Below are 384,908 nucleotides of genomic sequence, written 5' to 3' on the forward strand. Positions count from 1 at the left end.
GGTTTGCAAAAAGAAACGGATAGAACGAGAGTTATCCAGAGGATAATCGGATGAAAAAGAATTTTAATGTGCAGTTTTGAAGGAACAGGAATATAAATATTTAAAATATACAGGCTGTTGTGTTTCGGTACATAACAGCTTTTTTGTTGTATAAGTTTGTTGTAAAACTTTATCTTATATAGTTAAAATTTATATAAAAATGTCATCATAAATAATTTGTGTAAAAATGTATAGTAAATTTAGGCATTTTGTTGACAAATGTCAGAAAGTGTGGTAATTGTTATTATAACAACACAAATAATATATAAATAATAACACATGGTGTTTGCAAAAAGAAAGGCGAGTATATGAATCAGTTAAAAGTATATGAAATGCGGCTCAAGATTTATCTTTTGCAGGACATTTCACAGGAGCAGACGTATGCGGTTTTTGCCAATTATATTGACAGCTGTCTGGCAAAAAATGAATCACTGTTGGAATTGCATGAAACAAACTGTTATAAGCAGTATTGCTTCGACCAGCCGTATCCGCTGGAAAAAGACGGTATTTATAAAGAGGGGAAGGTATATACCGTAAGAGTCAGAACTGTCAGTGATAAACTGGCACAGTATTTTGCAGATTATCTGGCAAATCATTACAATCATCAGATAAAAGGTCTTACAGTAAAAATCACGATTATCCCTCAAAAATTTATTTCACAGATATTTTCAATTACACCGGTTGTTATAAAGTGTGACGGTACCGGATCGGACAGACAGGCAAAAGGTTACTGGAAGAAGTGTATTTCATTTGAGCAGTATGAGGAACGGCTGAAAAGTAATCTGATAAAGAAGTATAACCGGCTGACCGGTGAAAAAATGAACGAAGATTTTGATTTATACCGGCAGATTGAGTTGAAAAACCATAAACCGATAGCCGTTCCGTATAAAGGCAGAAAACTGCTGGGGGATAAAATTTGTTTGCAGGCGGCGGAAAATGAACAGGCGCAGGCATTGCTTTATATGGCACTGGGAACTGGTCTGGGAGAAATGAATGCGCGTGGCTGCGGTTTTGCAAATTACAGATATTTGTAAAGGGGGGGATTTGATGTTACAGGAATGTATGGAAGTGTTCCGGGAGAATTTTAAGCAATACTCGGAACAGTGGGTTCTGGATAATTATGTTCCAAAAGACGGTACCTATCTTTTTATTAATATTGATGACAATTTTTCTGTGGGAAACCCTATTGAAATTAAAACCGATAGAAAAACAGGGAAAGTACAGGGACAGGAAACCTCGGAATATCAGTTGATTTCATTTTTAGATTATTACAGTAAATTGATAGAGATGAATAAACCGGTTGATTCTACAAAGCAGATTCATTCCAATAATTTCTATGCGTTTTTTGTCAAAAAAGAAAGTCTGGAAAAGAAACTGACAGCAGAAAGCATTAGCGGTTATTATGAGGTTTTGAAAAATCCGGAAAAGAAATACAGTAAACCAAAAGACAGTTCATTGTATGAACTGGTGGAGGAGAAACTCGGTAAAGTTGATGTAAAACAGGCAGAAAGAATCGAAAACTGGGTAAAGGCAGAACTGAAAAATTGTATTGAGACCTTGCATATTGATACGTCAAAGAAGGATTACTTTAAAATATTTTTTATTGGAAATGATGTAGAACAGTCCAAAGAGAATATAAAAAGAGAAGGATTGCGGTATATCGAGCCGAATATTTTCAATAAAAATGATTATAATCAGCAGGCGGAAAATAGTATCAAGGGACTACCAAGTAATAATATGAGTTTGAATGCCAAGAAGCCGTTTCTTGAAAATAAGACCAGAAAAACAACTGTACCATATCTGCTTGAATTAGATGATGCAATGATGCAGATGTATTTTTTTGATTATTTGTCAGGGCAGGCGGCAAAGGGCAAAACCAACATTTATATTGATTTAGATGAAAATAAGATAACTGCCTGCGGTGACAGTGAACAGGCACCAATGATTGAAACCGGTATTTATCTAAGGATACAGACAGGCAAGGAACTTGAAATTCACTATATGGGCAGGATAACTGGTTACAAGCCGGATTTGGACAGACCGTTTACGATGAAAGAAGTCCTGAAAATACAGGATAAAGCCATGGAGAACTTTGAACAGGGTTATGGACGGAAAAATAAGCTGTGGCAGGTAGAAGTACTTGTTGATGATGTTCTTTTTTCAAAGCGGTTAAAGTACAATTACTTTACTAATCCAGAAGATTTATCGTTTCATGATAATGTTTTAAAACAGGAATTGGTGAAGTACAGGGAACAGTTTTTTAGCTGGTTCGGACAGGGCAAGGCATGGGGAATAGCGCAGACAATTGATAATATGTCATGGCGGTTAATTGTTCATTCAATAATACAGGGAAACAGAACAAAAGCGACACATCAGTTGAATTTGTGGATATCTATGATGGATTATTTTAATAATGACGGGAGGTATGAAGAAAACATGTCAAAGGTAAGAGATTTGTTAAAGGCACATATTGATGAAAAAGAAGAATGGGATTTTGAAAGCGCAGACGAATACTGCTATGCAGTGGGACAGTTAATGAATACTTATTTAAGTTTAAGTAAATCAGCGAATAAAAACCTATCTTTTATTAATCCGCTGTTGCAGACAACAAGCAATGAAATGATTAAAAGAACTGTATTGCAGATGTTTAAAAAATACAGTTATGCAATTACAGATACCGATTATAGAATAAAAAATCTGTATGGTCATGTTATACAGTATGATATGACAGGAAAAGAAGTAAATCATTATTTTTTGTCAGCGGGATTTGTAGACGGTAATTTAGTGTATACCAAAAGAGAAAAAGAAGAACAGTAAGCAGGAAAAGGGGTATGGATAATGAGTAAAATGAATAAAAGAGTTTATGGGGTATTAGGAATTTCATCAGTAATGGCAAACTGGAATGCAGATTTTTCAGGTTTTCCAAAGACAACAACTAAGGGACAGTTTTTCGGCAGTGATAAGGCATTAAAATTTCCGATGAAAAAGATGTGGGAAGAAGCGGGAGAAAAGGTTTTAAATATAAAGTCATTTACAGTTTCAAAACCAGATAAAAACGGAGCGGTTTTTCTTGTGCCGCGTACATTGAAAGAACGTTATGAGTATATTTTTGGTGTAGAAGATATGAAAAAAGACAAGGATATTAAAGTAATATTAAAAAATTTATTTTCGGCGATTGATGTGAAAAATTTTGGTTCAACCTTTGCAGAAGCAGATGCTAATATTTCTATTACAGGTGCTGTTCAGATTGGTCAGGGATTTAATCTGTATAACGGCTCTGAAACACAGGAACAGAATATTTTATCGCCGTTTAAAGACCCAAAAGCGGCAGAAAAGAATAAAGAGGGAAAAGATGCCAAAAATTCCACATTGGGAACAAAGATTGTCAGTGATGAAGCACACTATTTCTATCCGTTTGTGATTAATCCGAAAGTATATGACAATTTTGAGCAGCTTGGAGTAACCGAAGGTTACACAGAGGAAGATTATCAGAAGTTTAAAGAAGCGGCATTAAAGGGAACAACCAGCTTTGCAACAAATTCCAAAGTCGGCTGTGAAAATGAATTTGGACTGTTTATCGAAACAGAACCGACATTATACCTGCCGAATATGGATAAGTATGTGGCATTCACAAAAGGTGTGGAAAAGAATACTATTCAGGTAAAGGCAAAAGAACTGCTTCATGATGTAAAAGACAGAGTATTATCTGTCGAGATTTATTATAATTCACATACAACGGAAATTGTCAGTGATATTGAGGGCGTGAAGTATTTTGATATTTTCACCGGAAAAGAGATTGCAAAGCAGTAGGCTGAAAGGTGTGGGGCAGATGAAGGTTTTAAGATTTACGCTCAGCGGAAAGCAGGCTTTTTTTAAAAAGCCGGAAGTGAATAAGTATTACTATTTCACGTATGGACATATCCACCGTGTTGCATTACTGGGACTTTTGGGAGCGGTTATGGGATATTCGGGATATGCTCAGATTGGACAGAAGAAGCAGACAGACGTACCGGAGTATCCTGAATTTTATCAGCAGTTAAAGGATTTAAAAACAGCGGTCATTCCTTGCTGTGAAAAGGGAAGTTTTCCGCAAAAGATGATAGCGTTTAATAATTCGGTGGGATATGCGTCTATGGAAAAAGGCGGAAATCTGATAGTCCGACAGCAGTGGCTTGAAAATCCCAAATGGTATGTATATATTATGCTGGACAGTGAAGTCGCAGAGGTTGTTGCGGATAGTATTATTGGCAGAAAGTGTGTCTATATGCCGTATCTTGGAAGCAATGACCACCCGGCAGACATTACCGAAGCAAGTATGATTGATGCAACAGAGGTGGAAACGCCGAAAAAAATCGACAGCTTTTTTGTACGGGGAGATGCCGTGGTTGATTTAGACGATTTTGAACAGGACAATCCATATAAGTATGAGGAAGCACTGCCGGTACGACTGGATTTAGCATTTAATATGTATGAATACGAACGGTTTGTACTCACAAATCTTGCCGTTTCAGAAATACAGAAAAAAATTTATGCGGTTGATGATATTGACGGCAGGACATATCATATAGCATTTTATTAAAGTGAAACCATAGCTGGAAAGACATTAGATATTGGACTCCGGCTATGGTTTTATGCATTTTTATGAAATGTTTTATGGAATTGAGGAGAAAAAGATGAAGGAATATATTATACCTATTGAGGATATCATTGTAAAACCGGAGTTATTTTATGCACATTGTGACCGGGGCAATGGGAAAAATCCGGAGATTTTAAAAGAACATGTGGGCAGATGTTATCATTATTTTGAAGAGCTGTGGGAACATAAAAATTTTAAGGCAGTATTTGAAAATTTTCAAAAAGAACTGGCACCGGAGCTTTCCGATGAGGGGATAAAATTGTTTTACAGCCTGATAGTAAACGTCATTATTTTTCATGATTGCGGGAAAATTAACCCACGATTTCAAAGTATAAAAATGAAAAATACATTAAAAAAATGGACAGCAATAGATTGTCTGGACGGAACAAAACATTCTATACTGTCTGCGGCAATTTATTTTGACTATTTTTATGAGAAGATACAGGAAAGTCTGTTATCAAAAGATGAAAAGAATATGATTCATGTATTCATGCTGGTAAATGCTTATGTAATATCAAGACACCATGGAAATCTGTCGAGGTTTGAAGAGTTTCTGGAAGAATTTCAGCCAAACCGGCAATTAGCAGATATTTTTTCGTGTATGAATCAAGGTAATTTTACGGAAGTATATCATGGACCGTTTTGTAAACGAGACTGGCATATGATGAATATGCCGAGGCAGAACACAAGGATATATCACAGCTTTTTAGAGAAGCAGTCTTCGCACGCAGGATTGTATACGTATATAAGATTTTTATTTTCAGTGTTGGTATCCTGTGATTATTATGCGACATCGGAATATGACAACGGGATAGAAATGAGTGCGTTCGGAACGATTGAAAATACGGAGTTTGCCACACAGTATGAACAGTCGGAGCGGGTAAAACAGATTCGCAGATTTAATCCGGAGAGCTGTGTTGATGATAAAAAGGATATTAATATTTTGCGGAATCGCATGTTTTATGAGGCAGAGCAGACATTGCTTGAAAATAAAGATGCAAATGTCGCTTTCGCCGAAGCGCCGACCGGGGCAGGGAAGTCGAATCTGGCAATGAATTGCAGTCTGAAATTATTGGACAAAAATATCAATAAGATTTTTTATGTGTATCCGTTTAATACGCTGGTCGAGCAGAATTACGATACGCTTGAAAAAATATACGGGCAGACAGACATTTTTAAAAGTATTGCGGTCATTAATTCCATTACGCCGATTCCGCTAAACGGAACAAGAAAATTCTGGGAAAATCTTGATAAAGAAGAAAATGAGAAATTTTATCAAAAAGCGCTGCTGGACAGGCAGTTTTTGAATTATCCGTTTATTTTAACAACGCACGTCAATTTGTTTCAAATTATGTTTGGGTGTGAAAGAGAAGCGGCAATCAGTTTTTATCAACTGGCGGGCAGTGTTGTGGTACTGGATGAGATTCAGAGTTATAAAAATGTGCTTTGGACAGAGATTATGATGTTTTTGCAGTGTTATAGCAGACTGTTGAATATGAAAATCATTATTATGTCGGCGACACTGCCAAAGCTGGATATGCTTACCGGAAATCATGAAAAGGTTGTAAATTTGATTGAAAATCCTGAAAAATATTTTCAGGACGCACGTTTTAAGAAAAGAGTGGCATTGTCGTATGAATTGCTTTATCCGGATAAAAAGACTGAAATAGAAGAACTATATGCGCATGTTCTGGGACAGGCGCAAAAAGGGAAAAAGATTCTTATGGAATTTATCACGAAAACAAGTGCGGAGAAGTTTTACCATATGCTGACGGAGTCTGGACGGGAGGATTTACAGATATTCTGCATGACGGGGGACGACAATCAGATTGACAGAAAACGCATTTTAAGGGAAATGGATACGGTAGATGAAGATAAGGCGGTAATACTGGTGGCAACGCAGGTTGTTGAAGCCGGCATAGATATTGATATGGACATTGGCTATAAGGATATCAGCAAATTGGACAGCGAGGAGCAGTTCATCGGGCGAATTAACCGGAATTTTAAAAGAAAAGGTGTTGTCTATTTTTTCGATATGGATAATGAAAGTGGTATTTATAAGGAGGATTATCGTGTTGATACAGTGTATACATTAAGAAAAGATGAGATGAAACAACTGCTCGCAGATAAGAATTTTGGCAAATATTATGATTATATTTTAAAAGGAATAAGAAAATACCGCAATGACAGAAAGAATGAAAATGGAATAGAAGCTTTTGTGGATAATGTCAAAAAGCTGGATTTTGTATGGATTTCTCAAAAGATGAAATTAATTGATAAGAATGATGACTGGAAGATGTCAGTCTATTTTGCACGGGAAATTACGACAGATACCGGAGAAATCATTGACGGAAAGCAGGTGTGGGAGCGGTACAGGGAAATGTTAAGCGATATGACAATGAATTATGCGAAAAAACAGATATTGTTATCAGAGGTGAAAAGTAAGATGAGTTATTTTATTTATCAGATAAAAATTGACAATAGCCTGGATTATAATGACAGAATCGGTGAGTTGTATCTGATTGAAGATGCAGAGCAGTATTTTGAAAATGGCAGATTAAATACCGATAAATTTTATTCGCAGGGAAATTTATTTGTGTAGTCCGTATCATTTTACAGATAAAGTTTTGTAAGAATGGGGGTTCATATGAAGGTAAATGGAACGCTGATGAATTACTATTTTCACTGTAAGCGGCAGTGTTATCTGCATGGAAACCGGATGCAGACGAAGAAGCCGCCAAGTGGCAGCTTTACTATTATTTGTACGTTTTAAAGACAAAAGGAATAGTACGGAAAGCGGGTGGATTATGGGAAGTACAAGATATATTATGTCCATGGGAGAACTGACGAGGAAAGACAATTCATTGTGTTTCCGGAAAGACGGAAAAAATGTTTACATTCCAATCGAGAATACGAAAGAAATTTACTGTATGAACGAAGTCACGGTAAATACAAAGCTGTTGGATTTTTTGTCACAGAATCACGTTATCGTACATTTTTTCAATTATTATGAAGGGTACAGTGGTACATTTTATCCGAAAAATCAGTATAACAGCGGAAGACTGATAGTGAAACAGGTACAGGCATATGACAATTCCAGAGAAGTAATTGCCAAAGCGATTGTATGCGGAATTGGCAGGAACATTTACGAGGTGCTGTATCATTATTATAAGCATGATAAAAAGGAAGTCAAGGAAGTTTTAGACTGGATTCGTAGGGAATTTTATGTGAAAGTTGAAAATGCACAGAATGTGAAAGAAATTATGGCGGCAGAGGGCGAAGTGTGGATGCGTTTTTATGGGACATTCCAGTATTTTCTGCCGGAGGATTTTGTGATGAATAAACGGGTGAAAAGACCGCCGGATAATCCAATCAACGCATTGGTTTCTTATGGAAATACGCTGTTGTATACAAAGACGATTTCTGCAATTTACCAGACACATTTAGACCAGCGCATCAGTTTTTTGCACGAGCCGTCAGAGGGGCGTTTTTCATTGAGCCTTGATATGAGTGAGGTTTTTAAGCCGGTCATTGTGTACCGGACGATATTTGATTTAGTAAATAACCGGAAATTGCAGGTTGAAAAGCATTTTGACAAAAAAGTCAATTATTGCTTGTTGAATGAAGAAGGACGAAAAATATTTATTGAAGCATTTCAAGCGCGCATGGAATCGGTATTTGTGCATGACCGGCTGAAACGAAAGGTAACTTACCGGACGGCATTAAAGCTGGACTGCTACAAATTGATTAAGTATATATTAGAAGGGCAGGAATTTATTCCGTTTTCGCTGAAGGATAATCGGTAGGAAGTGAGGGTATATGGCAAAGAAATTGAACTATAATTATGCATTTGTATTTTACGATGTCAATGAAAAGCGGGTGCAGAAGGTCTTTAAAATTTGCAAAAAATATTTATCGCATTATCAAAATTCTGTTTTCCGTGGAGAGATTACACCTTCAAAGCTTATCGGGTTGAAGACGGATTTAAAGAAGGTGATACAGGAAGACGAGGATTTTATCTGTATTATTAAGCTGTTTAATGAAAATGTGTTTGGCGAGGAGGTGCTTGGAAAGAAGGATAGGGAAAATGGTGAGCAGTTGATTTTGTAATACAATGAAAATTTACCAGCCGCCTATCAGTGCAAAATTGCGTGAATCCGCAAAAACAGTGGCATTGCGGTGATTTTGTAAATTTTTTTGGCAAATGGCGCGGTGGCTGGTAAAAATTTTAAAAACGTTGATAAATACTGGGGAATCTGGTATAGTGTATTGTATGGAATGCAGGAAATACGTTGGATTAACTTTAACATGGGATGTATTGAAACCACTTGAACTTTTGCTCTCTGCAAACTCAAATCGGATTAACTTTAACATGGGATGTATTGAAACTCTGATACAGCACTTGCCTCAACAATAGCATTAAAGATTAACTTTAACATGGGATGTATTGAAACTTTCTAATACTGAAAATTCCCCCGGATGCTTTAAAGATTAACTTTAACATGGGATGTATTGAAACTACGCATTAATCTGCGCTTTTATGCTTTCCGTCTGATTAACTTTAACATGGTATGTATTGAAACTTACGGGGTTATGTTGTTTTATGATGTTGTTAGTTAGATTAACTTTAACATGAGATGTATTAAAAGCCACGAACGTCCAAAACATAAGGAATAAAACACTATTTGATGAAATGTAACAATAAAAAACAACATACCCTCTATTTTTACAAAAACCATTCGACATCACCGGCTATTTATGTTATTGTAATAAAAACATTAAGAGGCAGGTAAAGATGGGCTGTATAAATGTAAAAATACATCAATAGCCTGACAGCCGCCGGAATTGGAGGAAAAGATAATGTACGAGATGAAACCGGAATATTATACAGGAATTGCCCAGATTGACGAGGAGCATAAGAAGCTTTTTGAAATCGCAGATGAAGCGTATGAGTTATATAAAAATGAATTTATACCGGACAAATATGACCATATCGCTAAGATTTTAAATGAACTGAGAGATTATACCAAGATACATTTCCAGCATGAAGAAGAATATATGAAAAGCATTAATTACAAGGGAATGTTCATGCAGAAGGTACAGCACGACCAGTTCTGCCAGAAGTTAGATGAACTGGATTTAGAGCATTTAGATGAAAATTCTGAAGAAGTCATTCAGGAAGTGCTTACATTCTTAACAGACTGGCTGGTACATCACATTCTGGAAACAGATAAGAAAATTGCAGAGTAAAAACAATCAGAGATAAAAACAAACTGCCGTATAAAGCGTTGTAAATGTCATCAAGGACAAAAACAAGCGTTTATGCGGCAGTTTTTGTTATGTAGAATAGAAAATGAGAAAAGTTCTCAAAAGCCGCATTGACAGTTGAAATTCAGACATTTATACTATAGAAGTTAGCTAAAACTAACATTTATTTTAAAGACAGAAATTCCCAAATCGGGAATTTTATTTTTTGTTCATAGATTAGCGGTAGCTAACATAGAGTAGCAGTGACAAACAAAATATACACAAGCAGAAAGTAGAAAACAACAACAAACACTAAACAGCAAGTAAGTGAATCAACCAATGAACAAATGAATGAATCAACAAATCAGCAAATTAACAAATTAGCCAATAAGTAAATTCGCAAATAATCAATCAGAGGGGAAGTGGGAAAGCTGGATTCGATAGAATTTTTAAAAATACGAATCTTAGTCAGTTTATTAAAAATGTCACCGGAAAACTGCAATGTAACCAATCTGTCTAAGACACTCGGTGTAGAAAAATATACGGTGAGCCGGGTATTTACGGCGCTGGAGAAGGACGGTTATTTGAATCGCACGGATTCAAGACATCCGCGGCTTGAAAAGCTGGGTGAACAGACGGCGCGTAAATACGCGGAGCGGATGGACATTGCAACAAATCATCTGATTTACGAAGGCGTGACAGAGGCGCAGGCATGTAATGACGCACTGTATTTATCTATGTACTGTTCGGATGAAACTTTTGAAGTGATTCGCAGTATGGAAGAACAGTACCGCATGAAGCATCTGCTTCGTACATATGAACGGTTTGACGGCACGATTTTGTGCAACGGACTGCGGGACGGTCAATATCTGCTTCCGTTTATTATATACAGGGAAACCGTGAAAAACGGCAGCAACATTTCCATGTCCAACGAAGGCTTTATACATCCCTGTACGCTGTCGGTCACGGACGGCAGGGGCATGATTTTGTTAAAGGCACAGCGGGTCGAGAAATATTCCGCGATGACGGGAAGAAAAATGAGCGGAAAGATTAAATGTCTGAAATATTTTGACGGGTCAAAATTTTGTGAAGCACAGCGAAACGGCGATTTGATTTCATTTCCGGCAAGCGTGCTTGAATTTGTCAATATCGGAAGCGATTCCGGCAGGATTTTTCACGGAAGTGTGTGTCTGAAAATGACCTGCTCCGTGGGGATTATGCACATGCCGGAGAGTACAGCAATATTTACACTGTTATTTTAAAATGCTGGAAATACAGCGGAAAGTAGAGAAAAAAATGGAAAAGAAAAAAATAGTGTTGTCTTATATTTTGACGGCAGGAGCACTCTTGCTTTTGTTTTTGTGGGCGGCAAATACGGGAAGTCTGAAGGTGTCGGCAAAACAGTTATTTAGCGGGCTGTTTGTCGCGTATGATGAAAATGTCGCAACGATTTATGATTTGCGTTTTCCGAGAATCTTTATTGCAATGGCGGGCGGCGCGGCAACAGCAGTATCCGGTGTGCTTTTGCAGGCAGTCATGAAAAATCCGCTGGCAGACCCCGGCATTATCGGTGTCAGTTCGGGTGCGAGCCTTACGGCAGTACTGCTTACGGCATTTTGTCCGTCATTGTACTTTTTCACACCGGCGGCGGCATTTTTAGGCGGTCTTGCCGCATTTTTTCTGGTATATGTCCTGTCGTGGAAGGACGGATTATCGCCGCTTCGCATTATCTTAGTCGGTGTGGCGGTCAATGCAATGTTTACGGGACTGATGAGTGCATTTAATTCAGGCACGGGCAGCAGTTATTCCGGAGCGGCAAGCATTGTCAATGCCAATATCACGATGAAAACGTGGACAGATTTTAAAACGTTAATCGGCTATGTGGTGGTTGGACTGATTGCCGCAGTGGTTGTTTCGGGACAGTGCGATTTGCTGGCATTAGAGGATAAGACGGCGCGTTCTATCGGCGTATCCGTGGCAAAAAGCCGTATGGTGATTTCCGTGATTGCGGTACTGCTTGCCGCGATTTCAACAGCCTTTATCGGGGCAATCAGCTTTTTGGGGTTAATTGTTCCGCATATTGCAAGACTGCTGGTGGGCAGCAGCCACAAAACGCTCGTGCCGTATTCAGCCCTGCTTGGTGCGGTCGTACTGCTTCTTGCGGATACAGTCGGAAGAACGATTACCGCACCGTATGAAATCAGTGCTTCCGTGATTATGTCTGTTGTGGGCGGACCGTTTTTTATCTTGTTGCTTAGGAGGTCAAAGCAGGGATATGCAAAATAATAAAGAGAAAAAGAACGTATTTGAAATAGAAAATCTGTCATTTGCCTATGATAAGCATGAGGTGCTTAACAACCTGAATCTGTCATTTCATGAAGGCATTGTCACAACGATGATTGGACCAAACGGCTGTGGAAAATCTACGCTGCTCCAGTTGATGACGAAAAATTTAAAGCCGGCAGGTGGAAAGATTTTATTACAGGGTGAGGATATTGCACAAATCCGGCAGAAGCAGTTTGCACAGTCGGTTGCCGTGGTACATCAGTATAATACGGCGCCGCCGGATTTAACTGTGGAAAAGCTGGTATCTTACGGACGGATTCCGTATCACAAAATGGGCGTTCCGTTTGACAAAGCAAAGGATATGGAGCGGATTGAATGGGCGCTTGAAATTACCAATACCACAAAGCACAAGGATAAGACGGTCAGTCAGCTTTCCGGCGGACAGAAACAGCGTGTGTGGATTGCAATGGCACTGGCGCAGGATGCAAAGGTTCTGCTGTTGGACGAGCCGACAACGTATCTGGATATCCGCTATCAGCTTCAGATTCTGCGGCTGATTCGCAGGTTAAATGAAGAATATGGGTTTACGATTATTATGGTACTCCATGATGTCAATCAGTCGTTGTATTACAGCGATGAAATTGTTGCGTTAAAAGCCGGAAAATGTATTGCGCAGGGAAGTCCCCAGCAGATACTTACGGGCGAACTCATACAAAAAGTGTATGACGTCACGTTAAAAGTATCGGATATAGACGGAAAAAGGTTTATTCTTCCTGTGTAAATTTTATATTTTAAATCTTTTATCTACGATGACAGTCTGTCATCGTGAATAATATTATAAATGATATGATAAATAATAAGATAAAGACTGTTACCGCAAAGACATTTTGTAATGGCTTTTGCGATAACAGTGTTTTATTATCATGTAGAAAGTCCCAAAACATATCAAAAAGTAAATTATAATTATTACAATTCCTTATAAAATGCTTTCATAAAAGCTTCTAAGTCATACTGGTCTTTCATTCCCGCAGTTTCCATGGCAGAGTGCATTGCATAAATTGGAATACCGATATCGGCACTGCACATCGGAAGATTTGCGGCGACCATTGGGCCGACGGTACTGCCGCCCGGATAGTCATTGCGCATATGATTTTGCTGGCAGGCAATATGATGACGGGCGGCAAGCTGTAAAATCACGCCGGTCATATCGTCATCACTGCAATATGCGTGTTTTGCGGAAGCCTTAATGGCAAAGCCGCGGTTTAACGGCATGGCAGATGTAATATCCGATTTTTCAGGGTGCGCCGGGTGTATTGCGTGCGCAACGTCCAAAGAAAGATAATAACTGTGTACAAGGCTTTGCAAAAAGTTTTCTCTTGAAATATTAATGGCATTGCAGATACGCTCCAAAGTATAGGAAAGGAGATTGCCGTTGGCACCGTTTTTACTGCGGCTTCCGATTTCTTCATGGTCAAACAGAACCGCCACGGAAATGCCGTCTGACGGATTAGCTTCAATCAGTCCGGTCAGGCATGCCTGCACCGAAGAAATGTTGTCAATGCGCGGTGCCATAAACATATCGCCGGAAAATCCGGTACGCACCGGTTCCGCATAGTGGTACACAGACAAATCAAAGCATAAAATATCTTCCGGTTTTTCGCCGGTTTCATTGGCAAGAATCTGAAGAAATGTATCGGTGTCCATGTGTTCGTCCATGCCGCATATTGGAAGCAAATCGGTCTGTGCATTGAGGGCGACACCGTCATTCATGGCACGGTTTAAATGAATGGCAAGATTTGGCAAAACTGCCACAGGACGTTTAAAATCCACTAGTTTCAGACGCGGGTGTGCAGATTGTGGATTTTTTAACGCAATCCGTCCGGCAATTGAGAGTGGACGGTCAAGCCATGTACTGTAAATTGCACCGCCGTAAACTTCTGTATTTAAGCGGCAGCCGTTTTTAGAGGAAACGACCGGATTGTATTTGATACGAAATCCCGGATTGTCAATATGTGAAGAGGAAAGCTTCCATACCGGGGTATCGGAAAGGTCTGTGCCGATTTGAAAGCCGAAAACCGTTGTGCCAAACGGGCAGACGGCATATTTTCCACCCGGAACCAGTTCCCATGTGCTGTCCCAGTCCAGTGTTACAAAGCCAGCTTCATTAAGCCTGCGCATGGCTTCTTTTGCGGTATGGAACGGGGAAGTGGAAAAGGAAATGGTCTGTTTTAACTGTTCAAAGGTTTGTTGAATCTGAGTATCCATAAAAAACTCCATTCTGCTGTGTAAGCTGTTTTTTCAAAGTATAAGGCTTTTGCCGTAAAAACTCAAGAAAATCGTCATTTCCGCCGATACTTTTTATATAAAAGTGAGAATCAGAAACAGCAGTTTACAAAAAAGAGGAGAAAGCCATGCAGACAGTACAGTTTAAAGTTTTAAACACCGATACACAGGAAACCAACGTGCAGATGCAGACAGAAAATAAGGCACAAAATACACAGAATACAGAGGTGTCAGGTGTAGAAAGTACCGGAGAAAGCGCAGGAACAAAGAAAAAGACGACCGTTTCCACAGGACAGACCGGAGTTACGGATGCGGAAAGTGCCAAGTGGGTTGCCGGTTTGCAGTTAAAAAAATGTGCTTATGAACAGGTCAGTGCGATAACAGAAAAAATTAAGGATATGCTAGATCCGACTTCGGGCATGACAGATGCACAAAAAAGCTCTTATGACAGAAAAGTAATGAATAAAGTGTATTCCGGCAAGAAGCTGTCGGCTGAGGAAATGCGTTATATCAAAATTCATTATCCGGCATTGTATCCGTATGTGGAGCGGGTGCAGATTCAGCGGCAGGCACTGGAGGAGCGAATCAAGCACTGTCATTCAAAAGAGGAAGTGCAGGACGTTTACAGTGAAGCGATGTTTCATATCAGTGATGATGACCCGGCAAAGCAGATGCTGTATGCCGCATATGATGATGTTTTAAAGGAGTTTAAGAAAACATCGGATTATCAGGAACTTCCCGAAACAAAGGAAGATGCCGAAAAGAAAAAACAGACTAAAAAAGTTTCGTCTGCCGAACCGGCAGACGAAACAGATGATATACAGGAAGATTGGAAAAATGCTTTCCTGTCGGAAAGTACCGGTGTATCCGTAGGTACTACACATACAGATAATCATTTAAGACCGGCCACAAACCCTGCTGTTTAATATCGTCATACATTTGTTTTAAGCTGCGGGTGTCGGCAATTTCAAATTGCTCGTCACCGCAGTCTTTTTCTTCACTGCCTTCATATTTGGCTTCATGGTCGCCGATACCGGTGCTGACACCGGCAGATACCTTGGTGCAGGCAATCTTAATAATACCGTTTCTGAAAGAAGCTGATTCCCTTGATGATACGGTAATTCCGGCATATGGCAGAAAAATGCGGTATGCACATAAAACCTGACAGAGCTGTTTTTCATGTACATCCAGCGGATTAATTTTTTCATTATTAATAATCGGTCGTAACCGCGGACACGACAAAGACATTTCCGCATGCGGATATTTGCGCTGGAGATAATATACGTGCAGTGCCGTGGCAAGCGCATCCTTACGGAAGTCAGACAGACCTAACAGAGCGGAAAATCCGACACCGCGCATACCGCCCATTAAAGCGCGCTCCTGTGCTTCAAAGCGGTATGGGAAGACACGTTTGTGTCCCATGAGATGAAGCGTTTCATATTTGTCGGCATTATAAGTTTCCTGAAAAACAGTCACATAGTCTGCGCCACATTCATGCAGATAAGCGTAATCCTTTGTATTGCACGGATAAATTTCAAGTCCCACATTTCTGAAATATTTTTTGGCAAGACGGCAGGCATCGCCGATATAGGTAATGCTGCTCTTTGATTTGCTCTCGCCCGTCAGCATCAGAATTTCTTCAATGCCGGAATCGGCAATAACCTTCATTTCATGCTCAATTTCTTCCATGGAAAGCTGTTTTCTGTGAATATCGTTATAGCAGTTAAAACCGCAGTAAACACAGTAATTTTCACAGTAATTTGCAATATACAGCGGTGTGAAAATGTAGGTAGAATTACCGAAGTGGTTACGCGTTTCACGCTCGGCGCGCTGTGCCATTTTTTCCAGAAACGGTTCTGCGGCAGGGGAGAGCAGTGCCTTAAAGTCCTCAATGCTGCAGCGGTCGTGGGAAAGTGCAGCTAAGACATCGCGCGCCGTGTATTTGTCCGGCTCATAAGCGTTCATGGCAGCAAGCACCTTATCACGGATATCGGAGGAAATCTGCTCCATGTCCGGCAGATATGCCATGTGGTCTGTACGGGAAGCCGGATTATTTTCCAGTTCTGTTTTTCGTTTTAAAGCGGCAGGACTTAATTTGCCGTTCTGAATAATAAAATCATTTTCCTTTTGATTGGTGTCCATAAAATAAGACCTCTTTTCTAAAAATTAGTTATGTAAAAATCCGGTCAGCGGGTCGGAAGCTTCGCCGCCTTTATTTAATACACGTCCAAGACCGGAAAGGTAGGCACGCCGTCCGGCTTCAATTGCAAGACCGAAAGCTTTTGCCATTTCAGGAATATTTCCGGCAGTTGCAATCGCGGTATTTGCCATGATAGCGGCGGCACCCATTTCCATAGCTTCACATGCCTGTGAAGGCTTTCCGATACCGGCATCCACGATAACCGGGAGGTCAATTTCATCAATTAAAATCTGAATAAATTCTTTGGTTGCAAGTCCCTTATTAGAGCCAATCGGAGAGGCAAGCGGCATGATGGAAGCGGCGCCTGCATTGACTAAATCTCTGGCGGCATTTAAGTCAGGGTACATATACGGCATAACGATAAAGCCTTCCTTTGCAAGAATTTCAGTTGCCTTAATCGTTTCGTAGTTGTCAGGAAGCAGGTATTTAGAGTCGTGCATAATTTCGATTTTGACAAAATCACCGCAGCCCATTTCCCGTGCAAGGCGCGCAATGCGGACAGCCTCGTCGGCATTTCTGGCACCGGACGTATTCGGAAGCAGTGTGACACCCTCCGGGATATAGTCCAGAATATTTTCGCTGTCTTTGGTATTGGCACGTCTGACAGCCAGCGTGATAATCTGCGCACCGGCATCGGATACGGCTGCGCGGATTAAATCCAGATTGTATTTACCGGAACCTAAGATAAAGCGGGAAGAAAAGGTATGTCCTCCCAATGTAAATGTATCATTTTCAATCATAATTTTTCTCCGTTTCCGAGCAGTCTGACTGCTCTGTTTTAATTTAGAATTTAGCCGTGTTGTGAAAATGTTTATCAGCCGCCGCCCATAAACTGCACGATTTCGATAACATCGCCGTCCTGAATCCGTGTATCGGCATAATCTTTTTTGCTGACAATCACTTCATTGCGTTCAACGGCAATGTGGGACAGCACATATCCTTCGGACAGCAGATAATCTGCAATGCTCATGCCGTCCGCCTGCATGGCTTCGTTTCCGTTAATCTGAATCATGGAAAACCCTCCTGTCTGTAGATTTGATAACCCGCTGATGTGTCCGGCATATCCGGGTAAAAGTCTTGTTATAAAATAAAAAAAGACCGCACGAAAGGAAAGCTACACCCGCGGTGGTGTACCCCTTCGTGCGGTCTTACTGACGAACACTCTGTCTGTTATCATAGCATAAAAAATGAATTTGTCAATTTTTTTTGGGAAATTTTTAATAGGTTTCGGGAATGTTCATAGACCTGCAAATGAAAATATGTTAAAATATTAATTAACAAATAGAAAAACGGTAATAAAGTAAAATATAATGGAAAGGGGTGACATTGTAAATGGGCGTATATTTTAATCCGGGGAATGAAAGTTTTGCGAAAGATAAAAATTATAAAATATACGTGGATAAAACCGGGCTGTTAAATGATCTGAATGAGCTGATTGGAACGCCAAGGAACTGTCTTGCCGTCAGCCATGCCAGACGGTTCGGCAAATCCCACGCGGCGGGTATGATCGATGCGTATTACAGCCTTGGAAGCGATTCGGAAAAGCTTTTTGAAGATACCAAGATCGCTCAGAATCCGGATTATAAGAAATATATGAACCGGTACAATGTGATACATCTGGATATTTCAACTTTTTGGGATTCTTACAAGGGAAATATTACTGAAAAAATCGTGGAATACATTTATAAGGATTTTAAGCAAGTCTTTGGAGATGAGTTAAATTACGAAGACAGTTTAAGCTACAACTTAATGATGATATATCAAAAGACCAAGACCCCGTTTGTCATTATCATTGACGAGTGGGACTGCGTTATCCGTAACAGCGAGAATAAAGAACTGGTTCACCAATATTTACAGTTTCTTCATTCCTTGTTTAAGTCGGAAGAATCCAAAGCATTTTTAGCACTAGCATACATTACGGGAATCCTTCCGATTAAGAAAATTAAAGACGAATCGGCGCTGAATAATTTCAGCGAATATACGATGTTAAAATCAAAGCCGATTACGCAGTATTACGGATTTACAGAAGATGAAGTGAAAGTGCTTTGTGAAAGGTTTGACATGGATTTTGAAAGCATGAAGGCATGGTATAACGGCTATCTGATTGACGGAATGCATATGTACAATCCGAATTCGGTGTCCATGGCACTGGCACAGCAGGACTTTGATTCATACTGGAAAAACACGTCTTCATTTGCCTCTATTAATACATTTATTACAATGAATTACGCAGGCTTAAAAGACGATGTGATGACGATGCTTTCCGGGGGAAAGGTTTATGTCAATACCGAAACCTTCCAAAATGACCTTTTTACGGTTTCATCAAAGGACGAAGCACTGACGGCATTGATTCATTTAGGATATCTGGGCTATGACGGGGAAGAAGAAAGTGCTTATATACCGAATTATGAAGTAAAGAAAGCTTATCAGGCGGCATTGAGTACCGGAAGCTGGAAAGAGGTGGCAGAATCCATTGCAAAGTGTGACCGGTTACTGCTGGCAACGATAAAAGGGGACAGTGAGAAGGTGGCAGAACTCGTAGAACTTGCCCACGACACTTACACGTCAGTCCTTAAATATAACGATGAAAATTCATTAAGCTGTGTGCTTACCATGGCATATTTTACGGCACCGGCGTATTACAACATTGTGCGGGAAATGCCGGCAGGGAAAGGCTTTGCGGATTTTGTGTTTATTCCGAGAGCCAATGCCGGACACAGACTGGCAATGGTCGTGGAGTTAAAGCACAACAAATCTGCCGATTCTGCAATTGCGCAGATTAAAGAAAACAGATATCACGGGGCATTGACAGGGTATAGTGATAAAATTTTACTGGTCGGTATTAATTACGATGCTGAAAGAAAGGAAAAGAAGCATTACACCTGCGTGATTGAAGAATGGAACACCAACTAAATAAAAAGTTTGTAAAAATAAAAAACATAGAAGCCGCAGAAGTGATAGTACGCAAGAAAACTGTCACTTCTGCGTTTTTTTAAAATGAACTTGACATATACCCTACAGGGGTATAATATGTGATTAAAAATAAAGTTCAAATATATTGTAGTAGAAATGGAGAAAATATGCAGGAAGAAGAAATGTGCTGTTGTCATAAGCATAAGGAACGCTCTGAAAAAGAGTACCGGGATTTAATTAATCGTTTAAACAGAATAGAGGGTCAGATTCGTGGAATTAAAGGCATGGTTGAAAAGGATGCGTATTGTCCGGATATTCTGATTCAGGTGGCGGCGGTCAATGCGGCGCTGAACAGCTTTAATAAAGTGCTGCTTGCCAATCACATCAAGACTTGTGTCACAGATGATATCCGTGCAGGAAAAGAAGAAACGGTAGACGAGCTTGTAAAAGTTTTGCAGAAATTAATGAAGTAACAAAAGATATAAATAACATGAATAAAGCGAATAAAATGGTGCCGGGGCGCAAGGTTTTTACTTCTACCCACCGGATATCATAAAGACTGGAGGGAATCATAAAATGGAACAGTATACAGTAACAGGCATGAGTTGTGCGGCATGCAGTATGCGTGTGGAAAAAGCCGTATCCAAAGTGCCGGGCGTGACATCGTGTTCCGTAAGCCTTCTGACCAATTCAATGGGTGTAGAAGGCACGGCATCGGAACAGGATATTGTAAAAGCCGTCACAGATGCCGGATACGGCGCTTCCAAAAAGGGAAGCAAAGCGGCAGGAAACACACGGAATGGCAGTACGGCAGCAGGCGGCGGTCCGATTGGTGATGAGGAGCTGTTAAAAGACAGGGAAACACCCGTTTTAAAGAAAAGATTGCTGTCATCGCTGATATTTTTAATCGTTCTGATGTACTTTTCCATGGGGCATATGATGTGGGGCTGGCCGCTTCCGGCGGTGCTTGTTGATAACCATATCGCCATGGGACTGATTCAGATGCTTTTAACGATTGCGGTGATGGTGATTAACCAGAAGTTTTTCATCAGCGGCTTCAAGAGTCTGTTTCACAAAGCACCGAATATGGATACGCTTGTGGCATTAGGCTCGGCTGCGGCATTTGTATACAGCACATATGCGCTGTTTGCCATGACCGATGCACAGGTGCATGGCAATATGGACGGTGTTATGCACTACATGCACGAATTTTATTTTGAATCGGCGGCAATGATTCTGACACTGATTACGGTCGGTAAAATGCTTGAAGCCCATTCTAAAGGGAAAACAACCGATGCTTTAAAGGGTTTGATGAAGTTAGCGCCGAAAACGGCAGTGCTGTTAAAAGACGGTGTGGAAACGGAAGTTTCCATTGAGCAGGTACAGAAAGGCGATATCTTTATTGTACGTCCGGGAGAAAATATTCCGGTAGACGGAAAAGTATTGGAAGGCAGCAGTGCAGTCAATGAATCGGCACTGACAGGAGAGAGTATTCCTGTGGATAAAGCGGCAGGCAATCTGGTATCCGCGGCAACAATCAACCAGTCCGGTTATTTAAAATGTGAAGCGACAAGAGTCGGGGAAGATACGGCACTGTCACAGATTATCCAGATGGTCAGCGATGCGGCGGCAACAAAAGCCCCGATTGCAAAGGTCGCCGATAAAGTATCCGGTATCTTTGTACCGGCAGTTATTACGATTGCGGCAGTAACCATCATTGTGTGGCTGCTTGCGGGACAGAGTGTCGGATTTGCATTGGCAAGAGGAATTTCCGTGCTGGTTATCAGTTGTCCGTGTGCATTAGGACTGGCAACGCCGGTTGCGATTATGGTAGGCAACGGCATGGGCGCAAAAAACGGTATCTTATTTAAGACGGCGGTATCCTTGGAAGAAGCGGGAAAGATTGAGATTGTGGCACTGGATAAGACCGGAACCATTACAACCGGTGAACCAAAGGTCACAGACGTTATCTGCAATAAAGGTGTCACGGAAAAAGAACTGATTTCATTTGCGTATGCACTGGAAAAAAAGAGCGAACATCCGCTGGCAAAGGCAGTACTGGCATATGCCGAAGCAGCGCAGACAGATATTTTTGAAGTGAATAACTTTACGGCACTTCCGGGAAACGGACTGACGGCAGAATATGAAAATGCGGTATTGTCAGGCGGAAATTACAAATTTATCAGTACCCGCACCGCGGTTTCACAGGAAATGCAGGAGCAGTCACAAAAGCTTGCAAATGCGGGAAAGACACCACTGTTTTTTACAAAGGACGACAAACTGCTTGGAATCATTGCGGTTGCGGACGTTATCAAGGAAGACAGCCCGGAAGCCGTCAGACAGTTACAGAACATGGGAATCCGTGTTGTCATGCTGACAGGCGACAATGAACGGACGGCGAAGGCAATCGGCGCACAGGCAGGCGTAGATGAGGTTATCGCAGATGTCCTGCCGGACGGAAAAGACAGCGTTATCAGCCGCTTAAAGCGTGACGGCAGGGTTGCAATGGTCGGTGACGGCATTAACGATGCACCGGCGCTTACGAGAGCCGATATCGGTATTGCAATCGGTGCGGGAACGGATATTGCAATTGATGCGGCAGATGTTGTACTGATGAAAAGCCGTTTAAGCGATGTTCCGGCGGCAATCCGTTTAAGCCGTGCAACGCTTAGAAACATTCATGAAAACCTGTTTTGGGCATTCTTTTATAATATCATCGGAATTCCGCTGGCGGCGGGCGTATGGATTCCGTTCTTTGGCTGGAAGTTAAATCCGATGTTTGGTGCTGCGGCAATGAGCTTATCAAGCTTCTGCGTAGTAACCAATGCGTTACGCTTAAATCTTTTCTCTGTACACAATGCAGAAAAAGATAAAAAAATAAAATCAAAAAAGAAAGTAGAGGACAAGAAAATGGAAAAAACATTAACAATCGAAGGAATGATGTGCGGACACTGTGAGGCAAGAGTAAAGAAGGCACTCGAAGCCCTTCCGGAAGTCAAAGAAGCAGTTGTCAGCCATGAAGCGGGAACAGCTGTTGTTACCTTAGAAAGTGCCGTTTCGGATGAAGCATTAAAAGAAGCTGTGGAAGCACAGGATTACAAGGTGATTTCCGTACAGTAATATTGAATTATTTCCGGCACAGTGGTATGATAAGTGGATAATTGCAAATGTAAGGAGTAAGTATGTTTCGGAAAACAATGGAAGAATACGAAGCGGATACCAGAAAAAAACTGGTAATAGATATCCGGGAAAAAGAAGCGTTTGACAAGGAAACGATGCCCGGAGCCCTTCATATGGACAGTGAAACGCTCAAACAGCAGATAAAAGAACTCACAAAGGATCAGACACCTGTTTACCTGCTGTGCCATACAGGACAGCAAAGTGATGCACTGGCAGAGGATTTTGAAAAAGAAGGCTATGAAGTATACAGTATACAGGACGGATTCCGTGCATATCTGCGGTTAAAGCTTCGCACAGTTATGCGTCAGGAGGATTTAAAGGAACAGTGCTGTGCCGATGTGGAACGCAGTATTGTAAAGAAGTTCCGAAAGGAAATCTGGCGGCCGTTTACAAAGGCGATTAATGAGTATGAACTGATTAAAGACGGCGACAAGATTGCAGTCTGCATTTCCGGCGGAAAAGATTCTATGCTGATGGCAAAGCTTTTTCAGGAATTAAAGCGCCACGGACAGCAGAATTTTGAAGTTGTATATCTGGTAATGAATCCGGGCTACAATCCGTTTAATTATCAGGTTATTTTAGACAATGCACAGTTTTTAAATGTGCCGATTACGGTATTTGAATCGGAAATCTTTGATATTGTTGCATCAGAGGAACAATCACCGTGCTATCTGTGTGCGCGTATGCGCCGCGGCTACCTGTACAGCAAGGCAAAAGAGCTTGGCTGTAACAAGATTGCGCTGGGACACCACTTTGATGATGTTATCGAAACCATTTTAATGGGTATGCTCTACGGGGCACAGATTCAGACCATGATGCCAAAGCTGCACAGTACGAATTTTGAAGGCATGGAGTTAATCCGTCCGTTATATCTGGTGCGCGAAGAAGATATTATCCGCTGGAGAGATTACAATCATTTACAGTTTATCCAGTGTGCGTGCCGTTTTACGGAAAGCTGTGCTTCCTGCGGCGGAACGGAGAAAGGTTCAAAGCGTGCGGAAATTAAGGCACTGATTAAAGAATTAAGTGCGAAAAGCCCGTACATTGAAAAGAACATTTTCCGGAGCGTGGAAAATGTCAATCTGAACACAATTGTTGCCTATAAACAAAACGGTCAGAAACATTCATTTTTGGAGGATTATGATTCTAAATATTAAGCAGACACAGTTTGGTGCCGAGCCGGAATTTGAAATCGAAGATACTGCCACAGGGGAAACGCTGGCAAAATGCACATCGCTGAATCACATTTCCACGGAAATCGTATTTGCGGGACAAAATGCGTATACGCTGTCCTTTGAGCCGGTCTTACAGGAAAAGGAAGGCGAAAAGAATGAACTGATGTACGGTATTTCAGAGCATAACCGGCCGGTGGGAGGTCTTTATACGGCAGAGGTCTGTCAGAAAAAGATATTATTTGTATCCGTGGGATATGACTATTATAAAATACAGTTTTACGATAGAGAGTATCAGCTGTATGAAATCGGACTGGGAACGGACCGGCATTATCTTTGTTTATATCAGGACGGACAGACGGCGGCGATTGTGCATAAACCGACAGAAGTAAAAAGCCACTTGGATACCTATACGGTGTATCTGGAGAATGCGCAGTACCGGGATATCGCCTGTATTGCAGCACTGTTTATAGATGGTCTGGAATACAGCAGCAATGATGAAATAGCGGACAGCGCCATTAAGGAAGAATATCTTTCCTTTAATAAAGAGCTGAATTCAAAATTTGATGCCGCATTTTTAGAACGCGTCAGAACAAACAATATGTAAAAAATGCCTTGCCACAATGCTGAGGTTTTATAAGGCAGTATGATAAAGCTTAATAAAACTAAGGCGTTGCAATGGCAGAATGAGGCTTTGACTGTAAAAGGTCAGAGCCTTTTTCTATATTTGAAATCTGCACATTCGTCTTTTCTTTTTGTATTCGGTATAATTAAATTACCAAATACAAGGAGGTTTCAATATGAAAACAATTTTTGAAAATATTAGCGGTAGTTATATACAATAAGGTGATTACCTTTTGCCAAATCTTACACTACCTGATGAAAACGAAAGGCAAAGCGGTGTTTGGGGAATGAGACACAAACGATACTTGAAATCAAATCATCGAGTGCTTTATTACAATCTTCTTACGTCGGGTAAGCTTTACAATTATCTTGCCGATGTTGAGCGTCAGGCAGAGAATTTATTTGAACAGACAGTAAAATCATTTGCCGAGCAGGAGCAAGTTACAGAAAAACTTAAAGCAACTGATATGATGTTGTGGGTGCGAAAGATGAATAATATTCGCAACCGGGCAACAGAAATTGTTAATGAACAAGTGATTTATAGATGAGAAAAAGGCACAACTTACGGAGAATGAATAATTCCGTAGGCTGTGCCTTCGTTTTATTTGTGAGATTCGAATGCATAATCTTAGCGAGCAGACCGGTTGGTTATCCAAACGGTAATTTTCTCGTTAGGGACACCCTAAGACCCGCTTTTTGTATTCGACTTTATTATTGAAAAAACAAAGTGGCTCAATGTTGCAAAGGAAAACATTATTGACATATAATCAAATAGATAAAGCGGTAGGTGTTCGTTATCGCCAAGGAGAAAAAACTGATTTTTCAGAAACAGGTAAGATGCTATATCCCGTTTGAAAAATGCGTAAATTCCGTATGCAAAAATGAGTGTTAATATTATTTTGAAAGCAATTTTCACTTTTGGTGAGAGTTGCTTTTTCTTTTTTATCATTAGGTAAATCATATTGAAATGAAGTCCGAGGTGGAGTGACATAAACACAAATCCCCAATATGCAGAAAGCATATGAATTCTGTTAGCCATATAAGTTGATTTTATATTCAAAAAAGTGAATAAATGCCTTGAAACGACTACACCGCTGACGATTGAGCCGACAAATGATATAAGCACAAGCAGGACAAGAATGTTTTGAAAAATTCTTATAGGTGTTTGCCTGCCTTTTGCTAGATGCATTGCCCAATTTATATTGAGTACGTGATGAACGACAAAAAGTACAAACATAACAACGCCTACAACTTCGTGTGCAGTTGAGCCTAAAAGCTCGTAGGACATCAAAAGGAGCAGAGCAAATGTCATCAAAATATCAACCATCGGCTTTAGCTTTAATTTTGTTTTTGAGTTCATACGGTTTTGTTTAAATCTTCAGCCTCTTTGCTATTCGTTGCCATTCCCATATATTCCATACCGTAAAGTCCGGCAAAGCGTTTCATTGTGTATTCGCCTGCATCAAGCATCCACTTTTCAGGTGCTGCACCTTGAAATACAAAATATAACTTTCTGCCTGAGAGTTCGCTTTCGTCAAGCTTGCCGTAAAATCGGTCTAAAACATTGCGAACAGAACCGCAAATATTGTGCCAATAAAGAGGAGAGCCGATAACGATTGTGTCAGCCTCTTTCATTTCTTCAATCACTCTGTCAAGTCCGTCATAAGGTAAAGTTTGACCGTATGAGCCGATTGTGAAGTTGGTTAAATTAAGTGTTTCGTATTCCTTGCCGTTCAAAAGAATTGAAGCAAGACGAGCAGTATTTCCGTTTTCGTTCGGACTGCCGTTAATAAAAAGAATTTTCATAATGTTACCTCTCTTAATAATTTAATGTTCGCCGAAAAGCCAAGACATAATGGCGTCATCTTCTGCAAAAAGTCCGCCTCCGCCGTGTTCATTTGGAGCGTTTCGGCTTGTAAAATAATCTCTTTCTTTAATATCAAGTACAAGAATTTTGTCGATTTCGTCATCGGTCAAGCCTTGCTTTTTGTAGAGATTATAAAGTGTATCGTAGGCATTTTGAGATTTTTTCGAGCCGTAGTATTCGTCATCTCTTCCGATTGCAATGTAAACGGGTAGTTTTGCTTTTGCAACGCTTTCGTATTCTCCGTCCCATTGAGAGCTGACCTGCAAATATGCCGTAAATAAATCGGATCTCTTGCCGACTGCTTGCGATGCAGTTTCGCCGCCACCCGAGTAGCCCTCTATATAAACCTTTGATTTATCTATATTGTAGGCAGACAAAAGATATTCAACAAGGACGATAGTTTCATCTGCCGAGTCTTCGTCCCAACCGTTTAGCTGAGGTGCGGCGATAATCATATTAGCATTATATTTTTGAGCCTCAAAGCCAAAATTTTCCTGACGGATATTTACGCCGACGCCTTGAAAATACAAACCCTCATAACCCGGCAAGGTAATGAAAAGAGCATAAGCCTTACTGCCGTTATAGCTTTTGGGGATATAAAGATTAAAATGAATATCGCCGTTATTTTCGCTGTGCAAAACATTATCAACACTAAAGCCAAGGTAAGTGTCAGTACCGTTTGTGACGGAATAATTTTGTTTGGCAGGCTGAGTAGTTTGTGCTTTTGATGAACTTTCGGCTGTTGTATTTGTTGTATAACTGCTTGGAGAATTGCCATTTATTGAACAAGCCGAAAGCGTAATCACCATAGCAGCAACCGTCAAAAGCACAGCTATAGATTTGATAAACTTATTTAAGGTCAAGACCGTTTACCCAAGATTCAACCTTGCTTGATGAGGCACCTGAAGAAAATCTTTCGCCGTCCTGCCAATTGCCTGTGCCTGCCATATCGGCTAAAAGGTCACCGCTTTGACCTAAACCCGAAGAAGATGAGGTGCAAAACGGAATAACGGTTTTGCCGGTGAAGTCATTGCCCTCAACAAAATTGTTTACAGGCCATGCAGCAATGCCCCACCAAATCGGATAGCCGATAAATACGGTATCATAATCTGCCCAATTATCGGGTGTAGTCTTTGTAAGCGGTACATCACGCTTGCTTTCGTCGTTGTGCTCAACGCTTACACGGCTGTTGTCATTAGTCCAATTAAGGTCATCACTTGTGTAAGGGACGACGGGAGTAATCTCAAACAAATCTGCTCTGGTAGTGTCGGCGATAGTGTCGGCAACGGCTTTTGTGCTACCTGTTGCGGAATAGTAAACAACAAGTATTTTACTGTTTGAAGAACTGTCTGTATTATTATCGGAGGACTCATCGGTAGATTGTTTGCCCGCCGGAGTAGAAGTAGTAGAATTTGCAGTGCTTGCACTGTTATCGGAATTATTAGAGCAAGCTGCAAAAGAAAATACAAGCACGAGTGCTAAAAGAATTGAGGTTATTTTTTTCATGATTTTATCTCCTTTAATTAAATTATTTTTGTTCGTCAACCGGCGGTATCATCTCGGCATACTTTTTAAGCATTTCGGGTGTTGATGTGTAATATCTGACACCCTTATCAAGTGATGATATTTCTGCCATTTCTTCATCTGTAAGCGAAAAATCAAAAATATCAAAATTAGCCTTGATATGGTCGCTGTTCTTTGAACCCGGAATAACAATATTTCCGTCTTGAATATGCCAACGAAGAATGATTTGAGCTGTTGACTTGCCGTATTTTTCAGCAAGGCTCTTAAAGAGCGGTTCATTCAAGAGTGCATTATCACCGTGACCCAGCGGATACCAAGCCTGAATTTTAATATCCTCGTGAAAAAGGAATTTTTTAAGTTCCTTTTCCTGATAATACGGGTGCACCTCGGTTTGAAGAACGGATGGTTTAACTTCGCAGATATTCAAAATTTCGCAAATCTGCTCTTCTTTAAAATTTGATAGACCGATTGCACGAACCTTTCCGTCTTTATATGCTTTTTCCATTTGCTTATATCCTGCAATGTAGTTACCTGCAGGCTGATGAATTAAAAGCAAATCAATATAATCTGTTTGAAGTCTATCAAGAGTTTTATCTACTGCGTCGTCCTGCTCATAAAATGACGGCCAAAGCTTTGTTTCAAGAAAAATATTTTTACGGTCAATGCCTGCGTTTTTCATTGCTCTGCCTACTGCTTTTTCGTTGCAATAAGCGTTTGCCGTATCTATAAGCTGACAACCGTTTTTGAGTGCATAGGTTGCAGATGCCTCTGCCTCGTCGGGTGAAAGTAAAAATGTTCCGATACCATGCATAGGCATTTGAACACCGTTATTTAATTTTGTAAATTCCATAATAGTTGCTCCTTTTCTGCTTGATAATTAAATTTTAATATCTAAAGTTTACTTTAGGCCAAGGATTTACTTACATTCTTCAAAAATTTTTAATATTTCCTCGTGAGTCATCTTTTTGTAAGCACCGGGTACAATACCGCAGGAGTCTGCAATTTCTTTAAGGTTGATATTTTCATCAATACCAAGCTCCTTAAAGGTTGTCGGCATACCGATTTCCTTAATGAAATCAGCAAGAGCCTCAACGCCTGCCTTTGCAAGCTCTTTATCTGTTTTACCGTCTTTTGAGATACCCCAAACATTAACTGCAAACTGAACAAATTTCTTTTCGCCTGCTTTGCAAATATGCCTGTAATAAACAGGGTGAAGAACGGCAAGACCTGCACCGTGGTTACAGTTAGTGTATGCACCGAGCTGGTGCTCCATTTGGTGACACTCAAAATCTGTCTTTTTGCCCAACTTAATGATACGGTTTTCTGCCATTGTAGCGTCCCACATCAAGTTACTTCTTGCTGTGTAGTCCTCGGGATTTTTGATAGCGGCACGCAAATTTGTAATAACATTTTTCATAAGAGCCTCGGATATATCATCCGACACATTGCTTTCATTCGGCTCGCTGAAATAAATTTCCATAATGTGTGAAATGGTATCAAAAGCACCTGATACTATTTGGAATTTAGGAACGCTGTAAGTATATGTCGGGTCAAGCATAACAAATTTTGCGTTAAGCTGAGGATAATCTCTGCCCGTTTTGATTTTAAGTTCTTCGTTTGTGATTACTGCACCGCCGTTACATTCACTGCCTGTGCCTGAAACGGTGACGATAATGCCGAGCGGCAACGGCTCAAAGTCAATTACACCCGGTCTTGCCCAAAAGTCTGCCCAAATGTCGCCGTCATATTTTGCACCGAGTGAAATTGCCTTACAGCAATCCATAACGCTTCCGCCGCCTACTGCAAGAATCAAATCGGCGTTGCTTTCTTTAGCAAGCTTAACCCCCTCAAGGACCTTGTTGCAGGTCGGGTTCGACGGAATACCACTAAACTCAACAACTGCCTTGTTTTCTTTTTTGAGTATGGTTATAATCTCGTCATAAATGCCGTTTTTCTTAATCGAGCCACCACCGTAGCAGAGCATAACCGTGTCGCCGTAAGCTGAAAGAATATTTGAAAGATATTCCTTTACACAGCCTTCGCCAAAATATACCTTTGACGAATTTTCAAAAACAAAATTGTTCATAGCTTTTTCTCCTATCCTGAAAATTTGATTTTATTATTTCATCGAGTGATACATTTTCATTTCTGTATCGCTTGTTTTTGTTTTTCTCGTGCTTAATGATGGTGCTAGAATATAAATAGTACAGCCCTTTGCTCTCGGACTGCCGTTTACAATTAGTGCTTTTAACTTTTTCATATCTGCCACTCCTTAGTTATTTTTCTTTTCAACTATATTATAAGAAAAACGAGACCTCATATGAAGTCTCGTTTTGTTATTCAGTATATACCTTTAGGTTATAACCGCTTATTAGATTTTAACTATATTCTTAGCTGCATCTAAAACTCGTCTGACATTTTCGCTCGGAGTCGGTGAATGCAAAAGACCGTACGGAATACTGTATTCCCACTCAACGGGAATAACTTTCATCAGTGGATGAACATTTGCCCACCCTGGTATTGCAAGCAAAACATCGTTTGTATTTTCACATCTGTTGAATATGCTCATACTGTAAAAATCAAAGTCAACAATATGTATCTGCGTATGATTTTGCCAAATATCGTTACGCAAACGGTCAACATAATTGCTCCAGCCACGGCGCATAAGCAGTAAGTTTTCGCCGTATAAATCGCTGATTTGAAGCTTATCCTTTTGTGCAAGCCTGTGGTGAATGGACATGGCACAGCAAAACGGCTCACGGGATAATTGCAAGCCCTCGCATTTTCTGAGTTTAAGCATTGTATCGTCAAATATTCCGCCGATAATATCAATGTTCTTTCCCAAATTCGCAAGTATCTCCTTTGCGTTTTCGGGTGTATTCTCAAAAGGAACAATCTCAAATTTTATATCCGGGCACTGTTCTTGAATTTTCGGCCACATTTGCATAAGTAATTGGGCAGGAGTTGTAGGTGACGAGCCGATACGAATAATATTTTCGCCTTCGCTCATTGCGTTTTTCGCCCTGACAACGCTGTCCTTGCAATAGCTGATAACGTACTTTGCATCCTGATAAAGTGACTTGCCTGCGTTAGTCAGTATCAACCCACGGTGTGTACGCTCAAACAAAACCAAGTTAAGAGAACTTTCAAGCAAATTGATTTGTTTAATAACGGCAGTCGGCGTGATATACAATTCCTCCGCCGCTTTGTTAAAACTGCCTGCGTCCGCAACCTTTATAAATGTTTCTATCTGTGGATTATACACCATCCCACCACCTACATAACAAAATTAAATCACAATCCGTTGTATATCAAAATGATAAATCTTTTTCTTAATTATACTTTAAAACTCACAAAAAATCAAATTGTCTAATGAACAGCCGTTTGAACACACAGGCGGTTATTTTGTTTTTATAACTTTTTCTCTCCGGAGGGGGTACAAAACGCCTTTCTCAGTTCAAACAAGTGAGGGGGTTAAATAAAAAATGTTTTGCAAATCGAGAAAAACGGGTGTGCATTTTGATACCGCTTGTCCAAATGAGTGAAGGGATAAATTTCAATCGGGGTTTCAGGGTGTCCCTGACGAGATGTTTTACCGTTTTACGACTTTGGGAGTATAAACGGTCTGCTCGCTAAGGTTTGTCATCACGACTTAATAAACAAGTTTTAATGAAAAACCTTGTTGCCGGATTTAATAAAAAATTGCAAAAATTATAAATTTTTCAAAAACACCCCCCAAAAAAGCGTTTCCGTTTCAAACAAGTGAAGGGAGTTTTTACAATGCCGAAATTATCAAAGAAAGCAAAACAAGAATGGGATTTTTTCATAAATACCGAAACAGGCAGAAGAACATCCAACAGCCTTTGCCTTAAATGCAAAAACAAATGCAAACAGAGCTACAAGGCAATCGTTGTTTTCTGCCCGAAGTACAAATCCAAAAGAGGTGCAAAAAGCGTTAAAAATCGACGTAAATATGACGACAGCGGTTAATTTAATATAGCGATACTTGCTTTCAATAAAAAGCCGATACAAAAGAAAAAATTACCGATTTCGACACCAAATCAATACAGAAACAGAGGTGATACAGTGAACAAATATTTCAAAATATCGGATGCTAAAAACTTTGCTTTCTACAAAGTACCGAAAGCGTTATTTGAAGGAAAGTACAAATCTGTTTTAACCGATGCGAAAATGCTGTACGGACTTTTGCTTGACCGAATGTATTTGTCCGTCAAAAACGGTTGGATAGATAATCAAGGCAGAGTATATCAGTATTTTACGATTAAATCAGCCCAAGAAAAATTGCATTTCGGTCACGAAAAAATATGTAAGTTGTTCTTGGAACTTGAAACTTCGGACTTAATACTTCGCAAAAAGCAAGGTCAAGGAAAACCGAGCATTATCTATCTGAAACAATTCTGATTTTCGGTTTTCTTGATTTCCGAATAACGGAAGGTAATAAGACTTAGAAGATTAAGACTGTTACCAGCCGAGAAAAGAATATATATGGAGGTTAAAATGATAAAAAACATAAGTATAGATTTGCTTGTTCCTTTCGAAAATCATCCGTTTAAGAAAAGGAGCGGAATCGAACAGCAAGAATTAACAGAAAGCATAAAAGAAAACGGATTGCTTGAACCGATAATCGTTCGTTCTTTTCAGGCGGGTAAATATGAAATTATCAGCGGACACAGACGAGTTGAAGCGTGCAAGGAATTGGGGATAACAAGCATACCCGTGCTCTATCAGGGACTTATGGAATTTACAGAGATGAAACATCTTACTCCAACTGTTGTAAACAAACTTATTGAGCGTATAGAAATTCACAACAATGAGAAAAAGCGTTCTCACAACAATGTTAAAGTGGATATTTACTTTACGGCAGTCGGATTATTTGACATTCCGACAGAGCAACAGCTTATTGATACAATGGCAAGAGTAAAACAGAAAAATGCGAAAAAATTCGCTTAAATAATAAAGAAAAAGGTGTAACCCCCTTTATCGGAATTACACCATAATTCCTTAAAGACTGCCTTATTAGCCCGTGGCTAAGCCGCAAGGCATTTTTTGTTATCCGTGTACGGTTGGAAGGTGGCTTAAATTGTTGTCTTGTGTGCCGTCAGGGATAGATTTTAAATATTCCGTATCTTTGTTGTGGGCAACGCCGACACCCTGAATTTGGTTTTCTTTTGCAAGTTCAACGCCGGATTCCCTGGACACAATCCGTCCGTCAGAGAGCTGGTATCCGGTTACAGAACCGCCCGATTTGACAAGACCGGTAATTCTTAAAGCATCACTTCCGGCATCGGAAACAGAATCCATCGCCATCATTGGCAGAACATGAGCAATATCTTCTTTATTTACATTCATTTCAATCACCATTCCTTCTATAATAATGTTACAAGGATAGTGTGTGAAAAATGAGTTTTTTTATAAGTAGAAAAAAATGTATCGGAAAATCAAGGAAAGTGGTATAATCATTGCATGAGCAGGACAAAGCTGCGTATACTATTTTTAGAATTTGAATATGAAGTTTTATGCAGATTGCAGGCAGAAAGTGAGGCAGTTATGGGACTGATTAATAAAGAAAAAGTACTGCGCGGTGTGGGAAAAGCCGTAGATGCAGCCAATAATGCAGCAGATAAAGTGCATGATTATGCAAAGGAAAAAGAACTGGATAAAAAAGCGGAAGAAGCGGTTCACAAAACAGGGAATTTTATCAGGGAAAATGAAATTGATAAAAAGGTTATCAATGCCGGAAAAACGCTGGAAAACGGTGTAATCAGCGTAGGAGAAAAACTGGAAGAAACATTTAATAAACTGTTTTAAAAATAAAAATCAGGGGAACTTTAAGAGATTCCCCTGAAATTTTTACAGACGTATATTTATGCGCAAAATGGTCTCAGTAATGTTTCAAGCTCATCGGTGCTGTGGTCATTTCTTACGACGCGAAGTGTCATGACACGACGCGGATCCATACTTAAAATGCCAAGCATTGATTTTGCATCGAAAAAATAACTTCCCATACAAATGTCAAAATAACCGTCAAGCGTGTTAATTGTGTTTACGAATTTTACCGCATTGTCTGTTGTTTTTAAAAGAATATGGTACGTTAAAGTGTTCTTGTCTGAGTTCATTTCCTTACCTCCTTCAATGTTGAGAAGCGAACTGATTTCGTAAAGTTCTAAGTAACAGAACTTTTTATTTATATACTTATCATGCCCAAATGTCAAATAAAATCTACAAAGTATTAAAAAAAGTACATTGCAGATTTTTAAAAATCAGGCTAGTGTGAAAAATAACGCTGATGCGCTTATTTTTCACACAGCACTTTGTGCCGCAAGCATCACAAAGTTGCTTTTTATCGCAGAGCCAAATAAGATTTGGCTCGCGATTCCGCAGGCATTAAAATGCCTGTGGAATGGAGATTATTAAAAAAAATGTAAAAAAGAATACATCGGAATGGAGTACAAAATGATTAAAAAAGAGATTAATGAAATTAAATCACAATATACATTGGAAGAGTGTGGTATTTTAAGACTGTGTGGCTGTTATGTCAACGGTGACAAGGAAAAAGTGGCACGGTTTAACCAGACGTTTTTAAATCTGCCGGAGGAAGAAAAACATAAATACTTCGATATTTTTAGAAAGACATTGTCGGGAACACCGGGCAAGAATCTTTTGGATATGCGTTTTACCATGGATTCCTATGCAGACGGCGGCGCGAGAACCTTTTTATATCAGCTGCGCGACAGCGAATTAAAAGATGATGCCCTGCTTGAAAAATTTTATGATAAAGTCATTGAATCATACAGTCATCCGGGAAATTATCTGATTCTGCTGATTAATCAGGTGTATGACGTGCCGGGACGGACCAGTGACGGCATTGACATGGAAGATGCATCAGATGAGGTGTACAGTTATCTGCTGTGCAGTATCTGTCATGTATCGCTTTCAAAACCGGGACTGGGATATTTTGAAGAAGACCATGCCTTTCATGACCAGCAGCAAAATCACATGGTGGATTTGCCGGATATCGGATTTTTATTTCCGGCATTTAATAACAGGAGTGAAGACGGGGAAGGCGTGTTATATTATTCAAAGGATGCCAATGCGTTTGAACAGCTGTTTCTGGCACAGGTTTTAAACTGTGAAGTGCCGCTTTCTGCAGGCAGCCAGAAGGAGAATTTTCAGGTGCTGGTAGAAGAAACACTGGGCGAAGAATGTAATTATGAAACAATTAAAAATATTCATGAGAATCTTAATGAGATGATTCAGGAACAGAAAGGAAATCCTGAACCGGTGACAATTGATAAGACCGAGATGCGGGATTTGCTGGAAAAAAGCGGTGTAAAAGAAGAACGTTTACAGGATTTTGAGGAACATTTTGAGCAGGCGATAGGAGAAAATACACGGCTGATGGCAGCAAACATTGCGGAAACACGCAAGTTTGAGGTAAAGACACCCGATGTTGTGGTAAAGGTCAATCCTGAAAGAACCGACCTGGTTGAAACCATGGAAATCGAAGGAAAGCAGTACCTGGTCATTCAGATTGACGAGCATCTGGAAGTCAATGGGATTTCAGTCAATCCCGAAACAGGAGAGGTGCAGTATAACGAATAATATAAAAGACAGAAAGGGGCAGATACAGCAATGAAAGAGCGGGTTACGCAGCGTTTTTTAAAATATGTGGCAGTAGATACGCAGTCCGATGAGGCTTCAGACACGTTTCCGAGTACAGAAAAGCAGAAGGTACTTGCAAAAATGCTAGTGGAGGAATTACGCCGGATGGGCGTGCCGCAGGTAGAAATTGACGAACAGTACGGTTATGTCTATGCAAAGATTTTATCCAACAGGCCAGATGGAGAAAAAGTGCCGGTGCTTGGATTTATTGCACATATGGATACTTCTCCCGAAGTATCGGGAGCGGATGTAAAACCGCAGATTATCCGTCAGTATGACGGCAAAGACATCGTGTTAAATAAAGACAAAAATATTGTCTTATCGGTGGAAGAATTTCCGGAGCTTGTGCAGTATACCGGACAAACGCTGATTACGACAGACGGTACAACACTGCTTGGCGCAGACGATAAAGCCGGTGTGGCAGAGATTATGACGATGGCAGAACAGCTGTGCAGCCATCCGGAGATCGTACACGGGGATATTGCCATTGCATTTACCCCCGATGAAGAAGTGGGCGGCGGCATGGACCATTTTGATGTGGGGCGGTTCGGTGCAGACTATGCCTATACTGTTGACGGCGGGGCACTCGGCGAGCTGGAATATGAGAACTTCAATGCGGCGAAGGCAGTGATTCATGTAACCGGAAGAAGCGTTCATCCGGGAGATGCCAAGGATAAGATGAAAAATGCCGCAGTTATGGCAATGGAATTTCACAGTGAACTGCCAAAGCAGGCATGTCCTGAACGTACAAGCGGCTATGAGGGCTTTTTCCATCTGACCGACATGCACGGCAGTGTGGAAGCGGCACAGTTATCGTATATTATCCGTGACCATGACCGTGAAAAGTTTGAAAAGAAAAAGCAGCTGGTGGAAAGCATTTGCAGTAAACTGAATGAAAGACATGGTGGAGCGTTTTTTGCGGCAGAAATCACGGACCAGTATTACAATATGAAAGAAAAAATTGAACCGTATCTGTTTTTAATAGAAAATGTAAAGACATGTATGAAAAAGCTGGACATTGAACCGCATATCCAGCCGATACGGGGCGGAACAGACGGCGCAAGACTTTCCTTTATGGGCATTCCGTGTCCGAATCTGTGCGCAGGCGGTCACAATTTTCACGGACGGTATGAATACTGTTGTGTAGAATCTATGGAAAAAATCACGCAGCTTCTTATATTGCTGGCACAAAAATAGGAATTTAGAACCAAAAGCCCGCAGGCAGATTTGAAAAGAATCTGTCTGCCTTTTTTTGTTTGTCCGTTTTTGGCATACGAAATGCACAAAAAAATGTCAAAAAATTGACAAAATAAACATAAACATATTGAAAATACACAAAAATGAAAGACAACACCAAAGTATCATTGACTAAATGCCAATAAAGTGTTACTTTAATAAAGAACTTAGATAAAATGTTTATGCAAAAGTATTTCAAAAAACTCCTGAAAATATTGTAATGTAGATTTTGCATAAGCATTTTTTTAAGTGGAATATAGAATGTATTGGGATTATCTGTGGCTGGGCGCAGATAAGAAAGGAGTGCTATGAGAAGAAGCTTGAAGAAAATGATGGCTGTCGGACTTACGGCTGCGATGACAGTCGGTTCTATCAGTTTTCAGGGGCTGTCAGTAAATGCAGCGGGACTGCCGACAACCGACGGACATAACAAATATGTCAACAGTGAAGTCTTTAATGTGATTTCTGATGATAGTTTTGGTACAAAGGAATTGGAGAACCCTTTATTTGACAAGACAACGGGAAGCAGTGACATCAGTAATTTACAGGTTCCAACACTGGCATATGACGATACAAGCATCGCACTTGTATGGGATAAGCCGGAAAAATATGATAATGTAGCAGATTATAACGTTTACGTCAACGGCACACTTGATGGAACAGCAAGAAAGAATTATGAAGAAAATGCCAAATGGGCAGATACATATATGAAATCCTTCTATGAATACTATGAAACCAATAGTGACGTAGATATGGTAAATGTGGATATTCATTCTTATCGTGCAACAGGTCTTACACCTGACACAGAGTATACCTTTAAGGTTGTTGCAGTTGATAAGGACGGAAAAGAACTCGGAACGGCAAAGGAAATCAGTCAGAAAACGACAGTTAAGCCGGAGGAGTTTAACATTTTAGATTATGGTGCAGTGGCAACAGAAGGTTACACTTCTTATAATGATGAAGTCAATGCACTCGTAGAAAAGAATACAAAAGCAATCCAGGCAGCAATTGATGCCTGTACACCGGGCGGAAAGGTTGTGATTCCGCAGGCTGAGGACGGAAAGGTCTTCGTATCCGGTGCACTTTGGTTAAAGAGTGACATTACAGTAGAATTAGACGGTACACTCTGGGCATCACCAAACAGTGACCATTTTGAAATCGGTTTCTTAATGTATCCGTTCTACACCGATACAAGAGGCTGGGGCTTACTGAATGCCACAAGTGCCGATGAAAATGCTCCGCTTGAGAATATCCGTATTACCGGTAACGGTACACTTTACGGCAACGGCTGGAAGTATGGTGCAGGCGATAAAATGTATGAAGACGGTTACACCTCCAATACCGGTGTAAATACGCAGGCAGGTGATCCGTCAGATACAGAAAACTATGGTCTGCCAAGATACATGGGCGGCAGTAATACAAAGGTTTATTACTATGGTATCCAGGCTGCCGATTCTGCAAAGAAATATCTTGCCAACCTCACAAACGAAGACGGTTCAAGAAAGTATTCCGATGAACTGATTAATTCGCTGTCAGGCTATATTGAAAAAGATCTGGCAGATAACGGTAAGGTTGATAAAAACGGAAAGGATAAATTTATCGACGTAGAAACGGGAAATAATGCAGGTATTGAAAAGGCAGATATTACCAATGCTTATGCGACACGTTCCAGCCTGTTAATTATGAGAAATGTCAGCAACGTTTATGTAGGTGACATTACCGTTGAAAATCCGGCAAACCACTCTGTTAATATTCTGGATTCCAGAAATATTTCAACAGAAAATGTCAAGGTATTCTCTTATGACGGCAACAACGGTGACGGACTTGGATTTGGCTGTTCACAGAATGTAATCTGCTGGAACAACTTCACAGATACAGGTGATGATAACTTAGGTTTCGGTGCATCTGTTGGTGAAGGCGCAAGAGACAGCGATATTCAGACCAATTCAGAAATCTGGATGTTTAATAACTTCCTTCGTGAAGGTCACGGCGGTCTGGCAGCAGGTTCACACACAGGAAACGGTATTCAGGACGTATTATTTGAAGATACCGTCATGAACCACATTGATATGGCATTCCGTTTCAAATCTGCACCGACGAACGGTGGTTTTATTGCCAACATTACAATGCGTGACTGCGCAGTTGCAGATACACAGCAGGCATGGGTACTCACAACAAGCTACAGTGACCCAAACAGTGCATCTACAACAGAATTTGCAGAAATCGGAAAATTCTACAACTTTGCATCGTACAATGTGTCCGTATACGGCGTACAGTATAATACCGTACAGGTACTTGCAGATGTTGATCCGGTCAGCAATCCACAGAAACCATGGCATACACACAGCCACTTATACTTCCAGGATATTACCTTTGGTAATGTCGGAACAAACGGCGGCTTTAAGAATAAGAACGGCTGGGAATCATTAATCGGCTGTGAAAATTCAGTATTCTATAACTTTAAGACCGTATCTTATGCAAAGAAGGCAGTAGATAAAAAGACGGATAAGACATGGAATAATATGCAGTACTGCAAAGACATTGTATTCCAGGGTACAACATGGGATTCAGTCAACAACTGCACCGATAAGATGCAGAACATGATGTCAGGTATTACTGTAAAGGATTCAACCGTAAAGGCAGAAGTTGTTCCGGCTGTTACAGAACCGGATTCAGGTTCTACAGGTGAAGAAACAACGGTAAAGGCAGCATGGGATGCAGCGGCAATTGCAGCAGCTACAACAACTGCCAACGGACTGACAGCACATGCAGATGCCAATGATGCAAACGGCGGCTGGAAGACTGCAACAGTAGCAGAAGCCGATACAACAGGTGAAGGTGCTGTATGGCCGGTCGGAACAGAATATGTTGCAGCCGGTAAGACGAAGGCAATGGATTCAGACGGTAAAACACAGTCTAAGGGAACAATTCCTGTATCAGGATGCTTCCTTACATATGAAGCTGCAGAAGACGGCGTATTAAGCATTGACCAGAAGACGCTTGCAACCAAGAGATTTTATGTAGTGGATTCAGATGGTAAAGTTGTTGTAGACTATCAGAATACCAATGCAAAGGATACAGCAGCAAAATATGAAACATTAACTGCACAGGTACAGGCTGGAAAGACCTATTACATTTATGCAAACGGCGCAACAGCAAATATTTTAAAGATTACATTTGCTACAAAGACAGCCGGTACAGCAGCGCAGACAGCAGTACAGGCACAGACCGCCAAGGCTTCTGACGGACGTCAGGTAAAGCTTTCATGGAATGCGGTTGAGAATGGAGCAGAAGAAGTATTCTACGGTGTAGATACTTATGTAAATGGTGAAAAGGTTGATATTACAGATGGTATTACAGGAACAGAAACCATTATGGACAGATTATCATCCGGTGTAACTTATACATTTAAAGTATATGTAAGTGAAAAAGGTGACAATGCAAACAGCATGAGTGTTACAGGACAGAATAAAACATTACTCGGCGAAGTAACTGTTACTGTAGACGGTGAAAAAGATACAGCAGATATTGAAGCACCGGAAAATGTGACATCAGAACTTGCAAGTGCAGTTTATACACATGCACAGGGAACATGGACAGCAATCAGTTCAAGTGATGCAAGAATCAGAGGTTATAAGATTTACGCAAACGGAAAGCTTGTCAATACAGTTTATAACTATCAGATTCCGAAATTTGCAACGGCAGAAACCGTATCAAAGCAGATTGGCAGACTGACACCGGGTACAGAAAATACAGTTGAAATCGTTGCATTTACAGATGCAGGGGTTGAATACAAGTACCCACAGGCACAGATTACAACACTTGGCAGCTATGATTACAAAGCACCGGTATTTGCAGAAAATGCAAAAGTAACGGCAGAAGTAAAGGATAACGATGTTGTTCTTACATGGACAGCAGCAACAGATGACACCGCAGTCGGCGGATACCGTGTATATGTTGACGGAACACCGGTTGTACCGGAAGGTAAGGACTTCAATCCGGTAAACGGCGATTATACAACGGCTGAAACAACTTATACAGTAACAGGCCTTGATTTAACAAAAGACCATACATTTACAATTCAGGCAGGCGATACATGGTGGAAAGCCGCACAGACTATGGGGACATATGATAAGATGGCAGGCTTTAACTGGACCGTAGAGGGCATCAGCACAACACTGAGTGCCAGATATGAGTCGGATTCTGCTGTAACAGATGCTTCCGGTGCAAATATAGCGGTTGCAGTAAAGGCAGATGCAGGTGTAATTCCATCAGGAAGCCAGCTGAAAGTAACAGCATTGGGAGAAGGAAATGCATATGATGCAGTAAAGAAATCTTTTGACAATAAGAAGTTCTCACTGCTGGATATCAGACTGCTGGATACAGAAGGAAATGTCATTCAGCCGGATGGAACAGTTACAGTTACGATTTCAGTTCCAAATGGTTATGACTCTGCAAAAACAAAAGTATTCTATGTTGCAGAGGATGGAAGCATGGAAGATGTAAATGCAGTTTATGCAGATGGTAAAATGACATTTACAGTGGCTCATTTTAGCAATTATGTAATTGTGGATGAAACAGTAGTCAAGGATAATGACAATTCAAACACTGGTGATGACAACCAGAATAATGGTGGACAGAATAACGGAAACCAGAACGGTGGCAATCAGAACAACGGTGGACAGAATAACGGAAACCAGAATGGTGGCAATCAGAACAACGGTGGACAGAATAACGGAAACCAGAGCGGTGATAACCAGAATAATGGTGGACAGAATAACGCAGACCAGAACAGCAATAATCAGAATAACAGTCAGAATGGCGGAGCAGTATCAGATAATACAGATACAGGCGTAAAGACAGGAGATTCTTTTGCAATGTGGTTCTATGTAATTCTGATGGCAGCTGCAGCAGGTTTTGCAGGATGCCTTGTTATGAAGAAAAAGAAACTTGAAAAATAAAGAGCAGAAAATTGTATAATTAAAAGGCAGGGACACCGCATAGCTTGTGTTCCTGCCTTTTGCTGTATGATGTTAAAACTTATAGCTGTGGGCTTTGCCCCGACAGCATTATAAAGCGGTTGTATAAATAGCAACCATGTCTTCAACAGACAGGTGTTTTACTTTTCCGGCATTGTGGTGGGTGGAAATGTCACATTTTTCAGCCATAGTGCGAATCTGCTCCGGTGTCGGGGTAACGCCGAGTTCGGATAAAGAAACCGGCATATTGATGGAGTGATAAAAGTCTTCCATGGCTTCTATGCCCTTCAAAGCGGTTTCTGTATCATCTGCACCGGCGGTTACGCCTAAGACATGTGTGGCAAACTGCGCAAAGCGGGCAGGACGGGCATCCAGTACAAATCTTGCCCAGCTGCCCCACAAAGCGGCGAGTCCGGCACCGTGTGCCACGTCAAACAGACCGCCGATTTCATGCTCCATTTTATGGGTTGCCCAGTCACCGCCGTCCGTGCCGCAGCCGGTCAGTCCGTTGTGGGAAAGACTGCCGGCCCACATGACTTCTGCACGCGCATGATAATTAGCAGGTTCGTCTTTTAAAATCTTTGCATTTTTCATAACGGTGCGCATTAAAGATTCACTGATACCGTCTGTCAGTTCCATATTGTCACACTGGTTAAAATAGCGTTCCATGGTGTGCATTAAAATGTCAACACAGCCACTTGCCGTCTGATATGGCGGGAGTGTCATGGTCAGCTCCGGATTCATAACGGCAAAGCGGGCACGGCTGAAATTACTGCTGTAGCCGCGTTTAATCTGACCGTCTTCTTTGGTGATAACAGAAGAACCGCTCATTTCACTTCCGGCAGCAGCAATGGTAAGCACTGCGCCGATTGGAAGACAGCCTTCTGCCTGACGTTTAAAATCATAAAAATCCCAGACATCGCCGCCGTTGTAGACACCGTAACCGATGGCTTTCGCAGAGTCAATGACACTGCCGCCGCCGACAGCAAGAATAAAATCTACATTTTCTTTTTTACAGAGTTCAATACCTTCATAAACAAGGGAAAGGCGCGGATTTGGAACAACGCCGCCCAGTTCTACGTAAGAAACCGCTGCTTCGTCAAGGGATGTCTTAATGCGGTCGAGCAGACCGGAGCGGACAACACTGCCGCTTCCGTAGTGAATTAAAACCTTTTTGCAGTGCTGTTCTTTAACCAGCGCACCGGTCTGATTTTCAGTGCCTTTGCCGAAAACAACCTTTGTCGGTGTATAATAAGTAAAATTTTCCATAGATAACTGCCTCCAAATATTTTAAAATAAGTATGTATTTATAAAAAATACATGACAGATGAGAATGATTTCAGTATTATTATAGAGAAAGATTTTTTAAATTTCAAGAATGGAGCAATGTGAAGCACCCTTAAATTTAAGGCGCTTCACATGGCATTTTGTGCTGCGGGCATCACAAAATGCTTTTATCGCAGAACTGAATGAATTCAGATGAGAAATCGCCCGTGCGAATTGCTCATCGCTGGATTGCGATAAAAGGGCGCAAGAAAAGGAGAAAAATATGACAACAATTCAGACGATTGCTGCAACGACGGAATGTAATGATGTAATTCCTGAGCAGATGAATACAGAACTGACAATTTTAAGCGGCAAGTTTGCCGGTACGTGCTATGCAAAGGAAGGGTACCAGACGATTCGTACCCAGCCGGTGGAACGTGCGGTAAAGAGAGCAGAAGGCACGGCGGAACGCGGACATCATTCGGTATTCCAGCACTGCATGGTGACAATGGAAATCCAATGTCCGAAAATCATTGCCATGTTGTTAAATTCTATCGGTGTATCCAATACATCAGAAAAAAGTGCAAGATACACCAAAATGCAGCCGCAGACCGAAAAAGAACGGGAGTTCTATGAAAAGTGGCATACACTGGTATTAGAACGGATTTGTGAGGTGTATCCGGGAAAATTTGATGAAAAGGAAGTGGACAAGCTTGCCTATGAAAATGCAAGATATATGATTTCTGTTTTTTGTCCGACTGCAATGGTCTATTCCCTGCCGTTCCGTAACATTTTCTATGTGCTGGACTGGACAGAGCAGATGAAGAAAAATCTGGAGAAATTATCCGGCGGCTTTAATAAAAGACTGCATGACGAACTGGAATCCTTAGAGGAGCAGTTACTTTTAGTTGTCGGCGGAAAACAGAATTTCCATGACAATAAAAATGAAGCCTTCCGCTTTATGCCGGTACAGGCTTACGGGGAGGACGATAACGACAACCGTGAATATTTTGGTGATGTCTATACGGCAAAATTCCTTGCTTCCTTTGCACAGGTAGCACAGGAACAGCGCCACAGAACTCTGCGCGTAAAAATTCATTTCAGCGGGGACGATGCAGAAGAATATGGTTTTTACGTACCGGAAATTCTTCGGGGAACACCGTTAGAGGAACAGTGGCTTTCGGATATGCGAAGCATTAAGGAAATATATCCGCAGGGAACACTTGTATCCGTTACGGAACAGGGCTTGTTTGAAGATTTTGTATTAAAAAGCAAAGAGAGAATGTGCGGCAGGGCGCAGCTTGAAATTATGCGCATTACAGAACAGCTCACACAGAAATTTGTTGAGAATGCAGATAATCTGTCCACTGCCAATAAGAAACGTTTAAAAGACATCACAGAAAGCGGGAAACCATGCGCCCGCTGTGGATTTGCGGACTTTACCTGTACGGAAGGCTGCAAATGGGGCAAAAACGGCGCTTTAACACGCACAATTTAGGAATACAAAAATATAGAATAGAAAGCTGTCAGATACAGAAATGTAAAACATTTTCTCTGACAGCTTTTTTGTATATTTTTTTAAGAATCCGCCATACTGAAATTGTGATGTTAAAATGGAGGAGCTTTATGAAAAGAAAATTTGGTATAGCGGATAAGCTTGGGTATATGTTTGGCGATTTTGGCAATGACTTTGCATTTATATTATCGTCTATGTTTTTGTTAAAATTTTATACGGATGTGATGGGCGTATCGGCGGCAGTCGTTGGTACGATGATGATGGCAGCGCGGCTGCTTGATGCGTTCACGGATGTGACGATGGGGCAGATTGCGGATAGAAGCCGCGGAAATAAAAAAGGCAAATTTGCACCGTGGCTATTAAGAATGTGCGGACCGGTGGCAGTATCTTCATTTTTAATGTATGCTTCGTGGTTTGCAGAAATGCCGATGACATTTAAGATTATCTGGATGTTTTTTACGTATCTGCTCTGGGGCAGTGTGTTTTATACGGCAATTAATATTCCATATGGTTCGATGGCATCGGCGATTTCGGCAGAGCCAAAAGACAGAACGGCGCTATCGAACTGGAGGACAATCGGCGCTACGCTTGCGGCAACGGTTATTGGTGTTGTACTGCCGTTAGTGGTTTATTACACCGATGAAAACGGGAATGCCGTGCTTTCCGGTACGCGTATGAGCATTGCAGCATTCTGGTGTTCTGTAGGTTCAGTTATCTGTTATCTGTTGTGTTATTTTATGGTAACGGAGCGCGTAAAAGCAGAAACAACAAAGCAGAAATTCTCATTTATGGGACTGATTGGCAGTCTGATTCAGAATCGTGCGCTCATCGGAATTGTGGTAAGTGCATTGCTGTTACTGCTTTCCCAGTTGTCGTTATCCAATATGGGTGCATACATTTATCCGAATTATTTCGGTGATGTCAAAGGACTTTCGCTGGCTTCACTGATTGGAACAGCGGTCACGCTGGTGCTGTCTGCCTTTACGGTGCGGCTGGCAGAGCGGGTCGGGAAAAGGGAAATGTCGGCGGCCGGATCGCTTATCGGTGCGGCGGCATTGATAGCGGTATATTTTGTGCATACAAAAAATGTGTATGTGTGGCTTATTTTTTACGGCATTTCCTATATCGGACTGGCAATGTTTAATCTGGTGTGCTGGGCGATGATTACAGATGTCATTGACGATACACAGGTGCGTACCGGACAGCGCCCGGACGGAACAATTTATGCGGTGTACTCCTTTGCAAGAAAGTTGGGACAGGCGGCATCATCAGGGCTTGTCGGTGTTTTGCTGTCAGTGATTGGCTATAATACGGCAACGGCATATGACGAAAAGGTTGTAAACGGCATTTATACGATTACGTGTATTGTACCGGCAGCAGGATTTGTTTTACTTGCACTGTCCTTATGGTTTTTATATCCGCTTGGAAAGACTAAGGTGGAAGAGAATGCACGAATTTTAAAAGAACGAAGAGACAGAAGCGGAATGTAAGGGACTGGCAGTCCGTTGTTTTGGTATAAAAACAGGAACAATTGCTGATATTATTTACTTTTACACGGTAATGTGGTACAATCAGAATTACTTAAATAGTGTGACCGGATTAAAATTGAAAATTAAAATACGAAAGGTAGGAGAAGGTTATGGAAAGAGTACACAAGGCAAATCTGCTGGTGATTCTGGCATGTGTTTTAGCATTGTCAGTAACAACGATTATGTCTTATGGAATGTCGGCAAAGTCTATTAAGGGCTGTGGTGTGTTGGTAGCAACGCTGGTCATTGTAGCTGTTGCGAATTTTTTGAAAATCAGCGATTTTGCCAAAGCATTGGTCATTGTTTTATGCCCGTCTTATGCAGTATTAATTTATTCAGGCTTGGTGAATGGTAATAGAATTGCATTTCTGGCAAATTTTATCACATTAAGTATGGCAGCGCGGTATTTTGATAAGAAAATTATCAAGTATTATGCGATTTCGTTTACGGCGACAAGTGTTGCCTGTCTGTTTATTAATGTTAAGATTATTGATGAGGCATTTGTTGGTGCAATTTCAAAAATTTGTTTATTTGCAGCAAGTGCAGTGCTTTTATATCTTGGGACAAAATTTGGGGAGAAAAAGACAAGGCAGGCAGAAGCGGCACTCTGCCAGGTGCAGGAAAATACAGCAGTTGCCAACCGGATTGCTTTTAATCTGAACAGGGAAATTGTTGAATGTGGCACACAGGTAGAAGAAGTGACTTCCCATGCACAGTCTGTTAAGACATCCGCAGAACAGATGGAGCAGGTTGTGGATGAATCCAGCCGTGCGATTCAGACAGTTAGTGAGAAACTCAATACAGCCAAAGAACAGATTGATAAAAATTATGACTATGCACAGCAGCTGGAGCAGAGCTTTGCAGAAGTGACACAGGCAGTCAATGACGGTAATAAAGAAGCAAAGACAGTTCAGAAATCGATGCTTGAAATGTCTGAAACGGTCGGTCAGGCAAGTGATGCCACGGCAGGGTTGTTAGAACAGATGAATACGATTACAGGCATTTTAAATGATATTAATGCAATTGCCGGACAGACAAATCTCCTGTCCTTAAATGCTTCAATCGAAGCCGCCAGAGCCGGTGAACATGGAAAAGGATTTGCGGTGGTTGCAGACCAGATCCGTGTTCTTTCAGAAGACAGTAGAAAATCGGCAGACAGTATCAAAGAAATTATTCTGACACTGACAGAAACCGTCAATGGTGTGGTAGACAAGATTTCAGCAGGTGCTGATGCGGCAAAGAACAGTTCCGTACAGATTGAAGATTTAATCGGTAAGCTCGATACGGTTAACAACTCCGCAGAATCCGCAACAGTAGTTGTCAAAGAAGAATACGATGTTATCGGTGAGGTCAAAAGACAGTTTGACGATATTCAGGAAGAACTGGATACCGTAGCTGCAACTTCAGAAGAAAATGCCTCAATGGTTGCGGAAATCGGCAATAATATTGTCAATCAGACGGATTATGTCATGAAGCTTTCCGGTTCAATTGACAGTTTAAAGGAGTCTTCTAAGAAGCTGGAAGAACATTTTAATGAATAAAAATACAGATTTAGTAAATTATCTGGCGCAAAAGTATAGACAGAATAAACAGTTCTGTATAGATGAAAGCCGCAGGGGCATATGCTTCTGCGGCTTTTGGTATTTCAGCTATCTTCATGCGGTCTTTAATCGCCATGTTGACAGAACCGCCGGTTGCGTGGAAGAATGAGCCGTGCGGCAGGGAGTCGATGACGGTTGCACCGCTGTGAATCATCGCACCGGCAAGAATACCCGATGTCAGAATCCGTAAAACGGAAGACATCATACCCTGTGCGTCGCTAATCATCGTATTAACAGTGCCGGTCAGTCCGCCACCGCCGATGAATCCGCCGATTAACGCACCGAGAATAAGACTATATGCAGGGTGGACTTTCTTAATAATTAAAATAATTGCAATCACGAGCCCAATCAAAGCTCCAATTTTTCTCTATAATGATGAAAATGTCCGTATTGTGCGGAATACCTGCTCTGCGGTGTCCGCCATATTCTGACGGGCGTTGGCAGGATTCATGGCATCTTCTAAAGAAACAACATTTCTTAAAACCGGGAAAAAGGCATCAATGCCCTCGCGGTTGCAGGCAGTGGCATCTTTTGTGACACAGCCTGAGAACGCAAGTACCGGTTTGTCAAACTGCTTGGCAATCTTTGCGACACCAATCGGGGCTTTTCCCATAACCGTCTGACCGTCTAACCGGCCTTCTCCGGTTACGACAATATCTGCATCTTTGATATAATCACTTAACCGGGTTTCTTCAAGAACAATCTTAATCCCGGATTCAAGCGTGCCGTTTAAAAAGGTCATAAACGCAAAACCGAGACCGCCTGCGGCACCGCTTCCTGCCGCTTTCGGATTGGCGTGCGGGAAAATTTCCCGTGCCAGTGTGGCATAGTAAGCCAGCCATTTATCCATTTGCAGAATCATGGCCGGCGTAGCGCCTTTCTGCGGACCGAAAATAGCACTGCATCCCTGCTCACCGCACAGAGTATTGGTTACATCACAGGCAATACGGAACGTACAGTCTTTTAATTCCGGCAGGACATTGTCGGTGGTAATTTTATCAAGGACTTCAAGACCCATAGCGCCGAAAGGAACCGGATTGCCGTTTTTGTCAAGCAGTCCGAAACCGAGGGCCTGTAACATACCGGCACCGCCGTCATTGGTGGCACTGCCGCCGATACCCACAATAAAGTGGCGGCAGCCTTTTGTAATCGCATCGCGGATGACTTCGCCGACACCGTAGGTCGTTGTATAGAGCGGGTTGCGCTCCGTGTCGGGAACAAGTGTAATACCGGCAGCACCGGACATTTCAATAATGGCAGTCCTAGTGCTGTCAACAATGCCGTACTGGCAGGATACCGGCTTGCCGAGCGGTCCGGTGACGGTAACGGTTGTAAGCTGTCCGGCACAGCCGAGTGTCAGTGCTTCAACCGTTCCCTCGCCGCCGTCTGCGAGCGGACGGACTTCAATCTGCGCATCGGGATAGACGCGCCGGATACCTTCTGCAGCGCTGTTTCCCGCTTCAAAGGAAGATAAGCTTCCTTTAAAAGAATCAATTGCAATTACTGCTTTCATAAAATCAACCTCACAATCTTTCAACTTATTTATCATTAGGTTTGGAATCATCTGTTCATAGTGTTTTGTATCATGCGTGTTTTTGATGATGTTATTATAACAGGGCATTTTTTAAAATGATATGTTATACAGAACAAAAAGAAGTATAAAATAATATAAATTTATGTTATGTTAAACAATATTAAAGAGAATATAAAAAAATTCTGCATTTAAAATGTGACTAGGAATCACTGCATTTGTAAAAAATTAGAAAAATCACACGGACCAATACCGGTTATATAAAAGCCGGAGAAACCATCGAAGTAACAGATGATGACAGCTTTTTCGGCACAAAAAGGGACATCAATATCCCGATTACATATAACGGGAAAATATGAATACAGCCTATTTGTCGGATACGCTTAAAGAAAACGGCTTATCAGAGGATACGCTGTGCCGGGTGGTAATTGTACGCCTGAATGTGCGCTATAATCCGAATAATCTGTTTATGATACAGTCGGCGATTACACAGGCATTTGCACAGATGAACTGCAGCTTTTACAGATACAATTATCCCAATGAGTATATTTTAATTATTGAAAAGGAACGGCTGGAGAAAAACAGGCATATTTTAAAAAGACTGGCAGATACATATGAAAAGGTATTGTGTATCGGTGTCGGCAGTGTCAGCACGGTCATGGCAGGAGCGGCATCGTATGACTGACCGGCTACAATCCGCGTAAATTTACCGATGCCGTCGTCTTATACAGTGCTGTGCGGCTGGAAGATATCCCGGAATCATAAAAACGATGGACAAGTAATTAAGAAAATTTCTCAAAAAGTTCTTGACTTCTAATGAACGTTAGCATATACTAACGAAAGTAGGAAAGAACTATCAAAAGTTATTTATGATACACAAGAAAGGAGCTGTAATGATGCCGTTATCAATGGTTAAAGCGGGGGAAACAAATATTATCAGAAAGATTGGCGGAAAGGAAGAAGTCCGCAAGTTTTTGGAAAATCTTGGATTTGTGACCGGTGGGGAAGTTACTGTAGTATCTGAGATAAATGGCAATATGATAGTCAATGTAAAAGATTCCAGAGTTGCAATCGGTAAGGACATGGCGAACAAAATTATGGTTTAGTCATGCTTATATAGAAAACATTTCATGAGGAAAGAAGGAACAGAGTTATGAAAACGCTGAAGGAAACAGCTTGCGGTCAGACGGTGAAGGTAAAAAGACTTCACGGTGAAGGCCCTGTAAAAAGACGGATTATGGATATGGGCATTACAAAAGGTGTCGATGTGTATGTACGCAAGGTTGCACCTTTAGGAGATCCTGTAGAAGTAACAGTAAGAGGATATGAGCTATCGTTAAGAAAAGCCGATGCGGAAATGATTGAAGTGGAAGCATAATTTTCTTGCGGGGTGATAGACAGAAATTTTTTTTACATAGGGGTTAGAAAACGCTAACAAAAATAAGTTATATGAAAGGAAGCATTGAAATGTCGATTAAAATTGCACTTGCAGGTAACCCAAACTGCGGTAAGACGACACTGTTTAATGCACTGACCGGTTCGAATCAGTTTGTAGGTAACTGGCCTGGTGTTACAGTAGAGAAAAAAGAAGGAAAACTAAAGGGACACAGCGATGTAACCATCATGGATTTACCGGGTATTTACTCATTATCTCCATACACACTGGAAGAAGTTGTGGCAAGAAATTATCTGGTTGGGGAAAGACCGGATGCCATCTTAAATATCGTAGATGGTACGAATATTGAAAGAAACCTGTATCTTTCCACACAGTTAATGGAACTGGGAATCCCGGTCATCATGGCTGTCAACATGATGGATATTCTTGAAAAGAACGGGGATAAGATTCATTTAGATAAGCTTTCAGAAAAGCTTGGCTGTCCGGTTGTAGCAATTTCAGCGTTAAAGGGAACAGGCATTAAGGAAGCAGCAGACAAAGCTGTTGATTTAGCAAAGAAAGCAGCAACTGTAACAATTGCACATTCATTTGCAGACAGCGTAGAAGCAGTGATTTCAGCAGTGGAAGCAAAAATCGGAAGCGATGTGGCAGACGAACAGAAGCGTTTCTTTGCCATTAAGTTAATCGAAAAAGATGATAAGATTAAAGATATGATGAAGTCCGTACCGGATGTATCCGCAGAGGTACAGAAGTTAGAGGATGAATTTGATGATGATACGGAAAGTATCATTACCAATGAAAGATACCAGTACATTTCATCCATCATTCATGACTGCTGTACAAAGAGCAAGAAATCAGAAGGCGGCTCTGTATCCGATAAGATTGATAAGGTTGTAACAAACAGATGGGCAGCCCTTCCAATCTTTGCAGCGGTAATGTTCCTTGTTTACTATATTTCTGTAACAACAGTCGGTTCATGGGCTACAGACTGGGCAAATGACGGTGTGTTCGGCGATGGCTGGCATTTATTCGGAATCGGTACATCTGCTTACAACGATGCAGCTGATGAATATGCTCCATACGATGCTGAAATCAAGGGCTTCTTAGAAGCAGCAGAAGAAAAAGCACCGGATGTCACAAAAGAATTTACAGAAGTTTATGATGACGAAGATGCGCAGGAAGCAGATGTCGATGCAGCAATCAAGGCATTTACATCAAACAGTGCAATCAAATCTCTTACAACAGAGGTTAACATTGCAGGAGAAGACGAGGACGAAGAACTCGTAAATGTGAATGTAGCAACATTTGAAACAGCTTTGGAGCAGGAAGAACCGGACCCGGCTGACTATGGTGTATGGGTACCTGGTATTCCGGTATTAATCGGTAACGGACTGGATGCAATCGGCTGTGCTGACTGGCTTTCAGGATTAATCCTTGACGGTATTGTAGCCGGTGTCGGTGCGGTATTAGGTTTCGTACCACAGATGCTTGTATTATTTATTTTCCTTGCATTTCTGGAATCATGCGGCTATATGGCACGTGTTGCCTTTATCATGGATAGAATTTTCCGTAAGTTTGGTCTTTCAGGAAAGTCCTTCATTCCAATGTTAATCGGCAGCGGCTGCGGTGTTCCGGGTGTCATGGCTTCAAGAACTATTGAAAACGACAGAGACCGTAAGATGACCATTATGACAACAACATTTATTCCTTGCGGTGCAAAGCTTCCAATCATTGCTTTAATTGCAGGTGCGTTCTTTGACAATGCAGGCTGGGTAGCATGGAGCGCATACTTTGTAGGTATTGCCGCAATCATCTGCTCAGGTATCATCTTAAAGAAGACAAAGATGTTTGCAGGAGAACCGGCACCATTCGTTATGGAATTACCGGCATATCATATGCCGACTGTTGAAAATGTACTGCGCAGCATGTGGGAAAGAGGATGGTCATTCATCAAGAAGGCAGGTACAATTATTCTTCTTTCAACAATCGTGTTATGGTTCTTAATGAACTTTGGATGGGCAGACGGCTCATTCGGTATGCTTGAAGCTGAACAGCTTGACAGCAGTATCCTTGCAGCAATCGGTAGTGTTATTGCACCAATCTTTGCACCACTTGGATGGGGCAACTGGAAGATGGCAGTAGCAGCCATTACAGGTCTGATTGCAAAGGAAAATGTAGTAGCAACATTTGGTATCCTCTTTGGTTTTGCAGAAGTTGCAGAAGACGGTGCAGAAATCTGGGGACAGCTCGGTGCAAGTATCGTACCGATTGCCGCTTACGGTTTCTTAGTATTCAATCTTCTTTGTGCTCCTTGCTTCGCAGCGATGGGTGCGATTAAGAGAGAAATGAACAACACAAAGTGGTTCTGGTTTGCAATCGGATATCAGACAGTTCTTGCATATATTGTAGCATTCTGTATCTATCAGATTGGTTCTGTATTTACGGGAAATATCCACGTAGTTGGATTGATTATCGCACTTCTTTTTGTAGCCGGTTTTATTTATCTGTTAGTAAGACCTTACAAGGAAAGCGATACATTAAAAGTCGATATGAAAAAGAAAGCATTTGCAAAATAATGTATGAATAGGGAAAAGGGTCTGTATCAACAATTTGCTGATGCAGACCCTTTTTGTCAAATGGAAAAATTTATATTTGTATTAGAAAGGATTGGTGTATTATGGGAACAGTTATTGTTGGAATCATTGTACTTGCAATCGCAGGCGGTGCAGCATACAGCCTGCACCGTGACAAGAAAAACGGAAAATCGCAGTGCGGTGGGGATTGCAGCCGTTGTGGCGGACACTGTCATTAAACGAAAACTAAAAAGAAAAGAGGCTTAGATGAAAAAAATAGTAAATGGAATCTGTATTTGTCTGGGATTTTTATCCCTTGCACTCGGCATTGTTGGTGCAGTCCTTCCGGTACTGCCCACAACGCCGTTTTTAATTCTTTCGGCAGCGCTGTTTGCAAAAAGCTCGGAACGCTTTCACACATGGCTGCTGTCCACAAAGCTGTATCAGCGGTATATCGGGGATGCGGTACATAAAAAGCAGATGACAAAAAAAGCAAAGCGGAATCTGCTGGTAACACTGGGGATTATTTTTGCCATTGGTTTATACTTTTCGCCGCTGTTTGCAAAAATAATTATTTTGATTGTAGCGGCGGGACACTTTTACTACTTCCTGTTCCGGATTAAAACAGTAGACGAACAGGATAGCATGGAGCTTGAAAATGAGTGCGAATAAAATAGATGTGGAAAAGAAACGGGCAGAAGAAAAAAAGCTTTTGTCCGTTATGATAGGAATATACTGCCGTGGTAATCACGGCGGCAATGATGGGAATAAAAAAGAATTGTGCGATTCCTGCAAAAAACTGGAGGAATATGCGCTTTTCAGGACAGAAAAATGCCCATTTATGGAAACAAAGACTTTTTGCAGTGCCTGTAAGGTTCACTGTTATGCAAAAGAACAGCGGGAACAGATTCGTGCAGTCATGCGTTATGCAGGACCGCGGATGATATTTTCTCACCCGGTACTTGCATTAAAGCACATACGGACGACCATAAAAGAAAAGAGGAAAAAGAAAAATGTTTCATAAACGGCTCATGCAGGAATTTCGTGATAACATGAAATACGTTGCGGGCATGGTTGCAACACAGTGGCTCATGCTGATTGCAAATGTATTTTTTATGTATACGCTTGCCGGATTCATCAGCAGTGCGGCAGACGGCACGGCAAAGACAGCTGATTTGCAGAAGATTTTTATTGTGCTGGCATGTGTTATCGCAGTGCGTGCGGTAAGCACCTATGTCAATAGCAGACTTTCATTTGCGGCTTCCTGCAATGTAAAATCCAGAATCCGTAAAATGGTCTATGAAAAACTCATGCGTTTTTCGGGTTCATACAGAGAACATCTCTCCAGTGCGGAAGCGGTACAGATTAGTACGGAGGGCGTAGAACAGTTAGAGATTTATTTCGGGAAATATGTGCCGCAGTTTTTCTACAGTATGTTAGCGCCGCTGACACTTTTTGTCATTGTTGGCATGATGAACTGGACGGTTGCGGTGGTTTTATTAATCTGTGTACCGCTGATACCGGTATCCATTATTGCCGTGCAGAAATTTGCAAAGAAAATGCTGGCAAAATACTGGGGAACATACACAGAGCTTGGTGACTCCTTTTTGGAAAGCCTTCAGGGACTGACAACCTTAAAAATATACAGTGCCGATGAACGCTATGCGAAAAAAATGGATGAGGAAGCCGAAAAGTTCAGAAAAGTGACAATGCGTGTGCTGATTATGCAGTTGAATTCCATCAGTATCATGGATTTGGTGGCATACGGCGGTGCGGCACTCGGTATTGCACTCAGCCTTTTGAAATTAAAAAACGGTGCAGTTACACTGACGGAGTGTTTCTTTATCATTATGATTTCGGCAGAATTTTTCCTGCCGCTTCGTATGCTCGGTTCATTTTTCCATATTGCGATGAATGGCAATGCGGCGGCGGACAAGATTTTTAAACTACTCGATACCAAAGAACCGGAAGAAGGCAGTATTAAAGAAACAGAAGGACAGACCATTTGTTTTGAAAATATCAGTTTTTCGTATACACCGGAGAAACAGGTATTAAAAGAAGTCAGCTTTTCAACCAAAGAACGGGGGATAACGGCATTGGTCGGTACTTCCGGCTGTGGAAAAAGTACAATTACATCCCTGTTAATGAAGGAAAACAAGCCGCAGTCCGGCATGATTACCTTAGGCGGCGAAGTGCTGTCTGATTTTACGACAGAAGGGCTGATGAAAAAGATTACAAGAATCACGCATGACAGCTATATTTTTAAAGGCACGGTGCGCGAAAATCTGGCAATGGGCTGTGAAACTGCTTCCGAACCGGAAATGCGGGAAGCGCTCGGACAGGTCGACCTGCTTGGCTTTGTTGAAGAAAACGGCGGACTGGATATGGAAATTCTGGAAAAGGGTGCGAATCTTTCCGGCGGACAGAAACAGCGTCTGGCACTGGCCCGCGCCTTACTGCATGACAGTCCGGTTTACATTTTTGATGAAGCCACTTCCAACGTCGATGTGGAAAGCGAAAATAAAATCATGGAAATTGTACAGGATCTGGCACGTGAAAAGTCTGTTATTCTGATTTCACACAGACTGGCAAATGTGACTGCAGCAGATAAAATTTTATATATGGAACAGGGAAAAATCGCAGAAAGCGGAACCCACGAACAGCTTATGGAACAGAATAAAGCCTATGCGGCGCTGTTTAACAAACAGCAGGAATTAGAGCATTTCAGAGAGGAGGCGGTATAAATGAAATCAAGAAGCGGTATACAGGTAATGGCAGGACTGATTGGCATGATCCGTCCCCTGCTTTCTAAAATGTGCCTCGCAGTATTAATGGGCTGTGTGGGTAATCTGATGGCAACATTTATTACCGTCTTGGGTGCATACGGACTGACAACACTGCTTGGACTAACCGGCGGATTAAAGCTTTCGGTGATATTTACACTCCTTGCGGTATTTTCGGTACTGCGCGGTATCCTGCGGTATGCGGAGCAGGCAAGCAACCACTACATTGCATTTAAACTGCTTGCAGAAATCCGTCATCAGGTATTTGCGGCACTGCGAAAGCTCGCACCGGCAAAGTTAGACGGCAGTGACAAGGGAAATCTGATTTCCATTATCACAACTGATATCGAGTTACTTGAAGTATTTTATGCGCATACAGTTTCTCCTATTGCGATAGCAATTATTACATCGCTGTTTATGAGCATTTTTATCGGACGGTTTGATGTGCGGCTCGGACTTCTTGCTTTTGTATTTTATGTTATCGTGGGTGCGGGTATCCCACTGGTAAACGGAAAACTCGGCAGTGCGCTGGGCGGACAGTACCGGAAGCAGTATGGCGGATTAAATACGGCGGTGCTTGACAATCTCTACGGCATGGAAGAAATTATCCAGTATCAGGCAAAGGAAAAACGTCTGAAAAATATTGAGGGCTATACCGATTCTCTTGAAAAGGTCAACAGTCGTTTAAAGAGCAACGAAGCGGTACAGCGGATTGTAACCGATGCCGTGATTTTACTTGCGGGAGCGTCTATGCTTGCAGTCAGTATGAACCTTTACTGGGACGGAACAGTGTCCTTTAACGCGGTACTGATTTGTACGGTTGCAATGCTTGGTTCATTCGGACCGGTATCGGCATTATCCGCACTTTCAAACAATCTGACACAGACACTTGCAAGCGGAAACCGTGTATTAAATCTTTTAGAGGAAGAACCGGTCGTGGAAGATGTGACCGACGGTGCGGCTGCGGCAGACGGTGTGATTGCGGCAGAGCATCTCGACTTTACTTACAGCGAAACGGACGGCAGTACACGCCATGTCTTTTCGGATTTTTCAGCGGAATTTAAGCCGGACCGCATTTACGGAATTTTAGGAAAGAGCGGTTGCGGAAAGTCCACCCTGTTAAAGCTGATGATGCGTTTTTACGAAACGGACGGCGGTGCAATTACGTACGGCGGTAAAAATGTCAATGAAATCAATACGGAAGCACTGCGCAGACACATTTCCTATGTCACACAGGAAACGTTTTTATTTCAGGATACGATTGAAAATAATATCAAAGTGGCAAAGGCAGATGCGACAAGAGAGGAAGTGTGTGCGGCGGCGAAAAAGGCGGCAATTCACGAATTTATCGAATCCCTGCCAAACGGATATGATACAAAGCTTTCAGAACTTGGCGATTCACTATCCGGTGGGGAACGCCAGCGAATCGGCATTGCGCGTGCGTTTTTACATGACTGTCCGGTCATCTTCTTAGACGAGCCAACCAGCAATATTGACAGTCTGAACGAAAGCATTATTTTAAAGAGTCTGCACACGGAAAAGCAGGGAAAGCAGATTCTTTTGGTGTCCCACAGAAAGTCAACCATGGCGATTGCCGATACGGTTATCGAAATGAATTGACAAAAGCGGAAAACTGTTATAGAATTTATCCTATCGGATTACTAGGATAAAGGAGAATGAACAGATGCTCACGCAATTTTCAAGAACAGAGCTTTTGCTTGGAAAAGAAGCAATGGAGCGGCTGGCACAGTCACGGGTTGCTGTGTTTGGTGTCGGAGGCGTAGGCGGTTATGTGGTCGAAGCACTTGTACGAAGTGGTGTCGGTGCATTTGATCTGATTGATGATGATAAAGTATGCCTGACGAATTTAAACAGACAGATTATAGCAACCAGAAAAACAGTCGGAAAATATAAGGCAGAAGTGATGACAGAAAGAATCGCAGAGATTAATCCGCAGGCGGACGTAAGAATTCACAAGTGTTTTTTCCTGCCTGAAAATGCAGAGGAATTTCCGTTTGATGAATATGATTACATTGTCGATGCCGTGGATACGGTGACGGCAAAAATCGCGCTTGTAATGAAGGCACAGGAAATGCAAATTCCGATTATCAGCAGCATGGGTGCGGGCAACAAGTTAGACGGCAGCCAGTTTAAAGTGGCAGATATTTATAAGACAAAGGTCTGTCCGCTGGCAAAAGTCATGCGCCGCGAGTTAAAAAAGCGTGGTGTAAAAAAGCTTAAAGTTGTCTATTCAGAAGAAAAACCGACAAGGCCGATTGAAGATATGTCCATTAGCTGCCGTACAAACTGTATCTGCCCGCCGGGGGCAAAACATAAATGTACAGAGCGCAGGGACATTCCGGGAAGTGTAGCATTTGTTCCGTCCGTTGCGGGACTGATTATTGCAGGCGAAGTTGTCAAAGACCTGTGTGCAGGCAGTGACAGGACAACATTTTCCGGAAAATGGGAACGAACCGGTTTTACATAAGACATGCGGCAAAAAAAGTGCAGGAGAAATGCAGGAAAGAGAGGTGGCACGATGAAGCAGATTTTATGTTTTGGAGATTCAAATACGTATGGACTGGTTCCGGCGACAACAGACCGCTACGGCTGGGGTGTGCGCTGGACAAGCATTATAAATGAAAAACTGGGATTGCAGGAATACCGTGTGATAGAGGAAGGACTTTGCGGCAGGACAACGGTATTTGACGACCCGTTCCGCGAAGGCAGACGGGGAACACAGTTGTTTCCAACACTGCTTGAAACCCATCGTCTGCTGGACTGCATTGTGATTATGCTCGGCACAAATGACTGCAAGACAGTTTACGGCGCATCTGCCGGTGTGATAGCAAAAGGTGTTGAAAAACTGATAGAGCAGGCACAGCGGTTTGCAAAAGATACGCCCATTTTACTGATTTCACCGATTCATCTGGGAGAGGGTGTCTGGGAAAAAGGCTTTGATACGGAGTTTAATGAAAATTCTGTTGCCGTCTCAAAGGGACTGGCAGAGGAGTATCGTAAAGTCAGTGAAAAATACGGGCTGGCATTTTTAAATGCCGCGGATTACGCACAGCCGGGAGCTGCCGACAGAGAGCATCTGGACGAGGAAGGACATCAGCGGCTTGCAGAGGCGGTACTGCACGAAATAAAGAACATTATTGATAAAAAAAATCAATAAAAGTTATTAACAACTAACGCAAATAAGAGTATACTAACCCATAGAGGATTGAAAAAAATTATCAATAAGAGGGCTGGTATTTATGGAGAGTAATCAGAACAGTCTGGAACGCTATCAGCGGACACAGATGAGGAAAGAAAATATTATTGAAAAGCTGCGGGAGCGCGGCTGCCGGATTACAAAGCAGCGGCAGATTCTGCTGGATGTTATTTTAAAAGAGGAATGTTCCTGTTGTAAGGAGATTTATTACAAAGCAGCCCGGCGCGACAGTAAAATCGGAATGGCAACCGTTTACCGTATGATGAATATGCTTGAGGAAATCGGTGCTGTCAGTCGGCGCGGAACGTACAAGGTGTCGGGACTTCCGGCGCAGGACGGGGTATGTCTGGTGGAATTAGAAGATAACAGCACTATTACCGTGTCGATGGCAACGTGGAATCAGATTGTCCAGTGCGGGCTGGAAGCATGCGGCTATACACAGGGGCAGAAGGTAAAATGTGTAGTAGCGGGTCAGCCGGATGACAGAGAGGAAGAAAAAAGATGGGAACAATTATAATTATTGCAGTACTGGTGGTACTTGTTTTATTTGCATTTCGCGGAAGCTTTGCACACTTTAAGGGCGAAGGCGGCTGCTGTGGCGGTGGCGACAATGAGCCAAAGCAAAAAAAGAAAAAGCTGGCTGGTGAAGTCATTGCTACCAAGATTATCAGTATTGAAGGCATGCACTGTGAAAACTGTAAAAATACCGTAGAAAAGTATATCAATCAGATTGATGGTGCATCGGCACAGGTGAATTTGAAAAAGAATATTGCGGTTGTGCAGTTGGACAGACCGGTTGAGGATACAGATTTAAGAACTGCCGTAGCAAGAGCCGGATTTACAGTTGCCGGCATTGAGCAGATGGAGGCTTGATGAATGAGATAATGATAAGATTTCTCAATAAGGCAAAAAGTAGTGGAAATTTTATCTTAACGGCATTAAAATAGCTGATAAACAAAAAACGGCAAAAACAGGAGGATTTTATTATGTTAAAGAACTTCAAGAAAATTGACACAAAGCACACAGGATTATTTGCAGCAGGCGTATTATTCGGTACTGCGGGAATTAAGATTTTAGCAAGTGAAGATGCAAGAAAACTGTATGCAAACTGCACAGCAGCCGTACTTCGTGCCAAGGAATGTGTCATGAAGACTGCTACAAACATTCAGGAACACGCAGAGGACATCTATGCAGAAGCACAGCAGATTAACGAAGACAGAGCCGCAAAGGAAGCTGTTATTGATGACGAATCAGATTTCGTAGAGGACACAGAAGAAGCAGCAGAAGCCGAGGATGCAGAATAATTTTTAGAAGGCAATAAAAATGCCTGCGGAATGGAGAAAAGTATGAAGTTTGTCATCAAACATGAAATCCGCGGCAGACTGCATGTTCATCTGATACAAAAACGCATGACGTTTGAGGAAGCAGATACGCTGCAATACTATCTGAGTACGAACAAGTATATTACATCTGTAAAAGTATATCAGCGGACGTGTGATGTTGCGGTAACATATGTAGGCGACCGCGCGGAAATTATTAAGGCATTCCAGCGGTTTGCGTACAGTAAAGTCGATGTGCCGGACGTTTTTATACAGAATTCCGGCAGGGAACTCAATCAGGAATACTGGGACAAGCTTGTCAACAAAGTGGTACTCCGCTGCGGAAGCAAGCTGTTTTTACCGTATCCGGTGCGTGCAGTGGCTGCCACGATAAAGTCTGTCCGTTATATATGGGAAGGCATCAAGTGTCTGGCACACGGTAAAATCGAAGTGCCGGTACTGGACGGAACGGCAATCGGCGTGTCTATATTCCGCGGCGATTTCGACACAGCGGGTTCTGTGATGTTCCTGCTTGGAATCGGTGAGATTCTGGAAGAATGGACACATAAAAAGTCAGTGGGCGACCTTGCAAGAAGTATGTCTTTAAATATCGGCAAAGTATGGCTTGTCAGTGACGGACAGGAAGTTTTAGTACCGGCTGAAAATATTCAGGCGGGAGATCAAGTCGTTGTCCATATGGGCAATGTCATTCCGTTTGACGGTGTTGTAAGCAGTGGTGAAGCTATGGTCAATCAGGCATCTCTTACAGGGGAATCCCTGCCGGTACGCAAGGCAGAACAGGCATCTGTTTATGCGGGAACGGTTGTTGAGGAAGGCGGGCTGACGATTCAGGTAAAACAGGTCAACGGTTCAAGCAAGTTTGAAAAGATTGTAACGATGATTGAAGAATCCGAGAAGTTAAAATCTTCACTCGAAAGCAAGGCAGAACACCTTGCCGACAGGCTTGTGCCATATACACTCGGCGGAACAGTACTCACTTATCTGTTTACAAGAAATGTGACAAAGGCGTTGTCTGTCTTAATGGTAGACTTTTCATGTGCGTTAAAGCTTGCTATGCCGATATCCGTATTGTCTGCAATCCGTGAGGCAAGTGTCCACGATATTACTGTTAAAGGCGGAAAATATCTGGAAGCAATGGCAGAAGCGGATACGATTGTCTTTGATAAGACCGGTACGCTCACAAAAGCACAGCCGACCGTTGTGGATGTAGTTTCTTTTAATGGAAAAACACCGGACGAGCTGCTTAGGATTGCGGCATGCCTTGAGGAACATTTTCCGCATTCTATGGCAAAAGCAGTGGTTGATGCGGCACGTAAAAAGAATCTGGTACATGAAGAAATGCACTCTAAGGTGCAGTATATTGTCGCACACGGCATTTCTACAACCATTAATGATAAAAAGGTCATTATCGGCAGTTATCACTTTGTCTTTGAAGATGAAAAGTGCATTGTTCCGGCAGGAATGGAACAGCGCTTTGAAGAACTGCCGTCAGAATATTCACACCTCTATCTGGCGATTGAAGGTGTCTTAGAGGCTGTAATCTGCATTGAAGATCCGCTGCGCGAAGAAGCTGCAGCCGTTGTTAATTCTTTGAAATGTGCAGGCATTTCAAAGGTTGTTATGATGACCGGTGACAGCGAGCGTACCGCAAGTGCGATTGCAAAGCGTGTCGGTGTGGATGAATATTATTCAGAAGTTCTGCCGGAGGATAAGGCTTCCTTTATTGAAAAGGAAAAGAAGGCAGGACGGAAGGTTGTCATGATTGGTGACGGTATCAACGATTCACCGGCATTGTCAGCAGCAGATGTAGGGATTGCAATCAGCGACGGTGCAGAGCTTGCAAGGGAGATTGCCGATGTAACGGTAGGTGCGGATAATCTGTATGAAATCGTGACATTAAAGGCAATCAGTAACGGACTGATGAAACGGATTCATAAGAACTACAGAACGATAGTAGGCTTTAATTCGGGTCTGATAGTGCTGGGTGTTGCAGGTGTGCTTGCGCCGACAACATCAGCAATGTTACATAATACATCAACGCTTTTAATCAGCTTAAAGAGCATGGAAAATGTGCTTTCATAAGAAAAAAGCGGTATTCCACCAGCATTTGGAATACCGCTTTTTTTGCGGTGCGCCTGTCTGGCGCACCATTTATGGTAGCTGCACGTTATTATTGATAATCACACACATCAATCATCGATTCTAACAGTTCTTTTTCTTCAGGAATATGTTTTGTCATACGGGCGGCAGCTACGATTGGAAGCCATGAATGGACGTAGCGGCGGTCGGTATGGGTCTTTTTGCAGAAATCAACAAGATATTTTTCCGCAAAGCTTTCATCTACCAGCTTTAACATTAAATATGTGTTGGCAACATCGGCACTGGCATTGCCCTGTGTGGCATGAACCCAGTCAACGGCAGTGATAGCGGTAATCTTTCCGGTATCGTCCGTTTCAACAAGGATATTGTCCGGGCAGTAGTCGCCGTGGCAGAGCTTATTGTGCTTTGGCAGCGATTCCAGCCGGGTAGACAGCTCATATTTAATGTTGGAATCCAGTTCCAGTTCATTAATCTGGCGCACCAGCTTATCCTTTAACTTTAACAGCAGTGGGTTGGAGCGCTTATTAAAAGCAATCTGATAATCTACCATGGCATGCACGTAGCTGTCAATATTTTCAGGGTGTTCCTTGATTAATTGTGTCAGCGTTACCCCTTTTGCATATTCACTGGTGATAACCCACTGACCGTCTTCTACGGAAACGCTTAAAATCTTTGGAATATCCAGCCCAGTGTCTTCAACACGGGCTGTATTTAACGCTTCATACAAAACATCGGTTTTGCTGTAGTCCGGGGCAAAAACCTTGCGGACTGTATTGCCGTCTTTGTAAACGGCTTTGGTATCTTTTTTAGAAATGCAGTTGTTCATATTCATATCCTTTCTGCCATACCGGCAAATATCATAATGTCACAAATCACAAATCAGCAGCAGATTTATTTACCGTAGTAAGCTTTTAAATACATTTCCTTGATTTCACGCATGAGCGGATAACGAGGATTTGCACCGGTGCACTGGTCATCAAAGGCCTGTTCTACCATGTCATCTAATGTATCTAAGAAATATTTTTCATCTACGCCGTAATCTTTAATTGTCTTTTTAATACCGACCTTTGCTTTTAATTCTTCGATAGCGGTAAGGAAGTTTTCAAATTTTTCATCGTCATTCTTGCCCTGAATACCAAGGAAGTTTGCACATTCTAAGTAACGCTCCTTGCAGTGCGGATATGCATACTGTGAAAATGTACCCATTTTTGCCGGTACTTCTGCGGCATTAAAACGCATGATATCGGTAATTAAAATGGCATTGGCAATACCGTGCGGCAGGTGGTGGAAAGCACCCAGTTTATGTGCCATAGAGTGGCATACCCCTAAAAATGCATTGGCAAATGCCATACCAGCCATCGTAGATGCGGTTGCCATCTGTTCACGGGCTTTGGCATCATGTGGACCGTTTTCATAAGCCGCAGGCAGATAAGTGAAAATATTTTTCATTGCCTTTAAAGCAAGACCGTCTGTGTAGTCGGTTGCCATAATAGAAGCGTAAGCCTCCAGCGCATGTGTTAAGGCATCAATACCGGAAGCGGCAGTTAAGCCCTTCGGCTGATTCATCATCATGTCGGCATCAATAATTGCCATTTTAGGAAGCAGCTCGTAGTCTGCAAGCGGATATTTGATACCGGAATCCTGGTCTGTAATAACGGCAAACGGTGTTACCTCGGAACCTGTACCGGAAGAAGTCGGAACAGCGATAAAATAAGCTTTTTCGCCCATTTTCGGGAAGGTGTAAATACGTTTGCGGATATCCATAAAGCGCATTGCCATATCCATGAAATCAGCTTCCGGATGTTCATACATTACCCACATAATCTTACCGGCATCCATAGCGGAACCGCCGCCGATAGCGATAATGCAGTCCGGCTCAAACAGACGCATGGCTTTTGCACCCTCTTGTGCGCAGGCAAGTGTCGGATCCGGGGCTACATCGTAAAATGTGGTATGCACAATACCCATTTCATCGAGTTTATCTGTGACACATTTTGTATAGCCGTTTTTATATAAGAACTGGTCGGTTACGATAAAGACGCGTTTCTTTCCCATAACCGTTTTTAATTCATTTAAAGCAACAGGCAGACAGCCCTTCTTAAAATACACCTTTTCAGGGGCACGGAACCAAAGCATATTTTCTCTCCTTTCAGCAACGGTTTTTACGTTAATCAGATGCTTTACACCGACATTTTCAGAAACAGAGTTGCCGCCCCATGATCCGCAGCCCAGTGTGAGGGAAGGTGTCATTTTAAAGTTGTAAAGATCACCGATTCCGCCGTGGGAAGAAGGGGTGTTGATTAATACACGGCAGGTCTTCATCGCTTCTGAGAATACAGCAACCTTTTCGCTTTCCGTTGCGGTATTAATATAAAGAGAAGAAGTATGACCATAGCCGCCGTCTGCGATTAAGTGGCTTGCCTTATCAATTGCATCGTTAAAATCCTTTGCCTTGTACATAGCCAGTACAGGAGAGAGCTTTTCATGGGCAAATTCTTCTGAAATATCCACAGAAGTGACTTCGCCGATTAAAATCTTTGTGTCTTCAGGAACGGTGACACCGGCGAGTTTGGCAATCGTATAAGCACTCTGACCGACAATCTTGGCATTCAATGAGCCGTTGATGATAATGGTCTTACGGACTTTGTCGATTTCATCTTTTGCAAGGAAATGACAGCCACGCTTTGTAAATTCCTCTTTGACCGGTTTGTAAACGGCGGTATCGACAATGACAGACTGCTCGGAAGCACAAATCATGCCGTTATCAAAAGTTTTTGAATGAATAATGGAGTTGACCGCAAGAATAATATCAGCCGAAGCATCAATGATTGCCGGGGTATTGCCTGCGCCAACACCGAGAGCCGGTTTGCCGGAAGAATAAGCGGCTTTTACCATGCCCGGACCGCCGGTTGCAAGGATAATGTCGGCTTCCTTCATCAGGGTATTGGTAAGCTCCAGAGAAGGAACATCCACCCAGCTGATAATGCCCTTTGGTGCGCCTGCGGCAACAGCAGCTTCCAGTACAACCTTAGCGGCAGCAATGGTGCTTTCCTTTGCACGAGGGTGTGGGCTGATAATAATTCCGTTACGTGTTTTTAAACAAATCAAAGTCTTAAAGATCGCTGTTGAGGTAGGATTTGTTGTTGGAATAACAGCGGCAACGACACCGATCGGTTCAGCAATGCGCTTGATTCCGTAAGCACTGTCCTCCTCAATAACGCCGCAGGTCTTTGTATCTTTGTATGCATTGTAAATGTATTCGGAAGCATAGTGGTTCTTGATGACTTTATCTTCCACAATGCCCATGCCGGTTTCGGCAACTGCCTGTTTTGCAAGAGGGATTCTTGCTTTGTTGGCAGCGAGTGCCGCAGCTGCAAAGATTTTATCGACCTGCTCCTGTGAATAGGTTGAAAAAATCCGCTGTGCTTCACGGACTTCTTCAATGCGCTTTTCCAGTGCTTCAACAGTATCAACAATCATAATATTCTTTTCTGACATTTGATGACCTCCAATTTTGTGTAGATTAAGATTGATAATTTATTAACAATGATAGTATACCGTACTTTATGAACTTTGTCAACAATTTAACAATATTGAAAGAAAAAAATTGCTGTGATAATATTTATATATAAGACAATAAGGGGGTTTTTATGATGGATAATTATGGTTTTTACACAGGAAAAAGCTTTGATGTATATGAGTTTTTCGGGTGTCATACAGATGAAAATGGTGCGGTGTTCAGGGTGTTTGCACCGGCGGCAGTCCGGATTAGTGTTATCGGGGAGTTTAACGGCTGGCAGGATACACCGATGAATAAAATCGGTGACGGCAATTTCTGGGCGGTCTATATTGAAGGGGTCAAGCCGGGGCAGATGTACAAATATAAAATTTATAAGCCGGACGGCAGCTGTATGGACCACTGTGACCCATACGGATATGGTATGGAGCTGCGCCCTGCTTCGGCTTCGATTGTAAGAAATCTGTACGGCTATGAATTTCAGGACGATGCATGGATGAAAAAGCGCAGTAACGGGGTGGCTTCGGCATTAAATATTTATGAAATCCATGCGGGTTCGTGGAAAAAACCGCAGAATGGGTGGTACCGGTATGATGAGCTTGCCACGCAGTTAGTTCCTTATTTAAAGGAGTACGGATACAATTATATCGAGCTGCTTCCGATTGGAGAGCATCCGTGTGACGAGTCGTGGGGATACCAGTGCAGTGGCTTTTACAGTCCGACTTCACGGTATGGCACGCTGGACGATTATAAAAAAATGATTGATATCCTGCACCACAATGACATCGGTGTGATCATGGATTTTGTGCCGGTACATTTTGCGCTGGATGCGTATGCACTGGCAAAGTTTGACGGAACGGCGCTGTATGAGTATCCGCATAAGGACGTTGGAAACAGTGAGTGGGGAAGCTGTAATTTTATGCACTCCCGCGGCGAGGTGCGCTCCTTTTTACAGTCCTGTGCGAATTACTGGCTGAAGGAATACCATGTAGATGGTCTGCGCATGGATGCCATCAGCAATATGATTTACTGGCAGGGCAATCCGGCGCGCGGTGTGAATAAGGATGCCGTTGCATTTTTACAGAACATGAATGAAGGACTGGTAAACAGACACAGTGGCATTTTGCTGGCGGCGGAGGATTCCACGGTGTATCCGGGTGTGACAAAGCGCGTGGCGGAAGGCGGGCTTGGATTTACTTACAAGTGGGATATGGGTTTTATGCACGATACGCTTGAATATTTCCAGAAAAATACGGGAGAACGTTTAAACAACCGTAATAAGCTGACATTTTCCATGCATTATTTTAAAGATGAGCGGTATCTGCTGGCATTTTCGCATGATGAGGTCGTGCATGGCAAGGCGACAATTATTCAGAAAATGAACGGCGATTATGACAGAAAGTTTCCGCAGGCGCGTGCGCTGTATGCGTATATGGCGGCTCATCCGGGCAAGAAACTCAATTTTATGGGCAATGAGATTGCACATTTCAGGGAATGGGACGAAAAACGGGAGCAGGACTGGAATCTTTTGGATTTTCCGAAGCACCGCGAATTTGCAGCGTATATGCAGGCATTGAATCACCTGTACCTTTCAGAGGAAGCGCTGTGGAACGATTACGGCGGTGACGGCTTTGAATGGGTCCATGCGGTATCCCAAAACTACCCGGATACGGAACATTCCTGTGTGTTTGCATGGAAGCGCAAGGCAGAAAACGGCAGACAGCTGTTGTGTGTATTCCAGTTTGCAGACCGCGCAGACAGCGTGACACTGCCGTTGGCAGAAGATGAAAAACCGGAACTGGTATTCGATACGGACTGGATGGAATTTGGTGGGGCAACACCAAAGCAGGATGAGGTTCTGACGGCTCAAAACGGCAGAGCGGTAACGAAAATGGCGGCATTTTCGGCAAAGTTTTTTGTGGTTGGGAAGCGTGACGAGGAAGAAACAGATAACATGGGAGCAGACACTACAGAAGCCGGTGAGCCGATAACCGCAGAACCAATAGAAAAATTGTCGGAAAATTCATCCGTAAAACTTGTAGACGGTGCATGGTTTGACCGTGCGGTGGTGTATCACATTTATCCGCTGGGATATTGCGGTGCACCGCAGTATAACGAGGGTGAAAAGACACAGGGAAGCCGCATTTTAAAGGTTCTGGATAGAATTGGGCATTTAAAGGCACTGGGGGTCAATACGATTTATTTCGGACCGGTATTTGAATCACTGTGGCACGGGTATGATACCTCGGATTATTACAGAACCGATTCGCGGCTAGGCGGTATGAAAGATTTTCAAAAAGTTTTCAGGGCATTAAAGGAAAATGGCTTTAAAATCGTGCTGGACGGTGTGTTTAACCATGTCGGCAGAGGTTTTGAACCGTTTCGGGACTTGCAGGAAAAAGGAGAAGCTTCCATATATAAAGACTGGTTCTGCAATGTGCATTTTGGCAGCAGTACACCGCTGGGTGATGCATTTTCCTATGATACATGGCAGGGCAACTGGGAGTTAGTCAAGCTGAACCTGAAAAATAAGGCAGTAGTAGACCACCTGCTCGGTGCAGTAAAAATGTGGGTGGAAACCTTTGATATCGACGGACTGCGTCTTGATGCGGCAGACTGCATTGATAAAGAATTTTTCAAGCAGTTAAAGGTGTATACACAGGGATTAAAGAAAGATTTCTGGCTGATGGGCGAGATTATCCATGGTGATTATAAGATGTGGGCGAATCCCGATATGATGCATTCCGTGACGAATTATGAGTGCTGGAAGGGCATTTATTCAAGTCACAATGATAAAAATTATTTTGAAATCGCCCATTCCTTAAGACGGCAGTTTGCAAAGGGCGGTATTTACGAAAATCTGCGCCTGTACAATTTTTTAGATAACCACGATGTCAACCGCATTGCAAGTCTGCTTAAAAATCCGGCGGATTTGGAAAATGCGTATACCATGCTGTTTTGTATGCCGGGCATCCCATCCGTATATTACGGCAGTGAATGGGGCATTGCCGGAGTGAAAACAAGCGGAAAAGAAGCAGACCTGCCGGTTCGTCCGCCGGTTGAAGAAGCGGAAGCGGCCAAGCGGTATACGAAGCTGGAAAAGCATATTGCGGCACTTGCCAGACTCAGACAGACGACCAATGCACTGGTTTACGGTGAATATGCCGATATTCTGGTTCGCAATGAACAGCTTGTGTTTGTCAGACAGTATAATAAGGAAGCGGTAATTGCGGCATTTAATATTGCGGATACAGCGGTGTCACTGGATTTTGAATGGCAGGGTGAAAAATATGCGGTTGAACTTGCACCGCATGACAGTCGTGTGATTGTAAAAGAATAAGAGGGGGGAATTATGGGGACAGAAAAATGTCAGAAACGCGTCCTGGTTGTAGAGGATAATGAACTGAACCGGAAAATTGCCGCACAGGTGATTGAAGATGAGGGCATTTTAACGGAATGTGCCATCGACGGTCTGGAAGCGGTAAAAAAGGTCAGGGAAGCACCGGAGCATTATTTTGATTTGATTTTAATGGATGTCCAGATGCCGGGGTTAAACGGCTATCAGGCAGCAGAGCAGATAAGAGGTCTTGGAAGGTGCGATACCAGTGCTGTACCGATTCTTGCCATGACGGCATACACATTTCCGGAAGACTTGAAGCGGGCAGAACAGTCGGGAATGAGCGGATATATTGCGAAGCCGCTGGATATGGACGTTTTATATGAAAAGCTGGAGCAGTGGCTTGTGAAAATGTAGTGATATTTAATTAAACGTATTGTCATCATGGTGAATGTGTGATATAGTATTTAAAACTAGATGAGTTGGTTCACACATGCAGGAGGACAGTAATGGGTTATAAGATTTTAATTGACAGCTGTGGAGAGATTCCGCAGTCACTGATGAGCACAGGAGTTGTTGAAAATATTCCGCTGAGTATTATGGTGGAAGATGAAACAATTATAGATGATGAAACATTTGATCAGAAAAGTTTTCTGGAAAAGGTAGCAAAGAGCAAAAACTGCCCGAAGTCGGCATGTCCGTCACCGGAAGGCTATATGAAGGCATTTGAGTGTGAAGCGGACAGAATCTATGTTGTTACGCTTTCATCAAAATTAAGTGGTTCTTACAACAGCGCAGTGCTTGGCAAAAATCTCTATGAAGAAGAATACAGCGACAAACAGATTGTTGTACTTGATTCTAAATCGGCATCAGTCGGTCAGACCCTGATTGCCATGAAGATTGTGGAAGCAGAGGAGGCCGGACTGTCCTTTGAAGAAGTTATTGCAAAGGCAGAGCAGTTCCGTGAAGAAGAACACACCTATTTTGTACTGGAATCACTTGAAACACTGCGTAAGAACGGCAGATTAAGCAATTTAAAGGCACTGGCGGCAGATGTACTTAATATTAAGCCGGTCATGGGGTCTGACCCGGACGGCAATATTGTCCAGCTGGATAAGGCAAGAGGCATGAAAAAGGCACTCGATAAAATGGTAACACAGATGTTTAAGAATGCCGGCAATACGGAAGAAAAGGTACTTGCAATTTCACACTGCAACTGTCCGGAGCGGGCAGAATGGGTGAAAGAACTGGCACTTTCCAAAGGCACATTTAAGGATTGTTTTATTGTGGATACCCGTGGTATCAGCAGTCTGTATGCCAATGACGGCGGCATTATTATGGTTGTATAATGAAAGTAAAACGAAAAAAGATATGGGCAGTTTTTCTGCTTGTAATTTTATGCGGCTTCTTTGTATCCGTGGCGGCAGAACCGTTTTGGTACGGGGAGAGCGTACAGGCGGACACAATGACCGCCGCACCACAACTGGCAGTGCAGACCGTGAGTTTAGAGCAGACGGCATTACAGATAAGGATAAATGTTGCACTGCGGATATTTTTAGCGGCCGTGGCAGTGATTTTGGCGGCAGGCCGGCAGTCAGCCCGGTATTTTCCGGAACTGCGGCAGATACATACCGGGGACAGCCGGGAGATTATCTGCTATATTCATAAGACGGATGGGAAAAAGAAAAACGCTTCTATGTAAGAATTACAAAATCGTATTATAAAATACAGACATAGGAGTGTATATAATGAAATTTCATTTATCAAACCTGTTTAACGGACGAAAGGCATTGGCAGAGCAGGATACTGACACCGGGGAAATGAACATTTTAAAGGCAAGTCTGCTGGAAAAACCGGAAAGTGCCATTGCACAGGCAAGACTGGCGGCAAAGCTGATGTTTGACGAAACGAAAGATGCTTCGATACTGGCGGCAGGGCTGCTAAAGGACTATGAAGAAAATGCCTATATGCAGATTAAAAAAAGTGAAGAAAAAGTAGATTTGTATGAAGACCAGATTTGTAATTATCTGCTTGAGATTTCAAAAAGGAAACTGACGACCGCTGAGAGCCAGCGTGTATCGGTTCTGTTACATACGGTAAATGACCTTGAAACAATCAGTGACTGTACCTGCAGTATCGGTCTGGCGTACCGGAATATGTATGAGAAAAATGCGGGATTTTCGCAGGAAGCCGCGCAGCAGCTTGAACTGGCACAGCAGGCAGTACGGGAAATGCTTGAAAAGACCCGTGCGATGTTTGACGATACCGGGCAGATGCAGGAAGTCTATGCGTATCATCAGGTCGTCAGTGAGCTGTTAGACCGGCTTCGTGAAAAACACATTGAACGGCTGAAAAGCAGCCGGTGTATGGTGGAGAGCGGGCTGGTACTGACAGACCTTATCAACTATTACGAAAGAATTGCCGTGCGCTGTCAGCGGATTGCAGGGTATCTGATGCAGGAGGGCAATGAGGCACTGAAAATCCACGGACATGAATACTGGTTTCCTGCAAAGGATTACCGGGAGTTATATGAAGGCTGCAGAGAACGGTATCTGGCAGAGGATTAGATTATTTGATTATTTGCGCAGGAGTTTTAACTCCTGCGCAGTTTTTATTGCCTGTTGCCGGTTCGTTGTATCTAATTTCTGAAAAATATTTTTGCAGTGAAACTTTACGGTATTGACAGAGATGTCCAGATAGTCAGCAATCTGGACATTACTTCGCCCGTCTGCAATCAGTGTCAGAACATGAAGTTCTGTCTGAGTAAGCGGCGTGAATTTTTCACAGCGTCTGCGCAGATAATCCGGATAAAGAAGCCCCATTTCCTTCGATAACGTAATAATCCGATCAAGATAGGCATCCTCAAGTCCGTGTGTTTTCCGGTAACTGCGAAGAAGCAGATACATTTGTTCACCTTCATCTGCAGCCAGTCTGTCAAAGCGGCGGCGTTTTATGATTGGAAGTGTCACATCCAGAAGCTGATAAGCACGGGTGTTTTGCTCAACTTGCATGGAAGATGGATACATATTATAATCAGTGGCATGAATATAGCGTCGGTCAGTCACATATTCTTGGAGATCAGTACTGGAGGGAGTCGAATCAGTATCCGACGGTTTATGTCGGCGGTCATGATGTGTGTTCTCTGTCACGGACGCACAGAAGATATTGTGTGGCAAGAACGTGTACATCGGCATGGTACCGCTATGAATTAAGTGTGTATAATATTTATCATCGTGACTGGTGTCACAGCATTGATTATGTGCAGACTGCTTATAATACATATGAGCTTCAGCCTTTGAACGCACTTGCACAGTATGCAAAGCAGGAAACACCGGTTTTTAATGCCGGTGATGCGGCAGGACAGAACTGTCAGGACCTTAAATGGTTAAAAGCAATCAATGAAAAGATAGATGCAAACCAATACTATGTATACGAAAGACATGATAATGGAGTAGTATATAATTATAAGACAGATAAAGTCTGGAAGCAGGTAGATAATCCGCTGAAAAATGGTTATCCGAGAGGTGTTACTACAATGGCATTTTTTCGGATTGCGAAGTAACACAATTATTTTACAAAAAAATCAGTGGACAAATAGAAAAAGTTTGGAATAATTCAGGATGAATCAGTGAAAAAATATTATAAATGGTAATTTTAATGTTGAAATTAAGTTCAAAAACAGATAAAATTGAACTTAAATAGTAAAGGCTGAACTTGATGGGTGGTAAAATGAGAAATTTTGATTATAAAAAACTGGCTGAAAAAAACTGGGATAATGAAATATTGCTTCTTTGTTCTAAAATTCATGAATATAAAGGCAGACAGGAGCTTTTTATAAGACAAAAACCTGCCCAGTTAGGCAGACTGATTGAGATTGCCAGAATTCAGAGTACAGAGGCATCAAACAGAATTGAGGGCATTGTAACGACAAGCACGCGCATAAAACAGCTTGTGGCAGAAAAGACTGCCCCCAAAAACAGAGATGAGAAAGAAATTCTTGGATACAGAGATGTTTTAAATACCATTCATGAAAGTCATGAGTATATTGATATTACACCGAATAACATATTACAGCTCCATAGGGATTTGCTTAAACATGCAGGCTTTTCATACGGAGGTTCTTTTAAAAATGTACAGAATTACATTAAGGAAACAAGACCGGACGGAACGGAGATTGTAAGATTTATGCCGCTTGCACCCTATGAAACACCGGGTGCGGTTGAGGCAATTTGCAGGAGTTTTGTAGAAACAGCGGCACTTGAAATTGTCGACCCGCTTATCTTAATTCCGGCGTTTATTTGTGATTTTTTGTGCATTCATCCATTTAATGACGGAAACGGCAGAATGAGCCGTCTGTTGACACTCCTTCTTTTATACAAATGCGGGTATGAAGTGGGAAAGTATATTAGTATTGAAAAGCAGATTGAGAAGACAAAAGATGTGTATTATGATGTGCTTCAGAAAATAGATTACGGTTGGCATGAAGAAGAAAATGATGTAACACCGTTTATCAAGTATAATCTGAAAATGATTCTTGCTTCGTATATTGAATTTGAAGAAAGAGTCGGTGTAATGGATAATTCGGGATTAAAGAGTTCTGCATATGATATTGTAAAGGCATATGCAGACAATAAACTGGGAAAATTCACGTCAGCCGATGTGCTTGCAAACTGTCCGACAGTAGGAAGAACTTCTGTATTTAATGCGCTAAAGAAATTAACAGAAGAAGGATATATACAAAAACACGGAGAAAGAAGGCATACATTTTATGTAAAGACATCAAAATCCCCGTGGTAAGTCCAAACAGATAAAATTAAGTTCAAAAGTTTATAGAATATATTCAGTCCTCATTGTGAAGTCGTCTGCGAGTTTTGCGGTATTTGGCAGGAATCTTTTTAAGCGGTATGGTTTCGGGTGCATGGGTTGAACCTGCTTCTTTGGCGGTTTCATAATACCAGCACTTGTAATCAAGTGTATCAAGAGTTTCCTGAAGCTCTGCCATCTGCGCACGCAGGATTTCACGCTGCTTATAAAATAATTCAAGGCGCTGTTCAATCGTTTCATCGCCCTGTAGGGCAAGATTGATGTACTCGCGGATATCTTTTAAAGGCATACCGGCTTTTTTTAAACAGCTGATGATTTTTAACCAGCCGTAGTCGGATTCCTGAAACATACGGATTCCGCCCGGAGAGCGCTCGACAAAGGGAAGCAGCCCCTCTTTATCGTAGTAGCGCAGTGTTGAAGCCGGAACATCAAGCATTTTTGCCATTTCACCAACAGTATAAATCATAATAATCCTCATTTCTGAGCGACTTTGTCGTGAAGTTGCGATGAGAAATTCGCGCAGGCGATTTCTCATCTGCAATCAGGGAGATTTGTTTTCGCTCAGAAACAAATCACCGTGTGAAAAATATGCTATCAAGCACATTTTTCACACTAACCTCCATTCCGCAGGCATTTTAATGTTGTCTAAATAACTTAAAGATTACTTTAACTTTAAAGACAGTATATCGTGCAGAAAAGATAACGTCAAGAAGGAACATAAAAAATTTTATGTTGATTTTACATACTTTTCATACAAAAAGGATAGCGGGTCAGACCGTTTCCCATTTACAATGAATGTAAAGGGAGGCGGTTTTTTGACATTTGAAGAAATAAAAAATAATGAAGAAATCAATGAATTTATAAATAAGGGAAATTATAATCTGGGACTTTTGGGATATACTGACCATTCACAGATTCACTGTTCCATTGTAGCTGATACAGCGGCGATGATTCTAAAAAAATTTGGATATTCTGAGCATGACATAGAACTGGCAAAGATTGCAGGGTATATGCATGATATCGGAAATGCAATTAACAGGACACATCATGCAGAATATGGAGGGTTACTTGCTGATGGAATATTGAAAAAAACGGACATGAACATTAAGGACAGAATAACGATTGTTTCAGCAATTTCTAATCATGATGAATCGACAGGAGGTGCGGTTGATTTAGTTTCAGCGGCACTTATTATTGCTGATAAGACAGATGTTAGGCGTGACAGGGTAAGGAGCGAAAAGGGAAAGGCTGCATTTGATATACATGACAGGGTTAATTATGCGGTCACTCAGCATAAATTGAAAGTTAATGTAGATAAGAAAACAATTTCACTTAATCTGCAGATTGATACAAAGATATGTTCAATGTATGAGTATTTTGAAATATTTCTTGGAAGAATGATGATGTGCAGAGGTGCAGCGGATATGCTTGGGGCAACGTTTAAGCTTATGGCAAATGGTTCAAAGGTGTTGTAATAATTATTTGGTAGTACATCATATGACAAAATATATATAGGACGTGCAAATGTATCAAGTGATGAAGCATTTGGCTTTCTTCCTGGAGAACTTGAAGATAAGACAAGACCATTGCTGGGCTGTTTTTATTCAAATCTTGAGGATTTACTTAGGAAGGGAAATCATGAAGAGGATGCACAGATACAGATGCAGATAGATGATATGATGGAAACGGGATTATTGAGGGGATTCCCATTAGCTTATATAAGTGGAATGAGCATAAAAAACAGTTTTATAATATGTGATGAAGCACAGAATATAGGCAGGTCCCTTATAAGGGATATTGTTACACGGTGTGGTCAAGGTTCAAAATTAGTAGTTCTTGGTGATACGAATCAGATTGATGTTCCGTTTCTGGATAAAACAAATTCAGGACTTACATATCTTGCGCATAATATGAAGGGAAGTACTAAATGTGCACAGATAACATTTACAGAGAAAGAATATGTTCGTAGTGCACTTGCAACAGAGGCACTCAGCAGATTGGATTAGAAGTCTGCTGAGGGCAGTATTCTGTATTAAAGAAAAACAGTTGGAAATAAAAAAATATAGGAATATTGGCATAAAAATATAAGCGGTCGTAATCGAAAATATTTGTGTTATAATTTGTTTTATGATAAAATATTATTAGAAATAAATTTGTAAAAATATAAGGATACAAGATTTGAAGTCTAATATGAATACTGTTGCAGTTTGGTTGTATTTAAGGAAATAAGCTATAAATACAACTTTTTTAATTGTAATTTTAACCAGATTGTTGAATGCTGTGTTTTTGTTGAATCCGGCAGGACGGTGAAAAAATATGATAGTATTTAAACACATTACGAAAAGGGAAAAAAGCTAATTAACATTTGGAATTGGATTTTGGGATAATAAGTCATGTATAGTGAGGGAAAATGATAAGTATTAATAGGGTGACATTTAATTATAGAAAGAATAGTAAAAGTATTCTTAATAATATTAATCTGGAAATTAAAGACAAAGAAATATTTGGCATATTAGGACCGTCTGGGGCAGGAAAGACAACATTAATAAAGCTGATAACGGGACAACTGGATTCTCAAAATGGAGAAATATTAGTTGATGGGTGTAAGCCGGATGTTCATAACAGGGAATTTAACCGGAAGTTTGGAATTATGATGGATGGTCTGGGATTATATGAACGGTTGACGTGTTATGAAAATGTTTTGCTTTTTGCCAGAATATATAATGTTATCGATTCATATGTTGTTGATGTGTTGAAACAGGTTGGACTTGGGGAACATCTTAACAAGACGGTTAATAAGCTTTCTACAGGTATGAAGCAGAGAGTTTTGCTTGCCAGGGCAATTATACATTCGCCAGCTATTTTAGTATTAGATGAACCTACAAGTGGACTTGATCCGGTAACTGCTGATGAGATTCACAAGATAATAAAAGAAATAAGACACATGGGAACAACGGTATTGCTCACAACACATAATATGAATGAGGCGGATAAGCTGTGTAATAGAATTGCGTTGTTAAATAAAGGCGGGATTATAGAGTGCAATGAACCTGAAGCAATAAAAAGAAAGTACTTTAAAAGTGGAAGCGTGTGTATTCATACAAAAAATGAAAAAGATATTTATCTGGATTTAGAAAAACAAAAATCAGAGTTAATAAATCTTATTCATAGCGGAGATATCGAAACGATTCATTCGCAGGAACCGTGTTTAGAGGATATATTTATTAATTTGACGGGGGAAAAGATAAATGATAAATAGTTTAAGAGTCATAAGAGCAATGATTAATAAGGAAAAGACGGATATTTTAAGAAATAAAAAAATGCTTATTATTATGTTTATTTTTCCTGTAATTTATTTATTCATTACTTTTGCAGGCATACAAGAATTTAAGGGAGACGGTTCGGCTTTTGTATTAATGCATTCTATCATGGTTCCAATACAGATAATAGCATCAATCGTGGCAGAGGAAAAGGAAAAAGGAACTTTTAAGATGTTGATGATGTCAGGCGTCAGAGCATTTGAATATATTATAGGCATAATGGTTATTGTAATGATGTTTCTGGTATTTGGAATGGTTATATTTGATCAGACCGGAGCAACAAAAAACAGTGATACTTTTGAAGCTGTTATAGTCAATATGATTGCTTTTATATTGTCTATGATGATTGGTTTTATTATTGGAGTTATATCAGACAATCAGGTAAGTGTAGGAGCGGTGAGTTTACCGGTAACTTTAATTATATTTTTTATGCCTATTGTGGGAATGTTTAATGAGAAATATGAATTCCTCGGAAAATATTTGTATAGTGGTGTACTTTTTAAAATTTTAAATGGTACACATTGTAATTTGGAGAATATTATAATTTTGTCAATAAATACAATTGTGTTAATTGTGATAGGATTTGCAATTGCGAATCCAGTAAAGATAATAAAGGAATAGATGAATTAAAACCGATAACAATAATCTTTAAATTTATTGTTTATATAAGATACATCTTAAATTATAAAAATTCATACTAGAAATATTATATATATGTATTGACTTTTGTATATACTATGTATATCATTTTTAGGAGAATACTATGCAAACTATATAACAAGAAACTAAAATAAACACATTCATCATAAAAACTGCCGTAAGACAGTAGAAAAATGATTATTGAAAATCAGTAAATCGAAATACCTGAATTTAAAGAATATTAACTTTATGGAGTCATAATGAGAAAAAAGGTAATTACATCGGCTGTAATAATTTTAATCTTATCAATTATATTATTACTAATAAATCATTATAAAGGACACAATTCGATCGCAGCACCTGAGATTACGCTTGTTTATGCGGAAAATCAGGTTGAGGATTATCCGACGACAAAGGGTGCTTACGAATTTGCACGCCTTGTTAATGAAAGAACGAACGGAAGAATTAAGATTGTTGTAAAATGCAATGGAGAACTGGGGGACGAAAAGTCAGTTATTGAACAGCTAAAGTTTGGAGGAATTGATTTTTCGAGAGTATCCATATCATCTATATCCGATGATATTCCGGCATTAAAAGTAATCCAGATGCCGTTTTTATATTCAGATGCACAGGAAATGCTGGATGTATTGAATGGAAAAGAGGGAATGCAGTTCGTAGATGCAGTCCGGGAAAGTAATCTTGGTGTAAGAGCATTATCATGGTATGATGCAGGCGCACGAAGTTTTTATTCTGTAAAGCCGGTTACGGCAATACAGGATTTGCAGGGTTTAAATATAAGAGTACAGGAATCAGAGCTTATGTCAGAAACGATAGAAATGCTTGGCGCGAATCCGGTAAAAATGACCTATTCAGAAGTTTATAAGGGGCTTCAGACCGGAAAAATAGATGGGGCAGAAAACAGTCTTGTGACATATACCTATTCTAAACATTATGAACAGGCTAAGTACTGTCTGATTGATGAGCATACAAGAATTCCGGAAGTGCAGCTAATATCTCGGTATACATGGGATAAATTATCAGATGAAGACAAGGCAATTATATCAGAATGTGCAAAAGAATCGGCTGTTTATGAAAGAGATATCTGGAAGAATACAGAGGAAGCTGCGGTAAAGATGATTGAAGATAAAGATATAACGGTAACGAAAGTGAGTGATGAAGAAAAGCAGAATCTAAGAGAAAAGCTGCAGCCTATATATGATAAATATTGTTCAAACTATATTGATATAATTAAAGAAATTGAAAAAAATCAGGAGTGACTATGTCTTTAAAAAGAAAATTCCAATATGTATATACAATAAGCAGTGCGGTGATTGCAGCAGCACTTGTACTGGGAATATTGCTTTCTGTAAAAGGAATGGACATGCTGACCAATACCCTGGATAATAATGAAAAAGCAATAGAACTGTATAGAGCTGTAACGAAGGAACATAATACATTAAAATTATATTTCGAGGATGCACAGACAATATTGCCTGAACAGATTGATGAAGTCAGGAATGATACAAAAAGGATTCTGAAAAAAATCCCGGCAGATTATAATGGTATGAATGAGGAGCAGTATATTGTTATCCAGTCTATACATAATACATATGACAGCTATGATACGATATACCGCAGTATTACAGAGTCGAATCTTAGTGAAAAAGAGTATAGAAATGCGATAGATAACTGTTATAAAGCACAGAATTACTTGGAAGATTATGTGAAAAAATATGAAAGCATAACCGTATCGTTAGGAAATGAGCAGTATAACGGACAGAAAAAGCTATTCTATATAATACCGGTGATCTGTATTATTATTGCATTTGTAGTAATTGTATTGTTTATATGGATAAGGCTTTTTATGAGCCGGAGCATCGTAAAACCAATTTTAATGCTGTCGGATGAAGCAAGAAGAATAAGCATGAATGATTATTCCGGTGATGATATCATAATAAAAGGTGATGATGAAATATCACTTCTGATTAAGGAATTCACAGAGATGAAACATTCAACAAAGAATTATATCGTTACGCTTAAAGAAAAACATAAAGTTGAACAGCAGCTTGAGCATATGCGTTTTGAAATGCTCAAAAACCAGATTAATCCACATTTTCTTTTTAATACATTAAATCTGATTGCAGGAACGGCAGAAATTGAAGATGCCGTAACAACGGAAAAGATGATAAATACGTTGAGCCGTCTTTTCAGATATAATCTTAAAACGCAGACTTCCATTATGCCGTTGGAGCAGGAAGTAAAAATAATGGATGATTATATGTATTTACAGCAGATGAGATTCGGGCAAAGAATAAAATATATGTGTGATGTTGATAAAGAATGTATGGATGAGCTTGTACCGGCATTTGTCTTACAGCCGCTTATTGAAAATGCAATCATACACGGCTTGTCCTCCTCATCTAAAGGTGGTCTTATCTATGTAAGATGTTTTAAGAAAGAGGATAAAATGTGGCTGTCCGTTGCAGATACGGGGATTGGAATTGAAAGAGATAAATTGAAAAATATCAGAAGATATATTGATAATATATTTTTATCACCGGATACCAAACCGGCTGCAACTGCTGAAAATGACAATAAAAGTGATGCGGATAACGGAATAAAGAGAAAAACCGTAGGAGTCGGCATAGGAAATATTGCGTACAGAATAAAAGGCATGTACAATAACAGCGGTATCAAAATTTATAGTGTAAAAGACCGCGGAACAGTGATACAGATATTTTTTGATAACTATAGTAAATGATATTCGGTGGGGGAAGACGGATGTATAGGGTATTATTAGTTGATGATGAACAGATTGAACGTATGGCGCTGGCTAAAAAAATAGACAGATATTATGGAGATAAAGTGGAGATATACCACGCTGTAAATGGAAGAGAAGCGGTTGCCATGTGCGGCGAACAAAAAAATGATATTGTTATTATGGATATATCCATGCCTGAAATGAATGGTGTAATGGCGGCGAAATATATAAGAAAAATGGATGATGAGTGTTCAATCATATTCCTGAGTGCGTATGATGACTTTGAATATGCAAGAAATGCAATTAAAGTCAGGGCTTTGGATTATCTGTTAAAACCCTGCGATATGAATGATTTGCTGGCAGTGATGGATACGGCATTACAAAAGCTTGATAAAGAAAATGTTTTTAATGGAAATAGTATCTCTGGGAAAGAACAGAATAAAGAAACAGAAATATGCGGAAGCAACGCTAATAATGTCAGAGAAAACAGACCCAAAAGAACAGATAATGTAAGGAATTCTGATGAGCAGACAACAATAAAATACTTAAAAGAGTATGTGGAAAATAATTATATATATGATATATCCATGCAGGAAGCCGCAGAAGAAATGGGATATTCAGATGCATATTTCAGCAAATTGTTTAAACAATATTTTAATCAGAATTTTACGGCATATCTTACAGAGTATAGAATAAAAAAAGCAAAGGAACTGCTTAGCAATACCAATCATAGCATTAAAGACATAAGCAGAATGGTAGGATACACGGATTCCAATTATTTTGCCAAAATATTTAAACGGTTAGTCGGCGAAATTCCTTCAAAGTATCGTGAAAATTTAACAGAAAATGAATGAAAAGCACAGCTCTTTCCGGATGTCATTAGATAAATAGGACTTCCGGTGGGGGCTGTTTTTATTTTGTATATAGTAAAACTGCACAATATAATTGCGTATAAACTGTGAAATATATCATGTTATGACAAAAAAATCTCCTCCAATGACAAACATTTACGGTATTAAAACCAAAACGATGCTTTTATTATATAAATATAGAATAAAACCGGTTATAAAGCAGAGGTTATTCAGTAATTTGGCTTTAATAGGTGTCAAAAACAAAAGGAGGAAACAGATGATTAAAACAATAATGAAACGATGTGCTGTACTGATGTTATGTATGGTTATGACCGTTGGATTATTTGGCTGTAATCTGTCAGTAAATAATGGAAAACGTATCGTAAGAATAGCGATAGCACAGTCGGAAACACATCCGGAATACCTGGGACTTGTTGCATTTAAAGAATACGTTGAGGAAAGACTGGGGGACAAATATGAAGTCCAGATTTTTCCAAACGAATTATTGGGTTCGATACAGAAAACAATAGAGCTTACACAGACAGGAGCGATTGATTTCGCAGTTGCGGGTACAGCGAATCTTGAAACATTTGCAGATGTATATGAAGTGTTTAGTATGCCATATCTTTTCGATTCAGTTGAAAGCTATAAGGCAGTAATGCAGGATACGGATTATATGGAAAATGTATATGAATCAACAGATTCTTCCGGTTTCAGAGTCCTTACATGGTACAATGCCGGAACAAGAAATTTTTATGGTAAAAAAGCGATAAATACACCGGCAGACCTTTCGGGAATGAAGATCAGAGTACAGCAAAGTCCCGCTAGTGTAGCCATGATGCAGGCATTTGGAGCGGCGGCTTCTCCGATGAGTTTCGGTGAAGTATATACAGCAATCCAGCAGGGCGTAATAGATGGGGCTGAAAATAATGAGCTTGCATTAACGAATAATAAACACGGTGAGGTTGCCAAGTATTACACGTATAATATGCACCAGATTATACCGGATATGCTTGTTGGAAATCTGAAATTTATTCAGGGACTTGATGAGGATGAATTAAAGGTGTTTAAGGAAGCAGCCTTAAAGTCTACAGAGGTTGAACTTACAGAGTGGGACAAGTGCGTTGAGGAAGCTAAAAATACAGCCCATAACGAGATGGGTGTGGAATTTATATATCCGGACATTACACTTTTTAAAGATAAAGTTAAAAATATGCAGCAGGATATGATTCAGAAAAATCCTTCGATTGTTGATATATACAATCATATTCAGGAAGTAAATAAACGCATAGGGGAGGAAAAGTAATGGCTATATTAGATAATATAAGAAATGTCATGAATAAAGTAATCAGAATTATATGTATAGTACTTTTTGCATTTATGGTTATTATTGGAACGTACCAGATACTTGTAAGATACATTTTCAATAGTCCAAGTACTGTATCGGAAGAACTTCTGACGTATTCATTTACGTGGATGTCTTTATTTGCAGCCGCCTATGTGTCTGGAAAAAGAGAACATATGAGAATGGGGTTTCTTGCAGATAAGTTAAGTGAAAAGAATTTAACAATACTTAATGTTGTAATTGAAATTATAACAATTGCATTTGCATTGATAGTAATGGTCTATGGAGGTATATCCATTACAAGTCTGTCGATGACTCAGAAGACAGCATCTCTTGGTATTCCAATGGGATATATATATATTGTTATTCCCATAACAGGAATTGTTATTGCAGTGTATGGCATATTAAATGTGACAGATCTTATCAGGAAAGGAGAAAATGTATGAATATAGCATGGTTATCAGGTCTTATTATATTAGTGATTCTTGTTATAATGCTTATAGCAGGAGCGCCGATTGCAATATCACTTGCAGTTTCATCAATATGTGCAATCCTTCCGGTATTGTCAACCGAACCGGCACTTGTAACCGGTGCGCAGAGAATATTTTCGGGAATATCAGTATTTAATCTGATAGCGATTCCATTTTTTATTCTTGCCGGTAACATCATGAATAAAGGTGGAATTGCCATAAAACTTATTAACTTTGCAAAGATATTTACAGGAAGAATACCGGGTTCGCTTGCACATACAAATGTTGTGGCAAATATGCTTTTTGGTGCGATATCAGGTTCGGGTACGGCAGCAGCTTCGGCAATGGGTGCTATTATAGGACCGGTTGAAGAAGAAGAAGGGTATGATAAGAATTTTTCAGCAGCCGTAAATATCGCCACAGCACCGACAGGCTTGCTGATACCACCTAGCAATGTAATGATTACATTTGCGATGGTCAGCGGTGGAACTTCAATAGCCGCACTTTTTATGGCAGGTTATATTCCGGGGATTCTCTGGGGACTTGCATGTATGGTAGTAATCTATATATATGCAAAGAAAAGAGGATATACAAGCAGTAAACGATATGCACTCAAGGAAAAAACTAAAATAATACTTGAAGCATTGCCGTGTCTTCTTATGATTATTATCGTTATCGGCGGTATTATTGGTGGTATTTTCACGGCAACCGAGGGTGCAGTCGTTGCAGTTGTATATAGTCTTATACTTTCACTTGTATTTTATAAGTCTATTAAAGTAAGTGAACTTCCTAAGCTTCTTATGGACAGCGCAGAAATGACAGGAATCATCATATTCCTTATCGGTGTATCAAGCATAATGTCATGGGTTATGGCATTTACAGGCATACCGGCAGCGATATCGGGAGTAATGCTTGGTATCAGCAGTAACAAGTATGTTATTCTGCTCATAATAAATGTTATTCTTCTTATTGTCGGAACATTTATGGATATGACACCTGCCTGCCTTATATTCACCCCGATCTTCCTTCCGATATGTCAGGCAGTCGGTATGAATACCATTCATTTCGGTATTATGATGATATTCAACTTATGTATCGGAACAATCACACCTCCGGTTGGAACAACGCTTTTCGTAGGTGTTAAGGTCGGAAAGACAAAGATAGAAGATGTTATAAAGCCTTTGCTTTATTATTTCGCGGCAATATTTATTGTCCTTTTACTTGTAACTTATATACCGGCTATTTCATTATGGCTTCCGGGATTATTGGGTTATGTAAAGTAGTGCTTATGTAAAATATCCCCATTCACAGAGTTTATATAATCTGTGAATGGGGATGTTTTTGTACATATATTATGATTAAGAGTAAAGCGAAGAATATTATGAAATATAGAAATATAAAAATCTTTATTGAAAGAAAAGTTGTTGTATGATACTATAACCGTATAAACGGATAAGGTATTTATAAATACGGATGCATGAGAAATATTGATGGAGGAAAAATTGTGATTATCAGTGAAAGAATTTTTTATGTAATGGAGCAGAAGAACATAACACAGTTGGAACTCTCGAGAAGAACTGGAATTGCAACGAGCAACATTAGTGATTGGAAAAAGAAAAAAACAAATCCTAAGGCGGATTGTTTGATTTCAATATGTGATGCATTAGAAATCACCGCTGATCAACTTTTAACGGGAAAAGGAATTGATCCGGAATGTAAAGATGCAGATATGGATTATCAAGTTACCAGGTCGGATATTAAGATTTTAAAACAGATACACAGTCTGGATGATACGCAGTATAAAAGACTGATGGCATATATGAAGGCTTTGAAGAAGTTAGAACAAATGGAGAGTATAGTGGAAAAATAGTCAATCATAATTTGTAACCGATTTATTGGGAGGAAGGATGGAAAAAACAAAAGAGTTGATTACAACAGATTATATTCGTAATAAGGTGTATATAATTCGTGGGCAACAAGTGAGGCTTGATCAGGATTTGGCAGAAATTTAAGGTTATCAAGTTAAGAATTTAAATCAGCAAGTAAAACACATTCAGAATAGGGAGTTCAGAGTAATTATGATGACAAAGATACAGGCGATAGAGTTATCGGCAGAAAAAATTTTACAGGGGAATATTACCGAAGCCCAAACAGTTATGGATACAGAATATCCATTTCAAAAAAAAACGGCACAGGGCAGAAAATACACAGACAAAGAAAAAATGGAGCAGTTTGTACGTGATGGTTTTATTGACAGGTATAGTGGGCAGAAGTTAGTGAATCCAGGATTATTAAAGGTTTTATCACATTATATGCCGGAAACTGTTCCATATCATGCACATTGGAAAATGGAATCTTGTCACAACGCATACTGGGAATTTGTGCCGACAGTTGACCATATTTATCCAGTGGCACTAGGCGGAACTGATTCGTCAGAAAACTGGGCAACGACTTCAATGCTTCATAATTCAATTAAAAGTAACTGGACATTAGCACAATTAAATTGGAAATTGCATGATGCTGGAAATTATAATGAATATGACGGATTGACAGAAATTTTTATAAAGCTGGTGCGGTCTGATGAAGCATTATTAAAGGATGCATATATTAAAAAATGGTATAGATTATCGGTGGCAAACAAGTGAATTTGTAAAAACAGAAAATATTGTAATTTGGCAATAAGACGGCTTAGAATTGGGGGTTCATATGATAAACAGACAAAAGCTGTCCGCGGCGCTTGAGGAATATAAAAAAGATTTTGATAGTGAGTGGGAGGACGAAAAATATAAGTGGCAGGCAGTAAAATGCTTTCAGGATAACTGGGATATTCATGTAGTGGATTTTGCGGCAATGCTTGCAAAATCACTGAAAAAAACGGCAAATTTATTGACCTCGAATATCGGGGAATCGGTACGTAATGGGCGGTAATATTATCTGGGTGCGGACACTGGATTTGAATCAGCCGTTTACACAGATTGCGGGACAGCTTGAAAAAATCGCAGAGGATTATTTTGGGGAAAATGTAATGGAACAGAATGCAGATTCCATAATAAGGAGGTAGAACAGATGCAGTATTTTAAGTTACAAATCGGATGTATGCTGATCGTGCTTTACGTGGCATTTATTTATATCCGTGAGAAGTATGAATATAAAGTAAAGCAGAAAGAGCCGGTATTTGAACTGCTTTTGATTACGGGAATCCTAAGCATTGTATTTGACGGGGCAACGGCATATACCGTAAATTATCTTGATAAAGTGCCTGGGCTTGTCAATGCTGTGCTTCATGCCTGCTTTTTGTGCGGACTGGATACACTGTCATTTGTAATATTTTTATATATGTACGATATAACAAGAGGAGTGCCAAAAAGCAGAAAAATAAAGACATTAATCATACTGCCGCTGGCAATATGCATTGCAGTAGTGATTCTGTTTATGCCACAGCTGGAGTACCGTTCCGGCAGAATTACCAATTATTCCATGGGAATTTCTGCGTATACCTGTTTTATTATGGTCGCTGTTTATATGCTGGGAACGGTCATTCTTCTGGTAAAAGGCTGGAGAAATATGGGACATCATAAGCTGATTACGCTGACGACCTGTATTGCGGCGGCAAATGTGGTGACGATTTATCAGATGATTTATCCTGAATCGCTCATATCCTGTCTGGTGCCGACATTTGTCATTATCGGTTCTTATCTGAATGTTGAAAATCCGCTGTTTACAAAGCTGCAGGCGCACAACCGTGAAATGGTCATGGGCTTTGCAACATTGGTGGAAAACAGGGATGGCAGTACAGGAGGGCATATCCGCAGAACAACGACATATGTAAAGCTTCTGGCAGAAGAACTGCAGAAAAGGGGAATGTATAAAGGACAGCTGACACAGGATTACATAGAAAATCTTACCATAGCCGCGCCAATGCACGATGTTGGAAAGATTGCCATACCGGATGCTATTTTACAAAAACCGGGCAGGCTCACAGATGAAGAATTTGCCATTATGAGAACGCATGCGGAAAAAGGCGGAGAAATCATAAAAGAAACGTTTGGACATATCGGTGACGGTGAATATGAAAAAATGGCATATGAGGTTGCAAGGTATCATCATGAAAAATGGAATGGAAAAGGGTATCCGCAGGGGCTGGCCGGAGAGGATATTCCATTATGTGCAAGGATTATGTCGGTAGCAGATGTATTTGATGCGGTTTCCGCCAAAAGATGTTACAGGGATGCGATGCCGTTAGAACAGTGCTTTGAGATTATTGAAAAGGGCAGCGGACAGGATTTTGACCCTGACATTGCGGAAGTATTTCTGGATATGAGAGAACGGATTGGGCAGGTAGTGGGGGCAATCTGATGGATTCACCCACGGATAATAACTGTACTGCTTTTTTGGAGTTCTAATATTGACATGGATTGGCAGCCGGTTGTATGCTTATAAATATCAGAAAACAGACATAGATATTTGCAAACAGAAATAAAAGGACAGGTTATACGATGAACGGATTTGATAAAATGAATAAAAAACTGCTGGCTTCACAGGTAGAAGATGCATTAATGGACGATATTTTAAATAAGCCGGTTCCGATTGGGGAAAAAATCCCGAATGAATATGAACTGGCAGAAATGTACGGTGTAGGGAGAAGCACAATCCGTGAAACAGTAAAAAGTCTGGTATCCAAGGGCATTTTAGAGGTGCGGCAGGGTTCGGGAACGTATGTTATCGGAACAGATACATTGGAAAATGATCCACTGGGTTTTTCTAAATATGAAGATAAGTATAAGCTGGCACTGGAGCTGTTTGAAGTCCGCTTAATGCTGGAACCGGAGATTGCTGCGCTCGCCGCCCAGAAAGCGACAGAGCAGGATAAAGAAGAAATTGTGCGGCTGTGTGATGAGGTGGAGAATTTCTATCGTGCCGGAAAAAATCATACAAAAAAAGATCAGGCATTTCATGCGGCGATTGCAAAAGCAAGTGGTAACAGTGTGGTAGAGTCACTGATGCCGACAATTCACACGGCGATTATTACATTCGTCAATCTGACCTATCACAAGCTGATGGAAGAGACAATCCAGACACACAGGGCGGTTACGGAAGCAATTGTGCAGGGCGATTCAGTCGGCGCAAAATGTGCCATGATTATGCACCTGACCTATAACCGGCAGATGTTGGTGAAAATGATGCAGGAGCGCAAAGCAGGCAATAAAACAGACGATAATAAAGAATAATAAAAACAATAAATCGGTTGGTAAACAGCAGGGAAAACGAGAGGAAAAATTTGTAAAAAACATCAGACAATTTATGCAGGCAATGTTAAAATATGGAATTATAAAATGAATAGTTGTGCAAAAATCACAAAAAAAAGACGGATTACAACGGTTAATCCGTCTTTTTTTAGTACAAAAAACGAAAATAAAATAAATACATCGGATGTATTGACATTTGTACAAACAAAATATAGAATAAAATCAACAAATACATCAGACGTCTTATGAATGTTATTCGTTGTTTTACACAACGCAATGCATTACTAATTAAAATGAAAGTTTCAAACAGGCGGAAAAGGTATGATGTTTTACGGAATACGGCTTCCGCGGAAATGGAGGGTATTATGGACCAAACAACAAGATTGATTCTCGCGGCGGTAGTGGGAATGATTTTATTGCTCGTTCTCATTATCAAATTTAAGATTCATGCAATGCTGTCAATTCTGATTGGCGCAATTACAATCGGCCTGATTGCAGGAATGCCGTTTTCACAGATTGTTACGGCAGTCAATGACGGTATCGGTAACACGTTAAAGGGGATAGCCCTGTTAGTAGGTTTAGGAAGCATGTTCGGTGCAATTCTTGAAACATCGGGCGGCGCACAGACACTTGCCGTTACAATGGTCAACAGGTTTGGCGATAAAAAAGCGGCATGGGCGCTGGGTATTACAGGACTGGTTATTGCAATGCCGGTATTCTTTGATGCAGGACTGATTATTCTGATTCCACTGGCATTTTCGCTGGCAAAAAGAACAAAACGTTCCACACTTTATTATGTTATTCCGTTATTGGCAGGACTTGCCGTAGGACATGCATTTATTCCACCGACACCGGGACCTGTACTGGTTGCAACGATGTTGGGCGTTGACCTTGGCTGGGTTATCCTTATCGGTATTGCCTGTGGTACGGTAGCAATGATTGTAGCCGGACCGGTATGGGGGTCTATCTGTGGAAAGAAATACATGGTTGAAGTACCGGAGCACATTCAGCAGCAGGAAGATATTGATGAATCAAAGCTTCCGAGCTTTGGACTGGTTGTAACCATTATTCTGATTCCGCTGGTACTGATTATTTTAGATTCTCTTGCAGGTGTAGTGGGATTTTTGACACCCGTGGCAGGCATTCTGGGATTTTTAGGCGAGCCGTTTGTGGCACTGCTGATTGCAACACTGGTTGCGATGTATTTCCTTGGAACAAGACACGGTTACACACTGGCAGAACTTGAAAAGATACTCACAAAATCTTTAGAGCCGACAGGTCTGATTCTTTTAGTAACAGCCTGCGGCGGTGTATTAAGATATATGCTTCAGTATTCAGGACTGGGCGATGTTATCGGAAATGCCGTTTCATCAGCCGCACTTCCGTTAGTTGTGGTAGCATTTATTGTTGCCGCACTCGTAAGAATCTGCGTAGGTTCTTCTACCGTAGCTATGACTATGGCAGCAGGCATTATTGCTGCAATGCCGGAAATTGCGACACTTTCACCGCTTTATCTTGCCTGCATTACCGCAGCAGTAGCCGGTGGCGCAACGGTCTGCTCCCACTTTAACGATTCCGGTTTCTGGCTGGTACGTTCATTAGTCGGACTTGATGAAAAAACGACATTAAAGACATGGACCATTATGGAAACACTCGTTGGCGGAACAGGATTTTTAGTAGCACTGTTGATTTCATTCTTTGTATAATGTGTAAAAACTAGCGATGGCGGTTTGGCTTTAAGCGGAAAAACGCCATGCACGACAGATTTGTGCCGCAGGCATTACAAATCTGTTTGTATCGCAGAATTGAATAAATTCAGTTTGCGATTACTTTGACATTAAAATGCCTGCAGAAAAGAGGATTAGTGTGAAAAATCACACTGAGGTGCTGATTTTTCACAGGGATATTTGTTTCTGAGCAAAAACAAATATCCCTGATTGCAGATGAGAAATCGCCTGCGCGAATTTCTCATCGCATCTTTACAACAAGTTGCTCAGAAAAGAGGATTATTATGGAATTAAAAAGTCAGGAAATGAGAAAACTTGCACCGGAGCTGGATCCGTTAAGAATCGGAACGGGCTGGAAGCGTGAAGATTTATCAAAACCACAGATATTTATAGAAAGTACATACGGTGATAGTCATCCGGGAAGCGGTCATTTAAACATTTTAGTAGAAGAAGTACGAAAAGGTGTTGCACAAGCCGGCGGATTCGGTGCAAGATATTATGTAACAGATATCTGTGACGGCGAAAGCCAGGGTACGGACGGCATTAATTTCAGTCTTGCAAGCCGTGAAATGATTGCCAATATGATTGAAATTCAGGGCAACGCAACCGTATCCGATGCCGGTGTTTATCTGGCAAGCTGTGACAAGGGTATGCCGGGCAACCTTATGGGACTTGCGCGTGTCAACATTCCATCCGTAGTTGTTCCGGGCGGTACGATGAATGCAGGACCGGAAATGCTGACTTTAGAGCAGCTCGGTATGTACAGCGCAAAATATCAGCGCGGTGAGATTGACGAAGAAAAATTAGACTGGGCAAAATGCAATGCTTGTCCAAGCTGCGGTGCATGTTCCTTTATCGGAACGGCTTCTACAATGCAGATTATGGCAGAAGCACTTGGGCTTGCCCTTCCGGGAAGCGCACTCATGCCTGCTACAAGTCCGGATTTACTGGCATATGCAAGAGAAGCCGGAAAACAGGCAGTCAAACTCGCTTACATGGAAAATATGAAACCGTCCGATATTGTAACGATGGAAAGCTTTGAAAATGCAATCCTTGTGCATGCTGCAATTTCAGGCAGTACAAACTGTCTGCTTCATATTCCGGCACTGGCACATGAATTTGGAATAGAAATTACAGGCGATACATTTGACAGACTGCACCGCGGCGCGCATTACCTGCTTGATGTCCGTCCGGCAGGAAGATGGCCTGCTGAAACATTTTACTATGCAGGCGGCGTTCCGGCGATTATGGAAGAAATCAAGGAACATCTGCATTTGGATGTTATGACAGTAACAGGAAAGACACTTGGCGACAATCTGGAAGATTTAAAGAAAAATGGATTTTATGAGCGTTGTGAAAAGTGGCTTGCACAGTTTAACGAACGGTACAACACCAACATCACCCGCAAAGATATCATACGTCCGTACGATGAAGCAATCGGCACGGAGGGCAGTATTGCAGTCTTAAAAGGAAATCTTGCACCAGAGGGCGCAGTCATTAAGCATACAGCGTGTCCGAAGGAAATGTTTAAGGCAGTTTTAAGAGCCAGACCATTTGACAGCGAAGAAGAATGTCTGGACGCAGTGCTTCATCATAAGGTACAGAAAGGTGATGCAGTCTTTATCCGTTACGAAGGCCCGAAGGGAAGCGGTATGCCGGAAATGTTTTATACCTCCGAGGCAATCAGCAGTGATAAAGAACTTGGAAAGAGTATTGCGCTGATTACAGACGGACGTTTCTCAGGCGCCTCAACCGGTCCTGTTATCGGACACTGCAGTCCGGAAGCCGTAGACGGTGGTCCGATTGCCCTCGTTGAAGAAGGCGATTTGATTGAAATTGACGTAGAAGCAAGAAAGTTAAATATTATCGGTATCCACGGCGTGAAAATGACCGAAGAAGAAGTGCAGGAAGTATTAAAACAGCGCCGCCTTGCATGGAAACCGAAAGAACGCAAGTACAAGAAAGGTGTACTGAGGCTGTTTAGTGAACTGGCAGCCAGTCCGATGAAAGGGGCTTATCTGGAATACGATAAGTAAAATCCTATCTTTTCCTAATATAAATGATGCAATCCGCAAGGCTGGGTATCCGGTCTTGCGGATTTGCCGTTGTATTGCATGATATAGCGAATAGGTATTTGATATTTACGGCGGACATTGGTATCATAGAAATATTACAGGATAAAATGCAATAAAAGGATAGGTGATAAACGTATGAAACCGCAAAGACAGATAAATCAGGAATATTTAACAGGGGAACGCCCTTTATTTGGGGAATCGGGGCTTCAAATTAACCATACTCTATTTGGGGAAGGCGAATCTCCGTTAAAGGAATGTCATCAGATTGAAATGGAAAACAGTATGTTTCAGTGGAAATATCCTTTATGGTACAGCAGTGATATTGAAGTCAAAGACAGTACATGGGCGGAAATGGCGCGCGCGGGCGTGTGGTATACCAACAACATTCATATCGAAAATGCGCTGATTGAAGCACCGAAGAATTTCCGCAGGTGTAGCCAACTGAAGTTAGACAACGTATTTTTACCGAATGCCGCGGAAACGCTTTGGAATTGTAGTAACGTGACATTAAATCAGGTGTGCGCAAAGGGCGATTATTTTGCAATGAACTGCACCGATATGCAGATTGACAATTTTGAACTGGCGGGAAATTACTGCTTTGACGGTGCAAAAAATGTGGAAATCCACCATGCCAAAATGCTGTCTAAGGACGCTTTCTGGAACAGTGAAAATGTGACGGTGTACGACTCTTACATTTCCGGGGAATATCTGGGCTGGAATTCAAAGAATCTGACACTTGTCAACTGTACGATTGAGAGCCTTCAGGGAATGTGCTACGTTGAAAATCTGGTGCTGAAAAATTGCAGACTGTTACACACAACGCTTGCATTTGAATATTCCACGGTAAACGCAGAGATTACGGGAAAAGCGGACAGCATTTTAAATCCGAAGGGCGGTACAATCCGCGCAGATGCAATCGGAACACTGATTTTAGAGCCGGATAAGATAAAGCCGGATGATACGCAGATTATTTGTGAAAATGTAATGGAAAGGCGGGAAAAATTTTAAATGGAAAATTTATTTGATAAACCGGTAAAACGCAGAGGAACGGGCAGTTTAAAGTGGGACGTTGCCGAAAATGAACTGCCGATGTGGGTTGCCGACATGGATTTTGAAACAGCACCGCCGGTAAAAGAAGCTATTTTAAAGCGGGCGGAGCACGGCGTGTTTGGCTACACGGACATTACACCGGAGTGGTATAGTGCCTATCAGAGCTGGTGGAAAGACCGTCACGGATTTGAAATGGAAAAGGAGTGGCTCATTTTTACAACGGGTGTCGTTCCGGCAATTTCAAGTATTGTAAGAAAAATGACAACGGTTGCGGAAAATGTGGTGGTTATGACACCGGTTTACAACATTTTCTTTAATTCCATATTAAATAACGGCAGAAATGTGCTGGAAAGCCGTTTAAAATATGAAAACGGCGCATATCAGATTGACTTTGATGATTTAGAGGAAAAACTTGCAAATCCGCAGACGTCCCTGTTGCTGCTGTGTAATCCGCATAATCCTGTCGGAAAAATCTGGGACAGGGAGGAACTTAAAAGAATCGGGGAATTATGCTGGAAACATCATGTACAGGTGCTTTCTGACGAAATCCACTGCGATATTACAGAGCCGGGCAAGGACTATAGTCCGTTTGCTTCGGTATCTGAAACGTGTAAAAATAACAGTATTACATGTGTTGCGGCGACAAAAGCATTTAATATTGCGGGAATCCAGACGGCGGCAGTGATTGTGCCGGATAAAACGATTCGTCACCGTGTCAGCCGCGGATTAAATACCGATGAAGTGGCAGAGCCCAATGTATTTGCATTGACCGCACCGATAGCGGCATTTACAAAGGGCGGGGCATGGCTGGACGAACTGCGTGCATATTTATGGGAAAACAGAAAGACAGCGGAAGCATTTATAAAGGAAGAAATTCCGCAGATTTCAGTTGTAGCGGCGGAAGCAACGTATCTGTTATGGATAGACTGCACACGTATTGCACAGGAACAGGAGAATTTGTGCGCATTTATCCGCAGCCACAGCGGTTTGTATCTGTGTGACGGCAGTGAATACCGCAACGGTGACGGCTTTTTAAGAATGAATCTTGCCTGCCCGAAAACGCAGGTGGAAGACGGACTGCGCCGGTTGAAGGAGAGCGTGGAGGCGTATCAGAAGCGGTATGCAGGGTAAAAGGCCTGATTTGAAATAACGTGTTCATTCAATGCTTTACGGGCATGAATTGATATAAGGCAGAACTATTGGATATGAAAAGCGGTTCTTTATATAATAAAGGAAGATTGATGATTTTCTTATACAGTGGAAGAATAATAAAGATCGCCTGCCGCTGATTATAAAAGAGGAATGCGTTAATATAGGATTAAATCAAGAGAAGCCTTATAAATAAAGGGTTTTGAATGATTTAAGTCCTATTTTTTTATGAAGTTATGAATTTTGGATTGACATATTTTCATATGACAGTTAATATAATATTAAAGACAGGCAACTTGAGTGTCTGCCAAGCGGCAAAGTAAGGTGTTGTGCCAGAGAGCAGTGCCTTATGAGCTTTATAAGGGTTTGACATTTACCACAATCTGGCTAGAGGTTAATCCTCGAAAGAAAATGTTAGAAAGGCTCTGCTTATGCAGAGCCTTTCTTAATCTAAGCAAGTAGTGGAGAATTGTAGTGAGGAATGTTTTAGATTGCATAAATGCATTTATTCCGCTATTATCAACCGAATATGAGCTTGTGCTAGGGAGGAAAGGTGTTTCAGTTACATTAAGAATCTCATTTGATAAAAAAGATTGTTTTCATCTTATGGGGCTACAATATCTCGTAGACAGACCTGAATTGAGCCGAGACAGAGGCAGAGTATTTGATGAGATAGCAGATGGAACAATTACAATTGAAAAAATAGAGTCATCAGATTTTTATAATAAGATAGAGCAAAGAGTTCATTTTCTGCCATTGCTTGAACAAATGATTGACAGTAATGATACTGTGTTTAAGTATAATAAGAAAGCAAATATGTATTCAATGATTGAGGCAGATTATCTTATGGAAAACAATATGGAGAGCAGAAATCTATTTCTGTTTTTATCTAATGATGAAGGAGATAATTATTTCTGTCGTTCATTTTTCCCAGAAGAAAAGATTGATTTATCAACGGGGATAGAGAAAGTTCTTTACAATAGAATAAAATAATTTTTTACATAAGCCATTTGAACTAACAATTGTTAGATGCTTTTTTTATAAAATGTGAAAGCTGTAAACAGCAGGAGGAAAAATGCAAAACAGTTACCGTTATTTTAAAAATGAAAAATGTAAATACTTTCCGTGTCATAAAGTGGAAAAAGAGACAGATTTTAACTGCCTCTTTTGTTACTGCCCGTTAAATCAGTACGAAGACTGTCCGGGCAATCCGCACTTTATCGTACGTGAAAGCGGAAAGAAAATTAAAGACTGCACGTATTGTACCTTCCCGCACCAGCCGGAAAACTATGAAAAGGTTGTGCGGTTTTTGTCGGAGAAGATGAAGTAAAATCAGGAGTAGGTGCTTACCGCATCTTTGAAATTTTGAAGCATTTGTTCATGCAGTTCCTGTGGCTGTAGAACAAGTGCTTCTTTTCCAAATTTGAAAAAGTAATTAGCTGCCTGCCGCCGGGTGCAGTTAAATGTATATAAATTTCCGTCTTTATGAATGTAAGAAGGACGCTGGTGCAGAATGGTCTGATACATGGAAAGTCCTTTATTTGTAAATAAAACCTGAATATTTTCACTGGGGCTGTCAAAATAAGCGGCACCCGTAGCCTGAATCTTTTTGCGAAAAGATTTCTTTTCGTTTTCTGTTATTTCAAATTTTTCACCGGTATCCATAACAGATAAAATATTTGAAAGCCGTGGACTCATATCAACATATGTTCCGTTAAAACCAGCTTCATGAGGACAGCTTTTACAGATAACATAGGTGTATCCGATGAAAGTGTCAATAGCAAGGGGCATTATATAATAAGAATGATTTGTATGCATTTTAATACAGGCAATTGTATTATTTTTAATGCAGTCGTTCAATATATTGAACAAATCTTTTTTAATAATGCAGTCACGCTCGGTATCTTTTAAATCCGCATATGATTCAAAAAGTGCGGAAACAAATTTACCGGGACGTTTATAAATTTTTATAATCATATCATTACAATGCTGTAATAATTGTATGGATTGTTTACTGTAGTGAATGTTTTTCTGAATACCTTTTGGAAGTTTACAATATTTATTTTGAAAACTGGAAATGGTATGCTGCTGAATATCGTGAAGAATATTCTGCTGCATTTTTTGGGATTCTGTCAAAGTAAGGTGCTTATTAAGAATTTTGTTATAAATGTCCGTCTGCTGATTTATATAGCTCATGGGATTGGCTGACAGCGTTGACCAGCCGTTTTCGATAATCAGGTTTGTAAGTGCCGAAAAAGAATTTAAGTGATATTTTTCAATATCATATAAAAGAATTTCGTGCGTTTTTTCGGAAATATTGATATGTTGTCGTTCTTCTATTGAAATCCAGTTATTCATTTGTACCCCTCCAAGATTTATTTTACTAAATTATACCATATACCTGTACAAAATAATAGAGATAAATTGATAAAAATGCAGTAAAACAGGCATTTTTCTTATGATAACCTGTATAAAAAATAATTTCAGATATACATTGTAAAGTGCATTGTAAAATTGTATGATTAATTCATAACTTAGAGAAATGATTTCAGACAGATTCGATATGGGGATTGGAGTGGTGAATATTATGAAAAAGAGTATAAGAGTGACATTTATATTGGCAGCAGTAACAGTTGTATCAGTGTATTTGGCAGCATGTGGCGCGACAACTGGTGGCAATACATATGAACAGCAGACAAGGTCAACACAGAGCTATGCAACAACGACACAATCTGCGGCAAAGACATCAACTAAAGCGACGACAAAGGCAGCAACCCAATCGGCAGCAAAGGCAACAACAAAAGCGGCTGCAAAATCCGCAACAAAGTCGAGTGTAAAGGCAACCACTAAATCATCAAGTTCAAAGAAAAGTAAATATAATTCATATGATGATGGATATAATGCGATTTACGATGATGATGATTATGACTGGGAGCGGTATAAGAAAGATAAAGATTATGCAGACGGTGTAGATGATGCAATGGATGAACTGGATTGGTAAAGGAGGGGACAAATGCTTGCAAAATTAGAAATGATATTAGAGGGTGAGGAGATTGATTATCGGAATTCTTCTAATTTACAAGGCGTTTTAATGGAACGGATAGATACGGAATATGCTGAAATACTGCATGAACAGCGGCTGAATCCGTATAGCCAGTATCTGATAAAAAATGAAAATCAGTATATATGGTGTATTCAGACATTGAATGAAGAAGCCTATGAACAGATGATTCAAAAAATGATAAGTCAGGATTTTTCGGAATTTCAGATAAAGAATAAAAAAAGTGCTATCCGAATCACCGAAAAAAAGCTGAATATACAAAAGAAAGCCAATTTAATGGAACAGTTTTATGAAGAACCGGGAAAAAAATATTACAATATTGAGTTTATGACACCGACATCGTTTAAAAGAAACGGTCAGTATCAGATATTTCCCGATTTAAGTCTGATATACAGAAGTCTGATGAAAAAATACAGTGCATCGACAGAAGAGCTGGATATGTATGATGAGGATACGCTGGAACAGCTTGTGGAAAACAGTGAAATTACACGGTACAAATTGCAGAGTATCGGATTCCCAATGGAAGGAATTACAATACCTGCCTATAAAGGGAATATTACTGTGAAAATGAAGGGAAACGATACCATTTCAAGATATGCAAGACTGCTATTTTCTTTCGGGGAATATTCAGGCGTAGGAATTAAGTCGGCGATTGGCATGGGGGCAATGAAGTGTTTTGACCGGAAAAAATAAATGCTGTACAGGAATAGCGGAATGGAGGAACAATGAACGAAAAAGAAGTAAAAATCGTAATTGCGGGACTTTTACATGATATTGGAAAAGTCATTTACAGAGAAGGCGGGGACAGCAGAAAGCACAGTCTTAGCGGTTATGATTATTTAAAAACAGAAACGAAAATGACGGACAGTGAAATTTTAGACGGCGTAAGATATCATCATGCACAGCAGTTGAAAGGTGCGGGTATCGGGAAAAATTCGATTGCATATCTGACCTACATGGCGGATAATATCGCATCAGCAACGGACAGGCGTGAAAAAGACGAGCAGGAGAGCGGATTTGAAATTGCAACGCCGTTGGAAAGCATTTTCAATATATTAAACGGTAATCATCAGAAAATGTATTATAAGCCGGATTTTTTAAATCCCGATACAGAAATTAATTTCCCAAGACAGGAAAAACAGATGTTTGACAGACATATGTATCATCTGATAAAAACGCATATGACTGAAAATCTGAATGGCGTTGAGTATAATAATGCTTACATTAATTCACTGCTTGAAGTGCTGGAAGCCAATTTATCTTATGTTCCGTCTTCAACCTCAAAAAATGAAATTGCGGACATATCGCTGTTTGACCATGTAAAGCTGACGGCGGCAATGGCTTCCTGTATTTATCAGTATTTAGAGGAACAGAAAATTACGGATTATAAAAATGCATTGTTTACCAATGGAAAAGCATTTTATCAAAAAGACGCATTTATATTGTATTCAATGGATATATCGGGAATACAGGACTTTATTTATACAATCCATTCGGAAAATGCGATGAAAATGCTGCGTTCAAAGTCCTTTTATCTTGAAATCATGATGGAGCATATTATTGACAGCCTGTTAGAGCGGTTAAATTTATCGAGAGCCAATTTGATTTATTCGGGAGGCGGTCACTGTTATCTGTTACTGCCGAATACACAAAATGTTAAAGATAAAATACAGCAGTATCATACGGAAATCAATACATGGTTTTTAGAGCATTTTCAGGTGTCACTTTATATTGCGGGCGGATACAGTGTATGCAGCAGTGATTCATTGAAAAATGTACCGGAGGGCAGTTATGCACAGATATTTAAAAATATCAGCCGGATGATTTCAACACAGAAGGCTTCAAGGTATACGGCAGGACAGCTTATAGCATTAAACCGGAAAAAGGAAAGCGATTACAGCAGGGAATGCCGGGTGTGCAGACGGATTGAAAGCGTTGACGAAAATGGTCTGTGTCCACATTGCTCAGCGTTAAAAGAACTCTCCGGCAAAATTTTAAATGAAAAATACGCATTTTTTACAATCCTTTCGGAAAAAGAAGATAATGCGCTTGAGTTACCGCTGGGGTATTATTTAGTTGCGGAAGACGAAAAAGAATTGCAGAAACGCATGCTTATAGGGGACAGCAAATATGTACGTACATATGGCAAGAATAAGATGTATACGGGCAAAAATGTTGCAACAAAGCTGTGGGTTGGAAATTATCATTCCGATTGTAATACGTTTGAAGAAATGGCAAAGAAGTCAGAAGGAATCGAAAGAATCGGTGTATTAAGAGCTGATGTTGATAACCTTGGAACAACTTTTGTGTCGGGATTTAAAAATGCACAGAATCACGACCTGTATGTAACGTTATCCAGAACAGCGGCATTATCCAGACAGCTTTCACTTTTCTTTAAATTATATATAAATACAATCCTAAGAAATGGTGCATATGTTATCCGCAAATCCGATAAAGATAAAACATTGCGGAATGCGGTCATCTGTTATTCCGGCGGAGATGATTTATTTATTGTAGGAGCGTGGAACGAGGTGATAGAACTGGCACTTGATATCCGGGAAAAATTTGCAGCTTATACAGAGAACACACTGACAATTTCTGCGGGAATCGGCGTATATAAGCACGATTATCCAATCAGTGTTATTGCAAATGAAGTGGCAGATATGGAAAGCATGTCAAAATCAAGAGCAGACAAGAATTCTATTACGATTTTTGATGACGGGGCAGTTCATACGGAACTGGATAGGGAAGGATTTCAGATTGAAATCGGTGACGGAACATATAGCTGGCAGGAATTTCAGGAGAAGGTATTGGAGGAAAAGTACCGGTGCATTGAGAATTTCTTTGATATGTCAGATGAAAGAGGTCTGGGATTTTTGTATAATCTGCTGGAGCTGATACGCAGACCAGAAGAAAAGATTAATTTTGCAAGAATTGTTTATGTTTTAGCAAGGCTGGAACCGACAGCAGATGCAGACGAACAGCAAAAAAAACAGTATGAGGTATTTTCAAAGAATTTGTACCAGTGGGTAAATACGGACGGAAAAGAAAGTCCGGATATCCGTCATTTAAAAACAGCAATGCAGTTGTATTCATATATTAGAAGACAGCGCGAAAGCGAAAAGGAAACGGAGGGAACACAAAATGAGGATTAATGAGGAAAATTATGTTGCAAAAGCGGAAAGTGTTATTTTGAAACTGAGTAAACAGGTCAATAAGCAGGGGAAAGTAGTTGCAATGGTAACAAATTCTAAAATAAGAAATCTTTTATCCATGTCAGCGGATATTTACAATCAGGTGTTAGACTGTAAAGACGATAAACTGCCACAGGAGCTGAATGGAAGAATTGAGTATCTCAGGGTGCGTTACATATATGAGGCAGGACGTGAACCGAGGGTGAAAGACCTTGTAATACAGGGAGAGCTTCTTGAAATTATGAAAGAAATACAGGGCAGTAAGAAAAATTACATTTTATATTATCACTATATGGAAGCTTTAGTGGCATTTAAAAGATTTTGGAACAAAAATGATGATTAATGGCGTGGGTGCAGAAAAGGAGGAATTATATGTATTCAAAAATTCGGATAACAGGGGTATTAGAAACTAAAACAGGTATGCACATCGGGGGTTCGTCAGCTTTTTCCGCAATCGGGGCAGTTGATTCACCGGTAATTAAAGATGTAAGGAACGGAAAACCAATGGTACCGGGAAGTTCTTTAAAAGGTAAGATAAGAACGCTGTTAGCAAAAAAATATAATGAAGCGGTTGTAAATCCCGATAATGATGCGGAATGTATCAGGAGAGTATTCGGTTCGGCAAAAAAGGATAAGGACAATAAAGTTCATGCGAGTAAGATTATTGTTTCAGATATGTTTCTAATGAATGAAGATGAAATCAGAAACAGAGGGATAGAGAGTTTTACAGAGGTAAAATTTGAAAACAGCATTAACAGGGCAACGGCAGTTGCCAATCCAAGGCAGATTGAAAGAGCAATTAAGGGCTTGCAGTTTGGCATTGATATGATATATGAAGTTGACAACGGAAAAGAAGATGAAGTCATTGATGATATAAAGCTTTTGGCGGAAGGCATGAAAATGCTGGAGTATGACTACCTCGGCGGAAGCGGTTCCAGAGGATACGGCAAAGTGCAGTTTTTTGATATGACGGCAAAAGTTGTAATCGGTGCGCTGGACGATTCAGTAGTAGCAGAAGTAAATGAGGTGCTGGCACAGATTTAATTTTTGCGGAATGGAGAGTAAGATGAAGTATAGGGCATATAAATTAAAATTTTCAACAGGTGTTCATTTTGGCAAAGGAACATTAGAAGATACGGCATATGCTTTTTGTGCGGATACATTATTTTCGGCATTGTGTATTGAAGCGGTTAAAGACAGCACAGAAAGATTAGAAAGGCTGGTACAGACAGCCAAAGCCGGGAAAATGCTTCTGTCAGATGCGCTTCCTTATATAGAAGATACGTACTATGTACCAAAGCCGATGTGTGAAATTGCACATTCACAGGAAGATACAGGGGATTCTTCAAAAAAGAAATTGTATAAAAAAATAGAGTATATACCGTATGACTGTGTTGAAGACTACGTGGAGGGTGAATTCGCAGAAGATATAGCGGCAGAATTTCATGCATTGGGTAAAAAATATGTCAAAGTATCGGCGGCTGTAAACGGCAATGATGAAACCGTACCATACCGTGTAGGACAGTTTTATTTTAACGAAAGAAACGGGTTATACATTATATTAGGATATGATGAAGACGCGGTATGCCATGAATTTGAAAACCTGCTGACATCGGCAGGATACAGCGGTATCGGCGGTGAACGAAGCAGTGGTCTTGGAAGATTTACGGTTAAAGAGGCAGAAGATACAGAAGATTTACTCGGACTTCTGGGAAAACCGGCAGACCGGTATATGACACTGTCGTCCAGTCTGCCAAGAGATGAAGAACTGGAAAATGTTTTAAAAGATGCCAGATACAGAGTGATTAAAAAGAGTGGTTTTGCCGCATCGACACAGTATGCAAAAGACCAAAGAAAAAGGGATTTGTATGTATTGGCAGCAGGCGCTTGTGTTACACAGATGTACGAGGGCGATGTATATGATGTGGGAACAGGAGAGGCACATCCGGTATACCGATATGCAAAGCCGATATTTATGGAGGTATAGGTATGAAAAATCCATGTAAAGAATACCATGTGGTACTTGAGGTACTTGGACCGGTTCATGTGGGAAACGGCAGGGAGCTGGATAAAAAAAGCTATATTTTTACAGATAAAAAACATATTGCTGTCATTGATTTGGAAAAGCTGTATGCGTATCTGAGTGGAAAAAAGCTGGCACAGGAATATGAAAAATTCCTTCTTCGGGGACAAATGAAATTAAAAGAATGGCTTGAAAAACAGAATATTTCATATGAAGAAATCAGCCCGTGTGTAAAGTACCGCATGAATTGTGGAGATGCCATACAGATGAACAGTCCCGATATTCACATTAGTGAACAGATAAAAGACCCGTATTGTAAGCCGTATATTCCGGGCAGTTCTATTAAAGGAATGCTTCGGACGATTTTACTGGCAGATGACATTCTTGTAAACAGTGAAAAGTATGCACGTTTAAAAAATACAATGGGATACAACATTTCATCACGGGATAAAGTGTCAAGAAAAGAGTATCTTCTAAGAGATATGGCAGCTATTGAATGTGAAAAATTTCACACATTAAAACGGGATGAAAAGAACAAACAAAATGCAGTCAATGATATGATGTCGGGAATCATTGTCAGTGACAGTGAGGCACTGGAAATGGACAGTCTGGTGCTTTGTAAAAAGGTAGAGGGACATGTAGATGGAAAAGACCATGTGATTAATACATTAAGAGAATGTATACGTCCCGGAACAAAAATCCGATTTACAATTACGGTAGATGAAACCGTTACGGATTTGACAGTTTCTGATATTTGTCAGGCAGTTGAAAGATTCGCACAGAATTACAATCAATGTTTTGTAGAAAAATTTCAGGGAACAGACCCGTTACCTTTGGATTGTGTTGTATTGGGAGGCGGAAGCGGATTTGTTTCAAAAACAATTATCTATCTGATGTTCGGTGAAAAGGAAGGAGTGAGAAAAGCACGGGATATATTCTTTAAAACAGTTGCAGGCAGGAATTCAAAACATGCTTCGGATTTAGAAGCAGGGGTATCACCGCATATTATAAAGTATACACAGTGCAACGGAAAACGACTGCAAATGGGTGTGTGCAGATTTGTGGTGGAATCATAACAGAATGGAGGATTTTTTATGGACGTTTTTGATTTTGACGGAAGCGGAGAACTTGAGGCTGATGAAAGAATGGCAGCGGCTGAAATATTGTGTACGAGTGCAGAGGAGCATGAAGCATTTTTTGGTGATGCAGGTGATTTTGCAACAAGTGACAGTGATGATGAGTTAGAAGATGATTTAACAATAGCAGGATTAGACATTCATGAGCTTGAATTTATGGACGAAGATGAACGGAGAGAGGCGATTGAAGATGCGGGATTAGACCCGGATGATTATGATATGTTTTAATTAGTAAAAACAAATTGCGGTCAGGGGAAGGTCTGTGGTATAATAAAGGAAATCTTGATTGTTTTATCGGAGATTTTCCCCCGCACCTTGAAAATAGGGCGTTTGCACTGGATATTAGAATGTATGTTCTTGTATAACGTGCCATTTTTATTTTTCCCCCGCAAAACGCTGCGGGAGGGCGCATGGTTACTGATGCGGCAGGGACGGGATTTGAAATTAAGAAACCCCATAAGGGGACGGAAACCTATTGAAAAGAATTGTATAATAATCTTGCTAGGGAATTTGAAATTAAGAAACCCCATAAGGGGACGGAAACTTGTAGCAATCCATTGCCACATCATACTCATAAGTAAATTTGAAATTAAGAAACCCCATAAGGGGACGGAAACACAAATTTTAATTGTTTCCTGGTTATTCATTTCTTATTTGAAATTAAGAAACCCCATAAGGGGACGGAAACTAAGTCGGTTAAAATGTAACCTTCAAACTTGTTTTATTTGAAATTAAGAAACCCCATAAGGGGACGGAAACTTGTATAAGGTCAAACTCATTGAGATACAACCTTAGAAGATTTGAAATTAAGAAACCCCATAAGGGGACGGAAACCTTGATTTCTGTTCCTGATTCATGCCAGCAGTTGCTTATTTGAAATTAAGAAACCCCATAAGGGGACGGAAACTTGTAGCTGTGTCGGTTTATTGCTGCCCACTTTAAGATTTGAAATTAAGAAACCCCATAAGGGGACGGAAACGTTCTTCGTATGTGATATACATCATATCTCACCTCATTTGAAATTAAGAAACCCCATAAGGGGACGGAAACCATCGTTGACTTGTTACTATCCATTACAAGCCCGAATTTGAAATTAAGAAACCCCATAAGGGGACGGAAACAACATATATTCTTGTCAATACAAAATCGAATAAATGATTTGAAATTAAGAAACCCCATAAGGGGACGGAAACACAGTTTACTACTACATTAATAATGCTGTTGTTTATTTGAAATTAGGAAACCTCATAAAGGGACGGAAACTCTCTTAAATAAGTGTAAACATACACCGAATCTGTATTTGGAGTTAGGAAACCCCATGAGGGGACAAAACCCGCTGTTCACCTATGAATAGTGGCTACGGCTCATTATTAAGATTTAAGCTCCATAGGGGACAAAAAACAATAATAAGAAACAGGAGGTTTTGATATGCTATACAGATACATTGCAGTCATTTCAGAAGCAGAGGGCGTTTTTTATGCAAAAGTTCCTGATATTGTAGGCTGTATTACAACTGCCAATAATTTGCAGGAGGCTATTATGCTGATTACAGATGCGTTAAATCTTGCATTGACAGTTTTAGAAGATGAAAATATTACACCAAATCAACCGACATTACAATCAGAGATTCAACATAATCCGTGTGATATTTTGACGGTCATACAGGCAGATACTATGAAATATCGTAAATTGCTGTCATTACCCCTCTAGGGGACGAAACATTGTTTAAGGCTTTTTATCCGCAGACGGAAGGAGAGTGCCTATGAGTTATTTATATGTAAATGACAATGGAGTAACAGTTGGTGTTGAGGCAAACAGATGTGTGGCAAAATACCCGGACGGTATGGTGAAATACGTTCCGATAGAATCACTTGAAGGAATTGTGATTATGGGACAGTCACAGCTAACAACACGCTGTACGGAAGAATGCCTGAAAAGAGGAATCAACATTTCTTATTTTTCTAAAGGTGGAAGATATTTTGGACGGTTACAGTCAACAGGACATGTCAAGGCAGAACGACAGCGCCAGCAGTGTGCATTGTATGACACAGAATTTTCAGTTGAACTGGCAAAAAGAATGATTTCGGCAAAATTAAAAAATCAAAGTGTAGTGTTAAAAAGATATGAAAGAAGTAAAAATATTGCATTACCCGAAATTGATAATATGTTGGATATTTGCAGAAAGAAAGTGGCAGAGTGCAAAGACGTCTATGAAATTATGGGGTATGAAGGACAGGGCGCAAAATATTATTTTGATGGATTATCAAAATGCATTAATGAGGAGTTTGTATTTCATGGCAGGAGCAGAAGACCACCGTTAGACGAATTTAATTCAATGATAGGATTGGGATATTCGGTGCTGATGAATGAAATTTACGGAAAGATAGAGGAAAAAGGATTAAATCCGTATTTTGGATTTATACACAGAGATGCAGAAAAACACCCGACGCTTGCAAGTGATTTAATGGAAGAATGGCGGGCTGTATTAGTCGATGCTACGGTAATGGGGATTATTAACGGAAACGAAATTTCAAAAGATGATTTTGTAAAAAATTTAGACGAGCCGGGGTGTTATCTGAATAAAAACGGTGTTGGCATTTTGATTAAAAAGCTGGAAAAGAAGTTTCAAACAGACGTAAAATATCTGGATTATGTGGATTATCCGGTCAGTTTCAGACATGCAATGATGTTACAGATGAATCAGTTGGTAAAAGCGATAGAGTCTGAAGATGCAACACAGTATTTGCCAATACAAATCAGATGATTGTAATGAAAATAGGATATCGATAGAAATGAGGGATATTTATGGATGAAGACTATTTCTTTCAAATCGAAGACGAAATAACAGATGACAGGTTGTTTATTTTAATTATTTACGACATTACTAATAACTCCAAACGTGTCAAATTTGCAAAATTGCTGCTGGGCTATGGGTTTAGAATTCAAAAATCAGCATTTGAAGCGGTGCTTACAAAGACAAAGTATGAGAAGTTAAAACAGGAAATTCCGGAGTTTGTGGATAAAGAGGAGGATAGCATACGCATTTACCAGATAAAAGGGAAAACACAGGTTGTTGCGTGGGGAAAAGAACAACAGTATAATATAGAGGATATTATTATAATATAGGAAGGAAATATATTATGGGGAAAAGAATATTATTTTCACCGGTAGGCGGTACAGATCCGATAAAATATTGCAGTGATGGTTCTATGTTGCATATTTGCAGACATTATCAGCCGGACGAGGTGGTTTTATATTTGTCAAAAGAAATGACGGAAAAACATCGTGAAGATAACAGATATGTTAAATGTATTGAATTGTTAGGGGAATTACTGCATCATAATTTTTTAGTGCGGGTAATAGAAAATCCGGAGTTTGTTGATGTACAGAAATATGATGTCTACTATGAAATATTTCACGATGAAATAAAAAAAATCAGTGAACAGATGACGGCAGAAGATGAACTGCTGGTAAATATGGCATCGGGAACACCGGCAATGAAAAGTGCCCTGCTTATTATGGCAACACTGGCAGAGTACCGGTTTAAGGCAATTCAGGTAAGTACGCCATTGAAAAGAATGAACTCGGATTATGAGAACAGAGATGCTTATGATGTGGAAGAAAGCTGGCAGTTGGACGAGGATAATGAAGAAGGCAGTAAGAACCGGTGTGAAGAAGTGCGGTGCATGAATTTGGTCAAGCTGCTGAAAATAGACATGATAAAGAAACATTTGTCAGCATATGATTATCATGCGGCATTGGAATTAGGCACGGAAATTAAAGAAGAAATCAGTGACAAAGCTTATATGCTGTTACAGATAGCGGATTTGCGTATGAAGCTTAATTTTAAGGAAATCAGCCGTTTGATGAATTGTGAAAAATTTGATATTTATCCGGTTAAAGATGCAGGAAAAATGAGGCTGTTTGAATATGCGTGCGTATTGCGTATAAAAGTTTTAAAGGAAGAATATGCGGATTTTATCAGAGGAATTACACCGATAGTTGTTGATTTACTGGAAATGATTTTAAAGTTGAAAATGGGCATAGACATAGAGCAGTGCTGTAATATCAGTAAAGGGGTCAAGAAATGGGATAGAGATAAACTTGCCGCCAACGAACTGCTGGAGTTATTGGATAAAGCATACGAAACGGGCGGTGGTATTAAAAGTGGACCGGTTTATTCACATGCGCTAAAGTACATTATTGATGAAAAAAGCGATGATGCGGTTTTGAAAGAAAAAGTTGCTGAAATGATTGAAGTGGAACAAAAAGTCAGAAATATGGCTGCACATCAGATTGTTTCGGTTACAGAGCAGTGGTTTAAAGAAAATACAGGAAAAACACCGAAAGATATTATGCAGAATATCCAGTATTTAATTGTGCAGGCGGGCATTGGTGTCAAAAAAGAGGACTGGAATACATATGACGATATGAATAGCTTGATTGCAAAATATTTAGGGTAATGAAAACGAATAATTGCAAATGAAATTACAAATGAAATTTCTTGCAATTCTATCAATTCTATGGAATAATAAGCGTTGGATAAAATCCAGATGATAACGAAATAATCACTGTAAACGAAATGAAACTGTGCAGAAAACAGATTTGTGAAAACGCGCAGGCTTACATTTCAGGGAATCAAGTGAAATTCTTGAACAGTTCCGCTGCTGTGTACAGGGAGGCGGTATCCATAATGCCACTGGAGGAGGCTACTTTTAGCTGACCAAATCCGGGAAGGCGGGTATTGCTGTTAATCTGTGAGTCAGAAGACCGGTTTACAGGCAGAGTTTAAATAGTCGTTGCGAGAACAACAGACTATTGATTTTTATGCAGACAGACAGGTCTGCTCCTTTTCTGCGATCATATCGGAATCATCAAAACACTTCATGAAAAAGAAAAGGAGAAAACAAAATGAAGAAAAAAAGATTTCTTGCACTCATGCTTGTGTTTACGCTGCTTGCGGCAACGTTTACAATGGGCGGCTGCGGAACCGGTAACACGACAAGCCAGACGAATAGCGAAAGCAGCTATGACGGACAGCTTGTATTTGACCATGCAATGGAATTACAGTATGCAAAGCTGTTTTCTGTAGAGTATTACAAGGGCGGTTATAAGCTGCTGACTATTACCAACAGAGATGAAGATACTGCGATTGTGGCAAAGCAGTCTAAGATTTTGCTCGTTCCGGAAGGAATGTCCACACCGTCAGGATTAGATGCGGATACACTGGTATTAAAGACACCGGTTACAAATCTGCTCGTATCTTCAACACCGGTAACATCCCTGATGAATGCAAGCAACTGTCTTTCTAATATCAGCCAGGTAACTTATGATAAGGATTCATGGTACATTGACGGCGTAAAGAAAGCATTTGATGACGGAAAGCTTACTTACGTAGGCGACTACAAAGCACCGGATTATGAAACAATTATTGCAGGCGCACCTACACTTGCTATATATTCAACCATGCTAACCGGCAAACCGGATGTAGCAGAAAAATTAAAGGAACTGGGGATTAATTACATTTTAGACCAGTCTACCTATGAAGAAAATCCGCTCGGACGTGTAGAATGGGCAAAATTCTATGCGGCACTCTGCAATGAAGAAGATGCTGCCACAACCATGTATAATACACAGGCGGCTTATGTAGATACACTTTCAAAGGCTGAAAAGACCGGAAAATCCGTTGCGGTATTCTATATTACTTCAAAGGGCAAGCTCTATGTCAGAAATGCAGGAGATTACCTTACACAGATGGTCAATATGGCAGGTGGAGAGTACATTTTCTCTGACTTAAATACAGATAAGACCGGTACACAGGAAATGAATATCGAAAGCTTTTATGAAAAAGCGAAAGATGCAGACTATGTGATTTATATCTGGAGTTTAGGCGGAAAGCCGTCTACACTCAGTGATTTTACAGGTTATAACAGTGTGCTTTCAGATATGAAGGCTGTTAAGGACGGAAATGTATGGTGTACAACACCGGATTTCTTCCAGATTGCAGATACAATCGGAAGCATGATTAACGACATCAACTTAATGCTGAATGCTGATGCGAATACAACAGAACTTACATATTTAAAGAAGTTACAGTAAAACAGAAAATCTGTCTGTAAAAAAGTGCCACATCATTTTAATTTGGTGTGGCACTTTTGCGGATAGAGCAACTGGAATGGAGAAAAAATGCAGATAAAAAAAATAATCCGCTGTCAGGTTGTATACATTTTACTTGTGGTTTTATTTGTACTGGCAGTGATTTTTAATATCAATACAGGAAATGTTCATATATCTCCGGCACGAATTTTTTGCATTATTTTTCTGCATGGTGATATGGGAACACCGGAATACAATATTATCTGGAAAATCCGTCTGCCGCGTCTGTGTATGGCGGCAATTTTAGGCGGGGCATTGTCGTTGTCCGGATTTTTATTGCAGACATTTTTCAGAAATCCGATTGCAGGACCGTTTGTGCTTGGTATTTCGTCCGGTGCAAAGATGTTTGTTGCAATCACGATGATTTTTCTGCTGAAATATATGTCCGGTATGCCGTTGTGGGCGCAGGTTGCGGCCGCATTTGTCGGTTCGCTTCTTGCCATGCTTTATGTCCTGCTTTTTGCAAACCGCGTGAAAAGTATGTCTATGCTTTTAGTCGTGGGAATTATGATTAGCTATATTTGTTCGGCAATTACGGATTTGTGTATTACATTTGCAAATGATTCGGATATCGCCAATCTGACACATTGGGCAATGGGCAGTTTTTCGGGCAGTTCATGGAGCACCGTAAAGCTTGCGGCGGCAGTGGTATTTCCGACGGCAGTTGTCACCTTTTTATTTTCAAAGCCGATTAGCGCGTATCTGCTGGGAGAGGGCTATGCACAGAGCATGGGGATTCGTATCCGTTTTTTCAGGGTCTGTATCATTTTGCTGTCCAGTCTTTTGTCAGCCTGCGTAACGGCACTTGCGGGACCGATTTCCTTTGTCGGCATTGCCGTTCCGCATATTACAAGACTGTCTTTAAAAACGACAAAGCCGGTGGTTACGATTCCTGCAATCTTTTTGTGCGGCGCCGTATTCTGTATGTTCTGTGATTTGATTGCAAGAACAATCTTTTCGCCGTCAGAACTGGCAATCGGAACGGTTACGGCAGTGTTTGGCGCACCGGTCGTTATCTGGCTGATGGTGAAGCGGCAGAAGTAAAAGGAGAAAAGCATGGAACAGGTATATATAGAAACACAGGATTTAAGTGTGGGCTATCATGGGAAGGCACTGTTAAAAGACATTGCACTCAAGGTCAAAAAAGGAGAAATTCTTGTACTGATTGGACCAAACGGTGCGGGAAAGTCCACGATTTTAAAAAATATTATCCGGGAAATGCAGCCGATATCCGGCGGTATTTATATTAAAGGAAAGAATGTGAAGGATTTCACAAGCAAACAATACGCAAAAACGATGTCTGTTGTACTGACGGAGAAAATCAAGACGGAAATGATGACATGCCGTGATGTCGTTGCAATGGGACGGTATCCGTATACGAATTATTTCGGAAAGCTGACCAAAGAAGACGAACAAATCGTGACAGAATCGCTGGAAAAGGTGTCCGCCATGGACATTGCGGAAAAAGATTTTTCACAGATTAGTGATGGACAGCGCCAGCGGATTATGCTTGCGAGGGCGGTCTGTCAGAAGCCGGAAATTATTGTACTGGACGAGCCGACATCATTTCTGGATATCCGTCACAAAATAGAATTGCTCGACATTTTGCTGGAAATGGCAGTCAAGGATAAGGTGACGGTAATTGTGTCACTGCATGAAATTGAACTGGCGGCAAAAATCGCAGATTATGTGATGTGTGTTGGCGGAAACGGAACGATTGAATTCGGAAGACCGGAGCAGATTTTTACGGACAGCCGTATCAGCACTCTTTACGGATTACAGCAGGGGACGTATAATTGTTTGTATGGCAGTACGGAATTAAAAAAGCCCGAAGGCACACCGCGTATTTTTGTTGCGGGCGGCGCGGGAACAGGCATTTTTACATACCGCGAATTACAGCGTATGGGATTGGCGTTTACTGCCGGCATTTTATATGAAAATGACTGCGACTACCCGGTCGCACAGGCACTGGCGGCACAGGTGATTACGGAAAAAATGTTTGAGCCGGTCGGGGAAGAAGCATTTACGGCGGCGTGCCGTGCGATTGATGAAGCAGATATTGTGATTGATACAGGGTGTCCGACAGGACAGATGAATGAAAGAGTAAAAGAACTGCCGGAGTATGCAAAGGCACACAAAAAACAGGTGCTTTTCCGCCCTGACAGTGAAACGTTAAGAAATTGTCTTTTGCAGTAAAATCAATGCTGGATAAGGAGAGGTGCAGGCATGAAACCAATGGAAATTGAGAAACAATCCTTTGCAATCATCGAAAAGGAACTGACGACACAGATACCGCCGCAGTATAAGCCGATTGTCAAAAGAGTGATTCATACAACTGCGGATTTTTCGTATGAAACGAATATGGTATTTTCCGAGGGCGTTGTAGACAAGGCGCTGGAAGCCATTCAAAAAGGAACGGACATTGTGACGGATACCAATATGGCAGGCGCGGGTATCAGCCATAAAATGGCGGAGCGGTTTGGCATTTCACTGCACTGCTATATGGCAGATGAAGCGGTGGCAAAGGAAGCGGCGGCGCGTGAAATTACCCGCGCGGCAGTCAGCGTGGAAAAAGCAGCAAAGCAGAATCCGGGCTGTATTATGGTAGTCGGCAATGCGCCGACGGCACTGATGAAAATACGGGAACTTTCAGATAAGGGCATATTTACACCGTCACTGGTTATCGGTGTACCGGTGGGTTTTGTAAATGTCGTTGAAGCAAAGGAAGAAATCATAGACAGCACGTTGCCCTATATTGTGGCAAAAGGAAGAAAAGGCGGCAGTAATGTAGCGGCGGCGATTGTAAATGCCCTGTTTTACATGGCGGCAGAGGACGATAAAGAATGGCGCAGATGTTAGAACGGTACGTGTATAAAAATCAGAAAAAAATGCGGTGCGGTTATACAACAGGCACATGTGCGGCTGCCGCGGCAAAAGCGGCGGCACAGATGCTTTTATCCGGCAGGAAAGTGACGGAAGTTTCTGTAAGAACGCCGTCAGACATTACGCTGACACTGCCGGTCTGTGAGATTCAGATGAAGGCACATGCCGTATCCTGTGCCGTGCAGAAAGACAGCGGCGATGACCCGGATATTACCAACAAAATCCTGATATTTGCCGAGGTTTCCTATATTCATAATAATAGTAATATGAATAAAAGCACGGACATGACTGTAAAAAAATGCGATACAGAATCAGAGCGGTCCGATACAGCCGCAGTAAAACCGCAGATGATCGTTGACGGCGGTGTGGGTATCGGGCGGATTACAAAAAAGGGACTGGCGCGCCCGGTCGGTGCGGCGGCGATTAATCCGGTGCCGCTAAAGATGATTGAGGCGGCATTAAAGGAAACGGCAGAAGCATTTGGCTATGAGGGCGGATTGCAGACGGTGATTTCTGCGCCGCAGGGGGTGGAAATCGCAAAAAAAACATTTAACCCGCAGCTTGGTATTACAGGCGGCATATCTATTCTTGGAACAAGCGGCATTGTAGAGCCGATGAGTGAGCAGGCGCTGATTGACACAATCCGTACAGAGATGAAAATGCACCTGGCAGACGGGGAACAGACTCTTTTGATAACACCGGGTAATTATGGACAGGATTTTTTGCATGAAACATTAAAAATTGAATTAAAAAGAAGTATTAAATGCAGTAATTTTATCGGGGATACGATTGATATGGGCTGTGAACTTGGGGCAAAAGGAATGCTTTTTGTCGGTCATATCGGAAAACTGGTCAAGCTGGGCGCGGGCATTATGAATACCCATTCCAAAATGGCGGACGGTCGCATGGAAATACTGGCAGCGTGTGCCGTGCGGGCAGGCGCGGGTATTGAAGCGGTGCGCAATATTTTAGACTGTGTGACGACCGATGCTGCACTGGAGCTTTTAAAAAATGAAAAGATACTCGGAAAGACAATGGAACAGCTTATGTTACGGATTGATGCCTGCCTGCAAAAAAGAGGCGGTGACAATATGCAGATAGGTGCAGTTGTTTTTTCTAATGAATACGGACTGCTTGGAAAAACAGAACAGGCAGACGAACTGCTTTTAAAAATCACGGCAGATGTAAGCAGTGAAAAATAAGATTCTGCATGGCAGATAGGAAACGAGGAATAAATATATGGTTAAAATTATCGGAGCGGGGCCAGGAGCAAAAGACCTGATTACGGTGCGCGGCATGCGTGCATTACAGGAAGCCGATGTCATTATCTATGCAGGCTCACTGGTCAATGAAGAATTATTGGAATATGCAAAAAAAGAATGTGAAATTTATAACAGTGCTTATATGAATCTGGACGAAGTCATTGATGTGATTGTAAAGGCAGAGCAGGCAGGGAAAAAGGTTGTCCGTCTGCACACGGGCGATCCGTCAATTTACGGTGCAATCCGCGAACAGATTGAAGTGCTTGCCACACACGGAATCCAGTGTGAAATCTGTCCGGGCGTCAGCAGCTTTTTAGCGGCGGCGGCGGCGCTAAATTGTGAATATACCGTACCGGAAGTATCCCAGACGGTCATTCTTACGAGAATGGAAGGAAGAACACCGGTGCCGGAAAAAGAAAAGCTTTCGCTTTTGGCACAGCACGGCGCTTCCATGGCTGTTTTTTTAAGTGCGGGACATTTAAAAGAATTGCAGGAACAGTTGTGTGAGGGAGCGTATACACCGGATACGCCGTGTGCGATTGTATACAAGGCAAGCTGGGCAGAACAGCAATGTATAAAAACAACGATAAAGGAACTTGAACAAAAAGCACGGGAAGCGGGGATTACAAAGACTGCACTGGTGCTGGTCGGTGACTTTTTAGGGGAACAATATGCTTTTTCCAAGCTGTATGACCCGGAATTCCAGACGGAGTACCGCAAATGAGAACAATCATCATTGCATTTACACAGCCGGGCTTACAGCTTGCAAAAAAAGCAGCACAAAATACAGAAGGAACGGTAGAAATCTACGGACATGAGCGATGTACTGACGGCACAATTCATTCCTTTTATTCGGTCGGCGAAGTGATAAAGGAGCAGTTTTATCAGTGTGACAGGATTTTATTTATCGGGGCGGCGGCGATTGCTGTGCGTGTGATAGCACCCTATTTGAAAAGCAAGACGACAGACCCGGCGGTGCTGGTGGCAGATGAGGACGGAAAATTCCTGATTTCACTGCTTTCAGGGCATATCGGCGGGGCAAATGAGTGGTGCAGTACATTGGCAGAACGGCTTGGCGCGGCACCGGTCATTACGACGGCAACCGATATACGCGGTATGTTTGCGGTGGATCTATTTGCAGGAAAACACAGGCTGCGCATTGTAAATCCTGTAATGATTCAGGACATTTCGGGGCGCATTTTAAATCATGAACCGGTTGGAATGACAGGAAATGATGAATATATAGACCTGTTAGAACAGGCGGAAAAGCAGTATCCGGGGCAGATACAGGTTACTAAAAATGAAAACGGAGAATTTGAAAGCGGAATCCAGATTATAACAGAGGTGCATGAAAAAGAAGTATTTTTACGGACTATAAAACTGGTGCCGATGAATCTGGCAGTCGGAATCGGCTGTAAAAAAGGAAAAAGTTTAAAAGAGATTGCGCAGGCGGTTTATACGACATTTGCGCAGAATCACCTGCTGATAGAGCGAATCGGCGTGATTGCATCTATCGACAGAAAGGCGCAGGAACAAGGAATTATCGATTTTGCAAAACAGATGAAAGTGCCGTACCGGACGTATGTGGCACAGGAATTAGAACAGCAGGCGGGTACATTTACGGCATCGTCCTTTGTAAAGGGGCAGATGGGTGTGGATAATGTCTGCGAGCGGAGCGCCTGTGCGGCCTCCGGCGGCGGAGAAAAAATAGTGGCAAAAACCGCCTGTGACGGCATCACGGTCGCGGTTTATAAAATAAAAAGAAATGAGGAGTAAAATGCTTAAAATAGTAGGATTTGGAAGCGGTTCAAAGGAAAATATGACACTGGAAGCAGTCAGGGCAATACAGGATTCGGAACTGGTGGTGGGATTTCGGACTTATGTGGAATTATTAAAACAGTATTTTCCGGATAAACAGTATTATTCAACCAATATGATGCAGGAGCGGGAACGCTGTCAGTATGCCATCGACAGGGCAAAAGAGGGAAAAGAAACGGTGCTGGTGTGCAGTGGAGACAGCGGTGTATACGGCATGGCGAGTCTGGTTTATGAACTGGCAGAAGAATCCGTGCAGATTCAGGTAATATCCGGTGTGACGGCGGCAAACAGCGGTGCGGCATGTCTTGGCGCGCCGTTATCCCACGACTTTGCGGTGATTAGTTTAAGTGACTGCATGACACCGTGGGAACTCATTGAAAAGCGCCTTCTGGCGGCGGCAGAAGCAGACTTGGTTATCTGCCTGTACAATCCGTCAAGCCGCCGAAGGGCAGGCTATTTAAAGAAAGCCTGTGAAATTGTAGAAAAAGCACAGTCACCGGATACGGTCTGCGGTTATGTAAAAAATATCGGACGGGACGGACAGGAAACAGGCGTTCTTTCTTTGAAAGAATTGGCAGAATTTGAAGCAGATATGTTTACGACTGTCTATATCGGAAACAGCCGGACAAAGGTGATTGGCGGGAAAATGGTAACACCGAGAGGGTATCAGGTACGATGAGCATGAAAAAAATTGTCCTGTTTGCCGGAACGACCGAGGGACACCGGCTCTGTGAATGTTTTGTGCAGAATAAATGGCAGGCAGAGGTTTTTGTGGCAACAGAATACGGCAGGGAAATTCTTCCGCAGGCACCGAATCTTCATATTCATGCCGGACGGCTGGACGTGAAGCAGATTTACAGTCAGCTTACGCAGATTCGCCCGGTGTGTGTGCTTGATGCAACACATCCATATGCAGATGAGGTGACAAAAAATATCAAAGAAGCCTGTCAGACAGCAGGAGTTCCCTATATGCGGATACTGCGGGAAAATACGGATATGACGGAAAATGTAACCGCCAGTGCAAAGGCGCATATCCGCGTGGCAGACAGTATGCGGGAAGCGGTGGATTTGTTAAATGACAAGCCGTATCTTGAAAAGAATATTCTGCTGACAACAGGAAGCAAGCATTTACCGGATTACACAAAGATACAGGATTATCAGAACCGTGCCTATTTAAGACTGCTTCCCAGTCCTGAAATGCTTCAGAAGGCGGTTGATACGGGATTTCTGCCGGCACATTTAATTGCAATGCAGGGACCGTTTTCACAGGAATTAAATGTTGCATTGATAAAACAGTCAGGTATCGGCGTACTTGTCACAAAGCAATCCGGCAAAAGCGGCGGGTTTGAAGAAAAAATATCTGCCGCAGAACAGACAGGAACGGATGTTATCGTGATTAAAAGACCAAAGCAGGAAGACGGAAAAAATCTGTCCGAGGCAGAAGCGGAACTAAAAAAATTAATGACATAAGTGTGTAAATGAATTTTGCCGCTTATAGATGTGATAATGGAGAAGAACATGAAACAGGTAACAATAGCCGGAATGGGGCCGGGCAGTGCAGGCTGCATGACACAGGAGGTCTGCCGGGCAGTAAAACAGGCAGACGTTTTAATCGGTTCAGAACGCCTGATTGCGCCGTATACAGATCAAAGAACGGTTAAAGCGGTGACGGCGGCAGAGATTCTGCGGGTAGTTGAAAATGAAGACGGGGAGCATTTTACGGTGCTGATGTCGGGAGATACCGGATTTTACAGTGGAACGAAAAAACTGGTTGAGCAGTTAAACGGAAAATATGCGTACCGGATTCTGCCGGGCATTTCCTCTGTAATATATTTTGCGGCAAAAATCGGTGTGGCATGGGAGCAGGCGCAGTTTGTCAGCCTGCATGGAAAGAAACAGCCGTATCTTCCGGTGATTATGCAAAATGAGTACACTTTTTTTCTGACACAGGGAAATACCGCGGAAATCTGCACCCGCATTGCAGAGGCAGGCTTGGGAAATGTCCATGTCTGGATTGGTGAAAATCTTTCTTATCAGAATGAAAAAATTATGCACGGAAGTGCAAAAGAATTAACGGCATATCAGGCGGCAGGGCTGTCGGTTATGGCAGTACATAACCCGGAGCCGGGAGCATTTACAGGAACCGGACTGCCGGACGACTGCTTTATCCGCGGCGGTGTGCCGATGACAAAGCGGGAAATCCGCGCAAGCGTGGTGAGCCGCATAGCACCTGCAAAGAATGCCTGTATTTACGATATCGGTGCAGGAACCGGCTCTGTCACCGTGGAACTTGCAATGCAGGCTTTACACGGATGTGTTTATGCAGTTGAAAGGACAGAAGAAGGGTGCAGTCTGATTGCGCAGAATGCGCATAAATTCGGACTGGATAACATACAGGTGGTGCATGGCAGTGCCGCCGGTGTACTGGAAGAACTGCCTGCGCCGGACGCGGTATTTGTCGGCGGAAGCGGCGGAGAACTGGAAGACATTTTTAAAATCATTTTAAAGAAGAATCCGCATGTACGCATTGTAATAACGGCAGTTACATTAGAAACGGTACAGGAAGCGGTACGGCTGTTGGAGCAGAACGGATTTGATACGCCACAGATTGTACAGATTGCCGTGACGGAAGTTAAAAAAAGGGGACAGTATCATATGCTGTCTGCCAATAATCCTGTATTTATAATAGAAGGGAGCAGTGTCAGATGAGCCGGATAATGATTGCGGGAACCGGAAGCGGGAGCGGAAAGACAACGATTGTCTGCGGATTATGCCAGTGCATAAAAGATATAGGACGGACACCGTCTGCCTTAAAATGCGGTCCGGATTATATAGATGCGATGTTTCATTCGCGTGTGTTAAAAATGCGTACCGGCAATTTAGACAGCTGGTTTTGTGATAAAACAACGATTCGCACACTGCTTGCAAAGAAAGAAAAAAGCAGTGACATCACAGTGATTGAAGGTGTTATGGGCTATTATGACGGCGCGGGTTTCAGTACAAAGGGGAGTTCCTTTGAAATTGCGCAGATAACGGATACACCGGTGATTTTAATTGTAAACTGCCGTGGTATCAGCAATTCTGTCGGGGCAGTGTTAAAGGGATTTACGACATTTCAGGAAAATTCGCAGATACGCGGAGTTATCTTTAATCAGATGTCGGAAAAACTCTATCCGCAGGCAAAAAAAGCGGCACAGGAACTGGGACTGATTCCGCTGGGCTTTCTGCCGTATAAAAAGGGTGGAGCATTGGAAAGCCGTCATCTGGGGCTGGTTACAGCAGATGAAGTCGTGCATTTTAAAGAAAAAATCGACACGATAGCCGCGCAGATGAAAAAAAGCCTTGATTTAGAGGGAATCCTTGCGCTGGCAGAAACCGCAGTGCCGCTGAAAGAAAACGAAGATATCAGAGAAGCAGAGGAAAAGGAAAAAGAGCCGGTAACGGCATTGGACAAGCCGGAAAGCACGGGTTTACAGGATACGGCAGGAAATAAACTCCGCATAGCTGTGGCAAAAGACGCTGCTTTCTGCTTTTTATATGAAGATAATTTAGAGTATCTGCGGGCAAACGGGTGTGAATTGGTGTTTTTTAGTCCGCTGTCCGATAAAAAACTACCGGAGAAAATAGACGGATTACTGCTTTACGGCGGATATCCTGAATTACATACAAAAGCTTTGTCCGAAAATGAAACACTGAAAAGTGAAATTAAAGAGCAGATACTGGGTGGACTGCCGTGTATTGCGGAATGTGGCGGATTTTTATATCTGCATGAAACACTGGAAACACCGGAAAAAGAACGTTTTCCGATGTGCGGCGTGATTGCGGGAAACGGATTTGGGACAGGAAAGCTCTGCCGCTTTGGCTATATGACACTCACGGCGCAAAAGGACACAATGCTTGCGGCAAAGGGCGAAACGATTCGCGCGCATGAATTTCACTACTGGAACAGTGATAATATCGGTGCGGATTATGAGATTACAAAGGCTTCGGATAACACTGCGGCATCCGGCGGTTATGGAACGGATACGCTTTATGCGGGATTCCCGCACATTTATTTTTACGGAAATGAAGCGGCGGCAAAGCGTTTTTTAAAAGCCTGCGAGATGTATCATGAAAATAACATAAAAGATGTTCATGCCATATCTTATGGCATGGAAGAAAAAAACGATATTTATAGAATTTTCCCGGAACTGGCAGAGGCAGGCGGACTGGATAAAAATGCCGTCAAACAGGCGCAGAAGCATTGGAACAGCATTGCCAAGCCGCTGTACGGACTTGGAAAAATGGAGCAGCTCATTACACAGATTGCAGGGATACAAAACACACCCAATGTAGCGATTGACAAGCGTGCGGTGATTGTCATGTGCGCGGATAACGGCATTGTGGAAGAAGGGGTCACACAGACCGGGCAGGAAGTGACGGCAGTGGTAAGCTGTAACATGGCAGACGGCATTTCAAGCGTCTGTAAAATGGCGGATTATGCCTATGCAGAAGTGATTCCGGTAAATATCGGCATTGCCGCAGACTGCCTGCCGGACGGAACAGATGTCAATTCCTATCCGGGACTTTTAAACCGCCGGATTATGGCGGGAACAAAAAATTTCTTAAAAGAGCCTGCGATGTCAGAGGAGCAGCTCACACAGGCAGTTTACACAGGAATGAACGTGGTAAAATCGTGCAAAGAGCAGGGATACCAATTACTTGCAACCGGCGAAATGGGTATCGGAAATACGACCACAAGCACAGCACTTGCCTGTATTCTGCTGGATTTAAACCCGCAGGAAGTCACGGGACGCGGTGCGGGGCTGGACAATGCGGGATTGAAAAGAAAGACAGAAGTCATTGCAGAGGCACAACACTTGTATACAAAATACAAAAAAAATCCACTCTGTCTGTTACAGCAAATCGGTGGGCTGGACATTGCAGGTCTTGTCGGTGTCTTTCTGGGCGGTGCGGTTTACCGGATACCTGTGATTGTTGACGGTGTTATATCAGCGGTTGCCGCGCTGATTGCCGTGTCTGTTTTTCCGGCGGCACGGGATTTTATCATTGCATCTCATCAGGGAAAAGAACCGGCGATGAAAGCATTGTTAAAAGCCCTTGAAAAAGAAGCCGTTCTCTTTGCGGAGCTTGCACTGGGTGAAGGAACGGGTGCGGTCATGCTGTTTCCGCTGTTAGATATGGCAATGCGCGTATACCGGGAAAACACGACATTTGAAGATATACAGATTGAAGCTTATGAGGATTATAAAAAATGTTAATTTTAATTACAGGTACCAGTGGGAGCGGCAAATCCGAATATGCGGAAAAAATCTGCTGTGAACTTGCGGGCAGTGCAAAAAAATATTATATTGCAACCATGCAGCCCTACGGTGCAGAGGGCGCACAAAGAATCCGCCGTCATCATGCACTGCGGCAGGGAAAAGGCTTTGAAACGATAGAGCAGTACCAAAATGTCAGCAAGGCATTTGATAAAGTGCAGACAGAAGCTGTGTCACACGCAGCGCAAAATGAGAAGCCGGTGGTACTGTTAGAATGTCTTTCAAATCTTATGGCAAATGAATGTTTTGAAGAGGGTGGAACACCCGATGCTGTATTTTCAGACTGTATACAGCTTTACAGACAGTGCCGTCATCTTGTGATTGTAACGAATGAAATTTTTTCAGACGGCTGTCTGTACGACAATACGACAACGGATTATATCACACGGCTGGGACGGTTAAATACACAGCTTGCGCAGGAAGCCGACTGTGTGGCAGAGGTGGTCTATTCGATTCCTGTATATTGGAAAGGGGCGTATGAGCTGATTCAGGAGAATTTGCCGCTGTAAAAATAGCACTGCTGTCAGGCAAAATATTTAAAGGGGCAGAAAAAGCGTAAACAGTATAAAAGAAGGAGGAACGGGCAGAAAAAATGAATTGGGTAAAATCACTTATCATCGCATTTTCGATGTATTCTAAAATTCCAATGCCGCATCTGAATCTGGAAGAAAAAGATATGCGGTATGTTATGGGATTTTTTCCGCTGGTCGGATTGGTGCTTGGTGCGTGTCAGTTTATATGGTATAAGCTGTCAACATTTTTAGGCATGCCAAACGTCAGCCGGGCATTGATTTTTCTGGTACTGCCGGTGATTGTTACAGGCGGGATTCATGTGGACGGTTATATGGATACCAGTGATGCGATTCATTCATACGGTGACAGGGAGAAAAAACTTTCTATATTAAAGGATTCCCATATCGGGGCATTTGCGGTTATCCGCCTGCTGGTATACAGTGCGGTTTATTTTGCGGCACTTTTCTGGATGGCAGAGCAGGGAAAAGAACAGGCATTTCTGCTTTTTGCGGGCATATTTTATTTGTCACGGATACTCAGCGGATTTGCGGCGGTCAATTTCCGTGGTGCAAGAAAAAACGGGATGCTGTATACATTTACCAGTGTGACGGACCGTTACCGTGTCAATGCGCTGTTAGGCATACAGTTTGTCATCTGCCTGGTTGGAATGGGGCTGGTTGATATTTACAAGACCGGTGCGGTATTCCTTGCCGCAGGGCTTGTGCTGTGTTATTACAGACATATGGCATATAAAGAATTTGGCGGTGTAACGGGCGACTTAGCGGGCTATTTTTTGTGCGTGAGTGAATTGTGCATGACGGTGGTACTGGCGTGTGTGAATATTTTGTAATTGCGGGCGTAACAGTTTTGTATCGCATGCGGCACAAAACCGCATTTATGTAGAATTGCATTTATGTAAAAATGCAATAGAGTTATATCGGCAGATGAGAAATCGACTGCGCGGAATTTTAAGTGCTGTTTTGCAACAGGGCTGATGAGATTAACCGTAAATGGATTGTAGTAGGAACGGAGAAATATGGAAGTATATTTTGGCGGGGCTTTTCAGGGAAAGCTTGATTATGTATTAAAGAAAAAAGGAAATTTAAGGGTGGCGGACGGAAAGGACTGTGACGAAAAGCAGTTACAGTCGGCAGATATTGTCAATCACCTGCATTTATTGATTCAAAGGCGGATAGCGGTGGGAGAATCTACGGATACGCTTATTGAAGAGCTATATGCCGTCAATCCGCAGATGATTCTGATTTGTGATGAGGTCGGAAGCGGAATTGTGCCGTTGGAACGAAAAGACAGGATTTACAGGGAATCTGTCGGACGTGTGCTGTGTGCGGCAGTGGCAAAATCCGACAGGGTGGAGCGGATTTTATGCGGAATCGGACAGTGCCTGAAGCAGGAATCAGTAGGAATTACAAAATAGCGCGGGGAAAGCCTGCGGGAGGTGAGGTCGTATATGAAGATTGTGCTGATTCGGCACGGAGCAACAAAGGGAAATCTTGAAAAACGATATATCGGAAGAACAGACGAGGATTTGTGCGGTGAGGGCATAAAGAAACTGAAAGAAGATACGTGCGCAGGCATTTATCCGCCGGCGCAGGCGGTCTTTTCCAGTCCGATGAAGCGGTGTCTGTCTACGGCAGAATGTATTTATCCGGTACAGACACCGCAGATTGTATGGGATTTCAGAGAGTGTGATTTCGGGCTTTTTGAAGGAAAGAATTATAAAGAACTGACAGGAAATCCGCAGTATCAGCAGTGGATTGACAGCAACGGCACACTGCCGTTTCCGGGTGGGGAAACTTTGACGGATTTTAAGAAAAGAAGTGTCCGTGCATTTTTGGAAACGGTTTCAAAATCAGAAAGCATTTTAAAAGGACAGGTAACATCGGGAAAACAGGACGACACTACAGTGGCATATGTCGTTCACGGCGGTACAATCATGGCGGTATTGTCGGAATTGTACGGCGGGGACTATTATGATTATCACTGCGGCAACGGGGAAGGATATTTGTGCAGTCTGACAAAAGATAAAAGGCTGTCGGTGATAGGAAAAATAAGCGCCCGAAATGGTTGTGAAATCCACGGTACAGTGCTAGAATAAAAATGTTAATAAATCAATGGAATACAGCCGCCCACAGGAGTGGCTTCGTATTTTCAGACGGTAATAAGTTGAAATAACAAATCAGGAGGACAAAATGGTTAAGCATGTTATTTTGTGGAAATTAAAAGAAGAATTTTCGGCAGAGGAAAAACAGCAGATTAAAGCCGGAATCAAAGAAGGACTGGAAGGCTTAGCCGGACAGATTCCGGGCATGACAGAAATCAAAGTCAATATTGACGGTCTGCCAAGTTCTACAGTCGATGTAATGTTGGATTCGACATTTGAAACAGCGGAAGCATTGAAAAATTACAGCACCCATCCAAAGCATGTAGCAGTGGCTGATAACAAAGTAAGACCGTATACAGCAGTCCGCTCCTGCATGGATTATGAAATCTAAGGCAGGATAAGATGCAGTATTTTTGGTGTCAGACCGGTGCGGTTGCACTGGGATTTTTACTGGATTTAATTTTTGGGGACCCGCATTGGCTGTACCACCCGGTACAGCTAATCGGCAGTCTTATTTCAAAACTTGAAAAAGTTTTATTAAAGGATACAGATTCCGATAAAAAGAAGTTTAGAAACGGTGCGTTGCTTGCGGTGCTTGTAACCGTATTGACAGGCGCTATGACAATATTGATTTTATTTATCTGTTACCGCATTTCCATGACGGCGGGTTTTATCGTGGAATCCGTCATGTGTTATCAGATTCTTGCAGTCAAATCATTAAGGGTAGAAAGCATGAAAGTCTATACGGCATTGAAGCAGGACGGTCTGCCTGCGGCAAGAACGGCAGTTTCCATGATTGTCGGACGGGATACCGCACAGCTTGACGAACACGGCATTGTGCGTGCGGCAGTGGAAACGGTTGCGGAAAATACGTCAGACGGTGTGATTGCACCGCTGTTTTATATGTTTTTTTTCGGTGCGGCAGGCGGTTTTATCTATAAAGCAGTCAACACCATGGATTCCATGATTGGTTATAAAAATGATAAATATCTGTACTTCGGGCGGTTTGCGGCAAAGCTTGATGATGTCTTAAATTTTATTCCGTCAAGAATCGGCGGTGTATTAATGGTTTTATCGGCGGGAATTGCCTCACTGGCAGAAAAAAACGGCGAAAAGCACTACAGCATGAAAAATGCGTGGAAAATTTTTCTGCGCGACAGAAAAAAGCACAGCAGTCCGAATTCCGCTCAGACGGAAGCCGCGTGCGCCGGTGCATTAATGGTCGCTTTATCAGGCGATAATTATTATTTCGGAAAGCTTGTAAAAAAGCCGCAGATAGGCGATGCCGTCCGTCCGCTGGAAGCAGAAGATATTAAAAGAAGCCACGTACTGCTGTATATTTCTGCGTTTTTAATGGTGGCTGCGGTACTGGGGCTTAGGGTGGTGTTCTTTCTGATGATATGACACTGGAAGAAGCGCGGGAAGAAAGGCTGAATACAATAAAGCTGAATAAACCAACAGCCTTATCCGCACAATTCGGATAAGGCTGTTTTTTATGGGTGATTATCAGGTTACTGAATTTTTAATGAAACGCACTTCCGTAAAACAGCCGTTTCATAAAATTATACATGCCCTTCTGCCATACATCACCGTCATGACCGCCCTCTGTTTCATAGAAAATGTGGTCGATAGACTTTTCGGTTAAAATGCGGTCATATTCAGCCCCGAAACGGCAGAAGTAACCGTGTTAGTCTTTGCCGTGCCTGTACCTGCGGACTGTCCGCACCCGGCAAGCAGGACAGAAACAGCTGTAGAAAGCGCGGCGGTGGTAAGAGCAGTTTTATAAAAATATTTTTTCAACATTGTAAATCCCTTCCTAAACAATATTTATACTATTAAAATTTACATCGTATAAGAATTTCTATGATAAAAATAGTGTAATACTTAAAGTTAAGTTTAAGTCAAGCCCTTACAGGAGATTTATTGTGAAATCACCTTTCGCATGGTATAATATGCGTAAGCAATGAGCCGTGCCGGACGAAAGTCTAAGGAAAAACTGTGCTTGCACAAAGCACTTTTAGACGATTTTATCTGATAGGACGAACACTCGACAGAGCAGGAAAGTTAGGCAATCCTGTTCCTGCACGGCGGGGTAAGAGAGAAAGCAAAGCATACAGACAGGAGGCAGGCATGCAGAGAGAAATACACGGCGGAAATGTATATGGCAGAGAGGTACGGCTGGATTTTTCCGTCAATATCAATCCACTGGGCATGCCACAGGGAGTAAGGCAGGCAATTACGGAATACACGGCATGGGACGAAACGTATCCGGATATTGAATGTACGGATTTGCGCAGGGCGATAGCACAAAAAGAAGGGATTGCGCCGGAGCAGATTCTTTGTGGAAACGGAGCATCGGAACTGCTGATGGCAGTTGTGCGTGCCGCCGCACCGGAAAAATGTGCCATAGCGGCACCGTCATTTTCAGGATATGAGCGTGCGGTGCGTGCCGCAGGGGCAGAGCCGGTATTTTATGAGCTTTTACATGACACGGGTTTTGGTTATGAAACAGTCTGTGACCGCTTGTCAAAAATGACGGTTCAGATGCTTTTTTTGTGCAATCCGAATAATCCCACGGGAAATACAATCCCGGAGCAGATTTTGACGGAAATTTTACAGTTTTGTGCATCAAAAAAAATCCGTGTTGTCGCAGATGAATGTTTTCTGCGGTTTCACCCGCATTATGAAAAAATGAGCTGTAAGCGCTTTTTAAAACAGTACCCGAATCTGCTCATCGTCAACGCATTTACAAAGTTTTATGCAATGGCGGGACTGCGGCTGGGGTATCTGATGACCGGGGATTTGTCATTGCTTCATGCGGTGGCACAGCAGCTTCCTGAGTGGAATGTGTCGTCAATCGCACAGCGTGCAGGAATTTCGGCATTACAGGATACAGAATATGAAAAGCGGACAAGGCAGTTGATTGAAAAGGAACGCCGATATCTGATACAGGAATTTTTAAAAATGGGTTGTACCGTATTTCCGTCCGAAGCGGATTATATTACATTCCGACTGCCGCAGGAAAAGACAGGATTTTTATTAAAGGAGCGGCTGTTAGAGGGGAAAATACTGATTCGCTCTTGTGCAAATTACAGGAATATGCCGCCGGACTGTTACCGCATTGCGGTAAAACAGCATGCAGATAATGAGGAGCTGGTCAGACAGGTTTGGCGGATTCTGATACAATGAATATCTGACAGCGCAGGGAAAGGATTTTAAAGAACAATGGCAAAAAATCTTATGGTGCAGGGGACGATGTCCAATGCGGGGAAAAGTATTGTCACCGCGGGAATTTTAAGAGTGTTAAAGCAGGACGGATACCGTGTAGCACCGTTTAAATCGCAGAATATGGCATTAAATTCTTATATCACAAAGGACGGACTGGAAATGGGCAGGGCACAGGTTATGCAGGCAGAGGCGGCAGGAATAGAGCCGTGTGTGCAGATGAATCCCATTTTATTAAAACCCACCAGTGATGTAGGCTCGCAGGTTATTGTAAACGGTGTTCCACTGAAAAACATGCCTGCAAAGGAATATTTTAAATATAAAAAAAAGCTGATACCCGATATTTTAAGTGCCTATGAAACATTAGACAGGCAGTATGATGTGATTGTACTGGAAGGTGCGGGAAGTCCGGCGGAAATTAATTTAAAACAGGACGATATCGTCAATATGGGCATGGCGGCACTGGTAGATGCACCAGTGCTTTTAGTGGGGGATATTGACAGGGGCGGCGTGTTTGCACAGCTGGCAGGAACACTGATGCTGTTAGAGGAAGAAGAACGCAGGCACGTAAAGGGACTGGTGATGAATAAGTTTCGCGGCGATAAAAAAATACTGGAACCGGGATTAGACCAGCTTTATGATATCTGCCATGTGCCGACAATCGGCGTGATTCCGTATACCAGACTGGATATTGAGGAAGAAGACAGTCTGGCAGAAAGCCTTTTACAGACGGCACTGCCGGACGAAACGGATATGCGGCTTGATATTGCGGTGATTCGTCTGCCGCACATTTCTAATTTTACGGACTTGGACGCGCTGGCACGGCTTGACGGTGTGCGCGTACGGTATGCAGACCGTGCGGAACAGATTCAGACACCGGATTTACTGATTCTTCCGGGCACAAAAAATACGATTGACGATTTGAAATGGCTTCGCCGCACCGGACTGGAAAGCCCGATTTTAAACTGTGCCAGAAAAGGAATTCCGGTATTGGGAATTTGTGGCGGCTATCAGATGTTAGGCAATGAAATTGACGACAGCTGTGGGGCAGAAACGGGAGAGGTAGTTCCGGGGCTTGGATTGCTTCCGGTAAAAACCGTTTTTTCATTAGAAAAGCACAGAAGCCGCGTAAAAGGTCGGATTTGTGCGCAATCCGGCATCTGGGGCAGCGTTTCGGGCTGTGAATGTACCGGTTATGAAATCCATATGGGCGAGAGCCGTATTTGCGAAGAAAATGCGCAGGGATTTATACAGCTTACCAATCAATCGGATTTATCAACACGCGCAGACGGCTGTGTCCGTGAAAATGTAGCAGGGACATATCTGCATGGGATTTTTGACGAGGTGGGATTTTGCGGGCGGCTCATAGAAACACTGTGCCGGCAGAAAGGCAGGAATTCGGCTGTGTCTGGGCAGATGAGTTTTTGGGAATACAAACAAAGAGAATATGATAAGTTAGCCGATGTGATTCGTGAAAATATGGATATGGAATATCTGTACCGTGTAATGGGGCTGGCGTAAAATAAAATCCGGAAACTGCTTTTCATCACGCAGTTTCCGGATTTTTTATCCAACAAATCTTTAACGGATTATTCCAACACAAGCAGAAGTGCCATTTTAAATCTGCCGTTTGCGGTTACGCTGTGAAGACCGTTCTTTTCAAAACGGAAACATTCACCGGCGCTGATTTCATAGTCTATTCCTTCATAGCCGATTGTCGCTTTGCCTTCCAGTGCGAAAACAATCGCATTGCCCGGTGCGCGGTGCGGTGTAAGACCTGTGCCTTCATCAAATGCCATTAACACATATTTCATTGATGGGTTGCTGGCTACGTCCATGTTGGCGATACTGCCTTCTTCATAAGAAATTAAATCTTTCAGTGCGAATACTTCATTTGTTTTTACATTTGCGTTCATAATGTTCTCCTTTTCAAAAATAATTTCAGTGTATACCAGTCCGTTTTCTGTTTGCATACCGCACAAAGTCTTTTCAGGGACAATGAGTGCCGTGCCGGGGGTGGCAAAAACATTTTTCGGTTCTTCACCCAGAAGAAATGTTCCGCTTCCGGCGTTTGTGATATACATGGTCATTCTGTCATAGCTTTCCTGACTGATAGAGGTTCCTGCACCCATTGAAAAATAGGTGATTTTATTGACCGTGCCAAGTCTGGAATCTCTTGAAACGGTCATGCCGCCCCGTATGGGACGCATATTTTCAATCGTAAATACCGGATTCAATAGGCTGTCCTCCTTTATTTTATTGTGCAAATCTATTATTGCCGTTTTTTTAAATATACACTACAATGGAGCAAAAAGGAAGTATGCACATTTAAGTTATATACTTACCTAAAGGTAAGTATAGCCGCAGATTCCACCGAAAGTAGAGTACAGCCTGTCAGAACGCGGCAAATCCCTGATACCGATACTTGTTTCCATGTGTGAGTGGGGCGGAAAACATAAAAATGATTTGATAGATTAAATTGACAGTGCATATAGAGAATAAAAATGAGCAAAAGGAGTGCGGAAAAAATGAGTAAACAAACGTTTACACCCAACAAAATTATTTCTTATTTTAAGACAGAGTGGGTTGTTTTACTGATTGTAACAGTGTCCGGGCTGATTTATAACTTAGGTCTGCTTGCGGGACCGTGGTTTGAAGGACGTATGACCGGTTGTCTGATTGACATTTTAAATGGAAGAAAGACATTTTATAATATGCTCATTCTGGTGGGATGTTACGTGCTTTCCATTGCGGTTGTGCAGGTGTCCCGCTATATCAAGCGTTTTTATGTCAGACGTTTTGCTAACAACGTCAACCGCCGCATGAAAGGTATTCTTTACGCCAGTCTGGTCGAAAAAAGCAGACCGGAGTTAAAGGAGCAGGGAATGGGCGATATTATGACAAAGGCGATATTGGACGTTGATGACTGTGTAGAGGGTATGCGGAAATTTACGACAGAAATATTTGATACCGGCATTGCACTTGCCGCGTATGCGGGCATGTTGTTGTATTACGACTGGCGTCTTGCCCTGCTTTCCATGCTTTTTCCGCCGGTATCTTATCTGCTTGCCGAAAAAATGAAGACCATTGTACAGCGGACCGGTGTGGTATACAAGGAACAGTCCGGTGCGTTAAGTTCGGCAACCTTAGACAGGGCAGAAAATGCCATTACTTACAGGGTGTTTGGCTGTGAACAGCAGCGTAAACAGGCTTATGAGGAAAATTTAACGGCATACGAAAAAGCCGCAGTCAGCGCAAATATCTGGAATACGATGATGCCGCCGCTTTATAAGGTCATTTCAATGACAGGTGTGCTGTTTATTTTATATTTCGGTGCGGCAAATGTGCTTGGAACAGGCTGGAAAGTCTGGACGGCTGCAATTTTTACAACATTTTTATCCTGCTTTACAAAGCTGTCCGTCAAATCCTCCAATGCGGCAAAATTATTCAATGCCGTGCATAAGGCACAGGTTTCATGGAAGCGTATTAAGCCGCTGATGAATCCGGTGATAGAAAATGAAAAGCCTGAAATCCGGACGGTTTCACAGTTATCGGTACAGGAGCTTACATTTGCGTATCCTGACGGTGAAAATATATTTGAAAACATTTCCCTTGCGGCAAAGCCTGGAGATATTATCGGTGTGACCGGAGCGGTTGCGTGCGGAAAATCTACTTTCGGCAAGGCATTTCTCGGAGAATATCCGTATCAGGGCAGCATCACGGTTGACGGTAAAGAGCTGGGCAGTCTGGACAGAAGACAGCACGCGGGCATTATCGGTTATCTGGGACATGCCCCGGAGTTATTTAATGATACTATTGAAAACAATATTTTAATGGGAGAAAATAAAAATGTATCCGATTACCTGAAACTGGTCTGTTTTAATGAAGAAGTACAGGCAATGCCGGACAAAGAAAATACAATGGTCGGAAACGGCGGCGTGCGGCTCTCCGGCGGTCAGGCACAGCGCCTTGCGCTGGCAAGAACGCTCTGTCATAAACGTCCGGTACTCATTTTAGACGACCCGTTTTCGGCACTCGATAAAGACACCGAAAAACAGATTTTTGCAAATCTGAAAAAATATATGGCAGACGGCATTGTGATAATAATATCACACAGACTGTATCTGTTCCCGCAGATGAATCAGGTAATCTGGCTGGAAAATGGACAGGCAGTAACCGGTACGCATGAAAAACTGATGCAGGAGATACCGGAATACGCACAGCTTTACCATGCGCAGGAAGGAGGAAGTATTTATGAACAGTGATTGTGGAAACATTATCAGACAGACTGTAAAGAAAAATGTTCTTCTGGCAGTGGGAATTGTTATCGCAGTGTGCGGAGCCGTTGTCATATCCCTGCTTCCGCCGCTTGTACTGGCAAAAATGATTGATGCTATGACACAAAAACAGAATGTCGGCTTTACCTTTGTGGCGCTTTATTTCGGGCTGACGGCGCTGACAGGTGTTATGGAAGCGTCAAGAGAAGGATTTCTGACGGTATTTGGACAGAAAATCACACATGCATTAAGAAGCAGTCTTATGGAAAAGTTTACAAGACTGACGGCAGACAGTTTAAACAAACAGGAACCGGGCGCACTGGTATCACGGTTTGTCGGTGATGTGGATACGGTAGAAAATCTGTTTACATCGGGCATTATCAGTATGTTTGCGGATGCCTGCCGCGTCATCAGTATTCTGGCAGTCATATGGTTTCAGAATAAGGGACTTGCGCTTGTACTGTTTATTTTACTGCCGTTTCTGTTCTGGTTTACACGATATGTCCAGAAAAATATGTTAGCTGCGCAGGTTGAAAACCGCCGTGCGGTCAGCCGTGCTTCCGGTCATGTGCCGGAAACCCTGCATAATATCCGTACGATTCACAACCTTTCCAAAGAAAATTATATGGAAAAACGATATGACGAATATATCCAGCAAAGCTATCATGCCATGGAAAAGACCAACTTTTACGATGCGGTCTATTCACCGGTCATTTTAATTTTAAATGCGGTTGTTGTTGCGGTAGTCATGCTTTTGTCTGCTTCCGGCAGTCCTAAGGTTCTGACACTGTTTGGTATGTCAGCCGGTACGGCGGTTGCAGTTATGAATTACATTTCGCAGATATTTACACCGCTTGAAAGTCTTGGCATGGAGATTCAGACCATTCAGTCTGCCATTGCGGGTGTGCAGAGAATCAATGAATTTTTTGCACTGCCGGAGCCTGCACCAAAACAGCATGAAAATACAGCAGATTCAAAACCGGTACAAAATAACGGTAAATCCTTTGTGGAATTTCGGGACGTCACCTTTGGTTATGACGAACATACGGTGTTAAAGCATTTAAGCTTTCAGGTAGAGGAAGGCGAGCAGATTACACTTTCAGGCAGAACCGGTGCCGGAAAAAGTACGGTATTTAAGCTGCTTCTGGGACTTTACGAACCGAGTGAGGGCAGTGTGTGGATTGACGGCAGAGAGGCAGCAGCGATTGACCGGAAGGACAGACGTTTTTTGTTTGGCTATGTAGAGCAGTCATTTCACAGAGTAGCGGGAACGGTCAAAGACCAGATTACGCTGTATGATGAAAAGATTTCCATGGAAAATGTAAAAGAAGCGGCAGAACTGACGGGACTGCATGATACAATTATGCACCTCCCGGACGGATATGACACCATCTGTACACCGGAACTGTTTTCACAGGGACAGTGGCAGCTTTTATCCATAGCGCGTGCGGCGGCGGCAAGACCGAAGCTTTTGTTATTGGATGAAATCACGGCAAATCTCGATGCCGAAACGGAAAAAGAAGTGCTTGAAGCGCTAAAGAGAGTATCCGAAAACAGAACGGTTATCTCCATTTCACACAGAGTATCCGCAAAAATGGGAAGAATCATTCCGATTGAGCAGAAACTATAGGAATAAAAGCGGATTTTATAACCGGCGGAAGTATGTTATACTAAAATACAACATACGCAAGGCGCATGTTACAGGCAGGAGAGAAGAAGCCTGTACATGTGCGGCAAAACAGTGCGGGAAAAAGAGAGGGAAATCAGATGATACGGTGTAATAACTGCGGAGCGGATATTGAGGAAACACAGACACAATGCCCATACTGCCATGCCATGCAGTATGAAGCATCGGAAAAAGAGTACATGAATCACCTGTACAAAATGAATGATACCATGGACGGACTTGATGAAAATGCAAACCGTTATATCCGGAACAGAATCATTTGTCATGCTGTCATTACGCTGGCGGCGGTTGCAGCAGCACTGCTTGTCGGGACTGCGTGGGGATATACAAAATATCGTTCTTATTATAATTCGGCTTCGGAACGCAGAGAGATTGCAGAGGGCATGGCATGGTATGATGAAAATGTGCCGCAGATAAATGAAGCCTACGAGCAGGGAAACTTTGCAGACATCAGTGAAGTGACGGCGGATTCTTATAAAAATAAAATATTACAGCAGTGGAAACATTATAATATTTTATATATTTATAAATATGCGTATTCAGATACACTGCGCTATGATGATAAAATCGCACAGGGAACGCCGCTTGAAAGCTATGAATTTGAAAATCTGTACCGCAGCTGCATGGAATATATGAATATGCTGGAAGATACGGACGGATATATGTACCGGTATTATAAAAGCTGTGATACACAGGAAAAAGAAATTATCAGTACGTGGACACAGCATGTAAAGGCAGTTCTTACAGATACCATCGGACAGTCGGAAGCCGACTATGCCGCAGACTATCAGGCTTTGTACGGGAACGGTGATGTCAGTAATTACAACATGTTCCGTGAAAAAGCACAAAAATATGAAAAATGACAGTGGGGAATATTTATGAAATGTAAAAATTGCGGTGCAGAACTGACAATGCTTGAAAAATTCTGTCCAAACTGCGGGACACCTAATGAACAGAGTCAGCAGCACATCAAAGATATGGAGCATTATGAACATGAATTTTCGGATACACAAAAAGAAGTTGTCCGTAACAGTAAATGGTTCATAAAATACATTGCACCGGTTACATCGCTGGTGATTGCGGGAATTGCAGCAGTCATAGTAACCATTCAGGCAAATCACCTCTGGGGATATAACCTGGCAGAACAAAAGCAGAAAAAATATAATCAGACACATGAGCAGGAAATCAAAGAACATTTACAGACACTGCTGGATAACGGGCAGTATGAAGAAGTGTATCAGCTCTACACCCGTCTGAACCAGCGGATGAGCGGAATGGGAAACAGCGGCTGGTATGATTTTTACAACATGACAGAAGGGTATCTGCGTCTGCGCAATGCCATTATGTTTTACTATAATCCGGAACTGTCAGAGCATTATTCCAAAGAAACGGCATTAAACAATGCGGCAGAAGCAATCTGTATGATAACCGGAAGCGCGCAGGGGAAAAGTTACAGGGAACGGGCGGCAGAGAGTATTCCTTATATGGAAGATATAAAAGAAAAAGCAGGGCTGTTTTTAAAGGATTACTGTAATTTTACACAGGCTGATATAGATTCGCTCGAAAACCGTGACAGAACATCGGTAATTGCATTACTGACGAGGAGAATGTTTGATGAAGAATAAAAAAAATCGTGTTAATATAACAGGAAAGCTGTTGTATCTGGTTGTTGCCATACTGGTTTTGATGATTATTCCGTCAGCGGCGGAAAATGCGTATGATTATTTCCGGGAAAAGCAGTCCAGAAAAGGATATACGTCAGAGAAGCTGTATGAGGATTTCTGCGATGGTGATTATGGCAGATTATCAGAAAAGGTGGCATATAACCGCGCTGTTGGAAGAACAGTCACAGAAGATGACAGGGACTACTATGCTTTCAGTGCCTGCTACAACAGCGCAGTTGATTATCATATGTACCGGACAGCCGGAAAAACAGACAAAGCTTCCGATACACTTGAGATATTTTATCAGAATGAATCAGAACTGAATCATTTGATTTTTAAGGACGCATTAACCGCGGTAAAAGAGGTATATGAAATTCCGTAAATCTGCGGCTTATTCTGCAGAGTCTGCAATCAGATTCTGGTACCAGTAATAGGAATCTTTCGGAATCCGTTTTTGTGTCGGATAATCAATATATACCAGTCCGAAACGTTCATCGTAACCGCTGTGCCATTCAAAATTGTCCGTAAAAGACCAGTGAAAATACCCCATGACGGGTGTACCCTCTTTTATGGATTCACTCAGCTGTAACAGATAGCGCGTCAGAAAATCAATGCGTTCAGCATCATGGACTTTTCCGTCAAGGAAAATGTGGTCATTGCAGGAAAGCCCGTTTTCAGTAATAAAAATCGGCAGATGATAGCGTTCATACAGAAAGCGTGTACCCCAGTTCATAACTTCGGGAGTGACAGGCCATTTCAGTGCTGTCTTTGGAAAACCTGCATATCGTTTCGTAAAACCGTCTGCACCGGCTTTGTGTCCGTTATAAATGTTCAGCCCCAGAAAATCCAAAGGCGGATTTAATTCGCTGCAGTCGTTCCACACATTTTTAAGGTGCTGTGTTACAAAATTCAGCGTATCATCTGATTTTAAATCAGCAGTAATCTCTGGCGCAAGTGCTTCAAAATCCGGTGCAAGTCCGTTGATAACCGCATCGCAGAAAATGTGATGACAGAATAAAATATTTTCTTTGGTATTGGCAAATGTCATAGTTCTTGCGGCACAGATATCCGCTTCATTTTCACTGCATGGATAGCACAGATTTCCGGTACTTGAAAAACCGATTTTGACCGGTTTCTTTGCAGCCCTGCGCATTGCGGGAACGGCAAGTGCATGAGCTTTGGCAAGTGCGTGGAGAATATCCAGTGTTTCCAGCATGGAAAGCCGGTATCCGGGCGCGTGAAGACCGTCATAATACCCCATTTTTGAAATAATCTGCGGTTCATTGATTGTGGAAAAATAAGTTACACGGTCCGAAAAATGTTCACAGATAACAGCAGCATAACGCACAAATGCTTCAATCGTATGCGCAGACAGCCAGCCGTCGCGGTCCGAAAGGGACTGTGGAAGGTCCCAGTGAAAAAGTGTAATGTGCGGCTGGATGCCATACCGGATACAGCAGTCTACAACACGGTCATAAAAGGCAAGCCCCAAAGGATTGACAGCAGGATCATCGCCGTTTGGAAAAATCCGCGGCCATGAAACAGAAAAACGGTACGCGCGGATACCGGCATTTGCCATGAACCGGATATCTTCTTCATAGTTATCATAATAACAGCAGGCAAGCGTTCCGTCAGAGCTGTCAGCAATGACACCGCTTTTCTGACAGAACGTATCCCAGATAGAAGCGCCTTTGCCGTCCCGGTTATAAGCCCCTTCGGTCTGATAGGAGCTGGAAGCTGTTCCCCATATAAAATCTTTTGGAAAATGAATATGTTTCATACAAAGTTCCTCCATTACATAATTGCAGTGACATGATATTCCGTCACATCTTTCTGATAAGGAATCATATTTCCTTCAACCGGAGTGCCGTTTACAAGAAGGGTTTTGATGCCTTTCTGCGATTTGGCAGAATTATCAACGTGAATATGATAAACGGCACCGCGGAAATGCCGTGTTACGGTAAATCCGGACAGGGTTTCCGGAATACACGGATCAATGCAGAGTCCGTCAAATTCAGGGCGGATACCGAGAATATACTGTGAAACATTTGTAAATGTCCATGCGGCAGTTCCCGTAAGCCAGCTGTTTTTTGCTTCACCGAAACGGCATGCATCTTTTCCGGCAATCATCTGCGAATAAACGTAAGCTTCCGTCCGGTGCAGGTCGCTGATATCCTGAAGATATGCCGGACAGATTTTTTTATAAATTTCAAAGGCGCGGCTGCCGTGTCCCAAAACAGTTTCAGCAATGGAAACCCAAGGATTGTTGTGGCAGAAGATACCGGCATTTTCTTTGTAGCCTTCCGGGTAAGATGAAATTTCACCCAGTTCAAGGTGATAGTATGTGTAAGCCGGCTGTAAAAGAACAATGCCATATTTTGTATCCAACCTGTTTTTTACGGACTCCAGTGCTTTTTCGGCAAGACCTTCCTTTACCCCGATTCCAGCCATGACACAGAAGCCCTGCGGCTCAATAAAAATCTGACCTTCTTCACATTCATGCGAACCGACCTTTTTTCCGGCGGCATCGTAGGCACGTAAGAACCATTCGCCGTCCCAGCCGGATTTTAAAACCGCCTGTATCATTTGCTCAACCTGCGCATCAGCATCATCAGCTTCTTTGGTAAGACCGGCATGGCGGCAGATTTGTGCATAGTCCCTGCCGTACTTTACATACATTCCGGCAATAAAAACAGATTCGGCAACAGGACCTTCGGAAGCGCCGGCAGTCTGGAAGGATTCATCGGGAACGGTTGAAAAACAGTTCAGATTCAGGCAGTCGTTCCAGTCGGCACGGCCAATCAGCGGCAGGTTGTGTGGTCCGAGATGTGTGGACGTAAAATGAAAAGAGCGGCGCAGATGTTCCATCAGCGGAGCCTGATTGTCCGGATTGCTGTCAAACGGTGTCATTTCATCCAGAATCGAATAGTCGCCGGTTTCTTTTAAATAAGCGGCAGTTCCGGCAATCAGCCATAACGGGTCGTCATTAAAGCCGCTTCCGATGTCTGCATTTCCCTTTTTGGTCAGCGGCTGGTACTGGTGGTAGGCACTTCCGTTTTCAAACTGGGTAGAAGCAATATCTAAAATACGCTGGCGCGCTTTATCCGGGATTAAGTGGACAAAGCCAAGCAGATCCTGGCAGGAATCCCTAAATCCCATGCCTCTGCCGATACCCGATTCAAAATAAGATGCGGAGCGGGACATATTAAAAGTAACCATGCACTGATACTGGTTCCAGATATTGACCATGCGGCAGAGTTTCTTATCGTCGGCTTCGAGCGTATAGCCGGAGAGCAGATGACTCCAGTAGTCTTTTAAACGTAACAGCGCATTGTCAAAATCTTTGATAGAAAGAAAATGTTCCATCAATTCATTTGCTTTTTTCTTGTTGATAATCTGTGGCGCTTCCCATTTATCATCTGCCGGATTTTCAATGTAGCCGAGCATAAAGATGAAATCACGGCTTTCGTGCGGTTCAAGCGTAATATCCAGCCGGAAAGAACCGCATGGCTGCCAGCCGTCGGCAACAGAATTGCAGGAAGTGCCGTTTCCAACGGACTGTGGTGCGGCAGGGGAGCCGTATGTACCAAGAAAGCTCTCGCGTGCGGTATCAAATCCGTCACACGCAGCATTTACAGCATAGACGGCATAGTGATTGCGGCGTTCACGGTATTCGGTTTTGTGATAAATGCAGGAGCGGCTGTCGCCCTTTACGACTTCGACTTCACCGGTGCTGTAGTTTTTCTGAAAATTATTCATATCTTCAACGGCATTCCACAGACAGAATTCAACATAAGAATAAAGACTGATGTTTTTTTTGCTGTCGGAAAGATTTTTCAGGCTGATTTTGTTTAATTCACAGTCGGCACCGATTGGAACGAGTGCGGTTACACAGGCTTCCAGTTCATTTTTAATACCTTTGTAAATCGTATATCCAAGACCGTGGCGGCATTCATAAGCATCCAGTGCGGTCTGTGACGGCTGCCAGCCAGGATTCCATACGGTGCTGCCGTCTTTGATATAGTAGTAGTGGCCGTTGCTGTCTAACGGTGCATTGTTATAGCGGTATCGGGTAAGACGCATCAGTTTGGCATCTTTATAAAAAGCATAGCCGCCGCCGGTGTTGCTGATCAGGCGGAAGAAGCTTTCGCAGCCCAGATAATTAATCCATGGCAGCGGCGTCTGTGGTGTAGTAATCACATATTCTTTATTTGTATCATCAAAATATCCAAAATTCATAGAAAACCTCCTTTTGTTAAGTTTACAGGTACTTTATGGCGGAAAAAATACGTGCCATTTAACGAAAACGATTAAGAAATGCCGGGAAATAAAAAGCCTGCCGGGCTTATACACTAGTATATGCAGAAAAACAGATAGAAAGTAATCATATTTATCTCTAAGCTGAGTATATTTTAATAAAAAGAAAAATGCAATGTTGAAATGAGAAAAACAGAAAAATAGTCAAAATGCACAAAAGTGTATATACAAAATGCACTAATTTTATAAAATGTCAAAAAAGAGTTGCATTTAAAATAATAACATGCTATATTGAATTTACGAAAACGATTAAGTAACTATTAACGGCTCAGACAAACGAGGTAAGTGACTATGGTATCTATGAGAGATATTGCAGACAGATGTAAAGTATCTGTTGCAACGGTCAGTAAAGCGCTGAACCATCATAGTGACATCAGCGAGGAAACCAGAAAGCGGATTCAGAAAGCGGCAGATGAGATGGGATATTATCCGAACTCGGCGGCGAGGGCATTAAAGACACACCGTTCCTATAATATTGGTGTTCTTTTAAATGACAAAGCAAACAGCGGTCTGACGCATGAATATTTTTCAGCGGTGCTTCAAGGTGTCAAAGTCGAGGCAGAAAGCTGCGGATACGATATTACATTTATTAATACGCACAGCAAGACAATGACTTATTATGAACATTGTAAATATCGTAATCTCGATGGAGTTGTTATTGCATGTACGGATTTTGAGTGTGAGGAAGTGAAGGAAGTTGTCAACGGAACGATTCCCACGGTAACGATTGACTACGTATTTAACAGCTGCACTTCGGTAAGCTCGGATAATGTAAAGGGGATGAGAGATTTAGTCCGGTATGTATATGAGATGGGACATCGCAGGATTGCTTATATACATGGAGAGGATGATTCGGAGGTAACAAAGCAGAGATTAACATCATTTTACAGGACACTTGAGGAATTGGGGATTGAGGTACCGGATGAATACGTGAAATCATCAGAGTATCTGAATTCAGTCAAAGCAGAACAGTTCACAGATGAACTGCTGGATATGAAAGATGCACCGACCTGCATATTTTATCCGGATGACCTGTCGAATACCGGCGGACTCAATGCAGTCCGCAAAAGGGGTTTAAAAGTGCCGCGGGATATTTCGACGGTAGGATATGACGGTATTAAATTATCGCAGATGTTAAGTCCGAAACTTACCACGCTGCGGCAGGATACGATGGAGATTGGAAAGAAGGCAGCCAAAGAACTGATAGCGGCGATTGAACGTCCGAAGACGACACTGGTAAAAAGAGTTATAGTTGAAGGAACTCTGATAGAGGGTGAAACTGTCAGAGATATCAGCTAAAGGGGTTTTTGAGGAGGTATTATTATGAAGAAGGGTAAATTTACAAGTTTAATGCTTGCGGGAATGATGGCAGTGACAACACTTGCAGGATGCGGTTCGGGAGGAAAACAGGCCGCTTCAAAGGTTGATACAAGTGAGGCAGCACAGGGAAAAGTATTGAATATCTACTGCTGGAATACAGAATTTCAGGACAGATTTGAATATTTTAAAAAGTCCGGAAAGCTTCCGTCAGATGTAAAAGTAAATTTCGTGGTTACACCGAATGAAAACAACGCATACCAGAATGCACTGGATGCAGCACTTTTAAAACAGAATGACGTACCGGCAGATGAAAAGATTGATATTTTCCTGATTGAAGCCGATTATGCGTTGAAATATGTTGACAGTGATTACACACTGGACGTTGTCAATGACATCGGACTTTCAAAGGATGCACTGGCTGACCAGTATCAGTACACCAAAGATATCGTAACAGATTCAAAGGGCGTACAGAAAGGTACAACATGGCAGGCAACACCGGGATTGTTCGCATACAGACGTTCCATTGCAAAAGATGTTCTCGGCACGGATGATCCGGATGCAGTACAGGCACAGCTTTCTTCATGGGATAAGTTTAATGCCGTAGCTGAAAAGGCATCTGAAAAAGGTTATAAGATGCTTTCCGGATATGACGATGCCTACAGAGTATTCTCAAACAACGTATCTGCACCGTGGGTTGATTCCAATAATAAGATTGTCATTGATGACAACATTATGAAATGGGTTGACCAGACAAAGACCTTTACAGAAAAAGGCTACAACAACAAGTCTTCACTTTGGGACAATGTATGGCAGGCTGACCAGGGTCCGAAAGGAAATGTATTTGGATTCTTTTATTCAACATGGGGTATTAACTTTACACTTCTTGGCAATGCATTGGAAACACCTGTAAAAGAAGGCGGTAAGGAAGAAGTCGGCAATGGTATTTACGGGGATTATGCCGTATGCCAGGGACCACAGAGTTACTACTGGGGCGGTACATGGATTTGTGCAGCAGCCGGAACCGATAATCCGAACCTGATTAAAGAAATTATGCAGACAATGACCTGCGATAAGGATACAGAAGTCCAGATTACAAAAGATACACAGGATTACACCAATACCATTTCCGGCATGAATGAACTTGCAAACAGCAATTTCAAGTCAGACTTCCTTGGCGGACAGAACCATATTAAACTCTTTGCAGAAGCTGCACCGAAGATTAATATGAAGAATATTTCAGCATATGACCAGGGATTAAATGAAGAATTCCAGAAGGCAATGAAGGATTACTTCGACGGAAATGTTACAAAAGACAAGGCACTTGATAATTTCTACAAGGCCGCAACAGAGAAATACCCGAATCTGACACATTAATAACATGACAGTATAAGGTGACAGGCACGCCTTGAAATCATTGAATTGTTATCAGAATAAAGCTGGTTTCAAGAAACGGGTTTCAGGGCGTGCATTTGTTTACCGGAAATGGAGGGCGGCATGAAAAGAAAAAGAAGATCAAAATGTGTAAGTTATGCAAAGTGGGGATATATATTTTTGATACCGTTCTTTCTGGTATATTTTATTTTTCAGCTGCTTCCGCTGATTTCCACTTTCTATAACAGCTTTTTTGAAAATTACAGAGTGGGTCTTATGCAGATAGGACCAAAGTTTGTAGGATTACAGAATTATAAAGAAATACTATTTAACAGCGAATTGCCGATTTATTTGAAAAATACGTTTATTATCTGGATGATGGGCTTTATTCCGCAGATGTTTTTCTCACTGCTGCTTGCATCCTGGTTTACGGATTTGCGATTGAGATTGAAATGTACGGGATTCTTTAAGACCGTTATTTATATGCCGAACCTGATTATGGCATCTGCATTTTCAATGCTGTTTTACACCATATTTTCAGATGTAGGCCCGATTAATAACCTGCTGAATTCCATGGGACTTCCTACATACCGGTTTCTTTCGGAAGTTGCAGGCGCAAGAGGTCTGATTGCACTGATGAATTTCCTCATGTGGTTTGGTAATACGACCATTGTTTTAATGGCAGGTATTATGGGAATTGATACCAGTATTCTTGAAGCTGCAAGAATTGACGGGGCGAATTCTATTCAGATATTCAGACGCATTACACTTCCGATTATCCGTCCGATTATGGCATACACCCTTGTAACGTCGCTGATTGGTGGTATTCAGATGTTTGATGTTCCGCAGATTTTAACAAACGGTAACGGTAATCCGGACAGAACGAGCATGACGGTTATTATGTATCTGAATAAGCATTTATATAGTAAGAACTATGGCATGGCAGGTGCGTTATCCGTGATTTTGTTTATCATTACGGCGATACTGAGTGTTGCGGTATTTAAGTATGTTACCAAAGATATGGTAAACGTAGGGGAAAAGAAAGTTAAAAAGGCAAAGGGGGTATAGATTATGAGCGCTGTCAGCAAAAAGAAATCCGATAAAAAGGATAAAATCATCTTGAATATACAGAGAACTTTGTGCTATATCGTATTAATTATCATTTCTATACTGTGCCTGTTTTCTTTTTACGTACTGCTGATTAATACGACAAGGTCCCACCCGGATATACAAAAAGGATTCTCTTTAATTCCGGGAAAGTCATTTTTTGTCAATCTGACGAATCTGTTGAAGGATAAACAGCTTCCGGTCTTAAAGGGAATGTGCAACAGCCTTCTGGTAGCTTCCGGTTCGGCAGTGCTTTCCGTATATTTTTCGGCACTGACGGCATATGCAATCCACGCATATGATTTCAGGTTTAAGAAAGCAGCATTTACCTTTATTATGGTCATCATGATGGTGCCGACACAGGTATCTGCACTTGGTTTTATTAACCAGATGAGCAACATGCGGTTGATGAATTCATTTATTCCGCTGATTATACCGTCCATTGCATCACCGGTTGTATTCTTCTTTATTAAGCAGTATATGGACAGCGTGCTTCCGATGGAGCTGGTTGAAGCAGCCCGGATTGACGGAGCGCATGAATTCAGAATCTTTAACCAGATTGTACTGCCGCTGATGAAACCGGCAATTGCCGTGCAGGCGATATTTACATTCGTGTCATCATGGAATAATTACTTTATTCCATCCCTGCTGTTAAACAAAGACAGTAAAAAGACACTTCCGATTTTGATTGCGCAGTTAAGAAGTGCCGACTTCTTAAAGTTTGATATGGGCAAGGTCTATATGATGCTTGGCTGTGCCATCTTACCGGTTATCATCGTTTATCTGTGCCTGTCAAAATTTATTGTACGGGGCGTTACACTTGGCGGTGTGAAAGGTTAAGAGTAAAAATACAATTTAAAATCCGGGATTTACAAAAAATGACGAGGAAAGCGTCCGTGTTTTTGTAAATCCCGGATATTTTATTGCCGGAAAATGAATTTGCAAATGTTTTGCAAATCTGTTGACAGTACGAAATGAATGTGCTACAATTCCAAAATGCAAATGATTTGCAAATTGGTAACAGCAAGCTTCACTTGTTGTTGGCAGTATTGTGCCGCAGGCATTAAAATGCCTGTGGAATGGAGGATAGCACAAAAAAGAATCGAGGAAAAATCATGCAGAACGGTTATAAAACCAAAAGCAGAAGCTATATTATGGAGTTTTTTACGGCACACAAAGAGCAGATTGTCAGTGCGGCGGATATTCACCATTATTTAGAGGAGAACGGCAAGCAGGTCAATCTGGCAACGATTTACCGGAATCTCGACAAGATGACGGACGAAGGCATTTTGTTAAAATATAAGACCGCAAAAGATGAACATGCGGTTTACCAGTATACGGACGGACACCCGGAATGTCACGAACATCTGCATTTACAGTGCGTGCGCTGTGGACGGGTGATTCATCTGGAATGTGGATTTATGAAAGATATCCGGGCACATCTTGAGGAACATCACGGATTTGCCCTGGAGTGCAGCAGTTCTGTGCTGTACGGAATGTGCAGGGAATGTAAGGAAATGGAGAGCGGCAGTCATGAAAAGAATCATGAATAAAATAAAAGAAAAAAGCGCTGTTATATGTGCGTTTCTGCTGTGCATAACGTCTATCGCGGCAATGGCGGGCTGTGGGAAACTGCCTTCGTCTTTTGTGACTTCGGATAAAATCAAAGTGGTATGCACGACATTTCCGCAGTACGACTGGGTGCGGCAGATTTTAGGAGAGAACGGTGACGAATTCGAGATTAAACTGCTGACGGACAACGGTGTGGATATGCACAGCTACCAGCCGTCCACGGCGGATATTGCGGCAGTGGCTTCCTGTGACGTGCTGGTGTACACTGGAGGAACATCTGAAAACTGGGTGACATCGGCATTAAAAGAAGCGGTAAATCCCGATATGACCGTTGTAAATCTCATGGACTATTTAGGCGATTCCGTAAAAGAGGAAGAACTGGCAGAGGGTATGCAGGGGGACAGCCACGGACACACCCACAGCCATGCACAGGAAGACGATGACCATGACGAGGCACATGACGGCAGTCATGACCACGGTGAAGAACATCATCACGAAGATGAAATCGAATATGATGAACACATCTGGCTTTCCGTAAAAAATGCAGAAAAGATTGTGGAAGAATTAACAAATGTTCTTGCCGGGAAAGATACCAAACACGCACAGGCAATCCGGGAAAACGCAAGCGCTTATCAGAGCCGGTTAAATGAACTGGATACACAGTATGCGCAGGCTGTACAGAGCGCAAAGCATGACACCGTGCTGTTTGGTGACCGCTTCCCGTTCCGCTATCTGGTTGACGATTACGGAATCAATTACTATGCGGCATTTGCGGGGTGCAGTTCGGAAACTTCCGCAAGCTTTAAAACGGTCGTTTTTTTATCGGGAAAAATCGACGAACTGGGATTGTCCAAAGTGCTGGTAATTGAAAATTCGGGAGAACAGGTGGCAAAGACTGTTATTGAAAATACAAAAAATAAAAATGCCGAAATCCTGACACTGGATTCCATGCAGTCTGTCACGAAAAAGCAGATAGCGGACGGGTACACGTATCTTTCAGTGATGGAGAAAAATCTTGAGGTCTTAAAGGCGGCATTAAATTGATGATAAAAAATCTGTGTATTGAGAATTTATAACGGCAGATACACACTGGAAAGGAGCAGTTATGGCTTATATAACATGTGAAGATCTGGCACTGGGCTATGAAGGAAAAGCAGTGACGGAGCATATACATTTTACGGTAAACAAAGGGGACTACCTTTGCATTATCGGTGAAAACGGTGCAGGAAAAAGTACGCTGATGAAGACCCTGTTACGTCTGATACAGCCCATTTCGGGAACAATCGAAACGGGGGACGGACTGTCAGCCTATGAAGTCGGCTATCTGCCACAGCAGACGGCAGTGCAGAAGGACTTCCCGGCATCGGTTATGGAGATTGTGCTGACGGGAACGTTAAATAAAAGCGGCTGGAAGCCGTTTTACAGCAGACAGCAGAAAAATGAAGCGCAGCAGAATATGGAAAAAATGGGTATCTGGAATTTAAGAAACCGCTGTTACCGGGAGCTTTCCGGCGGGCAGCAGCAGAGAGTCCTGCTAGCAAGGGCGCTGTGTGCCACAACCAAGCTGCTTCTTTTAGACGAACCGGTGGCAGGGCTGGACCCGAAAGTAACGGCTGAAATGTATCAGTTGATTGAACAGCTTAACAAGAGCGGTGTCACGATTATTATGGTATCGCATGATATTCAGGCGGCGTTAAAATATGCGAGCCATATTTTACAGATAGGAAAAAAACAGCTCTATTTCGGCTCAAGCAAAGACTATCTGGAAAGTGACGCATGGAAATTACTGGAAGGAACGGAGGAGAAAGACAATGAGTGATATGATAACAACACTGGCATTTTATATGCGTTTTCCGTTTGTGCGTTATGCGCTGATTGTAGGTGTGCTGATTGCGCTGTGTTCCTCACTGCTCGGCGTGACGCTGGTTTTAAAAAGATTTTCGTATATCGGTGACGGACTTTCGCATGTCGCATTCGGCGCAATGGCGGTGGCGGCGGTTTTGAACCTGACCAATGACACCCTGCTTGTCATGCCGGTGACGGTTGTGGCGGCAATTCTGTTACTGCGCACCGGACAGAATACCAAAATCCACGGAGATGCGGCAATCGCCATGCTTTCCGTCGGTGCACTGGCTGTCGGCTACCTTTTGCTGAATCTGTTTTCGACATCGACGAATATTAACGGGGATGTGTGCGGAACGCTGTTTGGTTCAACGTCCATTCTGACACTGACGACAGCCGAGGTATGGCTGTGTGTAGCGGCTTCGGTCGTGGTGATTTTTATATACGTTTTCTTCTATAATAAGATATTTGCCGTTACATTTGATGAAAATTTTGCAACGGCAACCGGCATGAAGGCAGACCGCTATAACCTGCTGATTGCCGTGGTAACGGCAGTCATTATCGTGCTTGCAATGAACCTTGTCGGTTCCCTGCTGATTTCGGCACTGGTGATATTCCCGGCGCTGTCTGCCATGCAGGTGATTAAAAATTTCAAAGGTGTAGTCATCTGTTCTGCCGTGATTTCGGTGCTGTGTGCGTTATTCGGTATTCTGGCATCCGTACTGTTTTCAACGCCGGTCGGCTCAACGATTGTGGCGGCGGATATTGTTGTGTTTGTTGTAATGGCAGTTATCGGAAAATGCGTTGCCGGAAGGTGATTTTAAAAAGTGATTTACGATGATATATTTTATGAAAGAACCGGTATGGGAGTGAAATCCTGTACCGGTTCTTTTTTGCTGTTTTGACAGCAGAGAATGATATTGTTTTTTTCATATATAATGGGCAAAAAGGTAAAAATTGGAATGCATACTGATACTGTGTATACATTCAAAATACGATTAAACAAGAGGAAAGAACAATGGGTTACACAACATTAAATAAAGATGAAAAAGAAGAAGAAAAAAAGGTTCTAATTCTTTTCACGCCCACCTTCTTACCCTTCGGACAAGAAGTATCCCTCGCTCAAAGAACTCGGTCAATTCCGATTTTCTTAATTCAACAAATTTAAATTTTCACGATAAATAAGAGTATATAAATAAGATGAAAAAGAATATGAGTCAGGTGATTCATATTCTTTTTCAAATCACATTGACAATCATCTATGTATTGTATATAATGACATATAGATAAATATCTATGCGAGGTGACTGAAATGAATACTATGGATGTTGCACTTATTTGTAAAGCTCTTGGAGATAGCAATAGACTTCAAATTGTACAAATGTTATCGGAGGGCGAAAAATGCGGCTGTAAACTTTTAGAAGCTTTTAAAATTACCCAGCCAACTCTTTCTCATCATATGAGAATATTAACAGAGTGTGGTTTGGTAAATGCACGTAAGGAAGGAAAATGGAGTCATTATTCTTTAAACTGTGAAACATTGAAGGAATATAAACAGTTTATTGAAGGGTTATCCTGCACTGATGGTAAAGGGGGCTGTTGTAATTCATGATTTGGGAGTTTATTCAGAATCAGATATTGGGAATGAAGTGGCTTAATGAACTGATAGGAAATGCACTTACCATGATGGGATTAGATATAAATACCAGAGTGGGTGGCAGCATTCAATTTTTTATTTATGATGTTCTGAAAATTACAGTGCTGCTCTGCTTCTTAATCTACATGATTTCCTATATCCAAAGCTACTTTCCTCCGGAAAGAAGTAAGAAGATCATGGGAAGATTTAAAGGTATCTCTGCACACTGCATAGCAGCTTTGCTTGGAACGGTCACACCGTTTTGTTCCTGCTCATCTATTCCTTTGTTTATAGGATTTACAAGTGCAGGACTTCCGTTAGGAGTAACCTTTTCCTTTTTGATTTCATCTCCTATGGTTGATCTTGGCAGTTTGATTCTTTTGATGAGTATTTTTGGAACAAAGGTTGCAGTGGTATATGTTATATTCGGACTTGTGATTGCAGTAGCTGGTGGTACCCTTATTGAAAAAATGCACTTAGAAAATTATGTGGAGGCATTTGTAAGAAATGCAAGTGCAGTGGATATTGATTCTCCAACATTAACACAAAAGGAAAGATTGGAATATGCGAAAGACCAGGTAGTATCTACATTCAGAAAAGTATTTCCTTATATTGTGGTAGGTGTAGGTATTGGTGCATTGATTCATAACTGGATTCCGGAAGTTTGGGTAGAAAGTATTCTTGGAAGTAATAATCCTTTTGGCGTAATATTAGCAACCTTAATCGGAATTCCCATGTATGCTGACATTTTTGGGACAATACCGATTGCAGAGGCTTTGCTTGCAAAAGGTGCCCAGCTTGGAACTATTTTATCTTTTATGATGGCGGTAACCACATTGAGCCTTCCATCTCTGATTATGCTAAGAAAAGCAGTTAAACCAAAACTTCTTGGAATTTTTATTGCTATCTGTGCAATCGGAATTATAGTTGTTGGTTATGTATTTAACACATTACAATATTTTATGATATAAAAGGAGAATGATTATGGCATTATTTGGATTAGGTAAGAAGAAAGACGAAACAAAATCATCATGCTGCTGTGGTGGAACCTGCACGCCTGAGACAATGGAAAAGGCAGAAGAAAAGAAAAACAGTATGGGGGTAAAGATTCTTGGTGGTGGTTGTGCAAAATGTAATCAGCTTGAAGCTGCAACGGTAGAAGCGCTAACTGAATTAGGTATGGATACAACCATTGAACATATTAAAGAATGGGGAGAAATTGCCTCTTATGGAGTAATGACAACACCAGCTTTGGTTATTGACGGAAAGATTGTTTCCTTTGGCAAAGTATTAAAGAAAGAAGAGGTTATTAAGATTCTCAAAGAGGTCAGAGGATAATGGAAAAGAAGAAAATTGCTTTTGTTTGTGTTCATAATTCATGTAGAAGCCAGATAGCTGAGGCATTAGGCAATCATTTGAGAGGCAATGATTTTGAATGCTATTCCTGTGGAACAGAGACTAAACCACAGATAAACCAGGATGCGGTCAGACTGATGAAAAAGTTATACGGGATTGATATGGAAGAAAAACAGTTTAGTAAAACTTATGATAAAATTCCGACACCTGATATTGCTATTTCAATGGGATGTGATGTGGGATGTCCGTATATTGGCAGATATTTTGATGATAACTGGGGATTACCAGATCCAACAGGACAGAGTGATGAAGTCTTTAAAGAAGTAATTAAGCAAATTGAAGAAAAAATCATGTTATTATAAAAAGAGAAAACTTCCAGTTGAACAAAATCGCTGCGCGATGGCCTGCCAAGGCTGTGGCGCAGTTTTTCTACTTTTTCTAAAAAAGGCAGTTGCTTCTTTTCTTAAAAATAGTTATTGTTAAGTTACCACACAAAACATAACACAAAAGAAAGAATCACTGCCTATGAAAATAATACCATTACTAGGCTGCTTTCACAAGCAGTTTTATTTTGCAAATGCACCTCCATGATAGGTAGTTTCTATTATTTGTCATTCAATATGGTGGGTTTCTCTTAATAATAGGATTAGGAGCGTATTTGTTCATAAAGCACCTCGCTAACCCGTTGTTGTTATGGAACATTTCAAACGGGGTTCAAAGTTATTATATGATTTTATGCCCTACTCTTTTGCTGATTTTGTTTTTGGGCTTCATTACAGTTACAAGAACCCTCAAAATTTTAATGTATTGGAGCAATTATTTTTTGATAGATGTGTAAGTGATTAAAAGAATATCTATATTGAGCTAGATTTATTAGAAGATTAATAGCATCTTGACAGGATAAAAAAAGCGGTGTATATTATTAAAGTTCAAAAACGAACAGTTCAAAATGAAAGAAGGTGCATTTGTGAAAAATTATTTTGCACATTGTGTTGATGTAGAAGAATTGTATGAAAATATGGTATCTCCTGTTTGTGAAAAATACGAATTGACTTATATGGAGTTTACAGTTCTTATGTTTTTAGCAAATAATCCCCAGTATGATACAGCTACTCAAATTGTTAGATATCGTCATCTTGCTAAATCCCATGTATCTGTTTCAATTCGCTCTTTACAGGAAAGAGGATTGATTTTAGGGGAACATAAGGGAGGGAATCACAGAACCATTCACTTAAGTGTTGCTGGCAAAGCAACAGATATTATTGCAGCCGGGCGTGCGGCACAGAACAAATTTTGTGAAATAGTATTTGCAGGATTTTCAAAGAAAGAAATGGAAAAGCTGCAACAGTTTACAGAGCAGGTAAACAGAAATATCAAGGAATATACGAACAGTTAGGAGAGGTTTATCGTGGAAAATAACAAGGATTTTTTAGGTACGCAGCCCGTTGGAAAACTGCTTTTTAAGTTGGCAATTCCTACGGTGATAGCACAGTTGATCAATATGTTGTATAACATTGTTGATAGGATCTTTATCGGGCATATATCGGATGCAGGCAGTCTTGCTCTGACGGGTGTCGGTGTGACCATGCCTATTATTATGATTGTGTCGGCATTTGCAGGACTTGTAAGTTCAGGAGGTGCGCCACGTGCTTCTATTTCGATGGGAAAAGGAGATATGGACAGTGCAGAGCAAACGCTTGGTGGATGTTTTCTTTTACAGGTAATTGTTTCAATCGTTCTGACAGTGGTACTTTTACTGTTTGGAGAAAATTTGCTGTTAGCTTTTGGAGCCAGTGAGAACACCATTTCGTATGCTGCTTCATATTTGAATATTTATGCTTTTGGAACGTTATTTGTGCAGTTGACCTTGGGCATGAATGCATTTGTAACTGCTGAAGGGTTTACAAAGATATCCATGGTATCCGTTGCTATCGGAGCAATTCTAAACATTGTGCTTGATCCGATTATGATTTTTGGATTAAATATGGGTGTTCGTGGTGCTGCTTTGGCAACTGTTATTTCGCAGGCAGTTTCATGTATCGTCGTTGTGGCATTTTTGTGCAGTAAGAAATCAATACTTAGACTGAAACGTAAGAATTTGAATATAAAGCCCAAAGTTGTGTTCCCGTGCATTGCGCTTGGAACTGCAGCATTTATTATGCAGGCGAGTGAAAGCGTTATATCCGTATGCTTTAATTCTTCCCTGCTGAAATATGGCGGAGATATTGCGGTAGGTGCAATGACGATTCTTACCAGTGTCATGCAGTTTGCAATGCTTCCTTTACAGGGAATTGCACAGGGAGCGCAGCCAATTACAAGTTATAATTATGGAGCAAACAATACGGAACGTGTAAAAAAGACTTTTCGTGTTTTATTAACAGTAAGCCTGATTTATTCTGTCACACTTTGGCTGGCTGTAATGCTTATGCCACAATTCTTTGTGAGCATTTTTACTCCGGAGACAGCGATGATCGAGTTCGCATCAAAAGCTCTGCGTATCTATATGGCAGTCATGTTTTTATTTGGTATTCAGATTGCATGCCAGATGACCTTTACAGCTCTTGGCAATGCGACAAGTTCTATCATTGTGGCAGTTACAAGAAAATTTATTCTGCTGTTACCATTGATTTATATTATGCCACATATGGTTTCAGACAAAACCATGGGTGTTTACCTTGCAGAGCCGGTAGCAGATTTCATAGCAGTAACCTTTACTGCAATTTTGTTTTATTTCCAGTTTAGGAAAGCGATGAACAAGATTGAATCGTAGTTTATATAGTCGTTAAGGGGAAATTTTCTTCTTGGCGGCTATTTTTTATAAAAACGTAATAAATATTGATAAGCTGACACAGGGGGTTACCTTGATTTGTCTTTTGATAGATTTTCCAAGACTTGCAATTTTGCTGTTTGGTCTTCTTATTAAGGAATTTTTACTTGGAATTATGGAATTGTATTCTATTAAGAAGACGGGTGTGGTACATGGTGCGAATTGGCATGGAAAACTTACAACCTGTATGATATATGTAACTTTATTTGTACATATCTGGTGGCATTGATGAATCTGGGAACGGTGCTGTCCTACATGGGTAAAGTGGTCAGTATTGTAATGCCTGTGATTGTAGGCGGGATTTTGGCGCTATTTATTCATGTACCTATGAAAGGAATTGAAAACAGACTGCTTAAATTAAGAGCTTGTATGATCAGATAGAAGCAAGTATTCCGCAGTGGATTACATATATGAATAGTCATAATATCAATGCGGCATGGCTGGAGGAATTAACAGCAGATATCAATATGGAACAGACATTACAAAACTTTTCAACACAGATTGATTCCATGTTAACGAATGTTGCGAGTGTTTTATCCTCTACTGTGAAAGGACTTATAACTGCCAGTTTTGCATTTATTATAGCTGTCTATATTTCACTGGATGGCAAAAGAGTGGGACGGCATGCAACGAAGTTAATTACAGCATATTTGAAACCGTCATGGGCTGAATGGATATTACATGTTTGCAGGACATTTCGCAGAATCTTTGGCAATTTTCTGACTGGACAGTGCACAGAGACAGTCATACTAGGTTTCCTTATGTGTATAACATTTTCAATTTTTAAATTGCCGTATGGAAGTTTAGTTGGATTGCTGACAGCAGTATGTGCCATTATTCCTTATGTTGGTGCATTTATTTCCAGTGCGGTAAGTATTTTCCTTACGTTGCTGGTGACCCCATCGTTAGTAATAAGGTGCCTTATTGTTTATAGTATGACGCAATTTGTGGAGAACCAGTTTATTTATCCGAGAGTGGTAGGAAGTTCTGTAGGTTTACCACCATTGTATACGTTAATCGCTGCTATGATTGGTGGCAAATTATTTGGAATTATTGGTATTATTTTCTTCATTCCGTTGGCTGCTGTTGCCGTCGAACTTGTAAAAGAGGATGCAGCAAAGCGTCTACATTATAATAAAAAACATATTGCATAATAGAAGGTACTTATGAGGAATGAAAAATTAGATTTGCTCGTAACTTTTGATAAAAACTATATAGAGCCTTTTAAGGTAATGCTGGGTTATGCAAAATACTGTATTTCTCCATTTTTGTGGAAAGCAAAAACCGTGAAAGTCAAAAAGCCAATCGTTTTTCGGTACTATACAAACATTATATGAAACTTGCGGAAGGATAATCGAAATGTAAGGACATATATTATGAACAAAATTACATATCAGGACATATTTTGGCTGTTTATGAATGGGGACCATTCAATATCGTTTATGGAATTGGCATTCCGGTGTTTTATGTAAGCAGCATGAGATAAACATTAATGCTCTGTGGAAAGAGAGGTTTTTTGATTGAATGAGAAGAATATAGAGTATCGTTCTGAAAATTTCTATATAAGGAAAACCGACGATAGAGATTATGATAATTTTAGGAAAGTGTGCGAAGCTGAATATCTTATTGGTCGAATATATAAACATCAGCCAAAGATTGCGATGAAATGCTTCTGGGAGACTTTATTCGAGGGCGAGGATATTCATTATTCGATTTTCCTTCAAGATGGGGAGTTTTTAGGAAGAGTCAGTTTGCAATATGGAAGATGCAAATATCCGGAGATTGCCATTGTAGTAGTAAAGAAGTATCAGAATCAGGGGTATGGTTTTAAACTACTGAAAGAATGGTGTAGTTGGGTGCATGAAGTGTATGGATATAGCAGACTTGATATTTTAATAGATGCAGAAAATGAGCCAAGTATAAGGCTGTTTAGAAAACTAGATGTTAAATGGGATTCAAAAGATAGCGATGTTCTTGAATGCCATATAGAATTACCTTTGTAAATCGGAAAAATTGCAAAGGAATATTATGTTACAATTTATGGTAAAAGGTGATTTTAATGAACATACAGATATTTGGAACCAAGAAATGTAATGATACAAAAAAGCGGAACGATTTTTCAAAGAACGAGGTATTAAGTATCAGTTCATTGACATGAAGGAAAAAGGAATGTCTAAAGGTGAATTCAATTCGGTGGCTCAGGTTAATGGTGGCATTGAAAATATGATTAACTGGGATGGCAAGGATAAAGATACACTTGCACTGATAAAGTATATTCCTTTTCGGTATACATTCCGTTCTGCTTCCTCCAACGCATCATAATCCTGATAATACAGAAAGCTGGTCAAAGGCGAAAAGAAAAAAGCCTTCAGTTACAAGAATATAAAATCCGTCTATACGATAGTATTTTTTGAAACAAGTATCAAAGAATTTCATGAATATCCACAAAACTACATTCACAAATTTAAACAGCAGTCAGACACAGGATTAGAACTGGAATTATTGCAAAAATATGTGTTCATACCGCTTGACATTTTCCATGGAATCTACCACAATGATGGTAAGAGTAACGGGAAGAGCGGTGTGATTGCAAAAAGCAAAAAATAATATTTTACACAGATTTCACACTAATAAGATAGTGGATTTTACATACATTTTATATCATAGAACAGAATCAGAAAAAGAGGAGGTTTCAATATGCTTAGAGTAGGAATGTTAACCAGTGGCGGAGATTGTCAGGCGTTAAATGCAGCAATGCGGGGTGTGGCAAAAAGTCTTTACGAACAGTGCAGCGAGGTCGAAATTTATGGCTTTGAAGACGGATACCGAGGACTGGTACGCGAACAGTATCATGTAATGAAGCCGGGAGAGTTTTCCGGAATATTAAATAAAGGCGGTACGATTCTTGGAACGTCCCGTATGCCGTTTAAGCGGATTCATGAGCCGGATGAAGACGGAAGGGATAAAGTAGCATGTATGATTGAAACCTACAAAAAGCTTTCACTGGACTGCCTTGTAGTGCTGGGTGGAAACGGTTCTCATAAGACAGCAGATTTATTGTCAAAAAAGGGATTAAATATACTGACAATGCCTAAAACTATTGATAATGATTTGTATGGGACAGACGTCAGCTTCGGATTTCAGTCTGCGGTAGATATTGCGGCAAATACAATCGACTGCATACATTCTACTGCGGCATCCCACAGCAGAGTATTTATTGTAGAACTGATGGGACATAAAACAGGCTGGCTGACCCTTTATGCAGGTATGGCAGGAGGAGCCGATATTTTACTGATTCCGGAAATACCATATGATTTAGAGGTTGTTGCAGAGGCTATTCGTAAAAGAACAAAGGCAGGAAAACATTTTACGATTATTGCAGCAGCGGAAGGTGCGATTTCCAAAGAGGAAGCAGCACTTTCAAAATCTGAATTAAAAGCAAAAAGAAAGAAGGAGAATTATCCTTCGGCTGCATATCGAATCGGAGCAGAGATTCTTCAAAAGACAGGTTTGGAAGTTCGTGTGACCGTTCCGGGTCATGTGCAGCGGGGTGGACAGCCGTGTGCCTATGACAGGGTTCTTGCGACAAGGCTGGGAGCGAAGACCGCAGAACTTATTTTGCAGAAAAAATATGGTTATATGACGTGTGTAAAAGAGAATAAGATAGATATTATCCCGATCAGCGAAGTGGCAGGAAAGACAAAGCTGGTTGACACGGATTCAGATATTATCAGACAGGCAAAGTTTGCAGGACTCAGCTTCGGAGATGAACCGTGTGGTATATAAGGGGTTAAAAGTGTAAATATGATTACGGATGGGAGAAGAAGATGATGGATAAAGCAAAAGGGTTGCATACCCATAAACCATATTATTATAACAGGGAGCTTTCGTGGCTGAAATTTAATGAACGGGTGTTAGATGAGGCGATTGATAAAGAAGTGCCGCTTTGTGAGCGGTTATCATTTGTATCGATTTTTCAGAGTAATCTGGACGAATTCTTCATGGTGCGAGTGGGAACACTGACTGACCAGATGATTTTTTCGGCAGATGCAAGAGATAATAAGACACAGATGACAGCAAAGGAACAGCTGTCGGAGATTTTCACATCGGTAGGCGAACTGCTTCGTAAAAAAGACCGGGCGTATCTGAATCTGATGTCAGAAATCGGTGAATACGGTATAGAGTTAATCAGTTTTAATGACATTGAATTTGCAGATGCTGTTTATCTTGAAAATTATTTTAAACATTCGATTATGCCGTTACTTTCTCCGCAGATTGTCGGAAAAAAGCAGCCGTTTCCATTCCTGCGGAATAAGGAAATCTACGCGGTTGCATTGTTAAAGTCTAAAAATAATGAAAAACTCGGAATTGTACCATGCAGCAGCGAGGTTTTTAAGCGCTTGATACCGATACCTTCAGATAAAAATAAATATATGCTCGTAGAAGAATTAATTCTGCATTTTATGCCACAGATTTTTTCAAAATATACGATAAAAAGTAAATCTTTAATCCGTATTATCCGGAATGCAGATATTGATGTTGATGATGCGTTTTATGATGAAGATTTGGATTACCGCAACACCATGGAAAAAATGATCAGGGAAAGACGAAAGCTGTGTCCGGTTAAAATGGAGTATTCACGCCTGTTGGATGAAAAGGTCATCGTGACACTCTGCAAGGAGTTAAAGCTGAATAAAGACCAGATTTATTATTCGGAAGCACCGCTTTCCATGTCCTTTATTTCACAGATACGCGATAAGCTGCATGGCAAAAAGGATTTGTTTTACGTGCGCAGAGTGCCGCAGAATTCCCGCTATGTACGCAGTTCACTTTCGATGATGGAGCAGATTGAAGCGGGGGATATTCTGCTTAGTTATCCGTTTGAGAGTATGCAGCCGTTTATCCGCCTGTTAAATGAAGCAGGGGAAAATGAAAAGGTCGTGTCTATTAAGATGACGCTCTACCGTGTTGCGAAAAACTCACAGATTGTAGAAGCACTGATTAATGCTGCGGAAAACGGAAAAGAAGTTGTTGTACTGGTGGAATTAAGAGCGCGGTTTGATGAGGAGAATAACATTGAGTGGTCGCGTCGGTTAGAGGACGCAGGCTGTCGGATTATTTACGGTATTGACCACATTAAGGTTCATTCCAAGCTGTGCCTGATTACGTATTGTGACGGAACAGAAGTCAAGCACATTACACAGATTGGAACGGGCAATTATAATGAACAGACTGCCAAGCTGTATACGGATTTATCCCTGATGACAGCCAATCAGGATATTGCAGAGGAAGCAGCACAGGTATTTAACAGACTGTGTATGGCACAGGTTATGGAAGAAACCCATCATCTTTTAGTTGCGCCGAAGTGTCTTCAGAATAAGGTACTTGATTTTATCGAGGAAGAAATATGCCACGCAGATAATAATGAACCGGCATATATTGGTGTGAAAATGAATTCGCTTACGGATAAGACGATTATTGATAAGATGGTTGAAGCCTCTCAGCATGGAGTAAAAATTGATCTGGTTGTAAGAGGTATCTGCTGTCTGATTCCGGGTATTGAAGGATACACAGAAAATATCAGGGTTATCAGTATTGTGGGACGGTATCTGGAACATTCCAGAATCTATATTTTCGGTACGCCGGAGCGGGATAAGATGTTTATTTCTTCCGCTGATTTTATGACGAGAAATATGGTAAAGCGTGTTGAAGTTGCCACACCAATTTATGATACGGCAATTAAAGACCGTGTACGTACGATGTTCGGCATTATGCTGCACGATACGGTAAAGGGCAGGGAACTCTGCCGTGACGGCAATTATTACCGCAGGGAAAAACCGCAGGAGGAAAGTGAAGTGATTTCATCACAGGCATATTTTTCCAATGAGGCGTACTTAGCAGCATCAAAAAATGTTTAAGAACTGTTTAGAAATGGTTTTAATTTAAACAGATGCGGACAAATTTTGCTGTATTTTTGCCGTAAAGTATTATATAATATGTTTGTTTGTGCTACAGGTGCGTAAGCGGGCATAAAATAAAGAAGAAAGGTAAAGATACGGAGAATTTTATGGAAATATTAGAGTTATTAAAGGCAGTACTTTTTGGTATTGTCGAAGGTATTACAGAGTGGCTTCCAATCAGCAGTACCGGGCATATGATTTTGTTCAATCAGTTTGTCAAGCTGAATGTATCAGAGGATTTTTGGAAACTGTTTGAGGTTGTAATCCAATTTGGTGCGATTCTGGCAGTTGTGCTGCTGTTCTGGAATAAGCTTTGGCCGTTTACTACAAAAACGGTGAAGGTACACCGCAGTAAGAATGAAACGGGTTCCCGTTTCCAGACAAAGAAAAAAGTGTGCTGGAAACGTGGCGCACTGGATATGTGGCTTAAAATTATCGTAGCCTGTATTCCGGCAGCGATTGTCGGCATCTTATTTGATGATTTGATTGATGAACTGTTTTATCATCCGATTCCGGTTGCAGTTGCACTGATTGTAGTAGGTGTTATTTTTATCATTGTAGAAACGGTCAGGGGAAAGAAAAGACCGACAACGACAAGTATTGATGCCATTACATATAAAGAAGCTGTTATTATCGGATTATTCCAGCTGGCAGCGGCTGTTTTTCCAGGTACATCCCGTTCCGGTGCAACGATTGTCGGTGCGTTAATGATTGGCGTATCCAGAGCGACAGCGGCAGAATTTACATTTTTCCTTGCTGTGCCGGTTATGTTTGGTGCGAGTCTTTTAAAGGCTGCCAAGTATATACTTGCAGGTATTGCAATGACTGGCGGTGAAGCACTGATTCTTCTTGTGGGAACAGTAGTAGCGTTTATTGTATCAGTATTTGTCATCAAATTCCTGATGGGCTATATTAAAAAGCATGACTTTAAGATCTTTGGCTGGTACCGCATTATACTGGGTATTCTTGTCATTCTGATTTTAAGATAACATCAGAAAATGAAATGTTTGATGTTGTAAAACAATTATATTAAAAATATTTTAAAAGACATAATCTTTGTGAGAAATGAAAATGTATCTGAAAGTATAGATACATCGTTGTATTTCATAGAGATTATGTCTTTTTATTTTTCCAACATTTCAGAAAGATTTACAAGGCATTTACAGGACAATTATTTGTTTTTTACTTTCCAATAGTAAAGTAAAGAATGTAATTAATTATTACAGCAACGCATAATTGGAGGAAAAGAAAAGATGAGAAAAACAAGAAAACTGGTATCAGCAGTACTTGCAGCATCAATGGTTGCAGGAATTGGAATGGGTTCTGTAGAAACCTATGCGAGAAGTTCAATGAGAGCCGCATGGAACGATGCTTCAAGCAGTAAGACGACAGGTACAGCAGTAAAAGATGCCTGTTATGTAGAAGATGGAAGTGAAACAGCAGAAAAGACGGCTTATTCTAATGTTTATGCAGATAGCGCCGAATGGGCTGCATGGCAGGAAAAGTGGAAAACAATCCGCAATAACTATGAGCAGATTGCATTGACACCGGGTGAAAATGCTACAAAGATGAATTTTGCATGGTATTGTGTGACAGAAGAAATACCAAAGATTAAATTGATGGATTCACAGGGCAGGGTGATTCAGGAAGTACAGGGACAGCAGAATTTGGCCAATAAGGAAACCATAACGGAAAATGATAATGTTATTACATTGATTCCGAATAAAGTTACAGTATCCGGACTTGCAGAAAACACATCATATCAGTATCAGTATTATCTTGACGGAGCATGGTCAGATACTTATACATTTGAAACAAAATCTACAGAAAATTTCTCAGTCATGTATGTCGGAGATCCGCAGATTGGAGCTTCTGTAGGACAAGATGATAATTCTAAGGAATATCATGCAATGAATGATGCATATAACTGGAATCATACATTAAGTAGTGCATTATCTGCACACAGTAATGTCAGCTTCATTCTTTCAGCCGGTGACCAGATTAACCAGACGTCGGTATCAAAAGATGCAGATAAGTTAGAACAGCAGATTGAATACGCAGGATTTTTATCAAGTCCGCTGCTTCGTAGTATGCCGGTTGCAACAACAATCGGAAACCACGACTCAAAATCAGTCAATTACAGTAATCATTTTAATAATCCGAATACGGCAACATCGGTAGCAACAACAGAAGGAAAGACAGATGCCGGTACAGATTATTATTTTACTTATGGTAATACATTATTTGTTTCCATTGATACAAACAACTATAACTGCGCAACCCATGAAAATGTAATTAAAGAGGCGGTAGAAGCCAATCCGGATGCAACATGGAGAGTATTAATGTTCCACCAGGATATTTATGGTTCCGGATATGACCATTCAGATTCTGACGGCATTGTACTTCGTACACAGCTGACACCGATTATTGACAAATACGATTTCGATGCAGTTTTACAGGGTCATGACCATACTTATTCAAGAACGTATCAGTTGTCATCAGACGGACAGACACATTCTTCTTATCAGTCTGCTCCTAAGACGAATACAGATGATTTCAGTGCATATTTAGGTGATAATGCCTGCTACAACATTTTAACAAATATTGAAAATAAAAATAATGTCGTTAATCCGGAAGGAACGGTATATTTTGAAGCTAATTCAGCAACAGGCAGTAAGTATTATCAGTTAATCGGCACACAGCAAAATTACATTGCTGCAAGAAGCCAGAGCTGGCGCCCAACCTATTCAGTGATTGATTTTACAGAAACAACACTGACCGTTAAGACCTATGATGCAGCAACCAATACAGAATTAGTGGCGGACGGAAATATAAAGACATCATATACAATTGTAAAATCAGTTGAAAAAGAAGATTTGAAGAAAGAAATTGAATCAGCAGAGGTAAAGCTGGGAGAAGTAAAGGCAGCAGGCACTTATACAGAAGAATCTGTACAGAAGCTTTCTGATACAATTGATGCAGCAAAGGCAATTTATGAGAATGCAGAAAGTACAACAACAGACGTGGCAAGTGCGGTGACATCCCTTCAGGAAGCTGTAAGTGCATTAAAAGCCGTGGATAACGGTGAAAACGGAAACGATACTGATAACAATATATCTTCCGGTGACAGTACATCTGATGGTAATAATGCCGGAAATGCCGGTACAGCAGACGATAATGCCGGAACTTCCGGTAACGGACAAACTTCAGGAAACAGCACAACTCAGACCGGCACTGCAACAACAGCAAAGTCCAATGTACAGACCGGAGATAACGCTTTTCCAACAGTGCTGTGGTTCTCACTGGGTGCGGCTTCACTGGCAGGTCTTGGCTATATTGCCGTAACTGAGAAAAAAAGAAAGAATGAGAATTAGTGCGAAAAACTGACGTTATAAAGGAACAGGATGGAAAATAAGATGAATCAAAGTAAACAGAAACGCATTCTCTTGCGTGCGGTAATCATAGTAGTGTGTCTGGCAGGGTATATTATGCTGGTAAGGGTTTTAAACAGCGTGGAAAAGACAGAAATGGTTTCCATGAAAGGGTATTCCTATCAGAAAGCAGTGGTGACGGAGGTTGTCAGGGATAACTTGACAGAGGACGGACAGCGTGCAGGGTATCAGTATTTAAAAGTAAAACTTCTGACCGGACAGCAAAAAGGAAACATCTATGATGCAACCAGTTCTGAGGGCAATCTTTTCGGTGCAGTCTGTGCAGCGGGGGATCAGGTGATTGTCAATATCAGTGTGTCCGGTGATACAACAAGCGTATCCGTTTATTCTAAAGACAGAATCCTGCAGACGGCGGTTTTTATCGGAATATTTTTACTTGCCATCTGTGTGATTGGTGGAAAAAACGGTGTGAAATCAGTTATCGGGCTGGTGTTTACTTTTTTATCCATTGTCTATCTGTTCATGCCGATGATTTACCGTGGCTGTTCTCCGTTCTGGTCAGCGGTGTTTGTGTGTGTGATTACAACGATTGTAACAATGTATCTGATAGGAGGTGTATCGGTAAAAAGTGCAGCTTCGGTTATTGGTACAACGGCAGGCGTAGTAACGGCAGGCATTGCAGCAAGCCTTTTTGGATTATCAGCAGATATTGACGGCTATAATGTGAGCAATATTGAAACGCTTGTTTATGTCGGTCAGAATACAAAAATCCAGATTGGCGGTCTGTTATTTGCAGGTATTTTAATCGCTTCACTTGGTGCAGTTATGGACGTGGCAATGTCGGTTTCATCGGCAATCTGTGAAATTGATGCCAAAACAGGAAACCTGACATGGACAGAGTTGTTTAAAAGCGGACTACACGTGGGGCGTGATATGATGGGAACAATGTCCAATACGTTGATACTGGCATTTGTCGGCGGTTCGTTAAGCACACTGGTTATAGATTATGCCTACAACCTGCCGCTGATCCAGCTGATAAATTCTTATAATATCGGCATCGAAATTATGCAGGGAATTGCAGGAAGCTTAGGTGTTATCCTTACAGTTCCGTTTGTGGCACTGGTGACAGCCGTGCTTTTAGCAGAGCGTCGGAAAGTAAAAATTACACAGTAAAACAGGAATTTAACAAAGCACTTTACGTAGATTTTACATAGTTTACGCAAAGTGCTTTTCCTTTACATATACGCTTAAAATTTACGAAGACTTTACATAGATTTAAGGAAAACGTGATAGTGAATTTTACATCGGTTAAGGTATGATAACAATGTCGAAAGGAAAGAGAAATCCTTCCAAAACATTATTTTTTTAATAAAGAAAGAGGAAAAAAACATGAGAATGAAAAATTGGAAAAGATTTGCGGCAGTAGCAATGAGCGTAATGTGCATGGGTACAATGGTTGCATGCGGAAGTTCAGGCTCAGCATCAAATGATTCGAAAACAGGCAGTGCCGGTTCTTCATCAAAGAGCCAGACAATCACAGTTGTATCAAGAGAAGACGGTTCCGGTACAAGAGGTGCATTTATCGAACTGTTTGGTATCGAAGAAAAAGATGCAAGCGGTAAGAAAGTAGATAACACAACAGATGATGCAACAATCACAAACAGTACAGAAGTCATGATGACAACTGTTGCAGGTGATGAAGCAGCAATCGGTTATACATCACTTGGTGCATTAAATTCAAGCATTAAGGCATTAAAGGTTGACGGTGCAGAAGCAACAGCAGCCAATGTAAAGAGCGGTACATACAAGATTTCAAGACCGTTTAACATCGCAACAAAGGGAACAGTATCAGAAGTAACACAGGATTTCATCAACTACATTTTAAGTGAAGACGGACAGAAGATTGTAGAATCAAACGGTTACATTTCACAGGGTAACAGCGGTGCATTTACAAGCAACGGCGCATCAGGAAAGATTGTTGTTGCAGGTTCTTCTTCTGTAACACCAGTTATGGAAAAACTGTTAGAAGCATATCAGAAGGTTAACACAGGTGCTAAGATTGAACTTCAGGAAAGCGATTCAACAACCGGTATGACAGCAGCAATTGACGGTACATGCGACATTGGTATGGCTTCAAGAGAATTAAAGGACAGCGAAAAGAGTGCCGGTCTTACCAATCAGGTAATCGCACTGGATGGTATTGCAGTTATCGTAAACAACAAAAACAGCGCTTCAAACATCACATCTGAACAGGTAAAGGCAATCTTTACAGGTGAAACAACAGACTGGAGCAATGTAAAGTAATTCTATAACCCATCCTTTTTAAAAGCTGCCGCACTAAGATAGAAAATGAGAAAGACAAAAAATCTTAGTGTGGCGGCGTGTTTGTGCGTAAGAAGGGAGCATTTGTAAAATGAAAGTAAAAGAAAAAGTAATGGAATATGTATTTTTACTATGTGCATGCGTGTCGATTCTGGCAGTTGCATTGATCTGCATATTCCTGTTTGCAAACGGACTGCCGGCAATGAAAGAAATCGGTGTGTTTGATTTCCTGCTTGGAAAACGATGGAAACCGGGAAATGATATTTACGGAATCTTTCCGATGATTCTCGGCAGTATTTATGTAACAGCCGGAGCGATTATTGTCGGTGTTCCGATTGGACTTTTAACAGCAGTTTATCTTGCAAAATTCTGTCCGGCAGGACTTTATAAAATTATCAAACCGGGAATTGACCTGCTGGCAGGAATCCCTTCGGTCGTATATGGATTTTTTGGTTTATGTGTGATTGTACCGGCGGTCAGAACGCTGTTTAAAGACACGTTTGGCGGGAACGGTCAGAGCATTTTTACGGCATCCGTCTTACTTGGCATCATGATTTTACCGACGATTATCGGCATTGCAGAATCCGCAATCCGCGCCGTGCCAGAACGGTATTACCAGGGGGCGCTGGCACTTGGGGCAACGCATGAAAGAGCCGTATTTTTAACCGTTGTACCGGCTGCAAAATCCGGTATCATGGCAGGAATTGTCTTAGGAATTGGCCGTGCAATCGGTGAAACAATGGCGGTTATCATGGTTGCCGGTAATCAGGCAAGAATGCCAAAGGGCATTTTTCAGGGTATCCGTACATTAACGGCCAATATTGTTATTGAAATGGGTTATGCAACAGATTTACACAGAGAAGCGTTAATTGCAACGGGCGTTGTATTATTCGTCTTTATTTTAATTATTAACACGCTCTTTTCTATCCTGAAACGGAAGGAGGTACACTAATCATGGAAAATGTAAAAGCAGCTATGGAAAATGCCGGCAGCGCCGGTAAGGCAGAGGCAATTAATTATCAGAGTGTGAAGCAGAAATTTCAAAGCTATTTAAAACATCCGGGTTCCTTTGCGGTGTATATTCTGACTTCGCTGGCAGCACTGATTACGGTACTGGTTTTAGGATTTATTATTGTATACATTCTTGTAAAAGGTGTTCCGCATCTGACACCGGACCTGTTTGCATGGGAGTATAATTCGGAAAATGTATCCATGCTTCCGTCCATTATTAACACGCTGTTATTGACGGCACTGGCACTTGTGATAGTTGTACCGATTGGTATATTTTCAGCTATTTATATGGTGGAATACGCAAAAAAAGGGAATAAAATTGTCAGTATTGTCCGCGTGACAGCAGAAACCTTATCCGGTATTCCCTCAATTGTATACGGGTTATTTGGCATGATTTTCTTTGTAGGTGTCTGCAACTTCGGAAATTCCCTGCTTGCCGGTGCATTGACGGTTGCGATTATGGTGTTGCCGACGGTTATGAGAACGACAGAAGAAGCCCTGCTTTCCGTACCGAACAGTTATCGTGAGGGCAGCTTCGGACTGGGCGCCGGAAAACTGCGGACTGTATTTAAAGTTGTGCTTCCGTCTGCCGTGCCGGGCATTTTATCCGGTATTATTCTGGCAACGGGACGAATTGTCGGTGAAACGGCGGCGCTGATTTATACGGCAGGAACGGTTGCCAAAGTGCCGGAAAGCGTTTTTGATTCCACAAGAACACTTGCTGTCCATATGTATAACCTGTCTAAAGAAGGTTTAAACACCAATCAGGCATATGCCACGGCAGTTGTACTGTTAATTGTAGTAATTCTTATCAATATGCTGTCTAATTTTGCGGCACGAAAACTGTCTGCAAAGCAGAAATAAACTTGATTCTTTGGCAGTGCTGTTGTATGCTTATAAAAGATGATTCATGGGAGGATTTTCAGAATGACAATTGGTGAACGCATTAAAGCCAAAAGAAAAGAAAAAAATATTTCTGTAGAGTATGTAGCAAAAGCACTTGGTGTTTCGGTTTCTACGGTATACAGATATGAAGATTCTACGATTGAGAAAATACCCATCAAAGTTTTTGATAAGCTGTGTCAGATTTTTGAAACATCCGCTTCGGAGCTGATGGGCAATGACAGTACGGTACAAAAAACAGCAGACAGTGAACTGCCAAGAGAATTTGAAAATGCGCAGGATGCAATGGAATTTATGCTCAAGATGCCGACACTGGCGGCATTTGGAGGTTATAATCCCGATGAGATGAGCGAAGAAACAATTGTAGAATTTGCCAATGAAATTTTGCAGCAGCTCAAGCTGGTAAGCTATAAATATAAGAGATGATGACGGGGGAGAGAAGAATGAGAGCACAGCAGATTATCAGGCTTGCCTGTGATATCAAATCCGTCTGGAAGACAAACAATCCATTTGAAATTGCGGAAAAGTACGGCATTAAGGTTTTAATCCGGAATGTGAATATTGGGGACTTTAAGGCGCAGACATTGAAAATGGAAGGGTATCCGACGATTATATCTATTAATGGCTTATACAGCACGCTGTCACAAAAAGTTCTGTGTGCACACGAACTGGGACACGCCCTGTTGCATACAGAACCGATTAACCATTTTGATGTTACGACAAAAAATGTCCATACGAATGTGGAATATGAAGCCAATCTGTTTGCCGTGGCACTGCTTTGTAATGAAGATGAATTTAATATGCCGCTTGCCAAGATGAGCAATGCGGTATTAAAAAGCATTTTAGACTGCAACGTCAGCTACGGACAGGGAGAAAAGTAGGCACATGGAAAAAATTTTATTATTCGGGACGAAACCGGCAGATACCCTGCTTGTAAAAAAGCTGGCAGACAATATGCGCATTGCGGTACAGGAAGTGCCGGTATCGCTCTATGACTGTACGATAGAGCAGCTTTTAGCCGTAAAAGGTGCGGGCATTATAGGCGGTACACAGAGTAAAGCACAGGATTTTACAGGCGGAACGCAGAATGAAGTGCAAAATTTCGCAGTCGGCGCAGTACAGGCAGAATTAAAGTCAGAGCCGGGTATGCTGTTGTTTTGTGATGTGACGGAAAAGCATCTGGATAAATTTTTGTTTGAATTAAGAAATAAGCAGTCGTCGATTGACTATAAGGCGGTGCTTACACCGACCAACAGAACGTGGAATGTGCGGCGGCTGTCTGCGCATATGGCAATGGAACGCATGAGCCATGAGCGCGGGAAGTAGGGATTTATACAGATTGTTTTATGGAAGCTGTAAACTGAAAAACTCATGTTTTGGATTTAAAATATAAAAATAATTGTAAAAATATTCTTGCATGTGCAGGTAACACTGTATATAATAATACACAACAGCAAAATACTTTTCAGGGTCAGGTGAAATTCCTAACCGGTGGTATAGCCCACGAGCCGCAAGGCATGATTCGGTGTAACTCCGAAGCCGACAGTACAGTCTGGATGAAAGAAAAGGTCATTGAGCAGTTATGTATACACTGATTGAAGACTCTGGAATGTGAAAGCATTTCAGAGTTTCATTTTTTGTATTACACAATATGCGGGGTGCCGCAAGGCATCTTATGTTTTCAATAAAAAGAACCCCTGAAAAGGAACCGTGTTATACGGACTTTTCAGGGGTTTTGTGCATTTTATGGAAGAACAGTTGTAAACAAAAAAATGATAATAAAAAGAAGGTGCGTAAAATTGAACAGCAGTCAGACAAAACAATATATGTACCGGGCGCTGGAGCTGGCAAAAAAGGGAACAGGCGCGGTTAATCCAAATCCGCTGGTTGGTGCGGTGCTGGTAAAGGACAACCGGATTATCGGAGAAGGGTATCATGAAAAATACGGACAGCTGCACGCAGAACGCAATGCGATAGCGGACTGTTACAGACGCGGTGAAAATCCGGCGGGAGCAGAACTTTACGTGACGTTAGAGCCATGCTGTCACTACGGAAAAACACCGCCCTGTACGGAGGCAATTATTGAAAATAAGATTGTAAAGGTATATGTCGGTTCAAATGACCCGAATCCGCTTGTAGACGGCGGCGGGATTGCGGTATTGCGGGCGCATGGAATTGAAGTGGAAACCGGTATTTTAAAACAGGAGTGCGATGCACTCAATGAAATCTTTTTCCATTATATCCGCACGAAACGCCCATTTGTACTGATGAAATACGCAATGACAATGGACGGCAAAATTGCAACGGTGACAGGCGATTCCAAGTGGATTACGGGAGAGGCGGCACGCAGGCAGGTGCATGAAGACAGGAACCGCTGTGCGGCGATTATGGCAGGTGTCGGAACGGTGATTGCCGATAATCCGATGTTAAACTGCCGTCTGCCGGAGGGACATTCGCCGGTAAGAATTATCTGTGACACGTCACTGCGTACCCCGGCTGATTCGCTTGTTGTAACAACGGCAAAGGAAATACCGACAATACTTGCAACGTGCTGTACGGATAAAGAAAAACAAAAAGTATTTACCGATAAAGGCTGTAAAATTCTTGAAGTATCGGAAACGTATGACAAAAACGGCAAAAAGCAGCTGGATTTACAGGATTTATGCAAACAGTTCGGTGAACAAAAAATCGACAGCGTGCTTTTAGAGGGCGGTGCAGCATTAAACGGGTCTGCCTTACAGGCGGGAATTGTAAGCTGCGTGCAGACTTATATTGCATCAAAGATTTTTGGCGGGCAGGAAGCAAAATCACCGGTCGGCGGAAGCGGTGTCAAGCTGGCATGTGAGGCATATGAATTTGAAATCAAAGAAATCCGCCGGATTGGTGAAGACATTTTAATCAGGAGTGTGCCAAAGAAAATACAGGAAGGAGTGTAGAGCAGATGTTTACAGGAATTATCGAAGAAGTCGGAACGATAAAGCAGATTCAGAAAAATCCAGCATCGGCGGTTCTTACGATTGCGGCAGACACGGTGCTTGAGCAGACTAAAATCGGTGACAGCATTGCGGTCAACGGTGTGTGCCTCACAGTAACGGATTTAAAAGCCGGCAGTTTTACGGCAGACGTCATGCATGAAACCCTGCGGCGGTCTTCGCTTGGCAGTGTCCGCCCAGGCAGTCCGGTGAATCTGGAACGTGCAATGCAGTTAGGCGGAAGATTTGGCGGACATATTGTGTCGGGGCATATTGATGCAACCGGGAAAATTCTTGGTATCCGTGAAGATGACAATGCAGTGTGGTACAGGATTGGTGCAGATTATAAAATACTAAAATATATTGTGGAAAAGGGTTCGGTGGCGTTAGACGGTATCAGCCTGACCGTGGCAGAGGTGCGAAGTGACAGCTTCAGCGTATCGGTGATTCCACACACAAGGGCGAACACAACACTTACACATAAAAAAATTGGTGATATTATTAATATTGAAACGGACTGTATCGGTAAATATATTGAAAAACTGATACCGGAACACGGCGGCGGTGTGAGCCGCGAAGTGCTGTTAAGGAACGGATTTATTTAGGAAAGGTGAACAAAAATGAGTGAATTTCAGTTTAGTACGGTGGATGAAGCACTGGAAGATTTAAAAAACGGAAAAATTATTCTCGTAGCGGATGATGAAGACCGCGAAAATGAAGGCGATATGATTTGTGCGGCAGAATTTGCGACGACAGAAAATGTTAATTTTATGGCGACACACGCTAAGGGCTTAATCTGTATGCCGATGAGTGAAGAAATCTGCCGCCGCTTACAGTTTCCGCAGATGGTGACAGACAATACGGACAATCATGAAACAGCATTTACCGTATCTGTCGATTATGTGGAAACAACGACAGGCATTTCCGCAAAGGAACGCGGACTGACGGCACGAAAATGTGTGGAAGACGGTGTAAAACCGCAGGATTTCAGAAGACCGGGACATATGTTTCCGCTGATGGCAAAGAAAAACGGCGTGTTAGAGCGCAATGGACACACCGAAGCGACAGTGGATTTGATGAAGCTGGCGGGATTAAAGCAGTGCGGTCTGTGCTGTGAAATCATGAAGGATGACGGTACCATGATGCGCATGGATGAATTAAAGGAACTGGCACAAAAATACCAGTTAAAATTTATCACGATTGCCGCGCTGCAGGATTACAGAAAAAAGCATGATAAGCTCATAGAGCGTGTAGCAGTGACAAAAATGCCGACAAAGTACGGTGAATTCAAGGCATACGGTTATATCAATCTTTTAAACGGAGAACATCATGTTGCACTGGTAAAAGGTGAAATCGGTGACGGAAAAGACCTTTTATGCCGTGTCCATTCGGAGTGCCTGACAGGCGATGCGTTCGGTTCCCTGCGTTGTGACTGCGGACAGCAATTTGCTGCTGCAATGACACAGATTGAAAAAGAAGGCAGGGGAATTCTGCTATATATGCGGCAGGAAGGAAGAGGTATCGGATTGATTAATAAGCTGCGTGCCTATGAATTGCAGGATAACGGAATGGATACACTGGAAGCCAATCTGGCGCTGGGATTTGCCGGGGATTTGCGTGAATATTATATCGGTGCGCAGATTTTAAAGGATTTAGGCGCAAAGACGCTGCGGCTTTTAACCAATAATCCGGATAAGGTTTATCAGCTTTCGGATTACGGCATGGAAATTACGGAGCGTGTGCCGATTCAGATGGAAGCAACAAAGTATGACAGTTTTTATTTAAAGACAAAGAAAATGAGAATGGGACATCTGCTGTAATGATGTAATGTAATGTATCCAATGTACCGCACACGGAATAAGAAGGCTGATACCGGAGATTTTTCAGAGTATGAACTTCTATGACAAAAGATATTTAAAACAACATTTTATTAAAATTAATATATAAGAAAGGGAGAAAAAAATGAAGATTTATGAAGGAAAGTTAGTTTCAGAAGGTGTAAAGGTAGGAATTGTTGTAGCACGTTTTAACGAATTTATTACGTCAAAGCTGTTAGCAGGTGCCATAGATGGTCTGAAGCGCCACGAGGTAGCGGAGGAAGACATCGAAGTGGCCTGGGTGCCTGGCGCATTTGAAATTCCACTGATTGCTTCTAAAATGGCAAAGAGCGGAAAATATGATGCCGTCATCTGTCTGGGGGCAGTGATCCGCGGGGCAACAAGCCATTATGACTATGTATGCAGTGAGGTGTCCAAAGGAGTTGCAAATGTATCCTTAAACAGTGATATACCGGTAATGTTCGGCGTGCTGACAACGGATACGATTGAACAGGCAATTGAACGTGCCGGTACAAAGGCAGGCAATAAAGGCTTTGAATGTGCAGAAGGTGCAATTGAAATGGTCAATTTAATACGTTCTATTGAAAGGTAAAACAGAATAAAATAAAGTTTAAAATGGGTAAGGATAAAGCTGTACTTTAATGATTTAAAATCGTTAAAGTACAGCTTTATTTTTTTCGATTCCTTAATGTCCACATTCTGAATAGGGTTATTTTACAGCAGTTCCATTTATTAATATTCCATAATAGGTATAAATTAGGGAAATATAAATACACTAAAATAAGAATCAGTATGAATGAAGTTCGGAGATTAGTACTTATGAGTGTAGTGTATAGGGATGTGCTTGAGCGTTTTGTAAAATACAGAGAGCAGCGTAATATATCACAGAATGAACTTGCACAGATGCTTTGCATTTCACAAAGTTATGTCAGTAAAATGGAAGTGGGAAAGGCAAGAATCTCATTTGATATTTTAACGGCATTGTATCAACAGGGCTGGGATATTGACTATATCATTACGGGACAGGAGAACCACCGCACCGTATTAAATGATTTGTACGAGAGTTGTAAGGAAGATTGCAGGGCAGACTTTTTGCAGTATATGATATGGACCGTGATGCAGGGAATAAAAAGCTACGAAAAACAGGTAAAACAGGTGATGCGGTATATTGAAAAATTTGAATATCTGAAAATGTATACATCGGGAATCGCAGCCGAAGATAATGCATTTTACGGCATCAGAACGGTCAATAAATTATCGCAGGTGCAGATGGCAAAAATGCTGCACGTAGATATCAAGAAATACAGGGCAATGGAGAAAAATGAAAAGAAGCCGGATGCGGAGCTGTTGATGCTGCTATACAACAATTTTGAGTGCATGCCGTTTGAAACGGTTTATGGGGAGAATGATTTGGGAGAAATCAATGCTGTCTGGAGAAAGATGCAGCCGCAATTGCAGAAGGAACTATATGAATTTATGAAACATGGTCTGCAATTTATGAACAGTCAGACCGGAGATACGGAAGTATGAGTGTATTAATATTGGAAGACAACAGGCAGATATTAAAGGTTTTAGAGAAACTGGTGTTGTCTGTAGCAGAAGATGAAAAAGTTTATGTTACGGATAATGTCGGGGAAGCCTATAAAATAGCGATGGAAATTTCTATTGATGTATTTATGCTGGATATTATTCTATATGGTGATAAAAAAGGCGATACATCAGGTATGCAGTATGCACAATCTATGCGGAAGCTGGAGCGTTACCGTTTTACACCTATTATTTTTATTACTTCATTAGAAGACCCGGAAATGTATGCTTTGCGGGATTTGCACGCTTTTGGATATATTGAAAAGCCGTTTGCACCTTCACAGGTTGAAAATCTTCTGCGCGATGCACTGCATTTTAAGACACAAAAGGAAAAAGATGCAATGATGTTTTTCAGAAAGGACGGCATTTTGTATCCTGTCAAATGTAACCGTGTGATTTATATGGAACTAATCAAAAGAAAAATCTGTATTCATATGAAAAACGGTGATGTGCTGAGTATTCCGTATAAATCTTTCAGGGAAATCATGGAGGAAGCGAATTACGAGAAGTTTGTACAGTGCAGCAGAAATTGTGTGATTAATATAGATTATATCAAAAATATTGACAAAACCAATCGATTTATAACGCTGGAGGGGACCAAAACAGCAGTGGAAATGGGCGGAACATTTATTAAGAAGGTTGTTGGGGTGCTGGGATTATGATGTTAATAATATTTGTCTTTTTAGAGGCAGTGACTGTTTTAATTTTACTAAATGCATTATATGGACAGAAAATGCATTTGGATTGGATTTCAGTTCTTTTTATTATATGTGACTGTGTATTGATGTCTTTGATTCGTTTTTGTGGACTAAATCAAAATAGCTCTTTTATTATTTATTTTGCATTGCTAGTATATTGCATTATGGAGTTTAAAACCAAAATTAGTGAAATGATTGTAAATATGGTGTTGCTTGCTATTATAATGATGGGAATACAGTTGCCTGCATTATTAATACTAGACGTTTTGGGAGATACTATAAAAGGTTATGAAGATTTATCTGTTGCTATAATTAATGCTGTAATATTAGCGATAGTAATAATCATAATTAAGAAAATAGATTTACATACAATATCCACGTCTTTTCTAAGAAAAGGGAAAATAATAGGAATAATACTAATTTTTGAGAGTACATTATTAGCATTTTTGCTTTATCAATATAAGAGCGCACAAGGGGAAGTTCCAGTACAATATATTGTAATTACTGGAGTACTTGTTTTGATATTGATGTTATGTGTTCATACTTTGTTATATAAAATTAGATTTCGTGAAAAACAAGCAGAATTAGAAGCATATAAGACGTACAGTGCTGCATTTTCAGATTTAATTACGCAGATTCGTGCCAGACAGCATGAGTTTGACAATCATATCAGTGCGTTATGCAACCTGCATTACATTTGTAAAGATTATGATGAACTGGTTCAAGAACAATCAAAGTATGCGAAAGATGTTATCAGCAATAATCGTTTTCACAAACTGCTTGTTTCGGGTAATCCTGTGATTGCTGGATTTTTATATGGAAAATTAAGTTCTATTCAGGAACAGGGAATAGAGGTGACTTATACTTTCCATATATCAGAATTTACCAGTAAAATTCCTGTATATCTGGTGGTAGAACTGGTTGGAAATTTATTAAAAAATGCAGTGGAAGCAGTAAAGACACAGCAGGTTGAAAAACAGATACATCTTTCCTGCACAGAAAATGAGAATGAATTCTGTCTAGGAGTGCGAAACAGAAGTGAAAAGATTCCATTAGACGAAATAGGCAGATTTTTTGAGAAGGGATATAGCAGTAAAGGCAGTGGACGAGGACTGGGGCTATATAATGTAAAAGAAATTTGTGAGAAATATGGTGTTGATATTGTATGTGATAATACTGAAATTGATGATAAAAACTGGTTTTTAATTGAATTACATATAAAAAAACAAACCTTTTCTTATTGATATAATACTTTTTATGTAGTATAATCTAAAACATATCTTGACAGTAAAGTTGATAATTTAATGAAAAGGGGTGGGGTCTAATGGCTATTAAATCAATGAAAGTACTAAATATAATGGCATTTCATCAAAAAGAATTGGATTTGCAATTTGGTGATGGTATTAATATTTTAATTGGCGAGAACGGTATGGGAAAAACAACCCTGCTTAAAATGATATATGCAGCGTTACAGTATTCAATTGAAAATCAGACATCAGGTAAAGAATTGATACATTTTTTTTCAAATAATTTAAGAGATTTCAGTCAGATGAAATATCCGGGGAAGGAAAAAGATACCTGTTATTATGAGATATCAGATGGTCAACATTTCTTTAAAGACTATTTGACAAAGGAAAATGGTATTGTTTCTGAAGGCTGGAAAGGCTTAAATATACAGTCCGTATTTATTCCAACCACAGAAATGCTTTCTCATTCAAAGGGATTTTTAGCAATGAATCAGAAGTATAATATGCCGTTTGATGAAACACAAATAGATATTATTGTAAATGCTTCGCTTCCTGAAACCAGAAAAGTGTCGCAATCCTGTGAAATTATTTTAAAAGAAATTAGTGAAGTTATTAATGGAAAGGTAGTACAGGAAGATGATACGTTTTATATAGTGAAAAATGATGGCAGGAAAATTGATTTTTCTTTGGAAGCAGAGGGCATGAGAAAATTGGGATTGTTGTGGAAGCTGATTCGGAATGGGCTGTTAGAAAAGGATTCTGTATTACTGTGGGATGAACCGGAAGCCAATCTAAATCCTGAATTATACCCGCTGGTGGCGAATATACTGCTTGCATTACAAAAGAATGGCGTGCAGATTTTTCTTGCAACACATAGTTATAATTTTGCTAAATATCTGGAAATCAGAAGAACGGAGAGGGAACAGGTATTTATTCACAATCTGTATAGAAATGATTCGGGAAAAGAAATAATGAGTGTATCAGCATATAAGATGGAAGATTTGGAACCGAATCATATTATGATGGCGGATAACCAGTTATTGGACGAAGTGTATAATATGTGAGGTTAGTCTATGGAAACACTTTTAATAGATGAAAATGGAGAATATGGTCTGGATTGCACACAGGCGGTTTGGGCATCTGACAAGATGCATGAGGATTATCATCGTGCAAAAGTACAATTATCTGATGCGGATTTTTTACTTGAAGAAGCGAACAATATTCTGATAGTGGAATATAAAAATGCAGATACAAAAAAGGCAAGAGAAGCCAGATACAAAACGCCGGCGTTCAATCCAATGGACGATAAAAAATTTACTTCAACAGTACGAAAGTTTTATGATTCGCTTCATTATATACATTTATTGGGGAAAAATAAACCTGTAAAATATGTATATGTAGTAGAAGCGCCGAATAGCGATGCAATTATGCGAAAGAGATTGCGGGCGAGAATGAAGACACTATTGCCTTTTGCATTGCAGGAAAATATAAATACGGGGATTTCATTGATAGATAAGGTTGATGTACTTTCTATTAATGAATGGAATATGCATGATGAGTATGGAAAGTATCCATTTGTAAAACTATAGAAAAATAGAATGATAAAACAGGAGTAGTATAATCCATAAAATAGCGTGTAAAGGAGTATACTACTTCTGTTTATTTTAATTAATTGTGATAATCATCTTCTTTTGGGAATTCACATTCACCAAAGAAAAAGATACTAGGTCCAGAATTTCCACCCCATTTACTTACCCTTGCCAGCTGTTCCAACAGCACCTTTATAGGGGAAATTGTTTCTGTCTGTGTATTCATTAGATACTCCTTTCCTGCACGGTATGATGAAATACAGTGCATATTTTTTTCTGTGCAGCTGCACAGGATAGCTGTACAGCGTGCAGTATAATTACCCAGAATCCGGATACCATGTATTCATTTTCCGGGGTAATCAGCAATATAAAAAAGAACACGGTTAAAATGCCGGTGGAAATCCACTTAAATCGTTTCTTTTTCGCAGCAGAAAGCGCTGGTCTTTTTGATGAAGAAACAGGTGCAAGCGCATAATTTATTAAAATGCAGACCATGCACAATAAAATCCGTGCTGTTTTCGTTAAAGAAATCAGCGGCAGAAGCGTCAGACACAAAAAAGCATAACCGGTGCTTACAAACAGACAGCCTGCATATGTATTGCAGTGAAATCCGCCAGCTGTGCGCCGGATACAGCAAAGAAATAAAAGTGTTGCAATGCACAGTGCCAGATGTCTGCGGTATAAGAATAAAATGAAAAATAATTTGCTGCTTTCTGAAAGAAATGTAAAAAGCAGATAACGCAGCAGCGCAATCTGATAATCTGTTAAATTATAACGTCCTTTTAATTTTTCCCACATACAATCCCCGTTTCTGAGCAATTTTATCGCTGTTTCTGTCCTCATTCTATATCCACAAAATCATAAAAAGAAAAATGTGTCGTTAATTGTAGAAATTTGTAATGTAATGTATAAAATTTTAAAAAATGAAAATAACAGGCGGAAACACTTTAAAATTTGCATAAGTAAAAGCAAAAACAGATGAAATGGATTTTGATTCGATATAATAAAAAGTTATGCTCACATCGCATTTAAGAAAAACAGATGTAAAAATGTTCCATACATCTTACATAGAATTTACCTATTTTACATAAGTGCAGTTCAGTTTACATTGAATAAAAAAATTAACAATATCTTTACATGAAATTTACAGGAATGTGATAGTGCATTTTACATCGGCTTTGATAAGATGTCATTGTGAAAAAAATTATGAAATTGCCGCATCAGATTAAATTATGCGCGATAAAAAGGAGCTGGAAAAATGGAAACAACAAAAATTCATGTAACAAATATGAATTTGCATTATGGTGATTTTCACGCGTTAAAAAATATTAATATTGATATTCCTGAAAATCAGATTTGTGCAATGATTGGACCTTCAGGCTGCGGAAAAAGTACATTTTTAAAGTCAATCAACCGCATGAATGATTTAGTTGAAGGCTGTAAAATTGATGGACAAATGCAGCTTCGAGGAGAAAACGGATTTGAAGATATTTACGGAGATATGGATGTAAATCATTTAAGAAAACGCGTTGGTATGGTATTCCAGCAGCCCAATCCGTTTCCGATGAGTATTTATGACAACATTGCTTATGGTCCGAGAACACATGGCATTAAGAACCGGCATAAGCTGGATGCAATCGTTGAAAAAGCATTAAAGCAGGCGGCAATCTGGGAAGAGGTAAAAGACCGTTTAAATAAGTCAGCATTGGGACTTTCAGGCGGACAGCAGCAGCGACTTTGTATTGCGCGTGCGCTGGCTGTTGAACCGGAAGTGATTTTAATGGATGAGCCGACATCGGCACTTGACCCGATATCAACATCAAGAATTGAGGACCTGGCAATTGAGTTAAAGAAAGAGTATACGATTGTTATGGTAACGCACAATATGCAGCAGGCAACCCGTATTTCGGATAAAACCGCATTCTTCCTGCTGGGAGAACTCATTGAATACGGAGATACCGAGCAGCTGTTTTCTATGCCAAAGCAGAAAAAGACGGAAGACTATATCACCGGACGTTTCGGCTGATAATCCCGATACGCCGGATAAAAAACAGCAAAGAAAATGAGAAGAAAATAAGAAGGCAGAAATGGAGGAAAACATGAGAAATCGATTTGACAGACAGCTTAGTACTTTAAATGATGAGCTGATTGAAATGGGCAGTATGATTGAAAAATCCATTGAAACGGCAATCAAGGCACTGGTCAATCAGGATGTGGATTTAGCAAGACATGCAATTGAGGCAGATGAGGAGATTGACCGTCAGGAACGTATTATTGAAGACCTATGTCTGAAACTGCTGTTACAGCAGCAGCCGGTTGCAAAAGATTTAAGACTGATTTCATCCGCATTAAAAATGATTACGGATATGGAGCGAATCGGCGACCACGCTTCGGATATTTCAGAAATCACAATTGCACTGGCAGACCAGCCGTATATTAAGAAACTGGAGCATATCCAGCAGATGGCAAAAGAAACAATGATTATGCTGGTGGGAAGCATTGAGGCCTTTGTAGATAAGGATTTGGAAAAGGCGAATGAAGTCATTAAGCGGGATGACGTAGTCGATGATTTATTTGATAAAGTTAAAAAAGAATTAATTCAGATGATTCATGAAAATGCAGATAAGGGTGAGCAGGCAGCTGATCTTTTGATGGTTGCTAAATATATGGAGCGGATTGGCGACCACGCAACCAATATTTCGGAGTGGGTTATTTTTTCCATTACAGGAGAACACAAATCCATGAATTAATCCACATAATCAGAGAATAGTTTTTGCAAAATCTCCGGAAATGTAAAATTTACATGGATTTTACATAGGTTTGACAGAGATTTCATAAATGTATTTTATACTTCATTTTGCAAACGATAAATATTACAAAGTTGAATGGAGTGCAAAATGAGTATTTTTAATGTATTATCAATGATTGGCGGACTGGCGCTTTTTCTTTATGGTATGCACCTGATGGGAGAAGGTCTTTCCAAAGCATCCGGTGGTAAACTGGAAAGTATTCTTGAAAAATTAACATCAAATCCGGTGAAGGCAGTGCTGCTTGGTGCAGGTGTTACGGCGGTCATCCAGTCGTCTTCGGCAACGACGGTTATGGTTGTCGGCTTTGTCAATTCCGGCATTATGCGGCTGTCACAGGCGGTCGGCATTATTATGGGTGCGAATATCGGTACCACGGCAACCTCGTGGATTTTAAGTCTTACAGGAATTGAGGGCGACAATTTATTTGTCAACTTATTAAAACCGTCATCCTTTTCACCGGTCTTAGCGATTATCGGCGTTGTCTGTATTATGTTTGTCAAAAAGCAGAAGGTACAGGACATTGGTAAAATTTTAGTCGGCTTTGCCATTTTAATGACAGGTATGGATGCCATGAGCAGTGCAGTAGAGCCGTTGGCAGATGTACCGCAGTTTACACAGATTCTGACAATGTTTTCCAATCCGGTACTCGGTATGCTTGCCGGTCTTGTATTGACAGCGATTATTCAGAGTTCTTCGGCTTCGGTAGGTATTTTACAGGCGCTGTGTTCAACCGGTTCACTTGGATTTGCAACGGTTATTCCGATTATTATGGGACAGAATATCGGTACCTGTGTAACAGCACTGATTTCAGCAGTCGGTGCGAATAAAAATGCGAAGCGTGCGGCACTGGTACATCTGTATTTTAATATCATTGGAACAATTGTATTTATGATACTGTTTTATTCAATCAATGCATTGTTTCCGTTCTCATTTATGGAAGAGTCTGCAACGCAGGTCGGTATTGCGGTTGTACATAGTACATTTAATATTTTTGCAACGCTGTTATTACTGCCGTTTGGTAATGGCCTTGTGAAACTTGCATGTCTGACAATCCGTGATAATCCAAATGATGCACTGGATAATCCGGCAGATGAATTTTCACTGCTTGATGAGCGCTTCTTGGATAAACCGAGTCTTGCCATGGAACACTGTATGCAGGTGACTAATAATATGGCAGAACTGTCTAAAAGATGTCTGTTTACGGCAATAGGACTTTTCAGGGATTATAGTGATACCCAGTCAGAGGCCGTCAGCACAATGGAAGAACGCGTAGACCGGTATGAGGATATGCTGGGGACATATTTAATGAAATTAAGTGGAAAAGATTTATCGGCAAAGGATTCGGAAAATTTATCACTGATGTTACATACAATTGGTAATTTTGAAAGAATTTCAGACCATGCATGCAACCTGTGTGATGCAGCAAAGGAAATGGCAGAAAAAAATATGGCATTTTCAGAAAAAGCCACACAGGAGCTGCACATTTTCACAGAAGCCGTAAAAGAGATTGTAAATACTTCATTTTCGGCATTTAAGAAAGAAGATGTAGAACTTGCGGGAACGGTTGAACCGCTGGAGGAGGTTATTGATGATCTGAATATGGAGTTAAAGACACGCCATATCCGCAGATTAAGAGAAGGAAAATGTACGATTGACCTGGGATTTGTCCATTCTGATATTACAACAAATTACGAGCGTATTGCAGACCACTGTTCCAACATTGCGGTGTGTCTGATACAGGTAAAGCAGGAAGGATTTGACACCCATGAATATCTTGGTACAATAAAAAGAGAAGATAACGAACAATTTAAAAAGCAGTATGCAGTATTTGAAGAAAAATACCGTCTGCCGTAAAAAATATACTCCGTGCCGGTTTAAAGCAACAATGCAGTTAAAAGCCGTTTAAGCCGGACACGAGGCAGGGAATGGAGGAAATGATGGCACTTATATATGTTGTGGAAGATGATAAAAATATCAGTGAAATCGAAAGCTTTGCATTAAAAAATGCAGGACATCAGATTGTAGAATGTGCGTGTGCAAAGGAGTTTCACAAGCAGGTACAGGAGCGGATACCGGATATGGTGCTGCTTGATATTATGCTGCCGGATGAAGATGGGCTTTCTATTTTGAAAAAACTGCGTGCAACACCGGAAACAAGGAGAATTCCTGTAATTCTGGTAACGGCAAAGACCACAGAAATTGATAAGGTCAAGGGACTGGATTCGGGTGCCGATGATTATCTGACTAAGCCGTTTGGCGTCATGGAACTCATTTCCCGCGTAAAGGCGCTGCTGCGCAGGGTTGGCGGCATGGAAGATGAAAAATTCTTACGGGTTGGCATTTTGTTTATTGATGATGAAAAGCACGTTGCTTATGTAGATGATAAACATATTGAACTGACCTATAAGGAATATGAACTGCTCAAGTATCTGACGATTAATCAGGGAATTGTACTGTCCCGCGACAATCTTATGGAGAAAATCTGGAGTTCGGATTACGAAGGCGAATCAAGAACGCTGGATGTCCATATCAAAACACTGCGGCAGAAGCTTGGGAAAGCCGGGTCTTATATTAAGACTGTGAGAAATGTCGGCTATTTCCTTGATTTGGATACAGATGTGTAATAATCCTTATATGTGGAATTATTACGGGCAGGAGTGCATATGAAAAAGAAAATCAACATTCAATTTTTAATTATTACATTACTGGCGATACTGACAACGGTATCGCTTTCTATCTTTGTATTTTACGAATTATTCAAGCAGGAAGTGATGGCAGACTTAAAAACGAACACACAGCTTCTGGTTGAAACGGATGCGTGGGAGCAGATTGTGGAAAAGAAGGATGCCGGGGCTTTAGACGATGGTGTGAAGCAGCTCCGTCTGACACTGGTAGACGGTACCGGAGAAGTTATTTTGGATACCAATGCAGAAGTCGGCAGTATGGACAATCACAGTGCAAGACCGGAGATTTCACAGGCACTGCAGACCGGAGAAGGGCAGGCAATCCGCCAGTCCAGCACAATCGGTAAAAATGCGTTTTATTATGCCATACGGCTGGAGAACGGAAGTGTCCTGCGCACGGCAAAGGAAGCAGGCAGTATCACAAGTGTTTTCGAGAGCATTCTGCCGGTAATCGTAATTTTATGCGTACTGTTGTTTGCATTGTGTATGATCCTTTCACATTTCCTGACGGAGAGCATTATTGAGCCGATTGAAAATCTGGCAGATAATCTTGATGCTTCGGATTCCGTAAAGGTGTATAAAGAACTGGTACCGTTTGTACAGACAATCAAAAAACAGCATGAGGATATTATGCGCAATGCCACCATGCGGCAGGAATTTACGGCAAATGTGTCCCATGAATTAAAGACACCGTTGACGTCTATTTCCGGATATTCCGAACTGATTGAGAGCGGAATGGCAGCAGATGAAGACATTGTGCGTTTTGCGGCGGAAATTCATAAAAATTCCAATCGTCTGCTGACTTTGATTAACGATATTATCCGTCTGTCGGAATTAGATCAGGTAGAGGAACAGAACTGCTTTGAAGAACTGGATATTTATGATATTGCACAAAATTGTGTGGAGATGCTTCGCCTGAGTGCCAAGAAGCACGATGTTACCATGGAATTACACGGTGTACACCGCATTATCTGTGCCAACCGCCAGATGATGGATGAACTGGTCTATAACCTGTGTGACAATGCCATCCGATACAACAATCCGGGCGGCAGGGTTGATATTACGGTTGATGCAGCCGTTGCATTTGATAAAACGGCAGAAACCGGAGCAACGATTATTGAGGTCAAGGATACCGGTATCGGCATTTCAAAAGAACATCAGGAGCGTATATTTGAGCGCTTTTACCGTGTGGATAAAAGCCGTTCTAAATCAACGGGAGGAACAGGACTGGGGCTTGCTATTGTAAAGCATATTGTGGCTGCCCACAAGAACGCATCCCTGTCGCTTACAAGCGAACCGGGAAAAGGAACCTGTATCCGTGTGGCTTTTAAAATGAAGACAAATTTGGAGTAAAAAAATGTATTTTTGGCGCAAAGCCCGCAAACAAGCGGGATTGAGCGCATAAGGGATGAAAAAAAAGTCCAATATGTAGACAATGTCCGGAAAATACAGCGTTTATATAAAACAAAAAACTGTTCATAAATAGTTTATAGAGTTTTTATTTACAAAATAGTTAACATGTGTTATTATTTCACAACGATAATATATAACACTGTTAACTATTTATTTTTTTGCAGTAAAAAATCACCGCGAAACAGCATAGGACGGTGAAGATCACAGCCGAAAAGGAGGAATTTTTGTGCAAAAAGAGTATGCGGAGCTGTTTTCCGCATTTACACAGTTTAGAAAGCTGCATATGTCGGATTTATTTCCGAATATGAACCATTCGGAATTTGCCACCCTGATGCATATTGGCGGGGCAAATAAGTGTCTAAACGAAGAAAAAGTCAAGGTTTCTACACTGTCAGAGAGGATGCGTATTAATATTACTGCCGTGTCCCGGACATTAAAAGTACTGGAAAAGAAGAATTACATCCAGCGGACAGTCAGCGCGCAGGACCGCAGAATTACATATGTGGAACTGACCCCGGAGGGGGCAGAGGTACTGGCGGAAGCGGAGGAAACAATGAATACATTTACGGCAAAGGTGCTAAGCAGCCTGAAAAAAGAAGACGTAATCCGTCTGACTGCGCTGATGAACCAGCTTTATGAGGCATCAGAAGCAGAAATAGAGAAAAGAAAAAAGAAAGGTGATGTGACAGAATGAGTAGATTTTTTAAGACGTTAAAGCCTTATTGGAAATCTGTACTGCTGATTATCGCACTGCTTGTATTACAGGCATATGCAGATTTATCGCTGCCGCAGTATACATCGGATATTATTGATACAGGTATCCAGAATGGTGGTGTTTCACACTGTATGCCGCAGGCAGTCACAAAGGAAGAATTTGAACTGGCAAAGGTTTTTATGACAGAAGATGAGGTCGCAATATGGGAAGACAGTTACCGGGAAGACGGTGATGTGTACCGCTTGGATGTGACCGATGAAAAGAAGCTGGATGAATATGATGATGAATTTGTGACAGCATTTATTTTAAACAATCAGACATCGGCAGTAGAGGAATCTGCTTTTAAACAGCAGATTGCCGCACAGTCCGGTCAGGACCCTTCACAGCTTGAAAATGTTCCGGTGGAAATGCTCGGACAGCAGATGGGCATTGAACTTTCAACCTTTAAAAAAGAGATTGAAGATGTTGACGGCAATGTAGTACTTGCAGACTGTTTGGATATGCGTCCGGTCTTTCAGATGATGCTTGCACAGGGCAGAATGACAACGGATGATATTGTTTCCATGCGTGACACGTTGCAGGAAAAAATGGAGAGCATGGGCAGTTCCCTGATTCTTTCCATGGGTATCTCTTATGCAAAGAACATGGACAGTGCCGCCGGTGTAGATATGGATAAGTTACAGACTGATTATCTGTGGGCATCAGGCATTAAAATGGTGCTGATGGCACTGTTAGTTGCAGTGATTACCGTATGTGTCGGTATGCTTGCGTCGCGTGTGGCAGCCGGTGCAGGACGTGATCTGCGTGGCAGTGTATACAAAAAAGTCATGGGCTTTTCCAGTGCGGAAATGGATCGTTTCTCAACGGCATCCCTGATTACACGGACCACCAATGATGTACAGCAGATTCAGATGGTGATTGTATTATTACTGCGTATGGTATTATATGCGCCGGTGCTTGGTATCGGCGGTGTTATCAAGGTATGGCAGACAGGTGCCGGAATGGGCTGGGTAATCGGTCTTGCTGTTGCGGCTATTATGGCACTCGTGCTGTTTTTAATGGTTGTTGCCATGCCGAAGTTTAAATTAATGCAGAAGCTGGTTGACGGTGTCAACTTAGTTTCAAGGGAAATTCTTACCGGACTTTCTGTTATCCGTGCATTCGGAAGGGAAAAGAAGGAAGAAGAACGTTTTGATAAAGCCAATAAAAAGCTGACAAAGACGATGTTATTTACCAACCGTGTCATGACATTTATGATGCCTTGCATGACCTTTATCATGTACGGACTGACGGTTCTGATTGTATGGGTTGCGGCACATAAGATTGATAACGGCAGTATGCAGGTGGGTGCAATGACAGCATTTATTACGTATGCAATGCAGATTGTTATGTCCTTCTTAATGCTGACGATGATGTCTGTTATGCTTCCGAGAGCGGCAGTTGCGGCAGACAGAATTGATGAAGTATTAACTGTAAAATCTGAAATTGTAGACCCTGAAAAGCCGGAAACACTTGAAAAGAAGGAAGGTGTTGTACGCTTTAACCATGTAAGCTTTAAATACCCGGGTGCAGAACACAATGCCCTTGAAGATATTGATTTTGTGGCTGAACCGGGTAAGACAACGGCGATTATCGGCAGTACGGGCTGTGGTAAATCAACGCTTGTAAACTTAATACCAAGACTTTACGATGTTACGGAAGGTTCGGTGACAATCGACGGACACGATATCCGTAACATTACCATGAATGAACTGCGTGATGAACTCGGCTTTGTGCCGCAGAAAGGTGTGCTGTTTTCCGGTACGATTGCAAGCAATCTCCGTTATGGCAGAGAAGATGCAACCGATGAAGAAATCCGTGAAGCGGCTGAAATTGCACAGGCATCGGATTTTATTGAAGAAAAAAGTGCAAAATATGACAGTCCGATTGCACAGGGCGGTTCTAACGTATCCGGTGGACAGAAACAGCGTCTGTCGATTGCAAGAGCCATTGCAAAGAATCCGAAGGTCTTCATTTTTGATGACAGTTTTTCCGCACTCGATTTAAAGACCGATGCGGCACTCCGTAAGGCACTGGCAGAAAAGGTATCCGACAGCACGGTTATTATCGTTGCACAGCGAATCAGTACGGTGCTTCATGCAGAGCAGATTCTTGTCATGGATGAAGGCAGAATCGTCGGCAGGGGAACACATGAAGAACTGCTTGCAAACTGCGAAGTATACCGTCAGATTGCAAAATCGCAGATGTCAGAAAAGGAACTCGGACTTGCGGGTGATACAGAAAGGGAGGAACAGTAATTTATGGAAAATAAAGATGTAAAAATGCCTCCGAAGACAAGAGGACCGATGAGAGGACCAGGCAGAGGTATGATGCCAGGAGAAAAAGCCAAAGACTTTAAATGGTCTATCGGCAAATTACTTGCGTATCTTGGAAATTACAAAATCGGCATTATCGTAGTGATGATTTTTGCGGCGTGTGCGACCGTGTTTAACGTTGTCGGTCCAAAGGTTTTAGGTAAAGCCACGACAGCACTTTCCGAAGGGCTGATGAATAAAATCAACGGCACCGGCGGCATGGATTTTAACTATATCGGAAAAGTCCTTTTATTTGTGCTGGGATTATACAGCATCAGCGCCGTTTTCAGCTTTATACAGGGCTGGATTATGACGGGGATCACACAGAAGCTGTGTTACCGGTTAAGGAAAGAAATTTCCGAAAAAATTAACCGTATGCCGATGAAATATTTTGAAAGCAGAACTTACGGTGAAGTATTATCGCGTATTACCAATGATGTAGATACCCTCGGCATGGGTTTAAACCAGAGCATTACTACGATTATTACCGCTGTTGCAACCATGCTTGGTGTATTGGTGATGATGTTAAGCATTTCACCGCTGATGACACTGATTGCAGTCATTATTCTGCCGGTGTCAGCCGGACTGATTTCATTTGTTGTAAAGAAATCACAGAAATATTTTAAGACACAACAGGAATATTTAGGCCATATCAACGGACAGATTGAAGAAACCTACGGCGGACATACCGTTGTAAAGTCTTTTAACAAAGAGGCTTCTATGGTTAAGCAGTTTGACGAAACCAATACGGTATTGTATAAATCCGCATGGAAATCGCAGTTCCTATCCGGAATGATGCAGCCGATTATGAATTTTGTCGGAAACTTAGGCTATGCCTGTGTGGCATTAAGCGGAGGTCTTCTTGCAATTCAGGGCGCGATTACAATTGGTGATATTCAGGCATTTATCCAGTATGTTAAGAATTTCACACAGCCGATTACACAGATTGCACAGGTTATCAATCAGGTACAGTCTATGGCAGCAGCCTCCGAGAGAGTATTCGAGTTCTTAGAGGAGGAAGAAGAAGATCAGTTTGTGCAAAATCCGGTACGCTTAGATAAAATCGAAGGCTGTGTGGATTTTGAAAATGTACACTTTGGTTATAAAGAAGATCAGACAATTATCAATGATTTTACTGTACATGTAAAACCGGGTCAGAAGGTTGCCATTGTCGGTCCTACAGGTGCCGGTAAGACAACGATTGTGAAGCTGCTCATGCGTTTTTACGATGTCGGCAGCGGTGCTATTTTAGTAGACGGACACAATATCAAGGACTTTAACAGACGGGAATTAAGAGATGCGTTTGGCATGGTGCTTCAGGATACATGGCTGTATAAGGATACCATTATGGAAAATATCCGTTACGGAAGACTGGATGCAACCGATGAAGAAGTTATTGCGGCGGCAAAAGCAGCGCATGCACACCACTTTATTGAAACCCTGCCGGGTGGCTATCAGATGGAATTAAATGAAGATGCAAGCAACGTTTCACAGGGACAGAAGCAACTGCTTACAATTGCGAGAGCAATTCTTGCAGACAATCCGATTCTGATTCTGGATGAAGCGACCTCTTCTGTGGATACCCGTACAGAGATTCAGATTCAGAATGCAATGGATAACCTGATGAAGGGCAGAACGAGCTTTGTCATTGCCCACCGTCTGTCTACGATTAAAGATGCAGACGTGATTCTTGTCATGAAGGACGGCGATATTGTAGAACAGGGAAATCATGAAGAACTTCTTGCAAAGGGCGGCTTCTATGCAGACCTTTACAATTCACAGTTTGATGAGGCAGAAAGCGCGTAAGATACGGGAATTTTGATAAAAATGGAAGTTATTAAAGATGAATATTTAAAATATTAATTCAAAACAAAGAGTAAAAAGGAGAAACAGCCTGGCAGAGGTTTTTTCTCCTTTTTTCACGGATAGTCCTTGCAAAACTTTAGAATTTCTGTATACTTGAAATGTTAGGTGTTTTCATGGCAGAGCCGGAGGAATTTGATGAAACAGATTGCGTGGGTAAAAGTTATCCAAAACAAATATATAAAAAGATGTATGAGTATTGTGGGAATTGTAATCGTTTTACTGGGTGCCATGCTGTTATATCATATTACAGGTTTAAGAAAAAATGAATATACAAAAAAGGAGCCATTGCTTTTAAACTGGACTGTTGTCAGTGAAAATCAGACGGATACGGATGTGGATTTGAATACATTCCGCTTTGATAATATTTTAACAGACAAAAAGACAATATATTTATCCCGTACTTTTGTGGATAAAGGGCAGTTTCAATCACCGGTACTTGTGGTTCAGACGCATAATGCAACGTTACGTGTCTTTGTGGACGGAGAATGTATTTACAGTTCCGGGCTGGAGCGGTATGACTGCGGGAAAATGGTTGGAAGCGGCATGCACAGCATTGCTATGCCTAAAGATGGAGAACAGCATGAACTGATGCTGGAATTTAAGGCAAACGGTGATTCTTATGTTACCCGGATGAACGATATTTATATTACTGATTATGCAACAATTTACACTGATTTTTTAGTGACCAACAGAGTTACTTATGCACTTAGTGTCTGCCTTTTGTTTATCGGATTTGTCCTGCTTTTGCTTGGGATGGTTATGATGCTGACGCGGACCTGGTTTACACATTTGATATCACTGGGAATTTTCTCGCTGATGGTAGGTTTATGGACGATGGGAAAATATAATATCCTACAGATTTACCGGGTACCGATATGGCTGTGTACCTTTATTGAGTATGCCAGCATGTATATCGGTCCGCCGTCTCTGCTGCTTTTTTTCAGGGATTATCCGAAAAAAGCAGACAGCAGATGGATAACGTGGATGTATTACATAATTTTCTGGGTAGATAGCGGTGTGACGGCACTTTTATTTGTGCTTCATTTTTCAGGTGTCTGGCATCTTCCGCATATGCTTCGGCTGGAACAGGCATTTGTAGCAATTGTCTGTGTTTATCTGATTATATTAATGATTGCCTGTGTCAGAAAGGGAAACCGGCAGAGCAGACTGGTTATCTGCGGTGTGATTTTGTTTTTGCTGTGTATCGGAGCGGAATGGTCAGGTTATATGGCAGGAAAATACTGGGGTCATGAAATGTCATGGACAACAGGATTTTCATCTTTGGGAACTGTGATTCTGATTAGTATTTTACTGCTCTCATTAAGCTGGGATATTGCGGGAAAAATGGTCGACGAAAAAGAACAGGCAGTTCTTTATAAAATGGCATATACGGACAATCTGACGGGACTTTATAACCGCCGCTTTTGTGAAGAACGGTTAAAATCATATTGTTATAATAACATTCCATTTACAATTTTTAATTTTGATATGAATGGGCTGAAAGCCACGAATGATACCCATGGGCATAGCAGTGGGGATAAGCTGATTAAGGGGTTTGCTGATATTTTAACGAAGTCGTTTGGGGACAAAGGTATCGTTGGCAGAATGGGCGGCGATGAATTTATTGTAATTGTAGAAAACATCGAAGAACTTAATTGTCAGGAAGAAATCCGACATTTTCAAAAAATTATGAGTGAGGCAAATAAAGCACAAAGTGGGTATGTTTACAGTACGGCATACGGCTATGCAGACAGTTCTGAAATTGTGTCAGACGGTGAAATACGCGATGTCAACATGGTTTACAGACTGGCGGATAACCGCATGTATGAGAATAAAAAGACATGCCATGATGCAAGAAAATAGTTAGAAAGTGGAAGGAACAAAGGAATTTATGAACAGGACTTACGACAAATTTCAGGTAGTATTACTAAGCGAAGTAAAAGGGAAAGACAGCAATGCGTTTATTTTTGAATTACGTCTTACTTCGGAGGACAATTGTCGTATCAGAATTATAGATTTTGACGCATTTGATATTGACGGAAACAAGTACAGCGCGGGAGCGGATAAAATCAGTACAACAGATGTGATTTTAGGACACAGCAAATTTTTTGCCGAAACCAAAAAGATTAATGTAAAAATCAGTTCGCAGTTTAAAGCAAGAATCGGCTGTATGGCAGTCTTAACGGTTGCCTGCATTGAAGATAAACAGCAGATGAAATTCTGTTTCCAGAGAAAAGGAACAAACCGCTGGGATTGTGTCGGTGTGGAATTTATGGAGTATGAAGGTCTTCCGGCAGCAGAAGAAGAACCGGTGGAAACAGAAGGAACTTTAGAATCGGTTGAAGAACTGACTGACAAAGCAGAAAAACAGGTACAGGCGCAGACGGAAGCACAGACACAGACTGGAGCTTCGGCAGTGAAAGAAGACGGTGAAGAACAGGCAGCAGTGGTAGTACAGGATTCTCCGGCAGAAGACATCCCGGCAGCACAGGATGAAAAAGCTGCAGCAGAATCACTTGAAGAATATCTGGAAAGAGAAGGCGCAGAGTCTGTCTTAGGGCTGTCCATGAAGGAATTTGTCAATCGTTTTGCATTAGGTACACAGACAGTAGAAGATGTTTTAAAGCAGTTAAATGTCAATGTGGCGCAGGAAGAAGAACCGGCAGAAACAATCAGTCAGCCGGCGCCGGTATCCCAGCCGGAGGAAGAAGAGCAGGAGCAGTCCATAGAAGACTATTTAAACAGTCTGATTGAATTTGATGAAAAATCATCGGAAACCATCGGCCTTGCCGTTTCTAATATGAGAATCCGTGCAGAAGAACAGGGTGACACCGTCTGTCCGGTTCTTTACTGTGAGGTCAGCTATTCCAAAGAAACCTATGTATTGGTGCGCTGTCCGATGATTAAGGTGATTTTTTACGATGCAAAGGGATGTATCGACAATGTTGCCATGCATCCGGTATCCCGTATCCATACAGGTCAGGATATTGTTGAAATGGCATTTAAGAAGTCCACAGTGAAAAATTGGAAAAACAAGAGCAAAATCAAAGTACTCGTAACGCTGTAAAATAGATAAAACATTTTTTTTGGTTAAAACATAAAACATAAAAAATAAAAGAATTAAAAGAAGAAAGCTGCGCAGCCGGAACAAAAAACGGCTGTGCAGCTTATTTTATAAAGTTCTGAAAGCTTAAAGGATGTTGGCTGATATGCAGCTGGTATATCGATATAAAGGATTCTGATAATTACGGTTTTTAAAACTACATCATATTGAAATAAATGTAATATCATCTTGACAAAAAAACAAAGAAGCGGTATAACATAAATAGTTTGAGAATCAAAATATTGTATTTCTGAACGAAAACAAAATACTGTTATGGCAGATGAGAAATTACCTGCGGAATGGAGAAGAATATGAATAATCAGTTACCACAACTTATATTAGGAGATGTTATTGTGCCGGTGCCGGTGATTCAGGGCGGCATGGGTGTTGGAGTGAGTCGAAGCCGTCTTGCGGGAGCAGTTGCAAAAGAAGGCGGTATCGGTGTGATATCAACAGCACAGATCGGTTATGACGAGGAAAATTTTGAAAAAAATCCGGCGGAGTGTAACTGCAGGGCAATAATAAAACACATTGCGCAGGCAAAAGAGATTGCAGGCGGAAACGGACTGGTCGGTGTGAATATCATGGTGGCATTAAAGCATTACAGACAGCACATTGAAACGGCGGTAGAAGCGGGTGCAGATGTCATTATCTGTGGTGCGGGACTGCCGGCAGATTTACCGGGAATTGCCCAAAACTATGCACGTGAGCATGGGAAAAAGATACCAAAGCTGATGCCGATTGTGTCTTCCGCGAGAGCAGCGGGAATTATTTTAAAAATGTGGGACCATCATTACCATACGGTGCCGGATTGTATTATTGTGGAAGGACCGATGGCAGGCGGACATCTTGGATTTCAGGAAAGTGTATTGGAAAATATTGAAAATATTGATTTTGACGCGATTCTTTGCGGGGTCATTGACAGCAAAAAGCCATATGAGGAGAAATACACAAAAAAGATTCCGGTTGCGGCGGCAGGCGGTATTTTTGACAGACAGGATATTGACCATGTGCTTTCATTAGGTGCAGATGCCGTACAGATTGCAAGCCGTTTTGTTGTCACTAAAGAATGTGATGCATCTGATGCATACAAACATGCATATATTGAGGCGGGAAAGGGTAATATACAGATTGTAAAAAGTCCTGTCGGCATGCCGGGACGCGCCGTGCGCAATGCTTTTATCAGACAGGTTGAGCAGCACAAACAAGAAATTACCGGCTGTTATCAGTGCCTTGAAAAATGTAACCCGAAGGAAGTGCCGTACTGCATTACACAAGCGCTGATTCACGCCGTGAAAGGCGAATTAGAGCAGGGGTTAATTTTCTGCGGTGAAAATGTTTCCAGAATCCATGAAATGACAACCGTACCGGAACTGATGCGGGAATTGACACAAGGTTGACATAACACCCCGGTATTTAGTACTATAGTAAGTGAAAAAGAACGAATGGAGAAACCAATGAAAGAATTTTTGCGTGCTAAGATTTTTGCACTTTCACAGTATCTGGAAATGCTGCTTTCGCTGATTTTAGGACTGGTTATTGTAATTCTTGCAGGGAAACTGCTGATGGACGTATTTAATCCGCAATATATTTTTGCAGGAGAAGACGTCTTTGCATATTATCTGGAAACTGCAATGAATCTTGCGATTGGTGTGGAGCTTATTAAAATGCTTTGCATGCACTCACCGGGGACTGTCATTGAAGTCCTTTTATTTGCAATTGCAAGACAGGTTGTTGTATCCCATTCTTCCGTGACACAGACACTGACCGGGGTATTTGCAATTGTTGTGCTGTTTGCTACAAGAAAATATCTGTTTATCCCACACGATGAGGTAGAAAAGATTACCGTACGCGGCAGTATGACTGTAGCAATGGCAAACCGTGTTGCTAAAATCAAAATACCGGAAACAGATGGAAAACTGCTCCGTGATGTGATTGAGAAGCGGATTTGTGAGGAAAGCCTTTCAAAAGAAATCGGAACCTGCGTGGATTACGATAATTTTGCATTATGCATTGCAAGTATCAGAGAAGGTAAAGTAACAAGAGTTGATATTTTAAAAAATAAGGATTGATAAGGAGTAAGCTTATGGCAATTGTACATGTAACAAGTGAAAATTACGAAAAGGAAGTATTACAGTCTGATAAGCCGGTATTAATTGATTTCTGGGCATCATGGTGTGGACCGTGCCAGATGTTAGGACCGGTCATTGAAGAAGTTTCAGAAGAAGTGACGGATGTAAAGTTTGTAAAAGTAAGTACCGAAGAAGCACCGGAACTGGCAGAAAAATTTTCTATTATGTACATTCCGACACTGGTACTCATGGAAAATGGAACGGTTGTAAATAAATCCACAGGCTTTTTACAGAAGGAACAGATTTTAGAACTTCTGAATACAAAAAATTAAAAAAATTAAAAAAAAATTAAAATTTTTGTTGACAAATGAAGTTTGAAAGATTATCTTATTACTTAATTCAACAGTCAAATGCAGAGAACAGGAAATGACTTTTTCAAATCACCGCTCACAGAGAGCCGTAAGATGATGAGAAGCGGCAGCAAGGAATGAAAAAGCCCTCACCTGCGAGCAGTTCCGGTGAAAGGCAGTGTAATTGTATACAGCCTAGTAATTGGAATCGGTACCCATCGTTAACAGGGCATGCCATAGAGTCGGTATTCTATTGATTCTGACAGCAGTGGCAGTAGAGAGGCCGGGATATCCGGCAAGCAAAGTGGTAACGCGGAAGTAATGTTAAATCAGCCTTCGTCTTTGCACCAAATCATTTAGATTTGTGTGGAGACGAAGGCTTTTTTGATACTATGGACAATGCGTACAGAGTGTTTGACTGATGAAATATATCATAATAGGAGAGTGACATCTATGAACACTTTAGTAATTGTTTTAATTGCAGCTGTTATTTTATTCGGCGCATATGTTGTCTATGGCCGTTGGTTAGCCAACAAATGGGGAATTGACCCTAAGGCAGAAACACCGGCAGTAAAGTACAATGATGGTAAAGATTTTGTCCCGACAAACGGATGGACAGTATTTAGTCATCAGTTTTCATCTATTGCAGGTGCAGGTCCTGTAACCGGTGCAATTCAGGCAGCGGCATTTGGCTGGTTACCTGTACTCCTCTGGATTCTCATCGGTGGTGTATTCTTCGGTGCTGTTACAGACTTCGGTGCCTTATATGCTTCCGTTAAGAACGAAGGAAAGTCCATGGGTATGATTATTGAAAAGTACATCGGTAAATTCGGACGTAAGATTTTCTTACTGTTCTGCTGGTTATTTACATTAATTGTTATTGCAGCATTTGCCGATATGGTAGCCGGAACATTCAATGCGTATACAGTTGTTGACGGACAGTCACAGTTATCTGCAGCTGCTTCAACAAACGGTTCTGCCGGTATGGTATCTATCATGTTTATGGTATTTGCCGTTGTATTTGGTCTGATTCAGAAGAAATGGAATCTTTCAGGCTGGAAAGAAGCAGTTGTTGGTATCGTATTTATCATTGCTTCATTTGTAATTGGTAACTACTTCCCAATTGAATTAGGCAAGAACGCATGGAGCTATATCACATTTGTATATATCTTTTTTGCAGCAGTTCTTCCAATGTGGCTGATGAAGCAGCCTCGTGACTACATGACAACATTTATGTTCATTGCCATGATTGTCGGTGCAGCACTTGGTCTGGTTGTAGCTCATCCGTCTATGAACCTTCCGGTTTATACAGGATTTAACAATGCAAAACTTGGAACAATGTTCCCAATCCTTTTCGTAACGGTTGCCTGCGGTGCTGTTTCAGGCTTCCACAGCCTTGTATCTTCCGGTACATCTTCTAAGACTGTAGCAAATGAAAAGGATATGCTTAAAGTTGGTTACGGCGCTATGATACTTGAAAGCTTACTTGCTGTTATCGCTCTTTGTGTTGCAGGCGCAGCCGCAGCAGCAGACGGAACAGCCGCTACTGGTACACCGTTCCAGATTTTCAGTCGTGGTGTTGCAGGTTTCTTTGAAATGTTTGGTGTTCCGGTACATTTCGCAACCGTATTTATGACAATGTGTGTATCTGCACTTGCTCTTACATCACTTGATGCCGTTGCACGTATCGGACGTATGAGTTTTCAGGAACTTTTCAGCGTAGATGATATGGAACATGCAGAAGGATGGAGAAAGTTACTCTGCAATACATATTTCTCAACAGTAATAACACTTCTTTGTGGTTTCGTACTCACAAAGATTGGTTATGCAAACATCTGGCCGTTATTTGGTTCAGCAAACCAGTTATTAAGTGCACTTGTAATTCTTACACTTTGTGTATTCTTAAAGGTAACAGGACGCAGCAACAAGATGCTGTTCCCGCCACTTATCATTATGCTTTGTGTAACATTTACAGCACTGGTACAGCGTACAATCGCTATGGTTAAGGCAATCCAGACAGCAGCATCTGTTACAATTCCGGCAGGTACTGCTACATGGGGAAGCGTATTTATTGCCAACGGGCTTCAGCTTATTATTGCAATTCTGCTGATTGTACTTGGTCTTATCATTGTTGTAAATTCAGCTAAGAGTTATGCAAAGAGTGAGAAAAACTCAGAAAAGGCAGCTTAATTCGTATAGCAGCTGTATAATAAAATAAGAAGCTTTACATAAAAACTCCCGGATTTTTTCTATATCATATATAGAGAGGATTCGGGAGATTTTTGCATAGGAACGGCAATCCCAGCGATAAAAATATTGAAATTCTGTCGTGTTCATAGTAATATATAAATAGTGTGAAAAAACCTTAAATTTAAAATAAGAAGACACAATATCGTAAAAGACAGGGGAATAAATAATATGGAACAGGTTGTTTTTGGTGGAAGAATGAATATCCCAAAGGGGACAACATTTTTTAAGACAGGCGAAAACGTTGAACATGTATATCTGTTAGTGAATGGACAGGTACGTGCAAAAAGCGAATATATGAAGATGAATCTCGATAACGGAGCACTGTTAGGAATTCTTGATATTTATTCAGAAGAATATCTTTTTGATTATGAGGCCGTTACGGATTTGATTGTATTGTGCTTTGACATTGCACATGCAGACGGTATTCAGAAGCTTTTAAAACTGGGTAAAAACTATCAGGAAATTGCTGTCAATTCTTTATTTGCGCAGTTTCATGAAGTGTACCGGTTATATGAAAAAAGCTTTTTGTCTTATGCATCAGAAATGGATGATTTTAATGTCATTGATAAAGAAGAAGATTCTGCAAAGGTGGATATGGAAATCTGCACCTATATGAATCAGATATACGCATTGGATAAAAAAGTTTTTCATGAACTTTTTACAGCCGGGGAAATGATAGCATATGAACATCTGATTACCGGTTCAAAGCTGGTAGCGGATATCAACCGTACCGCGTTAAAACTGGTGGATGTTTTAGGAAAGGCAGCACTTGGTATTCAGGACGATGAAGCCCAAAATAAAGCAGCAGACGACCTTTTGGATGGTGAAGATACGGCAGAAGAAGGCATGGATGAAAGTGCTTATGACTATGCACTGGTTGAGAGTGAACTGGCAAATTCCATGAAGCAGATTCTGGATTATTCCCAGATAGATGAAAAGGAAGCTTCCAGATTTACCCTCATGGTTTCGCAGTATATGAATCTGCCGGACAGAAATACTTCGGACAACGATGTCAGAAAATTAAGAAAAGATATTGCAGAGCAGTTCTATCAGATTTATGAAAATGTTTTCTTACATTCATTAAAGGATACTTCTCTTAGCAGGGCAGTCGAATTGTTCCTGAATTTTGGCTTTATGGATGAGAAGGAATTTGATAAAAAGGGATTGGCGGAACTGTATTATTTCAAGCCGGACTTATCGGGTACGGGATTTTCTATTTATACCGTATATGGCTGGCTGAAAGCAATATACGAGGGAAAAAGAGAACCGTCCAAAGATGAATTTGACCAGGATTATAAAGAAAACGTAAGAAAAGAAAAGGCACTGCACCATCTGTCAGCAGCAGAAGAAACAAAGATGCTGTCTGACCAGACAGCCAAAGTGCAGTTTGAAATCCGTAATATGTTTAAGGTTATCAATCGTCTGACAACGAATGAAATTACAATTTTCAGCCCGATTCTGACACAGAAGAAGTTCAGTAAGAGCATTCAGAAGTCGTTTCTGTCAGCAAAGAAGCTTTCTGAGGCGATGCGTGCGATTATGAAGGTGGATTATTCACTGTTCCACAGAGAGCAGATGTATTATGACCCGGAAAATAAAATCGATAATATTGTAGTCATGAAACAGGTTCTTCCGGACTTTATCCTGATGCCGAATGTCGGCAGCAGAGGTGTCATGTGGCAGGATATTTCGGAAAAGAAAAGAGATACACCGGCAAGATTTGTGCTTTCTGCATTTTTCAACGGCAATCTTGAAAACAGTCTGATTAACATGGCAGCAGTTTACCGCTGGGAAATCTGCCGTACTGTACAGGGCAATTACTGGAATGATGTCCGGGAACATTCTCTTACATCCGAGTACTGCGATTATGTACAGTTTTACCGAAAGAATAAAGATCTGACGGAAGAAGCCAAAGAAAAAATCAGGGCACAGTTTAAAAGCTGTCGTAACAGTTACCGTGAAATGTTTGCAAAGGATTATGACGTATGGGTTAAATACGAATCCCAGAACTCTATCCGATTAAATAAGGTTGTGAGAGGAATTCTTTATATGTACTGTCCGTTTGCGGCAGAATATCGGAAAAAGCTTGAATCGCAGCCAATCTTTAATGCGGCATCAGCACGGTTTAACAGAGAAAATACAAAGAAAGTACGTGAGTTAAAGACATTTAATTCCAACGTATTAAAAAGAGGCGGACAGGTTACTGAAGTGTTACAGAAGAATCTGGATTTTTATGAATTAGGATAAGAAGAAGGAGAAGACAAATGTTTAGTCAGTTATTTGGTGAATATCTGGTAAGTGAAGAAGTACTTACACCGGAGCAGTTAAGAGAAGTATTGGATGAACAGGCAACAGCAAAGGTCCGGCTGGGAACGATTGCGATTGCAAACGGATATATGACACAGAACGAAACGGAAGAAGTCAATCATTTACAGACACAGTATGACAGACGTTTCGGTGATATTGCGGTAGAAAGAGGCTATTTATCAGAACGGGAAGTGGATGAACTTCTGGAGCAGCAGGGTTGCGCATTTATGAAGTTTTTGCAGATTATGTTTGAGAAAAAATATATTACTGCCAGCGAACTGGATGAATATCTTGACAGCTTTCAGACATCCAAGGGCTTTTCAAAGTCCGAAATGGAAGCGTTAAAGGAAGATGATATTGACGGGATTGTACCGTTGTTTGCATTTTCTGCAAAACCGTATGTAACTGATATTGTGGCATTGATTTTGAGAAATCTGACAAGATTTGTTACACAGGATTACTATATCGGTTCAATTAAACGTGTGACAGAAATCCGGTATCAGAGTATTATCGGACAAAAAACATACGGTTCTCATGTTATTTATACAGCATTTGTGGCAGGGGAAAATGAAGACGGACTGCTTGCACTTGCATCCGATTTTTCAAAGGAAGAACTGATACAGGCAGACAGCTATACATATGATACATTAAGCGAACTGGTTAATATGTGCCTTGGTCTGTTTGTAACGGCAATCAGCAAGGGTGAGTTATTTGTAGATATCGAACCGCCGTTTGTCTATGAAAACCAGACACTGACCGGGGACGGATATATTGTTCCGCTTTATGTCCATGGTAAAGAGACAGAAATTTTTATTGCTGTAGACAGTGATGTTCAAATCGGTGTAAAGCCGACATCTATTGATATTCAAAAATGTGCCGACAGTGAGGTAGCAGACGGTGTTAAAAAGGTCATGATTGTAGATGATTCTGCTTTTATCCGTAAGACATTAAGAAATATTCTTGAAGAAGCAGGCTATGGTATTGTCTGTGAGGCTGTAAACGGAGAAGAAGCCGTTCAGTTATATAAAGAGTATAAACCGGATATTGTCACAATGGATATTACGATGCCGGTTATGGACGGTGTTACGGCATTGGAAAAGATTAAAGCATACGATAATACAGCAGATGTCATTATGGTGACGTCAGCCGGACAGCAGAAGAAAGTGATTCAAGCATTAAAGCTGGGGGCATATGAATTCTGCATGAAGCCGCTGGATAAGGATGAATTGTTAAAAGTATTTAAAGAACTGAATGCATAAAATACATAAAAACGGGAATAATACAGGTATTGCAAAAGTATATTTTGTAGTGCCTGTATTTTAAAATTGTACTAAATTAAGAACTATGCAAAAGAGTATTGATTTTATGATACATGAATGATATTATAATGCACGTAAGGATTGTTACAATATTGTCAAAGTTGCGATGAGCAATTTTTTTATTTAGCAATCAGTGTATACAATGTGCAGAGATTATGCAAGGAGGAATTCAAAAATGTTACAGAAGGAACAGTGGAATGGTTTCGAAGGTAGACTTTGGAAAGAAGAAATCAATGTAAGAGATTTCGTTCAGAACAACTACAAGCCATATGATGGTGATGAAAGTTTCCTTGAAGGTCCTACAGAAGCAACAAACAAGCTTTGGGGAAGACTTCAGGAATTACAGAAAGAAGAAAGAGCAAAGGGCGGCGTACTTGACATGGAAACAGAAGTTGTTGCCGGTCTTACAGCATATGGCCCTGGATATATAGATGAATCAATGAAAGACCTTGAAAAAGTTGTAGGTCTTCAGACAGATAAGCCATTAAAGAGAGCATTCATGCCTTACGGCGGTATCAAGATGGCAGAAGAATCTTGCAAGAACTACGGTTATGAACCAAATCCGGAATTACACAAGATTTTCACAGAATATCATAAGACTCACAATCAGGGTGTTTTCGATGCTTACACACCAGAGATGAGAAAGGCTCGTCACAGCCACATCATCACAGGTCTTCCGGATACTTATGGCCGTGGACGTATCGTAGGTGACTACAGAAGAGTTGCTCTTTACGGTATTGACTACCTTATGGAAGAAAAGAAGAAGGATCATGCAAACTGCGGATGCGGAACAATGACAGACGATGTTATCCGTTTAAGAGAAGAAATCTCTGATCAGTACAAGGCTTTAGCAGGCATGAAGAAGATGGCTGAAAGCTATGGTTATGATATTTCACAGCCAGCTAAGGATGCTAAGGAAGCTGTTCAGTGGTTATACTTTGGTTACCTTGCTGCTATCAAGACTCAGAACGGTGCTGCTATGTCAGTAGGTCGTGTATCTACATTCCTTGATATTTATATCGAAAGAGATCTTGAAGCTGGAAAGATTACAGAAAAAGAAGCTCAGGAATTAATCGATCATTTCGTTATGAAGTGTAGAATGGTTAAGTTCGCAAGAATTACATCATACAACGAATTATTCTCAGGTGACCCTACATGGGCTACTCTTGAAGTAGGTGGTACAGGTATTGACGGACGTTCAATGGTTACAAAGAACGACTACAGATTCCTTCACACACTTGAAAACATGGGACCTTCACCGGAACCAAACTTAACAGTACTTTACTCATCAAGACTTCCTGAAAACTTCAAGAAGTATGCTGCTAAGATTTCTGTTGATACATCTTCAATCCAGTATGAGAACGATGATGTTATGAAGGTTACATGGGGTGATGATTATTCAATCTGCTGCTGTGTATCTGCTACACAGACAGGTAAGGAAATGCAGTTCTTCGGAGCTAGAGCTAACCTTGCTAAGTGTTTACTTTACGCTATCAATGGTGGTGTGGATGAAAAAGATGGTAAGCAGGTTGGACCAGCTTTCAAGCCTATTACATCAGAATATCTTGATTATGATGAAGTTATTGAAAAGTTCGATGTTATGATGGATTGGTTAGCAGACCTTTATGTTAATACACTTAACCTTATCCAGTATATGCATGATAAGTACTACTATGAAGCAGCAGAGATGGCTCTTATTGATACAGATGTTAAGAGAACATTTGCTACAGGTATTGCTGGTTTCTCTCATGTAGTAGATTCACTTTCAGCTATTAAGTATGCTAAGGTTAAGACAGTACGTGATGAAGAAAAGGGTATTGTTGTTGATTACCAGATTGAAGGCGACTTCCCTAAGTATGGTAACGATGATGATAAGGCAGATGATATAGCTGTATGGCTTCTTAGAACATTCCTTGAGAAGATTAAGAAGAGACATACTTACAGAAATTCAGAGCCTACAACATCTATCCTTACAATTACTTCTAACGTAGTTTATGGTAAGTATACAGGTACAATGCCTGACGGACGTAAGGCTGGTACACCATTATCACCAGGTGCTAACCCAAGCTATGGTGCTGAACAGAATGGTCTTTTAGCTTCACTTAACTCACTTACAAAGCTTCCATATGAGTGGGCATTAGATGGTATTTCTAATACACAGACAATGAATCCGGATGCTTTAGGTCATAATGAAGAAGAAAGAGTTGCTAACCTTGTAAACGTTATGGATGGATACTTCGATCAGGGTGCTCATCACCTTAACGTAAATGTATTCGGTAAGGATAAGTTACTGGATGCTATGGAACACCCAGAAAAGCCAGAATATGCGAACTTCACAATCCGTGTATCTGGTTACGCTGTTAAGTTCATCGACCTTACAAAGGAACAGCAGATGGATGTAATCTCTAGAACATTCCATGACAGAATGTAATCTGGAATTCTGAAAACGCCGTAAATACAGTGTTTATGCGACTTTGAGATAATATCAAGTTATCGTAACTTATCATAATTTGGTGTAAAATCTTAATTAATTGGTGTAGTAAATGGTGTACTAAATGGTGTAGTAATTCTAAATAGGATTTAAGTACAAAGATAAAATAAATTTCAGAGAAGAGAGATGTACAGTAATGTATGTCTCTCTTTTTTTGATATTCAAAAATCGTAAAAAATAGGGAACACTTCTGATTAATATAACCAGGAATGTTCCCTAAAATTATATAAAGCATAAAAAGTTAAATTTGAGCCAGATACACATTTTAAAGCCGTATATAGAAGGCTAATTTGAAATGGTGATTTCATGGTATTAATTAAAGGAGGACAAATGAAACAGAAGGGCTATATGTTTTACCAAGCAGCATACACGAACTTATATTAGTTCCTGATAATGGTGATATGAATAAAAATTATATGATGCAGATGGTGCGTGAAGTTAATTCAACAGAAGTCAGACCAGATGAAATATAATGGTAAGAAATAATTGACGTTTAGCACTATGTGAGTTAGCATAGTGGTAGACAATTACTTCTTTGTATCACGCAAATCTAATTTTCCGAAATTCTTCATAAAAAAGGAAATATAATTTTTCAAAAAGAAGCAAGGTGAAAAGAAGAAAATGAATTTATTTAATGCAAAACTGGGGAAAAGAAAGTGAAAAAATAAATTCCATTTTTGGGGCTAAAAAATGGAAAAATAGTTTCCCCCTGATACAAAAGCCTGTTTAGAACATATATCCATAAGAACCTTAAATATATCGTCCTGTTTTGGATATTGTAAAACTATGAGTGATTTATATGACAGAAAGAAGGTTAAATATGATAATTGAAAAGGAATATTTTGATTCAGAAGAAGTCAGGAAAGCGAATGCCATGAATGATAAGACGATGGCACCACCAAGAAGAATACGTCTTACGACAACGGACAGTAACAAATATTATGCCAAAGCTGTATTTGTAGCCGATAAAGAAAATATAATTACCGGTGAGCTTCTTTACAGACCGGATTTTCAGGAGTCAGAAGAGGGAGTGGCATTCAGTGAGGTTGTTGTTAAGCAGACAGCAGATGTGGAAGAATATTTCAAGAATCTTATAAGGTTTGAAGGCTATAAAGTGATTCCGGAAGAATATGATGAGAGTGATATGCTTATGCATTATGATGAGCTGAGCATACAGGCTAATAAGCTTTTGTTTCTTGAGAGAAGGGAGAAGTAGATATGACAGATACGCAGAAGGAGGTGTTTAAGACACCAGTAAACAAGATAAGGCTGTTTGAGCATGGGGCTCCGGGTTCGCAGAACCTTAAGCTTACAAGAAAATATTACACTGAAGATATGCCTGATGGAAGAGTAAAGCATATAGTGCAGAACATTACAGATCCGGATATTGTTCCTTATATACCTGATGGTATTGGTAACAGTACAGACAGACAAAGGATTCCGGCAGTATTGATTATTCCAGGAGGTGCGTTCAGACGCCTTGTATACAACTTTGAAGGTGAAGATGTTGCAAAGTGGCTTAATAGTATGGGAATAGCTGCATTTGTTCTTGAATGCAGGCTTCCATCAGATGAACATGATAATGCAGAGGATGTCCCACTTATAGATGCTATGCGCGCAATGAGAGTTATAAGAGGAAGGGCGCAGGAATTCGGTATAGATGAAGCTAAGATAGGCGTTATGGGCTTTTCAGCAGGAGGCTTTATGGCAGCGTTATTATCAACAGCGTATGAAAGTGATGTGTATGCGGATTATAAGTATAAGGATGAATATGATAAACTATCAGCAAGACCAGATTTTGCTGTTTGTTCATATCCGGTTATAAGTATTGACGATTGTATTGAAGCAGGCAAAAGATATATGTCTGAGGAACAGGTGCTTGAGAGAATCAGTGACAGTAAGGCAAAGATACTGCATAAGTATAATCCGGATAAGCTTGTAAGACCGGATATGCCGCCAGTATTTATATGTGAAACGGATGATGACAGAACAACATTGTCTGAGAACAGTGTGGGCTTTTATATGGCAGCAAGAAAAGCCGGAGTAAGTGCTGAACTTCATATATTCAGAACAGGTGGCCATGGTTATGGCTGTGGTGATGATTTTGCACAGACTGGTGAGTGGAAAGTACTTTTTACAAAGTGGATTAAGAGTATTGGAATTATTAGTTAAGATGGATATGGTATACGGGGATAAAGATAAGATTATATTAAACAAGCCGGCGGGACAACTGTCGCAGAGCGGAAAGTCGTTTGAGATGGATCTTGTAAGTGAAGTTCTTACATATAGAAAAAGCAAGGGTGAAGAAGCTTACGCAGCTATAATAAACAGACTTGACCGTCCTGTATCAGGGCTTGTGCTTATGGCTAAGAATAAAAAGGAATCAGCAAGATTGTCTTTACTTATGCAAAAAGAAACACTATGTAAACTGAGCCAAAACTGAACCAGCGAATGTTTTGGAAGCTTGGATGTGCTTAAAATGGATATTATTTTGAGATTGCCGTTGAAAGCAGAACATTCCATGATAGAATGTAATCTGGGATTTTGAAAAGAATAAAATATACAGGCTGAGAAGCTTTAGAAAAGCCGCATTCCCGCTATCGACGGGGTTGCGGCTTTTGAGTTACTTTTGTTATGAAATCAATGGATATACTATTAGTGTTAGCAGGCTAAACACAACTCGGAAAAGATTTTTTGGAGAATATTAATAATGAAAGAAAAAGAATGGGAAAAACTTTTAAGAATAAAAACAACCGGACGTGACGACACCAGGTCGGATACGTTCAGGTATCCATATGAGCCGACATCCTATGAAGTGTTAGAAAGACTAGCGAATACCGGGATAATAGGTAAAAATAATACCCTGTTAGATTATGGCTGTGGAAAAGGCAGGGTAAGCATTTTTATGGCATATCAGACAAAATGTCATTCTATTGGGATAGAATATGATGAACGGATTTACAACCGGGCGTTAGCAAATAAAACTGACGCAGTTTCGGGGAATAAAGTGAAGTTTTTATGTGTTGATGCAGTAGGCTTTAAAATTCCGGATAACGTGGACAGATTTTTCTTTTTCAATCCATTTTCAGTTGAAATATTTAAGAGTGTTCTGGCGAATATTATAGACAGTTATTATGAAAATCAAAGAGAAATGCTTGTTATGTGTTATTATCCGTCAGATGAGTATCTTATGTGTCTGTCACAGGAATATAATGTAACCTTTGTTGAAGAAATTGATTGCAGTGACATATCCGATGGTGAAAGCAGACGGGAGAAAGTAGTCGTGTATAGAGTGGGGGAGAAATAGTTTTTTTATAAAAAAGATATATCACAAAAACAGTAAAAAGTGATACAATGCAGATAATAACATTGCAGGAGGATCACAACAATGGAACACATTTCAAGAAAGGAAGCATTTGAATTACTCAAAAAATACAACAAAGACCCATTTCACATTCAGCATGCACTGACCGTGGAAGCCGTGATGAAGTGGTATGCGAATGAACTGGGATACGGCGATGATGCACAATACTGGGGAATCGTAGGACTTTTACACGATATTGATTTTGAACTGTACCCGGAACAGCACTGTATCAAAGCACCGGAGCTGTTAAGGGAAGGCGGTGTATCGGAAGATATCATTCACGGTGTTGTTTCACACGGCTATGGCATTACGGTGGACGTAGCGCCGGAACATGAAATGGAAAAGGTGCTGTTTGCAGCAGATGAACTGACAGGACTGATCTGGGCGGCGGCATTAATGCGCCCTTCTAAAAGCACAAAGGATATGGAATTAAAGTCCTTAAAAAAGAAATATAAAAGCAAAGGATTTGCGGCAGGCTGTTCCAGAGAAGTCATTGAGCGCGGCGCAGAACAGCTCGGATGGGAACTGGAAAAGCTGCTGACTATGACATTGGCGGCAATGGCTGCATCGGAAGACTACATTAACGAAGAAATGGAAAAAGAAAATGTTTAAAACACCGAAGGAATGTTATGATTATATTGTGAAAAATGAACTGGAAACGGCGGTTATCGGGGCGATGATGCAGCAGACGGACAATTATTCAATTGCGGAAATTGCAGACGCGAGATTTCACAACAGGGAAGGGAAAATTTCCTTTACTTCCGCAGGATACAAAATTAATATCGAAGTGACAGATGACGAGATTGTGACTGCGGTTTTAAACGGATTGTATGTCAGCGCATTTTTATCAAGAAAAGACGACAACTACCGGGTGCATTTTTTAGTGTCGGGATACCCGGCTGAAATGAAAGCGCGTTTTGAAGAAGAAATCACAAAAGAGGTTGTAAGATACATGATAATGTCGGTCATTATGGCATGCAGACTGGACAGTGAGAAGAAATTAAAAATATATATCGGAAATGAATAAAAATTCTTTATAATAATGATTGATAAAACATGAACTGTGAAGATATGGTAAAGATACCGGAATTGGAAAATGTACTGCTTTTAAGAGCAGGAGCAGGCGGTATGAAAAATATTGTCCGGTGGATTTATTTTGCAGACTGCCTACAGTGTGTGCAGAGTGAATACAAAGTGGAAGATTATATTCACGGCGGGGAATTTGTAATTCTGACAAACCGCAGTGTCACAGATAACAAGGATACATTGATAGGACTTATCGGAAAAATGCTTGCGCATGGCATTTCAGCGCTGGGAATCAATGAAGGGCAGATTTCCGATGAACTGATACAGTATGCCGATGGAAATGACCTGCCGCTGTTTGAACTGCCGGAGAAATATCCGCTGATAGACCTCTTCCAGATACTCTGCAACAAACTTGTGCTGGAGGAAAACAATAAAAATCTGGAGGAACAGCTTTTATTTCAATTCTGGATTCAGAACATTTAAACAGAGAAAGCATTTTAGCACAGGCACGATACTTAAATGTGGACCTTTCAGGCGGGTTCTGTGTGGTTGAATTTGCGTTAAAGGCAGCACAGAATCAGAACGGGGATTCGCTGGCACTGGGGCGGGAACTGCGCCATATTATCAGTATGGAATTTTCTTTTTATACGGCATCGGATATTTTAATGCTTTCCCAGACAGGGTCTGTGCTGGCACTGGTATCGTCAGAACGGATAAAAGAAGAAGATTTAAAAATGATTCTGAGTATATCCGTCTTCTTATCAGTCAGAAACCAAATGATTATCCGGAAATAAGGAAGATTCTGAAGGAACTCATTAATGAAGTCAACAGAATTGGAATAAATATCAACCAGATAGTATTTAACAATAATGCCGGGCTGTATTCCAAGGAAGATAAGACACAGCTGATAGCTTATATGCGGAAACTGAATCAGAAGGTAGATGAGGCGGTGGTAAAGATTGGCAATCAGTAAAATCCTTAATATGAAGGATTGTGGTGGGCATTTTCACGGAAAACATCTAAAGAGATCTCTTGATTATGTGATGAATCCGGAGAAAACACAGGATGGAAGGCTTATAGGTGCAATCAACTGTCAGGTCGATTCTGCTTTTGAACAGATGAAAGCTACAAAACGGAAGTTTGGAAAAGTTGATAAAAGGCAGGGATAGCGGTATGGTTTCGGTATTCAAATTGAGGGAATAAGAATAGACAAAGTTTTTTTACTTTCTGTTCTGTTGATTTTTGCTTATATCGTGATTTTCTGCAATGAGTATTGAAAACCTTTTTTTCTAATGTTAAAATTAAGTAAAGATTAAAAGACATAATATATATTTCAGATAATATTAATTTCATTGAGAAAAGCTGTGAGCAGCATATACATGAGTAGACATTGTTAATTTACAATACATAAAATGTAGACAGACAAGGAGGTTGGTTTATGTCAAGGATAACGGATTATGCTTTTTTATTTCAAAAATCATTTGGAACATCAGGAGTGAATTCAATAGGTAGTTTTCAGTTGTCCCAGTTGAATAGCAGTTCTGTTCAAGCACAATTAAAAGCTGCCGGAATTAACACGAATAGTAAACAATATAAGTCTGCTGTAAAACAAATGATGTCTGCTGGAAATGGTGCAATGTATGGCAATATTCAGGGAATAAAAAATCTGATGAGTCATTATGATAAGGACGGAGATTATATTAATCCTGTAAATGGATTGTCAGGACTTTTAGTGACAGATGAAAATGAAAGTTCGAGAAAAAAGATTATATCAATTCCGGATAGCAGCAAAGAAGAAATGTATGAACTGACAAAAAAAGAATTTCTGCGTGAAAATGGTGTATGCAATGGTGATACAACAAGACGCTCAGATGTATATAACAATTTGTATCGTAAAATGCAGAAGAAAGACAGACTGGCTGCCGGGTACACTCTTGAAAAATATGAGAGAATTTACAGACAGGCATTTTATGATGCAGCAAAAACGGCTGATCCTAACTGGGAAATTGGTAAGCCAATCAAAGAGGGAGCATTAGATAATGTTACAAGAGAATCAATAGAAGCTAAGAAATCTCTTGCTCAGTCAACGGTAGATACTAAAATTTGACATATGGATACTATTGCCTTTGGACATATGAAGGAAGTGAATATGAAGCTGGAACATTTACAGCAAATTCCACTTCGGCAAATTCTCCGTGGAATACAATGAGTTTGAGATTTAATGTGTACTAAGGAGGATTTGCAATATGCAGATTAATTCTAATTATTCTATGAATGGTGTGCCGTGTGAAACTAGACGTAAGCAGGATAATATCCCTCAATTTAGTACAGAATGTGTTACTCAGGAAAATGAAAATATAAATCCATATATGGCAGAAGCAGATTTTGATGAAAAAGCATTTGGTATGATTCTTTTACGGATGAAGGAATGATAAATACAGTTGATGAAAATGTGACACCTGGAATTTCAGTTCAAGCTCCTGCACCAGCAGTGTCAAGCGTAAAGGTAGTTGCAGCGCAAATAAAAAGTGATGGATATGTGTATGTTACAGTGCAGGTAGCTGGATATGGGAAAAATATTTATGCGATATCTGTCATATAAGGAATTGTATGATTACATAAATGACAGAACAGAGAGGTGATTCAATTAAATGGAAATATCAAATAATTATAGCACAGCAAAAGTGTGGAACACATCGAATAAAAATGTTTCTAAACCTTCTGAACAAAACAAATGGAAATTAACAGATTCTTTAAAAGAGAAGATTGTTGATCTGGCAAAAAAAGATGCACAGGACAATGTATATATGGGAAATGCATTTATGAATTTGAGAAAGACGGAAGTAAGCAAAGTAGCCCCGAATAGAGCTGCTTTAATTGGAAAGTTTAGTCAATCAATGAATTCAGGTAATATGTCAGCAATGAAAGAAGTTGAGGAAGCAGACAAAAAATGGCTCTGTATGCTGTTTGGAATACCTTATGAGGCAAAATATCAGGGAACAGGGACAGGCTCGGCAATTCATGTATACAATGAAGCTGGCGAAGAAGTTTTGACCTATACAGGGGGAGTAGGCTGGCAGGAAAAAGAAACAAAAGCAGAGTCGCAGGTTCATTCAGCATTGAAAATGACATATTATGAGGCATTTAGTGAGGCGAGAAAAGCATTAAATAGTGAAGAAAAGACTGGTAGTGTAGGTGAAAACATAATATTGCAAGATAATTTTGATATGAAGGCATGAAGTATTTGCTCCTTTTTCCTTGCACCGCTTACCATGACGGATGAACAGATGGAAAAGGGACTTGAAATTTTTGAAGAAGCATTAAAAGAAGCGTTAAACGCATAGCAGATAAGCAGACTATAGAACAGAAATCAAGATTTACAGCAGACGAACAATAGGCAAAGAAAGGGGCATAAAGAAGCATGAAAGGGTTTTCAATAAAAACAGAAATTGAAGAATACGATACATTTGAACAATTTGCAAAAGAAGCACAGCTTGGGGAAAAGGATTTAGTCCTTTGTGGTGAGCATACTTATAAGCAGTATGTAGAGCCGCTCTCACTCGGTGTACAGACACTTTTCCGTGAAAAGTACGGAAAAGGCGAACCGACAGACGGTGCGGTCGATGCAATTCTTGATGCGCTGCGGGATAAGAACTTTGACCGGATTGTTGCAATCGGCGGCGGTACCGTTATTGATATTGCAAAGGCGGTTGCCGTTGCAGCCCCTGAGGATAAAGTCGATGATTTATACGACCATGTCAGTGAACTTGAAAAAAGACATCCGTTGATTATCGTACCGACCACCTGCGGAACGGGCAGTGAAGTGACAAACATTTCCGTCATGAACCGTGTCAGCAAGGGTGTAAAAATGGGACTGGCATCCGATGCCATGCTCGCAGATAAGGCGGTTCTGATTACAAATCTTTTGGATTCCATGCCGTATCAGGTATTTGCGACATCATCGATTGATGCAATGGTTCACAGTGCAGAATCCTTTTTAAGCCCGAACGGTTGCAGTATTTCAAGACTTTTCTCGTCAGAAGCATTAAAATTAATTCTTACCTGCTGGGATAAGGTGGTAAAGGAAGGCGGAGAAGAGGCGTGGAAAAGGTATGCTGCAGAATTTTTAGAGGCTTCCAACTGGGCAGGACTGGGGTTTGGTTATGCGGGCTGTGCCGCCGTTCATGCGTGTGCCTATCCACTCGGTTCGGTATATCACATTCCGCACGGACAGTCCAATCAGTTAATGTTTCAGGACGTTATGAAAATGTATAAAAAGTTATGTCCGGACGGCAGAATCAACGAACTGGAAGCACTGATTGCGGAAAGCCTTCATGTTACACCGGATACGTCGCTTGAGACACTGTATGCTTTAATGGATAAGGTTTTAAAGAAAGCACCGTTAAAGGAATTCGGTGTCAGGGAAAGTGACCTTGCGCAGTTTGCAAAAGACGTCATTCAGACACAGCAAAGACTGTTAAGAAACAATTATGTTGAACTGACGGAAGAACAGATTCTGGAAATCTACCGTGCGGCATTTTAAAAGTTATAAAGAAAAAGCGTTACAGGACATCTGCATTAGGGCGGGTGTCCAGTTTTTGTCCGTAAAAATATACAGGGAATTGTATACAGACCATTGAATTTCCGAATTGAAAGTCGTATAGTATGAATAAATATTCATGCCACTTGTTACAGAACCGAATTTATCAGGTTTGTGAGCGGTGTATTACCGTTTTACTGCAAAGTCGTTTAGGAAACGGGAGTGGTGTGAAAATATGTACGACTGGAAGAAAAGAGGAAGAAAAATGTTAAGTTACAGTGTATTTTTACCAAGCTATAGTGTAGGTGAGGACTGCTATCAACAGATACCGTATGTTACAAGAAAATACGGAAAGACCGCAGTCGTTATCGGCGGAAAGACTGCCATGGAAAAGGCAAGACAGGAGTTAGATGCGGCTGTTCAAGGTTCGGACGTTCAAATCCTGGATTACATATGGTACGGCGGTGATTCTAACTATGAAAATGTGGAAATGTTAAAGGCAGACAGCCGTGTGCAGGAGGCTGATATGCTGTTTGGCGTGGGTGGCGGACGTGCCTGTGATACGGTAAAGACACTTGCCGATATGTTAGACAAACCGTTTTTTACTTTCCCGACACTGGCATCAAACTGTGCGGCATGTACGGCAATTACCGTTATGTACAATCCGGATGGTTCTTTTAAGGAATATTACTATATGCATGCGCCGTCTTATCATACATTTGTGAATACAAAGATTATTGCAGATTCACCGGAAAAGCTTTTATGGGCGGGAATCGGCGATGCTTTATCCAAAGAGTGCGAGGTTTTATTTGCCAGCAGGGATAAATTTATTTACCATACACCGCTTATGGGACAGTGCATTTCCAAGGTTTGTACAACACCGCTTGTTGAGTACGGTGCAAAGGCACTGGAAGCGTGCAGAAATAACAAGCCGGATTTTGCGTTAGAGCAGGTCGCACTCGATATTATCATTTCAACGGGGATTGTTTCAAATTTTGCAACACACGAAAACCAGCCGGATCCGAAGGACAATTACTATTACAACAGTTCACTGGCGCACTGTGTTTACTACGGGGCTTCGACACTGCCGCAGTGCGAAAGACATCTGCATGGTGAAATTGTATCGTTCGGTGTGCTTTGCCTGCTGACCTATGACGGACAGTTAGAAGAGCGTGACCGCATTATGCAGTTTAATAAATCTGTCGGACTGCCGGTTACATTAGACGAACTTGAAATTTCACGAGAAGATTTAGTGAAAATTGCAGACAAGGCCGCCAGTGTGGTTGAATGGACATATGTTCCGGGCATACCGACAAAAGAACGCTTCATTCAGGCAATGATTGACACGGACGAAGCAGGAAAGCGGTTATAATTTTGTTGTTTTGTGCTTAAATTTTTATCAAATTTTTATAATTCTCCCTTATTCCGGATTTATCAAAAGAATAGGGGAGAATTTTTTATGGAAAAGTGACAGTTGCTTTTGGGTGACTCTGTAAAAATTTATATTGAAATACAGAAGTACTTTGTACTACAATAGGATGACAGGAATTGCAAATAAATATGGCGCAGATACGATTCTTTCCGGTGCAGAGCTGATTTATATGCTACTTGTGCCATCAGCTTTTGAGTTTGATAAAGAAGAAAATGAAGGGAGTCGAGAAACGACATGAGTAGTGCAGAATTAAATAAAAACAAAAAAATACGGACAATGGAAACGGTAGTACAGAGTGTATTGATTCTGATTTTAATGATACTTGTAATTCTGCTTATGAGCGAAATCGGCAGATTACAGGGAACAGCAAGGGTTATTAATTATGCGGGGCTGGTGCGAGGTGCGACACAGCGGGAGGTAAAGCTTGAAATTACCGGTTATCAGAACGATGAACTGATTCAGTATTTAGACGATATTTTAAATGGATTAAAGTATGGGGACGGCAATTACAATCTGATAACACTGGATGATACAGATTATAATAAGAAGCTGGATGCACAGATAGAGTATTGGGGAAATTTAAAAAGACAGATTCGCAAGGTGCGTGAGCTTGGATATGAAGATACCGATATTGTAGAAGTGAGTGAAACTTATTTTGATATGGCAGATGAAACGGTTTTTGCAACCGAGAATTATTCCGTGCAGACGGCCGGAAAAATTCGCGCACTGGAGACAGCATCTGCGGTGGATATGCTGATTTTAGTGATCTTAATGATAATGCAGATGGTTTCGGCAGTCCGGATAACCAGAAAGAACAAGATTTTAGAGCAGAAAGCCTATATTGATTTACATACGGGACTGCCTAATAAGAGCCGCTGTGAGGAAATTTTTCATGATATGAGAGCAATTAAAGGTGAGGTTGCTTGTATTATTTTTGATTTGAATAATTTAAAAATTACCAATGATACGCTGGGGCATTCAGTTGGCGACCAGTTGATTATGAATTTTGCACGCCTTTTAAGAAATGTTGTTCCAATGAAGAATTTTGTCGGACGGTACGGAGGCGATGAATTTGTAGTGGTTATTTGTGATACATCCAAAGAGGAAGTTGAAAATATTTTAAATCAGTTACAGGAGGAAGTAGACCAGTTTAACCGGTACGGCAGAAACGAGACAATCAGTTATGCATATGGCTGGGCATTTTCAAAGGATTATACGGACTGCACGCTCCGGGTGCTGTTTGATAAGGCTGACCACTATATGTATGAAAATAAGCGAGACAAAAAGGAGGCTTCAAAAAATGAGTAAAACTAATAAAAATACAATGGATATGACACATGGCACGCTGTGGAATAAAATCCTGATTTTTGCACTGCCACTTGCGGCAAGCAGTATTTTACAGCAGCTTTTTAATTCCATTGATACGGCAGTTGTCGGACGGTTTGCCAGCAGTCAGGCACTGGCGGCAGTCGGCAGCAACAGTTCGCTGATTGCACTGATGATTAACCTATTTATCGGCATTTCACTCGGTTCAAATGTTGTTATTGCACATTATATCGGACAGCGCTCAGAAAAGAATATTCAGGCGGCAATTCATACGGCTATTGTGGTCGCCTTGGTGAGCGGCATTTTTGTTATGATATTCGGACAGTTTATTGCAAAGCCGGTATTAAGCCTTATGGGGACACCGGATGACGTTATAGATTTAGCGGTAGTTTATTTGAGAATTTATCTGCTCGGTATGCCGTTTATCATGCTGTATGATTTCGGTTCATCCATCCTTAGAAGTACAGGTGACAGCAGACGTCCGCTCTACAGCCTGATTGTTGCGGGTGTGATAAATACGGTGTTAAATCTTGTGCTGGTTATCGGATTTAAAATGGGCGTTTCAGGGGTTGCCATAGCCACTGTTATATCCAATATGGTCAGTTCAGGCATTATCGTATACATACTGACACATGAATCCGCACCGATACGGCTGGAATTTCGTAAACTGGCAGTAGCACCGGCAGAGTTAAAAAAGATATTGGTCATTGGTGTTCCGGCAGGAATACAGGGCATGATGTTTTCAATTGCCAATGTGTGTATACAAAGTGCAATTAACAGCTTCGGCTCGGATGCGATTGCGGGTTCTGCGGCAGCACTGAATTATGAATATTTTACATACTTTCTTGTCAATGCTTTTGCGCAGGCAACGGTGACATTTACCAGTCAGAATTACGGTGCGGGCGACTATGGACGCTGTAAGAAAATTTTTCATATATCCATGGTATTTTCACTGGTATCCTGCGGACTGCTCTCTATGGTGTTTGTTCTTGGGCGCGGCATGTTTCTTCGCTTTTACACCACAGATCCGGCGGTGCTTGAATATGCCATGACACGAATTTTAATAGCGACGACACTTGAACTTCTGACGTCTGTTTATGAAATCAGCGCAGGCGCAATGCGCGGCTTTGGACATTCACTGACACCGGCAGTCATCACATTTTTAGGTTCCTGTGTCCTGCGGTTAATCTGGGTTTCAACGGTTTGCCGTGCCGTGCATGAATTCTGGGTACTGGTGATTATTTATCCGATTTCATGGGTCGTGACAGGCATTGTCATGACATCCGCTTATTATATTGTAAGAAAACGTGCATTTGCGCAAAATGTGCAAAAAGCGGCTTGAATTTAGCGGGATAGCTTTATATAATGATAAGAGTGTCAAAAGTAGAATATCACAGAAAAAATAAGAGAGACTAATGGATAAGAGATAGAAAACAAGAAAGGAAATTAAAAAATGGAATATACACAGGAAATTAAAGGGAAAATACATTCTGTAGAGAGCTTCGGCTCGGTAGACGGACCGGGTGTGCGCTATATTGTATTTTTACAGGGTTGCCACATGCGCTGTAAATACTGCCACAACCCGGAAACATGGGCAATGGAAGGCGGAGAAGAACTGACGGCAAAGGAAGTTTTTGACAAAGCATACCGTTACCGCAACTACTGGAAAAAGAACGGCGGTATTACAGTCAGTGGCGGAGAAGCACTGTTACAGATTGATTTTGTGATTGCGCTGTTTAAGCTGGCAAAGGAAAAGGGCGTGCATACGACACTGGATACGTCCGGCAATCCTTTTACAAGAGAAGAACCGTTCTTTAGCAAATTTAATGAACTCATGAAGGTGACAGACCTTTTTATGCTCGATATTAAGCAGATTGATGATGAAAAACACAAGAAACTGACGGGTTGGACAAACAGCAATATCTTAGATCTGGCACAGTATTTATCAGACAACGGAAAGGCAATGTGGATTCGTCATGTATTAGTACCGGGAATTACAACAGATGATGCAGATTTAGAAAAGTTAAGAGATTTTGTCGGCTCGTTAAAGACGGTAGAACGTTTTGAAATCCTGCCATATCATACACTGGGTGTATTTAAGTGGGAAAACTTAGGAATTCCATACGAACTTGGCGATGTAATGCCGCCGACAAAAGAGGAGATTGCACATGCCGAAGAAATCCTGCATACTGCCGATTACAAGGATTACGCAAAATAAAATGCAGGATAAATGCAGGCTGGATAAAAATAGATAGAATAAAAAGCATAAAAAAGACAGGCATATATGTCAAGAGCATTTCGGTTTCTGACATGTATGCCTGTTTTGTTATTTGTAATAAAAAATTAAAAGTCTAATGCTGGTTGACATGCTTTTTAATCGCTTCAAAGCTTTCCGGACTGATAACGTGTTCAATCCTGCAGGCATCATCTTCCGCAACCTTTGGGTCAACACCCAGTGTTGTCAGCCACGAAGATAATAACTGATGGCGTTCATAAATGGTTTCGGCGATTTTCTGACCGGATTCTGTCAGGTAAATGTAGCCTTCTTTTGTGACCGTGATGTGATTCGCCTCTCTTAAATTTTTCATTGCAATGCTGACGCTGGATTTTTTAAAGTCCAGTTCATTTGCAATATCAACAGCACGTACAACAGGACGTTCCTTGCTGAGCATTAAAATAGTTTCAAGATAATTTTCCGCAGATTCATGTATTGCCATAATAATTTCTCCATTTAAAAGCCGATTAATTTGATGTTATTAGTATATCATAAAAACAACAAATAGGCAAATTTATAATGATATTTACAATTTTATGGGCGGAAGGAATTGTTTTTATGATAAAAAAATGGTAAATTATAAAGATGAATATACAAAATTTAAACTGTTTAATAGATTTGCATCTGCATTTAGACGGCTCTCTGCCATTGCATACGGTAAAGGAACTGGCAGAGCAGCAAGGAATCACACTGCAGATGACAGACGGGGAATTAAAGAAAAAACTCTCCGTGCCTGCAGGCTGCCGGGATTTGAATGAGTATCTGACAAAGTTTGAATTTCCGCTGACTCTGATGCAGACACCGGAGGCACTTGAAAAATGTATGCACGATCTGCTGACTGAATTAGAAGGGCAGGGTGTGCAGTATTGTGAGGTCCGTTTCGCACCACAGCTTCATACACAGAAAGGGATGAGTCAGAATGAAGTGATTGAAGCAGTGAAAGCGGGGCTTTACAGTGTGGCAGGTGTGAAGCCGGAGAGTATTCACGCGGGTATTATTTTATGCTGTATGCGTGGCAGTGACAATGGACAGCAAAATAAAATTACGGTTGAAGAAGCTGCAAGACATCTGGGAAGCGGTGTGTGTGCAGTAGACCTTGCCGGAGCGGAGGCATTGTATCCGACAGAGCAGTATGCGGATTTATTTGCCTATGCAAAGCAGTTACGCATACCGGTTACGATTCATGCAGGTGAGGCAGCAGGTACAGAGAGTATCCGTGCAGCAGTGGCAATGGGTGCTGCGCGTATCGGACACGGAATTCGTGCCGCATATGATGCGGAAACGATGGAACTGTTAAAAGAACATCACATTACACTGGAATTATGTCCGACCAGTAACTTAAATACGAAAGTTGTCGATTCCATTGGACAGTATCCCATCCGTCAGTTAATGGATGCCGGAGTGGCAGTGACAATTAACACCGATAATATGACGGTATCGGATACCTGCATACAGCACGAATATCAGCTGCTTGCAGATACATTTGCATTTGGGGATACGCAGATAAAAGAATTTCTGTACCATGCGGCAGAAGCATCATTTACAACAGAGGATATAAAACAGCTGCTAAAGGCGCGGATTACATATACGTTTTAAAAGATACAAGGGGGAAGTTTATAGTTTATGCGTTATGTTGCGATAGAAAAGGCAAAGGATAACATGGTACTGGCAATGCCCATATATGACAGTATTAACAGAGTACTGCTGGCAACAGGTACCATTATGACCAGGGATTATATCAGAAAATTAAAAGCGCGGGGACTGCCGGGTTTTTATGTGGAAGATGAACTGGCAAAAGACATTGAAGTACAGGATATCGTTACACAGGAACTGCGCAATGAAGGGGTAGAAGCCTTGCAGCGTGGTGATCTGGATGCCTGCATGAAAGTTGCGGAACGGATTGTGGAACAGATTCTGTCACGGCCGCCAATCCGTCTGGATATGATTGATTTAAGAATGTTTGATGATTATACGTACCGTCATTCTGTCAATGTGGCGGTCATGAGTACAGTCATTGCGCTCAATTTAGGGTTTAATAAGAAAAAATTAAAAGAGGTCAGTATTTCCGCCATGCTGCATGATATTGGTAAACTGATGTTAAATCCGGAAATTTTAAATAAGCCCGGACCGTTAACGGAGAGTGAGTACGAACATATCAGGCAGCATCCGCAGATAGCTTTTGATTTTCTGCGGCAGCGCATGGATATTAGTTCAACAATCCGTGCTGGGATTCTGTCCCATCATGAAAATGAAGACGGCAGCGGGTATCCGAATGGATTCGTAGGTGATGATATTTACATTTATGCAAAAATCATTCACGTAGCGGATGTGTTTGATGCACTGACATCCAAAAGACCGTATAAAGTACCTTATGCACGTTCGGAAGCAGTTGAGTATCTGATGGGCGGATGCGGCAGATTTTTTGACAGAGATGTGGTAGAGGCGTTTATTCAGTCTGTGGCAATCTATCCGTCCGGGACGGAAGTGATGCTCTCAGACGGCAGAGAAGGCATTGTGGCGGCAAATAAATGGAATCCGCTGCGGCCGTTAATCAGGCTGTGGGATGGGGAAGAAATAGACCTAAATGATTCGTGTAATTATCGTGATCTGACAATTGTTCCGGAAACCGATGCGATTTTGGTGTAAAATATTCGTTATAAATAAACGGGGGCGTGTAACTTGACGTTGTGCTTTGTGTCGCAGGCACCATAAAGCCGCTTTTTATCGCAGAACTGAATAAATTCGGTTTGCGACTCCTCCGGTATTAAAATGCCTGTGGAATGGGGATTAGTATGGATAATAAGAAAATAAACCCGCTGTTTACCAAAGAAAATGTTGAAAAAATTGTTGTACCTGATATTGTGAAAGTAGATTTGCTGAGTATTCTGGAAGAAAAGTTACAAAAGGCGGGGTTTTATTACAGAGTGGCATATCGTGTTAAAGCGGTAGATTCGATGGTCAACAAGCTGATATTTAAGGATTACCGGCGGAAAGGCACGGAAAACGAAGATAAGAAAATGCAGGATTTAATCGGAATCCGGATTATGCTGTATTTCAGTGATGATCTGGAAATCTGTATGAGGCTGCTGGATACGCTGTTTGTCGAGCCCGGCAAGTGGGAAACCACGGAAAACAATGAATATGAGTTTAAGGCAATGAAGGTCAACGGAATTTTTAAGCTGCCGGCATATTTAAGCAAGACGATTGTCAATCCGTCACTGGCAGATTATGTTGACAGTACTTTTGAAGTACAGGTCAGAACCAACTCCTTTGAAGGGTGGCACGAGATTGAACATGATCTGCGCTATAAAGGTTCGGCATTCGGTATCGGTAATGAAGCGCTGGCACGCAAGATGAACAGTATTCTGGCAACACTGGAGCTGTGCGATGATTCTATTGTACAGCTGCTAGAGGATCTGGGACACCAGCACTATAAGGATAAGCTGTGGTGCGACATGATACGATGCCATTACAGGCTGAAACTGGACAATACGCCGATGTATCCTGAAATTGAAGAAATTTTAAACAGAGATACGGAGCTTGCAAAGCAGTTTTACCGTTTTGACCGCGGAAAAACAATTGCACAGCTTTGGAATAATACATCGGATAAGGGTGTGCAGTTAAATGTTAATAATATTATCCGTATTGTCAATCAGATCGGCCCGAATGATGAGCGGTTGAAGGAAGTTTTTGCAAAGCGCGACAGGGCAGCTCATCAGGAAACGGAAAACAGCGGCAGGCGCAAGCGTTTTGAACCGTTTAAGACACTGGGAAGATATAAAGTTTTTCAGGCACAGACATACATAGAAACGGCTAATTTAAAGACAGAAGACGCGTTCCGCAAGGCGGCAGGATACATTTATTCATGGGTAAAGTCCCGCTTTAATGAGGTCTTTTCTGATATACCGGAGCAGGTTGCCGGTTACAGCGGCAGTACGCCGGGATACAGTGTGCTGGTTGACTATGATGAGGAAAAATGCTATTTTAAAGAATATACCACGCATTTTGATACCAGAATATCTTCCCGTATCTGGATTTCAGAGGCGGTTGTCAAAAAAGACGAAAAAGGACTGCTTTTTACGGTGCTGAATGAATATGCAGAGCCAAAGGAACGGTACCGGGATAATGAAAATATTTTATTTTCCAGACCGAATTTTTATGGTGAAATTGCGGACAATATCGGAATCTGTGATGTGGTACGGCTCCGCGAGAGTGTTCATCATGTTGATACGGAAAATGCGGCGGAAATGGACAGCCTGATTGCCAATCCGGACAGAAAGTTTCCGGTGATTGTCTTTATGGCAGCAGACAAGGAATGGACGGAAAAATTTGACGTGGATTATTTTTCTTATCTGGTTGGCTATTATGCGCACATTATGTTTGTAGAGAAAGCGGAATCAGAAGCTTTTGCTCATAAATACGGACTTCATGCGGGATATGAAGATTCAATTACGGTATTTTATCCGGGCGAAGCACCGCAGACCAGCTACAAATCCGATATTCTGGAAACGCGCTTTGAAGTTATCAAGTTGGAACAGAAAAAATACTGGAACGAATTCGGGTGTCGCGCGTACAGACGCCAGCTCGTATCCCAGATTCGTGAAAAGAATGTGGCTTATGGGGCTGGGAAGGAAACAAAACAGTAAAACAGACATAAAAATAAAAATCCTCCCATACGTTAAAACAGATGAAACGCTGTCAGACGCATGGGAGGATTTTTTTATGGCAGATTGTAAAAATGAGCAGATGGGTATAGTGCAGATTGCAGATAAACAGGGTACAGATGAACGAATAAACATGTCAATAACAGATGTGATGTACTGGCTTGACAAAATGCAGGAAAAAGACCGGCTGATTTACACGAAGGAAGAAATAGAGCGGTTAAATCGGCAGATTTATTGCAGGTGTCTTGAAACGGGAGATATGTTTGATATTAAAGAAATAGTAAAAGAATATTCACCCGCGGTTTGGCCGGGAATCTGTATCAGCCGTGCAGATGTAAAAAAGAAGCTGGGTGCATGGCAGGAAAGTCCGTGTGATTGGACAGAAAAAGATGGGGACAATCAAATTACGGTGTTATTGCCCAATGAGCCGGTAGTGATTGTGCGCGAAAGCTTGTGTAAAGAATGGTACTATTTGTATGCACGTAATGCCGCAGGCTGGGTACGCAAAGACTGTATTGCGGATTGCGGTGGCAGTGACTGTGACATACAGCAAAGAAATGGACGACAACCGGATTTTTATGTGATTACGGCAAGCCGCTGGAGGACAGAGTGTAATCCAAAAGATAAGTGTGTATCACAGATACCGCTTTATATGGGAACAATATTGAAAAAATGTAATGAAAAAGAATTTGCGGGAATTCCCTATAATGGAAATATTGCCGCATTATTTCCGGTAAAAAATCAAAACGGTCAGTATGAAGAAAGAGCGATACAGCTGACACAGGCGGCGGGAGCGGTTTGTGGCTTTTTACCGTGCACGGCAGAAAATATTCTGAAACTGGCTTTTTCAATGCTGGGTGAAGTCTATGGCTGGGGCGGCAGTCTGGACTCGAGGGATTGCTCCATGATGGTACACGATATTTTTGCGTGCTTTGGTATCTGCCTGCCCAAAGACACAACGGGACTGCAAAGTCTTACGGGGATGGATATTTTTATGGATTTGACATCGTATTCCAAAGAAGAAAAAGAGCAGATTCTGACCCGTCTGCGTCCGGGTGCGGTACTGGGCTTTCCTGGACATGTCATGATTTATCTGGGAAAGACAGGACAGGATTATTATGTTATCAGCCAGACCGGGCATTTTTATCAAAAGACGGATACCGGATTTGAAAAAGTGACTGTTAATTCCTGTGTTGTCAATTCTTTATCAGTGTATCGGAAAAATGAAAAAACATGGCTGAATTCGCTGACATATTGCCTGTTATATGATTTTTAGCATGAAAATATTTTAATGAGTATTGACACATTTTTAACCGGACGGTATAACTGCGTAAAGCATGTATCAGGTATATAAAGTGTATTTGTCAATTATTTGTTTAAAAGTTTTATCAATATTAACCCCCTTTTAATAGTATTTTATACCCCCCGGTGTTATACTTACCATATAAACTACATACAAAGCGGTGAAGGATATGGAAAAAGAAGTACAGACAGATGTTACAAAAAACATAGAAAATATAGAAACACAGCGGATAGAGCCGACCCAGCTTGAGGTGGTGCAAAACGATGCACTGACTATAGAAGAAATCGAAACCGGTCTGGTCTATAACGGTAGTATGGTGCGCGTGGCAGATATTTCGGAAGAATTCCGGAAAGTCATCGAGCCGATTTTAAGAATGTACAATGCGGCAATGAATGTGACAACGGCGCGGATTGAAATTATCAAAGATGAGTCGCGCTATAAAAATGTGCGCTGTCCGGTGCATCATATTGATACCCGTTTGAAATCTGCGGGCAGTATTCTGGGAAAATTACAGAAGAAAAATCTGGATTTGACGATTGGTGCGGCGTGCAATAACATTTACGACATCGCGGGTGTAAGAATTGTCTGTCCGTATATTAAAGATGTATATTTTATACGTGACAGAATTCTGGCGCAGGACGACATTGAAGTTATGAAAGTCAAAGATTATATCGAACATCCGAAGGAAAACGGCTACCGCAGTTATCATCTCATTATCCGTGTGCCGGTCTTTTTTATGAATAAAAAGCAGATGGTTCCGGTTGAGATTCAGATTCGGACAATGGCTATGGATTTGTGGGCAAGCTTAGAACATGATATCAGCTATAAAGCGATTAACAGCAAAGGCGAATATCAGGGGGATTATTCGGAATTCAGAGAGGAATTAACCGAATGTAGCCGTCTGATTTACGAAGCAGAAGAAAAGATGGAGAGAATGAACAGTATGCTGGAATAAACTTGATTTTTTACATTAAATGCAATAAACTATATAAGTGTGAAAAAAGATGTATTTTAGCATAATGGAGGAAAAAATGGATAATCAAAAACTTGCTGAATTATTATTTCCCGATGTAACCAAAACACCGGAATACTATGAGGAGAAGTACCCTTATAGAAAACTGCCAAATAAAGCGGAGGTAACAAGACTCGCACCGAGTCCGACGGGATTTATTCATCTGGGAAATCTCTATAGTGCATTGACGGATGAACGTCTTGCACATAGAAACGGTGGTAAGTTTTATTTAAGAATTGAAGATACAGATGCCAAAAGAACGGTAGAAGGTGCGGTTGATACCGTTATCAATGTACTGCGTTATTTTAATATTGAATTTGATGAGGGTGCAGGCTACCCAGACGATGACGAGCGCAATGCCTACGGTCCGTATTATCAGACACAGCGTGTAGATATTTATCATGTCTATGCAAAAAGCCTTGTAGAACGAGGACTGGCGTATCCTTGCTTCTGTACGGAAGAGGAACTGGAAGAAGTCAGAAAGCAGCAGGAAGAAGCGAAAGAACTGACCGGTTATTACGGAAAGTATGCAACCTGCCGCAATTTAAGCGATGAAGAAATCGAAGCCAATATCAAAGCCGGAAAGCCGTATGTATTAAGACTTCGTTCACAGGGAAGTCCGGATAAGGAAATTGTATTTGTCGATGAAATTAAGGGCGAAGTAAAGCTTCCTGAAAATATTCACGATATTGTCTTATTAAAGAAAGACGGGATTCCAACCTATCATTTTGCCCATGCGATTGATGACCATTTAATGCGTACAACGGTTGTTGTACGTGGCGGCGAATGGCTTGCATCAGCACCGATTCACTATGAACTGTTCCATGTATTGGGCTTTAAGATGCCAAAGTATGCCCATACGGCACATTTAATGAAGTTTGATGAAGAAACAGGCGGAAAGAGAAAGTTATCCAAGAGAAAAGACCCTGAACTGTCACTTGATTACTACAGAAAAGACGGTTATCATCCGTATACGATGAAGGTTTATCTGATGACACTGCTCAATTCAAACTTTGAAGAATGGCATGAAAAGTTCCCGGACAAGGATATCAACGAATTCCCGTTCTCACTGGATAAGATGAGTACATCCGGCGCATTATTTGATAAGGATAAGTTACATAATATCTGTAAAAATGAGTTATCAAAGCTTTCAGAGGACGAGCTTTATGACTTCTTATATGACTGGGCAGAGGAAAATGAACCGGAAAAGAAGAACATCTGGTTTGCCGATAAGGAAAAAATGCTTGGAATCCTGCGCCTGTACATGGGTATCGGCATGAAACGCAGAAGAAAAGATTTCATGTATGCAAAGCAGATTTTTGAAATGATCGGCTATTTCTTTGATATGGAAGATACACAGGAAAAAGATGAATTCCGCATGGATATGGAAGATGTCAAGACGATTCTGAACGAGTATCTTTCCATGTATAACCATGAAGACGACAATTCCGAATGGTTTAACAAGTTAAAGGCGATTGCGGATAAGCACGGCTACGCTTCCGATATGAAGGCATACAAGGCAAATCCTGAAGCTTTCAAGGGCAATGTATCCGATATTGCGGAGGTAATCCGTATTGCAGTAACCGGAAAAGCCAATACACCGGATTTATGGTCTATCGTTCATGTGATGGGCGAAGCACAGATGCGTGATAAAATTCAGAAAGTTTTAGCGTAAATACGGATAGAAAAAGAGGAAGAAGAAATGTTGACAAAAGATGTGGAAACAATGGCAGGTGCCGCACAAGGAAAGGCAGACATCTGTGAACACTATCCTGTAAAGTTTTTTATCCGTGCAATTATGGCAGGCTTTTTTATTGTCGTTGCAACGATTTTATCCAACGTATCCGCTGCGGTGCTGTATTCAACCTATCCGCAGTTTGGCAAGCTTTTAGGAGCATTTTTGTTCTCAATTGCGATTGTGCTGATTGTTTTTATCGGTGGTGAACTTTTTACCGGCAATAACATGACAATGGCAATGGGCGCATATGCCGGAACCTGTACATGGAAACAGGTTTTAAAGGTGTGGCTGGTCAGCTACATCGGCAATTTTGTGGGTGCGTTTTTTTTAAGCTTTTTATTTGTGAAAAGCGGTGCATCCCATCAGATTTTAGTAGATTATTACAACAGCTTTTTAGCGGCAAAGCTTTCAGCACCGCCGATGCAGCTGTTTTTACGCGGTGTCCTGTGTAATTTCTGCGTGTGTCTTGCAGTCCTTACCGGAACGCGCATGAAGTCGGAAAGCGGCAAGCTCATTGTCATGTTCTGTGTGATTATGGCATTTGTTGTATCCGGTTTTGAACACTGTGTTGCCAATATGGGCACATTTTCAATTGCGTATCTGTTGTTTGGCAGCATCAACCCGGTGTTACTTGCAAAGAGCATGATTTGCGTAACACTGGGCAACATTGTCGGTGGTGCGCTGCTGCTTGCGGCACCGTTAAAGCTGATGAGTGCGGAGAAGTAATGGAACAGATGAAAATAATAGGCTGGGTCCGAACAGATTTCCCGGAAAAATTTGGTGCACCCAGACAAAGCGGACTTGTCCGTGAATTGACAGGAAGAATTGAATTTGCACCGGAATACCGCAATAAAGAGGCATTCCGCGGGCTGGATGAATATTCCCATCTCTGGATTTTGTGGCAGTTTTCGGAAAGCATCCGGGATGACTGGAGTCCGACGGTCAAACCGCCGCGGCTGGGCGGCAACCGGCGCATGGGTGTGTTTGCAACACGCTCGCCGTTTCGCCCAAACCCCATCGGACTTTCCTGTGTCCGGCTGGAGCAGGTCTGTCTGGATGGAAAAGAGGCACCGTACTTAATGGTATCCGGTGTGGATATGATGGATCATACTCCTGTGTATGATATCAAACCGTATCTGGCATATACGGACAGCCATGCAGATGCGGTGTGTGGATTTGCGGATACGGTAATGGATCACGAGTTACAGGTTGTGATTCCAGAGGAACTTAAAGCAGAAGTGCCGCCGGAAAAGTGGGCAGGGCTTATCGGTCTTTTAAAGCAGGATATCCGTCCGGGATATCTTCATGCGCCGGACAGGGTATTCGGGGTGTCTTTTGCAGGAATGAATATAAAATTTACGGTAAATAACAATGTGCTTACAGTCTGCGCCATAGCAAAATTATAGAATGCTATAGAAAAGGAAGGTATCATTGAATAAAACGGTCGTTGTAGAACTTGATCAGAATGGAAAAGAAATTTTTCATACGGCAGGTTATGAAAAGTACTGGATCAGCCGGGTGGGCATGGAAACCGTTTGGCTGAGAAAAGAACGTGTAAAAGAAGTGGTTTCCGTTCAGGAAACCTTTGCCGCCATGGAGTTTTTAGAAAAGCCGGAGAGGGGAATTGTATCGGCAGAAATATCGATACGGATGAAGATGACAGATGAATCCTGCCGCTGGACACGTGTCGGGTATGAAATTATGATGCCGGACAACGGCACGGACAAAAAAGTCGTTGTTACTTTTACCGATGAAGAAAAAGAAAAACAGTCCGAAGCGGAATACGCAGAAGTTATCCGTGAGCGGGACAATCTGATTCTGACTATTTCAGGCGGAATCGCCATTTATGAAATTACAGACAAAATACGGACTGTTTATATTACGGAAGAAACGGCGGCGCTTGCCGGTTATACGAAAAAGGAATTGATGGAGATTATCGGGGAAAATGCGTTGGCATTATGCCATCCCGATGATATTAAAACAACGCAGAATTATTTTAAAACAAGAAGACAACAGGTTCGTGTCATGTCGTATGAGTACCGGATTAAGAATAAAAATGGTATGTATCAGTGGGTCAGTGTACGCGCCCGTTTTGTACAGCAGAAAAATTCGATCCTGCTGTATACGATTATGACCGATATTGATCAGATAAAAAAAGCAGAAGAAGATGCCAGAATGCAGAAAAAGATGTTGGAATTGGCATTGCAGCAGTCAGATTTCCGGTTTTGGGACTATGACATTAAAACACATCGTTTATACCGCTCCTGGGCGGTAACACAGCAGGTTGGTTTTGGCGAATATGAGGAAAATGTACCGGAAGGATTTGTAGAGCTTGGATTGATTCATCCGGATGACTGTGAAGCGTATCTGGAATTTTATCACAATGTACAGCAGGGGAAGAATCAGCGCCTGACATTTCGTGCCATTCATCAGAATGGAGAATGGGGATGGATGGACATTGCTTACCGTGTATTTTTTAATGAACAGGGTGAGCCGGTGCGTGCAATTGGCGTAGGTGGAGATGTATCTAAGCAAAGAGAAAAAGAACAGAAGTATTTAAAAGATTTTGAATTATTCCGTGATGTTAGTATTTATGCAATTCAAAGAGTATTTCTGGATGTTTTTCTTGTAGATATTCCAACCGACAGCATACGGCTTGTGCTGGCACAGGGCGGATATATGAATATGAAAGAAATACAGGGATATGATAAAATTTTAAATCAGAAACTTTGCAGATATGTACGTGATAAAGAAGATGCGGTAAAGAAATTAAGTATTGCACAGATTAAAAAAAATATCGCATTGACAAAGGATCACAAACTTGAATATACGTTTGAACTGCGGAATGAAAAGGGACGGAAGTGCTGGTATAAGTATTATATTTCATATTTTCACGAGAATACGGAAAAATTGCTGGTGCTTGTGAAAGACGTAACAAATACAACCCGCCTTGAAGATGAAAAAAGACTGGAATTAGAGGCAGCATTATTGCAGGCGAAAAAGGCGAATGATGCCAAAAAAGCATTTTTATCGAATATGAGCCATGATATCCGTACCCCGATGAATGTCATTACCAATATGGCAAAAATGGTACTGGAAGAACCGGAAAATAAAACGCAGGTACTAGATTATATGAATAAAATCTGCTCAATGAGTACGTTTTTAATGGGGGTTATCAGTGATATTCTGGATGTGTCCAAAATGGAAAGCGGAAAACTGCAATTAAGGAAAGAACCATATTCGTGTATTGAACTGCACGATGCAGTCTGCGCCATGATGGAACCTCTGTGCCGGGAAAAAAATATTACTTTCTATACGAATCTAAATCCGCAGAATGATATTATTTTTACGGATAAGACAAAGCTAAACCGTATATTTTTCAATCTGCTCGGTAATGCGGTCAAGTTCACGCCGGCGGGCGGAAAGGTTTCGTTTCTGCATAAAAATATTGTGCGTAAAGACGGTTTTCTTGAATGGGATACAGTGATTACCGATACCGGAAGCGGCATGAGTAAAGAATTCCAGCGAAAAATGTATCAGCCGTTTGAACAGGAGAACCAGCTTGTGACAGACAGTCTTGCAGGTGTCGGGCTGGGTCTTGCCATTGTTAAGATGAATACAGAAGCCTTTGGCGGTACAATTGCAGTAGAGAGTGAGCCGGGGAAAGGTACGGCATTTACAATTCATTTAAAAGCACCGTATATGAGCGGGGAAGATTATCATATGCATTATACAGCGGCAAAGCTGCAGACAGACCTTGCGGGAAAGAAAATTTTACTCGTTGAAGATCATAAACTGAACATGGAAATTGCAAAGAAGATTCTGGAAAAGAAACAGATGAAGGTAACATGTGCATATAATGGTGCAGAAGCTGTGGCATTGTTTGAAAAAATGCCGGAGTATACGTTTGATGCAGTGATTATGGATATCCGTATGCCGGTGATGAACGGACTGGAAGCGGCGGCGGCAATCCGTGCCGGTGCAAAAGCAGATGCTAAGACCATACCGATTATTGCGATGTCTGCCAATGCTTTTGCAGAGGATATGGAGAAGAGCCGGCGGGCGGGCATGAACCGCCACGTTGCCAAACCGGTAGAACCGGAGAGGCTGTTTGGTGTGCTTTCTGAAATTTTTTCGGACTAATATAAGATTAAAGTGCAGGAGAGTGAGGCTATGGCAGGAATTTTTGAAGATATTCAGTTTCAAAAGACGGATTTAAATACTGTAAAAGAATTAAAAGAAGACTGCTGGAGAAAAGCGCAGGGTGAGGATTTAGAGGCATTTCTGGGATTTTACTTAAAAAAGAAACCCGCACGCAGCTGGCAGATTGCAGCCTGGGCGGCACTGTTTGTATTTTTAATATCTTCCGGTGAACTGGGGTTTGAACGGCTTTGCAAAAATGATCCGTCTTACAATCCGGTGCCGATGACAATCGGTGTCATTGCAGGGGGACTGCTGTATCTGTTTTTTGCATGTATGCGCCAGATTCAAAGCCGCAGAGAGCTGTTACGGATAAAGAGCAGCGTTTATGTGACAGATGCCATTGCCTACGGCGGTGGCGGAAATGTACAGGTGATGGTCAATCACAAGCGGATTGCGTTTGATATGTATGCGTTTGACGAAACTGTAAGCCCGACAGAACAGGTGCATAAACCCGACGGAACATATGAAGGGTTCCGGGTATTATTATATGCAGTCATACAGGACAATTCCTGTAGGATGAAAGCGGTGCTTGGAAGTGCAGGCGTGCGTTACTATGCATCACAGTGCAGGAAATTTGAAAAAAGGAGCGGACAGGTAGTGTGAAAAATCACACTGATGTGCTGATTTTTCGCTCAGCGATTTGTTTCTGAGCAAAAACAAATCGCTATGATGGCAGATGAGAAATCGCCTGCGCGAATTTCTCATTGCCGCTTCGCGACAAGTTGCTCGGAAATGAGGATTATTATGAAAAGATATGATGTGATTATAGTAGGTGCGGGACCGGGCGGTATATTTTCCGCATATGAACTGACAAAAAAAGACAGTGACCTAAAAATCGCCGTATTTGAAACGGGAACGTCCCTTGAAAAGAGAAAATGTCCGATTGATGGCAAAAAGGTAAAAAGCTGTGTGGGCTGTAAAACGTGTGCGATTATGAACGGTTTCGGCGGTGCAGGCGCATTTTCAGACGGAAAGTACAATATTACCAACCAGTTCGGCGGCAATCTGTATGAATATATCGGCAAGCAGGAAGCACTGGATTTAATGCATTATGTCGATGAAATCAATCTTTCACACGGCGGAGAGGGTACGGCATTGTATTCTACGGCAAATACCGAGATTAAAAAGCTGTGCCTCACCAACGGACTGCATTTGCTGGATGCTTCCGTGCGGCATCTGGGAACAGATATTAATTATGTGGTACTGGAAAATCTGTATCAGGAATTAAAAGAAAAGGTAGACTTTTACTTTGAATCACCGGTACAGACCGTGGAAAAAAGCGATAACGGCTATATTGTCCATGTAAAAGATGAAAGCTTTTACTGCGACAAATGTATCATTTCGGCAGGACGAAGCGGAAGTAAGTGGATGGAAGGGGTCTGTGCACAGCTTGAAATTCCGACAAAATCTAACCGCGTGGACATCGGTGTGCGCGTGGAACTTCCGGCAGAGGTTTTTGCACATCTGACAGATGAACTTTACGAGAGCAAGATTGTATACCGTACCAAGGGCTTTGAAGATTTAGTCCGTACTTTCTGCATGAATCCGAAGGGTGTGGTTGTAAATGAAAACACCAACGGCATTGTAACAGTCAACGGACACAGCTATGAAGATGAAAATAAGCATACGGAAAATACGAATTTTGCCCTGCTGGTTGCAAAGCATTTTTCAGAACCGTTTAAAGACAGCAACGGATACGGCGAAAGCATTGCAAGACTGTCAAATATGCTTGGCGGCGGCGTTATCGTTCAGCGTTTCGGGGATTTAATCCGCGGCAGACGAAGCAATAAAGCACGAATCGAAGAAAACTTTGTAACACCGACATTGTCAGCGACACCGGGCGATTTAAGCCTTGTTATGCCAAAACGTATCTTAGACGGCATTATTGAAATGATTTACGCATTGGATAAGATTGCGCCGGGTACGGCAAACGATGATACCCTGCTCTATGGTGTGGAAGTCAAATTCTACAATATGCAGGTTGAGATTGACAATAATCTGGAAACAAGAAATAAAGGGCTTTACATTATCGGGGATTGCAGCGGTGTAACCCATTCGCTTTCACATGCTTCTGCAAGCGGGGTTTATGTAGCCAGACATATTTTAAATCAGCTAAACTGAAAGGAAAAATACTGTGGACGATGAATTGATAACGGTAACGGTAGACAGACCGATAGGAAGTTCCCATCCGGACTATCCCTCGCTGGTTTATCCGGTAAATTATGGGTATATCGAAGGTGTTCTGACCCCGGGCGGGGAAGAACAGGATGCCTATATCATAGGTGTGGATATACCTGTTGATAAATTTACAGGCAGAAAAATTGCCATTATACACAGAAAAGATGATGTTGGGGATAAATGGGTGGTTGCACCGGAAAATATGCCGTATACCAAGCAGCAGATTGAGGAAATGGTGTATTTTCAGGAGCAGTATTATGACAGCTTTGTTCAAATGCTCAATGAAGAAATGTGGGACGCCTGCGATGCATGGGAAAACAAATTAGGCTATAAAGTGCCGCGCAGCATGGCAAAATCTCTTGCAGACGGTGTATTTCATGTGGTTGTCATGATTTATACCGTGACAACAGACGGCAGGGTGCTTGTTACACAGCGTTCCCAGAATAAGACTAATCCGTTAAAATGGGAAGTGACCGGCGGCTCGATTCTTGCGGGAGAAATGCCACAGGAGGGGGCAGTGCGTGAACTTTCAGAGGAAACCGGAATTACGGCTCAGACATCAGATTTGGTGCAGTTGTATGAATATGCAGATTACAGAAGACATTCGATTTATCACAGCTATGTGTATGTTACACAGCCGGATACAAAAGTGACTTTACAGGAAGGCGAAACAATGAATTATAGGTGGCTTTCTTATAAAGAATTTGTTGAACTGGTGGAATCCGACCGTTTTGTGCCGTCAGAACAGGAGCGCTTCTGCACGAACCGGGCAATCATTGAAAAGAAGCTGATGTCAATTAAAGAGTTTAAAGAAATGTCCGATATATAAAACAGCAGTTAAAGTACATGGAGGTCACCTGCAATATAATTATTGAAAGGTAGATAAAAATGAGAGTTGTAGCGAATTATAGCACGTCCCTGTTTGATTACATCAACAGTGACAAGAATTTAAAAGAGGTACTTTCACAGGGTGCGGATGAGTCTTTATTATCGGAAGGCGCCAAAAAGACGCTTCGGGAAAAGGGAATCAGCTTAAACGGCAGTACCACAAAGGATGCTTCTGTTTATGAAACAGTTCAGGAAACAGCAGAAAGTGTACGTGACAGTGTGATTGCGTTTACCGGTTCAGACGCCGAAAGTCTTTTTACGACAGCCGAAAGCTCAGGCAGTACGGCAAAGATTGTAACAGAAGTGAAGTCATTTGTGGAAAATTATAATGCATTTGCAAGTGCAGTCAAGGAAATGGGCGGTTCAGAGAATACCACCTATTTGGAACAAATGAACGAATTGCTGTCTAAAGACAGCGATGCTTATGAAAAAATCGGTATTACATTTGCAGAAGACGGTACACTGACACTGGATGAAAAGGTACTTGACGGTGCATCCGTACAAGATTTAAAGACTGCATTTTACAAGGACAATGATTTGGAAGAAATTGCCCAGAAGAGTATCCGCGTACAGGCGAATGCGATTTCCGGAAAATATGCCGCGACTGTTTCTAACTATACGGACAGCGGTACATACAGCAATTCCGCACTGAGCAGCTTTTTAAAGAGTATTTAGTATCCTGTATTTAGTGCGTGACACATTTTAAAATCAAAAAAATGCCACATGGGAACAGCTATGGAGAGCTGGTTCTGTGTGGCATTTTTGTGATTGTATTTCTCATGTATTTTGGGTTGCTATTTAGAAAACGTTGGTATATACTTGTACCGAAAAAAGGAAAGAAAATGGAGAATAAGAGGAATTATGAAGTACGTAAGACAGTTTTTAATCATACTTGTCATTTCATTTATCGGTGAATTGTTAAGATATTATATCCCGTTAAAGATTCCGGCAAGCATCTATGGTCTGGTATTATTATTTGCCGCACTGGAGCTGCGCATTATCAAATTGGTATCCATTCGTGAAACAAGCCGCTTTTTAATAGAAATTATGCCGCTGATGTTTGTTCCGGCAGGTGTCGGACTGTTGTCAAGCTGGGGCGTTTTAAAGCCGGTCTGTGTTCCGATTATGGTCATTGTACTGATATCAACCATTATTGTTATGGCAGTATCAGGGAAAGTAACCCAGGGTGTTATCCGTATGGAGAAAAAACATCCGAAAAAGAAAAACGGTGCAGACCATATTTATGTTAAAGATTCCGAAGGCGAAAGGCAGTATATCAGTGAAAATTCTATCTAGATAGCAATCTGAATAAATGGAAATGGAGATAAAAAGTGAAAGAGTTACTTACAAATTCAGTATTTTTCGGAGTGATGGTCAGTATTCTGACCTATGAGCTTGGAATGTTTTTAAAAAGAAAATTGAAACTGGCAATCTTTAATCCGCTGTTAATTTCAATTGCGGCAGTCATTGTCTGCCTGCTGGCATTTAACATTGACTATGACAGCTACAATGCAGGTGCGAAATATATCAGCTATCTTTTAACACCGGCAACGGTTTGTCTGGCGGTGCCGCTTTACGAACAGGTTGAGCTGTTAAAGAAAAATGCAAAAGCGATTTTTGCAGGCATTTTATCCGGTGTGTTGACCAGTATTCTTTGTGTGCTGGCGGGCTGTGTGATTTTCGGTCTGAGCCATGAACAGTATGTAACATTGCTTCCGAAGTCTATTACCACGGCAATCGGCATGGGTGTATCGGAAGAACTCGGCGGTATTGTAACGATTACGGTTGCCGTCATTATTATTACCGGTGTATTTGGCAATATGATGGCAGAATTTGTCTGTAAGGTGTTCCGTATTCAGGAGCCGGTGGCAAAGGGAATCGCAATCGGTTCTGCGGCACATGCGGTGGGTACGGCAAAAGCAATGGAAATGGGTGATATTGAAGGCGCGATGAGCAGTCTGTCCATTGCAGTTGCAGGATTGATGACGGTTGTGGCAGCACCGCTGTTTGCGGAAATACTTTAAAATTTGAAAAAGAAAATTAGAAAAATAAAAATGAAGCAGGAAAAGGAGAAGGTGCAATGATAATTACAGTTGGCAGAGAATGTGGAAGCGGCGGACATGCAATCGGAGAGGCACTTGCGGCACATTATGGAATCCGTTGTTATGACAGACATATTTTGGTGTCAGAGGCAAAAGCCAAAGGCATGTATGATGAACTGGAAAACTTCTTCTCGGAGAAACCGATGGACAGTCTGCTGTATTCTATCGCCATCAATAATATGGAAAAAAGAAATGCAACGGTTTTAAAGCAGTTTCATGAGCTGATTACAGAAAATTCATTTGTTCTGATTGGACGGTGTGGAAACTATATTTACAAAAATGATGAAGATGTGACAACCTTGTTTATTCATTCTGACATGGACAGCAAAATTGAGCGGACGATGCATAAACAGAATATGGACAGAATCAAGGCAAAAGAGCTGATTGAATATGTGGATTCCAAGCGCGAAGCTTTCCACAAGCGATATACAGATGAAACATGGGGCGATGCAAGAAACTACCAGCTGACAGTAAACAGCAGTGTTCTTGGTGTAGAACAGACAGCAGAACAGATTATTGCCTTTATTGATAAGAAGCATAGATAAGAAATACAGGAAATCAAATGCAGATAGACAGGATATCAGTGCAAATAAAAAATAAATGAAAAAACTGGCGTGTCAGAAACAGTGATGTTTTGATGCGGCAGTTCTTTTGCTTCTATGAAAAAAGTGTAAAATTCACCAATTCATATTGAAATAATATGAATTGCTTGTTATAATAAAAACAGAAATGCAAAGTGAGGTCAGGGATGAAAGTAACGAAAGCGGATTTAAGATTATATGCCATTACAGACAGGCAGTGGCTTGGCGGAAAAGACTTTTATATGGTGGTGGAACAGGTTTTAAAAAACGGTGCCACTTTTTTACAGCTACGCGAAAAAAATGCAACCCATGAACAGCGTGTAGAGGAAGCAAAAAAAATCAAACAGATTGCGGCAAAATATCATGTGCCGTTTGTTGTCAATGACGATATCTGGGCGGCAAAGGAAGCCGGTGCGGACGGTGTGCATATCGGACAGAGTGATATGGATTATGAGCAGGCACGTAAGATATTGGGACCGGATAAGATTATCGGCATGACAGCAAAGACGGTAGAGCAGGCGGTTCAGGCTGAAAAGCTGGGCGCAGATTATATTGGTGTCGGTGCGGTTTTTCATACGACCACCAAACAGGATGCCAAGGATATGAGCCGTGAAACGCTTGCCGCGATTACAAAAAGCGTGTCGATTCCGATTGTTGCAATCGGCGGGATTACATATGATAATATGGATAGTCTGAAGGATACAGGTGTTGCTGGTGTGTCCGTGATATCTGCGATTTTTGCAAAGGAAGACGAGGGTGCGGCGGCTGCGGCACTGCGCAAAAAGGCGGATACACTGTTTGGTGCGGCACGCAGCCTTATTTTTGACATGGACGGCACACTGCTAGATTCCATGCCATACTGGCGCAGGCTGGCAAGAGAATATGCCACGAAAAAAGGCGCAGTTCTCCCGCCGGATTTTGATGAAAAGACCTATACCATGGATTTGAATGAATGTTCGGATTATTTTATCAAAGAACTCGGCATTGCAGGAAACCGCGAGAATATGCAGAAAGAGGTGCTTGAAATGATCCGTGAGCATTATAAGAAGGACATACGGATGAAGCCGGGCATGAAAGAACTCATAGAGCGGGAATATCAAAACGGAAGCAGGATGTGTATTTTTACAACATCTGAAAAAGCCTGTGCTAAAGCAGCACTGGAGCGCCTTGGTGTTTTATCCTGTTTTGAAAAGATTTATACGGTATATGATATTGGTGTGAATAAAAGAAATCCGGAGAGCTATTTAAAAATCTGTGAACAGATGAATTTTGTACCGGAGGATACAATAGTATATGAAGATGTGCTTCATGCCGTGGAATCTGCCAAAAAGGCAGGCTGCCGCGTGACAGCGGTGTATGATGCGGATTCAGCACATTTATGGGAAAAGATCAAGCAGCAGGCAGATGAAACAATTTGCTTTTAAAATGCCTGCGGAATGGAGAAAAGTATGAGCAGGCCATAAACGAAAGCATGCTCATACAGCACTTTGTGCCGCAGGCGCCACAAAGCTGCACTTATCGCAGGACTGAATACATTCAGTCCGCGATTCCTCCGGCATTAAAATGCCTGCGGAATGGAGAGGAAAATGAACAAAAAAGTAGTAGTGGGAATGTCAGGGGGCGTGGATTCTTCGGTTGCGGCATATCTGTTAAAACAACAGGGCTATGATGTAATCGGTGTTACCATGCAGATATGGCAGGACGAGCCGCAGTGCGCCATTGAGGAAAACGGCGGCTGCTGTGGGCTTTCTGCAGTTGAAGATGCAAGAAGGGTTGCCGCCCGGCTTGGTATTCCGTATTATGTTATGAATTTTAAAAAAGAATTTCAGGAAAATGTAATTAATTATTTTGTAGATGAATATTTATGCGGACGGACACCGAATCCGTGTATCGCCTGCAACCGCTATGTAAAATGGGAATCCCTGCTGCAAAGAAGCCTGCAGATCGGTGCGGATTATATTGCAACGGGACATTATGCGAGGATTGAGCAGCTTGCAAACGGCAGATATGCAATCCGCAATTCCGTAACGGCAAAAAAAGACCAGACATATGCGCTGTACAACCTGACACAGGAACAGCTCTCAAGGACACTTATGCCGGTCGGAGATTATACAAAGGATGAGATTCGTAAAATTGCCTCAGAAATCGGTATTCAGGTTGCCAATAAGCCTGACAGCATGGAAATCTGTTTTGTGCCGGATAACGATTATGCCGGATTTATCCAGCGGGAAACGGATTATATCCCGAAAGAAGGCAATTTTGTTGATATTCATGGCAATGTCATCGGAAAGCACAAGGGCATTATCCACTATACGGTCGGTCAGCGTAAAGGACTTGGACTGGCAATGGGACATCCGGTATTTGTGACGGAAATCCGGCCGGATACGAATGAAGTTGTTATTGGTGAAAATGCAGATGTATTTGCATCAAAATTGTATGCAAATAAGTTAAATTTCATGGCGGCAGAAGCATTTACAGGTGATGTACGTGCAAAAGCCAAAATCCGCTACAGCCATGCCGGTGCGGACTGTACGGTAAGAATGATAAATGAGGATACACTCGAATGTGTATTTGATGAACCGCAGCGTGCGGTGACACCGGGACAGGCTCTCGTTTTATATGACGGTGAATATGTTCTGGGCGGCGGCACGATTATCGGAAAAGCGGTGGAATAAAGGAGGAAAAACGAATATGAAAATTTCAACAAAGGGAAGATATGCCCTGCGTCTGATGCTGGATCTGGCACTGAATAATACAGGTGAGGCAGTCAGCTTAAAGGATATTGCCAGACGTCAGGATATTTCAGATAAATATTTGGAACAGATTATATCCATACTAAATAAAGCGGGTTATGTAAGAAGTATCCGCGGGGCACAGGGCGGTTATATGCTGCGCCGTCCTCCAAAGGAGTACACGGTGGGCATGATTTTAAGACTGACGGAAGGAACACTTGCACCGGTCAGCTGTGTAGAGGATGATGCCGTGGAATGTGAGCGTGAAGCTTCATGCGTAACCTTTATCGTGTGGAAAAAGATTAATGATGCCATTAATGAGGTTGTTGACAATATTACACTGGAAGATTTGGTGGAATGGTATCACAGCAAAAGTGATGATTATGTTATTTAGTGCTTGACTTTGCAGGGAAATCCTGTATAATACATATAACATACGGGATTACTATGAAATAAAATATAAATCCCGGTTCTGCAGGTACCGGACTTCCGGTGAAACTGCAAAGCGGCTGCTGCCGTATGAAATATAAAGGAGAATGAAAATGAGTCAGTTGATTTATCTTGATAATGCAGCAACAACAGCAGTAAGACCTGAGGTTTTTGAAAAAATGAAACCTTTTTTTATAGAGAATTACAGTAACCCATCCGCAGTATACAGTTTTGCGGGAGATACCAAGGAAGCCGTAGAAAAGGCAAGAGAACAGATTGCTGCCGTTCTTGGTGCAAAGGCAAAGGAAATTTACTTTACAGCAGGCGGAAGTGAATCCGACAACTGGGCAATTAAAGGTATTGCAGAAGCATTACAGGAAAAGGGTAAGCACATTATCACTTCGAAGATTGAACATCACGCAGTGCTGCATACCTGTGAGTATCTGGAAAAGCACGGCTATGAAGTGACTTACTTAGACGTAGATGCAGACGGTGTTGTATCACCGGAAGCAGTGGAAAAAGCAATCCGCCCGGATACCATTTTAATCAGCATTATGACAGCCAACAATGAAATTGGAACAATTGAACCGATTGCCCAAATCGGTGCTGTTGCAAAGAAGCACGGTATTTTATTTCACACCGATGCCGTCCAGGCATTTGCACATATTCCGATGAATGTCGATGAAATGAATATTGATTTATTAAGCGCCAGCGGACACAAGTTTAACGGGCCAAAGGGTGTAGGCTTCCTTTATATCAGAAGCGGCATTAAAATCGGACCGTTTGTACACGGCGGTGCACAGGAGCGTGGAAGACGTGCCGGAACAACGAATGTACCGGGCGTTGTCGGTATGGCAGAAGCAGCCAGACTGGCACAGGAAGAAATGGACAAGCGCATTGAAAAAGAAACTGCTGTCAGAGATTATTTTATTGAACAGATTGAAAAAAGAGTACCATATGCAAAGTTAAACGGACACAGAACAAACCGTCTTCCGAATAACGTTAATTTCTGCTTCCGTTTTATCGAAGGTGAATCCTTACTGATTTTATTAGATCAGAAGGGCATCTGCGGTTCAAGCGGTTCAGCCTGCACATCCGGTTCGCTCGACCCGTCCCATGTGCTTCTTGCAATCGGTCTGCCGCATGAAATTGCACACGGTTCATTAAGACTGACACTTTCAGAAGCAACGACAAAGGACGATGCGGAATTTGTTGTATCCGAGCTTGAAAAGATTGTAGAGCGTTTAAGAAGCATGTCACCGTTATATGAAGATTTTGTAAAAGAAGAAAAGAAAAACGCATAGTAAAATACGGAAAGGAAAGAAGTGAAGTATGTATAGCGAAAAGGTAATGGACCATTTTAATAACCCAAGAAATGTCGGAGAAATCGAAAATGCAAGCGGTGTCGGTACAGTCGGTAATGCAAAGTGCGGCGACATCATGCGTATTTATCTGGATATTGACGAAGATACAAAGATTATCAAGGACTGTAAGTTTAAGACTTTTGGCTGCGGCGCTGCGGTCGCAACCAGCAGTATGGCAACGGAAATGGTAAAGGGTAAGACCATTTATGAAGCCTTACAGGTAACGAACAAAGCAGTTATGGATGCATTAGACGGACTGCCGCCGGTAAAGGTACACTGCTCTTTACTTGCAGAAGAAGCAGTTCATGCGGCACTTTGGGATTATGCCGAAAAGAACCACATCGTTATTGAAGGTCTGGACAAGCCAAAGGCAGATATTCATGAAGGTGAAGAAGACGAGGACGAAGAATAAGATTGTCACATTGGGATTTGACAATGTAAAGGAATAGGAAAGGGTGTCTGTGAAAACGGGCACTCTTTTTTGCATAAGAAGAAAACTGCGTCGTAAGAATGAGATGAAGATACTTGACAAAACATATGTTTGTGTTATACTGATACTAAATTAATTAAATTTATATTTGCAATGAAGTTTTATAAAAATGGGGAGTGACATGAAGTTTATACATATTTCGGATCTGCATCTGGGAAAGCGTGTCAACGAATTTTCAATGCTGGAAGAACAAAAATATATTTTACAGCAGGTGTTGGACACCGTACAGAATGAGGCGGCGGATGCGGTGCTGATTGCCGGGGATATTTATGACAAGCCGGTGCCGCCCGCAGAAGCAGTTGTGCTGTTTGATACATTTCTTACGCGTCTTTCGCAGATGAAAAAGGAAGTTTTTATCATCAGCGGCAATCACGACAGCGCCGAGCGGCTCTCATTTGGAAGCAGTCTGTTTACGGCGGAGGGGATTCATATTGCGCCGGTATTTGAGGGAAACATGGAGAAAGTATCACTTTGGGACGATGCGGGAGAAGTGTGTGTCTATCTGCTTCCATTTATCAAGCCGTCTACGGTGCGACGGTTTTATGAAGAAGATTTAACGGACTATACAAAGACTGTACAGACGGTAATTGAGCATACGCCGGTTGATACGTCTAAAAGAAATGTACTGGTGGCACACCAGTTTGTAACAGGGGCTGGCAGATGTGATTCGGAAGAAGTATCTGTCGGAGGGCTGGATAATGTGGATGCATCGGTGTTTGAACCGTTTGATTATGTGGCACTGGGACATATTCACAATGCACAGCACTGTAGCAGGGAAAGTGTGCGCTACTGCGGGACACTGCTTAAATATTCATTTTCTGAGGTGAATCATATTAAGAGCATTACAGTTGTTGAATTAAAAGAAAAAGGAAAAAATCCACAGATTCACACCGTGCCGGTGACACCGCTTCATGATATGAGGGAAATTAAGGGAAGTTATGAAGAACTGACGTTTAGAAAAAATTATATGAATACGGCAGTCAATGATTATCTGCATATTACACTGACGGATGAGGAAGATATTCCGGATGCCATCAGCAGACTGCGCAGTATCTATCCGAATATTATGCGTCTTGATTATGATAATATAAGAACACGTAACAGTGGCAGCTTAGAGATCGGTGAAGCGGTGGTGCAACGCACACCGCTGGAACTGTTTGAAGATTTTTATGAACAGCAGAACCACAAACCGATGAGTGAAGAACAAAAACAGTTTGTCGGCGGGCTGATAGAATCTATTTGGGAATAAGGAGCAGTGTGAAAAATCACACGGATGTGCTGATTTTTCACACGGATGTTTGCTTCCGGACGAAAGCAAACATCTATAATGGCAGATGAGAGATCGCCTGCGCGAATTTCTCATCGCATCTTCGTAACAAGTTGCTTAGGAATAAGGAGTAGTATGAGACCGTTAAAATTAATTCTGTCCGCATTTGGACCGTACAGCGAAAAAACACAACTGGATATGACACAGCTTGGAACCGGCGGCATTTATCTGATTACCGGGGATACCGGCGCAGGAAAGACGACACTGTTTGATGCCATTACGTATGCTCTCTACGGAGAAGCAAGCGGCGGCAGCAGAACGACGGAAATGCTTCGCAGTAAATATGCCGATGCCGCGACACCGACATTCGTCGAACTGACATTTTTATTAAAAGGAAAGACGTATGTGATTTGCAGAAATCCTGAATATATGCGTCCGTCAAAACGCGGTGCGGGAAAAGAAACGAAGGAAACCGCCAAAGCAGAGCTTACAATGCCGGACGGCGGTGTTATCAGCGGGATCAGTGCGGTAAATGAGAAAATGACAGAACTGCTCGGTATCCGCAAAGAGCAGTTTACGCAGATTGCGATGATTCCACAGGGGGATTTTTTAAAGCTGTTATTGTCGGGAACGAAGGAGCGCGCTGCGATTTTCCGTGAAATATTTAATACCAGACCGTATCTGCAGCTGCAGGAACAGTTAAAAAAGGAAGCCGGAACACTTTATAACGCGATTAAAGACGATGAAAAAAGTATCCGGCAGTATCTGGCAGAAGTGCGCTGTAAAAAAGAAAGTGCTTATGCCGATTCTTTGGAAAATCTGCAAAAAGAAGAAGTTATACTGGATACGGATTACTGTCTGGAACTGATTGCAAATATTATGGCAGAAGATATAAAGATACAGGAATCCGTTGTCCAAAAATCAGATGACCTGTCGGCGGAAATGACACAGCTTGACAGAACACTTGGAAAACAGCAGCAGCGGGAGGTAGTAGAAAAAGCACTTGCAGAGGCAAAGCAGAAGAAGGCAGAACTGGGTACGCTTGCAAGCCGGTTAAAGATAGAATACGAACAGGCAGAAAAACTGCAGGAAAACAACAACACCCTGACTGCACAAATTGAAGCGGAGCAGTTCGCGCTTCCGGGCTATGAAAAGCTGGAATTTATTTTGAATGAAACCGGACAGAAAAAACAGCAGCTTGAAAAGGAAGAACATTTACTGGAAAAAAGCAGGCAGGAAGCGCAGAAAATGAAACTGCAAAGAGAGCAGTATCAACAGCAGCTTGGCGGATTAAAGGACAGCAGTGCGGCATTTGAGCGGACAGCGGCACAGATTGCCGTAAATGAACAGCAGTGTCGGAAAACAGAAGTCTTACAGGAAAAGGTTGTACAGAATAAAAATCTTGTCAATGAAATGTACCGCATACAGAAGCGGTATATTATGGCGGCAGAGCAATTGGCACAGGCGGGAAGCATTTACGAGGAAATGGAAAAACGTTATTTTGACGAGCAGGCGGGCATACTGGCACAGAACCTGCGTGAAGATGAAGCCTGCCCGGTATGCGGTTCACTGCACCACCCAAAGAAAGCAGTGCTTCATGAAAATGCGCCGACACAACAGCAGTTAAAAAGTCAAAAAGACGATTATGACAAAAAGACGAAAATACGTTCTGAACTCAGTTCAGAGGCAGGACTTGCAAAAGGACGGGTACAGAGCGCATATAAAGAAATGCTTGCGCAGTATGCGGCATTGATAAGTGATACACATCCAACGATCGTTGCCGGGGTACAAGATATGTCAAATGTATCAGATTTATCGCATTTATCAGATTCGGAAGAAGCATCACAGGAACAGATGATTGACGTGATAAAGCAGGTGAGTTACCGGACACAGCAGGAAGCAGAAGCACTGGCAGATGAGAAGCAGCAGCTGATGGTGCAGAAAGCCAGACTGGAAGCCGATGTCGCATTAGAGCAGAAGATTTCCGGGCAGTTACCGGAGTGTGAAAAGCGCCAGAAAGAACTGGAAGAAGAGGTGGCAGAGTGTACCAGCCGTATTTCTGTATTAAAGACAGAAGGTGAAGCTTTAAAAAAGCAGGCGGATGAATTAAAACAGACTTTAAAGTTTGAAAATGCAGAAGCGGCAAGACAAAGCATTGCGCAGAAAGTCCGGCAGAAAGAGGAAATACAACAGCGGGCAAAGCAGGCAGGGCAGCAGTATCAGGATTGTAAAATCAAGCTCGAAGCAGAGCAGAGAAGGGTGCTTGATTTAACCACACAGCTAAAAAGCGGTGAAGAAGATAAAGAAAACAATGAAAGTAATGAGAGTGGGAAAAAGTACGGGGAATTACTGACCCTGCGGCAGGAAAAGGAAGTCTGTCAGAAGCAGTATCAGAACGAAAAGAAGGAACTGGATTTGCGGATTGCGGTCAATGAGCGGGCGGCAGGTGCAGTAAAAAAGATTGCGGCAAAGAGCAGCGAAAAAGAAAAGCAGTATCAGTGGGTACGGGCACTCAGCAATACGGCAAACGGTGCATTGAGCGGTCAGGACAGAATTATGCTTGAAACATATGTTCAGACAGCATTTTTTGACCGTATTATTATCCGGGCCAATACCCGCTTTATGCAGATGACATCGGGACAGTTTGAACTGGTGCGCGCAAAGACGGCAGATAATCTAAGAGTGCAGAGCGGACTGGAATTAAACGTGATTGACCACTATAACGGCAGTATCCGTAGTGTCAAGTCCTTATCGGGTGGAGAGTCCTTTAAGGCATCTCTTGCAATGGCACTGGGATTATCCGATGAAATCCAGTCGCAGACGGGTGGTATCCAGATTGATACAATGTTTATTGATGAAGGGTTTGGCTCATTGGATGAAAATTCACTGGAACAGGCGATTGATGTTTTACTGCGGTTATCGGAGAGCAACCGCCTTGTGGGAATTATCTCCCACGTCGGCGAATTAAAGGAGCGTATCGGTCGGCAGATTGTTGTTACCAAGACACCGGACGGCGGAAGCCATGCCAGGATTGTTGCGGACAACTAAGAACAGCTGTGTATTTTACAGCTTCTTATAAACCGTAAAATACATAGTGATAAAGCAGGCGGCTCCGCCGAAAAAATTGGAAACCGGTTCTGCCCAGAATACGCCTTTTACACCAAGTGGCGTGAGCGGAAGCAGATAGATTAACGGAATCACAATAATTACCTTTCTTAAAAGCGAAAAGAAAATGGCATTTTTGGATCTGCCAAGTGCCGTAAAAACGGATTGCCCCGCAAATTGAAAGGACATCATAAAAAATCCGAAAAAGTAAATGTGCATACAGGAGGCACCCAGTGAGAGCAGTTCCGGTGTCGAATCAAAAAGCAGGATAAATTGTCTGGCAAAAATCATGGTTAAAATCCATGCCGCTACGGTATAGATAAGCAAAGCCACAGACATATAGCGGATGGTCTGCTTTACCCGGCTGTTTTTATCAGCACCGTAGTTAAAGCTGAGAATCGGCTGGGCACTGTTGGAAATACCGCTGACCGGCATTTGAATCACTTCGCGCACGGAGTTAATAACGGTCATGGCGGCGATGTATAAGTCCCCGCCGTGTATGGACAGGCTGGCATTGCCCGCCATCTGGACGGCACTGTTGGTTATGGACATGGTAAAACCGGAAAGCCCCAGTGCAAGGATTTTGCAGACACGTTTTCTGCCCAATGCAAATTGTTTTGGAGAGAGCCGTATCATCGTCTTTTTCCCGGTCAGAAAAGTGAATGTCCACAAGGCGGCAATAAACTGTGAGATAACAGTTGCAAGAGCCGCACCCTGTACACCCAGTCCCAGTAAAAAGATAAAAACAGGGTCTAACAGCAGGTTGCAGACCGCACCAATGGAAACGGTCAGCATGCCGGTTTTTGCAAAGCCCTGCGCATTAATAAATGAATTTAAGCCAAGGCTTAACATTACAAAAACAGAACCGCACAGGTAGATGGTAATGTATGAATCGGCATAACGGAAGGTGGCTTCGCTTGCGCCGAGCAGATATAAAAGCGGACGTTTCAAAAGCAGCCCCGTTATTGTAATAAACAGGCCGAACAACAGTAAAAGGACAAAGCTGTTACCGAGGATTTTTTCGGCTTCGGCATCATTTCGTTTCCCGCGTTCAATGGAAAAAAGCGGTGCGCCGCCCATGCCGACAAGGTTGGCAAAAGCAATGGTAATCGTACAGATTGGAAAGGCAACCCCGAGACCGGTGAGCGCATTGGTAGAATCAAAGGGGATTCTTCCGATAAAAATACGGTCAATAATATTGTATAAGACATTGATTAACTGTGCCAGTGTCATAGGAAGCGCAAGACGCAGCATGTGTGCGGGAATGCTTCCGGTTGAAAAATCGTTTTCAGCTGTTGGATTCACAAAATCACTCCTTCTGTAATAATGCATGTATACACAGTATAGCACACTGGCTTAAAAAATTTAAGGTTGACTGCCGGATTTTCTTTATGTTATGATGTTTACAGATAAAAGGGAGTAGCTTGCATATACGGGCAGTATATGTAACGTGATTTCGTCAGTACGGGAAAATAGATTTCTCCGGAGCACGTTGTAGGAAGTGAGACTTTTATTGTAACGATTGTGTTGCAATAAAGTCTCGTTTTTCTTTATTGCAGGCAGAAAAAGGAGGAAAGAATGAATCGGAATTTAAAAAACGAGGAAGTTAAAAAGTATATTACAATTGGGGCAGTGCTGATTATTCTATATTGGGCATTACAGAATTTACAGCTGATTTTTTCAGTGATGTCAAAGATTCTGACACTGTTTATGCCTTTTTTAATCGGCGGGGTCATTGCATTTATTATGAATGTGCCAATGAAGCAGATTGAACGGCATCTTTTTCAGAAAGAACAGTATCAGACTGAAAAATTTGCGGCACTTAGAAGAACATGTGCATATGTCCTGACATTACTGGCAATTATTGTAATTCTGGCAGCAGCTATGGTTATTGTGATTCCGCAGCTGGTATCTACAATTGCAGATATTGTAAAGCTGATTCCGGGACAGTTTCAAAATGTGCAGCAGTTTTTGATGGAGCAGGCCAAAGCCTATCCGCAGATTGAACAGCAGCTGGCTTCGGTGCAGATTGACTGGGAATCGCTGTTAAAATCAGCAATGGATTTTGTAACTGCCGGTACAAAGGGAATTATCAGCGGCGGAATCGGTGCAGTGACAAGTATTGTATCGGGTGTGACGAATTTCTTTATTGGATTTATTTTTTCTATTTATGTTTTGTTTCAGAAAGAAACACTTGCAAGGCAGACGAAGAAAATTCTGTATGCATTTACAAAAGAAAAAACAGCCCAAAAAGTACTTCGTGTGGTACGGCTTGCCAATACGACATTTGCAAGCTTTTTGTCAGGACAGTGTCTGGAAGCGTGTATTCTTGGAACGATGTTCTGTGTAACCATGCTGGTTATCCGTCTCCCGTATGCGCTGTTAATCGGTATTGTTATTGCCATTACAGCGCTGATACCGATTGTAGGTGCTTTTATCGGTTGTGTTGTGGGAATTATACTGATAGGGCTGGTAAATCCGGTCAAGGCAGTGATATTTGTGATTATGTTTTTCGTTTTACAGCAGATTGAAGGAAATCTCATATATCCGCATGTAGTCGGCAGCTCAGTGGGACTGCCGGGAATGTGGGTATTAATGGCAGTAACAGTCGGCGGAAGTTTGTTTGGTATCGTGGGAATGCTGACCTTTATTCCGATATGTTCGGTGTGTTATGCACTGTTCCGGTTATTTGTCAACGAAAGGCTGAAAGAAAAGAGGGAAATATGACAATTATTATACAGTTGGTATTACTGGTAATCGGGTTTGCCGCACTTGTAAAAGGGGCAGACTTTTTTGTGGAAGGCAGTTCGGCCGTTGCGGGGAAGTTGAAAATTCCGGGTGTGGTCATCGGTCTTACAATTGTAGCAATGGGGACGAGTGCGCCGGAGCTGGCAGTCAGTGTATCTGCGGCAATAGCGGGTTCTAATGAAATCGCAATCAGTAACATTATCGGGTCAGATATTTTTAACCTGGTGCTGATATTTGCAATCTGCGCCGTGATTACACCGGTGACAGTGGATAGGGGCATTATGAAGCGGGATTTTCCGTTTTCAATTATTGTTTCCGTGATACTGGCAGTCATGATTGCAGATTATGTATTTACAGGGCAGAAGGTCTTTACTGCGGATGGTATACTGCTTTCAGGAACAATTGGCAGATTGGATGCGGTGATTTTGATTCTGCTGTTTATTGCGTATCTTGCCTTTACGGTTCTGATGGCGCTTAAAAATAAAGTGGAGGATGAAGAAATTGCGGAACTTCCGGCGTGGAAGTGCGCAGTGTACATTCTTGGTGGTGCAGCTGCGATTATTATCGGCGGACAGCTTGTTGTAAACAGTGCAAAAACCATTGCACTTGCCTGTCATATGACAGAAACGCTGGTGGGGCTTACGATTGTAGCCATGGGAACATCACTTCCTGAACTGGTCACATCTGTGGTTGCGGCAAAAAAAGGACAAAACGGTATGGCGGCAGGTAATATTATCGGTTCCAATATCTTTAATATTCTGCTGATTTTAGGCGTGTCAGCTTTTATTCATCCGATTCCGGTGATAACGGAGTCGTTGTATGACACGGTTATTTTAATCGGCCTGAGTATTATTATTTATATTTTTGCCGCAACAGGTGACAAAATAGAGCGGAAAGAGGGCATTGCCATGATTGGTGCGTATATTTTGTATATGATTTATGCAGTTTCGCGCGGTATGGGGTGGATATAAAGAAAAAAGTGTGTTATAATGCCTGTCTGAGGGAGTTGGGGAATACAAAGAATTCAGCACAGAATCAGACTGTGTTTGGATAAATGAAAAAAATAGGAGAAAGACTCATGGAAAAATTTTTTAAGGTCAAAGAGCATGGCTCGACAGTGAAAACAGAAGTGCTTGCCGGAATTACAACTTTCATGGCGATGGCGTATATTCTCATGGTTAATGCAAATATGTTTTCAGAACTTGGCGTTGTATCATATAATGCCATTTATATCGCAACAGCAATTTCAGCCGTTGTCGGTACATTTTTAATTGCATTCCTCGCAAATCTTCCTTTAGGATTGGCATCCGGTATGGGACTGAATGCATTTTTTGTGTACACAGTCTGCTTTACATTCGGATTATCTTATGCAAATGCACTGATTCTTGTATTGTTAGATGGTGTAGTATTTATCATCCTGACACTGACCGGTGTCCGTAAGATGTTATTTGATGCTATCCCACAGTGTGTCAGAATGGCAATTTCAGCCGGTATCGGTCTGTTTATTGCATTTTTGGGATTACAGGATGCGGGAATTATTGTTTCTTCAAGCTCTACCTGTGTCAACCTGACAAGCTTTAACCTGTTTAACGGGAATGCAACCTGGGCAGAAATTATGCCAAAGCTTGTTACAATTGCGGCGCTGATTATTATTGCCGTATTATCTTACAAAAAAGTAAAGGGTTCTGTTTTATGGGGAATTCTCGGCGGAACAGGTCTTTATTATATCCTTGGCTGCACCATTCCGGGATTTTACAAAGGATTTGCGGCAAATATGAACTTCAATCCGTTTACTGCATTCGGTGACTGGGGTTCACAGGCATTTTTAAAGGTATTTACAGACGGCTTCGATTTTTCAGGCTATCTGGCAACCCATTCTACAGCAGATTTAGTGATTCTGATGATTACAACAGCACTTGCTTTCTGCATGGTAGATATGTTTGATACACTTGGTACACTCTACGGTGCATGTTCAAGAGGAAATATGCTCACAGAAGAAGGCGAAGTACCGAACTTTGAAAAGGCGATGTTATCCGATGCGATTGCAACAGTAACAGGTGCTATCTGCGGTACTTCTACGGTTACAACCTTCGTAGAATCCTCTGCCGGTGTTGCAGAAGGTGCAAGAACAGGTCTTGCGGCATTTACAACAGGGGTGTTATTCTTCGTTGCAATGTTTTTAAGCCCAGTTGCAGTACTGATTCCGACTTGTGCGACATCAGCAGCACTGATTTATGTCGGCGTATTGATGATGGGTGGCGTTGCAGATATTGAATGGCATAAGCCGGAAGTAGCCGTACCGTCATTTATGACAATCGCGATGATGCCATTTGCCTATAATATCAGCTACGGTATTGCATTCGGTCTGATTACGTATGTATTTATCTGTATTTTTACAGGCAGAGTAAAGGAAATTAAGCCGTTCACATGGGTTGTCGGCGCGTTATTTGCGATTATGTTCTTTATGACACATTAATTGATGTGTCGTCCTGCTGGGCAGAAACACAAGCCTGCAGAAGATGATAAAAATATAAAAAAATTGCCAAAGGAGGCAGCCGTGTTGCAGATTGCAGCAGCTGTCTCCTTTTTGCATTGTAAGGAGGAAAAGCGATGGGCGTAAACGAAATTTTAGTGCTTTTGATTTTATTTGGTGCCAATCTTTTACAGGCAATTACAGGCTTTGCGGGGACATTGATTTCCATGCCGCCGACTATGAAATTAATCGGTGTGGACGAAGCAAAGGCACTGCTCAATGCAATTGCACAGATTTCCAGTCTGATGATTGTAATTACCGGATTCCGGCATATTAACTGGAAGGAATTTTTTAAGATGTTTGTGCTGATGGCAGCCGGTATGGTTGTGGGAATGAAAATATTTGAAGTATTTCCGATGCAGCAGCTTCTGACATTTTACGGCATTATGATTATTGTGATTGCGCTGGATAAGCTGTTTGTGAAAAAACAGTTCAGACTTCCGGCTGTACTTATGTTGTTTGTCATCTTTGCCGCGGGTATTATTCACGGAATGTTTGTATCCGGCGGGGCATTGCTTGTCATTTATGCGGCGGGGGCATTAAAAGATAAGGAGGAATTCAGGGCAACTATTGCGTTAATCTGGTTGACGATTGGCTGTTACATTACAGGAATCCAGTTCCAGGCGGGACATTTTAACAGCCATGTGTGGTTTTTGTTAATAGCAGGAATTATTCCTGTTTTTGCAGGTACATGGATTGGCACAAAGCTGGTAAAGAAGCTGCCACAGGAAATTTTTATGAAAATGACATACATTTTATTACTGCTGTCAGGAGTCATGGCGATTGTATAAATAAAGGAGGGCAGGATATGAGTGTAGTTTTAAAAGAAGCCATCCGGCAGGCGGGCTGTGCAGATATTAAGCTGGTCGCCGGAAAAAACGGTCTGACCAATGCAGTCGAATGGGTGCATATGGTAGATACAACAGAAATTGCCGATTTTTTGTCCGGTGGGGAAATTGCATTTACAACAGGAATCGGTGTCAGTGAAAAAATGTCTTTGCTTGCGCTGGTGGATCGGGTCTATAAAAATCATGCCAGTGCAATGGTAGTAAACATTGGACCTTATGTGGCTGAAATTCCGCAGGAGGTTATTGATTTTGGCAATGCACACGATTTTCCGGTTTTTGAAGTGCCGTGGAGTGTGCATATGGCAGATATGATGCGGATGATCTGTTTTACAATTACGCAGTCCCAGCAGCGCGCAATGCAGTTGTCGGCAGCATTCCGTTATGCTATATTTGCGCCGAAGCAGGAAGAACTATACGTATCGGCACTCATGCAGAAAGGCTACTTCGCTGAGTGGAATTACGTGGTTGTGATGATGGACATCTGCGACCGGCTTGAAAATGAAAAGGAAGAAATATTTTATGCACCAATTTTAAAAGACCGTCTGGAGCGTTTTGCACAGAAAGCGGCGCGCGTGATGGAGCAGGAAAAACATGATGTTGTTGTATTTACGGAAAATGACAGAATTTTAATGGTATATAGTGACATGAAGGAAGAAAAAGCAGCTGAATTTGCAGAGATTGTCAAAGAACAGATTGTACCGTTATTGAAAAACACGGAATCTATATTTGTTGGTGTTGGAAGTACCGCAGCGGGTTTCCGCCGTCTGTCAAAAAGCTATCAGATTGCAAGAAAAATTGTGGATTTGTCAAAAATGGAAAACGAGGAAGATACGACAAGAACGTATGCATCCATGGGTGTGAACCGCCTGCTGTTTAATATAGAAAATACAGACTGCTTTGAAGAATATTATCAGGATACCATCCGGCCGCTGGATGAATATGATGCGTTAAATAACAGTAATCTGGTGGAAGTACTGGACTGTTATATGAAGCACAACGGTAGTGTACAGGATACGGCAGAGGAGCTGTTTGTGCATCGGAACACAGTCAATTACAAAATCAAGAAAATTGAAGCCCTTTTAAATGTGGATATTACAAAGTTTTCAGTCCGCAATGAACTGGCACTGGGGCTGTTGGTCGCTAAATTAAGGAAGTTTTCAAAATAAATAAAGTAAATCCGGACTTTGTGCTAAAGCACAAAAAGGTTTAGGCTTTAAACTATTGTATTTGGCGGTAAAAAATGTAAAATAAAATCATCAGTTAGATAACAGAAATGACAAAGGCGTCAGAAACTCCAAATGGAGAATCTGGCGCCTTGTTGTTTTTTTCTGCATAACAGAAATTATTTTTTCAGGAGGACAAACAAATGGGAAATTTAACAGGAAAAGAAGTAGCACAGATGCACAAGGATTATGTAATGCAGTCATGGTCAAAATCAGGTGTAGATGCATTACCGGTTGAAAAGGCAAAGGGAATTTATTTCTGGGATTATGATGGAAAGAAATATGCAGATATGGCTTCCCTTTTAGTCTGCTCAAATCTTGGACATGAACTTCCGGAAATTGTTGAAGCAATTAAGGAACAGGCAGATAAGATGTGCTTTATGGCACCGGCGTATGCTTCAGAGCCAAAGAGCAAGCTTGCAAAGATGTTAGTTGAAGCTGCCGGAGCAGATCATTTTAAGAGAGTATTCTTTACAAACGGCGGTGCCGAATCAAATGAAAATGCAATTAAAATGGCACGTATGGTAACAGGAAGAACAAAAGTATTCTCATGCTATAGAAGCTATCATGGCGCAACACTCGGTGCTTCCAATGCTTCCGGTGACTGGAGAAGATTTGCCGCAGAAATCGGCGGTGCAAACGGATTTGTAAAATTCATGAATCCGCAGATGTACAGAGACGGTTATACATACGGTGTTGATGATGAAGCCGTTACAAAGAAAGCGCTTGCAGATCTGGATTTGCAGTTAAGATATGAAGGTCCACAGAACGTAGCTGCAATCCTGATGGAATCCATTGTTGGTGCAAATGGTGTAATTTTACCACCAAAGGGTTATATGGAAGGTGTCAGAAAGCTTTGTGACAAGTATGGCATTTTAATGATTTGCGATGAGGTTATGGCAGGCTTCTTTAGAACCGGTAAGTGGTTTGCATGGCAGAATTTCGATTTCGTACCGGATATGATTACATTTGCAAAAGGTGTTACCTGCGGCTATGTACAGCTCGGCGGCGTTATTGTAAATAAAAAGGTTGCAAATTATTTTGAAGAAAATGTATTACAGTGTGGTCTTACTTATTCAGGACATACACTTGCCTGTGCCGCCGGTGTTGCAGCACTGACTTATTACAAGGAACACAACATTGAACAGCATGTAGCCGAAATGCATGAAATCGTTGCACCGTTTATGCAGAAGATGGTAGAAAAGCATAAGTGTGTCGGTGAAGCAAGATGTATCGGATTATTCGGCGCGCTCGAAATGGTTAAGAATAAGGAAACAAGAGAACCGTTACAGGAGTATGGTGTTCCGGGAACAGCAATGCCTTGGATTTTCGCAGAGTTAAAGAAAAGAGGATTTGCAACCTTCGGACGTGAGAATTTCATCGAAGTATGCCCGCCGCTGATTATTACAAAGGAAGAATTAGAAGAATACCTTCCAATTCTGGATGAAGTATTAACAATGGCAGATGAAAAGTTTTGTGATTAATAAAAAGCTGTAAATTATACGGCGGAATCGAGGTTAATATGAATTGGGATTATTTACAGCCGGTTAAAATCCGGTTCGGCAAGGGCAGAGTGTCCGAAGTAAAAGATTTAGCAAAGGAAATGGGAATTAAAAACGGCTTACTGGTTGCAGACCCATTCTTCTTTACAAACGGTCTGGCAGAGCGCATTGTAAAGGAAAGCGAAGGAGCGATTATCGCTTCCTTCGGGGATTTATCCCCAAACCCGGATGTTACAGAGGTTGATGCCTGTGCGGCAATTATCCGTGAAAAGGAAATCGGCTTTGTTGTAGCACTTGGCGGCGGCAGTTCCATGGACTGTGCAAAGGCAGCAGCAAGTATTGCATTAACGGACGATTCTATTAGAAAATACCATGGAACAGGTGTTGCCATGCCACAGGAACATCTGCCGTTAATTGCAGTGCCGACAACAGCAGGAACGGGCAGTGAAGTAACATGCGTATCTGTACTGACAGATCACGCAAATGGAAAGAAATCCCCGATTGTATCGGACGGATTTTTCCCAAGCTATGCGATTATCGACCCGGAATTAACATACACCATGCCGCCGAAGGTTACGGCAGGAACAGGAATTGATGTGTTATCCCATGCATTAGAGGGCTTTTGGAGCAAGGGACACCAGCCAATCTGTGATGCGTGTGCCCTTCATGCGGCAGAACTGGTATTCCAGTATCTGTATAAGGCATATTTAGACCCGGCAGACGAGGAAGCAAGAGAGAAAATGTGTGAAGCCTCATTAATTGCAGGACTTGCATTTACCCTGCCAAAGACAACCTCTTCCCATGCCTGCTCATTTCCGCTGACTAATATCCACCACATTCCGCACGGAGAAGCCTGCGGCATGACACTGGATTACTTTGCAAGAATCAATGCAAAGGGTGCAGACGGTGCAAGAATTGATGAATTTGCAAGAAAATTGGGATTTAAGGATACAGAGGAAATGGCAGATGCCATCCATGAATTAAAGGCAAAGATGGGACTGCGCAATGATTTAAAGGATTTGCATTTAACAGAGGAACAGATTTCAGAGCTGGTACGAATCAGCAGACATCCAAACCTTTACAACAATCCGGTTGAAATTACTGATGAAATGTTAAGCGAAATGTATCATAAACTGGCATAAGGACAGTGCAAGAGAAAAGAGGTGACACCTATGTATAGTGTTGTTGTTGCGTTTGGACTGGCAAGCGTGATGCTGTGTATCGGCATGGCAATCCGCGCAAAAGTGAAATTCTTTCAGCATATGCTGATGCCGGTCAGTGTTATCGGCGGTATCTTAGGATTTATCCTGATGAATCTGGTACTGTCAAAATATCCGGTCGGCGGTGTAAGTGTAACGGATTTCAGTAATATTGTAGATGTATTTTTTGTGATGTCCTTTATTTCTATCGGACTGACAGGCAGTAAAAAGAAAAAGAATAAAAAAACAGAAGACGGCAAAAAGAAGAAAAGCAGCGGTCCGGTACGAGGTGCAATCGGTATGGCACTCATTTGGTGTATTTTGTATGCACTCCAGCCGCTTGTCGGTATTTTAATCGTATCCATTACAGGAAAAGCATTTCATATGGATTCGATGTATGGCATTTTAGTTCCGTTTGCATTCTGTCAGGGACCGGGACAGGCATCTACCTACGGCAGACTTTTTGAATATACCTATGGATTTGACAAGGCAGAAATGGTAGCATTAACTTATGCAATCTTTGGTTTCCTCTCTGCATTTTTAATCGGAGTACCGTTTGCAAGATACGGATTAAAGAAAGGGCTTGCAAGAAATAAAAGTAAGATTAATGAAGCTGTTGAACGGGGATATTTTGTACCGGAGGAACAAAGAGAGCCACTTGGTAAATCGACTTTCCACAGTGCCAATATTGAAACAGCGGCTGCCCATTTTGCCATTATGGGTGTCTGCTACCTGCTTGCACTCGTTCTTGCAAAGCTGGTAAACTTCATTCCGGCGCTTGGTTCAACGTTTAGTGCCATGCTGTTTATGTGGGGCATGTTTGCAGCCTATATTGTAAAAGCTGTGATGAGAAAGTTAAACATTGAATATCTGATTAACAATGCATTCCAGAGCAGAATTACAGGATTTCTTTCTGATTATTTGGTTGTATGTGCTTTTATGGCAATTCAGGTAGGCATCATCGGAAACTGGATTGTTCCGATTTTACTTGCTAGTGTTGCAAGCGGTATTGTTACGTTTTTCATCTGCCTGTTCTTTGGAGAACGTCTTGGCAGTGACCACGATTTCGAGCGGGTGCTGGGTGTATTCGGTACAAGCACCGGTACAACACCAAGCGGTGTATCACTGCTCCGTATGGTTGACCCGAAGTTACAGACATCAACCGGTGCGGAACTGGGTATGATGAATATGGCAATGATTTTTTCAACACCAACCATGCTGTTTATCACATTTGCGGGGCTTAAAATGATTTCGCTTCCGATAGCGTGCGGCGGTATGTTCCTGACAATATTTATTTATATCATTTTGTTAAAGGTGTTTGGTGTATTAAGAAAGCCGACCTTTACCGTAGCAAAAGGCAGAATTTCAGATGGCGCGGAAAGTGGCGAAGAGATTCCGTTCTTACGCGGGTATCTGCATGATACGGTAGATGTAACCGATACGGCGGCAGTTGAATCAATGATTCATAACAGTTGGAATTAAAGTTTACAGGGAACTGGAGGAAAATGATATGAAGATGATATATGCGATTGTAAGACCAGAAAAGGTTTATGAAGTTAATAAAGCGCTTGCCGATGCCGGATACGGCGCATCGACCAAGTGGAGTGTTGCAGGACGCGGTAAACAGCATGGAATTCAGGTAGGCGAACTGGTTTATGATGAAATGTCTAAAAATATGCTGATGATTGTATGTGATGATGACGATAAAAATGAAATTATTGATATTATCATGGATACGGCACAGACCGGTGAATCCGGCAACTCCGGCGATGGACGAATCTTTGTCCTGCCGGTAGAGGAGTCCTATACGATTTCATCACAGAGTAAAGACGATTAGTGTAAAAAATTACACTGATGTGCTGATAAAGGAGGCAGGCATGAAAACGATTTATTATGACGGTGATATTATTACGATGACGGGGGCAAAGGATTCCTGTGAAGCACTTGTCACGGAAGATAAAAAAATTCTGTATACCGGTACATTAAAACAGGCGCGGGCGCTTTACGGAAATGAGGCACAGGAGCGGGATTTAAAGGGTCATACGCTTATGCCTGCCTTTATTGATGCACACAGTCACTTTGTACAGACGGCACAGAGCATAAAGATGTGTGATTTGTCGGATACGGAAAGCTTTGAGGATATTGTCACGGCATTGAAAAACTATCTGGAAAAAAATCAGATTGACGAAAACGGTATGATTTTTGCAACCGGTTACGACCATAATTTTCTTGCGGAGCAGAAACACCCGGATAAGACGGTTTTGGACAAAGTATCCAAAACCGTGCCAATCTACATTTCCCACGCCTCCGGTCATATGGGAACTGCCAATTCGGCGCTGCTAAAGCTTGCGGGAATTACGACAGAAACCAAAGACCCGGAGGGCGGAAGATTCGGCAGGAATAAAAGCGGAGAACCGGATGGCTATGTAGAGGAAACACCTGCACTGATGCAGGTGCTTGCCGCAGCCATGCCGCGCATGAAAATGGATATGGCAGAGCAGATGAAAGAAGCCCAGCAGCTTTATTTAAAATATGGTATTACAACCGTTCAGGAAGGTGCGGCAATGGCACAGACCATGCAGGGGTTGACGGCATTTGCAGCATCGGGCGGTTTGGAACTGGACGTTGTGGCATACATTTTAAAGGAAGATTATGAAAAGACGGTCAAAGAATATGCGGATTACAACGGAAAATATAAAAACCGTGTTAAAATCGGCGGTGTTAAAGTGATTTTAGACGGTTCGCCACAGGGCAAATCTGCATGGCTTAGTAAACCGTATGAAGGGGAGGAAAACTACTGTGGTTATCCGACCCATAACGATGCCTATGTTACAAAAGCGGCAAAGGATGCAGTACGCGGTGGGTACCAGATTCTTGCACACTGTAACGGCGATGCGGCATCGGAACAGTTTATACAGAGTTATCAGGCGGCACTAAAAGAAACGGGTACGGCAGACGGCGATTACCGTCCGGTCATGATACACTGCCAGACCGTAAGGGATGACCAGCTTGACCGCATGGCGCAGCTAAAAATGATTCCTTCTATATTTATAGGACATACGTATTACTGGGGCGATATTCATTTAAAGAACTTAGGCGCGGTGCGCGGTGCAAGAATCAGTCCGGTAAAATCCGCCTTAGAGCGCGGTCTGATTTATAACTTTCATCAGGATACACCGGTTACAAAGCCGGATATGCTTCATTCTGTATGGTGCGCCGTCAACCGTGTGACAAGAAAGGGTCAGCCAATCGGTCAGGAACAGTGCATTAATGTCTATGAAGCCTTACAGGCAGTGACAATCAATGCTGCTTATGCGTATAAGGAGGAAGATCAAAAAGGCACATTAGAAGCAGGAAAAATGGCAGATATGGTGATTTTAGATGCCAATCCGCTCAAGGCCGATAAAAAATGTATTAAAGACATTGTGGTACTTGAAACGATAAAAGAAGGAAAAACCGTATATAAAAATTAAAAAATAGAAACCGGAAAGGCACTTCCCTCGTATATATAAATGTGAGGGCAGAAAGCCTTTCCGGTTTTTGCTTTATCCGATATGGACAATAGGATATCTGCATTGCAGATGATTTTTCGTCCCGGGGCAGTTAGTTTTTTATAAGCTGCTTTGGGACGTTTGTGTTGTACCGGACGTGGAGCTGGTAACGTGGATCCGGCACAGTCTGTCGTAAAATAAATCCCGGTTTTTGCCGATAAAGCAGTAACAAAAATTAAAAATAAAAAAGATGACGAATGCAATCAGAGATGAAGCACCACACACTAAAAGCATTTCTGTTCTTTTGGAAGGTCCGGCGGACAGTGCGGAATACATCAGCAAAATGTAGTACGGGGACGGAATCAGCAGAAGATGTAAAATTCCTTCCCGCAGTAACAGCAGTAAAACCGGTACATGTGCCGCAGCGTGCTTTTTCGTGTTTTTCTTTCCGGTGCGTTCAAGACGGATACTGACTAAAAATTTACCAAAGGTTGTTCCGTGAAATAAAATGGCACAGACTGTAAAGTAGCAGAACGCAAAAAGCGGAATTAAAAACAGCTGTATGGAATGGGAAAAAGACTGTAAAACATCAGTAAATTTCCATACACAAAAATATACGCCTAAAATGATTGCGTAATCGGCAAGCAGACCAAACAGGCGGCGGAAGGACGAAACCTCACTGCCGCGTCTGTACGCCGTTTCGTCAAGCCTTTTGCGGCTTGGCAGGAAAAACAAAAGTGCGGGTGTTATCCAGAAGCCAATCATGCCGCCTAAGGTATTGCAGATTAAGTCGTCTACTTCAAAGAAGCGGTACGGATAGGGATAAATGCCGTAAAGACCGCTTAACTGTGTACATTCAAAAAACAGGCTGTATAAAAAAGAAAGCAGTAAAACCTGATACCATCTGCGGTTAAAGTAATACCGCAGATATACGCCAAACGGCAGCAGTAACAGGATATTAAAGACAATCTGTAAAAAGTCGGGGTTCGTAAATGTATCCTTATAGGTTGAGAAGTCAGTAAGGACAAAAGAACACCCGTCCAGCCATCGCCGCACAGCATCAAACGGTGTCAGAAGCATCGTGGCACTTTCCGGAGTAACCGAGTCAATTGCCGGAAGCGGCAGAATCGTCATAAAATAAGAAGTCATCATATAAAAAATAAATGTGTATACAATCCCGGTACGCAGTACCAGAATTGAACCGTACTTATGGTACTGCCGGATAATATAAGGCAGGGTAAACAGGGCAGCCAGTACCGGGAAGACATAGCAGGCTGTCAGAATCGGTTTTAAATAAATACTCATCGTTTCGCACTCCATTTTTATTGTCATTTGCAATGCCTTTATGATAGCATCCGGCAGACATATATGCAAGCCGCACACAAAAGCGGCAGAAAATACAGAATCAAGGACTGTAGTTGTGTAGTTCACAAATACCGGCAGGTATGGTATGATAAATATAATTGTGCATAAAAATGCAGTAAAATACAGAGGAACGGAGAAAGAAATGAAACCAATTTCAGAATATTTAAAAGAAAATTATTTAATCTGTGATGGTGCGTTTGGCACGTACTATGCAGAAAAATATAATACCAAAGAGCTGCCGGAGCTTGCTAATCTGTCTGCGCCGGAACGGGTACGGGAAATCCATGAGGAATACGTATCTGCCGGAGCAAAGCTGATCCGTACCAATACCTTTGCGGCACATCCGGACTTATTAAACTGTGGGCAGGGACTTCTTGCAGAAAATGTAAAAAGTGCATGCCGTCTTGCAAAAGAAGCCGCAGACGGAAAGGCATATGTGGCGGGTGACATCGGACCGGTACCGGCAGAAGCTGCATTTGATACGGAAGCCGCCGAAAAACACTATCTTTTCTTAGCAAAATTATTTGTGGAGAGTGGAGTGGATGCCGTTGTATTTGAAACCTTTTCAGAGCTGGAAACGATTCTTCCGGTAATCCGTTATATAAAGGAAGAAACACCGCTTTTTGTGATTGTACAGTTTGCAGTCAGCCAGTATGGCTACAGCAGTGCAGGGCTGAGTATGCACCGCCTGTTTGAAGAAGCGCAGAAAAGCCCTGCAGATGCTTATGGCTTAAACTGTGGTATCGGACCGGGGCATATGGCGACCTTATTCCAGAATATAAAATTCCGGACAGATAAATATATCACGGCACTGCCCAATGCCGGTTATCCCCACAATATCAGCAACCGTATGGTATTCTCTGCTGATAACGGCAGTTATTTTGCAGAACGTGTCTGCGATATTATGCAGGTACGTGCAGATATTGCTGGCGGCTGCTGTGGTACGACACCGGAGCATATCCGCCGACTGAGTGCCAAAACAGCCGGTATGATGAAAACGGCACGCAGGGCAGAACAGAAAATCTGCGAAAATGAAAAGCCGGTACAGAACAACGCTTTTTATAGGAAGAAAGAGAGAACGGGAAAGAAACTCATTGCCGTCGAGCTTGCACCGCCGCTTGGCAGTGACGATAAAAAGCTGATGGAAGCCGCACACGCGTTAAGAAAGAGCGATGTTGATGTGCTGACTTTCCCGGATTCGCCTTCTGGAAGAACGCGTGTGGACTCGATTCTGATGGCGGAAAAGGTATCTAAAGAAACGGGTATGTGTGTCATGCCGCATTTATGCTGCCGCGATAAAAATGCCATAGCCATGCGCTCCCAGCTTTTAGGCGCACATATCAATGGTATCAATAATTTTCTCGTGGTAACAGGAGATCCGGTTCCGGCGGTAGCCAGACAAACCGTAAAAGCTGTATTTAATTTTAATTCAATTGGATTAATGAATATCATTCATGATATGAATACCGAACAGTTTGCGGATTCCCCGGTGGTGTTCGGTGGTGCGATTAACCAGAACCGCCGCAACTTAAACGTTGAAATTGACCGTATCCGTAAAAAAATGGAAATGGGTGCGGACTTCTTTTTCACCCAGCCGGTATTTACCGAAAAAGGCGTAAACCTTTTAAGACAGATTAAAGAAGAAACCGGAGCGCGGATTTTATGCGGCGTTATGCCGTTTGTCAGCAGAAGAAATGCCGTCTTTATGAAAAATGAAATGACCGGTATTGAAGTCGATGAGCAGATTATTGCACGGTATCCGGAAAATGCTACAAAGGAAGAAGGAGAAGCTGTCGGCATTGAAATCGCAAGGGAAGTTATGACACAGACTGCGGATTTTGTGGACGGATATTACTTCTCATTTCCGTTTAACAGAGTATATCTGCTGGAAAAAATATTACAATTATAAAATTTATTAACAAAATCTAAACTGAGCGTAAAACAACATAACATATAAAAAATGTATTGCACAATACACATATAATATACAGGATGCACAAAAACAATCTTTTTGTGAAATTTTCAAAATGTGACGTTTTTGTGCATTTTGCATAAAAAAGGCAATGTATCAAAATCAAAACACAAAAATTTCACTTTGATGCATAAAATGTATGTTAAAAATTATACAAAAAAGGAAAGAAACGGCAAATGCTTTATGGATTTTTTATCCTATTTTTCCGAACACAAAAAAAACATCTTTTTAAATTGAAAAATTGACAATAGGGAATATAATGATTTATAGAAAAATAAAGCAAACCTACCTATTATAAAAGGGTGCTGGAAAGGAAGTGATATTACGGACGATTTAGTGAACAGTCTTTTAGAGGAATTGAACTGCGAAACAGTCTTTACCATTCCGGTATTTGGCGGGATTGGTGTTTCCGAAGCAGTGGTAGTCACATGGATTATCATGGCGGTACTGGTTGTTTTATGCCTGTGCTTAGTCAGAAACTTAAAAGTGGAAAATCCCGGAAAGAAACAGCTGATGTTGGAAACAGCCGTTTCAGGACTTTACAATTTCTTTGAAGAGATTGTGGGAGAGAAGGGGCGCAGATATATTCCCTATCTTTCCACAGTGGCAATCTATATCGGAATTGCCAATTTAATCGGGTTGTTTGGTTTCAAACCGCCTACGAAAGCATTAAACGTTACTGCAGCACTGGCAGTTATGAGCATTATTCTTGTTGAGTATTCAGGAATTCATGCAAAGGGTGTGAAAGGCTGGGTAAAGAGCTTTGTAGAGCCGTCCCCGATTATTGCTCCCATCAATGTGATGGAATTATTCATCAAACCGTTGTCTTTATGTATGCGACTTTTCGGTAATGTGCTAGGAGCATTTGTTATTATGGAACTGTTAAAAATAGTAGTGCCGCTTTTTGTGCCGGTGGTATTCAGCTGTTACTTTGATATTTTTGACGGTTTAATACAGGCCTATGTATTTGTTTTCTTAACGGGCATGTATATTGAAGAAGCTGTGGAAGAAGCTTAAAAATTGAAAAATTTAAAAATGAATGAAGAAAAAAGGAGATTAAAATTATGTCAGCATTATTAGCAATTGGAGCAGGTGTAGCAGTTATTACAGGTATCGGTGCAGGTCTTGGTATCGGTCATGCAACAGGTAAGGCAGTAGATGCGATTGCAAGACAGCCGGAAGCAGATAAGAAAATCAGAAGTACTTTGTTAATTGGTGCCGCTCTTGCCGAAGCAACAGCCGTATATGGTTTCGTAATCGGTCTTTTGATCATTATCCTGTTAAAGTAATACATAAACTAAAGGAAAGGTGAGGTTATACAAGATGTTAAGAGTAGATATCAATCTTGTTTTTACAATCATCAATCTGCTGGTTTTATATCTTTTAATGAAGAAATTCCTTTTCGGTCCGGTTGTAGCCGTTATGGAAAAGAGAAAAGCCATGATAGAAGAACAGTTTGCAAACGCGGCAGCTGCTGAAAAAAATGCAAATGAATTAAAAAGTCAGTATGAGGATACCTTAAAAACGGCAAATGCCGATGCTGATAACATTATTCAGGAAGCTAAGACAACAGCAAAAACCGAATATGACCGGATTGTATCCGATGCAAACAGTCAGGCTGGTAAGATTATAGAAAATGCAGAGAAGACGGTAGTGTCGCAGCGTGAAAAAACATTGCGCGGGCTGGAATCACAGATTGCTGGTCTTGCAATTGATACAGCGGCGAAAGTCATTGGTGAGCAGGCAGGCAGTCTTGACAATGCGAAACTGTATGACGAATTTTTAAATAAAGCAGGTGATGCCCATGACACAGATATCAATTAATTATGCAATTGTTTTATATCAATTGGGCGTTTCAAAGGAAGATATCCGGTACAGTAAGGAATTGTTTGAAGCAGCAGATGCGCTTTATGAAAGCCTTGCAAGTCCGGTTGTAACACTGCATGAAAAGTATGTGGTAATTGACAGACTCTTTCCAGAAAGCATGCGCGCATTTTTCAAGGTACTGTGCAGAAATCAGAGTGTTTCACTCATTGATGAAATTTTCCAGGCATACCGCGATTATGCAGACGAACAGGAAAATGTTCTGCGTGCAAAGTTGTTCTATGTGGAAAAACCACAGGAAAAGCAGGTTGAGGGATTGACAGCTTATCTGTCAAAGCGTTTTCATAAAAATAAAGTGGTTTTTGAATATATCCATGAACCGGAACTGCTCGCAGGTTTTGTGATTGAAGCAGGCGGCATCCGGATTGATGAAAGCGTAGCAGGAAAATTAACAAGAATGAAACAGAAATTAGTAAAGAGGTGATATTTTGAGTTCCATTAGTTCAGAGGAAATTATCTCGATTTTAAAGAGTGAAATCGAAAATTTCGATAGTGAAGCGACAGATAAAGAAACAGGAACTGTAATATGGGTCGGTGACGGTATCGCAACCGTTTACGGCATTGAACATGCTATGTACGGTGAAATCGTGGTATTTGACAACGGCGTAAAGGGTATGGTTCAGGATATCAAGAGAACCGAAATCGGATGTATTCTTTTTGGTAAAGACACCGGTATCCGTGAAGGCACACGTGTTGTAAGAACCGGAAAGAAAGCCGGTATTCCGGTAGGTGATGCATTTGTGGGAAGAATCATTGATGCGTTAGGTGCACCGATTGACGGACAGGGTGAAATTGAAAGCACAGAGTACCGCCCAATCGAACAAGATGCCCCGGGTATCGTAGACAGAAAGTCTGTCAGCGAGCCAATGGAAACCGGTATTCTTGCCATTGACTCTATGTTCCCAATCGGACGCGGACAAAGAGAGTTAATTATCGGTGACAGACAGACCGGTAAGACAGCCATTGCCATTGATACCATTTTAAATCAGAAGGGCAAGGACGTTATCTGTATCTATGTTGCAATCGGTCAGAAGGCTTCTACCGTTGCAAAGATTGTAAATACATTAAAGAAATATGATGCGATGGATTATTCTATTGTACTTTCCGCAACAGCCAGTGACCCGGCTCCGTTACAGTATATTGCACCGTATTCCGGTACGGCGCTTGCAGAATACTTTATGCACAAGGGCAAGGATGTATTGATTGTTTATGATGATTTATCAAAGCATGCGGTTGCATACAGAGCATTATCCTTGTTACTTGAGCGTTCTCCGGGACGTGAAGCTTATCCGGGTGATGTATTCTATTTACATTCAAGACTGCTCGAGCGTTCCAGCCGTTTAAGCGATGCACTCGGCGGTGGTTCGATTACGGCACTTCCGATTATTGAAACACAGGCAGGCGATGTATCTGCATACATTCCGACGAATGTTATTTCAATTACAGACGGACAGATTTTCCTTGAGAGTAATTTGTTCTTCTCAGGTATGCGTCCGGCGGTCAATGTCGGTCTTTCCGTATCCCGTGTAGGTGGTGCGGCACAGACAAAGGCAATGAAAAAGGCGTCCGGAAGTATCCGTATTGACTTGGCGCAGTTCAGGGAAATGGAAGTGTTCACACAGTTCAGCTCAGACCTTGATGCGGCAACAAAGGAGCAGTTACAGTATGGTAATTCCTTGATGGAAATGTTAAAGCAGCCGTTATACAGACCGCTCAGCCAGTCAGAACAGGTTGTATCCTTATGCTGTGCGACCCATAAAGTCATGATGGATATTGAAAAGAGTAAGATTAAGCAGTTCCAGATGGATTTGTTAGAGCATTTTAATACCAGACAGACCGCAATTATGGAAACAATTGAACGCGATAAGGTTCTGACAGATGAACTGACACAGCAGATTCTTGATGCGGCAAATGCATTTAAGGCAAGCTACAAAGCATCATAAGGAGAGGTGAGGACATGGCGAATGCAAGGGAAATTCTGGATCGGATGAAAAGTATCCAGGATACAATGAAAATTACCAATGCTATGTATATGATATCCTCCTCTAAGCTGAAAAAGGCAAAGGCAAGTCTGGATGAAACAGAGCCGTACTTTTACTCTATGCAGATGGCAATCGGACGAATTTTAAGACATGTTCCGGATATGAAAAGCGAGTTTTTTAACCAGCGTCCGGAAATTAAGCCGGAAGACCGGAAAGTCGGCTACATTGTTGTAACGGCGGATAAAGGTCTTGCAGGTTCATACAACCACAATATTTTTAAAGATGTGGAAGAATGTCTGAAAAACAACAGCCATGCCAAGCTGTTTGTAGTCGGTGAAATGGGACGGCATTATTTTGAGAAAAAAGGACTTGAAATTGCACATCAGTTTCACTACACTGCGCAAAATCCTTCTGTCAGCAGAGCGCGTAATATTACAGAAAAGATTCTGGAAGAATATCTGAATAAAGAACTGGATGAAGTTGTTATCATTTACACTAAAATGTTAAACGGTGTACAGACGGAAACAGAAACAAGACATCTGCTGCCGCTTGAAAAAGAACATTTCAACAAGAATGTTCCGGTTGGTGTACAGATGGAACAGCTCGCAATGGTACCGTCAGCAGAAGCACTGATGGAAAATATTATTCCGATTTATATTCAGGGCTTTGTATATGGTGCGCTGGTTGAGTCTTATGCAAGTGAGCATAATTTGAGAATGCTTGCGATGCAGTCTGCAACAGACAGTGCCAGTGCAATGTTAAATGACCTGTCCATCCAGTACAACCGGGTAAGACAGGCAGCGATTACGCAGGAAATTACAGAGGTTGTCAGCGGTGCAAAGGCGCAGAAGAGAAAGAAAAAGCGTTAGGAGAGGAGAAGTTCATACAATGAATAAAGGTAAAATTGTACAGGTCATGGGACCTGTCGTGGACGTAGAATTTGAAAATAACGACCTCCCGTATATCAAAGATGCACTCGAAGTAGATAATAATGGTAAAAAGTGTATTATGGAGGTTGCCCAGCACATCGGTAATAATACCGTGCGTTGTATCATGCTTTCCTCCAGTGAAGGTTTATGCAGGGATATGGAGGTTGTGGCTACAGGCTCCGGTATTAAAGTGCCTGTCGGCGACAAGACATTAGGAAGACTGTTCAACGTAGTCGGTGAAACCATCGATGGCGGAGAAAGCCTTGAAAATGAAAATCACTGGGTCATTCACAGAGACCCGCCTACATTTGAAGACCAGAGTCCGGTTGTCGAAGTACTTGAAACCGGTATCAAGGTTATTGATTTATTAGCACCTTACGCAAAGGGTGGTAAAATCGGTCTGTTCGGTGGTGCCGGTGTCGGTAAAACCGTACTGATTCAGGAATTAATCCGTAATATTGCAACAGAGCATGGCGGATATTCCATTTTCACCGGTGTTGGTGAACGTTCAAGAGAAGGTAACGATTTATGGTCTGAAATGAAAGAATCGGGTGTACTTGAAAAGACCGCACTGGTGTTCGGACAGATGAATGAGCCGCCTGGAGCAAGAATGAGAGTTGCGGAAACAGGTCTTACCATGGCTGAATATTTCCGTGATGAAAAGCACCAGAACGTATTGTTATTTATTGATAATATTTTCCGTTTTGTACAGGCAGGTTCAGAAGTTTCCGCACTGCTTGGACGTATGCCTTCAGCCGTAGGTTATCAGCCGACACTGGCTACCGATGTCGGTGAATTACAGGAGCGTATCGCTTCTACAAAGAACGGTTCTGTTACATCTGTACAGGCTGTCTATGTGCCTGCCGATGACTTAACCGACCCGGCCCCGGCAACAACGTTTGCCCATCTGGATGCTACAACCGTTCTTTCACGTAAGATTGTAGAACAGGGTATCTACCCGGCAGTTGACCCGCTTGAATCTTCATCAAGAATTCTTGAAGCGGATGTAGTCGGTGAAGAACACTATCAGACTGCAAGACGTGTGCAGGAAATCTTACAGAAGTACAAGGAATTACAGGATATCATTGCAATCCTCGGTATGGAAGAACTTTCAGATGAAGATAAGCTGACAGTTTACAGGGCAAGAAAGGTTCAGAAGTTCCTTTCACAGCCGTTCTTCGTAGCCGAAAACTTTACCGGTGTAAAGGGTAAATATGTACCGTTAAAGGAAACAATCAGAGGATTTAAGATGATTGTTGACGGTGAAATGGATGAATATCCGGAAAATGCATTTTTCAATGTAGGAACCATTGACGAAGTCATTGAAAAGGCGAAGGCTGAACAGGCTTAATGTCTTGTAAATGGAGGTTCGTGGAATGAATACATTTTTTTTAAAAGTCATTGCCAGTGATAAGGTTTTCTTCTCCGGCAAGGCAGAAATGGTCAATATTCCGACATTAGACGGTGAAAAAGTTTTTCTGGCTCACCATGAAAACATCGTTATTGCAATTGAAATGGGCGATTTAAAGTTCCGTACCGAAGACGGTGAAACACATCATGCCGTTGTCGGCAAGGGATTTGCCCAGGTCATCAATAACCGTGTCACCGTACTGGTCGATTCGGCAGAACGTCCGGAAGATATTGATAAAATCAGGGCAGAGGAAGCGTTAGAGCGTGCCAAAGAGCAGATGCGCCAGAAGCAGAGTATTCAGGAATATTATCATTCCCAGGCTTCAATGGCAAGAGCGATGACACGTTTGAAGCTCTCCAGCCGGTATTTAAAGTAATAAGAATAAAAGAACGTTTATACAGTGTCTGCATAAGAACAGGATATTGTATAGACGTTCTTTTTTATTTTATTTTATAAAAATACTTTATAAAAATTATCAGAATTTGTTGAAAATATGCAAAAAAAGATTTAAAATATAAAATATAATTAAACAATTTATTCAAATTGGGAACGGAGGAAAAAAGTATGAATCAATTTCCACATTTATTTGAACCAATCCGGATCGGAAAGCAGACAGTTAAAAATCGAATTTTTATGCCGCCGCTTTCAACAAATCTGGCAGATAAAGGATATGTTACGGATGCTTTGATAGAGCATTACTCGAATCGTGCAAAGGGCGGAGTCGGTCTGATTGTAACAGAGGTCACGACAGTCGAACCGACATATACATATCTGCCGGGTGATATGTCCATTTATGATGATTCTTATATTCCGGGATGGAAAAAACTGGTGGATGCCGTGCATCAATACGATACAAAGATTTTGTCACAGCTGTTTCATCCGGCATATATGGCATTTCCGCTGCCGGGTACGCCGCAGCTGATTGCACCGTCAAATGTCGGACCGTATTATGCAAAAGCGGCACCAAGAGCCGCAACGGTAGAAGAACTTCACGTAATCGTCAGACAGTTCGGTGAAGCGGCGCATCGTTTCCAACAGGCAGGCGGTGACGGTGTTGAAATACAGTGCGCACATGCACACGGATTACTGGGCGGCTTTTTGACACCTCTTTACAATAAGCGGACAGATGAGTATGGTGGGGATATTAACGGAAGATTACGGCTTACGCTGGAGGTTATTGAAGAAGTACGGAAAATGTGCGGAGAAGATTTTATTATTGATGTACGTATTTCAGGAGATGAGTACAGCGATGGCGGACTGACGTTAAATGATATGATTTATGTGTCAAAACAGTTAGAAAAAGCCGGGGTTGATTTCATTCATGTATCAGGCGGCAATACCATTAAACGCGGCAGTTCCATGCCGGCACCGGGTACGGCACCGGCACCGCACGCTCATTCCAGCGAAGAAATCAAAAAGCATGTTCATATTCCGGTTGCCACGGTTGCGCGGATTAATGAACCGTGGATTGCGGAAGAACTGATTGCGAACGGAAAGACGGACATCTGTATGATCGGACGTCCGAATTTGTGTGACAGTGAATTTGCCAATAAGGCTTACGCTGGAAAAGCAGAAGACATTTGTCCGTGTATCGGCTGCGGAAGATGTCTGAACGGCATTATGTTTGGTAAACCGATTTCATGTACGGTAAATCCATCTGTAGAAACCAACGCGATTGAAAAAGCAACGGAAAAGAAAAAAGTGCTGGTTATCGGCGGCGGTCCGGCAGGCATGGAGGCAGCATACGTGGCAAAGAAACGCGGACATGAAGTTGTACTTTGTGAAAAATCTAACGAACTGGGCGGACTGCTCCGGATTGCTGCAGTGCCGATCAGTAAACAGGAATTGTGCAAGGTTATCAAATTTATGGCACGGCGGCTGCAGAATGAAGGCATTGAGGTACGGATGAATTGTGAAGTAACACCGGAAATGCTTGAAACGGAATTCAAGGATTATGAGGTTGTCTGTTCAATCGGTGCAAAACCAAAGGAAATTGAAAGCTTTAAACAGTTTAAGCAGACAATGACGGCAGACGATATTTTAGCCGGAAGAACGTTCCCGGGAAGAAAAATAGTTATATTGGGCGGCGGCTCTGTCGGCTGTGAAACGGCAGATTATCTGGCACCGCTGATTAATGATTTATTCCCGGCAAACCGTGATGTAACCATTCTTGAAATGACACCGTCGCTGATGACAGGGGAAGGCGGTGCGGCAAAGAGCCAGCTTACACAGCGTTTAATGCGCAAAGGCGTAAAGATTGAATTAAACAGCCAGGTTACAAAAGTAGATGAAAATACAATCACTTATGTCAAAGAGGGTGTGGAACATCATATTGATGATGCGGATACGCTGGTATTTGCAGTAGGTTATATACCACTGAAAATGGAAAATGAACGGGCAAATTATATTGGGGACTGTGATAAAGTCGGCAATTTAAAGGATGCCATTGGTGCAGCTTATCAGCTTGCAAAGACATTATAAAACGGGAGGACACGCTTATGCTCAAGAAATTATTAGAACCTGTAAAGGCAGGTCGTCTTACATTAAAAAACAGAATTATGTTTCCGCCATTGACGACAGGATATGAGGAAAGGGACGGTTCAATCGGAGAAAGAAGCCTGAATTTTTACGAGCGCCTTGCAAAGGGCGGAACCGGTTACATAGTAATCGGTGATGTGGCACCGGTCAGAACGGCATCGCCGACACCGAAACTTTATGATGACAGCCAGATTCCTGTATACAAAAAACTGGCAGATACGCTGCATCAGTATGATTGTAAAGTGGCATTGCAGATTTTCCACCCGGAATATGACGTGCCGGGTGTCGGGAAAATGATTATGCAGGCAGGCATGGCAAGACAGGCTGCGGCAAAAGCCCGGGAAGAGGGCAATGAACAGGAAGCTGCAAAACAGACACAGCTTGCAGAGCAGATTACTAAAGATGCATATGCCAAACTGCATCATGATATGCAGCATTTTGTCAGTGAAGCAACGGCTGCACAGCTAGAGGAAATCAAAACAGGCATTGCAGCATGTGCTAAAAGAGCTGAAAGTGCGGGAATTGATGCAATTGAAGTCCATGGTGACCGTTTGGTCGGCTCGCTGTGTTCAAAAGTTTTAAACCACAGAACAGATGAATATGGAGGCAGCTTTGAGAACCGCACCCGGTATGCACTGGAAGTTGTAAAAGCGATTAAAGAGGCTGCTCCGGATTTGATGATTGAATATAAATTGCCGATTATTACAAAAAATGCAGACGGTTCACTGCGGGGCAAGGGCGGACTTGAAGCCGAAGAAGGAGTGGCTTTTGCAAAACTGCTTGAAGAAGCCGGTGTTGATATGATTCAGGTGGCACAGGCAAACCATACCGGTAATATGGGGGATACCATTCCGCCAATGGGTGATGTTGATTACAACTGGACACTGCCGGCAGCCAGAGCCGTGAAAAAGGCAGTATCGGTTCCGGTTGCAACAGTCGGACGGGTTATCAGTCTGGAAGCAGGCGAAAAGATTCTTGAAGATCAGGATGCTGATATTGTTGCATATGGACGCTCCATGCTTGCAGATCCGGATATTGCAAATAAAGCAGCATCAGGAGAATGTATCCGTGAATGCCTGAATTGTAATAAAGGCTGTGTGGATGCCATTCAGGGACGTAGATATATTTCGTGTGTGTTAAATGCCGAAAATGGTAACGAAGGCACAGTATTTATAAAACCGGCAGAAAAGATAAAAAATATTGCAGTCGTCGGAGCAGGTATTGCAGGACTGGAAGCAGCCAGAGTTGCTGCCAAACGTGGACATCATGTTACCGTTTATGAAAAATCCGATAAAATCGGCGGTCAGATTCATCTTGCAGCAGTACCGCCGCGCAAGAGTGAAATTTTAAGAGCGGTTACATATTATGAAAAAATTCTGCCACAGCTGAATGTAAATATAAAACTGAATACAGAAGCAGAGGCGGAAGAACTTAATCAATATGATGCCGTAATTCTTGCAGTCGGCGCACATAATATGGCATTGCCGATGCCGGTTGAAAACAGTAATGTCGTTTCTGCGTGGGAAGTATTGGCCGGAAAAGAAGTTCAGGGCAGCTGTGTAGTTCTCGGTGGCGGACTGGTCGGAACGGAAACCGCGGAATATCTGGCACAGAAGGGAGTAAAGGTCAGCATTGTGGAAATGATGGATAAAATTGCAGCAGGCGAATCCTCAACCGTGATGCCGCTGATAGTAAAAGATTTTGAAAAACATGAAGTGGCGCAGTATATCCAGACAAAGGTTGTATCCATAAAAAATAATGTGATTGAAGCCGTTCATACACCGGATGAAGCACCGGTAGAGCTTAAAGCGGATACAATTATAAATGCATTGGGGTCTAAAAAGAATATATTTGACGATGCGAAGCTTACCGTACCGTTTACATATGTGGGAGACTGCAGTGGTGAAAAAACGGCTGATATTGCATCAGCGATCAGAACAGGATATCATGCAGCCAATGAGCTTTAAATAATAAAAAGTGCGGCGGGCTTGGGAGGCCCGCCGCTATTATAGGGGAAAGTTTTTTACAAATGAAGAAGATATAATAGCGGGAAAGCTGTTATATTGATAGACTTCTTCATCTGTATGAAAATATGAAAAAGTGTATGAAAAAAGCTTATTGCCTTTCAACGATTATTATAATACGGGACAAATGTGTCTAAAAAAAGTCCAAATTATAAATTAACCGTGTATTTTTGTAAACGAAGAATAAATTGATTCGAAATATTTTGAGCCTTTTGTCCTATGGAAAGTTTATGGAAGATTTTTTATAATAAAAGTAATGAAAACGTGAATAACAGAATAGAATAATGACTGTGTTTATGGCGGCTTGTAGTGCTTTGTAAATGTTTAAGGTAAAAAATACTTAGAAATGGGGATTTTTGTATGGACGAAGAAAAAGTACGCTATTTTATCGAGGCAGAACGTAAAAAAGGCACATCGACAGAAGAATTGATTTTTATTTTATATGACAATGGGGTGCCGGTTTATGAAATATCCAATTTTTTAGATGTGTCAATCCGGCATGTAGAAGAAGTCTTAAGTGATGACTAATCCATCGGCAGATTCATTTTTGTACAATAATCTGTGGGAAGTACACGCACTTTTCATAATTATTTAGCATAATATTCATAGATTTACCAATCCGGTTGTGGTATACTGTACTATAATGAAGGTAAACGGAAAGGCAGGGATATTTATGGAAGTTTATGAGTTACCGATTACCCCGGAAGAATCAAAGAATTATCACAGTTTTTTTTATAAATTAAAGGCGTTGACCCTTAGGGAATGGATGAGGTCGTATATTACGGCAGTAATTTATGCTGTCGTACTCTGCGGTGTGATATATTTTATCTCGGATACGCTTTTTATCCGTTTTTGGTTTGATACACCGCTGGCGGGAAAAGGTGTGCTGTTCTTTTTCATTTTTATTCTGGCGGCAGCACAGCGTTCCAGAAATATACAGCTGCGAAAAATGCTTCAAAAGTATTTCATTAATAATATGCCGCAGGAATTTTTAGCAGGCGGAATCCAGTTAAAAAAGATTCGCGTGCAAAAAGATAGACTTGTGGTATACTATAAAAGATTTCGGGCAGATGATTATAAAGAACTGTAATAAAGGATAACAAAACAGGCTTGCCGCAGAGATTGTGGCAGGCCTTTTTATTTACACAATAACAACAGACAATGGAGGTTTTATGAGTATTTTAAATGTGGAGCATTTATCACACGGATTTGGTGACAGAGCGATTTTTACAGATGTATCTTTCCGCCTGTTAAAGGGAGAGCATATCGGACTTGTCGGTGCAAACGGCGAGGGAAAATCAACATTTATGAATATTATCACAGGGTCGCTGATGCCTGATGAAGGAAAAATAGAGTGGGCAAAAAATGTGCGTGTCGGCTATTTAGACCAGCATGCCGTACTGGAAAAAGGAATGACAATCGGCTCGGTGCTGGCTTCGGCATTTGACTTTTTATATCAGCAGGAAGAACGCATGAATGAAATCTGTGCCAAAATGGGCGATGCGGACGAAGCACAAATGGAACAGTACATGGAAGAACTCGGTGTGATTCAGGATATGCTGACAATGCACGATTTTTATATGATTGATGCAAAGGTAGAGGAAGTTGCAAGAGCGTTGGGGCTGCTCGATCTGGGGCTGGACCGCGACGTCTGTGAATTAAGCGGCGGACAGCGTACAAAAGTCTTACTCGGAAAGCTTCTGCTTGAAAAGCCGGATATTTTACTGTTGGACGAACCGACCAATTACTTAGATGCAGAGCATATTGCGTGGCTCAAGCGTTACCTTCAGGAATACGAAAATGCGTTTATTCTGATTTCGCATGACATTCCGTTTTTAAACAGCGTGGTCAACCTCATTTATCACATGGATAATCAGCAGTTAAACCGCTATGTCGGCGACTACGATAAATTTATGGAGGTTTACGAGGTGAAAAAAGCCCAGTTAGAGGCAGCTTACAACAGACAGCAGAAGGAAATTGCGCAGTTAAAGGATTTTGTTGCAAGAAACAAGGCGCGTGTTGCTACAAGAAATATGGCGATGTCCCGCCAGAAAAAGCTTGATAAAATGGATATGATTGAGCTGGCTTCCGAAAAACCAAAGCCGGAATTTCATTTTAAAGAAGCAAGAACACCGGGGCGGTACATTTTTACAACCAAACAGCTTGTTATCGGCTATGATGAACCGCTTTCAAAGCCACTGGATTTAGAAATGGAGCGCGGCAGTAAAATTGTGCTGACCGGTGCAAACGGTATCGGAAAGACCACGCTCTTAAAGAGCATTTTAGGACTGATTCCGCCGATTTCAGGCGAAGTGGAACAGGGTGACTATCTGGAAATCGGCTATTTTGAGCAGGAAATGGCGGGTGTGGATACGACCTGTCTGGAAGAAATCTGGCAGGAGTTTCCGGCATATACCCAGTACGAGGTGCGTTCCGCCCTTGCAAAATGCGGACTGACCACGAAGCATATCGAGAGCAAGGTGCGTGTATTAAGTGGTGGTGAGCAGGCAAAGGTGCGCCTGTGCAAGCTGATTAACCGTGAAAGCAACATTTTAGTGCTGGACGAACCGACCAATCATTTAGATGTCGATGCCAAAGATGAATTAAAGCGCGCATTAAAGGAATACAAGGGCAGTATCCTGATGGTCTGCCATGAGCCGGAATTTTATGAAGGACTTGCAAGCGAGGTCTGGGACTGTACGAAGTGGACGACAAGACTTGTATAAATGAAATAAATAAGAAAGGAAAATCGAAATGGAAGAAAAAACGAATGTCATGCGGATACTGGAACAGAAAAAAATTGCCTATCAGCCGCACAGCTATGTAACGACCGATGCAGTCAGCGGAACGGAAGTTGCGGCGGTGCTTGGACAAGACCCGAAAAGAGTGTTTAAGACTCTCGTTACAGTTGCAAAATCCGGGAATCACTATGTTTTTGTTATTCCGGTGGAAAAGGAACTGGATTTGAAAAAGGCGGCAAAGGCAGTCGGGGAAAAGTCGATTGACATGGTAAAATCCAAAGAACTGCTGGGGCTGACAGGCTACATCCACGGCGGCTGTTCGCCAATCGGCATGAAGAAATTTTTCAAGACGACTTTTCAAAAAGAGGCAGCAGAGTATGACACAATTATGTTTAGTGCCGGAAAAATCGGCTATCAGGTCGAACTGCCGTTAAAAGAGGTCAGCAAGGTAATCCGCTATCAGCTCGGCGATATTGTGACAGAAGCGCAGTAAATACAGAATTTGAAGTCTGAGGATTTTATAAGATGAAAATATTATTAACGGCGGTTAATTCAAAATACATTCATTCCAATCTTGCCGTGTACAGCCTGAAAGCGTATCACGATGCCCATTCCGACAGGAAGGACACGGTTGAACTGGCAGAATATACCATTAACCAGCTACAGGAAGAAATCATAAAAGACATTTATAAAAAACAGCCCGATGTGCTTGCATTTTCATGTTATATCTGGAATATTGAAATGATTCACCGCATGATTTGCGAATTAAAAAAAATTCTGCCGGATACGGACATATGGCTCGGCGGACCGGAAGTGAGCTACGATGCAAAGGAAGTTCTTAAAAATCATCCGCAGATTAAAGGCGTGATGATAGGTGAGGGAGAGCAGACATTTTGCGAACTTGCCGCCTGTTATGAAAATTTTGATGAAAACTGCGAGAAAGAATTGCTAAAAGTACGGCAGATTTGTTTTCGCAGTCAGACGGGAGAAATTGTGGCAACGCCGTACCGCGAACTGATGAATATGGACGAACTGCCTTTTGTATATCAGGATATGCGTGTCTTTGAACACAAAATTATCTATTATGAGAGCAGCCGTGGATGTCCGTTTGGGTGCAGTTATTGTCTGTCATCCGTGTCGCGCTCGGTGCGTTTCAGAAGCCTGCCGCTTGTTTTTGCGGAATTGCAGATTTTTCTGGATGCCAAAGTGCCGCAGGTCAAATTCGTAGACAGAACGTTTAACTGCAATCATGAAAGAACACTGGCACTGCTTCATTTTCTGCGCACGCATGACAATGGTGTGACAAATTTTCACTTTGAAGTTGCGGCGGATCTGCTCAATGAAGCGGAACTGGCGGAAATTGCAGCCATGCGGGAAGGACTGGTGCAGCTTGAAATCGGTGTGCAGTCCACCAATCTGCAGACGATTGAGGCAATCGACCGCACGATGAATCTGGAAAAATTAAAAAAGGTTGTGGCATCGGTACACAGCGCGGGAAATGTGCATCAGCATCTGGATTTGATTGCGGGACTGCCGTATGAAAATCTGGAGCGGTTTGAGCAGTCGTTTAATGATGTATACAATATGCAGCCGGACCAGTTACAGCTTGGCTTTTTAAAGGTGTTAAAAGGCTCGAAAATGTATCAAAACGCCAAAGAATATGGCATTGTATACACCGATACGGCGCCGTATGAGGTGCTGTATACAAAGTGGATTTCATATGCCGATGTCCTGACGTTAAAAGCGGTGGAGGAAATGGTGGAGTTGTACTATAATAGCCGCCAGTATGTGCAAAGTCTGACATATCTGCGGGAGTTTTTTGATACACCGTATGCGATGTTTGCATATCTTGCGGATTATTATGAAAAGAACGGGCTGTTTGCGGTAAAACATTCGCGCATGACAAGGTATCAGCATTTTTACGATGCGGCAAAACTGCGGATTATGCAGGTACAGAAAGCACCGGACAGTGCGGATTTTTCAGGCACACAGGCAGAATCGGGATGTGAAAAAACGAAAGATATGCAGATGGAAGCTCAGCTGGAACTTTTTACGGAACTGTTGATTTTTGATTTGTATGAACGCGAAAATTTAAAAACAAGACCGCCGTTTGCACCTGATTTACAGCCGTACAAAAACGTTATCCGTGAAATGGCGGTGGTATACGCAATGCCAAAGACCGCACATTTTGAGTTGCTATCGGAGAGAGCGCTTCAAAAAGTGGGAATTTCGGTTGATATACTGGAACGGAATTTGAAAAAACAGACGGCACAGAGCAATCCGAAAGTGCAGATAAGTGAAACACAGAATCAGAATAGTTTTCGGAATCGGCGGATATGGACAGCGTTTGACTATGAAAAAAGAAGCCGCTTAGACTACGGGGCGGCGGTGTATCTGCTGGTGTTTGAGGAGACGTTGGAAGATAAAAAACAGTAATTCCCTCAATTTCTAGTTGACTAGTAGGAATTAAGGCGATATAATAGGGCTAAATGAATTAAGAATGATATGTTGTTGCGGAATTGGAGACAAGTATGAAAAATAATGCTGATGCAATTATTTTTCACACGGCTGATTTATGAGGCAGGCATCATAAATCAGCCCTTATCGCAGAACTGAATCAATTCAGTTCGCGATTCCTCCGGCATTGGTATGCCTGCGGAATGGAGGTAATTATGGCAAATATTTATAAGGGAACTTTAGGACTGATTGGCAACACACCGTTGGTAGAAGTTGAAAATATCGAAAAGGAATTAAATCTTCCTGCCACCCTGCTTGTAAAGCTGGAATATTTAAACCCGGCAGGCAGTGTAAAAGACAGAATTGCAAAGGCAATGATTGAAGATGCTGAGGAAAAAGGCATTTTAAAGAAAGGTTCTGTAATTATTGAACCGACTTCCGGCAATACCGGAATCGGATTGGCGGCGATTGCGGCAGTCAAGGGTTATCGCATTATTCTGACCATGCCGGAAACAATGAGTATTGAGCGCCGCAACATCTTAAAGGCATACGGTGCAGAAATTGTGCTGACAGAGGGCGCACGCGGCATGAAGGGTGCGATTGAAAAAGCAGATGAGCTGGCAAAAGAAATTCCGGACAGCTTTATTCCGGGACAGTTCGTCAATCCGGCAAATGCGGCAATGCACAGAAAGACAACCGGTCCTGAAATTTACAAAGATACAGACGGCGCAGTTGACATCTTTGTTGCCGGTGTCGGTACAGGCGGTACATTAACAGGTGTCGGCGAATATTTAAAATCCGTAAAACCGGAAGTTCAGGTGGTTGCAGTCGAACCGGCAGGTTCACCGGTGCTTTCAGGCGGAAGCGCAGGGGCACACAAATTACAGGGAATCGGTGCAGGTTTCGTGCCGGAGGTTTTAAATACGGAGATTTATGACGAAGTCATGCCGATTGACAATGATGTTGCATTTGATATGGCAAAGCTTCTTGCCAAAAAAGAAGGCGTATTAGTCGGTATTTCTTCAGGAGCGGCATTATATGCGGCAATTCAGCTTGCAAAGCGTCCTGAAAATAAGGGTAAGACGATTGTTGCACTGCTGCCGGACAGCGGTGACAGATATTATTCAACACCACTTTTCATGGAATAAATTTAAAAGTTGCCGCACTAAGTAAAAGGGCTTAGTCCGGCAGCTTTTTTTAATAAAGGATAAAAACGGAAAGGATAAAAGGCACAATGGCATATTTCCCCTTTTTTGTGGATTTGCAGGATAAAAAATGTTTCATTATGGGCGGCGGTGAGGTTGCATACCGGAAGGCGGCGGCACTGCTGCCGTTTGGCGCACATATTTACATAAAAGCACTGACATACTGTGAGAAATTGACTTCGCTTAAAAATACAACGAAAGGACAGACAAAGCTTACGCTGGCATACGGTACGTTTGAAGAAGCAGATTTAGAGGGCTGTCAGTTTGTCATTGCCGCAACCGATGACAGGGCGTTAAACCGCAAAATCGCAGAACTGTGTAAAGAAAAAAATATCCTGATTAATACGGTTGACGATAAAGAATTGTGCAGTTTTTACTTTCCGTCCTTGATAAAGCAGGACGAGGTTGTCGTGGGCATCAGCAGCGGTGGTAACAGTCCGGTTCTGACACAGAAAATCCGCAGAACGGTTGAAAAGGAAATACCGCCGTATTACGGTGCGTTAAATGCACAGCTTGGCGCGGTGCGGGAGCGCGTACAGCGCCGGTTTGAAACCGAAGCGGAGCGCAAAAGCTGTTTTACTGAAATTTTTGAAGCAGGGTGTATAAAGGAACGTCCGCTGACAGCGGAGGAACTGGATACGATAATAAACAGACACAGCGGGAGGGAACATGATTAGAATCGGAACGCGTACAAGTAAGCTCGCAATGATTCAGACGGAGCTGGTAAAACAAAAAATACAGGAACATTTTCCAAAAGAAAAAATAGAAATCGTTCCTATTATTACAAAGGGCGATGTTATTTTACATCAGCCGCTGGCTTCGTTTGGTGGAAAAGGTGTTTTTACACAGGAAATCGAGCAGCAGCTTTTGGACAAAACGATTGATATTGCCGTACACAGCGCCAAAGATGTGCCGATGCAGCTTGCAGACGGTCTGTGTATCGGGGCGGTGCTTGCGCGGGAAGACTGCCGCGATGTACTGGTGACACGGACAGGGATTTCCGCTAAAGACCTTCCGGCGGGCAGTGTAATCGGAACAAGCAGCCTGCGCAGGGAATTACAGATAAAAGCAATGAATCCATTTGTGGAAATCCGCATGCTCAGGGGCAATGTGCCGACCAGACTGCAAAAGTTAAAAGACGGACAGTATGACGGCATTATTCTGGCGGCGGCGGGCTTAAAGCGCCTGCATTTAGAGCAGGAAGACGGCTTGTTTTACGAATATTTTTCAAAGGAAGACTTTTTACCGGCAGCAGGACAGGGCATTTTAGCCGTGGAAATCTGCAAGGACAGCTTAAAAGAAGTCATGGACTGTTTAAATGACGAAAATGCGAGGGCAGTCCTTATGGCAGAGCGCGCCTTTTTAACAGCGCTGGACGGAAGCTGTAATGCACCCTGCGGCGTATGCTGTGAAAAGTCAGAGGACGGATTTTGGATTTCGGGCATGTATGCAAAGGACGGAAAAAATCTTCAAAGAGTGGATAAAAAGACAGACGGCACACAGCCAGCCGATGCCGTTGCACTGGCGGAAAATGTGGCGGCATCATTAAAGGTGCAGACGGTATCTTTAGTGGGCGCAGGTCCCGGTGCAAAGGATTTGATGAGCCTGCGGGCATTGGAGTGTGTGCGCAGAGCCGATGTGATTATTTATGATAATTTAATTTCCCCTTCTATATTAAATGAGGCAAAGACAGAAGCGAAGCTGCTGTATGTCGGCAAACGTGCAAATGCACATTTTATGGAGCAGGAGGAGATTAACCGCCTGATTGTGGGTGAAGCAAAAAAGGGAGGCTATGTTGTGCGGTTAAAGGGCGGCGACCCGTTTATCTTTGGCAGGGGCGGTGAAGAAGCGCTGGCATTAAAAAAGGAAGGAATTCCGTTTGAAATCGTGTCAGGTATTTCTTCGTCCTACAGTGTACCCGCCGCAGCAGGGATTCCGGTAACGCACAGGGGCTGTGCGGCATCGGTGCATATTATCACGGGACATGAAGGAAAAGAAAAAAAGCAGGCCATCGATTATGCCGTACTGGCAAAGGAAGAAGGAACGCTCGTCTTTTTAATGGGACTTGGACGGATTGATGAAATTACGCAGAAGCTTATCCAATACGGAAAAGATGTAAAAACTCCGGCGGCAGTCATTTCCAACGGACTTTCGGCAAGACAGCAAAGCGTGACCGGAACTCTTGAAAATATTGCCGCAAAGGTGCGCAAAGAAAAAATAAAGACACCGGCAATCATTGTTATCGGTGAGGTGGCGGCATTGTCGGAAGAACTGATATTTGCAAAACAAAAGCCGCTTTCCGGCAAAAGGATTTTACTGACGGGAACGCGCAGTCTGATTGCAAAGCAGGAGGACACATTAAAACAGCTCGGTGCGGAAACGGTGGATATCAGCCTGATAGAAACGTATCCTTGCAGAGCGGAACGGACACAGGAAAAATTAAGTACGGTTTCGGATTATTCATGGATTGCATTTGCGAGTGCCATGGGCGTGCATCAGTTTTTTGCCGCATTATCGGAAGTTCATGTTGACAGAAGAAAGCTTGGCGGCGTAAAATTTGCCGTAGTCGGAGCGGCAACGGCAGAGGTGCTGGAAAACTACGGTTATATCGCGGATGTTGTGCCACAGCGGGCTAACGCGGAAACGCTCGGCAGTATCTGGGCGGATACGCTTAACAGAAAAGATAAGGTGCTGCTGGTGCAGGGCAGACAGAGCAGTCCTGTACTTTCAGAACAATTAAAAGAAAAAGAGTGTGAAACGGATAGTATCTGTCTGTATGAAACACGGCAGGATATGCGCAGAATAGAGGAGTGCAGACGCATTTGCCCGGATATGGATTATGTTGTCATTGCAAGCGGCACGGCGGCAGAAGCCTTTAAAGAAGTCACGGACGGTTTAAAGCTGCCGAAAATCGTGGCAATCGGACCGCAGACGGCAAAAGCGTGTGAAAAAGCAGGGCTTTCGGTGACGGCAGTGGCAAAAAAGGCGGACAGCGAGGGTATTGCGCAGGCGGTGTTACAGGATATTATACAGGCAGGCAATGAATGACGGCACACAGGTTGAGAAACCGTTGTAAACGCTGTAAAAATGCAAATGCCGATCAAATTGAAAACGGACACATCTGTGAAAATATAGTGCAGAATAGAAGTCAGGCGGATTTTCAGAAAGGAAAAAAGATGAATACACAACAGTCAGAACAGTTATTTAAAGCTTCACAGGAGAAAATTCCCGGTGGTGTCAACAGCCCCGTGCGTGCCTTTGGCGCAGTCGGACGGACACCGCTGTTTATAAAAAATGCAAAGGGAAGCCATATTACGGACGAAGACGGCAACACCTATATTGATTATGTATGTTCATGGGGACCGGGCATTTTGGGACACGCCCACCCACAGGTGATTGAAGCGGTGCAGAAAGCCTGCGCGGACGGTCTGACATTTGGTGCGCCGACCCGCAAGGAATATGAACTGGCAGAGCTGATTTGTGAGGCAATGCCTTCTATTAAAAAGGTGCGTCTTGTTAATTCCGGCACGGAAGCAACAATGAGTGCAATCCGCACGGCAAGGGGCTATACCGGCAGGGATTATATTATTAAATTTAAAGGCAATTACCACGGACATTCGGACGGACTTTTGGTAAAAGCCGGTTCGGCGGCACTGACGACTTCCGTACCGGACAGCAGTGGTGTTCCGGTTTCGTATACAAAAAACACACTGGTTGCGCTCTACAATGATGAAGATTCCGTCAGAGCGTTAATGGAAGAATATAAGGGACAGGTTGCGGCAATTATCGTAGAGCCGGTTGCGGCAAACATGGGTGTTGTTCCGCCGAAAAAAGGATTTTTACAGTTTTTAAGAGATATCACCAAAGAATACGGCAGTGTCCTGATTTTTGATGAAGTTATTACAGGATTCCGTTTAGGCTACGGCGGCGCGCAGGCGCTGTTTGGCATTGAGCCGGATATGACGACACTCGGCAAGATTATCGGCGGCGGCATGCCGCTTGCCGCATACGGCGGAAAAGCGGAGATTATGGATAAGGTTTCACCGCAGGGACCGGTTTATCAGGCAGGAACTTTATCGGGCAATCCGATTGCCACGACTGCCGGAATTGAAACGCTGCGCATTTTAAAGGCACACCCGGAATATTACACACAGATTGATGAGAGCGCAAAGCAGATTGCACAGGCATTAAGAAATTGGGCGGGGGAAAAGAAAAGACCGTTGCAGGTCAATCAGATTGGTTCGCTGTTGTGTGCGTTTCATACCGATACGCCGGTTGTGGATTATGATACGGCAACGGCATCAGACACCAGCGCGTATGCGGAGTATTTCGGATATATGCTTGACCACGGCATTTACACGGCACCGGCACAGTTTGAGGCGATGTTTGTATCTGCGGCACATACGCAGGAAGATATTGAGCAGACGTGCAGGATTATTTCAGAAAGACCATAAAGATGAGTATACAGTTATTGAGTATCAGCCACAAAACGGCGCGTGCATCGCTTCGCGGCAGATTCGTATTTGACAGCGAACAGACAAAAGATATTTTAAAACAGCTGACAGAGCCTGACGGACAGCAGGAGAATACAGGAATCGAGGAAGCAGTGCTGATTTCAACCTGCAACCGCACGGAGCTTTATTGCAGCGGAACACCGGAAAATCAGAATTTTATCAGAATGCAGCATGTTCTTTTAGCGGCGGCGGGCATTGAAAAAAACAGCGAAACGCATATGGCGGCGTTGGACGCACTTCGCAGATTCTCGGATAAAAATGCCATACATCACCTGTTCTGCGTGGCGGCGGGACTGGACTCGGCGGTGCTTGGAGAAGACCAGATTTTAGGACAGGTAAGAAATGCTTATTTTCTTGCAATGGAGAGCGGTTATACAAAAACGACTTTCCATTGTCTGTTCCAGTCGGCGATTACGGCGGCAAAACGCATGAAGACCGATACAATCCTGTCAAAGTCTTCCATATCGACCGCGGGGCTGGCACTGAAAACAGCTATGGAATGTCAGCAGGATTTACCGGTGAAAAATGTTATGATTATCGGTGCTTCCGGCAAAATCGGCAGTATTGTTTTAAAAGATGCGCTGGATTTTCAGGGATTAAATATTTTTATCACGGCAAGACACGAACTGCCGCATCCGTTACACGGACAGGATATGCGGTACACAGTCATTCCGTATGAGAAGCGGTATGAATATATGCCCGACATGGACATTGTCATCAGTGCAACGGCAAGCCCGCATTACACGGTGATGAAAGAACATTTTTTGGCGCAGAATCCACCGGTGAAAAAGAGGGTGCTTTTTGACCTTGCCGTGCCGGCGGACATTGAGCCGGAAATGTCACAGGTGCCGGAAACCGTCTGCTATTCCATGGAGGATATGCAGGAGCTTGCAAGACAGAATAATGCGGCAAAGTTAGAGGCACTGCCTAAGGCAAAAGCGATTCTGTCAAAATATGAAGAACAGTTTGTTAAAAATATGGCATTCGGTGAGGCACTTCCGGCGATTGCGGCATTGTCAGAAAGGGCGCAGGAGGCACTGGAGCAGGAGAGCGCCTACAGTCTGGTACATAAGTTTGTCTGTCAGGCGAAAAAGAACTGTGATGCCGACGAATTTGTACAATTTACAAAAATTTTAAATAAAATAGTAGAAGTTGAAGTCTGATACGGCGGAAAGAAGGAAAAAATGATTACAAGACCAAGAAGATTAAGACAAAATCCCGTTTTAAGAAAAATGGTGCGTGAAACACGAATGGATGCATCATCACTGATTTATCCGATGTTTGTACGCGAGGGAAGCGGAATAAAAGAAGAAATTCCGGCAATGGAAGGACAGTACCGCTACACCACCGACACCATGCTTTATGCGTTAGAGGATTTGGAAAAAGCGGGTGTCAGAAGTGTTATGTTTTTTGGGATTCCCGATGTAAAAGATGAAGTTGGAAGCGGCGCTTATGCGGAAGATGGCATTGTACAGCGTGCACTGCGTGAGGCGAGAGCGCATTTCCCGGAAATGTATCTGATTACAGATGTCTGCATGTGCGAATATACCTCGCACGGTCACTGCGGACTGTTAAAGGGACATGACGTGGACAACGACAGCACACTGGAACTGCTTGCAAAGACAGCGGTTTCCCATGTACAGGCAGGTGCGGATATGGTAGCACCGTCCGATATGATGGACGGCAGAGTGCTTGCAATCCGTAATGCGCTGGACGACCACGGCTATGAAAATACGCCGATTATGTCGTATGCCGTAAAATATGCATCTTCATTTTATGCGCCGTTCCGCGATGCGGCAGGTTCGGCACCGTCCTTTGGTGACAGAAAGTCGTACCAGATGGATTTCCACAACCGAAAGGAAGCGTTAAAGGAAGCTCAGTTAGACGTTTCCGAGGGCGCAGACATTATCATGGTAAAACCGGCGATGACCTATCTGGATATTGTGCGTGAGGTTGCAGACACCGTCAATGTCCCGGTTGCCGCATACAGTGTCAGCGGCGAATATGCCATGGTAAAGGCAGGTGCAAAGCTTGGCTGTGTGGACGAAGAAAAAATCGTCTGTGAAATGGCAACGGGCGTTTACCGCGCAGGCGCTTGTGTTTACCTGACATATTTTGCGAAGGAAATTGCAGGGTATATCGAGAAGGGGTATATTGGATAATATATAAAATTGATATCAATAAAGGGCTGTACACGAATTACTTAGTGTGCAGCCCTTTATTGATTAATCATGCAGATTCATTTTTTTCAATGCCCTGAGCTGATTACGCTTTGCGTAAATCACATTCAGAATATAGACTTTGGCATATGAATCATCCAATCTATAATAGATATAAAAATTTGGGATAATAATTTTACGTACACCTCTGGAATGCCAAGGTTCCCATTCTACTGGAGCGATACTTGGTGCCATATATGTCAGTTTTTGTATTTCACTGCGAATAGTACGAATGTAATTAAGTGCTACATCTGGAACTAATAATCTGACGATAAAGGGAGTTGATTACAACAGAAACAGGAACACCAAGTTTCTGAAGAATGTCCTCGGCTTCAGTTTTTATAATATTTTCAACACGGGCGCTTACTGTTGAATCTTTCATATCAAACACCTCCTACCAACTTGAATTTCATAAACGCATTTGCTTCTTAAACGCAAACATTCCCTCATTGCCATCACCGACAAAATTGTCCGGTGTATCCGGCATAGGATGTTTTTCATTAAAAAATTCTGTAATATGAAAGCCGCAGACATTCACATAAAAATGAATGTTGCGCTTATCAAAGTACGGCGTACAGGTTTCCCATACTTTCGTGTTCGGATATATCCGTTCCAATTCAAACCATATCTTCTTACCGATACCTTTGCTCTGAACTCCGTTCTTTACAAAAAGCAGGTCAAGATGGTTATGCTGTGTACTCTCATTGATAATAACAACTGCACCGCCCACCATTTCTCCATCGACAACAGCTTTATAGACAGCAGACCCCTCCGCATTCACCGACTGGTCAATGTCCTTTTCAGGCAGAATAACAGCATCTGTTTTCCCGAAAGCATCTTCAAAACCTTTCTGAAATGCTTCCTGCATATCAGACTTGTATTGCGTTAATTCTTTTGGTTCTATACAAACTAATTGGAAGGTCATTTTATATCTATCTCCTCAAAAATACCGATTTTCTTAATTCTACAAACCGGAAGTTTCCATTTATTTCTTTTTGCGGTATTGGGGTTCAATACCTACTACATACGCTACCATAGCCGCAATACTAATAAGCATTGCACCCAATATAGGTATAATAATCAAACCCGAATTCTGCCCATCTAATAAAGGCAATCCAATTAACGTAAACAAAACACCATACACGCACCACAATATGCCCAAAGCACGATTATAGCCTTTCACATCTTCTATGGGCGCTACCTCAGCATTTGCCCAAAAACCGAAAGGTTTTGCTTTCTTGGAATTAAAATCATAAATGCCCATTACAATAAATAATACGCCGATTATTACCCAAATAACAAATGCTATTAATCTTCCTTCCATAATATGTATCCTTTCTTTGTAGTTCTGCAAATTCCGATTTGATAATCTCTTGAACAAGGCTACCATATGGGTAATTCTACCACATATCCATCCTTAATTCATCTAAAATCTTCACAATTGATTTACCATACATCTAAACTATCTTCCGCATCCACCCATGCCTGCATCTCATTATCTAAAGCCAACCGAGAATACTCCATAGGGTTGTCAATGGCAAGAGCATTCAATGCACATTGTGAATTTGGTGTGGTCTTTAAACCATCCTCTGCCTTATTACAGTCAATGCGCAAAATCATATTATCAAAGGTGGTTATATCAATACTATTGCAGTATTGGTTATATGTAGCATATATAAATTTCATGGCTGTTTCGTCCTTTCAAGTTTATTACAGATAAGCTGGTTGTATTGATAAATTGTTGTGTGTCCTAGAATTATCCTTTAGAACGTGAAACTCATGCTTCACTGCTGTTGTTTGCGGGCGTGTCGATTGCCAGTGTTGCAAGAAGACTGGGACATGCCAGTATGACAACAACGCAAAAGACCTATTTACACATTATTCAGGAACTGGAGAATAAAGATGTAGATTTAGTAATGCGCACATTATCGGGATTGTAATACAACATCTAGGAAAAAGAAAACGAAAAGAACTTACGCTGATTATAAAAGCTCTTGAAAAATCTCCCATTTCATGAAAATACTTCTTGACAAAACCCTCATTCTGTTTTACTATCATATAAAACCTACTAGACTAATATGAAATGTAGGAAATGAGAAATGGAGGTAAGCTTGTGAAAAAGAAATTATTAAGCCTTGGGCTGATTGCCGTATTACTGACAGGGTGTCTGACCGGCTGTGGAAGCAATAAAAACAGTGTACGGATGATCAACGTTTCTTATGACCCTACAAGAGAATTATTTGAAAGTTATAATGAGATATTTGCACAGCATTGGAAAGAACAGACCGGACAGGACGTTGAGGTGATACAGTCCCACGGCGGTTCAGGAAAGCAGGCACTGGAAGTTTCTAACGGTCTGGAAGCTGATGTTGTGACACTGGCATTGGAATATGACATTGACGCAATCGAAAAAGCCGGATTGATAGAAGACGGCTGGGTTGATGAATATGATGATGACAGCGCACCGTACACTTCAACGATTGTCTTCCTTGTAAGAAAGGGCAATCCGAAAAACATTCACGACTGGGACGATCTGGTAAAAGACGGTGTGGGTGTGATTACACCGAACCCAAAGACCTCAGGCGGTGCAAGGTGGAATTACCTTGCAGCATGGGGTTATGCGAAGGAACGTTACAACGGCGATGAAGCGCAGATGAAGGAGTTTATCAAAAAGCTGTATCAGAATGTACTGGTGCTGGATTCCGGTGCGAGAGGCGCAACAACTTCATTTGTGGAAAATAATCAGGGCGATGTACTGATTGCTTGGGAAAATGAAGCATATCTTTCCATGTTAGACTGCCCGGACGATTATGAAATCATTACACCGGGTATCAGTATTCTGGCACAGCCGTCCGTTGCGGTTGTCGATTCGGTTGTTGATGAGCGAGGGACAAGAGCCGTTGCGGACGAGTATTTATCGTATCTGTATTCCGATGATGCACAGCGCATTGCGGCGGACAATTATTTCCGCCCGGTCAATGAAGAAATTTTGCAGGAATACAGCGATGTATTTGATTTGAATATGAAGTTAAAGACGGTACATGATTTTGGCGGCTGGGACAGTGTTTCGGCAAAGCATTTTGCCAACGGCGGTATTTTTGATGAGATTTATGAAAAGTAAGCAAATGTGTTTGAGAGTGGAGGAGTCATGAAAAAGAAAAATAAAAGAGTGATTCCGGGTTTTGGAATTTCAATGGGTGTTACGCTTACAATGGTGAGTGTTATCGTGCTGATTCCATTGGCAACACTGGTAATCTATACGGCGCAGATGAGTTTCCCGGAAATCATTGCAACAATAACAAGGGGCAGGGTATTATCAAGCTTTTATGTCAGCTTCATTACCGCATTTGCGGCATCGGCAATCAATGCCGTTATGGGACTGATACTGGCATGGGTGCTTGTCAGATATGAATTTCCCGGCAAACGCATTTTAGACGGAATGATTGAACTGCCCTTTGCATTACCGACGGCGGTTGCGGGTATTTCTCTTACATATTTAACAACCGACAGCGGCTGGATTGGCAGCTTTTTTGCAAAGTTTGGCATACAGATTGCCTATACCAGACTGGGTATCACCTTTGCACTGATTTTCGTGGGAATCCCATTTGTGGTGCGTTCTATTCAGCCGGTGCTTGAAAAGTTAGACCCGTCTTACGAGGAAGCGGCAAGCGTGCTTGGTGCAAGCCGCACAAGAATCTTTTGGAAAGTCATTTTCCCGGAAGTTTTATCGTCCTTATGTACGGGCTTCGGACTGGCATTCGGCAGATGTCTCGGCGAATACGGAAGTATCGTGTTTATCGCAGGTAACAAGCCGTACTACACAGAGATTACACCGTTAATCATTATGTCGGAATTACAGGAATTCGATTATCCGAGTGCAACGGCGATTGCACTGGTAATGCTGATAGCGGCATTCCTTATTTTATTTATCAACAACCTGATACAGGCAAGAAATACAAAAATATTAAACGGCAACCGTTAGGAAGCGGAAAGGGAGGATAAAAAATGAATCAGAATAAACAGTCCGGCTTTGTAAAGTGGCTGCTGATAACAATCAGTGTTTTGTTTTTGTTTGTAATGCTGGTGCTTCCGCTGTTGGTCGTGATAACACAGGCATTTAAAAGCGGGGTAGCCGCTTACTTAAAAGCAGTTACGGATAAATATACCGTCCGCGCCTTACTGCTGACACTCGAAGCGACACTCACCGCTGTGGTTGTAAATACCATATTCGGACTTTTTGCGGCATGGACGATTACAAAGTTTAAATTTAAAGGCAAGAAATTACTGACAACGCTCATTGATATTCCGGTTACGGTATCCCCGGTTATCGCGGGTCTGATTTTCATTCTGCTGTTCGGAAGACAGAGTCTTTTATATCCAATACTCAAAGCGTGCCACATCAAAGTTGTATTTGCAGTACCGGGTATTATCCTGGCAACCGTCTTTGTAACATTTCCGTTTATTTCAAGAGAACTGATTCCGGTGCTTGAAACGGAGGGGACAGACGAGGAAGAAGCCGCAGCGCTGATGGGTGCAGGCGCATTTACGATTTTCAGGAAAATTACTCTGCCGCATATCCGCTGGGCACTGCTGTACGGCATTGTCTTATGTACGGCGCGTGCAATGGGCGAGTTCGGTGCGGTATCCGTTTTATCGGGACATTTAAGGGGACTGACCAACACCCTGCCGCTTCATGTGGAAATTTTATTCAATGAGTTCCAGTATGTACCAGCATTTGCCGTATCATCCATTCTCGTGATTCTGGCAATTATTCTGCTGGTCATGCGGAGTGTGCTGGAGCATAAGGGAAAGACTACGAAAAAGCCGTTATAGCACGGCAGAAAGCAGGAAATTATGTATGTTGAATTAAAAGATATTAATAAAACGTATGCCGGCTATCAGGCTTCCAATCATGTCAGCTTCGGCATTGAACAGGGCAGGCTGATTGCGCTGTTAGGACCGAGCGGCAGTGGTAAGACGACCATTTTAAGAATGATTGCGGGGCTGGAAACACCGGACAGCGGCGAAATCGTCATTGACGGCAAGGTAGTCAACAATATTCCGGCAAGTGAGCGCGGTATCGGCTTCGTATTTCAGAACTACGCGCTGTTCCGCTACATGACGGTATATGACAATATTGCATTCGGTTTAAATGTTAAAAAAGAGAATAAAAAATATATAGATGAAAGAGTCCACGAACTTTTAAAACTCATCAGCTTAGACGGACTGGAAAAGCGGTATCCGAGCCAGTTATCCGGCGGACAAAGACAGCGTGTGGCATTTGCAAGGGCGCTTGCGCCAAACCCGCATCTGCTGTTGTTAGACGAACCGTTTGCGGCGATTGATGCCAAGGTCCGTCAGGAACTCAGAAGCTGGTTAAAGGAAATGATTGAAAAACTCGGCATTACCAGTATTTTCGTTACGCATGACCAGGACGAAGCGATTGAAGTTGCCGATGAAATTATTATTACCAACAAGGGACACATTGAGCAGAAGGGAACACCGCTTGAAATTTACCAGAACCCGCAGACGGCATTTGCGGCGACTTTCTTCGGACAGACGTCACAGATTACCAATTATCAGAGCTTTCACAGCTTTCCGAAAGTGGACAATGTTGATAAAGCCATTATCCGTCCGGAATTTGTCAAAGTATCCAAGAAAAATGAAGTACAGCGTTTCGGTCCTTCGGCTTCCGAAGGCGTTGTGGAGCGCGTGTCTTTCAGAGGTGACAGCTTAGAACTGCTTGTCAATGTAAACGACAATCAGATTATTGCCAAAAGAGGATTGGAAGAAAAAAGTATTGCGGTGGGAGAAAAGGTTGATGTATTCATATATCGGCTGTTTGTAACGGTCGGAGAAAAGGCAATGCTTTTGGAAAACCAGTCACTGGTAGATGATTCAGTATTTATCTAAAAATCAAGATAGAAAAGCCGTGTTGTGCGGCGGAATGGAAGGTGCCATGAAAAAGAAAGAACTCTCAACAGATGTGTTGATTATCGGCGGCGGGACAGCGGGCTGTTTTGCGGCGATGACGCTCGGAAAAGAAAAAAATATCAGCGTTCTGATTGCTGAAAAAGCCAATATCAGGCGGAGCGGCTGTCTGGCGGCAGGTGTCAATGCAATTAATGCGTATATTACGGAAGGCAGAGTGCCTCAGGATTATGTAGACTATGCCAAAAAAGATGCAGACGGCATTGTGCGTGAAGACTTACTGCTTTCAATGTCAGAGCGGTTAAACCATGTAACGGATGTTATGGAAAAAGCCGGACTTGTCATTTTAAAAGATGAAAACGGCAAATACGTTACAAGAGGAAACAGAAATATCAAGATTAACGGGGAAAATATTAAGCCGATTCTTGCAGAAGCGGCATCCGCACAGGAAAATGTAACGGTTTTAAATCACGTCAATATTACAGATTACATTGTGAAAGATAACCGCATTTACGGGGCTTACGGCTTTGATGTTAATGAAGAAATCTTCTATGTGATTCATGCCAAAGCGGTCATCTGCGCAACCGGAGGTGCGGCAGGACTTTACCGTCCAAACAATCCGGGCTTTTCAAGACATAAAATGTGGTACCCGCCGTTTAATACCGGTGCGGGCTACGCGATGGGCATTACGGCAGGCGCTGAGATGACAACCTTTGAAATGCGTTTTATCGCACTGCGCTGTAAAGATACGATTGCACCGACAGGAACGATTGCACAGGGTGTATCCGCAAAGCAGATGAATTCCAACGGCGAAATTTATGAAACAAAATACGGTCTTACAACTTCCCAGCGTGTATACGGAACGGTTATGGAAAACAGAGCCGGACACGGACCATGTTATTTAAAGACCGATGAGATTACAAAAGAGCAGGAACAGGATTTATACAAGGCATACTTAAATATGGCACCGAGCCAGACTTTAAAGTGGCTTGAATCCGGCAAGGGTCCGTCAGAGCAGAATGTGGAAATTGAAGGCACAGAGCCGTATATTGTGGGCGGACATACCGCAAGCGGTTACTGGGTAGACAATAACAGGGAAACAACAATTCACGGACTGTTTGCCGCAGGCGATGTTGCAGGCGGCTGTCCGCAGAAATATGTAACAGGCGCATTAGCCGAGGGCGAAATTGCGGCAGAAGCGGTGCTTGGATTTCTAAAAGATGAAAAGCAGACAGCAGCCAAAGATGTGGACAGTGAAGCAAAGCAGAATGAAAAGCAGGCAGAATACGAGCATTTCTTAAACAATCCGCAGGGACTGCTTACGACCGAACAGCTTGAGGAAACCATGCAGAAAATCATGGACCAGTACGCAGGCGGTATTGCAACGGATTACCGTTATAATGAAAGCCGTTTAGCCCTTGCAAAGGAAAAAATCACATCCCTGCAAAAGCTGGTGGACGGACTTGCGGCAGAAGACATGGACGATCTGCTCCGTATTTACGAAGTCAAAGAACGTCTGGTTGTCTGTCAGGTCGTTATCGCACATCTGCTTGCCAGAAAAGAAACACGCTGGCACAGTTTTGCGGAAAATGCGGATTATCCTGAAAAGAATGCCGATTGGGAAAAATATGTCAATTCCCGCATGAAAGACGGCAAAATAGAAATCATTTTCAGAGAACTGGTGACGGGAGGAAAACACTATGAGCATACGAATTACACAAAATAACTGCGTAGGCTGCGGAAGGTGTATCGAAGCCTGTCCCGGCAACCTGATAAAAAAAGATGCACAGGGAAAGGCAGTCATTAAGCACATTTCCGACTGCTGGGGCTGTACCTCGTGCTTAAAAGAATGTAAGACAGGCGCAATCAGCTTTTATCTGGGAGCAGATATGGGCGGTGCAGGAAGTACGCTGTCTGTCAAGTCCAAAGGGGACATTCGTGAGTGGTGCGTTACATCGCCGGACGGCAGTGTACAGGTTATAGAAGTCAACAAAAAAGACGCAAATAAATATTAAGGAGAGAGAGTATGGGAAATTTATCACATCTTGATGAATTGGAAGCGGAAGCAATTTATATTATCAGAGAAGTGGCAGCGGAATGTGAAAATCCGGTAATGCTGTATTCGATTGGAAAGGACAGTTCGGTTATGCTGCATCTTGCGATGAAGGCATTTTATCCGGAGAAGCCGCCATTTCCGTTCTTACATATTGATACAACATGGAAGTTTAAGGAAATGATACAGTTCCGTGACCATATCGCAGAAAAAATGGGTATTGAAATGCTTGTATATACCAATGAAGAAGGTGTAAAGGCAGGCATTAATCCGTTTGACCACGGTTCAGCCTACACAGATATCATGAAGACACAGGCATTAAAGCAGGCATTAAATAAGTATCAGTTTACGGCAGCATTCGGCGGCGGACGTCGTGATGAAGAAAAGTCCCGTGCAAAGGAACGTATCTTCTCATTCAGAAATGCGGCACAGGCATGGGATCCGAAAAACCAGCGTCCGGAAATGTGGAAGCTTTACAACACAAAGATCCACAAGGGCGAAAGTATCCGTGTCTTCCCGATTTCCAACTGGACGGAAAAAGACATCTGGCAGTACATTAAGCGTGAAAACATTGAAATCGTGCCGTTATACTTTGCAAAGGAACGTCCGGTAATTTACCGTGACGGAAACATCATCATGGTAGATGATGACCGCTTAAAGTTAAGAGAAGGCGAAAAGATTGAAAATAAGAAAGTACGTTTCCGTACACTCGGCTGCTATCCGCTGACAGGCGGTGTGGAATCCGATGCGGAAACACTCGACGAAATTATCGAGGAAACATTAAGTGCAGTATCTTCAGAGCGTACCAGCCGTGTGATTGACCACGAGGAAGCAGGCAGCATGGAGAGAAGAAAGAAGGAGGGTTATTTCTAAAATGAAGGGATTATTAAAATTTATTACATGTGGCAGTGTTGATGATGGAAAATCCACCTTAATCGGACACATTTTATATGATTCAAAACTCCTTTATGCAGACCAGGAAAAGGCACTGGAGCTGGATTCCAAGGTCGGAAGCCGTGAGGGTAAAATCGACTACTCTCTGCTGTTAGACGGTCTGATGGCAGAAAGAGAACAGGGTATTACAATCGATGTTGCATACCGTTATTTTACAACAGACAACAGAAGCTTTATCGTTGCCGATACACCGGGACATGAAGAATATACAAGAAACATGGCAGTAGGTGCTTCCTTTGCAGACTTAGCCGTTATCTTAGTCGATGCAAAACAGGGCGTGCTGGTTCAGACAAGACGTCACGCAAGAATCTGTGCATTAATGGGAATCCGTTACTTTGTATTTGCAGTCAACAAAATGGACCTTGTAGGCTATGATGAAAAGGTATTTGCAAAGATTCAGGAACAGATTGCAGAACTGACAAAGGAACTGGATTTACAGAACGTAACGATTATTCCGGTATCCGCAACAGAAGGTGACAATGTTACCGTAAAATCACCGAATATGCCATGGTACAACGGTCAGGCACTCCTTTCGTACTTAGAGCAGGTTGATATTACAGCCGCAGCCAAGGAACAGGGCTTTTATATGCCGGTACAGCGCGTATGCCGTCCAAACCATGAATTCAGAGGCTTCCAGGGTCAGATTGAAGCCGGAAACATTCATGTGGGCGATGCGATTACAACACTGCCAAGCAACGAGCAGGCACATGTAAAGAGTATCCATGTAGGTGATAAGAATGTAGATGCCGCACAGGAAGGCCAGCCGGTAACGATTCAGTTAGACAGGGAAGTGGACGTATCCAGAGGCTGTGTATTATCCGTAGATTCCGGTATCAAGACAGTCGCAGCCGTTACGGCAACGATTCTGTGGATGGATGATGATGCTCTTGAAAACGGAAAGAACTTCTTTATCAAGCTTGGCACAAAGATGATTCCGGGGCTTGTAACAAAGATTGTTTCATTAATTGATGTCAATACAGGCGAGAAAAAGGAAGTATCTTCCTTACATAAAAATGAAATCGCAGTCTGCGAAATCGCATTTGCAGACAGAATCGTAGCAGATACATTTGCGGCACATAAGACACTCGGTGAACTGATTTTAATTGACCGTGTAACCAATATGACTTCTGCCTGCGGTGTTGTTACTGAACTGCATGCCGATGAAGACGGACTGGAAGAAAAGAAAGTCAATAAAAAGCTTCGTTCAGCTTTAAACGGTCAGAGTGCAGTAACCGTGGAATTTCTGGTAGGACAGCACGGCATTACACTTGAACTGGCAGAACAGGTTGAAAAGCAGTTAAGCGCAGAAGGCAGACATACTTATCTGTATGCGCCGGAAGCCGATGAACCGGTAGAAACCGTACTGCACCACCTGACAGAAGCCGGTGTCGTTGTACTGCTTGTATTAGATGAAGCATTTGCAGGAAAGACTTTTGCACAGGATGACAAGACTTATTACAGAAACTGGCAGCCGGATGGTACGCTTACCGTATCCGAAGCAGCAGAATTTGTAAAGAAAGTATCTTCCTATGCGGCGGGCGTATCCGTACACGGAGATTTTATCTAATGCTGCCAGGGGAACAAAGCCTTTCACCCGCCGGAGCTTGCTGTTATTTTTCCATGAAAAAGTAGTTGACACATGGGAGAATATAGATTATACTAAATTCAACTTGAAATCATAGTAAGCAGATAGGAATAAGAGGGATATGAAATTTAACACACAATTGCTGCATGGAAATGCAATTAAGCGGTATCCTGACGGAGCGACACTTCCACCGATTAGTCAGGTCAGTGCTTTTGCATATGAAACAGCACAGGATTTGGAAAAAGTTTTTAATAACAGGGCACCGGGATATGCTTATACAAGAATCAGTAATCCGGTTGTCGATTCCTTTGAAAGAAGGGTCTGTGAACTGGAAGGCGGAAAAGGAGCGGTTGCCTGTTCCTCCGGGATGTCAGCCGTGACACTTGCCCTGTTAAACATTCTGGAAGCAGGCGATGAGATTATCGCAGGCAGCGGACTGTTTGGCGGAACGATTGATTTATTCGGTGATTTAAAGGCATTTGGCATTACAACCCGTTTTGCAAAACAGATTACGGTTGAGGAGATTGCACCGCTCATTACAGATAAGACAAAGGTTGTCTTCGGCGAAGTCATCGGCAATCCGGGACTGGATGTTATCGACTTAAAAGCCGTTTCCGAGTTTGTACATAGTAAGGGCATTCCACTGATTGTGGACAGCACAACGGCGACACCGTATCTGGTACAGCCGATTGCATACGGCGCAGATGTGGTGGTTCATTCATCATCAAAATATATCAATGGCGGCGGCAATGCAATCAGCGGTGTTATTGTTGACAGTGGTAAGTTTTCATGGGACAATAAAAGATATCCGGGATTTGCCGAATATCAGAAGTATGGTGAATTTGCCTACGTTGCAAAGCTGCGTAACGGAATCTGGAGAAATATGGGTGGCTGTTTAGCACCGATGAACGCATTTTTAAATTTTATCGGAATGGACACCTTAGGACTGCGTATGGATAAGATTTGTTCTAATGCCTTAGAACTTGCAAAGGCAGTTGACGGATTAAACGGCGTAACAGCCAATTATCCGGCATTGGAAAACAATCCGTATAAGCCGCTGGTAGAAAGCCAGTTAAACGGTATGGGCGGCGGAATCTTAACTATGCGTGTCGGCTCAAAAGAAAGAGCGTATCAGTTGATGAACCATTTAAAGTATGCACTCAATGCAACGAATATCGGTGATGTACGAACACTGGTAATTCATCCGGCTTCTACAATTTATATCCACAATACAGAAGAACAGATGCGGGATGCCGGTGTCTATGCAGATACAATCCGTGTCAGTGTCGGTATTGAAGACGGCAGCGATTTAATAGAAGATTTCACTTCGGCAATTAAGGATTTAGACTAAGAAAGCTTTATATCAGGAGGAAGTACAAATGGCAACAGATTATGCAGTGTTAAAAAAGGGCGGATTCATGCGTCAGAAACAAAAAAACAACTTCTCTTTAAGACTTCGTGTAGTCGGAGGAAATCTTACGGCAAAACAGCTGGCAAAGATTGCTGAAGTTTCGGATAAATTCGGTGACGGATACGTACATCTGACATCCAGACAGAGCGTAGAGATTCCGTTTATCAAATTAGACGATATTGACGAAGTAAAAGCAGCATTGGCAGAAGGTGACGTTGAACCGGGCGTATGCGGACCGAGAGTCCGTACCATTACAGCCTGTCAGGGTGCGGCAATCTGTCCAAGCGGCTGTATTGATACATATACTCTTGCAAAAGAACTGGACGACCGTTACTTTGCAAAGGAACTGCCGCATAAGTTTAAATTCGGTATTACAGGCTGTCAGAACAACTGTCTGAAATCCGAAGAAAACGATGTTGGTATTAAAGGTGGTATTCAGGTACAGTGGAAAGAATCCGACTGTATCCAGTGCGGTGTCTGTGTAAAGGCATGCCGCAGCGGTGCAATTACATTAACAGATGGAAAGATTTTCATTGATGAGAGCAAATGTAACTACTGCGGAAGATGTACCAAGGCCTGTCCAACCAACGCATACGATGAAACACATGGTTATATCGTATCCTTTGGCGGATTATTCGGTAATCACATCAACAAGGGTAACACGGTGATTCCGTTTATTGAAGACCATGATAAGCTGTTAAAAGTCTGTGATGCGGCAATTACATTCTTTGAACAGAATGCACAGGCAGGAGAACGTTTTAAGTTCACAATTGACCGTGTCGGCAAAGAAAAATTTGAAGAAGTAATAAAGGAGGCATATGCAAATGGCTGATTTTCAGATAGATGATACAGTAGATATTACAGATGTTGTCTGCCCGGTAACATTTGTAAAGGCAAAGGTAGCACTCGAAGAATTAGATGACGGACAGATTTTATCCATCCGCATGAATGATGGCGAACCGGTACAGAACGTGCCACGCAGCATCAAAGAAGAAGGACACCAGATTTTAAAGCTGATTGACAATGAAGACGGAACTTATGACTTGATTGTCAAGAAGGTTGAAGACGAATAAAAAATACGAAAAGGAAGGTACGGCAATGGCAGAACGAATTCATGCTGGGAATTTTGACAGCAAGGTTTTGGCAGACGCAACATTTGCACTTGTAGATTTTTACTCTGACAGCTGTGTTCCATGTAAAAGAATGTCACCGGTGCTGGCAGAGTTAGAAGAAAGCTATGCCGGTAAGTTATATGTCGGTAAAGTCAATATCGCATATGAACCGGAACTCGTTGAAAAATACGAAGTGTCATCGGCACCGACATTGGTCTTTTTTAAAGACGGAAAAGAAATACAGCGTCTGACAGGTGTACAGAAAAAAGCAGATTTAGAGAAATTTATTTCAGAAAATGTTTAAGGAGGATTTAAAGAATGAAGATTACAGTAGCAGGCGTAGTAAAGGAAGTAAAGGACAATATCACGATTTCCGAACTGATTGCACAGGAAAATGTAGAAACACCGGAATACGTAACCGTTTCAGTAAATGATGAATTTGCAAAGAGCGCAGATTTTGAAACACAGCAGTTAAAAGACGGTGACAACGTAGAATTCTTATATTTCATGGGAGGTGGACAGTAGTGGCTTTTACAAACGACCAGTTAGAGCGCTACTCCCGTCACATCATTTTAAAGGAAGTTGGCGCTAAGGGACAGAAAAAATTATTAAATGCAAAGGTATTAATTATCGGTGCAGGCGGACTCGGTGCTCCGGCAGCATTATATCTGGCAGCAGCCGGAGTCGGAACAATCGGTATCGTAGATGCAGACGAAGTGGATTTATCAAATTTGCAGCGTCAGGTTATTCATACAACAGCAGATATCGGCAAGGCAAAGGTACAGTCTGCAAAGGAAACCATGAACGCAATCAACCCGGATGTAACAGTCAATACATACCGTACATTTGTTACATCTAAAAATGTTATGGACTTAATTAAGGATTATGACTTTATCATTGACGGTACAGACAATTTCCCGGCGAAGTTCTTAATTAACGATGCCTGTGTAATGGCAAAGAAACCATTCTCCCATGCAGGTATTATCCGTTTCAAGGGTCAGTTAATGACCTATGTACCGGGAGAGGGACCGTGCTACCGTTGTGTATTTAAAGATCCACCACCAAAGGATGCTGTACCGACCTGTAAGCAGGCCGGTGTCATCGGTGCAATGGGCGGTGTAATCGGCAGTCTTCAGGCAATGGAAGCTGTAAAGTACATCTTAGGTGTCGGTGATTTACTCACAGGTTATTTATTAACTTATGATGCATTAAAAATGGAATTCCGTAAGATTAAGCTGCCTTCAGATACATCAGGCTGTGCAGTATGCGGCGACCATCCGACTATTACGGAATTAATCGATTACGAACAGGCAGAATGTGACGGCAAGTAGAATAAGCCGAATATAAGACAGGGAAGGAAAACAGATATGGTAAAACTTTCACAAACAGATTATGAAAAAATGGTGGCACACGCAGAGTCAGAACTGCCAGATGAAGCCTGCGGTCTGATTGCAGGAAGAATTGACGGCGATGACAAGATTATTGAAAAAGTCTATCTGCTGACCAATATTGACCATTCCAATGAGCATTTTTCACTGGACCCGAAGGAACAGTTAGCAGCCGTAAAGGATATGCGTGCAAATGGATTGAAACCGCTTGGCAACTGGCACTCTCATCCGGAATCACCGTCCAGACCGTCCGAGGAAGATAAGCGTCTGGCATATGACAGCAGTGCAAGTTATCTGATTTTATCCCTGATGGACAGAGAAAATCCGGTACTCAACTCATTCCATATTGAAGGCGATGTTTCGGAAAAAGAGGAATTTTATGTGGGATAGTCTGATTATCGGCAGCGGACCGGCAGGACTTGGCGCGGCAATCTACGGAAAGCGCGCCGGTCTTTCGGTACTGGTTGCAGAAAAAGAATACATGGGAACCGGTCAGATTGCAGAAAGCGGTCAGGTAGACAACTACCTCGGACTGGTCGGCAAAAGCGGCTATGACTTGGGCGAAATCTTTTTAGAAGATGCCAAAAAGCTGGGCGCTGAATTTTACGAAGGTGAAGCCGTTGCTTTTGAAAAAAAGGAAAACAGCTGGAGCGTTTCATTTGAGAACGGCGAAGTCGTTGAAGCTAAAACAGTCATTTACGGAGCAGGTGCAAAACACCGTCCGTTAGGTCTGCCGGAAGAAGCAGATTACGCAGGAAAAGGAATCTCTTACTGTGCAATTTGTGACGGCGCTTTTTATAAGGGCAAAACGGCAGTCGTTGTCGGCGGCGGCGATACCGCATTAGACGATGCACTGTATCTGTCCGATATCTGTACACGGGTTTATCTGGTTCACAGACGGGACGAATTCCGCGGTTCTGCAAGAACCTTACAGAAAATCCGTGAAAAGGAAAATATCACGGTGATTACCAATGCAGTGATTACTGCGGTTTCCGGAGAGAAGAAAGTGGAAGAAGTGACGTTAAATAACGGCACAAAGTTAAAGACCGATGGTGTTTTTGTGGCAGTTGGCATGATTCCGCACACGGAGCATTTAAAAGACTTTCTAGAGCTGGATACACAGGGCTATGTAGTCGCAGATGAAACCGGAAAGACCTCACAGGACGGCTTTTTTGTGGCAGGTGATGTGCGCACGAAGCATTTACGTCAGGTTATAACAGCCGTTGCAGACGGCGCCAATGCCGCAGTATCGGCTTCGGAATATATCCGTCAATTATAACTTATAACAGTTTTACAGGAAAATCAATATCATTAAATATGTACCCTTCCGGGTTGTCAGGCGGAAATTTTAAACGTCTGGTGGCACGGGAGGGTGATTTTTATTAAGAGGCAGTTCTTGTTTTTTTATTTTTCGTTTATTATAATAGAAATTATGATGTTAATTCTACGATATGCAAATTGAAACATCATTTAGAAAAAATAGAAAGATAAAGCAGTGTTTGTCACTGCGGAAAAGAGGAACGATTGATTCAGCGTGTACCACATTATTATAAAGCATTTCACTGTATAGCCTCAGACTGTCGGGACAACTGCTGTGTTGGCGGCTGGGAGATTGATATTGACGAAGAAACGGCACAGTATTACCTTTCCATGGAAGGTGAATTTGGCGACCGGTTAAGAAATAGCATTACCCGCACCGATGAATACTGTTTCCGTTTAAAGGACGGCAAATGTCCTTTTCTGGACAGCAAAGGTCTGTGTGAGATTTATCAGGTGCTTGGTGAAGATAAAATGGGCGTTGTCTGTACCCAGTTTCCGCGCTATACGGAATATTACGGCGCGGTAAAAGAAACCGGCATCGGACTTGCCTGTGAAGAAGCCGCAAGAATTATCTGTCAGGATAAGGAAGCATTTACATTTAATGAGGAAACGATTTCGGAAGAAGAAGTTTCCGATGCGGAATTTGATGCACCACTGGCAAAGCAGCTTTTTTCCGTGCGCAGTCAGATATTTGAAATGCTCACCGATACTAAAATGTCATTGGAAGATAAGCTGATACTTTTATTAGAAGTCTGTCATCAGTTGCAGGAAGCGGTCAATGTCAATGATACCGCCGCCTGCGCCTGGATTGCGCAAAGCAGTTATACGGAGTGGGGAAAATTTACAGATACAGATACACCAAAGCAGCAAAAAGACCGTCAGGCGAACGTTCCGCAGACAGCACAGAGCGATAGTGTCGATGTTGACCGTCAGGACGGGCTGGAACGCATTTTGTATGCGTATGATGCACTGGAAGTTTTAAATGAGGACTGGAACCGGCAGAAAGAAGAGCTGTTTTCGGTTCTGCACGGAGAAGATTTTTCGGCGCAGGCATATCGTGACAGCTTTGCGCGATTCAAGAGGTCAGTGCAGGAACGTGAGCGGGAATATATTAACCTGACGGCATATTTTGTATTCCGTTATTTTATGAAAGCCGCATACGACCATGACGTATACGGCAAAGCGCAGCTGATTACAGCCAATTACTTAGTATTACAGGAAATGGATTTTCTGCGCTGGATTCAGAACGGTGAAAAATACGGATTTAAAGACCGTATGGAACTCATTCACATTTTCTCAAGAGAAGTTGAGTATTCAGAGGAAAATCTTGAAGACCTTGCGGAAGAATTTTTATTTGACGATATTTTTGAAAAAGAACAGCTTTGTGCGCTATTAAAGGGTTGACAAATGAAGCTGACAGCGTATAATTAATTCTAATAGAACTGAATAGGTGGGAAACCGTTGAAGTGGAGATAACAGCAGAAGATGCGCTTACAGAGAGCCGGGAGTGCTGAGAACCGGCAGTATGCAGTCTGTTAAATGGACCACGGAGGGTATGGTCAAAGAGATAACTTGATTTTGTTTATCTTTAGTATTCCATAACGTAAGGCATACGTTACATGCCGGGAATATGATAGTATTCCATAGAGTTGTGTGACCGGCGGCAGAGCCGGATACAAAGCAAGGTGGCACCGCGGTAAGAAGAACCGTCCTTGAATGAACAGAGTATTTTTGTTCATTCAGGGACTTTTTTTATGTAATAGGAAATTCCGATAGAATTCCCTATTACACAAAAGGCACTACGTGCCGATGATGCACACTCGCGCGAAGATGTAGTTTGTCGCAAACGACCGCGCTCGGCGCGAGAATGTGCAAAGCATATTCTTATTTATAAAAGAAAAGGAGCAAAAACAATGATTAAAGAAGCGATTGCACAGTTAGTAAAAAGAAACGATTTAACAGCAGAAACAATGGGTGAAGTCATGGAAGAAATCATGACCAATCAGGCAACGGATGCCCAGAAAGCATCCTTTCTTACGGCATTAGCCATGAAGGGAGAAACAATTGATGAAATCACGGCGGCAGCAAAGGTCATGCGCGCACATTGTGAACGCTTTTTAAATGATATGGATGTACTTGAAATTGTAGGAACAGGCGGGGACGGCTCAAACACCTTTAACATTTCCACATTGTCATCATTTGTAGCTTCGGCTGCGGGAATCCCGGTTGCAAAGCACGGCAACAGAGCGGCTTCCAGCAAATGTGGTACAGCAGACTGCCTTGAAGCGCTCGGCGTCAAAATTGATATTGCGCCGGCGCAGAGTGCGCAGGTTTTAAAAGAAATCAATATGTGTTTCTTATTTGCACAGAAATACCACACAGCCATGCGTTTTGTTGGCGGTGTCAGAAAGGAAATGGGAATCCGTACCTTATTCAATGTGTTAGGACCACTTGCAAACCCGGCTGGTGCAACCATGCAGTTATTGGGTGTATACAGCGCTGAGCTGGTAGAACCGCTGGCACACGTTTTACATAACCTCGGTGTAAAACGTGCCATGGTTGTTTACGGAACCGACAGCATTGACGAAATTTCTTTAAGCGCTCCGACAAAGGTCTGTGAGTTTAAGGGTGACACCTTTAAAAGCTATGAAATTACACCGGAGCAGTTCGGTTTAAAGCGTTGTAATAAAGAAGAACTGGTTGGTGGAACACCACAGGAAAATGCGCAGATTGCAAGAGATATTTTAGCCGGGAAGCAGGGGGCAAAGATGGATGCCGTTCTTTTAAATGCCGGTGCGGCAATCTATATTGCTTCCGATGACATGACCATGCAGGAGGCAGTTGATAAGGCAAGAGAACTGATTATGAGCGGTAAAGCGGCAAAACAACTGGAACTGCTTATTGAAAAAACAAACTAATTATGCTATAATCCCCTCATAGGGGTGAATTGGGGAATATACAATAACAAAATTGTATTGTCACAGCAGACAGTTTTATGAACCGTAGAATTTTCACTTTCTACGGTTCTTTTTTATTGCATACAGCCTCAATGGGAAAACGCCGAATAAGGATAAAATGAGGTATGGCTTATGAAAAAAACAAGTTTAAAGAAGATGCTGATTATTACGTATGCATTAATTGCGCTGATTGTTGCGGCAGTTGTGTCGGGTGTGGCAATTTATTACATCCGTTCCTCGACCGATATGGCATACAGCAATTATGAAGAGGCAATGAATCAAGGCTACAATACGGAAATCAAATCTGAGGTACAGTCTTCTATCGCAGTGATTGAATATTATTACAACCGTTTTAAAGCTGGAGAACTCACAGAAGAACAGGCAAAGACAGAAGCAAAGGAAGCGGTCCGCAAAATGCGTTACAGAGATGATAACAGCGGATATATGTGGATTGATGCAAGCGATTACAGTCTTGTCATGCACCCGATTCTGCCACAGAATGAAGGGCAGAACCGTTATACCTTGCAGGATCAGAACGGTGTCATGATTATTCAGGAGATTATGAAGACAGCCAATAACGGCGGCGGATATAATCAGTTTTATTTTACAAAAGCAGATGGTGTGACAGTTGCCTTAAAAGTGGCTTATTCACAGAAATTTGAGCCGTGGGGCTGGATTGTAACAACCGGCAATTATGTCGATGATATGGAAGCTGAAATGTCAGAAGTAAAGGGACAGATTCGTGATAATTTTTCATCAATGGTTATGATGATTCTGATTATTGCGGTGATTCTTTTAATCGTTGCCATTATTATTTCATATATTGAAAGTGAAAATATTATTGTGAAGCCATTGAAGCAGATTCAACAGATGGCGGCAAGAATCGCCGATGGTGATATTACGCAGGATGCTTCGGTAAAAACCATGAATGATATTGGTCAGACTGCCGTTTCCTTAAATACGGCACAGGGCAATATTAAAGAACTTATTGCCAATATTTCAGGCGTATCGGAAGAAATCAGTACGGCACTTGACAGCTTCAGGGAAGCCTTTACACGGATGTCTGTATCTATCAGTGACGTATCAACGGCAGTAGATGATATTACACAGAATGTAACTTCACAGGCAGAATATACAAGAGCTGCCACAGAGGATGTTGAAGCCATCGGCAATGGTATCGTGCAGACAGAGAAAGAAGTAGAGCATTTAGACAGTAATGCACAGGACATGCAGACGTTAAATGATACTTCAACAAAAACATTAGATGAACTTGTCGGTATCAGTGAAGTGACAAGAACACAGATTCTGGATATGTATGATCAGGCGGCAAAGACAAATGAATCTGCGCAGAAAATTAAAGATGCTGCAAATCTGATTAACGATATTGCAGACCAGACGGATTTACTTGCATTAAATGCTTCAATTGAAGCGGCAAGAGCCGGAGAAGCAGGAAAGGGATTTGCGGTTGTTGCAGAACAGATTGCCAATCTTGCAAAACAGTCCGCTGAAAATGTCGTGGAAATTGACCACGTGGTAGAAGAACTTCTGGTGAACTCCAATCAGTTTATTCATGTCATGGAAGGCATGCAGACGGATGTTCATCAGCAGTTTGAATATATTCATGCGGCACAGAATGATTTCAACGCATTAAGCAGCAGCCTGAAAGCCTGTGTCAGCTCGGTCGGCGCAATTGATAACATGACTGCCAGCATTGAAATCCAGCGCCAGAATATCACAGATGCTTTAGCGAAGCTCAATGGATTTGCACAGGGCAATGCAGCATCTACAGAAGAAACTTCTGCGATGGCGGAAGAACTGGCAGATATGGTTCATAGTTCAACAGAAACAATTCAGAATCTGAATGTACATGTTCAGAATCTGATAGAAAATGTTTCAAAATTTAAAATTCAATAAATGATGTAAAACACCCACAGCTAAAAGTAAATGCCTGTGGGTGTTTTTTGCGTAGCGGGTAAAATTTCAGCGTGAAATTCCATGCTGAAATATACAGATATTTTAATTAAAAGAAAGTAAAAAGGGGTCGTATATTATATTCAATATATAACTTCGCTAAAGTCAGGTTTAACGAAGTTATATAAAATGAGTGTGGATTTTATAGAATCATTTGAACAAGGTGTAAAAAAACATGAAACATCAGAAAGATTTTTATAAATTATTCGATCCGGACAATCCGACACGATTAATTGCTGTTGTTAGCTTCATGGAATCACCTCCGCTAAACACATCTATTTTAATATCGAAAATCCAAAAATCACAACCCCCAGTACAACAAGTACAATACCGGTTGCGCGGTTTAACGTCTTTGGTTCGGCTTTATTGGCAAATAAGGCGGCAATGCGCGCCCAGATTAATGTAAATATAACGCACAGTCCAAAAACAGTCCAGTCCGGTGCACCGCCGATTGTAAAATGGGACAAAGCACCGGTCAGCGCGGTAAAAGTCATAATGAAAACACTCGTTCCGACAGCCGTTTTTAATTCATAGCCCAGCACGCTGGTTAAAATAAGAAGCATCATCATGCCGCCGCCTGCGCCGATAAATCCGCAGATAAAACCGATAATGACACCACAGACAACAGACTGAACGGCTCTTTTTTGGGCGGAAACGCCCTGCATGGCTTCTTTGGTCGTCATAACCGGCTTTACAATAAATTTAATGCCGAGAAGAAATGTCATAAAGACTGAAAAACCGCCCATGGTTGTTGACGGAACAAGGCTTGCGATATAACTGCCGACAACTGTAAAAGTTAGCACACTTGCCATCATAATCAGACCGTTGCGGATATCCAGATTTTTATTTTTTCCGTAGGTAAATGCAGAAACTGCACTTGCGAGGACATCAGAGGACAATGCAATGCCGACTGCCATATAAGGGTCCATGCCTAAAAATGTAATCAGCATCGGGCTGATTACGGCGGCTGCGCTCATTCCGGCAAAGCCGGTGCCAAGTCCCGCACCCATGCCCGCAAAAAATGTTACAAAAAGTGTAAATAAAAATGTCATGTTAATCTCCATTTCTGAGCAACTTGTTGCGAAGAGGCGATGAGAAATTCGCGTAGGCGATTTCTCATCTGCCATCATGGCTATTTGTTTTTGCCCAGAAACAAATAGCTGTGTGAAAAATCAGCACATCAGTGTGATTTTTTACACTATTTTCCTTTCGTGAATTATATTCTGTCATCAGGAATACCGGCAGTTATCGGAAAACAGCCGCTTTGTAAAATCATCTGATACACAGTATAGCACAAAATCAAAAAATCTCCAACAATGTCACAGAAAGCAATCAGGCAGTAAAACCAGAAAGCTCATAAAGATAAAAAGTCGTTTCTAAACCGTATATCTTATACCGGTTCCTGACAAAAAGCTTCAAAGACTGTAAAAAGAAATAATTTTAAAAAATGCAAAAAAAGAAACCGCCGAAGCGATTTCTTTAGGGGGAATTGTAATAAGCTTTTAGTTAAATAAATAACTGTGTGCTTGTTATGTTTAGTATTATAACAGAAATAAAAAACTTGAAAAGGCCTAACTTTTTTCTAGTACCTTATCAAAAATATATTTACAATACTTTTCAACTTTGCAGTCATCAGACTAATGGGACGGCGAACCGGGCGCAGAAACAGCCAGAATCCGGAAAGAATCCGGTAAACCGGGTGATTTACGGAAAAAGAATGTCCGTTGCGGATAATATGTATCAGTTTTCCGCTAATCTGCGAAGCGGTCAGAGGTCCTTCCACTGCGGTCTGATTATCTCCCACCGTATAAAAGCCGTCCTTTGTAATACGGCAGATCCGGTGTAAAACCAGTATACCGTTTTCCCTGCGGTATAAAATGACATCACCTTTTTTTAGCCGGTCACAGTCCGCTTTTTCAATGACGGCAGAATCCCTGCCGGGCACAAAAAGCGGATACATACTGTAGCCCTGCGGCTGAACCTGAATGGTATGGTTTTCCAACAATTCAGGAATTGTACGAGGTAAAGATTCCGAAGTATTTGTCTGCATCACTTGTCCTACTGCTTTTCCGGCATATTGTCAGGACATCCGTTATAATCAGAACGGAATGTGCTTTCGGCAAGCTTAGAAGCCGTACCGCCGGATTTAGAACAGGCCTGACAGGTATCAGCGCCGGGATTTGCTTCCGTTCTGCCAAAGCGACAGACAGTTTTATCACCGCTTGCCATAAAAATACCTTCTGCCTGTTCAGGAACAACATGAATCATTGGTTTTTCATATGCAGACATAATAAATTACCTCCATAAATGAATCTTATACTTAATTAAATTATAAGTCGTAAAGCCTGCTATTGTCAAGGAAATGCAATAATGATATGATAAAAAAGCGTTTAAGAAAGCATATGAAAAAAGTAATATAGAAATGAAGAAAGGCGGATGTGCAGATGAAAACAAGGGCGGGTTATGTGATAAGACAGCTTGCGGATACATTTTATATTATACCGACAGGACAGCGGATTGCAGACAGGCGCCGTTGTTTAAAAATCAATCAGACCGGCTGTGTCATCTGGGACTTGTTACAAAAGGATTTATCATGGGAAGAACTGTTATCTGCCTATACGGAATATGTGAAAAGTATTGAAATGACAGAGGACACCAAAACCGTGAAACTCGCATCTATAGGCGAAGAAGCTTCCACAGTCACAGCAGCTTCCATAAGCAGTGATTTAAGTACATATGTGCTGACGCTGTTTCAGTTTGGCATGATACAGGCTTCCGCTAAGGAAATGCAGGCATTTCCGTTTGCTCCGTTTCAGGCAAAGGAAAATGCGTATTACTGCCGTTACAATATCGCAGGCATTCAGGTGCATTATAAAGGCAGAAAGGAATGGCTTCATGCGTTTTTTGAACCTTTTTTAGAGGACGGAAAAGAAAATCCGTCAGCTCATACGGTTAAGCAAAGCGGTATTTCCCAGAGCTGGCGTGTCAGAGTGCTGTCAGAAGTCCCGGAAATTACAGGTGAACTGCTGTTGTTTGGCAGTCAGTTAGATGTTTACCGGTGCAGTGGGGATTATATGCTGCGTTTTCCGTCCAATCATCATCTGGCATTGTGTACACTCTCCTTTGACGGTAAAGAAGCGGTATTTTATTATGACGGCTCGACGCAGCAGGAAGCAGTTGATGAACTGTTTTATGGTTTCCGCGCGGCATTTTTTTATTTTGCGGCACTGCACGGTAAATATGCACTGCACTCAGCTTCCAACTATTATCAAGAAAAGGCGTGGCTGTATTCGGCATCATCAGGTACGGGAAAAACGACCCATGTTAAATTGTGGGAAAAGCTTTATGCCGTACAGGTATTAAATGGTGATCTGAATCTGCTCGGTATGGAAAAGGACGAAGTCTTTGTCTATGGGATTCCATGGTGCGGGACTTCCGGTGTCTATACAACGAAAAAATACCCGCTTGGCGGCATTATTCTTTTAAAACGAGGAACGGAGAACCGGGTCTGTAAACTGCCTCAGGACGAAAGACAGCTTTACACCGCACAGCGTATGATTTCACCGGCATGGACAGAAAAACAGGTTGATGACAGTCTTTTATTTGCAGAAAAACTTTCGGACCGTATTCCAATCTGTCAGCTTTACTGTACGCAGGAACCGTCTGCGGCGGCTGTGATGAAAGAATATATTGATAAATATTTAACAATATAATGACGGTGCGTAAAGGCGGTTGGTTGGCAGAAAAAAAGGACTAGCATATATTATTAAGGAAGGAAAAATGAAGAAAAAAATAAAATGGATTTGTGAGCGGCTAAAAAGCGGGCGGTTTAAGCAGCTTTGGATTCAGACGGTATGGATTTATTCGTATGTGAGAATGTACTGGAAAGAAATCGTGTTTTACACGGGAACGGGTCTTCTCGGTACGATAATCGGCCTGGTAAGCAGTCTGCTCTCCAAAGATTTGGTTGATTTGATTACCGGACATCAGGCTTCGCGGCTTGTTATGACTTTTGTGTGGTATATCGCATTTTCAGCCGGAAATATCTGTGTGACACAGTTGTTAAATTATCTGTCGAACATGATTTCGTTAAAGGTAGATCAGGAAATGAAAGCAGATATTTTTCAGAAAATGCTGACAACGCGGTTAGAACCGTTAATGGCATATCATACCGGAGATTTGCTGACACGCTGGAGCAGTGATGTATCCGTGATTTCATCCGGTGTGTTAAACTGGATTCCGAATCTGATTATTTACACAGCAAAATTTATTACGTCGTTTGCGGTCGTATTTTACTATGATGTCACATTTGCCCTGCTGGCACTGATTGGGATTCCGGTGAGCATCGTGATGTCAAAGACACTGCTGTCTAAAATGCAGGCCAATAATAAACAGAGTGCAGCAATGAATGCAAAAATGTCGGGATTTCATCAGGAAACCTTTTCAAATATTCAGGCAATTAAGGCATTTGATTTAATACCACTCTACGTCTGCAGATTACAGGAACTGCAAAAAGACTATTTTTCGATGAAAAAGAAATTTCAGAAGCTCAGTGCAATGACATCAATTATGATGTCATTTGTCGGCATTGTCGTTTCGTACAGCTGTTACGCACTCGGCATTTACCGGGTGTTTACCGGGGCGATTACGTACGGTACGATGACGCTGTTTCTATCGCTGTCCGGCAGTCTTACCAGTACGCTCAATGCGCTGATTGCCATGGTTCCGACAGCCGTTTCGATAACGACTTCGGCAGGCAGGCTGATGGATATTTTAGACATGCCGCATGAAGATTTTTCGGAAAGAAAACAGGCTGAAGTCTTTTATAAGAAAAATAAGCGGGCGGGAATCGGTGTCTGCATGGAAAATGTATCGTATGCATATCATACCGGAAAAAAGGTATTAACAGACGTGGATTTTTGGGCAGAGCCGGGACAGCTTACGGGACTGGTCGGGGCTTCCGGCGGCGGAAAGACGACAATGCTTCGTCTTTTACTGTCTTTACTTGAACCACAGCAGGGAACGATGAAGCTATATGCAGGTGATGCCGGTCAGGACGGAAACAGCCAGTTCCAGAAGGATTCACAGACACTGCCGCTCTCTCCTGCCACCAGACAGCTTTATGCATATGTACCGCAGGGAAATGCGATGTTTTCGGGAACGATTGCCGACAATATGCGAAGTGTCAAACCGGATGCCACAGATAAAGAAATCATAGACTGTTTAAAAAAAGCGTGTGCATGGGAATTTATCGGACAGCTTCCGGATACCATTTATGAAAAAATCGGGGAACGCGGGAATAATTTTTCAGAAGGGCAGGCACAGCGCCTTTCCATTGCAAGGGCACTGCTTAAAAATGCACCGGTACTGCTCCTCGATGAAGCCACTTCGGCACTCGACATTGAAACGGAAAAACAGGTTTTAAAAAATATTATGGAAGATTCACTGCCGAGAACGTGCATTGTTACGACACACCGCCCGACAGCACTGAAATTATGTAAAAATGTATATGCCATACAGGATACACGCTGCAGGCAGCTTTTGCCGGAAGAAATACAAAAAATCATCAGGGACTTTTAAAAATCCCTGATGATTTTTTGTATGCCGCCTGTTACGGATTCTTATGTATTAGCACATACCGACATCGCCCCAGTCAATCGCATCATAAGGCTGGTGTCCGATACGCTCCCAGTTCGGATAGCGGTTGCCGTTATCAACATCGTAGCTTCCCCAGTATTTTTCAAGCTGGAGTCCGCAGCCGTTGTAACGGAAAGCCGGACATCCGTTACAGCCGAAACGCTGGATATAAGAAGTTGTATTATTATAGTCCGGTGCATGCCATACACCATTCATGTATTTGCTGTCGCATTTCGGTGCGGAAACCCCGCTGTCTGTATTGTCACCGCTGGCAGCATATACCCCTTCATAATGCTCCTCTGTGTCGATAATGACAGGTTTTTCATAGTTTGCCATAACTGATAAACCTCCAATTCATTACATTTCTGTATTAGAATAATCCTTTTTATTTAGTCAGTCAATACTTTTGACCTATTTTTCAAAAAGTTTTAAATCCCGCAAAAGACGGCTGCGCTGGGAAGCCTTTTTAAAAATGGACAAGGTACTTGTCTTGCGGATTCTGCGGTTGTTTCTCAAAAAACGGATAAGTGTTGTGCACCACAGATATGGCCATAAAAGGATACAGTCGGAATGGCTGTTTCCCAGTTTCATCTGATGGTGGAATTCACAAAGAAACCCTGTCAGACTGCTGTTTTTTAAAAATACCATACGGTTAGTGCTGGAATGTCCGAATTCTTCCGCTTCCAGTATTTCATCCATTAAGGCTGCATAGTGCTTGCGGTTGTGGGAAAGAGCCTCCTTTTCAGAAACATTTCCAAATAAAAATGAAATCTGCGTGTAAGGCAGTCCCAGATACAGTACACACAGCGCCGTAACCGCTTTCGCAAAATTTTCAAGCCGTGTTTTTTTTAGAAGCTGTAAAAAGACCTCTTTTGTGTTCTGTGAATGGCCGCGTTTCCAAAAGACTGTCCAGTCACATAACAGCTTTACACCAAAACCCGCACGCACAAAGTGCTGTAACATATGCAAAAGCAGATAGTACGCATCGTAGGGGTCAGTGGCGGCACAGATGGGATATCCCAGTATGGTTTTGTGAATCCTGTGACTATTATATTCAGGTAAAAGCGCCGCAATGTCTGTATTTAGTTCATTTTGTTCAAATGGTTCGGAAAGCATGGCATGCAGTTCAATATGAAAATGTTCCGGAGCCGTAAATACAGTATGGTGATGTGTCAGCTGTGTGGATTCTTTTTGAAATCCGTGGTTTTCCAAAACGCAGACAGCCTGTTCAAACTGTGCAGGATCTGGAATCAGCAAATCGATATCTCCCGACTTGCGCGCTTCCGGGACAGGATAAAGCTGTGCAGTCTGCCAGCCTTTTAAAAGCAGGACAGAAATGTCGGCTTCTTCCAAAAGGGTAATTAAAAAACTGCTGTAATATAACAGTCGGTAATTTTGCAGGACAATCTGCGTGCTTTTTATCTGTACCTGTTGCATTAGGTCTTGCGGGATTTGCGGTATCTGCAAAGTCTGTGCCGGTATAAAACTGCCGGTTTGATTCTGTATCGGCGTGAAATTTTGCGTTTCACACTGCGCTGCGCAGACATTGACGGCGGTAAGCGTATCATACAGCAGGGATAAGACACTGTGTCTGTCTGCGGTATGAATCAGTTCTGTCCAGTTCATATCATCAGAGTATTTTTTAAAGAAATCCGATATGAAACAGAGCTGTTTCCGGTCGGTGGATTCTTTGTCAAAGTCCGCAGCCGGGCTGGCTGAAAGCGCAAATTTTAAAAAATGAAGCAATATAAAATCTTCGTTTCTCATTTTCGTAATCCTCTCCATTTATGAAGTAACAGCTGCATAGCATCATTGTTTTTATAAAGTATGATAAAGACAAAATTTACTACTAACGTACAGCAGATCAGACGCAGTGTCATATCGGGAATGATGCCGGTAATATGAAATGCAGCTGTGCATTTTTCGCATAAAAAATGAGCTGTCAGCCATACAGCGCCACATTCGATACAGTAGAGCAAAAGTCTGCGGTAATACGGAAATACCGGTGTCTGGAAGTGATACTTATATAAAACAAACGGTTCAATCCAGAGTGTTGTGGTAACGGTGCTGATAAAAGTTCCCATAAAAACGCCGAATGTACCAAAGCGTTGTGCCAGTATAATGGAAACAATCAGATTAATCAGTGCTTCGGCAATGGATTTATACCGGTCATACCAGAACAATCCCAAAGAATTTCTAAAAATCAGGCAGGAACGGGTAAGCCCCCGGATATAAAAATTAATGCACAGAATCCATACGATATCGGTTGTAAACAAATATTTTTCACCGAAACTCAGCACAATAAAGGGATTGAGCAGCTCAAACAGGCAGATTGCGGCAAAAGAAAACATCCAGTGGTTGAGTAAAAAGACGGAAGAAAAAATCGTCTGCACCCGTTCTTTGGAAGCTGTTGCGCCGAGGTTGCCGACGCTGGCGGTAATCCCCTGAAAGGTTTCGTTTAAGACCTGCTGGACAGAGCCAATCAGCAGATAATAATTGGAATAACAGCCGACACTGGCAATGCCGACAAAGCTTGAAATCAGCAGGTTGTCAGTGTTATTGACAATCACATCTCCGATTTTGTGCATCATCATGGCACGGATATTTTTTAAAATGTGCTTCCGCTCCTGCTTTTCAACAGGAGCAATATTTTTATCCCGCAGAAACGGGAAAATCCGCTCAGCTTTTTTTGAAATGTAAATGTTTGAAAACAGTGTCGTCAGGATATATACATATAAGTACAAAATGAAATTTTTCGTAAGCAAAAGGACCGCAATCTGGACAATATCCTGAAGCACCCATGAAACGGTTTTGGACAGTGTTCCAATGTACATGAGCTGATGGGCATCAAGCAGGGTGCGCTTGTATACAAACAGATAAGACAGCACTGTGTTAAACAGATACAGGATATAAATATAAGTCAGGTGCGGAATATCCGGTTTGTTTTTAATTAAAATGTCCATAAACGGAATGACACAGATTCCGGCGGCGGCAACAAACACAGCCACAAAGCGGTAAAACCACTGATACAGGTGCATAATGGATTTCTGCGCTTCCGTGTTGCCGTCTGCAATTGGTTTATACAGGGCAAAGGAAATCGCCGTTTCAATGCCCATTTCCGACAGGGACAGTACATTTAAAATGTCAGTAAATAGTCCGTTGATACCGACGTAATTTTCCGACAGCACATGGGTAAAAACAACGCGCACAACATATCCCATAAGAATTGCGGCGGCTCTGGAAAACAGGGCAATGCTGGTATTGTATGCAGAATACTGTGTACGCGATTTGCTGTTCAAAAAAAGACCTCCAATCATTGTGGTTTCATAAAATTACTGCCCTTTTTCAAAAGAAGAAGGTTCAGGAAAAAGCGCGGAAAAAGCGGTACTAATCTGTGTTTTGGCACGTTCAAAATCAATGGCTGTATTGGCGTCATTGATACAGATGATATCTGCTTTCTGCTTTTTAATGACAGACACAAGCTTTTTATTATCCGAAGACGCATTAAAATAGCGGAAGCTGCGGCAGACATTTTCCGCTGTAAAATAACCGGTCAGTTTCTGCCATTCCCGCAAAAGGTACTGGTTGACATCGTCTGCATGACGGAACTTGTGTAAACAGGTTGCATCTAAAAGTGAATACTCCTTTTCCCAGAGTGTTTCATAGGTTGATCTGCAAAGCGGTGAAGCGCCGTGTACCGTATAAAATCCGGAAAACAGCGGAAAAGCCAGTTCCAGAAAGTTATAACAGAAATAAAGTGGCGGATATCCGGGTTTAAAATAATTACGCCACTGATGGCGGATATTTTCACGTTTGTTAAAATATTTTGACAGCACCAGCGTATTATTTAAAAAGATATGTGACATGACCGGATTGGCGGGATTTGCAACAACCGGCTGTAAGGCAAGCATATCACAGGGCTTTCCGCTTTTAAAAAAATGCTGCGGCGTTACCGGGCGGATTAAAAAGACATCGTCATTAAAGTAGACAAAATTTTCTGAAAGTCCTGGTATCCGGTGCAGATTTAATTCAATAGTATGCGAATTATAAGTCGGCAGATACTGCGGTGGAATAAAATCCGTGTGTTTTATGATATGCAGTTTCGGGTGTGCGGTATTAAGCCACGCAGGAAGATGTCCCCATGTTACAAAATAAATATTATGAACCCAGGGTGCATTTTTTTCAATGCCGCGGAACCAGTATTTTAAATGATCCCAGTCGCGGTAGCGTTCTTTCCGGTTATCGGCTTCACTGCCGGATGCAAAATGGCTTTTTTCATCAAGCCATGCAGGGTCACTGCCATCGACCCATGTAATTACAAAATCTAGAGTGGAAGACTGCATACTTCTTTTTGTCATAAAATTGCCTGCTTTCTGTTGCCATGATATAACTTATATCATATATTTATAATGTTAGGGTCAAAAGCCTCCAACTATGATATGAGGATATTGTATGCTGCGCCTTCTTTATCCTTACATTTATAAACATACGTTATTGCGTTTTTCGCCCTGTTTTGCAGGGCTGTTCGTTCGTTAATGGTGTTTGTGCTCATTATATCATATGTTGCAATGAATTAGAAAGGTAAATGCAATGAAAAATAAACCGGAAAATAGAAATTTGCAGATAACCCGCCGGGCAGTCTGTATTCTTGCAGTCTGTGTGACTGTGGTGATTTTAGGAACAGCTGGACTGTGTTTGTATTTTGTATACAATAAAAAGCCGGTGTGGACGCAGGCAGATTTAACGGTGACACAGGAAGTTCTGCACAATCCGTACTGTGGCTGGTATCAGATTTACGGCTATACGCTGACGGACGAAAGTCAGACAGCCGGACAGAATCCGGCATGGAGTGTCTTGGATACAAAGATTTCTGCGGCTGTTGCACAGAGTGAAAGTGCCAATGACCGGCTGGCGCTGCTTCAAATCAATTTAAAACAGTTTGCAGACCGTGACCTTACCGAAAATGCGCTGGCAGAGCTGAAACATATCCTTACCCGCTGGGAAGAAAGCTCCTGCAGCCTGATTCTGCGTTTTTTATATGACTGGGACGGCAATGCGCAAAGCACTGAGCCAAACGACATTTCACAGATTGAAAAACATATGCGGCAGTGCGCACAAATACTGAATGAGCATAAAGACAATATCTATCTGGTGCAGGGAATTTTTATAGGAAATTACGGTGAAATGCACCACTCCCGTTTTTCATCCGAAGAGGAACAGATACAGCTTTTTACGGTTTTGCGGGGCAGTCTGGATGATGAAATTTATATGGCAGTACGTACACCGGCTCAGCTTCGTGCAGTTTTGGCGGCGGATCATCTGGATGAAGGACAGGCGGCGGTTATAAAAACAGGGCTGTTTAATGACGGTATTATGGCATCGGAGTCGGATTTGGGAACGTATACCGACAGAAGCCGTGAACTTTCTTATCAGGATGAAGTTTGTCTTACCGTGCCAAACGGCGGAGAAGTCGTATCCGATACCGTTTACAATGACGTTGAAAATGCAATGAATACATTGCAGACAATGCACGTATCGTATTTAAACCGTATGTATGATGAAAAGGTTTTAAAAAAATGGAAAAATCAGCCGTATGAAGACACGACAGGTTATGATTATATCGGCGCGCATTTAGGTTACCGCTATGAAATCAGCGGGACGGCATTTTCTTATAAAATGTTTGGACAGACGGCAAAGCTTACGTTTTCAATAAAAAATACCGGCTTTGCACCGGCATATTATGATTTTACGACAGAACTGCGGATATGTGACATGGAGGGAAATATCATACAGACACAGAATCTGGGTGAACAGTTCTCAACCACAGCATTACAGCCGGACAGCCTAGTTACACTCTCCTGTCCGGTGTTTTTGCACATTGCAAAGGGAACTTATCAGGTTTATCTGAAAATGAGCAGTCCAAAGAGCGGTGAAAAAATCCGATTTGCACTCACAGAAGAACCGACGGAAAACGGATACCTGTGTGGTACCTTTATATTTGAGTAAATAGAGTTCCGATATGGAATCAAACAGACAACAAAATACAGGCGTAAATTTATATGACCGTCAGGATTCCCACTGTATCACAGTTATCAAAAAAGACTTTTTTTTGACTGCGTTTCAGTGCCATGGAAACAGTTAGTTTATACTGACCGGAAGAAAGCGCTATAAGCGGGCAGTCAACGGATACGATACACTGCTCTCCCGCCGGGAGTTTTGCAATCTCACGCCTGCCAAGTACGGTGTTTTCTAACGGCAGACAGGGTGCATTATTTATATTATCAGCCGTACAGCAGACAGCAGACAGTGTTAAAATGACCGGCTCATACAGGGCGGCAAAGCCGGTATTTTTTATGGTAATTATAAATTTGGAACAGTTTTTATCTGCCGCTTTGACAGCGGATAAAACCAGACAATACCCCAGACGGCGGTCGATTTGTTCAAAGACGGATTCAGTTTTGTCTGTCTTTTGTCCTTTCCATTTTTGAAGTACGGTGCCGTCATACTGGCTGTTCAGGTAAGAAACGTGCATTTTGGTGAGCGTTTCAATTGCGGTATCCCCGTCATTGTATGGATTCGGCATGATAACCTCCCCACCGTTATAAACCTGCATACACCGTTCCTGTTGAAAAGAAAGCTCTGCACTCCTGCTCCACTTTCCGTCACCGGAGTTTACGTTCCCCCAAGACACATTATCAGAGGGAATATTACCGGAGACGGTATCCCCGGCGGCATAAGTGCCGTAGTCGGTTTCAGAGCCGGTGATGGCATCGTTATACAGTCCGGTCAGGGAAAGAATCCGTCCGCGTGTGCCGGTATCCGTATATTCAGACAGTCCCGTTTCAAGACTGCGCAGCTGTGCGGGCGTGCGCACTGCCATGGCGACAGCGCCTTTTGTGGCATGATAAAAGCTGTCTATCAGACGACAGAGGCTTTGTCTGTCGCAGAATTTGGAAGTATGCATTTCTCCCCAGCTTCCGATAAAAAGTCCCTGTGTAGTGTAGATATGTGCAGCATATTTGTAAATGATACTGCCAAGCTGGTCCATATGGGACTGGATTTGTGAAAGTCCAGCAGGTTCGTGTTCCATGCCTTTTCCTTCATCATCATAGATAATCCGCAAGATCATGTCTTTGTTATGACGGGCAAAAAAAGACAAAATTTCTTCAAAAACCGTAAGTGCCGGTGTATCAAAACTGCGTGCAGCATAATTTCCGATACAGACACGTACCAGGCACAGGGATTCCTGTTTTTTTAAACACCACTGCAATTCCTCAAAATCAGGACGTTCCGGGAGGGTAAACGAATAAATGCTGTACCACCCTCTTTTGGGATTAACCGTGTGGTCATCTGCTTTTTCAATGGATAGATACGGCTTAAATTTATTGTGTTTTTTGAATATCATTGTTATAACGCTCCGCTTTCGGTACATTTTTAAAGATTTTTTGCCGGATTAAAACGGCAAGAATACTAAAAAACATATGAAACATATAGCCGATTGGTTTTAAACCGGAGTGCATGCTCTTTCCGTGTTCTCTTAAATGCATGACCGCCGGAATTTCCACAATATTAAAATCTGATAAAAGCATATTGGTAATCATATTTGCATCCGGGTACTTTTCATCAAAATTGCCGAATTTTGAATAGCACAAGGCGGCACGGCGGCTTAATCCCTGTAATCCCGTTGTCGGGTCCATGATGGTACGTCCTGTTGACCACTTGATAATATGGCGGAATAAGAAAAATGCAAAACGTTTTAAAGCCGAGGTTTCAAAGTACGGACTGTCGTTTAAATAGCGTGACCCCAGTACAATATCGGGATAGACACCGTTTTCATCAGGGGTCTTTAATGCACGGTACAGATTGATTAAATTACCGGCATCGTGCTGTCCGTCCGCATCCATCTGAATGACATAGCGGTAATTACAGCGGATTGCATACTTATAGCCAAGCTGTAAGGCACTGCCGTAGCCGAGGTTAAATACATGCGTGACAACGGCGTGGTGTCTTGCTTTGACGATCCAGTTGGTGTTATCCGAAGAAGCATCATTCATAACCAGAATATCAGCAAATTCAGCAATTTCAGGCTGCTCCAGACGGTCTAAGACCTTGGAAATATTTTTTTCTTCATTATAAGCAGGTATAATAATTAAAACTTCTTTCTGCATTAATTTGTCCTCCGCAATTATCCCTGTAAGATTTGCATTATAGCTTAAGGTGAGTAAAGTAAATCACGAATCATATGAATATCGTTTTCAAAATGGCAGGTTTTTTTCGCTGCCGCCCTGCCAAAACTTTCGGCAGTCTGCGGATGCTCTATCAGATATTCCACCGCATTTGCAATGCCTTCCGGTGAAAACGGACAAAGCAGACCGTCTACACCGGAAACAATCTGTTCGCGGTTGCCGCTGCAGTCGGATGCCGCAATAGCACAGCCAAGCACCTGTGCTTCCTGTATGGCAATGCTCTTGCCTTCAAAACGGGTTGCATGAATATAAAAATCTGCCATTTTAAAATACGGATACGGATTGGTCTGCATTCCTAAAAAAATAAAATGGTCTTCTACGTGTAGTGACCGGGCAAGCTGTGTGAGTCTGCCGTATTCCGAACCTTCCCCGATAATATACCAGTACACCGGGTACTGCTTTTCTAACAGCAGTTTGAGGGCATAAACCGCACAGTCAAATCCTTTCTGTGGTGTCAGTCTGCCAACCGTCAGCAGACGGATTCCTTCATGCATGGACTTTTCGGCGGGTGAAAGTGCCTTTTGCCGGATTGCTTCGGTGTCAATCAGGTTGTGAAAAACCGAAAGCTTCTGCTGACATTCTGGATAGACACCGGCAAACACACCGGCTGTTTCATTGGAAACTGCAAAAATCCTGTCAAAATCCACATAACAGTCCTTATCCAGTCTGCGTGTATACCCTGCCTGTACATAGTCAACATGGATAAATGCCGCTTTTTTAGCGGCAGATACATGATCGTGTACATAGTAGGCAGAACCGCCCTCAATATACGAAACCGCTAAGTCAAAATGCGTGTCAAATCGTTCAGACCCGTCTGATACAATCCGCCACAGCAGCTTTTCAAGCGGTGTGTTTTTGCGGTTTAAAAACAGATAGGACAGGTTATGAAAAAATGCACCATGGCAGAAATTTTTTATGAGTACTGTCTTAAAAAGAAGAAATTTTCCTTTTTTAGATAAGACCGATTCCCAACAGAAATGACGGTTGAGCAGGTGGACATAGGTGGGCAGTTCACGGACGAGTTCTCCCTGTCCGCACAATACATATAAAGAAATATCATATTCGTTTTCAGGCAGTTTTTTTAACAGGGTTATCAGCGCGGTTTCCGCACCGGCGCGTCCCAGTGTATTGATTACAAATAAAATTTTTTTCTTCATACGTACTCCAATATTAAAGTTCTGTTTTGTTTTTTCCGGTCAGCTGCTGTAATTCTGTAAGAATCCGTTCATTTTCCTGGTTTAAAAGGGAAACCTGCATGGCAAGTTCCTGATTTTTGCGGCTTAAAACAGAAACATATTCGGAAATCTTAAACAAAAACAGGACCAGAAAGGCGGATAAAATCATCTGTGCAGGACCGGAAAAAACAGCGAAAGTCCAGGTACAGAAGCTGAGTGCCGGAATAATGCCTGCAAGAATAAAAAACAGTGCAAACAGACACCACCCCAGTAAAAAGCCTTCTTTTAATTTTTTTCCGGCATAAGACAGCATTGCACAGACAAACAGCAGGATTCCGAATACAATGAGTATTATGCGAAGTATTATAGGCGGCATAGTATAATTTCTCCTTTCTTAGTGCGGGGTTTCATTTTTGCGTATCCGGGTACACCTGTCCGCTTGGGCGGGTGCCGGAAACCTGTTTTATAATCGTACCGTTGCAGAAAATATGGTTTTTCATATGCTTTTCCAGCCGGCACAGTCTGAAATATGAAAATGTCCATCCGGCAAATGCACCAATTGTCAGTCCGCCGCCATACCAGACGGGACTGGTATTTAACAGACAGATACTTGCAGCCAGTGTCATCAGACAGAAAATACAGCCGGTATACAAAGCACCGTTTAAGTCGTTAAAATAATATAAAAACAAAAAGACCGGATACATTAAAAACAGGATAAAATATCCGGCGGCAAGGCACGGGTATACCTGAATAATCGTGCCGGTATAGCCGAAGCGCTGAAGCACAATCAGGCTGACTAAAAAAAGCACGGTTGAAATAATAAACTGAATCCGCACCAAAGACATCAGTTCATCTGCAAGCAGACGGAACATACGCATGCCGGTTTTTTGAATGTCAAGCAGCCGTCCGCCGATAATGGCTTCCGAATACTGTTTGTATCTGGCATTGAATTTCATTTCAACCAAAACAATAAAAATAATGCTTGCAGAAATGTTCGTAAACATCGCCACGCATGAAGCATAATCATACGTTTCAGCACACACGAAAGAACCGGCAGTCCGGATTTGTAAATCAGATGTCCAGAATACAAAATTATGCACAAACAGTCCGAGTGTGTAAAAAGTATTGGCAAGAATCAGTTTCCGGTATTTTGCAATGTGTTTCAGTATTTTTTTATATTGGTGGCTGTATTCCGTAAAATACTGCGTAAGTAGTGCTAATCCAAGGGATGCCGTAATTAAAAAGCCGGCAGTCAGAGCAAGCAGCATGGACATACAGACACTGATACCTATATAATATACCAAAAATAATGATAAGAAAAGGCTGATTATACTTCCAACAGCATAAAAAAGTGAAATCTTTATATAGTCCTTGCAGATTGATAAATACATCATCGTATAAAAAATAAAGGACAATGCGATAAAACAGCAAAAGGATATAAAAACGTATGCCGGGCGTACTCCGCCAGAGAGCCACTCATGCAGACAGAACGGAATCCCCATCAGGCAGCAAAAAAGAGTCTGTATCAGCAGTCCGAGGTAATAGCATGGCATAATATCTGCATAAGTTTCTTCAAAAATAACATCGGAAATGTATCTTGAAAGAACGGCATTTAACGGCGCGCTTGCCAGCAGTGAAAAAATAAAAATATAAAGCACGGTGTTCTGGAACAGCTGTTTTTCATAATACGATTCTTGCGTGTAGCCCAAAAGCCGCTGCATGATAATCAGTGTTACAATGACAAGCAGCATCGGCGCAATGGTAATGACAATACTGTATCCGGCACCCGCAATGTGGCTGCTCATAGATTTTTTATTAAAAAATTTATTTAATCTTAAACCAACCCCTGCCATAAATGGCTCCTTTCTTTAAGACGTTTTTTTCTTTGTTAATTCCCTGTAAATGTCGGCATAGGTGCTGCGCATCTGTTTGATGGTGTATTTATTCATCAGGCGGCGGTAGCCGTTTTCACCGTATTCGTGCCGCATTTTTTCATTGGCGGCGAGTGTCAGCATCGCATTTGCAATTTCCTCGATATTCATAATATGCGTTAAAATGCCTGCTTCACCGAAGTCATCGGATTCGCCGAGTAACAGCCCCTTACAGTTACCGACATCGGTTGCAATCACCGGGCGGTGAGCCGCAAAGCTTTCAAGAATCGTAAGCGGCTGGCCTTCGCTGACACTGGTAAGAATCGTAAAGTCCATTTTTCCGATGTAGTCTTTGACCTGTACCCTGCCGGTAAATACAATATCTTCAATCTGCATATCCCCGACAAGACGGAAACACTCTGAAGCATAAGTTTCGTCTTCATCAGCAGGTCCCATAATCCAGAGCTTTAACCGCGGGTTTTTCTGTTTTGCATAGGCAAATGCCATAATCAGTGTTTTGACATCTTTAATCGGTGTGACTCGTAAAATTGCTCCAATATGAATCATTGGGTCTGCCGGGTCTTTTTGTGGAATATTCCGGTAAAGTGCGGGACGTATGCCGTTGGGTGTCACAATCGTTTTTTCTTCGGGACAGCCCAGTTCAATCTGTAAGGTGCGGGCATGTTCAAATAAAGAAGTGACTTTATCCGCAGTCTGGTAAGCAAACAGCGACATTTTGGCAAACTGTTCAATCCACAGATTTTTATACAGCCCCCGTATCCACGAAGCTTTGATGATTTCTTCTTCACGTTCTCTGGTATAAATGCCGTGTTCCGAAATTAACAAGGCACTTTCCGGGTGCAGCAGTTTTGCCATACTGCCAAGCACGCCGGAATAGCCGGTTGCGACACAGTGGTATAAATCTGCTTTTGGCAGATCGGACTGCATGGCAAGAAAAAGCGGCAGGTACATGGAGCGCATTGTCCATAAAAAGTCGGAAAAGACAATTTCACTGTGTTTTTCTTCGTAACATTCAATAACGGCATCTAAAAAATCCGGTCCCATCAGCAGGGCATTTAAAGAAAACTTCCGGCTTTGCAGCAGTGTTGTCAGTGTTACCCAGTCAGTATCTTTGCCAAGCAGCAGGCTTTTTAAGGCGGCAGCTTCTTTTGCAGACAGATGGCAGTGCTTCCGTGACTTTCCCTTACCGGTCCACTCACAGTCATTTAAGTAAACTTCGTGTACTTCGGTGACATTTTCCGGCAGGGTATACTGGAATTTTTTGCTGATGCTTCTGTCGGAAATAATTGCAAGGACACTAAAACTGACGCGGGGAAAAGAGCAGATCAGATTGTTAATCCAGCCGGAAACCCCGCCGACAACGTAAGGGTAACATCCTTCAGCAATAATACATATTTTCATAAACTGCTCCTTTCCTTATTTTTTAAGCGATATGGTTACGGTATCACGCTCCGGAGTGATAAGATAAGCACCATCCTCAATCTTTTCAGCAGCGGCACCGTCTATGTCTTTAATTTCTTCATTGTGCAGGCGCAACATAAAGAAAGTGTCTTCACTGCGGTTTTTGATTTGCAGCGTAATGGTATTACCGGTGCGCATACTGCTGTAATCCACGGCTAAAAAGGCGCGGATACGGCTGGCTGCCTGAGTGACCGTACAGCTTTGATAAACCGATTTAGGCGGTAGATAGGCTGCCAGTGCTGTCGCCGTTTTCTGGTAAAATTTATCCCACAGCACATTTTCATCATCCTCCTTCGGATTACAGATTTCCGTACAGTCAACACCGATACTTGAATAAGCAAGTGCCGTATTTAAGCTTTTTTGTATAAAATCATTTTTATAACTGTAGGCAGTGCCGTCTGACAAGAGTTTCATTTGTAAAACATCATTTCCCACATACGCAAATAAACAATTCCCGTCATTGCTGCTTTTTTCGGTAACAATAGTCTGCAGTGTATTTGTCAGTTCCGGTGAGCCGTTTAAAACTTCGGAAATCTCACTTTCCTTTGCATAAAGAGAAAGAAAGCGGTAGTGCTGTAAAAAAGTGCGGTAAACAGAAGTATCTTTTTGCAGCTTTTCGCGGATGGAGGTATCCGTATCTCTTGTGGAAGACAGCCCGGCTTCAAACTGTTTTTCATGTAACAGGCGGAAAAAATACTCCAGTTCCTGCGATACCGGCTCGTGTTCATCCTGATAATGAAACTGCGGTGTAAACAAAAAGGTAAAGCGGCTGTTTAAATACTCTGACAGTGTGGAAATATCCGGCCAGATGACATTTTCAAGTACCGAAGCAGTGTTGCGGCTGTAACCGGCATCCATGGCATCTTCCTGTTCAAAAGCAAGAACAGGATAATTGATAATGGAAACGGTCTGTGCATTGACAACCGGTGTAACGGCATAGTCCTTTAATTCATAAAGAATGGCATTTAAAATGCCAAATCCCCCGGTATCCGACAGGTAATCTCCGTTGACACAGAAAATGTAAGCGTTTTCAAGACTTTTCCGCCAGAATACGGCAGGACGGTCTTCTGTTTTAATCGTGCCGTATACGGAACTGTCCAGTTCTGCCGCCATATAAGTCTTGGTGGCATTTCCCGGAATATACCACGGCATATCCAGAGAAAAGTCCTGATATTTTTCTTCGTCTTCATTGTTTGCAATATACCAGGATTCACCGCCCAGTAAAAAACCGCTGTAGAGCTTATAACCGGATACGGTAAGCGATGGGGACACTGCATTTGCAATGCCTAAAAAATCCATCAGGACACTGTTGTTTTCAATCGTATTAAAATCCGGCAGGCTGCACCATATAATGGATATGCCGTAACTGGTCAGCGTTGTAAGAAGAGAAAGATCGCTGTTACAGTCTACAAAGGCGGCATCAAGCAAAACCGCATCGGGCAGCTTTTCGCGGTAGGTGCGGTAATCCGAAATCTGCCGGTACGTCAAAAGATTACGCTTGGTATAGGTACACCATTGACGGATTGTTGTACCGGATGCAGAATCCGTATCGCCGATAAAGACGATAAAAGCATGCGAATCCGACAGTACGGCGGCAGAATCTGTCTGAACCGTAAATTGTGTACCGGCATCAAAAGGAGCCGTTTCATTTGCGTAGATATTTTCATCGTAACGGTTATATTTCTGTCGTACAAGACTTGATCCCTGAAACAGAAACAGTACGAGCAGCATAATACAGCTGATGGTAAAATAAATTCTCTTTGTCAACATCTGGTGATTCATAATACTCCTATTCCTGAACAATTTGCTGCGAAGCGGTGATTTTTACTGGTTATAGTTATAGTCAATCGAAAGACTAAACGGGCTGGATTCATTCTGAATCAGCCGGTAACAGATAAACTCGTCATCTTCGTAATAGATGGTCATATCCTGTGGGAACAGCTTTCTAAACTGCTCTGCCCAGTAATACATTTTGGACATGACAATCCAGCGGTTTTCCCCTTTATAAGGATTGATACCGGCACTGGAAGGAAGTGTCTTTGCAGCGCCTGTGCGGGATATGGACTGACCGCTGTCCGCATAGGAAACGGTATAATCCAGAGGGATTTTTTCTATATAAAAGTAGACATATTTCGTCGGAATAATAATCCGCTGTCCCTGCGCGGCATATTTTAAGTAACGTAAAAATGTAATCGTTTCGTAATGCTGTCCGCGTCCTGCAAGCATCTGAAGTTCGTCATTGGCGGATACAACGGTAAATGTCGTATTTCTGCGCTCGGATAAAATCTGTCCGAGGCAGGTGATGGCGCCGTTGGTTTCAAGAACACTGACACGCGGTGCGAGGATATGGCTGCGGATTGGAAATACCATACATGCCGCGGCACAGATGATTCCCGAAAGAATCAGGGAAATACCGTTTGCAGCACGCGGCTTTTTACAACTATAAAGCACAATGCCCGCCGGTAAATCAAGAACAAGTGCATACAAAACCGTAAGCATATACGTGAGGTAAATTCTTGAACGGTTCTGATCCATAAGCTGCGGTAGACCGATATTTTTTGCATTAAACAAAATCAGCAGAAACAGCAGAAAAATACCGGTGCTGATTTGAATAAAGCCATAATCGGGCTGCTTTGCGATACACATACCGATACCTGCAAGGACTATGAGGGCACATAAGGATAAAATGACCGCAGCAAATAATGCGCCGTCCTGTGCAAAAATATCTTCCTGAATATCATTTGATAAGGTCTGGTAAAAATGCTGCAAAAAATGTGTCGTTTTTTCCAACGTGGAAACAGACGGAGTCAGCACCGGTTCAGTGTCAATATCCTGTGCCAGATTTTCCGGTTCAGGTGTTACCTCTTCTTTTGTAGTGTCCGGCAGGGCAATCTGTGATGAACCGGAAGATGATGTATTTGCTTTATTTTCGTTGCTGTCCTGATTCTGGTTTGTTCCGGAGGAAGACCTGCCGGTCAGAATATTGATGCCCCAGCCGATAGAACCCTGCATCGGTTTTCCGCAGAGTGCCGCGGTAAACATCGGAAGAACCCCGATAACAACGGCTAAAAGGACAGCCCCCATCAGCCGGAGAAAATAGCGCGGCCGGAAAAAACGCATGCAAAAGCCTATTACGATGGCGGCACAGAACAGTCCGGCAATCATTGTGTCGTAAAAATGGACGGCAATCGTCATGCTGAAACACGCACATGCTGCCGCTAAATCGGTACAGATAATCCATTTTCCGGCATTTTCTTTCATATCCTTAAAAAATGCGAATAAAAAGTAAATACACGGCAGGATAAACAGCATGCCGTATTCCTGCGGCAGTGCGCTGATAAAACGGATCGTACAGTTGCCGTGGTATAATGATGGAACCAGATATAAAAACAGTCCACCATAGGCGGCAAAGGAAGAACGGCATATGCAGCGGATAAAGGTAAACAAAACCAGATGCAGATAAAAGGTCTGCACCACGGAAAACAGCCGCAGAATTACATAAGTATCTATATGAAAAACCGTATGGATATAATAAATGATGCAGTGAAATCCAAACGGGTAAACACCGGCGGCAAAAATATTGTTTTTAGACATTTCATTTATCCAGTAATTGTGTACCGGCAGGTCGGAAACCGTATAACCGTACTGGATAATTTCATTGCTTCCATATATATAAAGAAGCCACACGGATAAAAGGGTAAATAATACATATTCTGTTTTATGCCGTCCGATGATACGAAAAATATTTTTACAGGCATTGCACAAAATGTCTTTTATCCGTGTAAAAACAATGGCAAAGAAAGTTTTTATGCCCATCGTTTTAGAGGAAATTTTTCCAAGGAGTGCAAGCTGCCGGATTCCCCATGCCTTAAATGCTTTCCGGTACTGAATAATAATGACGGCAAAGACAGGCATAACTGTAAATATAAGCAGTGTATATATAGAAGAAATATGCAGAAGCTGCAATATAAAAACGAGGTTCATAATGTAAAAATTACTGACAGTAATATCTAACATCAGCCGTTCACCGGTTCTTCTGCCTTTATATTTTTGATGAAAAACCAGTTCCGGCAGTACAACCGTAAGGACTGTATAAATTATAAAAAGGCATACTGCCTGTAAAATCGTATGTACGGTCATAATGTTTATCCTCGTTTCCAATGAAATAATGTAAGTGTCAAAAGGTTTTAAATGCGGTTAAATATACGGAACAGTTCCAAAGTATCGTTATCAATCGGAATATCCGACTGGCGCAGGGCTTCCAATACATCAAAGAACCGTTTGCGGTCTTTGGTGGTATAGTAAAGTTGAAGCAGACACTTATAAGGAATTAAAGTTCCGGCAAGTTCATGTCTTGCAGTTTCACACCAGTGTGCGGCTGCGTCATACTCTTTTACGGCAAGCAGCTGCTGGACAAGCCATTCGTAATAGACGGGACGGGCTGCGGTTCCATCTTTCTGACAGAGTGTATGCATGGCATCTTCCAGAATGTGAACATAAGTGGCATATTCTGAAAATGGAAAGACGTTCTGTTTTAAAATCGGAACCATCTGCTCAATGAGTTCTGCCGCAGTTTTTCCAGCATCTTTTTCATCTGCCAGCATTTCTTTGTGTTTTTGGGAAACACTGTTTCTGAAAGCACCCAGTTCGTCACGCAGGGCACTGGCAGCATAATGGGATACTTCGGAATCTGCACTGTTTAATGCAAGTGATATTGAACCGAGGGAATCCCTGTAATCGTTTCGCAAAACGTTCATCATGAGCTGGCGCTGGTTTTTATAATCGCTGACCGCAATGGTCTCTTCAATCGGTGCAATGTTACGTTCACGCTCTAAGTCGCTGCGTTCAACCTGCCTGATTTTTTCCTTATTAAAAATAACATCGGACAAATCAACTTTTTTGTGAAACAGCAGTTTATGAAAAAGCATGCTGCATACAAAATACAAAATACCAATTACCGGACAGAAAAGCATCAGGAAAAAACGGATAAAAACAAGCATTTTTCCTTTTTTAGTCCGCCGGGCTGTCAGCATTCCCCAAATCAGATATGCGGCGGCAGCGGCTGTATTAAAAAGCAGCACCGCACATAGTAATAAATTGGTAGTAGACATAGTTGCTCCATTCTGCCGGATGGCAAATCCTAATCTTTAATGTCGGTTACAAGGCGGTAGCTATAGCCCGCTTCAGCGATTCGCTGCGTGACATAGCCTGCATCCTTCGGACTGGTGTTTGCAAGCAGGACATAAAGAAATCCGTCGTTAATACTGCCCAGATAATCCGAGTTACGGAACAGACGTTCCAATGCGCGGCTGGCATGTGCAATACCCTCTGCTTTCGGTGTAATCTGTATCAGTGAACAGTCCGTGAGTCCTTTTTGCTGCGCATGCAGAAATGCTTTTAACAGAGTGCGGAATGCTGCGGGTTCTAAAATCTTTGTGCCGTTGATATAGCGTTCATGCTCCAGCACATCAATATAGCGGTTTGCACGCAGTACGGCATTCTGAATCAGGTACCCGATAACCTGAAAGCGGTTCATAAAGGAGAGATTTAAGCGGTCCCATGAAATATCCCACAACATAATAATAGATTGGATTTCATCATTGGATAAAATCGCAGCTGCCATAAGCGGAACATTTTCCGTTAACTGTCTGTTGACAAAAACAGTACGGTTTTTAAACGCTTCAACCATCTGCGTGTATTCTGTATAGGCAATTGAGTTGCCAAGTCGGCGGGCAGATTCCGAGGTAGAGGACATCAGCCGCGCATAATTTCTGTTGGATACATTGTAAATTGCAACGTCACGGCAGTCCATCAGCTGTGAAACAACTTCCGCCGCATGGAAGAATACGCTTTCAGGTTCATCACTGTCCAGTGAGGAAGTAATTTCAAAAATTTTCCCGATACTGTCGCTTTGGTTTACAACCTGTGTTTCAAGGTCATTTTTTAGGCGGGTATTGATTGCATTAATTTCTTCAATATCCTTTAAACGGTTATTTAAATAGGTAATCTCATCCGCTTTGTCAGCCTTCATGGAAGAAAGCTGGTCACGCAGGTAGCCGACACTTAAACCCAGAATCATCAGCTGCGCAATCCATACATAAGTATTGTAATCCAATGCGACTTCAAAACCGGTGCGGTGGTACATCTGCCGGAAAAAATATCCTCCAATTGAAAGAATGGCTGAAAAAGAAGCCTGTTGCTGGCCATATACAATCGCAAATAAAAGTACATATAATAAGTAACAGTCCAGCCGTGCAAAATAGGCACTTTCCGTTACACGGTTATTTATCATAAAAAACGGGATAAAGCAGATCATATTTTCAATGAACGGCAGCGCTGCCTGAAAAATATGAGCCAGCCATTTCTTTACATTATGTTTTGTACCGGTCGTTTCTTTATTTATTATCAACTGCTTTTTATGTTTCTGAATATGTTTGCAAAGCATCTGGATACAGGCCTTTGCATCGTAAAAACAGGTGCAGGAAACTTCATCTGCGAGGTTATATGGCAGACGGCTGTCAATCCACAGCGTTTCATCTCCGGTATTCTGCTCACGGTGTGTCGAAAGTGCGAGGCACGAATCAATCTGCAGACAGAGTTCATTGGCAGAAATGCCGTTGTCCGCGCCCATATAGTAAAAATGGTGTTTTAAATCGTCCGCTTTTACCAGACGGTATAAAAATTCTGTCATATCTGACAGATAAAACGGCATATACAAGTCTTTGGATAAAGTGACTTTTTTTTCTGTCAGGGCTTCCATACAAAGCTTTGATAAACAAAAGTCTGCCTCGTCTGCGGATTTTGGCAGATAACAAAGTTCATTAATACGCAGTGTCAGGATATCCAGTCCGGTTGTTTCCCTATAATTACAGCAGATTTCCTCTCCGTTTTTTAATGCATTTGCCTTGCAGGCTGTGGCATAGTTTTCATGGAAACTGTTTTCCGGTTCTGCCATCTGTTTTGTAATTGCAGCATATTCATCCTCCGTAATCCGAGATATTTCATCAGAAGACAGATAGATAAAACGTCCGAATTGTAAAAGGGAATATGCGGTTAAAATGTTATACAGCCCGCTGCAATAAGATGTAATTTCACGAAATCCGTTTTCCCAGTGATAGTTGCTGTCAAAAGCACCGGTAAAAATCGTTACATCCGGGCGTACACTTTCAAACACTTCCTTAATACAGTTGTTCTCATAAGAAAAATGATACTGCTCATATACGTGTTTATATTTGTTGTGATATTGATGGGAGCCGGTTAATACGTATAACTTCAGACCTTCTTTGTTGAATTTCTGAAGTAAAGCATTGACTACGGTATTACAGCCGCCAATGATGAATACTTTCATAGTCCCTCCATACAGCCGTTTTGTTTTAACAGTAAAATAAATTCTTTTGTATCCTGTAAGGCATTTTCATATGAAATATGATACAGTCCGGAAATTGTTTCTGCTGTTTCTTCTATTGAAAAATGCTTCTTTAAACAATTCCAAATATGGTATCCGGCTTCGTTTGTCATAACAGGTGCATGATAAGAAGCATCTGTACATAGGTGGACGTCTGTGGAAATAATCCAGTACGAACCACAGGCATAGCGGATGGTTAAATCCTTACGAATCATTTTGATTTCACCTCTGTAAAAAACTGCATTTATTATAGTATATTTGCAAATGCCTGTAAAGATTGCAATCCATTATTAAAGTCATTATTACTAAGAAGCATTTTACGATTCGCGGATTTGTATAATGCTATAGTCAGCACTGCCCAATGCATCCGTAACGTGGACAATATGCCGGTAACGGGACAGCCATTTTGTTGTGATGCCCCCGTATGCGGCTGCTTCATCTTCGGATGCGCCTCCTGCCAGCATATATTTAAAAGCACTGTGGCGTAAATCCTGAAAAGTAAAATGCTTGTGAATCTTTTGACACTCCATGCCAAGTTCAATATAGTGGTTTAAAATGCGCTGGGCATCACGGACTTTTAAACGTGTCTGATGTTTGTTATAAAAAACAGCACCTTCAATACGGTTATATTTTTCAATATATGTCTGTAAGAGGTCATTTATGTCTTTTGGAAGACGGATAATACGGCTTGTTTTGCGGGAAGGCGGAAACTGGATACAAAACCGTTCCTGCACATCAATGACAATGTGTTCTACATCCAATTTACTGATTTCACTGCTGGTTAATCCGCATTTTACAGCCAGTGAAAAAACTAAAAATGCCGTATCATCATCTGCGGCAAGCTCTAACAAAGCATTGATTTCAGAGTCTGTAGGAAGATTTTCTTCCAAAAGTGTTTTATCCTGATCCGGCACAATGATGTCATTAAAGTAATTATAATAGGAAATGCCTTGCTGCTCACGGCGGTAACGGATATATTCACATAGACTGCGCATAACCGAAATGCGCATGACCAGTGTGTTGTAAGACAATTTTTTCTGTGTATACCGGGCATTTAATTCATTGATATAACATTCCGCAGCTTCTTTTGTAAGCTTTAACGGATCTGTTTTTGTAAGCTTTGTAAAATTTCTGATGATATTTAGGTATTCTTTTCTGGTTCTTGCGGATAAATTCGTCTGATAAAAAGTCCAGATGGAACTATTGAATTCATCACTTAATTCATCTGCTATATTTGCAGGGGTGGTTTCAGCCATTTTCAAAACGTCCTTTCTTTATTTATTTTGCAACATAAATCATTTTACTATAATTGACCACATATGTCTATATGTTTACAAAACAACTCCCCTCTCCACCTATCAACAAATCCACATACCTATAATTAAGAAAGGCTTCCAAAACGGCACTCTCCCATTTGCATTTTTTCCTCATTTTATTTATAATGTTTATTAATTATGGACACATATTGAACTTCAACAGAATGGAGATTTTATTTTTATGGAACAATACTCAAGACGTTTTATCGAAGAATTGGAAAAACATATCGATCCTACTATCATCGAATTTTTTGAAAAGAAAAGAAATTTATTAAAATTTCCATGTAACAGCATGACGGAATTAATAGATGAAACCTTAATGAACTATCTGGAAGGTAAAACCAGTCGTGAAGATTTAATTCCTGTTATCAACAAAATTAAAAAATCGCGTTTGCAAAAAAGAGCCCGCTGGTACAAATCCTATATTACGGACATTGAAACCATGACACTTGACGATCCGAAGCACCCGGTCGCTTCCGTCATCAATATGGCACGCTCTCTCCCAATTGACCAATATGTTAATATTTTCGGGGACAAAGAACTGGATGAAATTATTGAAGAATACAAAGAACGTGCGACTGTCTGGAAAAATGATGCCAACAGCCTGCTGATTTCGTTTCCTGGAATTGCTTCTTTTACGAACAATTCTATCTACAACTCATTAAAAAATGATTTAATGATTAATGCATGGAAATATATCGAAACCGATTTAGCCGGAAATATTGATTCTTACCTCAGAATGTTTCCGGAGGAGCTATTGGAAAAACCGCTTTTTAGTCCTTCCTCATTTACCCTGATGATGGAAACTGCATCCAATAATCTCTTAAAAGAAATTATCACGGATGACAACGGTGAGGAATTACTTGAAGTAACTGTAAATAACGGAAAACTCACTCCGCCAAAATCAATGGACAGTAACGATTTAAAACTGGTAAATGCCTTTATTTCCAATATTAATATGCAGGAATTTTCAAAAGAGAAATCCGTGGTTGTCGATTTGAATACTCTCGGCAAGGAAGTGGTTGATTACCATGTCGGAAAAAATGTACTGAATAAAATTTCCAATTCCTGCCGCAAGCTGGTTGAGTATAACTTCTCTTACGAAGAAGAAGGCAGTAAAATGTATTTCAACTTATTTGATAATATTACAATTAAGGAAGATGCCGAACGCCCTTATGCAATTGCCCAGTTCGGTGAAATTTTAAGTAATGCCATTATTCAGAAAAAACTGATTTCCATTACTTCCGCTTCTTATGATATTTTAACAAATAACCTGTCCCGGATTATCTGCTATGCCATGAAACGCGAACAGATTGCAAACCAGGAAACAAAAATGAATGAATACAGCTATACTTATTTCCAAAAAATTGTCCGTTTTAAATTAAAGAACAAAAAGAAAAATATGCAGCTGATTCAGGAAAGTCTTCAGGAATTTGTAGAAAATCAGATTGCTATCAAACACTTTGAATTAAGAAACGGTATCTTCATTATTCAATTTCTGCCCCTCTCTGATGCCGAAATTGAAGACTTGAATTTTGACCGGACAAAGCTCATTCAATCCAATCGTGAATTATAATGTCTACATTTTTTATTTTAGCAGCCTCCTACCGTGAGGCTGCTTCTTTTTATATTCCGGAAATGCTTTTATATTTTTCATGCTGTTTTACGCATTTTTATTATTTTTGTCGTTTTTTTCATTAAATAACACCTTTTAATATGCATAAACCCTCACAAAAACTGAGTATTCACTATTCCTTTACTTTGCTTATTTCCATTATTTTTTCAATCGTCATCAAAAATGTAGATAATTTTAGAGTAAAACACAAAAAGAACTTTTTCCGGCATTTTCAAAATGTAGTGATTTTTAGAGTAAAATTTAAAAATGTAGTCATTTTTAGAGTAAATCGTAATACAAGCATACAGAAAATCCCCTTTTTTTAGCATTAAAACAATAAAAAATAACTTATTGATATTGTTTTTCTACATTTTTATTGGGCTGTTTTTACTTTGGTTGTCTACATTTTTGGCTTAAACAAGCCTTTTGTGCATTTTGCACATAAAAAATTTATTACAAAATTGGGAATGTAGATAAATTTAGAGTAAAATCTCAAAAATTTTAAATTTCTCTTCTACAAAAAAAATCTTAAGAAATTATGTAGACAAATTTAGAGTAATCTAACTTACTTTTTCAAAAAATGTAGACAAAAAAATCAAAAAAAATTTGATTTCATGTAAAATGTGGATAAAAAACTAGTAAAACACTTCATTTGATTTTATCTGGGTTTTCCTGTTAAATATCATGTGGAAAGGTGGTGAAAATTTTGGATAACTTTGCAAATATCGGTAAAGCAGTTCTGATTCAGTCTATTGGTCTGCAAAAAAATTATATTGAAGTCAAAGAATCAGAGACATCTATTATCGACTATAATAATGCGGCCTGCACAGATTGTAAATACAAGGCTTTTATTCAGGCTTTTGCGCCGGATTCCGAAGCATATTTATCTGCTTGTGAAACCTGCAGGAATTGTCCACATAAAATTTTCACCCAGAAGACCGAGTATAAAAAGATTTATCATAATGAAACCAACCGTTTCGGATATAAACCGCGCTTAAAAACCAATGCTATTAAGCTTCTGCTTTTACTGCATTTTTATCATCCGGACCGTTTTGGCATCATCAAAAATATTGATATCCGGGAATTGGCAGAACATCTGCATTGTGATATCAAAACGGTTAAGAATAATCTGGAAATTTTAAACCGTTATGCCTATGTTACATATGCCAGAACGGATTCCTATATTATAACACTTTGTTTAAATGACTACACCAGCTACTATCTTCCTGCCCGCCAGGGAGGCCGTGGCTTTATTGTGCTGTCTAAAAAACTATTATCACAGATTCTTGAGATTGATACACTGGTTACATTACGGATTTATCTGCGCCAGTTAATATCCATTGATAATCTGAATGCAAAGGGCGGCCCTTTTACTGCCATTTCCAATACGTATAAGGATTTGAAACGCTTTCTGCCGGAGTACTGTAAACCGAATATCATCCGTAAGGCTGTACAGACCTCGAATGATATTTTTACAATTACGCTCAATACGAACGGTATCCGTTTTGAAATTAAAGATGAATATAATGCGAAAAAGCAAAAAGAAAGCTGCTATCAATATTACATTCATCAGCTCCATCAGTTTGTAATGGATTTTAATAAAACTGTAACTTCTGTTAATGTAAATAATTCAATACCTGCCCGTTACGCAGAATACTTTAATGACCGGCAGACTGTTGATTATTACCGCCTCATTCATTTTAAAGATTATGAAGTTGAGGATTTAGCAATGCTGTCATTACAATATTCCTTTGATACTGTAATATATGCTCTTTCCTCTATTTATAAAACTTATATTTTAAAAGATCATGAAATAAAAAACCTCGGTGGTCTTGTCCGCACTGCGATTATGGCTCAATTAAAAACATCTTATCAGGCTGCTTAAATATATAAACAGCCTTTTTGTTGTACTCATTTTTCCGATAATTTTCTGATAATATACTTTTTCTCTTTGACTATTTTTCTTTTCTGAATGAAATATCCCTTTTATTATATGTATTCTTCATATTCTACATTTTTTATATTGTTTTGTTTATCCACATTCGGAAAGTTTTCACCTTTTATGTGAAATTTTTCTCTTGTTATACACAAGAATTCACCTTTTATATGAAAAGATTAGACTTTTTCTATTCTTTTTTCGTCTTATCTTTGCAGATTTCACCATCGATTTTGAAAAAAATAAACTGTTTAAAATACGTGAAGACAGCTCTATTACTGCTCTCTCCTGTTTTATATTTATCAATATCTGTTTTTTTAATCTGTTATATATTATTATATATAATTATATATATTTAAACACAGGGAACTTCATACGGATATTTAGATATAGATATATGATTAAGCAGATTATACCCATGTAATATTTAAAGTATAACCTGCTTAATAGTTATTCATTTTAATCCAGACTGTCAATAAAATCGTTAAAACGGTTTCGTAAGATTTCTACACGGACTTTTAAATTTGCATCTCCTTTAATAACCGCTTTATTTGCTTTTAAGGTATCAAAATTATTTTCAAATAAATTAAGTGCCTGCTCTGCTTTTGCAAGTGAAGTAATTTTTTTAAGTTCGTTATCTGTAATAGATATCTTGCGTTCTTCTTTTTCTTTTTGCTGCTGACGAATTTTTTCAATGTTTGTTTCTAATTTTGCCCGTTCTTTTTCGGCTTTATTTTTGGCTTCCGTAATATATCGGAGTTCTTCTTCTAAGTCCTCCCTTGATTTGGCTGCCGTAGATGGTGCTGTTTCAAGTTTTGTAATCTTTTCTTCCAGTACTTTTAATGTGGAATCTTTTTCCTGAATCTGCTGCATTGCCTGTTCCAGTTCTGTTTTATATTTTTTGGCTTCTGCGGCACGTTCTTCAGATATCTTTTTGATGGACTGATATTCCGCATTATCAATGCTGCCATTTTTTTGAACCAGTTCCAGAATCTGATATTGTGCATCCTCATCCAGACGTCCGAATTTATCAGCCTGATTTAAGTCAATATTATTTTTGTTTAATAAATCACTTAATTCAGGAATCAGCTTTTCAGCAGTTGTGTATTTTCTTGCCTGACGTTCGGAAATGTTTAACTGTTTTGCAATTTCTGCATTAATATTTTTGATTTCCCCGGTCAGTTTTTTGGCTTCATAAAGTTCTTTTAACCGTGATACCTCCCAACGTTTTACTTCCATGGAAGTTTCGCGGACATCATGGTTGGCAGAAATCAGCATAATTTCTTCGTCAATATCGTCAATGTTGGCTTTTTCAATCTTACATGGAATCCCCATCGGGAATAAGGTGTTGTAGTCTTTGTCATTCATCATGCAGATTGCGCGGTAACGGCGTTCACCGGAGATTAACCGGTATTTATCCTGATCGGCATCGTATAAAACGGAAAGATTGTGGCGTAAACCGTTTACCAGAATGCTTTCCATAAGGGATTCAATTCCATCCTGCGTGTATTTTTCATTTTTTGGATTGGATTGTATTTTTTCCTTTGCAATATATTGGAAATTATATTGTGCCTTTGCCTGTATTTCTTTAATTTTTGCACCGCCGGCATTGTCAAGAACACCGGTTTTGGTAACACCGGCACTGAAAGATTTTTTAGCCATGTTTATCTCTCTCCTTTCAGATATTTTGCGAGTTCACGATAGTGCTTATTGTCCATCAGACCGAGGTAATTTACCAGTTCAATATAATCCTGCGCGGCTGTACAGCGTTTATCGTACGTTAAAAGCGGTTCAAATGTTGTATTGGATTCGCTGACTGCAATGCAGTTCCTGATTGAAACAGGAAGGAATTTTTCACCAAACATATTTTCATAACTTTCAAACATTTGTTTGTATAATGTTGTACGTCCGGCAACTCTTGTCATAAAGATTCCTGCAAATTCAATAGCTAAAGAATACTTACTGTTCAAATCTTCAATTGTATCAAACAGTGACATCAGACCGTCATACGAGAAGTTATCAACACAAATCGGAGTAACGATTTTATCACTTGCACAAATAGCACAGGTTGTCAGATAAGATTTAAACGGCGAATTATCAATTATGATATAGTCAAAATCATCTTTTATAAGACTAAGATTATGACGTAAATACAATTCTATATTGGTGCCCCCTGCTTCTTTGCTCCGGTCATAAATGGTGTATACGAGTGTTGACAGTTCTCTGGAAGCTGATAATATGGAAATGTTTTTATAGTCTGTCGCACTGATAAATTCAAGCACAGATGATTTGCGCAGCTGTTTGGTACAGAATAAATGTTCGTAGTTTATATCAAGAACTTCGTCGGTTTGTCCAAACATTTTAGTTGTATTCATCTGCGGGTCTAAATCGATTAACAGAACATTATATCCTGAAATTGCAAGAATCTGCGCAATTGTAATAGCAGATGTGGACTTACCAACACCGCCTTTTTCGTTAATAAAACTGATTACTTCTGACATAGTTTGCCTTTCTTTTTTTGTATTTTTATTATATCTGTTTGTGTGAACTGAGTTCAAAAAGGATATTGTGTTACTTGTAAAAGAGTGAACTGAGTTCAAATTATCTTTACTTTTCTTATTATACATGACTCACCTACAAAATCAAGTTTATTTACCTAAAAATAGATAAAAATGAGATAGAAACATGCTGTTTATTATCATTATATGCCCTCTAAGGCAAAAGTATGAGATATTTTGATTGCTATAATCAAAATTTGGGTATCAACGGATATTTATTTACATGAAAATGCAGGATATTAATATATTAGCGTGTAATATAAAATAAAGTATATTTTATAAATTTTTATAAAAAATGTGTAGTGTAGAGTGAACTCAGTTCAATTCTTAAAGCATAAATGAGTAAGATACGAATAAAATGAACTCAGTTCAATTTTAAAATGTAAATCAGTGAAATATAAAACGTATCAAGTTTAATTCTCTTGACGTGTAAATAAGATAAATACAAACTGAACTCAGTTCAGTCTTTTAAGTATAAATATGTATAATACAAACTGAACTCAGTTCAGTCATTTAAGTATTAATATATAAAATACAAAATGAATTCAGTTCAATCTATAAAATTATAAAATAAAAAGTGAACTGAGTTCAGAATATTTAGAAATTAATGTAAAAAATCACAACTATGTACTGATCTTTACACAGAAGATTGTATTGGCAGATTATTTAACAAGGGACGAAGTGAAGTGAAAATATGATGTGTAGCGGCATAGTATATAATGATGTATAATAAATAGATACCATAGCAGGAAACGCTATGTTTTAATATATAAATAGGACAAAGTAAAGAAAATCTGGAACTCAGTTCAAAAGAAAAAATATTAAAAAAAAATTGAACTCAGTTCATATATATACAATGGAATAAAAAAAGAAATATATAACAAATTATTACAGTATTTTAACGTTAATAAGATAAATAATGATAAAACTGCTTATAATTAAAGATTCATATTGAAATATAAGAAAAAAATGATATATTATATAATTATAGATATAAGTATTAAAATACTAAATGGAATTAATAGTAAAATTAAAACGATTGGAAAATAAAGAACGCGTGTTCAGATGTTTCACATGAAACATTTTATATTGTAAATATAATAAAACAAATAATATAGATTGCAAAAAGAAATGAGGAGTAAGATGAAGAATAATGTTATTAAAGCTGCCGGAATTCAAATTTTTTGTAATACATCTAAACAGGGAATGTTGGAAAAAGCTGAGAAATATATGGAGCAGGCAATTCAAAATTACCCGGGAATTGATTTATTTGTACTGCCGGAGCAATTTTATCAGATGGATTGCTATGAATATGAAAACGAAATATATGGGGAATATGAGCATGGTATGTTTGAAAAATGGCTGAGCCAATGTGCGAAAAAGTATCATGCAAATATTATTGGTGGCAGTTATGCAGTCAGACCGGCGAAAAAAGGAGCGGAAAATGAAAATACCCATGAAAAAGTGTATAATCGCTGTTTAGTGATGAACCGGAATGGAGAAAGGGTTGGTTTCTACGATAAAATACACCTTTTTGATGCATTTGGGGTCAAAGAATCCGACACTTTCTTATCCGGCAGCCAATTAGGACTGTTTCAACTGGATATTGGCAAAGTGGGTGTGTGGATTTGTTATGACACGAGATTTTCCGAAATTGCCCGCACATTAAGGGCAAAAGGGGCAGAAATTCTGTGTGTTCCGGCAGCTTTTTACAGTCCGAATGCAGACCAGTGGGATATTATTGTAAAGTCATCCGCAATCTGTAATGTTACGCCGGTAGTAGCGGTGAATCAGTACGGAACACTGCCCAATGGACGTTCATTGTTTGGCAGAAGCAGAATGGTAGATGCAAAGGGGCTGATTGTTGCAGGAATGTCAGATAAAGAGGGATATTTTGTCGGAGAAATTGATAAAGAGTATACACAAAAATGCCGGAAAGAAAATCCAGAGATGGAAAATAGACGTATGGATTTATATAAAACATGGTATAACGAATAAGAAATAAAAAGTGTATTTCATCACAGCGCGAATTTCTGAACGCATCTTCGCAACAAGTTGGAAAGAAATAGGGATTATGGGGGATTTTGGCGAAAATGCTTTTATTTAGAAGAATTTAATGATAAAATAATAGCAAAATGTAATGTGATGAGGTTAGTGTGAAAATATGCTTGATAGCAGATTTTCACACAGCTATTTGTTTCTGAGCGAAAACAAATAGCCCTTTATGGCAGAATAGAAATCGCCTGCGCGAATTTCTATTCGCCGTCTTCGCGATAAAATCGCTCAGAAATGGGAATTAAGATGATTAAGATTTCAGTATGTGATGACGATGAGGGACAGCTTACCTTTTTCAAACAGTGTTTTATGGAATACAATGAAAAGCATGAAGAAAAGATTGAAGCAAACTTTTATCAGAGTGTTCAAAGTCTTTTAAATGAAAAGAAATTTTCCCCGGATGTCTATTTTTTAGATATTGAATTACAGGACGGCAACGGATTAAAATTGGCGGGGCGAATCCGGACAAGAAATCCCCAGATACCGATTGTATTTATAACAAGTCATGAAGAATTTATGCCGGAGGCATTTCAGGTACACGCATACCAGTACCTGAATGAAAAGAAGAATGCACAGGCGGTAGAAAATGTTTTAAATCAGCTGGCAGACTATTTTTCGGAACAAAATCAAATATTTTCATTCCAGACTTATGGAGAAATGATTTCGCTGGATTGCAGGGATATTATCTGCTTTACATCGGAAAAACGCAAGAATATTGTGATTGCAGAAAACGGTGAATTTGAGTATTACGGAAAATTTTCAGCTATTATGGACAAACTGCCCCGGCAGAACTTTGCAGAATTAAGAAATAATTTTATTATAAATATGGCATATATTCATACGATTGATAAGGTGACGGTGTATTATGAAAATGTACACGGCATTGGATTAAACAGCGTTGATATAACAAGAAAGTATCGGAATTCTTTTGAAGAAAAATATGAGGCGTACAGAAATAGAATTTACAGGTAAGAGCAGGCAGTAAAAATGGAAGCAATAGTGGGACTGGGTATAATTGAAGCATTTTCCTATGTGCTTTTGTATTATACATTTATACATTCTTTAAACAGATACGAAAGAAAAAAGGACAAAATATTTTATATTGCCGCAAGTCTGGCAGTGGTAGTCAGACTTGCAGCAATAGTACTGGATAAAGAAAAAACAGTGGTTTGCATGGATATTTATCTGCCATGTACCATTTTGCAGACAGTACTTTTGCTGGGTATGAATGTACAAACCAGCAATGCTTTTTGCAGACTAAGTCTGGGAATGAATTATATTTTTTATGTATTTGCGGCAAGACAGGTGGCAGCTGTATTTTCGTATCAATTCGTCAAGTATTCATTGCATGACGAGCTGAATACACCCAGCAGAATGAAGATCATGACGTTGTCATTAACTTGTGTTGTAACGTGTATTTTAGAAATTATTTTAGTTTGCGCCGTATACGCTTTGATGAAAAAGAAAAAAATACAGTATGCCAGCACAACTATTTTTGGAGCAGAAGTGATGGTTTACTGTGCAGCATATATTTTCAGGCAGCAACAGCGCAGAATGGATATGAGTGCAGTGACAGCCGGTTTTATCTGGATTATAATTATTATCATAAGTCTGCTGTTCTTTGGATTTCAGTGCCAGTATAGCAGATTACAGGAATTATATGCGGAAAAACAGCAAATACAGCAGGAACTGGAAAATACAGAATATTTTTATGAAAAAATACAGCAGGGACAGGATACAATCCGAAATATCCGGCATGATATGAAAAACCGCCTGTCCGGCATATTGGCGGCAATGCAGAACGAGGGAGAAAATAGACAGCAAATTGAAGCAGAACTCCAGACCGCACTGGGCATGATTAGCAGCGTAAAAGAGGAGCGGTATTGTAATAATAATTATATCAATTCGATTTTAAGCTATAAACTGCAAAATATTGCATCGGATCAGATAGATGTATCTGTGAGAATGTTATATCCTGAAAGATTAAATATTGATTACGGGGATATGGGGGTGTTACTGGGAAATCTCATTGATAATGCCGTAGAAGCCTGTGAATATGTCAAAACAGAAAAACCGTATATCCACATTAAAGGATATGAAAATGCCCTGAAATGGTATCTTGAAATTGAGAACAGCAAAAGTCCGCATCAGCCGCTTAAAAATTCAATCAATCACGGAAGGGGAATACGGAATGTAGAACAGGTTTTGCAAAAATATCATGCAGAATTACGTATAAAAAAGAGTGAAACAAAATATAAGACAGAGGTTGTTTTTATGATTGGAATGCCACGCGAATGATGTTCGCGCGGCATTTTTTGTCATCCGTTACATGAAAACGGTCATCCGTTACATCGGCAGGGAAAAAGTATTTACAAAAAAATACAGCATGGTATTATCGGATTATAGGCGGGAAACAGATGTGGACTGCCTGTAAAATAAAGCAGCGGATAAACCCGCAGGAGGAGGAAAGCATGAGAAATGCAAAAGTTAAAAAGTCCAATAAGATATTGGCAGCGATTACAGCAGCGATGCTGGCAGTCACAATCGGGGGAACGGGGGTAACAGCGTTTGCCAACAATAACAGTGATACTTATGAGTGTTTTTCATTCTCAGGGGAAAATACTTCACGTTCTGATTTTAGGCATAAGGACGATATCAGTTCATGCTGGTGTAACTGCTATAATTCAAGTAACAGTGATGCAGGATTTTATATTGAGGTGTATGGAACGTCGGAATATAATAATACCTCCGGCAGTTACTGCGGACACAAGTCATATTATTTTTCAGAAGACACTACCTGGTATATGTGGAATGTAGTATATGAAACGTATGGGGATTGTGATTATACGGCGGCATATCTGATTGCATCACCACAAGGCTCTATTTATGATGATTTTGACTGCTGGTGGAGTCCGGATAATGGGTCAGGTATTACATGGGACGAAGAACGATAGGAGAGGAAAATTTATGAAAAAGCGAAGTATAGGAATACTTCTGCTTAGTCTGACAGTCTGCACCTGCATTAGCGGGTGCAGCAGCCAGAGTATTGCAGATGTCAATGAAAAATCTATACAGGCAGAAGAAGAAACAGAAACAAAGGACGAAAAAAAGGATGTTGTAATAAAAAAAGCAGAGGATTCAACAAGAAAATTATTTAGAGAAACGGCAACGCCGTTATCGAAGGGAAACCGGTTATTGTCAAGGAATGAAACGGCGACATATCGAGGAATAGAAATTTCAGTCGTAGATGTATTAGTGGCGGACAGTAAAGAGGAAGCAGGACTTACCGAGGAAGAACTGGCATATTTTTCAGGTCAAAACGGGGGAAAAGATATTGATACAACGAAAAAAAACGAAAATTGGGAATATACATGGCCGTTTGTCAGAATCCGCTTAAAAAATACAACAAATGAAGAACAGGATATTAATGCAGGGCAGCTGGAATTGTACAATGTCTATGACGAGGGAGAATACAAAACGGTGCAAAAAGTATCCGGTGGGTATTCAAAAGTTTATAATGCAGATTATGTTGGAACAGATCATGGAAATTTTGCCTCTTTACAGCCGGGAGAAGAAAGAATCGTAACAGTAGTATATCTGGGAATGAGAAAGTATCAATCAAAAGGATATTCTTCTAGTGAAGGTGTTTTGTTTACAGATATCCCAACATTGGAAAATGTATACATGAAAACATATGCAATAGGAAATATTCAGGAGGAAGAACCGCTGATTTGTCTGAATATAAAGGACGGAAAAGTGGTAAATGAGTAGTAAAAAGAGGAGAGCGGATTATATGAAAAAGCGAAGTATAGGAATACTTCTGCTTAGTCTGACAGTCTGCACCTGCATTAGCGGGTGCAGCAGCCAGAGTATTGCAGATGTGAATGAAAAATCTATACAGGCAGAAGAAGAAACAGAAACGGAATATGCAAAAAAAGATGTTGTAATTAAAGAACCGGAAGAAAAAACACATTTATCGTTAAGAGAACAGGCAGCACCGTTATCAAAGGGAAATCGGTTATTGTCAAGGAATGAAACGGCGACATACCGTGGAATAGAAGTATCAGTGGTAGATGTGCTGTTAGCCGACAGTAAAGAGGAAGCAGGGCTTACCGAGGAAGAACTGGCATATTTTTCAGGTCAAAATGGGGGAGAAGATATTGATACAGTAAAGAAAAACGAAGACTGGGAGTATATATGGCCGTTTGTCAGAATCCGTTTAAAAAATACAACAAATGAAGAACAGGATATTAACGCGGGTCAGTTGGAATTGTACAATGTTTATGATGATGATGAATATGGAACAATTACAAAAGTATCAGAGGGATATTCAAAAGTTTACAATGCAGATTATGTTGGAACAAAGCATGGAAATTTTGCCTCGTTACAGCCGGAAGAAGAAAGAATTGTAACAGTAGCATATCTGGGACTGACAAAGTATCAATCAAAAGGATATTCTTCTAGTGAAGGTGTTTTATTTACAGATACTCCAACATTAGAAAATGTGTATATTAAAACATATGCAGTAGGGAATGTTCAAGAGGAAGAACCACTGATTTGTCTGAATATAAAGAACGGAAAAGTGGTAGATGAGCAGTAAAAGAGATAGGAGAATTAACATGAAGAAAAAAGTAGGAAAAGTAAATCAAATTGCAGCAGGTTTTGCAGCAGTGTTATTAGGGCTTATTGTAGCCGGCACAGGAACGAAAGTATTTGCTAATAACAATTCAGATACATACGAGTATTTTTCATTTTCAGGAGACAATACTGTTCATTCGGATTTTAGAAGAAAAGATGATACAACGTCCTCTTGGTGTAAATGTTTTAATGCCAGCAGTGACGAATCAGAATTTTATGTCACAGTATATGGAACAAGTGAACATAACAACACATCGGGCAGTTATTGTGGACGTAGGGCATATGTATTTGGAAAAAATAAAGAATGGTATATGTGGAATACGGTTTATGAAACATATGGAGATGACGCATATACAGCGGCATATTTAGCTGCATCGCCAAAGGGATTTGTTCAAGATGATTTTGAATGTTGGTGGAGTCCCGATAATGGTTCCGGTATATATGGAGATGAGGAGCGATGAAAAAATTTTGCAAAAACAAGAAAAAACACCTCATCTTCATCGGTCTGGCATTTGTCTTCCTGCTTGGAATTTTCAGATATATCGATTTGAATTCCCGTTTTCCCAAAGCACCAACCCAGGCATACGGACTGGGAGAGTGGATGCCGACAGGGAAAGCGGAAATATGTGCTGTTGAAGCAAAGATATTAAAAGGGGAGGAAATGGAGAAATATTATGAAGAAGAGTTCGGCGGGGAAAAAATAATCGGAATGAGTTATAAAGAGAGAGAAATCTTTATGAAGCTTAAAATAAGAAATGTAGGAGATGATACATTAAGGGTCAGCAGGCTGGTTCATCAAGTGCATTTTGAAGCGTATCCTGCCGGCTGTGCCAACGGAATAGATGAATACTATTTTCCGGTAGAACAGATTGAACCGCAGGAGGAAGCTGAAGGTGTGATTTCCATAGCGTTATCAAGAGGGGATGTAGACGATAAGGAGTATGACACATTTATAAAAAACAATACAATTCGTCTTGTGAAATCGGCATATCCGGTCATCAAAATGATTGAATTTAAGATAGGGGAATAAACGTGAAGAAACTAATTAAAATGGAATTTAAAAGAGTATTTCATTCCAAAATGTTTTATTTAAGTCTTGGAATTGGATTACTTATTACGACACTGCAATGGATAGAAGTGGGGCTTCCAATGGCGGTAAATATTGTTGACGGATATATTCCTTCGGAGGTAAGTACGCCGTACAGTGCATTTGAAAGTTTTTTCGGACTGGCAGGTCCACCGTTGGTCTATCGGCAGATTTATTATACGATTGCCCCGATTCTGGCGGTTATGGCACATGCGGTAACACTCTGTGGGGATAAAGCTTCAGGGTATGTTAAAAATCTGTATATCAGAAGTAAAAGACAGGATTATTACACAGCAAAGTATATTGTAAGCGGTATTGCAGGCGGAATTGCCGTAACCGCGCCGATTGCTGCGAACTTTTTATGGAATCTTATGATGCTCCCGGCGATAGAACCAATGGCTTCAATGGCAATCTATCCTTATGGAATCGGATTATGGTCAGATGTTTTGTATACGAATCCGTATTTATTTATTTTGTTATACATACTGCTGATTTTTTTCTATCAGTTTATATTTGTGAATGTAGCATTGATTTTGTCAAGACGGGTGACAAACAGATTTTTGGTTGTGATACTTCCGTTTTTATTAAATTATTTTTTTCACATGCTGGTAGTCAATATACGAAAGTATCGTCTGAGTCCGATTGTGATATTTGATATGACGAATATCCGGTCATTGGAATTTCGGGAGGTATTTGCCGAGGGGGTATTATTAGTGGCAGTTACCAGTCTGCTGTATTTCTGGCAGGTAAAAAAAGATGAGGCATTATCGTAAGAGTCATTGAATTTGAAATAAAATAGGGGAAGAAATGTAGGAGGTGCGTATGAAAAAAAAGAAGTGGATTGGAATTGGCATAGTATTGGTGCTGGTGTTTGTGGTAATAGCCGCGGTAATCAATGTCAATAAAAGGTTTCCGCAGCGGACAAAAGAAGTGTATGCGCCGGGTGAATGGATGCCACTGGATAACAGTGTGTCGGTTTGTACGGATACGGCAAGAATTTTAGAGGGTGAGGAACTGGAAGCCTGTATGCGGGATGAATTCGGCGGACAGGATTTTCAGGTAAAAAAGAAAAAAGGCCGTGTACGGCAGCTTGTTATTAAGTTCAGAATTAAAAATACAGGGGATTCGGAAATTAATATCTGGCAGTATATGTTAAAGCTGGCGGTTAATTCATATCCGGACGGGTGGACCAATGGTTTAGGTACGCATTATGCGCAGGAGAATACGCTTGCCGCAGGAGAAGAATGTGAATGTATGGCGGCCTATACAATCGGACTGGGAATGGTCAGTGACAGTGAATATCCGCGGTTTGTAAAGAATAATACATTCCAGATTGTGCAGGCGGTTTATCCGGTTCAGAGAATGATTGAATTTAAGATAGGGGAGGAAGGAACATGAAGGCAGTATTAAAAATAGAATTTCAAAGATTGTTCCGTTCGGTGACATTTTATATCAGCCTGGGAATCGGATTGATATTGACGATGACACAGTTTGTAATGGTCGGTTTGCAGGAGTCCATGCACATTTTAGATGCGTACTCGCCCAAAGGCATATCGGAACCGTCTGGGGTATTCAGCAGTTATTTCGGAATGGCAGGACCGCCGCTGGTGTACCGCCAGATTTATTATCTGATACTTCCGATACTGGCGGTATTTGCCTATGCAACGACATTTTGCGCAGACCATAATTCGGGATATGTTAAAAATCTGTATACAAGAACCAACAAGAAATATTATTATGCCGCAAAGTATATTGTAAGCTGTACTGCGGGAGGACTTGTGGGGACAGTTCCGCTTGCCGTGAATCTGATTGCCAATATGATGGTGCTTCCGTCTTTAAAACCGGTGGCAGCGCTGGGGTGTTATGCAGTGAACGGAATTGCGCTGTGGGGAGATATTTTTTATACACACCCGTACATATTTATGGTATTGTACCTGATATTAATTTTTTTCTATCAGTTTATTTTTGTTTCACTGGCATTGTTATTGTCAACATGGGTCAATAACCGCTTTTTAATAACATTGTTTCCGTTCTTACTGAACTATTTTTCATATATGATGCTTTCATTTATTAAAAAGGCGAAGTATAGTCCAATCATTATTATGGATATGACAAGAATCAATGCGTTAAGATTCGGACCGGTTGTATTGGAATGTGTGTGTCTGACAGTGCTTTTTGGCGGAGTGTATTTCTGGAGGCAGAAGAAAGATGAAGGGTTGTAGATGAAAGAGTTTTTAAAAGCAAATAAGGGGTGCGTTCTTGCGATTGCACTGATAAGTCCGGTTGTGGTGGTATTTTTTGAATATATATTTTATTACCACATACAATACAGAACGGAAAATGTCAAATGTGTGTATGACATTATCGGTGCGGGCATGCAGACATGTCTGTATCAAATGGCGGTAATATTTATTCCGTTTACAATGGTTTATTTTTTTAAGGGCTGTTACCGGTACGGAATTATTATCCGGCAGACACAGTTAAAGCAGGTATGGCTGAAAATGTGTGTAAAGCTTACAAAGATTATTTTGGCGGTTTCCGTATATTTAACAGTGCTGATCTGTCTGATACCGTTTTGTTTTACGGATGTTATATGGAACTGGAGTGCGCAGACAAGCTATGTGTATATTTACGGCGGCGTGGATACGGTATATCATCCGTCTGTGATACTGGTGGCGGCAGGCTGCTTTACGGCGGTGTTTACGGCATTAATGATTGTGTGTGTATTGATGTTATTTTTCTGGTGGGTCTTTGAATCACCGGTCGGCGGATATATTGTCATGCTTTTGTATGCCGCAGAAGAAATGTACCGGGGCTTGGTTTTTAACGGCAGAGTTACCATGAATGCCGTTGTAATCAGCGAAAAGCATATCCGGGTGTTTTCAAATTTTATCTACCCGGTACTGGTGCTTGCGGGACTGTTGATGATCACTTACATTTTGTTCTGCAAAAAGGATTTGTTAAAAAAAGATATTTATAATTAGAAATGGAGATTAGTGTGATGCCTGCGGAAAGGAGATTGGAATGAAGCTGTTTATACAGGAAGTACAAATGGATATCAAACAGGGTATTTTATATAAATATCAGCGATATGTCATTGCTATTCTTTTAGGGTGCGTCCTGGCGATGTTTTATGTAACAACATGTTTTCATGCGCTGGACAGGGGAAAGATATCATCAATGAATTTTACGCTGGGCGATATGCTGTTGTATTTTTTCAGGGGAAAAGAAATATACAATCCGATAAACGGTGCAGAGTTTATGATTCCGACAGAATATATGATGTTACAGCTCTATCTTTCTTATATGATAGGGGATTACATTTTAAAAGACTTACTGGGGGTTGGAAAAAATATTCTCGTGCGGACACAGAAAAGAGTATTCTGGTGGCTGAGTAAATGTGTGTGGTGTGTCATCACAGTTATTGGATTTTATGCAGCAGTTTATCTTTCGGCGGTTTTTATCTGTATGATTACCGGCGGTTCACTGACAACGGCGCTTACACCGGAGATTGTACAGACGGTCTGTGGAATCCCGGCGGCGGTCAATGATGTACCGGTAGATTTACAGGTACTGCGGCATACCGTCTGCTGGCTTCCGCTGGTTACGTCTGTAGGAATGGCATTATTCCAGATGATGCTGGCGCTGGTTATCAGTCCGGTTATTGCATATATTGTAAATGTTGCACTGCTCACGGCAGCGGCATATTATACAGTACCGTTTTTGCAGGGAAATTCATTTATGATGTTAAGAAATGCCTGTTGTGTGGACGGGGGTGTCAATACAGGACTTTCGATAGGAATTTCTGTGGCAGTGGCGGTTATTTCGATTATTATCGGTAAGATTTATTTTGATAGAATGGATATTTTAAAAAAGAGATGATGCGGCAGATGGGATGCCGGAAATGGAGGAGCAGAATGAAAATTGAAATACAAAATTTATGCAAGACAATTAAAAAGGTGCCGATTTTACAGGATATTACGGTTACATTTGAAAGCGGAAAAATTTACGGATTAAAGGGTAAGAACGGTTCCGGTAAAACCATGCTGATGCGTGCCATATCGGGGCTGATTATTCCAAACAGCGGAACGATTAATATTGATGGTGAAATTCTCGGCAAGGATATTTCATTTCCGAGAAGTATCGGGATTTTAATTGAAAATCCGTCCTTTTTGGGAAATTATACAGGTTATAAGAATCTGGAAATGCTTGCTTCAATTCAAAAACGGATTGGTGAAGATGAAATCCGTGAAACACTGGCGGAGGTCGGACTCGACCCGGATGATAAGCGTACATACCGTAAATATTCTCTCGGTATGAAGCAAAGGCTTGGTATTGCAGCGGCAATTATGGAAAAGCCGGATATTGTGATTTTAGATGAGCCGATTAACGCCCTCGATGAATCCGGGGCTTTAAAGGTGCGGGAGATTTTGTGGAAGCTGCGTGATAACGGTTCAATCATTATTCTTGCCTGTCATGATGCAGAGGAGCTGAATCTCCTGTCTGATGAGATTTATCATATTGCCGAGGGAAAAATCACAGGACATGAAGTAGCGGAACACAATGAAAATACAGAAAATCAGAAAAAATCAGAACCGCAGTAGATGTTGTATTAGTGAAAAAGTTGTATACATTTCATACCGGAAAGTGTTATAATCTCATGTATAATTATTAGATGTATGGGGAGGTTTGTGTGAACAATCCTTAAATCAAAGATTGTTCACACAGATATTTGTGCCGCGGCAGCACAAATATCTTTTTATTGCAGAACTGAATTGCATCAGTTCGCGATTTCTCCGGCATTAAAATGTTCGCAGAAATGAGGATTAGTATGATAGTATCAGAGAAAATGTATGAACTTGGCAGTAAGCGTTCTGCTATCAGAGAATTATTTGAATACGGAAAAAAGAGAGCGGCGGAAATCGGCGCGGAAAATGTTTATGATTTCAGCCTTGGTAATCCGACTGTTCCGGCACCGGAATGTGTCAATGAGACAATCCGGGAGCTGACAAAAGAATTAGACAGTGTACATCTGCACGGCTATACGTCTGCACAGGGCGATTTAGAAACCAGACAGGCAATTGCAGACTATCTGAATAAAACGTATCAGACAGCATTTAAAGCAGATAATTTTTATATGACAATGGGAGCGGCTGCATCACTCTCACTGTGTTTTAAGGCACTTACAACGGATAGTGAAGACGAATTTATCACGATTGCACCGTTCTTCCCTGAATATCAGGTATTTGTGCAGGCGGCAGGCGCAAAGCTTACAATTGTACCGCCGGATACAAAGAATTTCCAGATTGATTTTGATGCGTTAGAAGCACGTTTAAATATACATACAAAAGGTGTAATTATTAATTCTCCAAACAATCCATCCGGTGCGGTTTATTCTGAGCAGACCATACAGAAGCTGGCAGAGCTGCTTACGAAAAAATCCAAGGAATTCGGAACACACATTTTTATTATTACGGATGAACCGTATCGTGAAATTGTATATGACGGTGTAGAAGTGCCATATGTCACAAAATATTATAATGATACACTGGTATGCTATTCTTACAGCAAATCCCTGTCACTTCCGGGTGAGCGAATTGGATTTGTGCTGGTGCCGGACGAAGCATACGAAAGTCGTGAAGTGTATGCGGCAATCTGCGGAGCGGGCAGGGCTTTAGGTTATGTGTGTGCACCAAGTCTGTTCCAGAAAATGCTTGTGAAGTGTATCGGCAATACAGGTGATGTGAATCTGTATAAGAAGAACCGTGATTTATTGTATCAGGGACTGACGGAATTAGGATATGAGTGCTTTAAGCCGGACGGTGCATTTTATATGTTTGTAAAAGCGCTGGAAGACGATGCCGATGCTTTTTGTGAAAAGGCAAAGGAAGAAGATTTACTGCTTGTATCGGCAACGGATTTTGGTTGTCCGGGATTTGTAAGAATTTCGTATTGTGTGGATGAAGCAATGATTCAGCGCTCATTTAAGGCATTTGAAAAGCTGAAGGCACGGTATTAAAAATCTGTGCAGTTGTACAAGAAAAGTTGTCGAAAGTAACATATAATGGTCTCATAAATTAAGACACTTTTTCGGACAGATTTTAATGAATCTGATATACTACAATCAGTATGAAAGAGAGGATTCAAAATCATGTCCAGAAAAAGAAGAAATTTTAGCGCAAAATTCAAATCAGACCTTGTTATCGAACTGTTAAAGGGTGAGAAGGATATCAATACCCTGGCAGTTGAAAATAATATTCAGCCAAATCTGCTCCGAAATTGGAAGAAGGAATTTCTTGACAATGCGTCGGTTGTATTTGACGACAAGCGTGAGGAAAATCTTAAGGAAAAAAATCTTAATCGGAATTTGTGAGAGAAAAAAGGATGCGTAGAACACAAAATGAAATGAAAAGTATCGAAGAAATCTGTGCGGTATTAGACAAATGTAAGGTTTGCCGCCTTGCAATAAATCACAACGGATATCCGTATCTTGTACCGATGAATTTTGGATATGAAAGAGAAGGCGGAAAAATTTATTTGTATTTTCATGGGGCAAATGCGGGAACGAAAAAAGAACTCATAGAAAAAGACGGCAGGGTTGCTTTTGAAATGGACGTCCATGAGGAAGCAAGAATCAGTCCTGTTGCCTGCAACAGTTACATGGATTATGAAAGTGTCTGCGGTACGGGAAATGCAGAAATTGCAGATGATACACAAAAGCGGGCGTATCTGGAAAAAATCATGAGACATTACACAGATATTCCATTTGAAATGCTTGAAAAAGCAATTGAAAAGACAATGGTAATCCGCGTGGAAGTAGTAACGATTACGGGGAAATTCCATAGGACGGGGAAGGGGGAATAATAGTAGAAAAGCATAACATCATAGTCGCAAAATTTTCCGATATATGCTATACTTTCCTCATGAAAATAATCAGCCGGACTGCGGTATGGCTGGGAAGTGGGGATTTGCATGAAGTATAAACACAACTACCAGATAGGTCTTGAAGACGTTGATATCAAAGGCAATGCAACGAACAGGGCATTGATGACAATGATGGAGGATATTGGCGGGTTACATTCGGATTCGGTTGGATACGGACTGGATTCGGTAGAACAGACAGGACAGGCGTGGGTAGTGCTTGACTGGAAAATAGAGATTGTCAGACGTCCACATTACCGGGACAATATTACTGCGTATACATGGTCAAGAAATCATAATATCGCCTGTGCATACAGGGATTTTGAATTGTTTGATGCGCAGGGAGAAAAGCTTGCGCGGGCAACATCACGCTGGGTTTTGATTGACATTGTAAAGCGTAGACCTTTGCGGCTTACGCAGGAATTGATTGAAAAATATCAGGGGGAGCCGCAGAGTCAGGCGTTTGAAGAAGAGCTCGAAAATATGTCATATCCAAAAGATTTTTTTGATACGGAAAATGCAGTAAAACAACGCTATACAGTACTGCGCCGGGATATTGATTCCAATATGCATATGCACAACTTAGCTTATTTAGATGCCGCCGGAGAGCTTCTACCGCAGCAGATTTATGAAGAAGGCGAAAAGAATCATATCCGCATTTCATATAAGAAGGAAATTCTTTACGGAGAAGAAATTACCGGCGTGTATATCCAGCATGAAGACAGACACGCTGTCGGTCTTACAGATACCAATAAAGGTGTGCGTGCCATTGTAGAACTTTGGTAAATATCAGTATTAGCAGTATAGAACCTTTTATCGTACCAAATTCACAATTGAAAAGTGTGTCTGAATTGTATATAATATAATACAGTGCGAAAAAGAGGAAGGGGGTTGTATCTGAAATGCCAGATTCTAATATTACCAAGAAAGCGCTTGCAATGGCAATGAAAGAATTAATGGAGCAGATACCGTTTTCTAAAATCAGTGTTTCCGACATTTGTGAAAAATGCGGCATGAACCGGAAAAGCTTTTACTATCATTTTAAAGATAAATATGATTTGGTGAACTGGATTTTTGATGTGGAATTTTTTCAGGCTGTCCATGTCCGGGATTACAATTTGCCAAACTGGTCGTGGCGTTTTTTGGAGGACAGCTGTCAGTATTTTTACGAAAACCAGTCATTTTACAGAAAGGCACTGCAGATTGAAGGGCAGAATTCTTTTGTAGAACATTTCAGGGAAACGTTAAAGCCATTGTTAAAAATGGTTGTAAAAAATATTCTGGCAGACCCGCAATATGAAGAATTCTGCATCAATTTTTATTCGGATGCATTTATTGCGGCGCTGGAGCGCTGGCTGTCGGAAAAAGAATGTACAGAGCCGGAATTATTTATTAAAATGTTGCAGTCGAGCATCGGCGCATTAATAAAATATGTAGAAACGGATAACGGGTAGCTGTTATCCGTTTTTTAAGTTCATTTTTACCCAATCCATTTAATTTTGAAATATACTTGTGCCGGGAACGTTTATAGAAAAGCCACACATTTTCAAAAATGTCCCAAAATGTAACAATTTTTAAATTTGTCCTAAATTGTTACAAAAATGTCGTTGTGTCTAATGTAAATTGTTTCATTTCACAGTAAAATTTAACGCATATCGAGACTGAAGAAATGGAGAGATTACTATGGCGAACAAATTACAAAAGGGAATGCAGGATTTTGGTATTAAACAGGCATTAAAATATCTGGAAAAAGACCCGGAAGAAAATATTCCAAAGTTGATGGAAATGGTTGACCGGTTCGCACCGCAGGGCTGGTACGAAGGACAGCGTAATATGATTCGTAAGGTAATACAGGAAAAAGGCAACTGGTATGAGTTGATTTTACGACTTTATGAATTAGACCCGGGTGTAAGGAAGGCATTCTTTCAGAACTTCATATTTAATGCAAGTTTAAACGGAAGTGCGTTACAGGACCAGCTTTCACAGGAAAATAACTGTAATATTCCGTGGGCAATTCTGCTTGATCCGACATCAGCCTGCAATCTGCATTGTACAGGATGCTGGGCTGCAGAGTACGGACATCAGTTGAATTTAAGCCTTGAAACGATTGATTCCATTGTAAAGCAGGGCAAAAAACTCGGTACTTATATGTACATTTACACCGGTGGTGAGCCGCTGGTTCGTAAACAGGATTTAATCAAGATTTGTGAAATGAACCCGGATTGTGAGTTCCTTTCATTTACCAATGGTACATTAATTGATGAAGAATTTTGTCAGGAAATGCTTCGTGTAAAGAATTTTGTACCGGCAATCAGTCTGGAAGGCTTTGAAGATGCCAATGACGGACGCCGTGGTGACGGTGTATTCCAGAAGGTTCAGCACGCAATGAAACTGTTAAAGTCCCACAAACTGCCGTTTGGTATTTCAACCTGCTACACAAGCAGGAATTTTGAAGATATCAGCAGCGAAGCTTTTTATGATATGATGATTGAAAGCGGCGCGTTATTTGTATGGTATTTCCATTATATGCCGGTTGGCAATTCCGCAGTGCCGGAATTACTGCCGACACCACAGCAGCGTGAGGAAATGTATAAGAGAATCCGTCATTTCCGTGAAACAAAGGCAATTTTCGGGATGGATTTCCAGAATGACGGTCAGTTTGTTGGCGGCTGTATTGCAGGCGGCAGACGGTACTTACATATCAATGCAAAGGGCGATGTAGAGCCATGTGTATTTATTCATTATTCAAATGTAAATATTCATGACTGCACACTGCTTGAAGCATTAAAGAGTCCGATTTTCCAGGCATATCATGACAACCAGCCGTTTAATGACAATCATCTGCGTCCATGTCCGATGCTTGAAAATCCGGAAAAACTCCGTCAGATGGTTAAAGAAACAGGCGCTGTCAACACCGATTATCAGGATATGGAATCCGTAGACCATTTGTGTGATAAATGCGAATCTTATGCGGAAAACTGGAAGCCGACAGCAGAACGTTTGTGGAATCAGAAGAAATAGAAGCAATAGAGCAAAGCCATAAAGAATAAAATAAAGAATTGCGTAATATGAAAAGACTGCCGCTGGAGCGTGAGGGATACATTCAATGCCTTTAATGAACCGGAAAGCGGCAGTCTGATTTTATATCTTTAATATATATGATAAGTTAAATATAAAAATTAAAAGAATTAAAAATTGCAAAGTACGTCATATATCTGCAAAGTAGGACATGACTATTGTATATCCGGTAACAAAATAATAAAATAAAGAAAAAGTTCGTGATTTGCGGAGGGGATAGTGCGAAAAATCACACTGATGTGCTGATTTTTCACACAGATGTTTGCTTCCGAACGAAAGCAAACACCTATGATAGCAGATGAGAAATCGCTTCTTCGCAAAAAGTCGCTCAGGAATGGAGATTAGCGTGTTTAATATTGCAGTTTGCGATGATATGAAAGAAATTACAGCACAGCTTGTTCAAATTGCGGAACAGCAGTCCATGAAACAGATACAGACAGTAAAGGGATTTTATTCCGGTGGACAGTTGATGGAATATATGGCAAAAAATAATGTGGATTTACTATTTTTGGATATTGAACTGGGGGATATGACAGGAATAGATATCAGCAGGAAAATCCGGAAAGAAGATCATAATGATACGATGCAGATTGTATATATGACCGGAAAAGAAGGATATGAGCGCGAATTGTTTGATTTTCAGCCGCTAAATTTTTTAGCAAAGCCGTTAAATGAAGCAAAGGTGCGGGAATGTATTGCAATGGCATATGGAAAATGGACTGTCCGTAAACATAAATTTTATTACAGAAAATATTATGAGATATATGCAGTCAGCGTTGGAAGAATTATTTCCTTTGAAACTGATAAAAGATATATTCTCATGACAACAACAGAGGGCGAAGAACGGTTCAGGGCAACAATGGAGCAGATAGAAGAACAGGTCAGACATCACGGATTTTTAAAGATAAATCAGGCAGTTATCCTCAATATGGAATATATCCGGCAGTTTCATAAAGACAGGATACAGATGAGTAACGGAAAGATATATTATACAAGCCGGAGTTATCAGAAAGAGGCGCAGAGAACGTATTTAAAATTTATGGATTAGGGATAGGATATGGGAACAGCAGGATATTTGATTACCAATATATTCAGAGTGTATTTAATATATCGGTTTTATAATATATTTTTTACCCAATATAAAATTAATAAGAAATATGTATTTTTTATATATCTGATATATTATGTAATAAATTCAGTCGTATATATTCAAATTTGTATACCGGTTGTTACATTAGCGGTAAATATTGTCAGTTTAATGGCGGTTACATACATATATCAGGCAACATTCCGTAAAAGAATGTTTTATGTCATGGTACAGTTGGGTTTATCAATCTGTACAGAGGCAATAGCAGTGCTTGTATCGGTAAATGTCATGCCGGAGCTTACCAGTCAGAATATGGAAGATTACACGATGATTCAGTATTTTATTGCAAATATTTCCTGTTTTCCGATTGTACTCGGAACCGAGAAAATAAAACGGACCGGTCAGGGAGAAGAAATACCGGGAATGTATTGGGTATTGCTGCTGTTACTGCCTGTATTTTCAATTTATATTGCGGCGGTGCTTTGTATGCTGCCGGAAAAATATAATCTGATTACGGGTGTGAGTTTTGTATTGTTATTGTTGATGAATCTTATTGTTTTTTATCTATATGATGTATTGTCGCAGTTCATGGCTGAAAAGATAAAGGAAAATAAAATAGAAGAGCAGAACAGGAATTACGAACAGCAGCTTTACCATTATGAGGAGCTTTTTGAAAATACACGGGCATTAAGACATGATTTGAAAAATCATTTTGGGGTTATATACCTTTTGGCGGAACAAAATCAGGATAAAGAAGTCATAAACTATGTACAACGTTTTTTAGATATGTCCGATAACGGGGGGTATCGGATTTCAACGGGAAATGTATCATTGGATGCGCTGATTTCTTATAAATATGAAGAAGCTAAAAGACAGGGAATTTGTATAAATACAGAAGTTGCAATCGCAAAAAACACCCGGTGGAATGATGTCGATTTGTGTACTATTACCGGAAATTTACTGGATAATGCCATTCGGGCAGCCAAAGATATTGAAAATGCATCGATTGAATTTGTTATGCGCCAGCATGAAAATAAAATGGTCATAAAGGTGAAGAATCCATATCGCGGTGTTTTAAAGAGGAGGGAAGATGTATTTGAAACAACAAAACAGAATAAAAGTCGGCATGGAATCGGATTGGAACATATTAAAAAAATTGTAGAACAATATCATGGGGTAATAGATTTTGATACGCAAAATGGGGAATTTGTTGTCAGATTAATTCTTTATTAATGTAAAAATTTTACCGAATAAACCAACATTTTGCAGAATAAACCAACATTGCTTGATTTTGAAAAATCCCATGTTAATGTAAGGATAGAAACAGGGGAAAGTAACAGAAAGGGTTAAGCAGTTAAAAAAGTATCAGGGAAGTAAACGTGATTAGGGGAAAAACAGTTAGCGACATTTTGGTTGAATATGAGATTATTTTACCGGAAGAAAGAGAAATAGTAACTTACGGAATTAAGCAGACAGTTATAGCATTAGGACATATTGCATTATTTCTGATAATCGGATTTGGAATGCATATGTTTTGTGAAACGACAGTATATTTTGTATAGTACATCTATGTATCATGTGTGGCATGATTATTTGGTTATCACCGGTGCAGAATGGTAATAATCCGTTAAACGAACATGAAAAAAGGGCATATCGTTGCAAAAGCGCCGTATACAGTATCATAGGGGTGATACTGTCATGTCTTTTTGCATGGATGAAATTACCGTCATATAGATACAGTATCAATATGGCGATGATGAGCGTGTTCATTCTGCAAATGGTGGGAATGGTTAAGTATAGTTAAATGAAGGGGAGAAATGGATTTCGGTTTTGACAGTGCATACGCAAACTGCAATGCATGGGACGATGACGGTAATCACAGTGCAATTACGTTATATGAATAGAAAGAACTTTTAAATACAAAGGTGTTTTTTTGTGGCTGTAAAATGAATATGGAATATGAGTTTTACAGCCATAAAGAGGGGTGGGTATATGAGGAAAAAATTAATAGGTCTAGTGTTCACAGTATGTCTTATGTGCAGTGCGTGTACTGCAAAAAATCAAAGTGAACAGCCGCAAAGCAGTGATTTAAATCAGGCAAAGCAGCTTGAAATTCAGACCGTGCAGGAAACAGAAAATGATTCGCAGAGCTATTGGGGAACGGTGGCACATAATTTTGCAAAAGGCGAAGGCGGTTACTATTATATGGACAATGGTGACAGTTACTTGATGTTTTTTGATGAAGAAACACAGGAAAGCTATCCGTTATGTGCCTTGCCGAATTGTCAGCATAATACGACAGACTGCAATGCGTATGTTGGAACACAAAAGGGTACCGGGTATTTGATGCAGACGGTTTATTATTATAAAGATTCATTATATTTATTAAACAGTGAAGGATTTTTGGTACGTTTTTCACCCGATGGCGCACAGCGGGAAAAGATAGTACAAGTATACCAGTATGGGCAGGGAGATACAGGAACAAATCTTGTATTTCATAATGATTATGTTTATGTATACAATATGAATCAACATTTGGGAATGGAAGAAGAATATGCAGAAACGATTACCAGATACTCCTTAGACGGAAAAGAACAGGCGGTCGTTGCACAGTATACGGGAGCAAGCTGTGCCATTATGCAGGCAAAATGCTATGGAAATCAGTTGTTTTTTATTATATCGGATGTACAGAAACAAAACGTAAATGATAAGGTGGTATTAAATCAGGCATATAAGGGACTGTATGTATACCGGACGGATACAATGGAAGCGGGCAGAGTGCTGGAACAGGAAGTTACGGGGTATTGCATAGATGAAAATACAAACAAGCTTTTTTATTTTGTAAAAGAGAAGGGATTGTATAGTTATGATATTAATACTAAAGAACAGAAGCTGCTTGTAGAGGCAGATGAAAAGAATCAAATGCCGGAAATTTCATTTGACGGACAATACATTTATATGGATAACAGTGCGTGGGCATCAATTTCAAAAAGAATGGGAAAAGAAGTTGAAAAACAGTGTTTTGTAATTGATACAAACGGTAATATGATTCAGCAAATTTCAGGGGAAAAGACACAACGGATTTATTTTGGTGACGGCAATTATTTATTTGCGCAGACGGTCATTCAAAAAATAAGCGGGGGAAATTCAGAATACAGTTATATTAATAAATCATTGCCGGGTGAGTGGGAATGGAAGGCAATGGAGTAAGAACTGTGCCGTTATAGTGGAGGTGGAATTATGAAAAAAATATATATCATTGGAATAGTGCTGGCATTGGTATTTTCTATAACAGGGTGTGGGATACGGGAAACGAAAAATGCAGATAAGCAGGAGAGTACAGTATCGACAGAAACAAAAAGACAGGAACCGCTGAGAATAGAAAAAACACATAAAGACGGGATAACTTACATACAGGAACAATATTTACAATATCAGATAAAATATCTGGCAATGGATAAAAAAGTCATATCCGAAGAAAAAGTAAAAGAATTTATGTTAAAAGGCTATAAAGCTTCTTATGACAAAAAAGTAACTGATGAAAATGAAATTACAACAGAGTATTTAATTTGCGGCAATAATATTCAAATACCTGAAATTATTGAAAAAAATACCACTCAGAAGGTTGTGTATACACTGTATAACTTTGCTGGCGGATTATCAAAAAATGAATTTTCATTTTCAACAGATGAGTTAGAAGCGATGTATCAACCGTCTGTTGAAATTGAAGGAGAATCAGAGCAGACTGTTTATTTATTTTTTTGTATAGCCGTACAAAGTAACGGAGAAATAGAAAAATATTATAACGATTATAAAAAAGATTTGGAAAGTGCAGTGATTCAGGCAGATATAACGGAAGTTGACGGAACAGAGCATACACAATATTTTGGTATACGTCAAAAATATGAAACCTCTGATACACCGGCATATTTAGAGTTATATTTATTAGAAATGGAGTAGCGGCATAGTGAAAGCGGGGGACTACCATGAAAAAAAGATACATCATACTCACAGTTACAATTTTATTATTTACAAGCATATTTGCCACCGGCTGTACTCAAAAGCAGACTTCGGTTACACTGAATCCTTCAACTGAAGATGATCAGCCGTATTGGAATATCTTTGGGCGGTATATTACAAAATGTGAAAACGGATATTACTGTATAGAACAAATTGAGGCGGGGACAAACAGAATATGCTATCTTGATAATGAAACTAAAAACACAATTCCGTTATGTTCAAAGGCAGAATGCAGTCATACAGATGAAAATTGCAATGCGTATTTAAGCAAAAAATATAATGCACAGCAAATTTATTATTATAATGGCATGGTTTATGTAATTTACAATGATGATACTGACGGCTTATCCTATCTTGAGCAGGTTGCACCGGACGGTTCATATAGAAAAAGGCTGTTTGAAATCGGAGCTGTTTCTCCGGCATATTGTTTGACCTTTCATGATGAAAATGTGTACATTTATCAAAGACAGGGAAGTGTTTCAGGATATGAGGAATCCACAGCCGTACTTAGAAGACGTTCATTAGACGGAAAAGAAGATGAACATGCCTATGAGTACACAGGTTATGGTGCGGTGATTCATGCCGCCAAAAGCTATGGGGGAAAATTATTCTTTTTAGTGGAAGATGAGGGACGTGAAAGTACAGAACAGCATGCAGAGCGTACTTACACGCGTAAAGGCATTTTTGCATATGATTATGCAACAAAGAAAACAGAAAATATATCGTCCGGGGACATAACGGATTACACAGTAGATGAAGTTTCACAAACGCTTTATTATTATGTATTTAATGACGGTTTATATAAACGTAAATTGTCGGACAGCAAGGCGGAAAGAATCTACAAAATGGTCGAAAATGAAACAAATATCTGCCAGCTTTCCTTTGACGGAAAATATTTATATATGAGTAATGAACAATATTCTGTTTACTTTTTCAAGCGTACAAATACTTATTTATATGTTATGGATACAGACGGAAATGAATTGAACAAGATTCCTACAGAAGGTATGTATTTTACCTGTTTTGGCGATGAGCAGAATGTTTTTGGCGCAGATTCATGGGGCGGCGGACAAAAATATTATATTGAAAAAGCAGATATCCTGACAGCAAAAGAATGGATACCGGTTAATTAAAATTAATTTAGAACGTGAAAGCGGGTGATTATCAATGAAGAAAAAAATGATGATAACGTGTACAGTTGTCCTTGTTACTGCGGCGGTAATTTTAGGGTTTGTCCTGAAAAATCAGGTACGTGAAAATCCTGATAAGAATACAGTAAACGTGGCCATCGGGCAGTGGGGCACAACACAAAATGAATCGCAGAACTACTGGAATCCCGACAACCATGCAGTTGCAAAGGGCATGGGCGGCTATTATTTTATTCAGACAACAGATGGCATTTCAAAAATAGCATTTTTTGATGAAACAACACAGGAAGCGGTTGCAGTCTGTGCAAAACCGGAATGTACGCATAGTGACAATACCTGCAATGCGTATCTTTGTGATATGAAGCAGACCGGTTCGGCATTGTATCTGACCGATACGATATACTGCTATAACGGTTATCTGTATCTGATTCAATGTGAAGGCGGAATGGGAAAACTTGTGCGCATCCATACAGACGGAAGTGCAAGAGAAACCATTGCCGATTTATTTGCCAATACAGGCGTATCAAGCATATCACTTGTCTTTCATGAAAATGATGTCTACGCATATGATGATACCGGACATGCAGGTCAGGAGGAAGAAGCAGAAGAAGTTATTAAAAAAATTTCGCTGACAGACGGAACGGAACAGACCGTTTTTTCCTATACGGGAACAGGAGCTTCTATTGACCGCGGCAGAAGCTTTGGCGATAAACTATATTTTGTTATCCGGGAATATACAAAGAATAAGGAAACCAAGGCTGTGTCATCTGATTATAAAGGCTTGTTTGAATATGATTTTGCCACCGGAGATACCAGAAAGGTTATAGATGCCGATGTCTGTGACTATCATGCGGATACAGAAAATCAGATGCTGTTTTATTTTGTGCAGGGAACAGGGCTTTATGCCTATGACATGACACAGGGCAGTAATACTCTTATTTATCCGGCGGAAGATGAACTGATACAGTGCAAAATGTCTTATGACGGAAAAAATTTATATCTTTTTAACAATGGCGCAGGCAGAGCCACAGAAACAAAAGCACGCACCCAAAGATATTGTTATGTGCTGGATACCAAAGGGAATCAGATTGCCAAAATTCTCTGTAACGGTGTCGTTTATTTTGGCGATACAGACTATTTGTTTGAAGAAAATGCAGATAATCTGGAATATATGAAAAAAGAAAATTTATCAGATAAATCTGAGTGGATTCTGATAAATTAAAAATTGTCATATACAGGAGAATGGTATGGGAGAAGTAAAAAGGGTTTTTCATAAAAAGATGTGGATATTGATTGCGGTGGCAGTGCTAGGCAATTTGTGTCTGTTTTTGTACAGCGAGCTGGCAGGCAGAAGCTTTACGGAAATGTTTTTTGCGGCGGGACAGTATCAGAAGCTGGTTGAGCGTTATGAAAATATGAGTCTGGAACAGGCGCAGGAGCGGCTGGGAACGGAATTTGGCAATATCCGTAAATACGCAAAAATTTTAAAGCAGGAGAACAGTCAGGAAGAAACGAAAAATACTGCTCAAAATGAAATGCAGAACAGCCGGACGGCAGAAAATGCGGTACAGAAGCAGACATCGGAAGAACTTTTATCGGAAGTCGATGAAGGCAGTCGTGAAATGATAGCGTATCACCAGAGCCTGACAGCACAGCAGCAGACCCAGTTAGAATTACAGTTAAAGCAGCTGCGCAGTAAGCTCGAATATCTGAACGGATATGAGGCTTCCATTGATACAGTCATGGCAAACGCAGAAAATATGAAACGATTCCGTATTTTCTCCAAGCAGAATACATTTTCCTACAGCAACATTTTAAGGACGGCACAGGACTTTGAAAGAGTACAGAATGTCGAACTGAAGTTAGATAACGATAAAGGCGCAGATGCATTTGTTCACTACAACCTGATGTATTACATTGCGGCAGCGCTTATGGTGGCGGTGATTTATTCCCTTTTTGATGAACGTGAAAACGGAATGTGGCAGATTGTACATAACACCCCAAACGGAAGAACTGTACTTGCCCTCAAAAGACTGCTGTTGTTAGCGGGCGGTTCCTTTGCGATTCTCTTTCTTTTGTACGGCACGACATTTCTTACAGCGATGCTGTTATACGGCGGAGTAAAGGATTTGGCAAATCCGGTACAGACCTTTGTGGATTTTGGGAAATTTACATATACACTCAGTAAAGGCGCATATATTTTACGGCTGTTTTTCCTGTCATGGTTTATTTTAGCGGCATTCAGTATCATTTTATGGGCGCTGTTTATGGCATTCCGCAACCGCAACCATACGCTGATTTGCACAGCGGCATTTGTCGGCATAGAGATTCTCGTTTATCAGAAAATCGAAGTGCAGAGTGTGTATAACGTTTTTCATTATATTAATGTTGTCAGCTTTTTAAAAATCAGTGATTTGTACAGCACGTATATCAACTGGGGTTTTCAAAATTATGTATTTTCGGTCTTTTCCGTGGCATTGTTTTTCTTAACGGTGTGTGGTCTGTTTTGCGGAATTTTTGCGGTAATGCGCTATGCCGCCATGCGGCCGAATACAAAAGTGTCATTGTTATCCCGCATGTTTACGGCGGTTCACGGACAGTACCAGCGTGTATTTGCAAAATATCCGGTAGTATTAAAAGAACTGCATAAGCTGGTGATAACAGGAAAAGCCTTGTGGGCGGTGGCAGCACTGATAATCATAGCGGCATATTTCAGTACAACCGGACAGATAACATTTACCGATGCACAGAAAGAGTATGACAAAATGTATTTAGAGCATGGCGGAAAAGAGTACGGTTATATTGAAGATTATGTGCAGGAACGGCTCGAAGCATACCGGCAGGCGCAGGAAGCATTGGAAGAAGCGGCGGCGGCATATGAGGCCGGTGAAATTGAATTAAAAGAGTATACGGCGGCAGTCAGTGTCTTGCAGTATCAAAGACAGGTTGTAAATACGATTCAGGAGTACCAAAGCAAACTCTCTTACGCAGAGCAGATACGGGAAACAACCGGACAGGAAATATGGCTGATTTCCGACAGAGGATATGAAGAAATTTTCGGAAAATACAGCAGACAGCGTGAGTTTATTTTAATCCTTGCACTGGTAACGGCAATTATGATTATTGTATCTGAAAGTATTGCCATGGAGTACAGAACCGGCATGTATCAGATTGTACACAGTGCGCCAAACGGCAGAGCGGCGGTGATGCGCTGGAAGATTACCGCCTGTGTTGTATTGACCATAGGGCTGACGGCGGCGGTTTACGGCATTGATATCTGGAATTTGCACCACATTTACGGTATGCCGTATCTGGCAGCACCGGCGTTAAGCCTTACATTTCTGGAAAATGCGTGGGGCGGGCTTGCAGGTCATGTGAGTATTTCAGGGTGGCTTATGATATTACTGCTTGTAAGATTGGTTGTAGCATTGTTTACAATGACAGCTGCCATGCTGGTATCTAGAGCGATTGGAAAAAAGGGAAACAGAGCCTTGATGCCGGCAGTACTGGCAGGCGTTATTTTGCTGGTGTGGATACTGCATCAGGTGACACAGCTTGTATAAAGGAAGGGTGAAAAATATGGAATTACAGTTAGAGGGCTTATCTAAAACATACGGTACGGTGCAGGCATTACGGAAAGTAACTTACACTTTTAAGCCCGGCATTTACGGGATACTTGGGGCAAACGGCGCCGGAAAAAGTACGATGATTAACCTGATAACAGATAATGTCAGCAGGGACAGCGGCAGTGACGGCGGCAAAATTTTATATGACGGAGAAGATATTTTAAAGCTGGGGAAAAGGTTCCGTGCCATTGTCGGTTATATGCCGCAGCAGCAGGGATTTTATGAGGATTTTTCACCCAAAGCATTTTTAAAATATATGGCAGAGGTCAAAGGTTTAAAAGGGAAAAATGCAGAGGGCAAAACGGTCAATCAGCAGATTGACGAACTGCTTGAGGTTGTCAATTTAACCGGAGTTGCCCATAAAAAAATCGGCGGTTTTTCCGGCGGCATGAAACAGCGTGTGCTGCTGGCACAGGCACTGCTCGGCAATCCGAAAATACTCATTCTGGATGAGCCGACCGCGGGACTTGACCCAAAGGAGCGTATCGGAATCCGTAACTACATTGCCGAACTGTCAAAGGATAAAATCATTTTATTTGCAACCCACGTAGTCAGTGATATTGAGTGCATTGCAGACCACGTCCTTTTAATAAAGAAGGGACAGATTGTAGCAACGGGGACTCCGGTGGAACTGATTGAGAAAATGCAGGGAAAGGTCGCTGAGATTACCTGCACGCTGGATGATGTCGGTGCATTGCAGGCAGAGTATAAAGTCGGAAATATCCGTCAGCGGAAAAACGGACTGGCACTGCGGCTTGTCGGGGACATCCTGCCTAAAGAAGCCGTGCCGGTAGAAGATAATATTGATTTAGAAGATGTATATTTATATTATTTTGAGTAGAGAGACTTTTTGTGCCGTTTTGTGATGAAATTAATCAAAAATGAAGATTCATGCCCGTGTTGGAATGAGTATTGCCCAACTGCCGTAATTCATATATAATAGATATATAAATCGGGGGAATGGTTTAAAACACAAAACGGAGGAAAGAGTGATGTTTACGATTGCAGTCTGCGATGATGATATGCAGGAACGTATGCAGGAAGTCCAAATTGTCAAAAATATATTTTCCCAAAAAGAACTGGAAGCCGGGATTGAGGAATTTCAGACCGGACAGCATTTTTTAGACGTGCTGCACCGGGTTCCTTACGATATTGTTCTGCTTGATATCCAAATGGGCGAGGTTTCAGGTTTTATGCTTGCAGAGGAATTATATAAAATAACAGGAGGGGAAAATATTATTTTTGTCAGCAGTATGGAAAATCTGGTGTTTGAATCCATTCATTTCAGACCGTTTCGTTTTGTCAGAAAATCACATCTGGAGGAAGAACTTACAGAGGCGGTAGAAAGCTGGATACAGCAGAATACAAAAACGGAATGTCTGGAGTTTGATGAAACCGGAGGGGTTACGACGATTTTACCACAGCAGGAAATCATCTACATCGAAGTACAAAGCCATCATTTGTATGTCCACACACAGAAAGAAGTATTAAAGGTCCGCGGAAAAATTTCGGATTTCGCATATCTGGCTGAAACCGGAGATTTTTTATGTCCACATTATTCCTACTTATGTAATATGAGATACATATACGAGATACAGCGCGATAAAATTGTTATGAGTAATAACGAAGTTATCCGAATCAGCAGAGGAAAATTTGAAATGTGTAAGGCACGCTACCTGCGGTATATCAGAAAAATGGGAAACAGTATGTACAGATAGAAAAGAGGGAAAAAGTGTTAAATATAATAGTAGAGCAGATTACAAGCCTGGGTGACGGCGTGCTTATGATAGGTTCGCTGGCATACATACTGGGGGTCCGTAAAGGGAAAAGCAAATATCTGGTGTTATTTATGCTGCTACAGTACTTGTGTGCGCAATACCTGATTCAGCTGCCGGTACAGCAGTTTATATTGGGAATTGCAGTCAATATTGGAATGTGTTATGTATGTTTAAAAGAAAGCTGGCGGTCATGGTGCTTGTGGAGCATCATTATTATGATACTGTATATTGTGTCAAGCAGTGTCTGTTTTCCGGTGATTTCACTGGTAACCGGAGAACCGATGTCGGTACTGATTACAGGAAATATTTTCACAAGAATCTGCTCTATCTTAATTGCAAGACTGTTGCTGGTGATATTGATATGGGCAGCGATGATACAGAGAAAAAACAGAGTGTATTTAAAATGGCAGGAGTGGCTGTTAATTTTACTGATTCTGATTGCGGCGGCATTTATCCTGATTAGTCTGTTAGAAATAAACTTAAATACCGGCATATACGGAAAAGAGCAGGGACATATTCTCGGAATTTTCACCTTACAGCTGGTGATTCTGGGGTGCTGTACATTTCTGGCACTGCATATCAGTAAGATGAATCAGCGTATGAACGAGGGCAAAATCGTAGCAATCCAGCTGGACAAACAGAAAGCAATGATTGAAAAAGCTTATCAGATGCAGAGGGAAACAAGGATTTTAAGCCATGATTTAAAACATTATGCAATGGCGTGGACAAAGCTTCTCGAAGAAGGAAATGTGGAACAGGCAAAAAAGCAGATGGCAGGTTTTACGGGTGCAGTCAGCAGTATCGGAGTAAATGTTTACTACATTGTGGATAACGAAATGCTTAACGCGGTGATGTATGAAAAAGCGCAGCTGTGCCGGAAAAAGGACATTTTTGTGCGCTGGCAGATTACAACCAGCTATCCGAAAGAACGTGAAATGGATATGGCGATTGTATTTTCAAACCTAATGGACAATGCAATCCGGGCGGAGGAAAATCTGCCGGAGACAAAAAGATTTATTGGCGTAGACTGTTTTGAAGTCAATAATATCCGTCATTTTATTGTAAGTAATTATATAGAAGAATCCGTGTTGGACAGAAATCCGCAGTTACATACCACGAAAGAAGATGCTGAAAATCACGGACTTGGCATATTAAGCGTGAAAAAAGTTGTGAATCAATATGGAGGACTGATTGATATATCAGAAGAAAACAGCCGGTTTATGGTGCATATTGCTTGTGTATAATATATTTTATTACACGGGAAATCTGCAAAGTACGTCATATATCTGCAAAGTAGGACAAACCTATTGAAAATTTTTCAGAAAAAAGATATGATTCGGGCAGAAACAGATAAGGAGTAAAAGCGAATGACACATCGGCTGGCGGGAATTCTTTCGGACTATTTATCCCGGGAACAGATGATTGAAAAAGATGAAGCTGACATTTATCAATATGGGCTGGAAATTTTTATGGACGGTGTTCTGGAAACACTGCTCTTAGTAGTTTTAGGCATATTGTGGGGCAGATTCTGGCAAAGCATTTGTTTTATTGTGTCATTTACAGTGCTTAGAAGTTTCACAGGAGGATACCATGCAGCCACAAAGGTAAGATGTGCAGGTGCTACGGTCGGATTGTACATATTGAATCTGACAGCAGCGGGGGAACTGAACAGTCATTTTACAGCAGTGCTTCTGCTGGCGGCTGTCGGTACGGGAATCATCTGGTGGCTCGCTCCGGTGCCGCATGCCAATAAACCGTTAGACGGGGAACAGGTCGTAATGAATCGAAAAAAATCGCGGTTTATCAGCATGTGCTATCTGTTGGGGGTATTCGTTTCAAAAAGTGTCTTGGCAGAAGTAGGGGACATCGTGGCAATGACGCTTTTTGAAACTGCAATATTAATTTTAATTCAAAAGGGGGTAAGAAAGTATGAAGAAAGTTTTAAAAGCTGTTAAGGCAGTTGGTTTAAAGACTGCAAAAAGTTCAGTAAATTCAGCTTCTTTCTTTTATATGCATCAGGTTAAAGAACCTGTAAGCGTAAAAGAACGTTTAAAGAAGTAAAAAATACAAAAGAATAACCGGATTGAGCCGCCCATGCAGGAAGACAGGTCTGCAGGGGTGGCTTTTGTTATAAATATACAAAATGAATGGTAGTTTTTCATAAAATAAAGGTGCTTTAGGATTGAAATTTTATTCTATTTGCACTACAATAAAAATTAGAGTTGTTGTGAGGATAGGAGGGTAGCTTTTATGGAGGGTGCACAGTTAAGTGACTTTTATTACAACCGTACCTTTATGTCGAATGTCAGAAGTAAAATGGAGATGGGACTTTCTGGCGCATATAGTATGGTCGCAATCGATATTGAGCATTTCAGGCTTTTTAATAAGCTTTATGGCAGAGAAACCGGAGACGAACTTATTCTTTATATTCAGAACTGTTTAAAAGAGATTGCAGGAGAGCATGACGGTGTGGAAGGTTATCTGGGGGCAGATAATTTTGGAATATTTATACCGGATTCTCATGAGATTATTAAACAGATTCAGGAACAGATTATAAAAGGTATTCATAAATGGAACAATACGGTCGGCTTTTATCCGGTTATCGGTATATATTCCATTAATACAGATACAGATTCGCCGGAGATTATGTATGACCGGGCGACATTGGCTCTGTCTAATGCTTTTGAAGGACAGCCTGATCATATCTGCCATTATACACAGGAGATGGAGTCACGGCTGGAAAAAGAAGTGGAACTTTTATCCGAGATACAGGAGGCCTTAAAAAATAATGAATTTACCTTTTTTGCACAGCCGCAGTGTAATATTGCAACACATCAGATTGTGGGTGCAGAAGCACTCGTGCGCTGGGTGAAACCGGATGGGACGATGGTATCTCCGGGGGCATTCATTCCGGTATTGGAAAAGAACGGAATGATAGACCGGTTGGACCGCTATGTATGGGACAAGGTATGTGCGTGGATAAGAAGCTGGATAGACAGGGGATTCCAGCCGGTTCCGATTTCTATTAATGTATCAAGGGTAGACATTTTTTCAATGGATGTACCGGCATATATTTTCTCGTTATTGGAAAAATATCAGCTCTCCGAGCATTATGTAAAAGTGGAGATTACGGAAAGTGCATATACAGAGAGTGATGAGCGGATTACCAGTACGGTTAACATTTTGCGCGGAAAAGGCTTTAAGGTTATGATGGATGACTTTGGATGCGGCTATTCGTCTTTGAACATGTTAAAAAATATTCCTGTTGATGTGTTAAAGCTGGATATGCGTTTTCTGGATATCAGTGAAACAGAAGAAGAAAAAGGCATGAACATCTTAGAGTCTGTTGTTAATATGGCAAGACTGCTTCGGCTGCCTATTATCGTGGAAGGTGTTGAAACAGAGAAACAGGAACAGTTTGTACAGAGCCTAGGATGCCGTTATATTCAGGGATTTTATTTTTATAAACCGCTGCCGGTCAAGCAGTTTGAAGAACTGCTAAGCGACGAACGTCAGCTTGATTTTCATGATTTATTTTATAAGCAGGTAGAGCCGCTTCATATTCGTGAATTTATGGATACGAATTTCATTACGGATAGTATGTTAAATAATGTCTTAGGACCGGTTGCATTTTATGAAATGAGGGATCATCAGATTGAAATTACCAGGGTCAATGAACAGTATTTTCAGTTGATGGGTACATCATCAGGGCAGGCGAACAGTTACGGAAAGCGTTTTTGGAATCATGTGCATGCAGATGACAGGGTCCTTTTGCATACAATCTTTGAGAAGGCATTTTCGAATCAGATGTCCGGAGCAGATGGATATATTCATTTTATGCAGATGGACGGCACGGTCATTCTTGTATACATGAGAGTCTTTTTCCTGCGGGAGAAGGACGGCTGCCGCCAGTATTACGGTTCGCTGATGAATGTAACCGAAGTGCAGGCAGATAAAAAGCAGGCAGAAGTGCAGACACAGATTACGGATAGGGCATTTAATGAAGATTATGAAAGTCTTGAGGCACACTTTGGAAAAATGCCGACAGGATTTTGTATTGACCGCCTGATTTTAGATGAAAATAATAAACCGGTGGATTATGAAATCTTATATGCCAATGAAACAATGCGGCAGGTCTGCACCGGAGATTTAGAACAGCTAAAGGCACTTTCATATCAGAGTTTCGGTGATAAGGTAGAGGAAGCGTATACGTATATGTATAATGCGGCATATAAAGGTGAAAAGAAAACATTTTACCTTTACAGCCACATTTCCAACCGGTATATGCAGTTTACATATTATCAGTACCGGGAAGGTTACATCGGTGTGATTATACAGGATATTACGAATACATATATTGCATCGAATGCTCTAAAGAGTATGCTGCTTTCCTATCGTGAAGTTTATTTTGTACAGTTAAAGGACAATTATTATCATATGATTTACCCGGATGAAAATTCATTACAGGAGCGTGGTAATTACGAGGAATCCATTAACCGTCATTTTTATATGGGGAAGATTGTATCAACCGATGAAAAGAATATCCGTAAGTTTCTCTCGCTGACAAATCTCAATAAAGGACTTGCAAAGCAGGATACGCTGGAAATGTCCTATAAACGGTTAGATGAAAAAAACAATAAGGAATGGTGCCTGACAACGGTAGCGGTGTGCGAACGGGACAGTGATGGTACACCAAAGGATGCAGTCATTGTAATCCGCAGTATTGATACGCTGATGCAGGGAAGGAAGGATAAACGTGCGGTATATCTGTCAGAAACACTGGCAAATATGTCAGAAGGCTTTTTTATCTATCGTGCAGTGGGCGAAGAAAAACTGCTCTATGCCAATCCGGGTGCAATCCGTCTGTTTGGCTGTGAAACGATAGAGGAGTTCCGGGAGCATGTGCATAATTCATTCCGCGGTATGGTACATCCGCAGGATTTGGCACGCGTGGAATGGGAAATTCACGATCAGATAAAGCAGTCCGACCGCAGTATGGATTATATTAAATACCGTATTGTAAGAAAGGACGGCACGGTGCGCTGGCTTGATGACTGCGGACATTTAGAGCATCAGACCATTGAAGTGGGCGGTGGACTTTTTTATGTGTTTATATCGGATATTACTGATACAATTACCGAAGCTCAGAAAAATATGCTGCTTGCAAAAAATAAATATTACAATAGTGAAAAACAGTAAAACAAAAAATCTGGGAACCGGTTGACATTTTAAAAAGGATTTGTTATCCTATTTCCTAGCAATAATAGACAGTTCGTTTGTACCATCCTGTCTCTAAACAAAACCAGGACTATACAATATTTAAAGGAAAATTCTGCCACAACGGCAGAACGGGATAAATTTGCATAGTATGTTTAGAACATGGATTTGGGTTGAATCCATGTTCTTTTTGTACGCATTGCGGCGCACGTTTCTGTAGGACAGCAGCAGGCAGTCAGCAGGAAGAGTTACATGACAGAATGGAAAACGTACGGAAATGAGGAAAAATGTATATTTTAAAGACGGAACACAGCTTTGATGCGGCGCATTTTTTATACGGATATGAAGGAAAATGCAGCAATATTCATGGACACCGCTGGCGTGTTGTGCTGGAAGTCTGTACGGAGGATTTACAGGAAGACGGACAAAACCGCGGCATGTATGTGGACTTTGGCGATTTAAAGCGGGATTTAAGGGAATGTGTGGATGCACTTGACCACTGCCTGATTATTGAAACCGGCAGTTTAAAGGAAGCGACACTTGCAGCGCTTGAAAGTGAGCAGTTTAAGATTTTGCAGTTTCCGTTCCGTCCCACGGCGGAAAATATGGCAAAATATTTTCATGAAAAAATGCAGCAGGCAGGATACCGTGTAAAACGTGTAACCGTATATGAAACACCGAATAATGCGGCGTGCTATGAGGAATAAAGTATGAACATGAATAATCAAATAAAGTACCCGGTGGTAGAACAGTTTGTGAGTATCAACGGAGAAGGAACAAAAGCCGGGGAACTGGCAGTTTTTATCCGTTTTAAGGGGTGCAACTTAAATTGCAGTTATTGTGATACACAATGGGCAAACAGACAGGATACCCCGGCGGTCGAAAAGACGGCGGCAGAACTGGTGGCAGACGTGTGCCGCACAGGAATAGACAATGTGACAATGACAGGCGGAGAACCGTTGCTGCAGACAGAACTTGCGGGTCTGATAAAAGAACTGTTGTCTGCGGGAAAAGCTGTTGAGATTGAAACCAACGGAAGTGTCAGTCTGGAAAATGTGCGTGCACAGGTAAAACATTTAACACAAGAACGGCAATCTATGGAGCGGCTTTCAATGACCATGGATTATAAGCTGGCAGGCAGTGGAATGGAAACATTTATGCGCCTGCAGAATTTTTCCGAATTACAGCCGCAGGATACCGTTAAATTTGTGGCGGGCAGCATTGAAGATTTGGAAAAGACACGGCAGATAATACAGGAATATGGATTGACACAGAAATGTCATGTATACATCAGCCCGGTATTTGGTGCGATTGAACCCGCAGACATTGTGGAATACATGAAAGCACATCAGATGAACGGCGTGCGTATGCAGTTACAAATGCACAAATTTATCTGGGCACCGGATGAAAGAGGCGTTTAGTGTGAAAAATAAATAGCTATGATGGCAGATGAGAAATCGCTTACGCGAATTTCTCATCGCCTCTTCGCAACAAGTCGCTCAGAAATGGGGATTAATGTAAACAAGCCATAAATGAAAGCTTGTTTACATCGCATTTGTTTCGGAATGAAAGCAAATAGACTTTATCGCAGAACTGAATGGAGAGAAAAATGAAAGAGATTGATACAGAAGCGGTGGCTTATCATATCCGTGGGCTGTTAGAAGCACTCGGAGATGACCCGGACAGGGAAGGGCTAAAAGAAACACCGCAACGGGTTGCCAGAATGTACGAAGAAGTATTTGAGGGCATGAAATATACCAATGAAGAGATTGCACAGATGTTTGACAAGACATTTTCGGAAGACGAAGAAGGCGGGGCGGACCGTTACGGTGATATGGTAGTTGTCAAAGATATTGACATTTTTAGTTACTGCGAACATCATCTGGCATTAATGTATGATATGAAAGTTACGGTGGCTTATGTACCCAACGGTAAAGTCATCGGACTTAGTAAAATTGCAAGAATCGCGGATATGGTGGCAAAGCGGTTACAGCTTCAGGAACGCATCGGCACGGATATTGCGGATATTATTACGCAGGTGACCGGCTCGGAAGACGTAGCTGTTTATATAGAAGGCTGCCACAGCTGCATGACGGCACGCGGAATCCGAAAGACGAATACAAAAACATATACACAGACACTAAGAGGGAGATTTCAAAATGAAAGCAATGGTTTTATGCAGTGGTGGCGTTGACAGTACCACTTGTTTAGGAATGGCAGTTGATAAGTATGGTGCGGAAAATGTGATTGCACTGTCCATTTACTATGGACAGAAGCACACCAAAGAAATCGAGTGTGCGAAAAAAGTAACACAGCATTATCAAGTGGAGCATTTATCACTGGATTTGGAAAAAATATTCCAGTACAGCGATTGTTCCCTGCTTTCACATTCCGATAAAGAGATTCCGCAGGAAAGCTATGCCAGCCAGATAGAAAAGACAAACGGTACACCGGTATCGACATACGTGCCGTTCCGCAATGGACTGTTTTTATCCAGTGCGGCAAGCATTGCACTGTCAAAGGGCTGTGAAGTCATTTACTATGGTGCACACAGCGATGACGCGGCGGGAAGCGCATACCCGGACTGTAGTGATGCGTTCAACCGGGCGATAAATGACGCTATTTATATAGGAAGCGGAAAGCAGTTAAAGGTGGAAGCACCGTTTATTGCACGCACTAAAGCAGAGGTCGTAAAAATCGGACTCGACCTTCATGTGCCGTATGAATATACATGGAGCTGCTATGAGGGAAATGAAAAACCGTGTGGAGTCTGCGGAACGTGCATTGACCGTGCCAAAGCATTTGCGGCAAACGGTGTCAAAGACCCGGCATTATCATTTTAAAAATATAAATAAGGAAGGAAAAACAATGGCAGGAAGAAGTAAAGAAGAAACGCAGGGGGTAACACTGCTTGGCAATCAGGGAACAAAGTATCCCGACAATTATGCGCCGGAGGTTTTGGAAACATTTGTAAACAAACACCCGGATAACGACTATTTTGTAAAATTTAACTGCCCGGAATTTACAAGCCTCTGCCCGATTACAGGTCAGCCGGACTTTGCAGCAATTACAATTTCGTATGTGCCGGATGTAAAAATGGTAGAGAGTAAATCATTAAAGCTGTATCTGTTCAGCTTCCGCAATCACGGAGATTTTCATGAAGACTGTGTCAACATCATCATGAAAGATTTAATCCGCCTGATGGAGCCGAAGTACATAGAAGTATGGGGAAAATTCACCCCGCGCGGCGGCATTTCCATTGACCCGTACTGCAATTACGGAAAGCCGGGGACACGCTGGGAGCAGGTTGCATGGGAGCGGTTAAGCAGTCATGACTTATACCCTGAAAAGGTAGACAACCGCTAAACTGGCTATAAGAGTTTTAACAACTGACCATATATAAATTTAAAACTGAATATAAACAGATTTGAAACTGGACATTATAAAAATATTATTTTTGAATATTTTATTATGCCCAGTTTTTGTTATACTCCATTTAAATGTTGATTCAAAATTAATAAAAAGGAAATGGAGAAAAAAACGATGGCAAACGAAAATGCAAAAAACAGATACGAATTAAATAAAGAACTGGCACAGATGTTAAAGGGCGGCGTTATTATGGACGTTACCACACCGGAACAGGCAAGAATCGCACAGGAAGCAGGCGCATGTGCGGTCATGGCACTGGAAAGAATCCCGGCGGATATCCGTGCGGCAGGCGGTGTTGCAAGAATGAGTGACCCGAAGATGATTAAAGGAATTCAGGAAGCAGTAACTATTCCTGTTATGGCAAAATGCAGAATTGGACATTTTGCGGAAGCACAGATTCTGGAAGCAATCGAAATCGACTATATTGATGAAAGTGAAGTATTATCTCCGGCAGATGATGTTTACCACATTGACAAACACAAGTTTTCCGTACCGTTTGTATGCGGCGCAAAGGATTTAGGGGAAGCGTTAAGAAGAATTAACGAAGGTGCTTCCATGATTCGTACAAAGGGTGAACCGGGAACAGGTGACGTTGTGCAGGCAGTCCGTCATATGAGAAAAATGAACAGTGAAATGGCAAGACTTGTTTCCATGCGTGAAGATGAATTGTTTCAGGCGGCAAAGGAATTACAGGTACCGTATGATTTAGTATTATATGTTCATGAGAACGGAAAGCTTCCGGTTGTAAACTTTGCAGCAGGCGGCGTTGCAACACCGGCAGACGCGGCACTGATGATGCAGCTTGGCGCAGAAGGTGTATTCGTAGGTTCCGGTATTTTTAAATCAGGAAATCCGGCAAAACGTGCGGCAGCAATCGTAAAGGCAGTTGCTAACTTCACAGATGCAAAGCTGATTGCAGAGTTATCTGAAGACTTAGGCGAAGCAATGGTTGGTATCAATGAACAGGAAATTGAACTTTTAATGGCTGAAAGAGGCAAATAGTGTGAAAAATAACGCTGATGCGCCATTTTTCACACAGTTGTTTGTTTCTGAGCGAAAGCAAACAACATTGATGGCAGATGAGAAATCGCCTGCGCGAATTTCTCATCGCCGCTTCGCGACAAAGTCGCTCAGAAATGAGGAGTAGTATGAAAATCGGAATTCTTGCAGTACAGGGGGCATTTGCAGAACATGAGCAGATGCTGGAACAATTAGGTGCAGAATATATAGAATTAAGAAAATGTGAGGACGTCCGTCAGTCTTATGACGGACTGATTCTTCCGGGCGGAGAAAGTACCGTACAGGGAAAACTGATGCGGGAACTGGATATGTTTGATACCATACAGAGCCAGATAAAAAACGGTATGCCGGTGCTTGCAACGTGTGCCGGGGCGATTCTTTTAGCACAGCAGTTAAGCAATGATGCGGCAACACATCTTGCCACGCTTCCGGCGGTTGTGCGCCGCAACGCTTACGGAAGACAGCTCGGCAGTTTTTCCGTTGACGAACAGATTGAAGGAATCGGTACGTTTCCGATGCGCTTTATCCGCGCACCGTATATTGAAAAAGTATTGGACGATACAAAGGTACTTGCAAAAGTGGACGGTAATATTGTAATGGTGGAAAATAAAAACCAGCTTGCAATGTCCTTCCACCCGGAACTGACATCAGATACGCGGATTCATGAAATGTTTTTGAAAAAAATTTAGCAAAAGAATGTCAAAAAATTAACAAAAAGTCTAGGCATATTTTTCTTTTTTTGGTATAATCATATAAAAGAGTAGTGGGGTAAAACCCCCGGCATCATATGGATTAACTGTTAGAAAAGTATGGAGGGCAAAGGTATGAGGAAATGGGTTTACAAATTTCATGAAGGCAATGCAGACATGCGGGAGCTTCTCGGTGGAAAGGGTGCGAATCTTGCAGAGATGACCAATCTCGGTATGCCGATTCCACAGGGGTTTACCATAACGACGGAAGCATGCACGGATTATTATGCAAATGAGGAGCAAATCCGCGAAGAAATCCAGACACAGATTTTTGAAGCGGTGGGCTGGCTGGAGCAGGTAAACGGAAAGAAGTTCGGGGACAATGTCAATCCGTTGTTAGTATCTGTCCGTTCCGGCGCAAGGGCATCCATGCCGGGCATGATGGATACCATTTTAAATCTGGGACTGAATGATGAAGCAGTGGAAGGATTTGCAGAAAAGACCGGCAATCCGCGTTTTGCATATGATTCGTACAGAAGATTTATCCAGATGTTTTCCGATGTTGTCATGGAAGTGCCGAAGTCTTACTTTGAAAAGATTATTGACGAGGTCAAGACAGACAAAAAAATCAAGTATGATACGGAACTGACGGCAGAGGATTTAAAGGAACTGATTGCGCGGTTTAAACAGGTTTACCGTGAAGCAATGGATGGAAAAGAATTTCCACAGAATCCACAGGAGCAGTTAATGGAAGCCGTTAAAGCGGTATTTCGTTCATGGAATACGCCGCGTGCCATTACTTACCGCAGAATGAATGACATTCCGGGGGACTGGGGAACGGCAGTCAATGTCCAGACCATGGTATTCGGCAATAAAGGTGCAACTTCGGGAACGGGTGTTGCATTTACAAGAAATCCGTCAACCGGTGCAAAGGGCATTTATGGGGAGTATTTAATTAATGCACAAGGCGAAGATGTGGTTGCCGGCGTGCGCACACCACAGCCGATTACGCAGCTTGAACAGGATATGCCGGAGTGCTACCGTGAATTTATTGATCTGGCGATGAAGTTAGAAGACCATTACCGCGATATGCAGGATATGGAATTTACCATTGAAGAAGGAAAGCTGTATTTCTTACAGACCCGCAACGGCAAGCGGACGGCACAGGCTGCAATCCGGATTGCATGTGATTTGGTAGATGAAGGAAAAATCACACCACAGGAAGCCGTGCTTAGAATTGATGCAAAATCACTCGACCAGGTACTGCACCCAACGTTTGATACGGAAGCTTTAAAGGCAGGGGAAGTGATTGGAGAAGCACTTCCGGCTTCACCGGGTGCGGCGGCAGGTAAAATTGTATTTACGGCGGAAGATGCCAAACGGCTCGTGAAAGAGAATAAAAAAGAACGTGTCATTCTGGTACGTCTGGAAACATCACCGGAAGATATTGAAGGAATGCACGCAGCACAGGGAATCCTTACCGTGCGCGGCGGCATGACATCCCATGCGGCAGTCGTGGCAAGAGGCATGGGAACGTGTTGTGTATCCGGCTGTGGTGCGATTGCGATTGATGAAGAGGCAAAAGAATTTACACTGGGTGGATATACATTCCATGAAGGAGATTTTATTTCACTGGACGGTACAACCGGAAAGATATATAAAGGGGACATTCAGACGGTAGAAGCAACCGTGAGCGGAAATTTCGGACGGATTATGGAGTGGGCAGATGAGTTTAGGACACTGGGTGTACGAACCAATGCAGATACACCGGCAGATACGAAAAAAGCTGTGGAACTGGGAGCTGAAGGAATCGGACTGTGCCGGACAGAGCATATGTTTTTTGAGCAGGACAGAATTCCGAAAATCCGTAAAATGATTCTGTCAAAGACCGTAGAGGGCAGAGTTGCGGCATTGGATGAACTGCTTGTATTCCAGAAAGCGGATTTTAAGGCAATGTATGAAGCACTGGAAGGCAGACCGATGACCGTGCGTTATTTAGACCCGCCGCTGCATGAATTTTTACCGACAGAGGAAGAAGACATCAAGGCACTGGCAGAAGATATGCACATGACTGTTGAGGAGATTAAAGAAACGTGCGCCGCACTGCACGAATTTAATCCGATGATGGGACACCGAGGCTGTCGTCTGGCGGTAACATATCCTGAAATTGCACGTATGCAGACCAGAGCGGTTATGGAAGCGGCGATTGAGGTGCATGTCGAAAAAGGATACGACATTGTGCCGGAGATTATGATTCCGCTGGTCGGAGAACGAAAAGAATTAAAATTCGTAAAAGATGTCGTTGTCGAAACAGCAGAGCAGGTCAAAGCAGAAAAACAGTCCGATATTCACTATAAAATCGGAACCATGATTGAAATTCCGCGTGCGGCACTGCTTGCAGATGAGATTGCACAGGAAGCAGAATTTTTCTCATTTGGCACAAATGACCTAACGCAGATGACATTTGGTTTTTCAAGAGATGATGCGGGCAAGTTTTTGGATTCTTATTATAAGAGCAAGATTTACGAATCAGACCCGTTTGCACGCTTAGACCAGAATGGTGTAGGCCAGCTGGTTGCAATGGCAGTGCAGAAGGGCAGAAGCACCCGGCCGGATTTAAAATGCGGTATCTGCGGCGAGCATGGCGGCGACCCATCCAGCATTGCATTCTGTCATAAGGCAGGCTTAAATTACGTCAGCTGTTCACCGTTCCGCGTGCCGATTGCAAGAATTGCGGCGGCACAGGCAGCACTTTCTGATACGGAAAAGTAAAAGTATAAAAAATAAACGAAAAGACTGTTTTAAGGATAAAAGATACAATATCTTTAAAACAGTCTTTTTTGCGGCTTAAAATCTTCATATAAAAGTGACACATCAAAAGCCATGCCCCACCCAAAGCAGAAAGAGATTGCGGTGTGCTAAAAAAACATATAATATAATGGTATAAAAAATCAGGCGAAAATGGAGAGAAATGCGAAAATCCATAAATTAAAGATTTTCGCATAACATTTTGTGCCGCAGGCGTCACAAAATTGTGTTTATCGCAGAACTGAACCGGTTCAGTTCGTGGTTTCTCCGGCATTAGAATGTCTGCGGAAATGAGGAGAGTATGAAAAATAATGCTGATGCGATTATTTTTCATACGGAGATTTGTTTCTGAACGAAAACAAATCTCCCTGATGGCAGATGAGAAATCGCCTTCGCGAATTTCTCATCGCCATTTCGCGATAAAATCGTTCAAGAAATGAGGAGAGTATGAAAAAGGCAATTTTAATTGTGAGTTTTGGGACGACTTACCCGGAAACACGTCAGAAAAATATAGCGGCAATTACCAGACAGGTGCGGGCATTGTATCCTGATGTTTTGGTAGCAGAGGCTGTATCCAGTACAATTGTACGAAATGTAATGAAAAAGCGTGAACATATGGATGCAAAGAGCCCTGAAGAAGGACTGATAAAACTCAAAGAGCAGGGGGCAACCCATGTAGCGGTATTCCCGACCCATGTTATTGACGGAATTGAAAATCACCGCATGAAGCAGGCAGTTGAAGAATACCGTTTGGCATTTGAACAGATAACCGTGGCAGATGCACTTTTGACAGAGCCGGAGGATTATACAAATGTAGCAAAAGCATTGTGGGAATCTTTAAAAGAAGAAACAGGAGATGCGCCACTGATTTTAATGGGACATGGCACGGAACACGCGGCAGACAGCAGTTACGCCGTTATGGAGCAGGCATTGCGGGCATATGCACAACATCCGGTGTATATTGCAACCGTTGAAGGAAAGCGGACAATTGCAGATGTCATTGCACAGATGAAATTCGAGGGGATTGTAAATACTAAAGTTATTGTGGCACCGTTTATGCTGGTAGCGGGTGACCATGCCAATAATGACATGGCAGGAGAAGAAGATTCTTTTTCAAGCCTGTTAAGGGAAGAAGGTTATGCGCCGGAATGTATTTTACGTGGAATTGCAGAATATCCGGCAATCCGGGAAGTTTATTTATCACATTTACAAAAAACTACAGGTACGCTGTTTGCGGATATTACGGCACAGAATCGTCCGGGAATCCTTTATGGAATCGGTGTAGGGAGCGGTAATCCCAAGCAGATGACGTTACAGGCATTGGAAATCATCCGTTCCTGTGATTTGATTGTGCTTCCGGCGGTGTCCAAAGAGGAGTGTTATGCGTACCGTATTGTAGGACAGGTCTGCCCGGAAATTTCGGATATGCCGCTGTTGTGTATGCCGTTTCCGATGATAAAAGATGAGAAGAAACTGGAACTTGCCCATACACGTATTTATGAAACGATAGAGGATTATCTGCGGCGCGGTCAGATTGTTGGAATGCTTACAATCGGTGACCCCGGTATTTATTCAACCTACCTGTATATGCACAAGCGTGCAAAAGAAAACGGCTGGCAGGCAGAAATCATAAACGGGGTGCCGTCATTTTGTGCGGTTGCTGCAAAATTAGGTATTTCACTCGGAGAAAAAAAGGAAGAAATTCATATTATTCCGGCGGCGTATGAAGTGGAAGATACATTTTCCTATAGCGGAACGTGCGTTTATATGAAATCAGGCAAACGGCTGGCAGAACTGTTAGATGCCCTGCGGTCATGGCAGGATAAGACAGGGAAAATATATGAAGTATGGGGTGTTTCCAATTGCGGTATGGCGCAGGAACAGGTATATTATGGATTAGATGAACTGGAAAAAGCAAAAGGGTATCTGACAACAGTCATTGCAAAACAAAAGAAATAAAAATGCGGCAGACGGGATTCAGGAACAGTATCTGTATATATCCAATATAGAACAGATAGAGCAGACAATCGGCTTATTTTGTAAGTATAAAGAACCATTGTAATTTACGTTTATAGAAGATATTATAATAAGTATAGAATACAAGAGAATACGGGGGTACCAATATGGCAAAAATCAGAATAGCAGTGAATCATCTGTGTAATGATATGATTATCGGGGAAGACGTTTATAATAAATCCGGTGTTGTATTAGTAGCGCAGGGCTCGATAGTAACAGATGAGGTCATCAGCCTGTTGTCACGTCATTTAATTGATAGTGTTGCAATTGAATATCAGGCAGCAGCAGATGAACCACAGCAGGCAGAAAATGCGCAGCCATTAGTAGATGAAAAACAGTATCAGGAATTTCAGGAGCATTTCAGTGTTGCGGAAAATATGCTTTCTGATAATTTGAAAAAAATCGTTGAAAACAGTGAAGATATAGATGTTCAGGCATTGATGAATGTAACAAATGAAATTCTTGAAAAGTCGCGGAATGAAACGAATTTATGTAATATGCTGTTAATGATGAAAAAAGATACCGAATCATTATATGCACATTCCATTAATGTATCCATATTATGCCAGATTCTGGCAAAATGGTCCGGATGTACACCGAAGGAAATTGAAAATGTAGCAATAGCGGGTCTTTTGCACGATGTTGGTATTTTAAAATTCCCGGAAGAAATGCGTAAAGATTTTACGTTCCGCAAAGAAATGGAAGGCGGAGTATACAATAAGCATGTATTATACAGTTATAACATTGTTAAAAATCAAAATATCGATACTGAAATAAAGAAAGCAATCCTTGGACATCATGAGCGTTTAGATAAAAGTGGCTTCCCGCTGCGTATTTCAGAACATGGTATCGGCAAGCTGGCACGAATTCTTGCAATTGCAGATATATTTGATACATACACCATGAAAGAAAATGATATTCAGCCGATGTCCGTTTTTTCTGTAATAAAGAAAATGGAAGAAATGCATTTGCACAACATTCTTGATACACAGTTTAACATGACATTTATTGCGCATATTGCACATACAATGGTACAACACAGAGTTTTATTAAATGATGGAAGAACCGGGCAGGTTGTCATGATTAACAGATTGAATGTATCCCGTCCGCTTGTACAGGTAGGTACAACATTTGTTGATTTATCAAAAGAGCATTCATTATATATACAGGAATTATTGGATTAGTAAATAAAACACCCGTTACCGATTCAAGGCATTATGAAAAGAATCGACAACGGGTGCTTTTTATATAAAGTGTATTTATATAGAAATGTTTTTGCCAATTTTAGTGCCTCACGATAAAACCTTCAGATATAAGAATGAACAGAAAGCACGTAAAGCCGCATAGATACTGGATTTGTGGAATTTAATCCTAAAATGCTGAAAAAAGTCAAAAAAAACTTTAAAAAGTTGTTGACAACCTGACCCAATGGTGATATTATAATCAAGTCGCCGCGAGCGAGGGCAACAAAAACAGCCCACAGCGGTAACGAAATAAAACAAATCAACAACGGCTTTTAAGCTGGTATTGATAAACGAACATTGATAACTGAACAGTAAAACAACCCTGAAAATTCTTTGAAATTTTCA

363 protein-coding genes, 5 pseudogenes, 2 CRISPR repeat arrays and 2 riboswitches are annotated in these 384,908 nt (G+C 41.4%); of the genes and pseudogenes, 312 read left to right on the forward strand and 56 right to left on the reverse strand.

The features are described 5' to 3' along the window. Positions 1 to 347: 347 nt before the first annotated feature. From cas6 (LI288_RS08780) to LI288_RS08835, 13 genes are all read left to right on the forward strand, one after another. Positions 348 to 1,073, forward strand: coding sequence for a CRISPR-associated endoribonuclease Cas6 (gene cas6, locus LI288_RS08780; protein ID WP_227090131.1), 726 nt, complete (start codon positions 348 to 350; stop codon positions 1,071 to 1,073). Between the two features lie 13 nt (positions 1,074 to 1,086). Then, positions 1,087 to 2,856 carry a hypothetical protein gene (locus LI288_RS08785; RefSeq protein ID WP_227090132.1) on the forward strand — a complete coding sequence of 590 codons (1,770 nt, stop codon included), beginning with the start codon at positions 1,087 to 1,089 and terminating at the stop codon, positions 2,854 to 2,856. Between the two features lie 21 nt (positions 2,857 to 2,877). Further along, positions 2,878 to 3,849: a type I CRISPR-associated protein Cas7 gene (locus tag LI288_RS08790; protein WP_331464620.1), complete on the forward strand. Its 972-nt coding sequence runs from the start codon at positions 2,878 to 2,880 to the stop codon at positions 3,847 to 3,849. Between the two features lie 19 nt (positions 3,850 to 3,868). Further along, positions 3,869 to 4,618, forward strand: a complete 750-nt coding sequence (gene cas5b, locus LI288_RS08795) for a type I-B CRISPR-associated protein Cas5b (protein WP_227090133.1) — start codon at positions 3,869 to 3,871, stop codon at positions 4,616 to 4,618. A gap of 94 nt (positions 4,619 to 4,712) precedes the next feature. Continuing rightward, positions 4,713 to 7,277: a CRISPR-associated helicase Cas3' gene (cas3, locus tag LI288_RS08800; protein ID WP_227090134.1), complete on the forward strand. Its 2,565-nt coding sequence runs from the start codon at positions 4,713 to 4,715 to the stop codon at positions 7,275 to 7,277. 45 nt (positions 7,278 to 7,322) lie between these two features. Beyond that, positions 7,323 to 7,448: a Dna2/Cas4 domain-containing protein gene (locus LI288_RS14780; protein WP_331464621.1), complete on the forward strand. Its 126-nt coding sequence runs from the start codon at positions 7,323 to 7,325 to the stop codon at positions 7,446 to 7,448. Beyond that, the gene (locus LI288_RS14785) at positions 7,436 to 7,522 is read left to right on the forward strand and encodes a hypothetical protein (protein WP_440311447.1); all 87 of its coding nucleotides are present in this window, start codon (positions 7,436 to 7,438) and stop codon (positions 7,520 to 7,522) included. The genes LI288_RS14780 and LI288_RS14785 overlap by 13 nt, the downstream gene beginning before the upstream one ends. Beyond that, on the forward strand, positions 7,483 to 8,481 hold the full coding sequence (gene cas1b, locus LI288_RS08810; protein ID WP_227090135.1) for a type I-B CRISPR-associated endonuclease Cas1b: 999 nt from the start codon (positions 7,483 to 7,485) through the stop codon (positions 8,479 to 8,481). Before LI288_RS14785 ends, cas1b begins: the two co-directional genes overlap by 40 nt. A 13-nt stretch (positions 8,482 to 8,494) precedes the next feature. Next, complete coding sequence (gene cas2 / locus LI288_RS08815) at positions 8,495 to 8,785, forward strand: CRISPR-associated endonuclease Cas2 (RefSeq protein ID WP_022431369.1); 291 nt, start codon at positions 8,495 to 8,497, stop codon at positions 8,783 to 8,785. Between the two features lie 185 nt (positions 8,786 to 8,970). Beyond that, positions 8,971 to 9,325: a CRISPR direct-repeat array (repeat unit 31 nt; unit sequence GATTAACTTTAACATGGGATGTATTGAAACT). 210 nt (positions 9,326 to 9,535) lie between these two features. After that, complete coding sequence (locus LI288_RS08820; RefSeq protein WP_022431370.1) at positions 9,536 to 9,925, forward strand: bacteriohemerythrin; 390 nt, start codon at positions 9,536 to 9,538, stop codon at positions 9,923 to 9,925. A 419-nt stretch (positions 9,926 to 10,344) separates the two neighbouring features. Then, positions 10,345 to 11,184 carry a MarR family transcriptional regulator gene (locus LI288_RS08825; protein ID WP_227090136.1) on the forward strand — a complete coding sequence of 280 codons (840 nt, stop codon included), beginning with the start codon at positions 10,345 to 10,347 and terminating at the stop codon, positions 11,182 to 11,184. A 34-nt stretch (positions 11,185 to 11,218) separates the two neighbouring features. After that, positions 11,219 to 12,208 (forward strand): FecCD family ABC transporter permease, encoded by a 990-nt coding sequence (locus tag LI288_RS08830; protein WP_227090137.1) that lies wholly within the window; start codon positions 11,219 to 11,221, stop codon positions 12,206 to 12,208. Then, a complete protein-coding gene (locus LI288_RS08835) occupies positions 12,198 to 12,989 on the forward strand; it encodes an ABC transporter ATP-binding protein (protein ID WP_227090138.1) in 792 nt (263 codons plus the stop codon). Before LI288_RS08830 ends, LI288_RS08835 begins: the two co-directional genes overlap by 11 nt. A gap of 185 nt (positions 12,990 to 13,174) precedes the next feature. On the opposite strand, the gene LI288_RS08840 is transcribed toward LI288_RS08835, so the two are convergent. Next, positions 13,175 to 14,473 (reverse strand): M18 family aminopeptidase, encoded by a 1,299-nt coding sequence (locus LI288_RS08840; RefSeq protein WP_227090139.1) that lies wholly within the window; start codon positions 14,471 to 14,473, stop codon positions 13,175 to 13,177. A gap of 146 nt (positions 14,474 to 14,619) precedes the next feature. On the opposite strand from LI288_RS08840, the gene LI288_RS08845 reads away from it, so the two are divergent. After that, positions 14,620 to 15,417, forward strand: coding sequence for a hypothetical protein (locus tag LI288_RS08845; RefSeq protein WP_227090140.1), 798 nt, complete (start codon positions 14,620 to 14,622; stop codon positions 15,415 to 15,417). Here the strand turns inward: LI288_RS08845 and thiH are convergent. The 3 genes from thiH to thiS (LI288_RS08860) all read right to left on the reverse strand — a co-directional run bounded on the left by thiH (position 15,368) and on the right by thiS (LI288_RS08860) (position 17,703). Then, positions 15,368 to 16,633 carry a 2-iminoacetate synthase ThiH gene (gene thiH / locus LI288_RS08850; protein WP_227090141.1) on the reverse strand — a complete coding sequence of 422 codons (1,266 nt, stop codon included), beginning with the start codon at positions 16,631 to 16,633 and terminating at the stop codon, positions 15,368 to 15,370. The genes LI288_RS08845 and thiH overlap by 50 nt on opposite strands. A gap of 24 nt (positions 16,634 to 16,657) precedes the next feature. After that, entirely contained in the window at positions 16,658 to 17,431 is a 774-nt protein-coding gene (locus LI288_RS08855; protein WP_022431377.1) for a thiazole synthase, read from the reverse strand. Between the two features lie 74 nt (positions 17,432 to 17,505). Then, a complete protein-coding gene (thiS, locus tag LI288_RS08860) occupies positions 17,506 to 17,703 on the reverse strand; it encodes a sulfur carrier protein ThiS (RefSeq protein ID WP_227090142.1) in 198 nt (65 codons plus the stop codon). A gap of 320 nt (positions 17,704 to 18,023) precedes the next feature. Between thiS (LI288_RS08860) and LI288_RS08865 the strand changes: the two genes are divergently transcribed. The 6 genes from LI288_RS08865 to LI288_RS08890 all read left to right on the forward strand — a co-directional run bounded on the left by LI288_RS08865 (position 18,024) and on the right by LI288_RS08890 (position 25,128). Further along, positions 18,024 to 19,604, forward strand: coding sequence for an AAA family ATPase (locus LI288_RS08865; RefSeq protein WP_227090143.1), 1,581 nt, complete (start codon positions 18,024 to 18,026; stop codon positions 19,602 to 19,604). 167 nt (positions 19,605 to 19,771) lie between these two features. Then, positions 19,772 to 20,077: a metal-sensing transcriptional repressor gene (locus LI288_RS08870; protein WP_227090144.1), complete on the forward strand. Its 306-nt coding sequence runs from the start codon at positions 19,772 to 19,774 to the stop codon at positions 20,075 to 20,077. Between the two features lie 103 nt (positions 20,078 to 20,180). Then, positions 20,181 to 22,724 carry a heavy metal translocating P-type ATPase gene (locus LI288_RS08875; RefSeq protein WP_227090145.1) on the forward strand — a complete coding sequence of 848 codons (2,544 nt, stop codon included), beginning with the start codon at positions 20,181 to 20,183 and terminating at the stop codon, positions 22,722 to 22,724. A gap of 62 nt (positions 22,725 to 22,786) precedes the next feature. Further along, on the forward strand, positions 22,787 to 23,941 hold the full coding sequence (locus tag LI288_RS08880) for an ATP-binding protein (protein ID WP_022431381.1): 1,155 nt from the start codon (positions 22,787 to 22,789) through the stop codon (positions 23,939 to 23,941). Continuing rightward, positions 23,925 to 24,563, forward strand: a complete 639-nt coding sequence (locus tag LI288_RS08885) for a hypothetical protein (protein ID WP_227090146.1) — start codon at positions 23,925 to 23,927, stop codon at positions 24,561 to 24,563. Before LI288_RS08880 ends, LI288_RS08885 begins: the two co-directional genes overlap by 17 nt. Positions 24,564 to 24,813: 250 nt before the next feature. After that, entirely contained in the window at positions 24,814 to 25,128 is a 315-nt protein-coding gene (locus LI288_RS08890) for a TnpV protein (RefSeq protein WP_227090147.1), read from the forward strand. A 134-nt stretch (positions 25,129 to 25,262) separates the two neighbouring features. On the opposite strand, the gene LI288_RS08895 is transcribed toward LI288_RS08890, so the two are convergent. The 8 genes from LI288_RS08895 to LI288_RS08930 form a co-directional block, all read right to left on the reverse strand. Further along, entirely contained in the window at positions 25,263 to 25,940 is a 678-nt protein-coding gene (locus LI288_RS08895; RefSeq protein ID WP_227090148.1) for a DUF4405 domain-containing protein, read from the reverse strand. Beyond that, complete coding sequence (locus tag LI288_RS08900; protein WP_227090149.1) at positions 25,937 to 26,386, reverse strand: flavodoxin family protein; 450 nt, start codon at positions 26,384 to 26,386, stop codon at positions 25,937 to 25,939. The genes LI288_RS08895 and LI288_RS08900 overlap by 4 nt, the downstream gene beginning before the upstream one ends. Positions 26,387 to 26,407: 21 nt before the next feature. Then, positions 26,408 to 27,310 (reverse strand): prolyl oligopeptidase family serine peptidase, encoded by a 903-nt coding sequence (locus LI288_RS08905; RefSeq protein WP_227090150.1) that lies wholly within the window; start codon positions 27,308 to 27,310, stop codon positions 26,408 to 26,410. Further along, positions 27,297 to 27,953, reverse strand: coding sequence for a flavodoxin (locus LI288_RS08910; protein WP_227090151.1), 657 nt, complete (start codon positions 27,951 to 27,953; stop codon positions 27,297 to 27,299). The genes LI288_RS08905 and LI288_RS08910 overlap by 14 nt, the downstream gene beginning before the upstream one ends. Positions 27,954 to 27,975: 22 nt before the next feature. Further along, complete coding sequence (locus LI288_RS08915) at positions 27,976 to 28,821, reverse strand: aldo/keto reductase (protein ID WP_227090152.1); 846 nt, start codon at positions 28,819 to 28,821, stop codon at positions 27,976 to 27,978. Positions 28,822 to 28,887: 66 nt separating this feature from the next. Further along, positions 28,888 to 30,057, reverse strand: a complete 1,170-nt coding sequence (locus LI288_RS08920; RefSeq protein WP_227090153.1) for an iron-containing alcohol dehydrogenase — start codon at positions 30,055 to 30,057, stop codon at positions 28,888 to 28,890. Positions 30,058 to 30,090: 33 nt separating this feature from the next. Further along, the gene (locus tag LI288_RS08925; protein ID WP_227090154.1) at positions 30,091 to 30,231 is read right to left on the reverse strand and encodes a hypothetical protein; all 141 of its coding nucleotides are present in this window, start codon (positions 30,229 to 30,231) and stop codon (positions 30,091 to 30,093) included. Positions 30,232 to 30,342: 111 nt separating this feature from the next. Then, positions 30,343 to 31,239, reverse strand: a complete 897-nt coding sequence (locus tag LI288_RS08930) for a LysR family transcriptional regulator (RefSeq protein WP_177616071.1) — start codon at positions 31,237 to 31,239, stop codon at positions 30,343 to 30,345. 818 nt (positions 31,240 to 32,057) lie between these two features. On the opposite strand from LI288_RS08930, the gene LI288_RS08940 reads away from it, so the two are divergent. Together LI288_RS08940 and LI288_RS08945 are read left to right on the forward strand one after the other, a co-directional pair. Further along, positions 32,058 to 32,393: a replication initiator protein A gene (locus LI288_RS08940; RefSeq protein WP_227090155.1), complete on the forward strand. Its 336-nt coding sequence runs from the start codon at positions 32,058 to 32,060 to the stop codon at positions 32,391 to 32,393. Between the two features lie 96 nt (positions 32,394 to 32,489). Further along, positions 32,490 to 32,942 carry a ParB N-terminal domain-containing protein gene (locus LI288_RS08945; protein WP_177616068.1) on the forward strand — a complete coding sequence of 151 codons (453 nt, stop codon included), beginning with the start codon at positions 32,490 to 32,492 and terminating at the stop codon, positions 32,940 to 32,942. Between the two features lie 99 nt (positions 32,943 to 33,041). On the opposite strand, the gene LI288_RS08950 is transcribed toward LI288_RS08945, so the two are convergent. Then, on the reverse strand, positions 33,042 to 33,341 hold the full coding sequence (locus LI288_RS08950) for a DUF3892 domain-containing protein (RefSeq protein WP_227090156.1): 300 nt from the start codon (positions 33,339 to 33,341) through the stop codon (positions 33,042 to 33,044). A gap of 114 nt (positions 33,342 to 33,455) precedes the next feature. Between LI288_RS08950 and LI288_RS08955 the strand changes: the two genes are divergently transcribed. Next, a complete protein-coding gene (locus LI288_RS08955) occupies positions 33,456 to 33,800 on the forward strand; it encodes a hypothetical protein (RefSeq protein ID WP_227090157.1) in 345 nt (114 codons plus the stop codon). Between the two features lie 56 nt (positions 33,801 to 33,856). Here LI288_RS08955 and LI288_RS08960 read toward each other — a convergent pair whose 3' ends face one another. Further along, on the reverse strand, positions 33,857 to 34,108 hold the full coding sequence (locus LI288_RS08960) for a hypothetical protein (protein WP_022431385.1): 252 nt from the start codon (positions 34,106 to 34,108) through the stop codon (positions 33,857 to 33,859). A gap of 337 nt (positions 34,109 to 34,445) precedes the next feature. Between LI288_RS08960 and LI288_RS08965 the strand changes: the two genes are divergently transcribed. The 3 genes from LI288_RS08965 (at position 34,446) to LI288_RS08975 (ending at position 41,851) form a co-directional block, all read left to right on the forward strand. Next, positions 34,446 to 35,594: a DUF4317 domain-containing protein gene (locus tag LI288_RS08965; protein WP_022431391.1), complete on the forward strand. Its 1,149-nt coding sequence runs from the start codon at positions 34,446 to 34,448 to the stop codon at positions 35,592 to 35,594. A gap of 30 nt (positions 35,595 to 35,624) precedes the next feature. Continuing rightward, positions 35,625 to 36,851 (forward strand): peptidase T, encoded by a 1,227-nt coding sequence (gene pepT, locus LI288_RS08970; protein ID WP_022431392.1) that lies wholly within the window; start codon positions 35,625 to 35,627, stop codon positions 36,849 to 36,851. A 347-nt stretch (positions 36,852 to 37,198) separates the two neighbouring features. Next, positions 37,199 to 41,851, forward strand: a complete 4,653-nt coding sequence (locus LI288_RS08975) for a fibronectin type III domain-containing protein (RefSeq protein ID WP_227090158.1) — start codon at positions 37,199 to 37,201, stop codon at positions 41,849 to 41,851. A 108-nt stretch (positions 41,852 to 41,959) separates the two neighbouring features. Here LI288_RS08975 and LI288_RS08980 read toward each other — a convergent pair whose 3' ends face one another. Then, positions 41,960 to 43,138, reverse strand: coding sequence for an iron-containing alcohol dehydrogenase (locus LI288_RS08980; RefSeq protein WP_227090159.1), 1,179 nt, complete (start codon positions 43,136 to 43,138; stop codon positions 41,960 to 41,962). Positions 43,139 to 43,418: 280 nt separating this feature from the next. Between LI288_RS08980 and LI288_RS08985 the strand changes: the two genes are divergently transcribed. From LI288_RS08985 to LI288_RS08995, 3 genes are all read left to right on the forward strand, one after another. Then, entirely contained in the window at positions 43,419 to 44,633 is a 1,215-nt protein-coding gene (locus LI288_RS08985) for an FAD-dependent thymidylate synthase (protein WP_022431395.1), read from the forward strand. Positions 44,634 to 44,761: 128 nt separating this feature from the next. Further along, the gene (locus tag LI288_RS08990; RefSeq protein WP_227090160.1) at positions 44,762 to 46,141 is read left to right on the forward strand and encodes an MFS transporter; all 1,380 of its coding nucleotides are present in this window, start codon (positions 44,762 to 44,764) and stop codon (positions 46,139 to 46,141) included. Positions 46,142 to 46,290: 149 nt separating this feature from the next. Further along, positions 46,291 to 47,721, forward strand: a complete 1,431-nt coding sequence (locus tag LI288_RS08995) for a methyl-accepting chemotaxis protein (protein WP_227090161.1) — start codon at positions 46,291 to 46,293, stop codon at positions 47,719 to 47,721. Positions 47,722 to 47,731: 10 nt separating this feature from the next. On the opposite strand, the gene LI288_RS14520 is transcribed toward LI288_RS08995, so the two are convergent. Both LI288_RS14520 and LI288_RS09005 read right to left on the reverse strand, forming a co-directional pair. After that, on the reverse strand, positions 47,732 to 48,121 hold the full coding sequence (locus LI288_RS14520; RefSeq protein WP_331464622.1) for a hypothetical protein: 390 nt from the start codon (positions 48,119 to 48,121) through the stop codon (positions 47,732 to 47,734). A 27-nt stretch (positions 48,122 to 48,148) separates the two neighbouring features. Further along, positions 48,149 to 49,294 (reverse strand): glycerate kinase family protein, encoded by a 1,146-nt coding sequence (locus LI288_RS09005; protein WP_227090162.1) that lies wholly within the window; start codon positions 49,292 to 49,294, stop codon positions 48,149 to 48,151. A 373-nt stretch (positions 49,295 to 49,667) separates the two neighbouring features. Here LI288_RS09005 and LI288_RS09010 point away from each other — a divergent pair, with 373 nt between their 5' ends. From LI288_RS09010 to LI288_RS09080, 15 genes are all read left to right on the forward strand, one after another. After that, the gene (locus tag LI288_RS09010; protein WP_227090163.1) at positions 49,668 to 49,997 is read left to right on the forward strand and encodes a hypothetical protein; all 330 of its coding nucleotides are present in this window, start codon (positions 49,668 to 49,670) and stop codon (positions 49,995 to 49,997) included. Positions 49,998 to 50,205: 208 nt separating this feature from the next. After that, the gene (locus LI288_RS09015; protein WP_022431400.1) at positions 50,206 to 50,418 is read left to right on the forward strand and encodes a FeoA family protein; all 213 of its coding nucleotides are present in this window, start codon (positions 50,206 to 50,208) and stop codon (positions 50,416 to 50,418) included. Between the two features lie 47 nt (positions 50,419 to 50,465). Then, on the forward strand, positions 50,466 to 50,690 hold the full coding sequence (locus tag LI288_RS09020) for a FeoA family protein (protein ID WP_022431401.1): 225 nt from the start codon (positions 50,466 to 50,468) through the stop codon (positions 50,688 to 50,690). Positions 50,691 to 50,779: 89 nt separating this feature from the next. After that, the gene (gene feoB, locus LI288_RS09025) at positions 50,780 to 53,284 is read left to right on the forward strand and encodes a ferrous iron transport protein B (protein ID WP_022431402.1); all 2,505 of its coding nucleotides are present in this window, start codon (positions 50,780 to 50,782) and stop codon (positions 53,282 to 53,284) included. A 101-nt stretch (positions 53,285 to 53,385) separates the two neighbouring features. Further along, a complete protein-coding gene (locus LI288_RS09030; RefSeq protein WP_022431403.1) occupies positions 53,386 to 53,520 on the forward strand; it encodes a FeoB-associated Cys-rich membrane protein in 135 nt (44 codons plus the stop codon). A gap of 28 nt (positions 53,521 to 53,548) precedes the next feature. After that, positions 53,549 to 53,953, forward strand: a complete 405-nt coding sequence (locus tag LI288_RS09035; RefSeq protein WP_227090164.1) for a YbaN family protein — start codon at positions 53,549 to 53,551, stop codon at positions 53,951 to 53,953. Further along, on the forward strand, positions 53,940 to 54,305 hold the full coding sequence (locus LI288_RS09040) for a nitrous oxide-stimulated promoter family protein (protein WP_227090165.1): 366 nt from the start codon (positions 53,940 to 53,942) through the stop codon (positions 54,303 to 54,305). The genes LI288_RS09035 and LI288_RS09040 overlap by 14 nt, the downstream gene beginning before the upstream one ends. Beyond that, the gene (locus tag LI288_RS09045) at positions 54,295 to 56,025 is read left to right on the forward strand and encodes an ABC transporter ATP-binding protein/permease (RefSeq protein ID WP_227090166.1); all 1,731 of its coding nucleotides are present in this window, start codon (positions 54,295 to 54,297) and stop codon (positions 56,023 to 56,025) included. The genes LI288_RS09040 and LI288_RS09045 overlap by 11 nt, the downstream gene beginning before the upstream one ends. Beyond that, positions 56,026 to 57,684, forward strand: a complete 1,659-nt coding sequence (locus LI288_RS09050) for an amino acid ABC transporter ATP-binding/permease protein (RefSeq protein WP_227090167.1) — start codon at positions 56,026 to 56,028, stop codon at positions 57,682 to 57,684. Between the two features lie 64 nt (positions 57,685 to 57,748). Further along, positions 57,749 to 58,552 (forward strand): tRNA threonylcarbamoyladenosine dehydratase, encoded by an 804-nt coding sequence (locus tag LI288_RS09055; protein ID WP_227090168.1) that lies wholly within the window; start codon positions 57,749 to 57,751, stop codon positions 58,550 to 58,552. Between the two features lie 51 nt (positions 58,553 to 58,603). Beyond that, on the forward strand, positions 58,604 to 59,242 hold the full coding sequence (locus LI288_RS09060; protein WP_022431409.1) for a GDSL-type esterase/lipase family protein: 639 nt from the start codon (positions 58,604 to 58,606) through the stop codon (positions 59,240 to 59,242). 82 nt (positions 59,243 to 59,324) lie between these two features. Beyond that, a complete protein-coding gene (locus LI288_RS09065; RefSeq protein ID WP_022431410.1) occupies positions 59,325 to 59,798 on the forward strand; it encodes a transcriptional repressor in 474 nt (157 codons plus the stop codon). Further along, positions 59,783 to 60,154, forward strand: coding sequence for a heavy-metal-associated domain-containing protein (locus tag LI288_RS09070; protein ID WP_227090169.1), 372 nt, complete (start codon positions 59,783 to 59,785; stop codon positions 60,152 to 60,154). Before LI288_RS09065 ends, LI288_RS09070 begins: the two co-directional genes overlap by 16 nt. A 113-nt stretch (positions 60,155 to 60,267) precedes the next feature. Beyond that, a complete protein-coding gene (locus tag LI288_RS09075) occupies positions 60,268 to 60,585 on the forward strand; it encodes a DUF6110 family protein (protein WP_022431412.1) in 318 nt (105 codons plus the stop codon). A 42-nt stretch (positions 60,586 to 60,627) separates the two neighbouring features. Next, on the forward strand, positions 60,628 to 62,703 hold the full coding sequence (locus LI288_RS09080; RefSeq protein ID WP_227090170.1) for a heavy metal translocating P-type ATPase: 2,076 nt from the start codon (positions 60,628 to 60,630) through the stop codon (positions 62,701 to 62,703). Between the two features lie 88 nt (positions 62,704 to 62,791). Here the strand turns inward: LI288_RS09080 and LI288_RS09085 are convergent, their stop codons facing one another. Both LI288_RS09085 and adhE read right to left on the reverse strand, forming a co-directional pair. Beyond that, positions 62,792 to 63,553, reverse strand: a complete 762-nt coding sequence (locus LI288_RS09085; RefSeq protein ID WP_227090171.1) for a phosphotransferase — start codon at positions 63,551 to 63,553, stop codon at positions 62,792 to 62,794. A 59-nt stretch (positions 63,554 to 63,612) separates the two neighbouring features. Continuing rightward, complete coding sequence (gene adhE / locus LI288_RS09090; protein ID WP_440311448.1) at positions 63,613 to 66,201, reverse strand: bifunctional acetaldehyde-CoA/alcohol dehydrogenase; 2,589 nt, start codon at positions 66,199 to 66,201, stop codon at positions 63,613 to 63,615. A 170-nt stretch (positions 66,202 to 66,371) separates the two neighbouring features. Between adhE and glgB the strand changes: the two genes are divergently transcribed. The 5 genes from glgB to LI288_RS09120 all read left to right on the forward strand — a co-directional run bounded on the left by glgB (position 66,372) and on the right by LI288_RS09120 (position 72,142). Then, entirely contained in the window at positions 66,372 to 69,578 is a 3,207-nt protein-coding gene (gene glgB / locus LI288_RS14440; RefSeq protein ID WP_320055236.1) for a 1,4-alpha-glucan branching protein GlgB, read from the forward strand. A gap of 12 nt (positions 69,579 to 69,590) precedes the next feature. After that, on the forward strand, positions 69,591 to 69,992 hold the full coding sequence (locus LI288_RS09105; RefSeq protein WP_227090173.1) for a response regulator: 402 nt from the start codon (positions 69,591 to 69,593) through the stop codon (positions 69,990 to 69,992). Between the two features lie 92 nt (positions 69,993 to 70,084). Next, positions 70,085 to 70,924, forward strand: coding sequence for a DegV family protein (locus LI288_RS09110; RefSeq protein ID WP_227090174.1), 840 nt, complete (start codon positions 70,085 to 70,087; stop codon positions 70,922 to 70,924). Beyond that, entirely contained in the window at positions 70,924 to 71,277 is a 354-nt protein-coding gene (locus tag LI288_RS09115) for a hypothetical protein (protein WP_227090175.1), read from the forward strand. The genes LI288_RS09110 and LI288_RS09115 overlap by 1 nt, the downstream gene beginning before the upstream one ends. Positions 71,278 to 71,323: 46 nt before the next feature. After that, entirely contained in the window at positions 71,324 to 72,142 is an 819-nt protein-coding gene (locus LI288_RS09120) for a PhoU domain-containing protein (RefSeq protein ID WP_227090176.1), read from the forward strand. Between the two features lie 9 nt (positions 72,143 to 72,151). On the opposite strand, the gene LI288_RS09125 is transcribed toward LI288_RS09120, so the two are convergent. Continuing rightward, positions 72,152 to 72,586 (reverse strand): response regulator transcription factor, encoded by a 435-nt coding sequence (locus LI288_RS09125; protein ID WP_227090177.1) that lies wholly within the window; start codon positions 72,584 to 72,586, stop codon positions 72,152 to 72,154. Positions 72,587 to 72,591: 5 nt separating this feature from the next. Here LI288_RS09125 and LI288_RS09130 point away from each other — a divergent pair, with 5 nt between their 5' ends. Both LI288_RS09130 and LI288_RS09135 read left to right on the forward strand, forming a co-directional pair. Further along, positions 72,592 to 73,137 (forward strand): hypothetical protein, encoded by a 546-nt coding sequence (locus LI288_RS09130; protein WP_227090178.1) that lies wholly within the window; start codon positions 72,592 to 72,594, stop codon positions 73,135 to 73,137. 167 nt (positions 73,138 to 73,304) lie between these two features. Continuing rightward, a complete protein-coding gene (locus LI288_RS09135) occupies positions 73,305 to 74,372 on the forward strand; it encodes a Fic family protein (protein ID WP_022431423.1) in 1,068 nt (355 codons plus the stop codon). A 43-nt stretch (positions 74,373 to 74,415) separates the two neighbouring features. Here the strand turns inward: LI288_RS09135 and LI288_RS09140 are convergent, their stop codons facing one another. Beyond that, the gene (locus LI288_RS09140; RefSeq protein ID WP_022431424.1) at positions 74,416 to 74,865 is read right to left on the reverse strand and encodes a MerR family transcriptional regulator; all 450 of its coding nucleotides are present in this window, start codon (positions 74,863 to 74,865) and stop codon (positions 74,416 to 74,418) included. Between the two features lie 325 nt (positions 74,866 to 75,190). On the opposite strand from LI288_RS09140, the gene LI288_RS09145 reads away from it, so the two are divergent. The 22 genes and pseudogenes from LI288_RS09145 (at position 75,191) to LI288_RS09255 (ending at position 96,362) form a co-directional block, all read left to right on the forward strand. Then, a complete protein-coding gene (locus tag LI288_RS09145) occupies positions 75,191 to 75,874 on the forward strand; it encodes an HD domain-containing protein (RefSeq protein WP_334301375.1) in 684 nt (227 codons plus the stop codon). A gap of 27 nt (positions 75,875 to 75,901) precedes the next feature. Beyond that, positions 75,902 to 76,405 (forward strand): annotated as a pseudogene (locus LI288_RS09150) (PhoH family protein); the annotation flags it as partial. 404 nt (positions 76,406 to 76,809) lie between these two features. Then, a complete protein-coding gene (locus LI288_RS09155) occupies positions 76,810 to 77,658 on the forward strand; it encodes an ABC transporter ATP-binding protein (protein ID WP_022431427.1) in 849 nt (282 codons plus the stop codon). Continuing rightward, positions 77,648 to 78,340 carry an ABC transporter permease gene (locus LI288_RS09160; protein WP_022431428.1) on the forward strand — a complete coding sequence of 231 codons (693 nt, stop codon included), beginning with the start codon at positions 77,648 to 77,650 and terminating at the stop codon, positions 78,338 to 78,340. The genes LI288_RS09155 and LI288_RS09160 overlap by 11 nt, the downstream gene beginning before the upstream one ends. Before the next feature lie 278 nt (positions 78,341 to 78,618). Continuing rightward, a complete protein-coding gene (locus LI288_RS09165; RefSeq protein ID WP_022431429.1) occupies positions 78,619 to 79,635 on the forward strand; it encodes a TRAP transporter substrate-binding protein in 1,017 nt (338 codons plus the stop codon). 2 nt (positions 79,636 to 79,637) lie between these two features. Then, on the forward strand, positions 79,638 to 81,119 hold the full coding sequence (locus LI288_RS09170; RefSeq protein ID WP_022431430.1) for a sensor histidine kinase: 1,482 nt from the start codon (positions 79,638 to 79,640) through the stop codon (positions 81,117 to 81,119). Between the two features lie 20 nt (positions 81,120 to 81,139). Beyond that, positions 81,140 to 81,973, forward strand: a complete 834-nt coding sequence (locus LI288_RS09175; protein WP_227090179.1) for a response regulator transcription factor — start codon at positions 81,140 to 81,142, stop codon at positions 81,971 to 81,973. A 274-nt stretch (positions 81,974 to 82,247) separates the two neighbouring features. Next, positions 82,248 to 83,276: a TRAP transporter substrate-binding protein gene (locus tag LI288_RS09180; RefSeq protein WP_022431432.1), complete on the forward strand. Its 1,029-nt coding sequence runs from the start codon at positions 82,248 to 82,250 to the stop codon at positions 83,274 to 83,276. Next, positions 83,276 to 83,761 carry a TRAP transporter small permease gene (locus LI288_RS09185; protein ID WP_227090180.1) on the forward strand — a complete coding sequence of 162 codons (486 nt, stop codon included), beginning with the start codon at positions 83,276 to 83,278 and terminating at the stop codon, positions 83,759 to 83,761. The genes LI288_RS09180 and LI288_RS09185 overlap by 1 nt, the downstream gene beginning before the upstream one ends. Beyond that, positions 83,758 to 85,068: a TRAP transporter large permease gene (locus tag LI288_RS09190; protein WP_022431434.1), complete on the forward strand. Its 1,311-nt coding sequence runs from the start codon at positions 83,758 to 83,760 to the stop codon at positions 85,066 to 85,068. Before LI288_RS09185 ends, LI288_RS09190 begins: the two co-directional genes overlap by 4 nt. Before the next feature lie 221 nt (positions 85,069 to 85,289). Next, the gene (locus LI288_RS09195) at positions 85,290 to 85,655 is read left to right on the forward strand and encodes a helix-turn-helix domain-containing protein (protein WP_022431435.1); all 366 of its coding nucleotides are present in this window, start codon (positions 85,290 to 85,292) and stop codon (positions 85,653 to 85,655) included. 208 nt (positions 85,656 to 85,863) lie between these two features. Then, positions 85,864 to 86,430 (forward strand): HNH endonuclease, encoded by a 567-nt coding sequence (locus LI288_RS09205; protein ID WP_227090181.1) that lies wholly within the window; start codon positions 85,864 to 85,866, stop codon positions 86,428 to 86,430. A 61-nt stretch (positions 86,431 to 86,491) separates the two neighbouring features. Further along, entirely contained in the window at positions 86,492 to 86,713 is a 222-nt protein-coding gene (locus LI288_RS09210; protein ID WP_227090182.1) for a hypothetical protein, read from the forward strand. Continuing rightward, on the forward strand, positions 86,703 to 86,846 hold the full coding sequence (locus LI288_RS09215; protein WP_022431439.1) for a hypothetical protein: 144 nt from the start codon (positions 86,703 to 86,705) through the stop codon (positions 86,844 to 86,846). Before LI288_RS09210 ends, LI288_RS09215 begins: the two co-directional genes overlap by 11 nt. Before the next feature lie 5 nt (positions 86,847 to 86,851). Further along, positions 86,852 to 88,141, forward strand: a complete 1,290-nt coding sequence (locus LI288_RS09220) for an HD-GYP domain-containing protein (RefSeq protein WP_022431440.1) — start codon at positions 86,852 to 86,854, stop codon at positions 88,139 to 88,141. A 140-nt stretch (positions 88,142 to 88,281) separates the two neighbouring features. After that, a complete protein-coding gene (locus LI288_RS09225; protein ID WP_022431441.1) occupies positions 88,282 to 89,013 on the forward strand; it encodes a FadR/GntR family transcriptional regulator in 732 nt (243 codons plus the stop codon). A gap of 383 nt (positions 89,014 to 89,396) precedes the next feature. After that, on the forward strand, positions 89,397 to 90,737 hold the full coding sequence (locus tag LI288_RS09230; RefSeq protein WP_227090183.1) for a GntP family permease: 1,341 nt from the start codon (positions 89,397 to 89,399) through the stop codon (positions 90,735 to 90,737). Between the two features lie 305 nt (positions 90,738 to 91,042). After that, positions 91,043 to 92,794 carry a dihydroxy-acid dehydratase gene (gene ilvD / locus LI288_RS09235; RefSeq protein WP_227090184.1) on the forward strand — a complete coding sequence of 584 codons (1,752 nt, stop codon included), beginning with the start codon at positions 91,043 to 91,045 and terminating at the stop codon, positions 92,792 to 92,794. A 174-nt stretch (positions 92,795 to 92,968) separates the two neighbouring features. Next, positions 92,969 to 93,841, forward strand: a complete 873-nt coding sequence (locus LI288_RS09240; RefSeq protein WP_227090185.1) for a DUF3737 family protein — start codon at positions 92,969 to 92,971, stop codon at positions 93,839 to 93,841. After that, a complete protein-coding gene (locus LI288_RS09245) occupies positions 93,842 to 95,014 on the forward strand; it encodes a MalY/PatB family protein (RefSeq protein ID WP_227090186.1) in 1,173 nt (390 codons plus the stop codon). It begins immediately after the preceding gene. A 492-nt stretch (positions 95,015 to 95,506) separates the two neighbouring features. After that, positions 95,507 to 96,025: a PBECR4 domain-containing protein gene (locus tag LI288_RS09250; protein WP_227090187.1), complete on the forward strand. Its 519-nt coding sequence runs from the start codon at positions 95,507 to 95,509 to the stop codon at positions 96,023 to 96,025. Positions 96,026 to 96,107: 82 nt separating this feature from the next. Next, positions 96,108 to 96,362, forward strand: coding sequence for a cysteine-rich small domain-containing protein (locus LI288_RS09255; RefSeq protein WP_227090188.1), 255 nt, complete (start codon positions 96,108 to 96,110; stop codon positions 96,360 to 96,362). A 2-nt stretch (positions 96,363 to 96,364) separates the two neighbouring features. Here the strand turns inward: LI288_RS09255 and LI288_RS09260 are convergent, their stop codons facing one another. Then, the gene (locus tag LI288_RS09260; RefSeq protein WP_227090189.1) at positions 96,365 to 97,390 is read right to left on the reverse strand and encodes a WYL domain-containing protein; all 1,026 of its coding nucleotides are present in this window, start codon (positions 97,388 to 97,390) and stop codon (positions 96,365 to 96,367) included. A gap of 229 nt (positions 97,391 to 97,619) precedes the next feature. Between LI288_RS09260 and LI288_RS09265 the strand changes: the two genes are divergently transcribed. The 29 genes from LI288_RS09265 (at position 97,620) to cbiB (ending at position 125,925) form a co-directional block, all read left to right on the forward strand. After that, the gene (locus LI288_RS09265; RefSeq protein ID WP_227090190.1) at positions 97,620 to 98,033 is read left to right on the forward strand and encodes a hypothetical protein; all 414 of its coding nucleotides are present in this window, start codon (positions 97,620 to 97,622) and stop codon (positions 98,031 to 98,033) included. Positions 98,034 to 98,045: 12 nt separating this feature from the next. Continuing rightward, the gene (gene cas6, locus LI288_RS09270) at positions 98,046 to 98,786 is read left to right on the forward strand and encodes a CRISPR-associated endoribonuclease Cas6 (protein ID WP_227090191.1); all 741 of its coding nucleotides are present in this window, start codon (positions 98,046 to 98,048) and stop codon (positions 98,784 to 98,786) included. Positions 98,787 to 98,818: 32 nt separating this feature from the next. After that, a complete protein-coding gene (cas10, locus tag LI288_RS09275; RefSeq protein ID WP_227090192.1) occupies positions 98,819 to 101,248 on the forward strand; it encodes a type III-A CRISPR-associated protein Cas10/Csm1 in 2,430 nt (809 codons plus the stop codon). Next, positions 101,238 to 101,630 (forward strand): type III-A CRISPR-associated protein Csm2, encoded by a 393-nt coding sequence (gene csm2, locus LI288_RS09280; RefSeq protein WP_227090193.1) that lies wholly within the window; start codon positions 101,238 to 101,240, stop codon positions 101,628 to 101,630. The genes cas10 and csm2 overlap by 11 nt, the downstream gene beginning before the upstream one ends. Before the next feature lie 29 nt (positions 101,631 to 101,659). Then, a complete protein-coding gene (gene csm3 / locus LI288_RS09285; RefSeq protein ID WP_227090194.1) occupies positions 101,660 to 102,331 on the forward strand; it encodes a type III-A CRISPR-associated RAMP protein Csm3 in 672 nt (223 codons plus the stop codon). A 22-nt stretch (positions 102,332 to 102,353) separates the two neighbouring features. Beyond that, positions 102,354 to 103,274, forward strand: coding sequence for a type III-A CRISPR-associated RAMP protein Csm4 (csm4, locus tag LI288_RS09290; protein ID WP_227090195.1), 921 nt, complete (start codon positions 102,354 to 102,356; stop codon positions 103,272 to 103,274). 2 nt (positions 103,275 to 103,276) lie between these two features. Beyond that, positions 103,277 to 104,386 (forward strand): type III-A CRISPR-associated RAMP protein Csm5, encoded by a 1,110-nt coding sequence (csm5, locus tag LI288_RS09295; protein WP_227090196.1) that lies wholly within the window; start codon positions 103,277 to 103,279, stop codon positions 104,384 to 104,386. An 18-nt stretch (positions 104,387 to 104,404) separates the two neighbouring features. Continuing rightward, the gene (locus LI288_RS09300) at positions 104,405 to 104,674 is read left to right on the forward strand and encodes a uroporphyrin-III methyltransferase (RefSeq protein WP_227090197.1); all 270 of its coding nucleotides are present in this window, start codon (positions 104,405 to 104,407) and stop codon (positions 104,672 to 104,674) included. Between the two features lie 208 nt (positions 104,675 to 104,882). Next, positions 104,883 to 105,780: direct repeats of the CRISPR family, unit length 36 nt; unit sequence ATTTGAAATTAAGAAACCCCATAAGGGGACGGAAAC. Positions 105,781 to 105,874: 94 nt separating this feature from the next. Next, a complete protein-coding gene (locus LI288_RS09305) occupies positions 105,875 to 106,156 on the forward strand; it encodes a type II toxin-antitoxin system HicB family antitoxin (RefSeq protein WP_227090198.1) in 282 nt (93 codons plus the stop codon). A gap of 52 nt (positions 106,157 to 106,208) precedes the next feature. After that, positions 106,209 to 107,210 carry a CRISPR-associated endonuclease Cas1 gene (gene cas1 / locus LI288_RS09310; protein WP_227090199.1) on the forward strand — a complete coding sequence of 334 codons (1,002 nt, stop codon included), beginning with the start codon at positions 106,209 to 106,211 and terminating at the stop codon, positions 107,208 to 107,210. 41 nt (positions 107,211 to 107,251) lie between these two features. Beyond that, complete coding sequence (gene cas2 / locus LI288_RS09315; protein WP_227090200.1) at positions 107,252 to 107,572, forward strand: CRISPR-associated endonuclease Cas2; 321 nt, start codon at positions 107,252 to 107,254, stop codon at positions 107,570 to 107,572. 14 nt (positions 107,573 to 107,586) lie between these two features. Continuing rightward, entirely contained in the window at positions 107,587 to 108,909 is a 1,323-nt protein-coding gene (csm6, locus tag LI288_RS09320; protein ID WP_227090201.1) for a type III-A CRISPR-associated CARF protein Csm6, read from the forward strand. Between the two features lie 131 nt (positions 108,910 to 109,040). Next, positions 109,041 to 109,239: riboswitch (cobalamin riboswitch) on the forward strand. 118 nt (positions 109,240 to 109,357) lie between these two features. Beyond that, complete coding sequence (locus LI288_RS09325; RefSeq protein ID WP_227090202.1) at positions 109,358 to 110,545, forward strand: ABC transporter substrate-binding protein; 1,188 nt, start codon at positions 109,358 to 109,360, stop codon at positions 110,543 to 110,545. Positions 110,546 to 110,632: 87 nt separating this feature from the next. After that, positions 110,633 to 111,646, forward strand: coding sequence for a FecCD family ABC transporter permease (locus LI288_RS09330; RefSeq protein WP_227090203.1), 1,014 nt, complete (start codon positions 110,633 to 110,635; stop codon positions 111,644 to 111,646). A gap of 12 nt (positions 111,647 to 111,658) precedes the next feature. Next, positions 111,659 to 112,798, forward strand: a complete 1,140-nt coding sequence (locus tag LI288_RS09335) for an ABC transporter ATP-binding protein (RefSeq protein WP_227090204.1) — start codon at positions 111,659 to 111,661, stop codon at positions 112,796 to 112,798. A gap of 30 nt (positions 112,799 to 112,828) precedes the next feature. Then, a complete protein-coding gene (locus LI288_RS09340) occupies positions 112,829 to 113,461 on the forward strand; it encodes a precorrin-8X methylmutase (RefSeq protein ID WP_227090205.1) in 633 nt (210 codons plus the stop codon). Beyond that, complete coding sequence (cbiD, locus tag LI288_RS09345) at positions 113,446 to 114,687, forward strand: cobalt-precorrin-5B (C(1))-methyltransferase CbiD (RefSeq protein WP_227090206.1); 1,242 nt, start codon at positions 113,446 to 113,448, stop codon at positions 114,685 to 114,687. The genes LI288_RS09340 and cbiD overlap by 16 nt, the downstream gene beginning before the upstream one ends. Before the next feature lie 37 nt (positions 114,688 to 114,724). After that, entirely contained in the window at positions 114,725 to 115,471 is a 747-nt protein-coding gene (gene cobM, locus LI288_RS09350; protein ID WP_227090207.1) for a precorrin-4 C(11)-methyltransferase, read from the forward strand. Beyond that, positions 115,468 to 116,523: a cobalt-precorrin 5A hydrolase gene (locus LI288_RS09355; protein WP_227090208.1), complete on the forward strand. Its 1,056-nt coding sequence runs from the start codon at positions 115,468 to 115,470 to the stop codon at positions 116,521 to 116,523. The genes cobM and LI288_RS09355 overlap by 4 nt, the downstream gene beginning before the upstream one ends. A 1-nt stretch (position 116,524) precedes the next feature. Continuing rightward, positions 116,525 to 117,244, forward strand: coding sequence for a precorrin-3B C(17)-methyltransferase (gene cobJ, locus LI288_RS09360; RefSeq protein WP_022431544.1), 720 nt, complete (start codon positions 116,525 to 116,527; stop codon positions 117,242 to 117,244). After that, positions 117,241 to 118,035 (forward strand): precorrin-6A reductase, encoded by a 795-nt coding sequence (gene cobK / locus LI288_RS09365; protein WP_227090209.1) that lies wholly within the window; start codon positions 117,241 to 117,243, stop codon positions 118,033 to 118,035. Before cobJ ends, cobK begins: the two co-directional genes overlap by 4 nt. 48 nt (positions 118,036 to 118,083) lie before the next feature. Then, complete coding sequence (cbiE, locus tag LI288_RS09370) at positions 118,084 to 119,274, forward strand: precorrin-6y C5,15-methyltransferase (decarboxylating) subunit CbiE (protein ID WP_227090210.1); 1,191 nt, start codon at positions 118,084 to 118,086, stop codon at positions 119,272 to 119,274. Next, positions 119,271 to 121,826 carry a cobyrinate a,c-diamide synthase gene (locus LI288_RS09375; protein WP_227090211.1) on the forward strand — a complete coding sequence of 852 codons (2,556 nt, stop codon included), beginning with the start codon at positions 119,271 to 119,273 and terminating at the stop codon, positions 121,824 to 121,826. The genes cbiE and LI288_RS09375 overlap by 4 nt, the downstream gene beginning before the upstream one ends. Continuing rightward, positions 121,820 to 122,395: a bifunctional adenosylcobinamide kinase/adenosylcobinamide-phosphate guanylyltransferase gene (locus tag LI288_RS09380; protein WP_227090212.1), complete on the forward strand. Its 576-nt coding sequence runs from the start codon at positions 121,820 to 121,822 to the stop codon at positions 122,393 to 122,395. Before LI288_RS09375 ends, LI288_RS09380 begins: the two co-directional genes overlap by 7 nt. 83 nt (positions 122,396 to 122,478) lie before the next feature. Further along, positions 122,479 to 123,249 carry an adenosylcobinamide-GDP ribazoletransferase gene (locus LI288_RS09385; protein WP_227090213.1) on the forward strand — a complete coding sequence of 257 codons (771 nt, stop codon included), beginning with the start codon at positions 122,479 to 122,481 and terminating at the stop codon, positions 123,247 to 123,249. Between the two features lie 186 nt (positions 123,250 to 123,435). Beyond that, on the forward strand, positions 123,436 to 123,834 hold the full coding sequence (locus tag LI288_RS09390; protein WP_227090214.1) for a bifunctional adenosylcobinamide kinase/adenosylcobinamide-phosphate guanylyltransferase: 399 nt from the start codon (positions 123,436 to 123,438) through the stop codon (positions 123,832 to 123,834). Positions 123,835 to 123,867: 33 nt separating this feature from the next. After that, positions 123,868 to 124,515, forward strand: a complete 648-nt coding sequence (locus tag LI288_RS09395) for a histidine phosphatase family protein (RefSeq protein WP_227090215.1) — start codon at positions 123,868 to 123,870, stop codon at positions 124,513 to 124,515. Positions 124,516 to 124,609: 94 nt separating this feature from the next. Further along, positions 124,610 to 124,912 (forward strand): Dabb family protein, encoded by a 303-nt coding sequence (locus tag LI288_RS09400; RefSeq protein ID WP_022431537.1) that lies wholly within the window; start codon positions 124,610 to 124,612, stop codon positions 124,910 to 124,912. 11 nt (positions 124,913 to 124,923) lie between these two features. Continuing rightward, entirely contained in the window at positions 124,924 to 125,925 is a 1,002-nt protein-coding gene (gene cbiB, locus LI288_RS09405) for an adenosylcobinamide-phosphate synthase CbiB (RefSeq protein ID WP_227090216.1), read from the forward strand. A gap of 237 nt (positions 125,926 to 126,162) precedes the next feature. Here cbiB and LI288_RS09410 read toward each other — a convergent pair whose 3' ends face one another. After that, complete coding sequence (locus LI288_RS09410; RefSeq protein ID WP_227090217.1) at positions 126,163 to 126,324, reverse strand: hypothetical protein; 162 nt, start codon at positions 126,322 to 126,324, stop codon at positions 126,163 to 126,165. Positions 126,325 to 126,651: 327 nt separating this feature from the next. Here LI288_RS09410 and LI288_RS09415 point away from each other — a divergent pair, with 327 nt between their 5' ends. Both LI288_RS09415 and LI288_RS09420 read left to right on the forward strand, forming a co-directional pair. Beyond that, a complete protein-coding gene (locus tag LI288_RS09415) occupies positions 126,652 to 127,710 on the forward strand; it encodes a pyridoxal phosphate-dependent aminotransferase (RefSeq protein WP_227090218.1) in 1,059 nt (352 codons plus the stop codon). Positions 127,711 to 127,746: 36 nt separating this feature from the next. Further along, complete coding sequence (locus LI288_RS09420) at positions 127,747 to 129,267, forward strand: cobyric acid synthase (protein WP_227090219.1); 1,521 nt, start codon at positions 127,747 to 127,749, stop codon at positions 129,265 to 129,267. A 68-nt stretch (positions 129,268 to 129,335) separates the two neighbouring features. On the opposite strand, the gene LI288_RS09425 is transcribed toward LI288_RS09420, so the two are convergent. Next, positions 129,336 to 129,983: a cupin domain-containing protein gene (locus LI288_RS09425; protein ID WP_227090220.1), complete on the reverse strand. Its 648-nt coding sequence runs from the start codon at positions 129,981 to 129,983 to the stop codon at positions 129,336 to 129,338. Between the two features lie 124 nt (positions 129,984 to 130,107). Between LI288_RS09425 and LI288_RS09430 the strand changes: the two are divergent. From LI288_RS09430 to LI288_RS09455, 6 genes and pseudogenes are all read left to right on the forward strand, one after another. Then, positions 130,108 to 130,224: pseudogene (locus LI288_RS09430) on the forward strand (winged helix-turn-helix transcriptional regulator); the annotation flags it as partial. Positions 130,225 to 130,274: 50 nt separating this feature from the next. Continuing rightward, the gene (locus tag LI288_RS09435; protein ID WP_227090221.1) at positions 130,275 to 132,011 is read left to right on the forward strand and encodes an ABC transporter ATP-binding protein; all 1,737 of its coding nucleotides are present in this window, start codon (positions 130,275 to 130,277) and stop codon (positions 132,009 to 132,011) included. Next, on the forward strand, positions 132,001 to 133,653 hold the full coding sequence (locus tag LI288_RS09440; protein ID WP_227090222.1) for an ABC transporter ATP-binding protein: 1,653 nt from the start codon (positions 132,001 to 132,003) through the stop codon (positions 133,651 to 133,653). Before LI288_RS09435 ends, LI288_RS09440 begins: the two co-directional genes overlap by 11 nt. Before the next feature lie 137 nt (positions 133,654 to 133,790). Continuing rightward, positions 133,791 to 134,573, forward strand: a complete 783-nt coding sequence (locus LI288_RS09445) for a zinc ribbon domain-containing protein (protein WP_227090223.1) — start codon at positions 133,791 to 133,793, stop codon at positions 134,571 to 134,573. A gap of 15 nt (positions 134,574 to 134,588) precedes the next feature. Then, positions 134,589 to 135,335: a zinc-ribbon domain-containing protein gene (locus LI288_RS09450; protein WP_227090224.1), complete on the forward strand. Its 747-nt coding sequence runs from the start codon at positions 134,589 to 134,591 to the stop codon at positions 135,333 to 135,335. Next, positions 135,325 to 135,756, forward strand: a complete 432-nt coding sequence (locus tag LI288_RS09455; protein ID WP_227090225.1) for a hypothetical protein — start codon at positions 135,325 to 135,327, stop codon at positions 135,754 to 135,756. Before LI288_RS09450 ends, LI288_RS09455 begins: the two co-directional genes overlap by 11 nt. A 9-nt stretch (positions 135,757 to 135,765) precedes the next feature. On the opposite strand, the gene LI288_RS09460 is transcribed toward LI288_RS09455, so the two are convergent. Beyond that, a complete protein-coding gene (locus LI288_RS09460) occupies positions 135,766 to 137,154 on the reverse strand; it encodes a glycoside hydrolase family 1 protein (protein WP_227090226.1) in 1,389 nt (462 codons plus the stop codon). Between the two features lie 14 nt (positions 137,155 to 137,168). Continuing rightward, positions 137,169 to 139,613: a GH36-type glycosyl hydrolase domain-containing protein gene (locus tag LI288_RS09465; RefSeq protein WP_227090227.1), complete on the reverse strand. Its 2,445-nt coding sequence runs from the start codon at positions 139,611 to 139,613 to the stop codon at positions 137,169 to 137,171. A 369-nt stretch (positions 139,614 to 139,982) separates the two neighbouring features. Here LI288_RS09465 and LI288_RS09470 point away from each other — a divergent pair, with 369 nt between their 5' ends. From LI288_RS09470 to LI288_RS09660, 40 genes and pseudogenes are all read left to right on the forward strand, one after another. Then, positions 139,983 to 140,990 carry a LacI family DNA-binding transcriptional regulator gene (locus tag LI288_RS09470; protein ID WP_022431522.1) on the forward strand — a complete coding sequence of 336 codons (1,008 nt, stop codon included), beginning with the start codon at positions 139,983 to 139,985 and terminating at the stop codon, positions 140,988 to 140,990. Positions 140,991 to 141,014: 24 nt separating this feature from the next. Continuing rightward, complete coding sequence (locus LI288_RS09475) at positions 141,015 to 142,385, forward strand: ABC transporter substrate-binding protein (RefSeq protein ID WP_227090228.1); 1,371 nt, start codon at positions 141,015 to 141,017, stop codon at positions 142,383 to 142,385. A gap of 120 nt (positions 142,386 to 142,505) precedes the next feature. After that, positions 142,506 to 143,450 carry a carbohydrate ABC transporter permease gene (locus LI288_RS09480; protein WP_227090229.1) on the forward strand — a complete coding sequence of 315 codons (945 nt, stop codon included), beginning with the start codon at positions 142,506 to 142,508 and terminating at the stop codon, positions 143,448 to 143,450. Positions 143,451 to 143,453: 3 nt separating this feature from the next. Beyond that, positions 143,454 to 144,329: a carbohydrate ABC transporter permease gene (locus LI288_RS09485; protein ID WP_227090230.1), complete on the forward strand. Its 876-nt coding sequence runs from the start codon at positions 143,454 to 143,456 to the stop codon at positions 144,327 to 144,329. A 275-nt stretch (positions 144,330 to 144,604) separates the two neighbouring features. Then, positions 144,605 to 145,042 carry a Fur family transcriptional regulator gene (locus LI288_RS09490; RefSeq protein ID WP_227090231.1) on the forward strand — a complete coding sequence of 146 codons (438 nt, stop codon included), beginning with the start codon at positions 144,605 to 144,607 and terminating at the stop codon, positions 145,040 to 145,042. Continuing rightward, entirely contained in the window at positions 145,023 to 146,105 is a 1,083-nt protein-coding gene (locus LI288_RS09495) for a metal ABC transporter substrate-binding protein (RefSeq protein WP_227090232.1), read from the forward strand. The genes LI288_RS09490 and LI288_RS09495 overlap by 20 nt, the downstream gene beginning before the upstream one ends. A 61-nt stretch (positions 146,106 to 146,166) precedes the next feature. Then, positions 146,167 to 146,880, forward strand: coding sequence for a metal ABC transporter ATP-binding protein (locus LI288_RS09500; RefSeq protein ID WP_227090233.1), 714 nt, complete (start codon positions 146,167 to 146,169; stop codon positions 146,878 to 146,880). Between the two features lies 1 nt (position 146,881). After that, on the forward strand, positions 146,882 to 147,721 hold the full coding sequence (locus tag LI288_RS09505) for a metal ABC transporter permease (protein ID WP_440311449.1): 840 nt from the start codon (positions 146,882 to 146,884) through the stop codon (positions 147,719 to 147,721). Positions 147,722 to 147,921: 200 nt separating this feature from the next. Then, positions 147,922 to 148,071: a hypothetical protein gene (locus LI288_RS09510; RefSeq protein ID WP_227090235.1), complete on the forward strand. Its 150-nt coding sequence runs from the start codon at positions 147,922 to 147,924 to the stop codon at positions 148,069 to 148,071. A 144-nt stretch (positions 148,072 to 148,215) separates the two neighbouring features. Next, a complete protein-coding gene (locus LI288_RS09515) occupies positions 148,216 to 148,515 on the forward strand; it encodes an ArsR/SmtB family transcription factor (protein WP_022431514.1) in 300 nt (99 codons plus the stop codon). Continuing rightward, the gene (locus LI288_RS09520) at positions 148,512 to 149,510 is read left to right on the forward strand and encodes a permease (RefSeq protein ID WP_022431513.1); all 999 of its coding nucleotides are present in this window, start codon (positions 148,512 to 148,514) and stop codon (positions 149,508 to 149,510) included. Before LI288_RS09515 ends, LI288_RS09520 begins: the two co-directional genes overlap by 4 nt. A 13-nt stretch (positions 149,511 to 149,523) precedes the next feature. Next, entirely contained in the window at positions 149,524 to 149,877 is a 354-nt protein-coding gene (locus LI288_RS09525) for a thioredoxin family protein (protein WP_022431512.1), read from the forward strand. Beyond that, on the forward strand, positions 149,877 to 150,257 hold the full coding sequence (locus LI288_RS09530) for an arsenate reductase ArsC (RefSeq protein ID WP_022431511.1): 381 nt from the start codon (positions 149,877 to 149,879) through the stop codon (positions 150,255 to 150,257). Before LI288_RS09525 ends, LI288_RS09530 begins: the two co-directional genes overlap by 1 nt. Before the next feature lie 587 nt (positions 150,258 to 150,844). Beyond that, positions 150,845 to 151,291: a MarR family winged helix-turn-helix transcriptional regulator gene (locus tag LI288_RS09535; RefSeq protein ID WP_227090236.1), complete on the forward strand. Its 447-nt coding sequence runs from the start codon at positions 150,845 to 150,847 to the stop codon at positions 151,289 to 151,291. A gap of 12 nt (positions 151,292 to 151,303) precedes the next feature. Beyond that, positions 151,304 to 152,665 (forward strand): MATE family efflux transporter, encoded by a 1,362-nt coding sequence (locus tag LI288_RS09540; RefSeq protein ID WP_022431509.1) that lies wholly within the window; start codon positions 151,304 to 151,306, stop codon positions 152,663 to 152,665. Positions 152,666 to 152,768: 103 nt separating this feature from the next. Next, positions 152,769 to 152,951: a hypothetical protein gene (locus LI288_RS14715; protein WP_369122876.1), complete on the forward strand. Its 183-nt coding sequence runs from the start codon at positions 152,769 to 152,771 to the stop codon at positions 152,949 to 152,951. Continuing rightward, a complete protein-coding gene (locus LI288_RS09545; RefSeq protein WP_227090237.1) occupies positions 152,885 to 153,103 on the forward strand; it encodes a hypothetical protein in 219 nt (72 codons plus the stop codon). The genes LI288_RS14715 and LI288_RS09545 overlap by 67 nt, the downstream gene beginning before the upstream one ends. Then, positions 153,088 to 153,876 carry an AI-2E family transporter gene (locus tag LI288_RS09550; protein ID WP_227090238.1) on the forward strand — a complete coding sequence of 263 codons (789 nt, stop codon included), beginning with the start codon at positions 153,088 to 153,090 and terminating at the stop codon, positions 153,874 to 153,876. Before LI288_RS09545 ends, LI288_RS09550 begins: the two co-directional genes overlap by 16 nt. 366 nt (positions 153,877 to 154,242) lie before the next feature. Beyond that, entirely contained in the window at positions 154,243 to 154,725 is a 483-nt protein-coding gene (locus LI288_RS09555; protein ID WP_022431504.1) for a GNAT family N-acetyltransferase, read from the forward strand. A gap of 56 nt (positions 154,726 to 154,781) precedes the next feature. After that, positions 154,782 to 154,999 (forward strand): annotated as a pseudogene (locus LI288_RS14660) (arsenate reductase family protein); the annotation flags it as partial. Between the two features lie 420 nt (positions 155,000 to 155,419). Next, the gene (locus tag LI288_RS09565) at positions 155,420 to 156,508 is read left to right on the forward strand and encodes a 6-phosphofructokinase (protein WP_227090239.1); all 1,089 of its coding nucleotides are present in this window, start codon (positions 155,420 to 155,422) and stop codon (positions 156,506 to 156,508) included. 41 nt (positions 156,509 to 156,549) lie between these two features. Next, positions 156,550 to 158,640, forward strand: a complete 2,091-nt coding sequence (ppk1, locus tag LI288_RS09570) for a polyphosphate kinase 1 (protein WP_227090240.1) — start codon at positions 156,550 to 156,552, stop codon at positions 158,638 to 158,640. A gap of 149 nt (positions 158,641 to 158,789) precedes the next feature. Then, positions 158,790 to 159,671, forward strand: a complete 882-nt coding sequence (locus LI288_RS09575; protein ID WP_227090241.1) for an undecaprenyl-diphosphate phosphatase — start codon at positions 158,790 to 158,792, stop codon at positions 159,669 to 159,671. A 264-nt stretch (positions 159,672 to 159,935) separates the two neighbouring features. Beyond that, on the forward strand, positions 159,936 to 162,056 hold the full coding sequence (locus tag LI288_RS09580) for a purple acid phosphatase family protein (protein WP_022431499.1): 2,121 nt from the start codon (positions 159,936 to 159,938) through the stop codon (positions 162,054 to 162,056). A 42-nt stretch (positions 162,057 to 162,098) separates the two neighbouring features. Then, positions 162,099 to 163,247, forward strand: coding sequence for a YibE/F family protein (locus tag LI288_RS09585; protein ID WP_227090242.1), 1,149 nt, complete (start codon positions 162,099 to 162,101; stop codon positions 163,245 to 163,247). Positions 163,248 to 163,469: 222 nt separating this feature from the next. Then, the gene (locus tag LI288_RS09590) at positions 163,470 to 164,378 is read left to right on the forward strand and encodes a substrate-binding domain-containing protein (RefSeq protein ID WP_227090379.1); all 909 of its coding nucleotides are present in this window, start codon (positions 163,470 to 163,472) and stop codon (positions 164,376 to 164,378) included. A 109-nt stretch (positions 164,379 to 164,487) separates the two neighbouring features. Then, complete coding sequence (gene pstC / locus LI288_RS09595; RefSeq protein WP_227090243.1) at positions 164,488 to 165,348, forward strand: phosphate ABC transporter permease subunit PstC; 861 nt, start codon at positions 164,488 to 164,490, stop codon at positions 165,346 to 165,348. A gap of 2 nt (positions 165,349 to 165,350) precedes the next feature. Further along, the gene (pstA, locus tag LI288_RS09600) at positions 165,351 to 166,271 is read left to right on the forward strand and encodes a phosphate ABC transporter permease PstA (protein ID WP_022431495.1); all 921 of its coding nucleotides are present in this window, start codon (positions 165,351 to 165,353) and stop codon (positions 166,269 to 166,271) included. 63 nt (positions 166,272 to 166,334) lie between these two features. Continuing rightward, a complete protein-coding gene (locus tag LI288_RS09605) occupies positions 166,335 to 166,736 on the forward strand; it encodes a helix-turn-helix domain-containing protein (protein ID WP_022431494.1) in 402 nt (133 codons plus the stop codon). 17 nt (positions 166,737 to 166,753) lie between these two features. Further along, the gene (locus tag LI288_RS09610; protein ID WP_227090244.1) at positions 166,754 to 167,191 is read left to right on the forward strand and encodes an ImmA/IrrE family metallo-endopeptidase; all 438 of its coding nucleotides are present in this window, start codon (positions 166,754 to 166,756) and stop codon (positions 167,189 to 167,191) included. Between the two features lie 4 nt (positions 167,192 to 167,195). After that, entirely contained in the window at positions 167,196 to 167,636 is a 441-nt protein-coding gene (locus LI288_RS09615; RefSeq protein ID WP_227090245.1) for a DUF3783 domain-containing protein, read from the forward strand. Between the two features lie 131 nt (positions 167,637 to 167,767). Beyond that, a riboswitch (FMN riboswitch) is annotated at positions 167,768 to 167,882 on the forward strand. A 227-nt stretch (positions 167,883 to 168,109) separates the two neighbouring features. Further along, positions 168,110 to 169,246, forward strand: coding sequence for a bifunctional diaminohydroxyphosphoribosylaminopyrimidine deaminase/5-amino-6-(5-phosphoribosylamino)uracil reductase RibD (gene ribD, locus LI288_RS09620; RefSeq protein WP_331464624.1), 1,137 nt, complete (start codon positions 168,110 to 168,112; stop codon positions 169,244 to 169,246). Between the two features lie 5 nt (positions 169,247 to 169,251). After that, positions 169,252 to 169,887, forward strand: coding sequence for a riboflavin synthase (locus LI288_RS09625; RefSeq protein ID WP_227090247.1), 636 nt, complete (start codon positions 169,252 to 169,254; stop codon positions 169,885 to 169,887). A gap of 15 nt (positions 169,888 to 169,902) precedes the next feature. Then, positions 169,903 to 171,102, forward strand: coding sequence for a bifunctional 3,4-dihydroxy-2-butanone-4-phosphate synthase/GTP cyclohydrolase II (locus LI288_RS09630; RefSeq protein ID WP_022431490.1), 1,200 nt, complete (start codon positions 169,903 to 169,905; stop codon positions 171,100 to 171,102). Between the two features lie 142 nt (positions 171,103 to 171,244). Beyond that, on the forward strand, positions 171,245 to 171,712 hold the full coding sequence (gene ribH, locus LI288_RS09635) for a 6,7-dimethyl-8-ribityllumazine synthase (protein WP_227090248.1): 468 nt from the start codon (positions 171,245 to 171,247) through the stop codon (positions 171,710 to 171,712). A 227-nt stretch (positions 171,713 to 171,939) separates the two neighbouring features. After that, entirely contained in the window at positions 171,940 to 172,650 is a 711-nt protein-coding gene (locus LI288_RS09640) for a helix-turn-helix transcriptional regulator (protein WP_227090249.1), read from the forward strand. Next, positions 172,647 to 173,369 (forward strand): LytR/AlgR family response regulator transcription factor, encoded by a 723-nt coding sequence (locus tag LI288_RS09645; protein WP_227090250.1) that lies wholly within the window; start codon positions 172,647 to 172,649, stop codon positions 173,367 to 173,369. The genes LI288_RS09640 and LI288_RS09645 overlap by 4 nt, the downstream gene beginning before the upstream one ends. After that, the gene (locus tag LI288_RS09650; protein WP_227090251.1) at positions 173,366 to 174,649 is read left to right on the forward strand and encodes a sensor histidine kinase; all 1,284 of its coding nucleotides are present in this window, start codon (positions 173,366 to 173,368) and stop codon (positions 174,647 to 174,649) included. Before LI288_RS09645 ends, LI288_RS09650 begins: the two co-directional genes overlap by 4 nt. 80 nt (positions 174,650 to 174,729) lie before the next feature. Further along, positions 174,730 to 175,716 carry an AAA family ATPase gene (locus tag LI288_RS09655; protein WP_227090252.1) on the forward strand — a complete coding sequence of 329 codons (987 nt, stop codon included), beginning with the start codon at positions 174,730 to 174,732 and terminating at the stop codon, positions 175,714 to 175,716. Between the two features lie 9 nt (positions 175,717 to 175,725). After that, the gene (locus LI288_RS09660; protein ID WP_227090253.1) at positions 175,726 to 176,241 is read left to right on the forward strand and encodes a hypothetical protein; all 516 of its coding nucleotides are present in this window, start codon (positions 175,726 to 175,728) and stop codon (positions 176,239 to 176,241) included. 79 nt (positions 176,242 to 176,320) lie between these two features. Here LI288_RS09660 and LI288_RS09665 read toward each other — a convergent pair whose 3' ends face one another. Further along, positions 176,321 to 176,467: a hypothetical protein gene (locus tag LI288_RS09665; RefSeq protein ID WP_227090254.1), complete on the reverse strand. Its 147-nt coding sequence runs from the start codon at positions 176,465 to 176,467 to the stop codon at positions 176,321 to 176,323. Further along, the gene (locus LI288_RS09670) at positions 176,467 to 177,039 is read right to left on the reverse strand and encodes an accessory gene regulator B family protein (RefSeq protein WP_227090255.1); all 573 of its coding nucleotides are present in this window, start codon (positions 177,037 to 177,039) and stop codon (positions 176,467 to 176,469) included. Before LI288_RS09670 ends, LI288_RS09665 begins: the two co-directional genes overlap by 1 nt. A gap of 460 nt (positions 177,040 to 177,499) precedes the next feature. Between LI288_RS09670 and pstB the strand changes: the two genes are divergently transcribed. The 37 genes and pseudogenes from pstB (at position 177,500) to pflA (ending at position 215,881) form a co-directional block, all read left to right on the forward strand. Next, positions 177,500 to 178,267 carry a phosphate ABC transporter ATP-binding protein PstB gene (gene pstB / locus LI288_RS09675; RefSeq protein ID WP_227090256.1) on the forward strand — a complete coding sequence of 256 codons (768 nt, stop codon included), beginning with the start codon at positions 177,500 to 177,502 and terminating at the stop codon, positions 178,265 to 178,267. 73 nt (positions 178,268 to 178,340) lie between these two features. Next, positions 178,341 to 178,991, forward strand: coding sequence for a phosphate signaling complex protein PhoU (gene phoU, locus LI288_RS09680; protein ID WP_022432472.1), 651 nt, complete (start codon positions 178,341 to 178,343; stop codon positions 178,989 to 178,991). A 147-nt stretch (positions 178,992 to 179,138) separates the two neighbouring features. After that, the gene (locus LI288_RS09685) at positions 179,139 to 180,905 is read left to right on the forward strand and encodes a Na/Pi cotransporter family protein (protein ID WP_227090257.1); all 1,767 of its coding nucleotides are present in this window, start codon (positions 179,139 to 179,141) and stop codon (positions 180,903 to 180,905) included. Positions 180,906 to 180,988: 83 nt separating this feature from the next. Next, positions 180,989 to 181,675, forward strand: a complete 687-nt coding sequence (locus LI288_RS09690) for a response regulator transcription factor (RefSeq protein WP_227090258.1) — start codon at positions 180,989 to 180,991, stop codon at positions 181,673 to 181,675. A gap of 39 nt (positions 181,676 to 181,714) precedes the next feature. Next, positions 181,715 to 183,088 carry a sensor histidine kinase gene (locus tag LI288_RS09695; protein ID WP_227090259.1) on the forward strand — a complete coding sequence of 458 codons (1,374 nt, stop codon included), beginning with the start codon at positions 181,715 to 181,717 and terminating at the stop codon, positions 183,086 to 183,088. Between the two features lie 286 nt (positions 183,089 to 183,374). Further along, entirely contained in the window at positions 183,375 to 183,842 is a 468-nt protein-coding gene (locus tag LI288_RS09700; protein WP_022432476.1) for a MarR family winged helix-turn-helix transcriptional regulator, read from the forward strand. Next, positions 183,839 to 186,160, forward strand: a complete 2,322-nt coding sequence (locus tag LI288_RS09705) for an ABC transporter ATP-binding protein (protein ID WP_227090260.1) — start codon at positions 183,839 to 183,841, stop codon at positions 186,158 to 186,160. Before LI288_RS09700 ends, LI288_RS09705 begins: the two co-directional genes overlap by 4 nt. Positions 186,161 to 186,163: 3 nt before the next feature. Next, positions 186,164 to 188,023 (forward strand): ABC transporter ATP-binding protein, encoded by a 1,860-nt coding sequence (locus tag LI288_RS09710; protein WP_227090261.1) that lies wholly within the window; start codon positions 186,164 to 186,166, stop codon positions 188,021 to 188,023. 195 nt (positions 188,024 to 188,218) lie between these two features. After that, complete coding sequence (locus tag LI288_RS09715; RefSeq protein ID WP_227090262.1) at positions 188,219 to 189,946, forward strand: sensor domain-containing diguanylate cyclase; 1,728 nt, start codon at positions 188,219 to 188,221, stop codon at positions 189,944 to 189,946. 28 nt (positions 189,947 to 189,974) lie between these two features. Beyond that, on the forward strand, positions 189,975 to 191,150 hold the full coding sequence (locus tag LI288_RS09720) for a hypothetical protein (protein WP_227090263.1): 1,176 nt from the start codon (positions 189,975 to 189,977) through the stop codon (positions 191,148 to 191,150). 347 nt (positions 191,151 to 191,497) lie between these two features. Beyond that, on the forward strand, positions 191,498 to 192,586 hold the full coding sequence (locus LI288_RS09725) for an NAD(P)H-dependent flavin oxidoreductase (RefSeq protein WP_227090264.1): 1,089 nt from the start codon (positions 191,498 to 191,500) through the stop codon (positions 192,584 to 192,586). Between the two features lie 57 nt (positions 192,587 to 192,643). Continuing rightward, positions 192,644 to 193,258 carry a hypothetical protein gene (locus LI288_RS09730; RefSeq protein ID WP_022432482.1) on the forward strand — a complete coding sequence of 205 codons (615 nt, stop codon included), beginning with the start codon at positions 192,644 to 192,646 and terminating at the stop codon, positions 193,256 to 193,258. Between the two features lie 14 nt (positions 193,259 to 193,272). Then, positions 193,273 to 193,590: a thioredoxin gene (trxA, locus tag LI288_RS09735; RefSeq protein WP_022432483.1), complete on the forward strand. Its 318-nt coding sequence runs from the start codon at positions 193,273 to 193,275 to the stop codon at positions 193,588 to 193,590. 471 nt (positions 193,591 to 194,061) lie between these two features. Further along, positions 194,062 to 195,798, forward strand: a complete 1,737-nt coding sequence (locus LI288_RS09740) for a carbon starvation CstA family protein (RefSeq protein WP_022432484.1) — start codon at positions 194,062 to 194,064, stop codon at positions 195,796 to 195,798. Between the two features lie 228 nt (positions 195,799 to 196,026). Then, positions 196,027 to 198,105 carry a hypothetical protein gene (locus LI288_RS09745; RefSeq protein WP_227090265.1) on the forward strand — a complete coding sequence of 693 codons (2,079 nt, stop codon included), beginning with the start codon at positions 196,027 to 196,029 and terminating at the stop codon, positions 198,103 to 198,105. A 17-nt stretch (positions 198,106 to 198,122) separates the two neighbouring features. Next, entirely contained in the window at positions 198,123 to 199,424 is a 1,302-nt protein-coding gene (locus LI288_RS14445) for a response regulator (RefSeq protein ID WP_227090266.1), read from the forward strand. 235 nt (positions 199,425 to 199,659) lie between these two features. Continuing rightward, entirely contained in the window at positions 199,660 to 201,915 is a 2,256-nt protein-coding gene (pflB, locus tag LI288_RS09755) for a formate C-acetyltransferase (protein WP_022432487.1), read from the forward strand. A gap of 410 nt (positions 201,916 to 202,325) precedes the next feature. After that, positions 202,326 to 202,448: pseudogene (locus LI288_RS14665) on the forward strand (DUF5688 family protein); the annotation flags it as partial. Between the two features lie 347 nt (positions 202,449 to 202,795). After that, positions 202,796 to 203,191 (forward strand): hypothetical protein, encoded by a 396-nt coding sequence (locus tag LI288_RS09765; RefSeq protein ID WP_022432600.1) that lies wholly within the window; start codon positions 202,796 to 202,798, stop codon positions 203,189 to 203,191. A gap of 2 nt (positions 203,192 to 203,193) precedes the next feature. Continuing rightward, a complete protein-coding gene (locus tag LI288_RS09770) occupies positions 203,194 to 204,147 on the forward strand; it encodes an alpha/beta hydrolase (protein ID WP_227090267.1) in 954 nt (317 codons plus the stop codon). Beyond that, the gene (locus LI288_RS09775; RefSeq protein WP_227090268.1) at positions 204,131 to 204,418 is read left to right on the forward strand and encodes a pseudouridine synthase; all 288 of its coding nucleotides are present in this window, start codon (positions 204,131 to 204,133) and stop codon (positions 204,416 to 204,418) included. Before LI288_RS09770 ends, LI288_RS09775 begins: the two co-directional genes overlap by 17 nt. Before the next feature lie 267 nt (positions 204,419 to 204,685). Next, a complete protein-coding gene (locus tag LI288_RS09780; RefSeq protein WP_227090269.1) occupies positions 204,686 to 205,282 on the forward strand; it encodes a class I SAM-dependent methyltransferase in 597 nt (198 codons plus the stop codon). Between the two features lie 81 nt (positions 205,283 to 205,363). Further along, positions 205,364 to 205,951 (forward strand): hydrolase, encoded by a 588-nt coding sequence (locus LI288_RS09785; protein WP_227090270.1) that lies wholly within the window; start codon positions 205,364 to 205,366, stop codon positions 205,949 to 205,951. Continuing rightward, complete coding sequence (locus tag LI288_RS09790; protein WP_227090271.1) at positions 205,944 to 206,366, forward strand: hypothetical protein; 423 nt, start codon at positions 205,944 to 205,946, stop codon at positions 206,364 to 206,366. Before LI288_RS09785 ends, LI288_RS09790 begins: the two co-directional genes overlap by 8 nt. A gap of 29 nt (positions 206,367 to 206,395) precedes the next feature. Further along, on the forward strand, positions 206,396 to 206,848 hold the full coding sequence (locus LI288_RS09795) for a PucR family transcriptional regulator ligand-binding domain-containing protein (protein WP_227090272.1): 453 nt from the start codon (positions 206,396 to 206,398) through the stop codon (positions 206,846 to 206,848). 62 nt (positions 206,849 to 206,910) lie between these two features. Further along, entirely contained in the window at positions 206,911 to 207,159 is a 249-nt protein-coding gene (locus LI288_RS09800) for a hypothetical protein (RefSeq protein ID WP_227090273.1), read from the forward strand. Between the two features lie 20 nt (positions 207,160 to 207,179). Then, a complete protein-coding gene (gene mobC, locus LI288_RS14790) occupies positions 207,180 to 207,338 on the forward strand; it encodes a plasmid mobilization relaxosome protein MobC (RefSeq protein ID WP_331464630.1) in 159 nt (52 codons plus the stop codon). Further along, positions 207,325 to 207,534 carry a relaxase/mobilization nuclease domain-containing protein gene (locus tag LI288_RS09810; protein ID WP_227090274.1) on the forward strand — a complete coding sequence of 70 codons (210 nt, stop codon included), beginning with the start codon at positions 207,325 to 207,327 and terminating at the stop codon, positions 207,532 to 207,534. The genes mobC and LI288_RS09810 overlap by 14 nt, the downstream gene beginning before the upstream one ends. Before the next feature lie 269 nt (positions 207,535 to 207,803). After that, the gene (locus LI288_RS09815; RefSeq protein ID WP_227090275.1) at positions 207,804 to 208,472 is read left to right on the forward strand and encodes a DUF3879 family protein; all 669 of its coding nucleotides are present in this window, start codon (positions 207,804 to 207,806) and stop codon (positions 208,470 to 208,472) included. A 139-nt stretch (positions 208,473 to 208,611) separates the two neighbouring features. Beyond that, positions 208,612 to 208,797: a hypothetical protein gene (locus tag LI288_RS09820; RefSeq protein WP_227090276.1), complete on the forward strand. Its 186-nt coding sequence runs from the start codon at positions 208,612 to 208,614 to the stop codon at positions 208,795 to 208,797. Next, positions 208,794 to 208,967: a hypothetical protein gene (locus tag LI288_RS09825; RefSeq protein ID WP_227090277.1), complete on the forward strand. Its 174-nt coding sequence runs from the start codon at positions 208,794 to 208,796 to the stop codon at positions 208,965 to 208,967. The genes LI288_RS09820 and LI288_RS09825 overlap by 4 nt, the downstream gene beginning before the upstream one ends. A gap of 49 nt (positions 208,968 to 209,016) precedes the next feature. Then, the gene (locus LI288_RS09830) at positions 209,017 to 209,604 is read left to right on the forward strand and encodes a hypothetical protein (protein ID WP_227090278.1); all 588 of its coding nucleotides are present in this window, start codon (positions 209,017 to 209,019) and stop codon (positions 209,602 to 209,604) included. Positions 209,605 to 209,786: 182 nt separating this feature from the next. Further along, a complete protein-coding gene (locus LI288_RS09835) occupies positions 209,787 to 210,908 on the forward strand; it encodes an iron-containing alcohol dehydrogenase (protein WP_227090279.1) in 1,122 nt (373 codons plus the stop codon). A 262-nt stretch (positions 210,909 to 211,170) separates the two neighbouring features. After that, a complete protein-coding gene (locus LI288_RS09840; RefSeq protein WP_022431360.1) occupies positions 211,171 to 212,277 on the forward strand; it encodes an iron-containing alcohol dehydrogenase family protein in 1,107 nt (368 codons plus the stop codon). A 294-nt stretch (positions 212,278 to 212,571) separates the two neighbouring features. Then, complete coding sequence (locus LI288_RS09845) at positions 212,572 to 213,645, forward strand: GGDEF domain-containing protein (protein ID WP_227090280.1); 1,074 nt, start codon at positions 212,572 to 212,574, stop codon at positions 213,643 to 213,645. Next, a complete protein-coding gene (locus LI288_RS09850) occupies positions 213,638 to 215,005 on the forward strand; it encodes an MATE family efflux transporter (protein ID WP_022431358.1) in 1,368 nt (455 codons plus the stop codon). The genes LI288_RS09845 and LI288_RS09850 overlap by 8 nt, the downstream gene beginning before the upstream one ends. Positions 215,006 to 215,116: 111 nt before the next feature. Then, positions 215,117 to 215,881 carry a pyruvate formate-lyase-activating protein gene (gene pflA, locus LI288_RS09855; RefSeq protein ID WP_022431357.1) on the forward strand — a complete coding sequence of 255 codons (765 nt, stop codon included), beginning with the start codon at positions 215,117 to 215,119 and terminating at the stop codon, positions 215,879 to 215,881. 133 nt (positions 215,882 to 216,014) lie between these two features. On the opposite strand, the gene LI288_RS09860 is transcribed toward pflA, so the two are convergent. Next, the gene (locus tag LI288_RS09860) at positions 216,015 to 216,380 is read right to left on the reverse strand and encodes a metal-dependent transcriptional regulator (RefSeq protein ID WP_022431356.1); all 366 of its coding nucleotides are present in this window, start codon (positions 216,378 to 216,380) and stop codon (positions 216,015 to 216,017) included. Between the two features lie 143 nt (positions 216,381 to 216,523). Between LI288_RS09860 and add the strand changes: the two genes are divergently transcribed. The 23 genes from add (at position 216,524) to LI288_RS09980 (ending at position 243,937) form a co-directional block, all read left to right on the forward strand. Beyond that, on the forward strand, positions 216,524 to 217,534 hold the full coding sequence (gene add, locus LI288_RS09865) for an adenosine deaminase (protein ID WP_022431355.1): 1,011 nt from the start codon (positions 216,524 to 216,526) through the stop codon (positions 217,532 to 217,534). Between the two features lie 27 nt (positions 217,535 to 217,561). Then, the gene (locus LI288_RS09870; protein WP_022431354.1) at positions 217,562 to 218,584 is read left to right on the forward strand and encodes an HD-GYP domain-containing protein; all 1,023 of its coding nucleotides are present in this window, start codon (positions 217,562 to 217,564) and stop codon (positions 218,582 to 218,584) included. 146 nt (positions 218,585 to 218,730) lie between these two features. Beyond that, complete coding sequence (locus LI288_RS09875; RefSeq protein ID WP_022431353.1) at positions 218,731 to 220,584, forward strand: hypothetical protein; 1,854 nt, start codon at positions 218,731 to 218,733, stop codon at positions 220,582 to 220,584. 76 nt (positions 220,585 to 220,660) lie between these two features. After that, a complete protein-coding gene (locus LI288_RS09880; protein ID WP_227090281.1) occupies positions 220,661 to 221,878 on the forward strand; it encodes an NlpC/P60 family protein in 1,218 nt (405 codons plus the stop codon). 196 nt (positions 221,879 to 222,074) lie between these two features. Continuing rightward, positions 222,075 to 222,860 carry a GTP pyrophosphokinase gene (locus LI288_RS09885; protein ID WP_227090282.1) on the forward strand — a complete coding sequence of 262 codons (786 nt, stop codon included), beginning with the start codon at positions 222,075 to 222,077 and terminating at the stop codon, positions 222,858 to 222,860. Between the two features lie 76 nt (positions 222,861 to 222,936). Beyond that, entirely contained in the window at positions 222,937 to 224,592 is a 1,656-nt protein-coding gene (gltX, locus tag LI288_RS09890; protein ID WP_022431350.1) for a glutamate--tRNA ligase, read from the forward strand. Positions 224,593 to 224,619: 27 nt separating this feature from the next. Then, entirely contained in the window at positions 224,620 to 225,381 is a 762-nt protein-coding gene (locus LI288_RS09895; RefSeq protein ID WP_022431349.1) for a formate/nitrite transporter family protein, read from the forward strand. Next, on the forward strand, positions 225,381 to 226,061 hold the full coding sequence (tsaA, locus tag LI288_RS09900; RefSeq protein WP_227090283.1) for a tRNA (N6-threonylcarbamoyladenosine(37)-N6)-methyltransferase TrmO: 681 nt from the start codon (positions 225,381 to 225,383) through the stop codon (positions 226,059 to 226,061). Before LI288_RS09895 ends, tsaA begins: the two co-directional genes overlap by 1 nt. A 25-nt stretch (positions 226,062 to 226,086) precedes the next feature. Beyond that, positions 226,087 to 228,798, forward strand: a complete 2,712-nt coding sequence (locus tag LI288_RS09905) for a PAS domain-containing hybrid sensor histidine kinase/response regulator (protein WP_227090284.1) — start codon at positions 226,087 to 226,089, stop codon at positions 228,796 to 228,798. 30 nt (positions 228,799 to 228,828) lie between these two features. Further along, positions 228,829 to 229,461, forward strand: a complete 633-nt coding sequence (locus LI288_RS09910) for a hypothetical protein (RefSeq protein WP_022431345.1) — start codon at positions 228,829 to 228,831, stop codon at positions 229,459 to 229,461. A gap of 141 nt (positions 229,462 to 229,602) precedes the next feature. Next, the gene (locus LI288_RS09915) at positions 229,603 to 230,979 is read left to right on the forward strand and encodes an NAD(P)/FAD-dependent oxidoreductase (protein WP_022431344.1); all 1,377 of its coding nucleotides are present in this window, start codon (positions 229,603 to 229,605) and stop codon (positions 230,977 to 230,979) included. Between the two features lie 13 nt (positions 230,980 to 230,992). Then, positions 230,993 to 231,865: an NUDIX domain-containing protein gene (locus tag LI288_RS09920; protein ID WP_227090285.1), complete on the forward strand. Its 873-nt coding sequence runs from the start codon at positions 230,993 to 230,995 to the stop codon at positions 231,863 to 231,865. A 59-nt stretch (positions 231,866 to 231,924) separates the two neighbouring features. Next, positions 231,925 to 232,599 carry a hypothetical protein gene (locus LI288_RS09925; protein WP_022431342.1) on the forward strand — a complete coding sequence of 225 codons (675 nt, stop codon included), beginning with the start codon at positions 231,925 to 231,927 and terminating at the stop codon, positions 232,597 to 232,599. A 186-nt stretch (positions 232,600 to 232,785) separates the two neighbouring features. After that, entirely contained in the window at positions 232,786 to 233,220 is a 435-nt protein-coding gene (locus LI288_RS09930) for a CidA/LrgA family protein (protein ID WP_022431341.1), read from the forward strand. Positions 233,221 to 233,255: 35 nt separating this feature from the next. Then, complete coding sequence (locus LI288_RS09935; RefSeq protein WP_022431340.1) at positions 233,256 to 233,948, forward strand: LrgB family protein; 693 nt, start codon at positions 233,256 to 233,258, stop codon at positions 233,946 to 233,948. 56 nt (positions 233,949 to 234,004) lie between these two features. Continuing rightward, the gene (locus LI288_RS09940; RefSeq protein WP_022431339.1) at positions 234,005 to 234,571 is read left to right on the forward strand and encodes an AAA family ATPase; all 567 of its coding nucleotides are present in this window, start codon (positions 234,005 to 234,007) and stop codon (positions 234,569 to 234,571) included. 203 nt (positions 234,572 to 234,774) lie between these two features. Further along, on the forward strand, positions 234,775 to 236,031 hold the full coding sequence (gene thiE / locus LI288_RS14450) for a thiamine phosphate synthase (protein ID WP_320055237.1): 1,257 nt from the start codon (positions 234,775 to 234,777) through the stop codon (positions 236,029 to 236,031). Between the two features lie 162 nt (positions 236,032 to 236,193). After that, positions 236,194 to 237,282, forward strand: coding sequence for a tRNA 2-thiouridine(34) synthase MnmA (gene mnmA, locus LI288_RS09955; RefSeq protein ID WP_022431337.1), 1,089 nt, complete (start codon positions 236,194 to 236,196; stop codon positions 237,280 to 237,282). A gap of 16 nt (positions 237,283 to 237,298) precedes the next feature. Beyond that, on the forward strand, positions 237,299 to 237,733 hold the full coding sequence (locus LI288_RS09960) for an RrF2 family transcriptional regulator (RefSeq protein WP_022431336.1): 435 nt from the start codon (positions 237,299 to 237,301) through the stop codon (positions 237,731 to 237,733). Between the two features lie 148 nt (positions 237,734 to 237,881). Next, on the forward strand, positions 237,882 to 239,072 hold the full coding sequence (gene nifS / locus LI288_RS09965) for a cysteine desulfurase NifS (RefSeq protein ID WP_022431335.1): 1,191 nt from the start codon (positions 237,882 to 237,884) through the stop codon (positions 239,070 to 239,072). A 28-nt stretch (positions 239,073 to 239,100) separates the two neighbouring features. Beyond that, positions 239,101 to 239,544, forward strand: coding sequence for a Fe-S cluster assembly scaffold protein NifU (nifU, locus tag LI288_RS09970; protein WP_022431334.1), 444 nt, complete (start codon positions 239,101 to 239,103; stop codon positions 239,542 to 239,544). Between the two features lie 199 nt (positions 239,545 to 239,743). Beyond that, entirely contained in the window at positions 239,744 to 240,871 is a 1,128-nt protein-coding gene (locus LI288_RS09975) for an exonuclease SbcCD subunit D (RefSeq protein WP_227090287.1), read from the forward strand. A 153-nt stretch (positions 240,872 to 241,024) separates the two neighbouring features. Further along, on the forward strand, positions 241,025 to 243,937 hold the full coding sequence (locus LI288_RS09980) for an AAA family ATPase (protein WP_227090288.1): 2,913 nt from the start codon (positions 241,025 to 241,027) through the stop codon (positions 243,935 to 243,937). Between the two features lie 15 nt (positions 243,938 to 243,952). Here the strand turns inward: LI288_RS09980 and LI288_RS09985 are convergent, their stop codons facing one another. Continuing rightward, positions 243,953 to 245,326: an MATE family efflux transporter gene (locus tag LI288_RS09985; protein WP_227090289.1), complete on the reverse strand. Its 1,374-nt coding sequence runs from the start codon at positions 245,324 to 245,326 to the stop codon at positions 243,953 to 243,955. A gap of 246 nt (positions 245,327 to 245,572) precedes the next feature. On the opposite strand from LI288_RS09985, the gene LI288_RS09990 reads away from it, so the two are divergent. The 10 genes from LI288_RS09990 (at position 245,573) to LI288_RS10035 (ending at position 257,520) form a co-directional block, all read left to right on the forward strand. Then, a complete protein-coding gene (locus tag LI288_RS09990; protein ID WP_227090290.1) occupies positions 245,573 to 246,721 on the forward strand; it encodes an AI-2E family transporter in 1,149 nt (382 codons plus the stop codon). After that, positions 246,718 to 247,713, forward strand: coding sequence for a calcium/sodium antiporter (locus tag LI288_RS09995; protein ID WP_022431329.1), 996 nt, complete (start codon positions 246,718 to 246,720; stop codon positions 247,711 to 247,713). The genes LI288_RS09990 and LI288_RS09995 overlap by 4 nt, the downstream gene beginning before the upstream one ends. Before the next feature lie 107 nt (positions 247,714 to 247,820). Further along, on the forward strand, positions 247,821 to 249,218 hold the full coding sequence (locus LI288_RS10000) for an NCS2 family permease (protein WP_227090291.1): 1,398 nt from the start codon (positions 247,821 to 247,823) through the stop codon (positions 249,216 to 249,218). Positions 249,219 to 249,352: 134 nt separating this feature from the next. Then, positions 249,353 to 250,066 (forward strand): sulfite exporter TauE/SafE family protein, encoded by a 714-nt coding sequence (locus tag LI288_RS10005; protein WP_227090292.1) that lies wholly within the window; start codon positions 249,353 to 249,355, stop codon positions 250,064 to 250,066. 17 nt (positions 250,067 to 250,083) lie between these two features. Next, positions 250,084 to 251,289, forward strand: coding sequence for a PucR family transcriptional regulator (locus tag LI288_RS10010; protein WP_227090293.1), 1,206 nt, complete (start codon positions 250,084 to 250,086; stop codon positions 251,287 to 251,289). A gap of 200 nt (positions 251,290 to 251,489) precedes the next feature. Then, the gene (locus LI288_RS10015; RefSeq protein WP_227090294.1) at positions 251,490 to 252,830 is read left to right on the forward strand and encodes an aminotransferase class III-fold pyridoxal phosphate-dependent enzyme; all 1,341 of its coding nucleotides are present in this window, start codon (positions 251,490 to 251,492) and stop codon (positions 252,828 to 252,830) included. A gap of 38 nt (positions 252,831 to 252,868) precedes the next feature. Next, positions 252,869 to 253,990: an iron-containing alcohol dehydrogenase family protein gene (locus tag LI288_RS10020; protein WP_022431324.1), complete on the forward strand. Its 1,122-nt coding sequence runs from the start codon at positions 252,869 to 252,871 to the stop codon at positions 253,988 to 253,990. Between the two features lie 30 nt (positions 253,991 to 254,020). Then, the gene (locus tag LI288_RS10025) at positions 254,021 to 255,529 is read left to right on the forward strand and encodes a sodium/glutamate symporter (protein ID WP_022431323.1); all 1,509 of its coding nucleotides are present in this window, start codon (positions 254,021 to 254,023) and stop codon (positions 255,527 to 255,529) included. A gap of 28 nt (positions 255,530 to 255,557) precedes the next feature. Further along, on the forward strand, positions 255,558 to 255,884 hold the full coding sequence (locus tag LI288_RS10030) for a P-II family nitrogen regulator (RefSeq protein WP_022431322.1): 327 nt from the start codon (positions 255,558 to 255,560) through the stop codon (positions 255,882 to 255,884). A 40-nt stretch (positions 255,885 to 255,924) separates the two neighbouring features. Further along, positions 255,925 to 257,520: an amidohydrolase gene (locus LI288_RS10035; RefSeq protein ID WP_227090295.1), complete on the forward strand. Its 1,596-nt coding sequence runs from the start codon at positions 255,925 to 255,927 to the stop codon at positions 257,518 to 257,520. 138 nt (positions 257,521 to 257,658) lie between these two features. Here the strand turns inward: LI288_RS10035 and LI288_RS10040 are convergent, their stop codons facing one another. Continuing rightward, on the reverse strand, positions 257,659 to 258,843 hold the full coding sequence (locus LI288_RS10040; protein WP_227090296.1) for a VanZ family protein: 1,185 nt from the start codon (positions 258,841 to 258,843) through the stop codon (positions 257,659 to 257,661). A gap of 202 nt (positions 258,844 to 259,045) precedes the next feature. On the opposite strand from LI288_RS10040, the gene LI288_RS10045 reads away from it, so the two are divergent. The 22 genes from LI288_RS10045 to hemB all read left to right on the forward strand — a co-directional run bounded on the left by LI288_RS10045 (position 259,046) and on the right by hemB (position 284,722). Then, complete coding sequence (locus LI288_RS10045; RefSeq protein ID WP_227090297.1) at positions 259,046 to 260,812, forward strand: bifunctional homocysteine S-methyltransferase/methylenetetrahydrofolate reductase; 1,767 nt, start codon at positions 259,046 to 259,048, stop codon at positions 260,810 to 260,812. 399 nt (positions 260,813 to 261,211) lie between these two features. After that, positions 261,212 to 261,892 (forward strand): F0F1 ATP synthase subunit A, encoded by a 681-nt coding sequence (locus tag LI288_RS10050; RefSeq protein ID WP_022431318.1) that lies wholly within the window; start codon positions 261,212 to 261,214, stop codon positions 261,890 to 261,892. A gap of 47 nt (positions 261,893 to 261,939) precedes the next feature. Further along, complete coding sequence (gene atpE, locus LI288_RS10055; protein ID WP_022431317.1) at positions 261,940 to 262,164, forward strand: ATP synthase F0 subunit C; 225 nt, start codon at positions 261,940 to 261,942, stop codon at positions 262,162 to 262,164. A 34-nt stretch (positions 262,165 to 262,198) separates the two neighbouring features. Beyond that, positions 262,199 to 262,699: a F0F1 ATP synthase subunit B gene (gene atpF / locus LI288_RS10060; RefSeq protein WP_022431316.1), complete on the forward strand. Its 501-nt coding sequence runs from the start codon at positions 262,199 to 262,201 to the stop codon at positions 262,697 to 262,699. Continuing rightward, a complete protein-coding gene (gene atpH, locus LI288_RS10065; RefSeq protein ID WP_022431315.1) occupies positions 262,680 to 263,183 on the forward strand; it encodes an ATP synthase F1 subunit delta in 504 nt (167 codons plus the stop codon). Before atpF ends, atpH begins: the two co-directional genes overlap by 20 nt. 4 nt (positions 263,184 to 263,187) lie before the next feature. Then, on the forward strand, positions 263,188 to 264,702 hold the full coding sequence (gene atpA / locus LI288_RS10070; RefSeq protein ID WP_022431314.1) for a F0F1 ATP synthase subunit alpha: 1,515 nt from the start codon (positions 263,188 to 263,190) through the stop codon (positions 264,700 to 264,702). 14 nt (positions 264,703 to 264,716) lie between these two features. Continuing rightward, positions 264,717 to 265,610 carry an ATP synthase F1 subunit gamma gene (atpG, locus tag LI288_RS10075; RefSeq protein WP_227090298.1) on the forward strand — a complete coding sequence of 298 codons (894 nt, stop codon included), beginning with the start codon at positions 264,717 to 264,719 and terminating at the stop codon, positions 265,608 to 265,610. 19 nt (positions 265,611 to 265,629) lie between these two features. Next, positions 265,630 to 267,021, forward strand: a complete 1,392-nt coding sequence (gene atpD, locus LI288_RS10080) for a F0F1 ATP synthase subunit beta (protein WP_022431312.1) — start codon at positions 265,630 to 265,632, stop codon at positions 267,019 to 267,021. A 25-nt stretch (positions 267,022 to 267,046) separates the two neighbouring features. Next, complete coding sequence (gene atpC, locus LI288_RS10085) at positions 267,047 to 267,457, forward strand: ATP synthase F1 subunit epsilon (RefSeq protein WP_022431311.1); 411 nt, start codon at positions 267,047 to 267,049, stop codon at positions 267,455 to 267,457. Positions 267,458 to 267,645: 188 nt separating this feature from the next. After that, positions 267,646 to 269,562 (forward strand): oxidoreductase, encoded by a 1,917-nt coding sequence (locus LI288_RS10090; protein ID WP_227090299.1) that lies wholly within the window; start codon positions 267,646 to 267,648, stop codon positions 269,560 to 269,562. A gap of 17 nt (positions 269,563 to 269,579) precedes the next feature. Continuing rightward, the gene (bilR, locus tag LI288_RS10095) at positions 269,580 to 271,586 is read left to right on the forward strand and encodes a bilirubin reductase, long form (RefSeq protein ID WP_227090300.1); all 2,007 of its coding nucleotides are present in this window, start codon (positions 269,580 to 269,582) and stop codon (positions 271,584 to 271,586) included. Between the two features lie 417 nt (positions 271,587 to 272,003). Further along, entirely contained in the window at positions 272,004 to 272,171 is a 168-nt protein-coding gene (locus tag LI288_RS10100) for a hypothetical protein (protein WP_022431308.1), read from the forward strand. 145 nt (positions 272,172 to 272,316) lie between these two features. After that, positions 272,317 to 272,733, forward strand: a complete 417-nt coding sequence (locus LI288_RS10105) for a hypothetical protein (RefSeq protein ID WP_227090301.1) — start codon at positions 272,317 to 272,319, stop codon at positions 272,731 to 272,733. 82 nt (positions 272,734 to 272,815) lie between these two features. Beyond that, the gene (locus LI288_RS10110; RefSeq protein ID WP_227090302.1) at positions 272,816 to 274,369 is read left to right on the forward strand and encodes an ABC-F family ATP-binding cassette domain-containing protein; all 1,554 of its coding nucleotides are present in this window, start codon (positions 272,816 to 272,818) and stop codon (positions 274,367 to 274,369) included. A 28-nt stretch (positions 274,370 to 274,397) separates the two neighbouring features. Next, complete coding sequence (gene ybaK, locus LI288_RS10115) at positions 274,398 to 274,877, forward strand: Cys-tRNA(Pro) deacylase (RefSeq protein ID WP_022431305.1); 480 nt, start codon at positions 274,398 to 274,400, stop codon at positions 274,875 to 274,877. 32 nt (positions 274,878 to 274,909) lie between these two features. Continuing rightward, positions 274,910 to 276,820 (forward strand): B12-binding domain-containing radical SAM protein, encoded by a 1,911-nt coding sequence (locus tag LI288_RS10120; protein ID WP_227090303.1) that lies wholly within the window; start codon positions 274,910 to 274,912, stop codon positions 276,818 to 276,820. 236 nt (positions 276,821 to 277,056) lie between these two features. Beyond that, entirely contained in the window at positions 277,057 to 277,989 is a 933-nt protein-coding gene (cysK, locus tag LI288_RS10125; RefSeq protein ID WP_022431303.1) for a cysteine synthase A, read from the forward strand. 86 nt (positions 277,990 to 278,075) lie between these two features. Beyond that, the gene (locus LI288_RS10130) at positions 278,076 to 278,723 is read left to right on the forward strand and encodes a precorrin-2 dehydrogenase/sirohydrochlorin ferrochelatase family protein (RefSeq protein WP_227090304.1); all 648 of its coding nucleotides are present in this window, start codon (positions 278,076 to 278,078) and stop codon (positions 278,721 to 278,723) included. Continuing rightward, positions 278,716 to 281,094, forward strand: coding sequence for a hydroxymethylbilane synthase (gene hemC / locus LI288_RS10135; RefSeq protein WP_227090305.1), 2,379 nt, complete (start codon positions 278,716 to 278,718; stop codon positions 281,092 to 281,094). The genes LI288_RS10130 and hemC overlap by 8 nt, the downstream gene beginning before the upstream one ends. A 128-nt stretch (positions 281,095 to 281,222) precedes the next feature. Next, complete coding sequence (gene hemL / locus LI288_RS10140) at positions 281,223 to 282,500, forward strand: glutamate-1-semialdehyde 2,1-aminomutase (protein WP_227090306.1); 1,278 nt, start codon at positions 281,223 to 281,225, stop codon at positions 282,498 to 282,500. 2 nt (positions 282,501 to 282,502) lie between these two features. After that, entirely contained in the window at positions 282,503 to 283,723 is a 1,221-nt protein-coding gene (hemA, locus tag LI288_RS10145; RefSeq protein WP_227090307.1) for a glutamyl-tRNA reductase, read from the forward strand. 21 nt (positions 283,724 to 283,744) lie between these two features. After that, positions 283,745 to 284,722, forward strand: coding sequence for a porphobilinogen synthase (gene hemB / locus LI288_RS10150; RefSeq protein WP_227090308.1), 978 nt, complete (start codon positions 283,745 to 283,747; stop codon positions 284,720 to 284,722). Positions 284,723 to 285,017: 295 nt separating this feature from the next. On the opposite strand, the gene LI288_RS10155 is transcribed toward hemB, so the two are convergent. The 4 genes from LI288_RS10155 to LI288_RS10170 form a co-directional block, all read right to left on the reverse strand. Beyond that, positions 285,018 to 285,161, reverse strand: coding sequence for a type II toxin-antitoxin system RelB/DinJ family antitoxin (locus LI288_RS10155; protein ID WP_227090309.1), 144 nt, complete (start codon positions 285,159 to 285,161; stop codon positions 285,018 to 285,020). Between the two features lie 27 nt (positions 285,162 to 285,188). Beyond that, positions 285,189 to 285,704 (reverse strand): GNAT family N-acetyltransferase, encoded by a 516-nt coding sequence (locus tag LI288_RS10160; protein ID WP_227090310.1) that lies wholly within the window; start codon positions 285,702 to 285,704, stop codon positions 285,189 to 285,191. A gap of 60 nt (positions 285,705 to 285,764) precedes the next feature. Further along, entirely contained in the window at positions 285,765 to 286,103 is a 339-nt protein-coding gene (locus tag LI288_RS10165) for a hypothetical protein (protein WP_195616672.1), read from the reverse strand. 122 nt (positions 286,104 to 286,225) lie between these two features. Then, positions 286,226 to 286,465, reverse strand: a complete 240-nt coding sequence (locus LI288_RS10170) for a DUF6061 family protein (RefSeq protein ID WP_227090311.1) — start codon at positions 286,463 to 286,465, stop codon at positions 286,226 to 286,228. Between the two features lie 83 nt (positions 286,466 to 286,548). Between LI288_RS10170 and LI288_RS10175 the strand changes: the two are divergent. The 20 genes and pseudogenes from LI288_RS10175 to LI288_RS10270 all read left to right on the forward strand — a co-directional run. Next, positions 286,549 to 286,719: pseudogene (locus tag LI288_RS10175) on the forward strand (site-specific integrase); the annotation flags it as partial. A gap of 152 nt (positions 286,720 to 286,871) precedes the next feature. Further along, the gene (locus LI288_RS10180; protein WP_264473955.1) at positions 286,872 to 287,900 is read left to right on the forward strand and encodes a sulfate ABC transporter substrate-binding protein; all 1,029 of its coding nucleotides are present in this window, start codon (positions 286,872 to 286,874) and stop codon (positions 287,898 to 287,900) included. Positions 287,901 to 287,927: 27 nt separating this feature from the next. After that, complete coding sequence (gene cysT / locus LI288_RS10185; RefSeq protein ID WP_227090313.1) at positions 287,928 to 288,761, forward strand: sulfate ABC transporter permease subunit CysT; 834 nt, start codon at positions 287,928 to 287,930, stop codon at positions 288,759 to 288,761. Between the two features lie 23 nt (positions 288,762 to 288,784). After that, positions 288,785 to 289,612, forward strand: a complete 828-nt coding sequence (cysW, locus tag LI288_RS10190; protein ID WP_227090314.1) for a sulfate ABC transporter permease subunit CysW — start codon at positions 288,785 to 288,787, stop codon at positions 289,610 to 289,612. Between the two features lie 21 nt (positions 289,613 to 289,633). Beyond that, positions 289,634 to 290,692 (forward strand): sulfate/molybdate ABC transporter ATP-binding protein, encoded by a 1,059-nt coding sequence (locus LI288_RS10195; protein WP_022431911.1) that lies wholly within the window; start codon positions 289,634 to 289,636, stop codon positions 290,690 to 290,692. A gap of 46 nt (positions 290,693 to 290,738) precedes the next feature. Next, positions 290,739 to 292,436 (forward strand): adenylyl-sulfate reductase subunit alpha, encoded by a 1,698-nt coding sequence (locus LI288_RS10200; protein ID WP_334301379.1) that lies wholly within the window; start codon positions 290,739 to 290,741, stop codon positions 292,434 to 292,436. Then, entirely contained in the window at positions 292,411 to 292,725 is a 315-nt protein-coding gene (locus LI288_RS10205) for a 4Fe-4S dicluster domain-containing protein (RefSeq protein ID WP_022431909.1), read from the forward strand. Before LI288_RS10200 ends, LI288_RS10205 begins: the two co-directional genes overlap by 26 nt. An 11-nt stretch (positions 292,726 to 292,736) precedes the next feature. Beyond that, positions 292,737 to 293,636: a sulfate adenylyltransferase subunit CysD gene (cysD, locus tag LI288_RS10210; RefSeq protein WP_022431908.1), complete on the forward strand. Its 900-nt coding sequence runs from the start codon at positions 292,737 to 292,739 to the stop codon at positions 293,634 to 293,636. Between the two features lies 1 nt (position 293,637). Next, the gene (locus LI288_RS10215) at positions 293,638 to 295,284 is read left to right on the forward strand and encodes a GTP-binding protein (protein ID WP_227090315.1); all 1,647 of its coding nucleotides are present in this window, start codon (positions 293,638 to 293,640) and stop codon (positions 295,282 to 295,284) included. A gap of 139 nt (positions 295,285 to 295,423) precedes the next feature. Continuing rightward, positions 295,424 to 296,653, forward strand: coding sequence for an O-acetylhomoserine aminocarboxypropyltransferase/cysteine synthase family protein (locus tag LI288_RS10220; RefSeq protein WP_227090316.1), 1,230 nt, complete (start codon positions 295,424 to 295,426; stop codon positions 296,651 to 296,653). Between the two features lie 28 nt (positions 296,654 to 296,681). Continuing rightward, complete coding sequence (locus LI288_RS10225) at positions 296,682 to 297,545, forward strand: 4Fe-4S binding protein (protein ID WP_227090317.1); 864 nt, start codon at positions 296,682 to 296,684, stop codon at positions 297,543 to 297,545. Continuing rightward, entirely contained in the window at positions 297,538 to 297,786 is a 249-nt protein-coding gene (locus LI288_RS10230) for a sulfurtransferase TusA family protein (RefSeq protein ID WP_022431904.1), read from the forward strand. Before LI288_RS10225 ends, LI288_RS10230 begins: the two co-directional genes overlap by 8 nt. 25 nt (positions 297,787 to 297,811) lie before the next feature. Continuing rightward, on the forward strand, positions 297,812 to 298,129 hold the full coding sequence (locus tag LI288_RS10235) for a thioredoxin family protein (protein WP_227090318.1): 318 nt from the start codon (positions 297,812 to 297,814) through the stop codon (positions 298,127 to 298,129). A 14-nt stretch (positions 298,130 to 298,143) separates the two neighbouring features. Further along, positions 298,144 to 298,350, forward strand: coding sequence for a sulfur carrier protein ThiS (gene thiS / locus LI288_RS10240; protein WP_022431902.1), 207 nt, complete (start codon positions 298,144 to 298,146; stop codon positions 298,348 to 298,350). After that, the gene (gene thiF, locus LI288_RS10245; RefSeq protein ID WP_227090319.1) at positions 298,350 to 299,156 is read left to right on the forward strand and encodes a thiazole biosynthesis adenylyltransferase ThiF; all 807 of its coding nucleotides are present in this window, start codon (positions 298,350 to 298,352) and stop codon (positions 299,154 to 299,156) included. The genes thiS (LI288_RS10240) and thiF overlap by 1 nt, the downstream gene beginning before the upstream one ends. Before the next feature lie 36 nt (positions 299,157 to 299,192). Continuing rightward, a complete protein-coding gene (locus LI288_RS10250; RefSeq protein ID WP_022431900.1) occupies positions 299,193 to 299,603 on the forward strand; it encodes a M67 family metallopeptidase in 411 nt (136 codons plus the stop codon). Then, the gene (locus LI288_RS10255) at positions 299,593 to 300,492 is read left to right on the forward strand and encodes an NAD(P)/FAD-dependent oxidoreductase (protein WP_022431899.1); all 900 of its coding nucleotides are present in this window, start codon (positions 299,593 to 299,595) and stop codon (positions 300,490 to 300,492) included. The genes LI288_RS10250 and LI288_RS10255 overlap by 11 nt, the downstream gene beginning before the upstream one ends. Positions 300,493 to 300,737: 245 nt before the next feature. Beyond that, positions 300,738 to 301,937 (forward strand): flagellin lysine-N-methylase, encoded by a 1,200-nt coding sequence (gene fliB, locus LI288_RS10260; RefSeq protein WP_022431898.1) that lies wholly within the window; start codon positions 300,738 to 300,740, stop codon positions 301,935 to 301,937. A gap of 509 nt (positions 301,938 to 302,446) precedes the next feature. Further along, positions 302,447 to 303,451, forward strand: a complete 1,005-nt coding sequence (trpD, locus tag LI288_RS10265; protein ID WP_227090320.1) for an anthranilate phosphoribosyltransferase — start codon at positions 302,447 to 302,449, stop codon at positions 303,449 to 303,451. Positions 303,452 to 303,622: 171 nt separating this feature from the next. Next, positions 303,623 to 305,404 carry a methyl-accepting chemotaxis protein gene (locus tag LI288_RS10270; protein WP_227090321.1) on the forward strand — a complete coding sequence of 594 codons (1,782 nt, stop codon included), beginning with the start codon at positions 303,623 to 303,625 and terminating at the stop codon, positions 305,402 to 305,404. Between the two features lie 332 nt (positions 305,405 to 305,736). Here LI288_RS10270 and LI288_RS10275 read toward each other — a convergent pair whose 3' ends face one another. The 3 genes from LI288_RS10275 to LI288_RS10285 form a co-directional block, all read right to left on the reverse strand. Beyond that, positions 305,737 to 306,513: a sulfite exporter TauE/SafE family protein gene (locus LI288_RS10275; RefSeq protein ID WP_022431895.1), complete on the reverse strand. Its 777-nt coding sequence runs from the start codon at positions 306,511 to 306,513 to the stop codon at positions 305,737 to 305,739. 530 nt (positions 306,514 to 307,043) lie between these two features. After that, positions 307,044 to 307,511, reverse strand: a complete 468-nt coding sequence (locus LI288_RS10280) for a S24/S26 family peptidase (protein WP_227090384.1) — start codon at positions 307,509 to 307,511, stop codon at positions 307,044 to 307,046. An 8-nt stretch (positions 307,512 to 307,519) separates the two neighbouring features. Continuing rightward, positions 307,520 to 307,750, reverse strand: a complete 231-nt coding sequence (locus tag LI288_RS10285) for a hypothetical protein (RefSeq protein ID WP_022431893.1) — start codon at positions 307,748 to 307,750, stop codon at positions 307,520 to 307,522. A gap of 155 nt (positions 307,751 to 307,905) precedes the next feature. Between LI288_RS10285 and LI288_RS10290 the strand changes: the two genes are divergently transcribed. Next, positions 307,906 to 309,174: a hypothetical protein gene (locus LI288_RS10290; protein ID WP_227090322.1), complete on the forward strand. Its 1,269-nt coding sequence runs from the start codon at positions 307,906 to 307,908 to the stop codon at positions 309,172 to 309,174. A gap of 67 nt (positions 309,175 to 309,241) precedes the next feature. After that, complete coding sequence (locus LI288_RS10295; RefSeq protein ID WP_227090323.1) at positions 309,242 to 311,041, forward strand: ABC transporter ATP-binding protein; 1,800 nt, start codon at positions 309,242 to 309,244, stop codon at positions 311,039 to 311,041. Positions 311,042 to 311,089: 48 nt separating this feature from the next. On the opposite strand, the gene LI288_RS10300 is transcribed toward LI288_RS10295, so the two are convergent. The 4 genes from LI288_RS10300 to LI288_RS10315 all read right to left on the reverse strand — a co-directional run bounded on the left by LI288_RS10300 (position 311,090) and on the right by LI288_RS10315 (position 315,456). Continuing rightward, positions 311,090 to 311,434, reverse strand: a complete 345-nt coding sequence (locus LI288_RS10300) for a hypothetical protein (protein WP_022432604.1) — start codon at positions 311,432 to 311,434, stop codon at positions 311,090 to 311,092. A gap of 75 nt (positions 311,435 to 311,509) precedes the next feature. Next, entirely contained in the window at positions 311,510 to 312,865 is a 1,356-nt protein-coding gene (locus LI288_RS10305; protein ID WP_227090324.1) for a nucleotidyltransferase domain-containing protein, read from the reverse strand. Beyond that, positions 312,862 to 314,397 carry a lipopolysaccharide biosynthesis protein gene (locus LI288_RS10310; RefSeq protein WP_227090325.1) on the reverse strand — a complete coding sequence of 512 codons (1,536 nt, stop codon included), beginning with the start codon at positions 314,395 to 314,397 and terminating at the stop codon, positions 312,862 to 312,864. Before LI288_RS10310 ends, LI288_RS10305 begins: the two co-directional genes overlap by 4 nt. A 33-nt stretch (positions 314,398 to 314,430) precedes the next feature. Further along, positions 314,431 to 315,456, reverse strand: coding sequence for a Stealth CR1 domain-containing protein (locus LI288_RS10315; protein ID WP_227090326.1), 1,026 nt, complete (start codon positions 315,454 to 315,456; stop codon positions 314,431 to 314,433). Positions 315,457 to 315,688: 232 nt separating this feature from the next. On the opposite strand from LI288_RS10315, the gene LI288_RS10320 reads away from it, so the two are divergent. Continuing rightward, positions 315,689 to 317,104: a DUF4832 domain-containing protein gene (locus LI288_RS10320; protein WP_227090327.1), complete on the forward strand. Its 1,416-nt coding sequence runs from the start codon at positions 315,689 to 315,691 to the stop codon at positions 317,102 to 317,104. A gap of 49 nt (positions 317,105 to 317,153) precedes the next feature. On the opposite strand, the gene LI288_RS10325 is transcribed toward LI288_RS10320, so the two are convergent. The 12 genes from LI288_RS10325 to LI288_RS10380 all read right to left on the reverse strand — a co-directional run bounded on the left by LI288_RS10325 (position 317,154) and on the right by LI288_RS10380 (position 332,533). Continuing rightward, entirely contained in the window at positions 317,154 to 318,503 is a 1,350-nt protein-coding gene (locus tag LI288_RS10325) for a DUF4874 domain-containing protein (RefSeq protein WP_227090328.1), read from the reverse strand. Continuing rightward, a complete protein-coding gene (locus LI288_RS10330) occupies positions 318,481 to 319,266 on the reverse strand; it encodes a glycosyltransferase family 2 protein (protein WP_227090329.1) in 786 nt (261 codons plus the stop codon). Before LI288_RS10330 ends, LI288_RS10325 begins: the two co-directional genes overlap by 23 nt. A gap of 44 nt (positions 319,267 to 319,310) precedes the next feature. Then, complete coding sequence (locus LI288_RS10335) at positions 319,311 to 320,501, reverse strand: glycosyltransferase (protein ID WP_227090330.1); 1,191 nt, start codon at positions 320,499 to 320,501, stop codon at positions 319,311 to 319,313. A gap of 13 nt (positions 320,502 to 320,514) precedes the next feature. After that, on the reverse strand, positions 320,515 to 320,895 hold the full coding sequence (locus LI288_RS10340) for a DUF2304 domain-containing protein (protein ID WP_022432612.1): 381 nt from the start codon (positions 320,893 to 320,895) through the stop codon (positions 320,515 to 320,517). 31 nt (positions 320,896 to 320,926) lie between these two features. Next, the gene (gene pelG, locus LI288_RS10345) at positions 320,927 to 322,372 is read right to left on the reverse strand and encodes an exopolysaccharide Pel transporter PelG (RefSeq protein WP_227090331.1); all 1,446 of its coding nucleotides are present in this window, start codon (positions 322,370 to 322,372) and stop codon (positions 320,927 to 320,929) included. 15 nt (positions 322,373 to 322,387) lie between these two features. Further along, positions 322,388 to 323,812 carry a GT4 family glycosyltransferase PelF gene (pelF, locus tag LI288_RS10350; RefSeq protein WP_022432614.1) on the reverse strand — a complete coding sequence of 475 codons (1,425 nt, stop codon included), beginning with the start codon at positions 323,810 to 323,812 and terminating at the stop codon, positions 322,388 to 322,390. Positions 323,813 to 323,827: 15 nt separating this feature from the next. After that, positions 323,828 to 325,654 (reverse strand): DUF2194 domain-containing protein, encoded by a 1,827-nt coding sequence (locus LI288_RS10355; protein ID WP_227090332.1) that lies wholly within the window; start codon positions 325,652 to 325,654, stop codon positions 323,828 to 323,830. A gap of 42 nt (positions 325,655 to 325,696) precedes the next feature. Then, positions 325,697 to 328,012, reverse strand: a complete 2,316-nt coding sequence (locus tag LI288_RS10360; protein ID WP_227090333.1) for a hypothetical protein — start codon at positions 328,010 to 328,012, stop codon at positions 325,697 to 325,699. A gap of 47 nt (positions 328,013 to 328,059) precedes the next feature. Next, positions 328,060 to 328,983, reverse strand: coding sequence for a hypothetical protein (locus LI288_RS10365; RefSeq protein ID WP_022432617.1), 924 nt, complete (start codon positions 328,981 to 328,983; stop codon positions 328,060 to 328,062). Between the two features lie 29 nt (positions 328,984 to 329,012). Next, positions 329,013 to 331,220, reverse strand: coding sequence for an NAD-dependent epimerase/dehydratase family protein (locus tag LI288_RS10370; RefSeq protein WP_227090334.1), 2,208 nt, complete (start codon positions 331,218 to 331,220; stop codon positions 329,013 to 329,015). Further along, the gene (locus LI288_RS10375; RefSeq protein ID WP_227090335.1) at positions 331,217 to 331,492 is read right to left on the reverse strand and encodes a PqqD family protein; all 276 of its coding nucleotides are present in this window, start codon (positions 331,490 to 331,492) and stop codon (positions 331,217 to 331,219) included. The genes LI288_RS10370 and LI288_RS10375 overlap by 4 nt, the downstream gene beginning before the upstream one ends. 102 nt (positions 331,493 to 331,594) lie before the next feature. Further along, the gene (locus LI288_RS10380; protein WP_227090336.1) at positions 331,595 to 332,533 is read right to left on the reverse strand and encodes a tyrosine-type recombinase/integrase; all 939 of its coding nucleotides are present in this window, start codon (positions 332,531 to 332,533) and stop codon (positions 331,595 to 331,597) included. 241 nt (positions 332,534 to 332,774) lie between these two features. Here LI288_RS10380 and LI288_RS10385 point away from each other — a divergent pair, with 241 nt between their 5' ends. Continuing rightward, a complete protein-coding gene (locus LI288_RS10385) occupies positions 332,775 to 334,169 on the forward strand; it encodes a hypothetical protein (protein WP_227090337.1) in 1,395 nt (464 codons plus the stop codon). A 736-nt stretch (positions 334,170 to 334,905) separates the two neighbouring features. Beyond that, positions 334,906 to 336,093, forward strand: a complete 1,188-nt coding sequence (locus LI288_RS10390) for a hypothetical protein (protein WP_440311446.1) — start codon at positions 334,906 to 334,908, stop codon at positions 336,091 to 336,093. A 510-nt stretch (positions 336,094 to 336,603) separates the two neighbouring features. Here LI288_RS10390 and LI288_RS10395 read toward each other — a convergent pair. Then, positions 336,604 to 337,806, reverse strand: coding sequence for a ParB/RepB/Spo0J family partition protein (locus LI288_RS10395; RefSeq protein WP_022432623.1), 1,203 nt, complete (start codon positions 337,804 to 337,806; stop codon positions 336,604 to 336,606). A gap of 2 nt (positions 337,807 to 337,808) precedes the next feature. Further along, positions 337,809 to 338,645, reverse strand: a complete 837-nt coding sequence (locus tag LI288_RS10400; protein ID WP_227090339.1) for a ParA family protein — start codon at positions 338,643 to 338,645, stop codon at positions 337,809 to 337,811. 1,200 nt (positions 338,646 to 339,845) lie between these two features. Here LI288_RS10400 and LI288_RS10405 point away from each other — a divergent pair. The 45 genes from LI288_RS10405 (at position 339,846) to LI288_RS10625 (ending at position 384,503) form a co-directional block, all read left to right on the forward strand. After that, positions 339,846 to 340,700: a carbon-nitrogen hydrolase family protein gene (locus LI288_RS10405; protein ID WP_227090340.1), complete on the forward strand. Its 855-nt coding sequence runs from the start codon at positions 339,846 to 339,848 to the stop codon at positions 340,698 to 340,700. Between the two features lie 303 nt (positions 340,701 to 341,003). Next, positions 341,004 to 341,729, forward strand: a complete 726-nt coding sequence (locus LI288_RS10410; RefSeq protein ID WP_227090341.1) for a LytR/AlgR family response regulator transcription factor — start codon at positions 341,004 to 341,006, stop codon at positions 341,727 to 341,729. Positions 341,730 to 341,744: 15 nt separating this feature from the next. After that, positions 341,745 to 343,055, forward strand: a complete 1,311-nt coding sequence (locus LI288_RS10415; RefSeq protein ID WP_227090342.1) for an ATP-binding protein — start codon at positions 341,745 to 341,747, stop codon at positions 343,053 to 343,055. 173 nt (positions 343,056 to 343,228) lie between these two features. Continuing rightward, on the forward strand, positions 343,229 to 343,711 hold the full coding sequence (locus LI288_RS10420; RefSeq protein ID WP_227090343.1) for a hypothetical protein: 483 nt from the start codon (positions 343,229 to 343,231) through the stop codon (positions 343,709 to 343,711). A gap of 13 nt (positions 343,712 to 343,724) precedes the next feature. Next, a complete protein-coding gene (locus tag LI288_RS10425) occupies positions 343,725 to 344,528 on the forward strand; it encodes a hypothetical protein (protein ID WP_227090344.1) in 804 nt (267 codons plus the stop codon). Between the two features lie 22 nt (positions 344,529 to 344,550). Then, the gene (locus tag LI288_RS10430) at positions 344,551 to 345,357 is read left to right on the forward strand and encodes a hypothetical protein (protein WP_227090345.1); all 807 of its coding nucleotides are present in this window, start codon (positions 344,551 to 344,553) and stop codon (positions 345,355 to 345,357) included. Beyond that, entirely contained in the window at positions 345,347 to 345,856 is a 510-nt protein-coding gene (locus LI288_RS10435) for a hypothetical protein (protein WP_227090346.1), read from the forward strand. Before LI288_RS10430 ends, LI288_RS10435 begins: the two co-directional genes overlap by 11 nt. Continuing rightward, the gene (locus LI288_RS10440; protein ID WP_227090347.1) at positions 345,853 to 346,425 is read left to right on the forward strand and encodes a hypothetical protein; all 573 of its coding nucleotides are present in this window, start codon (positions 345,853 to 345,855) and stop codon (positions 346,423 to 346,425) included. Before LI288_RS10435 ends, LI288_RS10440 begins: the two co-directional genes overlap by 4 nt. Positions 346,426 to 346,427: 2 nt before the next feature. Continuing rightward, positions 346,428 to 347,255: a hypothetical protein gene (locus LI288_RS10445; protein WP_227090348.1), complete on the forward strand. Its 828-nt coding sequence runs from the start codon at positions 346,428 to 346,430 to the stop codon at positions 347,253 to 347,255. A 49-nt stretch (positions 347,256 to 347,304) separates the two neighbouring features. After that, positions 347,305 to 347,880, forward strand: a complete 576-nt coding sequence (locus LI288_RS10450; protein ID WP_227090349.1) for a hypothetical protein — start codon at positions 347,305 to 347,307, stop codon at positions 347,878 to 347,880. After that, the gene (locus LI288_RS10455; protein WP_227090350.1) at positions 347,877 to 348,704 is read left to right on the forward strand and encodes a hypothetical protein; all 828 of its coding nucleotides are present in this window, start codon (positions 347,877 to 347,879) and stop codon (positions 348,702 to 348,704) included. The genes LI288_RS10450 and LI288_RS10455 overlap by 4 nt, the downstream gene beginning before the upstream one ends. Beyond that, complete coding sequence (locus tag LI288_RS10460; protein WP_227090351.1) at positions 348,705 to 349,466, forward strand: hypothetical protein; 762 nt, start codon at positions 348,705 to 348,707, stop codon at positions 349,464 to 349,466. It begins immediately after the preceding gene. 40 nt (positions 349,467 to 349,506) lie between these two features. Beyond that, the gene (locus LI288_RS10465) at positions 349,507 to 350,364 is read left to right on the forward strand and encodes a hypothetical protein (protein ID WP_227090352.1); all 858 of its coding nucleotides are present in this window, start codon (positions 349,507 to 349,509) and stop codon (positions 350,362 to 350,364) included. A 35-nt stretch (positions 350,365 to 350,399) separates the two neighbouring features. After that, positions 350,400 to 351,086 (forward strand): ATP-binding cassette domain-containing protein, encoded by a 687-nt coding sequence (locus tag LI288_RS10470; RefSeq protein WP_227090353.1) that lies wholly within the window; start codon positions 350,400 to 350,402, stop codon positions 351,084 to 351,086. A gap of 227 nt (positions 351,087 to 351,313) precedes the next feature. Then, complete coding sequence (locus tag LI288_RS10475; protein WP_264473957.1) at positions 351,314 to 352,501, forward strand: pyridoxal phosphate-dependent aminotransferase; 1,188 nt, start codon at positions 351,314 to 351,316, stop codon at positions 352,499 to 352,501. A 132-nt stretch (positions 352,502 to 352,633) separates the two neighbouring features. After that, positions 352,634 to 352,855 (forward strand): transposase, encoded by a 222-nt coding sequence (locus tag LI288_RS10480; protein ID WP_227090354.1) that lies wholly within the window; start codon positions 352,634 to 352,636, stop codon positions 352,853 to 352,855. A gap of 11 nt (positions 352,856 to 352,866) precedes the next feature. Continuing rightward, positions 352,867 to 353,346: a pyridoxamine 5'-phosphate oxidase family protein gene (locus LI288_RS10485; protein WP_227090355.1), complete on the forward strand. Its 480-nt coding sequence runs from the start codon at positions 352,867 to 352,869 to the stop codon at positions 353,344 to 353,346. A gap of 108 nt (positions 353,347 to 353,454) precedes the next feature. Further along, on the forward strand, positions 353,455 to 354,189 hold the full coding sequence (locus LI288_RS10490; protein WP_227090356.1) for an acyl-[acyl-carrier-protein] thioesterase: 735 nt from the start codon (positions 353,455 to 353,457) through the stop codon (positions 354,187 to 354,189). Between the two features lie 116 nt (positions 354,190 to 354,305). After that, a complete protein-coding gene (gene dhaS, locus LI288_RS10495) occupies positions 354,306 to 354,857 on the forward strand; it encodes a dihydroxyacetone kinase transcriptional activator DhaS (protein WP_022431186.1) in 552 nt (183 codons plus the stop codon). Between the two features lie 229 nt (positions 354,858 to 355,086). Continuing rightward, positions 355,087 to 356,424 carry a radical SAM protein gene (locus LI288_RS10500; RefSeq protein WP_022431187.1) on the forward strand — a complete coding sequence of 446 codons (1,338 nt, stop codon included), beginning with the start codon at positions 355,087 to 355,089 and terminating at the stop codon, positions 356,422 to 356,424. A 403-nt stretch (positions 356,425 to 356,827) separates the two neighbouring features. Further along, positions 356,828 to 357,529: a LytR/AlgR family response regulator transcription factor gene (locus LI288_RS10505; protein WP_022431188.1), complete on the forward strand. Its 702-nt coding sequence runs from the start codon at positions 356,828 to 356,830 to the stop codon at positions 357,527 to 357,529. A 264-nt stretch (positions 357,530 to 357,793) separates the two neighbouring features. Further along, complete coding sequence (locus LI288_RS10510; protein ID WP_227090357.1) at positions 357,794 to 358,801, forward strand: sensor histidine kinase; 1,008 nt, start codon at positions 357,794 to 357,796, stop codon at positions 358,799 to 358,801. A 146-nt stretch (positions 358,802 to 358,947) separates the two neighbouring features. Further along, positions 358,948 to 359,130, forward strand: coding sequence for an accessory gene regulator B family protein (locus LI288_RS10515; RefSeq protein ID WP_227090358.1), 183 nt, complete (start codon positions 358,948 to 358,950; stop codon positions 359,128 to 359,130). A 23-nt stretch (positions 359,131 to 359,153) separates the two neighbouring features. Continuing rightward, positions 359,154 to 359,372 carry an accessory gene regulator B family protein gene (locus LI288_RS14730; protein ID WP_369122875.1) on the forward strand — a complete coding sequence of 73 codons (219 nt, stop codon included), beginning with the start codon at positions 359,154 to 359,156 and terminating at the stop codon, positions 359,370 to 359,372. A gap of 188 nt (positions 359,373 to 359,560) precedes the next feature. Then, entirely contained in the window at positions 359,561 to 360,778 is a 1,218-nt protein-coding gene (locus tag LI288_RS10525) for a hypothetical protein (protein WP_227090359.1), read from the forward strand. Between the two features lie 30 nt (positions 360,779 to 360,808). After that, positions 360,809 to 361,528, forward strand: a complete 720-nt coding sequence (locus LI288_RS10530) for a hypothetical protein (RefSeq protein WP_022431192.1) — start codon at positions 360,809 to 360,811, stop codon at positions 361,526 to 361,528. A 26-nt stretch (positions 361,529 to 361,554) separates the two neighbouring features. Beyond that, positions 361,555 to 362,721, forward strand: a complete 1,167-nt coding sequence (locus LI288_RS10535; RefSeq protein ID WP_227090360.1) for a hypothetical protein — start codon at positions 361,555 to 361,557, stop codon at positions 362,719 to 362,721. 34 nt (positions 362,722 to 362,755) lie between these two features. Then, the gene (locus LI288_RS10540; RefSeq protein ID WP_227090361.1) at positions 362,756 to 363,958 is read left to right on the forward strand and encodes a hypothetical protein; all 1,203 of its coding nucleotides are present in this window, start codon (positions 362,756 to 362,758) and stop codon (positions 363,956 to 363,958) included. A 25-nt stretch (positions 363,959 to 363,983) separates the two neighbouring features. Then, a complete protein-coding gene (locus LI288_RS10545; RefSeq protein ID WP_227090362.1) occupies positions 363,984 to 366,299 on the forward strand; it encodes a hypothetical protein in 2,316 nt (771 codons plus the stop codon). A 16-nt stretch (positions 366,300 to 366,315) separates the two neighbouring features. Next, positions 366,316 to 367,203, forward strand: coding sequence for an ABC transporter ATP-binding protein (locus LI288_RS10550; RefSeq protein WP_227090363.1), 888 nt, complete (start codon positions 366,316 to 366,318; stop codon positions 367,201 to 367,203). Positions 367,204 to 367,354: 151 nt separating this feature from the next. Then, positions 367,355 to 368,080, forward strand: coding sequence for a LytR/AlgR family response regulator transcription factor (locus tag LI288_RS10555; protein WP_022431197.1), 726 nt, complete (start codon positions 367,355 to 367,357; stop codon positions 368,078 to 368,080). 14 nt (positions 368,081 to 368,094) lie between these two features. Beyond that, complete coding sequence (locus LI288_RS14455; RefSeq protein ID WP_227090364.1) at positions 368,095 to 369,384, forward strand: sensor histidine kinase; 1,290 nt, start codon at positions 368,095 to 368,097, stop codon at positions 369,382 to 369,384. 123 nt (positions 369,385 to 369,507) lie between these two features. Then, positions 369,508 to 370,095, forward strand: a complete 588-nt coding sequence (locus tag LI288_RS10565) for an accessory gene regulator B family protein (protein ID WP_227090365.1) — start codon at positions 369,508 to 369,510, stop codon at positions 370,093 to 370,095. Further along, positions 370,070 to 370,201 carry a cyclic lactone autoinducer peptide gene (locus LI288_RS10570; protein WP_227090366.1) on the forward strand — a complete coding sequence of 44 codons (132 nt, stop codon included), beginning with the start codon at positions 370,070 to 370,072 and terminating at the stop codon, positions 370,199 to 370,201. The genes LI288_RS10565 and LI288_RS10570 overlap by 26 nt, the downstream gene beginning before the upstream one ends. Before the next feature lie 189 nt (positions 370,202 to 370,390). After that, complete coding sequence (locus LI288_RS10575) at positions 370,391 to 373,339, forward strand: EAL domain-containing protein (protein WP_227090367.1); 2,949 nt, start codon at positions 370,391 to 370,393, stop codon at positions 373,337 to 373,339. Positions 373,340 to 373,644: 305 nt separating this feature from the next. Then, positions 373,645 to 374,064 carry a 6-carboxytetrahydropterin synthase QueD gene (queD, locus tag LI288_RS10580; protein WP_227090368.1) on the forward strand — a complete coding sequence of 140 codons (420 nt, stop codon included), beginning with the start codon at positions 373,645 to 373,647 and terminating at the stop codon, positions 374,062 to 374,064. Positions 374,065 to 374,067: 3 nt separating this feature from the next. After that, on the forward strand, positions 374,068 to 374,778 hold the full coding sequence (queE, locus tag LI288_RS10585; protein WP_227090369.1) for a putative 7-carboxy-7-deazaguanine synthase QueE: 711 nt from the start codon (positions 374,068 to 374,070) through the stop codon (positions 374,776 to 374,778). A 188-nt stretch (positions 374,779 to 374,966) separates the two neighbouring features. Beyond that, positions 374,967 to 375,551: a GTP cyclohydrolase I FolE gene (folE, locus tag LI288_RS10590; protein WP_022431204.1), complete on the forward strand. Its 585-nt coding sequence runs from the start codon at positions 374,967 to 374,969 to the stop codon at positions 375,549 to 375,551. Beyond that, positions 375,517 to 376,200, forward strand: a complete 684-nt coding sequence (queC, locus tag LI288_RS10595; protein WP_022431205.1) for a 7-cyano-7-deazaguanine synthase QueC — start codon at positions 375,517 to 375,519, stop codon at positions 376,198 to 376,200. The genes folE and queC overlap by 35 nt, the downstream gene beginning before the upstream one ends. A 25-nt stretch (positions 376,201 to 376,225) precedes the next feature. Further along, positions 376,226 to 376,723 carry a preQ(1) synthase gene (gene queF, locus LI288_RS10600; protein ID WP_022431206.1) on the forward strand — a complete coding sequence of 166 codons (498 nt, stop codon included), beginning with the start codon at positions 376,226 to 376,228 and terminating at the stop codon, positions 376,721 to 376,723. 177 nt (positions 376,724 to 376,900) lie between these two features. Then, positions 376,901 to 377,788, forward strand: a complete 888-nt coding sequence (gene pdxS, locus LI288_RS10605; RefSeq protein WP_022431207.1) for a pyridoxal 5'-phosphate synthase lyase subunit PdxS — start codon at positions 376,901 to 376,903, stop codon at positions 377,786 to 377,788. A gap of 146 nt (positions 377,789 to 377,934) precedes the next feature. Further along, positions 377,935 to 378,495: a pyridoxal 5'-phosphate synthase glutaminase subunit PdxT gene (gene pdxT, locus LI288_RS10610; RefSeq protein WP_227090370.1), complete on the forward strand. Its 561-nt coding sequence runs from the start codon at positions 377,935 to 377,937 to the stop codon at positions 378,493 to 378,495. 135 nt (positions 378,496 to 378,630) lie between these two features. Next, a complete protein-coding gene (gene ppdK / locus LI288_RS10615) occupies positions 378,631 to 381,267 on the forward strand; it encodes a pyruvate, phosphate dikinase (protein WP_227090371.1) in 2,637 nt (878 codons plus the stop codon). A 483-nt stretch (positions 381,268 to 381,750) separates the two neighbouring features. Next, positions 381,751 to 383,262: a precorrin-2 C(20)-methyltransferase gene (gene cobI / locus LI288_RS10620; protein WP_227090372.1), complete on the forward strand. Its 1,512-nt coding sequence runs from the start codon at positions 381,751 to 381,753 to the stop codon at positions 383,260 to 383,262. Between the two features lie 164 nt (positions 383,263 to 383,426). Further along, positions 383,427 to 384,503, forward strand: coding sequence for an HD-GYP domain-containing protein (locus LI288_RS10625; RefSeq protein WP_227090373.1), 1,077 nt, complete (start codon positions 383,427 to 383,429; stop codon positions 384,501 to 384,503). Positions 384,504 to 384,908: the final 405 nt, after the last annotated feature.

The organism is Lachnospira pectinoschiza, from assembly GCF_020564355.1.
Taxonomy (GTDB): domain Bacteria; phylum Bacillota; class Clostridia; order Lachnospirales; family Lachnospiraceae; genus Lachnospira; species Lachnospira intestinalis.

Bases quoted from the DNA above. Each gene is read 5' to 3' on its own strand.
- LI288_RS10500 (WP_022431187.1), top strand. From the start codon at position 355,087: ATGGCGAACAAATTACAAAAGGGAATGCAGGATTTTGGTATTAAACAG.
- LI288_RS09105 (WP_227090173.1), top strand. From the start codon at position 69,591: ATGGGGACAGAAAAATGTCAGAAACGCGTCCTGGTTGTAGAGGATAAT.
- phoU (WP_022432472.1), top strand. From the start codon at position 178,341: ATGAGAAATCGATTTGACAGACAGCTTAGTACTTTAAATGATGAGCTG.
- cas1 (WP_227090199.1), top strand. From the start codon at position 106,209: ATGAGTTATTTATATGTAAATGACAATGGAGTAACAGTTGGTGTTGAG.
- LI288_RS08955 (WP_227090157.1), top strand. From the start codon at position 33,456: ATGAGCAGGACAAAGCTGCGTATACTATTTTTAGAATTTGAATATGAA.
- LI288_RS09590 (WP_227090379.1), top strand. From the start codon at position 163,470: ATGAAAAATTGGAAAAGATTTGCGGCAGTAGCAATGAGCGTAATGTGC.
- LI288_RS09165 (WP_022431429.1), top strand. From the start codon at position 78,619: ATGAGAAAAAAGGTAATTACATCGGCTGTAATAATTTTAATCTTATCA.
- LI288_RS08930 (WP_177616071.1), bottom strand. From the start codon at position 31,239: ATGGTGTATAATCCACAGATAGAAACATTTATAAAGGTTGCGGACGCA.
- cobM (WP_227090207.1), top strand. From the start codon at position 114,725: ATGGTTAAAATTATCGGAGCGGGGCCAGGAGCAAAAGACCTGATTACG.
- hemC (WP_227090305.1), top strand. From the start codon at position 278,716: ATGATTAGAATCGGAACGCGTACAAGTAAGCTCGCAATGATTCAGACG.
- LI288_RS08975 (WP_227090158.1), top strand. From the start codon at position 37,199: ATGAGAAGAAGCTTGAAGAAAATGATGGCTGTCGGACTTACGGCTGCG.
- LI288_RS10490 (WP_227090356.1), top strand. From the start codon at position 353,455: ATGAAGTATAAACACAACTACCAGATAGGTCTTGAAGACGTTGATATC.
- LI288_RS09960 (WP_022431336.1), top strand. From the start codon at position 237,299: ATGAAAATTTCAACAAAGGGAAGATATGCCCTGCGTCTGATGCTGGAT.
- atpG (WP_227090298.1), top strand. From the start codon at position 264,717: ATGGCGAATGCAAGGGAAATTCTGGATCGGATGAAAAGTATCCAGGAT.
- LI288_RS09045 (WP_227090166.1), top strand. From the start codon at position 54,295: ATGTTTCATAAACGGCTCATGCAGGAATTTCGTGATAACATGAAATAC.
- LI288_RS08945 (WP_177616068.1), top strand. From the start codon at position 32,490: ATGATAAAAAACATAAGTATAGATTTGCTTGTTCCTTTCGAAAATCAT.
- LI288_RS10400 (WP_227090339.1), bottom strand. From the start codon at position 338,645: ATGTCAGAAGTAATCAGTTTTATTAACGAAAAAGGCGGTGTTGGTAAG.
- LI288_RS09130 (WP_227090178.1), top strand. From the start codon at position 72,592: ATGGATACATATTATAATCAGTGGCATGAATATAGCGTCGGTCAGTCA.
- LI288_RS09375 (WP_227090211.1), top strand. From the start codon at position 119,271: ATGAGCCGGATAATGATTGCGGGAACCGGAAGCGGGAGCGGAAAGACA.
- LI288_RS08950 (WP_227090156.1), bottom strand. From the start codon at position 33,341: ATGAATGTAAATAAAGAAGATATTGCTCATGTTCTGCCAATGATGGCG.
- LI288_RS10320 (WP_227090327.1), top strand. From the start codon at position 315,689: ATGAAAAATAAACCGGAAAATAGAAATTTGCAGATAACCCGCCGGGCA.
- LI288_RS09245 (WP_227090186.1), top strand. From the start codon at position 93,842: ATGGAAAATTTATTTGATAAACCGGTAAAACGCAGAGGAACGGGCAGT.
- LI288_RS08885 (WP_227090146.1), top strand. From the start codon at position 23,925: ATGATTCTAAATATTAAGCAGACACAGTTTGGTGCCGAGCCGGAATTT.
- cas3 (WP_227090134.1), top strand. From the start codon at position 4,713: ATGAAGGAATATATTATACCTATTGAGGATATCATTGTAAAACCGGAG.
- LI288_RS10315 (WP_227090326.1), bottom strand. From the start codon at position 315,456: ATGACAAAAAGAAGTATGCAGTCTTCCACTCTAGATTTTGTAATTACA.
- LI288_RS09650 (WP_227090251.1), top strand. From the start codon at position 173,366: ATGATGTTAATAATATTTGTCTTTTTAGAGGCAGTGACTGTTTTAATT.
- LI288_RS10570 (WP_227090366.1), top strand. From the start codon at position 370,070: ATGAAGAAAGTTTTAAAAGCTGTTAAGGCAGTTGGTTTAAAGACTGCA.
- LI288_RS08995 (WP_227090161.1), top strand. From the start codon at position 46,291: ATGGAAAGAGTACACAAGGCAAATCTGCTGGTGATTCTGGCATGTGTT.
- LI288_RS08865 (WP_227090143.1), top strand. From the start codon at position 18,024: ATGGGCGTATATTTTAATCCGGGGAATGAAAGTTTTGCGAAAGATAAA.
- thiE (WP_320055237.1), top strand. From the start codon at position 234,775: ATGAAAGTAACGAAAGCGGATTTAAGATTATATGCCATTACAGACAGG.
- LI288_RS10440 (WP_227090347.1), top strand. From the start codon at position 345,853: ATGAAAAAATTTTGCAAAAACAAGAAAAAACACCTCATCTTCATCGGT.
- LI288_RS09115 (WP_227090175.1), top strand. From the start codon at position 70,924: ATGAAAGTAAAACGAAAAAAGATATGGGCAGTTTTTCTGCTTGTAATT.
- add (WP_022431355.1), top strand. From the start codon at position 216,524: ATGAATATACAAAATTTAAACTGTTTAATAGATTTGCATCTGCATTTA.
- LI288_RS10540 (WP_227090361.1), top strand. From the start codon at position 362,756: ATGAAGAAAAAAATGATGATAACGTGTACAGTTGTCCTTGTTACTGCG.
- cysT (WP_227090313.1), top strand. From the start codon at position 287,928: ATGAAAAAGAAAAATAAAAGAGTGATTCCGGGTTTTGGAATTTCAATG.
- LI288_RS10010 (WP_227090293.1), top strand. From the start codon at position 250,084: ATGAGTGTAGTTTTAAAAGAAGCCATCCGGCAGGCGGGCTGTGCAGAT.
- LI288_RS09335 (WP_227090204.1), top strand. From the start codon at position 111,659: ATGGAACAGGTATATATAGAAACACAGGATTTAAGTGTGGGCTATCAT.
- LI288_RS09180 (WP_022431432.1), top strand. From the start codon at position 82,248: ATGATTAAAACAATAATGAAACGATGTGCTGTACTGATGTTATGTATG.
- LI288_RS10555 (WP_022431197.1), top strand. From the start codon at position 367,355: ATGTTTACGATTGCAGTCTGCGATGATGATATGCAGGAACGTATGCAG.
- LI288_RS09225 (WP_022431441.1), top strand. From the start codon at position 88,282: ATGAACGGATTTGATAAAATGAATAAAAAACTGCTGGCTTCACAGGTA.
- LI288_RS09815 (WP_227090275.1), top strand. From the start codon at position 207,804: ATGTCAAGGATAACGGATTATGCTTTTTTATTTCAAAAATCATTTGGA.
- LI288_RS09445 (WP_227090223.1), top strand. From the start codon at position 133,791: ATGATACGGTGTAATAACTGCGGAGCGGATATTGAGGAAACACAGACA.
- LI288_RS09255 (WP_227090188.1), top strand. From the start codon at position 96,108: ATGCAAAACAGTTACCGTTATTTTAAAAATGAAAAATGTAAATACTTT.
- LI288_RS10425 (WP_227090344.1), top strand. From the start codon at position 343,725: ATGAAAAAGCGAAGTATAGGAATACTTCTGCTTAGTCTGACAGTCTGC.
- mnmA (WP_022431337.1), top strand. From the start codon at position 236,194: ATGAACAAAAAAGTAGTAGTGGGAATGTCAGGGGGCGTGGATTCTTCG.
- LI288_RS09730 (WP_022432482.1), top strand. From the start codon at position 192,644: ATGAAAGAATTTTTGCGTGCTAAGATTTTTGCACTTTCACAGTATCTG.
- LI288_RS10225 (WP_227090317.1), top strand. From the start codon at position 296,682: ATGGCAACAGATTATGCAGTGTTAAAAAAGGGCGGATTCATGCGTCAG.
- LI288_RS09230 (WP_227090183.1), top strand. From the start codon at position 89,397: ATGGACCAAACAACAAGATTGATTCTCGCGGCGGTAGTGGGAATGATT.
- LI288_RS10090 (WP_227090299.1), top strand. From the start codon at position 267,646: ATGAATCAATTTCCACATTTATTTGAACCAATCCGGATCGGAAAGCAG.
- LI288_RS09265 (WP_227090190.1), top strand. From the start codon at position 97,620: ATGAAAAAGAGTATAAGAGTGACATTTATATTGGCAGCAGTAACAGTT.
- LI288_RS08845 (WP_227090140.1), top strand. From the start codon at position 14,620: ATGCAGACAGTACAGTTTAAAGTTTTAAACACCGATACACAGGAAACC.
- LI288_RS09615 (WP_227090245.1), top strand. From the start codon at position 167,196: ATGGAAAAAATTTTATTATTCGGGACGAAACCGGCAGATACCCTGCTT.
- LI288_RS09385 (WP_227090213.1), top strand. From the start codon at position 122,479: ATGAATTGGGTAAAATCACTTATCATCGCATTTTCGATGTATTCTAAA.
- LI288_RS10525 (WP_227090359.1), top strand. From the start codon at position 359,561: ATGAGGAAAAAATTAATAGGTCTAGTGTTCACAGTATGTCTTATGTGC.
- LI288_RS09850 (WP_022431358.1), top strand. From the start codon at position 213,638: ATGAGTAAAACTAATAAAAATACAATGGATATGACACATGGCACGCTG.
- LI288_RS10370 (WP_227090334.1), bottom strand. From the start codon at position 331,220: ATGAAAGTATTCATCATTGGCGGCTGTAATACCGTAGTCAATGCTTTA.
- LI288_RS10000 (WP_227090291.1), top strand. From the start codon at position 247,821: ATGGAAAAATTTTTTAAGGTCAAAGAGCATGGCTCGACAGTGAAAACA.
- glgB (WP_320055236.1), top strand. From the start codon at position 66,372: ATGATGGATAATTATGGTTTTTACACAGGAAAAAGCTTTGATGTATAT.
- LI288_RS10625 (WP_227090373.1), top strand. From the start codon at position 383,427: ATGGCAAAAATCAGAATAGCAGTGAATCATCTGTGTAATGATATGATT.
- bilR (WP_227090300.1), top strand. From the start codon at position 269,580: ATGCTCAAGAAATTATTAGAACCTGTAAAGGCAGGTCGTCTTACATTA.
- LI288_RS10470 (WP_227090353.1), top strand. From the start codon at position 350,400: ATGAAAATTGAAATACAAAATTTATGCAAGACAATTAAAAAGGTGCCG.
- LI288_RS09485 (WP_227090230.1), top strand. From the start codon at position 143,454: ATGAGCGCTGTCAGCAAAAAGAAATCCGATAAAAAGGATAAAATCATC.
- LI288_RS09120 (WP_227090176.1), top strand. From the start codon at position 71,324: ATGAAATTTCATTTATCAAACCTGTTTAACGGACGAAAGGCATTGGCA.
- LI288_RS09655 (WP_227090252.1), top strand. From the start codon at position 174,730: ATGGCTATTAAATCAATGAAAGTACTAAATATAATGGCATTTCATCAA.
- LI288_RS09080 (WP_227090170.1), top strand. From the start codon at position 60,628: ATGAAGTTTGTCATCAAACATGAAATCCGCGGCAGACTGCATGTTCAT.
- LI288_RS10420 (WP_227090343.1), top strand. From the start codon at position 343,229: ATGAGAAATGCAAAAGTTAAAAAGTCCAATAAGATATTGGCAGCGATT.
- LI288_RS09185 (WP_227090180.1), top strand. From the start codon at position 83,276: ATGGCTATATTAGATAATATAAGAAATGTCATGAATAAAGTAATCAGA.
- ppk1 (WP_227090240.1), top strand. From the start codon at position 156,550: ATGATGGATAAAGCAAAAGGGTTGCATACCCATAAACCATATTATTAT.
- LI288_RS09075 (WP_022431412.1), top strand. From the start codon at position 60,268: ATGTTAAAGAACTTCAAGAAAATTGACACAAAGCACACAGGATTATTT.
- LI288_RS09605 (WP_022431494.1), top strand. From the start codon at position 166,335: ATGACAATTGGTGAACGCATTAAAGCCAAAAGAAAAGAAAAAAATATT.
- nifS (WP_022431335.1), top strand. From the start codon at position 237,882: ATGAGTCAGTTGATTTATCTTGATAATGCAGCAACAACAGCAGTAAGA.
- atpF (WP_022431316.1), top strand. From the start codon at position 262,199: ATGTTAAGAGTAGATATCAATCTTGTTTTTACAATCATCAATCTGCTG.
- cobK (WP_227090209.1), top strand. From the start codon at position 117,241: ATGAGCATGAAAAAAATTGTCCTGTTTGCCGGAACGACCGAGGGACAC.
- LI288_RS08820 (WP_022431370.1), top strand. From the start codon at position 9,536: ATGTACGAGATGAAACCGGAATATTATACAGGAATTGCCCAGATTGAC.
- LI288_RS09065 (WP_022431410.1), top strand. From the start codon at position 59,325: ATGGAGAGTAATCAGAACAGTCTGGAACGCTATCAGCGGACACAGATG.
- trpD (WP_227090320.1), top strand. From the start codon at position 302,447: ATGATTAAAGAAGCGATTGCACAGTTAGTAAAAAGAAACGATTTAACA.
- LI288_RS09380 (WP_227090212.1), top strand. From the start codon at position 121,820: ATGTTAATTTTAATTACAGGTACCAGTGGGAGCGGCAAATCCGAATAT.
- LI288_RS10200 (WP_334301379.1), top strand. From the start codon at position 290,739: ATGAAAAAGAAAGAACTCTCAACAGATGTGTTGATTATCGGCGGCGGG.
- LI288_RS10235 (WP_227090318.1), top strand. From the start codon at position 297,812: ATGGCAGAACGAATTCATGCTGGGAATTTTGACAGCAAGGTTTTGGCA.
- LI288_RS09170 (WP_022431430.1), top strand. From the start codon at position 79,638: ATGTCTTTAAAAAGAAAATTCCAATATGTATATACAATAAGCAGTGCG.
- LI288_RS09845 (WP_227090280.1), top strand. From the start codon at position 212,572: ATGAGTAGTGCAGAATTAAATAAAAACAAAAAAATACGGACAATGGAA.
- queC (WP_022431205.1), top strand. From the start codon at position 375,517: ATGAAAGCAATGGTTTTATGCAGTGGTGGCGTTGACAGTACCACTTGT.
- LI288_RS10430 (WP_227090345.1), top strand. From the start codon at position 344,551: ATGAAAAAGCGAAGTATAGGAATACTTCTGCTTAGTCTGACAGTCTGC.
- LI288_RS09720 (WP_227090263.1), top strand. From the start codon at position 189,975: ATGAACAGGACTTACGACAAATTTCAGGTAGTATTACTAAGCGAAGTA.
- LI288_RS09340 (WP_227090205.1), top strand. From the start codon at position 112,829: ATGAAACCAATGGAAATTGAGAAACAATCCTTTGCAATCATCGAAAAG.
- LI288_RS09575 (WP_227090241.1), top strand. From the start codon at position 158,790: ATGGAAATATTAGAGTTATTAAAGGCAGTACTTTTTGGTATTGTCGAA.
- ilvD (WP_227090184.1), top strand. From the start codon at position 91,043: ATGGAATTAAAAAGTCAGGAAATGAGAAAACTTGCACCGGAGCTGGAT.
- LI288_RS09625 (WP_227090247.1), top strand. From the start codon at position 169,252: ATGTTTACAGGAATTATCGAAGAAGTCGGAACGATAAAGCAGATTCAG.
- LI288_RS09210 (WP_227090182.1), top strand. From the start codon at position 86,492: ATGATAAACAGACAAAAGCTGTCCGCGGCGCTTGAGGAATATAAAAAA.
- LI288_RS09490 (WP_227090231.1), top strand. From the start codon at position 144,605: ATGCAGAACGGTTATAAAACCAAAAGCAGAAGCTATATTATGGAGTTT.
- pdxT (WP_227090370.1), top strand. From the start codon at position 377,935: ATGAAAATCGGAATTCTTGCAGTACAGGGGGCATTTGCAGAACATGAG.
- feoB (WP_022431402.1), top strand. From the start codon at position 50,780: ATGTCGATTAAAATTGCACTTGCAGGTAACCCAAACTGCGGTAAGACG.
- LI288_RS09085 (WP_227090171.1), bottom strand. From the start codon at position 63,553: ATGAATATGAACAACTGCATTTCTAAAAAAGATACCAAAGCCGTTTAC.
- gltX (WP_022431350.1), top strand. From the start codon at position 222,937: ATGGATAATCAAAAACTTGCTGAATTATTATTTCCCGATGTAACCAAA.
- LI288_RS09040 (WP_227090165.1), top strand. From the start codon at position 53,940: ATGAGTGCGAATAAAATAGATGTGGAAAAGAAACGGGCAGAAGAAAAA.
- LI288_RS09780 (WP_227090269.1), top strand. From the start codon at position 204,686: ATGAAAGAAAAAGAATGGGAAAAACTTTTAAGAATAAAAACAACCGGA.
- LI288_RS10415 (WP_227090342.1), top strand. From the start codon at position 341,745: ATGGAAGCAATAGTGGGACTGGGTATAATTGAAGCATTTTCCTATGTG.
- LI288_RS08925 (WP_227090154.1), bottom strand. From the start codon at position 30,231: ATGAAAAAGTTAAAAGCACTAATTGTAAACGGCAGTCCGAGAGCAAAG.
- LI288_RS10450 (WP_227090349.1), top strand. From the start codon at position 347,305: ATGAAAAAAAAGAAGTGGATTGGAATTGGCATAGTATTGGTGCTGGTG.
- LI288_RS09145 (WP_334301375.1), top strand. From the start codon at position 75,191: ATGAATGTAAAGGGAGGCGGTTTTTTGACATTTGAAGAAATAAAAAAT.
- ribH (WP_227090248.1), top strand. From the start codon at position 171,245: ATGAAGATTTATGAAGGAAAGTTAGTTTCAGAAGGTGTAAAGGTAGGA.
- LI288_RS09410 (WP_227090217.1), bottom strand. From the start codon at position 126,324: ATGTTGAAAAAATATTTTTATAAAACTGCTCTTACCACCGCCGCGCTT.
- LI288_RS08910 (WP_227090151.1), bottom strand. From the start codon at position 27,953: ATGAAAAAAATAACCTCAATTCTTTTAGCACTCGTGCTTGTATTTTCT.
- LI288_RS10230 (WP_022431904.1), top strand. From the start codon at position 297,538: ATGGCTGATTTTCAGATAGATGATACAGTAGATATTACAGATGTTGTC.
- LI288_RS09580 (WP_022431499.1), top strand. From the start codon at position 159,936: ATGAGAAAAACAAGAAAACTGGTATCAGCAGTACTTGCAGCATCAATG.
- LI288_RS09060 (WP_022431409.1), top strand. From the start codon at position 58,604: ATGAAGCAGATTTTATGTTTTGGAGATTCAAATACGTATGGACTGGTT.
- LI288_RS10375 (WP_227090335.1), bottom strand. From the start codon at position 331,492: ATGATTCGTAAGGATTTAACCATCCGCTATGCCTGTGGTTCGTACTGG.
- LI288_RS09010 (WP_227090163.1), top strand. From the start codon at position 49,668: ATGAATACAGCCTATTTGTCGGATACGCTTAAAGAAAACGGCTTATCA.
- LI288_RS08875 (WP_227090145.1), top strand. From the start codon at position 20,181: ATGGAACAGTATACAGTAACAGGCATGAGTTGTGCGGCATGCAGTATG.
- LI288_RS09725 (WP_227090264.1), top strand. From the start codon at position 191,498: ATGAATAATCAGTTACCACAACTTATATTAGGAGATGTTATTGTGCCG.
- LI288_RS10355 (WP_227090332.1), bottom strand. From the start codon at position 325,654: ATGAATCACCAGATGTTGACAAAGAGAATTTATTTTACCATCAGCTGT.
- LI288_RS09860 (WP_022431356.1), bottom strand. From the start codon at position 216,380: ATGGCAATACATGAATCTGCGGAAAATTATCTTGAAACTATTTTAATG.
- LI288_RS09765 (WP_022432600.1), top strand. From the start codon at position 202,796: ATGATAATTGAAAAGGAATATTTTGATTCAGAAGAAGTCAGGAAAGCG.
- LI288_RS09990 (WP_227090290.1), top strand. From the start codon at position 245,573: ATGAATCGGAATTTAAAAAACGAGGAAGTTAAAAAGTATATTACAATT.
- LI288_RS09510 (WP_227090235.1), top strand. From the start codon at position 147,922: ATGGGTTACACAACATTAAATAAAGATGAAAAAGAAGAAGAAAAAAAG.
- LI288_RS09240 (WP_227090185.1), top strand. From the start codon at position 92,969: ATGAAACCGCAAAGACAGATAAATCAGGAATATTTAACAGGGGAACGC.
- LI288_RS09520 (WP_022431513.1), top strand. From the start codon at position 148,512: ATGATTTGGGAGTTTATTCAGAATCAGATATTGGGAATGAAGTGGCTT.
- LI288_RS10220 (WP_227090316.1), top strand. From the start codon at position 295,424: ATGAAATTTAACACACAATTGCTGCATGGAAATGCAATTAAGCGGTAT.
- cas1b (WP_227090135.1), top strand. From the start codon at position 7,483: ATGGGAAGTACAAGATATATTATGTCCATGGGAGAACTGACGAGGAAA.
- queF (WP_022431206.1), top strand. From the start codon at position 376,226: ATGGCAGGAAGAAGTAAAGAAGAAACGCAGGGGGTAACACTGCTTGGC.
- LI288_RS10545 (WP_227090362.1), top strand. From the start codon at position 363,984: ATGGGAGAAGTAAAAAGGGTTTTTCATAAAAAGATGTGGATATTGATT.
- cas2 (WP_227090200.1), top strand. From the start codon at position 107,252: ATGGATGAAGACTATTTCTTTCAAATCGAAGACGAAATAACAGATGAC.
- cas5b (WP_227090133.1), top strand. From the start codon at position 3,869: ATGAAGGTTTTAAGATTTACGCTCAGCGGAAAGCAGGCTTTTTTTAAA.
- LI288_RS09930 (WP_022431341.1), top strand. From the start codon at position 232,786: ATGAAGTACGTAAGACAGTTTTTAATCATACTTGTCATTTCATTTATC.
- LI288_RS10330 (WP_227090329.1), bottom strand. From the start codon at position 319,266: ATGCAGAAAGAAGTTTTAATTATTATACCTGCTTATAATGAAGAAAAA.
- LI288_RS08985 (WP_022431395.1), top strand. From the start codon at position 43,419: ATGACAACAATTCAGACGATTGCTGCAACGACGGAATGTAATGATGTA.
- csm3 (WP_227090194.1), top strand. From the start codon at position 101,660: ATGTATTCAAAAATTCGGATAACAGGGGTATTAGAAACTAAAACAGGT.
- LI288_RS10300 (WP_022432604.1), bottom strand. From the start codon at position 311,434: ATGGCAAACTATGAAAAACCTGTCATTATCGACACAGAGGAGCATTAT.
- LI288_RS10250 (WP_022431900.1), top strand. From the start codon at position 299,193: ATGGTAAAACTTTCACAAACAGATTATGAAAAAATGGTGGCACACGCA.
- LI288_RS09565 (WP_227090239.1), top strand. From the start codon at position 155,420: ATGCTTAGAGTAGGAATGTTAACCAGTGGCGGAGATTGTCAGGCGTTA.
- LI288_RS10550 (WP_227090363.1), top strand. From the start codon at position 366,316: ATGGAATTACAGTTAGAGGGCTTATCTAAAACATACGGTACGGTGCAG.
- cysD (WP_022431908.1), top strand. From the start codon at position 292,737: ATGGGAAATTTATCACATCTTGATGAATTGGAAGCGGAAGCAATTTAT.
- queE (WP_227090369.1), top strand. From the start codon at position 374,068: ATGAACATGAATAATCAAATAAAGTACCCGGTGGTAGAACAGTTTGTG.
- LI288_RS09395 (WP_227090215.1), top strand. From the start codon at position 123,868: ATGAAGATTGTGCTGATTCGGCACGGAGCAACAAAGGGAAATCTTGAA.
- LI288_RS09975 (WP_227090287.1), top strand. From the start codon at position 239,744: ATGAAGTTTATACATATTTCGGATCTGCATCTGGGAAAGCGTGTCAAC.
- LI288_RS08840 (WP_227090139.1), bottom strand. From the start codon at position 14,473: ATGGATACTCAGATTCAACAAACCTTTGAACAGTTAAAACAGACCATT.
- csm5 (WP_227090196.1), top strand. From the start codon at position 103,277: ATGAAAAATCCATGTAAAGAATACCATGTGGTACTTGAGGTACTTGGA.
- LI288_RS10405 (WP_227090340.1), top strand. From the start codon at position 339,846: ATGAAGAATAATGTTATTAAAGCTGCCGGAATTCAAATTTTTTGTAAT.
- LI288_RS09205 (WP_227090181.1), top strand. From the start codon at position 85,864: ATGATGACAAAGATACAGGCGATAGAGTTATCGGCAGAAAAAATTTTA.
- LI288_RS10015 (WP_227090294.1), top strand. From the start codon at position 251,490: ATGGGAAATTTAACAGGAAAAGAAGTAGCACAGATGCACAAGGATTAT.
- LI288_RS09415 (WP_227090218.1), top strand. From the start codon at position 126,652: ATGCAGAGAGAAATACACGGCGGAAATGTATATGGCAGAGAGGTACGG.
- LI288_RS09125 (WP_227090177.1), bottom strand. From the start codon at position 72,586: ATGCAAGTTGAGCAAAACACCCGTGCTTATCAGCTTCTGGATGTGACA.
- LI288_RS09770 (WP_227090267.1), top strand. From the start codon at position 203,194: ATGACAGATACGCAGAAGGAGGTGTTTAAGACACCAGTAAACAAGATA.
- LI288_RS10195 (WP_022431911.1), top strand. From the start codon at position 289,634: ATGTATGTTGAATTAAAAGATATTAATAAAACGTATGCCGGCTATCAG.
- LI288_RS10460 (WP_227090351.1), top strand. From the start codon at position 348,705: ATGAAAGAGTTTTTAAAAGCAAATAAGGGGTGCGTTCTTGCGATTGCA.
- cbiD (WP_227090206.1), top strand. From the start codon at position 113,446: ATGGCGCAGATGTTAGAACGGTACGTGTATAAAAATCAGAAAAAAATG.
- LI288_RS10155 (WP_227090309.1), bottom strand. From the start codon at position 285,161: ATGAAAGATTCAACAGTAAGCGCCCGTGTTGAAAATATTATAAAAACT.
- LI288_RS10160 (WP_227090310.1), bottom strand. From the start codon at position 285,704: ATGACCTTCCAATTAGTTTGTATAGAACCAAAAGAATTAACGCAATAC.
- LI288_RS10045 (WP_227090297.1), top strand. From the start codon at position 259,046: ATGAAACCAATTTCAGAATATTTAAAAGAAAATTATTTAATCTGTGAT.
- LI288_RS09530 (WP_022431511.1), top strand. From the start codon at position 149,877: ATGGAAAAGAAGAAAATTGCTTTTGTTTGTGTTCATAATTCATGTAGA.
- LI288_RS09705 (WP_227090260.1), top strand. From the start codon at position 183,839: ATGAGTAGATTTTTTAAGACGTTAAAGCCTTATTGGAAATCTGTACTG.
- LI288_RS09875 (WP_022431353.1), top strand. From the start codon at position 218,731: ATGGATAATAAGAAAATAAACCCGCTGTTTACCAAAGAAAATGTTGAA.
- LI288_RS09715 (WP_227090262.1), top strand. From the start codon at position 188,219: ATGAAACAGATTGCGTGGGTAAAAGTTATCCAAAACAAATATATAAAA.
- LI288_RS09505 (WP_440311449.1), top strand. From the start codon at position 146,882: ATGATAACAACACTGGCATTTTATATGCGTTTTCCGTTTGTGCGTTAT.
- pepT (WP_022431392.1), top strand. From the start codon at position 35,625: ATGAAAGAGCGGGTTACGCAGCGTTTTTTAAAATATGTGGCAGTAGAT.
- LI288_RS09300 (WP_227090197.1), top strand. From the start codon at position 104,405: ATGGACGTTTTTGATTTTGACGGAAGCGGAGAACTTGAGGCTGATGAA.
- LI288_RS09460 (WP_227090226.1), bottom strand. From the start codon at position 137,154: ATGAAACATATTCATTTTCCAAAAGATTTTATATGGGGAACAGCTTCC.
- LI288_RS10480 (WP_227090354.1), top strand. From the start codon at position 352,634: ATGTCCAGAAAAAGAAGAAATTTTAGCGCAAAATTCAAATCAGACCTT.
- LI288_RS09745 (WP_227090265.1), top strand. From the start codon at position 196,027: ATGGAACAGGTTGTTTTTGGTGGAAGAATGAATATCCCAAAGGGGACA.
- atpC (WP_022431311.1), top strand. From the start codon at position 267,047: ATGAATACATTTTTTTTAAAAGTCATTGCCAGTGATAAGGTTTTCTTC.
- LI288_RS09325 (WP_227090202.1), top strand. From the start codon at position 109,358: ATGAAGAAAAAAAGATTTCTTGCACTCATGCTTGTGTTTACGCTGCTT.
- LI288_RS10295 (WP_227090323.1), top strand. From the start codon at position 309,242: ATGAAGAAAAAAATAAAATGGATTTGTGAGCGGCTAAAAAGCGGGCGG.
- csm2 (WP_227090193.1), top strand. From the start codon at position 101,238: ATGAGGATTAATGAGGAAAATTATGTTGCAAAAGCGGAAAGTGTTATT.
- LI288_RS09070 (WP_227090169.1), top strand. From the start codon at position 59,783: ATGGGAACAATTATAATTATTGCAGTACTGGTGGTACTTGTTTTATTT.
- hemB (WP_227090308.1), top strand. From the start codon at position 283,745: ATGATTACAAGACCAAGAAGATTAAGACAAAATCCCGTTTTAAGAAAA.
- LI288_RS10535 (WP_227090360.1), top strand. From the start codon at position 361,555: ATGAAAAAAAGATACATCATACTCACAGTTACAATTTTATTATTTACA.
- cobJ (WP_022431544.1), top strand. From the start codon at position 116,525: ATGCTTAAAATAGTAGGATTTGGAAGCGGTTCAAAGGAAAATATGACA.
- LI288_RS08785 (WP_227090132.1), top strand. From the start codon at position 1,087: ATGTTACAGGAATGTATGGAAGTGTTCCGGGAGAATTTTAAGCAATAC.
- csm6 (WP_227090201.1), top strand. From the start codon at position 107,587: ATGGGGAAAAGAATATTATTTTCACCGGTAGGCGGTACAGATCCGATA.
- LI288_RS08790 (WP_331464620.1), top strand. From the start codon at position 2,878: ATGAGTAAAATGAATAAAAGAGTTTATGGGGTATTAGGAATTTCATCA.
- LI288_RS09355 (WP_227090208.1), top strand. From the start codon at position 115,468: ATGAGAACAATCATCATTGCATTTACACAGCCGGGCTTACAGCTTGCA.
- cas2 (WP_022431369.1), top strand. From the start codon at position 8,495: ATGGCAAAGAAATTGAACTATAATTATGCATTTGTATTTTACGATGTC.
- LI288_RS10410 (WP_227090341.1), top strand. From the start codon at position 341,004: ATGATTAAGATTTCAGTATGTGATGACGATGAGGGACAGCTTACCTTT.
- LI288_RS09475 (WP_227090228.1), top strand. From the start codon at position 141,015: ATGAAGAAGGGTAAATTTACAAGTTTAATGCTTGCGGGAATGATGGCA.
- LI288_RS08870 (WP_227090144.1), top strand. From the start codon at position 19,772: ATGCAGGAAGAAGAAATGTGCTGTTGTCATAAGCATAAGGAACGCTCT.
- LI288_RS10020 (WP_022431324.1), top strand. From the start codon at position 252,869: ATGAATTGGGATTATTTACAGCCGGTTAAAATCCGGTTCGGCAAGGGC.
- LI288_RS10485 (WP_227090355.1), top strand. From the start codon at position 352,867: ATGCGTAGAACACAAAATGAAATGAAAAGTATCGAAGAAATCTGTGCG.
- queD (WP_227090368.1), top strand. From the start codon at position 373,645: ATGTATATTTTAAAGACGGAACACAGCTTTGATGCGGCGCATTTTTTA.
- cbiB (WP_227090216.1), top strand. From the start codon at position 124,924: ATGCAGTATTTTTGGTGTCAGACCGGTGCGGTTGCACTGGGATTTTTA.
- pstC (WP_227090243.1), top strand. From the start codon at position 164,488: ATGAAAGTAAAAGAAAAAGTAATGGAATATGTATTTTTACTATGTGCA.
- LI288_RS09330 (WP_227090203.1), top strand. From the start codon at position 110,633: ATGCAGATAAAAAAAATAATCCGCTGTCAGGTTGTATACATTTTACTT.
- folE (WP_022431204.1), top strand. From the start codon at position 374,967: ATGAAAGAGATTGATACAGAAGCGGTGGCTTATCATATCCGTGGGCTG.
- LI288_RS09030 (WP_022431403.1), top strand. From the start codon at position 53,386: ATGGGAACAGTTATTGTTGGAATCATTGTACTTGCAATCGCAGGCGGT.
- LI288_RS09535 (WP_227090236.1), top strand. From the start codon at position 150,845: ATGAAAGAAGGTGCATTTGTGAAAAATTATTTTGCACATTGTGTTGAT.
- cas6 (WP_227090131.1), top strand. From the start codon at position 348: ATGAATCAGTTAAAAGTATATGAAATGCGGCTCAAGATTTATCTTTTG.
- pelG (WP_227090331.1), bottom strand. From the start codon at position 322,372: ATGGCAGGGGTTGGTTTAAGATTAAATAAATTTTTTAATAAAAAATCT.
- LI288_RS08830 (WP_227090137.1), top strand. From the start codon at position 11,219: ATGGAAAAGAAAAAAATAGTGTTGTCTTATATTTTGACGGCAGGAGCA.
- LI288_RS09665 (WP_227090254.1), bottom strand. From the start codon at position 176,467: ATGAATACACAGACAGAAACAATTTCCCCTATAAAGGTGCTGTTGGAA.
- LI288_RS10395 (WP_022432623.1), bottom strand. From the start codon at position 337,806: ATGGCTAAAAAATCTTTCAGTGCCGGTGTTACCAAAACCGGTGTTCTT.
- LI288_RS09035 (WP_227090164.1), top strand. From the start codon at position 53,549: ATGAAAAAAATAGTAAATGGAATCTGTATTTGTCTGGGATTTTTATCC.
- LI288_RS09390 (WP_227090214.1), top strand. From the start codon at position 123,436: ATGGAAGTATATTTTGGCGGGGCTTTTCAGGGAAAGCTTGATTATGTA.
- LI288_RS08920 (WP_227090153.1), bottom strand. From the start codon at position 30,057: ATGAACAATTTTGTTTTTGAAAATTCGTCAAAGGTATATTTTGGCGAA.
- LI288_RS10305 (WP_227090324.1), bottom strand. From the start codon at position 312,865: ATGAGAAACGAAGATTTTATATTGCTTCATTTTTTAAAATTTGCGCTT.
- LI288_RS09465 (WP_227090227.1), bottom strand. From the start codon at position 139,613: ATGAATTTTGGATATTTTGATGATACAAATAAAGAATATGTGATTACT.
- LI288_RS08980 (WP_227090159.1), bottom strand. From the start codon at position 43,138: ATGGAAAATTTTACTTATTATACACCGACAAAGGTTGTTTTCGGCAAA.
- LI288_RS09305 (WP_227090198.1), top strand. From the start codon at position 105,875: ATGCTATACAGATACATTGCAGTCATTTCAGAAGCAGAGGGCGTTTTT.
- thiS (WP_022431902.1), top strand. From the start codon at position 298,144: ATGAAGATTACAGTAGCAGGCGTAGTAAAGGAAGTAAAGGACAATATC.
- cas10 (WP_227090192.1), top strand. From the start codon at position 98,819: ATGAACGAAAAAGAAGTAAAAATCGTAATTGCGGGACTTTTACATGAT.
- ybaK (WP_022431305.1), top strand. From the start codon at position 274,398: ATGGAAGAAAAAACGAATGTCATGCGGATACTGGAACAGAAAAAAATT.
- LI288_RS10040 (WP_227090296.1), bottom strand. From the start codon at position 258,843: ATGAGTATTTATTTAAAACCGATTCTGACAGCCTGCTATGTCTTCCCG.
- LI288_RS10455 (WP_227090350.1), top strand. From the start codon at position 347,877: ATGAAGGCAGTATTAAAAATAGAATTTCAAAGATTGTTCCGTTCGGTG.
- LI288_RS10165 (WP_195616672.1), bottom strand. From the start codon at position 286,103: ATGGAAGGAAGATTAATAGCATTTGTTATTTGGGTAATAATCGGCGTA.
- LI288_RS09980 (WP_227090288.1), top strand. From the start codon at position 241,025: ATGAGACCGTTAAAATTAATTCTGTCCGCATTTGGACCGTACAGCGAA.
- thiH (WP_227090141.1), bottom strand. From the start codon at position 16,633: ATGGACACCAATCAAAAGGAAAATGATTTTATTATTCAGAACGGCAAA.
- LI288_RS10105 (WP_227090301.1), top strand. From the start codon at position 272,317: ATGGAAGTTTATGAGTTACCGATTACCCCGGAAGAATCAAAGAATTAT.
- adhE (WP_440311448.1), bottom strand. From the start codon at position 66,201: ATGATTGTTGATACTGTTGAAGCACTGGAAAAGCGCATTGAAGAAGTC.
- LI288_RS09710 (WP_227090261.1), top strand. From the start codon at position 186,164: ATGGAAAATAAAGATGTAAAAATGCCTCCGAAGACAAGAGGACCGATG.
- LI288_RS10325 (WP_227090328.1), bottom strand. From the start codon at position 318,503: ATGATATTCAAAAAACACAATAAATTTAAGCCGTATCTATCCATTGAA.
- LI288_RS09135 (WP_022431423.1), top strand. From the start codon at position 73,305: ATGAGAAATTTTGATTATAAAAAACTGGCTGAAAAAAACTGGGATAAT.
- atpD (WP_022431312.1), top strand. From the start codon at position 265,630: ATGAATAAAGGTAAAATTGTACAGGTCATGGGACCTGTCGTGGACGTA.
- LI288_RS10380 (WP_227090336.1), bottom strand. From the start codon at position 332,533: ATGGCTGAAACCACCCCTGCAAATATAGCAGATGAATTAAGTGATGAA.
- LI288_RS10215 (WP_227090315.1), top strand. From the start codon at position 293,638: ATGAAGGGATTATTAAAATTTATTACATGTGGCAGTGTTGATGATGGA.
- LI288_RS10365 (WP_022432617.1), bottom strand. From the start codon at position 328,983: ATGTCTACTACCAATTTATTACTATGTGCGGTGCTGCTTTTTAATACA.
- tsaA (WP_227090283.1), top strand. From the start codon at position 225,381: ATGGAACAGATGAAAATAATAGGCTGGGTCCGAACAGATTTCCCGGAA.
- LI288_RS09840 (WP_022431360.1), top strand. From the start codon at position 211,171: ATGTTAAGTTACAGTGTATTTTTACCAAGCTATAGTGTAGGTGAGGAC.
- LI288_RS09440 (WP_227090222.1), top strand. From the start codon at position 132,001: ATGAACAGTGATTGTGGAAACATTATCAGACAGACTGTAAAGAAAAAT.
- nifU (WP_022431334.1), top strand. From the start codon at position 239,101: ATGTATAGCGAAAAGGTAATGGACCATTTTAATAACCCAAGAAATGTC.
- LI288_RS09450 (WP_227090224.1), top strand. From the start codon at position 134,589: ATGAAATGTAAAAATTGCGGTGCAGAACTGACAATGCTTGAAAAATTC.
- LI288_RS09455 (WP_227090225.1), top strand. From the start codon at position 135,325: ATGAAGAATAAAAAAAATCGTGTTAATATAACAGGAAAGCTGTTGTAT.
- LI288_RS09190 (WP_022431434.1), top strand. From the start codon at position 83,758: ATGAATATAGCATGGTTATCAGGTCTTATTATATTAGTGATTCTTGTT.
- LI288_RS09495 (WP_227090232.1), top strand. From the start codon at position 145,023: ATGAAAAGAATCATGAATAAAATAAAAGAAAAAAGCGCTGTTATATGT.
- LI288_RS09995 (WP_022431329.1), top strand. From the start codon at position 246,718: ATGACAATTATTATACAGTTGGTATTACTGGTAATCGGGTTTGCCGCA.
- LI288_RS09480 (WP_227090229.1), top strand. From the start codon at position 142,506: ATGAAAAGAAAAAGAAGATCAAAATGTGTAAGTTATGCAAAGTGGGGA.
- dhaS (WP_022431186.1), top strand. From the start codon at position 354,306: ATGCCAGATTCTAATATTACCAAGAAAGCGCTTGCAATGGCAATGAAA.
- csm4 (WP_227090195.1), top strand. From the start codon at position 102,354: ATGAAGTATAGGGCATATAAATTAAAATTTTCAACAGGTGTTCATTTT.
- LI288_RS09630 (WP_022431490.1), top strand. From the start codon at position 169,903: ATGAGTGAATTTCAGTTTAGTACGGTGGATGAAGCACTGGAAGATTTA.
- LI288_RS14730 (WP_369122875.1), top strand. From the start codon at position 359,154: ATGATTATTTGGTTATCACCGGTGCAGAATGGTAATAATCCGTTAAAC.
- LI288_RS10530 (WP_022431192.1), top strand. From the start codon at position 360,809: ATGAAAAAAATATATATCATTGGAATAGTGCTGGCATTGGTATTTTCT.
- LI288_RS10340 (WP_022432612.1), bottom strand. From the start codon at position 320,895: ATGCCGCCTATAATACTTCGCATAATACTCATTGTATTCGGAATCCTG.
- LI288_RS08990 (WP_227090160.1), top strand. From the start codon at position 44,762: ATGAAAAGAAAATTTGGTATAGCGGATAAGCTTGGGTATATGTTTGGC.
- LI288_RS09940 (WP_022431339.1), top strand. From the start codon at position 234,005: ATGATAATTACAGTTGGCAGAGAATGTGGAAGCGGCGGACATGCAATC.
- LI288_RS09870 (WP_022431354.1), top strand. From the start codon at position 217,562: ATGCGTTATGTTGCGATAGAAAAGGCAAAGGATAACATGGTACTGGCA.
- atpH (WP_022431315.1), top strand. From the start codon at position 262,680: ATGACACAGATATCAATTAATTATGCAATTGTTTTATATCAATTGGGC.
- LI288_RS10100 (WP_022431308.1), top strand. From the start codon at position 272,004: ATGGACGAAGAAAAAGTACGCTATTTTATCGAGGCAGAACGTAAAAAA.
- atpE (WP_022431317.1), top strand. From the start codon at position 261,940: ATGTCAGCATTATTAGCAATTGGAGCAGGTGTAGCAGTTATTACAGGT.
- LI288_RS09670 (WP_227090255.1), bottom strand. From the start codon at position 177,039: ATGTGGGAAAAATTAAAAGGACGTTATAATTTAACAGATTATCAGATT.
- pstA (WP_022431495.1), top strand. From the start codon at position 165,351: ATGGAAAATGTAAAAGCAGCTATGGAAAATGCCGGCAGCGCCGGTAAG.
- LI288_RS09175 (WP_227090179.1), top strand. From the start codon at position 81,140: ATGTATAGGGTATTATTAGTTGATGATGAACAGATTGAACGTATGGCG.
- LI288_RS09895 (WP_022431349.1), top strand. From the start codon at position 224,620: ATGTTGACAAAAGATGTGGAAACAATGGCAGGTGCCGCACAAGGAAAG.
- thiS (WP_227090142.1), bottom strand. From the start codon at position 17,703: ATGATTCAGATTAACGGAAACGAAGCCATGCAGGCGGACGGCATGAGC.
- LI288_RS10110 (WP_227090302.1), top strand. From the start codon at position 272,816: ATGAGTATTTTAAATGTGGAGCATTTATCACACGGATTTGGTGACAGA.
- LI288_RS09585 (WP_227090242.1), top strand. From the start codon at position 162,099: ATGAATCAAAGTAAACAGAAACGCATTCTCTTGCGTGCGGTAATCATA.
- LI288_RS08835 (WP_227090138.1), top strand. From the start codon at position 12,198: ATGCAAAATAATAAAGAGAAAAAGAACGTATTTGAAATAGAAAATCTG.
- LI288_RS10005 (WP_227090292.1), top strand. From the start codon at position 249,353: ATGGGCGTAAACGAAATTTTAGTGCTTTTGATTTTATTTGGTGCCAAT.
- LI288_RS09400 (WP_022431537.1), top strand. From the start codon at position 124,610: ATGGTTAAGCATGTTATTTTGTGGAAATTAAAAGAAGAATTTTCGGCA.
- LI288_RS09885 (WP_227090282.1), top strand. From the start codon at position 222,075: ATGGAAAAAGAAGTACAGACAGATGTTACAAAAAACATAGAAAATATA.
- LI288_RS08880 (WP_022431381.1), top strand. From the start codon at position 22,787: ATGTTTCGGAAAACAATGGAAGAATACGAAGCGGATACCAGAAAAAAA.
- cas6 (WP_227090191.1), top strand. From the start codon at position 98,046: ATGCTTGCAAAATTAGAAATGATATTAGAGGGTGAGGAGATTGATTAT.
- pstB (WP_227090256.1), top strand. From the start codon at position 177,500: ATGGAAACAACAAAAATTCATGTAACAAATATGAATTTGCATTATGGT.
- LI288_RS09795 (WP_227090272.1), top strand. From the start codon at position 206,396: ATGAACTGTGAAGATATGGTAAAGATACCGGAATTGGAAAATGTACTG.
- LI288_RS09645 (WP_227090250.1), top strand. From the start codon at position 172,647: ATGAGTGTATTAATATTGGAAGACAACAGGCAGATATTAAAGGTTTTA.
- LI288_RS09110 (WP_227090174.1), top strand. From the start codon at position 70,085: ATGGGTTATAAGATTTTAATTGACAGCTGTGGAGAGATTCCGCAGTCA.
- cobI (WP_227090372.1), top strand. From the start codon at position 381,751: ATGAAAAAGGCAATTTTAATTGTGAGTTTTGGGACGACTTACCCGGAA.
- LI288_RS10180 (WP_264473955.1), top strand. From the start codon at position 286,872: ATGAGAAATGGAGGTAAGCTTGTGAAAAAGAAATTATTAAGCCTTGGG.
- pflB (WP_022432487.1), top strand. From the start codon at position 199,660: ATGTTACAGAAGGAACAGTGGAATGGTTTCGAAGGTAGACTTTGGAAA.
- LI288_RS09825 (WP_227090277.1), top strand. From the start codon at position 208,794: ATGATAAATACAGTTGATGAAAATGTGACACCTGGAATTTCAGTTCAA.
- LI288_RS09690 (WP_227090258.1), top strand. From the start codon at position 180,989: ATGGCACTTATATATGTTGTGGAAGATGATAAAAATATCAGTGAAATC.
- LI288_RS09020 (WP_022431401.1), top strand. From the start codon at position 50,466: ATGAAAACGCTGAAGGAAACAGCTTGCGGTCAGACGGTGAAGGTAAAA.
- LI288_RS09005 (WP_227090162.1), bottom strand. From the start codon at position 49,294: ATGAAAGCAGTAATTGCAATTGATTCTTTTAAAGGAAGCTTATCTTCC.
- LI288_RS08900 (WP_227090149.1), bottom strand. From the start codon at position 26,386: ATGAAAATTCTTTTTATTAACGGCAGTCCGAACGAAAACGGAAATACT.
- LI288_RS09435 (WP_227090221.1), top strand. From the start codon at position 130,275: ATGAGTAAACAAACGTTTACACCCAACAAAATTATTTCTTATTTTAAG.
- LI288_RS14780 (WP_331464621.1), top strand. From the start codon at position 7,323: ATGAAGGTAAATGGAACGCTGATGAATTACTATTTTCACTGTAAGCGG.
- LI288_RS09985 (WP_227090289.1), bottom strand. From the start codon at position 245,326: ATGCATTATTACAGAAGGAGTGATTTTGTGAATCCAACAGCTGAAAAC.
- LI288_RS09910 (WP_022431345.1), top strand. From the start codon at position 228,829: ATGGCAGGAATTTTTGAAGATATTCAGTTTCAAAAGACGGATTTAAAT.
- LI288_RS09790 (WP_227090271.1), top strand. From the start codon at position 205,944: ATGTTTAAAACACCGAAGGAATGTTATGATTATATTGTGAAAAATGAA.
- ppdK (WP_227090371.1), top strand. From the start codon at position 378,631: ATGAGGAAATGGGTTTACAAATTTCATGAAGGCAATGCAGACATGCGG.
- hemL (WP_227090306.1), top strand. From the start codon at position 281,223: ATGAATACACAACAGTCAGAACAGTTATTTAAAGCTTCACAGGAGAAA.
- LI288_RS09925 (WP_022431342.1), top strand. From the start codon at position 231,925: ATGAGAGTTGTAGCGAATTATAGCACGTCCCTGTTTGATTACATCAAC.
- pdxS (WP_022431207.1), top strand. From the start codon at position 376,901: ATGGCAAACGAAAATGCAAAAAACAGATACGAATTAAATAAAGAACTG.
- LI288_RS14445 (WP_227090266.1), top strand. From the start codon at position 198,123: ATGTTTAGTCAGTTATTTGGTGAATATCTGGTAAGTGAAGAAGTACTT.
- LI288_RS10255 (WP_022431899.1), top strand. From the start codon at position 299,593: ATGTGGGATAGTCTGATTATCGGCAGCGGACCGGCAGGACTTGGCGCG.
- LI288_RS09685 (WP_227090257.1), top strand. From the start codon at position 179,139: ATGAGTATTTTTAATGTATTATCAATGATTGGCGGACTGGCGCTTTTT.
- LI288_RS10120 (WP_227090303.1), top strand. From the start codon at position 274,910: ATGAAAATATTATTAACGGCGGTTAATTCAAAATACATTCATTCCAAT.
- cysW (WP_227090314.1), top strand. From the start codon at position 288,785: ATGAATCAGAATAAACAGTCCGGCTTTGTAAAGTGGCTGCTGATAACA.
- LI288_RS09140 (WP_022431424.1), bottom strand. From the start codon at position 74,865: ATGATTTATACTGTTGGTGAAATGGCAAAAATGCTTGATGTTCCGGCT.
- LI288_RS10475 (WP_264473957.1), top strand. From the start codon at position 351,314: ATGATAGTATCAGAGAAAATGTATGAACTTGGCAGTAAGCGTTCTGCT.
- LI288_RS10510 (WP_227090357.1), top strand. From the start codon at position 357,794: ATGGTACAGTTGGGTTTATCAATCTGTACAGAGGCAATAGCAGTGCTT.
- LI288_RS09830 (WP_227090278.1), top strand. From the start codon at position 209,017: ATGGAAATATCAAATAATTATAGCACAGCAAAAGTGTGGAACACATCG.
- LI288_RS08895 (WP_227090148.1), bottom strand. From the start codon at position 25,940: ATGAACTCAAAAACAAAATTAAAGCTAAAGCCGATGGTTGATATTTTG.
- LI288_RS09260 (WP_227090189.1), bottom strand. From the start codon at position 97,390: ATGAATAACTGGATTTCAATAGAAGAACGACAACATATCAATATTTCC.
- LI288_RS10025 (WP_022431323.1), top strand. From the start codon at position 254,021: ATGTATAGTGTTGTTGTTGCGTTTGGACTGGCAAGCGTGATGCTGTGT.
- LI288_RS09820 (WP_227090276.1), top strand. From the start codon at position 208,612: ATGCAGATTAATTCTAATTATTCTATGAATGGTGTGCCGTGTGAAACT.
- LI288_RS09500 (WP_227090233.1), top strand. From the start codon at position 146,167: ATGGCTTATATAACATGTGAAGATCTGGCACTGGGCTATGAAGGAAAA.
- LI288_RS10565 (WP_227090365.1), top strand. From the start codon at position 369,508: ATGACACATCGGCTGGCGGGAATTCTTTCGGACTATTTATCCCGGGAA.
- LI288_RS09640 (WP_227090249.1), top strand. From the start codon at position 171,940: ATGAGTGTAGTGTATAGGGATGTGCTTGAGCGTTTTGTAAAATACAGA.
- LI288_RS09155 (WP_022431427.1), top strand. From the start codon at position 76,810: ATGATAAGTATTAATAGGGTGACATTTAATTATAGAAAGAATAGTAAA.
- LI288_RS10335 (WP_227090330.1), bottom strand. From the start codon at position 320,501: ATGAAGAAAAAAATTTTATTTGTAATCAATACACTGGGACGCGCCGGT.
- LI288_RS09515 (WP_022431514.1), top strand. From the start codon at position 148,216: ATGAATACTATGGATGTTGCACTTATTTGTAAAGCTCTTGGAGATAGC.
- LI288_RS10170 (WP_227090311.1), bottom strand. From the start codon at position 286,465: ATGAAATTTATATATGCTACATATAACCAATACTGCAATAGTATTGAT.
- LI288_RS09610 (WP_227090244.1), top strand. From the start codon at position 166,754: ATGAGAGCACAGCAGATTATCAGGCTTGCCTGTGATATCAAATCCGTC.
- LI288_RS08960 (WP_022431385.1), bottom strand. From the start codon at position 34,108: ATGAACTCAGACAAGAACACTTTAACGTACCATATTCTTTTAAAAACA.
- LI288_RS10285 (WP_022431893.1), bottom strand. From the start codon at position 307,750: ATGTCTGCATATGAAAAACCAATGATTCATGTTGTTCCTGAACAGGCA.
- LI288_RS09695 (WP_227090259.1), top strand. From the start codon at position 181,715: ATGAAAAAGAAAATCAACATTCAATTTTTAATTATTACATTACTGGCG.
- LI288_RS09050 (WP_227090167.1), top strand. From the start codon at position 56,026: ATGAAATCAAGAAGCGGTATACAGGTAATGGCAGGACTGATTGGCATG.
- LI288_RS09835 (WP_227090279.1), top strand. From the start codon at position 209,787: ATGAAAGGGTTTTCAATAAAAACAGAAATTGAAGAATACGATACATTT.
- LI288_RS10035 (WP_227090295.1), top strand. From the start codon at position 255,925: ATGAAAACGATTTATTATGACGGTGATATTATTACGATGACGGGGGCA.
- LI288_RS10270 (WP_227090321.1), top strand. From the start codon at position 303,623: ATGAAAAAAACAAGTTTAAAGAAGATGCTGATTATTACGTATGCATTA.
- LI288_RS08965 (WP_022431391.1), top strand. From the start codon at position 34,446: ATGATTAAAAAAGAGATTAATGAAATTAAATCACAATATACATTGGAA.
- LI288_RS09785 (WP_227090270.1), top strand. From the start codon at position 205,364: ATGGAACACATTTCAAGAAAGGAAGCATTTGAATTACTCAAAAAATAC.
- LI288_RS09660 (WP_227090253.1), top strand. From the start codon at position 175,726: ATGGAAACACTTTTAATAGATGAAAATGGAGAATATGGTCTGGATTGC.
- hemA (WP_227090307.1), top strand. From the start codon at position 282,503: ATGAGTATACAGTTATTGAGTATCAGCCACAAAACGGCGCGTGCATCG.
- LI288_RS10385 (WP_227090337.1), top strand. From the start codon at position 332,775: ATGGAACAATACTCAAGACGTTTTATCGAAGAATTGGAAAAACATATC.
- LI288_RS10275 (WP_022431895.1), bottom strand. From the start codon at position 306,513: ATGACATTTTTATTTACACTTTTTGTAACATTTTTTGCGGGCATGGGT.
- LI288_RS09160 (WP_022431428.1), top strand. From the start codon at position 77,648: ATGATAAATAGTTTAAGAGTCATAAGAGCAATGATTAATAAGGAAAAG.
- LI288_RS09015 (WP_022431400.1), top strand. From the start codon at position 50,206: ATGATGCCGTTATCAATGGTTAAAGCGGGGGAAACAAATATTATCAGA.
- trxA (WP_022432483.1), top strand. From the start codon at position 193,273: ATGGCAATTGTACATGTAACAAGTGAAAATTACGAAAAGGAAGTATTA.
- LI288_RS09215 (WP_022431439.1), top strand. From the start codon at position 86,703: ATGGGCGGTAATATTATCTGGGTGCGGACACTGGATTTGAATCAGCCG.
- LI288_RS10290 (WP_227090322.1), top strand. From the start codon at position 307,906: ATGAAAACAAGGGCGGGTTATGTGATAAGACAGCTTGCGGATACATTT.
- cbiE (WP_227090210.1), top strand. From the start codon at position 118,084: ATGAAACAGGTAACAATAGCCGGAATGGGGCCGGGCAGTGCAGGCTGC.
- LI288_RS09470 (WP_022431522.1), top strand. From the start codon at position 139,983: ATGGTATCTATGAGAGATATTGCAGACAGATGTAAAGTATCTGTTGCA.
- LI288_RS08855 (WP_022431377.1), bottom strand. From the start codon at position 17,431: ATGATTGAAAATGATACATTTACATTGGGAGGACATACCTTTTCTTCC.
- LI288_RS10360 (WP_227090333.1), bottom strand. From the start codon at position 328,012: ATGACCGTACATACGATTTTACAGGCAGTATGCCTTTTTATAATTTAT.
- LI288_RS09220 (WP_022431440.1), top strand. From the start codon at position 86,852: ATGCAGTATTTTAAGTTACAAATCGGATGTATGCTGATCGTGCTTTAC.
- LI288_RS09740 (WP_022432484.1), top strand. From the start codon at position 194,062: ATGAACACTTTAGTAATTGTTTTAATTGCAGCTGTTATTTTATTCGGC.
- LI288_RS10435 (WP_227090346.1), top strand. From the start codon at position 345,347: ATGAGCAGTAAAAGAGATAGGAGAATTAACATGAAGAAAAAAGTAGGA.
- LI288_RS09525 (WP_022431512.1), top strand. From the start codon at position 149,524: ATGGCATTATTTGGATTAGGTAAGAAGAAAGACGAAACAAAATCATCA.
- pelF (WP_022432614.1), bottom strand. From the start codon at position 323,812: ATGAAAATATGTATTATTGCTGAAGGATGTTACCCTTACGTTGTCGGC.
- pflA (WP_022431357.1), top strand. From the start codon at position 215,117: ATGGAATATACACAGGAAATTAAAGGGAAAATACATTCTGTAGAGAGC.
- LI288_RS10465 (WP_227090352.1), top strand. From the start codon at position 349,507: ATGAAGCTGTTTATACAGGAAGTACAAATGGATATCAAACAGGGTATT.
- LI288_RS10205 (WP_022431909.1), top strand. From the start codon at position 292,411: ATGAGCATACGAATTACACAAAATAACTGCGTAGGCTGCGGAAGGTGT.
- LI288_RS10030 (WP_022431322.1), top strand. From the start codon at position 255,558: ATGAAGATGATATATGCGATTGTAAGACCAGAAAAGGTTTATGAAGTT.
- cysK (WP_022431303.1), top strand. From the start codon at position 277,057: ATGGCAAATATTTATAAGGGAACTTTAGGACTGATTGGCAACACACCG.
- LI288_RS09055 (WP_227090168.1), top strand. From the start codon at position 57,749: ATGCTCACGCAATTTTCAAGAACAGAGCTTTTGCTTGGAAAAGAAGCA.
- LI288_RS09915 (WP_022431344.1), top strand. From the start codon at position 229,603: ATGAAAAGATATGATGTGATTATAGTAGGTGCGGGACCGGGCGGTATA.
- LI288_RS08915 (WP_227090152.1), bottom strand. From the start codon at position 28,821: ATGGAATTTACAAAATTAAATAACGGTGTTCAAATGCCTATGCATGGT.
- LI288_RS10130 (WP_227090304.1), top strand. From the start codon at position 278,076: ATGGCATATTTCCCCTTTTTTGTGGATTTGCAGGATAAAAAATGTTTC.
- LI288_RS10575 (WP_227090367.1), top strand. From the start codon at position 370,391: ATGGAGGGTGCACAGTTAAGTGACTTTTATTACAACCGTACCTTTATG.
- LI288_RS09420 (WP_227090219.1), top strand. From the start codon at position 127,747: ATGGCAAAAAATCTTATGGTGCAGGGGACGATGTCCAATGCGGGGAAA.
- LI288_RS10280 (WP_227090384.1), bottom strand. From the start codon at position 307,511: ATGCAGACAAATACTTCGGAATCTTTACCTCGTACAATTCCTGAATTG.
- LI288_RS09880 (WP_227090281.1), top strand. From the start codon at position 220,661: ATGGCAGATTGTAAAAATGAGCAGATGGGTATAGTGCAGATTGCAGAT.